At 35.2% G+C, this 461,373-nt stretch carries 432 protein-coding genes, 2 tRNA genes, 1 other RNA gene, 3 pseudogenes and 1 riboswitch (2 of these 439 running past the window's edge); of the genes and pseudogenes, 161 read left to right on the top strand and 277 right to left on the bottom strand.

Translation table 11 applies throughout. From position 1 onward, the window contains the following. Positions 1-394: the 3' portion of an SRPBCC family protein gene (locus EG359_RS03785; protein ID WP_084180281.1), read on the top strand. Its footprint begins 53 nt before the window's first position; only the last 394 of its 447 coding nucleotides appear in the window; its start codon lies beyond the left edge, outside the window; it ends in the stop codon at positions 392-394. Positions 395-530: 136 nt separating this feature from the next. Next, on the top strand, positions 531-1,217 hold the full coding sequence (locus EG359_RS03780) for a metal-dependent hydrolase (RefSeq protein WP_076351782.1): 687 nt from the start codon (positions 531-533) through the stop codon (positions 1,215-1,217). A 116-nt stretch (positions 1,218-1,333) separates the two neighbouring features. Here EG359_RS03780 and ffs read toward each other — a convergent pair. After that, positions 1,334-1,431, bottom strand: an RNA gene (gene ffs, locus EG359_RS03775) — signal recognition particle sRNA small type. Positions 1,432-1,562: 131 nt separating this feature from the next. Between ffs and EG359_RS03770 the strand changes: the two genes are divergently transcribed. The 11 genes from EG359_RS03770 (at position 1,563) to EG359_RS03720 (ending at position 12,616) form a co-directional block, all read left to right on the top strand. Next, entirely contained in the window at positions 1,563-2,165 is a 603-nt protein-coding gene (locus EG359_RS03770) for a DUF4199 domain-containing protein (RefSeq protein ID WP_076351784.1), read from the top strand. 16 nt (positions 2,166-2,181) lie between these two features. Further along, the gene (locus tag EG359_RS03765; RefSeq protein WP_076351786.1) at positions 2,182-3,132 is read left to right on the top strand and encodes a glycosyltransferase family 2 protein; all 951 of its coding nucleotides are present in this window, start codon (positions 2,182-2,184) and stop codon (positions 3,130-3,132) included. A gap of 417 nt (positions 3,133-3,549) precedes the next feature. Beyond that, positions 3,550-4,251 (top strand): GIN domain-containing protein, encoded by a 702-nt coding sequence (locus EG359_RS03760; protein WP_076351788.1) that lies wholly within the window; start codon positions 3,550-3,552, stop codon positions 4,249-4,251. 80 nt (positions 4,252-4,331) lie between these two features. Next, on the top strand, positions 4,332-6,047 hold the full coding sequence (locus tag EG359_RS03755) for a phospho-sugar mutase (protein WP_076351789.1): 1,716 nt from the start codon (positions 4,332-4,334) through the stop codon (positions 6,045-6,047). A 10-nt stretch (positions 6,048-6,057) separates the two neighbouring features. Next, entirely contained in the window at positions 6,058-6,957 is a 900-nt protein-coding gene (locus tag EG359_RS03750; RefSeq protein WP_076351790.1) for a hypothetical protein, read from the top strand. A gap of 27 nt (positions 6,958-6,984) precedes the next feature. Beyond that, complete coding sequence (locus tag EG359_RS03745) at positions 6,985-8,238, top strand: pyridoxal phosphate-dependent aminotransferase (RefSeq protein ID WP_076351791.1); 1,254 nt, start codon at positions 6,985-6,987, stop codon at positions 8,236-8,238. Positions 8,239-8,521: 283 nt separating this feature from the next. Beyond that, entirely contained in the window at positions 8,522-9,508 is a 987-nt protein-coding gene (locus EG359_RS03740; RefSeq protein WP_076351792.1) for a phosphatase PAP2 family protein, read from the top strand. Between the two features lie 142 nt (positions 9,509-9,650). Beyond that, positions 9,651-10,373 carry a 3-deoxy-manno-octulosonate cytidylyltransferase gene (kdsB, locus tag EG359_RS03735; RefSeq protein ID WP_076351793.1) on the top strand — a complete coding sequence of 241 codons (723 nt, stop codon included), beginning with the start codon at positions 9,651-9,653 and terminating at the stop codon, positions 10,371-10,373. A gap of 114 nt (positions 10,374-10,487) precedes the next feature. Next, on the top strand, positions 10,488-11,150 hold the full coding sequence (locus tag EG359_RS03730) for a histidine kinase (protein WP_076351794.1): 663 nt from the start codon (positions 10,488-10,490) through the stop codon (positions 11,148-11,150). 37 nt (positions 11,151-11,187) lie between these two features. Next, positions 11,188-11,763: a glutathione peroxidase gene (locus tag EG359_RS03725; RefSeq protein WP_076351795.1), complete on the top strand. Its 576-nt coding sequence runs from the start codon at positions 11,188-11,190 to the stop codon at positions 11,761-11,763. 58 nt (positions 11,764-11,821) lie between these two features. Then, entirely contained in the window at positions 11,822-12,616 is a 795-nt protein-coding gene (locus EG359_RS03720; protein WP_076351797.1) for a tetratricopeptide repeat protein, read from the top strand. 115 nt (positions 12,617-12,731) lie between these two features. Here EG359_RS03720 and EG359_RS03715 read toward each other — a convergent pair whose 3' ends face one another. Next, positions 12,732-13,391: an NAD(P)H-binding protein gene (locus EG359_RS03715; RefSeq protein WP_076351799.1), complete on the bottom strand. Its 660-nt coding sequence runs from the start codon at positions 13,389-13,391 to the stop codon at positions 12,732-12,734. A gap of 140 nt (positions 13,392-13,531) precedes the next feature. On the opposite strand from EG359_RS03715, the gene EG359_RS03710 reads away from it, so the two are divergent. The 3 genes from EG359_RS03710 to EG359_RS03700 all read left to right on the top strand — a co-directional run bounded on the left by EG359_RS03710 (position 13,532) and on the right by EG359_RS03700 (position 18,343). Beyond that, the gene (locus tag EG359_RS03710) at positions 13,532-13,885 is read left to right on the top strand and encodes an MmcQ/YjbR family DNA-binding protein (RefSeq protein WP_076351801.1); all 354 of its coding nucleotides are present in this window, start codon (positions 13,532-13,534) and stop codon (positions 13,883-13,885) included. An 18-nt stretch (positions 13,886-13,903) separates the two neighbouring features. Beyond that, positions 13,904-17,659 (top strand): DUF3857 domain-containing protein, encoded by a 3,756-nt coding sequence (locus tag EG359_RS03705; protein ID WP_076351803.1) that lies wholly within the window; start codon positions 13,904-13,906, stop codon positions 17,657-17,659. A 204-nt stretch (positions 17,660-17,863) separates the two neighbouring features. Beyond that, complete coding sequence (locus EG359_RS03700) at positions 17,864-18,343, top strand: hypothetical protein (RefSeq protein WP_076351805.1); 480 nt, start codon at positions 17,864-17,866, stop codon at positions 18,341-18,343. Positions 18,344-18,387: 44 nt separating this feature from the next. Here EG359_RS03700 and EG359_RS03695 read toward each other — a convergent pair whose 3' ends face one another. Continuing rightward, positions 18,388-19,308: a bifunctional riboflavin kinase/FAD synthetase gene (locus tag EG359_RS03695; protein ID WP_076351807.1), complete on the bottom strand. Its 921-nt coding sequence runs from the start codon at positions 19,306-19,308 to the stop codon at positions 18,388-18,390. A 288-nt stretch (positions 19,309-19,596) separates the two neighbouring features. Here EG359_RS03695 and atpD point away from each other — a divergent pair, with 288 nt between their 5' ends. From atpD to EG359_RS03680, 3 genes are all read left to right on the top strand, one after another. Next, positions 19,597-21,105, top strand: coding sequence for a F0F1 ATP synthase subunit beta (gene atpD / locus EG359_RS03690; RefSeq protein ID WP_076351809.1), 1,509 nt, complete (start codon positions 19,597-19,599; stop codon positions 21,103-21,105). A gap of 89 nt (positions 21,106-21,194) precedes the next feature. Continuing rightward, a complete protein-coding gene (locus EG359_RS03685; RefSeq protein ID WP_076351811.1) occupies positions 21,195-21,476 on the top strand; it encodes a FoF1 ATP synthase subunit delta/epsilon in 282 nt (93 codons plus the stop codon). Between the two features lie 80 nt (positions 21,477-21,556). Then, on the top strand, positions 21,557-22,375 hold the full coding sequence (locus EG359_RS03680; RefSeq protein ID WP_076351813.1) for a hypothetical protein: 819 nt from the start codon (positions 21,557-21,559) through the stop codon (positions 22,373-22,375). Positions 22,376-22,590: 215 nt separating this feature from the next. Here the strand turns inward: EG359_RS03680 and EG359_RS03675 are convergent, their stop codons facing one another. The 5 genes from EG359_RS03675 to EG359_RS03655 form a co-directional block, all read right to left on the bottom strand. Next, positions 22,591-24,780 (bottom strand): B12-binding domain-containing radical SAM protein, encoded by a 2,190-nt coding sequence (locus EG359_RS03675; protein ID WP_076351815.1) that lies wholly within the window; start codon positions 24,778-24,780, stop codon positions 22,591-22,593. Positions 24,781-24,884: 104 nt separating this feature from the next. Then, positions 24,885-25,634 carry a polymer-forming cytoskeletal protein gene (locus tag EG359_RS03670; RefSeq protein WP_076351817.1) on the bottom strand — a complete coding sequence of 250 codons (750 nt, stop codon included), beginning with the start codon at positions 25,632-25,634 and terminating at the stop codon, positions 24,885-24,887. A 382-nt stretch (positions 25,635-26,016) separates the two neighbouring features. Next, positions 26,017-26,895 (bottom strand): DMT family transporter, encoded by an 879-nt coding sequence (locus EG359_RS03665; RefSeq protein WP_076351825.1) that lies wholly within the window; start codon positions 26,893-26,895, stop codon positions 26,017-26,019. 82 nt (positions 26,896-26,977) lie between these two features. Then, entirely contained in the window at positions 26,978-28,249 is a 1,272-nt protein-coding gene (locus EG359_RS03660) for an aminotransferase class I/II-fold pyridoxal phosphate-dependent enzyme (protein ID WP_174567009.1), read from the bottom strand. A gap of 83 nt (positions 28,250-28,332) precedes the next feature. Further along, positions 28,333-29,370 (bottom strand): PLP-dependent cysteine synthase family protein, encoded by a 1,038-nt coding sequence (locus tag EG359_RS03655; RefSeq protein WP_076351829.1) that lies wholly within the window; start codon positions 29,368-29,370, stop codon positions 28,333-28,335. Between the two features lie 222 nt (positions 29,371-29,592). Here EG359_RS03655 and EG359_RS03650 point away from each other — a divergent pair, with 222 nt between their 5' ends. The 8 genes from EG359_RS03650 (at position 29,593) to EG359_RS03615 (ending at position 42,448) form a co-directional block, all read left to right on the top strand. Continuing rightward, positions 29,593-33,078: a glycosyltransferase family 117 protein gene (locus EG359_RS03650; protein WP_076351831.1), complete on the top strand. Its 3,486-nt coding sequence runs from the start codon at positions 29,593-29,595 to the stop codon at positions 33,076-33,078. A 90-nt stretch (positions 33,079-33,168) separates the two neighbouring features. Then, on the top strand, positions 33,169-34,656 hold the full coding sequence (locus EG359_RS03645; protein WP_076351833.1) for an LTA synthase family protein: 1,488 nt from the start codon (positions 33,169-33,171) through the stop codon (positions 34,654-34,656). A 55-nt stretch (positions 34,657-34,711) separates the two neighbouring features. Continuing rightward, complete coding sequence (locus EG359_RS03640) at positions 34,712-35,236, top strand: DUF1697 domain-containing protein (RefSeq protein WP_076351835.1); 525 nt, start codon at positions 34,712-34,714, stop codon at positions 35,234-35,236. Positions 35,237-35,379: 143 nt separating this feature from the next. Further along, the gene (kdsA, locus tag EG359_RS03635; RefSeq protein ID WP_076351837.1) at positions 35,380-36,189 is read left to right on the top strand and encodes a 3-deoxy-8-phosphooctulonate synthase; all 810 of its coding nucleotides are present in this window, start codon (positions 35,380-35,382) and stop codon (positions 36,187-36,189) included. A 43-nt stretch (positions 36,190-36,232) separates the two neighbouring features. Continuing rightward, on the top strand, positions 36,233-38,470 hold the full coding sequence (locus EG359_RS03630; protein WP_076351839.1) for a TonB-dependent receptor plug domain-containing protein: 2,238 nt from the start codon (positions 36,233-36,235) through the stop codon (positions 38,468-38,470). Positions 38,471-38,601: 131 nt separating this feature from the next. Further along, on the top strand, positions 38,602-38,982 hold the full coding sequence (locus EG359_RS03625; protein ID WP_228434888.1) for an HYC_CC_PP family protein: 381 nt from the start codon (positions 38,602-38,604) through the stop codon (positions 38,980-38,982). A gap of 118 nt (positions 38,983-39,100) precedes the next feature. Further along, positions 39,101-39,574, top strand: a complete 474-nt coding sequence (locus tag EG359_RS03620; protein WP_076351841.1) for a DUF3347 domain-containing protein — start codon at positions 39,101-39,103, stop codon at positions 39,572-39,574. A 90-nt stretch (positions 39,575-39,664) separates the two neighbouring features. Next, on the top strand, positions 39,665-42,448 hold the full coding sequence (locus tag EG359_RS03615; protein WP_084180282.1) for a multicopper oxidase domain-containing protein: 2,784 nt from the start codon (positions 39,665-39,667) through the stop codon (positions 42,446-42,448). Between the two features lie 13 nt (positions 42,449-42,461). On the opposite strand, the gene EG359_RS03610 is transcribed toward EG359_RS03615, so the two are convergent. The 8 genes from EG359_RS03610 to EG359_RS03575 all read right to left on the bottom strand — a co-directional run bounded on the left by EG359_RS03610 (position 42,462) and on the right by EG359_RS03575 (position 49,394). Then, entirely contained in the window at positions 42,462-42,926 is a 465-nt protein-coding gene (locus EG359_RS03610; RefSeq protein WP_076351843.1) for a hypothetical protein, read from the bottom strand. Beyond that, positions 42,926-44,044, bottom strand: a complete 1,119-nt coding sequence (locus EG359_RS03605; protein WP_076351845.1) for an FAD-dependent monooxygenase — start codon at positions 44,042-44,044, stop codon at positions 42,926-42,928. Before EG359_RS03605 ends, EG359_RS03610 begins: the two co-directional genes overlap by 1 nt. Before the next feature lie 49 nt (positions 44,045-44,093). Continuing rightward, complete coding sequence (locus EG359_RS03600; protein ID WP_076351847.1) at positions 44,094-44,594, bottom strand: GNAT family N-acetyltransferase; 501 nt, start codon at positions 44,592-44,594, stop codon at positions 44,094-44,096. 10 nt (positions 44,595-44,604) lie between these two features. After that, the gene (locus EG359_RS03595) at positions 44,605-45,198 is read right to left on the bottom strand and encodes a hypothetical protein (RefSeq protein ID WP_076351849.1); all 594 of its coding nucleotides are present in this window, start codon (positions 45,196-45,198) and stop codon (positions 44,605-44,607) included. A gap of 16 nt (positions 45,199-45,214) precedes the next feature. Then, complete coding sequence (locus tag EG359_RS03590) at positions 45,215-46,003, bottom strand: alpha-ketoglutarate-dependent dioxygenase AlkB (RefSeq protein WP_076351851.1); 789 nt, start codon at positions 46,001-46,003, stop codon at positions 45,215-45,217. Between the two features lie 19 nt (positions 46,004-46,022). Beyond that, complete coding sequence (locus tag EG359_RS03585) at positions 46,023-47,255, bottom strand: hypothetical protein (protein WP_076351853.1); 1,233 nt, start codon at positions 47,253-47,255, stop codon at positions 46,023-46,025. 181 nt (positions 47,256-47,436) lie between these two features. Then, positions 47,437-48,303, bottom strand: coding sequence for a sigma-70 family RNA polymerase sigma factor (locus tag EG359_RS03580; RefSeq protein WP_002979276.1), 867 nt, complete (start codon positions 48,301-48,303; stop codon positions 47,437-47,439). Positions 48,304-48,602: 299 nt separating this feature from the next. Then, positions 48,603-49,394 (bottom strand): S1/P1 nuclease, encoded by a 792-nt coding sequence (locus EG359_RS03575; RefSeq protein ID WP_076351855.1) that lies wholly within the window; start codon positions 49,392-49,394, stop codon positions 48,603-48,605. A gap of 512 nt (positions 49,395-49,906) precedes the next feature. On the opposite strand from EG359_RS03575, the gene EG359_RS03570 reads away from it, so the two are divergent. From EG359_RS03570 to EG359_RS03560, 3 genes are read left to right on the top strand one after another with little or no spacing between them, the layout of a single operon-like run. Then, positions 49,907-50,824, top strand: coding sequence for a type VI secretion system baseplate subunit TssG (locus tag EG359_RS03570; RefSeq protein ID WP_228434890.1), 918 nt, complete (start codon positions 49,907-49,909; stop codon positions 50,822-50,824). A gap of 54 nt (positions 50,825-50,878) precedes the next feature. After that, a complete protein-coding gene (locus EG359_RS03565) occupies positions 50,879-51,781 on the top strand; it encodes a TssN family type VI secretion system protein (protein ID WP_076351859.1) in 903 nt (300 codons plus the stop codon). Positions 51,782-51,809: 28 nt separating this feature from the next. Further along, entirely contained in the window at positions 51,810-52,949 is a 1,140-nt protein-coding gene (locus tag EG359_RS03560; protein ID WP_076351861.1) for a hypothetical protein, read from the top strand. A gap of 77 nt (positions 52,950-53,026) precedes the next feature. Here EG359_RS03560 and blaIND read toward each other — a convergent pair whose 3' ends face one another. Next, entirely contained in the window at positions 53,027-53,746 is a 720-nt protein-coding gene (blaIND, locus tag EG359_RS03555; protein WP_076352090.1) for an IND family subclass B1 metallo-beta-lactamase, read from the bottom strand. Between the two features lie 259 nt (positions 53,747-54,005). Then, a complete protein-coding gene (locus EG359_RS03550; RefSeq protein WP_076351863.1) occupies positions 54,006-54,659 on the bottom strand; it encodes a metal-dependent transcriptional regulator in 654 nt (217 codons plus the stop codon). Between the two features lie 85 nt (positions 54,660-54,744). On the opposite strand from EG359_RS03550, the gene EG359_RS03545 reads away from it, so the two are divergent. Then, a complete protein-coding gene (locus EG359_RS03545) occupies positions 54,745-55,779 on the top strand; it encodes a threonine aldolase family protein (protein WP_076351865.1) in 1,035 nt (344 codons plus the stop codon). 51 nt (positions 55,780-55,830) lie between these two features. Here EG359_RS03545 and EG359_RS03540 read toward each other — a convergent pair whose 3' ends face one another. Further along, entirely contained in the window at positions 55,831-56,331 is a 501-nt protein-coding gene (locus tag EG359_RS03540) for a hypothetical protein (RefSeq protein ID WP_076351867.1), read from the bottom strand. Between the two features lie 158 nt (positions 56,332-56,489). Between EG359_RS03540 and EG359_RS03535 the strand changes: the two genes are divergently transcribed. Further along, a complete protein-coding gene (locus EG359_RS03535) occupies positions 56,490-57,449 on the top strand; it encodes a hypothetical protein (RefSeq protein ID WP_076351869.1) in 960 nt (319 codons plus the stop codon). Positions 57,450-57,487: 38 nt separating this feature from the next. On the opposite strand, the gene EG359_RS03530 is transcribed toward EG359_RS03535, so the two are convergent. The 6 genes from EG359_RS03530 to EG359_RS03505 all read right to left on the bottom strand — a co-directional run bounded on the left by EG359_RS03530 (position 57,488) and on the right by EG359_RS03505 (position 60,964). Beyond that, the gene (locus EG359_RS03530) at positions 57,488-58,042 is read right to left on the bottom strand and encodes a DUF4256 domain-containing protein (protein ID WP_076351871.1); all 555 of its coding nucleotides are present in this window, start codon (positions 58,040-58,042) and stop codon (positions 57,488-57,490) included. Between the two features lie 94 nt (positions 58,043-58,136). After that, on the bottom strand, positions 58,137-58,535 hold the full coding sequence (locus EG359_RS03525) for a DoxX family protein (RefSeq protein WP_076351874.1): 399 nt from the start codon (positions 58,533-58,535) through the stop codon (positions 58,137-58,139). 17 nt (positions 58,536-58,552) lie between these two features. After that, on the bottom strand, positions 58,553-59,131 hold the full coding sequence (locus EG359_RS03520; protein ID WP_076351876.1) for a YdeI/OmpD-associated family protein: 579 nt from the start codon (positions 59,129-59,131) through the stop codon (positions 58,553-58,555). Between the two features lie 98 nt (positions 59,132-59,229). Next, complete coding sequence (locus EG359_RS03515; RefSeq protein WP_076351878.1) at positions 59,230-59,694, bottom strand: SRPBCC family protein; 465 nt, start codon at positions 59,692-59,694, stop codon at positions 59,230-59,232. 104 nt (positions 59,695-59,798) lie between these two features. Beyond that, a complete protein-coding gene (locus EG359_RS03510; protein WP_076351880.1) occupies positions 59,799-60,128 on the bottom strand; it encodes an ArsR/SmtB family transcription factor in 330 nt (109 codons plus the stop codon). Between the two features lie 380 nt (positions 60,129-60,508). Next, positions 60,509-60,964, bottom strand: coding sequence for a VOC family protein (locus EG359_RS03505; RefSeq protein ID WP_317043330.1), 456 nt, complete (start codon positions 60,962-60,964; stop codon positions 60,509-60,511). A 111-nt stretch (positions 60,965-61,075) separates the two neighbouring features. Between EG359_RS03505 and EG359_RS03500 the strand changes: the two genes are divergently transcribed. The 3 genes from EG359_RS03500 to EG359_RS03490 all read left to right on the top strand — a co-directional run bounded on the left by EG359_RS03500 (position 61,076) and on the right by EG359_RS03490 (position 62,840). After that, on the top strand, positions 61,076-61,612 hold the full coding sequence (locus EG359_RS03500) for a hypothetical protein (RefSeq protein ID WP_228434892.1): 537 nt from the start codon (positions 61,076-61,078) through the stop codon (positions 61,610-61,612). A 21-nt stretch (positions 61,613-61,633) separates the two neighbouring features. Then, positions 61,634-62,227 carry a hypothetical protein gene (locus EG359_RS03495; protein WP_076351882.1) on the top strand — a complete coding sequence of 198 codons (594 nt, stop codon included), beginning with the start codon at positions 61,634-61,636 and terminating at the stop codon, positions 62,225-62,227. Between the two features lie 268 nt (positions 62,228-62,495). Then, positions 62,496-62,840 (top strand): helix-turn-helix domain-containing protein, encoded by a 345-nt coding sequence (locus EG359_RS03490; protein ID WP_084180283.1) that lies wholly within the window; start codon positions 62,496-62,498, stop codon positions 62,838-62,840. Between the two features lie 270 nt (positions 62,841-63,110). On the opposite strand, the gene EG359_RS03485 is transcribed toward EG359_RS03490, so the two are convergent. The 4 genes from EG359_RS03485 to msrB form a co-directional block, all read right to left on the bottom strand. Continuing rightward, a complete protein-coding gene (locus tag EG359_RS03485; RefSeq protein WP_076351884.1) occupies positions 63,111-63,923 on the bottom strand; it encodes a ferritin-like domain-containing protein in 813 nt (270 codons plus the stop codon). 24 nt (positions 63,924-63,947) lie between these two features. Then, positions 63,948-64,658 carry a ferritin-like domain-containing protein gene (locus tag EG359_RS03480; protein WP_076351886.1) on the bottom strand — a complete coding sequence of 237 codons (711 nt, stop codon included), beginning with the start codon at positions 64,656-64,658 and terminating at the stop codon, positions 63,948-63,950. Positions 64,659-64,740: 82 nt separating this feature from the next. After that, the gene (locus tag EG359_RS03475) at positions 64,741-65,310 is read right to left on the bottom strand and encodes a fasciclin domain-containing protein (protein ID WP_076351887.1); all 570 of its coding nucleotides are present in this window, start codon (positions 65,308-65,310) and stop codon (positions 64,741-64,743) included. Between the two features lie 119 nt (positions 65,311-65,429). Beyond that, entirely contained in the window at positions 65,430-65,945 is a 516-nt protein-coding gene (gene msrB / locus EG359_RS03470) for a peptide-methionine (R)-S-oxide reductase MsrB (protein ID WP_076351888.1), read from the bottom strand. Positions 65,946-66,035: 90 nt separating this feature from the next. On the opposite strand from msrB, the gene EG359_RS03465 reads away from it, so the two are divergent. Together EG359_RS03465 and EG359_RS03460 are read left to right on the top strand one after the other, a co-directional pair. Beyond that, entirely contained in the window at positions 66,036-66,605 is a 570-nt protein-coding gene (locus EG359_RS03465) for an RNA polymerase sigma factor (protein ID WP_228434894.1), read from the top strand. A gap of 1 nt (position 66,606) precedes the next feature. Then, a complete protein-coding gene (locus EG359_RS03460; protein WP_076351889.1) occupies positions 66,607-67,419 on the top strand; it encodes an anti-sigma factor in 813 nt (270 codons plus the stop codon). A 139-nt stretch (positions 67,420-67,558) separates the two neighbouring features. Here the strand turns inward: EG359_RS03460 and metE are convergent, their stop codons facing one another. After that, complete coding sequence (gene metE / locus EG359_RS03455; protein ID WP_076351890.1) at positions 67,559-69,862, bottom strand: 5-methyltetrahydropteroyltriglutamate--homocysteine S-methyltransferase; 2,304 nt, start codon at positions 69,860-69,862, stop codon at positions 67,559-67,561. A gap of 172 nt (positions 69,863-70,034) precedes the next feature. Then, a riboswitch (cobalamin riboswitch) is annotated at positions 70,035-70,220 on the bottom strand. Between the two features lie 190 nt (positions 70,221-70,410). On the opposite strand from metE, the gene EG359_RS03450 reads away from it, so the two are divergent. Further along, a complete protein-coding gene (locus EG359_RS03450) occupies positions 70,411-70,872 on the top strand; it encodes an Lrp/AsnC family transcriptional regulator (RefSeq protein WP_076351891.1) in 462 nt (153 codons plus the stop codon). A 66-nt stretch (positions 70,873-70,938) separates the two neighbouring features. Here the strand turns inward: EG359_RS03450 and EG359_RS03445 are convergent, their stop codons facing one another. Next, positions 70,939-71,223: a bacteriocin-like protein gene (locus EG359_RS03445; protein WP_076351892.1), complete on the bottom strand. Its 285-nt coding sequence runs from the start codon at positions 71,221-71,223 to the stop codon at positions 70,939-70,941. A gap of 435 nt (positions 71,224-71,658) precedes the next feature. On the opposite strand from EG359_RS03445, the gene EG359_RS03440 reads away from it, so the two are divergent. Beyond that, complete coding sequence (locus tag EG359_RS03440; RefSeq protein WP_076351893.1) at positions 71,659-72,447, top strand: XRE family transcriptional regulator; 789 nt, start codon at positions 71,659-71,661, stop codon at positions 72,445-72,447. 120 nt (positions 72,448-72,567) lie between these two features. On the opposite strand, the gene EG359_RS03435 is transcribed toward EG359_RS03440, so the two are convergent. From EG359_RS03435 to EG359_RS03425, 3 genes are all read right to left on the bottom strand, one after another. Then, a complete protein-coding gene (locus tag EG359_RS03435) occupies positions 72,568-73,962 on the bottom strand; it encodes an alkaline phosphatase (protein WP_076351894.1) in 1,395 nt (464 codons plus the stop codon). A gap of 75 nt (positions 73,963-74,037) precedes the next feature. Continuing rightward, a complete protein-coding gene (locus EG359_RS03430; protein ID WP_076351895.1) occupies positions 74,038-75,237 on the bottom strand; it encodes a GTP-binding protein in 1,200 nt (399 codons plus the stop codon). 6 nt (positions 75,238-75,243) lie between these two features. Continuing rightward, positions 75,244-75,582 carry a MerC domain-containing protein gene (locus EG359_RS03425; protein WP_076351896.1) on the bottom strand — a complete coding sequence of 113 codons (339 nt, stop codon included), beginning with the start codon at positions 75,580-75,582 and terminating at the stop codon, positions 75,244-75,246. An 87-nt stretch (positions 75,583-75,669) separates the two neighbouring features. On the opposite strand from EG359_RS03425, the gene EG359_RS03420 reads away from it, so the two are divergent. Beyond that, positions 75,670-76,059 carry a Fur family transcriptional regulator gene (locus EG359_RS03420; protein ID WP_076351897.1) on the top strand — a complete coding sequence of 130 codons (390 nt, stop codon included), beginning with the start codon at positions 75,670-75,672 and terminating at the stop codon, positions 76,057-76,059. A gap of 129 nt (positions 76,060-76,188) precedes the next feature. Here EG359_RS03420 and EG359_RS03415 read toward each other — a convergent pair whose 3' ends face one another. Then, the gene (locus tag EG359_RS03415; RefSeq protein ID WP_076351898.1) at positions 76,189-76,671 is read right to left on the bottom strand and encodes a hypothetical protein; all 483 of its coding nucleotides are present in this window, start codon (positions 76,669-76,671) and stop codon (positions 76,189-76,191) included. 263 nt (positions 76,672-76,934) lie between these two features. On the opposite strand from EG359_RS03415, the gene EG359_RS03410 reads away from it, so the two are divergent. Then, positions 76,935-78,020 (top strand): alpha/beta fold hydrolase, encoded by a 1,086-nt coding sequence (locus EG359_RS03410; protein ID WP_076352094.1) that lies wholly within the window; start codon positions 76,935-76,937, stop codon positions 78,018-78,020. A 7-nt stretch (positions 78,021-78,027) separates the two neighbouring features. On the opposite strand, the gene EG359_RS03405 is transcribed toward EG359_RS03410, so the two are convergent. Continuing rightward, on the bottom strand, positions 78,028-78,531 hold the full coding sequence (locus tag EG359_RS03405; RefSeq protein WP_076351899.1) for a GNAT family N-acetyltransferase: 504 nt from the start codon (positions 78,529-78,531) through the stop codon (positions 78,028-78,030). Between the two features lie 157 nt (positions 78,532-78,688). Between EG359_RS03405 and EG359_RS03400 the strand changes: the two genes are divergently transcribed. Further along, positions 78,689-79,186 carry a hypothetical protein gene (locus tag EG359_RS03400; RefSeq protein WP_076351900.1) on the top strand — a complete coding sequence of 166 codons (498 nt, stop codon included), beginning with the start codon at positions 78,689-78,691 and terminating at the stop codon, positions 79,184-79,186. 120 nt (positions 79,187-79,306) lie between these two features. Here the strand turns inward: EG359_RS03400 and EG359_RS03395 are convergent, their stop codons facing one another. The 12 genes from EG359_RS03395 to EG359_RS03340 form a co-directional block, all read right to left on the bottom strand. Then, complete coding sequence (locus tag EG359_RS03395; RefSeq protein ID WP_076351901.1) at positions 79,307-80,824, bottom strand: TSUP family transporter; 1,518 nt, start codon at positions 80,822-80,824, stop codon at positions 79,307-79,309. Between the two features lie 5 nt (positions 80,825-80,829). Then, a complete protein-coding gene (locus EG359_RS03390; protein WP_076351902.1) occupies positions 80,830-83,703 on the bottom strand; it encodes a TonB-dependent receptor in 2,874 nt (957 codons plus the stop codon). A gap of 400 nt (positions 83,704-84,103) precedes the next feature. Continuing rightward, on the bottom strand, positions 84,104-85,777 hold the full coding sequence (locus EG359_RS03385) for an NADPH-dependent assimilatory sulfite reductase hemoprotein subunit (RefSeq protein WP_076352095.1): 1,674 nt from the start codon (positions 85,775-85,777) through the stop codon (positions 84,104-84,106). Between the two features lie 31 nt (positions 85,778-85,808). After that, the gene (locus EG359_RS03380; RefSeq protein WP_076351903.1) at positions 85,809-87,518 is read right to left on the bottom strand and encodes a diflavin oxidoreductase; all 1,710 of its coding nucleotides are present in this window, start codon (positions 87,516-87,518) and stop codon (positions 85,809-85,811) included. Further along, a complete protein-coding gene (gene cobA / locus EG359_RS03375; RefSeq protein WP_076351904.1) occupies positions 87,508-88,353 on the bottom strand; it encodes a uroporphyrinogen-III C-methyltransferase in 846 nt (281 codons plus the stop codon). Before cobA ends, EG359_RS03380 begins: the two co-directional genes overlap by 11 nt. 24 nt (positions 88,354-88,377) lie before the next feature. Then, positions 88,378-89,289, bottom strand: coding sequence for a cysteine synthase A (gene cysK / locus EG359_RS03370; RefSeq protein WP_076351905.1), 912 nt, complete (start codon positions 89,287-89,289; stop codon positions 88,378-88,380). Positions 89,290-89,318: 29 nt separating this feature from the next. After that, entirely contained in the window at positions 89,319-90,149 is an 831-nt protein-coding gene (epsC, locus tag EG359_RS03365; RefSeq protein WP_076351906.1) for a serine O-acetyltransferase EpsC, read from the bottom strand. Positions 90,150-90,153: 4 nt separating this feature from the next. Further along, positions 90,154-91,392, bottom strand: a complete 1,239-nt coding sequence (locus EG359_RS03360; RefSeq protein WP_076351907.1) for a sulfate adenylyltransferase subunit 1 — start codon at positions 91,390-91,392, stop codon at positions 90,154-90,156. 67 nt (positions 91,393-91,459) lie between these two features. Further along, on the bottom strand, positions 91,460-92,368 hold the full coding sequence (gene cysD, locus EG359_RS03355; RefSeq protein ID WP_076351908.1) for a sulfate adenylyltransferase subunit CysD: 909 nt from the start codon (positions 92,366-92,368) through the stop codon (positions 91,460-91,462). An 11-nt stretch (positions 92,369-92,379) separates the two neighbouring features. Further along, on the bottom strand, positions 92,380-93,093 hold the full coding sequence (locus EG359_RS03350; RefSeq protein WP_076352096.1) for a phosphoadenylyl-sulfate reductase: 714 nt from the start codon (positions 93,091-93,093) through the stop codon (positions 92,380-92,382). Between the two features lie 80 nt (positions 93,094-93,173). Next, positions 93,174-93,554: an RrF2 family transcriptional regulator gene (locus tag EG359_RS03345; RefSeq protein WP_262707009.1), complete on the bottom strand. Its 381-nt coding sequence runs from the start codon at positions 93,552-93,554 to the stop codon at positions 93,174-93,176. A gap of 135 nt (positions 93,555-93,689) precedes the next feature. Beyond that, positions 93,690-94,538 carry an AraC family transcriptional regulator gene (locus tag EG359_RS03340; protein WP_076351910.1) on the bottom strand — a complete coding sequence of 283 codons (849 nt, stop codon included), beginning with the start codon at positions 94,536-94,538 and terminating at the stop codon, positions 93,690-93,692. A 90-nt stretch (positions 94,539-94,628) separates the two neighbouring features. On the opposite strand from EG359_RS03340, the gene EG359_RS03335 reads away from it, so the two are divergent. From EG359_RS03335 to EG359_RS03320, 4 genes are all read left to right on the top strand, one after another. Continuing rightward, complete coding sequence (locus EG359_RS03335; protein WP_076351911.1) at positions 94,629-95,612, top strand: polysaccharide deacetylase family protein; 984 nt, start codon at positions 94,629-94,631, stop codon at positions 95,610-95,612. A gap of 10 nt (positions 95,613-95,622) precedes the next feature. Then, positions 95,623-96,009, top strand: a complete 387-nt coding sequence (locus EG359_RS03330) for a DoxX family protein (protein ID WP_076351912.1) — start codon at positions 95,623-95,625, stop codon at positions 96,007-96,009. A gap of 189 nt (positions 96,010-96,198) precedes the next feature. Next, positions 96,199-97,593: an aminopeptidase P family protein gene (locus EG359_RS03325; protein ID WP_076351913.1), complete on the top strand. Its 1,395-nt coding sequence runs from the start codon at positions 96,199-96,201 to the stop codon at positions 97,591-97,593. A gap of 151 nt (positions 97,594-97,744) precedes the next feature. Further along, the gene (locus EG359_RS03320) at positions 97,745-98,350 is read left to right on the top strand and encodes a DNA-3-methyladenine glycosylase (RefSeq protein WP_076351914.1); all 606 of its coding nucleotides are present in this window, start codon (positions 97,745-97,747) and stop codon (positions 98,348-98,350) included. A gap of 3 nt (positions 98,351-98,353) precedes the next feature. Here the strand turns inward: EG359_RS03320 and mug are convergent, their stop codons facing one another. Then, entirely contained in the window at positions 98,354-98,857 is a 504-nt protein-coding gene (gene mug / locus EG359_RS03315) for a G/U mismatch-specific DNA glycosylase (protein WP_076351915.1), read from the bottom strand. A 300-nt stretch (positions 98,858-99,157) separates the two neighbouring features. Here mug and EG359_RS03310 point away from each other — a divergent pair, with 300 nt between their 5' ends. Next, positions 99,158-99,475 (top strand): DMT family transporter, encoded by a 318-nt coding sequence (locus EG359_RS03310; RefSeq protein ID WP_076351916.1) that lies wholly within the window; start codon positions 99,158-99,160, stop codon positions 99,473-99,475. Between the two features lie 255 nt (positions 99,476-99,730). Here the strand turns inward: EG359_RS03310 and EG359_RS03305 are convergent, their stop codons facing one another. From EG359_RS03305 to EG359_RS03285, 5 genes are all read right to left on the bottom strand, one after another. Beyond that, positions 99,731-100,432 carry a LytR/AlgR family response regulator transcription factor gene (locus tag EG359_RS03305; protein WP_076351917.1) on the bottom strand — a complete coding sequence of 234 codons (702 nt, stop codon included), beginning with the start codon at positions 100,430-100,432 and terminating at the stop codon, positions 99,731-99,733. Further along, on the bottom strand, positions 100,413-101,486 hold the full coding sequence (locus EG359_RS03300; protein ID WP_076351918.1) for a sensor histidine kinase: 1,074 nt from the start codon (positions 101,484-101,486) through the stop codon (positions 100,413-100,415). Before EG359_RS03300 ends, EG359_RS03305 begins: the two co-directional genes overlap by 20 nt. A gap of 81 nt (positions 101,487-101,567) precedes the next feature. Next, positions 101,568-101,918 carry a DoxX family protein gene (locus EG359_RS03295; RefSeq protein ID WP_228434896.1) on the bottom strand — a complete coding sequence of 117 codons (351 nt, stop codon included), beginning with the start codon at positions 101,916-101,918 and terminating at the stop codon, positions 101,568-101,570. A gap of 191 nt (positions 101,919-102,109) precedes the next feature. After that, entirely contained in the window at positions 102,110-102,616 is a 507-nt protein-coding gene (locus tag EG359_RS03290; protein WP_076352097.1) for a TlpA family protein disulfide reductase, read from the bottom strand. 1 nt (position 102,617) lies between these two features. Next, positions 102,618-103,046 carry a rhodanese-like domain-containing protein gene (locus tag EG359_RS03285; RefSeq protein WP_076351920.1) on the bottom strand — a complete coding sequence of 143 codons (429 nt, stop codon included), beginning with the start codon at positions 103,044-103,046 and terminating at the stop codon, positions 102,618-102,620. Between the two features lie 326 nt (positions 103,047-103,372). Here EG359_RS03285 and EG359_RS03280 point away from each other — a divergent pair, with 326 nt between their 5' ends. Both EG359_RS03280 and EG359_RS03275 read left to right on the top strand, forming a co-directional pair. Further along, positions 103,373-105,034 carry an FAD-binding dehydrogenase gene (locus EG359_RS03280; protein ID WP_076351921.1) on the top strand — a complete coding sequence of 554 codons (1,662 nt, stop codon included), beginning with the start codon at positions 103,373-103,375 and terminating at the stop codon, positions 105,032-105,034. 27 nt (positions 105,035-105,061) lie between these two features. Continuing rightward, positions 105,062-105,865 carry an SDR family oxidoreductase gene (locus EG359_RS03275; protein WP_076351922.1) on the top strand — a complete coding sequence of 268 codons (804 nt, stop codon included), beginning with the start codon at positions 105,062-105,064 and terminating at the stop codon, positions 105,863-105,865. An 82-nt stretch (positions 105,866-105,947) separates the two neighbouring features. On the opposite strand, the gene EG359_RS03270 is transcribed toward EG359_RS03275, so the two are convergent. The 6 genes from EG359_RS03270 to EG359_RS03245 form a co-directional block, all read right to left on the bottom strand. Continuing rightward, on the bottom strand, positions 105,948-106,751 hold the full coding sequence (locus tag EG359_RS03270) for a phosphatase PAP2 family protein (protein WP_076351923.1): 804 nt from the start codon (positions 106,749-106,751) through the stop codon (positions 105,948-105,950). Positions 106,752-106,778: 27 nt separating this feature from the next. After that, positions 106,779-109,196, bottom strand: a complete 2,418-nt coding sequence (locus EG359_RS03265; protein WP_076351924.1) for a TonB-dependent receptor — start codon at positions 109,194-109,196, stop codon at positions 106,779-106,781. 34 nt (positions 109,197-109,230) lie between these two features. Continuing rightward, positions 109,231-109,983 (bottom strand): COG4705 family protein, encoded by a 753-nt coding sequence (locus tag EG359_RS03260; RefSeq protein ID WP_076351925.1) that lies wholly within the window; start codon positions 109,981-109,983, stop codon positions 109,231-109,233. Between the two features lie 52 nt (positions 109,984-110,035). After that, positions 110,036-111,070: a sulfite exporter TauE/SafE family protein gene (locus tag EG359_RS03255; RefSeq protein WP_076351926.1), complete on the bottom strand. Its 1,035-nt coding sequence runs from the start codon at positions 111,068-111,070 to the stop codon at positions 110,036-110,038. A gap of 103 nt (positions 111,071-111,173) precedes the next feature. Beyond that, a complete protein-coding gene (locus EG359_RS03250; RefSeq protein WP_076351927.1) occupies positions 111,174-112,460 on the bottom strand; it encodes a sensor histidine kinase in 1,287 nt (428 codons plus the stop codon). A gap of 87 nt (positions 112,461-112,547) precedes the next feature. Then, positions 112,548-113,222, bottom strand: coding sequence for a response regulator transcription factor (locus EG359_RS03245; protein WP_076351928.1), 675 nt, complete (start codon positions 113,220-113,222; stop codon positions 112,548-112,550). 266 nt (positions 113,223-113,488) lie between these two features. Between EG359_RS03245 and EG359_RS03240 the strand changes: the two genes are divergently transcribed. Beyond that, a complete protein-coding gene (locus tag EG359_RS03240; RefSeq protein WP_076351929.1) occupies positions 113,489-115,336 on the top strand; it encodes a chloride channel protein in 1,848 nt (615 codons plus the stop codon). 80 nt (positions 115,337-115,416) lie between these two features. On the opposite strand, the gene EG359_RS03235 is transcribed toward EG359_RS03240, so the two are convergent. The 6 genes from EG359_RS03235 to EG359_RS03210 form a co-directional block, all read right to left on the bottom strand. Then, a complete protein-coding gene (locus tag EG359_RS03235) occupies positions 115,417-116,361 on the bottom strand; it encodes an aldo/keto reductase (protein WP_076351930.1) in 945 nt (314 codons plus the stop codon). Between the two features lie 227 nt (positions 116,362-116,588). Beyond that, positions 116,589-118,397, bottom strand: coding sequence for a hypothetical protein (locus EG359_RS03230; protein ID WP_076351931.1), 1,809 nt, complete (start codon positions 118,395-118,397; stop codon positions 116,589-116,591). A gap of 304 nt (positions 118,398-118,701) precedes the next feature. Continuing rightward, a complete protein-coding gene (locus EG359_RS03225) occupies positions 118,702-119,853 on the bottom strand; it encodes an efflux RND transporter periplasmic adaptor subunit (protein ID WP_076351932.1) in 1,152 nt (383 codons plus the stop codon). Between the two features lie 8 nt (positions 119,854-119,861). After that, complete coding sequence (locus tag EG359_RS03220; RefSeq protein ID WP_076351933.1) at positions 119,862-124,199, bottom strand: CusA/CzcA family heavy metal efflux RND transporter; 4,338 nt, start codon at positions 124,197-124,199, stop codon at positions 119,862-119,864. A gap of 314 nt (positions 124,200-124,513) precedes the next feature. Beyond that, complete coding sequence (locus EG359_RS03215; RefSeq protein WP_106915643.1) at positions 124,514-124,846, bottom strand: hypothetical protein; 333 nt, start codon at positions 124,844-124,846, stop codon at positions 124,514-124,516. Between the two features lie 673 nt (positions 124,847-125,519). After that, a complete protein-coding gene (locus EG359_RS03210) occupies positions 125,520-126,326 on the bottom strand; it encodes an AraC family transcriptional regulator (protein WP_076351935.1) in 807 nt (268 codons plus the stop codon). 71 nt (positions 126,327-126,397) lie between these two features. On the opposite strand from EG359_RS03210, the gene EG359_RS03205 reads away from it, so the two are divergent. After that, complete coding sequence (locus EG359_RS03205) at positions 126,398-127,603, top strand: CynX/NimT family MFS transporter (protein WP_228434898.1); 1,206 nt, start codon at positions 126,398-126,400, stop codon at positions 127,601-127,603. 89 nt (positions 127,604-127,692) lie between these two features. Then, a complete protein-coding gene (locus EG359_RS03200) occupies positions 127,693-128,058 on the top strand; it encodes a hypothetical protein (RefSeq protein WP_076351937.1) in 366 nt (121 codons plus the stop codon). An 80-nt stretch (positions 128,059-128,138) separates the two neighbouring features. On the opposite strand, the gene EG359_RS03195 is transcribed toward EG359_RS03200, so the two are convergent. Next, on the bottom strand, positions 128,139-128,909 hold the full coding sequence (locus EG359_RS03195) for an MBL fold metallo-hydrolase (RefSeq protein WP_076351938.1): 771 nt from the start codon (positions 128,907-128,909) through the stop codon (positions 128,139-128,141). A gap of 91 nt (positions 128,910-129,000) precedes the next feature. On the opposite strand from EG359_RS03195, the gene EG359_RS03190 reads away from it, so the two are divergent. Continuing rightward, positions 129,001-129,318, top strand: coding sequence for a winged helix-turn-helix transcriptional regulator (locus EG359_RS03190; protein ID WP_076351939.1), 318 nt, complete (start codon positions 129,001-129,003; stop codon positions 129,316-129,318). Positions 129,319-129,360: 42 nt separating this feature from the next. Here EG359_RS03190 and bioA read toward each other — a convergent pair whose 3' ends face one another. The 5 genes from bioA to EG359_RS03165 all read right to left on the bottom strand — a co-directional run bounded on the left by bioA (position 129,361) and on the right by EG359_RS03165 (position 134,111). Continuing rightward, entirely contained in the window at positions 129,361-130,653 is a 1,293-nt protein-coding gene (gene bioA, locus EG359_RS03185) for an adenosylmethionine--8-amino-7-oxononanoate transaminase (protein WP_076351940.1), read from the bottom strand. Positions 130,654-130,767: 114 nt separating this feature from the next. Next, positions 130,768-131,751, bottom strand: a complete 984-nt coding sequence (gene bioB, locus EG359_RS03180) for a biotin synthase BioB (protein ID WP_076351941.1) — start codon at positions 131,749-131,751, stop codon at positions 130,768-130,770. 2 nt (positions 131,752-131,753) lie between these two features. Then, a complete protein-coding gene (bioD, locus tag EG359_RS03175; RefSeq protein WP_076351942.1) occupies positions 131,754-132,362 on the bottom strand; it encodes a dethiobiotin synthase in 609 nt (202 codons plus the stop codon). A gap of 23 nt (positions 132,363-132,385) precedes the next feature. Then, positions 132,386-133,495 carry an aminotransferase class I/II-fold pyridoxal phosphate-dependent enzyme gene (locus EG359_RS03170; RefSeq protein WP_076351943.1) on the bottom strand — a complete coding sequence of 370 codons (1,110 nt, stop codon included), beginning with the start codon at positions 133,493-133,495 and terminating at the stop codon, positions 132,386-132,388. Continuing rightward, on the bottom strand, positions 133,488-134,111 hold the full coding sequence (locus EG359_RS03165) for a hypothetical protein (protein ID WP_076351944.1): 624 nt from the start codon (positions 134,109-134,111) through the stop codon (positions 133,488-133,490). Before EG359_RS03165 ends, EG359_RS03170 begins: the two co-directional genes overlap by 8 nt. Before the next feature lie 66 nt (positions 134,112-134,177). Between EG359_RS03165 and EG359_RS03160 the strand changes: the two genes are divergently transcribed. Beyond that, entirely contained in the window at positions 134,178-135,665 is a 1,488-nt protein-coding gene (locus EG359_RS03160; protein ID WP_076352098.1) for an aminotransferase-like domain-containing protein, read from the top strand. A 55-nt stretch (positions 135,666-135,720) separates the two neighbouring features. Here the strand turns inward: EG359_RS03160 and EG359_RS03155 are convergent, their stop codons facing one another. The 9 genes from EG359_RS03155 to EG359_RS03115 are packed head-to-tail and all read right to left on the bottom strand — an operon-like array spanning position 135,721 to position 149,373. After that, positions 135,721-136,884, bottom strand: coding sequence for a PepSY-associated TM helix domain-containing protein (locus EG359_RS03155; RefSeq protein WP_076351945.1), 1,164 nt, complete (start codon positions 136,882-136,884; stop codon positions 135,721-135,723). A gap of 2 nt (positions 136,885-136,886) precedes the next feature. Beyond that, positions 136,887-139,307, bottom strand: coding sequence for a TonB-dependent receptor (locus EG359_RS03150; protein ID WP_076351946.1), 2,421 nt, complete (start codon positions 139,305-139,307; stop codon positions 136,887-136,889). Next, on the bottom strand, positions 139,294-140,682 hold the full coding sequence (locus EG359_RS03145; RefSeq protein ID WP_076351947.1) for an AMP-binding protein: 1,389 nt from the start codon (positions 140,680-140,682) through the stop codon (positions 139,294-139,296). Before EG359_RS03145 ends, EG359_RS03150 begins: the two co-directional genes overlap by 14 nt. A gap of 4 nt (positions 140,683-140,686) precedes the next feature. Further along, positions 140,687-140,932: an acyl carrier protein gene (locus EG359_RS03140; protein WP_027372308.1), complete on the bottom strand. Its 246-nt coding sequence runs from the start codon at positions 140,930-140,932 to the stop codon at positions 140,687-140,689. A gap of 1 nt (position 140,933) precedes the next feature. Beyond that, the gene (locus EG359_RS03135) at positions 140,934-142,337 is read right to left on the bottom strand and encodes an MATE family efflux transporter (RefSeq protein WP_076351948.1); all 1,404 of its coding nucleotides are present in this window, start codon (positions 142,335-142,337) and stop codon (positions 140,934-140,936) included. Then, positions 142,334-144,148, bottom strand: coding sequence for an IucA/IucC family protein (locus EG359_RS03130; RefSeq protein ID WP_076351949.1), 1,815 nt, complete (start codon positions 144,146-144,148; stop codon positions 142,334-142,336). Before EG359_RS03130 ends, EG359_RS03135 begins: the two co-directional genes overlap by 4 nt. A 9-nt stretch (positions 144,149-144,157) precedes the next feature. Next, positions 144,158-145,474, bottom strand: a complete 1,317-nt coding sequence (locus tag EG359_RS03125) for a lysine N(6)-hydroxylase/L-ornithine N(5)-oxygenase family protein (RefSeq protein WP_076351950.1) — start codon at positions 145,472-145,474, stop codon at positions 144,158-144,160. After that, positions 145,467-147,875: a GNAT family N-acetyltransferase gene (locus EG359_RS03120; protein ID WP_076351951.1), complete on the bottom strand. Its 2,409-nt coding sequence runs from the start codon at positions 147,873-147,875 to the stop codon at positions 145,467-145,469. The genes EG359_RS03125 and EG359_RS03120 overlap by 8 nt, the downstream gene beginning before the upstream one ends. After that, positions 147,847-149,373: a pyridoxal phosphate-dependent decarboxylase family protein gene (locus EG359_RS03115; RefSeq protein ID WP_076351952.1), complete on the bottom strand. Its 1,527-nt coding sequence runs from the start codon at positions 149,371-149,373 to the stop codon at positions 147,847-147,849. Before EG359_RS03115 ends, EG359_RS03120 begins: the two co-directional genes overlap by 29 nt. Before the next feature lie 214 nt (positions 149,374-149,587). On the opposite strand from EG359_RS03115, the gene EG359_RS03110 reads away from it, so the two are divergent. After that, complete coding sequence (locus EG359_RS03110) at positions 149,588-150,691, top strand: Fe(II)-2OG oxygenase family protein (RefSeq protein WP_076351953.1); 1,104 nt, start codon at positions 149,588-149,590, stop codon at positions 150,689-150,691. Between the two features lie 99 nt (positions 150,692-150,790). Here EG359_RS03110 and EG359_RS03105 read toward each other — a convergent pair whose 3' ends face one another. The 9 genes from EG359_RS03105 to EG359_RS03065 form a co-directional block, all read right to left on the bottom strand. After that, a complete protein-coding gene (locus EG359_RS03105; protein WP_076351954.1) occupies positions 150,791-151,603 on the bottom strand; it encodes an alpha/beta hydrolase in 813 nt (270 codons plus the stop codon). Positions 151,604-151,821: 218 nt separating this feature from the next. Beyond that, on the bottom strand, positions 151,822-152,400 hold the full coding sequence (locus EG359_RS03100; RefSeq protein ID WP_076351955.1) for a Crp/Fnr family transcriptional regulator: 579 nt from the start codon (positions 152,398-152,400) through the stop codon (positions 151,822-151,824). Between the two features lie 167 nt (positions 152,401-152,567). Then, a complete protein-coding gene (locus EG359_RS03095; RefSeq protein ID WP_076351956.1) occupies positions 152,568-153,089 on the bottom strand; it encodes a GNAT family N-acetyltransferase in 522 nt (173 codons plus the stop codon). Positions 153,090-153,097: 8 nt separating this feature from the next. Further along, positions 153,098-154,108 carry a S41 family peptidase gene (locus EG359_RS03090; protein WP_076351957.1) on the bottom strand — a complete coding sequence of 337 codons (1,011 nt, stop codon included), beginning with the start codon at positions 154,106-154,108 and terminating at the stop codon, positions 153,098-153,100. A 69-nt stretch (positions 154,109-154,177) separates the two neighbouring features. Continuing rightward, positions 154,178-154,972: a helix-turn-helix domain-containing protein gene (locus tag EG359_RS03085; protein WP_076351958.1), complete on the bottom strand. Its 795-nt coding sequence runs from the start codon at positions 154,970-154,972 to the stop codon at positions 154,178-154,180. A gap of 66 nt (positions 154,973-155,038) precedes the next feature. Then, positions 155,039-155,620, bottom strand: coding sequence for a 5'-methylthioadenosine/S-adenosylhomocysteine nucleosidase family protein (locus EG359_RS03080; protein ID WP_076351959.1), 582 nt, complete (start codon positions 155,618-155,620; stop codon positions 155,039-155,041). A gap of 159 nt (positions 155,621-155,779) precedes the next feature. Further along, positions 155,780-156,481 carry a DsbA family oxidoreductase gene (locus EG359_RS03075; RefSeq protein ID WP_076351960.1) on the bottom strand — a complete coding sequence of 234 codons (702 nt, stop codon included), beginning with the start codon at positions 156,479-156,481 and terminating at the stop codon, positions 155,780-155,782. Positions 156,482-156,550: 69 nt separating this feature from the next. Further along, positions 156,551-157,720 carry an MFS transporter gene (locus tag EG359_RS03070; RefSeq protein WP_076351961.1) on the bottom strand — a complete coding sequence of 390 codons (1,170 nt, stop codon included), beginning with the start codon at positions 157,718-157,720 and terminating at the stop codon, positions 156,551-156,553. A gap of 2 nt (positions 157,721-157,722) precedes the next feature. After that, positions 157,723-158,658, bottom strand: a complete 936-nt coding sequence (locus EG359_RS03065; RefSeq protein ID WP_076351962.1) for an alpha/beta hydrolase — start codon at positions 158,656-158,658, stop codon at positions 157,723-157,725. Positions 158,659-158,820: 162 nt separating this feature from the next. Between EG359_RS03065 and EG359_RS03060 the strand changes: the two genes are divergently transcribed. Then, on the top strand, positions 158,821-159,198 hold the full coding sequence (locus EG359_RS03060; RefSeq protein WP_076351963.1) for a winged helix-turn-helix transcriptional regulator: 378 nt from the start codon (positions 158,821-158,823) through the stop codon (positions 159,196-159,198). Positions 159,199-159,244: 46 nt separating this feature from the next. Here EG359_RS03060 and EG359_RS03055 read toward each other — a convergent pair whose 3' ends face one another. Then, the gene (locus tag EG359_RS03055; protein ID WP_076351964.1) at positions 159,245-160,429 is read right to left on the bottom strand and encodes an MFS transporter; all 1,185 of its coding nucleotides are present in this window, start codon (positions 160,427-160,429) and stop codon (positions 159,245-159,247) included. A gap of 225 nt (positions 160,430-160,654) precedes the next feature. On the opposite strand from EG359_RS03055, the gene EG359_RS03050 reads away from it, so the two are divergent. Next, the gene (locus EG359_RS03050) at positions 160,655-161,413 is read left to right on the top strand and encodes an NUDIX hydrolase (protein ID WP_076351965.1); all 759 of its coding nucleotides are present in this window, start codon (positions 160,655-160,657) and stop codon (positions 161,411-161,413) included. Between the two features lie 81 nt (positions 161,414-161,494). Then, positions 161,495-162,226, top strand: coding sequence for an MBL fold metallo-hydrolase (locus tag EG359_RS03045; RefSeq protein WP_076352099.1), 732 nt, complete (start codon positions 161,495-161,497; stop codon positions 162,224-162,226). Between the two features lie 23 nt (positions 162,227-162,249). Here the strand turns inward: EG359_RS03045 and EG359_RS03040 are convergent, their stop codons facing one another. Beyond that, positions 162,250-162,876, bottom strand: coding sequence for a chloramphenicol acetyltransferase (locus EG359_RS03040; protein ID WP_076351966.1), 627 nt, complete (start codon positions 162,874-162,876; stop codon positions 162,250-162,252). A gap of 289 nt (positions 162,877-163,165) precedes the next feature. Between EG359_RS03040 and EG359_RS03035 the strand changes: the two genes are divergently transcribed. The 3 genes from EG359_RS03035 (at position 163,166) to EG359_RS03025 (ending at position 165,317) form a co-directional block, all read left to right on the top strand. Beyond that, positions 163,166-163,531, top strand: coding sequence for a PPC domain-containing DNA-binding protein (locus EG359_RS03035; RefSeq protein WP_228434900.1), 366 nt, complete (start codon positions 163,166-163,168; stop codon positions 163,529-163,531). Positions 163,532-163,570: 39 nt separating this feature from the next. Further along, positions 163,571-164,155: a Crp/Fnr family transcriptional regulator gene (locus EG359_RS03030; protein WP_076351967.1), complete on the top strand. Its 585-nt coding sequence runs from the start codon at positions 163,571-163,573 to the stop codon at positions 164,153-164,155. Positions 164,156-164,240: 85 nt separating this feature from the next. Then, positions 164,241-165,317 (top strand): SDR family oxidoreductase, encoded by a 1,077-nt coding sequence (locus tag EG359_RS03025; RefSeq protein WP_076351968.1) that lies wholly within the window; start codon positions 164,241-164,243, stop codon positions 165,315-165,317. Positions 165,318-165,393: 76 nt separating this feature from the next. On the opposite strand, the gene EG359_RS03020 is transcribed toward EG359_RS03025, so the two are convergent. From EG359_RS03020 to EG359_RS02990, 7 genes are all read right to left on the bottom strand, one after another. After that, complete coding sequence (locus tag EG359_RS03020; protein ID WP_076351969.1) at positions 165,394-166,008, bottom strand: hypothetical protein; 615 nt, start codon at positions 166,006-166,008, stop codon at positions 165,394-165,396. 19 nt (positions 166,009-166,027) lie between these two features. Continuing rightward, on the bottom strand, positions 166,028-166,528 hold the full coding sequence (locus EG359_RS03015) for a hypothetical protein (protein ID WP_076351970.1): 501 nt from the start codon (positions 166,526-166,528) through the stop codon (positions 166,028-166,030). Between the two features lie 3 nt (positions 166,529-166,531). Next, positions 166,532-166,954: a hypothetical protein gene (locus tag EG359_RS03010; RefSeq protein ID WP_084180286.1), complete on the bottom strand. Its 423-nt coding sequence runs from the start codon at positions 166,952-166,954 to the stop codon at positions 166,532-166,534. After that, the gene (locus tag EG359_RS03005) at positions 166,951-168,921 is read right to left on the bottom strand and encodes a C15 family peptidase (RefSeq protein WP_076351971.1); all 1,971 of its coding nucleotides are present in this window, start codon (positions 168,919-168,921) and stop codon (positions 166,951-166,953) included. The genes EG359_RS03010 and EG359_RS03005 overlap by 4 nt, the downstream gene beginning before the upstream one ends. A gap of 183 nt (positions 168,922-169,104) precedes the next feature. Beyond that, positions 169,105-169,908 (bottom strand): helix-turn-helix domain-containing protein, encoded by an 804-nt coding sequence (locus EG359_RS03000; protein ID WP_076351972.1) that lies wholly within the window; start codon positions 169,906-169,908, stop codon positions 169,105-169,107. 18 nt (positions 169,909-169,926) lie between these two features. After that, positions 169,927-170,331, bottom strand: coding sequence for a GlcG/HbpS family heme-binding protein (locus EG359_RS02995; RefSeq protein ID WP_076351973.1), 405 nt, complete (start codon positions 170,329-170,331; stop codon positions 169,927-169,929). A gap of 4 nt (positions 170,332-170,335) precedes the next feature. After that, complete coding sequence (locus EG359_RS02990) at positions 170,336-171,124, bottom strand: SDR family oxidoreductase (protein ID WP_076351974.1); 789 nt, start codon at positions 171,122-171,124, stop codon at positions 170,336-170,338. A gap of 1,015 nt (positions 171,125-172,139) precedes the next feature. Between EG359_RS02990 and EG359_RS02985 the strand changes: the two genes are divergently transcribed. The 5 genes from EG359_RS02985 to pdeM all read left to right on the top strand — a co-directional run bounded on the left by EG359_RS02985 (position 172,140) and on the right by pdeM (position 178,583). Further along, entirely contained in the window at positions 172,140-173,162 is a 1,023-nt protein-coding gene (locus EG359_RS02985) for a ligase-associated DNA damage response exonuclease (RefSeq protein WP_076351976.1), read from the top strand. Continuing rightward, positions 173,159-174,739: an ATP-dependent DNA ligase gene (locus EG359_RS02980; RefSeq protein ID WP_076351977.1), complete on the top strand. Its 1,581-nt coding sequence runs from the start codon at positions 173,159-173,161 to the stop codon at positions 174,737-174,739. The genes EG359_RS02985 and EG359_RS02980 overlap by 4 nt, the downstream gene beginning before the upstream one ends. Before the next feature lie 49 nt (positions 174,740-174,788). Next, the gene (locus EG359_RS02975; RefSeq protein WP_076352101.1) at positions 174,789-177,173 is read left to right on the top strand and encodes a ligase-associated DNA damage response DEXH box helicase; all 2,385 of its coding nucleotides are present in this window, start codon (positions 174,789-174,791) and stop codon (positions 177,171-177,173) included. Positions 177,174-177,290: 117 nt separating this feature from the next. Beyond that, positions 177,291-177,893 carry a 2,3-bisphosphoglycerate-dependent phosphoglycerate mutase gene (locus EG359_RS02970; RefSeq protein ID WP_076351978.1) on the top strand — a complete coding sequence of 201 codons (603 nt, stop codon included), beginning with the start codon at positions 177,291-177,293 and terminating at the stop codon, positions 177,891-177,893. 45 nt (positions 177,894-177,938) lie between these two features. Further along, entirely contained in the window at positions 177,939-178,583 is a 645-nt protein-coding gene (gene pdeM, locus EG359_RS02965) for a ligase-associated DNA damage response endonuclease PdeM (RefSeq protein ID WP_076351979.1), read from the top strand. Positions 178,584-178,779: 196 nt separating this feature from the next. Here the strand turns inward: pdeM and EG359_RS02960 are convergent, their stop codons facing one another. Further along, entirely contained in the window at positions 178,780-179,733 is a 954-nt protein-coding gene (locus EG359_RS02960; protein WP_076351980.1) for a nitrilase family protein, read from the bottom strand. A 64-nt stretch (positions 179,734-179,797) separates the two neighbouring features. Next, a complete protein-coding gene (locus tag EG359_RS02955; protein WP_076351981.1) occupies positions 179,798-180,595 on the bottom strand; it encodes a helix-turn-helix domain-containing protein in 798 nt (265 codons plus the stop codon). 264 nt (positions 180,596-180,859) lie between these two features. Here EG359_RS02955 and EG359_RS02950 point away from each other — a divergent pair, with 264 nt between their 5' ends. Beyond that, on the top strand, positions 180,860-181,366 hold the full coding sequence (locus tag EG359_RS02950) for a pyridoxamine 5'-phosphate oxidase family protein (RefSeq protein WP_076351982.1): 507 nt from the start codon (positions 180,860-180,862) through the stop codon (positions 181,364-181,366). Between the two features lie 126 nt (positions 181,367-181,492). Here the strand turns inward: EG359_RS02950 and EG359_RS02945 are convergent, their stop codons facing one another. From EG359_RS02945 to EG359_RS02935, 3 genes are all read right to left on the bottom strand, one after another. Beyond that, positions 181,493-181,726 carry a thioredoxin family protein gene (locus EG359_RS02945; RefSeq protein ID WP_076351983.1) on the bottom strand — a complete coding sequence of 78 codons (234 nt, stop codon included), beginning with the start codon at positions 181,724-181,726 and terminating at the stop codon, positions 181,493-181,495. Positions 181,727-181,735: 9 nt separating this feature from the next. Then, positions 181,736-182,620 (bottom strand): dihydrodipicolinate synthase family protein, encoded by an 885-nt coding sequence (locus EG359_RS02940; RefSeq protein WP_076351984.1) that lies wholly within the window; start codon positions 182,618-182,620, stop codon positions 181,736-181,738. Positions 182,621-182,761: 141 nt separating this feature from the next. Then, on the bottom strand, positions 182,762-183,217 hold the full coding sequence (locus tag EG359_RS02935; protein WP_076351985.1) for a cupin domain-containing protein: 456 nt from the start codon (positions 183,215-183,217) through the stop codon (positions 182,762-182,764). Positions 183,218-183,316: 99 nt separating this feature from the next. Here EG359_RS02935 and pdxR point away from each other — a divergent pair, with 99 nt between their 5' ends. Further along, positions 183,317-184,750: a MocR-like pyridoxine biosynthesis transcription factor PdxR gene (gene pdxR / locus EG359_RS02930; RefSeq protein WP_076351986.1), complete on the top strand. Its 1,434-nt coding sequence runs from the start codon at positions 183,317-183,319 to the stop codon at positions 184,748-184,750. Positions 184,751-184,950: 200 nt separating this feature from the next. Here the strand turns inward: pdxR and EG359_RS02925 are convergent, their stop codons facing one another. After that, positions 184,951-186,087, bottom strand: a complete 1,137-nt coding sequence (locus EG359_RS02925; protein WP_076351988.1) for an Atu1372/SO_1960 family protein — start codon at positions 186,085-186,087, stop codon at positions 184,951-184,953. Between the two features lie 84 nt (positions 186,088-186,171). Here EG359_RS02925 and EG359_RS02920 point away from each other — a divergent pair, with 84 nt between their 5' ends. Then, positions 186,172-186,960, top strand: a complete 789-nt coding sequence (locus tag EG359_RS02920; protein ID WP_228434902.1) for an AraC family transcriptional regulator — start codon at positions 186,172-186,174, stop codon at positions 186,958-186,960. Between the two features lie 90 nt (positions 186,961-187,050). Here the strand turns inward: EG359_RS02920 and EG359_RS02915 are convergent, their stop codons facing one another. Next, positions 187,051-187,935 carry a DMT family transporter gene (locus EG359_RS02915; RefSeq protein ID WP_123867267.1) on the bottom strand — a complete coding sequence of 295 codons (885 nt, stop codon included), beginning with the start codon at positions 187,933-187,935 and terminating at the stop codon, positions 187,051-187,053. A gap of 96 nt (positions 187,936-188,031) precedes the next feature. Here EG359_RS02915 and EG359_RS02910 point away from each other — a divergent pair, with 96 nt between their 5' ends. Next, positions 188,032-189,444, top strand: a complete 1,413-nt coding sequence (locus tag EG359_RS02910; protein ID WP_076351991.1) for an aminotransferase-like domain-containing protein — start codon at positions 188,032-188,034, stop codon at positions 189,442-189,444. A 3-nt stretch (positions 189,445-189,447) separates the two neighbouring features. Here EG359_RS02910 and EG359_RS02905 read toward each other — a convergent pair whose 3' ends face one another. From EG359_RS02905 to EG359_RS02885, 5 genes are all read right to left on the bottom strand, one after another. Continuing rightward, on the bottom strand, positions 189,448-190,044 hold the full coding sequence (locus EG359_RS02905) for a Crp/Fnr family transcriptional regulator (protein WP_076351992.1): 597 nt from the start codon (positions 190,042-190,044) through the stop codon (positions 189,448-189,450). After that, positions 190,044-190,421, bottom strand: coding sequence for a bacillithiol system redox-active protein YtxJ (gene ytxJ, locus EG359_RS02900; RefSeq protein ID WP_076351993.1), 378 nt, complete (start codon positions 190,419-190,421; stop codon positions 190,044-190,046). The genes EG359_RS02905 and ytxJ overlap by 1 nt, the downstream gene beginning before the upstream one ends. Continuing rightward, positions 190,418-190,879, bottom strand: coding sequence for a DUF1569 domain-containing protein (locus tag EG359_RS02895; protein WP_228434904.1), 462 nt, complete (start codon positions 190,877-190,879; stop codon positions 190,418-190,420). Before EG359_RS02895 ends, ytxJ begins: the two co-directional genes overlap by 4 nt. Then, complete coding sequence (locus EG359_RS02890; protein WP_076351994.1) at positions 190,873-191,409, bottom strand: YfiT family bacillithiol transferase; 537 nt, start codon at positions 191,407-191,409, stop codon at positions 190,873-190,875. The genes EG359_RS02895 and EG359_RS02890 overlap by 7 nt, the downstream gene beginning before the upstream one ends. Positions 191,410-191,613: 204 nt before the next feature. Further along, positions 191,614-192,756, bottom strand: a complete 1,143-nt coding sequence (locus EG359_RS02885; protein ID WP_076351995.1) for a DEAD/DEAH box helicase — start codon at positions 192,754-192,756, stop codon at positions 191,614-191,616. Positions 192,757-192,969: 213 nt separating this feature from the next. Between EG359_RS02885 and pncA the strand changes: the two genes are divergently transcribed. Next, on the top strand, positions 192,970-193,575 hold the full coding sequence (gene pncA / locus EG359_RS02880; RefSeq protein WP_076351996.1) for a bifunctional nicotinamidase/pyrazinamidase: 606 nt from the start codon (positions 192,970-192,972) through the stop codon (positions 193,573-193,575). 143 nt (positions 193,576-193,718) lie between these two features. Here pncA and EG359_RS02875 read toward each other — a convergent pair whose 3' ends face one another. After that, positions 193,719-194,900, bottom strand: coding sequence for a pseudouridine synthase (locus EG359_RS02875; protein ID WP_123867266.1), 1,182 nt, complete (start codon positions 194,898-194,900; stop codon positions 193,719-193,721). A gap of 102 nt (positions 194,901-195,002) precedes the next feature. On the opposite strand from EG359_RS02875, the gene aroB reads away from it, so the two are divergent. Continuing rightward, on the top strand, positions 195,003-196,049 hold the full coding sequence (gene aroB, locus EG359_RS02870) for a 3-dehydroquinate synthase (RefSeq protein ID WP_076351997.1): 1,047 nt from the start codon (positions 195,003-195,005) through the stop codon (positions 196,047-196,049). 105 nt (positions 196,050-196,154) lie between these two features. Here aroB and EG359_RS02865 read toward each other — a convergent pair whose 3' ends face one another. Beyond that, the gene (locus EG359_RS02865; protein WP_076351998.1) at positions 196,155-198,011 is read right to left on the bottom strand and encodes a tail fiber domain-containing protein; all 1,857 of its coding nucleotides are present in this window, start codon (positions 198,009-198,011) and stop codon (positions 196,155-196,157) included. Between the two features lie 547 nt (positions 198,012-198,558). Here EG359_RS02865 and EG359_RS02860 point away from each other — a divergent pair. The 4 genes from EG359_RS02860 to EG359_RS02845 all read left to right on the top strand — a co-directional run bounded on the left by EG359_RS02860 (position 198,559) and on the right by EG359_RS02845 (position 202,229). Beyond that, positions 198,559-199,188: a porin family protein gene (locus EG359_RS02860; RefSeq protein WP_076351999.1), complete on the top strand. Its 630-nt coding sequence runs from the start codon at positions 198,559-198,561 to the stop codon at positions 199,186-199,188. A gap of 271 nt (positions 199,189-199,459) precedes the next feature. Then, positions 199,460-200,047: a porin family protein gene (locus tag EG359_RS02855; protein WP_076352000.1), complete on the top strand. Its 588-nt coding sequence runs from the start codon at positions 199,460-199,462 to the stop codon at positions 200,045-200,047. Between the two features lie 385 nt (positions 200,048-200,432). After that, positions 200,433-201,131, top strand: a complete 699-nt coding sequence (locus EG359_RS02850) for a porin family protein (protein WP_076352001.1) — start codon at positions 200,433-200,435, stop codon at positions 201,129-201,131. Positions 201,132-201,527: 396 nt separating this feature from the next. Next, positions 201,528-202,229 (top strand): porin family protein, encoded by a 702-nt coding sequence (locus EG359_RS02845; RefSeq protein ID WP_076352002.1) that lies wholly within the window; start codon positions 201,528-201,530, stop codon positions 202,227-202,229. 106 nt (positions 202,230-202,335) lie between these two features. On the opposite strand, the gene EG359_RS02840 is transcribed toward EG359_RS02845, so the two are convergent. The 6 genes from EG359_RS02840 to EG359_RS02815 all read right to left on the bottom strand — a co-directional run bounded on the left by EG359_RS02840 (position 202,336) and on the right by EG359_RS02815 (position 209,192). Then, positions 202,336-203,283, bottom strand: coding sequence for a glycerophosphodiester phosphodiesterase family protein (locus EG359_RS02840; RefSeq protein ID WP_076352003.1), 948 nt, complete (start codon positions 203,281-203,283; stop codon positions 202,336-202,338). 137 nt (positions 203,284-203,420) lie between these two features. After that, positions 203,421-204,920 carry an amidophosphoribosyltransferase gene (gene purF, locus EG359_RS02835; RefSeq protein ID WP_076352004.1) on the bottom strand — a complete coding sequence of 500 codons (1,500 nt, stop codon included), beginning with the start codon at positions 204,918-204,920 and terminating at the stop codon, positions 203,421-203,423. Positions 204,921-205,046: 126 nt separating this feature from the next. Then, the gene (gene purC / locus EG359_RS02830; RefSeq protein ID WP_076352005.1) at positions 205,047-205,769 is read right to left on the bottom strand and encodes a phosphoribosylaminoimidazolesuccinocarboxamide synthase; all 723 of its coding nucleotides are present in this window, start codon (positions 205,767-205,769) and stop codon (positions 205,047-205,049) included. 36 nt (positions 205,770-205,805) lie between these two features. After that, positions 205,806-206,501, bottom strand: coding sequence for a DUF3307 domain-containing protein (locus EG359_RS02825; RefSeq protein WP_076352006.1), 696 nt, complete (start codon positions 206,499-206,501; stop codon positions 205,806-205,808). Between the two features lie 2 nt (positions 206,502-206,503). After that, positions 206,504-207,109, bottom strand: coding sequence for a SatD family protein (locus tag EG359_RS02820; RefSeq protein WP_076352007.1), 606 nt, complete (start codon positions 207,107-207,109; stop codon positions 206,504-206,506). Between the two features lie 169 nt (positions 207,110-207,278). Further along, positions 207,279-209,192, bottom strand: coding sequence for an endonuclease (locus EG359_RS02815; RefSeq protein ID WP_076352008.1), 1,914 nt, complete (start codon positions 209,190-209,192; stop codon positions 207,279-207,281). A 191-nt stretch (positions 209,193-209,383) separates the two neighbouring features. Between EG359_RS02815 and EG359_RS02810 the strand changes: the two genes are divergently transcribed. The 11 genes from EG359_RS02810 (at position 209,384) to EG359_RS02765 (ending at position 220,417) form a co-directional block, all read left to right on the top strand. Next, the gene (locus EG359_RS02810) at positions 209,384-210,523 is read left to right on the top strand and encodes an acyl-CoA dehydrogenase family protein (protein WP_076352009.1); all 1,140 of its coding nucleotides are present in this window, start codon (positions 209,384-209,386) and stop codon (positions 210,521-210,523) included. Between the two features lie 24 nt (positions 210,524-210,547). After that, entirely contained in the window at positions 210,548-211,045 is a 498-nt protein-coding gene (locus EG359_RS02805) for a DinB family protein (protein ID WP_076352010.1), read from the top strand. Between the two features lie 203 nt (positions 211,046-211,248). Next, entirely contained in the window at positions 211,249-214,182 is a 2,934-nt protein-coding gene (locus EG359_RS02800; RefSeq protein WP_076352011.1) for a reprolysin-like metallopeptidase, read from the top strand. Between the two features lie 182 nt (positions 214,183-214,364). Further along, entirely contained in the window at positions 214,365-216,596 is a 2,232-nt protein-coding gene (locus EG359_RS02795) for a zinc-dependent metalloprotease (protein WP_076352012.1), read from the top strand. Positions 216,597-217,041: 445 nt separating this feature from the next. Further along, positions 217,042-217,752 carry a glycohydrolase toxin TNT-related protein gene (locus EG359_RS02790; protein WP_076352013.1) on the top strand — a complete coding sequence of 237 codons (711 nt, stop codon included), beginning with the start codon at positions 217,042-217,044 and terminating at the stop codon, positions 217,750-217,752. Between the two features lie 14 nt (positions 217,753-217,766). Continuing rightward, positions 217,767-218,186 (top strand): hypothetical protein, encoded by a 420-nt coding sequence (locus EG359_RS02785; RefSeq protein WP_076352014.1) that lies wholly within the window; start codon positions 217,767-217,769, stop codon positions 218,184-218,186. A 162-nt stretch (positions 218,187-218,348) separates the two neighbouring features. Next, positions 218,349-218,816: a pyrophosphohydrolase domain-containing protein gene (locus EG359_RS02780; RefSeq protein WP_065394492.1), complete on the top strand. Its 468-nt coding sequence runs from the start codon at positions 218,349-218,351 to the stop codon at positions 218,814-218,816. 3 nt (positions 218,817-218,819) lie between these two features. Further along, positions 218,820-219,383 (top strand): TlpA family protein disulfide reductase, encoded by a 564-nt coding sequence (locus EG359_RS02775; RefSeq protein ID WP_076352015.1) that lies wholly within the window; start codon positions 218,820-218,822, stop codon positions 219,381-219,383. Between the two features lie 3 nt (positions 219,384-219,386). Then, complete coding sequence (locus EG359_RS02770) at positions 219,387-219,992, top strand: DUF4230 domain-containing protein (RefSeq protein WP_076352016.1); 606 nt, start codon at positions 219,387-219,389, stop codon at positions 219,990-219,992. A 17-nt stretch (positions 219,993-220,009) separates the two neighbouring features. Then, a complete protein-coding gene (locus tag EG359_RS22360) occupies positions 220,010-220,156 on the top strand; it encodes a hypothetical protein (RefSeq protein ID WP_164463038.1) in 147 nt (48 codons plus the stop codon). Between the two features lie 75 nt (positions 220,157-220,231). After that, the gene (locus tag EG359_RS02765) at positions 220,232-220,417 is read left to right on the top strand and encodes a hypothetical protein (protein WP_076352017.1); all 186 of its coding nucleotides are present in this window, start codon (positions 220,232-220,234) and stop codon (positions 220,415-220,417) included. Between the two features lie 143 nt (positions 220,418-220,560). On the opposite strand, the gene leuB is transcribed toward EG359_RS02765, so the two are convergent. Genes leuB through EG359_RS02745 form a run of 4 tightly spaced genes read right to left on the bottom strand, consistent with a single transcriptional unit; the run spans position 220,561 to position 224,868 of the window. Beyond that, positions 220,561-221,685 carry a 3-isopropylmalate dehydrogenase gene (gene leuB, locus EG359_RS02760; RefSeq protein WP_076352018.1) on the bottom strand — a complete coding sequence of 375 codons (1,125 nt, stop codon included), beginning with the start codon at positions 221,683-221,685 and terminating at the stop codon, positions 220,561-220,563. Beyond that, positions 221,666-222,274, bottom strand: a complete 609-nt coding sequence (leuD, locus tag EG359_RS02755) for a 3-isopropylmalate dehydratase small subunit (RefSeq protein WP_076352019.1) — start codon at positions 222,272-222,274, stop codon at positions 221,666-221,668. The genes leuB and leuD overlap by 20 nt, the downstream gene beginning before the upstream one ends. A 12-nt stretch (positions 222,275-222,286) precedes the next feature. After that, positions 222,287-223,675, bottom strand: a complete 1,389-nt coding sequence (gene leuC / locus EG359_RS02750; protein ID WP_076352020.1) for a 3-isopropylmalate dehydratase large subunit — start codon at positions 223,673-223,675, stop codon at positions 222,287-222,289. A 29-nt stretch (positions 223,676-223,704) separates the two neighbouring features. Continuing rightward, positions 223,705-224,868, bottom strand: coding sequence for a 2-isopropylmalate synthase (locus EG359_RS02745; protein WP_076352021.1), 1,164 nt, complete (start codon positions 224,866-224,868; stop codon positions 223,705-223,707). Between the two features lie 148 nt (positions 224,869-225,016). Here EG359_RS02745 and EG359_RS02740 point away from each other — a divergent pair, with 148 nt between their 5' ends. Then, positions 225,017-226,561, top strand: coding sequence for a hypothetical protein (locus tag EG359_RS02740; protein WP_076352022.1), 1,545 nt, complete (start codon positions 225,017-225,019; stop codon positions 226,559-226,561). A 198-nt stretch (positions 226,562-226,759) separates the two neighbouring features. Here the strand turns inward: EG359_RS02740 and EG359_RS02735 are convergent, their stop codons facing one another. Together EG359_RS02735 and EG359_RS02730 are read right to left on the bottom strand one after the other, a co-directional pair. Further along, the gene (locus tag EG359_RS02735) at positions 226,760-227,734 is read right to left on the bottom strand and encodes a dipeptidase (protein ID WP_076352023.1); all 975 of its coding nucleotides are present in this window, start codon (positions 227,732-227,734) and stop codon (positions 226,760-226,762) included. A gap of 22 nt (positions 227,735-227,756) precedes the next feature. After that, a complete protein-coding gene (locus tag EG359_RS02730; RefSeq protein ID WP_164463037.1) occupies positions 227,757-228,944 on the bottom strand; it encodes a DUF4932 domain-containing protein in 1,188 nt (395 codons plus the stop codon). Positions 228,945-229,035: 91 nt separating this feature from the next. On the opposite strand from EG359_RS02730, the gene thrS reads away from it, so the two are divergent. The 7 genes from thrS to EG359_RS02695 all read left to right on the top strand — a co-directional run bounded on the left by thrS (position 229,036) and on the right by EG359_RS02695 (position 236,510). Further along, the gene (gene thrS, locus EG359_RS02725) at positions 229,036-230,955 is read left to right on the top strand and encodes a threonine--tRNA ligase (protein WP_076352025.1); all 1,920 of its coding nucleotides are present in this window, start codon (positions 229,036-229,038) and stop codon (positions 230,953-230,955) included. A 168-nt stretch (positions 230,956-231,123) separates the two neighbouring features. Continuing rightward, entirely contained in the window at positions 231,124-231,624 is a 501-nt protein-coding gene (infC, locus tag EG359_RS02720) for a translation initiation factor IF-3 (RefSeq protein ID WP_172625635.1), read from the top strand. 144 nt (positions 231,625-231,768) lie between these two features. Then, on the top strand, positions 231,769-232,590 hold the full coding sequence (locus EG359_RS02715; RefSeq protein WP_076352027.1) for an alpha/beta fold hydrolase: 822 nt from the start codon (positions 231,769-231,771) through the stop codon (positions 232,588-232,590). Between the two features lie 384 nt (positions 232,591-232,974). After that, positions 232,975-233,172 (top strand): 50S ribosomal protein L35, encoded by a 198-nt coding sequence (gene rpmI, locus EG359_RS02710; RefSeq protein WP_002979658.1) that lies wholly within the window; start codon positions 232,975-232,977, stop codon positions 233,170-233,172. 121 nt (positions 233,173-233,293) lie between these two features. Next, positions 233,294-233,638 carry a 50S ribosomal protein L20 gene (gene rplT / locus EG359_RS02705; RefSeq protein ID WP_076352028.1) on the top strand — a complete coding sequence of 115 codons (345 nt, stop codon included), beginning with the start codon at positions 233,294-233,296 and terminating at the stop codon, positions 233,636-233,638. A gap of 299 nt (positions 233,639-233,937) precedes the next feature. Then, positions 233,938-235,119, top strand: a complete 1,182-nt coding sequence (locus EG359_RS02700) for a M28 family peptidase (RefSeq protein ID WP_076352029.1) — start codon at positions 233,938-233,940, stop codon at positions 235,117-235,119. Between the two features lie 215 nt (positions 235,120-235,334). Then, the gene (locus EG359_RS02695) at positions 235,335-236,510 is read left to right on the top strand and encodes a M28 family peptidase (protein ID WP_076352030.1); all 1,176 of its coding nucleotides are present in this window, start codon (positions 235,335-235,337) and stop codon (positions 236,508-236,510) included. Between the two features lie 189 nt (positions 236,511-236,699). On the opposite strand, the gene EG359_RS02690 is transcribed toward EG359_RS02695, so the two are convergent. From EG359_RS02690 to EG359_RS02605, 19 genes and pseudogenes are all read right to left on the bottom strand, one after another. Further along, positions 236,700-236,885, bottom strand: a complete 186-nt coding sequence (locus EG359_RS02690; RefSeq protein WP_076352031.1) for a hypothetical protein — start codon at positions 236,883-236,885, stop codon at positions 236,700-236,702. Between the two features lie 420 nt (positions 236,886-237,305). After that, positions 237,306-237,797 (bottom strand): DUF7336 domain-containing protein, encoded by a 492-nt coding sequence (locus tag EG359_RS02685; RefSeq protein WP_076352032.1) that lies wholly within the window; start codon positions 237,795-237,797, stop codon positions 237,306-237,308. Positions 237,798-237,922: 125 nt separating this feature from the next. Next, a complete protein-coding gene (locus EG359_RS02680; RefSeq protein WP_076352033.1) occupies positions 237,923-238,450 on the bottom strand; it encodes a hypothetical protein in 528 nt (175 codons plus the stop codon). Further along, positions 238,448-238,617, bottom strand: a pseudogene (locus tag EG359_RS22930) (RHS repeat-associated core domain-containing protein); the annotation flags it as partial. The gene EG359_RS02680 and the pseudogene EG359_RS22930, both read right to left, overlap by 3 nt. Positions 238,618-238,726: 109 nt before the next feature. After that, positions 238,727-239,131 carry a hypothetical protein gene (locus EG359_RS02670; RefSeq protein WP_076352034.1) on the bottom strand — a complete coding sequence of 135 codons (405 nt, stop codon included), beginning with the start codon at positions 239,129-239,131 and terminating at the stop codon, positions 238,727-238,729. A gap of 23 nt (positions 239,132-239,154) precedes the next feature. Further along, complete coding sequence (locus EG359_RS02665; protein ID WP_084180290.1) at positions 239,155-240,045, bottom strand: RHS repeat-associated core domain-containing protein; 891 nt, start codon at positions 240,043-240,045, stop codon at positions 239,155-239,157. Between the two features lie 48 nt (positions 240,046-240,093). Then, on the bottom strand, positions 240,094-240,261 hold the full coding sequence (locus EG359_RS22690; RefSeq protein ID WP_228434906.1) for a hypothetical protein: 168 nt from the start codon (positions 240,259-240,261) through the stop codon (positions 240,094-240,096). Positions 240,262-240,359: 98 nt separating this feature from the next. Beyond that, positions 240,360-240,851: a hypothetical protein gene (locus EG359_RS02660; protein ID WP_076352036.1), complete on the bottom strand. Its 492-nt coding sequence runs from the start codon at positions 240,849-240,851 to the stop codon at positions 240,360-240,362. After that, positions 240,848-241,222 carry a hypothetical protein gene (locus EG359_RS02655; protein WP_123867265.1) on the bottom strand — a complete coding sequence of 125 codons (375 nt, stop codon included), beginning with the start codon at positions 241,220-241,222 and terminating at the stop codon, positions 240,848-240,850. The genes EG359_RS02660 and EG359_RS02655 overlap by 4 nt, the downstream gene beginning before the upstream one ends. A gap of 287 nt (positions 241,223-241,509) precedes the next feature. Continuing rightward, positions 241,510-241,695 (bottom strand): annotated as a pseudogene (locus tag EG359_RS22925) (RHS repeat-associated core domain-containing protein); the annotation flags it as partial. A 519-nt stretch (positions 241,696-242,214) separates the two neighbouring features. Continuing rightward, a complete protein-coding gene (locus tag EG359_RS02645) occupies positions 242,215-242,865 on the bottom strand; it encodes a hypothetical protein (protein WP_123867264.1) in 651 nt (216 codons plus the stop codon). Positions 242,866-242,992: 127 nt separating this feature from the next. Beyond that, a complete protein-coding gene (gene drt3b, locus EG359_RS02640) occupies positions 242,993-244,513 on the bottom strand; it encodes an antiviral reverse transcriptase Drt3b (RefSeq protein WP_076352041.1) in 1,521 nt (506 codons plus the stop codon). Continuing rightward, positions 244,510-245,976 (bottom strand): antiviral reverse transcriptase Drt3a, encoded by a 1,467-nt coding sequence (gene drt3a, locus EG359_RS02635; RefSeq protein ID WP_076352042.1) that lies wholly within the window; start codon positions 245,974-245,976, stop codon positions 244,510-244,512. The genes drt3b and drt3a overlap by 4 nt, the downstream gene beginning before the upstream one ends. A 13-nt stretch (positions 245,977-245,989) precedes the next feature. Next, entirely contained in the window at positions 245,990-246,946 is a 957-nt protein-coding gene (locus EG359_RS02630) for a Fic family protein (RefSeq protein ID WP_174567006.1), read from the bottom strand. 58 nt (positions 246,947-247,004) lie between these two features. After that, on the bottom strand, positions 247,005-251,354 hold the full coding sequence (locus tag EG359_RS02625; protein WP_076352044.1) for an nSTAND3 domain-containing NTPase: 4,350 nt from the start codon (positions 251,352-251,354) through the stop codon (positions 247,005-247,007). Between the two features lie 3 nt (positions 251,355-251,357). Continuing rightward, positions 251,358-251,756, bottom strand: a complete 399-nt coding sequence (locus EG359_RS02620) for a hypothetical protein (protein ID WP_076352045.1) — start codon at positions 251,754-251,756, stop codon at positions 251,358-251,360. Positions 251,757-251,960: 204 nt separating this feature from the next. Continuing rightward, positions 251,961-252,833, bottom strand: a complete 873-nt coding sequence (locus EG359_RS02615) for a tyrosine-type recombinase/integrase (protein WP_317043331.1) — start codon at positions 252,831-252,833, stop codon at positions 251,961-251,963. A gap of 4 nt (positions 252,834-252,837) precedes the next feature. Next, on the bottom strand, positions 252,838-253,767 hold the full coding sequence (locus EG359_RS02610) for a tyrosine-type recombinase/integrase (RefSeq protein ID WP_076352046.1): 930 nt from the start codon (positions 253,765-253,767) through the stop codon (positions 252,838-252,840). A 224-nt stretch (positions 253,768-253,991) separates the two neighbouring features. Beyond that, the gene (locus EG359_RS02605) at positions 253,992-255,203 is read right to left on the bottom strand and encodes a hypothetical protein (RefSeq protein WP_228434908.1); all 1,212 of its coding nucleotides are present in this window, start codon (positions 255,201-255,203) and stop codon (positions 253,992-253,994) included. A 26-nt stretch (positions 255,204-255,229) separates the two neighbouring features. Between EG359_RS02605 and EG359_RS02600 the strand changes: the two genes are divergently transcribed. After that, complete coding sequence (locus EG359_RS02600; protein ID WP_076352047.1) at positions 255,230-255,829, top strand: hypothetical protein; 600 nt, start codon at positions 255,230-255,232, stop codon at positions 255,827-255,829. A 666-nt stretch (positions 255,830-256,495) separates the two neighbouring features. Here the strand turns inward: EG359_RS02600 and EG359_RS02595 are convergent. Further along, positions 256,496-258,094, bottom strand: a complete 1,599-nt coding sequence (locus EG359_RS02595; protein WP_076352048.1) for a hypothetical protein — start codon at positions 258,092-258,094, stop codon at positions 256,496-256,498. A gap of 207 nt (positions 258,095-258,301) precedes the next feature. Between EG359_RS02595 and EG359_RS02590 the strand changes: the two genes are divergently transcribed. Continuing rightward, on the top strand, positions 258,302-258,616 hold the full coding sequence (locus EG359_RS02590; protein WP_076352049.1) for a hypothetical protein: 315 nt from the start codon (positions 258,302-258,304) through the stop codon (positions 258,614-258,616). Between the two features lie 33 nt (positions 258,617-258,649). Here the strand turns inward: EG359_RS02590 and EG359_RS02585 are convergent, their stop codons facing one another. The 22 genes from EG359_RS02585 to EG359_RS02480 form a co-directional block, all read right to left on the bottom strand. Next, positions 258,650-258,985, bottom strand: coding sequence for a hypothetical protein (locus EG359_RS02585; protein WP_076352050.1), 336 nt, complete (start codon positions 258,983-258,985; stop codon positions 258,650-258,652). A 215-nt stretch (positions 258,986-259,200) separates the two neighbouring features. Next, positions 259,201-259,704, bottom strand: coding sequence for a hypothetical protein (locus EG359_RS02580; RefSeq protein WP_123867263.1), 504 nt, complete (start codon positions 259,702-259,704; stop codon positions 259,201-259,203). Positions 259,705-259,724: 20 nt separating this feature from the next. Next, a complete protein-coding gene (locus tag EG359_RS02575) occupies positions 259,725-263,387 on the bottom strand; it encodes a DUF6443 domain-containing protein (protein ID WP_123867262.1) in 3,663 nt (1,220 codons plus the stop codon). A 5-nt stretch (positions 263,388-263,392) separates the two neighbouring features. After that, entirely contained in the window at positions 263,393-266,560 is a 3,168-nt protein-coding gene (locus tag EG359_RS02570; protein WP_076355297.1) for a hypothetical protein, read from the bottom strand. Between the two features lie 14 nt (positions 266,561-266,574). Beyond that, complete coding sequence (locus EG359_RS02565) at positions 266,575-268,167, bottom strand: T9SS type A sorting domain-containing protein (RefSeq protein ID WP_076355299.1); 1,593 nt, start codon at positions 268,165-268,167, stop codon at positions 266,575-266,577. 216 nt (positions 268,168-268,383) lie between these two features. Further along, positions 268,384-268,971 carry a bifunctional phosphoribosyl-AMP cyclohydrolase/phosphoribosyl-ATP diphosphatase HisIE gene (gene hisIE / locus EG359_RS02560; RefSeq protein WP_076355301.1) on the bottom strand — a complete coding sequence of 196 codons (588 nt, stop codon included), beginning with the start codon at positions 268,969-268,971 and terminating at the stop codon, positions 268,384-268,386. After that, complete coding sequence (gene hisF / locus EG359_RS02555) at positions 268,968-269,720, bottom strand: imidazole glycerol phosphate synthase subunit HisF (RefSeq protein WP_076355303.1); 753 nt, start codon at positions 269,718-269,720, stop codon at positions 268,968-268,970. The genes hisIE and hisF overlap by 4 nt, the downstream gene beginning before the upstream one ends. After that, a complete protein-coding gene (gene hisA, locus EG359_RS02550) occupies positions 269,713-270,435 on the bottom strand; it encodes a 1-(5-phosphoribosyl)-5-[(5-phosphoribosylamino)methylideneamino]imidazole-4-carboxamide isomerase (RefSeq protein WP_076355305.1) in 723 nt (240 codons plus the stop codon). Before hisA ends, hisF begins: the two co-directional genes overlap by 8 nt. After that, the gene (gene hisH / locus EG359_RS02545; protein WP_076355307.1) at positions 270,435-271,016 is read right to left on the bottom strand and encodes an imidazole glycerol phosphate synthase subunit HisH; all 582 of its coding nucleotides are present in this window, start codon (positions 271,014-271,016) and stop codon (positions 270,435-270,437) included. The genes hisA and hisH overlap by 1 nt, the downstream gene beginning before the upstream one ends. Positions 271,017-271,019: 3 nt before the next feature. Continuing rightward, entirely contained in the window at positions 271,020-272,114 is a 1,095-nt protein-coding gene (gene hisB / locus EG359_RS02540) for a bifunctional histidinol-phosphatase/imidazoleglycerol-phosphate dehydratase HisB (protein ID WP_076355309.1), read from the bottom strand. Further along, complete coding sequence (gene hisC / locus EG359_RS02535) at positions 272,111-273,142, bottom strand: histidinol-phosphate transaminase (protein WP_076355311.1); 1,032 nt, start codon at positions 273,140-273,142, stop codon at positions 272,111-272,113. The genes hisB and hisC overlap by 4 nt, the downstream gene beginning before the upstream one ends. 5 nt (positions 273,143-273,147) lie before the next feature. Further along, positions 273,148-274,422, bottom strand: coding sequence for a histidinol dehydrogenase (gene hisD / locus EG359_RS02530; protein ID WP_076355313.1), 1,275 nt, complete (start codon positions 274,420-274,422; stop codon positions 273,148-273,150). 10 nt (positions 274,423-274,432) lie between these two features. Continuing rightward, the gene (gene hisG, locus EG359_RS02525) at positions 274,433-275,290 is read right to left on the bottom strand and encodes an ATP phosphoribosyltransferase (RefSeq protein WP_123867261.1); all 858 of its coding nucleotides are present in this window, start codon (positions 275,288-275,290) and stop codon (positions 274,433-274,435) included. 249 nt (positions 275,291-275,539) lie between these two features. After that, complete coding sequence (locus tag EG359_RS02520) at positions 275,540-276,637, bottom strand: glycosyltransferase family 4 protein (RefSeq protein WP_076355317.1); 1,098 nt, start codon at positions 276,635-276,637, stop codon at positions 275,540-275,542. Beyond that, positions 276,634-277,410, bottom strand: coding sequence for a polysaccharide deacetylase family protein (locus EG359_RS02515; RefSeq protein WP_076355319.1), 777 nt, complete (start codon positions 277,408-277,410; stop codon positions 276,634-276,636). The genes EG359_RS02520 and EG359_RS02515 overlap by 4 nt, the downstream gene beginning before the upstream one ends. A 1-nt stretch (position 277,411) precedes the next feature. Continuing rightward, complete coding sequence (locus EG359_RS02510; protein ID WP_076355321.1) at positions 277,412-278,341, bottom strand: glycosyltransferase family 2 protein; 930 nt, start codon at positions 278,339-278,341, stop codon at positions 277,412-277,414. A 5-nt stretch (positions 278,342-278,346) separates the two neighbouring features. Continuing rightward, the gene (locus EG359_RS02505) at positions 278,347-279,516 is read right to left on the bottom strand and encodes a glycosyltransferase family 87 protein (protein ID WP_076355323.1); all 1,170 of its coding nucleotides are present in this window, start codon (positions 279,514-279,516) and stop codon (positions 278,347-278,349) included. Positions 279,517-279,547: 31 nt separating this feature from the next. Continuing rightward, complete coding sequence (locus tag EG359_RS02500; RefSeq protein WP_076355325.1) at positions 279,548-280,360, bottom strand: 2,3,4,5-tetrahydropyridine-2,6-dicarboxylate N-succinyltransferase; 813 nt, start codon at positions 280,358-280,360, stop codon at positions 279,548-279,550. Between the two features lie 83 nt (positions 280,361-280,443). After that, positions 280,444-281,055, bottom strand: coding sequence for a methyltransferase family protein (locus EG359_RS02495; RefSeq protein WP_076355327.1), 612 nt, complete (start codon positions 281,053-281,055; stop codon positions 280,444-280,446). A gap of 101 nt (positions 281,056-281,156) precedes the next feature. Further along, positions 281,157-281,534, bottom strand: coding sequence for a DUF2255 family protein (locus EG359_RS02490; protein ID WP_076355329.1), 378 nt, complete (start codon positions 281,532-281,534; stop codon positions 281,157-281,159). A 108-nt stretch (positions 281,535-281,642) separates the two neighbouring features. Next, positions 281,643-281,969, bottom strand: a complete 327-nt coding sequence (locus tag EG359_RS02485; protein ID WP_076355331.1) for a LytR/AlgR family response regulator transcription factor — start codon at positions 281,967-281,969, stop codon at positions 281,643-281,645. Between the two features lie 27 nt (positions 281,970-281,996). Then, positions 281,997-282,569 carry a C40 family peptidase gene (locus tag EG359_RS02480; RefSeq protein ID WP_123867260.1) on the bottom strand — a complete coding sequence of 191 codons (573 nt, stop codon included), beginning with the start codon at positions 282,567-282,569 and terminating at the stop codon, positions 281,997-281,999. A gap of 153 nt (positions 282,570-282,722) precedes the next feature. On the opposite strand from EG359_RS02480, the gene EG359_RS02475 reads away from it, so the two are divergent. Further along, positions 282,723-283,361 (top strand): hypothetical protein, encoded by a 639-nt coding sequence (locus EG359_RS02475; RefSeq protein WP_076355333.1) that lies wholly within the window; start codon positions 282,723-282,725, stop codon positions 283,359-283,361. A 36-nt stretch (positions 283,362-283,397) separates the two neighbouring features. On the opposite strand, the gene EG359_RS02470 is transcribed toward EG359_RS02475, so the two are convergent. Beyond that, positions 283,398-283,766, bottom strand: a complete 369-nt coding sequence (locus tag EG359_RS02470; protein WP_076355335.1) for a hypothetical protein — start codon at positions 283,764-283,766, stop codon at positions 283,398-283,400. Between the two features lie 389 nt (positions 283,767-284,155). Between EG359_RS02470 and EG359_RS02465 the strand changes: the two genes are divergently transcribed. Beyond that, the gene (locus EG359_RS02465; protein ID WP_123867259.1) at positions 284,156-284,842 is read left to right on the top strand and encodes a hypothetical protein; all 687 of its coding nucleotides are present in this window, start codon (positions 284,156-284,158) and stop codon (positions 284,840-284,842) included. Positions 284,843-285,039: 197 nt separating this feature from the next. Here EG359_RS02465 and EG359_RS02460 read toward each other — a convergent pair whose 3' ends face one another. The 8 genes from EG359_RS02460 to EG359_RS02420 all read right to left on the bottom strand — a co-directional run bounded on the left by EG359_RS02460 (position 285,040) and on the right by EG359_RS02420 (position 295,576). Further along, positions 285,040-285,372: a transposase gene (locus tag EG359_RS02460; protein WP_076355339.1), complete on the bottom strand. Its 333-nt coding sequence runs from the start codon at positions 285,370-285,372 to the stop codon at positions 285,040-285,042. A gap of 294 nt (positions 285,373-285,666) precedes the next feature. Beyond that, positions 285,667-285,951: a hypothetical protein gene (locus tag EG359_RS02455; RefSeq protein WP_076355341.1), complete on the bottom strand. Its 285-nt coding sequence runs from the start codon at positions 285,949-285,951 to the stop codon at positions 285,667-285,669. 593 nt (positions 285,952-286,544) lie between these two features. Then, on the bottom strand, positions 286,545-286,967 hold the full coding sequence (locus EG359_RS02445) for a transposase (RefSeq protein ID WP_076355343.1): 423 nt from the start codon (positions 286,965-286,967) through the stop codon (positions 286,545-286,547). A 196-nt stretch (positions 286,968-287,163) separates the two neighbouring features. Next, on the bottom strand, positions 287,164-288,582 hold the full coding sequence (locus EG359_RS02440) for a tetratricopeptide repeat protein (protein WP_164463036.1): 1,419 nt from the start codon (positions 288,580-288,582) through the stop codon (positions 287,164-287,166). 451 nt (positions 288,583-289,033) lie between these two features. Continuing rightward, positions 289,034-289,570, bottom strand: a complete 537-nt coding sequence (locus tag EG359_RS02435; protein WP_076355347.1) for a hypothetical protein — start codon at positions 289,568-289,570, stop codon at positions 289,034-289,036. Between the two features lie 83 nt (positions 289,571-289,653). Then, entirely contained in the window at positions 289,654-294,267 is a 4,614-nt protein-coding gene (locus tag EG359_RS02430) for a beta strand repeat-containing protein (RefSeq protein WP_076355349.1), read from the bottom strand. Positions 294,268-294,368: 101 nt separating this feature from the next. Next, a complete protein-coding gene (locus EG359_RS02425; RefSeq protein WP_076355351.1) occupies positions 294,369-294,647 on the bottom strand; it encodes a hypothetical protein in 279 nt (92 codons plus the stop codon). 314 nt (positions 294,648-294,961) lie between these two features. Next, complete coding sequence (locus EG359_RS02420) at positions 294,962-295,576, bottom strand: hypothetical protein (RefSeq protein WP_076355353.1); 615 nt, start codon at positions 295,574-295,576, stop codon at positions 294,962-294,964. 125 nt (positions 295,577-295,701) lie between these two features. Between EG359_RS02420 and EG359_RS22355 the strand changes: the two genes are divergently transcribed. Further along, on the top strand, positions 295,702-295,839 hold the full coding sequence (locus EG359_RS22355; protein WP_164463035.1) for a hypothetical protein: 138 nt from the start codon (positions 295,702-295,704) through the stop codon (positions 295,837-295,839). Positions 295,840-296,381: 542 nt separating this feature from the next. On the opposite strand, the gene EG359_RS02415 is transcribed toward EG359_RS22355, so the two are convergent. The 5 genes from EG359_RS02415 to EG359_RS02395 are packed head-to-tail and all read right to left on the bottom strand — an operon-like array spanning position 296,382 to position 302,080. Continuing rightward, positions 296,382-297,092 (bottom strand): PoNi-like cognate immunity protein, encoded by a 711-nt coding sequence (locus EG359_RS02415; RefSeq protein WP_076355355.1) that lies wholly within the window; start codon positions 297,090-297,092, stop codon positions 296,382-296,384. A 25-nt stretch (positions 297,093-297,117) separates the two neighbouring features. After that, positions 297,118-298,752 (bottom strand): hypothetical protein, encoded by a 1,635-nt coding sequence (locus EG359_RS22630; protein WP_174567029.1) that lies wholly within the window; start codon positions 298,750-298,752, stop codon positions 297,118-297,120. A 1-nt stretch (position 298,753) separates the two neighbouring features. Beyond that, positions 298,754-299,029 carry a hypothetical protein gene (locus EG359_RS02405; RefSeq protein WP_123867258.1) on the bottom strand — a complete coding sequence of 92 codons (276 nt, stop codon included), beginning with the start codon at positions 299,027-299,029 and terminating at the stop codon, positions 298,754-298,756. 56 nt (positions 299,030-299,085) lie between these two features. After that, positions 299,086-299,961 carry a hypothetical protein gene (locus tag EG359_RS02400; protein WP_123867257.1) on the bottom strand — a complete coding sequence of 292 codons (876 nt, stop codon included), beginning with the start codon at positions 299,959-299,961 and terminating at the stop codon, positions 299,086-299,088. Between the two features lie 10 nt (positions 299,962-299,971). Next, positions 299,972-302,080 (bottom strand): type VI secretion system Vgr family protein, encoded by a 2,109-nt coding sequence (locus EG359_RS02395; protein WP_076355361.1) that lies wholly within the window; start codon positions 302,078-302,080, stop codon positions 299,972-299,974. Between the two features lie 723 nt (positions 302,081-302,803). Between EG359_RS02395 and EG359_RS02390 the strand changes: the two genes are divergently transcribed. From EG359_RS02390 to EG359_RS22920, 8 genes and pseudogenes are all read left to right on the top strand, one after another. Next, positions 302,804-302,877, top strand: a tRNA-Ala gene (locus EG359_RS02390). Between the two features lie 560 nt (positions 302,878-303,437). Further along, positions 303,438-304,520, top strand: coding sequence for a hypothetical protein (locus EG359_RS02385; protein ID WP_076355363.1), 1,083 nt, complete (start codon positions 303,438-303,440; stop codon positions 304,518-304,520). A gap of 22 nt (positions 304,521-304,542) precedes the next feature. Further along, the gene (locus tag EG359_RS02380; protein ID WP_076355365.1) at positions 304,543-305,046 is read left to right on the top strand and encodes a DUF4280 domain-containing protein; all 504 of its coding nucleotides are present in this window, start codon (positions 304,543-304,545) and stop codon (positions 305,044-305,046) included. A gap of 14 nt (positions 305,047-305,060) precedes the next feature. Further along, complete coding sequence (locus tag EG359_RS22840) at positions 305,061-307,583, top strand: M23 family metallopeptidase (protein ID WP_076355367.1); 2,523 nt, start codon at positions 305,061-305,063, stop codon at positions 307,581-307,583. Then, entirely contained in the window at positions 307,580-308,557 is a 978-nt protein-coding gene (locus EG359_RS02370) for a hypothetical protein (protein WP_076355369.1), read from the top strand. Before EG359_RS22840 ends, EG359_RS02370 begins: the two co-directional genes overlap by 4 nt. Positions 308,558-308,592: 35 nt before the next feature. Next, the gene (locus EG359_RS02365; RefSeq protein ID WP_076355371.1) at positions 308,593-309,489 is read left to right on the top strand and encodes a hypothetical protein; all 897 of its coding nucleotides are present in this window, start codon (positions 308,593-308,595) and stop codon (positions 309,487-309,489) included. Between the two features lie 99 nt (positions 309,490-309,588). After that, positions 309,589-310,110 (top strand): hypothetical protein, encoded by a 522-nt coding sequence (locus EG359_RS02360; RefSeq protein ID WP_076355373.1) that lies wholly within the window; start codon positions 309,589-309,591, stop codon positions 310,108-310,110. 23 nt (positions 310,111-310,133) lie between these two features. Next, positions 310,134-310,787: pseudogene (locus EG359_RS22920) on the top strand (DUF6882 domain-containing protein). 330 nt (positions 310,788-311,117) lie between these two features. On the opposite strand, the gene EG359_RS02345 reads toward EG359_RS22920, so the two are convergent. The 27 genes from EG359_RS02345 to EG359_RS02215 all read right to left on the bottom strand — a co-directional run bounded on the left by EG359_RS02345 (position 311,118) and on the right by EG359_RS02215 (position 333,591). Further along, complete coding sequence (locus EG359_RS02345; protein ID WP_123867255.1) at positions 311,118-311,360, bottom strand: hypothetical protein; 243 nt, start codon at positions 311,358-311,360, stop codon at positions 311,118-311,120. Continuing rightward, the gene (locus tag EG359_RS02340; RefSeq protein ID WP_076355381.1) at positions 311,357-312,157 is read right to left on the bottom strand and encodes a hypothetical protein; all 801 of its coding nucleotides are present in this window, start codon (positions 312,155-312,157) and stop codon (positions 311,357-311,359) included. The genes EG359_RS02345 and EG359_RS02340 overlap by 4 nt, the downstream gene beginning before the upstream one ends. A 153-nt stretch (positions 312,158-312,310) precedes the next feature. Then, the gene (locus EG359_RS02335; protein WP_076355383.1) at positions 312,311-312,715 is read right to left on the bottom strand and encodes a hypothetical protein; all 405 of its coding nucleotides are present in this window, start codon (positions 312,713-312,715) and stop codon (positions 312,311-312,313) included. Positions 312,716-312,735: 20 nt separating this feature from the next. Next, positions 312,736-313,290 carry an SMI1/KNR4 family protein gene (locus tag EG359_RS02330; protein WP_076355385.1) on the bottom strand — a complete coding sequence of 185 codons (555 nt, stop codon included), beginning with the start codon at positions 313,288-313,290 and terminating at the stop codon, positions 312,736-312,738. An 85-nt stretch (positions 313,291-313,375) separates the two neighbouring features. Beyond that, positions 313,376-314,122, bottom strand: coding sequence for a hypothetical protein (locus tag EG359_RS02325; protein WP_076355387.1), 747 nt, complete (start codon positions 314,120-314,122; stop codon positions 313,376-313,378). A 616-nt stretch (positions 314,123-314,738) separates the two neighbouring features. Further along, entirely contained in the window at positions 314,739-315,404 is a 666-nt protein-coding gene (locus EG359_RS02320) for a hypothetical protein (RefSeq protein ID WP_076355391.1), read from the bottom strand. 234 nt (positions 315,405-315,638) lie between these two features. After that, the gene (locus tag EG359_RS02315) at positions 315,639-316,178 is read right to left on the bottom strand and encodes an HD domain-containing protein (protein WP_076355393.1); all 540 of its coding nucleotides are present in this window, start codon (positions 316,176-316,178) and stop codon (positions 315,639-315,641) included. 71 nt (positions 316,179-316,249) lie between these two features. Beyond that, entirely contained in the window at positions 316,250-317,023 is a 774-nt protein-coding gene (locus EG359_RS02310) for a hypothetical protein (protein WP_076355395.1), read from the bottom strand. A 142-nt stretch (positions 317,024-317,165) separates the two neighbouring features. Beyond that, positions 317,166-317,774 (bottom strand): GNAT family N-acetyltransferase, encoded by a 609-nt coding sequence (locus EG359_RS02305; protein WP_076355397.1) that lies wholly within the window; start codon positions 317,772-317,774, stop codon positions 317,166-317,168. Between the two features lie 244 nt (positions 317,775-318,018). Next, on the bottom strand, positions 318,019-318,522 hold the full coding sequence (locus EG359_RS02300; RefSeq protein WP_076355399.1) for a hypothetical protein: 504 nt from the start codon (positions 318,520-318,522) through the stop codon (positions 318,019-318,021). A gap of 1 nt (position 318,523) precedes the next feature. Further along, positions 318,524-318,964: a hypothetical protein gene (locus EG359_RS02295; RefSeq protein ID WP_076355401.1), complete on the bottom strand. Its 441-nt coding sequence runs from the start codon at positions 318,962-318,964 to the stop codon at positions 318,524-318,526. An 81-nt stretch (positions 318,965-319,045) separates the two neighbouring features. Next, positions 319,046-319,741 carry a hypothetical protein gene (locus tag EG359_RS02290; protein WP_076355403.1) on the bottom strand — a complete coding sequence of 232 codons (696 nt, stop codon included), beginning with the start codon at positions 319,739-319,741 and terminating at the stop codon, positions 319,046-319,048. A gap of 302 nt (positions 319,742-320,043) precedes the next feature. Further along, entirely contained in the window at positions 320,044-320,589 is a 546-nt protein-coding gene (locus tag EG359_RS02285; RefSeq protein WP_076355405.1) for a hypothetical protein, read from the bottom strand. Positions 320,590-320,891: 302 nt separating this feature from the next. Continuing rightward, a complete protein-coding gene (locus EG359_RS02280) occupies positions 320,892-321,710 on the bottom strand; it encodes a hypothetical protein (RefSeq protein WP_076355407.1) in 819 nt (272 codons plus the stop codon). Positions 321,711-321,757: 47 nt separating this feature from the next. After that, positions 321,758-322,291 (bottom strand): hypothetical protein, encoded by a 534-nt coding sequence (locus tag EG359_RS02275; RefSeq protein ID WP_123867253.1) that lies wholly within the window; start codon positions 322,289-322,291, stop codon positions 321,758-321,760. A 197-nt stretch (positions 322,292-322,488) separates the two neighbouring features. Further along, positions 322,489-323,031, bottom strand: a complete 543-nt coding sequence (locus EG359_RS02270; RefSeq protein ID WP_123867252.1) for a hypothetical protein — start codon at positions 323,029-323,031, stop codon at positions 322,489-322,491. A gap of 23 nt (positions 323,032-323,054) precedes the next feature. After that, the gene (locus EG359_RS02265) at positions 323,055-323,648 is read right to left on the bottom strand and encodes a hypothetical protein (protein WP_123867251.1); all 594 of its coding nucleotides are present in this window, start codon (positions 323,646-323,648) and stop codon (positions 323,055-323,057) included. Continuing rightward, the gene (locus tag EG359_RS02260) at positions 323,645-324,229 is read right to left on the bottom strand and encodes a hypothetical protein (protein ID WP_123867250.1); all 585 of its coding nucleotides are present in this window, start codon (positions 324,227-324,229) and stop codon (positions 323,645-323,647) included. Before EG359_RS02260 ends, EG359_RS02265 begins: the two co-directional genes overlap by 4 nt. A gap of 282 nt (positions 324,230-324,511) precedes the next feature. After that, positions 324,512-324,988 (bottom strand): hypothetical protein, encoded by a 477-nt coding sequence (locus EG359_RS02255; RefSeq protein WP_123867249.1) that lies wholly within the window; start codon positions 324,986-324,988, stop codon positions 324,512-324,514. A gap of 165 nt (positions 324,989-325,153) precedes the next feature. Then, positions 325,154-325,924 (bottom strand): hypothetical protein, encoded by a 771-nt coding sequence (locus EG359_RS02250; RefSeq protein ID WP_123867248.1) that lies wholly within the window; start codon positions 325,922-325,924, stop codon positions 325,154-325,156. A 407-nt stretch (positions 325,925-326,331) separates the two neighbouring features. Then, on the bottom strand, positions 326,332-326,886 hold the full coding sequence (locus tag EG359_RS02245) for a hypothetical protein (protein ID WP_076355421.1): 555 nt from the start codon (positions 326,884-326,886) through the stop codon (positions 326,332-326,334). Between the two features lie 206 nt (positions 326,887-327,092). Further along, on the bottom strand, positions 327,093-327,407 hold the full coding sequence (locus EG359_RS02240; protein WP_076355423.1) for a hypothetical protein: 315 nt from the start codon (positions 327,405-327,407) through the stop codon (positions 327,093-327,095). Positions 327,408-327,418: 11 nt separating this feature from the next. Next, on the bottom strand, positions 327,419-327,817 hold the full coding sequence (locus EG359_RS02235; RefSeq protein WP_076355425.1) for a hypothetical protein: 399 nt from the start codon (positions 327,815-327,817) through the stop codon (positions 327,419-327,421). A gap of 29 nt (positions 327,818-327,846) precedes the next feature. Continuing rightward, entirely contained in the window at positions 327,847-329,754 is a 1,908-nt protein-coding gene (locus tag EG359_RS02230; protein ID WP_076355427.1) for a histidine kinase, read from the bottom strand. Continuing rightward, a complete protein-coding gene (locus EG359_RS02225) occupies positions 329,751-330,497 on the bottom strand; it encodes a LytR/AlgR family response regulator transcription factor (RefSeq protein ID WP_076355429.1) in 747 nt (248 codons plus the stop codon). The genes EG359_RS02230 and EG359_RS02225 overlap by 4 nt, the downstream gene beginning before the upstream one ends. A gap of 427 nt (positions 330,498-330,924) precedes the next feature. Then, on the bottom strand, positions 330,925-331,332 hold the full coding sequence (locus EG359_RS02220; protein WP_076355431.1) for an ankyrin repeat domain-containing protein: 408 nt from the start codon (positions 331,330-331,332) through the stop codon (positions 330,925-330,927). A 591-nt stretch (positions 331,333-331,923) separates the two neighbouring features. Then, positions 331,924-333,591 (bottom strand): helix-turn-helix domain-containing protein, encoded by a 1,668-nt coding sequence (locus EG359_RS02215; protein WP_076355435.1) that lies wholly within the window; start codon positions 333,589-333,591, stop codon positions 331,924-331,926. 126 nt (positions 333,592-333,717) lie between these two features. Between EG359_RS02215 and EG359_RS02210 the strand changes: the two genes are divergently transcribed. Continuing rightward, complete coding sequence (locus EG359_RS02210; RefSeq protein WP_076355436.1) at positions 333,718-333,939, top strand: hypothetical protein; 222 nt, start codon at positions 333,718-333,720, stop codon at positions 333,937-333,939. 214 nt (positions 333,940-334,153) lie between these two features. On the opposite strand, the gene EG359_RS22350 is transcribed toward EG359_RS02210, so the two are convergent. Further along, positions 334,154-334,309 (bottom strand): bacteriocin-like protein, encoded by a 156-nt coding sequence (locus tag EG359_RS22350; protein ID WP_164463034.1) that lies wholly within the window; start codon positions 334,307-334,309, stop codon positions 334,154-334,156. Between the two features lie 186 nt (positions 334,310-334,495). Here EG359_RS22350 and EG359_RS22345 point away from each other — a divergent pair, with 186 nt between their 5' ends. Next, positions 334,496-334,660: a hypothetical protein gene (locus EG359_RS22345; RefSeq protein ID WP_164463033.1), complete on the top strand. Its 165-nt coding sequence runs from the start codon at positions 334,496-334,498 to the stop codon at positions 334,658-334,660. A 178-nt stretch (positions 334,661-334,838) separates the two neighbouring features. On the opposite strand, the gene EG359_RS02205 is transcribed toward EG359_RS22345, so the two are convergent. The 10 genes from EG359_RS02205 to amaB form a co-directional block, all read right to left on the bottom strand. Beyond that, positions 334,839-335,324 (bottom strand): MarR family winged helix-turn-helix transcriptional regulator, encoded by a 486-nt coding sequence (locus EG359_RS02205; RefSeq protein ID WP_076355437.1) that lies wholly within the window; start codon positions 335,322-335,324, stop codon positions 334,839-334,841. 2 nt (positions 335,325-335,326) lie between these two features. Continuing rightward, a complete protein-coding gene (locus tag EG359_RS02200) occupies positions 335,327-335,815 on the bottom strand; it encodes a GNAT family N-acetyltransferase (protein WP_076355438.1) in 489 nt (162 codons plus the stop codon). A 156-nt stretch (positions 335,816-335,971) separates the two neighbouring features. Continuing rightward, the gene (locus tag EG359_RS02195) at positions 335,972-337,387 is read right to left on the bottom strand and encodes an efflux transporter outer membrane subunit (RefSeq protein ID WP_076355440.1); all 1,416 of its coding nucleotides are present in this window, start codon (positions 337,385-337,387) and stop codon (positions 335,972-335,974) included. A gap of 97 nt (positions 337,388-337,484) precedes the next feature. After that, positions 337,485-340,631, bottom strand: coding sequence for an efflux RND transporter permease subunit (locus EG359_RS02190; protein WP_076355442.1), 3,147 nt, complete (start codon positions 340,629-340,631; stop codon positions 337,485-337,487). Next, on the bottom strand, positions 340,631-341,818 hold the full coding sequence (locus tag EG359_RS02185; protein ID WP_076355444.1) for an efflux RND transporter periplasmic adaptor subunit: 1,188 nt from the start codon (positions 341,816-341,818) through the stop codon (positions 340,631-340,633). Before EG359_RS02185 ends, EG359_RS02190 begins: the two co-directional genes overlap by 1 nt. A 1-nt stretch (position 341,819) precedes the next feature. Continuing rightward, on the bottom strand, positions 341,820-342,275 hold the full coding sequence (locus EG359_RS02180; RefSeq protein WP_065394571.1) for a transcriptional regulator: 456 nt from the start codon (positions 342,273-342,275) through the stop codon (positions 341,820-341,822). 116 nt (positions 342,276-342,391) lie between these two features. Next, entirely contained in the window at positions 342,392-342,904 is a 513-nt protein-coding gene (locus tag EG359_RS02175; protein ID WP_076355446.1) for a GNAT family N-acetyltransferase, read from the bottom strand. A gap of 163 nt (positions 342,905-343,067) precedes the next feature. After that, positions 343,068-343,295: a DUF2007 domain-containing protein gene (locus EG359_RS02170; RefSeq protein WP_076355448.1), complete on the bottom strand. Its 228-nt coding sequence runs from the start codon at positions 343,293-343,295 to the stop codon at positions 343,068-343,070. A 61-nt stretch (positions 343,296-343,356) separates the two neighbouring features. Next, positions 343,357-344,682, bottom strand: coding sequence for an L-lysine 6-transaminase (gene lat, locus EG359_RS02165; protein WP_076355450.1), 1,326 nt, complete (start codon positions 344,680-344,682; stop codon positions 343,357-343,359). 112 nt (positions 344,683-344,794) lie between these two features. Beyond that, positions 344,795-346,345, bottom strand: coding sequence for an L-piperidine-6-carboxylate dehydrogenase (gene amaB / locus EG359_RS02160; RefSeq protein ID WP_076355452.1), 1,551 nt, complete (start codon positions 346,343-346,345; stop codon positions 344,795-344,797). Between the two features lie 135 nt (positions 346,346-346,480). Between amaB and EG359_RS02155 the strand changes: the two genes are divergently transcribed. Then, positions 346,481-346,630, top strand: a complete 150-nt coding sequence (locus EG359_RS02155) for a histidine kinase (protein WP_065394576.1) — start codon at positions 346,481-346,483, stop codon at positions 346,628-346,630. Positions 346,631-346,822: 192 nt separating this feature from the next. Here EG359_RS02155 and EG359_RS02150 read toward each other — a convergent pair whose 3' ends face one another. The 3 genes from EG359_RS02150 to ccsA all read right to left on the bottom strand — a co-directional run bounded on the left by EG359_RS02150 (position 346,823) and on the right by ccsA (position 351,386). Continuing rightward, on the bottom strand, positions 346,823-347,011 hold the full coding sequence (locus tag EG359_RS02150; protein WP_076355454.1) for an Arc family DNA binding domain-containing protein: 189 nt from the start codon (positions 347,009-347,011) through the stop codon (positions 346,823-346,825). Positions 347,012-347,082: 71 nt separating this feature from the next. Beyond that, entirely contained in the window at positions 347,083-347,949 is an 867-nt protein-coding gene (locus tag EG359_RS02145) for an SPFH domain-containing protein (RefSeq protein ID WP_076356010.1), read from the bottom strand. A 167-nt stretch (positions 347,950-348,116) separates the two neighbouring features. Next, positions 348,117-351,386: a cytochrome c biogenesis protein CcsA gene (gene ccsA, locus EG359_RS02140; protein ID WP_076355456.1), complete on the bottom strand. Its 3,270-nt coding sequence runs from the start codon at positions 351,384-351,386 to the stop codon at positions 348,117-348,119. Between the two features lie 1,060 nt (positions 351,387-352,446). Here ccsA and EG359_RS02135 point away from each other — a divergent pair. The 5 genes from EG359_RS02135 to EG359_RS02115 all read left to right on the top strand — a co-directional run bounded on the left by EG359_RS02135 (position 352,447) and on the right by EG359_RS02115 (position 358,915). Continuing rightward, the gene (locus EG359_RS02135; RefSeq protein ID WP_076355458.1) at positions 352,447-355,050 is read left to right on the top strand and encodes an FtsK/SpoIIIE family DNA translocase; all 2,604 of its coding nucleotides are present in this window, start codon (positions 352,447-352,449) and stop codon (positions 355,048-355,050) included. A gap of 94 nt (positions 355,051-355,144) precedes the next feature. Then, positions 355,145-355,606, top strand: a complete 462-nt coding sequence (locus EG359_RS02130) for a hypothetical protein (RefSeq protein WP_076355460.1) — start codon at positions 355,145-355,147, stop codon at positions 355,604-355,606. Between the two features lie 146 nt (positions 355,607-355,752). Then, positions 355,753-356,400, top strand: coding sequence for a LolA family protein (locus tag EG359_RS02125; protein WP_076355462.1), 648 nt, complete (start codon positions 355,753-355,755; stop codon positions 356,398-356,400). Positions 356,401-356,499: 99 nt separating this feature from the next. Continuing rightward, positions 356,500-357,957 carry an LptF/LptG family permease gene (locus tag EG359_RS02120; RefSeq protein WP_076355464.1) on the top strand — a complete coding sequence of 486 codons (1,458 nt, stop codon included), beginning with the start codon at positions 356,500-356,502 and terminating at the stop codon, positions 357,955-357,957. A gap of 160 nt (positions 357,958-358,117) precedes the next feature. After that, on the top strand, positions 358,118-358,915 hold the full coding sequence (locus EG359_RS02115; protein WP_076355466.1) for a hypothetical protein: 798 nt from the start codon (positions 358,118-358,120) through the stop codon (positions 358,913-358,915). 75 nt (positions 358,916-358,990) lie between these two features. On the opposite strand, the gene EG359_RS02110 is transcribed toward EG359_RS02115, so the two are convergent. The 3 genes from EG359_RS02110 to pyrH all read right to left on the bottom strand — a co-directional run bounded on the left by EG359_RS02110 (position 358,991) and on the right by pyrH (position 362,112). Next, positions 358,991-360,052 (bottom strand): 3-oxoacyl-ACP synthase III family protein, encoded by a 1,062-nt coding sequence (locus EG359_RS02110; RefSeq protein WP_123867247.1) that lies wholly within the window; start codon positions 360,050-360,052, stop codon positions 358,991-358,993. A gap of 227 nt (positions 360,053-360,279) precedes the next feature. After that, a complete protein-coding gene (gene frr, locus EG359_RS02105) occupies positions 360,280-360,834 on the bottom strand; it encodes a ribosome recycling factor (protein ID WP_076355470.1) in 555 nt (184 codons plus the stop codon). Positions 360,835-361,404: 570 nt separating this feature from the next. Next, positions 361,405-362,112 carry a UMP kinase gene (gene pyrH, locus EG359_RS02100; RefSeq protein ID WP_076355472.1) on the bottom strand — a complete coding sequence of 236 codons (708 nt, stop codon included), beginning with the start codon at positions 362,110-362,112 and terminating at the stop codon, positions 361,405-361,407. A 167-nt stretch (positions 362,113-362,279) separates the two neighbouring features. Between pyrH and porQ the strand changes: the two genes are divergently transcribed. From porQ to EG359_RS02075, 5 genes are all read left to right on the top strand, one after another. Continuing rightward, entirely contained in the window at positions 362,280-363,272 is a 993-nt protein-coding gene (porQ, locus tag EG359_RS02095) for a type IX secretion system protein PorQ (protein ID WP_076355474.1), read from the top strand. A gap of 73 nt (positions 363,273-363,345) precedes the next feature. Continuing rightward, complete coding sequence (gene cmk / locus EG359_RS02090; protein ID WP_076355476.1) at positions 363,346-364,020, top strand: (d)CMP kinase; 675 nt, start codon at positions 363,346-363,348, stop codon at positions 364,018-364,020. Positions 364,021-364,115: 95 nt separating this feature from the next. Beyond that, positions 364,116-364,466, top strand: a complete 351-nt coding sequence (locus EG359_RS02085; RefSeq protein ID WP_076355478.1) for a YtxH domain-containing protein — start codon at positions 364,116-364,118, stop codon at positions 364,464-364,466. An 80-nt stretch (positions 364,467-364,546) separates the two neighbouring features. Further along, positions 364,547-364,855, top strand: coding sequence for a phage holin family protein (locus tag EG359_RS02080; protein WP_076355480.1), 309 nt, complete (start codon positions 364,547-364,549; stop codon positions 364,853-364,855). Positions 364,856-364,858: 3 nt separating this feature from the next. Next, positions 364,859-365,356 (top strand): phosphoribosyl-ATP pyrophosphatase, encoded by a 498-nt coding sequence (locus EG359_RS02075; protein WP_076355482.1) that lies wholly within the window; start codon positions 364,859-364,861, stop codon positions 365,354-365,356. Positions 365,357-365,426: 70 nt separating this feature from the next. Here EG359_RS02075 and EG359_RS02070 read toward each other — a convergent pair whose 3' ends face one another. Next, positions 365,427-366,152, bottom strand: a complete 726-nt coding sequence (locus tag EG359_RS02070) for a TrmH family RNA methyltransferase (RefSeq protein WP_076355484.1) — start codon at positions 366,150-366,152, stop codon at positions 365,427-365,429. Between EG359_RS02070 and tamL the strand changes: the two genes are divergently transcribed. Beyond that, positions 366,138-368,747 (top strand): translocation and assembly module lipoprotein TamL, encoded by a 2,610-nt coding sequence (gene tamL, locus EG359_RS02065; protein ID WP_076355486.1) that lies wholly within the window; start codon positions 366,138-366,140, stop codon positions 368,745-368,747. The two genes, EG359_RS02070 and tamL, sit on opposite strands and share 15 nt — an antisense overlap. On the opposite strand, the gene EG359_RS02060 is transcribed toward tamL, so the two are convergent. Further along, on the bottom strand, positions 368,744-369,301 hold the full coding sequence (locus tag EG359_RS02060) for a SanA/YdcF family protein (protein WP_123946100.1): 558 nt from the start codon (positions 369,299-369,301) through the stop codon (positions 368,744-368,746). The genes tamL and EG359_RS02060 overlap by 4 nt on opposite strands. A 56-nt stretch (positions 369,302-369,357) precedes the next feature. After that, positions 369,358-370,482, bottom strand: a complete 1,125-nt coding sequence (locus EG359_RS02055) for a ferredoxin--NADP reductase (RefSeq protein ID WP_076355490.1) — start codon at positions 370,480-370,482, stop codon at positions 369,358-369,360. Between the two features lie 33 nt (positions 370,483-370,515). Between EG359_RS02055 and EG359_RS02050 the strand changes: the two genes are divergently transcribed. The 11 genes from EG359_RS02050 to EG359_RS02000 all read left to right on the top strand — a co-directional run bounded on the left by EG359_RS02050 (position 370,516) and on the right by EG359_RS02000 (position 381,542). Then, positions 370,516-371,076 carry a TlpA family protein disulfide reductase gene (locus tag EG359_RS02050; RefSeq protein WP_076355492.1) on the top strand — a complete coding sequence of 187 codons (561 nt, stop codon included), beginning with the start codon at positions 370,516-370,518 and terminating at the stop codon, positions 371,074-371,076. A gap of 25 nt (positions 371,077-371,101) precedes the next feature. After that, entirely contained in the window at positions 371,102-372,073 is a 972-nt protein-coding gene (locus EG359_RS02045) for an iron ABC transporter permease (protein WP_076355494.1), read from the top strand. A gap of 327 nt (positions 372,074-372,400) precedes the next feature. After that, positions 372,401-372,778 (top strand): GxxExxY protein, encoded by a 378-nt coding sequence (locus tag EG359_RS02040; protein WP_076355496.1) that lies wholly within the window; start codon positions 372,401-372,403, stop codon positions 372,776-372,778. Positions 372,779-372,870: 92 nt separating this feature from the next. Beyond that, a complete protein-coding gene (locus EG359_RS02035; protein ID WP_076355498.1) occupies positions 372,871-373,794 on the top strand; it encodes an ABC transporter ATP-binding protein in 924 nt (307 codons plus the stop codon). A 165-nt stretch (positions 373,795-373,959) separates the two neighbouring features. Further along, positions 373,960-374,412, top strand: a complete 453-nt coding sequence (locus tag EG359_RS02030; protein WP_076356012.1) for a MarR family winged helix-turn-helix transcriptional regulator — start codon at positions 373,960-373,962, stop codon at positions 374,410-374,412. 55 nt (positions 374,413-374,467) lie between these two features. Further along, positions 374,468-376,861 (top strand): 3-hydroxyacyl-CoA dehydrogenase/enoyl-CoA hydratase family protein, encoded by a 2,394-nt coding sequence (locus tag EG359_RS02025; RefSeq protein ID WP_076356014.1) that lies wholly within the window; start codon positions 374,468-374,470, stop codon positions 376,859-376,861. Positions 376,862-376,939: 78 nt separating this feature from the next. After that, on the top strand, positions 376,940-377,254 hold the full coding sequence (locus EG359_RS02020) for a four helix bundle protein (RefSeq protein WP_262707007.1): 315 nt from the start codon (positions 376,940-376,942) through the stop codon (positions 377,252-377,254). 50 nt (positions 377,255-377,304) lie between these two features. Continuing rightward, on the top strand, positions 377,305-378,483 hold the full coding sequence (locus tag EG359_RS02015) for a thiolase family protein (protein ID WP_076355502.1): 1,179 nt from the start codon (positions 377,305-377,307) through the stop codon (positions 378,481-378,483). Between the two features lie 117 nt (positions 378,484-378,600). Beyond that, positions 378,601-380,376 (top strand): acyl-CoA dehydrogenase family protein, encoded by a 1,776-nt coding sequence (locus EG359_RS02010; protein ID WP_076355504.1) that lies wholly within the window; start codon positions 378,601-378,603, stop codon positions 380,374-380,376. Between the two features lie 304 nt (positions 380,377-380,680). Beyond that, entirely contained in the window at positions 380,681-381,016 is a 336-nt protein-coding gene (locus tag EG359_RS02005; protein ID WP_076355506.1) for a YegP family protein, read from the top strand. Between the two features lie 79 nt (positions 381,017-381,095). Then, positions 381,096-381,542, top strand: coding sequence for a phosphohydrolase (locus EG359_RS02000; RefSeq protein ID WP_076355508.1), 447 nt, complete (start codon positions 381,096-381,098; stop codon positions 381,540-381,542). Here the strand turns inward: EG359_RS02000 and EG359_RS01995 are convergent. Both EG359_RS01995 and EG359_RS01990 read right to left on the bottom strand, forming a co-directional pair. Then, a complete protein-coding gene (locus EG359_RS01995; protein ID WP_076355510.1) occupies positions 381,539-382,255 on the bottom strand; it encodes a DUF2490 domain-containing protein in 717 nt (238 codons plus the stop codon). The two genes, EG359_RS02000 and EG359_RS01995, sit on opposite strands and share 4 nt — an antisense overlap. Before the next feature lie 71 nt (positions 382,256-382,326). Next, a complete protein-coding gene (locus EG359_RS01990) occupies positions 382,327-384,138 on the bottom strand; it encodes a TonB-dependent receptor plug domain-containing protein (RefSeq protein ID WP_076355512.1) in 1,812 nt (603 codons plus the stop codon). Positions 384,139-384,785: 647 nt separating this feature from the next. Between EG359_RS01990 and uvrA the strand changes: the two genes are divergently transcribed. Further along, complete coding sequence (gene uvrA / locus EG359_RS01985; protein ID WP_076356016.1) at positions 384,786-387,578, top strand: excinuclease ABC subunit UvrA; 2,793 nt, start codon at positions 384,786-384,788, stop codon at positions 387,576-387,578. Positions 387,579-388,051: 473 nt separating this feature from the next. Next, positions 388,052-388,123: transfer RNA gene (locus EG359_RS01980), tRNA-Arg, on the top strand. Positions 388,124-388,149: 26 nt separating this feature from the next. Here EG359_RS01980 and EG359_RS01975 read toward each other — a convergent pair. Then, positions 388,150-388,998, bottom strand: a complete 849-nt coding sequence (locus EG359_RS01975) for a helix-turn-helix domain-containing protein (protein ID WP_076355514.1) — start codon at positions 388,996-388,998, stop codon at positions 388,150-388,152. Positions 388,999-389,203: 205 nt separating this feature from the next. Here EG359_RS01975 and moaA point away from each other — a divergent pair, with 205 nt between their 5' ends. From moaA to EG359_RS01950, 5 genes are all read left to right on the top strand, one after another. After that, positions 389,204-390,190, top strand: a complete 987-nt coding sequence (gene moaA / locus EG359_RS01970) for a GTP 3',8-cyclase MoaA (RefSeq protein WP_076355516.1) — start codon at positions 389,204-389,206, stop codon at positions 390,188-390,190. Between the two features lie 2 nt (positions 390,191-390,192). Continuing rightward, entirely contained in the window at positions 390,193-391,395 is a 1,203-nt protein-coding gene (locus EG359_RS01965; RefSeq protein ID WP_084180476.1) for a molybdopterin molybdotransferase MoeA, read from the top strand. Between the two features lie 66 nt (positions 391,396-391,461). Beyond that, positions 391,462-391,938, top strand: coding sequence for a cyclic pyranopterin monophosphate synthase MoaC (moaC, locus tag EG359_RS01960; RefSeq protein ID WP_076355518.1), 477 nt, complete (start codon positions 391,462-391,464; stop codon positions 391,936-391,938). Beyond that, the gene (locus tag EG359_RS01955) at positions 391,919-392,524 is read left to right on the top strand and encodes an NTP transferase domain-containing protein (RefSeq protein ID WP_076355520.1); all 606 of its coding nucleotides are present in this window, start codon (positions 391,919-391,921) and stop codon (positions 392,522-392,524) included. Before moaC ends, EG359_RS01955 begins: the two co-directional genes overlap by 20 nt. Positions 392,525-392,597: 73 nt before the next feature. Continuing rightward, positions 392,598-393,632, top strand: coding sequence for a HesA/MoeB/ThiF family protein (locus EG359_RS01950; RefSeq protein ID WP_076355522.1), 1,035 nt, complete (start codon positions 392,598-392,600; stop codon positions 393,630-393,632). A 23-nt stretch (positions 393,633-393,655) separates the two neighbouring features. Here EG359_RS01950 and EG359_RS01945 read toward each other — a convergent pair whose 3' ends face one another. From EG359_RS01945 to EG359_RS01910, 8 genes are read right to left on the bottom strand one after another with little or no spacing between them, the layout of a single operon-like run. After that, positions 393,656-394,570 carry a bestrophin family protein gene (locus EG359_RS01945; protein WP_076355524.1) on the bottom strand — a complete coding sequence of 305 codons (915 nt, stop codon included), beginning with the start codon at positions 394,568-394,570 and terminating at the stop codon, positions 393,656-393,658. 27 nt (positions 394,571-394,597) lie between these two features. Beyond that, complete coding sequence (locus EG359_RS01940) at positions 394,598-395,083, bottom strand: molybdopterin-dependent oxidoreductase (protein WP_076355526.1); 486 nt, start codon at positions 395,081-395,083, stop codon at positions 394,598-394,600. 21 nt (positions 395,084-395,104) lie between these two features. Then, the gene (locus tag EG359_RS01935; RefSeq protein WP_076355528.1) at positions 395,105-397,498 is read right to left on the bottom strand and encodes an FdhF/YdeP family oxidoreductase; all 2,394 of its coding nucleotides are present in this window, start codon (positions 397,496-397,498) and stop codon (positions 395,105-395,107) included. A gap of 21 nt (positions 397,499-397,519) precedes the next feature. After that, positions 397,520-397,870 carry a DUF7009 family protein gene (locus tag EG359_RS01930; RefSeq protein WP_076355530.1) on the bottom strand — a complete coding sequence of 117 codons (351 nt, stop codon included), beginning with the start codon at positions 397,868-397,870 and terminating at the stop codon, positions 397,520-397,522. Between the two features lie 57 nt (positions 397,871-397,927). Continuing rightward, entirely contained in the window at positions 397,928-398,800 is an 873-nt protein-coding gene (gene fdhD / locus EG359_RS01925) for a formate dehydrogenase accessory sulfurtransferase FdhD (RefSeq protein ID WP_076355532.1), read from the bottom strand. A 49-nt stretch (positions 398,801-398,849) separates the two neighbouring features. Then, positions 398,850-399,266: a molybdenum cofactor biosynthesis protein MoaE gene (locus EG359_RS01920; protein ID WP_076355534.1), complete on the bottom strand. Its 417-nt coding sequence runs from the start codon at positions 399,264-399,266 to the stop codon at positions 398,850-398,852. A 4-nt stretch (positions 399,267-399,270) separates the two neighbouring features. After that, on the bottom strand, positions 399,271-399,513 hold the full coding sequence (locus tag EG359_RS01915; RefSeq protein WP_076355536.1) for a MoaD/ThiS family protein: 243 nt from the start codon (positions 399,511-399,513) through the stop codon (positions 399,271-399,273). 11 nt (positions 399,514-399,524) lie between these two features. After that, the gene (locus EG359_RS01910) at positions 399,525-400,274 is read right to left on the bottom strand and encodes a sulfite exporter TauE/SafE family protein (protein WP_076355538.1); all 750 of its coding nucleotides are present in this window, start codon (positions 400,272-400,274) and stop codon (positions 399,525-399,527) included. A 261-nt stretch (positions 400,275-400,535) separates the two neighbouring features. On the opposite strand from EG359_RS01910, the gene EG359_RS01905 reads away from it, so the two are divergent. Next, a complete protein-coding gene (locus tag EG359_RS01905) occupies positions 400,536-401,612 on the top strand; it encodes a resolvase (protein ID WP_076355540.1) in 1,077 nt (358 codons plus the stop codon). Positions 401,613-401,725: 113 nt separating this feature from the next. Next, entirely contained in the window at positions 401,726-402,292 is a 567-nt protein-coding gene (locus tag EG359_RS01900; RefSeq protein ID WP_076355542.1) for a hypothetical protein, read from the top strand. 71 nt (positions 402,293-402,363) lie between these two features. On the opposite strand, the gene EG359_RS01895 is transcribed toward EG359_RS01900, so the two are convergent. From EG359_RS01895 to EG359_RS01830, 13 genes are all read right to left on the bottom strand, one after another. Continuing rightward, positions 402,364-402,993 carry a response regulator transcription factor gene (locus EG359_RS01895; RefSeq protein WP_076355544.1) on the bottom strand — a complete coding sequence of 210 codons (630 nt, stop codon included), beginning with the start codon at positions 402,991-402,993 and terminating at the stop codon, positions 402,364-402,366. A 2-nt stretch (positions 402,994-402,995) separates the two neighbouring features. Beyond that, positions 402,996-405,200, bottom strand: a complete 2,205-nt coding sequence (locus EG359_RS01890; RefSeq protein ID WP_076355546.1) for a tetratricopeptide repeat-containing sensor histidine kinase — start codon at positions 405,198-405,200, stop codon at positions 402,996-402,998. Between the two features lie 107 nt (positions 405,201-405,307). Further along, on the bottom strand, positions 405,308-405,604 hold the full coding sequence (locus EG359_RS01885; protein ID WP_174567030.1) for a contact-dependent growth inhibition system immunity protein: 297 nt from the start codon (positions 405,602-405,604) through the stop codon (positions 405,308-405,310). Between the two features lie 231 nt (positions 405,605-405,835). After that, on the bottom strand, positions 405,836-407,053 hold the full coding sequence (locus EG359_RS01880; RefSeq protein ID WP_076355548.1) for a hypothetical protein: 1,218 nt from the start codon (positions 407,051-407,053) through the stop codon (positions 405,836-405,838). Between the two features lie 46 nt (positions 407,054-407,099). Then, entirely contained in the window at positions 407,100-407,864 is a 765-nt protein-coding gene (locus EG359_RS01875; protein ID WP_076355550.1) for a hypothetical protein, read from the bottom strand. A 42-nt stretch (positions 407,865-407,906) separates the two neighbouring features. Beyond that, positions 407,907-408,377, bottom strand: coding sequence for a hypothetical protein (locus tag EG359_RS01870; RefSeq protein ID WP_076355552.1), 471 nt, complete (start codon positions 408,375-408,377; stop codon positions 407,907-407,909). 33 nt (positions 408,378-408,410) lie between these two features. Then, a complete protein-coding gene (locus EG359_RS01865) occupies positions 408,411-408,863 on the bottom strand; it encodes a hypothetical protein (RefSeq protein WP_228435075.1) in 453 nt (150 codons plus the stop codon). A 182-nt stretch (positions 408,864-409,045) separates the two neighbouring features. Then, the gene (locus tag EG359_RS01860; RefSeq protein WP_076355554.1) at positions 409,046-409,807 is read right to left on the bottom strand and encodes a hypothetical protein; all 762 of its coding nucleotides are present in this window, start codon (positions 409,805-409,807) and stop codon (positions 409,046-409,048) included. 90 nt (positions 409,808-409,897) lie between these two features. Continuing rightward, positions 409,898-410,764: a DUF4303 domain-containing protein gene (locus EG359_RS01855; RefSeq protein ID WP_076355556.1), complete on the bottom strand. Its 867-nt coding sequence runs from the start codon at positions 410,762-410,764 to the stop codon at positions 409,898-409,900. Between the two features lie 165 nt (positions 410,765-410,929). After that, entirely contained in the window at positions 410,930-411,457 is a 528-nt protein-coding gene (locus tag EG359_RS01850) for a hypothetical protein (RefSeq protein WP_228435077.1), read from the bottom strand. Between the two features lie 121 nt (positions 411,458-411,578). Next, positions 411,579-412,691: an SMI1/KNR4 family protein gene (locus EG359_RS01845; RefSeq protein ID WP_076355558.1), complete on the bottom strand. Its 1,113-nt coding sequence runs from the start codon at positions 412,689-412,691 to the stop codon at positions 411,579-411,581. A gap of 7 nt (positions 412,692-412,698) precedes the next feature. Beyond that, positions 412,699-413,328 (bottom strand): hypothetical protein, encoded by a 630-nt coding sequence (locus tag EG359_RS01840; RefSeq protein WP_076355560.1) that lies wholly within the window; start codon positions 413,326-413,328, stop codon positions 412,699-412,701. 409 nt (positions 413,329-413,737) lie between these two features. Continuing rightward, positions 413,738-415,216, bottom strand: a complete 1,479-nt coding sequence (locus EG359_RS01830; protein WP_076355564.1) for a hypothetical protein — start codon at positions 415,214-415,216, stop codon at positions 413,738-413,740. Between the two features lie 201 nt (positions 415,217-415,417). Here EG359_RS01830 and EG359_RS01825 point away from each other — a divergent pair, with 201 nt between their 5' ends. Beyond that, positions 415,418-415,903: a hypothetical protein gene (locus tag EG359_RS01825; protein ID WP_076355566.1), complete on the top strand. Its 486-nt coding sequence runs from the start codon at positions 415,418-415,420 to the stop codon at positions 415,901-415,903. Positions 415,904-416,096: 193 nt separating this feature from the next. Here EG359_RS01825 and EG359_RS01820 read toward each other — a convergent pair whose 3' ends face one another. Further along, on the bottom strand, positions 416,097-417,896 hold the full coding sequence (locus EG359_RS01820; RefSeq protein ID WP_076355568.1) for a BamA/TamA family outer membrane protein: 1,800 nt from the start codon (positions 417,894-417,896) through the stop codon (positions 416,097-416,099). A gap of 313 nt (positions 417,897-418,209) precedes the next feature. On the opposite strand from EG359_RS01820, the gene EG359_RS01815 reads away from it, so the two are divergent. Beyond that, positions 418,210-418,443 (top strand): hypothetical protein, encoded by a 234-nt coding sequence (locus EG359_RS01815; protein WP_076355570.1) that lies wholly within the window; start codon positions 418,210-418,212, stop codon positions 418,441-418,443. A 69-nt stretch (positions 418,444-418,512) separates the two neighbouring features. On the opposite strand, the gene EG359_RS01810 is transcribed toward EG359_RS01815, so the two are convergent. The 3 genes from EG359_RS01810 to EG359_RS01800 all read right to left on the bottom strand — a co-directional run bounded on the left by EG359_RS01810 (position 418,513) and on the right by EG359_RS01800 (position 420,727). Beyond that, positions 418,513-419,277 (bottom strand): hypothetical protein, encoded by a 765-nt coding sequence (locus EG359_RS01810; protein WP_076355572.1) that lies wholly within the window; start codon positions 419,275-419,277, stop codon positions 418,513-418,515. After that, the gene (locus tag EG359_RS01805) at positions 419,274-419,768 is read right to left on the bottom strand and encodes a MarR family winged helix-turn-helix transcriptional regulator (RefSeq protein ID WP_076355574.1); all 495 of its coding nucleotides are present in this window, start codon (positions 419,766-419,768) and stop codon (positions 419,274-419,276) included. The genes EG359_RS01810 and EG359_RS01805 overlap by 4 nt, the downstream gene beginning before the upstream one ends. Before the next feature lie 110 nt (positions 419,769-419,878). Beyond that, entirely contained in the window at positions 419,879-420,727 is an 849-nt protein-coding gene (locus EG359_RS01800) for an AraC family transcriptional regulator (RefSeq protein ID WP_076355576.1), read from the bottom strand. A gap of 73 nt (positions 420,728-420,800) precedes the next feature. Between EG359_RS01800 and EG359_RS01795 the strand changes: the two genes are divergently transcribed. Together EG359_RS01795 and EG359_RS01790 are read left to right on the top strand one after the other, a co-directional pair. Then, positions 420,801-422,183: an MFS transporter gene (locus EG359_RS01795; RefSeq protein ID WP_076355578.1), complete on the top strand. Its 1,383-nt coding sequence runs from the start codon at positions 420,801-420,803 to the stop codon at positions 422,181-422,183. Between the two features lie 47 nt (positions 422,184-422,230). Next, positions 422,231-422,620, top strand: a complete 390-nt coding sequence (locus EG359_RS01790) for a hypothetical protein (protein ID WP_076355580.1) — start codon at positions 422,231-422,233, stop codon at positions 422,618-422,620. A gap of 80 nt (positions 422,621-422,700) precedes the next feature. Here the strand turns inward: EG359_RS01790 and EG359_RS01785 are convergent, their stop codons facing one another. After that, entirely contained in the window at positions 422,701-423,855 is a 1,155-nt protein-coding gene (locus tag EG359_RS01785; RefSeq protein ID WP_076355582.1) for an MFS transporter, read from the bottom strand. Positions 423,856-424,045: 190 nt separating this feature from the next. Between EG359_RS01785 and EG359_RS01780 the strand changes: the two genes are divergently transcribed. From EG359_RS01780 to EG359_RS01770, 3 genes are all read left to right on the top strand, one after another. Continuing rightward, entirely contained in the window at positions 424,046-424,894 is an 849-nt protein-coding gene (locus EG359_RS01780; protein ID WP_228435079.1) for a helix-turn-helix domain-containing protein, read from the top strand. 59 nt (positions 424,895-424,953) lie between these two features. After that, positions 424,954-425,574 carry a hypothetical protein gene (locus EG359_RS01775; protein WP_123867245.1) on the top strand — a complete coding sequence of 207 codons (621 nt, stop codon included), beginning with the start codon at positions 424,954-424,956 and terminating at the stop codon, positions 425,572-425,574. Positions 425,575-425,665: 91 nt separating this feature from the next. Beyond that, the gene (locus EG359_RS01770; protein ID WP_076355586.1) at positions 425,666-426,274 is read left to right on the top strand and encodes a GNAT family N-acetyltransferase; all 609 of its coding nucleotides are present in this window, start codon (positions 425,666-425,668) and stop codon (positions 426,272-426,274) included. A gap of 89 nt (positions 426,275-426,363) precedes the next feature. Here EG359_RS01770 and EG359_RS01765 read toward each other — a convergent pair whose 3' ends face one another. The 3 genes from EG359_RS01765 to EG359_RS01755 form a co-directional block, all read right to left on the bottom strand. Next, the gene (locus EG359_RS01765) at positions 426,364-427,371 is read right to left on the bottom strand and encodes a T9SS type A sorting domain-containing protein (protein ID WP_076355588.1); all 1,008 of its coding nucleotides are present in this window, start codon (positions 427,369-427,371) and stop codon (positions 426,364-426,366) included. Between the two features lie 152 nt (positions 427,372-427,523). Next, a complete protein-coding gene (locus EG359_RS01760) occupies positions 427,524-428,441 on the bottom strand; it encodes a helix-turn-helix domain-containing protein (RefSeq protein WP_076355590.1) in 918 nt (305 codons plus the stop codon). Between the two features lie 77 nt (positions 428,442-428,518). Further along, on the bottom strand, positions 428,519-429,316 hold the full coding sequence (locus tag EG359_RS01755) for an SDR family oxidoreductase (RefSeq protein ID WP_076355592.1): 798 nt from the start codon (positions 429,314-429,316) through the stop codon (positions 428,519-428,521). Between the two features lie 147 nt (positions 429,317-429,463). Here EG359_RS01755 and EG359_RS01750 point away from each other — a divergent pair, with 147 nt between their 5' ends. Beyond that, positions 429,464-432,799 carry a DEAD/DEAH box helicase gene (locus EG359_RS01750; RefSeq protein WP_076355594.1) on the top strand — a complete coding sequence of 1,112 codons (3,336 nt, stop codon included), beginning with the start codon at positions 429,464-429,466 and terminating at the stop codon, positions 432,797-432,799. A 94-nt stretch (positions 432,800-432,893) separates the two neighbouring features. Here EG359_RS01750 and EG359_RS01745 read toward each other — a convergent pair whose 3' ends face one another. From EG359_RS01745 to EG359_RS01725, 5 genes are all read right to left on the bottom strand, one after another. Further along, positions 432,894-434,198 carry a T9SS type A sorting domain-containing protein gene (locus EG359_RS01745; protein WP_076355602.1) on the bottom strand — a complete coding sequence of 435 codons (1,305 nt, stop codon included), beginning with the start codon at positions 434,196-434,198 and terminating at the stop codon, positions 432,894-432,896. Positions 434,199-434,589: 391 nt separating this feature from the next. After that, the gene (locus EG359_RS01740; protein ID WP_076355604.1) at positions 434,590-435,765 is read right to left on the bottom strand and encodes an acetyl-CoA C-acyltransferase; all 1,176 of its coding nucleotides are present in this window, start codon (positions 435,763-435,765) and stop codon (positions 434,590-434,592) included. A 152-nt stretch (positions 435,766-435,917) separates the two neighbouring features. Beyond that, positions 435,918-436,418 (bottom strand): endonuclease V, encoded by a 501-nt coding sequence (locus EG359_RS01735; RefSeq protein WP_076355605.1) that lies wholly within the window; start codon positions 436,416-436,418, stop codon positions 435,918-435,920. 58 nt (positions 436,419-436,476) lie between these two features. Further along, positions 436,477-436,683, bottom strand: a complete 207-nt coding sequence (locus EG359_RS01730) for a hypothetical protein (protein WP_076355608.1) — start codon at positions 436,681-436,683, stop codon at positions 436,477-436,479. Between the two features lie 38 nt (positions 436,684-436,721). Further along, positions 436,722-437,765, bottom strand: coding sequence for a M28 family metallopeptidase (locus EG359_RS01725; protein WP_076355610.1), 1,044 nt, complete (start codon positions 437,763-437,765; stop codon positions 436,722-436,724). A 184-nt stretch (positions 437,766-437,949) separates the two neighbouring features. Here EG359_RS01725 and EG359_RS01720 point away from each other — a divergent pair, with 184 nt between their 5' ends. Further along, positions 437,950-439,089 carry an aminotransferase class I/II-fold pyridoxal phosphate-dependent enzyme gene (locus EG359_RS01720; protein ID WP_076355612.1) on the top strand — a complete coding sequence of 380 codons (1,140 nt, stop codon included), beginning with the start codon at positions 437,950-437,952 and terminating at the stop codon, positions 439,087-439,089. 90 nt (positions 439,090-439,179) lie between these two features. Here the strand turns inward: EG359_RS01720 and EG359_RS01715 are convergent, their stop codons facing one another. Further along, positions 439,180-441,909 carry a sodium-translocating pyrophosphatase gene (locus EG359_RS01715; RefSeq protein WP_076355614.1) on the bottom strand — a complete coding sequence of 910 codons (2,730 nt, stop codon included), beginning with the start codon at positions 441,907-441,909 and terminating at the stop codon, positions 439,180-439,182. Positions 441,910-442,045: 136 nt separating this feature from the next. Here EG359_RS01715 and EG359_RS01710 point away from each other — a divergent pair, with 136 nt between their 5' ends. Next, positions 442,046-443,767 (top strand): amidohydrolase, encoded by a 1,722-nt coding sequence (locus EG359_RS01710; protein WP_076355616.1) that lies wholly within the window; start codon positions 442,046-442,048, stop codon positions 443,765-443,767. 78 nt (positions 443,768-443,845) lie between these two features. Here the strand turns inward: EG359_RS01710 and EG359_RS01705 are convergent, their stop codons facing one another. From EG359_RS01705 to EG359_RS01660, 10 genes are all read right to left on the bottom strand, one after another. Further along, positions 443,846-444,457, bottom strand: a complete 612-nt coding sequence (locus tag EG359_RS01705) for an inorganic pyrophosphatase (RefSeq protein ID WP_045496234.1) — start codon at positions 444,455-444,457, stop codon at positions 443,846-443,848. A 17-nt stretch (positions 444,458-444,474) separates the two neighbouring features. Beyond that, positions 444,475-444,987, bottom strand: coding sequence for a DUF7935 family protein (locus EG359_RS01700; RefSeq protein ID WP_076355618.1), 513 nt, complete (start codon positions 444,985-444,987; stop codon positions 444,475-444,477). A gap of 36 nt (positions 444,988-445,023) precedes the next feature. Further along, the gene (locus EG359_RS01695; RefSeq protein ID WP_076355620.1) at positions 445,024-445,956 is read right to left on the bottom strand and encodes a phytanoyl-CoA dioxygenase family protein; all 933 of its coding nucleotides are present in this window, start codon (positions 445,954-445,956) and stop codon (positions 445,024-445,026) included. Positions 445,957-445,977: 21 nt separating this feature from the next. After that, on the bottom strand, positions 445,978-446,892 hold the full coding sequence (locus EG359_RS01690) for a hypothetical protein (RefSeq protein WP_076355622.1): 915 nt from the start codon (positions 446,890-446,892) through the stop codon (positions 445,978-445,980). Beyond that, positions 446,889-447,566 carry a RadC family protein gene (gene radC / locus EG359_RS01685; RefSeq protein ID WP_076355623.1) on the bottom strand — a complete coding sequence of 226 codons (678 nt, stop codon included), beginning with the start codon at positions 447,564-447,566 and terminating at the stop codon, positions 446,889-446,891. Before radC ends, EG359_RS01690 begins: the two co-directional genes overlap by 4 nt. A gap of 29 nt (positions 447,567-447,595) precedes the next feature. Continuing rightward, positions 447,596-448,174, bottom strand: a complete 579-nt coding sequence (locus tag EG359_RS01680; protein ID WP_076355625.1) for a murein L,D-transpeptidase catalytic domain-containing protein — start codon at positions 448,172-448,174, stop codon at positions 447,596-447,598. Between the two features lie 14 nt (positions 448,175-448,188). Beyond that, the gene (locus EG359_RS01675) at positions 448,189-448,857 is read right to left on the bottom strand and encodes an ABC transporter ATP-binding protein (protein WP_076355627.1); all 669 of its coding nucleotides are present in this window, start codon (positions 448,855-448,857) and stop codon (positions 448,189-448,191) included. A gap of 113 nt (positions 448,858-448,970) precedes the next feature. After that, positions 448,971-450,575 carry a pyruvate dehydrogenase complex dihydrolipoamide acetyltransferase gene (locus EG359_RS01670; RefSeq protein ID WP_076355629.1) on the bottom strand — a complete coding sequence of 535 codons (1,605 nt, stop codon included), beginning with the start codon at positions 450,573-450,575 and terminating at the stop codon, positions 448,971-448,973. 109 nt (positions 450,576-450,684) lie between these two features. Then, complete coding sequence (gene pdhA / locus EG359_RS01665; RefSeq protein ID WP_076355631.1) at positions 450,685-451,686, bottom strand: pyruvate dehydrogenase (acetyl-transferring) E1 component subunit alpha; 1,002 nt, start codon at positions 451,684-451,686, stop codon at positions 450,685-450,687. Positions 451,687-452,003: 317 nt separating this feature from the next. Then, a complete protein-coding gene (locus EG359_RS01660) occupies positions 452,004-452,423 on the bottom strand; it encodes an NIPSNAP family protein (protein ID WP_076355633.1) in 420 nt (139 codons plus the stop codon). Positions 452,424-452,641: 218 nt separating this feature from the next. On the opposite strand from EG359_RS01660, the gene EG359_RS01655 reads away from it, so the two are divergent. Together EG359_RS01655 and EG359_RS01650 are read left to right on the top strand one after the other, a co-directional pair. Further along, a complete protein-coding gene (locus tag EG359_RS01655) occupies positions 452,642-453,244 on the top strand; it encodes a phosphatase PAP2 family protein (protein ID WP_084180478.1) in 603 nt (200 codons plus the stop codon). A gap of 8 nt (positions 453,245-453,252) precedes the next feature. After that, the gene (locus tag EG359_RS01650; RefSeq protein WP_076355635.1) at positions 453,253-453,744 is read left to right on the top strand and encodes a BlaI/MecI/CopY family transcriptional regulator; all 492 of its coding nucleotides are present in this window, start codon (positions 453,253-453,255) and stop codon (positions 453,742-453,744) included. A 30-nt stretch (positions 453,745-453,774) separates the two neighbouring features. Here EG359_RS01650 and EG359_RS01645 read toward each other — a convergent pair whose 3' ends face one another. Next, on the bottom strand, positions 453,775-454,137 hold the full coding sequence (locus tag EG359_RS01645; RefSeq protein WP_076355637.1) for an RNA recognition motif domain-containing protein: 363 nt from the start codon (positions 454,135-454,137) through the stop codon (positions 453,775-453,777). Positions 454,138-454,581: 444 nt separating this feature from the next. On the opposite strand from EG359_RS01645, the gene EG359_RS01640 reads away from it, so the two are divergent. The 7 genes from EG359_RS01640 to EG359_RS01610 form a co-directional block, all read left to right on the top strand. After that, entirely contained in the window at positions 454,582-454,995 is a 414-nt protein-coding gene (locus EG359_RS01640; RefSeq protein WP_076355639.1) for a DUF6157 family protein, read from the top strand. Positions 454,996-455,092: 97 nt separating this feature from the next. Further along, positions 455,093-455,488, top strand: coding sequence for an acyl-CoA thioesterase (locus EG359_RS01635; protein WP_076355641.1), 396 nt, complete (start codon positions 455,093-455,095; stop codon positions 455,486-455,488). Beyond that, on the top strand, positions 455,485-456,045 hold the full coding sequence (locus EG359_RS01630; RefSeq protein WP_076355643.1) for a helix-turn-helix domain-containing protein: 561 nt from the start codon (positions 455,485-455,487) through the stop codon (positions 456,043-456,045). The genes EG359_RS01635 and EG359_RS01630 overlap by 4 nt, the downstream gene beginning before the upstream one ends. A 192-nt stretch (positions 456,046-456,237) precedes the next feature. Then, positions 456,238-459,099: a heavy metal translocating P-type ATPase gene (locus EG359_RS01625; protein WP_076355645.1), complete on the top strand. Its 2,862-nt coding sequence runs from the start codon at positions 456,238-456,240 to the stop codon at positions 459,097-459,099. 435 nt (positions 459,100-459,534) lie between these two features. Beyond that, positions 459,535-460,395 carry a polysaccharide deacetylase family protein gene (locus EG359_RS01620; RefSeq protein ID WP_076355647.1) on the top strand — a complete coding sequence of 287 codons (861 nt, stop codon included), beginning with the start codon at positions 459,535-459,537 and terminating at the stop codon, positions 460,393-460,395. Positions 460,396-460,470: 75 nt separating this feature from the next. Continuing rightward, on the top strand, positions 460,471-461,130 hold the full coding sequence (locus tag EG359_RS01615; RefSeq protein WP_076355649.1) for a YggS family pyridoxal phosphate-dependent enzyme: 660 nt from the start codon (positions 460,471-460,473) through the stop codon (positions 461,128-461,130). A gap of 56 nt (positions 461,131-461,186) precedes the next feature. Further along, on the top strand, positions 461,187-461,373 hold the start of the coding sequence (locus EG359_RS01610) for a sigma-54-dependent transcriptional regulator (protein ID WP_076355651.1). Its footprint extends 998 nt past the window's final position; 187 of the gene's 1,185 nt are visible here — the first part of the coding sequence; the start codon lies at positions 461,187-461,189; the stop codon falls past the right edge of the window.

Genomic DNA, 461,373 nt, shown 5'->3' with positions numbered 1-461,373 from the left:
AGATGTCTTTGAAGCATTCATCAATCCTGAAATCACTACTAATTTCTGGTTTACAAAATCTACCGGAAAATTAGAAGAAGGGAAAACGGTAACCTGGGAATGGGAAATGTATGGTGTAAAATCTGAAGTGAAAGTGCATCAGATTATTCCAAATGAGCTGATCAGGACAGAATGGGGATCGCCTTCAACAAATGTGGACTATGAGTTTAAAACAATGGAAAAAGGAACCCTTGTTGTTATTAAAAGCTATGGATTAAACCAGAGCGGTGAAGATCTTTTAAGACAGGTTAATGACAATACAGGTGGTTTTACGACAGTTTTAGATGGTTGCAAAGCCTATCTGGAACATGGAATTAAACTCAACTTAATTGAAGATAAATTCCCACAGAAATAATCCGTTTCGGGAAATATTTAAAATAAACTACGCATTTGCGTTTAATTAAAACACAAATAACACGAATGTTTTTACAAATCTCATTGTGAAACCATTAGAGTCATTTGTGTTTAAAAATTTTAAAATTAAATTTAAAATGAAAATACAATTCTTAGGGCAAAATTGTTTCTTGTTCACCTATAAGGACAAGACCATTTTGAGTGACCCTTTTTACAATTACAAAAAAGCGGAATCAGGTTTTGATATTACCGCTCAAAAAATCGATTACATCCTGTTGACCCATGCGCATGGCGATCATATTGCGGATGTAGGAGAAGTGTTACAGCATTATCCTGAGGCAACCATCATTGGAGTGCCTGAAGTATGCGGTTATTTCAAATCAGCGAAGAATACAGACGATGTGAACCTAGGAGGATCGGCAAAAATCGACGATCTTAAGATTTCCATGGTTCCGGCTCACCACACCAGTTCTTTTCCTGATGGGAGCTATGGGGGCGTTCCTGTAGGGTATATTTTCAGACTTCCTGAAGGGAAGAATGTTTATTTAGCTGGAGATACAGGAGTAATGGCAGATATGGAATTATTCCCAAGATTGTATGGTAACATCGATCTTTCTATTCTTCCTATCGGAAGCCACTACACAATGTGTCCGAGAAAAGCATCTTTTGCAGCAGCAGAATTATTGAAAACTCCAAAGGTAATTGGATGCCACTTTGATACTTTCCCTGCCATTGAGATCAATCATGAAAGTGCATTAAAGCATTTCGCAGATAAAAATGTAGAACTTGTTTTACCAAAACTGGGAGAGACGTTCGAATTTTAATAGAGAATTAAGATTGAGGTAATCTAAAATTAGAAAAATGAAAATGATGCGTAAGGTATTAAAAACAAAAAAAGATAATTATCAAATTACCTCTCTTCTCACTTTAAACCAAAAAAAAATGGCAAGCTACCTAAATCACACCGCTACGACCAATTACCTTTGCTGCGTTCCCACCCTGGAGGATTCTCAGGAGCTGGTTGTTTAGGACTTGCCGTTGCAAAGGTAGGAAATATTTGTAAACTTCAAAACTTTATTAAAGAAAATTAGTCGAAAAAATGCAGTGGTAAAGCTAAACAGCTGACATTTAGAGGAATAATTTTTCAACTTTTTTCTAAAAATTTAAATATGACGAAAAGTCCATCAACACTAGGAATTATACTTTTTATAGCTACAATGATCGTTTTCTTTGTAGTATATACTTTTTTTTCAGGAATCAATTATTTTGATATATCACTGAAAGCCAATGCGTTTGTTTTACCTCTTTTGTATGCAGGAGCCGCATTCTGGTCTGTAAAATTATACTGGAACAACCATAGAGTGGTAAGTTTTAAAGAAGCTTTCAAGAGAGCCTTCGTTCCGATGTTTATCGGAGGAATTCTTTCTATTTTCAGTATTTATGCTTTTTTAAACTTTGCAGATACGGATGCCAAGAAGCTTTTGAACTACCAATATGTTCAAAGACAGAAGTCGGAATTGGATACAGAATATACTTCAGCAAGAAAGATTATGAAACATCAAAAAGACATTGATGAGCTGGATCAGAAGTATAAAGAGAGGCTACAAAGCTTCACTCCAGAAGCTGTAAAAGGAAAAGATATGCTCACCGCAAGTCATTTTTCAGGATATTTTGCAGCAATTCTTATATTTTACGTAGTTTTGTCAGTGTTTTTCGGAGCATTTTTCAGAACGAGAACGATATATCAGCCCGAAGAAACAGAACAAGCCTAATTTTTATTAAAATTAAATGAATTTATCTATAGTTATTCCGTTACTGAACGAGGAAGATTCTCTGGAAGAACTTTTTTCAAGAATTGATAACGTCTGCAGAGCCAGTAGTTTGTCTTACGAAATTTGGTTTGTAGATGATGGAAGTACGGATTTATCGTGGAGCATTATTGAGAACCTAAAAGTACAGCATCCTCAGATTCACGGTATTAAATTTTCCAGAAATTATGGAAAATCTCAGGCACTTCATGCTGCCTTTTCAAGAACGAACGGAGATGTGGTAATTACCATGGATGCCGACTTACAAGACTTTCCGGAAGAAATTCCTGAACTATACAATATGGTAGTTAATGATAATTACGATATTGTTTCAGGCTGGAAGAAGAAACGTTTTGATAATGTAATGACGAAAAATGTTCCGTCAAAGCTATTCAATGCAGCAGCAAGAAAAGTTTCAGGAGTATATCTTCATGATTTCAATTGCGGTTTGAAAGCTTACAAAAGGCAGGTTGTAAAATCTGTGGATGTATACGGAGATATGCACCGTTATATTCCGGTATTGGCAGCTAATGCAGGATTCAGAAGAATTACCGAGAAAGAAGTTCAGCATCAGGCAAGACCTTACGGAACCTCAAAATTCGGAACAGAAAGATTCATCAGAGGATTTCTGGATTTGGTAACTCTTTGGTTTGTAAGTCGTTTTGGAGGAAGACCTATGCACTTCTTCGGAGCAGTAGGGACGTTGATGTTTATCTTCGGTTTCCTTTCAGCGCTTTGGTTGGGAATTTCAAAACTGATTGATGTAGCAAGAGGTATTTATGGGCATTTAATCACGAATAATCCGTGGTTCTTTATTGCTTTAACAATGATGATTATGGGAACATTACTGTTTGTGGCAGGATTCCTTGGAGAAATGATTATCAGAACCAACCGCGAGCATAAAAATTATAATATTGATGAAGTGATATAAGGTTTTAAAACCTATTAACTAATTTCAAATCAAATAAATGCCTCAGGAAGTACATCTTTCTGAGGCATTTTTATTTCATCCTTTTTCCAATATTATTTTATACTAGCTACTAAACAAAATCAGACAACTTTAACAACAAAATTAATTAAATTACTGCATGAACTTGATGATTTTAAAGGTTACTCATTGATTTTAATTTTACTTGAACTGTTCTTGCTCTCTTAGATCTACTAAAAAAAGCAAGAAATTGAAAATTATCAGGTTTTTTATTGTCAAATGACAAAGTTTTTTAGAAATTTTAATCCTATTTTTGTTAAAAGATATTGTTGAAAGTTTCATAACGGATGTATAAAAGATTCCGAAAATTTTCAATAGAGTAGATCCCTATGATCGTTAGTAGAATATTTAAAATTAAATATGAAAAAAGTATTATACACATTAATGCTGGTTGCGGTGGTTTCCTGTGGAAAAGTTTCTCCAAAAGGAAATATTGAAAAGAAAGATGTGGAAGTTCCGGAGTTTGTTAATCTGGATCTTACCGGGAAATTTCGTGTATTCTATGCCAGAGGTCCTAAAAACTTCGTGGAAATAGAAACCTATCCCAATGTTGCGAGTAACCTTGATGTAGATGTAAAAGACAAAACGCTTTTCATTAAAGAAAAAAGAGGCACAAAGGGGGTGGATTTTTATAATGTAACCATTTATTCAAAATATAACCTTGAAAAAGTAGCCGTTGCAGACTCAGTGGAAATGAATATTTCAAGCGAAATTAAAACCGATAATTTCAAGCTTAATATGAAAAACTACGCCACATTTATGGGATCTGTTAATACCAGAAGAGCAGAGGTGGAAATGCAGAATAGAAGCCGCGCCAACTTTTTAGGATTATCCAAGGATGCTGTTATAAAGATTTCAGATACAGCGAGTTTAATTGCTCCTTACTGGAAAATTACCAACCTGAATATCGATTCCAAAAACGGAAATTATGCTGAAGTAAATGTAAAAGATTCTTTAAAAGGAAATATTCAGAATACAGCAAAATTTATCTATTATAACGACCCGATCCGAGCGTTTAAAGTGGATAAAACGACGAGAGTAGAGAATAAGAAATTAAATTAGAAAACCATCAGCTGAATGTTGAAAATGGCTGCAAAAGTACGTTCGTTTTCAAGCTTTCAGCTTCCAAACTAGATATAAATATGACAACATTAGAAAAAGCGAAACTTTGGTTAAGTGATACATTCGATAAAGAAACGAGAGATGCTGTACAATCCTTGATCGACAGCAATTCCCTAGATCTGGAAGATTCTTTCTACAGAGAACTGGAATTCGGGACAGGAGGAATGCGTGGGATTATGGGAGTAGGAACCAACCGCTTAAACAAATATACATTAGGGCAGGCTACTCAGGGATTAGCAAACTATATGCTGGAGCAGTTCAAGGGAGAGGAAATTAAAGTGGCCATTGCCTATGACGTTCGTCATAACTCAAAGGAATTCGGGAAACTGGTGGCAGATGTTTTAACTGCTAATGGAATTAAGGTATTACTTTTCAAAGATCACAGACCTACGCCAGAATTGTCTTTCACGGTTCGTGATAAAAAATGTAATGGAGGAATCGTATTAACGGCTTCCCACAACCCACCGGAATATAACGGTTACAAAGTATATTGGAATGACGGAGCGCAGATTGTTCCGCCAAATGATGAAGCCATCATCAATGAAGTATATTCTGTAAAATTTGAAGAAATTAAATTCAACGGAAATGATGATCTGATTGAATGGATCGGAGAGGAGCAGGACGATGTTTATATCGATACTTGTATTGAAAACTCTACTTACCAGAACGTTGGAAAAGAAAATCTAAATATTGTCTTTACATCCATCCACGGAACAACATATACAACAATTCCAAAAGCTTTAGCAAAAGCAGGATTTAAAAAAGTAGATCTTGTAAAAGAGCAGATGATCCCAAGTGGAAACTTCCCAACGGTAGATTCTCCAAATCCGGAAGAGCCTGCTGCATTGGAAATGGCAATGGATCTTGCAAAAATTACCAACGCTGATATTGTTATCGGAACAGATCCGGATGGAGACAGACTGGGAATTGCTGTAAGAAACCTTGATGGAGAAATGCAGTTATTGAACGGAAACCAGACCAATACCATCCTAACTTATTATATTTTGCACGAATGGCAAAAACAAGGAAGAATTACAGGAAAAGAATTCATTGGTTCTACGATTGTAACTTCAGATGTTTTCTATGATATTGCACAAAAATTCGGTGTTGAGTGCAAAGTAGGTCTTACAGGATTCAAATGGATCGGGAAAATGATCCGTGAAGCAGAAGGAACACAGAAGTTTGTATGTGGTGGTGAGGAAAGTTTCGGTTTCATGACAGGAGACTTTGTTCGTGATAAAGATTCTTGTGGTAGTATCGTTCTTGCTTGTGAAATTGCTGCTTGGTGTAAAGCCAACGGAAAAACAATGTATCAGTACATGATTGAGATCTATGAAGATCTTGGAATGTATTATGAGGGACTGGTAAACATTGTAAGAAAAGGAAAAGAAGGGGCTGAAGAAATTCAGAATATGATGAAGAACTTCCGTGAAAACCCTCCAAAAGAATTGGCCGGTTCATTAGTGGAAGAAGTTAAAGACTTTAAAGAACAAACCAGTCTTACTGTTTCAACAGGTGACAAAAAAGTAATGAACGATATTCCAAAATCCAATGTATTAATTTACTATACACAGGATGGAACCAAAGTTTGTGTAAGACCTTCAGGAACAGAACCAAAAATTAAATTCTACGTTTCAGTAAAAGATGTTATTAAGTCTGAAGCAGATTTTAAAGATAAATTAAAATCACTAGAAGCTAAAATCGAGGCAGTTAAAACAGATTTAAAACTGGATTAATTTGTAGTAGATGATAAAAAAAATTATAGCAGTTTGCCTGCTTTCTGCAGCCGTAGTTTCCTGTAAAAAGGAAGCTACAGTTTCGGATGTAAAGCCGGCAAATGATTCGATTGCTAAAAACGAAACCAAGGAAGATCAGTATAAACCTATTGATACAGCTTGTTCTCCCAATTATAAAACAGAGGATTATATCACGGCTCTTCAATGGTATCGTACCAAAATTGATAAGGAGATTGCAGCAAATAGTCCGGAGCAGAATGATAAGGTATATGAAGATTATGTAAAAATCAGAAATAAGTATACCAGTTGTTTGAATGATTTGCATATCGATATATTGGATAAATATGTTGATTATCATACAAGAGACGCTGATACTTATAACCTACCGGAAAATGTAAAGAAAATTGCTGCCGAACTGAACAAGGCAGGTCTTGAATTCCGTGTAATGGGAGAGGGACTTACTGAAATCCACTCATTGCCGGAATATTATGTGTCTGTTTTTAAGAATAAGGTAACTCCTGATTATGATGCTTATATTTCACAGATAGCAAAAGACAACAAGGAAAACTATGCTGTGAACGGAGGCTTGTTAATTACCTGGGAAGAATTAGGCGACAGATTGATCGTCTGGGAAAATTTCATGAATAAATACCCTAAAAGCCCACTGATAAAAGTGGTAAAAGAGGATTATCATAATTATTTGTTGGATTACCTTCTGGGAATGGACAGTGATCGAATTTATGACAGCGAAGAAGGTGAAATTTATGATGATAAGAGAGAAGAATATAACAGAATCATCAAAAAATATCCAAATTCTATTACTGCGAAAAAAACTAAAGAACTAATAGCCGCTTATGATGCCCATATACCTGTGGATCAGATAGAAGAGAGAATAAATTTGAGAAGATAATATTAGTAAATTTAAAATAAGAAAAAAGTGAAAGTTTCAAAATTAGCAGCGAACCTGATCGGTTCTGAAATTGTAAAAATTGGTAACGAGGTAAATGATCTAAAAGCAAAGGGAGCAGAAATTGCCAATCTTACTATTGGTGACCTGAATTCTAATATCTATCCTATTCCGGCATTGCTGAAGGAAGAGATTCAGAAAGCCTATCAGAATAATCTGACAAACTATCCACCTGCAAACGGACTTTTATCTTTAAGAAAGGAAGTTTCCAAGGATCTGAAAAACAGATGGAACCTGGATTATTCACCTAACGACATCCTGATTACGGCAGGTTCAAGACCTTTGATCTATGCTGTATACAAAACAATTGTAGATGAGGGAGATAAGGTAATATATCCTACACCGTCTTGGAACAATAATCATTATGCTTACCTTACTTCAGCCAATGCTGTAGAAGTAAAAACGAAGCCTGAAACCAACTTCCTTCCAACAGCAGATGATTTAAGACCTCATTTGGATGGCGCTGTTTTACTGGCACTTTGTTCACCATTGAACCCTACAGGAACAATGTTCACAAGAGAACAACTTTCAGAAATCTGTGAATTGGTGATCGCTGAAAACAAAAAAAGAGGGGCAGATGAAAAGCCGTTATACCTAATGTATGACCAAATTTATTCTAACCTTACTTTTGGAGCAGAACATGTAGATCCGGTTTCTCTTTTCCCTGAAATGAGAGAATATACTATCTATATTGATGGGATCTCTAAATGTCTTGCTGCAACAGGAGTACGTGTAGGATGGGGATTCGGTCCGGCTCATATCATAGATAAAATGAAAGCGCTTCTTACCCATGTGGGAGCTTGGGCGCCAAAACCAGAGCAGGAAGCTACTGCAAAATTCTATGAAAACCCTGAAAATGTAAATGTATTCGTAGAAGATTTCAAAGGAAAGCTTGAAGAAAGCTTAAAAGTTCTTCACGGAGGAGTTCAGGATCTAAAAATAAAAGGACTTTCTGTAGACAGTATAGAGCCTATGGGAGCACTTTATCTTACCATTAAGTTAGACTACATCGGAAAAACAAAACCTGATGGAGCTACTATTGAAAACTCGTCTGATTTGGTATTCTATTTAATCAATGAAGCAGGAGTAGCTTTAGTACCATTCTCAGCATTCGGGGAAGATAAGTCTGAACCTTGGTTCCGTGCTTCCGTTGGAGGGTTGGCTGTAGATGAGATCAAGGTAATGCTTCCAAAACTGGAGAGCGCTTTGAACAAATTAAAGTAATCTTTACATAAAATATATAGGCTTCGACTCTGTTCAGCATGACATCGTTAAAATATTATCATTAGCAGTGTCATACGGGATAGAGTCGAAGTTTTTTCTACCCATTCCTTGGATATACAGAATTATTTTTCTGATTAAGTTTATCAATTAACGTAAGATTATTATTTTACGAAAAAAATTAAATAAACATTAAAAATTAGATAAACATTTTGTAGTAACATGAACTAGGAATTACCTTTGGGGCTTTTACACACCTAAATATAATAAAGTCGAAAATTAAACGATGAAAAAACTGAGATTTCTACTCTTACCAGTTTCAATATTGGTATGCTCACAAGAGATTGATACACTGAAAGTAAAAGAGCTACCACAGGAACTTGAACTGCCAAAAGTACAAACCTACACCTTAAAAGACGGTTCTGTCAGAACCTATCCAAAGCCTAAACTATTAGATTTTGTAACCAAACTACCCCGAAATTTTATTGATACCAATAAAGACTTTGTAGCAAAGGATCATGCTTATTATTTAGGAGGAGCAGTTGCATCAACATTGATCCTTATACCATTTGATCAGAAATTAATAGACAATTCACGAGAATTGGGAGAAAGATGGGGAATGGATAAAGATAACAATTACCATAAAATTGGAGGTGTCTTTAAAATACCTAAAGATATCGGATCAACCCTATACCTTATTGGGAATGGCTCTACATTAGTCCTTTTGGGAATCGGTTTTGGAACGTATGGTTTAATTAAAAATGATTACAGAGCACAAGCCACAGCAAGCGGATTAATGGAAAGTTTAATTCTTTCCGGGGTTTTCACCCAGACTATTAAAAGAATTACAGGAAGAGAAAGCCCGTTTATTGCAGAGATAAATGGCAATAAAGGAGGGGCATGGAATCCTTTTCCAAGTTTTTCAGAATTTGGGAAAAATACCTCGAATTATGATGCAATGCCGTCCGGACACTTAACTACGTTTATGGCGGGTATTACTGTAATTGCGGATAACTATCCTGATGCAAGATGGATAAAGCCGGTAGGATATACCTTAGCAGGAGCTTTATGTTTTCAAATGATGCAAAGTAAGGTTCACTGGGCTTCAGATTATCCGCTAGCCTTATTAATGGGATATTTTATAGGAAAAACCATTTCAAAAAGCAGATATACTTCATCAGAAGGAACCATCGGAAAAACAAAATACAACTTAAACTTTGTTGCATCCCGCCAATGGGAATATAATATGGTAGGAGTAAAACTCTCTTTTTAAACCTCTGAAATCTTTGTTTTGTATAGTAAATAAGATAGTTTTCACTACATTTGATCTCAATATAAAAGGAGCATTACCGCGTTTTTAAATGCCGGAATGAAAACTTATTGAATTAAAAAGACTTAATTAATATTTTTATTAGATGAAAATAATCGCTGTCATCCCTGCTCGTTACGAAGCAAGCCGTTTTCCGGGGAAACTCATGCAGACTTTAGGAGAAAAAACCGTTATTGCCACCACCTATCAGAATGTAGTGGAAACAGGACTTTTTGATGAAGTTTTTGTAGCAACGGATTCTGAAATTATCCTTGATGAAATTGTAAAAAATGGCGGTAAGGCTGTAATGACAGGACAGCATGAAACAGGAAGCGACCGTATTGCTGAAGCCGTACAGAACATAGATTGCGATATCGTTATCAATGTTCAGGGAGATGAACCTTTCCTAAAGCTGGAACCTTTACAACAGCTAATTGAGGTTTTCAAAAAAGATGATCATAAAGAGATTTCATTGGCTTCCCTTAAAATAAAATTATCTGAAAAAGAAGAAGTTGAAAATCCCAATAACGTAAAAGTAATTACTGATAACAATGGTTTTGCCTTATATTTTAGCCGTTCTGTAATCCCTTTTCACAGAGAAGTTTCTTATGATATAAGTTACTTTAAGCATATCGGGGTATACGCGTTCCGAAAAGAAGCGTTGTTACAATTCTCGAAACTGGAAATGAAGCCATTGGAAATCTCAGAAAAAATTGAATGTATCCGATATCTGGAATACGGAATGAAGATCAAAATGATAGAAACTAATTTCATTGGAGTAGGTATTGATACTCCGGAAGATTTGGAAAAAGCACGAAAGCTTATTTAAAATAGGAGAAAGCAATCAACAGGTTTGGAATTTTATCCTTTCGTCCTTTTGCTTACCAATCCTTTTTGCTATTTCGCCCAAATCCCCTTATATTTGAATTTATAAATAAAATTAATGAAGAGATTATTTTTAGTATTTGCCCTGATATTTTCACACTTAACCTTTGCCCAGACAGCCAAAGAAATTATAGATAAAAATATTGAGTTATCCGGAGGCTTAACCAGTTGGAAGCTTTTAAACTCGGTATTGCTGCAAGGAAAAGTAGTGTTGGGAATAAAGGACGAATATCCTATAAAAATATACCAGCAGCGCCCCAACCTTACCAAAACAATTATTACAATTAGCGGAAAGGAAACGGCTATTGAAGGCTTTGACGGAACAAAGGGATATGCCATGAACTATGCTACCAATAAACTTCAGGAATATCCTGAATATGTTTCAGAAAGCTTTGATAATGACTTCATTGATTGGGAAAGCAAAGGTTTTGCTGCCAAATATCTTGGAAAAGAAAAAGTAGGAGAGATCTATTGTCATAAAGTAGAACTTACCAAGAATGTTAATAAGAATATGTATTATTTTGATACAAAGACTTATATGCTGCTAAAGGAGATTAAAAAAGATGAAACAGTGGTATATTCTGACTATAAAAAAGTAGGAAACCTTACCATGCCTTTCAGAATTGAATCTTCAAGCTCAAAGAAAGACGGGGATTATGTAATGTTGCTTAATAGAATTGACATCAACAAAGTTTTTCCTGCCAATATTTTTAAGTTTTAATTCAACTGCAGCTTATCCTGCATAAAATTTATAAGAAATGAAAAATATTTTTTTACTGCTGTTTTCATTCGTTGCCGTTTTGCAAAGCTGCACCAATCAAAAAAGTGAAATTTCTAAAGCTAAAACCAAAGAACTTATGGGAAAAACAATATATGACTTTAAAGTAGAGGGCCTTGACGGAAAGGAAATCAACTTTGCAGATTTCAAAGGAAAGAAAATTCTTATTGTCAATACCGCTTCAGAATGTGGATTTACCCCTCAATATGCTGATCTTGAAAAAGTATATGAAGAATACAAGGACAAATTAGTTGTTGTAGGTTTTCCAGCCAATAACTTCGGAGGACAAGAACCAGGAACCAATACTGAAATTGGAGCATTTTGCCAGAAAAACTATGGCGTAACATTCCCAATGGCTGCCAAGGTTTCTGTAAAAGGTGATGATATTGCTCCCATCTTTAAATATTTAACAGAACAAGAATTGAATGGAGTAAAAAATACAAGCATTCTTTGGAACTTCACCAAGTTCTTAATTGATGAAAACGGAAAATTGATTGATACTTATGTAAGTACTACGAAACCAACCAGTGAGTCGATTACAAAGCATTTAAAATAAATAAGAAAAAATATATATTAAAAGTGGGTTTTATAATCCACTTTTTTTATTTTTAATCATGAAAAAACTATTAACTATTTTTATTCTAATCCTTTCCATTAAAGGATTTTCACAAGACAATTACTTTTTGGGAAAGACAAACTACTGTACCCCCGAAAAAGGAGATTCAAAGGAAATGTTTCAAGGAGCTATGGCGGCTCTTAATTTTCCTAAATATTATACAGCAACATCACTTGTTTTATTGAAAACTATTAAAGAAGATCCTAAATATTGTGATGCGTACTTTTTGGCTGGGTATTATTTACGCCTACAGAATCTAGATAAAGAGGCTCTGATTATGTATTATACAGCAGATAGTTTAGCACAAAACAAGGCTCCGATATTTAAGCAGAATTTGGCTGTTCAGTATATGAAGTTCGGGCAGGTAAAAAAAGCCAGAAATAAATATGAAGAAATGATAAAATATTTCCCAGGAGACCCTGAAGGATATTATGGAGTTGCCAATACATCTTTGATATTGGAAGATTATGACGATGGGTTGGTAAACCTGAAAAAAGCAGAAGAGCGTTATGGCTACACAGGAACTGTAAAAAGTGATGTGAAGTATTTATATGGTGCATTATATTGCCTTAAAGAAAAATATGATGAAGCTTTACCTTATTTAGACGAAGTATATTCTGTATATAAAAAAGATGATCATTATCTGGCATTATACGCCCTTACACAGATAAAATCCGGTAAAAGAAAGAATGATGAAAAGCTGATTAAAAAAGCCAGAAAAAGCTACGAAAAGATAAAGGATAAAAACATTCTGGAAAATATTTCCAAGAAATTGAAAGAAGAATTTTCTTAAGGCTTTGAAAAACAATAAAATACGACTCCCCTCAAGGTAACTCTTAATACAAGACCATCTGAATTTGGAATGTTACTTTGAGGGGAATTTGTTCTTATAACATGAATATTTTCAATTAGTTATCAATTGTTTTCTCTGCAAAGCAAAAAATATTTCCCAGTTTGATACTGGAGTAACCGTTGCTTTTTATTTTGGAAGAATTAATCATTGCTTTGGCTAAAATATCAGTAGGTAAAGGTTTTTGGCTTTCTAATAATCCGAGTTTATTGGCAAACTTTATAATTCTGCTACCCAAAACTTCGCCCGTTCTTCCTGAATCTTTTCTTTCAAGCATTCCAGGCTTAAAAATGGTGATTTTATTGAAATGTAATTGCCTTACAGCTTCTTCCAGCTCTCCTTTCATTTTAGAATAGAAGATCTTAGACTTTGAATTAGCTCCATAAGCAGAAACCAAAATATAGTCTTCCACATTATTTTCCTTGGCTGCCTTAGCAAATTCATATTGATAATCAAAATCTACCTTTTTCTGGGCTTCCTTACTTCCTGCGTCTTTTAAAGTAGTTCCCAGACAAGAAAATGCAACATCTCCTTTCACCATTTCTTTCCATTCCTCAGGTTTTTCAAAATTCACAACGTGAACTTTAAGTCTTTCATTTTCAATATTAACAGGTTTTCTTACAAAAATATCCACTTCCTCAAAATCCTTGTCATTGAGTAACTGATTGACCAAATCTTTTCCTGTAGCGCCTGTAGCACCGATTACTAGAGCTTTCATAACAATCTATTTTGGGGTGATGATATTTCCTTTCTTAAATTTACTAAATTTGATTTAAAGTTTATCTATTTTTTATGGGATTAAATAACATCTCAGAACATCATCATTTTTATTATATTGCTTATCTATAAACTAAAAACATGGATGCTAACGAAATTTTAGACTATTGTCTTGCTAAAAAAGCAGTTACAGAAAATTTTCCCTTTGATAATGAAACTCTTGTGATGAAAGTGGATACTAAAATGTTTCTGCTGATGAGCCTTGAAAGGCAGCCGCTGTCCATTAATGTAAAGACAGATCCTGAGTGGAGTGCAGAGCTTCGTGAGCAATATCCTCAGATTACAGGGGCTTATCATATGAATAAAACACACTGGAATTCTGTTTCAGTGGACGGATTAAAGAGAGAACTAATCTTAAAATTAATAGATCATTCCTATGAATTGGTATTTAAATCCCTGACCAAAAAAATTCAAAGTGAAATAAATAATTCTTAAAAAAACGAAACTAATAACATGAAAAAAATATTGATTTCGGCTGTATATTTCTTATCAGTCGGAGCGTTTGCCCAGTCAAAGGATCACTCCAAAACCTGGGAACTTTTGCTGAACAACAAAAGAGATGAAGCAAGAACTTTTTACGATAAAACATTACAGTCCCAAAAACTTAAAAACTTTGAAAGCCTTTTTCTGGATGCAATGATAGATCAGGAAATGGGTCAATTTATTTTTGATGAAACCTTTGTCAATAATTTTGTAAATATCACGGATGAAGAAGCTTATCTATATCCTGTTTTCAAGGAAAAATTTATGCTGAATGACATTGAGGAAAGCGGAATTGATGATCATACCTATAAAAAGGTAGATATCTTATATGGTAGTAAAAATTTTGGTCATTTAAACGGAATAATAGAGTTTAAAACCTATTTTGACTATCTGAGAGGTAATTTTACAGGATCTGCAGAAGCGCTTTCAAAGCTCGGGAAAATTGATAAATGGCAATATGCCGGAGTATTTGAAAACCTGAACGGAAGTGGTATGGACAATGAATATGAGCCGGAAACCTATGCTAAAAATGACAAGCTCTTCAATACCGGAAACTTTGGTAATATTGGTTGGTACAACAAAAAATATAAAGATAATGACGGCTTCAGCTTTTTCTTCAATGAACTGGAGTATGGAAGAGGAATTGTTTATGCGCAGTCATTTATAGACAATCCTGAAGAAAGGAAAGTATGGCTTGAAGTTGATGCAGACTGTGAACTCAAGGTTTTTCTGAATGATGTCGAAATACTTTCAAGTACGAAAGACGGTTATACTTCCACAGGATCACACCTTGTAGAGGTGGTATTACCCAAAGGAATGAACCGCTTACTTGTTAAAAGTGATTCGCAGGCTAGTAAGATGGCGGGATTTATGATTGTTCCTTTTGATACAAATTATCAAAGAATCAGTAATCTTACTTATTTTGATACCTATCGTGATTATAAAAAAAGCACTCTTGCTCAGCTTCAGCCTAAAGAATTAGAATTAAAATTTGAACAAAAACTTAAAGAGAAAATTGCACAGTCTCCCAATGATTTTATTTATGATTACCTTTTAACATTAGGGTATCTGAATAATCAGCAGAATGACAAGGCCAAAGAAAAAATAGATGTTTTAACCCAGAAATATCCAAAATCTTCACTCATTCAGATTCTTCTTTCCAGATACTACGCCAATACGGATGATCAGGGAAAGATTACCGAGATTCTTAAAAATATAGAAGTAAACGATCCTGAATATTATCAGGTTCCCGTAATGAAAATTGCTGATGACAACGTTACCAAAAGCATGAGTATTCAGGAACTTGAAAAATACAAGGCAATTCTAAATAAAACAAAGGCCCGGGCAATGGTGGATCTTTTTGATGTAATCATATCTGCCAGAAACCATGATATTGAAAAAATGAAATCCCATGTTTCCAGTATTAAAAAAACCTTTGCCAATAATGAAAAATATATTGTTCTTTTAACTTCCCTTGAAGAGGCCGATAAAAAGGATCAGAGCGGCATTATAAAAAAACTTGAAGATTTTATTGCCACAAGAAACAATCTGGATGTCATGTCTTCATTATTTGATTACTATGAAAAATCCAACAGGATAGAAGATGAAAAAAAGCTTCTTAGAAAATTCATTGAAGTATATCCATCTTTAAATCTTCTGAGAACCAAATATGTATATCTTTTGCAGGAAGATCCCAAAGATCCCGAAATTATGAAGCAGATTAATGAAGGACTTGAAAACTTTCCTTATTCTTATTCTCTGATGGCACTAAAGGCAGAAATTTTAGCGCTACAAAAAAATAAGGATGAAGCTGTAAAATATGCAAAGGAATCCCTTTCTCATTTTGCAGAGAACGAGCGTATGTACAAGTTGATCAGAGATTTGGGGCAAACCGAGGATGAGATTGATCAGGTTTCTGTAAAGGATTTGAAAAAACTGGCTTCAGAAAGAAGAAATAAGGGAACAAAAGGTAAAAAAGGAGTTACCACATTATTAGATGAATATATTGTAAATGTTTATCCTGAGGGAGGATTCAAAAAAAGAACGACCTATGTCTATGAAATTACCTCAGAAAGCGGGATTGAAGAGCTTAAGGAATACTACATTAATTATTATGACGACGTTTTAAAATCTGAAATAGTAAAACCAAACGGCAGCATTGTTCCGGGTGAAAAATCTGAGGACCAGATTGTTTTTACCAATCTTGAGGTGGGGGATGTAGTTCTTATACAAAAAGAAAGTGTGGAAAGAAGAGGCGGACGTTTCTATAAAGATTTTAATCTTAGTTCTTATTTTAACTCCGAATATCCTGTGGTAGAATCTGTTTTTACAGTAATTACTCCTGAAAACATGCCATATCAGGTAAAAAGTAATAATGCAGAAGTGGCTTCTACACAGAAAAAAGTAGGGAATAAGCTTTTTCAGACTTGGAAACTAAATAATCTTCCGGAAGTAAATATGGATGAAAACTATGGTCCAACATATTACGATGCAACCATTTCAGTAACCGCTAATTCCATAAAAACCTGGCAGGAAATTTCCAACTGGTATTCTGATCTTACAAGAAAAAGCCTGGTTTCTGACAGAGTGGTTGAGAAAGCATTCAAGGAAATATTTCCCAACGGAACTTCAGGAATGAATGATACAGAAAAAGCCGAGAAAATTTATAATTATATTGAAAAAAATGTAACCTATAGTTCTGTAGATTTCCGTCAAAGCGGGTTTATTCCCCAAAAGCCATCTAAAACATTGGTGACAAAATTGGGGGATTGCAAGGATTTGTCAACCTTATTTTTAATTCTTGGAAATCAGGCAGGATTAAAATCTAATCTTGTCTTGGTACAAACCAATGATAACTCCCCACAGCGTCTTCTTTTGCCGAATTTAAGTTTCAATCACTGTATTGTAAAGGTAAACCTTGATGGAAAGGAAACTTTCCTTGAGATGACAGACAAATATTTACCCTTTAATGCAATTGTGAAAGGAAATTATAAAGCAAAAGGTCTGGTAATTTATACTGATAAAAATAATGGGAATACAGCCCAACTCATCGACATATTAGGAGATAATAATACAAAAAATCTGTTCAAATCAGTAAGTGAGGTTCAGATTAAAGGTGATGATCAAACCTTTGTGACCAAACAATATACAATGGGTGAGACCAAAAGCTATTATAATACTTTCTTCCAGAATTCACAGACAGAAGAAAACCGTAAAAAAAGTATGGAGAAAGAGTATGGCGGAATTTTAGATAAAGTAATTAATGTAAAATCAGTGAAATTATTGGACGGAAAGGATCTTACGATAAATCCTTTATCCTATGAAGTTCAGTTTAATATCAATGACAAGCCTCAATCTGTAGGCAGCCTGAAAATTATGAAAATTCCTTTTATCACAAAACCATTTACAAAAGATGTGATAGCTACTGAAAACAGAAATATGGACATTCTGTATACGCAATATGAAAGACAGAATGAGTATTTTGAGGAAATATATCTTAATATTCCTGACGGAATGAAGTTTATTGAAATTCCTGAAAATAAGACCCTTGCGTACAATAATTTTAATTATTCAATCAATTACGAACTTGAAAAGAATAATAGATTAAAAATAACCAGAAAGTCCAAAACTCCTTGGGATAACATCAAAAAAGAACAATATCCGGAATTTAAAAAATTTGTAGAAGATGCCATCAATGCAGAGAACCAAATTTTAGGATATAAATAATAGATATATTGAGTTTTATAAAGAAAATCAATACCATTATTAAACTCAAAACCAGATCATAGGATCTGGTTTTATTTTTTGCGCAAAATAGCTCTAGATATTAAAATTATTAACTATATCATAATAACTAAGTAATCTGGGTATAGATTTTGTTATCAATAATAAGTGAAATAAATCATTTAATATTAATACAATAAAGAACACATGAGAAATCACTTTTTATTATTCATGGCAGCGGGTACATTAATGCTATCAAGCTGTAATAAGGCAGATCAGAAACCTGCGCCTGCTGCTTCGGTGGCAGATAATAGTTCTTCTGATAATCTTAAAATAGAATTTTCCGGAACAGAAAATTTTACCATTAAGAACCCAAAGTTTAAGGTAAGCTTATATGGAGCTGATGAAAGACTGGCAGATGCTCCGGCCACTCTCATTACCGAAAAAGAGTACGAGCAAAAATCTGTGCCATTTACCATAGACTTGCCTGTACCCAAAGATGCTGATACTAAAATTACACCTAAACCTATGGGGCCTGTTAAATATTATGTTACTGTGAGCTGGGATTCTGACGGTAACGGAAAAGCAGATCAAAAAGGAGATATATTTATTGATTATGACAAGCAATTTCCTAATGTGAAATTGAACAATGAAACACAGAAGATCTATTTAAAGATATTAAAATAAACATAAAAAGGGCTACTCATTAATGAATAGCCCTTTTTTATATCTTAAAAATTAAACTCCTTTGTGAGTCTTTTATCTTCGTCTAGTCTTTCAATGAGTTTTTCAAGTCCCTCAAACTTAATTTCATCATGAAGAAAATCTCTGAATTTTACGGTAATCTTTTCATCATAAATATCTCTATCAAAATCAAGAATATACACTTCAACCGTTAACTTTTCACCATTTACTGTAGGATTGGTACCAATGCTCAGCATTCCTCTATATTGATTTCCTTTTACTTCAACTTCAACAATATAGGCCCCTTTTTTAGGTAATAGCTTGATGGAGTCTGTATGAATATTAGCTGTTGGATAGCCAATTGTTCTTCCTATTTTCTTGCCATGAACCACCGTTCCTGAAACAGGATAAGAATATCCCAACATTTCATTGGCCTCTTTAATATTTCCGGTTAAAAGAGCATTACGAACCTTGGTAGAGCTGATGTTATTTTCATGAATATTAATAGCTTCCATTTGTTCAACCTCGAAATCAAGTTCCTTAGATAATGTTTGAAGAAGCTCGAAATTTCCACTTTTATTTTTCCCAAAGGAATGATCGTAGCCTATAATAAGGTATTTTACATTGAGTTTATCAATTAAAATCTGACGAACAAATTCTTCTCCTGTTAAATTTCTGAATTCTTCATCAAATTCTTTCAGGAATAAGTTATCAATATTATATTTTTCAACCAGTTCTTTCTTTTCCTCTATGGTATTCAGAAGTTTTAAATCTTCATTAGGATTAAAAACAAACCTTGGATGAGGCCAAAAAGTAAGAATCGCAGTTTCCAGATTGTTTTCTGTACCTACCTTAATGAGTTCATCTATAATACTTTTATGCCCAAGATGTACCCCGTCAAACATCCCTAAAGACAATGCTAGAGGCTTCTGAGAGGAATAATCTTTAAAATTCTTGAAAACTTTCAAAACGGAAAAATTTTGACTGCAAATATAAAGCCTTTATTTTGAATGTGGGGGAGGGAATCCGAAAATTTAAAAATGAAATATATTAAAATGAAAAGCACATTATATAATAAAGTATGCAGACTAATTCCGTAATATACAAATTTGCTTCTTAATATCGCGAAAAACATTGAATTTTACATATTAAAATATGAAGATACTATTATCTGTAAAAGTATGATAAAAATCTTTTTTTTACCAATTGTGAGTTTATGAAGAATCACTATATTTGCACCAAGAAAAAATTTAGCAATGGCAAACCAAATTAAAGGTAAAATTTCTCAAATTATTGGTCCGGTAATCGACGTTGTCTTCAATGATGTGGAAGCAATTCCAGCAATCTATGACGCGTTAGAAATTACAAAAGAAAACGGTGAAAAAGTAGTTTTAGAGGTAGAACAACATATTGGCGAAGATACAGTAAGATGTATTGCAATGGACGCTACTGATGGTCTTAAGAGAGGTCAAGATGTAATCGGATACGGAAATCCTATTACTATGCCAATCGGAGAGGCTGTAAACGGAAGACTATTCAACGTTGTTGGTGATGCTATCGACGGACTTCAAGATATTTCTAAGGAAGGTGGTCTTCCAATTCACAGACCAGCTCCAAAATTTGATCAACTTTCAACTTCTGCAGAAGTTTTATTTACAGGTATTAAAGTAATCGACTTAGTTGAGCCTTACGCAAAAGGGGGTAAAATTGGTTTGTTCGGTGGTGCCGGTGTAGGTAAAACAGTATTGATCCAGGAGTTAATTAACAATATTGCAAAAGGACACGGAGGTCTTTCAGTATTCGCCGGAGTAGGTGAAAGAACGAGAGAAGGGAATGACCTTTTGAGAGAAATGTTGGAATCAGGTATTATCAAGTATGGTGATGATTTCATGCACTCTATGGAAAATGGAGGTTGGGATCTTTCTAAAGTAGACCTAGAGGTAATGAAAGATTCAAAAGCAGCATTCGTTTTCGGACAAATGAACGAGCCGCCTGGTGCAAGAGCGAGAGTAGCACTTTCTGGTCTTACATTAGCAGAGTACTATAGAGATGGTGGTGAAAGCGGACAAGGTAGAGACGTACTTTTCTTCGTAGACAACATCTTCCGTTTTACTCAGGCTGGTTCTGAGGTATCTGCACTTCTTGGTCGTATGCCATCAGCGGTAGGTTACCAACCAACTCTTGCGTCTGAGATGGGTGCGATGCAGGAAAGAATTACTTCAACTAAAAATGGTTCAATTACTTCAGTACAAGCGGTATACGTACCTGCGGATGACTTAACTGACCCGGCTCCTGCAACTACGTTTGCTCACTTAGATGCAACTACGGTACTTGACAGAAAGATTGCTTCATTAGGTATTTACCCAGCGGTAGATCCATTGGCTTCTACTTCAAGAATCCTTGCTCCGGAAATTATTGGTCAAGAACACTATGACTGTGCTCAAAGAGTAAAAGAAATTCTTCAAAGATACAAAGCTCTTCAAGATATCATCGCAATTCTTGGTATGGAAGAACTTTCTGAAGAAGATAAGTCTGTTGTTTACCGTGCAAGAAAAGTTCAGAGATTCTTATCTCAGCCTTTCCACGTAGCAGAACAGTTTACAGGTATTCCAGGATCATTGGTAGATATCAAAGATACTATCAAAGGATTTACAATGATTATGGATGGTGAATTAGATCACTTACCAGAAGCTGCTTTCAACTTGAAAGGAACTATCGAGGAAGCTATCGAAGCAGGACAAAAAATGTTAGCTGAAAACGCTTAATAAATTAGACATAAAGATATCAGATACTAGACATGAGACTTTAAGGTTGTCTGAAATCTGAAATCTGAAATCTTCAAATCTAAATTAAAATGAATATAAAAATTTTAACACCAGAATACGTAGTTTTTGAAGGAGAGGTAAACTCTGTATTATTGCCTGGAAAAAATGGTGAATTCCACATCATGAAAAACCACGCAGGAATCGTTTCTTCTTTAATCGGTGGTAAAGTAAAGTTATTTGCTAATTCTGTAGATGAAGCTTATGCTAAAAACTTAACCAAAGAAAACGATAAAGACTCTGTTTTTTCTTATTCTATTAAAAGCGGTGTTGTAGAATTTAATCATAATAAAGGAATTATCCTTTGTGAATAATTAAATGAAAAGCTAAATATATTTTCAAAAAAGTGTAACTTTGGTTACACTTTTTTTATTTCATGTAAAAATTTGATTCTATGAAGAGAAGTACAATCATATTCTTTACAATACTGGGGCTTTTTCTTAATGCCCAGAATATTAAGACCAAAAGGGGGATTATCAATTTAGATGGGATTCCGGTTGCCAAAATTTCCAATAAATCCAATGAATATACTTTTATGGATTTGAAGGAAACACCGCTGTATACCATAAAGTTTATTGATAAAAGTATCGTAGACTCAGTGAGAGACAGTTATATACAAATTAATAGAGTATATAACAGAGATAAAACCATAGAGCTTGATTATATTTCACCCTCTGCATTTTCAGGTGAAGAAAAGTCTGCAGTATATACCTCTGTGAAAGGTCTTAAAATCATTGATAATAAAGGAATCAACGTGAAAATCCTTGATGAACTATTTTCAAATGTACCTAAAAGGAAGCTGGACAATAAAACAAAGGATGCCTATACAACCAGAAAGAAAATAGATAAACTTAATCTTGAGGTAAATAAGGTTGGTGAGATCTTAAGTAATGGTGTTCCGGTAGGGTATTTTACCAATTTACCGGTAAGCTTTGGATCAGATGATAAAATAATAGATAAAACCTTTATCGATATTGAGATCTATGATGCTAAAAGTAAGTATATTGGAAGATATATTACAACAACAAAACAGCTGAAAACAGCCGGTGGTAAATCTTTCGTCGTGTACAAAGAAATGTCAGGAAGAGCCTCTATTTTGAAATATCCAACTTATAAGGCCATTGCTGAACGTATGGCTATGATGGATCCCAACTTTATTAAAATACAGGACAAAGTAACGGTAGGACCTGTTTCAAAAGATACGCCTAATTAATTGATAAAATATTCAATAAGAATAGAATAATTTAGCCCAAACTTAAAAAGAAAAACCCTTGAAAGATTATTTCAAGGGTTTTTTTGTATTGTTATTTAATATCTCCCGAAAATCATCACTTAGATTCCTTTGGAATGACAAGATGTATAGTTATTTCTTATTTTTAGTAGAAATCACAAGAATCTTTCAAATCCCTGAAAAAAATAAGAACATTTTTATAAACTCAAAATAACGCCATTTTCCTTTAATTGCTGCATAGGTTTTGAGAACCAAAATAGTTCAAAATCCTCAAAATTTTCCTCAAATTGAGTCTTAAGTTGTTGAACTGTAGGCTTCTTCTGGTTTTCTATAGAGTTTTCCTCCAAAACATTCATTAACCATGTTGCTTTATCTTCTTCCAGTTCTACCTTTACAATATTGGTTTTTAAGTGGAATGTAAGAAGCGTATATGTACCAGAGTATTTCTTTTTATTTTTTACACGATTCTCAGCGATTACATTTTTGGTCAAAAAGATAACTTTTGAATTTCCTTTAAATTTAAAATCTTCATCTTCCAGTAAACTGTCGTGAATATAATCGCGATGAATAGTTGTTCTCGGAATTTTAAAATCAAACCATTCCTGAAGAGGAAGATCGAAATTAATTCCGTGCATATAATTGAATAAGGATTTTTTTAAACCTGAACTAAACTTACCATGATTGATTCCGGTTTTGTCTGTAAAATCAATATCATTATTTGCAAATAGAATTTCCTGCTTGATTGGGGTAACTCCAAATTCTTCAGGGTTTAGTCCGACAGGTGAATGAGCGGTCATTGCAAACTGATGCCAAAAGCCACTTTGTAAAATTCCCATCTCAAATAACTGACGAATCATTTCCATAGAATCAATAGTTTCCTGAACAGTTTGCGTCGGATAACCATACATCAAATAAGCATGGATCATAATTCCGGCTTCGGTAAAATTTCTTGTCACCTTGGCCACTTGTTCAACAGAAATTCCCTTATCAATTAATTTTAAGAGACGATCACTTGCCACTTCCAGCCCTCCGGAAACTGCAACGCAGCCTGAAAGTTTTAATAAAAAGCATAAATCTTTAGTGAAGCTTTTTTCAAAACGAATATTGGTCCACCAGGTAACAACAAGATTTCTTCGTAGAATTTCCAGTGCCACTTCACGCATCAAAGCGGGTGGTGCAGCTTCATCCACAAAATGGAATCCGGTTTCACCTGTTGTTTGGATCAGTTCCTCCATTCTGTCTACCAGAATTTTGGCTGAAATAGGTTCATATATTTTAATGTAATCCAAGGAAATATCACAGAAAGTACATTTTCCCCAGTAGCATCCATGAGCCATTGTCAGCTTATTCCATCTTCCATCGCTCCATAAGCTATGCATGGGATTGGCGATTTCAATTACGGAAATATATTGGTCTAGTTTTAAATCAATATAATCCGGAGTTCCGATGTCAGCCTGCTTGTAATCGTGTCTTTTAGAATTATTTTTATAAGTAACTTCTTTATTTTCAATTAAAAATGTTCTTTTGTATTCTGCTGTTTCCGGCTGTAATTCTAGGTTTTCACAAAGAAGTTCAAGGGGTAATTCACCATCATCAAGGGTAATGAAATCAAAAAACTCAAATACTCTCTGATCTTTAATTTCCCTTAATTCTGTATTGGGAAATCCACCGCCCATTGCTATTTTAATGTGAGGGAAATTCTTTTTTATAAACTGTGCACATCGAAAAGCTGAGTATAAATTTCCAGGAAAAGGGATTGAAAAGCAAACCAGTTTTGGCTGTACAGCTTCAACTGTTTTACGAAGAATCTTTAAAGTAAACTCATCTATAAATGTTTGTTGATCAGATAATTTCGAGTATAACTCATCAAAGGAATTGGCACTTTTTCCAAGGCGTTCTGCATATCTGCTAAAACCAAAATCTGAATCAACATTCTCAACAATATAATCCGATAGGTCTTCTAAATAAAGGGTTACCAAGTGTTTTGCCTTATCTTGCAAACCCATATTTCCAAAAGCAAATTCCATGTCATCCAACTGATTAAAACGGGAGGCTTCCGGAAGAAAATTCATACTGCAGATCTGTCTGGCGAGTGTAGGATTTTTACCTTGTAGAAAAGGAATAACCTGATCTATGGTTTTTAAATATTCTTCTCTTAAGGCAAATATTCTTTGGGAATTTTCGGATATATTCTGAAGATCAATTTCTTTACTGAAAACCTTTTGAAGCCCGTCTTTTGAAAATAATTCCAAAATAACATCTATCCCTAAATCTATTTGATAACTGGAAATATTTTTAGTATTTAAAAATCCTTTAATATAAGCAGTTGCAGGATAAGGAGTGTTAAGTTGGGTAAAAGGCGGGGTAATAAGAAGCAGGTCTTTCAACAGAAATTTTTTGCAAAGTTATTCTAAAGTTTTTTCAGAAAAAAATTTTTTGCATTGATTATAAGCTGAGAGAAAACAGGTCTTTAAAGTATATGGATTTGTTGTTACTTAAATAAGGCTTCTATAGGATGATTATTGATAAGATTTAAGAAAGAGTCCTCATCAAAATGCCCATGTTCATCTATCATTTCAGGGCTTAACATTTCAATGTCATCTGCATTTTCCAGAGTTGGATTTTCAATAAATCGACCTGATTTTCCTTCTATTTCGTTATGAAAACTGACCAAATATTTTGAATGAATATTTCCTTTGGCAACAGTATAGTGGCCGTTTTCTGCAATAAGTCCAGAAGAAATATTTCTTTCTACATGGGTTTCATTGTCATTGGAAGAAGCTCCGAACAAAACATTACAGGTAATATTTCCTGAGCAGTAAAGTGAGCCATTAACTATAATATTTTTAGCTTTTATATTTCCCGTTATAATAAGGACAACATATTCTTCAATAAATAAGTTCCCGGATAGATTAATGTCATGTTCAATGAGAACAATCTTATATCCTTCTCCATTTTTTGTTGTTACGTCAAGAGAGGTGGTTACACCTTTGCTTTCTGCAAGAACAATGTTGGGAGAATCATCTTCATCATTTACCTGTGTGGAGGCTTCTTTTATCTTTTCTGCTGTTTCTTCATCCAGCATTTGAAGGAATTCTGAAAGATCATCATCATTTAGCGTATGCTCATCAAACAAGGAATTTTCCAAGGCAGTACAAACAGTGGCATTGAAGTTTTCAGACCTGTTTTTAAGCTTATTATATAATTGATCTTTTGTGAGTTGTTGCAGTTCATTCATCATTTGTGTACTATATTGCACCTATAAATTTCTGTAGAAAAAGGTGTATTATTATTTAAAATAGATAGATGCAATATAAGGAGATAAATCTTGTCATCTCAGAAAGTTAAATTTATTTTCAAATATTTTTCCGATTACAGGAATTATTTTTTTTGCTATTCATTAGCTATAGTGATAATTCAGATATAATATTAAACTAATATCATTAAAAAAACAATGCCGGAATAACCAATACTACAATAGAAAGTATAATATTTATAAGGGTTGATAGCAGAAAAAGATAATAGTTAGCCACACCATTTTCAGAAAATTGTTGATCTTAATAAGATGCCCCCGAAGAAAACAAATTTCACACGGGGGCATTTTATAGTTTATTTAAAAGCTTTTAAATATGACTTACTTTCTTACGGTCTGAAATAACATTCAGGATAACTCCCAGCAGAATTAGTGTAATACCGATCAATAAGTTGGTGGTGAAATTTTCATGAAATATCAATACGCTTACCATTACAGCAACCACCGGTTCCAATGCTCCTAAAATGGCAACTGGTGTAGAACCGATATTTTTAATGGCATATACCAGACAAAGGCTGGAAATAACCGTAGTAAGAAAAGCAAAAATAAGAAAGTTAAAAAAGATTGCTGTTGATGGAATAGCAAAAGACTCATTGCCTATCACAGATTTTGTCATAAAGAACATGGAAGTAAAAAGCATAGAGTAAAAGGTAAGCTTAAATCCTGACACCTTAAGGTTTGATTTGTTGACGATCACCATATAAAGTGCATAGAAAAGAGAGCTCAGCATTACAATTCCCAAGCCTGCAAAATTAATCTCTAGTCCATTTTCTTTTAGGCATAAAACAATTACCCCTGCAAAAGCAAGCAGTAAAGAAACTACAGATAACCGGTTAAGCTTTTCCTTATAAAAGAAAAACATAATTAAAGCGACAATGACGGGATATATAAATAAAACAGTAGAGGCAATTCCGGCAGTAAGAAAATCATATCCTATAAATAAAAACTCTGAAGAAAGGGCATAGCATATTCCGAGAATTGCTAATATTAAAGCTTCTTTTTTATTGATCCTAAAATTTTGTCTGGAATACATCAGATATCCGCCCACCATTAAGGCTGAAAAGGAAAACCTGTAAAACAGGGTAATGTCCATTGAAAAATGAGCCTGCTTGATGGGCAGAATAAAAATTGGAATCAATCCATAGGAAACGGCTGACATAACGCCCAACATATAACCCCTAAGTTTCATTTGTTTTTATAGCTTTTATAGTTTTTAAAATAAAAAACCACTGAATCAATCAGTGGTTTTTTTTTCTTTATTTTTCTAAAGATTAAATTGGTTTAAAGCTTAATCCTTGTTCTTGTAGTAATTTTTGTTCCTGATCTTTATAGTAACCACTTACTAATTTATCATGAATCCCTTCAAATGCGGCCAGAGTTTCATTAATCTCTGCATCTGTATGTGAAGCGGTTGGAATTAATCTTAAAAGAATCATTCCCTTAGGAATTACAGGATATACCACCACGGAGGTGAAAATACCATAATTTTCTCTCAAGTCTTTTACCAGTAGAGTAGCTTCTACAGGAGTTCCCTGCATCATTACCGGGGTTACACAAGTGTTGGTATCCCCAATGTTGAATCCTCTTTCTTTTAATCCACTCTGTAATTTTTCAACATTCTCCCAAAGTTTAGCCTTGATCTCAGGTCTTGATCTCAATAGCTCCAATCTTTTCAAACCTCCAATTACCATTGGCATTGTAAGAGATTTTGCGAAGATTTGTGATCTTAGGTTAAATTTAAGGTATCTGATGATTTCTTTGTCACCCGCAAGGAATGCTCCGAAACCAGCCATTGATTTAGCAAAAGTAGAGAAGTATACATCAATCTGATCATTACAGTCCTGCTCTTCACCAACTCCGGCACCTGTTTTACCAAGTGTACCAAACCCGTGAGCATCATCTACCAACAATCTGAACTGATATTTGGATTTAAGCTCGCAGATCTCTTTGATTTTTCCCTGCTGACCTCTCATTCCGAAAACCCCTTCAGTAATTACCAGGATACCTCCTCCGGTTTCTTCAGCAACCTTAGTTGCTCTTTGAAGATTCTTTTCAAGGCTTTCCATGTCATTGTGCTTGTAGGTAAATCTCTTACCGGAATGAAGTCTTACCCCATCCACGATGCAGGCATGAGAATCCATATCATACACAATAACATCATTTCTGCTTACCAAGGCATCAATGGTAGAAACCATTCCCTGATAACCGAAATTCAATAAATATGCTGATTCTTTTTTTACAAAGTCTGCCAATTCTCTTTCCAATTGAAGGTGCTGATCTGTTTCTCCAGACATCGCTCTTGCTCCCATAGGATAGAACATTCCGTATTCTGCAGCCGCTTTTGCATCCGCTTCTATTACTTCAGGATGATTACATAATCCTAAATAATCATTGGCACTCCAGAAAATTACTTCTCTACCCTGAAATTGCATTCTAGGGCCGATAGGTCCCTCTAATCTTGGGAAAATAAAATATCCTTCTCCATAATCTGCAAATTGTCCAAGAGGTCCTGGATTTTCTTTTATTCTTTCAAAAATATCCAACATTGTATCGTAATTTTTTAAGTAAAAAAGCCTTTTTTGTAGAACACGCAAAAGGCTTTATTATATCGTGATTTTATTTGTTACTATTTAATAAACTCTGTCTTGAAGACTTCGTCATAGTTGTGAACACAGTTGTTAACAAACCCTTGTTCGGCCATCCACTTATCACTGTATACCTTAGTGATGTATCTTGAACCATGGTCTGGGTATATTAAAACAACCACGTCATTTTCTGTTAATTCATGAGACTGTGCATACTGCATCAATCCCTGTGTTACAGCTCCTGTTGTATAACCTCCCATAATGGCTTCTTTCAAAGCTATTTCGCGGGTTCTGTAGGCAGCCATTTCATCATTTACCCTTACAAATTCATCTACCTTGTCAAAAAGTAGAGCAGAAGGGATAAGGTTTTTACCCATTCCTTCAATCTGATAAGGATGTACATCTTCCTTGTGAATCTCACCTGTCTCGTGATAGCTCTTTAATATAGATCCATCTGCATCCACCCCAATAATTTTAATATCCGGGTTTTTCTCCTTCAAAAACTTTGCTGAACCAGATAAGGTACCTCCTGTTCCGGTGCAGGCAAAAAGGTGAGTGATCTTACCTTCTGTCTGTTCCCAGATTTCAGGACCTGTGGTCTGATAATGGGCATCAATATTCAGTTCATTAAAGTACTGATTGATGTAAATAGAATTGGGAGTTTCCAAAGCAATTCTTTTCGCTACTTCATAATAAGATCTTGGATCATCCGCCGGTACATTGGCAGGACATATATAAACAGTAGCTCCTAATGCTTTTAGATAAGCAATTTTCTCAGGTTTTGTTTTGTCGCTTACCGCGAGAATACATTTATATCCCTTGATGATACATACCATTGCAATAGAAAACCCTGTGTTTCCTGATGTAGTTTCTACAACTACAGAATCTTCTTTCAATAAGCCTTTCTCCTCTGCGTTCTCTATAATATGAAGTGCGATTCGGTCTTTGGTGGAATGTCCAGGATTATATGATTCTAACTTGGCATAAATGGTTGCTGGAATATCTTTTGTAACAGTATTTAGCTTCACCATCGGAGTGTGTCCTACTAGGCCAAGAATATTATCGTAAACATTACTCATTATTTGTTATTTTCAATAAAAATCTGACTGCAAAAATACAAAAAAATAAATAATTACTAAACTTTTGTTTGATTTCTCAGAGGCTGTTCCTTAAAAACTTATTTTCCTGTTTACAGTTTTAACAGGACTTTAATCGCAAATACCAAGCCAATTTTTTAAAATTTGTTAAAAACAATATAAAATAATATAAAAGCCTTATTTTCGCATAATTGATTTAATACTATGAAAAATTGGACTTTTAGGCAATGGAACACCGTTTTAGGATGGGTGATTTTCGTCATTGCGTTTTTCACGTACTTGTCCACAATAGAACCCAATTTCAGTTTTTGGGATTGTGGAGAGTACATTTCTTCTGCAGTAAAACTTGAAGTAACGCACGCTCCCGGAGCAGCTTTATTTCAGATAGTGGGTGCCGTGGCAGCCATTTTTGCATTAGGGAAAGGCGAAAATTATTCCATCGTAATTAATGCGATGTCTGCATTGTTCAGTGCGCTGACTATTTTATTTTTGTTTTGGACGATCACTCATTTTGTGAGAAGGCTTCTCAACAAGGATTTTGAAGAAATTACGAAACATCAGGAAATCTCTATTTTATTTGCCGGAGCTGTAGGAGCACTTTGCTTCACGTTCTCAGATACATTCTGGTTCTCTGCAGTAGAAGGTGAGGTTTACTCAATGGCTTCTATGTTTATCGCGCTTTTGGTCTGGTTGATCACAAAGTGGGAAAATGAGTATAAGGCGGCAGACAGTGAAAGATGGATTATCCTTATTTTCTTTGTTTTGGGACTTTCTGTTGGGGTACACATGATGTGTATGTTGGCAATTCCTGCAGTATGCCTGGTATACTATGCAAGAAACTATAAGTTTACCTGGAAGAATTTTATTGGGGCAAACCTTATTACATTGGGGATTTTGATCGTTGTTTTCAAAATTATCTTCCCTTTGATTATGACGATGTTCGGAAGATTAGAAATTTTCTTTGTAAACGGTCTTGGTCTTCCTTTCCATTCAGGAACAATTGTAGCCTTTATTTTAATGGTGGCTATTTGTTATTTCCTGATTAAGTATGCAAGAAAGGCAAAAAGAAACATTTATCAGACCGCTGCTTTATCTGTAGTTTTTATGATGATCGGGTTTTCTTGTTGGATGGTTATTCCGATCAGAGCAAATGCTAATCCACCAATGAACCTTAATGATCCGGATACAGCAATTGGAATGCTGGATTATTATAACAGAGAGCAATATGGTGACTGGCCAACAATGTATGGACAGAACTACACGGCTTTCCTTGATGCGAATGGAATTGAGAAGAATGAAGATGGAAGCTTTAAAACAAAAAAGACCGGAGAAATCTACGAAAAAGATGAGAAAACCGGAACCTATAGAAAAACCGGAGACCGATTCAACTATGTTTTCAGTAAGTCTCAGGTAAGCTTAATGCCAAGAATGTTTAATGAGGATAAGGATGTAATGGCTAACTATATTTCAATGTATGGGGCTCCTGATTTTACATTTAACTATGCTAATGAAGATGTAGCAGACAATCCTCAGGCTAAGCAGATTTTTGATGAATTGAGAGGTAAGTATGAAGATAAATCCATTACCGCATCAGATTATTTAAAGGTAAAGCCTTATAACCTGATCAATGTTCAGAAGCCGTCATTGCTTCAGAATATGGATTATTTCATTTCTTTCCAGAACGGATATTACTTTGTAAGATACCTTATGTGGAACTATGTTGGAAGACAGAATGACCTTGAAGGAAATATGGAAAGTACGAAAGGAAACTGGATTTCGGGTATTCCTTTTATCGATAATGTAAACGTAGGAAGTCAGGATAAAATGCCTGCTAAATTCAAGAATGAAAGTACAGTTAAGTTCTTCTTCTTGCCATTAATTTTAGGTTTAATCGGATTCTTTTTCCAATTGAACAGAGATTTTGGAAGGTTCTATGCATTATTATCTCTATTTATTTTGACAAGTGTGGGAATTATTTTCTATACAGGAGTAAAACCATTTGAACCAAGAGAAAGAGATTATGCAATGGTGGGTTCATTCTATGCATTTGCCATTTGGATCGGAATGGGGGCCGGAGCAATCTTATGGTTCCTTCAATCTAAGATCAAATCGAATGGTGCTAACATCGCGTTAGGAGTAGTTTTATTGGGAGTGCCTTTTATGATGGGCTTCCAGAACTATAATGTTCACGATAGAAGTAACAGATATACCGCTTATGATTATGCGTATTCAGTATTAAAATCATTACCAAAGAATGATATCTTATTCGTGTATGGTGATAATGATACTTACCCGGTTTGGGCTATTCAGGAAACAGAAAGGTTTAGAGATGATGTGAAGGTAGTTAACTTTACTCTTGCATCAACGCCTTGGAATCTGGATCAGGTGAAGAGAAGAACGTACAATGCAATGGGAATTCCAAGCCAATTGACGCACGAAGATTATAGAGATGGTGTAAATGATCAAATCTATATGATGAAGAAAGATGATTGGGAGGGCGTTTTCTCTATGCTGAAAGAGCAAGGAGTTCCGGATACAGAATTCCAGGCATTCAGAAAGTATCTTACACAAGATTCATTGACGCTGAAGGAAGCGATTAACTTTATCAAGTTCAAGTCTCCTGAAAAAGATCAGTTATTAAAAATGTACTTTGGAGAAGAAAAATACGAGAAGTACAACATTCTTCCGGTAAACAAGTTTATTCTTCCGGTAAATAAGGCAAATGCACTAAAGGCAGGAATTATTAACAAGGAAGATCTTCCCAATGTAGTAGATCAAATTATGATTACTTATAAAGGAAACACACTTTATAAAAACAACCTGATCTTATTAGACCTATTGGCCAACTTTGATTGGAAACGTCCAATTAACTTCTCTTCAGGAGGTGTTTATGATAGCGAAAATATTTTCTACCTTAATGACTATCTTCAGTTTGACGGATTCAGCTACAGATTGATACCGGTTCATACACCACCATCAGTGGAGGGAGATATGGGAAGAGTAGATCCGAATTCTCTTTATAATGTGGTGAAAAACTTCAGATGGGGTAACTTCAAAAATCTGAACACTCACTTTGATGAGACTGCTACTTCCAATATCATCAGCTATAGAATGTCAGCAAGCAGAGCTGCTTCAGCACTTGCATTGGACGGACAAAAAGCGAAAGCTTTAGAAATATTGGATCTTGCTGCGAAGGAAATTCCGGCTGAAAAATACAATGATCCACGTTCATTAAGTTCAATTGTATCCGGATACATTATTGCCGGACAAGAGCAAAAAGGACTACAGTTGGCAGAAGTGCTTAAAAAAGGAATCTTTGAAGAATATGATTACTATTTAAGCCTTTCAAAGTCTGATCAAAGCTATCTGAGAAGACAGATGAGAACAAAACCAATGGAATATTCATTAGTAGTTGCAGCGGTTACAGATGCTTATACTAAGATCGGGCAAAAAGAAAAAGGATATGCTTATCTGGTAAAATCCATTGAGCCAATTGATAAAAAATTCAATGCCTTTGTAAAGGAACTTCAGCAGATGGGCAAAGAAAAAGCAATGAAAGAATCGGAAGAGGTTCAGAAGATCACACCATTCTATCAATACCTATTTGATGTTATGCAGCCTTATGATTCTACTTATTCAAAAGAAAAAGAAGATCAGATCACATCAGCGATTATCAAGGCAACACAATAAAATACTTTTAAAACGGAACTTCGGTTCCGTTTTTTTTGTTATTGGGATTCCTGAATTTTAAGATTATATTTGCGGAACTAAAAATGCATAATGGCAGAAACACAAAATAGCAGGTTCCCAATCTATGCCGTAATCGCTACGGTTGTTTTTAAACTTCTTTTTTTATTGACGCATTACATTCAGGAAGATGCCTTTATCACCTGGAGAGTGGCTCAGAACCTACTGGATTATGGAGTAATTGGTTTCAATGGGGATACTAAGATCTCTGCTTCTACCACTCATTTGTATGTTTTTGTGTCCTATATTTTCAATCTTGTATTTGGTAAAGAAAACTTTATTGAGCCTCTTTTGATCTTCAATTCTATACTTTTTACAATAGGAACACTGTTTCTTTCTCATTTGGTTCTTAAAAATCCTTGGCATAAAGCTTTATTTATATTTTTGATTGGTATTTTACCACCATCCATCAAGATTTCGATTCTTGGAATGGAATACGGAATTCTGTTTTTCTTGGAGATGGCTCTGTTGTACTACGGCTTCAATAAAGGTAAAAAATGGGCTTTGACATTTCTTCCCGTTTTAATTATGTTTACAAGGATTGATACCATTATATTCCTGGGGATTGTATTTTTTGTAGACCTGTTTTGGAACAAAAAAATCAGATGGAATTATATTTTTGGAGGAATTTTAGGAATTTTATCAACGTTTGCATTTAACTGGTTCTACTTTGGAGAGGTTGTTAACAATACCATCACCGCAAAAAAATTATTGTACGAACAGCATTTTACATTAGGGCAGCATATCAACTATTTCATGGTAAGCTTTGGTAATTTTTGGGGAATGCTAAAGGTTCCTGGAGATTTCAACCCGATCACCATTATTGTCCTTATTTTTGAATTGCTATGCTTTATTTACCTTATAAGACAAAGAGAAAAGAGAAACTATTTCTTGTGGATGATCTTTCTCTTCGGGTGGGTAAAACAGATGGCTTTTATCTCCCAAAAGAGTTTATTCGATTGGTATTATTGGGTTCCGCAGATTCTGCTTTTTGTTCCGGTTCTTATCTTTGTATTGGAGCAAAAGGAAAGAAGAAACCTATGGCTGTCATTGCTTATTGTGTTCTACATTGCCCCAATGCTGGCTTTCCAGACCATTCATTCCATTGCAACAGGAAACGGGGAATGGAACTACCGCAGAACCATCGGCGTATTCCTAAACAAATATGAAAAAGATAAAAACCAATGGATCTTGCTGGAGCCTGCTGGTTATGTTCCTTACTTTTCAGGGCTAAAAACCATTGATGAGGTTGGGCTTGTAGACAAGCAGATTCAGGAAGAAATTAAAAAAGATAAAACAAATTACTGGATCAATACTGTAAAGACAAGGAAACCAAAATACCTTCTTTCTTATCAGAATTTATATGAAGGAAAAGATGCTGAATATTATCAAATTCATTATAAAGTTTTGAAAGAATTCAGGGTAAAAGATCACTTGAAAAGCAATCATAAGATTTTAGAAAAGATCTACAACCTAAAGCCTTCCGGAACAGACTATAATTTATATATAAGGGTTGATTAAAAGAAAGAAGCTATAAACACCTGCAATCCATTATCTATCACCTAATACCTAATCTATGAAATATTGTGCATTTCTCCGTGGCGTTAATGTAAAAGGAACCAATATGAAAATGGCAGATGTCTGTCAGGTTTTTAAAGATGCCGGAATGAAAGAGGTGAGTTCTATACTGGCCTCCGGAAATATTGTCTTTTCTTCAGATAAAAATGTTGATGATTTAAAGAAAATTCTGGAAAAGGCGATGTCAGAATACTTTTCCTATGAGGCTTTTCTGTTTGTGAAATCACAGGAAGAAACGGAGATGTTCTGGAACAGTATTCCTTTTGAAAAGAATGAAAATCTACATATCTATGCCTTTGTAGGCATGCCCGGTGTGGAAAATACCCTGATGGAAGAATTTCAGAAAGCCACTCAGACTGAAGATGAAAAAGCTGAAATTGTTAATGATATATTTTACTGGCAGGTTTCAAAGGGAAATACCCTGGATTCTACCTTTGGAAAGGTATTGGGAAAGAAAAGCCTTAAAGATCAGTTTACGAGCAGAAATACCAATACATTTGAGAAAATTTTAAAAAAGTTTTAAAATGCTGTTGGACTTATTTCATTTCTGATTACCTTTTTTTGCGCAGTACTGATGCATGAAATTTTTAATTACTCTTAAGTCCCAAATAATTTCCAAGTCTGAAACTTTCTCAGTATTTTTACTGAACTTTTAATTACAACAAAATGATTCAGTATTTAGATAATATTCAGCACAAAGATTCAAAGAACTTTTTCCTTATTGCGGGTCCTTGTATTATTGAAGGAGAAGATATGGCTTTAAGAATTGCTGAAAAAGTGATTAACATTACAGACAAGTACAATATTCCATATATTTTTAAGGGAAGTTTCAAAAAGGCGAACAGAAGCCGTGTAGATTCTTTCACATCCATTGGAGAAGAAAAATCTCTTGAAATCCTTAAAAAAGTAGGAGAGACATTCAATATTCCTACTACTACAGATATTCATGAAAATGAGCATGCAGCATTGGCAGCACAGTATGTGGATGTACTTCAGATTCCTGCATTTCTTGTACGCCAGACCGATTTATTGGTGGCTGCAGCAAAAACAGGAAAATGTGTTACTCTGAAAAAAGGACAGTTCCTTTCACCGGAATCCATGAAATTTGCCGTTCAAAAAGTTACAGATTCTGATAATCAGAAAGTTGCGATCATTGAAAGAGGGAATTCTTTTGGATATACAGATCTGATTGTTGATTACAGAGGAATTCCTACCATGAGAGAATATGCGCCTGTAATTCTGGATGTTACCCATTCTTTACAACAGCCTAACCAAAGCTCAGGAGTAACAGGGGGAAGACCGGATCTTATTGAAACCGTTGCCAAGGCAGGAATTGCTGTAGGAGCAGACGGAATTTTCATAGAAACACATCCAACACCGGAAACAGCTTTATCTGATGGTGCAAACATGCTAAGATTAGATTTATTAGAAGATTTGTTACAAAAATTAACAAGAATTAGAGAATCGATTTTGTAATTGTTAAAAAAACATTAATTTTAGAAATTCTAAAATATTTCTTTTGAAAAAACTAGTTTTACCGCTAAGCCTTATGGTCCCTATGCTGATTTTCTCCCAACAAAGGAAAAAAGATACGGCGACCACTAAAGTAACCGATATAGAGGAAGTCGTATTCCAGAAAAAAACAACCGGAAGAACAAATGACCTTACCAATGTAAGAATTTCTGCAAAAGAAGCCAAGGCAGTAGCCTCCATAAGTGGCGGAATAGAGGGTTTGCTTAAAACACTTCCTTCTGTAAACTCCAATACTGAGCTATCTTCCCAGTATATGGTACGTGGTGGAAACTATGACGAAAACCTTATCTACATCAACGATATTGAGATCTACAGACCTTTCCTGATCAGAAACTCTCAGCAGGAAGGAATGAGTATCATCAATCCGGATATGGTTTCAACTGTGAATTTCTCAGCAGGAGGATTTGAACCCAAGTATGGGGATAAAATGTCTTCTGCTTTAAATATCTATTACCGTGAACCTGAAAAATTTGAGCTTTCAGGAGAAGCAAGTTTAATCGGAGGCCGATTAACAACCGGCTTGGCATCCAAAAATAAAAAGTTTACCGCTTTATTTTCCGGAAGATACAGAAATACCAATCTTGTTCTTAATACCTTAAAGGAAGATACAGACTTTAATCCTACGTATTGGGATTTTCAGTCTTACCTTAATTATCATGTTAATGATAAACTTTCCATGTCATTCATAGGGTATTACTCCAAGAATGATTATGAAATGATTCCTAGGGCAAAAAGTGTAACTTTTGGAAGTCTTCAGCAGCCTATTCAGGTAAACATTGGCTATGGTGGTCAGGAAAATGACCAGTATAAAAATATGATGGGTACATTCTCCCTAAACTATAAGCCAACCGATAAATGGAGACTAACATTGGATAGTTTTGCTTATCAAAACAGAGAAAAAGAATACTACACCATTCGATCAGAATATGATCTGCAAACATTTGACCCAATAACAAAGGAGCCTGTTGCTACCTATGACGTTGGGGGGCAGACAGAACATGCCAGAAATGATTTATTCGTAAGAACTTACGGAACACAGTTCAGAGCAAAATTCTCTCCTAATATCAATACGGATATCGAAGTTGGATTTAAGTATGAAAAGGAAAATCTGAAAGACCTTACCAACGAATGGAAACTGGTAGATTCTGCAGGATACAGTCTTCCAAGACCGGAAGTCATTGATCCAAGGACTGGAACTACGGGAGATCTTCGAATGTTTTATCATATTGCTGGAAAAAATGATATAGAGCCTACAAGACTATCGGCTTATGCTCAATACTCTCAGAAGTTTTACTGGGGTGCAAGCAAGGTATTTATCAATGCCGGAGCAAGAGTTTCCAACTGGAGCTTCAATAAGGAAACATTATTCTCTCCAAGATTCCAGTTTGCCATAAAACCGGACTGGGAATCTGATATGTTATTCAAACTTTCAGGAGGAATTTACTATCAGGCACCATTTTATAAGGAAATCAAGGATTTGGACGGAAATTTCAACTCTAATATCAAGTCACAGCGATCTATGCAATTGATTCTTGCCAATGACTATGAGTTTTATATGTATGACAGACCGTTTAAATTGACAACGGAGCTTTATTACAAGAAAATGGATAATCTGATCCCGTATTACATGGACAATGTAAGAATCCGTTACTCAGGGCAGAATAATTCAAAAGGATATGCATACGGAATCGATACAAGATTATTCGGAGAATTTGTTCCGGGAGTAGATTCTTGGTTATCCGCAAGTTATGCAAGAGTGTATGAAAATATTGATGGAAGAGGAAATATTCCAAGACCTACCGATCAGAGATTAAGGGTTGCCATGTTCTATCAGGATTATATGCCACAGTTCCCATCCATGAGGGTAAATCTTACCTTGGTGTATGCAATGGGACTGCCTACAGGTGCTCCTGTAATGTTTAACAGTAATGGACAGCCAGATTTTACATCAGCCTATAACTACCAGCAAACATTACCGGCTTATAAAAGAGTAGATATCGGATTGACAAAAGTTTTCATTGATCCGAAAGAAAAAAATAAGAGATACGGTTTCTGGGGAAATTTCCAGGAATTATCATTAGGAGTTCAGGTTTTCAATGCATTTAATATCAATAATACCGTTGCCAACCAATGGATCACGGATTATAATACCAATTATATGTATCCGGTTCCGGTACGTCTTACAGGACGTTTCTTTAATGTAAAATTAGAGTTTAAACTATAGTAACGTTTCTAAAAAAAATATAAAAAGCTTCTGAGAATATTCAGGAGCTTTTTTGTTTACCAGAATTTTATAACAACATTACTGAATTTTATAACAACGGTTTACAGGATATTTTTAACTTTGCTGTAACAATGAAAAAGATTCTTGCCATATTGTTCTCTATTTTCTACTTCGGATTTTCTTCCGGAGCAGCTTTTAGCGTTCATTATTGTATGCAGGAATTTGTTTCTGTAAGCCAGAAAACAGATGATATCTGTGGAAAATGTGGTGTAAAAGAAAAAAAGGGATGTTGTAAAACAGAGATTAAAATTGTAAAAGTTGATGATTCTCAGAAATCAGATTTGATGAATGTTGACTTTTTAGGACAAATCTCCGAAATCCCGGCCACACACCAGTTTTTCTTTGCAGATAAGTCTTTTTCAGCATCAAAATTTACTCAAATTCAGATTAATGGGCCTCCGGAATACAAGCCCGTACCTATCTATATCCATCATTGTAATTTTAGAATTTAGAATGCGTCTGTCGTTTTCGGTATTAAAATAATATCGACCAAGGCGACATGTCCTGACGCATGTACTTATGCGCTACCATTATTCTTTATTAAAAAAATTAATTCTAAAATTTAAAACAATGAAAAAGTATATCATTACAGCAGCCTTATCTTTATTTTCAATCATTTCACTTTCAGCACAATCTAAAAAAGATGCTCAGGTTTCAAAACTGTATCAGAACTATATTGCAATCAAATCTGCATTAGCTTCAGATGATGCCGACAAAACTTCAAAAGCTGCTACAGAATTCATTAAAACAGCTTCTACTATTGACTATAAATTAGTCTCTGAAGGAAACCTTAATATTCTTAGAAAAGATGCTTCTGCTATTTCTGATGCAAGAACTGTTGCTGCCCAGAGAGAAACATTCTTCAACCTTTCCGATAATATGATTGCTCTGACAAAAGAGTTTAAGCTTTCCGAAAAACCGGTGTATGTACAATATTGCCCCATGGCTGATGCAAGCTGGTTGAGCGACGAAAAACAGATCGCAAACCCATACTATGGCAAGTCTATGCTTACTTGTGGAAGTGTAAAGTCAGAAATTAAGTAATATGTTGTATTTATTTTTAAGACAATAAGTTGCATGATTTAGTTTATGATTAAATTGAAATCATGCAGCTTCTAAAAAGTTCGGAATATTATGAAAAAGCTAATCATATTTCTGGTGCTTTTATTTTCTGTTTTTACCTTCGCACAAACAACAAAAACCTATTATACATGTCCTATGCATGCAGAAGTAGTTTCCTCAAAACCGGGAGACTGCCCAAAGTGCAAAATGACCCTGGTAAAAAAAACAGTTGTAATACAACCCAAAGTGGTTGAAAAGCCGGTAGTAAAACCTATACAGAAAGTAGAGACCAAAACAAAACCAGTAGAAGTTAAGGTCAATAAGACCAAGATTGATAAAAAAGTTGATGTTAAAAAGTCAAAAAAAGTTGAGAAAGCTCAGGTAGTCAAACCTGATTTGAAACCTAAAAGTCAGATTTCTCCTCAACAATCTAAACCTCAATCTAAAATCACCTACACTTGTCCTATGCATCCTGAAGTTACTTCAGATAAACCGGGGAGATGCCCCAAATGCGGAATGGATTTAGTGGAAAAAGAAGATCATCAACATGTTGTAGTTGAAGAGCAGAAAGAAGAACAGCCTGTTCTAAAAAGAAACTCTGAAAACGGAAGACTTACTTTTGGAGGAAAAACAGTTCGTTATGATTTGTATGTAAAAGATACTATTGTCAATTTCACAGGGAAAAACAGAAGAGCACTTGCCATCAACGGAAAATTGCAGGCTCCTACGATGTATTTTACAGAGGGAGATACGGCAGAAATTTATCTGCATAATATGCTTAAGGAAAATACAGGACTTCACTGGCATGGTGTTATCTTGCCCAACGAACAGGATGGTGTGCCTTATCTTACCACAAAGCCTGTAAAACCAGGAGAGACCCATTTATATAAATTCAGAGTTTCTCAAAACGGAACGTATTGGTATCACTCACATGAGGCTCTTCAGGAACAAATAGGGATGAACGGAATTTTGGTCTTTAAAAAAAGAGAAGGAGAACCCAAAACAGAATATAATGCAGAAATCCCTGTATTATTGGGAGACTGGAGTGATGATGATCCCATGCAGATTGCCCGAAGACTTCACATGGCCAATACAGATTGGTATGCGGTAAAGAAAAATGCCGTTCAGAGTTATTGGGAAGCCATAAAGTCGGGGAATTTTGGAACAAAAGCGCTGAATGAATGGAAAAGAATGGAAGCCATGGACGTAAGTGATGTCTACTATGATAAATTCCTGATCAATGGAGCGCCAAGTTCTGATTATTCTAATCTAAAAGCGGGTGACAAGGTAAGATTGAGGGTAGCCAATGGTGGATCTTCCACTTATTTCTGGCTCAACTATGGAGGCGGAAAGATAAAGGTAGTTGGAAATGACGGAAATGATGTGGTTCCCGTAGAAGTAGACCGCTTGATTGTAGGTGTTTCTGAAACATATGACATTGAAGTCACTATTCCTGAAAGCAAAAGCTTTGAGTTCAGAGCTACTTCAGAAGACAGAATAGGGCATGCTTCACTTTGGTTAGGTTCGGGTGATAAAGTAGAAGCTCCCAATTTGCCTAGATTAATGCTTTTTGAAGGGATGAAAATGATGAATGGAATGATGGAAATGAGCGGAAACATGAAGCCAATGAACATGACGATGGGGAACCAGATGATGGATATGAATGAGGTAATGTACCCGGAAATTCCCGAAAGTCAAAGAAAGACAACGATGAAGCACATGAATGAAATGATGGGGGTAAAAACAAAGGAAGAGAAAAAAGAAGAAGATCATTCCCAACATTCAGGGATGAATATGAAAGAAGAAAAATCCATCAAAAGATTATCCTACAATATTTTAAAGTCTCCGGAGAAAACAATTCTTCCAACAGATAGTATTCGTGAAATGAAATTTACACTGGAGGGAAATATGAACCACTATCTATGGACGCTAGACAATAAAACGGTTACAGAAACAGATAAGATTTTGGTTAAAAAAGGAGAGATTCTTAGAATCAAACTGTACAATAATTCCATGATGCGTCACCCAATGCACTTGCATGGACACGATTTCAGGCTGATTAATTCAAAAGGAGAATACTCACCCTTGAAAAATGTCGTAGACATCATGCCCATGGAAACAACGATCATTGAATTTGCCGCCAATCAGGATGGAGACTGGTTTTTCCATTGCCATATCCTTTATCATATGATGGCCGGAATGGGAAGAATCTTCAGCTATGAAAATTCAAAACCAAATCCGCAGCTTCCTAACAGAAAACTGGCCTGGAAAAACTTCTTACAGGATAACAAGATGGTAGGCTCTATGGCTATGCTGGATGTTGCAAGCAATAAAATACATGCAGAAACCATGACAATGTTCGGACCAAGATGGGCAAACCTTAATGAATTTCATTCTAACTGGAACTTTGATCATTTTGAGGGAAGTGCAAAAGTGGGAAGATTTTTAGGGAAATTCCAATGGGCACTTCCATATGCAGGGGTAAGGGTTCAAAAAAATCATGAAATCATGGAAAGACAGATGGCAGAAGATATGGGAATGGATTTTCATGGTAAGAAAACCTGGTTCGGGCAGCAGAAAGCTTCTAAAAGCAGATATGCGTTTATGGTCGGGATGCAGTATGTATTACCAATGCTGATAACCGCTGATGCCAGTGTAGACCAAAATGGGAAAGTATTGCTGGAATTGAGCAGGGAAGATATTCCAATTTCCAGAAGATGGAGAGGAAACTTCAGTGTCAATTCTGATGGTGAGTTTTCTACAGGACTGAGATACATTGTTCAGAAATGGCTATCTCTTTCAGGAAATTATGATAACGAAATGGGATTTGGAGCGGGAGTTACCTTAACCTATTAAAAACAGAAGGAACTCAATTTGAGTTCCTTTTTTTATATTTAAAATACTGATAGAAAAAAGAAAAACTAATGAGTGAAATTATGCCTACCATTATCCAGAAGAAAGTTTTGCTAAAATTATCTCCATAAATTAATTCAACACAACAAGCCAAGCCAGATAAAAGAGTTACAAAGCCTAAAGTTAAATAATTACTTTTGTCATGACTAAAAGAAGGAGATTTTCCTCCGGTATAATATCCCGGGTTATACATGTTTTCGTTCCATTCCTTATAGCCTTCAAGTATTTCTCTATCAGGCTCTACATCGGCTTCATCTATTTTTAAATCTTCTATGATTTTTAAAATTTCATATTTTGTTTTTTCATCAGAAAGAAGAGATTTCGTTTTTAAATCTGCAAAATGAGGAATATGTTGCTCTTTTAAATAAGAACTGACAAAGGCAAGATTAGATTCGAATTTGAAAGTTTTTATTGTGATCATTATAATTCCAATTGTGTAATTTTTTCAACTAATTTTTGATTGGTGGTTTCCGGAATAAGCCTCATAAAGAAATTACGCAGAGAATTTCCTCGTTCCCATTGCGAGATTTGTCCTATTTTCCAACTGGTACTCACAATATAATCCACCTTTTTTCTTCTGATTTTTTGAAATTGCTCGAAGATGAAATTAAAGTCTTTATGCTTCTCGAGTAACTTCCCAAGAATGTAAGCATCTTCAATGGCCTGGCAGGCACCTTGTCCCATATTAGGAGTGGTAGCATGGGCAGCATCACCAATCAGGCATAGGTTTTCAGAATACCATTTCGGAATGGGTGAGAGGTCGGAAATTTCATTACAGATGATATCTTCTTCTTCTGTAGCTTCAATAAGCTTCAAAACGAGAGAATGATACTCTTTAAAAATGTCTGTTAGTTCCAAATATCTGCCAAAGCTCCTCTCATTGATGCAGGCATACCAGTACACTTTTTTCTCCGAGATCTTTACAAAGCCAAAGCGTTTTCCTTTCCCCCACATTTCAAAGGCCTCATGATGATGTTTTTCAGGCAGCTCAAAGTCTACAAGCCCGCGCCAGCATTTTTGTCCGGAACTTCGGATGGTTCCTGTTTTTAATATTTGATTTCGGATAGGAGACTTTATACCATCTGCACCAAAGACAATTGTACTTTCTACTTGGGTTCCATTATCAAAATCCAAAATATAGTTTTCTTTCTTTTCAATGGTCTTTAAAGAATGATTGAGCCGAATAGCCGCAGGATCTAAATTTTCTGCAAGAATTCTCTGTAGTTCAGCTCTGTGAATGGCTACATTGCAGGAATTATACTTTTTTTCAAGTTCAAGAATTTCCGTTTTTGAAAACGGTTTCATTGATTCGTTGGATAGGGTGATTCTATGGATTTTATTTCCTGCATTTTCAATTTTTTCTTTTAAGCCCAATTGATCAAAAACCTGCATCGCATTTACAGCCATCATGATTCCTGCCCCTACAGGCTTTATTTCAGGAGCAGATTCATAGAGCGTAAAATCATATTGATGCTGCTTCAGGATATTTCCAAGGGTGAGACCGCCAATTCCGGCTCCTATGATTGAAATGGGATTCATCAGTATTGGTTTATGGTATGTAAAGCCTGTTGTAAGTTGTTCATGAAATTTATAGGGTTAACATATAACTTTCAGATACTTTTTTAAAACCATATTTACCGAAAAAATGATGGGCACCATGATTATCAGCACCACTTTCCAGCATAATAAAACTGACGTTCCAGCTTTTGGATTCCCGAATCACTTCCTCCAAAAGTTTACTTCCAAGAGACTGACCTCTTACGGCTTGATCTAAAAGCATATCTTCCAAAATAGCATACTTTTTAAAAGGACTGTTAATAACATTGAAAACAAGCATCCCGACAATATCTCCGTTGCCATTTTCTGCAATTAAAATATTCAATTTTGAAGCCTCATTATAATCATAATCGGTCATAAGCTGTTCTGTAAATACAGCTCTGAGATCAGGATTCCAATGATTGGAATCTAAAGCTCTTCCATACATAATTTCACTGTGGGAGATGTAGGAATCTGTTTTATGGGCAATAAAAAAGTCGACCAGTTCCGGGACGCGTGTTTTATCTGTAAGCCATTTTGTAGTATATTTCATAAGATGTTGTTTATTTTATATGCTTTAATTCTTCCATTAACCTATTCTGCTTCTTGATGAAATTATCTAGACTGTCTGTTTTTAGAGGATGAGCATTTTGATACTTTTCAATTTCAAGAAGTGTTTTTCTGATTTTAAAGGCAACGTATAGATTATTTAAAGTTTCATTATTTTTATTGATCTGAGCAATAAGCGCTTTTATATTTCCGGTTTTAAGATTGTATTGATCAGCACTGATTTTAACCTCTGCTTCAATCTGTTTTTTCATCAGAGAATCAGTAATCGACTTGGTTTTATATCCTGCCTGCTGATAATAAGATTCAGACATGCTGAGTATTTTGTCGTATATCTCCAGAACCTTTTCGGTTTCCTCTATGTTTTTTTGTACTTTATCATCAAGTGCTTTAAGGTTTTTATCATCTTTAATTACCTCGGAATAGATTTGATCAATCAAATTTTCTCCACGATAAGATTCTAAGGAACTTGATACCGAAGATTTTGCATTGTCAACAGCATTTTCCACAATCGGAGCATTTCCAGCCTTACTTTCCCTACATGAAAGCAAGGATAAAGCCATTACAGAAGCGAAAAGTATTTTTTTCATTGTGATTATTTTAAAATTATGTTTTGGTAATAGGTTTTATAAGGTCCGCATTACTTATGGTGTACAATAAATTGGGATAAACGAAATCCAGTGATCTGTTTTCCTGACCCCTCAGCTGGAAAAACTCTGATTCCTGATCTTTATCTGTCAATGCCAGTGCCTCACCGGTAGAAAAATAAGGAAGCTCATCTTTGAACTGAATATAGGTTTTTGAAGTTCGGAAAGTTATTCCCAACCACTTATTATTGGATATTGTATTTGATGATGAATTCAATATAATTTTATGCTGAAATCTTTTATTGGTTTCAACGGAAAATAAAACTACAGAATTATGATGGAGTATAATTTCAGCCTCCTCATGGGTTACTTTGTCTTTAATAACGAGTTTTCTTAAATGAAACTCCTCCAGCTCTTCAGGCTTCTCATAGCATGAAAAAAGTGCTATAAAAGAATCGCTGTCCAAGTCCAATGCCTGATCAGAATGGTAATTCATTTTAGAATAAGTAGAATCATACACTTCAATTAAAGCGTTGTTGAAATTCTGTACAGGTATATCAATATGGTTTTCAAGTAACGTATCATTAATACTGCCCACAAGCTTATGATGAATATCTGAAAATACAACAGCTGGAATGGCATATCGCGTAGTGGTTCTTACAATCGGAATAAGTTGCCCATTTGTATTAACAAGATGATTTCCAATCCTACCTTTTCCGGTAGACTCAAATTCAGCAGAATTGAATAGTGGATCGAAAAGATTTTCTTCCAAAGGAAGATTGATGATATAAAATTCAGGAAAGCTCATTTTTCTTTATTTTATATATTTAAAAAATAGGTTTTTCATAATCACCAGAGTTCATGCTGAAATGAATTTTTCCATATTCCATCATCTTTTCAGAGATATTTTCTTCATAATAAGAATTGCGCAGCTCTTCCTGAAGTTCAGGAGTCATTTTTTCAAGTTTAATATAGCTGTCATTTTCTTTAATATAAGTCTGATCATCTGTGTGCATGGCTTCCAGATTAGAACAACGCACTACATAACCCATTCTTATAGGAATTTGATCAACACCCAAAACAGAGGGTTTGATTTCATGGGTATAGAGCCTGTTGGTGGAAAGCGGGATTATGAATGCAGAATTCGGGTATAAAGTAACACTGAATTCCTTTTCCAGAGAATCATCCTCCACATTTTTCTTTAACTTGAAATGCAATCTTGTCAGGGCACTTGTTTGTTTATAGCACCAATCGAATCTGTCGGTAGTTGATGGTTTTAGCTGTTCAGTATTAGAATCATCATAAAAAGTACAAAATGCAATAAGCCCTTCCTTAGGCATATCTTTGGTTTTATCCGAATGTGCCTTGATTTTAGCTTTTACTTCCTTTTCAGAATCAGCAGTTTTCTTTTTATTCTCATAGATCTGTACCAGAGCGTGATTAAGTTCTGTTTTACTTTCGAAACTTTCCTGCACACACTTGTTTAATATATTGATAATTTTTGTATCCGTACTGCGGAAATTATCTGTAGGCCCTGTTAAATTACTGGAACATCTCAAAAGATGATAATGAAAGGCATCTTTTCCGTCTTCAGCAGGGGTTTTGGTGACTTTGCTGAGGTAGATTCCTTTTCTTAAAGCCTTACTTTCCTTGTTGGATTCTGTAAGTTCCTGAAAATCATGTTCAGATTTTATTTTATCAAAATTGCTTTCGCCCACAAACAGTTTTCTGTAATAAACCCCAGCATTGCTGATGACTACAGGAACTTCTCCCAGTGTTACTATTTTTGATTTTTCCGGGTTATAATTTTCATAATTAACCGAAAACTCTTCTATAATGTTAAGAAAGAGATTGGTTTCTGTAAGAATGTTGAGGTCTCCACATACGTATATGTTTTTATTGCTAAAGTCAATCTCTCTATCCGAAAGGTTATTGATAACCAATCCGCAGAAATTCTCGATGAGGTATTGAAGTTCAGAATTGATAGTATTGTCGTTTTGCAAAGCAACAAGAACGTTTTTATCTTTAGAAATTTTGTTTTCAAATGGTAGAGTAGTCATGTTTAATCTTTTCGAATTGAATTTTATAATGGTATTAGTTGAAGGTATTTAAAAAATTGTTACAAATGCTTATCGATAGAATGTAAATCAAAATCTTTAAATAAAAGTATCCATAGATACAAAAATAAAAAAAAACGGAGCCTGAAAACAGACTCCGCCTATAAAATAGTTTGCGCTAAAATTATTTACCTAGGTAAGATTTAAGGATCTTACTTCTGGTATTGTGTTTTAGTCTCTTAATTGCTTTTTCTTTGATCTGACGAACTCTCTCTCTTGTAAGATCGAAAGTCTCACCAATTTCTTCTAAAGTCATTGGGTGTTTTCCGTTCAGTCCGAAGTATAGTCTTACCAAATCAGCCTCTCTTGGAGTTAAAGTATTCAATGCTCTTTCAATCTCAATTTGTAGAGACTCAAGCATTAAGTCTTTATCAGGACTTGGTGATTCTCCTGAACGTAATACATCATAAAGGTTAGAATCTTCCCCTTCTACTAAAGGAGCATCCATAGACAGGTGTCTTCCGGAGTTTTTCATAGATTCTTTAATGTCCTCCTCACTCATGTCAAGAACTTCAGCCAATTCTTCCGGAGAAGGTGGTCTTTCATTTTCCTGCTCAAGGTGAGCGTATGCTTTATTAATTTTATTGATGGAACCAATTTTGTTCAACGGAAGTCTTACAATTCTGGATTGCTCAGCTAACGCCTGTAAAATTGATTGACGGATCCACCATACTGCATAAGAGATAAATTTGAAACCTCTAGTTTCATCGTACCTTTTTGCCGCCTTCATTAATCCTAGGTTACCTTCATTAATCAAATCGGGTAAGGAAAGACCTTGATTTTGGTATTGCTTGGATACAGAAACTACGAAACGAAGGTTGGCCTTGATTAATTTCTCTAGTGCGGCTCTGTCGCCTGCACGTATTCTTTGTGCCAATTCTACTTCCTCGTCCGCAGTAATTAGTTCCACTTTACCAATTTCCTGCAAATACTTGTCTAATGAAGCAGTTTCCCTGTTGGTAACCTGCTTAGTGATTTTTAATTGTCTCATTTATTTTATCCTCAAAAAAGAGTTACTATAGTATATACGTTTGGCAAAGTGAAAAGGTTACACCTATTTTGATTTTTTTTGTAAAAAGTAGTATTATAGGGAAAATCAAGAGGTAATACTTTAGAAGTTAATTTAATTAGAAGATGGGTAAGAATATTATTTTTAAAGCTTAAATAGTGAAATAGTGCAAGAGCCTTAAGTTCTAAACAAAAAAAACGAAACCGAAGTTCCGTTTTATAACTATTAAGTAATATTTTAACTGTAGCCAGTATTCTTAAATGTTTACCAGCAACCGGTAATTAAAATAATTCATTCAGTACTTTCGCCAGTCTTAATCCTCCGAACAATAATTGTCTTTCCATTGTTTCGTTGAATTTATACTGATAATCGTAGGATAATTTTGAATCATTTGGAGTCTGTGCATAGATTTTGTTGGCAATTTTATGCGAATCATACAACCAGTCTTCCAGTGTTCCGGATTGAATTTGTGCTACTTCTTCTTTAGATTTGATATCCAAAAGCTTGGAATATTCGGTATAGCTGTATTTTTGAGAATCAACTAGTTTCCCGTCCCAAACAGAGTGTAAGTTTGTTTTTTCTCCAAAGTAAGTAACATTGATCTTATTTCCTCCTAAATCTTCAGCTCTTCCTACGTGTAGAGGCTGAGCAAGATCTCCCATAATATGAATAAGGAAGATTAAAGCGATTTTTCTGTCCTTTTCAGAAGTGTTTTTATCCTTAATTTGTCCGGATAAAGTGTTTATCTGAGTATAAAGACTTGGACCTGCCTGCATCTTTAGGTTTTGATCAAAAGCCTTAAGATCTGTCTGTGGATCAATGTTTACATAATGCCAGGATGAAGCCTGCTTCCATACGCCCGTTGTATCAGACTTAATGAAATCTGGCCAGTTGGCCCAATATGCCAAACGCTCTTTTCCCATTATTTTTTTGATTTCTCTTCTAGCCTTTCTCGAAAGGTGGTTTTCAGCAATGTCTGCAATGACTCTATGACCTGTTAATCCCCACGCATAAGAATAAAGTGAAGAGGAAATGAATGCTAAAATCAGAATTTTAGAATAAATACTTTTCATTTTAAATAACAATTTTCAATCTGCAAAGATACGGCCCGCTTTCCGAATGAGCATGAATTATCCCGAATTTATTCCGTAATAAATGTTAATAAAATTTAATCTAAATAAAATAGGGAATTGTACTAGGTTTGGACGGTTAAGTTAAGGAGAGGATTTATTTTTGTATAATGTATAATGTATAATGTATAATGTATAATGTATAATGTATAATGTATAATGTATAATGTATAATGGAGGGAGGTTATATTGCAAAGGAATGGACTTTATAAAATATTAGGGAAAAATTTTTAAACCTCTGATTTTGAACACTACCTTTTACTTTTAAACATAGAGCTGATATGCTTTTTACCGTATTTTTACGGAATTTACTTGAATTTATTCCTTTTAATGTCAATAAAATAGTACTTTTAGGATAAAATTATTGCCAAAATATTTTTTCAAACTTACGAGATATATTATCTTTACAAGTCATAATCACAGGAAACACTATGCATGAGAACAATATTGTAGACATGAATTACAATAAGCTGCAGACAGACTTTAAGGCTGAAGCTGTGGCTGTTAACCTTTTAAAATACCAACGGACCGTAAGCAATATCTTTATTGAAAGGGTAGGTGTAAATGACCGTGCCTATTTAAAGGATATTAAAAGCATTTCGAGCAGTTATCTAGGCTTTGATGAGGAAGTATTCACTATAGAGACTTATAGGGAGGGGATTTATGATTATCTTCCTGAGGGACTATTTCATCCGCCGTCTCTTGGAGCTTCCAGAAAAAATGTAGACACCGTTGTAAGAGAAATTCGTAAACAGAAAAGAGTAGAGGATGATGCCCGAAAATTTTTCCGCCCTTTTGAGCTGGAAGTTTTTTTTACGGAGATCAGTGCTTTACTTAAGGAATCTGAGTTTGATATTTCCAGTAATACAGATTCTTTGCTGGAAACAGTAAGCGAGCTGTGGCCACTGATCAATATGCTGGATAAGAAAAACGCTTATGTCTTTATGCATATTTTGCCATTTTTCCATCAGATCCGAGGAGACAAGAAATGGTTTGAAAGATGTATGACTGCATTTCTGCAAGTACCTGTAGAGGTAACTTTTTCTCCAAATGTTATTGATGGAATAGAGAAAAATAATGACTCTATGCTGTTGGGAAATTCAAGGCTGGGAGTTACTTATATTCCGAGTGGAAGACATATGGATGGGCAAAGGAACTGGGTGGTCAATATAGGTCCGATTCCTTATGAGGATATGAAGAAATATATTCCCGGAAGTCCGTTCAGAAATGTTCTTCAGGCATTGTATGACTATTTTCTTCCGGTAACGGTGGATATAGAGGAAAATTTTGTCACAGAAAAGGTAGAATACTCGTTCAGCCTTATGGATGATGAAAGAAATGCCAGCCGCCTTGGATACTCTACATTCCTCTAAATTATTTTATTATATTTACAACTACCAACAAAGTATAAATTCGAAAAGAAAAAAATGGAAATTTCTTCAGTAAAAGGTATTTTTTTAAGGTATATCCTAATGCCTTTAATCGCAGTTATAATGATGTTTATCCTGGGAATCATCAGGAGAAATAAACCTGCGATAAAAATTAAAGTCATTATTATATACGTTCTTCTGTGCAGTTTATGCCTGGCTATTCCAGGTGTTTTTGGATTTGCCGGAAATCTTTTTAATCCTTATTGGTATCTCATTGCACAGGTTATTTACCTTATTTTTGGGATTATTCACGTGAACTTATTACACAGATACTTTAAAAAGCACATTGAATCTTTATCAATGAGTATTTTATTTGAGTCAATACTTTCATTAACGTGTATAGCATTGGGAGGATTTTTGTTTACCTTGCTATTTAATTGGATGAGCAAAGGTACAGGGTATGCGGTAATGGCTGCCACCAGTATGCTGATCTTTGTAGTACCAATGGTATTTTATTACTGTTATATTCAGTTTATCAGTATTCCTTTTGATATCTATAAAACATGGAGATATTCTCCGGAACAGAAACTTCCTGATTTTGATGGGGTTGACTTTGACAGATTAATGGTTTTAAATGTTGAATTAAGTAAAAACCTTGAAGATTCAAACCGATTCAGAATTAAAGCAAAAACACTTCCGACTGGGATTACTTTTGGTGACTGGTTTTATAGAGTAGTGGATGATTATAACCATAAAAATCCGGGATCAATTATTCATCTTTCAGATGAGACAAGAGAGCCTTATTACTGGATCTTTTATACTAAAAAATCATTTTTCAGCTTTAGAAAATATATAGATTTCGACCAGGACATTACTACAAACAGCATTTCTGAAAATGAAGTGGTTATTTGTAAAAGAGTTATTCAGCATGAAGAGGAGGGAGTCGCAAGAAAATCATAAACACAAAAAAAATTAAAAAGTATTAAGCATGATACAACCTATTAAACATTTTGCAATCAATTGGGTGGATGGGATGAAAGTTTCCCAGAGACACCTTAATGATCAGGATAATTTCTTAATTGATACCATCAGAGATTCCAATTCACTTGGGATTACTACATATAACTATGGGCTTTTGCCTATTTCCACAGAATTTACAGACCGTACTATTTTTGATGTTCACAACACTGCAACCAATGATGTGCAGCTGGTGATCAAAAGATGCAGCGCCGTTACTATGGCTGGATATCGTATAGAATTGATCGATAGAAGAATCAGTGTGAAATCATTGGCGAAGTCAATGAATGAGGAGCAGGTAGACGGTGAATATTATATTCTGATCTCTGTAAATCCTTTTGATAAGGTTCCTTTTGGGGATATTGATCCGGAAGAAATTCCGCCACGCCATCCAAATGCACAGCCTAATCACCATATTGAGTTACTTCCTGTAACTTCCCTGAACAGCAGTTATTCAGGAGGGAACTATCTGATTATAGGGAAAGTGGATTTAAAGGCTAATATTGCACAGGTAGATTCCAATTTTATCCCGCCATGTACCTCTATCCAGAGTCATCCGGCTTTGGTAGATTATTACGGAAGCTTTGCAAAATCTATCGGAAATCTACAACAGTATGCTTTTAAAATCATTCAAAAAGCATCTCACAAAAACCAAAATACAGCATTGGCACAGAACGTTAAGTTTCTGTGTAGCACTATGGTGAACAACTTTGGAGATATGTACTTCCAATTCAGAAATATTACCCCTTGGCAGCCACCTGTATTTTTAATTGAATCATTTGCAAAACTGGCACTTCATTTATACAACTCAACTCAGCTTCTGGTTCCTGCTGAACTGGAAGAAATGTTGAACTATAGTTTAGAATGGAGTGAGATTGCACCACATACCTTACTGAACCAGCTTTCTATTGTAGCAGAGACTAACTATGACCATCACAATTGTGGAGAGCCATTACTTTATATCCAGCAAATGTTGAGAAGCTTAGAAACCATCTTCGCCAAACTTAGCGAACTGGATTATATCGGTCAGAGAAAAGAAAATATTATTGTTAACGAGCAGGAGGTTTCTAGCAATGCTAACCCTAAGAGAGGTTGGAGTGTACTAGACTAATACAATCTGTTATTAAAATATAAATCCCGAATTTTCATTCGGGATTTTTTTTATTGTGAAAAAAAGTATAAACAAATTTATTTTTTGTTCAGAAGTTCCAGTGTGTGCTCTACATGTCCACCTCCTTTCCATTCATCATGACCAGGAATGACCAGGGTAGCTTGGGAGTACTTCGACTTTAGTTTTTCCATGGTCTTTGGCCATTGGGCAACATTGGCTTCTCCGGTATATCCAAGATCTACTGCTGATTTGCTTTTTACAAGACATCCGCCATCTAATATTTTATATTTTGGGAACCATACCACGACATTGTCAGCAGTATGCCCTTCACCAAGAAAGTCTACTGTAAATTCCTCTCCACCAATGCGGTAAGGTTTTCCTGTTTTTATAAGTTCTGTAGAAGTAGCTTTTCCGTCTTTCTTTAGTAGTTCGTTAGTTTTGGCTGTTGCATAGGTTTTAATTCCTTTATTGTTGTAAAAGCTTAAATCTCCAGCTCTGTCCTCATGGGAATGAGTCGCAAATACTGCAATTACAGGTAGATGATGACGTTTTTGAATGGTATCCATTAAGCTTTGATACTGTGTTTTCTGCCATGGAACATCAAATAAAACAACTCCTTTTTTGGTAACCAGATAAACAGCATTGGTAGAGTATTCTTTACCTCCGAATACTCCGAAAGTTTTGTAAATATAGAAGTTAGGTTTAATCTGTGGCTCAATCACAAAATCTCTTACCTGAGCATTTGCAAATGGACTTAGCAACATTGAAACAATAAAAAATGGAATGCTTTTTTTCATAATTTTTTTAGTAATAATTAAAGTTTGTACTTGTTGGAAAGACAAAATCTGTAGAAAGTTTTGCAAACCTAGTTAAAAATAAATCTTCATATATTTTAGGATGGAGAGTTTAACCCTTTTTTAACAATTATGCTATCCTTGCTTTTCAAAAAGATGTGAAAATAAAATTATGCTTCCATGTGAGTTTAAAGCTTATTATTCTTTTTTAAATATATAATATAAAAGGTGACCCTATACCTAGTGGTCACCTTTTATAAATTTATTTTTTTACCAATATTTTCTCAGTTGCTTTTTTGCTTAAAATTTCAGTTTTGCCATCAATTTCTATGGTCATCGATTTATCAAAACTTTCAATTTTAATGATCTTTACCTTGGTATTAAGAAGAAGCTTTCTGTCATTTAGGTATGTAAGAAAAGCATCGTCGGAGAGGGTAACTGAAGCAAAAGTTACATTTTCTCCAATTTCACAGCTGCTTAATTTCTGAAGATCCTGAGCGATGATGTTACCGTCTTTATCAGGAATAGGTTCTCCATGGGGATCGAATTTAGGATGATCAAGAATTTCATCCATCTTATCAAAGAAAATTTGAGAGTGTACATGTTCAAGTTGCTCGGCAATTTCATGCACGTTTTCCCAACCAAAATTCATTTTTTTGACCAAAAACATTTCGGTAAGTCGGTGCTTTCGAACCACAAGGGCGGCTTCCCGTCTTCCGTTTTCTGTAACGATTAGTGGTTTGTAGGTCTCATAGATGACCCACTTTTTCTCAGCAAATTTCTTCATCATATTATTAACGCTTGGCATTTTTACATTTAAAAATTTGCTGAGTTCATTAATGGTCACCTTTCTTTCATTGTCAACTAAATGAAACAAAGCTTTCAGGTAATTCTCTTCTGTTAGGGTTGTTCTCAAAATGTTAGATGATTTTCAATACAAAACTAACAAAATAATATGGAAAGATCACTCTTGTTATTTTAACTTTTTTTAATTTTACAGTATGAGATTTTCATTCAAAAACGACTATTCTGAGGGATGTCACCCCAATATTTTACAAGCTCTTTTACAATATAATCTTGACCAACAGGCCGGTTATGGAGAGGATATGTATTCTTTGAAAGCAAAAGAATTAATTAAGGAAAAAATAAATAAGAAAGATTCAGAGGTTTATTTTGTTTCCGGAGGAACACAGGCAAATTTAATCGTGATTTCATCTATTCTAAAGCCTTATCAATGTGCTGTTTCTGCATCTACAGGACATATTTTAAATAATGAAACCGGAGCGATTGAAGCTACCGGACACAAAATATTAAGTATTGAAACTGAAGACGGAAAACTAAGACCATCCGATATTATTCCGGTTTTAGAGGGCCATAGTAATGTTCCGCATCAGGTAATGCCAAAGCTTGTTTATATATCAAATTCTACGGAATTAGGTACCATTTATCAGGCAAAGGAACTGGAAGAACTTTCTGAATTTTGCAGACAGAATCGTCTCTATTTGTTTATGGACGGAGCAAGGCTAGGACACGGATTAACTTCCGAAATCAGTGATCTTACCTTGGAAAGAGTGGCGGAACTTACTGATATATTCTACCTTGGCGGAACCAAAAACGGAGCATTGATAGGAGAGGCGATTGTGATTAATAATCATGTACTTCAAGAGGATTTTGCATTTAATATCAAGCAGAAAGGAGCATTATTGGCCAAAGGACGATTGCTGGGAATCCAGTTTATGGAACTGATGAAAGATGACCTGTATTTTGATCTGGCAAAACACGCCAATCAACAGGCAATGAAGATAAAACATGCACTGCAGGAAAAAGGAGTAAAATTCCTTTCTGATACCTATACCAATCAGATTTTCCCGATTGTAAGCAATGGCCTTATCCAGGTTTTATCAGAACATTTTGATTTTTTTGTCTGGAAAAAAATAGATGAGAGTTTTTCGGCCATCCGTCTTATCACTTCATGGAATACGGGTGATGATGCAGTAAATCAATTTATTGAAATAATAAAAAGAGAGTTGCCATAAAATAAAAACAGCCTTTATGAAGGCTGTTTTTATTTATATAAGTAGGGGCAATTATTTTAAAGCTTTGGTAACCACTTTACAATCTGCTGTATTTAGTTTTTGTCCATCCTTATAGCTGATCTTTTTTTCGTCAGCATATTTAGATTGCCCGTCTTCGTCCTTATGATCTCCAATACCTTCCGTTAGGGCATTATCCTTTTGAAGGAAGTAAATATCTCTTTTGCTTTTTTTACCCTCAGAAGTGAATTCGTAGGTCAGCTTCAGGGTATCTCCGGACTTAAAACCTGTAATATCTCCTTTTGAACTGTCTTTCTCGCTGTTTTTGTAAGATAATTTTCCAGTAATTGTTCCCAGATTATCATCAATAGAAGCAAAAATACTGTCTTTTCCTGTAGTTCCAATATAGCAGAAAGATTTTGGACCTAATGTATCCACTACAGGTTCAGCTACGGCAATGGTATCTGTTTCAACTTTCGGAGCAGGAGCTTCGGCCTTTTTATTACAATTGATTAAAAAGGCTGAAACTGCGCCCAGTAAGATTAATTTTTTCATATCCTTAATTATTATAGTCAGATTTTGAATTCCAAAAATAATAATACTATTTATATATTAAAGAATAATATTTATAAATAAGAATAATTTCTAAAATTTTAAAATGACGAAAATGATTTAGGCATAGAAAATGATTGTACACTTTTAAATTGATTTTAATGAAAATTGCAACTAAGTTGATAGGACTGGGATTCTTTGTTTTTGGCTTATCACTTTTAATGGGACAGTCCCCTCAAAACTATATTTATACTTCATCAGGAGATCTTCGGGAAATTGAAAAGATGATTATGCGGGAAGATATCGGCGGGGTGCAGATTGTTTATAACTGGAAAGCTTTGGAAAAATCGAAAGATGTGTATGATTTTTCTGTTATTGAAAAAGATCTGGATTATTTAAATTCTATTCATAAAAAGTTATTTATCCAGCTTCAGGATAGATTTTTTGAGCCGCAGGCAAGATATATTCCTGATTATCTGTTGAGTGATAAAGAGTATGCCGGCGGATTGGTTGCTCAATATGATAATCCGGGTGAGAATAAACCTGTTGGAAGCGGTTGGGTAACCCAGCAATGGAATTCTGCAGTTCAAAAGAGATTTCAAAAGCTGATAGAAGCACTGGCAAAGAAATTTGATGGAAAGATTCAAGGGATTAATCTTCCGGAAACGGCAATAGATATTGAAATGAAGGGGGATAAAACAGGGTTTAGCTGCGATCGTTATTTTCAGGCTGAATTAGAAAACCTAAAATTTGCAAGAAGTGTTTTCCATCATTCCTATGTTTTGCAGTATGTCAATTTTTTTCCTTGTGAGTGGGACAATGACCATCAATATATGTCCAGACTTTTTGATTTCGCCTATAAAAATAATATAGGTTTGGGCGGACCAGATATTGTTCCAAATAAAAAGGCTCAGATGAAAAATTCTTATCCTTTTTTTAATCAATACAAAGGAAAGCTTTCTCTTGTAGCAATGGCGGTTCAGGAACCCACACTTACCTACAAGAACCCTAAAACCGGAAAGAATTTTACAAAAGAAGAATTTACAGAATATGCAGAAAACTATCTGGGAGTTACCATTATATTCTGGAGTGTGGAATCTCCCTGGTTGAGAGATTCCTAATGTTTTCTGAGAAAAAAATCCAGGTAAGTTTCTCCGTTTTATATTTTTAATAATCCCCTAAATCCTCTTGCAGCATAATAGGAATCTGCACCATTATGGTACATAAAGACCGTATTGTAGCGTCTGTCACAAAAGATTGCTCCTCCCAGTTCTCTGATGGAAGCCGGAGTTTGTACCCAGCTTGATGTCTTTTGATCAAACTTTCCAAGTTCCTGAAGGTGGCGGTATTGTTCTTCGGTTAGAAGTTCAATTCCCATTTCAGAAGCTTTATCGATGACATTACTTTCAGGTTTATTGGCTTTTCGTGAATTCCAGGCTTGGTAATCATAGCAAAGGCTTCTGCGTTTCGGGCTTTCGGGAGAGCAGTCGAAGAAGAGGTATTCATCTGTTCTTTTATCATAAGCAACCACATCTGGTTCGCCTTCGGTTTCTTCCATTTGGTGCAAAGACCATAATTTTTCAGGACTGACCTCCAATTTAGCCTGGATTTTCTCCCATTTCAGGTCCTTATGGCGGTGCATATTTTTTTCAAAACGGGCTTTTAGTATTTTTAAAAGTTCGATGATTTGTTCTTGGGTGAGTTTCTTTTTCATATCAAGTTTTGTTTACTATTGGTTTTGCTAATGAGGATTTGCTTAAGTTGCAGGGATTTTATCTACAATAAAATTTTTGATTTTTATCTTAAAATCAATCAATAATAGTGATTTTTCTATCTAAAGGTCTTAAATACCATGAAATAATGACTAAAATAAGCAGTAATACGGCAGGAAAAGTTCTTCCGATAGCATCGCCCACAATAAGGTGTGAAATCACAGCTCCGGACATTACAAAGAAAAAGCCTGCGTAAGCCCATTCTTTAAGAAGCAGACGTTTTGGGATCAGTATTGCGATAACGCCCAGTAGTTTCCATATTCCGAGGATTATCATGAGATAGGATGGATAGCCGAGGGTAGTGAAGTTGGCCAGCTCATCTTTGCTTTGCATGATTTGAACAATCGCTGTAGAGGCCATTCCTAAGGACATCCATAGGGTGAATATCCAGTAGAAGATTCTTTTTCTTTTTTCTGATTTATTTGATGTTTCCATGGTATTTATTTTTGTGATTAGTCATTTAGTCCTTTTCCGATAAGGATTTGAGGGATGCATTTTTCAATTCTTGCTTCCCGTGTTTTAGGCTGCTTGGCAGAAGAAAAATGGAGTAGGTAAGCTCTTTGTCGTCCTGGTGTTAAGGATTCAAAGGCTTCTTTTAATGCGAAATTATTGTCAAGTTTAGATTGAAACTCCTCAGGCATTTCAAATTCCTTGGTTTTCTTCATTTCAACTTTAGCTCCTGATTCTTCAATTTCAACGGCTTGAAACATATACGCTTGAAGATTTTTTTCCAAATCAATAATTTGTTGCAGCTCTGTAAAACGGATTTGTCTTGCAGCCTGTACATTTTCAGATTGCCGGATCAAAATATGGTCAGGGTCTTTCATCAAGGCCCCTTTAAAAAAGAGAATTGCACAATAGTCTTTAAATCCGTGAATTAAGAAAATATTTTTTCCCTCGTAGGTGTAACAGGGGCAGCCCCATTTTAAATCTTCTACAAGTTCGGTGCTTAGGGCAATCGCTCTTAGTTTTTCAAATTCTTCTTTCCATTGCGTGGCATTATCAAAGAAAAAATTAACTTTTGGATTCATGTGTTTTATGTTTAAGGGTTTGAGTGTGTTAGAGTGGTAGAGTTATAGAGTTTTGGTTTGGAATGAGATGATCTCTATAACCAAGAACCTAAAACCTATTACCTGCCACCTAACATTTCCTGCAAACGATTATGCGCCATATTAATACCCTGTGCAAAAGGCATTTTCAGATGCTGATCTCTGAAATCCACAGATTTATAAATGGTTTGGATCGTAATTTTACTGGTGGTTTCCGTTAATTTTTCAAATTCTAAAAACTCGAACTGTGCAGGAAAAGGAGTGTTTTCCATCTGGAAGGTTCTTGTAATTTTCTCATTCTGAATAATGTCGTGAATGGTTCCGTTGGCACTGAAGACTACATCACCTTGAGGGTTTGAGGTTTCAAATCGGTAACTCCCGTGCTGTTTATTTTCAAATTTTGTCACTTTGGTTCCCATCCATTGCTCGAAAAGTTCAGCTTCTGTATACGCTTTGAAAAGCAGTTCTACAGGAAGATCAAATTCTCTGATAATGAAGATTTCCTGTTTTCCGTCTTCTACGTGGATTTTTGTTTTAAGTTCCATATTTTGAGTTTGGTGTTTGAGTGTGGGAGAGTATTAGAGTATTAGAGTATTAGAGTATTAGAGTATTAGAGTGGGAGTTGTTGGGTATTATTACTCATTGCTCATTACTTATTATTCATGCTTTGAAAGGCTTTCATGACACTTTCCAGTTTGTTGAATTTCTCATCCCACATTTTGCGAAATGGTTCTATAAAGTCGGCTATTTCTTTCATTTTATTGGGATTTAGGTGATAGATAATTTCACGACCATTCTGTTCAGATCTCAGTAACTCACATTCTGTAAGGATCTGGAGATGCTTGGAAACGGTAGGTCTTGCCGTATCGAAATTAGATGCAATAGCCCCTGCAGTCATAGATTGAGCCGCTACCAGCATCAATATTGATCTTCTGGTAGGATCTGCAATCGCCTGAAATACATCTCTTCTTAAATTCATTATGTAGTTATTTGACTACAAATATATATGTAGTTATTTAGCTACGCAAGTGTTTTTAAAAAAAATATTGATTTTAATAATTAACGGAACTGAATTGTTTCTCACAGATCTTGGGGGATTATGCAGATTATGAAAGTATGAGATCTGCGATATCTGCTTTATCAGCGAGATGTTTCTTAGCTAGATCGAATGTTTCCCGTAGATTATGAAAGATCATTTTCCGCAATGACCTAATATTAAATAAGCCGTTTTTACAGAAAAGTCATTAGAAGCTCATATAAGAGGTCTTTTTTCATTCAGTACCTATGCTATCTGATTGATAATAAATGTGATATATGGTGATTTTTACTTTTAAAGCTAATAATCGGTATTTGAGATCTTTACATATGAAATACATTAAATTTATGTCCGTCCGGATCAGCAAAGACAAAGCCGTAATAATTGTTTCCAAAGCTTTCGGGAGGGGAGATGATTTTTCCACCCGCTTTTTCAACTTCCTCAGCCCATAGATCTGTCTGTTCCTTGCTTTCTGCCGAAAGAGTGAATATAATTTCATTGGCATTTTGAGAATCACCAAATCTTACATTCTTCACATTGCTTTCCAGTATGTTTTTTAGGAAGAAATGAATAACAAAATCTTTTTCACCTACGAAAAAACTTACCAATTCATTAGAACTGTTCGGATTATTGGGCTTAAACCCTAACTCTGTATAAAACTTCTGTGTACGTTCTAAATTGGCCACTGCCAGATTGGCCCAAATCATTTTAGGTTTCATATCATTACATTTTTTGGTTAGCATAAAATTACTGTCTTTCTCAGCAATAGAGGTTGCCATGTGACAAGATTTTGTATTTTTAATGAACAAAATAAAAAAATAGCAAACAAAAGAAGAAGAGTCATTATCACAAGTTTAATTTAACATAATATATAGGAGTATAAGTATATAATGATAGAACTAAGACATGAAATAGAGCCGGATATGGAGACTGCAGAAAAGCGATATCCTGAGGTTTTGAGGCTTATTTTAGAATATACTGACCAATGTGATGAAGAAGGAGATGAAGATAATATCAAATATAAAGTATTGGAAGACAGGCTTCATGGCATGACAGGAAAAGATATGTCTCAGTTTAATCTATGGGAATGGTGGGAATGTGATGGGGCAGAGCATCTTGCTTTTGATATAAGTTTACCTGATCCTCAGATAGTTAATGGGGTCACAAAAGATGAATTGGCAGAAATTGTAAGGCGAGTACATATTTTTGAAACTCCTGATTCAGAAGATCAATCATTTAAAGCATTGTTTTATAGTTACATATGTTTTGGAAATGGCTATTATTCAAGGTTTTTGAAACTCAACTGTAAGGGGTATAATATCAAGCTTTTTCAGTCTCATAAGGATAAAGATGGGAATTATTATGAGTATGGCAAGGAAGAAATAACGGATCGTCTTTGGAATGGCGGAATGATCAGTAAAGAGTAATTATATAGAGAAAATAATATAATGAACGAAAATATAATACATAAAATCAATGATTTAGGAGGAAATACAGATGATGTGAACGCAAATAAAAGTTTTGCTGAAAACTGGCAGAGCATCAGCTTTAATCACCATCTATATGATAAAGACTGGGACGTTTATGGGATTGATGAATTCTATAGCAAGCACAAGGATCTGTATATAAATGATGAAAAGAAATTTTATGAGGATTTGTTGAAGCATTATTTTTCTGATCATGAATTACCGTACGGTCAATATTTTTTCAGAGATTGGTTTTTTACGCCTTTTAAAGAAGGTACGAACGATCAGGAGGAATTTGACGGACTTATTGAGGAAAGTATCGTACAGGAAGTTGTAAAAGTTTCTAAGCCGGATTTTATCTGCATATTTTATTCATACGGATATCCGGATCATTTTTTTATTTGTACAGCAGATCCTGAGCAATCTAATCCAACAGTTTACAGTACAGACCACGAAGTGTATTTTGAAGATATTGAAAACGAAGGAAGTCTGGATGAGTTTCTGGATAGATTTATGACCAAGAAAGAGTTCCTAGAGGTTGTAAGGGAGTATTTAGGTGATAAGCTGAACAAATGAGAATTTTGATAAGGTAATACTCCATTTTGGCAATTATAATCAAATCCTATAATTTATATTATGTTAAATTGTATATTATTCCTGATTTATATATTTTAAAACACTCAGCCTTTAATAAGACTTATTTCTTACAATAAAGCCTTAGATTTTACTAAGGCTTGGGCTATTTAATGATATTGTAATAACTTAGTATAATGTAGATAAAGAGTTTTCTTCTTTTATGGTCTTGACAAGTGAATTTATTTTTTCATAGCCTGCAGAATATAATATGCCAGCCATACTGATTCGCTTCACTCCTATTCTGGTAAGCTCTTCAACAGAGGAAAGACTGGAAATACCTACGACATTTAAAGGAAGCTGTGCTGTAAGCCGGCGGAATTTTGACCGTCGTTTCATTAAAGCAACCGGTATTACTCCGGTTGAATATATGCAGAGAGTGAAGATTGAAGCGGCCAAAAGCCTACTCGAAAGAGGTAGGAAAAGTGTTTTTGAAATTATGTATGAAGTGGGCTATAGTGATGAGAGAGCATTTCGGGACGTTTTTAAGAAGAAGACAGGCTTATCCCCAACTGACTATAAATTGAGGTTTAATAAAGAATCTAGTTTTTTCTAGGATTTTCTTTATGTGATAAGGTCTATAAATAGTAATCCGCGGTTATAGAGATTGTAACAGCGGATTACTGTTTATATGGTTACTTTGTACTCAATATTAAATTTTTAATGCAATTTTGTTGCTTTGTTGATTTTGAATATGTTTTTTATTTTAACAGTACAATGTGATGTAATGATATGTATTCTGTTTAAAAATAAAAACCGCTCTTTTCAGAGCGGTAGAAAACTTGATCATGAGGCTTTCAAAAAAACCTCTATTAAACATAATGAACTATACGATAAACAGAGATGCAATAGTTTGTGCATCACTGCCACTTAATATTTCGTCGTACGCAGCAGAACCAGCGGCTGCTCCAAATAAGGTACTTGTATTATAGCCAGCCTGGTTAATATTTTCTTCTCCGGCATATACAGGATTAGTTGCTGATGGCATATTTCCTCCATTGGCAAGCTCAATCCAACCTTTATTGGCTCTCATTCTTCTCACTTGTGAAGCGTGTCTTGCTTCTACAGAGTGAATCTGTAATGCTGCCTGAAGAACAACCTTGTTGGACATTACATTTCCTGCTTGTCCTTTATAAGCCCTTACACCCGTATCTTCAAAGGCCTGAGCCAACACAAGAAACTGGCTGTAATCTGTAAAAGGAGAAAAATTTCCACTGGCTGTAAAATCGAAAGTAGGTTTAGCTCCCGGTGTTGTACCCAAAGAGGTAAGTGTGCTTTTCAGGAAGTTAACATGAGCAGATTCATGTTTTGAGATTTGCATAAACACAGCTCTGTCTGCATTAGGAATCAGTGCGGGTGTTGATAATCCTATACTGTAATATTCATTTTCTAGGTATTCCAATACCAGAGCGAGTTGTAAGGCATCAGTTAGGGTACTTTTTAAGGCAGCCCCTGTTACATTCATTTTTGTTGTTTCGGCTTTGGTAGTTGCCATTAGACTCCCTAAGCCAAGCGGTACAGCGGCTATAGCTGCTTTTTTCCCGAATAAAGATATATCCGTAATTGTTTCCAGTCTTGAAGCTTCTTTGGTAAAGAATTTATCGTTAGAAAGCTTATCTAGTAATCTAAGAATGTTCATAATGTAATTTTTAAGGGTGAATGATTAGTTTATGCCTCTTTCTTTCCAGGTAAAGGGTGTTTTTATGAACCCGCCGGCAGCCATTACAATATCTTTTGGCTCTTTAGCAAGGTCAAGCCCGTTAGCATCTATAACATCATCTCCTGAAAAATCAGCAGATCCGGGATTGATTAAATTTCTAATAGCTGAAGCATGTCTGGCTTCCACAGAAACTATTTTACCAGCAATAACAAGGTAAGCAGGATTTGAAATGTATTTTCCAGCTCCATTGTATGCTGCTACTCCAGTATCTTCCAACGCTTTTGCTGTAGCCAGTACCGAGTTTCGGTCATTAAAATTTACATTAGGATACTGGAATTCAAGCTTAGGCAGCACGTGATCTGTAGCACCGCTAATGGCTGCCTTGAAAAAGTCTCGATGGATGACTTCATGGTGGTAAAGGTCTGTAAACACTTCTTTTTCAATACTGGAAATACCGGTATAAAAATTATTGACCACTTTCGTATAAAAGTCCGCTTCCAGCTGTTCAAGGGCATATGCATAGTTAAGTATGCCTACATCACCGGTTCCTAAATCATAGATTTCATCATTTATAATCTGAAAATCATCGTTGTTATCACATCCTACTAAGGTAAGGCCAGCAATGGCTAATCCTACTCCACTCAATTTTAAAAAGTTTCTTCTGCTTGTATCAAGAGTTGCTCCCTGATTAGAAACATGAATCGTTTTTTTCATAATATTAATTTTTAGTGTTAGGTTAATGTTTAAAGAGAGAAAACAGCATATTGTGATATGCTGTTTTTTTAATCTCAGGGTATTAAGGCATCAAAACTGTATCAATTACATGAATCACACCGTTAGACTGGTTCACATCAGCGATGGTTACCTTTGCACTGTTTCCTTTAGCGTCTTTCACATATAGGTCTTTACCTTTTGTCCAGAACGTAAGGTCTTCACCTTGTACTGTTTTCATCATACTTTTCCCGTTTCCGGCTTTTACAGCCGCCCATATTTCTTTAGCACTGTATCTTCCTGGAAGTACATGATAGGTTAATATGGTGGTCAATGTAGCCTTATTTTCAGGCTTTACAAGATTTTCTACTGTTCCTTTCGGAAGTTTTGCAAATGCAGCATCCGTGGGAGCCAGCACAGTAAAAGGTCCGGCGCTCTGTAATGTTTCTACAAGTCCCGCAGCTTTTACTGCTGCTACAAGAGTTTTGTGATCTTTAGAATTTACAGCGTTTTCAATAATATTTTTGGATGGGTACATAGGAGCCCCTCCTACCATTACTGTTTTTTCTTTCATCGTTTGTGCTGTTACCTTCCCGCTAAAAGCAAATGATAATGCTACCATTGCTAAGACTGTGAGTTTTGATTGTGTGTTCATTGTGTTGAATTTTTTTAATTAATTATAGTTAATTGTGCTTTTAATGTCATTTACGAGGTTGGTTCTGTTTTAGATTGAAAAAAAATGAAATTATTTATAACTACATGATTTTCAGTATTTTATTTTTTACTGGGTACAAATTCAAGGCAGATAGAATTCATGCAGAATCGTTTTCCTGTTGGTTTTGGACCATCATCAAACATATGTCCAAGATGCGAGTCACATCTTCCACATAGTACTTCAGTTCGTTCCATATGATAAGAAGTATCTTTTCTGTATCTGACACTGTTTTTACGGATGGGCTGATAAAAAGAAGGCCAGCCGCAGGTTGTGGCAAATTTTGAAGTAGAAAGGAAAAGAGCATTTCCGCAAACAGCACAATAGTACATTCCTTTTTCATCGAATTCATCATATTTTCCGGTAAAAGCTGTTTCTGTGGCTCCTTCTCTTGCAACTTGATATAGTTCAGGCTTTAAAATCTTTTTCCATTCGGAATTACTTACTTTCAGAGGGTTTTGGGCGGTATGCGAGTAGTAAGGATTTGAAGTTTTAAAAAGATGGTTTTGTGCCTTACATACTCCGGCAGATAAAGCAATACAGGAGATGAGTATTGCTTTTGGTATTATATTTTTCATATTTAATATTTTTTACTTATTCTCTAAAAATCATGTACGAAATAAAAGATCATCCGGATTTTATTGTTAATATGTTTTATTTTATTACATTTGGATGGAAAAATAAAAGCTATTAAAACAACCTATTCGGAAGAAGAACTTATCGTTTTACTAAAAGAAAAAAACGAAAACGGTTTTCATTATCTGTATGACCACTATTCTGGTGCGTTGTATGGAGTAATTCTTCGAATTGTTCAGTCTAAAGAATATACAGAAGAAATAATTCAGGATGTTTTTGTTAAAATATGGAATTCTATTCATCAATACGACGTTTCTAAAGGGAGGTTTTACACCTGGATGATCAACATTGCCCGAAATACGGCAATAGATTATTTAAAGTCGAAAGGATTTCAGAATGAACTTAAAAACCAATCGCTTCCAGATTTCGTATATAATACTACAGAGCTTTCAACAGTCAATGATTCATCCGATTATATCGGGTTTAATAACGTGCTTGAAAGCTTGGAGGTTGATAAGCAGGAACTTATCAATATGGCTTATTATCAGGGATATACCCAACATGAAATATCCGAAAAACTGAAGATACCGCTGGGAACGGTAAAAACGAAAATGCGGAATGCGTTGATGAAATTAAAGGATTTGTTAAAAGATTATCAATAAATTGAACACTAAAGAATACATATCATCCGGAATTATAGAATCTTATATTCTAGGCCATGCTTCTACAGAGGAAGCAGGTATTTTGGAGTGTGTGATGAAGAATAATACTGAAGTAAAAGCTGCTTTTGAAGAAGCACAAAAAACTTTGGAAAATCTTGCTACGGCTCAGGCTGTAACACCTCCAAGTGATTTGAAGGCTAAAATTTGGAATAAAATTCAGCAGGAACAGATTATTGAAGAGGAAAAACTTTCCATTTCTATTCCGTCTCCTGTTATTAAACCTTTGGAAGAAAATATTAGAGTTAAAACCACCAACAACTGGAAAACTCTGGGTATTGCTGCTTCTGTTTTATTTTTGGGAAGTATTGCAGGAAATCTTTTTTGGGTTAACAAACAATCTGAAAGTCAGAAAGAAATTGCAAAAATGAGGACTGAGAAACAATTTCAGGATGTAGCAATACAGAAAATGAATCAGAAAATGGCTATGTTTTCCAATCCTGATATGCAAATGGTAATGCTAAAAGGAGTAGAGAAACATGAAGATGCAAAAGCGATGGTTTTCTGGGACAAAAAAACAAAAGAAGTGTACCTTAATGCTGAGAATCTTCCTAAGGCGCCAGAAGGAATGCAATATCAACTTTGGGCAATTGCGGACGGAAAGCCCGTAAGTGCAGGAATGTATACCCAGGATAAAGACAGTTTAATTGCATTGGCCAATATTCCAAATGCACAGGCTTTTGCCATTACTCTTGAAAAAGAGGGCGGAAGCCCAGTTCCTACTATGGAAAACATGTATGTGATGGGAGGAATATAACGATTGATTTGAGTATCATGCTGTTATTTAAATAAATAGAATCCCTATTGTATACGGAATTATAATATTTAAAAATAATAAAGTCAAAAAGCATCCAATCCGGATGCTTTTTGATTTGTATAAAATTGAAAGTTTATTTTTAAATTGAATATTCAACTGCGGCTTCTTTTGCTGCGGCAACCATTGCAATTAAAGCCTTTTCAGTTTCTTCCCAATGTCTTGTTTTTAATCCACAGTCGGGGTTTACCCAAAGTTGATGAGCAGGAATTACATCCTGAGCCTTTTTCAGAAGTTCTATCATTTCTTCTTTTGACGGAACTCTCGGTGAATGAATATCATAAACACCCGGCCCGATTTCATTAGGATATTTAAAATCTGCAAAGGCATTTAAAAGTTCCATTTGTGAGCGGGAACATTCTATGGTAATAACGTCTGCATCCATATCAGCAATATTTTTGATAATATCATTGAATTCCGAATAGCACATATGGGTATGAATCTGGGTGGCGTTTTCTACTCCACTTGCTGATATCCTAAAGGCTTCTACAGCCCATTTCAGGTAATTCTGCCATTCTGTTTTTCTTAAGGGAAGCCCCTCTCGTATAGCAGGTTCATCAATTTGAATAATCCTGATTCCTGCTTTTTCAAGGTCTACCACTTCATCACGAATGGCTAATGCAATTTGTTTACATGTTTCAGAACGAGGCTGGTCATTGCGTACAAAGGACCATTGCAGAATAGTAACAGGACCTGTTAACATTCCTTTTACCCACTGATTGGTTTGTGACTGAGCATATTGAGACCAGTAAACCGTCATGGGTGCAGGACGGGAAACATCCCCAAAAATGATTGGAGGTTTTACACATCGGCTTCCATAGCTTTGTACCCAACCGTTTTTGGTAAATACAAACCCCTCAAGTTGCTCACCAAAGTATTCCACCATATCATTACGTTCAAATTCCCCATGAACCAGAACATCGATTCCAATTTCTTCCTGCCAGCGGATGGTTCTCTGGGTTTCTTCCTTCAACAAGGCATCATACTGCTCTGCAGTTAATTCTCCTTTCTTGAATTTTGCTCTCCAGCTTCTTACTTCTGTAGTCTGTGGAAATGATCCAATGGTCGTGGTAGGAAATAATGGCAATTGTAATGCTTTTTGCTGCTCTTCTCTACGGATTTGGAATGAATTCTTTCGTTGTGAATCTTCTTCCGTTACAGCTTCTGCTCTTTGCTTTACAATATTATTATGAATTAGAGAAGAGGTTTTTCTACTTGAAACGGCTTTTTTATTTTCCTCAAAATCATTAATAATATCCTGATTTTCTGTTCCGGAAGCTAACTCTTTAAGGTTAACAACTTCCTTTACCTTTTGTTTAGCGAATGCCAGCCAGTTTTTAATTTCAGGGTTCAGATTGGTTTCAAAGTCTAAATCACATGGAGAATGAAGCAATGAACATGATGGAGCGATAAAAACTCTTTCTGAACCTAGTTTCTCAACGGTTTTATTGATAAAAGCCAAAGACTTTTCAAAATCATTTTTCCAGATATTTCTTCCATCTACAAGTCCCAGTGATAAGCTTAGATTTTCCGGAATTGAATTGATTACATCTTCTAATTGCTCAGGGTTTCTTGCCAAATCAACATGTAAAACATTTACAGGAAGTGAAACGGCAAGGGATAAATTGTCTTTTAATCCATCAAAATAAGTAGCAACTATGAATTTTAATGTTGGAAATTGCTTTCTAAGCTCTGAGTAAACAGTAATATAAGTTTCCTTGGCTTTTTCTGTAATATCCAGAGAAAGGAACGGTTCATCAAACTGAATCCATTCTGCGCCCTGTTCCTGAAGTTTTGATAAAATCTCGACGTAGACAGGTAGAATATTTTGGGCAAGATCCAGCTTGTCCAATCCTTCTTCTTTTTCTTTTCCTAAAAGTAAATAAGAAACCAATCCTATAATTACAGGCTTAGCATTGATTCCTGCCTGCTTAGCTCCTGCAAATTCATTGAATATTTTACTTGAAGTAAGCTTAAATTGCTGGTTTTTATAGAATTCAGGGACAATATAATGATAATTGGTATCAAACCACTTGGTCATTTCCATAGCGGTAATATCCAGTCCGTCTTTTTGATATCCTCTCGCCATTGCAAAGTAAAGATCCAGCTCTGAGTTGTTTCTTTTAAGGGCAACTTCATGATAACGTGTCGGAATAGCTCCTACGATAAGGCTCATATCCAATATCTGATCATAGTAGGAAAAATCATTACAGGGAATTAAGTCTATTCCTGCTTCTTTCTGAAGATTCCAGTTTTGGTTACAGATATTTCTTCCTACAGTAAGAAGTTCCTCCAAAACAATTTTGCCTGACCAATATTGCTCGCAGGCTTTTTTGAGTTCTCTTTTGCTACCAATACGCGGATAGCCTAGAATGTGTGTTTGCATTTTTAAACTTTTAATTAAACTTTTTTGTTAAAAGCTCTTTGAATGCTTCGTAATGTTTTGCGTATAAGAAGATCTTGATATAAATGATATAGATAACCCGTGCTATTCATCCTTAGAGAAATGCACTATCTTATATCATCTGTATGACTCAAAAGCTTCAGGTTGCGAAAGCATTGTCAATTCAGTAAAGGCAGGTCTCCTGACTTGTAACAGTTTCCGCCATCCTTCCCGCTTTTGGCAGTGGATATACAAGGACAGAAACCTTTGGTGTGTTACTTACAGTTGCGCGACAGCTCGTGATTCTCACACGATTCCCTATTAATCTACCTTAAGTAAAACCTTTCCTGTTTGATGAAGTATATAAAGAACTGTTTTACCAATCTTTAATAAGTAATGGTAAAAGATTTTAATTTTGTGTAAAATTAGTGATACAGAATATATTAACAATTGATTGATGTTTATTAAGCAAATAAAACTTTATAAATTATTTATTAAAGAATATAATTCTGTAATTTTGGTTGATTTTAAAATTAAAAGAATAATATTCTGTGGAACAACTTGATGATAAGGACCTGAATTTACTGAGACTGCTTCAGAACAATTCAAAATTGACCGTTAAAGAGCTTGCCAAGGAAATAAACCTTTCTCCTTCACCTGTTTTTGAAAGGGTAAAAAGACTTGAGCAGGAAGGGTATATTAAAAGATATGTAGCTGTTTTGGATGCTGAAAAACTCAACCGTGGATTTACGGTTTTTTGCCAGATCAAGCTAAAAATTCATGACCGGTCTGTGGGGTATGATTTTGTAAAGGAAATTTTGGAAATTGAAGAAGTGGCAGAATGCTATAATATTTCTGGTGACTTTGATTTTCTATTGAAAGTACAGGTTCGGGATATGAAGCATTATCAGGATTTTGTATTTAATAAGCTTGGTTCTGTAGATTCTATAGGTAGTACCCACAGTACATTTGTAATGGCTGAAGTAAAAAATAACCACGGCCTTACCATATAATATTTCCCCATAAAAAAACCGCTCTGAAAAGAGCGGTATACTTTTTAAGTGCTTGTTCGTTTTTTCCTAGCAAGTAGATCCACATTCAAGTAACTTGATGTGAATTACACCGTTAACAACGCATTGAGTTTGACATAATGCATTACCTACAACGGTACCTACACCACCAACAACGCCACCAACTACACCGCCTACTCCACCTACAACACCTCCTACTACACCACCTAGGCCGCCAACAACGCCACCAATTACACCTCCAAGACCACCAATTAGTCCTCCGATTGGATCAAGTAATCCGTTTCCTGAAATAGTTTTTAGTTCGTTTCTGTCTAGTTTTTTGAAATTTTTCATGATTAAAATTTTATATGATTAATACATCACAAATATATGACAAATAAACATGTGTAGATATTTTTTTGAATAAAATAATTAAATAATTTTATAATTTAATATTTCGTTAATATAATTGTTATTTTATGAATATTCCATTTTTTATTATATCTGTTTGATTTTCTAAATGTTAAAAAACATATTTCAACTTGGGAATTTTAGAGTTAATTTTTTAACTCAAATGGTGTTTTATTATGAATAATATCCCTGCTTTGTAAAAAGACTTGTTTTGATCCGAAAATCAGAGGTTTAGATTAGGAAAAGAAGATTTTTGACTGCTCTTTTTAGCCAACTTTATTGGAGAAAAGTCGAATTTACTCACTTTTTAAGGTAAAACCGATTCTGGGCATTGATAACGGGGGCAAAATTTGTATTTTTGCCTACATACTTGTATCAATGTCAATTTTTTCAAATAATATACGCTTTTTAAGAGCCAAGAGAAAGCTCTCCCAACAGAATGTTGCTGACGAACTATTGATCTCCCGAGTGAGGTATTCGAAATATGAAAACGGAATTTCGGAACCTCCTATTGAGCTTTTGATCAAAATATCAAAATATTTTCATGTCAGCATTGACCTTATGTTGTCTGTAGACATTCAGAAATATCCAATGGACGAAATGCTGAAGCTTCCTGACAACAGGATTGTTCTTCCTGTAGCCGTTGATGATCTTGGGAATGATACCATAGAAATTATTCCGCAGAAAGCATCCATGGGATATCTTGAAGGGTATAGTGATGTGGAATATATAGAAAGTCTTCAAAGGATTGCACTTCCTTTTTTAACGAATGGGAAATACAGAGCTTTTCCGGCAGATGGAGACTCTATGCCACCATTTAGAAATGGGTCCTATATTGTAGGGAAATATGTAGAGGGAATTGATGAATTGAAACCTGGGAAAACCTATGTTTTTATCACCCTGAATGATGGGATTACCTACAAACGCTTTAAAGAGAAGAAAGGAAATTCTATTTCTGTAAGTGCAGATAACTCTTTCTACGAGCCTTACGATATTCCGTTTGAGGATGTTGTGGAAATCTGGCAGTATGCTTCGGGAATTTTCCCTGAGGACTTTGAACCTGGAGATTATGAAAGCTATAATTTTAAGGAGATGTTCCGTGAATTGAGACAAGATATTAAGGATCTTGATAAAAAGGTTTCCGGACGTCGCAAAAAATCTTCATAAATTATATGATTAACAGGGATATTTATCCTGATAAAATAAACAGGCTATTCAATATTTTGAATAGCCTGTTTTTAAAAACTTGTTAAAAATGTAAAATATGTGTTTAAAAATGTTTTCTGTTTATATGGAAGATGCCTTCAACATTAAATAATGTAGATCCGTATTTTTAATGAAAGGTTGCAAAAGTTCACTTCCTGGCCCATAAGCAGCTACTTCTACATAGTCTCCCGAATGATCCATACTGATCCACCCTACCGAATTTCTGCTTTTCTGAATTTCAGAATAAAGTTTAAATGGTAATTTCTTATAATTATAAAGTCCCTCTTCCTTTTCAAGCCCGTTGTAAAAGCTTAGTAAATGCTTGGCTTCATCATCATTCAGAATAAGCTTGTTGCCCTCATATATCCAGTCTTTAATGTCCTTAATGGAAAAGTCCTTGTGGATTTTATTCAGAATATATTCATTGGTATACTGATAAGCTGAAATGCTGTTGAAATGGGCAGTAGCGTCTGAACCGTAAATAGTTCCGGGATTGGCATTTCCGTGATCTGTAGTAATGATGACCAAGGTATTTCCATCTTTTTCGGCAAAATCCATTACGGTTTTCACGGCTTCATCAAATGCAAGCTGGTCGTGAATGAGTGCTGCCACATCATTGGCGTGAGCTGCCCAATCCACTTTTCCTCCCTCTATCTGGAGAACGAAACCTTCCGGATGCTCTTTCATCTGATCAATAGCCACGCTTGCCATTTCTGCTAAAGTGGGTGTATCTTTAAATTCAGAAAGATGGTTTTTATCGATGGTGTAAGGCAATGCTCCTGTACTGAAAATTCCTAGCACTTTTTCTCCTTTTTTAATGGAATTAAGGTCAGTACGATTCTTAAAAATTTGATATTTCTTTTCTCTGTATACAGAATAAAGGTCTTTTTTATCTTCCCTTTTATCAGAGCTGAAGAATTCATCTCCACCCCCCATTAAAACATCTATTCCCAGATCTGCATACATTTCAGCAATTTGAGGTTCTGCATTTCTTTTCGCGGAGTTAACACAAAATCCTGCAGGAGTGGCATGGGTAGCAGTAACCGTTGTCACACAACCTATTTTCTTTCCTGCCTTTTTGAATTTTTGCCATATAGGAATATGCTTTTCTCCATTGGCACCCATATTCAATACCCCATTTTTCACTCTTATTCCTCCTCCAAAGGCAGAGCTGGCAGCCGCAGAATCCGTAACAATTGAGCTGGCCGAAGCTGTGTCCATTAAGGCACGCGAAACTTTTTTCTCATGATAAAGATTGAGCCAATGGCTTCCTTTTCCTAAAATATTCCTTGAATAAAGATCAGCCATTGAAAGAGTTCCAAGACTCATTCCGTCACTGACCATAAATATGATGTTTTTTGCTTTTCCAATCTTGGGCTGCTCTATACCCTTTTGTAAACTCCAAAGTTCTAAGGGTGAAAGAGATAACAGCCCTGAAAGTAATACCGAGCCTTTTAGAAATTTTCTTCTGTCCATAGCTTTAAAATAATGTACTAAGTTATTGCATATATTAATCTATCGTAACCTAGTTGCATTAATAAATGGTTAATTTTAAATGTTTTGTGGAAAAAGGTCTTCAAAATCCTGCTTTTGGTCCATTAGTTCTTTTTCCTTATCGTTGATAAGACAATCCTTAAGATCCTGTACCATTTGATCCTTATTCAGGTTTTGCCCGATAAAAACAAGCTCATTAATTCTGTCTCCCCAGTTTTTATCCCATCTGCTTTCAATAAACTCCTGATTTTCTATGAATGAAGAATATTGTACTCTATGATTCATTGGCATACTTCCCCACCAAACTCCTGCTTTTTCCAAACGAAAGGAACCTCCAGCCTGAGAAAAATTAAGAGCATCATCAGGTCTGGAAGCCAGCCAGAATAAACCTTTAGCTCTCAGTATTCCTTCAGGATAATTATTCAAATATTCCCAAAGTCTCATTGGATGAAATGGCTTTTCCTCTCTAAATACTACGGAACTGATTCCATATTCTTCAGTTTCCGGAGTATGATGATCAGTTTGCAATTCTTTTTGCCATCCTGCAGAAGCCTGTGCTTTATCAAAATCGAAAAGTTGTGTATTTAAAATATATTGTGGATCCACTTTACTAAATTCTGACTGAAGAATTGTAGCTTCAGGATTCAGTTTTTTTATAGCTGATTTTAAAAATCCAAGAGTTTCCGGATCTACGAGATCTGTTTTATTCAGAATAATGATGTTGGCAAATTCAATCTGATCGGTAAGAAGGTTTACAATGGTACGATAATCTCCCTCCATATCGGTAAGGTCACGATCCTGCAATCGTTCATTGGATGCAAAATCCTTCATGAAATTGAAAGCATCCACAACAGTTACCATGGTATCAATATAACTGAAACGCGAAAGATCTATTCCGCTTTCTTCATCAATATAGGTAAAAGTCTGGGCTACGGGAATGGGTTCACTAATTCCGGTACTTTCAATCAAAAGATAGTCAAAACGATTTTCATGGGCTAAACGTTCTACTTCTACCATCAGATCTTCTCTTAGCGTACAGCAGATACATCCGTTACTCATTTCTACCAGCTTTTCTTCTGTTCTTGAAAGAGTATTTTGGTTTTCAACAAGGCGTGCATCAATATTGACTTCACTCATATCATTAACAATTACTGCGACTTTTAAGCCTTGCTTATTATGCAGAATATGATTCAATAAAGTTGTCTTTCCGGCTCCAAGAAAACCACTGAGTACTGTTACAGGGAGTTTTTTCATCATGTATTCTTAATGTTTATGATTTTTAAAATTGATGATATGACCTGCTATTAAACCAATAGCCCCAACATATATCAATGGAAGATGGATTTCAAATAGTAAATCTGTTAATACTGAAATTGAGATGAGAAGAATAGATACCCAAAACAAAAATTTTAGCCAATAATTGGTCATATGTCTTGTTATTCTAAAAACCACCAAGGCTCCAATCACAAGAAAAGCCAAGTCAACATAAGGGTTATGCGATATTCCCAATGGAATGATGAGTAATAATGGAAAAACAATACAATGAATAAGACATAAAACGGCAGCTGAAATTCCAACAGCATCAAGAATTTTTGATTTCATAGAACATAGGATTTAAATTTCTTATCGTAACTTTGTTGCAAAAGTAAATATAAAAAACCAAATAACGCAACTTTGTTGCATTAAAAAATGAAACAAGTAAGAAATACGCACGCAAAAACAGAAATTTTAAACCTTATTAATCATTCTGATATAGCCCTAACCCATTCTGATATTCAGAAAAAACTAGGAGATCTATGCAACAGGGTTACCATTTACCGGGTGTTGGAAAGGCTTGAAAATGAGGGATCTATTCACAAAATTGTTAATGTGGATGGTGTTGTGAATTTTGCAAAATGCAGTGGTAAATGTACGCATGAACAGCATTTTCATAATCATGTTCATTTTAACTGTAAAAAATGTCATTCTGTAACCTGCATTGAAAATGCTATTCCTGAAATTAGCCTGCCAGATCATTTTCTGGCTGAGGAATATAACTTTGTAATCAGCGGAATTTGCCCGAAATGTACGAATACATAAATCCTTTACTTCGTAAGTTTATTTAAAATAATGAAAGATAAAAGTTCATATAAGAAGAAAACAAAATATCAAAAAACCTCTCCAAGTATAAGCTTAGAGAGGTTTTTAATTGATGATATTGAAATTTTGTTATAAAGAAGAGATATACACTTCTATTTTGGTTCCGTCATAATTAAAGGTTCCATCGGAATTCATTTTTCCTAAAACCCATTTCATATCTACGGGAACGGACCATGCCGATCCCAAAGAGAATCCGTTTACTGATCTAATTTCATTTCCGTTTCCTGTTGTAATGGCAGAGTGAAACCATGTCTTGTCTATTAATCTATAAAACCCAATGGCTTTTCCTTTAGGAATTGGAGAATATCCATCCCATTTTTCTCCTGCGGGATAATTGAATTTACTTAACCATTTTTGGCCTGATGATCCAGCAAGTTCGTCTGGATTAATGCTTGCTCCTCTCATGTACAGGGCATAAGCAACAACATCATGACATACTCCATTGCTGTACTTTGAAATATTTTCTGCTCCCGAAAGAACGGCATGGGCAACGGGTGCCCTTTCAGATAGGGATAACTGAGCCTTCCTGGCTCCTTCTGGTGTAACTGACATATTATTACTATTTTGTTTGGTTCTCGTAAAGATAGCCTTTTTTAAATTAATCAGTATTTTGAATTGAAAATCAGTGATTTACTATAGTGAATAGTAAAGTGAAGCAGATTTTTTTTAAATGTTTTCTACTACAAAAGCCCCCACAAAGACATTCATGGAAGCTGTTTTCATTTAATTCAAATGCTTTGTAACTTTTAATGTATGTGATTGACATATTGAATATTATATACTTTTATAAGAATCAAATTTTTATGCAAAAAATAATGAGACATAATATTCTATCAGTTATTACCCTATTATTTTCTCTTGTGCTATTTGGACAAGTGAAGCCATGTGACCAATATGGAGAAGCCAGGGAAATTATCAAGGATTTAGATTCCATTGTGAGCCCCAATGGAATTCAGGAAAGGTACAAAGCAACGGTGGGAGGAGTTCAGCAATGGGTGTATGTACGTGGGCAGAATAAGGAAAATCCGGTAATAATATTTGTACATGGTGGTCCCGCCTCTCCTATTGCTCCGGTGATGTGGATGTTTCAAAGACCAATTGAAGAATATTTTACAGTAGTTAATTATGATCAGAGGGCATCCGGAAAAACCTATAATGCCAATGATACTTTAAAGCTAAAGAATACCATCAATATCAATCAGTATGTGGATGATGCCATACAAATGGCTGAATTGATTAAGGAAAAGTATAAAAAGAAAAAAGTTATTCTCATAGGGCATAGCTGGGGAACTATAATTTCCATGAAAGCTGCTCTTAAAAGGCCGGATCTGTTTTATGCTTATGTAGGAATCGGACAAATCATTAATACCAGAGATAATGAACGTTTGAGCGTAGATTTTGCTGTAAAAGAAGCTACAAGGCTCAAGAATGATGTTGCATTAAAGGAATTGGCTTCCATTGCACCTTATCCGGGAAATACACCTATTACAAGATCCAGAATTATTATTGCAAGAAAATGGCCTCAATATTATGGCGGTTTAACGGCCTATAGAGACAATTCCAGATATTTCTTTCAGGCCCCTTTATTGTCCCCGGAATATTCCTATCAGGATGCGGAAGCCATTGGTAAAGGAAGTTTATTTACTCTTTCAAAGGTTCTATCGGAATTTCTTGATACGGATTTTAAGAATATTAAAACATTTCCAATACCGGTTTTTATGTTGATGGGCAGACATGACTATACTACGCCATCGGAACCTACTGCTCAATGGATTCAGAATGTAAAGGCTCCTTTTAAAAAGGGAATATGGTTTGAAAATTCGGCACACTTAATTCCTGTTGAAGAGCCCGGAAAAATGCTGGTGACGTTATTAAATGACGTTCAGCCTGTCTGTAAATAATAAAATATTAAGCTTCCAATTGGAAAAGTCCCATGGTTGCATTATGGTAATGGGCAGGGCGTCCCTCAGTATCAGCAATCTTTTTGTCGCCCAAATAAGAAAATCCACATTTCACGTAATATTCTGTAAGTCTTTGATTTCCGGCTGTAGTATCCATTCTTACATATAATTTATGGTGCTCTTTGGCAAATTGCTTGGACCATTCCACGATTTGTTCTACAAATTTTTGTCCCCGAAAGTTAGGATTGGTGGCAATTCTATGAATATATATAGCTGGATCTGCATTTTTTTCCTCCCAAACCTGCTGGTCATCAAAAGTAATGCTCCAAACGCAGGCCACCTGCTGATCTACGACGATTTTAAAGAGGCGGTTTTCCTGGATTTCGGTTTCTATCATGCTTCGTTCAAACTCCGGCCATTGTACACCGGATACTTTTTTCTTAAAGTCGGAAGCCATTTTATATAACCCAAGGATCTGATCAATATCCTGTGGAGAAGTATTCATTGTCATTATTACCATTCTTGTTCCCAAAAATACTGAAAAAAGAATGGATCTCTTGTCTGTTATCGTTATTCAGAATCGGTATAAATTCCATCTTGTTCTCATAGTTTCGTTGGGTAGAGTAAATAAAAATACTATTTTTATCGCCCGATAAAGAAAAACAATTATGCCGACTGATGCTTCCCACAAGCTGATTCCGATGACAACCTTCGTGCTTGAATATTATGCCAACGAAGGGTATGCTGATCTTCAAATTTTAAATTTGATGAATAATTATGCTAATTTTCTAAAACAATCCCTCACTTTGGGAATGTTTGTTCCTGTAGATCCACAGGGTAATGTACTGAAGGAACCTAAAAACTATACTTCATGGAGATCACTTGAGCATAATGAAGGAGAAAGAACAGATATTGCTGGGTTTGAAGAATACGGCGAGTATCAGAAAGCAGAACGAAAATGTATGTTCGAGGGCTTTAAGGTGGGCTATAACGGGTATTCAAAGGTCAGAATTATTGCTTCCTATGATGAGTCCATAGAGCTTTCTTTCAATAAAAATGATTTGTTGCCAACAGGGTTCAAGGATGTGGAATCATTGATTGTTTTTGATGATATCTTTTTGACCTCTAATGCTTTAAATTTAATTGGAATAAAGAATAAGTCATAATTTTTGATTATACAATAATTAAAAGCCCCTTATCAAATTCTGATAAGGGGCTTTTTATTCATTTTATCCTAATAGTTGAATTGATAATCTGTTAGATTCAGATCATAAAACAGATGTCTTTTACAATAATGATTTTACAATGGTTACCAGACTCATGATAATAACCACTATTCCTACTACAACAAACATTTTCTTTGTGGGTAGTTTTGAAGTAAGCATGGCAGAAAACGGAGCTGTAAAAACTCCACCTAAAAGAAGTCCCAGAACAATATTCCAATGATGAATACCAATGGTAAAAATAAACGTAATGGCACTGGTGATTGTCAGTAAAAACTTAGCAACGGTTGAGCTTCCAACCACATAGCGGGGAATTCTTCCTTCCTTAATCAATGTTCCGGTTACTAACGGTCCCCAGCCGCCGCCTGCAAAGGAATCTATAAAACCACCTACAAGTCCTAATACTCTGAGATTGGTTCTTCGCTTTGGTTTTATTCGGTTTTTCTTATTGTCCTTAAAGGCATTTTTCAGGATATTGACTCCCAAGTATAAGGTATAACATGCAATGATGGGCTTTACAATATGGGCATAATGTTCGCCATAATGAGATAAAGTTAATGCACCAATGACGGAGCCTACGATGGCCAAAGGAAACAATACCCAAACCATTTTCTTATTGACATTTCCCAATTTATAATGACTGAATCCTCCGGCAGCGGTTGTAAAAGATTCTGCAGAATGAATACTGGCACTTACCACAGGCGGCGGAACATTCAATAAAAGCAATATGGTTGTACATATTACGCCATATCCCATTCCCATTGATCCCGCAACGATTTCTGCCATGAAGCCGGCAAAAAGCATCCAGTAAAAGATATGGTTATCCTGATTAAGGAAATTCTGAATATCATCAGAAAGATTAAACTGATATACCACAAGGCCAAGTATTCCGAAAAGAAGCATAACTCCTATGATGGCAAGGTAGATATTGGCTTTTCTCTGAGCTATTTTGGTAATATTGATCAGTTTTTCAATTTCCAGATTGGGTTTTGCTGAAGAAAGTGTTCCGTCAGATAAATATTGGGTTGTTATTTTGTTGAGTTCCGTTACTTTATGGTTAAAATCACCTTTTAACTGATTACGTATACTCTGCATATTATCCAATACCAGATCCATTTCATCAGGAATTGTTTCTGTGAATGTTTCCCTTAATCTCTTTGCAATGGTTGGAGATTTTCCATTGGTTGAAATGGCAATTTTAAGACTTCCTTTTCTGACGATTGAACCCAGATAGAAATCACATAGATCGGGTTTATCGGCAATATTAACCAATACATTCTTTTGATGGGCATCATTACGGATCTGTTCAGCAAGTACAATATCATTTACAGCTATAATCGCCAGATCTGTATCATTAAAATCATCATCATTGTAAGCTCTTTCATGCAATGTTATATTGACAAACTGATCCTGTAAGGACCTTACTTCAGGAATGATTTCCTTGGCTACCAGTTTGATGGAAGTTTCGGGAGAATTACCAAGTACAGATTCTAGCTTCTCGAGGGCAATTTTTCCCCCACCGATGATCAGTAATGATAATTTTTCAAGCTTTAAAAATACGGGATATAAAGAATTACTCATCTTGATTACAGTTTTAAATCATACGTAAAAGCGAGATAATATAAACCTCCAATTTCAGGTCCTGCTGCATATTGAAAGTAACGTCTGTTCAGTAAATTGGTTGCCCCAATTTTTACATTAGCATGTATTTCAGGAAGATTCCATGTAGCTTGTGCATCAATGGTATAATAAGCGGGAATATCTCCTGAGGCTAAGGGACTTTCCCAAGCAAAATTACTCTGCCATCTTGCTACAATCGTAAATCCTATATTTCTGATGATTTCCCTGTTTCCTACACTTACATTCACCATCCATTTTGGGGTATTGAATGCGGTAATAAATAAGTCTGAAGTATTGTTGGAGGCAAGATCATTATAAGATACATTCGCATTAACGTTATAATTTCGAACGACATTATATCGAATACCTAGTGAAGTTCCATAACTTTTGTATTTATTATTACTATTGGTATATACTCTGTATCGGTCTTGTTTGCTTCGGTCAAGCATGGCAAGGATAGCCGTATTGCTTCCCACCTGACTGTTTTTAGGAACTGCAACTTCTACCTGTCCAAGAAATCCTTCATAAATATTATAGTAAAAATCCCAATCCAATACCAGCTTATTATTAAAGAAGACAGATTTATAGCCTACTTCAAATGAATTGATCTTTTCCGGCTGTAATTTTTGCAAATTGGCAACGGTTAAAAGCTGTTTATTGTCCTGAGCAGCTTGGGATTGATTTTTTCCTCCATCTACATCGGCATTTACAGCAGAAGTAAATCTATCTATGGATGCCAGTGTGTAAGAGTTTTCCAGATACCCTAATCCGTCATTTACTTTAGAAAGTCCTCCTACTCTTCTTACATTTCCGTTATTGACAAAGGAAAGGGCTTCAAACAATGATGGAAAACGGTATCCGTTTTGAAAGGATGCCCTGAAGTTATGCTGATTAACGGGAGAATATACAATGCTGATTCTGGGATTAAGCTTGGCTTCAAACTCCGGATTTCTGTCGATACGTAACGCTGCATTAAGTTTTAATTTATCATCAAAGAAAAGCTTGGTAATCTGAGCAAAAGCTCCATATTTCTGATAGATAACATCTTTTCCGAATGTTCCATTAGATAAAGGGATATTTCTTTCCGTAACAGGTCTGTTGAAGTCTACAAAGTTATTTCCATCAGGGGTTATGCTATACAAACGATAATCTATACCGGCAAGAAGGTTGAATATTTTCACAAATCTGCTGAAATCATAGGTAAATTCTCCCTGATAAAAACGAGATTTCTGTTCAAGTTTGGCACCTCCTGTTGACGGAGCACCTGCAACTCCTGCGTTGGCAGAGTCCCAGTTATTAATTCCAATAATGGTGTTTTTTAATTGCTCAAAAGCAGAAGTTCCAGGTACTACTCTATTTTTGTCTGCTTCCTGTCGGGCAAGAATAAAGGATTCGTTAAGGCTTCTTCCTGCATTGATGTTATTTTGTAATGTTGTCTGGAAAATATTCTTCCAATTGTTATTAGAAAGGTTCGTTAGATCAAGATTATCTGCCAAAGGCTTCAGGTTATAAGAATCTCCTGTATTTTCTATGGAAACATAGGCCCTGAAAGTAAGTTCTTTACCCGTAAGTTCCACCTTATGATTTTGTACTGTAGCATTTTGTAAACGAATCTTGTTTCCTCTTTGGAAGGTCCCATCCAGCAGGCCATATCGGTAAACATAGGATGCTTTCCATTGGTCACCAAAACGATAGTATAATCCGGCATCAAATTTTATATTTTTCACCTCCGGACTTACCAGATCTTTTTCAAAATATCCGGTTCTTGACACATTAAATGTTGTAGGTTTTCCGTTATAATCTACTTTTACGGCAACACGGTTATTTCTTTCATCACCGTATTTGTTCCAAAGGTCTTCTGCAGGATTATTGGTTAATGAAAAATTAGGATTGGCTGTGATGAATGAATTAGGATTCTGATCTGTCTGGTTGTTTGAAATCCAGTCTGTTCCTGTAAAGTAAGAAGCGTTTATCTTGATCGCAAAATTTTTATTGAAAGCTTTTGCAAATCTAATAGCACTCTCTCCCAGAGAACTTATTTTATGGTTGAAATTGTCCACATGATTAACTCCACCCCGAAAGTATACGCTTAATCCCTGAGAGGTAAACGGATCTTTCGTTTGAAGGCTCGCCAGTCCATTGATGGCATTCATCCCATACAATGCGGAGGCAGCTCCGGGAGTAACTTCCATGGACTGAATATCCAATTCTGTAGGACCAATTGCATTTCCCAATGGAACTCCTAGCGTTGCAGATTGTACATCTACCCCATCCACCAGCTGCATAAAACGGAAGTTGTTGGGAGAGTTAAACCCTCTGGAATTTGGTATTTTTAAGGTAAGGCTGGAAGTAAGCAACTGTAATCCTTTTACATTTTCTAATGTTTCATAAAAGGATGCTGCCGGACTTTCTCTGATTGTTTTGATATCAATTTTTTCAATAGCAATGGGAGATTTTAATATTTTTTCAGGAATACGTGATGCAGATATAACCACATCATCAATAATAGTATTTTGTGGATTAAGCCCAATGGTTAGTTTGTTGGAAAGCGAAAGTATTTCTACGGTTTGATGAGAAAAGCCATCTTTATTGATAACCAACCGGAATGGAATGGTAACTCTTGTTCTTATCTTAAAGTTTCCCAATTGATCTGTGGAAACGGTGTCCTGCGTATTTTCAATCTGTACCTTTACAGCATCAATACCTTTTTGGGTTTCTGTATTTTTAATGATTCCGCTTACTTCTATAAGCTGCTGTGCTTCTGCCAGATTGCAAAATAAAAATGTAATTAATATAAGCCCTGTCTTAGGCAGAAAATATCCCTGTTTTTTGTTTTTCATTTTTCTTCATTTTTTAAGTTAAGAATGAAGCTGTTTGAACTTTGCTGTCTTTGAAGAATGTTGACATTGTTTATTTTTAACCACAAAAGGCACAAAGGTTTTCATTTTAAAACACTTTAGTTCAATTAAGTACGTTTAAAATGATGCTGCAGAAAAGCTCACATTAGATCAAAATCAAAGATTTTTGCAAAACTTAGGTGTACTTATTATGAACAAAGCTTAGCTTAAAAAACTTTTGTATTTGAAACTTTTGTGACTTTTGTGATTTAATTGAAAAGTTGAAACAGCTTTGATTGTATTGTTATTTGAGAATCAACAACACATACACATTCGTTCACTTAAAAGAAGAGGTTGATGTTTTTTTAGTTTTTTCAGATCATAAAAAAGGCTTGTCATATATTCAGTTTAAAGTTTTTAAGTAACGGTATGAAAAATCGCCAAATGTTTCTTCTGTAAGTCTTTTCTGTACATAAATTCCGAAAAGTTCGTCAAGAGTGGTCAGAATTTCTTCTTCACCAATATTTTCCCTGAATTTTGTATTCAATCGCATTCCCAGTCTGTCTCCACCGATATGGAGATTGTATTTACCGTAGGCTGTTCCTACAAATCCAATTTCAGCATTGGGAGATCTACCACATCCGTTGGGACATCCTGTCATTCTAATGGTAATATCATCCTGTAAAAGACCATGTTTTTCAAGGATGGGTTCTATTTTGGTTACCAATGAAGGTAAATAGCGCTGTGCCTCTGCTAGGGCCAAAGAACAAGTATTTAATGCAACACAGGCAACAGAATTTTTACGCAGGGCGCTTGCTTTTTCTGTATACTCTGAAATTCCATATTCCTCCAACAGGCTTTCTACTTTTGCTTTATCGCTTTCACTGATATCTGCAAGGATCAGGTTTTGGTTACATGTAAATCTGAAGTTGAGTTCAATGGTCTGGGCGATCTTTAATAATCCCGATTTTAAAGGATATTCTTCAATATCCAGTACTCTTCCATGCTCTACAAATAAGGTATAAAACCATTTTCCCTCATGATTTTGGGTCCAGCCATAACGGTCTTTTCTTTGTTCAAACTTAAATTCTCTGGCTGGCTCAAAGCTGAATCCGGTTCTTTTTTCTACTTCGGTTCTGTACTGATCTATTCCAAGCTTATCAATGGTATATTTTAATCTTGAAAGTTTTCTGTCGCTTCTGTTTCCAAAGTCTCGTTGAACCGTTATGATCTCATACACGGCCTGTAAGGCTTTTTCTTCAGAATCTACAAATCCAAGCACAGAGGCAAGACGTGCATAGGTGGCTTCATTTCCGTGTGTAGCGCCCAATCCTCCTCCGGCAGCAATATTATAGCCTGCAATCTGATTATTCTCAATGATGGCAATCAGGGCAATGTCGTTGATAAATACGTCTACATCATTATTGGGAGGAACTGCGATACCAATCTTCAGTTTTCGGGGAAGATATCTGTCCTGATACAAAGGGTCTTCTTCTGCTTTTCTGTCAACAATCAGCTCATCATCAATCCAGATATCATAATAAGATTGTGTTTTAGGGAGACACATTTCACTTATTTTACCCGCCAGCTCATAAGTTTGCTGATGCAGCGGAGATTCTGATGGATTTGCTGTACAGGTAACATTTCTGTTCACATCACCACAGGCCGCAATAGAGTCAAGGTGATTGAGATTAAAGTTCTGAATAGTTGGCTTTAAATGTGACTTTAAAATACCATGCAGCTGAAGCGTCTGTCTTGTTGTTATTTTTATGGTTCCTGTAGAATGGTCTTGGGCAATTTCATTCACTCCGATCCATTGATCTGAGGTTAAAAATCCGCCGGGAAGCCTAAGCCTGATCATATAGGAATACAGCCATTCCAGTTTTTTGGAGACACGTTCTTCTCTTCTGTCTCTGTCGTCCTGCTGGTACATTCCGTGGAACTTGATCAGGGTTTGATCATCTTCTCTTATGGCTCCTGTAAAGTCGTCTGCAAGGCTTTCTTTTAATGTGCCCCTGAGCCCGTTACTTTGGGTTTTAATCCTTTCTACAGGAGAAAGGTTATCTTTATTGCTCATAATTGTTTTTTTAATGTTACTACTGGTCTTTTTAATAAACATCTTTGGCATATCGGCCGCTAAGCTCCATTTCCTCTAAGTAATGAAGGGCTTCTTCCTTGCTTCGTTTTCCCTGATGCTGAATGATATTCAAAAGGGTATTTTCAACATCCTTACTCATAGGTTCCTTGGCACCACATACATACACAGATGCTCCTCCCTCAAGCCAGTAAAAGACCTCCTGTGCTTTTTGTTCCAGTTTGTGCTGAACATATATTTTCTCGGGGGTATCTCTTGAAAAGGCAAGATCTAAATGAGTGAGACTTCCTGTTTTAAGAAAATCCTGAAGTTCAGATTGATAAATAAAATCTGATACAAAGTTCCTGTCCCCGAAAAATAGCCAGTTTTTTCCATCTGCTCCAATGGCATCACGCTCCCAAAGAAATGATCGGAAAGGTGCAATTCCGGTTCCCGGCCCAATCATGATGATATCCTTATCGGGTTCCGGTAATCTGAAATGCCCCGCCTCCTGAATATAGAACTCAATATCTTGTTCCTCACTGAATTCGCTGAGAAATCCACTGCATAAGCCATTATGTTTCTGATGGTCTATGAAGAATTCTGATTTTGCTACCGTGATGTGTATTTCATTTTCACCATGAGCTTCCAGAGAAGATGATATGGAGTACAGACGAGGCGCCTGACCAGTAAGTATCTGAATAACTTCTTCAAATTCCTCTGCATTTTTCACGGGATAAATCCTAAGCAGATCGAGAAGACTTAAACGAACTTCCGGAATAGAATGACCTGTAATCTTCGCGTATTGGTTAACCACGGTTTTTAGCAAATAGCTAATATTAAGATGCTTGTGCAATAACTCTTCTACGGTGTCTGTAACTTTTGAGGTTTCAATTTTTTTTGTAGGATCAATTCCTGTTAATGCAATAATTTCATCAATAACTTCTTTGGAATTGAATGGGATAACTCCCAGAGCTGCACCGGGTTGATAAGCTAAGCCCTCTTCTGTTTCTATTTCTATATGATAGGTTTCTTTTTCAGAAGTAATATCATTGAGATTAATGATGGTTGATATTTTTCCCTGATATTTTTTTCTTCCGGCTGAAGCCTTTTGAACTGGATTATTTTTGATGCTACCTGCTGAAGTTTTATTAACAGCTTCAAAGACATGTTCTATCCAGCTTTCGGCATCCTGTTCATAATCAATATCACATTTTTTTAATGGAATAACACGTTGTGCCCCCAGAATTTCAAAGCGGGAATCTACATCTTCTCCTGTTTTGCAGAAAAGAGGATAGCTGCTGTCTCCCAAAGCCAAGACTCCAAATTTAAGGTGGCTGAGATTGATTTCATTTTCATAGATATAATCATAAAACTTCTTGGCAAGAATTGGAGGATCTCCTTCGCCCTGTGTACTTATTACGACAAAGAAAAATTCTTCCTTTGCAAGGTCCTTTGGCTTGTATTGAGACAGATCCGTTAATTTAACCTGAACTCCTTTTTTCTTAATGATTCCTGCCAGTCCTGTTGCCAGTTTTTTGCTGTTTCCGGTTTCTGTTCCGTAGGCAAGTGTAATTTTTCTGACCGTATTTTGTTCTGTAAAACCTGCTTGCAAAGGTGGTTGTACCGCAGTAAGAGGTGCTCCGGCAAGACCTGCCAGATATCCGCTTGCCCAGATAGATTCATCTCTGGAAAAATCACTGGATATTTGTTTCAGTATGTTTAATTTCGTTTCAGACAGCATATTCGAAGAAATTTTGAGTTTTGGGGATGAGACTTCCGTTTTCCACCGATTTAAAATAAAGACCTTCCTGCTCTGCATTTTCAAGCCACGAGAACTCTTCGTGAAGGTTCACTACTTTACCTATGATGACTAATGATGGGGATGCAAAGTTTTTATCACCCAGCGTTTTGCCGAAATCATCAAAAGAAGCCGTATAAACCTTTTGAAAAGGGGTTGTAGCCTGCTCTATTACTGCAATTTTTTTCTCTTTTGAAACCTCTAATTCGATGAATTTTTCTACAAGTTCTGTAAGGTTACCTTTAGACATATAGAATACAAGGGTATCATTGGTGATAGCGAGTTCTTTCCAATATTCATCTGTAAGGATTTCAGATTTATAATAAGTAAGAAAACGTACTGATGTAGCATATCCTCTGGCTGTTAAAGGCATTCCTGCATAGGCAGCGGCACCCAATGCAGCTGTAATTCCGGGAATAATCTCATAGGGAATATGATTTTGCTTCAACGCCTGTAATTCATCCAAAACATTGGAGAAAATGGAAACATCTCCCCCCTTAAGTCTTACTACGGTTTTATTCTGAAGGGCATAGTCCACCATTAAAGTATTGATAAGGGATTGAGGAGTTGATGCGTTCTTGCTGCATTCTTTACCTACATAGATGATTTCCGTATTTTTATTGACATAGGTCTCTAAAATTTCAGGGCTTACTAAGCGGTCAGATAAAACAATATCTGCTTTGGCGATGGCTTTTACGGCTTTTACTGTGATCAAATCAGGGTTGCCAGGCCCTGCACCGATAAGGTAAACCTTAGGTGATTTTATATTTGTATTCATTGAAGTCGGTGTTAATTAAAGGATTTAGAAGAGTCCCTCAATGGAAAGATACCTTTCGCCGGTATCGTAATTGATGGTGAGAATTTTAGCTCCGGGTTCTATTTCCGGCAAATGTTTTGCAATGGCTGCCAAAGCCGCTCCTGTAGAGATTCCTACAAAAAGGCCTTCTTTTTTTGCTGCATTCAGAGCATATTCATAAGCTTCATCTTTTCCTACTGTGATAACACCGTCCAGAAGAGTGATATCCAAAATGGATGGAACAAATCCGGCTCCCAGACCTTGTAATGGATGTGGTGCAGGGCTTCCTCCACTTAGTACCGGAGATAGTTCAGGCTCTACAGCAATTACTTTTGTGTTGGGGTATTTTTCCTTTACTACCTGTGCAATTCCGGTGATATGACCGCCAGTTCCTACGCCTGTGATAATGTAATCCAGACCGTCGGGAAAATCCTGTAGAATTTCCTGTGCAGTGGTTTGGGTATGTACCTGAACGTTGGCAGGATTGTCAAACTGTCTCGGAATCCATGAATTGGGAGTTTCCTCTGCTAGTTCATTGGCTTTTTCAATGGCACCCTTCATTCCTTTTTCCCTTGGAGTAAGCACAAACTCAGCCCCATAGGCTTCCATAATTTTGCGACGTTCTATACTCATGCTATCCGGCATGACCAGAATAAGCTTATATCCTTTTACTGCCGCTACCAATGCCAGTCCTATTCCTGTGTTTCCACTGGTAGGTTCTATAATGATACTGTCTTTGTTGAGTAATCCTTTAGCTTCAGCATCTTCAATCATGGCCAGAGCAATTCTGTCCTTAATACTTCCGCCCGGATTACTTTTTTCCAGTTTGATCCAGATTTCATGATCTGAATTGAATAGCTTATTAATTTTTACGACTGGTGTATTTCCAATCGTTTCTAGTGTATTCTGAAATTTCATACCAATACAATTTTTTGTTTTTTCTGTTTTTATATGACAAAGGTTAATGATTCTGGTAATGAACTGTTATCCTTTATTTTTATTTCACTTTTATGATAGACCAAAGAATTGGGAGGAACATCCTGTGTAATCCATACATTTCCTCCGATAATGCTTTCTGTACCTATTGTTGTATTCCCGCCCAAAATGGTAGCTCCGGAATAAATAATGACATGGTCCTCAATATTGGGATGCCTTTTTTGATTGGCCTTTTCTTTAGAAACATTCAAGGCTCCTAAAGTTACTCCCTGATATATTTTAACATGATTGCCAATGACTGTTGTTTCTCCGATGACAATTCCTGTTCCGTGATCGATGAAAAAATATTCTCCAATAACTGCTCCCGGGTGAATATCGATCCCTGTTTTGCTGTGTGCATATTCTGAAATTACGCGAGGTAAAACCGGAACCTCCTGATTCCAAAGTTGATGCGAAATACGATATACATAGGTTGCAAAATACCCTGGATAAGCAAGATGTATTTCTTCTAAAGAGCCTGCTGCAGGATCAAATTCCAAGATGGCCTGTGCATCCTGATTAAGATGATCATATATTTTTGGGAGCCCTTCAAAAAAAGCATTTACCTGTACTTCGGTAAGATCTTTATCTCCAGTTATTGTATGAATCAGGTTGAAAAGATGATCCTGTAGTTTTTCAAAATCCTGTTTCAACTGATCTGTTGTATTCTCTTGCTGAGGAAGAAACAATACTTTATACAACTCTGTTACAAAAACCTTTACCCTTGCTCTGTCAAAGAATCCATGCGTTTTGTTTTGTTTGCTTTGATGAATTCTTTCAATTAAATGATTTGAAACTGACATTTTTTTACTGAATTATGCAGGCTGCAACAGTAGAATGAGAGGTTTCATCTACTAAAATTGCAGAACCTGTTCTTTTGTTATTGATAAAACTATCGTACACCAAAGGTTGCGCTGTTCTTATGGTCACTTTCACCACTTCATTAAGTCTGATATCACCATTGGCTTTTTCTTGTGTAAGAGTATTGACATCAATCTTGTAATCTACTTCTTTTACCACCGCCTTTACCAGTCTGCTGTTTTGCTGTAATAGATACTTATTTCCGGGTTGTAGTGATTTTTGATCAAGCCAGCATAGCAGAACTTCCAGATCTTTTTCTACAACAGGAAGCTGTTCTTCAGTGGCAAAAATATCGCCTCTGCTGATATCCAAATCATCCTTTACATGAATAACAACAGGTTGTCCCTCGAACGCTTCTTTTGATTCAATTCCATTGATTTCAATCTTAGAGATTTCACTTGTAATTCCTGCCGGAAGTACATGAATTTTATCTCCTTTTTGGAATTTCCCGCTTAACACCTGTCCGGCATAACCCCTGTAATCATGCAGTTCTTCAGTTTGAGGCCGAATTACATACTGTACCTGAAAGCGACTGCCATTGTTTAATTCTTCATTCAACGTAACCTCTTCCAGATATTCCAAAAGAGAATTTCCCTGATACCAGTCTGTTTTAGAGGATACTGAAACAATATTATCTCCTTTAAGGGCAGAAATCGGAAAGTAACTTACGTCATGCAAACCAAGGTTTTTCGCAATTTTTGAATACTCTTCTTTTATGCTTTCAAATACTTCCTGTGAATAATCTACCATGTCCATTTTATTAATGGCTACGGCTACTTTCTTTAGCTTTAGTAATGATGCTATAATGGAGTGTCTTCTTGTTTGTTCAATGACTCCTTTTCTGGCATCGATCAGGATGACCATCAGATCAGAGTTGGAGGCACCTGTGATCATGTTACGGGTATATTGTACATGGCCTGGAGCATCGGCAATAATAAATTTTCTTTTTGAAGTTGAAAAATACCTGTAAGCAACATCTATGGTAATCCCCTGTTCCCTTTCAGCACGAAGTCCGTCTGTTAGAAGAGCAAGATCTACCCCGTCATCATTTTTGTTTTTAGAGTGTTTTTCAAGGACCTCTAACTGATCTTGTAAAATGCTTTTGCTATCGTATAGCAGTCTTCCGATAAGGGTACTTTTACCATCATCTACGCTTCCTGCTGTTATAAATCTTAAAATATCCATCCGTTTTAATTATGGGTAATGTGAGTAATAAGTGAGTTTAATAAACAAAGGATTGTTAATTTCTTATCTAGAAATAACCTCCTTTTTTGCGGTCTTCCATCGCAGCTTCTGTAACGCGGTCATCAATTCGGGTTTCACCACGTTCAGAAATTCGGGTGGCTACAATCTCTTCAATAACAGCGTCTATTGTTGTTGCTTTAGATTCTACAGCTGCAGTACATGTCATATCTCCCACGGTACGGTATCTTATCTTTTTTACTGCTATTACATCATCTGTTTCCAGAGAAGCATGATGAGAGTTGGCAATCCATTGTCCGTTAAGGTCTACCACTTCTCTGTCGTGCGAAAAGTAAATAGAGGGCAGATCTATTTTTTCTCTTCGAATATAGTTCCAGATGTCAAGTTCTGTCCAGTTACTGATCGGGAAGACTCGTACATTCTCACCTTTCTGAATTTTTCCATTAAAAATACTCCATAATTCAGGGCGTTGAAGTTTTGGATCCCATTGTCCAAATTCATCTCTCACAGAGAAAATTCTTTCCTTGGCACGGGCTTTTTCTTCATCTCTACGTGCTCCTCCAATGCAGGCATCAAATTCAAACTCTTCTATGGTATCAAGAAGTGTATAAGTTTGTAACCAGTTTCTGCTTGGGAATTTACCTTTAGGTTCTGTTAAGCCTTTCTTTTCTATTGTATCTTCAACTTTACGTACAACAAGATTCACATCTAATTGATTGACAAGCTGATCACGGAAATTCAATACTTCAGGGAAATTATGCCCCGTATCCACATGAACAAATGTGAAAGGTATTTTCCCGTAGCGAAATGCCTTCGAAGCCAAATGAGCCAGCACAATGCTGTCTTTTCCTCCGCTGAATAAAAGCGCCGGACGTTCAAACTGCCCTGCAACTTCCCTTAAAATGTAAATAGATTCAGCTTCTAACTGATCCAGATAGTTTAAATGATATGTTGACATATTTTATTTTTTTATTGATGAATATGCAGACCGCACTCTTTTTTATTGGCATCTTCCCACCACCAGCGGCCTGCTCTGAAATCTTCTCCTTCTTTAATGGCTCTTGTACAAGGTTCACATCCAATGCTTACAAATCCTTTTTTGTGCAGATAATTGTAAGGCAGATGATTGTCTTTAACATAATCTGTTACCTGCTCTGTACTCCAGTGAAGAATTGGATGATACTTAATGATCCGGTTATCTTCATCCCATTCCAGTGATGGCATATTCTGCCTGTTTTGGGAGTGTTCAGACCTTAAGCCGGTTATCCATACCTTATATCCTTTCAGAGCAGATTTCAAAGGATGTACTTTACGGATCGTGCAACATGCTTTCCTCTGTTCTACGGATTGATAAAAGGAATTGGGCCCATTTTCTGACACAAACTTTTTCAGTTCTTCAGTATCCGGATAATAGGCTTTGATATCCTTTTTAAAGAATGCCTTCGTAGAAGCCCATGTTTCATAGGTCTGCTCAAAAAGTCTTCCGGTATCCAATGTGAAAATATCTACGTTCAGATTCTTTATCAGATGAGTGATTACCTGGTCTTCATTGCTGAAGCTGGTTGAAAAGATGACTTCATTCGGAAACCTTTCTACCAGTATTTGTAAAAAGTTGTTTTGTGAAGTCCCCTCTGTAAGTTCTTCCTGAAGTTTTTCAAATTCATTTTTCAGACTATTTTCCATTTCCATTTGAAATTTATTCTTGCAAATATATATAAAATTCTATAACTCCTATCAAATTAGTAGTATTTAAATAAAAAAAATTATTTTTTGTTTATAAACGCTGTCAGAGTGGCTTCCGTCATGCTTTGTCTGGTTTTTTCACGAACAATGATAAGCTCATTTCTAAGATAGCAAGATGCTTCATCCACACAATCATCACATGCCTCATAGAAGTTTAAGGATACACACGGAGTTAGGGCAATAGGTCCGTCGAAGATGCGGTAAATGTCAGCCAATGAAACGTCATCCGGAGATTTTAGCAGATAATATCCGCCTACCTTACCCTGCTTGCTATTGACAAGTTTGGCTCTCTTAAGCTCCAGAAGAATTTGCTCTAAAAATTTTTTGGGGATGTTTTCATCCTGTGCAATAATAGAAGTGGGCAGAAAGCCTTGATTGTAATTTCTTGCTAACCTGACCATTGCTTTTAGCGCATATTTGCAACGTTTGGACATCATAATGTACGCAAGTTATAACAAATTATCTGATTAATAAAATGTTTTATCAGGGTGAAAAATATTTTGGCTTCTGTAATGTAAACAGAGAGATTCTTTCCCTTATTTATTTTCTTTTTTATAGGTAGAGGGAGACTGATTTTTATAGGCCCTGAATATTTTATTGAAATGACTGGTATCGTTGAATCCCAGTTTATCGGCAATTTCATTGATATTATAACTGCTTTGAAGCAATAACTTTTCTGCGGTCTTCACTTTATACTGCATAATATGCTGTTGTATGGAAAACCCTGTCTGTTTTTTGATATAAATGCTAATGTAGTTGGGAGAAAGTAAAAATTCCTTTGCGAGATTTTCTATTTTCATTTTGTCTGCATCCAGAATGTTGACATTAATATAGTATAATATTCTATCTATCTTGCTTAGGTTTTGTGAGAACCATTTTTTGTTTGTGGAGGCGTTCATTGTATTTCGGATCAGAATGGTAAAGATTGCAGAAAAAAGATCTGCCATAACTTCTTTATTATACATGCTTTTATGACTGAATTCATGCAGAAGCATTCGGGAAAGCTGAAGCAGATGTTCTCTATCCGACTTATTTTTTATTCCTGATTCGTATACAAAAGTTCGGTCGTCCATCAGAAGTTGGATTACTTTTTTCAGTTCGTTCTTTTTGTTTGTCAATAAATTTTTCCAAATATATTCCTCAGTAAATTTTATATAAATAAATCTTGTTTTGTTTGTAATGGTAAATTCATGGGCATCACTTGGACGAAGGAGAAAAATATCGCCTTTTTGATAAGGGAATGTAATACCGTTCAGGTGATGGGATCCTTTCCCGTTTTCAATGATAATAAGTTCATAGAAGTTATGGTTATGATATTCAATATCCCATATTTCCTTTTCAATCCTGAAAACATTGAAGGAGTTGAAATTGACAATTCTTTTCATAGTAGAATGGATTTTTACAAATTTAACATTAATTTTTACAACAAAAGGATCTTGGTTAATTATCAATTTTGCAGTGTAAATACACTCAAAATGAAATATATAAGACAGTCTGTATTGGTGCTTGCATCAGCAATGTTATTGGTTTCCTGCCTTAAGGCTAATGACCACATTAAAAACAATGTGATAAAAAGAAAAGAAACCGCGGTACCAAAAGTAAAATATTGGCCAAATGGGGCCCAATTGGTAATTTCCGTATCCATGCAGTTTGAAACAGGTGGCCAGCCAGAAGGTGCAGAAAGCCCATTTAGTGGAACTCCGCTTCCTAAGGGACAGCCCGATCTTCCGGCAGAAAGCTGGTATCGCTATGGTGGAAATGAGGGAATTTACCGAATGCTGGATCTCTGGAAGAAATATGATATAAAAGTAACTTCTCATGTCGTGGGAACGGCTGCTGAAAAATATCCGGAGATTGCAAAGGCTATCGCACAGGGAGGACACGAAATAGCAGGGCACGGAATCGCCTGGGACAATCAGTGGGATAAAAATTATGATGATGAGCTAAGCTTTGTAAAAGATGGCGTAGATGTAGTGGCAAAAATTACAGGTCAAAAAGCCGTAGGCTATAACTGCAACTGGTTGAGAAGAAGCCCCCATACGCTCAAAGTATTGCAGGAACTGGGATTTCTTTATCATATTGATGATCTTAGCCATGATGAACCTTTTATTACCAAGGTAAAGGGGAAAAACTTCGTGGTCGTTCCCTATACACTCCGTAATAATGACATTGTCAACATTGAAGGAAAGCATTGGAGTCCGGATCAGTTTTTGGCACAGTTGAAGTTTGAATTTGACAGGCTTTATGAGGAGGGAGCTACCAAAAGAAGAATGATGAGTATCAGTTTTCATGATCGAATTGGAGGTACCCCTGCGATGGTTCATGCCATGGAGGAGTTTATTAAATATACCAGAGAAAAACAAGGTGTGGTCTTTATGAGAAAGGATAATATTGCCAAAATGGTAATCAATGATCCCAATACTCCTGTAGATAACAGCGAAGCAAAATTTAACAACTAAAAATATAACTATGAGTAAAAATACAGCCTATTTATTCCTTCGCATATCCATGGGGATTAATTTTTTTGGGCATGGACTGATTAGATTGACGAAACTTCAGGATTTTGCTGTTGGAATGACAAAAAGCTTTGAAAAAAGCTGGATTCCTCAGTTGTTTGTGCATACGTTCAGTATGGCTCTGCCCTTTCTGGAATTTAGTATTGGCTTATTGCTGATTATTGGTTTTAAAACCAGAATTGCAACTATGGCAGGCGCTTCGCTTATTATTCTGTTATTATTCGGCAGCAGTACGGTTGAAAATTGGGAAGCAATGGGCATTCAAATGATCTATGCAGGGTTATTTTATATTCTGATGAGCAGAATTGATGATAATTATTTTTCCATAGATAAAAAGTAATGATAGAAATATGGAGTTAAAAAGAAATATGTCTGTTTCCAAAGCTGCCATATTGTTCACCCGTTTGGACCTTTTAAGCTCCAGAAGGATTAAGCATAATTCTTTTTTCAATAGATAGGAAATAATAAAGGGTACAAACAGTACAAAATTGTAACTTTAAGCTTTTAAAATAAAAAGTATTCATAATATATGTTTTCAGCACAAACCTATCAAGACAGAAGAGCCGTATTACAAAATAATGTGGCTAATGGAATTTTATTGTTTTTAGGAAATATAGAGAATCCTGTAAATTTTGAGCATAATCCTTATTATTTCCGCCAAGACAGTACCTACTTATATTATTGGGGAGTTCAGGAGCCAAAAATAGCAGCCATTATTGATATTGATGAAAATAAGCACATTGTTTTCGGAGATGAACTGAGTATAGATGACATTGTATGGATGGGTAGACAGGAAACCTTGAAAGAGAAATGTCTGAAGTCCGGAGTACAGGAAACCTTACCGTATGCAGAACTTTCTCAATATATTTTAAAAGCACTGGCATCAGGGAGAAAGATACATTACCTTCCACCCTATCAGTCTTCAAATAAAATTGTATTGGCCGATCTTCTGGGGATTAAAATAGCAGAGCTTCAACCTTCTGTAGAGATGATTAAGGCTATTGTAAAGCAAAGATCTATAAAAGAAGCTCAGGAGATAGTACAGATAGAACAGGCAGTAAACGTATCCAATGAAATGCACCTTTTGGCAATGCGTATAGCAAAGCCCGGAATTAAAGAATATGAAATAGCAAATGCTATTCAATACCTTGCTGCTAATAAAGAGTGCCAGATGTCTTATCCTCCGATTGTTACCATAAATGGAGGTATCCTTCACAACCATTATCGTCTCAATACTCTGAAAGACGGAGATCTTTTTCTTAATGATTCCGGAGCTGAAACAGCAATGGGATACGCAGGAGATCTAACCAGAACATTTCCTGTAAGCAATACTTTTAGTACCAAACAAAAAGAAATGTATGAAGTGGTTCTGAATGCTTTTAATAAGGCACAAAAACTTCTTAAACCCGGAACGAAATTTAAAGATATCCATCTGAAAGCATCTCAGCATCTGGTAGAGGGACTTATTGATTTGGGGTTGATGAAAGGTAATCCTGAGGAAGCAGTACAGAACCATGCGCATACCCTATTTTTCCAATGTGGATTAGGTCACCAAATGGGACTTGATGTACATGATATGGAAGATCTTGGAGAACAATATGTTGGTTATACCCAAGAGGAACCAAAGGATACCAAAACATTTGGGCTTAAATCTTTACGTTTAGGAAAAGCTTTGGAATCAGGATTTGTAGTAACGGTTGAACCGGGTATTTATATGATCCCTGAATTGATCGATATTTGGCAGTCAGAAAATAAAAATGCTGATTTCATTAATTATGATAAAGTAAATGAATACCGTAATTTTGGAGGAATACGTGTAGAAGACGATTTCCTGATTACCGATGACAGTTACAGGCTTTTGGGGAATGGATTAATCAAAACGGTTGATGAAATTGAAAACTACAGAGCAGAGCATTTAGCTTAAATACACTATTTTTCCTTTGGAAGAAAGATAAAACAAAGCCTCATATCTTATTATGAGGCTTTTCATTTATGGTATTTTCAAGAATATTTTCTATTCAAAAAAAATAAATTATTATCATTAATTTTGATTCAACATCTCTAAAATTATTCATGTGAAACTACCCCTTTCCTACTATTCCAATCAGGATGTCCTCTTCCTCGCTCAGGATCTGTTGGGCAAAGTATTGTTTACAGAGATTGACGGTAATGTTACCGCAGGAATTATTGTAGAAACAGAAGCTTATTTTGGAGTAAAGGATAAAGCATCTCATGCCTACGGTGGAAGGCGAACTGACAGAACGGAAACGTTATACAATCATGGTGGCGTTTCCTATGTGTATTTATGCTATGGGATTCATCATCTGTTCAATGTGGTAACTTCAGTGAAAGATGATCCACATGCTGTACTGGTTAGGGCTATTGAACCCTTTATGGGTAAAGAAATCATGGAATTAAGGAGAAACATGCCGGCGTCCAAAGCTGCTATCTCCTCAGGTCCCGGATCTGCAGCAAAAGCCTTGGGGATTGATCGTTCTTTTAATAAAAAAGATCTGGCCGGAACTGAAATCTGGATTGAAGATCATGGTATTTTTTATCATCCGGACGAAATTATGGAAGGACCTCGTATAGGGGTTGCTTATGCACAGGAAGATGCTCTGCTACCCTGGCGCTTTTTTGTGAAGGGAAATAAATATGTGAGTAAACCCAATAAAATATGAATATCACGATTCATGAATTGTTTGATAAAACTCTTTGTAGTAAGTGACAAGTTGATCAAGAGAAAATCCACGATTTAACCCACTGGTGTTGGGGAGAACCCATACTTTAGCTCCACAAAAATCCTCCGGTTGTTGTCCCCATTGGATTTCTTTCTTCTTAGAAAAAGCCTTGTAAGCAGCTTTACCAAGAAAAGCTATATATTGAGGTTGGAATTCCATTATTTTGTTGGTAAAACTTTCAAGTGCATCATTAAATTCTTCCTTAGAAAGTTCGTCAGCGCGAGAAGTTGCTCTTGCTACAGCGGTTGTTAAGCCATATCCAAAATCCAGAATAGAAGTATCATTCACAGCTTCAATTTCGTACGGAGTAAAACCTGACTGATGAAGAACTTTCCAAAAACGGTTACTCTTTCCTGAAAAATGATGACCTTCATTTGATGATTTTAAACCGGGATTAATTCCGCAAAAAATAACACTAAGGTTGGTGGTAATGATATCTGTTAGCATAGCTGAAACGAATTAAATACAATAGATTCGAACTTATTTTTTACTGCTTAAAGGTATTAATATTCAATGATATTCAAACCTGGATTTTGATTTCAAAATGCTTCCCGTTTCACAGAATGTATATTACGTTTCACCAGTGTTTTTTGCCGTGTCACATAATTTATTATACTGAATATGAATGGGTAATGGTAATTTTGTGATCGTAATATTGTTGAAGTATTCTATTGTAGAGAACATTTTAAACTTATAATGTTTTTGATGCATTAGATTTTCATTCTGCATGCCATTAAAATAAATAATATGAACTGGATTGCATTAATCATCGCAGGAATTTTTGAAATAGGATGGCCATTGGGCCTTAAACTATCTCAGCAACCGGAAAATAGTAAATGGAATTGGATTATATTTTCTATATTATGTATGACGGTGAGTGGCGGATTTCTCTGGTATGCCCAGAAAAGTATTCCTATTGGCACGGCCTATGCCGTCTGGACAGGAATAGGGGCAGTAGGAACTTTGGTGGTTGGTATTCTGTTTTTTCAGGACTCTGCAAGTATTTTAAGACTATTGTCAGCATTACTAATTGTAGTTGGAATCGTTGGCCTTAAACTTTTTTAATTAAAAAGAAAATTGGCTTAAATCAATACAGATTTAAGCCAAAACATTATTCAACATTGGAATAATAAACCAACCTCATTATATTTCTTATCTTTTCGTCTTGCCATAGAAAAGTTTTACTGTAAAATACTCCTACAAGACTTCTATTTCTAAAGTGCTTAAGATGATACTTCAAATTTGGGTAAATGGATAGAGATACGGAAAAATTATCTATCAATAGAAAACTGTGGTCTATAATCGGTAAAAAGAGAGAGATTAAAGATCAATAAATGGCTTATAGGTTCTGCCAATAGGTAATTTTTTTCCTTTAATCTGAACAATACTGGCAGACTTTTCTTCCACCTTTGGTTTGGATATAATATAGGATTTGTGAATACGGGTAAACATTTTTGGATTCAGAGACTCCTCTATTTTGCTAATCGGCATTTTGAAGGTAAAAGTATCTGTCTTGGTATGGATATTAATGTACTCTCTTAGGCTTTCTATATAAAAAATATCCTGTAGAATAATCTTCACTTGCTTTTTACCGCTGCTGATGAAAATATGATCACGTTCAGCCATTTCCAGTAAGGCATCCTCTGCTTCCATTAAGTACTTGAATTTCCCAATAGCGGTCACAAATCTGTCATAAGGAATGGGCTTCAGAAGATAATCTGCAATATCCAGTTCATATCCTTCTACTGCATATTGATGATAGGCTGTTGTTACAATAACCAATGGTGGGTTCTTAAGCTTTCGTAAAAAATCAAAGCCCTTAACAACGGGAAGATGGAGATCTAAAAACATGAGATCTACCTCATGAATGTTCAGAAGACTGTTTGCATAAACAGCATCAGCACATTTGCCAATAAGGTTCAGTTCAGGATCCCGGGAAATAAAGGTTTCCAGAATTTCTGCAGCAATGGGTTCGTCTTCTACAATAATGCAGTTATATTTTTTAGGAGCTGAATTTATCATTGAAATCTATAATGAGTTGTACAATATATCTGTCGCTTTTGTTTTCTACAGTGAGTCTGTGGTTAGGATAAAGCAGTTCAAGCTGTCTGCGAATGTTTTTCAGGCCTATTTTAGTAGAATGTTCATGAGACCTTTCTTCCTTGGAGTTTTCTATAAAATAAGTGAGAATTCCATTTTTCAATTGAATGTTAATATGGATAAATGCATCACCAAGACTTTCAGAAATACCATGTTTAAAAGCATTTTCTATAAATTGAATCAGGATAAGCGGTGATATTTTTTGAGAAGAGTTATCAATATCTTCATGTAAACTGATGCTCAGGTGATGGTGACGTATTTTCTGGATTTGTATAAAATCCTTAATATTTTCAATGTCTTTTTCAATCGAAATATTTTTTTCTGCAGCTTCATAAATGTTGTATCGCATGACCTTTGACAGCTGAAGAATGACGTCTGGGGTTTCATCTGCCTTTTTAAGAGCCATTCCGTAAATGTTATTCAATGTATTGAACAGAAAATGAGGGTTGATCTGAGCCTTGAGCATTGTCAATTCCTGATCTAGTTTTTCAGATTTCAATTGGGAAATCTGATCCTTTAACAGGCTTTTCTGCCTTGTAATTTCAATCCCAAAGACTAACCCTACCATAAAAATAAGATCCATAAATGAATTGAATGCCACCAGCCCATTGATATATCCTGACGGCTGCTTACCATCCAACATTTCTGTAACGCCATAGATATAAGGATAAATAATATAATGGGTGAAAAAACGATGTCCCAGAACAGCTATTACTACAATAAAAATTGAAAGTAAGTACTTGAAAAATAATTTAGTATGTACTTTCTCATAAATATATAATAAAGAATAAGCAAGAGGAATTTTAACCAAAAGATACCCTAATTCCAGAATGAGGGTATTCTGAAGCCTTATATGCCATTGGAAATTTGGAAACTGATATCTGGACCAGTAAAAGTCAAGATAAACCTCCAGTATATAATACAATATCCAAAAGAGCAAATGAATGTGCAGCTTAGATTTTCGGTCTGATTTCAAGCTTATGATGGTTTAAGATGGTAAAGTAATATTATTCAGTCAAATATAAAAATATAAAAACTACCAAATCTAGCTATTCATCTACAAACTACCATTATTTTTCCTGCCTGGAATATGTACTTCGGGAAATATAAGATTAAAAAAACAGAATATCAGCAGAACATTAAACTCAATACCATTAGTGCCACCACCTACAACAAACCATCCGTTCTGCCAATGAACAAAATAGATTCCCAAGATAAAGATCACGATATTGCCGATGGCTATAGGCTTAAGATATCGATCAATCCAGAGCATTGGAACTGAGATAAAATGTATCAACTTGACGATCCACGCAAGATAAAGCCCTATCGGACTGAATCCTATAGTATTCAAATATTGAAGTCCAAAGGTATTGACATCGCCGCTGAAAATAGAAATTACACTATGCATCAGCAAAATGACGGATAGTGCTAGTCTGAGATAGTAGTTTTTTTTCATAGAACCAAGGTACAATGTCCGAAAATTAGTTTTTAGACATTGTATATCAACTCCTTTTAAATGTATATGAAGGTTTTTGTCATAGAAAAAGAGCAGTAAAATTCATTACTGCTCTTTTAAAATATCGAATAAGATTTTTTACTCTAGTTTTGGCTTAAGGATTTTTTTAAAAATTCCTCCAATTCTTTACCATGAAGATTTTTAGCAATGATAGTCCCCTCACCATCAATAATGACATTAAAAGGGAGTTCATCAACTTCATAGGATTTTGCCACCGGACTTTTCCAGAACTTCAGATCGCTGATTTGTAACCAATTGATCTTAAAACGATCTATTGCTTTCTTCCAGCTGTCTTTATTTTTATCCAGAGAAACCCCAAGGATTTCAAACTTATTGCTCTTTACCTGTTCAGCGTAGGTGTCATACAACGTTTTCAGTTCAGGCTGTTCTTCTACACAAGGGCCACACCAGGTTGCCCAAAAATCGATAAGTACTAATTTTCCTTTTAATGTTGAAAGTGAAAATGAACTTCCATCCACCTTGGGCATTGTAATTTCAGGAGCTTTCTTCCCAATTTCTATTTTACTGTTTTGGGCCAGTGCATATCCTGAAAAAATGATGAAAAGTAATACTGTAAAGTGAGTTCTCATATTAATCATTTGTTGGATAGTCTTTATCTAGCCAATCCGTTTTGATGTTTTTGGGAAGATTCAAAAGTTTTGCATTTTTAAAGCCCATTTCCATTAAAAGGTTAAAGGCAGGTCGAATATTGGGGCACTTTACAAAAGGGCAGCATCCACAATAAATCACAATTTCCTTATTTTTAGGAATATCCTTAAGATAATTTCTTAATTTTTCAAGATTTTCAGGCTCATGAGTTGGCCCGATATCTACAGAACCCTTAATGATGGCCTCAGGACCTACTGAAATGATTAACAGATCCTTGGTCTTGTGCTTTACAATTCTGGAAGCCAATAATGCAGGATCCATCAGCTGGCTGTCTTTCCATGGATTCTGTGTTTGCTGTGCCTGGCCAAAAATTGAGCAGACAAAGCATACCATAATAAACAAATACTTCATACTTCTATTTTTCACAAAGATATAAATGATTTGTTGGATGGTAAATAGCCGTATGTCTATTTTCCTGATTATTACTAGGAATTTAAAATGTCTTCGTTCTTTTTCGGAGTTTTATGAACTACATTGGAAGCTACCGGCTCTATTATTTTAGCTCTTTCATTTTTTTCAGATAATGACTTTAACAAAGATAGAATTTAAGACGAATCTACTTTTGGCATTTTAAAATTTACTTAAAAAGTTAAAACAGCTTGATCGTTTTATGTATTGAAGTACAAATATTTTATACATTTATATAAAGTATTATTAATTAAAAAAATTCCCTTGAAATGGAAGAAACATTTCAGCCAGATGCTATAATTATAGGAACCGGATTAGCAGGACTTACTGCTGCGATGGAAATAACCAATGCAGGGAAAAAAGTTCTGTTGCTGGATCAGGAAACCGAACAGAATATTGGTGGGCAGGCATTCTGGTCATTTGGAGGTCTTTTTCTTATTAATTCTCCACAACAAAGAAGAATGGGAATCAAGGATTCTTATGAACTTGCCTTACAGGACTGGAAAGGCACCGCAGGCTTTGACCGTAATGAAGATTACTGGCCCCGTAAGTGGGCTGAAGCTTATCTTAAGTTTGCAGCCGGTGAAAAATATGAATACATTTCCAAGCTGGGAATCAAGCTGATGTTTATGGTAGGATGGGCAGAACGTGGTGACGGATCTGCTACCGGCCACGGAAATTCTGTGCCTCGTTTTCATGTGAGTTGGGGAACCGGAACCGGAGTCATAAGACCTTTTGTGGAAAAAGCGTATGAAGCTCAGAAAAAAGGGCTGTTACAGATGAAATTCCGGCATCGTGTTATTGAATTGATTACAGAAAATGGAAAAATAAAAGGCCTTAAAGGAGATATTCTGCAAGATGATGATAAGGAAAGAGGTGTTGAAACCAATAGAAATGTAATCTCACAGTTTGAATATACAGCATCTCATATCATCATTGCTTCAGGAGGAATAGGTGCCAACCATGAGCTGGTCCGAAAGAATTGGCCTGAAAGGCTCGGCAGCCCTCCCGAAAATATGGTTTGTGGAGTTCCTGCCTATGTGGATGGAAAGATGATTGGTATTGCGGAAAATGCAGGAGCAGACATCATTAACCGCGATAGAATGTGGCACTATACAGAAGGATTACAAAACTGGGATCCAATCTGGCCCAACCACGGAATCCGAATACTGCCAGGGCCCTCTTCCCTATGGTTTGATGCAAAGGGAAACCGCCTTCCCGCCCCTTTCCTACCGGGATTTGATACATTAGGAACCTTGAAGTACATACAGGATACTGGATATTCTTATTCATGGTTTATTTTGACTCAAAAAATTATTAAGAAAGAATTTGCCTTGTCGGGTTCAGAGCAAAATCCTGATATCACCAATAAAGACTATGGTCTCTTTCTGAAAAGGATCTTTGGAAAAAAGGCACCTGGTCCGGTAGAAGCCTTTAAAGAACATGGTAAAGATTTTATTGTATCGGATAATTTGAAAAATCTGGTTGAGAAAATGAATGAGCTTTCCGGAGATCATCTCCTGAACTATGAAAAAATAAAAGCACAGATTGAAGCAAGAGATCGAGAATTGGACAATAAATTCTCTAAGGATACACAGGTTAATTACATACGGAATACCAGAAATTATTTAGGTTATAAACTCGGACGTGTTGCAGCTCCACATAAAATCCTTTCCCCGGAAAATGGGCCTTTAATTGCAGTACGTCTTAATATTTTAACCCGAAAAACCTTAGGCGGAATAAAAACAAATCTGAACGGACAGGTTCTAAAAGAAGATGAAAGCATTATTGAAGGCCTTTATGCAGCAGGAGAAGCCGCGGGCTTTGGCGGTGGCGGAATGCATGGCTACCGTGCTTTGGAAGGAACATTTCTTGGGGGATGTATTTTTTCAGGAATGAAGGCTGGAAAGTATATTGCCGGATTAAAGTAATACTGAACCAATTTACAAAATGAAAGTATGAGCAATTATTATAATGATAAGGTGGTCTGGATTACAGGAGCTTCTTCAGGAATTGGTGAAGCCTTGGTAAAGGAGTTGGCCAAAACCAGTAATGCTAAAATTATTCTTTCATCCAGAAAAGAAGAACAGCTGTATGAGATTGCAGAAAGTGAAGGCCTCACCGTAAGCCAATATGCGGTGATTCCTTTAGATTTAAATAATTATAAGAATATGCCTGATATTGCATCTAAGGCTGTTGCATCTTTTGGTAAAATAGATATTCTCATTAATAATGCAGGATTATCCCAGCGCTCTCTGGCAATGGAAACTGATATTGAAGTGGATAAACACTTAATGGATGTTGACTTTATCGGAACAGTAGCTTTAACCAAGGCTATTCTTCCCTACATGATAAAAAATGGTGGCGGGCAGATTGCGGTGGTTTCCAGCCTGATGGGAATATTCGGTGCTCCTATGCGTAGTGGATATGCCGCTGCCAAACATGCCTTACATGGGTTCTTTGATGCTCTTCGAGCCGAATTATATGATAAAAATATTGCCGTTACAATCATTTGTCCGGGCTTTATACAGACTAATATCTCCATACATGCGGTTACAGGGGACGGTTCTACACAGGGAACGATGGACGATGCTACCATGAAAGGAATGCCCGTGGACGTTTTTGCTAAAAAAATGCTGTCTGCCATTGCTAAAAGGAAAAATCAAAAAGCCATTGGTGGAAAGGAAGTTATGGCAGTTTATTTAAAGAGATTTTTTCCTGCATTATTGGCGAGGATTATCCGTAAAGCAAAGGTCGTCTAGAATATTTTTTAATTGAAATACAAAAGAAAAGCACCATTCAACTATTTGAATGGTGCTTTTTTATCCGAATTATTGTCTAGGATTAAAAGTTCTTTACAAATCCTATTCCTACCGTTTTATTCTGGTAGAATGGCATTATCATAGAGGAAGATAATGTATTTTTACTCTTGCCTTTTCCTCGTAGTAAATTATCAATCCTTGGAAACAGCCAGTATGCCAATTCTGTAGAGAGGATTCCAAATCCGGCGCCTGCAACTACATCTCCCAGCCAGTGTTTATCATTTACCATCCGATATACTCCGGTAAAGATAGCAAACGGATATCCGGAAAGACTTAGCCAAAAATTAGTGTCCTTATATTCTCTGAACATAAATTGAGCAGATGAAAAGGCAGTAGCTGCGTGCCCCGATGGAAAGGACAATGTATTTGACCCGTCGGGCCTTTCTTCTTTTACCAGATACTTCAAAGGCATTGTAAATGCTGCTACAATAAGTTGTGAAGAAGCATAAATAATGGTGCGGTCCCGCAGGTTATGTTTTCCTTTTATACCAACAGCATTAAGCCCGTATACCATTACGGCAGGAGCATACTGTGTATAATTATCTAGTTTCATACGTGTAGGCTGATGTTCGCCGATCTCTGTTCGGGTAGAAACATTCAGCTGCTTCACATTGTTCATTGTCAGGCCTGCTATTCCGTAAGAGATTAAAACAGCAGGAACAATAAGGCTTTTATAATTCAATTTATTTGCCTTAATGCTTAAAATACTATCCTGTTTAGGTTCCTGAACAGAAATCGTGTCATTATTACTCTGAGCGTTGACTCTGCTGAAAACAGAAATCAAAGCGAATAGATAAATCAATGTTTTTGAATGGCAGATTTTCATTTTTTACTAGATTTTTCCTGTTTTAAATTAAAATTTATAACTGTATCCCAGCCTTACTACCTGGGTTTCATAATAATCATTACTCGTATAAGCGAATCCCATTCCCTGAATATTTTTCTTAATAAGCATGGTGTTGAGTAAATCTGAAGCATTTAGAAACAGTTCTCCTTTTCCTTTCTGTATTGCTTTCTTCAATCCTATATCCATTGAAAATCTGGATTTTATTCTTCCCTGAGGAATAATGTCGGGAGCCAGATAAACAGCGGTAATCTGAGCATTTAATCCTTTTGAAAAATGAAAGATATTATTCAGCTTTACATTTCCGGAAACTGCAGATTGTTTGTCTGCAGAAAAAATATTAGGCTTCGGATACAGATTTTGTACAGAGAATGCATTAATCTGGTTACGGTACATATTTCCGTTGATATTGAATGAATACACCTCCGATACTTTTTGGTTCCATATAGCTTCTAACCCGGTATTGTAGCTTTTTCCCGCATTTTGGAATATGGCATAGATAAGATTGCTGTCCGGAACCGTACTCGAAATTCTAGTGATGGTTCCATTGGCAAAGCGATGATATAGGGCAGAATATAGATATCCGTTATCCCAGTTGTACTTATATCCCAATTCAATAGAGTTGGTAAACTGAGGTCTGAGTGCAGGATTTCCTACCTTAATAATCTCTGCGTCATCATATTTTGGAAAAATTCGGATATCCACTTCATTAGGACGGTCTACCCTCCTGTTATAAAAAATGGAAAATTTATTATGGTCATTGAGCTTATAGGCTAGTCTAAAATTGGGAAATGGCTGCGTATAATTGTATCCATCACTTTTATAAGTGGGATGGTTAGGATTTACGTCATATTCTATTCTTACATACTCCAGTCGTAACCCAAGTTCTGCTTCCCATTTTTCATTTTCAAAAATATAGTTTCCATATACGGCAGGAATAAATTCTTTATAATCTGCTTTTCCGCCAGCGGCAACATCCAATACAGAGTTTGCTCCGGGGATAAAATTCATGTTGGTTGGGATGCTTCTGCTTCTCAATTTAATCCCTGTTTCAATTCTACCATATTTTAAAGGCTTTACATAATCAACATTGAAGTCATAAACCTGTTCATCAGACAATAGCTTAAAAGCATCGGTTCCTGTAGAAGCTGGCAAATAATTATCATAGAAATACTTTTCGTCCTCTCTGTGAAAGGTATAGTTGAAACCAACATTCAATAAATGCCCCGCTTCCTTGAATTTATGTTGATAAGAAGCTGTACCCATCACCGTAGTTTTCAATTCATCTTCTAAAAATTGCCAAAGACGAAGACGTTGGGACTTATCTCCATTAAAGAAAGGCTGATCTCCACGATCTATGATTTTTTCACTCCCATACATCCCTGAGATTGTTAATGTATTTTGAGCATCAATATTCCAGTCTATTCCTGCTTTTGTGGTGAAGAAATTCGTATTTCTGTTTCTTTTCAACTGTGAATTAATGATGGTTCCATCATCATAAGTACGGGTGACAAACTCATTTTTGTTAAGCGTCTCAGTGTACAGATTATCGGCCTGTAAAAATACATTGATCTTATTTTTTCTGTAATTAAGAGAAAGTGATGGATTGATTTTTGGAGTTAAAGTGTATTGAGGTCTTATGGTTGGTAGATTCTCTTTTCTTACCCATAATGAACCCAAACCTGCGGTAAAGCCTATCTTACCATTCCATCCATTTTGCTTATTTTTTTTCATGATAATATTGATGATTCCCGCATTCCCGTTTGCATCATATTTTGATGAGGGATTATTGATGATCTCAATTTTATCAATGGAAGAAGATGGGATATTATCAAGTCCTGTCTGGCTTCCAAATCCGGTAATTGCAGTTTGTCTGCCGTCAATCAGAACCGTTACTTTATCATTTCCTCTAAGTTGTACCTTACCGTCCTGTACTGTTATTCCGGGTAAATTTTGCATACTTTGCAATACAGATCCACCACTTTGGCTGATATTGTCTGCTACAGAGTATGTTTTTTTATCAAGCTGATTTCCTATTTCATTCTTTTTGGAAGCAGATAAAACAACTTCTTCAATTTTTGTTTCACTTTCTTTTTTGGCGGTCAGTTCAATAGGAGGAATTTCTAAAAACTCAGAAAGACTTCCTATAAAAACGGGCTGCTTTTGCAGATCATAACCTGCCATGGAAGTTTCCAAAAGATAATGGTCCGGTTTTATCCCTGTAATGGAAAATCTTCCTTCTTCATTAGTAAATGTTCCGGCTATAAACGCAGTGTCTTTTTCCTTTTTTAAAATAATATTGGCATAAGGCAACATGGTCTTATCCTTGGTAGTAACTCTTCCGGATACCGTTACTGAAGTAACTTGTGCCGTAATGATGGAAGAAATGGCAACGGTCGGAAAAAGTAAGAGTTTCTTTCTATTCATTATATTGTAGTCTTTATTTTTTTTAAATCTCTTTTTATGATTGAAAAGGAAGTTCTTTCTTTTGTTTTCTCTGTGAAATAAGTATCATAAGAACCATTAAGGCAAGAGATATGAGTGAGGCATTTACCGTTCCCAAATCAAGCCCGCCTTTTGCAAGAGGTTTTGTTAGTAGATCTCCAAACGTGGCTCCAAATGGTCTGGTAAATACAAATGCAATCCAAAACAAAATAACATGATTAATCTTGGTGAAATAATGAAGCAATACCACGATCAGAATAATGAAACCGGTAATGAGAGCTCCTGTCATATATCCTAATCCTAGGTTATCACTAAGGAAATCCCCAAATGCTGTTCCCAGACTATTTGAAAATAATATGGCAGTCCAATAATAAAATTCTTTATTTCTTTCAAAAATTGGATACACTTCAAGATTGCCATACTTTTTATACCATAAAAAAAGTGAAGTTAAAAGTCCGGAAAGAAGAAGTAAACTGCCTACCAGATATCCGGCTTTCAAAGTTCTGTCAATGAAATCTGAAATTTCCGTCCCTAAGGTTGTTGTTCCGATAATGACCGTCCAGTACACAGCCGGAATATACTTTTTGACATTAAGCTGTACAGATAATATCAGGATGAAAAAAAATAAAGTGATGAGAATTCCCACAGTATATCCCAGATTTAAGGTCATGGAAATAAAATCCCCTAAAGTTTCCCCCAATGTGGTGGCTACAATCTTCATGAACCAGAAAAGTGTAGTGACAGCTGCTACTTTGTTTATCGTTCTCATTGTATTTTACTATTTGTTTTTCTAAACGATCTGTTTATTTATGAATGCTTTTTTAGGCTTTGAACTTTGTAAGCACATTATTTTTATAGCAATAAAATTCATGGGCTGTATTTTTCCCTAGTGCATAAACTTTTTCAATATGAACCTCGTCATAATGTTCTATCAGTGCGTGATATTTCTCTTTGAGCTGTCCGGATAATTCCTCCGGCTTTACGCTTTTCTCAATTTCTACCCCTCCATTAACTTTATATTCCAGAACAATACGGGTATCTTTCCAGTTCATGGTATAGGTGTTTTTCTTTGCTGTGGATGAGGTATTAATTGCAATTTGGTCCTGTTCAATAATTCTTCCCGATGTACTTGTTAATAAAGTAATTCCTGATATTACCATGGCTGCATATCCAATTTTTTTGAACAGATTTTCACTAAGATGAGGAAGAATGTATTTTACAGTATAAGAAGAGACAATGGCTGCTACTGCAATGGCAATCCCAAGCCACAATGCTGTTTTGGAATATAATCCCAATGAGATATAAATAATAAGCTTAATAAGATGAAGAAATACCTCATTGGCAGCACGGGTTGCTACAATTTCCTCTTTTTTAAGGCTGAATTTCAGATAAAAACGGTTGAAAAGAAGACCTACTGCACCCGTAATTCCTGAAATGAAACCTGCAGAAAAGCCAATAAGTGCTAATGCAGATTTAGGATATTCTTTGTTAGTTTCTACCGGTTTATTTTTCGAAGCGAAAAGTTGAGGAAGATTGGCAATCAGGAAGAATGCCACAATAAGCTGCAGATAATTTGGATTCACATATTTAATCAAATAAGCACCCAGCAGTACAGCGGGAATGGAAAACGGAACAAACCATAAGAATATTTTCCAGTTGATATGCTGTTTGAATACGGCAATACGGGAGGCTGAGCTTGTAAGGGTTCCAACTGTTAAAGAAAAAGGAACCAAAGAAGTTGGAAGCAGCAGATTCAGGATAGGAATCAAAATAAGACTTGCACCGCCTCCACAAATAGCGCTGATCCAGAATGCAAGTATAGTTCCTGCGAATAAAAGGGCAATTTTTAAAATCATTTCTAAATAAAATTTACACTTCAGTATGTATATATTTTCAATACAAAGGTGCAATCCGATTTAGAATTAATTTAGAATTTTAAAAGCTCAGATGTTAAAGAAATTATAAATTGACAGAAAAAATATGGTAGCAATTTTCGAACTTATAATTGACAGTCCAGTGATGAAATTTACAGATTTCCTGAATAATGGATAACCCTAGCCCACTTCCATTATTATTAGCTGATAGTTTGGAAAATCTTTTAAATAATAAATCTGTATCCAGTTTTTCTGTGCCTGAATTGGAAACTTCAAAAGAAGAATCTGTTAATTGTATAAAAATGGAGCCCCCTGGCGAAGTATGGCGGATGGCATTGATGATGAGGTTGTTGATCATAATCTCCGTCAAACTGCTATTTCCATTTACCTTTATATCAGAAGTAATCTTCTCTTCGAAAGATATATTTTTCTGTTCAAAATGTTCCTGCAGAAGATCAATACTTTGATGAAGTAAATGATCAAATGAAATAACTTCAGAATTATCAAACTGATTATTGTCGATTTTAGCCAATAACAAAAGGTTTTTGTTGATTCGGGAGCTTCTGGTAAGTGCCTTATTCATATCTTCGGCAATGCTGTATTGCCTTTCGGTGAGATCCTGATCCTGAAGGAGAAGATCCAGTTTGTTTTTAATAATGGCTAGCGGAGTCTGTAATTCGTGGGACGCATTTTCAGTAAATTCCTTTTGGGTTTTATAAATAGAAATGTTGCGCTCTATTAATTTATGAAGGGCTTGATTAAGTTCTTCAAATTCGGTTGTGTCAGAACTAGGAAACTCCATTTTATTCTGGCTGTTGAGATTGAATGTTTTCAGCCTGTCTAATGTATTTCTAAACGGTTTCCAGATAGAGGTTGATAATTTTCTGTTCAGATATAATAATCCTACAACAATCATTACAAAGAAAAATACTGTAATCATTGCAATAACAGCTATGGTTTCGTGCGATTCCTCAATATTGGTTTGTATGGTAAAGAGGTAGGGTTTATTCTGAATATAAATTACCTTTCTAAGACATCTATAACGTTCTTTCTTTTGCTCAGATATAAATGGAAGAGCTCTTTCATTGGTGTATATACTATCTCCTTTAATGTGATCTGCAGAAATTCTTTCAATATTGGTTTCCGGTTGGATTTGATTCCATAGCTGAAGGCTTTTTTCTAGTTCCTCGTCAGATAGTTTTAACTGATTGAATTCGTATGCTGTTTTTTCTACAATAATTTGATTATGTTCATCCAGTTCACTTTTCCAGATGGTATCTACTACAAAATAGTATACAGGAATACTTACCATCAGTACAATGAGTACGTAGATAAGAAAAGGCTTGGTTGTTTTGCTTAATAAAGGTTTCAAATTAATGATGAATTATGAGTTATGAAGATAAATTGATCAGAATCTAAATTAGGAATTTGAATGATAACCATTATACGTTTCATTCATCTAGTTTTCCCACTTATATCCCGTTCCATACACTGTTTTAAGATAATGTTCACATCCTGCATCATATAGCTTTTTCTTAAGATTTTTTACGTGTGCATATACAAAATCATGATTGTCAAGCATATCTGCAAAATCACCGGAAAGATGCTCTGCCAATGTACTTTTGGAGATAACTTTGTTTTTATTTCCGATAAAATAAATAAGAAGATCAAATTCCTTTTTAGTTAAGGAAACAATTTCATTATTTACCACAACTGTTTTTGCCAGAAGATCAATCTGAAGCTCATTCTGATTAACCACATTGGAACTACTGAACTGTTTTCTACGGATAATGGAATATACTCTTGCCATTAATTCGGAAAGATGAAATGGCTTGGTAAGATAATCATCCGCGCCCATCTGCAGACCTGCGATCTTATCATCCAGCGCATTTTTGGCAGAAATGATAATCACACCATCCTGTTTTTGTTGTTTTTTTAGTTCCTCCAAAATCTTAAGCCCATTTCCATCAGGAAGCATAATGTCCAGTAGAATGCAATCATAATGAAACAGTTCTATTTTGTTGATCGCTTCAGTGTAGGTTTCGGCAATTTCACAGAGATAATTTTCTCCAGAAAGATATTCCGAAATACTTTTGGACAATTCTGTCTCATCTTCTACAATTAGAATTTTCATGCGATAAATCTATATTTAAATTTTGAAGAAATTTTGAATTTTAAATCCTGTCATAAATATAGTAAATAGTAAGAGAAATATTTCTCAATTTTAAAATCTCAGAAACAAGGTGCCTTTCGCCTGATACAGAGTTTTTCATGATCATTTTGATGGCTTTTTGAGAGAATTCCTTTCGTTTTTGGAAATAAGAAACAGAAGATTTCTAAAGATATTTCATAAATTTACAGAACTGTATCCAATTGAGGTCAGTATAAAATTCTTCCCAGGTGAAAATTCACAACAAAAAAAAGTACCTAAGCTTTCTAAAATTTAAAAGAGATTTCCAGAAATACGGACTGGAAAAAGCGCGCAGTTATGAGCTTATTCTGCATTGGCTGAACAACAGACTGAGCCGTAACCAGTTTCTTGTACTTTCCGGAATTCTGGTTGGCTGTACAGCAGGACTTGCCGGAGTTATCCTTAAAACATTGGTTCATAATATCCATTATTTTATTACCAATAAAGTTCATTTTGAATATCAGATATTATTCTACATTGTTTTTCCATTTTTAGGAATTGTCCTTACCACCATGATCGTTCTGACCTTATTTAAAGGGCAGGATAGAAAAGGAATTGGAGCGATTCTTTATGAAATTGCCCAAAATTCAAGCATTGTAGCTTCTGTAAAAATGTATTCCCAAGTTATACAAAGTGCGGTTACCGTTGGATTGGGAGGCTCTGCAGGTCTGGAAAGTCCCATTGCCGTTACCGGAGCAGCCATAGGATCCAATTATGCCCAGACGTACAGACTTAATTATAAAGAACGTACATTATTGCTTGCTGCAGGTGCTACTGCCGGAATAGCTTCGGCATTCAATGCTCCTATTGCCGGGATTATGTTTGCCTTTGAAATCTTACTAACCGGAGTGGTTTTTACGGATTTTATTCCTTTGGTGGTGGCAGCAGTATGTGGAAGTCTTTTGTCCAGAATTTTACTTCAGGAAGATGTTCTTTTCAGATTTTATACAAGAGATGCATTCAACTATAAAAATGTCCCTTATTACCTTATTTTAGGCCTTGTGACAGGATTATATGCACGATATTTTGTAATTGTTTCTCAAAAGGTAGAGCATTTCATAAAAGGACTTCAATTATCCCGAATGCGGAAGGCGATGTTCGGAGGAGCTGTACTTTCACTTCTTTGTGTTCTCTTTCCACCCTTATTTGGAGAGGGATATGAAACGGTAAAGGCCTTTACAAACGGAAATACGCACTCCATTATTGAAAACAGTTTTTTCAGATACTTTGAAATTGGAGACTGGACGATTATTGTATTTTTAGTATTGGTACTGCTATTAAAAGCTTTTGCAACTTCTTTTACCATATTCAGTGGCGGAAATGGCGGAAACTTTGCTCCGTCTCTTTTTGCAGGTGGAACGTTGGGGTATTTATTTGCTCTGGTTTGTCAGCATATCGGCTTTACAGATGTTCCCGTAACCAATCTTGTTCTGGTAGGAATGGCTGGTGCAATGAGCGGCGTTCTGTATGCTCCTTTAACGGCTATATTCCTGATTGCAGAATCCAGCTTTGGATATGATTTGTTTATCCCGTTGATGATTGCTTCGGTAATATCTTATCTTATTGCCAAATGGTTTTCTCCAATTTCTCCAGAATTGAAGTCTCTTGCAGACCAGGGGAAAATATTCACAAATAAGCATGACAAGAACCTGTTATTTGCGTTGAGAACAGAGGATTTTATCGATAGATATTCGCAGACAATTAATGAGAATGCGTCTATTACAGAACTGTTTGAACTGGTAAAGAATGGTGATAAAAATATTTTTGCCATAGTAGATGATCATAGAAAACTAAAGGGTATTTTAACACTGGATGATATAAGACCTTATCTTTTCAATAAGGAAATTGATCCTTTACAAACCATTATTCAGGTGATGAAAGCTCCGCCGGCTATACTCCATCCTGAAAATAAACCGCTGGAAATTCTTCAAACCTTTGATGATACAGGAGTCTGGAATCTTCCGGTAGTAAGTGATAATAATGATTTCATTGGCTTTATCTCTAAATCCTCTATTTTGATGAGTTATAGACAGCTTTTGAAAGAATATTCAGAATAATGATTATAAAAATATACTTATTAAAAAATCCGTTCAGTCTTGAACGGATTTTTTTTTAATCTAACAATGATAATTGTAAACTACTGACTTACTTTATTAAGCAAATCAATATCTCCTTGGTCTAAAATAAGCTTTGGAGCATTGAAAAGCGTTTCAAGCTGTGATGCACTCGTAGCACTTACAATTGGGGCTGTAATCAGAGGATTTGATAACAACCAGGCCAAAGCAACAGTTCCCTGATTGCTATGATATTTTTCGCTTATCTGATCCAATGCTTTTAACACGTCCAGACCTTTTGGGTTTAGGTATTTTCTTACGCCCTCTCCTCTCGCGCTTTTGGCAAGATCTGCTTCATTACGGTATTTTCCAGTTAAAAATCCTGCTGCCAAAGACCAATATGGGAAGACACTCAGATCAAACTGTTCTACTAATGGAGCATAGTTTTTTTCAAAACCTTCTCTCTCCAATAGATTGTAATGAGGCTGTAAGGCTACATATTTAGGAAGATTGTTCTTTTCAGAAGCTTCGAATGACGCTTTTAAACGTTCCGGAGAAAGGTTGGATGCTGCAATATAACGTACTTTTCCTGCCTTGATGATTTCATCGTATGCTGAAAGAGTTTCTTCTACCGGAGTAACGTTATCATCAAAATGGGTATAATAAACATCAATATGATCAGTCTGAAGCCTTTGCAGGGATTCATCCACAGATTTTAGGATATGTTTTTTACTGATGTCAAAACCATGTTCCTTTGTTTCGGAACCTACTTTGGTTGCCAGCACGATGTTCTTACGGTTATTACGGCTTTTCATCCATTTTCCGATAATTTCCTCAGATTGTCCGCCTTTTCCGTTTACCCACCACGAGTAAGTATCTGCAGTATCTATAAAATTGAATCCTGCTTCGGTAAACTGATCCAGTATATCAAACGATTGTTTTTCGTCTAGAGTCCATCCAAAAACATTACCTCCAAAATTAATTGGGGCAACTTCCAAATTGGTGTTCTTGATTTTTCTTTTTTCCATAAAAATAATTTTACTAACTGACCTCTAAGGTAAGGAATATTAAGCGGGATATAGATTTAAAATAACCATGCGATCTATAGTTATTATAAATGAAAAAGCCCATGTTTACTCATTTATTTTATAACAGAAATGTTTTTTAAGATTTCATTATAATCAAAAAAACAGCCTTTATCTAAAGGCTGTTTTTTTGATTTTCTGAATATAAAATTATCAAGTAAAAGTAATTATTACTTTTCGACCTGAGGAATTTCAATAGCCATAAGGATCTGTTTATATTCTTGAAGTTGATGATGTATGGTTTGTGATTTCTGGCTGAAGAATGACGATGTTTTAAAAAGATTGTGATAATATTCTATTCCTTCAAGCATGTTTTTTTTGAAAGCATTCCATTTTTTGGATTGAGATTGGGTAATCTGTATGGATGAGTCTGTAATTTCCTTTTTCAGATAATCAACATACATTTTCAGCTCATTAATGAACATATTGGGACGCTGGATATCTGAAAGAATATTGGTGTTACCATAAATGTGCTTTACCATTTCCGAAAGGGAAACCTCTTTATCAAAAAATGCTATATTCGGTCCCGGACAGATAACTACACCTTGTTTTTCACCTTTAATTTCGAGTCCTTGCTCCATGTAGGCAGCATTGACAAGTCCTACACACAGGCAAGCTTTATCTGTGATTTCAGATTTTCTTTTATCAAATTCTTCCGCAGATAACAATTCTTTTTGCGCATAAAGTTCTTCCAATTTGATATCCTGATATTTTTTGGAAGCAGTACATGTTCCTTCCTGCGAAAATTCTTTGGATAATGCCAAAAGCTTCTTTGGACATGAACTTCCGTGTTTTCCTTTTGCTTCTTTCTGATGTTTTAATAGCTCATTAGAAGTTCCTTTTACAGTATTGAATGGTACGCCAAGCGGCGAAATCTTACTCAGATAAAAGTCCTGTTCTTTGGCTTTTAAAAGTAAATTTCTGGTTTCCGTATCTACAGAAGTTGCTTCAGGAACCAATAAAAACGGTGATCCCCATCCTACACTGTCTACATCATAGGTTGCCAGTAAAAAATCGTGTTCCTCTGAGGTTCCTACGCCACCCTGTACGGTAATTTTCATTTCTAAAGGCTTAGAGACAAGGTGTTTTCCCTTTTGTTCTAAAGCATTGATCATTAATGCATGGGCAGATTGTATCAGTTCATTTTTTTTCTGCTTGAATTCTTCCATGATAGGTCCCAAAAGCATTCCCTCTGTGGCGAAAGCATGGCCACCACAGTTCAAACCGGATTCTATTCTGTATTCTGAAACCCAAAGCCCTTTTTTTGCCAGAAAATTTCCCTGAATCATTGCAGAACGGAAATCACTCACCTTAAGAATGATTTTCTTTTTCAGAATACCATTTTCATTGGGGAAAAAGTCCTCGAATTCTTCCATATAGCTATACAAACGAGGATTCATCCCTGCAGAAAGAACCATGGAGGAAGATAATTTACTATTGGCAAATCCGCGGAGTGAGGCATGAGCATCATTGTACATCACAGGAAGCTGCTCGTTTTTCTTATAGTTGTCTTTATCAACTTTTGTCATGATATTGACATCAATACTTCCCGGTATTAAATTGGCCTCGATGAAATTTTTAATACTGTCCCCCCAATTATCTTTTTGATTGATAAGATTTTGGAGACTGTTTTTCAGATCTGAAGTATTGGGAAGCATGGTTATAAAGTCTTTCAATGCTTCTTTATTTTTACTGATTTCCTGTTTGAAAGATTCGAATTTTTCATTCACGATATCATCTACCATGTTCAGATAAGCAGTAACCCTTTTGGCTCTGTAATCCTCTGTTTTTGTAGATATTCCCAGATAATCCAGATTAAACTTCTTGGTATAGAAGTTCTTCATTTTTTCAAGGATTTCATCATCAATAATAGAAATCACAGAAGAAATTCCATATTGTGCAACGCGGATCGGGCTGTCTATAGTATAAGCCAATCCCATTACGGGAATATGAAAATTGTGTAACGGTTTAGTTGTCATTATGTTTCAATAAAAGTTTTTTACTTAATGCAACTAAAAATTCCTAAAAACTATTCACCGCTAAAAATATCATTTTTTAATAAATTATGCATTAAATAATACTTGTAATTTTGAAAATATGCTAAAAATCACTTTATTCTTTAAAATAAGAAGAAATGAAAATTGGTTTAATAGGTTCTGCTGGAAAACACAAAGGCACAAGTTTTTCTCTGTAATTATACAATCAATTCAGGCATAATAAAAAAGGTTTTATTTACCTGTTACAGTAAACAAAACCTTTGCTTTAAAATATTTGTCAGGAGAACTACTCTGCTTTGTTCTTAAGCATCATCAACAAGCTGTAGGCTCCTTTCTGTACAATTTTTTTATCCTTTAAAAAATCTGCCTTTACGATTTCTGTAAACTGATCATCTGAAATTCCGGTAACCACAGGAATCATTTTATACTTTGATTTTCCAAGATCTTCAAAAACATAATTTTTATTTTCAAAGGAAACCACGGCTTCATTGGGAAGTCCTTGGGTGTATCTACTGCTGATATTAACTTCTGCATTGATGTACATTCCTTTTACAAATTCTGAATTGACAGACGATAATTTAGCGACAGCCGTTGCAGAACCTCCGTTTTCAATACTTGGAACCACGCTTACAATTTTAGCATTAGATTTCAGGTCAGGTTTCTGATTATTGTAAACCAAAATCTCCTGTCCAACTTTTATATCATTCACATCGTTTTCGAAAATCTTTAATTCTAAAAGCAATCCGGCTGGATTAATCAACTCAAATAAGGTATCTGCAGGGTTGATATATTGCCCGTTATTCACCAAAATTTTGCTTACAAAACCACTGAACGGTGCATAAATATTGATTTTACTCCTAATATTTCCAGTGTTTAATCCTTTGGCGTTTATCCCTATAATTCGGAGCTTTTCTTCAAGACCTTTTAGGGTAGCATTCTGGGTAGAATAGTCTGCCTGAGCGGTTTGCATGGTTTTATCACTGCTTGCTTTGCTTGTGTTAAGATCCTTTTGACGGTTGAAGTTCAGTCTTGCTGCTTCTAGCTGTGCCTTGGTTACCAGATAATCCTGTTGAAGTTGTATGAATTGTGGATCTTCTACAACGGCCAATACCTGTCCTTTACTGAAATGGCTTCCATTGATCACATTGATGGATTTGATATGCCCGCCCATAATGCTTGAAACCGAGCTGATGTGGGAAGGGGCAATCTCTGCTTTTCCGTTCAGACGTACCAGTTTTTCCATATTTCTGTTTTGGATGGAAGTGGTAGTTAAGCCTACAGACTGAATTTGCTTTTCTGTAAGGTGTACCGTATTTTCAGCCCCTTTGGTAAATTTTGTGTTCTCGTAAACAGTTTTTTCCTCTTCCTTTTTTCCTGAGCATGAAGATAAAATAAGGGCTAAGGAAAGGCTGTATATTGATATTTTTTTGAATTGCATGATGCTGTTTATTTTGAAATTAAGAAATTAAGTTCTGCTCCAATCTGATTAAGCTTTTCAAGGCTGTCAATGTAATCGGCCTTGGTTTTTACAGCCTGATTCACCAATATTACCCAGTTCAGATAATCAATTTCTCCTACATCCATTTGTTTTTGAGCTGTTTTCAGGATGGTTTCAGATTTTGGAAGCTGTTTTTGTTCGTAATTTCCAATGATTTTCTGTTGATTCAGATAGTTGCTGATTTGTTGTCTCAATCTGTTTTTAAGTTCAATTTCCTTTCTTTGGTATTCGTTTTCAGAGATTGCAATTTTTGCCTGTGCTGCTTTTGCCATAGCTCTTTGTCCTTTTGTGAATAAAGGAATACCTACTCCGACCTGAACAGAATTAAAACGGTTGTTATTAATGTTTTTCATGCTTTGGTTGGTATACCCTACCATAAGTTCAGGAAGAAGTCTGCTTTTTTCAAGTTGTACTTCCGCCTCTCCTATTTTGATCTGTTGTTGCAAATATTGAAGCTGAGGATGTTGCTTAATCATTTCTTCAGAAAGTTGAAGTCCTACATCCATTACAGCCTTATCTGCAACGGGTTGGTAGGCATTTTCAGATTGAAGAAGTAGCTGAAGCTGTAATTTGGCTATATTCAGGTCATTTTCAAGAGAGTTTAGCTGTACCTGCATTTGTTCCTTTTGAATTTCTGCAGTTGATTCCTCCAAAATATTGGCTTCACCTTTTTTCAATCTTAAACTGGCTTTATTGGCAAAATTGCTGTACAGCTGGCTGATATATTCCAATACTTTTTTCTTCTCTTGTAGTACTAAAATTCTATAAAAAACATCTGTAACCTCTTTGGTAAGCTGTGTTTTTGTAAGGTTTTGATTAATAACACTCGCTGTCCATTCTGCATCCAGCATCTGTTTTCTTTTTGAATAAACTGTCGGAAAACTAAACTTCTGGGAGATTCCGAATGAGTTGTCTGTTTCTTCTCCCTGAATCTGTCCAATTGCGCCGGTAACTTCCAGTTGAGGAAGATCAAGATAGCCGGCCTTTAATTTTTCCTGATAATCTGAGATTAATTTTGAACTTTTAAGGGTTCCGTTTTGCTGAATTGCTTTTTCCAGAGCTTGTTCAAAAGTGATGTTTTCCTGAGCCTGAAGACTTCCGAAAGAAACCAATAGCAAGAAAACTGATAACTTTTTATAGTTTATTTTTTTAGAGAATTTCATTTTATCTTTATTAATATGTTCAAATAGGACGTAGAGAATAGGAAGTACAAATAAGGTTAAAAGTGTTGCCAGCATCAGCCCGCCAATAACTACCGTCGCCAAAGGTCTCTGCACCTCTGCTCCCGCTCCGTTACTTATCGCCATAGGAAGAAAGCCTAAAGAAGCTACAAAAGCAGTCATTAAGACCGGACGAAGCCTGATTCTTGTTCCCATGAGTACAATTCTGCTGGTGTTGGTTATTCCGTTGTTTTTCAATCGGTTAAATTCTGATATCAAAACAATTCCATTCAATACGGCAACTCCAAATAAGGCTATGAACCCAACCCCTGCACTGATGCTGAAAGGCATTCCTCTTAAAGCAAGAAAATATACACCTCCGATTGCTGACAACGGAATTGCAGTATAGATTAATAAGCTGTGTTTTATGGAGCCAAACGCGAAGAACAGCAACAGGAAAATCATCACCAAAGAAATAGGAACTGCGATTCCCAGTCTTGCTTTAGCTTCATTTAAATTTTCAAAGGTTCCACCGTAGGAAACAGTATATCCAGGTGAGAACTTAATATTTTTATTTACTTTTTGCTGAAGCTCTTCCACAATAGTCTGTACATCTCTTCCTTTTGCGTTGAAACCAACAATGATTCTTCTTTTGGTATCTTCCCTCTGAATCTGGTTCGGACTGTTTTTAAGTTCTACCTTAGCCAGCTGAGATAATGGAACCTGTTCACCCGAAGCTGTAGGAACCAACAAGTTCTGAATGCTTGTAATATCTTTTTTATGTTCATTATCCATACGGACAACAATGTCGAATTTTTTCTCTCCCTCATATAAAGCTCCCGCAGTTTGCCCTGCAAAAGCCATATTGATAACCCTATTGATTTCTGCTACAGAAATGTTGTATCGTGATAATTCTGAACGGTTATAGTCAATGACCACCTGTGGAGCCCCTACAACGGGTTCTATATAAAGGTCCTGAGCACCTTTTACTGAATTGATAACACTTCCCAGTTTTTTTGCGTAGGTGGTAAGACTGTCAAGATCTTCACCATAGATTTTACAGACTATATCCTGTCTGGCTCCGGTCATCAATTCATTGAAACGCATCTGTACAGGAAACTGAAAACTGGTTGTTAGTCCCGGAATAACACTTAATGCTTTACTCATCTTTTCAGACAGCTCCGGAAATGATGATGCGGAAGTCCATTCTTTTTTAGGTTTTAAAACAATAATCATATCCCCAGCATCCATTGGCATTGGTTCTGTAGGAATTTCGGCACTTCCAATCTTTACAACGATTTTCTGTATTTCGGGAAATTGTTTTAAAAGAATGCTTGAAGCCTGAGTGGTTACTTTTTTAGTCTCATTAATATTACTTCCCTGAAGAATTCTCATTTCCACAGCAAAATCACCTTCTTCCAGTGAGGGTATGAACTCTCCGCCCATTCTGGAAAGAGTAAAAACGGCCCCTGCAAAAAGGATTAATACTCCAAGAATGATTGTTTTTTGGTATTTAAGAGCTTTCATCAGAAACTTTTGATGTCCTATTTCTACCTTGGTCATTACTTTGTCAGAAATGTTATCTTTTTCCTTTTTCTTTCGGCTTAATACCAGGGAACTCATCATAGGGATATAGGTAAGTGAAAGGATAAATGCACCAATTAAGGCAAAAGCTACAGTTTGGGCCATAGGTTTGAACATTTTTCCCTCAATTCCCTGAAGCGTAAAAATCGGAAGATACACAATCAGGATAATGATCTGACCAAAAACAGCACTGTTTACCATTTTAGTGGCAGAGCTTGAAACTTGCTCGTTCATCTCATTTTTGCTCAGCATATTATCTTTTCCGAAGTGTTTTTTGTGGGCGAGCTGATGAAGAACGGCTTCAACGATAATCACTGCGCCATCCACAATAAGACCAAAATCCAGGGCTCCGAGACTCATCAGGTTACCGCCAACTCCAAAGATGTTCATCATGATAATGGCAAATAGCATGGCTAAAGGAATAACAGAGGCAACCAATAGTCCGGCTCTGAAGTTTCCTAAAAATAAAACCAAAATGAAAACTACAATTAATGCACCTTCCATCAGGTTTGTCTTTACAGTACTGATGGTATTATTCACCATTTTAGCACGGTCAAGGAAAGGTTCAATAACAACACCCTCAGGCAGGGATTCCTGAATTTTTTCCAGTCTCTGCTTGATATTGGTAATAACTTCGTTGGCATTTTCACCTTTAAGCATTAAAACAATTGCTCCCGATACCTCTCCGGTATCATTATAAGTCATAGCACCATATCTTGTTGCATATCCTATCTTTACGGATGCCACATCTTTTATGTGAACCGGAATTCCTTCCCTTGTTTCTGCCACCTGAATGCTTCCGATATCTTCCGTACTTCCCAAAAGACCCTCACTTCTTATAAAAAGAACGGTTTCTTTTTTCTCAATATAAGCACCTCCGGTATTCTGGTTATTTTTTTCCAGAGCGGAAAATACATCATTGATATTGATGTTGAATGCCTGAAGTTTATTGGGATTGATGGCTATTTCATATTGCTTCAGCTTTCCTCCGAAACTGCTGACATCAGCCACTCCCTTGGTTCCTAGTAACTGACGTCTTACCACCCAATCCTGAATGGTTCTGAGCTCTGTTTCGTCATACACGTTTTCATAGCCCTTTTTTGCTCTTACCACATATTGGAAGATCTCTCCCAGTCCGGTGGAAATAGGTCCAAGCTCCGGTTTCCCAATTCCTGCAGGAATATTGTCCTGTACAAGCTGTAAACGCTCCTGAACCTGCTGTCTGGCCCAATACACATCTGTTTTATCATCAAAAACAACAGTTACCAATGAAAGCCCAAATCTTGAAAGACTTCGAAGTTCTGTAATACCACTGATATTACTGGTAGACTGCTCAATGGGGAATGTGACAAGACGCTCTATATCTGCGGCTCCGTAAGATGGTGCTGTAGTGATAATCTGGACCTGATTATTGGTGATGTCAGGTTGTGCGTCAATGGGAAGTTTAGTAGTTTCATAGACTCCGAGAAGGACAAGTCCTATGGTGAACAGAGCAATGATGAGCTTATTCTTTACCGAAAACTCAATGATTTTGTTTAACATGAAAAATATATTATTTGCTAACCGTAGTGCCTTGAATACTGCTTAAACCTTGACTTGACCACAAAAAAATTGATGCACTTAAGGTATTTAAGTGATAAGTTTTGTACGCATGAAGCTCACTTTAGTTCTTATTGGGTGAACATTGCATACTGCATTATTTTAAACTTATTACAACGTTGTAAAAGCTTTAAATAAAGGTTTTGTGATTAAAAATGTAAGCAGAATGGTAAAGCGCTACAGATTTATTGATAAGTAATAAGAATTGACTGCTTCGAGTAAAAAACTTAAAGCATTAATTTTCAATCTAAAATCAATTATGAAAGCCGTGGAGGCTGGAAAATCCTGGAAAGGTAAAGGTTTGAGAAGTCCTTTTCCTGATAAATACTGTTTTTCTGAGGAATCTTGATTTCCTTAGGTTTTTTGATTTCAAAGGTAAGTTCCGGAAGTTGGGCATGCACTGTTAATACAATGGGTGGATTGATAAACGGCAGCTTTTGGTCTAAATCCCAGTCAGAGTCTTTTTTGTGATTGTCATAGTGCTCCATGACGAATTCGGACAGATTTCCGTGGTATTCCATAAAGTGTTCCACAAACATAGGCACTTTCATTACTTCCCCCGCATTGGTGGTAGCTAGCACATACATCATCGAGCATAATATGGAGAACCATTTTAACATTACATGGCAAATATAAGGCTTAAATTTTTTCTAAAAAATGAATACTGTATTAATTTTTTAAGAATTTATTTATTTTAGAAATGGTTTAAATAAATATTTTGGGTTCTAAAAGAAAGGGTTTCTTTAAAATATTTATCAATCGGGTTCTATATATGTGAGTTACCCAAAGCATACACAATGGTATCGGGTCTATTTCATGGAAAAAGATTCTGAATAAATTTCTCAAATGGCTCAGAGGTAATTTTTATGAAGAGAACAAAGCAAAAGATTAATTTTTATTTGTCTCCAAACTCGTTGCTTTCAATTGTATACATGAAGTAAATTTTGTGAAAATTTCAAAATATTAATAAAAGCCTAAATATGTTATAGAATAATTATTTTTAATTAAAATAAATATTTTTTAAAAAAAATGCACATATGATGCTCTGCATAATATAAATTTTGCTTATATTTGTGAATCGAAATAATTTTTTTTCATCATTTGTGTTTTTTTAAGGTCTTCATTCGTGAAGACCTTTTTGTTTTCTTTAATACAATAATTATTAATTTGATATTAATAATTCAAATTTTTTGAATAGGAAATATCTCTTAATTTGAATAACACAAATGCTTCTCTATAAAGGGATATATGAGTTTTTGTTAATTAATAAGTCACTTTTACTGAATTTGTGTTAATATTTTTAATGAAGTCTGTAGGTCTGAATTGCATAACCGAAAGAAAGCTTCTGGTGTATGATTGTACACTCTTGTACCCTACTTCATAGGCGATCTCTGAAATGGTAAGGTTCCCTGAACTGAGAAGTTCCAGACTTTTTATAATGCGAAGCATTTGTTGGTATTTACTCAATGTCAGTCCGGTTTCTTTCTTAAAAATACGTTCCAGGGTACGAGAAGATAATAAAGCCATATCCCCCAGATTTTCTATGATAACCTCTCTATTGTAATGATTATGAAAGTGTTCAATAATCTTGGTGAGACGCTTATCCTTTGGAAGGCAAATGTGAAGCTTTAGGGAATGCTCTACAAAATGAGGAAGTTCATTGAAGAGTGCCTTTAAAAATATTGTTTCATCGGGATCTTTTTTAAGGAGCTGGGACCATTTTTCTGCATATTTTATCATTTCCCTTAGAACAGGAGGAACAAAAAAGACATTCACCTCATCATAAAAGGAATTCTTGTTATCCGTGTCTGCAAACATGATCATGAGTTTGATCTTTTCAGAATGAGAATTGGTTTTATGAATGACATTCGAGGGTATCCAAACTGCATGATTTTGAGGAAGAAGGTAGATTTTTTCTTCAATGGTGATATACTGAAAGCCACTTTCCACATAAACCAACTGGCCTTTCTTATGCTGATGAAGAACATCATCATGAATCCAGTTTTCTTCAAACCATACAAAATAAGGCTTATTCAGTTCATCTACTTTTATACTGTCGTTGGCATTCATGTCGTTTTAGGTTAAAATTTTGGCAAAATTAAACAAAATTACTATACTAATTTTGTACAAAAGTTATTATTATGATGAAGAACGAAGTAAGAAAAAATGCTTCCTATGTTTTAATGATCCTGAATATATTGGTGGTTATCCTGATCTCCAGTAATCTTCGGTCGCCTATTGTTGCTGTTTCTCCTGTTCTTGGGGATGTGAGAGAGGCTCTAAAACTGGATAATTTTCAGGTTAGCCTGCTTACCTCTATTCCACTTTTTATGTTTGCTGTTTGTTCTGTTTTGGTTAGTAGGTTTTCGAATAAGCTCGGAATTAGTAAGCTATTGATGTATTCATTGATTATTTTAAGTTTTGGATTGTTCCTGAGGATTTCGGGATCTCTTGTACTTTTATTCATTGGATCTGTGTTTATCGGATTAGGAATTTGTATTGGAAATGTAGTGACTCCGGGATATGTTAAGAATAATTTTCCAAGGCAGATTGGCTTAATGACGGGGGTTTTTGCAGTTGCTATGAATCTTACGGCTGCACTGGCTTCAGGGTTTAGCGTTAGGATTGGAGAATGGACGGGATTTGGATGGCGAGGCTCTTTGGGAATCTGGCTGGTCATTGCAGCCTTGGGATTTTTTGTTTTAATGCTGGAAATGATATTCAATAAAAAGAATTCCGGACAGCCAAAGCCTGCAATGGGAACTTCTGATTTTAATATGTTTAAGTCTGCACAGGCATGGAATATCAGTGTCTTTATGGGATTGCAGTCATTGTTCTATTACTGCATGGTGGCTTGGTTACCCTCATTTCTTGCAGATTATAATATGCCGGGTGAAAGCGCAGGATGGGTTTTATTTGTCATTCAGATTACCATGATTCCGATAACGTTTTGTTGTCCGATCATTGCAAGTAAAATGAAAGATCAAAGGATTCTGATTCTATTTATATGTGCTCTGATGTTCACCAGTACCATGATGTTTGTTTTCCTTAAATCACAGTGGATCTATGTAAATGCAGTGATTATAGGGATTTCCAATGGTTTGTCTTTCAGCTTGTCCATTTTGTTTTTTTCTACGAGAACGAAAAGCAGTATCAATGCCGTTAAGATTTCGGGAATGGCTCAGTCTGTAGGCTATCTGATAGCGGCATTTGGCCCTCCTATCTTTGGGAAATTGCATGACTGGGATGTTTCCTGGAATATTTCATTCTATTTTTTAAGTATTGCAGTATTGATCATGCTTTATTTTGGAATGAGAGCTGCCAGAAATAAATATGTAGAGGATTAATCTTTTAATGTATAGAAAATTAAAACAAAATATGGGAAACCATAATTTTCTCATATTATTCTTGTTTAATTTTGAGTAAAATCTAATTAATGAAAATATTCTCAAAATTTATTCAAGAAGCTATGGAAAGAAAATATCATTTATCTTATGATGTAATTAATTGTAAAAAGGACTTTAAGGATGATCATGATTTGGCTAGAAATTTTATACTAAAAGTTCTTAAAGAGTTAGATGTTGAAATTGTTAAAAGTCCTTGTAAGTCTACTATCATATTTAATCATCATAATGAAAATTTAGATATGGAAAAAATTGAAAAAAAATTAAAGCCTTATTTTTATTTTTCACTTTGCCAAGTATCAAAAAATATAAATGATAAACATTTAGAAAAAATTCATTGCAGCAAAGAAATAGATGATAAAAATTTACAAGAGGTTTGGAATGATATGAAGAATTAAATAATTTATTTCGATAAGTTGGGCTATTTTAATGAAGCAATAAACCTTATAGATATCAAAGTCTATAAGGTTTATTTATTTTAATGAGAATATAATTCAGTTTCTTCTCCGTCTTTCAGGACAAAGCATTGGGATTCATATCCTTTTTCTTTAATTTTTGTTTCAATAAACGCCCTGTTTTCTTTACAGTGGCTTACGGTTTCCAAATGGGTAACCCATATCATTGCTTTAGGAGCATGTTCACAAACTTTCAGGATGTCTTCACTGGTCATGATAATAGGATCTCCTACCGAAAAGGTTGCTGCGCCACCCGCTACGATAATATGTTGTGGTTCATGTTTGTTGATTTCTTCAGCGATGTCATTATACCAAATACTGTCTCCTACAATATAAACAGATTGATTATCTTTTTTAAAAACAAATCCGTTGACTGCTCCCATCTTTTCTCCAATTTCTCCGGTTCCGTGCTGTCCTTTGGTGATTGAAATATCAATATCTTTCCATAGGATTTGATCTTTTATTGAAATAACATTCTTGAAACCCTGTTGAATAATTTGATCTGAAATGCTTTCAGGACAAAGAATGGGCGTAGCTTTATCAATAAGTTGTACGGCTTGTACGTCCCAATGATCCGGATGCAAGTGGGTAATGGCTACCGCATCTATTTTATCTAACTTTTCAATTAATTCTTCTCTGCTGAAAGGTAAATCTACCAAAGGATTCAGTAATTCATTATCTGTCATAGGAAATTTTCCTAATGATCCTTTTTCTCCAAGCATTGGATCAACTAAGATAGAGGTTCCGTCAATATTCAATAGCAATGTTGCATTGCGCCATAATTGTAATTTCATTTGTTTAAGTTTGTAGTACAAAGCTATTGGTGAACTGAATGAAAACAATCGAAGGTTACCAAAAGGTTAACGATATACTTTAAAGTAAACTATGAATTTCGAGGAGTTTAAAAACTGCGGTCTTAGACGGAGTCTGGATATTCTTTCCGGAAAATGGAAACCATTAATTCTGCACAATCTTTTTGAAGAAGATACGGTACGTTTTGTCGAGCTTTGGCGGAATATGCCCAGGGTATCCAAAAAGGTACTTTCAGAACAGCTTAAACAATTGGAGGACGATCATATTATTGAACGGATTGAAGTGTATAATTTTCCTCCGGAGGTTTATTATAAACTGACTGAAAAAGGAAAAAAGCTAGGCCCTATCCTTTCTGAACTTCATTCATGGGGAAATGGGCTGAGCTTATGATGTGTTTTTTAGGGCCTTTTATTGTAATTATTGATGGATATTTTAGTTTCTGAACAGATCTAATACTTCCATAATATTTTGATAAACAAAATCTAATTCTTCAGAAGTGATACAGTAAGGCGGCACCAGATAGATCACATTTCCCAATGGTCTCATTATGATTCCTCTCTGTAAAAATTCATTGTAAAGTCTTTTCCCTATTTCATTGAAATAGGATGTTCCGTACTCTGTTTTAAAATCAAAAGCTAAAATAGTTCCAACCTGACGGGCATTTTCTACCTGAGGATGTATGGCCAGTGATTTTACAAATTCAGAATGCTGATGGGTGATACGTTTGATATTCATTTGGGTGTCTTCTTTAAGTAATATTTCCATGCTTGCCAAGGCAGCAGTGCATGCTAAAGGGTTTGCTGTAAAGGAGTGTCCATGAAATAAGGTTTTATGCTTATCGTCAGACCAAAAGGCATTATAGATTTCATCAGAGCATGTGGTGATCCCCATCGGCATGGTTCCTCCTGTTAATCCTTTTGAAAAGCACATGATATCCGGCTGTTCGGCAAGATAATTGGCAGCAAATAGCTTTCCTGTTCTTCCAAAGCCTGTGAAAACCTCATCCTGAACCATAAGAACACCTAGTTCTCTACAGAATTTCATCAAACTGCTCAAGTCTTCTGCATTATACATTAACATTCCCGCGGCTCCCTGAACCAGCGGTTCATAAATAAAGCATGCCACCTCATCTTTCAAATTTCTGATCTGTGATTGTAAATCTTTCAGGTTTTCAGCATTGGGAGTATCGATGAAAACAACTTCAAACAGCATGCTTTCAAACGGTTTTGTCCAAAAACTTTTTCCGCTTACGGACATGGCTCCAAAGGTATCACCATGATAGGCGTTTTTAAAAGCCAGAATCTTGGTCTTTTTCTTCCCTTGGTTATGAGCATACTGAATGCACATCTTTAATGCAACCTCAACGGCTGTGGATCCGTTATCAGAATAGAAAACCTTCTTCTGATTGGTTGGTAAAAGTTTTAATAGATTTTCCGAAAGCTGTATGGCAGGTTCATGGGTAAAACCAGCAAAAATAACTTGTTCAAGCGTGTTAAGCTGTTCAAATATACGTTGGGCAATATAAGGATGAGAATGGCCATGCAGCGTTACCCACCATGATGAGACCACGTCCATATATTTCTTGCCTTCATTGTCAAACAGATAAATCCCTTCTCCTTTTACAATAGGAATGATAGCATCTGCAGTCTTCATTTGTGTGTAAGGATGCCAGTTGACGGCTCTGTCTCTCTGCGTAAGACTTGCCTGTTGTGTTATTGTATTCATGTATTGATGTAAAATGTATTAATGATTCAAAAAATCAGACACAAGAGTCAGGATGAATACAAGAATGCTCATGATTAATATCCAAAAACTCATAACTCATCATTTATAGTTTTTTTAACAGCAGGTTTCTTTTTTAAGCATAGGTTTTAGCCCTAGTTTTTCCAGCATCTGCATATCTTCAGATACTCCAGGGTTAGGTGTTACCAACAAGGTTTCTCTTTCTCCCGTGAAAATAGAGTTTGCCCCTGCCATAAAGCACCATGCCTGTTCTGTTTCAGTCATTTCTATACGCCCTGCACTTAATCTTACCATAGATGCTGGCATTACAATTCTTGCTGTAGCAATCATTCTTACCATTTCCCAAGTATCTACCTTTTCATTATTTTCCAATGGAGTTCCCTCTACCCTTGCTAATGCATTAATAGGCACTGATTCCGGGTGCTTCGGCATTGTAGCCAAGGTCAATAGCATTGAAATTCTGTCTCTGTGGGTCTCTCCTAGTCCTATAATTCCTCCTGAGCATACAGTGATTCCTGCCTTTCTAACATTATTGATGGTATTGATTCTGTTATCAAATGTTCTGGTAGAGATAATCTCTTCATAATATTGTTCAGAAGTATCAAGGTTGTGATTGTAGGCGTATAGCCCAGCTTCCTGAAGCCTGATTGCCTGCTCTTCGGTAAGCATTCCCAGCGTACAACATACTTCCAGTCCTAATTCATTTACTCCTTTTACCATATCTATTACCCTGTCGAAGTCACGATTGTTACGAACTTCACGCCAAGCCGCAGCCATGCAGAATCTTGAAGAACCACTGTCTTTTGCCTTTTGAGCATGAGCAATAACGGTTTCTGTGGGTAACAAGGCCTGTACCTTGATGTTGGTATGGTAACGTGCGGCCTGTCCGCAATAGGAACAGTCTTCCGGGCAGCCCCCTGTTTTAATTGACAGTAAAGTAGATATCTGTACTTCGGATGGGTCATGTCTTTCACGGTGCACAGTTGCTGCCTTGTAGATCAGCTCCATTAAAGGGAGATTATAAATATTCTCAATCTCTTCCTTGGTCCAGTCATTTCTAATCTCTGTTTTTCTATCCATTATCATAATTTTGTTATTGTTAATTGTTTTGCTGTAGTGGTGATATTTTCTTTATCGGGGCTGATTTCAGGAATTCTGATAATTTTTGTATCCTTTTCAATGAAAGAACAGATTACTCTTTCTGTATCTTCAGGAAATTCTCCATTAAGGATAAGATATTCAAGTTTGATTTTTCTTTGTTGTAATACCATCACGGAAAGCAAGGTATGATTGATGCAGCCTAGGTAATTTCTTACAACAAGTGCTGTAGGAATCCTTAGTTTTTCTATCAAATCAATCATAAAGCTATGATCCGAAAGAGGGACCATAAGCCCACCTGCGCCCTCTACAATCAATGCGTTTTGAGTTTCTGGTAATTGAAACTCATCAAGATTGATGTCTATGTTTTCCGCTCTGGCAGACTGGTGGGGAGATGCAGCCAATTGCAGACGGTATCTTTCCGGATGGCATATTGTATTGTCTGTCCAGTCTTCAATTTTTTTACTGTCAGTATAGTGTAGATCTCCTGATTGTACCGGTTTCCAGTAATCAGCTTTAAAATGCTGTACTAAAATGGCAGAACAAACCGTTTTTCCTATTTCGGTTCCTATTCCTGTTATAAATAGTTTCATATGGTTGTGTCAGCTATTTTGCTTTAATTAAATTCTTTGATAATTCCTGTGAGTCTGATGATTTCTTTCTCTGTATTGAAGCTGTGAAGGCATATTCGAAGTCGTTCCGTTCCTTCCTTTACGGTTGGACTGTATATGGCATAGGTTGCAAATCCCTCATTGGATAAAATTTTCTGTAGAAGACCTAATTTTTGGTTATGAGGAATAACAATAGCCTGAATAGGGCTTTTTTCAGAGGAAGGAGAATTCAGTCCCTGTTCTCGGAATGTTTTGATATTGTGCTGAAGTTTTTCTGCTGCTTCAAGATTGCTTTCCAAAAATTCATATCCCGCTTTTATACTCATCCATTGAAAATCCTGCGCAGAAGTGGTATAAATAAAAGGCGAAGCAAAATTGATGAGATAAGACTTCACAGTATCATTACAAAGAATAGCCGCTCCATGAGCTCCCAATGCTTTACCATAGGTGATGACGCTTGCTGTAATCTGATCCTGTAGATTGTACTTTTCAATCAATCCATGTCCAAAAACACCAAAAGCGTGGGCTTCATCTAACAATAAGTCTGCATTGTAATGCCTTGCCATTTCTGAAATCTTCTGAATGGGAGCAAAATCTCCTTCCATTGAGTAAAGACTTTCTATGGCGATGTAGCAGTGCCTGTCCTGTTTTTTTAATACATTTTCCAGATCATTCAGATCATTATGTTTAAACTTAATCTTTTTGGCATTCGATATTTTGCAGGCATCATGTACAGAACGATGAATCTGTTCATCCACAATAATCGTATCATGACGATTAGGAAGTGTGGAAAACAGCGCAAGATTGGCATGATACCCCGATGGGAAAAGCAAAGCAGATGAAACTCTATGCTTTTTTGCAATAAAACTTTCGGTCGTTATTACAACATTGCTATTTCCGCTAATCAGCCTTGAACCTGTACTTCCTGATAGTAAATCGGGATTATCATTGATCTTTTTTAATAAAATATTCTGGAGTTCCTTACTTCTTGCAAACCCCAGATAATCATTGGAGTAAAAATCAATTCCCTCAGAGCGGGATTGAAGCCTCCTTAAGGTTCCTTCCTCTTTTCTTTTTTCGAGAGATTCCTGAAAATGATGAATGCTTTTAAGCATAACTTAATTGCTCTACGTCTTCTGTAACAGCATTAATCCATGCTTCATGAAGCTCCTTTTCAATAGTAAGAATATGTTCAGCATGAAGCTTCCAGTCTGCGGAAAATTCGTTTAATTGATTGATCATTTCTTCCAGGTGTCCCTCTTCTTCCAAAATAATGGATTTTACCATAATTCTTGAAGATTCTTCGGTAAGTGCTTGCTGGTAGACCGGATAAAGTTCATCTGCCCTTACTTCAATGGCGTAGGTTACAAAAAGATAAGCCGCATATTTAAGATCTTCCTTACTCAGTTGAAATGCCTCCTGAAGATATCTGCATGCTTTAATGTCTAAGGAATGGAGATATTGTCTTGTTGCTATCGGAGCCAGAAGTTCACTGTTTTCATAGGTTTTGCAGAGTTCAGGATTTATTTTTCCAATCTGCTTTTTTAGATAATAGGCATGACGATGTTCTTCAGCAGCATGCTTCAGTTGAATCTCACTTACAAGAATGGGATGTTCACATTTTGAGATCTTTCTTGCGCCCGCATTTTCCATAAAGGATAGCGTATTGAGCCATTTTGCATGGGTTTTGCCATCCTGTACAATCTTTTTTAACAGATGATGAAATTCCATAGATTTTTATTTTGATGTCAAAAGTAGTATATTGCCGGATGGTTGTATGGTGCCAGTTTTGATATTATGGATAGTCCGGTTAAGATTCCTTATGAAAGTTTTATAAAAATTGATAGAAAATCAGAGACTTCAATTTATTTGCAGGTCGCCAATCAATTGGTAAATGCCATTCAGCGGGGATATCTGCCTTTTGGCACAAAGCTTCCCGGCACAAGGGCATTCAGTGAAATACTGGATGTGCATCGGAATACTGCTGTAGCGGTATATGATGAATTGTGCGCTCAGGGTTGGGTGGAAAGTTTTCCGAATAAAGGAACTTTCGTTATTGGCAAGGATCAGGAAAAACCTATAAGAGTAAAGGATTTTGAAGAGAATAATCTTTTAAACTACCCTAAAACAACAGGTTTTTCATTTAAAACATCCAATATACTGGATAACCCTTTTGAGCATTCGGATTGTGAATTTGTATTGAATGATGGTGTTCCGGATATCAGGCTTACCCAAATTGGGCAACACTCACGATTTTACAGCTCTATTCTTAAACGCAAATCCAATCAAAAAGGATTGGGGCATTACAACCATGACGGCAGTGAGTTTTTTAAGGAACATTTGTCTCAATATCTTAATTTATCCCGTGGACTCCCCATTTCCAAGAATAATCTACTGATTACCCGAAGTACGGAAATGAGTATCTATATTGTTTCCGAAATTCTGCTTTCTGCCGGAGATACTGTCTTGGTAGGAGCTTTAAGCTATTTTTCGGTGAATATGATCTTCCAGAAGGCAGGCGTGAATATTGTAACTCTTCCTATAGATGAAGACGGAATTATTGTGGAAAGCGTAAGGGAAGCTTGTAAGAGGCAAAACATAAGAATGCTTTATCTTACCCCACATCACCACTATCCTACTACCGTTGCACTGAGCGCCCAACGAAGGCTGGAGTTACTGGAACTGGCTAACGAATATGGCTTTGTTATTCTTGAAGATGATTATGACTATGAATTTCACTATGATAAAAGTCCAATTCTTCCCTTGGCCAGTGCGGATACAAACGGAATGGTAATCTATATCGGATCATTTGGAAAGTCTTTAGCACCCGGATTCAGAACCGGATTTATTGTAGCGCCTGAAAACCTGATGGTAGAAATGAGAAAGCATCTTGGAATTATCGACAGGCAGGGTGATATTCTTATGGAAAGAACGTTGGGAGAAATGATTGAGGAGGGAGAAATTAACCGCTATCTGAAAAAATCTTTAAAGGTGTATCAGGAAAGGCGGGACTATTGTTCTGCTTTGCTTACAGAAAACCTTGGCGATGATATCACCTTTGAAAAACCTTCAGGTGGACTGGCGATCTGGCTAGAATGGAATATTCCTATTAACCTGATGCAGCTAAGCCGAAAGTGTGCTCAGGATAATCTTTTTATTCCGAAAACTCTGCTTTATCAAAATAAAGGACTTACAGCCATGAGGCTTGGCTTCGGAGATTTGAATGTGGATGAGATGAAAAAAAGTATGGATATTCTTTCCCACAATGTAAAATTGCTAGTCTGATAAGAATATATCCATAAAAAAGCCTCTACAATAATAGAGGCTTGGTCAATTTTAGTTATGCTTTTTTCTTTTGGGGTTTCTTCTTTTTCTTGTTGAGATAAATAATAAAACCTGTAATGGGAAGCGATGCTGCGATAATTCCGGCAAAAAGATAAATAATTCTTCCGGTGATTCCGAAGAGACTTCCTGTATGTAAATCGTAATTTCTTTCCCTTAGTGCGGTACCATATCCTATATTTTTGTCTTTATAAAATTGATGTTTTAGAATTTCACCAGAATACTGGTCAAAATTATAATTTTCGTTCTGGTATTGTTTTTTTCCTAAAGTAAGTTCTGTATAATAGGTTCCTTCCTCTGTTCTTGGAAAATTAACAAGTGCAGATTCTTTAGTGATTAACCCTTTTTCTACCTTATTGCCAATCATATCCAAAATATTGACAGATGTATCAGATCCTTCCGTAGGAATTTTACTTTTTGCTTTCTTTTCTGTGGGTATATTTCCATTCAATGTATTCTTGATCCATTTATCCATACTTTCAAAATTCCAGATCAAAGCTGAATAAGAAATAAATAATAAAGGAATTATGGCATAAAACCCTAATACATTATGAACATCATAGTTGATTCTTTTCCAGTTGGCAGAAGTTTTAATGAAGAACATACCTTTCAACATAGCTTTGCTCATCTTTCTTGGATACCATATCACTAATCCCGAAAGAAGAATAATGGCGAAGACCAGTGTAGAATATCCTGTAATGGTTTTTCCTATTTTTTCTCCCAGCAACAGCCTTCGGTGAAGATCCAGTACAATTTCAAAAAAATCTTTTTTTGCATCTTCTACTTCCTGAACTTTCCCTGTGTACGGGTCTATATAAACTCTATAATAATAAAGGTAGGTTCCCCAATAGGTCAGCGCTTCGTTATCCATTTTAAGGGTTCGGAATACATAAGTACGGGAAGGATCGGATGAAATTATAGCTCTTTTAACCTTCAATCCATCAGGCAGGGCTTTTTCAGCTTTTGCTGTAAGATCAGAAAGCGATAGTTTTTTGCCTCCAATGTTCTCTACAAAATATCTTTTTGGGTGAACAATATGTTTTAATTCTTCTTCAAATACTAAAATACATCCAGTGGCTGCCATTATAACAACTATAAGCCCGGACGTTAGTCCGAGCCATAGATGTAGCTGATATGCTATTTTTCTAAATTTAAGCTTCATAGTTAGAATTTAAGGCTTACCTCAGCAACAAAATTACGAGGCATCTGGGCTACTACGACCCCCTGCCCTGCGAAATATTGTGCATTGCCTAAATTGTTCATTTTGAATCCTAATCTGTATCTTTCTTTTTCAAGGGTGATGGATGCATTGATTAGAGTATAAGCAGGGAAAGTGAATTTTCCTGTAGTAGTTTTATGCTCTGTAATTTGATGTCCTACACGATTTACTCCAAAACCAAAACCAAGTCCATCCAAAGGACCGAATTGAAGCACATAGCTTACCCATGAATTAAAGACACTTGCCGGTCCTGCAGATCCTGGGCGACGTCCGTCTACAGTAGGTTCTGCTTTCACAAACCTACTGTCGTTATACGCATATCCTGCCATAACGTTCAAGCCTTGAAGAGGATTCGCGATTACTTCTAGTTCCACTCCTTTACTTCTTTGTTCTCCATCCTGAATGGTGATTCTGTATCCTTTTCCATTACGCATTACCTCAATTTCTCTCTGCATATTGTCAACCAGAATATCATAGTATCCTACCGTGAAATTAATACGATTTCTCCAAAGATTTCCTTTGAATCCAGCTTCCCATTGGTTGGATTTTTGTGGCTTCATATTTCCGTCATAATCGGCAAGTCCTTGAGTAACCGGAGGTGTATAGCTGAAACCATTCATATAATTAGCATATACTGATAAACGGTCTTTAAATACCTGATAAACAACTCCTACTTTAGGAGACCATGCAGTTTGCTTAAACTCACCCAGACGTTCATTTTTATTTAGATTAAGCTGTCCTTTGCTTTCATAATGATCGATACGTAAACTCAATAAAGTGATCAATCTATCGGTAATATAAACCGCATCAGAAAGATAGGCTCCATAAACATTACTGGACATTGTCGTTCTTGTTAAAGCAGCCTTTGATACCTGAATTTTCTGCATTGCCAGATCTCTTGAGATAAAGCCATACTTAGCAGTAAGATCCTGTCCGTTGATGGTATCAAACTTAATGATAGGTGAATGATTGTTGTTCAGGGATTGATTTAAATAATCTAAACCAATCAACACCTTATTTTTGATCTTTCCAATATTAAACTGTCCGTTAAAGTTCTGTTGAACACTTGTAGAAGCAGCTTCTGAGTTCTGCCATTGTACATTACGTTCCAGCATTGCATCACTTTTATCTCCTCTGATGAATTGATATTGGTATAAGCCTTCTGTTTTTCTATAGTTTCTCGAAATCAGGGTTTGTGAACTCCAGTTCTTCGAAATTTTATAATTAATCTCAGCTTTTACGTTGATGGATGGAGCCTTCAAGGTCATATCATTGTTGGAATATGATCTTTTCCAATCGAATCCAAGCTCTTCAGGCGTATGGGCTACAAAAGGCCTGGATCTGGCAAGGAAAATAATAGGTGTATTGGTTCCTTCATAATTGTAAATCTGAGCTCCTAAGCTAAATTTCAACTTATCATTTACCTGATAGCTTAATGTAGGGGCAACAAAGAATGATTTTCTGAATTCAGAATCCCTAAAACCGTTTTGATACTGATAAGCGGCATTAAGACGGAATAAGGTTTTTCTGGAATCTGTAACCGGACCATAAACATCTGCAGTCACACGATTCAGGTTGTAGCTTCCCATCAAATAAGAAATTTCACCTCCGAAATAATCCTTTGGCTTTTTGGTCACTACATTAATCAATCCTCCAAAAGAGGTTACTGCTCCTCCATATAAAGTTCCTGATGGTCCTTTAATCACTTCGATATGTTCAATATCCGCAGGGTCAACTTCACCATTGGTATTGGCAGGAACACCATCTACCATTGATATTTTTGTAGGGAAACCTCTAAGGCTGTAATAAAAACTTCCATCTCCTGAACCCCTTCCCGGACTTCCCTGCATTTTTACCATACCCGGAACATTTTTCAATACTTCTGAAACATCATAGGTAAGCTGTTCTTTTAAAATCTGTTGGTTGATAATAGTATAAGCCTGTGGATTTTCCAAGCTTTTTAGGGGCATTTTAGAGATTGAAGTACTGTCTTTAGCCAAAAATTTGTTTCTACTAAAAGCATATACTGTAATTCCTTCAATGTCATTGCTATGCGCAGGGGCATAAACAGTAGGTATTTCGTAGACATCTTGTTTAATATGGATTTGCTCCCGCATCAGCTCCATGTCATTTAAAACCACCTGGAGAGTATACTCTCCAGGGGTAACATTATCAAAGTAAAATTCTCCTAAATTATTGGTTTTTGCCTGATAAGACGTATTCATAAGTCTTAAAAGTGCGTTTTTTACGGGTGTCTGTTCAGACAACATGATCTTGCCACGAATACGTTCACTCTGCTGTGCAGAAAGAGAACCTGAAAATAAGGCAAGTGTAAAAAGTAATATAAGGGTTTTAAATGTTTTCATGTTGTAAGTTTTGTAACAGGGGATAATTTATTTTACCGTTTTGTGATAATGGAAATGATTCTATAAGTTCTGTGCGCACATATTGTGGGTTAATGCGCAATTTGTTTTTAATGGTTTCTGTGATGATCTGAGGGTCAATATCCTTATTATCATAAAGCACAACGATCTTCTTGTCATTGGAATTAAGACAAACAAAAGTATTTCCCGTCAGTTCGTTTTTAAGAATAAATTCTACTTCATCCAGATTAAGACGTATTCCGAAAAGCTTCATGATACGCTTTATTCTGCCTGTGATATAATATATTCCGTTCTCACCTTTTGTGGCTGTATCTCCGGTGTGCAATACCGATGGCTGCTCGTAGGATGCAAGATCCTCAAGCGTATTGGCATAGCCTCCGAAAATACTAACATGTGAAAAGAGTAATTCATCTGTTTCATCATGAATGCTAAAACTTCCGCCTTCTACAGGAGTTCCGATGGATGTTTCCTCTTCTAATAATCCTTCTGTATTGAGATAAGCCATTCTTCCTCCTGCTTCGGTCTGGCCGTATTGTGCGAAGAAATGTTTTCCATACTCGCTACAGTAAGAAAAAAGTGTTTTTCTCAATTCTCCGTTAATGACGCCTCCGGTATGGGTAAAATACCTCAGACTAGGACTGTCTTTCCTGAAAAAACCTATTCTGTTTAGGTTTTCGTACAAATAAGGGACCCCTCCTAAGGTACTGTATCCATATTCATCCATTTCATCCCAGAAAGCTTTCTGCATAATGTCTTTATCAGAACATACTATTCTTCCGGCACGCATACAGTTGGTGGTGAAAATGGAAAATCCATACACAAAATTGATTGGCACATTTAAAGGAACTACATCAGATTCCAGAATGGGCATGTATTTAAGAATACTAATGGCATTCTGGAAAAGGTTTTCGTCCGATAGCTTCACCAGCTTTGGAATACCTGTAGTTCCCGAAGTACTCAAGAGAATTTTGATTTCCGGATTAATTTTGACCTCACTTTTGTAATTATCTCTGGCAAAAATCTTAATCGTATCCGAAAATTCTTTCAAACTGTATCCAGTAATGGCTTCCCTTTGTGGATCAAAGATGTATTTGGGACGATATTCAGCTTCAATCCGGTCTTTGAACTCCGGATTGAGCTTTTGTCCCAGCAAGGCAATAGCATGTGCTGTTCCGTAAAAATTGAGGAGAACCTCAATACCGGGCAGCTGGTTGTCATTGTACAAAAAGAGGAGTCCTTTTTCTACAGGATTTAAGCCTAAGGACCGATACAAAGCTCCAATCGGTATCGTTTTACCGCTTGAAGCTTCTGTAAATACCAGATTCTTGTTGGCAATTACATTTTCTAAAATTTTCATATTCTTAGTTTTCTACGAGTACCTCGTATTTTTTCATTTTTTCACGAATTTTTCCAACGGTACCCATTTCCAGGATATCATTGAAGTCAAATTTGATCTGGTAAAACTGTTCAAGCGCTTCTACAATAAGAAGGTGAGACATAGAATCCCATTCCGGGATTTCCTGATACGTAAGGTTTTCGTTTACCAATTCTTTTTTTATTGCAATTGCAGATGCAATAATTTCATAAAATTCTTCTGTGGTGTTCATTTTAAATTTTTATAGTTTTCCATTTACCATTTTTAAAGATCATTAAGAATAATATGGCTAATACGATTTCCGAGGAAACGATAGCCGTAAATATCCCTTTCAGTTCCCATTGAAATCTTACTCCCAGGAGATAAGCCAAGGGAAGCTGAATTACATAGAACATGACGATATACAATAAGGTGACCTGCATGATGTTTCCTGCGGCATTCAGGGCACGGCTGATGACCATTGTAAACCCTAATAACAAATAAGCCATAGAAACGACATGAATATATTGTACGGCATACCTTGCGACTTCAGGTTCTGTAGTAAAGAATTTTACTACATATTCGGCGGCAAGCTGCCAAAATAATGCTACTGCAAGCAGATAGCTCATATTAATTGTCCCGGCTCTCCATACTGTTTTCTCTGCACGGTCTGCATCACCGGCTCCTAAGTTCTGTCCTGTAAGCACTCCTGCGGCGTTTCCTATTCCCCATGCAGGCATAGTGGCTACTGAAGCAATACGTTGGGCAATAATATATCCCGCAAGGGCTGTAGTACCGAATGTGGAGATAATTTTTACCATAATCAACCAGCTGGACGTTGGAATGATATATTGAACCAGTCCTCCAAAGGCTATTTTCAAAATTTTTCTGAGTAATGGCAGATCAAAGTGAAAAGGCATAAGGATGTTGATACTTGTCTTTCCGGACAGAAAGATAAAGGCCTGATACAAGACTGCTAAAAGTCTGGATAAAACTGTTGCATAAGCCAATCCCATCAATCCGAAAGCTGGAATAAACCCTAATCCAAAGACCAAGATTACAGCAAAGATGATATTCGAAATATGACAGATCCAAAGTGATTTCATGGCAAGGTCTGCGTCGCCGGCCCCCCTAAAAAGTCCATTCACGGAAAGACGAAGGATAACAAGTCCAATACTCAAAAATACAAGCCTTGAAAACGATACCCCTTCGTTTACCGTATTGGCATTAATTCCCAGAAATCCTACAATTTCAGAAGCAAAATAACAGGAGACCCCGCCAATAAGCACTGCGAAAAACAGAGCTAAAAGAATAATATAATGAGCGGTTCTGCCCATTCCTTCTTTGTCTTTTTCACCAGCTCTTCTTGCTGTAAGGGTCGCTGCGGCAATGCCGAGTCCCACCGCAATGGCATAGGCAAAATTGATGTAGTTATCCGTAATTCCTACAAGGCCAAGAACCTTATCACCTAATCTGGCAATAATTAAAAGGTTGACACTTACGAAGACGGATTCCATCACAAGCTCCATCACCATTGGAATTGCTAAGCTAAAAATGGAACGGTTAATGCTTCCGGAAGTAAGCTCTACTTTTTTACCGGCTAAGGCTCCGTAGGTGAAAGCCGTTCCATTTTTTAGGATATGCAGGAGTTTCCTCATAGTACAGCTACAGAATTTTTATTGGCTATCTGATAAAGCGGATTAGGCAATGCACCATCTTTTCTTGGAATGGCAAATGCTTTATTTTCACTATACCCATTATTTTTCAGACGCAGACTGTTGATGTAAAATCTCTTGAATGTTGGAACATACAGATCATATTTTTTATAACGTTCCTGCAGGTGGCTGTTGTCTGCTTTGTAACTTTCTATACACTCATGAACAAGAGTCCAGAATGTTTCTTCCTGAAAGTTTGAATAGGTGTGCAGTATATTGGAAAGGTATCTGAAGAATGCATCAAATACGCCTAGCAAGATAAACAGCGGGATGTTTTCCTTGTTGGAAGACTGTATTAATCCATCTGCAAGGTGTGCAGGAAGTTTTTCTCTTGCTTCTGTTGTCAGGACAATATCATCCACAAAGTCCTTGATAACAATTCTCTGTGGTACCCCATTTTTTAACACGACCATAATGTTTTCACCATGTGGAGTTACACATAATGAATGGGTATAATAGATATGAAGTAAAGGGGTAAGATAGGCATCAAGATAACTGGATATCCATTCCTTGATACTCATTCCCGCCTTTTCTGCAAAAGCCTGTACCAAAGGAATTCCGTTATCATCTACATAAAGCAATGAAGCCATGGTAACCATTTGTTCTTCTTCTGTAAGGTAGTTTTCTGCACTTTCACGCCATAAGGCTCCAAGAAATTCATTGTATTGATAAGGTACACTGGCAATAGCTCCATACTGCGGATGCAGATAGGCAATTGAAGCTTCTTCACCCAGAAAAATGGTTCCTTTGTTTTCCAGATAGGTATCATCTTTTATTAAACCTTTCACCCAATCTGTAATGGATGGGGCAATTTTCATCTGCTTAGGAGACAATCCTCTGATATTTCCTGTACTTAGAATAGAAACCGCTGTTTTCAGATATCTTTTTTTAGGATGATCTACATTAAATAAAGTACGAATACTTTGCTGTGGACTATAAATATCTTCTCCCTCTCCCAGCTGGATTAAAAGCTCGTTGGCAATATCTCCTGCAAAATGAATCTGAAGTTTATGTTCCCACTGCCAAGGATGAACAGGAATAAAATGATAGTCTTCAACAAGTTTTCCTTCTTCTATCAATTTTTGCTGAAAATCTTTATACAACGTATTTCCAATTTCAGAACGGTAAAATTCTTCCCTGTTGATATGTTCCAATGACTGAAATGCCGATCTGCTCTTATGAGATGCCAGCCAAATCACCTTAAGGTTTTCTTCAGCTTCCGGAGCAAATGTTTTAAGATCACGTGGTGAGAAGCCAAGCCTGCTTTTGTTTACAATTACCCACGGATGTCCGGTCATATTATGTTCTACGGTCTGGTAATCTGCTGTAGTAAGATCTTTTGAGGACATTACTCCTTTGGCAAGAATCAGGGCATCACAATATAAAGTATGCAGCAATTCTTCTGTGTATCTTGCAATGGTATAAGGATCTAGATCAAATACAGACTGCATTTCCAGGAAAAAGGCAGCTACATCTACAAAAGATGTTTTCTCACCGTTTTCTGTTTTAGAAATACTGTCCTTATCAATATGCCAATAATCCATCATTCTTTCCTGTCCGCGGAAGTGATAAACAATATTTTCAATACCGGTTTCCAGGATGAATACGGTATATCCCATTTCATCTTCAAAGGATGGTACAGGTTTTAATAATTCCTCATGCATTAATTCTGCAATGGTTTTGGCCATTAAATTTCTGTTGGCCTGCTGCCAGTGCTCCTGGCTAATGATATTATTTTTTAAGTTGGTGTTCATTTTTTAATATTAAATGTTGGCAGTGGGTAAATCAGCGTATTTTTCTACATCAAAGTCCTGGAAAGCTATTTTTCTCTCAATTTTATAATGCTCTCTTCCAAGGATATCATTAATGATGTAGGAGTTTCGGTAGGCAGCCATTCCCAGATCTGTAGAAATATAGCTGTGCGTATGTACTTCTGCATGAAGTATATAGATTTCTCGGTTGTTGTGATCTATTGAGTAATTTCTGTTAACATCAAACAACCCATCGACATCTCTTTTAATTCTGGATTGAATATTTTTCAGGAATGCAGGCTCATGATAACAGTATCCGGTCCCAAGAATCAGATAATCAGCTTCCTGTTCATAAGGAACTTCCTGTTCCAATTGAGTAAATTCAAGATTAATAGTTTCCAGATTACTATTATCTACCCTATTCAACTGGCTGTTCGGAATGATTTTAAGCATCGGATCTGCATTGTCAATATTAAGATCGTAGATAAAATCGTAGATGTCATTAATCAGATCATAGTTAATTCCTTTAAACTGGCTTTGCTGTTTGCTTAGAATGGTTTTTCTGGCTTCCTTGTTTCTGTTATAGAAATATTCTACATAATCAGGAGAAGTAAGTTCCAACGTCAGTTTAGAATATTCCATAGGGAAAAATCTGTCCGGACGGGAATACCATCCTAATTCGGTGTTTTCATCCCTATTTTGGAGAAGATCATAAAAAACTTCCGCAGCACTCTGCCCCGACCCAATAATGGCTATCTTACGGCCTTTAGACAAAAGCTCTTCTTTTCTATACAGATAAGAACTTGTATGAATGATACGGGAATCATCTTTAGGAATAAAAGAAGGAATATGAGGTTGTGTTCCAGTTCCTAAAACTAATCTTTCCGTCTTTAAAACTGTTTTTTCCTTAGTTTTGGTATGAATAGTGGTGACCAGATAAAGGCCATCCACATATTCAATATCTGTTACCTGGGTTGAAAAACGACATTGTGGAAGCTGTTCAATCACCCATTGGCAATAGCGGTTGTATTCTTTTCTGGGAATGAAGAAGTTTTCTCTGATGAAAAACTTATAAAGCCTTCCCGTTACTTTCAAATAATTAAGTAAGCTTAAAGGGTTAGTAGGATCAGCCATTGAAACACAGTCACATAAAAATGGAGTCTGTAGCGTTACATGGTCAATCATTAATCCCGGGTGCCAGTCAAAACCATCTTTTTGGTCAAGGAAAAGTGTCTTCAGTTCCGGAATTGGATTAGATAAGGCAGCAAGCCCCAAATTAAAGGGACCTATGCCAATACCTATTACATTATAAATGGTTTCATTATTCATTTTTTGTGATGTTTGTGGTGATTTGTACGTCTTTGTTCAGCGGAAACTTTTCCCAATACCATTCTCTGTAGCAGAAATTAAGATTTGCTTTTTTATGAGGCATTTCAATTACCTTTTCTACCTTGAACCCAACATGAGCTTTATTCATCATAGATGCAAGAGAATCCACAGAACCTTCACCTACCATTTTCCCAACCTGCGGCTGCGCAAAAACATAGTCAACCATAGATTGTGTTGAAGGTGATACAAATTTCTTTTTAGGATCAATGGGTGCTATAAACTGGTGTGTTCCGTAATCCGTAGGCAATACTTCATAATAATCTCCTACGATGTCTCTGCATGCCCAGTACACCTCAATATTACAGGTTGGTTCATCGTTGCTTTCAACAATATAACTGTGAGCCTCGTCACTTGGAAGCATCAGTCTGTAATAGGTTTCCAACTCATCAATAGGCCAGTTCATTTGCCATATTTTTACAGCATGTTCTCTGTTGAACCATTCATGCAACATCTCAAGATCATTATCAAGATCTATCGGACGCATTCCCGTTATTACATCTTCCTTCGGAAAATAACGTTTAAAAAAAACCTCCTTTCCTTTCGGGTGGATCAATTGTTCTGAAAAGAAATATTTGTGAAGAATATTGGGAACTTTAGCATAAGCAATGGCAGAGGCATTCACACCACCATCTACATCTAGGACAGCTGACTGAAGGTTTGATTTTACGGCCCAATACCTTTGATGCAAAGCATAATTGGTGAAATCTGAAGGTTCAGACTGATGAACACGCTCAAATTCCTGATAAAGAATATTGATTAGCTTTTGTTCTTCAATGAGTCCCGTTTTACCTATGGACGAAATTAATGCACTGAAATTGCTTACCAAAAGATGATGAGACACAATATCCAGAAGACGTTCGTCTCTTATAAACAGGGTTTCAATTTCTGGGCAATTTTCTATGGATTTTGTATACTTTTCCTTAAAGCTTTCTCTTAAAAGATATCCCTGCCCGTCTCTTACATAGATTGTTTCCGGAAGAAGCTGATCATTGAGTTGTATAAGAAGGTTTTGCTGATGAACTTCAGGAGCCATTCCAAACTGATTAAACAACCTGTTCAAAGGTGAGATCAGTAATTGAGCATACTTTTGAAACCAGTTGATAACAGCATCTTCCGTTTCTTTGCTCAGATGAGCCACAACATCATTAAAAAAATGGGTAGTAAAATTAGAACGGTCCGTAGTTTCATCCTGACAAAGTCTTGCCAGCAAGAGAACCTTATCTTTAGATGAAAAAGGGTTTTCACGGATCAGGATATTGAAACTGTCAATATTTTCTCCATTATAATCAACGCTTAAAGAAGAAGGTTCCAGCAGTAATTTTAAACTTGAAAAATCTTTTTCAAATGATTCTTTTTCCTGTTCCCACCATACAGAAGAGGCATATCCTCTTTTGAGATCCTTCAGACTGTTGGTCCTTACGGATCCGGTCATCAAAACATGCAGGGAGAATTTTAGCATCCAGTTGAACTTCGGACTATAAAGTGTTCTGATAGATGATGTAGCAAAGAACTCTTCTCCGGATGGCCCAAGGTGTATTACTTTTCCGGAACCTAAAAGATCTGCATATCCTTTCGTAGTCTGTAGATATTGGGCTTCCCATGGATGACAAGGAACTACATAATAATCATTTGCGGTTTTAGAATCGTAATTTTCCGGTATTGAAGCCAGTTTCCCGAATATTTCCTTTGCAGAGATTCCTGGCAGGGATTTTTCGGAAATACAATCTTTATGAATAAGGAAATACTCCAACTGAAATCCATTTTTGAATTCAGGGCCGTACAATACTTGCTCTTCCTCAGAAAACCCCATTCTGGATTTGGTGAAAGGATGAAGATTGTGCCCTGCCGGAAGCATTTGTTCAGATTCTAAAAATGAATAACTTAAAAGGCTCTGTTGTTGTAAACAGGCTTCAGTAGTAAGTTCAAGGTTTCTTAAACTGCTCTGAATCCTTTTCTCAAAATGTTCTAATCCTGTTTCAGTATATCGATCAGAAAATTCTCTGTAAATCAATTCTATAAGTTTTTGAATGTTAACTTCAAACGTCTTATTATTGTTATGATCTACAGCCCAAACAGGAAAACCATATTCGTGAAATGCACTTTCAGAACGGTAAGAAACGGGAGCAAATAAAAAGAGTCCGCTTTTCTTCATTTCAAACCTCAGATGCAAGGTGTAATTGCTTTTTTTAAGGGCTTGTGCAGTAAGAAGATCATACTTTGGAACTCCTTGGTAAAATTTTCCGTTTCCAAGCTCCCTCAGCATTCCGTTGAGAAGAATCCTGTAGGTGATTTCCCGGGCTTTTTCTCCGGTTCTACTTTTCTGTACTAAAGTCTTTTCCATGCATTTTGATTTTAGTGAGGATTTTGTGGATATCTTCTGTAGTGGTTATAGGATTCAGGAATGTGAACTTCAGATAGAAATTCCCGTTTACCTTGGTACTTGCCACCAATATTTCTCCGCTGTAGAAAAGCTTCATTTTAATATATTGGTTCATGGCATCCAGATCATTTATTTCAGGTCTTATATATCGGAAAACAAGAACACTTAGATCAGTTTCTGAAAGAAGTTCAAAATCAGGATCTTCAGTGATCATAGAGGCTGCATCCTTTGTAAGGTCGATAACAGTGTCCGTATATTCTGCCAGTTGTTGCTTGCCCATCATTCTTAAAGTAAACCATAATTTAAGAGCATCAAATCGTCTGGTACTCTGTGTGATAGATTTGTTTATCTGAGCCGGAATTTCCTCCTCGTCCATTTCTTTAGGATTCAGATAATCGGCATGGTGTTTAAGGATTAACAGTTCTTTTTTATTTTTAACAATGAAAGCACTGCTGCTGATAGGTTGGAAGAATGACTTGTGATAATCAATGGTTACTGAATCTGCTCTTTCAATTCCATTCAATAGATGGCGGTACTTTTCACTTAATAATAAAGCACATCCATATGCTGCATCCACATGCATCCAGATACTATAATGTTCTGCTATATTGGCAATATCTTCCAATGGATCTACATTTCCAAAGTCGGTAGTTCCGGCTGTGGCTACAATACCAATAGGAATATTTCCCATTTGTTCTTCCCTTTTGATATATTTCTTCAGCAGAGAAATATCCATACGGAATTCATTATCAGTAGGAACCTTAATGATAGATTTCTCTCCAAGCCCCATTATTGAAGCATTTTTCAGATTACTGAAGTGAGATTTATCTGAAACAAATATTCTGAAACGATCTGCTTCCTGTGGCAAACCATCCATTTTAATATTATGATTATATCTTTTCTGGGAAAAACAGTCACGCATCATAACCAGTCCCATTAAGTTACTTTGTGATCCTCCTGCTGTGAAAACACCATCACTTTCATTCGTATTATACCCAATTTCACCGGCAGTCCAGTCAATTAGCTTTCTTTCCATAAAGGTTCCTCCGGCACTTTGATCATAAGTGTCCTGTGAAGAATTGATAGCACTTACCAGAATTTCTCCTGCCAATGCGGGAATAACAATTGGACAATTGAGATGGGCAACATATTCCGGAAGGTGAAATGCTGTTGCATGTTTTACATAAATATCATCTACTTCAGAAAGAAGCTCGTTATAGTTTGAAAGTTTTTGATTAAGGTCGATTTCTTCTACCATTCTTTTCATTTCCTTAGCCTCTATGCCACTGAATGGCTTTTTGTTTCTATCAAGAAACTCCTGTACAAGGTCTAAAGTACTATTGACAGCATTACGATAGTGATCATAATTGTCAAGGTGAAAAATATTCCCAAAATTCCCCGAATTGTGGGGCGAGGCTACACTTGAAAGCTCTCCTAGGGATATTAAATTGTTGTTCATAAATTATTTGTATGGTGATTTTTTAAATCGTGATTTGTTTGTGGTTTTTCGACATCCTGTTATATATGTCTGATTGTCAAGTTTTTAATTTTTGCATTTTTTATATATTTTATTTGGTGGTTGAGTAATTATTCATAAATTTGAACTCGCTATTATTATTTAGAATAATTAAAAACAAAGATAAAAATTATTACTTAACACCAAATTTTTTTTAATGAATTCTATAAAAATTTTAGATAACGAGACGTTAACGCAGGTAAAACTGCTTCCTACCGTCATTGAGATCACATCTCAGGAACAGAGAATGATAAAAGATGCTGCAATACATCTTCAGAAAAAATATGGGAACTATGAAAATCGGGATTTTATCAGGCACGTACATCAGCTGGCTTCTTATTTTCTACCCGAAAGAATACTGAATATAGCTGCTGATTTTGCGAGCGACTTTTCTAAGAATCAATATGGAGCATTGATCTTTAAGGGATTAATGGAAATAGATCAGGAAAATATAGGATCTACTCCACCCAATTGGCAGTCTGCTGATTATTCGAAGTTTAATCTTTACGGGTTTGCTTGTGCGCTTATTCATGGAGCTTTGCCATCCAAGCCGGTACAGTATTATTCTCAGCGTCAGGGAGGTGGGTTAATCCATGCCATTATTCCAGATGAAAAAATGAGAGAAACGCAAACCGGATCAGGATCTTCAACCGATCTTTACGTACACACTGAAGATGCGTTTTTGAAACATCAGGCCGATTTTCTGAGCTTTATGTATGTCCGAAATGAAGAGCAGGTTCCGTCCACTCTTTATTCTATACGCTCTCACGAATCCATTGGAGAAAATTACAGACCTCTTTTTGACCGTATTTACAAAATCCCGAAGGATGCCAATCTTGAAACGGAACAAAATGAAGTAGATACACTGGATTCTGTATTGTATGGAAATTACAAGCTTCCGTTTATGAGGTTTGATGCTGCAGAACAGCTTTTCAATTCAAGTATAAAACAAACTGAAGAAGCTCAGCAGTATTTAACAGAATTCTGGGAAGAAGCAAGACATTTGATTTATTCAGGTTTTACACCTCAGGCCGGAGATGTTATCCTTGTTAACAATCATTTATGTGCTCATGGAAGGTCAGCTTTCCGTGCAGGAGTAAGAAATATTGATGGCATAGAACATCCATGTGAAAGAAGAATTATGCTGCGTATGATGAGTAAGGTAAGTCTTATTGATATGAGAGCCCATACGCTTACAGAAGATCCATTTTTTGTGATCGAAGAGCATTTAGGGAAAAACTTTCAGCATCTTAGAATGTAGCCTTTAAGTTAATCACAAAATGATAAATCCTTTTTAAGTACAATCTTAAAAAGGATTTTTTTATAATTTATCTTACAAAATAATATAGATGACTACATTTTATTGTTTAAAAAACTTATCAAAAAGAGTAAGTTGCTCAGAAAGGGATCTGCTCCAGTATTTGTCATCATGAATTCCTAAGGATTCTGTGTAAAGATGCTGGATTTTCAGTTCGGTAAGCTTCTTATGAAAATTTCTGTTCATTCCAATCATCTGCGTATCTTCTGTAGCGCAGTCAAAAATATAGCTTTGTCCGGCTCCTGCCATTAGTTTTACTTTGTTATCTGTAAGGAAATTAGGATTGATGAATTCAAATGGACCTAATACATTATTAACCATATATTTATTATATCCCTCCCCAAAAGAGCTAAAATCCAGGGCCCCACAAGAACTTCCCACTATCCCAAATGTCTTGTTATAAGTAACTCCAATATTGGTTGCGCCATAACCTCCCATACTCCATCCAAGGATTCCACGGAATTTTTTCTCGGCTTTTACCGGATAATTTTTATCAATGAAATCTACCAATTCCTTTCCGATAAAGGTTTGGTATTGTGAATCTTTAAGGATTGGGCTATCCACATACCAAGAACTGTAGTTTCCGTCCGGCAATACATAAATGGTTTTGTACTCCTCAGCCTTCTGAACCAGATCCGGAATGTCCTGCTTGATGGTTCTGTCCGGATTCCCACTGAAGCCATGAAGAATATATACTGACGGATAGGTTGTATTGGGTTGAAGATTCGGTGTAATAATAATGGTTTTGATCTTTTTATTCATTTTAGGACTGAAAACTTCCTGATGAATAATTTTTTGTGCTGATAACTGTACAAAAGTGGTCAGTATAACAACGATGTTGATAAATTTTTTCATGCTTTAAAATATTTAATTAATAATGAGCATAATTTCAAAGTACATTAAGTATAAATTTAAGATGTTTTATGTTAAGTAAAGATCTTTGCTACAAGAATTTATTATTTCCTAAGCCTTATTTTAATAATGTACATTCAATTTTATGATAGGGCAAAGATGCAATGGAAAAAAAAGTAAAGCCTCAACATATGTTGAAGCTTTTGTTAATTTATTTTCTTTTATCTGTTAATTTCTTTCTTTATGCGGCTTAGCTGGGTAGGCGTTATTCCAAGGTAGGATGCAATCTGATGCTGCTTTAAACGTTTATATAAGGATTGATTCTCAAGGAGCAATAAGTAACGCTGCTTTGCATTTTCAAATTTTAAGGAAACTTCCAGTGGCTCCTTTTTGACCACCCAGTTTTTCTCTAAATAATGAATATGAAAAAGAGCAAGGTCATGATGCTTTTCGAGTAATTCACGATAGGCTTTCACCGGATATTGTATTACTGAGCAATCCTCAAGGGCAATGATATTGAAATCGCTAGGCTCATTTTTGATGATGGCAGCCGTAGAAGCAACAAAGCTGTTTTCTTCAAAGAAAATCTTATAAATACTGCTTCCCTCCTCATCAATGGTATAATATCCTACTAATCCTGATTTTATAAAATAATAATATCTTGCCATGCTTCCTGATTCCAGAAGAAGATCGTTTTTATGATATTTCTCTTCAGTACAGATATTTAACAAGGCCATTATTGACTCCTTTGAGAGTAGATGGTATTGATTGACTTGTTCTAAAAATTTTATACTGTTCATTTTTGAAAGAGAAGGTAGCTTGGACGTTGTAGATTATAATTTTATGTTGCTAAAGGGCAAGGATTTTATCTTCAATAAATTAAAAATAGTATCATTTATCTCTCGCAGATTGGGCTAATTGAGCAGATTTATTAGATTATTATTCAAAATTGGCAAGAAAATATACCTTAATCTATCATTTTTTTCATCATCAGGTCTGTCTGTTCCTCATCTCCGAGTACGAAGATGTGTTTGTCAAATTCAACAAACCCATTTTTTCTGTAAAAACTTAAGGCTCTTTCGTTTTGCTCCCAGACACCCAACCATAAATAGGCCTTATGTAAGCTTTTAGCCGTTTCTAAAGCTTGATCGTAAAGTAGCTGGCCTACTTTTTTACCATGATGGCTTTTTTTTACGTAGATTCTTTCAATTTCAAGGCTGGTTTCATCCTGTAATTCTGTTTGTGCCTTACCCGAATTTACTTTCAGATACCCCACAGGATTATCTTCTTCCCAGGCAATATAAAAAAAGGAATCAGGGTTGGCCAGCTCAGATTCTATCTTCTCGGTAGTGAAACTTTCTTCCAGATATTTTTTCATGGCTTCTTCAGAATTATCTTCTGAAAAAGTTTCGGAAAAGGTTTGTATACCAATATTTTGGAGTGTTTCAAGGTCTTTTTCTCCGGCCTTATTGATGATTATTGATGACATAGTATCTATTATTGCTCTAATTTATTAATAAGATTTTTTATTTCAGGTATGGTTAATTCCGTTTTTGTATCTGTAATTAAAATATTTTTTAAAATTTTACTGTGAGCAAGCTTTAGAGCAGCTTCACTTTTCACTTCCTGATCAGGGATTACTCCAATATGTTCCCAGTTCTTACCATTCATTAAAGATGTTATTTTGCCTGCCGGAACAAGCAGTAAATATTGATTTTGGATTATAAAATGCTCTACAGGATTGGCTGCACCACCTGTTTTTTCACCTATTACTTCCGCCAGCTTATGTTGTTGTAAAAAATAAGCAAGCGCCTCTCCTGCCGAAAAAGTCTTTTTGCTCGTAAGAATATAGATTTTTTTACGAAGATATTTCTCCCCGGAAACCTTAGACTGGGTACTGTTTAAATCCGTCTTGTTATTATATCTGGAATACGTGGTATAAAGATCTGTTTTCTGATCAAAAAAATAGCTGCAGAACAAAAGAAGCATTCCATTTTCTCCACCGCCATTTTCCCTAAGATCAATAATCAGAGAATTGGTATTAGCAATAAAATTCATTGCAGCAGCTAATGTTTTTTCACTGGATTCAGGTGAGGCAAAACCTTTAAAATTAATGTAACCAATATTACCTGGAAGTCGTTGAACAGTTTCGAAACCAAAGTTTTCAAGACTATTATTATAATTGTTTAATTTCTCTTTTTCTTTCTCATCCCCCAACTTTTCAGGAGTATAGTTTTCGAGATATTTAACAAAAAAATGTTCATCTTTAATATTTGTTCTCAGCTTTTGAGTGAGAAGTGCCGCAAAATCTTTTTGACTGAGATGATTAAAGGCACCATTTTTAAATTCACTCCGGAATAAAGAATCTACTTTTTTATAAGTCTCTTTATCTACGTAGTAGTTTTTTACTTTTTCTGTAATATCAGAAAGTATTGCAGAATTATTATTTTTCTGTGCATAAGAGAATAAGGAATTTAACAAGAAAATTCCAACCAATAATTTTTTCATTGAAATAAAGATTTAATATTTCAGCAAATGTATTTCAAGGAAATTCTTATTAATTGTAAAAATGGAAACTTAGATAAATAACCAAATATTGTTTTGCTCAGTATCTACATTTTCGAAAAATTTTCCCGGACTTATTTTTGTCAGCTCCTTAAAGTCTTTAATAAGATGAGACTGGTCATAAAAAAGATTTTCATAGGAAAGTTCTGTAAGATTTCTAGATTTTTTATTTGATATCAGCACATGGCGAAATCGCTGAATTTTCCTGAATTCGGAGGCCGGTTTGGCCAAATATCGTTGGGAAATCTTATTTACATATTGTCTTGTTATTTTATTTTTGGAAGCTATTTTCTCAATGCTCAGTTCAGTTTCAAAATCATCCAATACAGTATAAGCTAGGGTTAATGTTTTTTCCCTGAGTTTTGAAAGCCAATAATTTTCCAGCATTTCAATTTGTGTCTTTCTGTTTGGTTCCTTTAAAATATTGTCCATAATTTCTTTAAAATCTGAAAGATGAATTTCTTGTTGTAAATCTTCATTCTTATCAGCATTAAAAAAATGGTAAATACCTAATGGCTTAAAGTAAACGGTAACTTCATTAACAGATTGCTGGTAAAAAATTTCAGTAGGAACAGCACATCTAAATACAAAATCAATTGCTATATTCTTTGATGGGGACCTGTTAATCTCTACCCATCCTTTATCCTGAATAATAGAGACATCCTGACAAGCCGAAACAATAAAATAATTATCTGGAAATGTAAGGTATCTGATAGGTTGATGATTATCATCTTTATCTACAAAATAATATCCTTTTATATATTTTTTAAGAGTAGGATGTATAGGTTGATAAAAAGTAACTTTCATAATATTGATGGATGAGTAAAAATACAACCAAAAAACAAAATCCTGAAACTTATTTCAGGATTATATTTATGAGAACAAAATTTTATTAAAAGCTTCAGAAGCAAGATGTACCTGTACGCTCCAGTCATCGGCTGCATCACTTCCGGCATCGTCCGAAATATATTTTAAGCACAAAAACGGAATGTTTTCCTTTTGGGCAATAAGCGCCAATGGATAAGCTTCCATATCTACAATATTATAATCCGTTTCAGAATGATTCATTTCAAAGCTGTCCCCGCTTCCACAGATTCCTTCCTTAAGGGCTTCCATTTTAAGACCGTATTCCAATATGGGCGGAACTCCTGATAGCGGGGTTTCATACATTTTAAAACCAAGTCCTCTTACATCCATATCTCTTTGGATGAATTTTGTGCAGCATACCACTTCTCCTTTATGAAAACCTTTGCTTCCTGCTGAACCCAGATTAACAATTAACTTCGGTTTTTTAATCTGAATTTCCTTCGTCAGCTCTATGGCTGCATTTACTTTTCCTATCCCTGTTACTAATTTATTTTTTCCGTCAAATACCTTTCCTGCCTCCGAATCCAGTGCGAAAACAAAAAGCGTGTCTGCCACCGGATAATGAAGTTCATTATTAATTTTTATCATTGAAGAATATAGATTTTATACTGTATGACAAAGATACGAGAGTTTTGCATTGAAAAATCTATTTAATATAGATGGTTAATAAATTTTCCAAGCTAAATTAACTTAAAAAATCAAATTAAAAACCCAAAAACAATTGTAAGTTGTCTTGGGGTTTTAATTTTAAATGCTACATCCGTCTGCATCACATGATGCTCCGTTACTTCCGGAAAGATCTTTAAAAGGACTTACCGTTTCCTTATAAGTCTGCTGAAGGGCGTTTTCAAAAACCTCTACAGGTTGTGCGCCTGAAACTGCATATTTTCCATTCAACACAAAGAAAGGAACACCTGAAACGCCATTATTTCTTGCTTCCAGAATATCCTGATTCACTTCATAATCCAGTTGGTCCGAAGTTACAGCCTGTCTTGCTTCGTCCTTATCGATTCCAAGTTTTTCAGCAAGTGAAATCAAAACTTCAGCATCACCTACATTTTGGCCATCAATAAAGTGAGCAATAAACAAAGCTTCCTCCATTTCATTAGATTTATTATATTTTTTGGCTAAATGAAGGAGTTTGTGGGCACTAAATGTATTGGTAATTAATGCCTTTTCGAAATCAAAATCTATTCCGGAACCTTTTCCCATTTGGGTTACCTGAGTTAACATTTGGGTAGCCTGAGACTCAGGAACGCCTTTTTTCTCTCTGAAATACTGAATGGTATTTTGAGTCTTATTGGGATCTAAAGTCGGGTCAAGCTGAAAACTCTTCCACTCTACTTCTACTTCATCTTTAAAGGGTAGCTTTTCTAGTGCCTGTTCAAAATTATTCTTTCCAATATAGCAAAACGGGCACATTACATCCGACCAGATTTCTATTTTCATTGATTCTATTTTTTGTAATTAATAAATCAAAGTTACGATTTTTATTTAATGTAACAAAATATATTACAATTAGATTTGACATCCTGAAAGTTCCCTACTTCGTTTTTTTTCAAGCACCTTTCTCATAATCATCATTAAAAATGCTAAAAGTCCGAAAACAGAGCCTATCCAAGGGGTATATTCAACTCCTTTTGTAATGATAATCCAGCCTCCCACTGTTGTACCCAAGGTTACCCCAAGGTTTCCGAATGAAGTGGCCAGACTGTTGGCAAACTCCAATGCATTAGGTGCTGACGAGATCATATATGATGATGCATTCAAAAAACTTGGCGAATATAGAAATCCCCAGATTGCTATGACAAGAATTGTTGCCCATGAACTTCCATCCGAAACGTACAATAATACAGGAATGAGGATTGTTCCGGACAGAAAGAATGCCATAGTTCCGGCCACATTTTTATTAAGCATTTTACCTGCAATCCAATTGGACATAATCCCTATTACTCCAAATAAAAGAAGCATATAGCTTACCATGGAGGTATTCATTCCTTTCCCTTTTCCCAGATATTCTGCAAAATAACTATAAGTACAAAACCAAGCAGTTACCATAAAAAAGTTAGCTAAAGTACTCAGAATAAATGGCGATTGTGTTAATATCAGGACCTGGCTTCCATAGGATTTCTTTTCCTTAACCGGTATTGATGGCAGGAAAAAATAAATGGCAATTAAAGCAATTAAACTTACTATGGTCTGAATCATAAATGAATATTCCCATGACCAAAGGCCTGAAATCCAGGTCGCAAAAGGAACCGTTGTTACCATTGCAATGGCCACCCCGTTAAAGACAATGCTCATCAAGCCATTTTTCTTGCTTTCGTTTGCATTGGATATTGCAACGGATAATGCAGTGGCAATATACACGGGCTGTAGGAATGCTGGAAGTATTCTCACCAACATCAATAGCCAGAAAGGAGGTGAAAAGGAAGATACAATTCCGGTAATCAGGAACATAAAAATAGCAGCAAGCATTATATTTTTACGGTTGATTCCAGACGTAAGTAAAGTCATAAAAGGACCTGTAAGAGCAATGACCAAGGCAAACGCACTGAGAAGATAGCCTGCCTTGTCGATACTAATTTTATAATGCTCCGCAACCTGCGGAAGGATCCCGATAATCCCAAATTCTGTTGTAATAACAGCAACGAACCCCAGGCATCCAATGTATGCATATTTTTTCATGATTAATTTGCTCTGACCGTTTCAAAATTTTGAGAGGCAAACTCAGCCATTTCATCTATCGCAGTCTGTACTTCATCCAATATTTCTCCCATATGCATAAACCCGTGAACCATATCCTTGTAAAAGCTTGTTGTAACAGAAATATTTGCATTTTTCATGTTTTCGGCAAGTGTTTTTCCATCATCTACTAATGGATCATGCTCTGCAAGGAGTACCAGTGTTCGGGGTGTATTTTTAAAATCTTTGATTAAAATCGGAATAGCCAGGGGATTATTGAATTCCTGTTCGGGAAGATAATGTTTCCAGGCTTCGATACCGCCTTGTTTATTAAGAACGGGACCATTTTCATACGTTTTCCAAGATTGTGTATTGAATTGATTGTCTGCAGCAGGATAAATCAATACCTGAAATTTCAGCTGCTCTCCTATTTGTGTGGAAACAGCGGTTGCCAGCGCTCCGCCAGCACTATCACCAATAATTCCTATTCTATTTTTGTCAATTCCTAATGATGCTGAGTTTTCGATAATCCATTTTACGGTATCAATGCAGTCATTTAAACCTGCAGGAAAAGGATGTTCGGGGGCAAGACGATAATCAACAAAAATAACCGTCGCTTTTGTTTTGTTGGCCAATTTACGGACAACAGCATCATGTGTTTCAAAACCTCCGGCTATAAACCATCCTCCATGAATGTAAATGATGGCAGGTTCTTCCTGACGGACTTTTCCCTTTGGACGATAAATTCGGATGGGAATCTGGTGGCTTTCGTGTGGAATATTCAGCTCCTCAATCATGGCAACCGCTTCTCTCTTTCCACTTAATTGAAAAGACATGGTTTCAAGATATTTACGGGTGTCATCCATTGAATCCTGAGCGTTAAATGACTGTATTTTTTCTAAGTGAGTTAAAATTTGGTTGATTTTGGGTGTTAACTGCATTTTCTTTTTTTATTTAAGTTAATATTGTTTTTTGCAGTGAACATTAGCGCTATTGTTCTTTTACTGCTGCATATTTTCTGCTTCGTGGTACAAAATTAAATTTCAAACCTTACATTTGCATTGTATACATCGAATTGTATGGTACTAACAAATTTGTAAGTAATGGGGAAAATAAAAGAAAACTCAACGAATAATATTAACAGACAATACATCCATGAATGCGATCTTACCTATGCTGTATGCAAAATTGGGGGACGATGGAAACTCTTGATTTTGGATAAGCTTAAGGATGGAAAACTGCGTTTTAGTGAACTTAAAAAGGCTATTTTAGGGATAACGGAAAGGATGCTGACCCTTCAATTGAGGGAACTGGAGAAAGAAGGACTGGTTAAAAGAACAGTACATGCAGAGGTTCCACCACGCGTAGATTATGAACTTACAAATATTGCAAGAGAGCTGATCCCAATCTGGAGTGTATTGAGTGATTGGGGAGGAAAACACAGAAAACTTATTCAGGAACAGGAAATTTCTGAAGAATAATTTTATTTTTTTTTAATTTCTTATCAAAGGATCATGATCTTTACAATCATGCCTTATTTACTTTATTACAAAACAGAACATGGGCGATTAATGCTAATACTCCAAAAGCAGTTCCCACAAGGCATACTCCTGTCCATTGTGCTTTCTGCCAAGCCAAAGAAGCAAGCCAGGTTCCCAATGAACCACCAATGAAATAAGAAACCATATAAACCGTGTTTAACCTATTGACAGCATTAGATTTGATCATAAAATAATTGGTCTGGTTCATGATATGGCTTGACTGTACTCCAAGGTCAACAAGGATAACGCCTATTATTAATCCCCAATACGTTTCTCCTGCAAAATAAGTGAAGCCCCAGCTTCCTATCAAAATCAGTAAAGAGTACAATATGATACGGTTGATGCCCAAATACTTTTGCAGGTTTCCAACTTTTGCTGCCGCCAAAGCACCTACAGCCCCCGCAAGACCAAAGCTGCCTACAACAGATGAACCTGCATTAAAGGGTGGTTTTTCCATATGAAAGACCAAAGTGGTAAATAAGGCACACATAGATCCAAAAGCCATTGCCCCACGGAATGAAGCCAGCTGAAGAATAGGCTGTGTTTTCGCAAGATGAGCCACAGAGCGCATTAATTCTTTATAGGTACCTTTAAAATTCGGGAAAAGCTCAGGAAGCATAGTATAAACGGCAAACCATACCAAAATCATTAATCCTGCTGCAATGCCAAACATCGCTCTCCATCCCCAGACTTCTCCTACAATTCCGCCTACAAAACGAGACAGAAGAATTCCCAATAAAAGTCCGGACATTACCAATCCTATATTGGCTGATTTTTCTTTATCAGACGATAGTTCTGCCGCAATAGGGACAAACAGTTGAGGAATTACAGAAGTAGCTCCAATCAACAAGCTCGCTGCATACAGCATCCAAAGCTGATTGGCGAAGGTCATCCAAAGCAAGGACCCAAAAACAAGAAGCAAGTCAATCAGGATTAGTTTTTTACGGAAAAATTTATCTCCAAGCGGAACAATCAATAGTAATCCCAAAGCATATCCTATCTGGGTAAGAACTGAAATCTTACTTACTGCGGCTTCAGAAACATGAAAATCTTCTGAAATAAGTGCCAGTAAGGGCTGATTATAATAATTGTTGGCTACAACAAGTCCTGAAATGATGGCCATTAACCAGACTACTGCCCGAGAAATACCGTTGGTAGAGCTTACCTGCATGATAAAATTTTTATTGAACAGAAATATATCCTATAATTAATCATTTTGGATATATATTTTTAACGGATTCAAAGGTAGGCATTTTAATAAAAAACATATAATATCATAATTGATTTAACCTTTGGATGAGATAGATGCTTTTTTTCTTAAAAACGGCTTTAATAGAGAGTTTTTTTAAGCATTATCCAATTTTATCTTTACATTTGTAATAACACATGTATTTTTATGGATTATATAGATTCCAAGGAACAGATTTTACAAAAGTCTGCTGAAGCAAAAGAAATTTTTCTTCCTCATATTTCAGCCGATCCGGTTATTTTCGGTTTTGATCAAAATGAACTGAAAGTTTTGCTGGTGAGGATGAATTACCGAAAACAATGGCTTCTTCCCGGTGGTTTTATAAGAAAAGACGAAGATTTGGATGAAGGTGTGATGAGGGTTTTAAAATCAAGGGCGGGTGTTACCAATGTTTTTCTGGAGGAATTTGCAGTTTTTGGAAAAAAAAACAGAAGTGAATTTTATTTTGAGGATTTTGATGAAACCTTATTTCAGAAGCAACGTTTTATCTCCATAGGTTATTATGCCTTGTATAATTCCGTGGATATTGAACCCGTTATGGATGATGTAAGTGAAGCCTGTGAGTGGGTTTATTTAAGAGATCTTCCTACCATTGAACTGGCCATGGATCATCGCGAAATTATTGAAAAAGCACTTCTTACATTAAGAGAAAAAATCTCATACAAACCCATCGGATATAATTTGTTACCTGAAAAATTCACACTTTCTGAACTTCAGAAATTATACGAAGCGATATTGGGCAAGGAGCTCAACCGTGGAAATTTTTATAGGAAAATCAAAAATTTAGGATTTTTAAAAAAACTTGATGAACAGAGACGTGGTGGCGCGCATAAGTCGCCGGATCTTTACTCCTTTGATGAAGAAAATTATGTGAAAGCATTGGAGAATGGATTGAATAACTGGTAGATACCTTTTCATTGTTTTTTCCAATGGCCTGCATTGATGAAAAAGCTTTTGAATGTTAGAAATATTGAGGAAATTTGCAGCATGAAGATCATTCCACTTAAAGAAGGTAATTTTTCAGCCAGTAAAACCAAGGACTTTACTCTTTTAACAGATGAAAATTTTAATACCGTTACCGGAATTAAAATGTCTGTACAGCCTTTTCTTATCATCACAGAAAATGATTATATTCTTTTGGATGCCGGTATTGGATGGAAAAATGAGGATGGAAATTCTGTGGTCTCCACGCTTCTTGAAAGAGAAAGCATATATCCGGAGCAGGTTACAAAGCTACTCCTTTCCCATCTTCACAAGGACCATATTGAAGGAGCTGTAAGACTTACGGATTATGGTTATGAACCCACTTTTCCTAATGCAGAAATATATATTCAAAAACGTGAACTGGATTTTGCCATGGAAAATAAAGGGAATCCCTCTTTTGATTTTGAAGTATTGGAAAACCTGATCCAATTGCCCAATATTATCTGGATGAATGATGATAATGGTAAAATTACCGATGAAATTTTCTATGAAGTAGTGGGCGGTCATACTCCATTTATGCAGGTTTTCTGGATCAAAGAAAATGGAGAAACTGTTTTTTACGGTGCAGACGATCTTCCACAGGCTTCTTACCTGAAGTATCATTTAGCCTACAAAAGTGATTTTGATGGCAGAAAAGCAATGGAATTACGACTTGAATGGGAAAAGAAAGCAAGAGAAAACCATTGGAAAATTCTACTTTATCATGATCTGGAAAAAGCAGTGATAGAGATCTAGAAAGCACCTTGCCATATGACCTGCTATAAATCAAGCTGTCTTTGAAACTCCTCAAGGTATTTTGCAATATGAATTCCATCTGCTAAGCCGTGATGAGCTTCAATAGAAACGGGAAGATATTTTTTACCCTCACGGATATTGAATTTACCGAAAGCAATTTTAGGAATTGATTCTCCGGTATTAAAATCTGTTGGATGAAGAATCGCACTGAACGAGTTCCAGGGAATTGTAGTATGTCTTACGTGGTCTTTACCCAGTCTTTCATTACTTATTCTAAGCCCTGAAGTCTCGTGTACTCCCTTTATTTCTTCCTGTAAATTAGCATTGAAAGTTTCAAAATCCTCAGAGAAAAGGGTGAATGAAAAGCCAAAGGTTCCGTCTGGCCTGCCAATGGTACTTCCGGCATGTACTGTATCAAACTGCACAACCTGCCCGTCAATAATTCTAAGCTTTAATTCATCGACGGTATTTACAGCCACCATAGATTTATGAAAGTAATAGGCAAAAAATGAGTATCCGTTTTCCTTAGCTTTATCATAGGCCTTTGTACAATCTACTTCCGTTGTAAAGCCAAAATATGGACTTGCCATGTTAGAAAAAAAATTAAAATGCTCCTTTCTGTTCCAGCTTTCAATATCTACGATCTTCATTGATTTTTATTTGCTGCAAATTTCTGTAATTTTTACCAGTTTACAAGTAAAAGGAATATAAATTTCCCATTAACATTACATTTTTCCTGTTTCAAAATCATTACAAAGAAATTGACAAGCATGATTATTGCATTTGCTTATTAAAAGCGATGAATGCTTAAAAAAAAACATCTAAAAACAAAATAAAGCTTTACGAATATGGATACACAAAATTTAAAAGGAAGCCATTGGTCAGCAAAAAAGGTAGACCATGTTTATATAGTCAGTATAAAAAATCAATCAAGTATCATTGAAGCGCTTACAGATTTTGTTAGAAGCCAAGGCATTCAATCGGGGAGAGGTTACAGGAATTGGAGCGGTAGATGAAGCAACCTTACGTTTCTTTGTTCCGTCCACCAAAAAATATGTGGATAAAACATTTAAGGAGCAAATGGAGGTAACCAATATTTCGGGAAATGTTTCTGTAATAGGCGGAGAGCCTCTACTCCATCTGCATATTACCTTAGGAAGAGAAGATTATACTGCTTTGGCAGGACATCTTTTAGACGCCAGAATTCGGGGAGCAGGAGAATTTATTTTTTATCCGCTTACTACCAGAGTTGTAAAGATAAAAGATGAGGAAATAGGCATCAATCTTTATAATTTTGAAGAATAATATACTGAAAGTCTTATTTTTGATAAAATATTTTTTTTAATGTTTGAGGTACTTCTTTCCCATATTCAGAATAAAGTTGCTATAACCGATGAACAGAAAAATCAGGTTCAGGCTTTCTTTACTTTAAAAAAACTTCGAAAAAAGCAATATTTGTTACAGGAAGGAGAGATCTGTAAATGTCTTTCTTTTGTAAGTAAGGGATTGCTGAAGTCTTATTTTTTGGATGAAAAAGGGAATGAACATATCAATATGTTTGCTTTTGAGGGCTGGTGGATCTCGGATTTTAACAGTTTTATTCATCAGGAAAAATCTGTGTTAAACATTGATGCCATTGAAGAAACTGAAGTTCTGATGATCACTCTTGATGATTATGAAAAAATGATGCTGGAAATTCCGGTAATGGATCGTTATTTTAGAATTCTCTATCAAAATAGCCTTGTAACAAAAGATCATAGACTGATTGTTTCTAATAGCTATACTGCTGAGGAAAAATATCTGCAACTGGCACAGAAAAACCCCGATATGATAAAAAGGGTTCCCCATAATCTTATCGCGTCCTATCTAGGGCTGGCTCCTGAAACTGTGAGCAGGATCCGTAAAAAAAATCTTCTTAACAATACTTGATACAGATCAATCCAAATGCATGATTCACATCAAGCATAATAGCCTGTTCACAGCCATAATTTTGTAACGAAAATTTACAATACTTATGGAAAATAAAGAAAACGTAGCATTGGTAGTAGGTGCTACCGGAATTACAGGAAGCAATCTGGCAGAAGAACTTATTGCACAAGGCTGGATTACCTATGGGCTATCCAGAAATCCAAACTCTACTATTTCCGGTCTTCGTAGCATAAAAGCAGATCTTTTGGATGAACAGAACCTGATGGAAGCATTGGATGGGATCTCTCCTACTCATATTTACTTCACAACATGGATGCGAAATGATACGGAAGAAGAAAACATTCATGTAAACAGTTTACTTGTCCGAAATCTTCTGGATGTATTATCGCCTAAAAAATCAGTTAAACATGTGGCTTTAGTTACGGGATTGAAGCATTATCTGGGACCTTTCGAGACTTATGTTAAGCAAGGGATTTTGCCTGAAACACCTGTTCGGGAAGAACATCCAAGACTTGCTCTTCCTAATTTCTATTATGCTCAGGAGGATGAAGTGTACAAGGCTTCGGAAAGAGATGGTTTTACCTGGAGTATTCACAGGCCTCATACTGTAATTGGACACGCTGTAGGTAATCTGATGAATATGGGAACTACGCTGGCTATCTATGCAAGTATCTGCAAGGAAACGGGAAGAAAGTTCATATGGCCAGGATCTGAAGCACAATGGCATGGTGTTTCGGATGTGACAGATGCCAAAGTACTGGCAAAACAACTGGTATGGGCTTCGTCCACTGAATCTGCAAAAAATCAGGCCTATAATATTACGAACGGAGATGTTTTTCGATGGAAATGGCTTTGGAAAAGGTTAGCTGACTGGTTTGGAATAGAAGCAGAAGGGTTTAATAGCATCATCAGGCCTCTGGAAAAAGAATTGGAAAATGATTCTCAAATCTGGAGCGAGATCGCAAAAAAGTATCATTTGAATGAGGAAAACCTTAGCAAATTATCGTCCGCATGGCATACTGACCTTGATCTCGGAAGACCATTGGAAGTAATGTGTGATATGTCCAATAGCAGAAAGCTTGGATTTACTGCCTATAAAAGTACAGAAGACTCTTTTATAGAATTGTTTGAGCGATTAAGAGCTGAGAATATAATTCCTTAGGGAGTAATTATGAAAAAGCCATCTATATAAAATGTAGATGGCTTTCTCTAGTTTTTAATAGTATCTCTATATTTTCTTACTTAATTTCTTGTAGATATACATTCGCAGTATTTTTTACATCTATTTCTATAAATTTCAAGTCTGAAAAATATAAATCTCTTTTTGTCGGTTCATTAGATGGAGAATATGTGTTTTTAAAGAAAGTCTTTTGCATTTCTTTTACATTAATTATTTCACTGCCAGCAATATATTTTATATCTTTTTCAGATGCTTTATTCTCTTTATTATCTTTAGGTAATTCAAAATTTAAATTATAATTTCCTCTTTTAAATTCTAAATTCTTGATGTAATAATTCTTCTCCTGACCACATTTACAATAGATATTCATTGTGTCTTTCTGTTGAATAAAAGTATATTTTTTCTGATAATATTTAGAACCCATTGGTTTCCATTCTTGGGTAACTACACTTATATTCTTATTATTGAAGATTTCTTTATTCTCTGATGCTTCCACTGTTTTTTTATAAGAATTATCCTGATTATATACTTTTGAATAATATTTTGCGAGTTGGATATTTCCACTTATAAATTCAAATACTAGTACATCTTTTGATGTTGTTTCAATTACTTTTTGTGCATTGCACGATGTGAAAATTAAGGTAATTATTAAGACATATATGAATATATTCATTTTATTATTTCAATTATTTTTATTTCATTTCTATCTTAACATTGTCAAGTTTTTCAAAATCAACACTATAAAATATGACATCATTTAATTTAGTATCTTCTCTTTTTCTTGTGTTATTGTTAAATAATTTATAAAGCAAAATATTGTCATTAAAAACATTAGCCTTATCAGAAGATTCTAAATTATTTTTTAAAATTTCAATATTAAAATTTCCTTTTTTAAACCGTATGTTATGAAAATAATAATTACCCGTATTTTCATAGTTAATTACATAATTCATAGTATCCTTATCCTTTATAAAACTAATTTTTATAGGACGGGGAATATCAGTCCACTTTCTGTCTTTAATTAAAATATAAGTATCATTTTGCATAAATACTTTCTGTAAAATCCTTACTCCTTTTTCTGGTTTTAATAGAAGTAGATTTGAACTATACATATCCTCCTTTGCTATTTTTCTTTGCGCATTACAACTATAAATAAAAGGCAAAACTAGTATGACAAAAAATATTTTTTTCATTATTTATTGGTCTTCTTCATTTCTGTATAGGCAATCACAGGGAAAATTTTTTATAATTATAGGATAAGTATTTTTATTTAATCTTTCAATACATTCTTTTAGATTTACGGTATAATATCCTTTTCTGAAATGCAAATTTTTAATGTGGAACGAAAGAGGACTATAAGAATCAAACAATAATTTGATTTGCATAGTATCATTTTTATAAATGAAATTTGTTTTTGAATTAACAGAAATTCCAACATAACTATATTGTTTCTTCGCTTGAGAATATTTATAATTGTTACTATTAGGTTGTTTAGCAAAATATAGTCGCTGCTTTTTATAGAAAATAGAATCAACTGTAATGGCTGAAGTTCGCAATGGCTGAGCAATACATAGATTGTTCAACAAAAACATAAAAATTATACTAATTAATATTTTCATATTTTGATTATTATATTTTTAATTTCTTCAATTAATATGTTAATTTTTGGATTAATATCACGTGTAACAATATTCCCTCTAGGGGCCGGAATATCGCTTCCAAATTGTGTTAAAGGTATATGTAAATGACCTGTAGGTAGGGTTGAGTATAATTCTGTTCTTAATTTAGCTACCCTATAAAATATTTCGTTAGAAAGGTAATCTCCCCCCGAACCTTCATAAGATTTCTGTTTTTGAAGATCTAAGAGTTTTGATCTCAAAATAACACCTTCTGTTGTTTTATCATTATCTCCACCATGATATGAATTATAAGTTTGGTTTAAATATATCCAAAAAACATCAGTAATATTGTTTTTATTGGGAACTATTTTTTTATAAGGTAAGGTTGTCTCATAAAACTCTTTACCTTCATTAAGTTGATTAAAATATTTTTCATTATAACTTTCTGAAGAGTTTCCCCAATACATATTATCAGCGAATCCACCTCTGTTTTTGCAAGGAAACCTATCTACATCAAACCTAAATACATCGCCTTGGCTTACTGTAATTATCATATCAACGTTTTTAATTAATGGCTCAATCAAATATTCTATCAAACCTTTATCATTTTTAAATCTATCAAAATCAGCATAACGAACAGGACATATAAAAGTTTGTATGAAATAATTCCCAATTATTTTGTTATATAAGGTAAGTGCATTTATACCACTAGGGTTTGATTGCAAAATATTTCCATCCTTTTGTGGATTCAATACGAAAGGATCAAATCCTGTAATGAGAATTTTCTTTTTATTATCAGCCTTTGAAAAATCTATTCCTGTATAATTTCTACTTTTTTCTTCAAAAAGTACGATGGTTTTCCAAAGTTTGCTGCTTTTAGGGATAATGGATTTTTTGAAAAAATCCTCCTGATCCTTTTGTGAAAGTGCTTTAATCTCTTTGATAAAAACATATTGCCTTTTTAAGATAACCTGCATAGCAATCCTTGCCCAATACAGAGGTCTGTCGTCAAGAATAGCCTTTCTTTCTTTTATTTCTTCCTTTTTTACCCCGGTTTTGTTATTTGTTGTGGTCAGCTTCATGCTATGATCCTGATGCTGTAATACTGCATAATCCCATAATTTTCCCGCACTTTCAGATACCTTGGCATTTATTTCCTCAATAGATGCTTCTGTGTGGTCTTCACAAAGCCATTCTGAAAAATCATCAACAATATCTTTAATATCTTCATTTTCATCAGCATATTTGTCGATGTACAAGTTTTCGTAATTCGTCAATAAATCTTTACTACCAGAATTATCTGTTTTAAAAAGGCCTATCAGTTCTTCATAGTTTCTTTTATAGGTAATGGGCTTTAGACGGTTTCCCGTCGGTGGAAGAAAAACATTTTTTGCATCTAAAATTATTTTTGCGAAAAATTCATTTAACTCTTCTTCATTTATTTTGGTTTCATGTAAAGCATAATCATATTCTTCAAAATCATCACTATACCAATTAGGATTGAGAACAAAAAGTGGAGTTTCAAAAGTTTCTTCATGAGTAACCAACCCGTTCCAGGAAAAGCGTTTTGTATTTAAAATATCAAATTTCTGATTGGTACTTTTTGTTTTTCCCTGTAGGTCTACATAGATGCTTTGCCCTTTTGCATTGGACGTTAATACCTTAATTTTAAGCTTTTGTCCGTAAAAGAAATCCTTAGTATTCTCGTTGAGTATTTTATTGTTTTCATCCAAAAATTCAACCTTTTCCACTTTTGGATGGATGGTATAAATTTCTTCAGGAGGAACATAGTTTCCGTGGGAAACTCCGGTATTTTCGCCTTGCTGGGTTATTTGTTTTTCTGCTGTAACAATTATATTTCCTTTGGTTACCCACATAGAGTGATTTCCATCTGATTTGATGGTATATTCTCCACGAACAATTTTTGTTTTAGAGCCACCAACATACATTTTTGTAGTTTCTCTCATTTGTCAAGTGTTTTTTATGCCCAAATGGTTATGAAACTCAGATGAAGAACGGAAGGGAAAACCGAACTACAACAGATATAATATCAATAAAATCATTTGAACCTTACTAACTTACAAAAATAATTGCAGAATCGTAGGATTCTGCAATTAAAAATATTTGTTCCCAGCACCTATTTTATCAGGTTATAATGCTGTGGTGGTTATTCCGTATTTCTTTTTAAATGAAGAATAGAAATGAGACAGATTTTCAAATCCCAGATCGAGATAGATGTCCGATGGTTTCTTATTCTTGTTTTTAATCAGATAATAAGCTTCGTTCAATCTTTTTTCCTTGAGCCATTGCTTTGGAGTCATATTGAATATTTTACTGAAATCCCTCTTAAAACCTGAAAGGCTGCGACCTGTAAGCCGGGCAAAAGCTTCCACAGATACATTGAACATAAAGTTTTTATTCATAAATTCCTTAAGGTCGATTTTATGAGGTTCAGAAAAGTCAAAAAGAAGATTCTTGAGCTCAGGATGAGCTTGCAGAAGAAGTTCAATTGCTTCCTTAACCTTTAATACAGCCAGTCTTGGAGGTATTTCTTTCGTTTTATTGATATAAGGAATTAATGATGCAAAATAACTCTTAAAAAAATCATCAGACTCAAAAAATAACCGCTGATTACCCGCAAAAGGAGTATCCATTATCATCTTTTGCTCACTGGCATATTGCCTCAGGGTTTCATCGTCCAGCGTAATGGAAATAAACTGATACTTTTCACCATTTAAAGGCTTCTTAATCGTTCGGATTAATTGATTTTTTCTGACTAAAACTACTGTATTTTCCCTAATAATGGTCTTTCCCTGATCATGAAAGGCATGCGTTTCCCCAGAGATCTGAAATCCCAGAAAATGATCCGGAATAAATTCCTCGTGGCCTCTGTAGGCTTCAAAAGCACACGAATAAACCAGTTTGTCAAATATAATCTCAGAAGTCTTTTCCATAGTACAAATATCTGAAATTTAAGCGATAGCAGACGCTCCTGTATGAGCAATTTCTTTGTCCTGTTCAGGAGTACCACCGGATGAACCAATAGCACCAATTATCGCTCTATTTTCATCCTTAATGATGACACCTCCCGCAAGGGTTAAAAGTCCATTATTGGAGTTCAGCATTCCATATCCGTGGATCTCAGCACCTGAAATAATGCTTCCCATTACATCACTGTCAATTCCAAACATAATAGCAGTTTTTGCTTTTTTTATGGCAAAATCGATCACCCCATATATGCTGTCCAGCCTTGCAAAAGCAACCAGATGTCCTCCTGTATCTACCACAGCAATACTTACAGGAATACCCAATGATTTTGCTTTTTCTATTGCGGCATGCAGTACTTTTTCTGCTAGTTCATAACTGATTCCAGTCATATTATTAGCTTTTAGCAGTCCACGCTTCAGATTGAAGCTGTTTTACAAAATCTTCAGTTTCCTTGGGATGTACATTCCTAAAATCACTATTGTCATCAAGAGCCACATTAACAATAACTTCTGCCATGGAATACGGATCTAATTGATGGGCAAGAGATTCAGAGGCTCCATCGAAGGCTGTTTCCGGAGTAAAATTCACCTTTGGATCATACCAACGGAATATAGAGTCTACTCCTCTATCATTGAACCCTGTTCCAAATACCCCCGGATTACAGGTTGCGATTTTGATATTGAACGGAGCCAGCTCTGTTTTCAATCCTTCCGCAATTGATTCCAAGGCGTGTTTAGAAGCACAATAAGCGGCCACGTAGGGTACCGTCCATAAACCTCCCATTGATGAAGTGAAGACAATTTTACCACCTTTCTTTTCAATAAACTTTTTAATAAAGCCCTGTGCCAGTTCCAACGCACCGAATACATTCACCTCAAACATAGATCGGATAATATCAACCGGTTGTTCTGCAATAGGACCGCCTTCCATAATACCCGCATTGCTGATCAGAATATCAATATCATATTTGTTTAAAATATAGGCAATATCCCTTGAATTGGTTACATCTAGTTTATCAACCGTCAAAGTCACACCCTGAGCTGAAGCTTCACGAATTAGGTCACTCATTTGAGGATATACCTGCGTGGTTGCAATTACCTGATGTCCTTTTTTAGCAAGCTCAAAGGCTGCAATTTTTCCAAATCCGCTTGCTGCTCCTGTAATTAGAATTGTTTTACTCATTGTATTTTATTTTTTTGTTGATACAAATTTCAAAGATTTTCAAGCGGTTTATATTGGTGTAAAGTCCAAACTTATAGTGTTGAGAAGTTCATCAGCCTCAAAGAATAATCGATTGTCAGGAAGATGATTATCTATTACCATCTTTTGTTCACAAGAATATTATTCATCATTCAACAAAATGGAAATAGAATTGAAGAACAAAGGGAAAAAATCCAGGATTAATGATCCTGGATTATAATTATTTACTTTATCTTATTTCTAAAAATAAGGATTACTGCATATATAGAACTCACTACAAATATTATAAAAGGAATTATAAAACTGAGGCGCAGTTTAGACATAATATCACTATAATATGTATTAGGAATCATCAAAGAAATTATTATTGATAATAATGCTATAAAACAGAATAGCATTAAATAACGATCTTTATAATATCTAGATGATAAGAAAATGTATAATGTACCAATAATAGGTATAGCAGTAATTCCTTCCCAAAAAATATCGTGCTGAGAAAAAGATAAAGAAACTATATCATTAATAAATTGGTATAACGAAAAAAGTATATACACAAATATTGGGAGATCATCTTTACCTAAACTGCAAATCATTAAAAATGAGATAACAGAAATAATTTTAATAATTTTCAGTTTCATTGGATCGTATCTGTTCTACAGGAGTTGAGGGCAAAGGATGCTGTGGACAATAGTATAAGTCCATAGATTAAATTTTTTTTCATGTTTGTGTTAATTCTAAGATTAGATGACAAATATAAAGAATTATTTTACTCACTTCCCATAGAAATATATTATGTTAAAAAATTCATATTTTACATTCAAACTAGGTAATCTTTACAAAACCAAAAGAGATATTATGCCTTTGCAAAAATTTTAAAAACATACACTTTTACTCCCTATAATTCTACTAAAATCTAATCCAAAAGAATAATAAAATATACAGTTTATTGTAAATTGGTTAAGTTTTTGAAGCTTATCCTATAAAACCAGTCACACCATTGAAGCTAATCACATTTACCAGAAAAGGAATTTACTGTCCGCAGGGAAAGTTTTATATAGATCCCTGGCGGCCTGTTGATATGGCCATCATCACTCATGGACATGCAGATCATGCCCGTTGGGGAATGAAAAAATACCTTTGCCATCATTTTACAAAGCCTATCCTCCATCAAAGGATTGGGAGTGATATTGAATGCCAGAGTGTGGCATATGGTGAGACTATTACCATTAATGGAGTAAAGGTTTCTCTTCATCCGGCATGTCATATTATTGGTTCTGCACAGATTAGGTTGGAATATAAAGGATATGTAACTGTTGTGTCCGGAGATTATAAGATTCAGGATGATGGATTAAGTACTCCTTTTGAATTAGTAAAATGCAATGAGTTTGTTACCGAAAGTACCTTTGGACTGCCTATTTACAACTGGCTGGAAGTTCAGGATTTAAATCAAAAACTTCAAAACTGGGTATTGAAAAACAAAGAAAATAACAAAACCTCAGTGTTTATCGGGTATTCTCTTGGTAAAGCCCAACGAATTATGACAGCTGTAGAGGAGCTGGGAAAAATATATGTACATTACTCTATCGGAAAGTTGAATGAGGCTTTTGAATCGGTGGGAATTAACCTTCCTGATTATACCATTGCCGACTTCAGAGAACGTTCAAAGGAAGTGGAACATGAAATTGTAATTGTTCCACCAGCCTTACTGGATAGTAATATTATTAAGAAAATTCCGGATCCGGCCACGGCTATATGTTCCGGATGGATGCAGGTACGTGGTGCCAGAAGATGGAGAAGTGCAGATGCAGGATTTGCCATGAGTGATCATGCAGACTGGAAAGGATTGCTGCAAACTATAAAGGCTACCGAAGCAGAAATTGTTCATGTTACGCATGGGCAGACAGAAATTTTCTCAAAATATCTGAATGAAATTGGCATTCATGCAGATATTGTAGAAACCCTTTATGGTGAAGACGAAGAAGAATCTGAAAAGGAAACCATTGAAAATCCGGAATCATGAAACATTTTGCAAACCTTATTAATGCCTTGGAAACAACCAATAAAACCAATGCTAAAATTGATGCAATTATGGATTATCTGGAGCGTACGCCAGATGATGATAAAGTATGGTTTATTGCCTTGTTTACAGGGAAAAGACCCAAGAGAAACATCAATACCAATTATATGAAAGAGTGGGCATTGGAAATTACAGGACTTCCACTGTGGCTTTTTCAGGAAAGTTATTCCTCTGTTGGAGATCTTGGTGAAACCCTTTCTTTGATTCTTCCTCCCCCACAGGAAAAAATAGAAAGAAGCCTGTCACAATGGATGAATGATATTGTTGATTTAAAAGACAAAACAGAGGCTGAAAAGAAAGAATTTGTACTAAATTCATGGAACGGATTGGATTATACAGAACGATTGATTTTCAATAAATTAATTGGCGGAAGCTTCCGGATTGGGGTTTCTGATAAAACGTTAATCAATGCATTGACAAAGTTTTCCGGTCAGGAATCCAGTGCGCTGATGCATAGTCTTATGGGGAAATGGAACCCTAATGAAACTTCTTTCAGAGAACTGATTGCTGCTGAAAATGTAAATCCTGACAATTCAAAACCATATCCTTTTTGCCTTGCCTATCCTTTAGAAAAAGAGCTTGATGCCCTTGGCGAATCCAATGAGTGGCTGGTAGAATACAAATGGGACGGAATTCGGGGACAGATTATCCGAAGAAATGATGAAGTCTTTATTTGGTCGAGAGGTGAAGAGCTTGTTACAGAGCAATTTCCCGAGATTACCGAAGTGATAAAAGCCATGAACGGGAACTTCGTTTTAGATGGAGAAATACTTGCAGTAAAAGATGGTAAAGTTTTAAATTTCAATGAATTACAGAAGAGATTAAACAGAAAAACTTTAACTAAGAAAATGCTCTCGGAAATTCCTATAGAAGTCTTTGCCTACGATTTACTGGAGCTTGAACATAATGATTTGAGAGAGAAACCAATCTCTGCCAGAAGAGCAATGCTGGAGGAATTATTGCGCAATGAAAAGCCTCATAACATTAAGCTTTCTCAAAGCATCGATTTTGAAAAATGGGAAGAGCTTAACCATATCCGGGAAAATTCAAGAACGGTAAATAGTGAAGGATTGATGCTGAAACAGAAAAATTCACCTTATCACTCAGGTCGAAAGAAAGGTGATTGGTGGAAATGGAAAATCAATCCCTTTACAATAGATGCCGTTCTGATCTATGCCCAAAAAGGTAGTGGCAGACGTAGCGCCTATTACACCGACTATACTTTTGCCGTAAAAAATGAGGATAAACTGGTTACCATTGCGAAGGCTTATTCAGGATTGACGGATAAAGAAATCATGGAAGTAAGCAAATTTGTAACAAAAAATGCCATTGAAAAATTTGGCCCGGTACGAACTGTAAAAGCTGAGCTTGTCTTTGAAATTGCCTTCGAAGGAATTGGACTCAGTAACCGTCACAAAAGTGGTGTTGCCCTTCGGTTCCCAAGAATTGTCAGATGGCGGAAAGATAAAACGGTAGACGAAATTGACCATCTTGAAGAAATTAAAAAATTAATACAATAACGTGGCTGCTTTTGAACATACCAATGGATTTAAAATCATTCAACAATGGATGGTTGATAAAGGAATGTCTCCTTTTAAATTTCAAATAGATGCATGGCGCAGATTCGGAAGCGGATACAGCGGTATGGTCGTGGCTCCTACAGGATTTGGGAAAACTTTTTCCGTTTTTTTAGCATTGGTTTCAGACTTTCTGAATCATCCTGAACATTATAAAAAAGGTTTGAAAATGATCTGGATAAGCCCATTAAGATCTTTATCCAAGGATATTGCGAAGGCCATGCAGGAAGCTATTGATGAAATTGGGCTTGACTGGGCTGTAGGGGTCAGAAACGGAGATACAGATCCTAAAGTGAGACAACAGCAGGTAAAGAAAATGCCTGAAATTCTTGTCGTAACACCAGAAAGTTTACACTTACTTCTTGCTCAGAAAAATCATGAGTCCTTTTTTCGCGATATGAAATGTATTGTTGTAGATGAATGGCATGAATTATTAGGTTCAAAGCGAGGTGTAATGGTAGAATTGGGAATTTCACAGCTTAGAAGCTACGTTCCCGACATGAAAATCTGGGGCATTACAGCAACAATAGGCAATCTGGAAGAAGCTATGGAAGTTTTGATTCCCTATGACGTTAAAAAAACTCAAATTACAGCTACGGAACGAAAGAAAATAGATATTATTCCCGTCTTTCCGGATGAAATTGAAATATTGCCCTGGGCAGGACATCTTGGGAATAAATTGGCGGATAAAGTAGTACCCATTATTCTCAACTCAAAATCTACCATTGTTTTTACCAATACCCGAAGCCAAAGTGAAATGTGGTATCAGCTGCTGCTGGACGCCTATCCGGATTTTGCGGGGCAGATCGCTATTCATCATAGCTCCATTGATGCTCATTTAAGGATCTGGATTGAAGAGAATCTGAGTTCAGGAAAATTAAAAGCTGTTGTTTCCACATCATCGCTAGATTTAGGAATAGATTTTAAACCTGTTGATACTGTCATTCAGATCGGTTCCGCAAAAGGAGTGGCAAGATTTCTTCAGCGGGCAGGCCGTAGTGGACACTCCCCTTTTGAAACTTCCAAAATTTATTGTGTACCCACTCATTCTCTGGAACTGATTGAGGTTTCTGCCTTAAAGGAAGCCGTAAAGCAAAAAGTAATTGAACCAAGGGAACCACAGGTCTTATGCTTCGATGTTTTGGTTCAGTTCTTAATGACCTTGGCGGTTGGAAACGGTTTTTATCCCGATGAAGTATATAAAAGAATCAAAAAGGTATATGCGTTTCAGGAAATGATGGATGAAGAATGGAAAAGCATTCTTGAGTTTCTGACCATTGGTGGCAGTGTATTGAAGAGTTATGAGGAATTCCATAAAATTGTGATTTTGGATGATGGTTTATACAAGGTAACCTCACGGAAAATAGCAATGCTTCACCGGATGAATATGGGAGTAATTGTAAGTGATGCCATGCTAAAGGTTAAATTTATTTCCGGGGGTTATATTGGAATGATTGAAGAATATTTTATTTCAAAATTAAAAAAAGAAGAAAAATTCATTTTAGCCGGACGTACTCTGGAAGTAGCAATGATCAAGGATATGACCGTATATGTAAGATCCGCCAAAGGAAGAGCACTTGTACCGAGTTATTTGGGTGGAAGATTGCCTTTGAGCTCTGATTTGGGTCATTTTTTAAGAGAAAAACTTTCACACGCACTAAATCCGAAAGCCTCAGAAAAAGAATTGAAATTTCTGCACCCGCTTCTGGTCAATCAGGAAAAAAACTCGCATATTCCCAAAGAAGATGAATTCTTGGTTGAAATGATTAAAAACCGAGAAGGATACCACTTGTTTATGTACCCTTTTGAAGGCCGTTTGGTACATGAAGTGATGGCGGCATTAATAGCCTACAGAATTTCAAAACTCGCTCCAATTTCCTTTTCGATGGCCATGAATGATTATGGATTTGAATTATTCAGTGACAAGGAAATACCCTTAAATGAAGAAAATATACAGCAAATTTTAAGCAGAGAGAACCTGATGACAGATATGATAGCCAGTATTAATTCTGCAGAAATGGCAAGGAGGAAATTTCGGGATATAGCCGTGATCTCGGGAATGGTCATTCAAAATTATGCGGGAAAGCAACGCTCTAATAAATCCTTGCAAAGTTCAGCCGGATTGATCTTTAAGGTACTGGAAGACTATGATCCCAATCATTTTTTGATCAGGCAGGCCTATACAGAAGTCTTTAATATTCAGCTTCAGGAACAGCGTTTAGTAGAAGCGTTTAAAAGAATTGAAAAGTCTAAAATTATTTTAAAGCATTCTCATTCCTTTACTCCGTTAAGCTTTCCTATAAAGGTAGACAGTCTCAGACAGACTCTTTCCAGTGAAGGGCTTGATGCCAGAATTAAAAGAATGTTGAAGCTTTAAAATATCATTATTTTCGGCTTAAATACCTGAAAAGTTTCATGTCTTTTGTACATCATAACTCTTGATAAGTTCGTAACTTAGAGTATATTCTTCGAAGAGTAAAATAACATTAAAATCATGGCAAAATTGTTCTTAGTCCGCCACGGGCAGTCACTCTGGAATCTTGAAAACAGATTTACAGGCTGGCAGGATATTGATATAACAGAAACCGGAATTGAAGAAGCAAAAAATGCAGGAATAGCCCTAAGCAAAGAAAAAATAGATGTTGCTTTTACTTCTGTACTCATCAGAGCAGAACATACCCTTTCCATTATCCTTGATGAAATAGGGAAACCCAATATTCCTATTATTATGGATAAAGCATTGAATGAACGGTCTTATGGAGATCTTGAGGGGCTTAACAAAGCAGAAACGGCACAAAAATATGGTGATGAGCAGGTTTATAGCTGGCGCAGGTCCTATGATGTTGTGCCACCAGGCGGAGAAAGTCTTAAAGATACCTATAACAGGGTTATTCCCTATTTTGAAAGAGAGATTGCCCCACTTTTAAAAAAAGGAGAAAATGTACTTATTGTAGCCCATGGAAATAGTCTGCGTTCATTGATTATGTACCTTGAACATTTATCACCTGACGAAATTTTAGAAAGAGAAATTGCAACAGGTATTCCTATAACCTATATTTTTGATGAAAACTTTCATGTAAGCAGAAGAGAAAACTAGTTTTTTGTACACAAGTACAAGACCTTAAATTTATAATTTTTAATCGTGTTTATTGTTACAAAAGATATTTCAATTCAAAACGAGGTTTTTACTTTAACCAATCAGCGTGCTGTATTTTGGAAAAAGGAAAAAGCACTGATACTTTCTGATCTTCACATCGGGAAGACCGCTCATTTTCGTAAAAATGGGATTGCACTAGCCAATCATATTATGAAAAGTGATCTGGAAAGACTTTCAGCATTGATTGAATACTTCCAGCCTGAGAAATTTATTGTTGTCGGTGATTTGCTTCATGCAGGGGATAATTCTGATGTGGACGAATTCTGCACATGGAGAAGTCAATATCCTGATCTTCATTTTTATCTTATTGAAGGCAATCATGACCGCATTTCAGAACAGTTAAAGAAAAAACTTTGCCTGAATTTTAAGAAATCCTTACTGGAAGTTGATGGATTTACCTTTATTCATGATTTTGATAAAACAAAAACAGGTTTCCAGATTACCGGACATATTCATCCCGGAATTGTTTTAAACTCTGCTGTAAAAAGTATCAGACTTCCCTGCTTTGCCCTTAGTACAAATCAATTATTATTACCCGCATTCAGCGAGTTTACAGGGCTTGATACTAAAAATCTGCCTAAGAAAAGTAAGTTTTTTGTTTTTACAGACGCAGAGATCTATGAAATTTAAAATGAACAGAAAACTCGTAAAAATATAATAAACAAGATTTTTAAAATTCTCGCAGATTTTGCAGATAATTTAATCATATTAATATGCTCAATCCGCTAAATCTGCGAGAAGTAAATAATTTTATCTCCGATAAAATCCTTACGTCTTACAACATACAGTATATAAAGCCTTTGCATCTTTGCGCAGCCAGCTCTTCTTATTTATCTTTATCATCCAGCCACACCACTTTCTGCTCAGAAAAATGTTCCTGCCCAATAATTTTGCCATATAATTCAGGTCTTCGTGCCTTAATATATCTATAACCTCCTGCCTGTGTCAGTTTTTCAGGGGTAATGATGGTCGTTTCAAAACTATCTTCAAACGAACGGCATTCCGCAACAACATCTCCAAAAGGATCAATAATCATGGAGCATCCATTCTTAAGCTGATCATCATCCATCCCGATAGGGTTTGAAAAAACAATATAAGCTCCGTTGTCATAAGCCCTTGATGGAAGCCATTTCATCAGCCAGTCTCTTCCTTTCATTCCATTAAATTCTAATCGTAAAGAAGTAGGGTCTTTTTCTCTGTTTTCCCAAAGTTGAGGATCCACAAAGCCTGCTCCCGGTCTTGTAGAAGGGGTGCACATGGTAACATGCGGCATAAAGATAATATCAGCACCCAAAAGCTTGGTCGCCCTTACATTTTCAATAATATTATTGTCATAGCAGATAAGAATTCCGCACTTCCATCCCAAAATATCAAATACACAGTATTCATTTCCAGGGGTAAGATGTGGATTGATGAATGGGTGGAGTTTTCTGTACTTCGCCTTCAATCCGGTTTTATCTACGCACACATAGGCTTTAAAAAGATTGTTTTGCTCATCCTTTTCAAAGAGACCGGCCAGTATGGTAATATTGTGCTGCGTAGCAATCTGTTGTAGCCTTTGAATGCTTTCTCCATCAGGAATGATTTCGGCAATATCGAGAAGCTGTTCTTTTGAAAGTTTTCGGGCAAAAGTATATCCTGTGATTGAACATTCATGGAAGACCATGACATTTGAACCCTGTGAAGCAGCCTGTGCAGACAATTTTTCTATAACAGAGAGATTATATTCCTTATCCCCACTTTTGTTCTCAAATTGTGCTGTTGAAATTTTAATATTCATTGATTTTTTTCAGCAAAACTAGATGATAGCGTTGTCGAAAAATTGTATAAAACCGACATGACGATTATAACTCAATGAAATTAACGGCCATTTTGTTTTCTGTTTTCACATATTGTCGGGGAGTAAGCCCAATATTATTTTTGAACTCCCTGATCATGTGGGACTGGTCAGAATATCCTGCATGATAAGAAAGAACCGTCATATTTTCATCTTTTATTCCCTTATTCATAAGGCTTAGAAAATAGTGAAGTCTGATAATATTGCTGTATTTTTTGGGTGTCATTCCCATATAATTATCAAATTTTCTCTCAAGGTGACGTTCTGAGTAACCCGAAAATATTTCCAAATCTTTTGAGGATGCAGAACCTTTATTTTGGAGAATATACTGCTGTACAGCGGTTATAAAATGAAAGTCAGAGTCTATTTCTCCAGATAAAAAGTTGGTGAAAAATATATTCAGACTACGAATAACCGATAAAGGATTCACTTTATTAAAAAGATCTTCCTGATAAGGCTGTAATTTGTTCTTTAGGACATCTTCTACCGAGATTATCTGATTTTTAACTTCTTTTGCAGAAACCTTTAGAAGAATATTTAAGAAATACGGTTGGAAAACTACTGCGATCAAAGAAAATGTTCCTTTTGAGTGAAAATCCTTGTAGCTATTTAATCCACCATAAAAAAAAGAAAGCGGCATACTCTTCTCCGAAAGATGAGAATACAGGTTCATGTTACCAGATAGAATAAGCCCGGTACTTCCGTCTGTAAACAGCCTTACATTTTTTATGTCATTTTTAGAATTATCTAAAAAGATATAATGTCTGATGAAAGGAGCCAGATGTTTTGGAGGTGAAATCTGCATATTCAAATGTACATAAAACTTATCATTCTAAATATCCTGAGGCATGTAAAATTATACATTAAAATTCTCTTGCAGATTAAACATGTTACGCGGATGATAGTGAAAAGATCTGCTTAATTTGCAAAATCAACGAGAAAAAAATTGCCTTAATTTATCTCTAGTAAAATATTTTATTCCCTTTTGGTCAGGTATTTGAATAGTTTACTACATATTATTCTTCATTCTGTTGAATATATTAATACCAATCACTTAAAATATTATATTATGTCAACACAAAATCTCACCCATCTCGAAGCGATCAAAAAGATCAAAGAATTGTCAGAAAAAGCCCGAATATGTATGTTCTGTACAGAATTGGAAACCACCCCTATCAATTCTAGACCAATGACACTGCAGGAAACTGATGACAGCGGAAATCTCTGGTTTATCAGCAGTGGAACCAGCAATAAGAATTTTGAAATAAAAGAAGACCGCAGAGTACAATTATTTTTTATGAACAATGGTGATTCCCAATACCTTTCAGTGTACGGAGAAGCTTCTGTTTATAAGGATAAAGCTACTATAGAAAAAAAATGGTCTCCTCTGGCCAAAGCCTGGTTTGATGGAAAGGACGATCCCAATGTTACCATTATCCGGGTAGAACCTAAAGAAACCTATTATTGGGATACCAAAGCCGGAAAACTGGTAAGTTTATTCAGTTTTGTTACTTCAGCAATAATTGGGCATAAAACCAATAATTCTGACGGTGTAGAGGGAAATGCAATAATTTAGAAGTTCAAAATAAACAATAAATTCTCTCGTAGATTTCGCTGATGATTGTGAAAGACCTGCAAAGTTATTGAGAGATTAAAAAAAACGGCTCAAGAAATTGAGCCGTTTATACAAGATTAATAAGGATTAACCTTTCACATCTTCCATAGATGCCCCAAAATTAATGTGAAGAACATTCCCGTTAGGGGTCACCAAAGCGGGTACAGATTTTACACCAGCTTTTTCGGCATCTTCAATTTTGCTTTTGTCATTTCCTAAATGGATAATTTCAACATTTTCCAAACCTATAAGGTTAACGATGTCATGTTCTGCGCTGATACATACAGGACATCCTGCATGATAAAAAATGGATTTTTTCATAAGATTGTATTAATTAATAAGAGTTTTAATAATATTTTTTAATTCTTCAGTTTCTTTATCGTGTAGAGGTTTTAAAGGACTTCTTAAATTTCCACCATCTTCACCCAGAATATTAAGACCTGATTTTACAGCTCTTGGCAATCCTTTACTGACAATAAATTTTAAAAGGTCAAACTGTTGATAGAAAATCGTTTTTGCCTTTTCAAGATCACCCTCCTCAACCGCATTATAAAGTCCAATGTTAAGTTCAGGAATAAGATTGGGTGCAGCGGTACACCAGCCTCTTGCTCCCGCAGAAAACGCAGCTAGAGCTAAAGGATTTGAACCATTATAGAACGCTACTTCTTCACCTAATTCTCTTCTCAGATAATGCATCCTTTGAATGTCTCCCGTGCTTTCTTTGATCATCGTTACGTTAGGAATCTCAAGCAGTCTTTTCAACAGGGCTGGTGACATGTCTACTCCACTTGTTGCCGGGTTATTGTAGGCCATAATCGGAATGGAAATTTTACGGGCTACCGCATCATAATGTGCTACAATCTCGTCATCTGTAAGTTTCCAGTAACTCATCGGAATGATCATCACTGCATCAGCTCCCGCCTTCTCGGCAAACTGAGCGTGGTGAATTGTTTTCTCCGTTGTAAGATTAGAAACTCCAACAAGAGTAGGAATTCTTCCTTTCACTTGCTGTAAGGTAGCTTCTGTAACTTCCTCCTTTTCTTCATCAGACAGATAGGGCATTACTCCTGTACTGCCCAATGGAGCAATTCCATGGCTTCCGGAAGTAATCAGCCTTTCTACCAAATGCTTGAAAAGAGGAATGTCTACTTTTTCATTTTCATCAAAAGGGGTGATAGGATATGCTATAATTCCCTTAAATGGTACATTTTTCATAAATTCTTTTATTTAGAATAAAATTTTTTGTGTCCAGAAATATTTTAAATAAGTCATTAAGAGGACATTAAGATGAACTTAATTTAATATGAATGAAAACTGGTAAAGCCCAAATTCTTAATACCCCTTAATGGCTGAAAATTAAAGATCTCTTCCCTCTTCTTCCCTCAATGCAACCCCCAGATTCTGAAGCTGTGGTGCATTTTCACAGGCAATATATTTAGCAGGTTCAGTATCACTAAGGTTTTGATGCTTATGCCACGCCCATGAAGGGATATAAACAGCATCTCCTGCTTCCCAATGAACGCGCTCATCCTCTACTTCTGTCCAGCCTTTTCCCTCAAGCACAAATAATACGGTTTCATAGGTATGGCGGTGTCTGTTTGTTTGTTGTGCCGGAAGAAGCCCTCCAATAGTCATGCTTACATTTTTACTGGGAAGATCTACAAAAAACACTGGGTGCTTTCTCTCTGTTGAAAATTGGTTATGTTCCCCTGCATTCTCTACATTTTTATGAATTAAATATGCTGGTTTTACATACTTTGGTCTTGCAAATGTTTCGTGAAAGTCTTTTGAACTGAATTCTTTTTTGTCCATGATTTTAAAATTTAATGTTCTGTGCTTTATTGCATGACAAAATTATTCTATATTTGGACTAGTTAAATGAGTCAGTTTTTATATAAATAAATAGTCCAGATGCTACGACCTTGGAAATTAGAATTTGAAATCGATAAAAAACTTGATAAAGCAGTTTACTTACAAATTGCAGATACCATTATTACAGATATTAGATCCGGAAGATTGAAAGCCGGAGATACACTTCCGGGCAGTCGAAATATGGCTGCAATGCTGAAAATCAATAGAAATACGGTTGTAGAAGCCTACCAGGTTTTAATCAATGAAGAATGGGTAATTTCCAAGGAGAGGAAGGGTATTTTTGTATCTGATAAAATACCGGTAATGCATTCAAAAAGCCTGAATAGGACTTCGGAAACTGATTATCAATCTATGGTAGCTAATGGTATGTTAATCAGTTTTGATGATGGGCATCCGGATAGTAAAATTGCTCCTGTTACAGAATTGGCAAGAGCTTACAGGCAGATTTTCAGCATCAAAGCAAAATGGCAGATGATGGGTTATGGAGACGAGCATGGAGATATTGAGTTTCGAAAAATGATTTCAAAAATGTTGAATCATCAACGCGGAATGCAGATTCAGGAAAATGAAATATCCATTACCAGAGGAAGCCAGATGGGAATGTTTCTTACCGCTCAAAGCCTGTTAACCTCAGGTGATGGTGTGATTGTAGAAAATCCGGGGTATCAACCGGCCTGGCAGGCTTTTGAATATACCGGAGCTACTCTAATCCCTGTATCTGTGGATGAAGAAGGAATTGATATTGAAGCTGTTGAAAAACGTTTAATTCAACACAAAAATATAAAGGCAATCTACATAACGCCTCACCGACAATATCCTACAACGGTTACCTTAAGCTTATCAAGAAGACTAAAGTTGATAGAGCTATCTAATAAGCACAATATTACAATTATTGAGGATGATTATGACAATGAGTTTCATTTTGGATATCGCCCTATTTTACCGCTCTCAAGCTTTCCTGAACTTAACAATTATGTTTATATAGGAACGTTGAGTAAAGTAGTGGCACCTGCTTTAAGAATTGGCTATTTAGCGACTAAGAATCAGGATTTATTAAAGAAAATAGGAAATTTAAGAAAGATCATTGATGTACATGGAGACGTCATTATGGAACAAGCTGTTTTACAACTAATTAAGGATGGAGCCGTAAAAAAGCACATTAAAAAAGCGACTGTTCATTACAAGAATAAAAGGGATTTTGTGTACAGCCTTTTGAAAAAATATATGAAAGATGTTGCCCATTTCACCTTGCCTGAAGGGGGACTGGCATTCTGGATCGCTCCTAAAGCACAAATAGATTGGGATGTTGCAACCACCTTATTACTGGAAAAGAATATTAAGATCATACATCCGAAGCAATACAGTAGGAATTATGTGAATGGATTCAGATTGAGTTATGGTTCGCTCCCAGAAGATCAGCTGGAGCAAAGTATTGTAATCATTTCCGAAGTTTTTGCTAAACTGTCTGAGTAATTAGTTTTGTTGGAAACGTAAAGGGGCAAGGATTTTATCTATGATAAAATTGAATGCTGTATACATTCCTAAAAAAATACTCGCAGATTTTGCAGATAACGCAGATGATTTAATCATATTAATCTGCTCAATCAGCCAAATCTGCGAGAAAACTTTAAAAAGACTTTTACTATTTAAAGATTCTTTAAATCAAAAGAGATCTATTCTACTTCAAAAACAGCTTGAATTTCAACTGAAGAGTTAACAGGTATGGATGATGCTCCAAATGTAGCTCTTGCATGTTTTCCTTTCTCTCCAAAGACTTCAACAGCCAGATCCGAAGCAATATTCATAAGATCTGCATGTTTGGTATAATCATCCTTAGTATTAAAAATTCCTGTAAGTTGTACACATTGCTTTACTCTTCCTAAATCTCCACCAACAGCTTCATTAAGGACAGACAATACATTCAGCATGGTAACTTTTGTAGCATCCTTTACCTGCTGTTCGTTGACATCTATTCCCAATTTTCCGGCGTTGAAGATTTTTCCATCCTTTAAGGCAACTTGATTAATGAATACAAGGTTTCCTGAACGTACAAACGGTTGATAATTTCCGGCAGGCTTAGGAACCTGGGGAAGAACAATATTTTTTTGTTTTAAAATCTCATTAAAATTCTGATGATTTTCCACGATGGGTGTATTCTTTTTAGAACGCGTGTCTTTCAGGGCTAAAGCTACCTTTGCAAAGTTTTTTCCTTGAAGCTCTGCCAAATGACGCTCTCCTTTTGTAGGACGTTCAACATCCTTTAGAGAAGCCATGCTTGTAATTCCCAAAACACTATTTCCTTGTGGAATTGCTTTATTAAGCTCTTCAGTACCACGAATTCCGTTGGATACCAAAACCATTCCGTGTACTGCAAGACTGTTCCAGAAAGACTGAAGGGCAAGTTCTTTTCCTGCTCCGCTTCCTGCTGACATAAATACCGTTGCAGGAACTCCCTCTAGCCCATGGCTGGTCCAGATTTGTACCGTTTTAGATAAAAATTCACTCATTCCAGTGCTTATATTCCCGAAATAAACCGGAGAACCAAAGGCTATTCCGTCATAATTGGTAAGTTCATCCACTGTTGCTACCGGAAGTCCTTTTAGACTTGGATTTTGTGATGCCTTAACTAATTTAATGGATGAAACAGCATTATTTTCGATTTCAATTCCTTTGGCGATTTCTTTAGCCAATTCATAGGTTCCGCCATTATCTGAATGGATAAGTACGAGTACTTTAGCTTTATTCTGTGCCATAATGTAGGTGGTGCTTAATAGTAAAGTTAAAATAAAAAAAGAACATAGTTTTTTCATTCTGAATAGGATATAAATTAATAATACAAAATTAGTATTGGCGTTTTTATTAAATTTGCCAAAAAATAGATACAAAACGACAGTATGAAATGTGGACTGATTGAAAAAACGGAAAGCCAATTTGTAGATACCATCGAAAAGGAAGCTTATGTATGGTGCGAAAAAGACTGGAAACATGATGACTACGAACATATTCACAATCGTGCCCAGCTTACCTTTGTAGAGGATGGCTATCAGTATTTTCATATTGATCAGAAGATTTATCTTGTTCCTCAGCATCATGTGATTTGGGTTCCGTCCGGAAAAGCACATAAAATTACCTCAGAAGCAAAAACTGTCAATCTAATGGTATTTTTATTCAAATCTTTCTTTGATGAAGATTTTTATCAGAATGTTCAGGTTTTTGCAGCTCCTCCTGTCTTGAAGGAAATGCTATTTTATGCTTCAAAATGGAATCAGTCATTAGAAAAGAATGAAGAGCAGGATATTTTTTTTAAGGCCATCTTAAGAAGTCTTCCCAATTTCTATAAGGAAAGCAGTGGGCTCGAAATTCCTGTTCCAGGAGATGCACGGCTTATTCCTGTTTGTAATGATATTAATACCAACTTTAAGTATAATCTGGATATAGATTCACTGGCTGAAAAGGCAACAATGTCAGTAAGAACCCTGCAGCGTATTTTTAAAAGTGAAACAGGAATTACCCTCCAAAAATATCTTCAACTGACAAGAATTTTAAAAAGCATTGAACTGATAGACACCCAACAGTACAACTTGAGTGAAATTGCTTATAAAGTAGGCTATCAAAGTCTTTCTGCCTTTACAACTTCTTACTTTGCTGTTATGAAAGCTAAACCTAGAATTAATAAAGGCTAAGGGCCTATATTAAATATTTTAGGCAGATTCTTTCTGGTCCAACTAGAAAGAATCTACCTGTTATCATTGAATTATGAAGTAAAGAAGTGATCACTTTGCAAACTTTTTAGTGCCTGCAACACAAAGAATAACACCAATCGTTACGCCCAACATTCCTATGCTTACCTGCTCATGAAGAAGATATGCAGCCAGAGCAAGTCCGAAAAAAGGTTGCAATAATTGAAGCTGCCCTACCGTGGTAATTCCTCCCTGAGCTAATCCTTTATACCAAAAAATAAATCCAATAAACATACTGAATAAGGAAATGTAGCCAAGACCAAACCAGCCTTTAAAGCTTACCGCTTCAAGATTTGATGGAAAATAGATGAAAAATAGCGGAAGCATGATAGGTAAAGATAAAACCAAGGCCCATGAAATAACCTGCCATCCACCAAGCGTTTTAGAAAGTTTTGCCCCTTCTGCATACCCCAATCCACATAAAATTACAGCCAAAAGCATAAGAATATCTCCAACGGGAGAAGCTGAAATTCCTTGAGAAAATGCATATCCAATCACCAGAAGACTACCAATTATTGAAAATAACCAGAATATCGGATGTGGTCTCTCTCCTCCACGAAAAACTCCAAAAATAGCCGTAGCCAATGGCAACATTCCTAAAAACACAATAGAATGGGCAGAAGTAAGGTACTGCAATGCCAATGAAGAAAGCAAAGGAAAACCAATCACACATCCTATAGCTACCAATACTAAAGAAAATATCTGATTTTTGGCAGGACGTTTTTCTTTATAAATCAACAAAACAGAAAGAGCCAATACTCCGGCTATCACAGCACGGGCAATAGTCACAAATATAGGGTCCATTTCTATTACGGCAAGCTTGGTAGCAGGCATCGAGCCACTAAAAAGTAATACGCCTATGAAACCATTGATCCAACCGCTTACAGCCTGGTCTTTTGAAATTGTATCTGTCATCATTTTAACAAGTTTTCAATTATGGGTCAAAATTAGAGAGGATAATTTGATAAACACAGTATCAGTTTTGTATATTTGTATGAGCACAGTTTAAGAAAAATGAGTAAGGAATTTTTATATACAGAAATAGCAGATGGCATTGCTGCACAAATCAAAAGTGGTGTTTTAAAAGCAGGAGACAAGCTTCCGTCAGTAAGAATGCTTTGTAGTGAGCATCAGGTAAGCATGAATACAGCAAAACGGGTTTTTCTTGAACTTGAGTCTCAGTCTCTCGTAGAATCAAAGCCACAATCCGGTTACTTTGTGAGCCAATTATTGTCTTTAAAACTTCCTTTATCTGCGGTTAGTCGTCCATCTTTAATGGCAAACAATGACGAGCCTGATGAACTCATCAGTAGAGTATACGAAAATATGGGAAAGAAGGACATTACTTTTTTTTCCATCGGAATTCCATCCGGAGATCTCCTGCCACAGGCCAAACTGAAAAAGGAGATTGTACATGCCATAAGAGAGCTAAAAGATGGCGGAACAGAATATGAAGAACTTCAGGGAAACCTGAAACTAAGAAGAATGATTGCTGTACGCTCATTACAATGGGGTGGAAACCTTAATGAAAATGATCTCATTACCACCAACGGCGGCATGAATGCACTGTCTTTCTGTCTGATGGCTCTTGGAAAACCTGGAGATACCATTGCCATTGAAAGCCCCTGTTATCCGGGAATATTACAGCTTGCGAATGGATTAGGATTAAAGGTACTGGAACTTCCTACCCATCCCACCACCGGAATAGAAATAGATGTATTAAAGAAATTAATGCCCAAGATTGACCTGTGCCTTTTAATTCCTAATTTTAATTCCCCTTTAGGAAGCTGCATGCCGGATGAAAATAAGAAAGAAGTTGTAAGAATTTTGTCAGAAAATAATATTCCTCTGATTGAAGATGACGTATATGGTGACCTTTACTTTGGTTCCACTCGTCCCAAGTGCTGTAAATCATTTGATAAGGATGGAAGTGTGCTGTATTGCAGCTCTATTTCAAAAACATTAGCTCCCGGATATCGTGTGGGCTGGATTGCTCCCGGAAAATACAAGGATAAGATTTTAAAACTCAAACTATTGCATTCTACATCCTCTATTTCCATTGTCAATGAAGCTGTGGCTAATTTTCTAAAATCAGGCAGATATGAAAAGCATCTTCAACAGCTTCGAAAAACCCTGCAAAGCAACTATCAAAACTATGTGCAGACCATCGCTGAATACTTTCCAGAAGGAACAAAAACCAGTCGTCCGCAAGGAGGATTATCTCTATGGGTAGAATTTGATAAAAAGATACGAACTACCGAACTCTATGATTTATCGATCAAACAGAATATAAGTATTGCTCCCGGAAGAATGTTTACCTTTCAGGAGCAGTTTGAAAACTGTATGAGGCTTTGTATCGGACTTCCGTGGTCAGAAGAAACACAGGCAAAGCTCAGACAGGTAGGAAATCTTGCCAAAAGGATCTAATCCCTATTTATTATCCGGAATGAAATTCTTTCTTGCCAATTCCTTTCTTACACGGCTTAAACTCTCGGGAGTAATGCCCAAATAAGAAGCAATCATCCATTGAGGAACCCTAAGAAGTAAATCCGGATACATTTTAATGAACTTCATATATCTTTCTTCTGCAGTCTCGCCTAAAAGAGAATTGATTCTGTTCTGAAGGCTTCTGATGTGTTTCTGAAGAAGAAAATCACTTCTTTCTATACTGTTTGGAAATTGCTCTACCAGCTTGTTGAAGAAATCAGGATGCAGAAGCAATATTTCTGAATCCTCCACAGCTTCAATATAGTAGTTGGATTTTTCATTAAAATAAAGACTGCTTCGGTCAGAAATCAGCCAGCTTTCAGGAGCAAATTGTATAATGTGTTCTTTTCCGTTTTTATCAATGGAATACATTTTCAAAAGGCCCTTTTCTACAAAGAATATATGCCTGCATATTTCGCCATACTGAAGAAGAAATTGATTTTTAGGAATCTTCTTTACTTCATAGTGCAGACTGCAGGTGTTCACATTTTGAAGGGGAACATTTAAGACTTTGGCTAAATAGTTATTAATATTCTTCATTATAGAATCTGGCTTAAAGAAATATCTTCATGCGAAGCACTGGTGACGGGTTTTCCATCCTCTATGACAATAAGTTGGGGACTTTCATGTCTTATCCCAAAATCTGCTGCAATTTTATTTGAAATAGCCCTGTGAGCCAACAAATCCAAATAATACAATTCTATTTTTTGGTCAGAGTGTTCAACCTCCATTTCAAAGTTTCTCAAAACGGTTTTACTGATAAAGCAGCTCGTTGAATGTTTGAAAATAGCTATTTTATGTTGGTAAGAATGTTCAATGGCTTGTGCCAGATCTTCTTCAGAATCTATCTTTTTCCAGAAAGATTTTTGATCAGGTGTTTCACTTTTTCCACCGAATATTTTATCAAAAAAACTCATACATTAAATTGTTTTAAATGATGATTAAGATGCTTATATTCTAAAAATTCCCAGTCTTTTTCAGTCATATTCCCGAATAATCTGTGGCTGTCCGGCAGCTTTTTGTTTTCACAGGCTATCCGAAATTCCTCCAGTGTTTTCAGTAGATTGGTTTTTGATTCATCAAAATCACACTCAAAATTAATGATTAGTTTTTGAAAAGTAGGCATGTTTCTAGGAATTCCGTTATTGAAAACATACATTTCCATTTTAGTAAAGATTCCTATTGTCTTGTAAAGAATATTAATTGGGGGAAGTTCAATTTTTCTCAAAGCAACCTGAAGTACTAGGTCACAATGCTTTAGCATCTGACTAACATCCATCTTTCCCCATTTTCCAGAAGTGTTTTCAGATAATTTGGAAATTCTTTCTATAATTTCCTCAAAGTATATTGGGTTATTAAGAGTCTTTTTTACCAACCTTTTTCTTTCTTCAGATTTTCAATATGTGCAAAATGATGGTCACAATGCCAAACGTACATGGCAAGACTTTCCCTAAGATCGTAGTTTTTATGATGCTCAGGATGATGAAAGGTTCTCTCAAATTGTTTGTTGGTAAGACTCTTAAGAAGTACTGTCCATCGTTGGTGAGTTCCTTTTAATATTCTCATGGCCGGTTTTATAGGCATATGAAAGCTGTCCTGAAGCTCTGCCCATTTTGCTTCATCATAGGGCTTTATCGTTGGATTATCTTCCGTTAATGCAAGTTTAAAACGAATAAAACTGTTCATATGACTGTCTGAAAGGTGGTTGACAACCTGTCTTACTGTCCAGCCCCCCTCTCTGTAAGGGGTATCCAATTGCTCATCTGTAAAATGCTCAATAAGATTCTTCAGCCTTCCGGGAAAGTCCTTAATAACCTTGATATAGGTATCCAAAGTTATGTCACAAATATTTTCCGGAACTTCAAACTCTCCTATCGGGAATTTCTTTTTCTCTAAATCATTCATTTATTCAATGTTTTAATTTTTATATTATCGATTTCTCTGATAAATTCAGGTATGGGCATTTTTTTATCGTAATCTGTGTAAATTTATCAAAAATTCAAGAAATTAAAATGAAGAATGCGTTAATTGTACAACAGAAAAAATCTTCACCGAATAAAAAAGCTCCAATTCTCTAGAATTGAAGCTCTTATTATTTTAATTGATGGACTAATACCCATGCAAATCAATACCCTCTGTTCTTTGTAAAGGTACTTTTTTACCCATTTTCTTCTGAATCACTCTAAAATGCTGTAATTCATCATCCGTCAGAATATTAATAGCAGTTCCTTTTTCATTGGCACGTCCTGTTCTACCAATACGGTGAATATAATCTAAAGGCGAACGCGGTAATTCGTAATTAATAACGCAAGGCAAAGACTCGATATGAATTCCACGGCCAATTAAGTCTGTAGCAACTAGAATCTGGGCTCCATTTACTTTAAATTCTTCTAAATTATTTCTACGGGCACCTTGTGATTTCTGACTGTGAATAGCCACTGCCTTAATTTTATTCTTTTTAAGTTTCTCAACCAAATTATCTGCTGATCTTGTAGAGGAAACAAAAATCAAGGCTTTTTCAACCTTCTTTTCTTTAATTAAATATCGTAGGAAAGGACCTTTATTTTCTGGAGAAACATGATATGCCAATTGCTCGATATTATCAATTTCAACTTCCTCTTTTTTAATTTCAATAATTGTAGGATTAATGGATAAACGCTCCTTCATTTCAGAAACCTTATCATTTAAAGTCGCTGAAAATAAAGTGGTTTGCTTCACCACAGGCATCATAGCGAAAAGTTTATTCATTTCTTCGCCAAAACCTAGCTGAAACATTTTATCTGCTTCATCAATCACCAAATGCTGAATTTCCGAAATACTTAATGCATTATGATCAATTAAGTCTAATAAACGGCCCGGAGTTGCTATAAGAACTTCCACCCCAAACATTCCTTTCATCTGTGGATTGATAGAAACACCACCATAAACTGCCATTGTACGGATTTCACGTTTCAAATTTTCTGTGAAAGCTCTAAAAACTTCATCAATCTGAATTGCTAATTCACGGGTAGGAACCAATATTAAAACCTGAACATTACGACCTTTTTTAGCCTCCGAATTCTGTAATTTTTCTAAAATAGGCATCACAAAACAAGCCGTTTTTCCGGAACCTGTTTGCGCAATCCCCATCAGATCTTTCCCTTGTAAAATAACAGGGACTGCCTGCTCCTGAATTGGAAATGGCTTTAAATAACCTAATTTGTTAACAGAACGAATAATATTGTGTGATAATCCTAAAGACTCAAATGACATAAAAAATATTTATTTACTGCAAAGATAAGCTATTGATATTTGGTTTACCCTTCGAAATAAAATACTCTATCAACAAAGTTTAATTTTTTTTAATTTCTACGGTTTATTTTATTCGTTAAAAAAATATGTTGCCGATTTGTCAGATAATTCAGTTTTGGACAAATTTTTGACTGTTAGTTTTGTAAATTTATCAAAAATTCGAGAAATCTAAATATGAAAAAAGCATTAATAATAGTCGATGTACAGAATGATTTTTGTGAAGGCGGAGCCCTTGCAGTTCCTGGAGCTAATGAGATTATCCCGTACATCAATCTTTTGATGGAGGAAAATGAATATGATCAGGTTATTTTGACGCAGGATTGGCATCCGGTAGGCCATAAAAGCTTTGCCAGCAGCAATGGTAAAAAAGTAGGTGAAAACATTATTCTCAATGGTGTTCCTCAGTTTATGTGGCCGGATCATTGTATTCAGGGAACTTTTGGAGCCGAATTCCACAAAGATCTGAATCAGGATAAGGTAACCCACATCATACAAAAAGGAAAAAATATTGAAATAGACAGCTACAGCGGATTTCAGGACAATAATCACTTTATGAAAACAGGATTGGATGATTTCTTAAAATACCATGATATTCAACTGGTAGAAATTGTTGGATTGGCTATGGATTATTGTGTGAAGTTTACTTGTCAGGATGCGGTAGCCAACGGATATGTGACATGTCTTCACTTTAACGGAACACGTGCTGTAAACGTAAGACCTGATAATGGTAGAGATGCCATTTATGAAATGATCGAAAAAGGAGTTACTGTTTTAGGTTAATCTTTTGGAAATCAATTTTGATATTACAGTTTACACATATAATGACAACTAATTTTTCAGTAAAGTCTTGAAAAATAGAAAAACAAAAAAATCGCAGAAGAAAATTCTGCGATTTTTATTTTTTTATAACTTAAAAGATCTTTTTAAAGCATCTTAAGGTTATTTACTTCCAGTTCTGTAAGGATTCTCCAGTGTCCTCTCTTGATGTTCTTCTTCGTCATTCCCGCAAACATTACTCTATCCAAGCTTTCCACCTCATATCCTAATCTTTGGAAAATTCTTCTGATTACACGGTTCCATCCGATATGAATTTCAATTCCAATCTCATTTTTAGGTTTCCCTTCAATGTATGAAATCTGATCAACAGTAGCCACTCCCTCATCAAGACGAATACCTTCTGCAATAAGACGTAAATCCTCACCAGTTAGTTTCTTATCCAAAGTTACATGATAAATCTTCTTAGCATCAAAAGATGGATGCGTCAGTTTTTTTGTCATGTGTCCATCATTCGTCAACAGAATTACACCCGTTGTAGAACGATCTAGTCTTCCAACTGGGAAAAGTCTGTAAGGAGAAGCATTAGCCACAAGATCCATTACAGTTTTTCTTGCTTTATCGTCTTTCGTTGTAGAAATATAACCTTTTGGTTTGTTCAAAAGCACATAAACAGGTTTCTCCGGAGTAATACTTTGTCCGTCAAAAACTACTCTGTCCGTTTTCTGTACCTGGTATCCCATTTCATCTACCACCTTTCCGTTTACCTCTACTAAACCTTGGGTGATAAGCTCATCAGCCTCTCTCCTGCTGCAGATTCCGGAATTAGCAATATACTTATTAAGACGGATGCTGTCCTTATGAACATCTTTTTCAATCTTGTTCAGTCTTCTTTTCTGTACAAAAGACTTTGCTCTATCTTCATTTCTATCATCACCATTAGATGGTCTTCTTCCGTATTTTAGGCTACCTCTTTCGTACTTATCTCTAGTATCGAAACTTTTTGCACCTCTTTTAGGTTTTCCAAAAGATTTCTTTGCATAGCTCTCACTTTTATTCGTGATATAAGCTCTATTTTCAGATTTTGATTCAGAATTATCACTAGAGCCATCAAAGCCTTCGTTATTTTTCTTGAATGGTTTCTTTTCAAATCTTGAGTTGGATTCTGAATGTTCTGGACCTTTTTTTCCTCCATCTTTAGAAAAAGGTTTTTTAAAAGGTTTTGATCCTGAAGAATTTCCAGATCTGGAAGCACGAGAATCATCAGAACTTTTCTTGGTTGAAATTCTTGGTCTCTTTGGTCTGTCTGAATTATTATTATCTCTGCTCATTCTAAAAATTTTTGCAAAGATAGTAATTTAGTTACGAGTTAAAAATTAAGAATCATAACTTTGCAATATAGTTTACGTTTTTAACTTTATATACAATCTAAGATGATAACAATATTAAACGATAATTTTTCTCAGCTAAACGAACTTCTTCACGAAAAAACATTCAGTAAAATTTTTATTTTAGTGGATGAAAATACCCATGAATACTGTCTTCCTATCCTTTTAGGAAATATGGAAACAGACCTGGGTTTTGAAATTCTGGAGATTGAAGCCGGTGAAGAAATGAAAAATATTCAGACTGCCAACCAACTTTGGGAAATTCTTACAGAAATGAAGGCAGACAGAAAAGCATTGATTATCAATTTAGGAGGCGGTGTGATTACAGATATGGGAGGTTTTGTGGCTTCTACCTACAAAAGAGGAATACAGTTTATCAATATCCCTACTACCCTTTTATCCATGTGCGATGCCTCCATTGGAGGAAAAACAGGTATCGATTTAATGCATTATAAAAATATGGTGGGAACATTTGCCTTCCCGGAACAGATTTTTATTTATCCTAAGTTTTTGGAAACCCTGCCTTTTAAAGAACTAAGAAGCGGGTTTGCTGAAATGCTGAAACACGGACTTATTGCCGATAAAGCACACTGGAATCAGCTGATTCAAATTCATAAGCTTGATGTGGAAGCCGTAACACCACATATTCAGACCTCAATGGATATTAAGCAGGATGTGGTTGAAAAAGACTTCCATGAAAGTAATATCAGAAAAACATTGAATTTTGGACATACGATTGGACATGCTGTGGAAAGCCTATGCTTACAACAAGGAAATCCTATTCTACACGGAGAAGCTGTTGCCATGGGAATGATTTCTGAAGCTCATCTTGCTTATCTTGAGAATCTTATTTCAGAGGACGATGCAAAGGCTATTATTGAAAATATTCAGCGTTATTATCCTTATTTAGATATCAGTGATTTCAAGGACGAAGATATTACCGCGCTGCTTTTAAATGATAAAAAGAATACAGACAGTAAAATTAATTTCTCTTTACTTTCAAGTATTGGTTCATGTACCTATGACCACCAGTGCAGCCAAAAAAACATCCTTGATTCTCTTCATTTTTACAGAAAATTAAATGATGCATAATAAGTTCTGTAAAACAACTTGATTGTTAAGAAGGTATTATAAAAAACAACCCCCACTTCCTTAATAAGTGGGGGTTCATTAATTTTAATTTTGAAAGAAATATCTCTATTTTGCAGAGGAAGACTCCAAACGTTTTAAACGTTCTTCAAAAATAGTCTGTGTATGCTGCATTTCTATATTCGATTTCTTTAAAGCCTCATTTTCGTTTTCTAAGGCCTCTATTTTCTTAGCCAATTCCTGAGTTGCGGAGATATTCAACATAGATAAGGCATCATAATCTACAGTTCTTAAATCGGAGACTTCAGTTCCATAAACAAATAGCTTTCCTTTAAGTTCTTTATCAGCTAGGTTTACTGTAATACTGTTAGGTGTACTGCCCTGTATTTCCAATATGATTTCTCCAGTTTCATCATATATTTTAAGAAATTTATCTTCTTTAGAAATAGCAATCCGTTTTTCAAAGGTAAAAACGGAGCCGTTTTGTTTTGCAAGCTGATAAATATTGGGAATAAAAGTCTTCACGCCACTTTTACTGACTGCCTGCGGATAAACAGCCTCCACCTCCTGCGCAATTACCTTTTTAAATTCCTGTTTACCGTATAATGCCTCATCCTTCATAAGATAATTGGTAATACTGAGCTTTCTTAAGGTGATTAAATCTTTTCCACTATCCGACCTACTCATGATATTTTTGATTCTTTTATCAGAAAAAAGAGACGTCTGTGCCACACTCAATTTACCTACCGATATAATATTGCCATCTGCATAAATAGATGTATTGGTATTAAAAGTACCGATATCATTGGTATAATTCGAATAAGTAGTCAATGTTCCGTCAAAAGAGCCTGAATCAGGACTTATTCCGTAATACGTAAGACTTGTTGCTGCCAAGGGCCATTCTGTGGTCTTTAGCCTGATATCCAGCGGAAATTTTGGAGTATTCGTCCCAACACCAATATTTCCGTTCTGGTCAATATTAATTCTTCTGTTTCCGTCACCATCAGCAATGATAATATTATTTGAAAGTGAAGCAGGCAGCCCGCTTACATTGGCTCCGATAATCGTATTTGATTTCCCGGAAACAAGACCTGCACCCGCACGGAAACCTATGAAAGTGTTATAATTATTCACCGTATTAACATTATATCCTGCAGATCCGCCAATAGCAGTGTTTCCCCTACCACCGGGAAGCATCCGTAAGGCATCCCCTCCTATTCCTATATTGTTATCTCCGGAGATAAGCTCACGTAGTGAACTTGCCCCAATACCAACGTTGCCTATCGTACTTTTAGCAGAAAAGAGTGAGAAATAGCCATTGGCAACATTATTATTCCCATCCAGATTAGAATATAACGCCCGGTACCCATAGCCTGTATTCTGTATCCCCGTTTTGTTGCTGCTCAACACTTCTGCCCCTATGGCCGTATTCATACTTCCTGTAGTATTAGAAATTAAATTATTGACTCCTACTGCAGTATTGTTCAATCCAATTGTATTGGCTGTTAAGCTATTCACCCCAAAGATCGTATTGGTTGTATTTAATACCCCAGATACAATATTATTTCTTTTAAAAATAACATCTACATTATCAGAAGTTCCTATAAAATTAACTCCGTTTACCATCCCCGAATTTCCGGTGAGGCTCCATCCCGTCATTACAATAGGCTTCAGATCATCCAGTACTTTTGTCCATCGTCCTGCAGTTGTACTCCAGTAATAATAACCGGGCTGAACATCATTTACAGCAGCTGTGTTGTAGATCATTAAAGAATTAGCAGGTAATGGTACTGTAACAGTATCTGAACTTCCCGTAAGTGCAATTCTAGGAATTAAAAGACCTTTGTTAGATCCCATAATATCTAGAACTGAAGACGAATTAGGTGTTGTTGTATTGATTCCCACCTGAGCTTGGAAATTGTTTTCAAATAAAAGAAATAACAGCAGCAGGGTGCATTTTTTCATGGTATAGTAGTTAATGAATTCTTACAAGATTCAAGGAGTCGTTTTGTAAGTATCAGATTATAATTTTATAAGGAATACAAAATTAATAAAGAAAATGAGATAGATAAGGCCTAGCAAAGCTATTTTACAGAAATTAGAATCATGCAATGACAGCAGATAGGATCTATTTATTGAGGATACTATTTTAACATTAAGCAAAAAATATGAACCAAAATAACTAAAGCCTACCCTCTTTAAAGCCATTAATTTTATAAAAATTGAACAATACCAAATGCTTTACTATTAATTTTATCAGCTTTTTAGGAATGTTTTTGACAAAATTGTCAATTTAGACATCTTCTAAACAAATGTTTATTTAATTTTTCAAAACACTGTTAATCAAATAGTTAAAATTAAAAACCCTTGCGTATATAGTGCTTTTTTTATTTATTTTAAGAGCCAAAAACATTTTTGGCAAGCAATTTGAAAGATACTCTGCGTTCTACAGAAATGTGAACAAGTAGTAAAATTTAAAATTAAGAAAGAGTAAAATTAAAAAATTAAAGTTATGAAAAAGTTAATTTTAGGATTAGCAGTAACTGCAGGAACATTAGCGTTCGCTCAACAGACGCCTTCTTCTAATCCGGTAACATTTGGGGTAAAAGGAGGAATGAACGTTTCTTCACTTTCAAAAGATAGTGGTTTAGATGACCAAAAATCTAAAATAGGTTTCAATGCAGGTGTATTTGCTAATATTCCGGTAGCGGCTTCATTCAGCATTCAACCGGAGGTATTGTACTCACAGTATGGTAACAAATCAGACTTTACAGCATTGGGAACAAAATATTCAGCTTCTACAAAGCTAGACTATATTGCAGTACCGGTAATGTTCCAGTATAATGCACTTCCAAACCTTTATTTAGAGGCAGGTCCGGAATTCGGTTTCATGGTAAGCGCTAAAAATAAATTGAAAAATGAATCTAACGGAGATTCTTCTACATCAGATAATTACAAAGATAACTTCAATACATTCAACTTTGGTATTGGTCTTGGTGCAGGATACTATTTCACTCCAAACCTAGGAATTACAGCTAGATATGTTGCAGGTTTAACAGACATTGCTAAAAACAGACCTAGTGGATCTGATGCTGTCAGAAACAATGTATTCCAGGTAGGATTAGCTTATAAATTTAAATAAGCTTCATATCACTAACAAATTTTATATTCAATAAGAAAGATCAGATTATTTTTAATCTGGTCTTTTTTTATTTAAAAAATGTTAAAGAAATACCCCATCACTTTTATAAGGAATAATAAAAACGAATGCAATACAAAATACACAAATCACCTATATTCACATCTATACAAGTATAAACACATTAATAAAATCAAATATTATATTTTTTGGCACGCTGTTTGATTATAAAGAAAATGTTAAATAAAACTTAAAAACTATTAAATATAAACTTATGAAAAAGATTTTTTTAGGCCTAGCATTAGTAGCAGGTACTTTCACTTTTGCACAAAAAACTTCTAGTAATACAACGGCTTCATCTCCAGTTAGATTTGGTTTAAAAGCTGGTCTTAACGTTTCAACAATTTCTAATTATGATGTTAACTCAAAAGCTGGATTCTATGCTGGAGTATTTGCTACAATTCCAGTGGCTCAAGACTTCTCTGTACAGCCAGAAGTATTATATAGTGGTTTAGGTGCTAAATCTAAACACGATAGCAGTGATAAATTAAATTTAGATTATATTGCTGTACCGGTAATGTTCCAGTACAATGCACTACCTAACTTATACGTAGAAGCTGGTCCTCAATTTGGATTCTTAATAAGCGCTAAAAACAAATTTAACGGCGGTTCTATCGATGTTAAAGATGCAATCAAAGGATTTGATTTTGGTCTTGGTCTTGGAGCAGGTTATTATTTTACTCCTAATATCGGAGTTAACTTGAGATATGTTGCAGGATTAAGTGACATTGCTAAAGATAGAATTGGTGGTGATTCTGCTAAAAATGGAGTATTCCAAGCTGGTTTATCTTACAAATTCTAAGCTTACACTTAACAAATTATAGAAACCGGATTAAATAGTTAATCCGGTTTTTTTATTTAAAATATTCATTGAACATTTTTGGCAAGAAATTTGCGTACTATGTACTGATTGTATCCCAATTCGAAATATTCCCACTCAACAGTTTCTGTTTTATAGTGAATTGTATTCATTAAAAATCAAATATTATTTTAATACATTTTACTGAAGAAAAAGATAATATCTAGGGATAAATCGTTTTAATTTAGAATACATTTTGATTTCAATAGAAAAAGTCAGGTTTACTTGTTAAATCTGACTTTTTCGCTTTTGTATGACTTTTATCACTTCCCTTTATTTGGCGAAAGTTTTGCTTCAATTACAGGAATTAAATTAAAACTTAAAAATCATGAGAAAACTCTTTATGGGGTTGGCATTCGCTGGATGCCTTTTTGTAAATGCACAGGAAAAAGTTAAGTCATCTTCTCCTATTACCTTTGGTGTTAAAGCAGGGTTCAATGCTTCCACTGTTACTAGCAACGACACTTATAATTATGAGAACAATGAGAAACTGAAGCCTGGTTTTAATGCAGGTGTATTTGTAAATATTCCGGTAGCTGAGAAATTCAGTGTTCAACCTGAGCTTCTTTTCAGTCAGTTAGGATCAAAAACTGAGGATTATCTTAATTTTGGTTCAAATGGTTATAGATACAGAAGAACATCTACTTATACAACAAACTTCAATTATTTGGTTCTTCCTGTAATGGTTCAGTACAATATTCTTCCTCAGCTTTATGTAGAGGCTGGTCCTGAGTTCGGATTATTGCTTGGCGGAAAATCAAAAGGAGATTTCACTGTTACAGAATCAATGGGAAGCCAAACAAATACATATTCTGACAGTTTTTCCAATAAAATACCAAAGGAACTTTATAACAAATTTAATTTTGGAGTAGGAATTGGTGCAGGTTATTACTTCACTCAAAGCTTTGGAGTAACTGCAAGATTTACTGCGGGTCTTACCAGTCTTTTAAAGAATGACATCTCAGAAAATGATAATAAATCGAGAAATAATGCTATTCAGGTTGGAGTAGCCTATAAGTTCAAATAGAAATATTTATTCTTCTTTAGATCAATGTCGGACTATAAAATAGTTCGGCATTTTTATTTGGAGTACATTCTTAGATATTTTTATTGTTTTTTCTTGAATTGTTTAAAAAAATAAAGAATTTTCAAGAAATTGATCTAATAAATTCATTCATTATTTCCGTTAAGAAATTATCATTAAATGAATTGAATTTAACATAAATTTTATCATAAATATTCCATATATGTTGAAATATTTTAGAAAGCTCTGGAAAGGATAGTTATTTTTTTACTTACAAAAACCGCTACAAAACCTTTACTAATCATGGTTTTTTAAGTTTGGCAAGCATTTTGCAAAATAAATGGCAAGTGGTTGAAAAATCATTTGAAATAGTAAACAGTAAAATTAAAAAATAAAATTATGAAGAAGTTATTTTTAGGACTGGCTTTAACAGCTGGTACATTAGCCTTTGCACAAGAAACAACAACAACTAATACATCTCCTCTTAAAAAAGACGCTCAGCCTGTCAGATTTGGTATTAAAGCCGGAGGAAACTCTGCTTATTTCAGCCAACAACAATTTGGTATGAATAGCCAGAAATTAGGTTTCCATGCGGGTGCTTTTGTGAATATCCCAATCTCTAAGCACTTTAGCTTCCAACCTGAGGTATTGTATAACCAAATGGGTTCAAGAGACGTGATCTCTTCTTTAGAAACTGATAACGGTGTAACTAATGTAAAAACGAAATTACAGGATAAAGTAACCATGAACTATATCTCCGTTCCATTAATGGTTCAGATGAGACCTACAGAAAAGTTCTATGTTGAAGCTGGACCTGAATTCAGTTATTTCATTAATGGAAAGAATAAAGGTGAAGCTACTGTAGCAAGTACTACAGGAGGTATTACCACTACCACTACAAGCTCTCACTCTGAGGATATTGATAAAGACCAAATTAACAAATTCAACTTTGGTTTAGGTCTTGGTTTAGGGTATGATATTACTTCTAACATCGGTATCAACGCAAGATATGTAAATAGCTTGACAAAGATTGATAAGAGCAGACCTGCTGCTGAAAACAATAACAGAGTTTTCCAGTTAGGTGTGAACTATAAGTTCTAATAAGAATAAACCAATTTTTTAACTCCAGATGCAGTTTTCTGCATTGATAAAATAGCCGGAAGATTTTTCTTCCGGCTATTTATTTTCTTAAACAAAATGTAATAACCTATTGGAATATTCTGGGATCATCACTGATTACCCCATCTATTCCCATGCTTTTTAATTCCTGCAATCTTTCTTTTGTATTAACAGTCCATGGGATTACTTTCATACCCAATGCATGACATTCTTGTACAAGTTTTGGAGTAACAAGAGTATGATCTGGGCTATATATAGTTGGAGTAAAGCTTAGAAATTTCATATCTCCTGCTACCCCATTCAGATGATTGGGATACAGCTTGAACTTCTCTGTGGGTATATTTTTAAAATAAGCCTGCTGCTGAGCCAGTTTTTTATCATCAACCTTTTCTGCCAATAAAGCAGTCATTATTTTAGGATATTCCTTGTGAATAATCTCCAGGGTTCTAGGATCAAAAGACTGAATGATTACCCGATCCTGAATCTTTTTCTCAACAATAATCTTCATCATCAGATCTACAAATTCTTTGGGTTCCGGATGGAAGATATTATCTGAGAAAGGGCGTGTTTTTGTTTCAATATTATAAAAAGGCAAAGGTCTTTTCAATTCACGGGAATAAGCTTCACATGCGTCTATTACTTCAGAAAAAAGAGGCTTCTGGACTTTCATCTTCTTCTGATCGGGATAGTTATTAAGTTTCTTCAGCCCAACATCAAATGTTTGAATCTTTGCATAGGGCATTTCATAAATTTTATAGTAAAATCCGGAATCCTTTGGTATATAGGTTCCGTTGGGCTTTGTGATTAATTCAGGTGAAAGAAAGGCATCATGGGAAAGAATTACCTGTTTATCCTTTGTAATGGCAAGATCCATTTCTAATGTCGTAATATCCATTTTTAAGGCGTTTTTCATTGCCGGAATTGTATTCTCAGGGTATAGAGATTTTCCTCCACGATGGGCTTGCTTATCGAACGATTGAGAGGAATAAAATTGGGTACATACAAGAAAAAGACCTGTAAAAAATGCGCTTTTCATATTCTGAAATTTTAATCTTACAAAATTAAAACTTACATGTATACTGTATAATACAGGAATATTAAGGTTTTGCTATGTTTATATATAACAAAAAGAGCCAGGCGTAACCTGACTCTTTTGTTTTTATTTTAATAAAATTAATTGAATAATTCTACCTCCTCTCCTTTTCCTACCGGATATTCTTCTGTGAAGCATCCGAAGCAGTGGTTGGAAGACCCTAAAATGGTTTTTAGGTTGTCTATACTTAAAAATTCTAAAGAATCTACTCCTAAATAATTCTTAAGTTCTTCTGTAGACATGTTTGCAGAAATCAGATCATCCTTTGAAGGGGTATCAATTCCAAGATAACATGGGGCAATAATTGGTGGAGAAACGCTTCTGAAGTGAATCTCTTTTACTCCGGCATCCTTTAGAATCTTAACTAACCTTTTGGATGTTGTTCCACGAACAATAGAGTCATCAATAATAACTACTCTTTTATCTTTCATTTCGGAGATAATCGGGTTTAATTTTAGATTAACTACCCTTTCTCTCATTTCCTGAGTAGGAACAATAAAACTTCTTCCGATGTATCTGTTTTTAATCAATACAGGGCGGAATGGGATCCCAGAAGCCTTAGAGAAGCCAATAGCAGCAGGAACTCCGGAATCCGGAACACCAATTACTAAATCTGCATCTACAGGAGCCTGTTCCCAAATTTTCTCGCCAGACTTTTCTCTGATCTCGTATACATTGATGTTTTCTAAGGTAGAGTCAGGTCTTGCAAAATAGATGTATTCAAATGAGCAGATTCTTTGCTTGCCCTTTGCTTCATCCATCATATAAGATTGAAGTTTTCCAGGTTCGTTCTCATTGGTGTAAATGATTTCTCCCGGAAGAATGTCACGTACATATTGAGCACCTACAGCATCTAATGCCACAGATTCTGAAGCAACAACATAGGAGTTCTCATCAATTGCGCCTAAAACCAATGGACGAATACCATTAAAGTCTCGGAATGCAAAGAATTTATTTCTAGTCATTCCTACTACAGAATAAGCCCCTTCAATTTTCTCCATAGTAGCTTTAATAGCCCCACGAAGTCCCAGGTCAAGGTTTTTCTGGATCAGTCTCAAGATAACCTCAGAATCGGAAGTTGCTCTGAAAACTACGCCTTCAGCTTCTAATTCATGCTTTAATTCCTTTGCATTGGTAAGGTTACCATTGTGTGCTATGGAAAGTATAATCTGGTCATATTCGTTTTTGGCGAAAAATGGCTGGAAGTTATATTTCTTTTTATCTCCTGCAGTGGTATAACGAGTATGCCCAATTGCAGAATTTCCCATAAAAGTTTCAGGTTCCTGAATTTCTTTATAAACATCTAAAACCAGTCCTTCATCTTTCATATTGGTGATTCTCCCATCCTTTAAGACAGAAATACCACAAGCTTCCTGGCCTCTGTGCTGTAATGCAAAAAGCCCGAACTGTGAAAGAGAGAATGTATCCAGATCATTATCTGAATATAATCCGAAGATCCCGCATTCCTCATTAGGAGCATCTAATCTTTCCTCTTCCTGAGTTCTGAAAAGATTTCTTCCGTAGGTCTGGTTTTCAAACTGTTTTAAATATTCACTTTTATGAATGTCTAAACTTTTCATTTCTATTTTTTCTAATGATTAGAAGTTAGATATTAGTCTAAGTTAACTTCAATTATAATTTTGTTTTAAACTAACAAATTGTTTTCAGGGTAAAAAATTGACCTCTGAAATTTAGCATCTGAAATCTTACTTCTGTAAAAGATTTTTAAGACGGTTGTAGATCTCAACATACGCCTCAGTAACTTCACCTAGGTCTCTTCTGAATCTGTCTTTATCCAGTTTCTTCATAGTGTCTTTGTCCCAAAGTCTGCAAGTATCTGGAGAAATTTCGTCAGCAAGGATAATTTCACCATCTGAAGTTTTCCCTAATTCGATTTTGAAGTCTACCAGGATGATATTGATCTTGTCAAACAGGTCGATAAGGATTTCGTTGATGTCTGAAGTTAATTCATACATTTCATCAAGTTCTTCGTATGTAGCTGCACCTAAGAAAACAGCATGGTGATCATTGATAAGTGGATCTCCCAATTCGTCTTTTTTGTAGCAGATATCGAAGATTGTTACAGGAGATTTAATTCCTTCTTCTACTCCTAATCTTTGTGCCATACTTCCTGCAGAGTAATTTCTTACGACCATTTCCAAAGGAATGATAGATACTTTTTTTACCAACTGCTCTCTTTCGTCCAATTGTTTGATGAAATGAGTTTTGATTCCTTTTTCATTTAAGTATTCAAAAATAAGGGTAGTAATCGCGTTGTTCATTTCCCCCTTCAGATCAACCTGACCTTTCTTTTGAGCGTTAAATGCTGTAGCATCGTCTTTGAAACGTACTACTACTTCATTAGGATTATCGGTAGCAAATACTTGTTTCGCTTTCCCCTCGTACAACATTTCTTTCTTTTGACTCATAATTTTACTTTCTAAATTGTAGTTAGATTTATTGATTTATTTTATTATTATTCCTGTTAAGACAGCCAGTCCAAAACTCAGCAGTGTACCAATTAATACATATTCTGTAAGTTTTCTCTGTTTTGCCTGTGCTAGGTCACTGAACCTGAAAACAGATTTGGCAGCCACCATGAAACCTACGCCTTCCCAGTGATTCACCATAATAAAGGTAAAGACTAGCAAACGTTCTAAAATTCCTATATATTTTCCGGCACTTGATAAAGATTCGGTTTGAATATTGTTTGGGCCATCCGGAGCGGGCGTCCATGATGACAATAGTAATTTGATAAAAATGGAAGCGGGTGTTGTAAGAAACAATGCTGCCATAATGATCTTTAAAAATTCCTGATTTTGTAAAAAACTGAAACTGAATTCCTGAAAATAGAAAGAAACTCCTGCAATAACCAAAACATGAAGTAATTGGTCAATGAAAAACCATCTTTTCTTTGTTTTTACATTCTGAAAGCTAAGCTTTGCTGCATCAATAATGAAATGGGTAACCCCCACCAAAACAGCAACCCACCACAATTGTAAGTCCCAAAGAAAAATAAAGCTTAAAATGGTGTGAATCAGAACATGAAAGTATAAAAACTTACTTTTCAGTTTATTGTGCTCCTTATCAGCAACCCATGAATTTGGCTGAAGTGTAAAATCTCCGAGTAGATGTGCCAATATGAGTTTGATAAAGATCATGCCTATAGTTCTGAGATTTTCTTTCTGAAATACTGGTTGGTTTCCACGATGAGCTCATAGTTAGCTCGTTTCAGTCTCTGGCTTATAGAGGACTGTGAAATAGCAAATCTTTTAGCAAGATCTTCCTGTGTGATATCTTTATTCATGATCATTTCATGAATAATTTCTGACGTAGCCATTGTCCAGTTGTCAAAATCCTTGGATGACCATTTCAATAAGATATTTAGATCCCTGTCTACAGAATCGCTGGAAGTTTTGATGGCAACAGTGTGCCCGTCACTTTTAAGGTCATTCAGTAATCTGCCGGAGTTTACATAGGCTGTACCGTTAGATTCGGTAACTTTCTCTGATGAGAAGCTCTCTTCACCTATACCAATGGCAATTCTTACATCTAAATTTTCCTGACTTTTAATAAGTGATTTTATGGCTAGAAAATGCCAGAAAACGTCATCTATATTGCACTTGAACTGAAATTCATCTCCTCTGTAGATTTCCCATGTGCCAGGAGCGCTTCCCCAGATTTCGAGAAGATTTTTAAGCTTGGTAATCCAAACTTCAGTGTCTGCATGCTGTGAATTTATAATATCACCGGTAATGACCGCTATCATACTGCAAATATAAGCATAATTACTTATAAATAAAAAATATAAGCAGAAACACTTATAGATATTGATTATTAGTGAATCTGCTTATATCGATGATATGATAAACGCAAGGTTTTTAAGACTTTAGGTGAAATTACAAAAAGTAAAAAAGTAAAAAAATTAAAATTCAATACTACTTCTTAATAAATTGAAATACCCTCTCATCCACTCTTAGGATGTACATCCCAGTTGGAAGTCCCTGAACCGAAATATTTTTCTTATTTCTGAAAGGTTCTTTTTCGGTATAAATTACTTTACCTGAAAGATCGATAATTTGAGCGGTTTTAACTTTTTCTACCTCTCCACTTACAAAAAGATTATCATCAACCGGATTTGGATAGATTTTAAATTCTCTATTAGAAGCGATTAATTCTGTAGTGGATAATGTACCACCCAGATTCTGACAGTAATTGGACGAATAAGAATCCCACTCACTGATATTAAATGTACTTGCAGGCTGATTGATTGTATTTTTTCTATATAAAGATACATTTCCGTTATTATTGGTAGTGTATTTTATCCCAATAGCATCTACAGTAACTGTTTTGTTATAAGCAAGCTCTACATAATTTCCTCCCGCAAACATCATAGGATCGGAAGCTGTCACAAATCTTGCCTGATCAGTGCTATAACATGATAAAGTGCTTTTTGGATTCAAAATGACAAAAGTTTCATTGTTTCCTACTTTACCCTCAAGTTCATAGGTATCTCCATTATAAATGGCTCCTGAAATATTGTTTTTAAACTGGATATTGATTCGGTAATTATTTAAATTGACTTCATGCCCTGTTTTGTTAACGATTTCCAAAGCATTATTCTTAATGAAGTCTGTATTGGTTCCTGATATATACTTTGTAATCATAAGATCCGGAGCATATGAATCCGAGGCAATCGTTGAAGCAGTAACCGTGTTACTGAAAGGAGATTCCAGGTACGCTTTATCAAAGGCTTTAACAGTAAAAGTATAGGTTGTTGAAGGGCTTAGGTGGTCAATACTTATAGAAGTTCCTTTTGTAGCAGCTATAGGGGTTGTTGAGCCATTCATGTAAACTCTGTATCCTAAAACATCTGTATCAGGAGAAGCTATCCAGCTAAGATTCAGAAAATAAGCATTTTGCTGAGTTGAAACCAAGGATCCGGGAGCCGCCGGAGCAATATTATCCGGAGTTTCGGACCAAATCATATCAATCCATTCAGGATGATCAATAAATGGATTTCTGTTTTTTTGTATTGTATAAATGGAATTATTCCTGTCAATTTCCCTTTGCGAAACAGGATCTGCAGCACTCCATTGTTTCAGCATGGCAACATATGGAAGATCAATCGCTCTTTCTTCAGTTCCGTCAAGCGGACATTGATCCGTAGCCGGTGTTATGTTTGCTGATGTAGTATAAGCCGTATTAAATGATCCTAGTTTTCCTTCATATCTTACTGCAAAATATAACAAAGTCCTTGCAATATCGCCTTTAAATTCATTAATAGGTTCATAAACTCTTCCTGTATAAGGATAATTTGGAATGGCCGCGTTAGACATTCTCGAACCATTGGTGAAAATATAATGATTCGTATTGTTTCCTATTCCATAAGGATAATTATTCCTTCGCTGGTTGATATAGGCATCAACAGGAATAATGAAATTCAGATCCGAATACATAGGGTAATCACTAATAGACGAGCTTGTGCTGAATGTGCTTTGCGGCATCATATGCTCCCTGTTATAGCCTACACCCTCTCCACTTGCACCGGCTATTAGCTGATCAGACTTGTATTCATAAGCATCGGACCCCGAAGGTATCTCAGAATAGATGTCCAGCATATATTGCGTATTGGAAGCATCATGATCATAATATTTGTCAAGATCAGTCTGGTTATAGAGTGCCTTAAGGTCGTCATAATGCCAGTTGATCATTTTATCTGAAATAATATCGTGAAGCTTTGACTTTAGGGCATACCCCGTTAACCCAGCTGTTCCATTATAATATCCGGCAGGTGCCTGCGCAAAAATATAAGAGGAAATTAAAATTATAGGAAGTAGAATTTTTTTCATGCCTTAAAATTGGGAGGCTAAAATAGTAAAATAAAATGCGTAAAAGTTTGAATATTTTATTAAGAAAATATTAATTATTAAAACATAAAAAATTGGAAATTAAAATATTGAACCCTATAATATTATGAATGCAATAATTTTCTTTAGCATTCCGTCAATTTAATTATCTTTGGGAACTAACTATTATCTATATGAACACAGAGACAATTGACAACATCAAAATGATAGCGGAGACAGCTAGAGAATTTGCAGAGAAGAATATCCGACCGAATATTATGGAGTGGGATGAAAGCCAAACATTTCCAAAAGATCTATTCCATCAATTAGGAGAAATGGGATTTATGGGGATTGTAGTTCCTGAGCAATACGGAGGTTCCGGTTTAGGCTATCACGAGTATGTTACTATTCTGGACGAAATTTCTCAGGTAGATCCATCTATTGGCCTTTCTGTAGCTGCACACAATTCTCTTTGTACAAATCATATTTATGAGTTTGGAAATGAAGAACAAAGAAATAAATGGCTTCCTCAGCTAGCTTCAGGAAAAGTAATCGGAGCTTGGGGATTAACAGAACATAATACAGGTTCAGATTCCGGAGGTATGTCTACCACTGCTGTAAAAGACGGAGATGAATGGATCATCAACGGAGCAAAAAACTTCATCACTCACGCTATTTCAGGAGATATTGCTGTAGTAATGACTAGAACAGGTGAAATAGGAGCTAAAAATAACTCTACCGCTTTCGTTTTAGAAAATGGGATGCCTGGATTTGCATCCGGTAAAAAGGAAAACAAATTAGGAATGCGTGCTTCTGAGACTGCAGAACTTATTTTCGATAATGTACGTGTACCAGACTCACATCGTTTAGGTGAAGTAGGTGAAGGTTTCAAGCAAGCTATGAAAATATTGGATGGTGGTAGAATTTCTATCGCTGCATTAAGTTTAGGAACAGCAAGAGGAGCTTATAAAGCTGCTTTGAAATATGCAAAAGAAAGACATCAGTTCGGAAAGTCAATCTCTGAATTCCAGGCGATCAACTTTATGCTTGCTGACATGGCTACAGAAATTGATGCTGCTGAACTTCTTATCCAAAGAGCTTCAACTCTGAAAAATGCAAAACAAAAAATGACTAAGGAAGGTGCTATGGCAAAACTATATGCTTCTGAGGCATGTGTAAGAATTTCCAATAATGCAGTTCAGATCTTTGGTGGTTATGGATATACAAAAGATTTCCCGGCTGAGAAGTTCTACAGAGACTCTAAGCTTTGTACTATTGGTGAAGGAACTTCTGAAATCCAGAGATTGGTTATCGGAAGAGATATTACAAAATAACCTTAATTTTAAAAACATATACAAATGATTAAACAAGCCTTATTAGGTGAATTTCTGCATGAAGCGGAAAACACAAGAAAAATTTTAAAAGCAATTCCCGACAGTGCTTTAAATTGGAAGCCATCTGAAAAAAACTGGACTACTGGTCAATTGGCTTCTCATATTGCAGAAGTTTATAACTGGTATGATTCCACTTTTAATCAGGATGTTTTTGATATGGGTACCTATCAGTATGATAAAGGAGATATTTCCAAGACGGAAAATATTGTTGCAAAATTTGAAGAAAATGTAGCAAAAGCACAAAAAGCGCTTGAAGAGTCGGATGAATCCACCTATTTCAATGAATGGAAAATGGAAATGCATGGCAATGTTCTCTTTCCTCCATCCCCAAGAATTCAGGTAGTGAGAGGCTTTCTCTTTAATCATTTGTACCATCACAGAGGTGAATTGGTCGTTTATTTAAGATCAACAGGAAATAAAGTTCCCGGACTTTATGGTCCCACCGCTGATGATAAAATGTAATTAAAAATTATTACACTAATAAATGAAATGGCATACGTGTTTTACGTATGTCATTTCTATTTTAACTCCACTTTATTTTAATTATATTCAATGTATTGCATAATGCATTAAATGGATGTTCTAAATTTTTCATAAAAATTTTTGTTTTTCGTAACATATTTTTTATTAATTTCGATTTACCATAACAAAAACAAATATTTAATATGAAAAGACAATTAACCCTGATTGGAATGCTCCTGATCACAGGTATTTCCTATGCACAGACTGACCGTCTATGGTCTCCGAACTCTAAAAAAACATCTTCGGAGATCTTTGAGAACAAATCCAGTATCCAAAATCCAAAGGTATACAACCTGGATATTAACGGATTAAAGAATGCTTTAGCAAAAGCTCCCAAAAGACTGGCAGTTGGCGAAAAATCAGAACTTATCATTTCTTTTCCAAATTCTGATGGCAGAATGGAAAGCTTCAAAGTGAAAGAGAATTCCAATTTCACTCCGGAACTGGCGGCAAAGTATCCGGATATTAAATCCTATGTGGGAGAGGGTCTTGAAGATCCAAACTCTACAGTGTATTTCAGCATTTCTTCTCTTGGATTATCTTCTATGGAGATATATGGAGATAAATCTGCCGTATTTATTGAGCCTTATTCCAAGGATCTTTCTACCTATGTTGTTTACAAAAAATCTGACAAGAAAGATGATCTCAGCAAGTTTGAATGTACAGTAATAGATGTTGCTAAAAAAGGAGTAACCAATGCAAATATTGCAGCAAGACCGAATGCTGATGATGCTAAATTAAGAACATTCAGACTGGCGTTGTCATGTACAGGAGAATACACTACGTATTTCGGAGGTACAAAAGCTCAGGCTTTAGCAGCAATGAACAACACCATGACTCGCGTGAATGGTGTTTTTGAAAAGGATTTTGCAGCAAGAATGGTTTTGATTGCTAACAATGACGCTGTTATTTATACCAATGCTTCTACGGATCCCTATTCCGCTTCATCTGGCATGAGTAGCTGGAATTCTCAACTACAAAGTACTCTTACTTCTGTAATTGGTGAGGCTAATTATGATATCGGACACTTATTTGGAGCTTCCGGAGGTGGTGGAAATGCCGGTTGTATTGGTTGTATTTGTACAAATGGGTCAAAAGGTAGTGGCTACACTTCACCTGCAGATGCCATTCCATCAGGTGATAACTTTGATATTGACTATGTTGCCCACGAAATGGGACATCAATTCGGCGGAAACCATACATTCTCCCACGGAAATGAAGGAACAGGTGTTAATATGGAACCGGGATCAGGATCAACAATTATGGGATATGCAGGAATCACAGGCCAGGATGTTCAGCCTCATTCTGATGCATTTTTTCATGCAGTAAGTATTCAGCAAATTACCAATAATATTAAAGCGAAAACCTGTTCTGTAAATACAAGCACAGGAAATGCAATTCCTACTGCTAATGCAGGATTAGACTATACTATTCCGAAAGGAACACCATTTGTGTTAACAGGAACCGGAACTGATGCTGACGGAGATTCTTTAACCTATATCTGGGAACAGATGGATAATGCTTCTTCATCTCAAACAGGAGCAAGTTCTGCAGCCAGTGTAACAAAAGCTTCGGGGCCTAATTTCAGATCCTGGACACCACTTACTGTGCCTACAAGATATTTCCCAAGAATGGCTTCTATTTTAGCAGGGGCAACAACAACAGCAGGTTCCGAAATTACAGTTGAAGCTCTTTCTTCAGTAGCCAGAACATTAAATTTCAGATTTACTGTTCGTGACAACAAATCCGGAGGTTCTGGAAATAATTCAGACGATGCAGTTATCTCAGTTAATGGAACAGCCGGGCCGTTTACAGTAACTTCACAAAACTCAGCAACAACATATGCCGGAGGAAGCTCTCAAAACATAACTTGGGATGTAGCAGGAACTACTGCAAACGGAGTAAATACAGCTAATGTAGATATTCTTTGGTCAACGGACAGCGGAAATACATGGACTACCCTATTATCAGCAACTCCAAATGATGGTTCACAAGCGGTAACTATTCCTAATGCTACAACGACTACGGGAAGAATTATGGTAAAAGGATCTAACCACATTTTCTTTGATGTAAATAATGCTAATATTTCTGTAAATGCAGGTTCAGGAACTCCTGATACGATTGCACCTACAGCTCCTACCCTTGCCGCTTCAGGTACAACTTCCACAAGTACTAACCTTTCTTGGTCAGGAGCTACAGATAATGTTGGAGTTACAGGCTATGATGTATATCAAGGAATATCATTAATCGGTTCTACAGCTTCTACAAGCTACACAGCAACAGGATTGACACCTTCCACAACGTATAGCTTCTCCGTAAAAGCAAAAGACGCAGCAGGTAATGCTTCTTCTTCAAGTAATACAGTAAGTGTTACTACTCTTGCAGGAGGAGGAACAGTTACTTATTGCTCAGCTTCTGCGTCTAATACAGCAGATGAAAGAATTGGAAATGTGAAATTCGGAACCATTAACAATACTTCAACAGGAACAGCAGGTTACGAAAACTTCACCTCTATTTCTACAAACGTTACAAGAGGAAGTGCTTATACAATTTCTGTCACTCCAGTTTGGACTTCTACAAAATATAGTGAAGCATATGCAGTTTACATTGATTACAATGGAGACGGAGACTTTACAGACAGTGGAGAATTAGCTTGGTCAAAAGCAGGATCTACAACAACTCCGGTTACAGGATCTATTACGATTCCGGCAACTGCTACTGTAGGTTCTACAAGAATGAGAGTAATGATGAAATATAGCTCTATCCCTACTTCTTCATGTGAAGCTTACACGTATGGACAAGTAGAGGATTATACTCTTAACATTGTTTCTTCTGGAAGAGGTGAGCTTAGCAATACCAAAGATTTGATCACAGGTATTAAGTTATATCCTAACCCTGCAAAAGACATATTAAATATCTCAAATACGACATCAGAAGATTATAAGATCTTAGATATGGGTGGAAAACTAATTGACTCAGGAAAACTTCAAAGAGGTTCTGTAAATGTAAGCGGACTGATTAAAGGAGCTTATATGATCCAGATCGGAGAAAAGGCTCAGAGATTCATTAAGAATTAATAGTCTATTAAAATTTTAAACGATGTGAAGGCTGCCCTGTATAAGGGCAGTCTTTTTATTTATTTATACTCAGTAAGTTGAATATTTCCTCCAATCATTATTTAAAATCGTTCTAAAGAAAATTATTTTTTTTTATAATATTTTTACTAGATTTGGTAAATACAAAGAAAATTAGTGGCTATATGAAAAAACAACTATTAATGATGGGAATGCTTGTCCTGTCAGGTATTTCTTTTGCACAGACAGATCGTCTATGGAGTAAGGGATCTCAAAAAAACTCTTCATCAATTTTTGAAAACATGTCAAATATTGATGGACCTAGACTTTTCCACCTGGATATCAATAGTTTGAAAAGTTTATTAGCAAGAACACCTAAAAGGTTAACTGAAAAATCTGGTATCATTATTTCCTTTCCTAATTCAGTAGGAAAAATGGAAAACTTCAGGGTAACTGAAAACTCTAATTTTGATCCTGAATTGGCAGCAAAGTATCCGGATATTAAATCTTATATAGGCCAAGGAATAGAGGATCAATCTTCAACGGTTTATTTTAGCGTATCTCCTCTGGGGTTATCTTCCATGGAGATATATGGGGATAAATCTGCTGTTTTTATTGAACCTTATACCAAGGACCTTTCTACTTATGTAGTATATAAAAAGTCTGACAGAAAAGATGATTTAAATAAACTTGAATGTAAAGTACTGGAAACAGCTGAAAAAGGAGCCTCCAATACAGCTACGGCTAAAAATGCCAATGATGCTATATTGAGAACATTCAGACTGGCACTTTCATGTACAGGAGAATACACAACTTATTTCGGAGGAACAAAGGCACAGGCCCTAGCTGCGATGAATAATACCATGACAAGAGTAAATGCCATATTTGAAAATGATTTTGCAGCAAGAATGGTACTTATTCCTAACAATGATGCAATCATTTATACCAATGCTTCTACAGATCCATTTTCCGTTTCTTCACAAATGGATAAGTGGAATTTTGAGCTTATGAATGCGCTAAGTTCTACCATTGGCAATGAAAATTTCGATATAGGTCATTTATTTGGTAAAGATGGTGGTGGTGGTAATGCAGGATGCATAGGCTGTATCTGCACCAATGATATGTCTACTTATGTATACCAAGGGATAACTTATCCTAACGATTATAAAGGTAGCGGATATACATCTCCTTCCAACGGTATCCCATCTGGAGACACCTTTGACATTGATTATGTAGCTCATGAAATGGGGCATCAATTTGGAGGAAACCACACATGGTCTTATACCTCTCAATCAAGCTTACAGTCTGTAGAACCAGGTTCAGGATCTACCATTATGGGATATGCAGGAATTACGAGTTATGATGTTCAAAAAAATTCAGATCCGTTTTTTCATGCAATCAGTATTCAACAGATTACCAATAATATTAAAGCAAAAACCTGTTCTGTAAATACGCCTACAGCCAATAATATTCCTACAGCCAATGCAGGGTTAGATTATACGATTCCTAAAAGTACACCTTTTGTATTAACAGGTACCGGAACTGACGCAGACGGAGATTCCCTTACTTATATCTGGGAGCAGATGGATAAAGGAACCTCTTCCCAAACAGGAAGTAATTCTGCTGCTACTGCTACAAAAACTGCCGGCCCTACATTCAGATCATGGGTACCTACAGCTTCTCCGGTAAGATATTTCCCAAGAATGGCCTCTGTTCTGACAGGAGCAACCACTACAGCCGGAATGGAAATTAACGTAGAAGCCCTATCTTCTGTAGCAAGAGATCTTAATTTCAGATTTACAGTAAGAGATAATAAATTAGGAGGTGCAGGAAACAGCTCAGATGACACTAAAATTACCGTGAATGCCGCCGCTGGCCCCTTCACAATAACTTCACAGAACACAGCTTCTTCTTATTCGGGAGGCAGTTCACAGACCGTAACATGGAATGTTGCCGGAACTACCGCCAACAATATCAATGCCGCTAATGTGGATATTCTTTGGTCAACTGACAACGGAGATTCATGGACTACCCTATTAGCCGGAACTCCAAATGATGGCTCGGAAGCGATAACAATTCCTAATGCTACAACTAATACAGGAAGAATTATGGTAAAAGGAAGTAATCATATCTTCTTTGATGTAAATAATGCCAATATTGTCGTTGCAGCAAATGGATTGTCAACCTCAGAAACAACACTGGCAGGATCTACCGAAATCAAACTTTATCCTAATCCTGTGAAAGACATCCTTACCCTTTCAAATACAAAAAATGAAGAGTATAAAATCTATGACATGTCAGGAAAACTAGCAATGGAGGGTACCCTTCAGAGCGGAACTCTCAATGTAAGCAGATTGGTAAAAGGAACCTATGTGATTCAAGTTGGGAAATTTGCGAAAAGATTTATTAAAAAATAAATAACTTCTAAATCTAAATAAAAAAAGACTGCTCATTATGGGCAGTCTTTTTTATGTTAACTGTATTATTAATTTAGAATAAAAAAAAGTCATTTAAAAACAATTATTCATGTAGTTAATTTTTAAAATTAAGTTATTATAAAATAATATCACTATTATTTGAGTTTTTTAATTAAATTTACACTTTATATTATACTTGTCATTGTACCGTTTACCCAGCTTGTATTTAAGGGAAGACTCTTTGCCTATTTTCTTGGCCATTATGGTACTTTTTCTTTATTTATTTTTCGTGAATAAACGCATGTTGCATCAAAACATAACGAAAATATTTTTGCCCTATGAAAAACACAGTCAATGATTGAAAATTCTTTTTTCAATGTAAATATTTACTGCTTTTCCCCGATAATACCTGACTAAATTTTCTACATAATTTTAATTTTTATATATGAAACATTTATTTAAGTACATTTTTTTCTTTACCATTGCATCTTTTTCTATTGCCTGTAGCTCGGATAGAGAAGACGAAATTGAGAATACCCCCAACCCTGTTAAGATTGTATTTTATAAAAATGCTGATGAGCTTGCTGCAACCTATGATACAAACGGCACAGTCAATCAAACTATCAGAAATCAGGCCTACGACTTATACAAACTAGGAAAGTGGAAAGAACTGGAAGCCCTCTTTAAAGCTAATAACCTTAATGGCGGCTGGCCACCAGCAAACGGAGGTTTCAATATCGTTGATGAAGTTCCTATTCTGGCCGGACAAAAATATGACAGATACAGTGGAGCCATTAATTACAGCGGAAGCGGAAATCCTACCTTAGGAGGAAGCTTTACCAGCCCCATCATCAATGGATATGTATATACTTTCACAGAAAGAGCATTAAATCAGGAAGAAAATAAATATGATTTCTATTATGAAATTGATGTTTTAAATAATGCATTACCTTTCAAGTCTCAAACTGCCGATATTATCCCTTGGTTTAATCAGACAGGAAATGGCAAGCAAACCATGTGGAAAATTCCGATTGATATCACAACAGGATTTCAGAAAACATGGAATAAACTGGCAGAAGAAGGATATGTAAAGATCACCATCAAAAAAAGTCCAAGCGGAAAATACAATAACCTGGTAGGAACCGTTATTCAGTAATAAATTAAACTCAGATGTATTCAATATCAAAAAAAATAAACATTGGTAAAAAGACTACTATTGCAAAGAATAAATTCATAAATAATGAAACCATTCCCGCAGCAAAAACTACTTTCACCTGCTGTAGCTGCAACAAGGAAAATACCATTGAAATTTCTCCATATCAATCAGGATTTCCCATTTTTCAAATCTATGCTGATGATAAAGTATTGTCCAAAGCCGAACTATTGAAGTATGGCATGACTACGGAAACCTCACAAAGAATGCAGCATTTTGGAGAACTTACCGTAAATGATTTACCCACCTTATATTTCGGAACCAATTGTTCATCTTGCTCATCAACATATATTTGTGTATTTAGCTATGGTGAATGGCAGCCGGGATTAGAGGTCTTAAACATTTCCGGAATCTGGGAATATGAAGAAGCAGAATAATTGAATACCAATCATAAATTTTAATTCAAAAGCCACAATTTCAAAGTTGTGGCTTTTGTGTTTTTATAATATCTTATTCTTTCACTCTAATAGACATATTTTACGCTGTACATTTTACCATTAACAAATCGTTTTCTATCTTTGTCATAAATAAAAAATTTCATGGATAAAATTGATAGTTTGAACCAAGTAGCCGAATTCCATACTACTTTCAAAGCCCCTATTCTAGACACCCCACAAATCCCTTCCCCAGAAAGATGTAATCTTAGAGTAGAACTTCTACAGGAAGAATTAAATGAACTGAAACAAGCCATTGCAGATAACAATATCGTAGAAATTGCAGATGCATTATGTGATTTACAGTATGTTTTGAGTGGTGCAGTGCTGGAATTTGGACTTGGCAATAAATTTGTAGAGCTATTCAACGAAGTTCAGCGTTCTAATATGTCGAAAGCATGTGATAATGAAGAGCAGGCCAATGAAACTGTTGAATTTTATAAAGAAAAGGAAGTAGAATCTTTTTATGAAAAGTCTGGCGAAAAATTCAATGTATACAGAAAGGCAGATCATAAGGTATTGAAAAACAAATACTACTCTCCTGCTGATTTAAAATCAATTATTGAGAAATAAAATATGAAAAAATTTATTACAAATATTGTTGCCACATCAAGTTTATTTTTAGCTACTCAACAGCTCAGTGCTCAGAAAGTAGTGGTTAATCGTGAGGTTGAAACTCAGAAAGACGGAAAAATGCTTTTGGGAAATCAACTAAAAGAACAATTCTTAAAAGCTCCTTATGCAGACTGGTATGTAAAGGAGCATGATGAATATGCCCTAGATCAAAAAGCCATCAGCCAATTAAAAAAGGAAAAACTGGGTACCTATGACATCATTACTTTCATTGGAACATGGTGTGAGGATAGTCATAGAGATTTTCCAAGACTGATGAAGATATTGGAAGAAATAGGCTATCCTGAAAATAAGCTGACCATTATTGCTGTTAATCGCAAAAAAGAATCTCCGGCAGGAGACGAAACTCTTTATAATATACAAAAAGTTCCAACCATTATCCTTAAAAGATATGGAAAAGAAATAGGAAGAATTGTAGAAATGCCAACCAGTGGTTATATTGAAAGAGATCTAGCTGAAATTCTGAAAAAGAATGACTCTTCTGTAATTAAAGAAATTTTTAAATAGATTTTGAGAAATAATAAAACAATCATATCGTTTGTTGCAGGTGCAGGAGTTATGTTACTTCTGTTCTTTGGTCTTAAATCCTGCCTGAATCTTGGTGAAAAAACGGAGAAGTCAGATTATTATATCCTGACCAACCAGATCTCCAAGATGAATAAGATGGTGGTGATGGAACAAAATAATTCCACCATGCAGAAGACTAAAATGGGATATGAAGTATTTGGCAAGGAAGTGTCAAGCAATAGTATCATTACTTACACAAAGACCAATGCACAGGTTTCCTATGATCTTAATAAAATGAAGATTGAAGTAGATTCCATCAATAAAAAGCTGGTTATTACTGAACTTCCTGATGCAGATATAAGAATTACACCAAGCGTTGAAATTCAGTCTTTGGATGACTCTTTTTTTAATAGAATTTCTGAAAAAGACATTAAAAATGTGACCGCCAAAGCTAAGGAAACTGCCATTAAATCTATTGACCAAAATCAATTGAGAAACGAGGGCCGCAAACAGCTAATGGAAAATCTTAATAACATTTTCGTTTTAGCCAAAGCTCTTAATTATACAATAGAAGATAAAACCGGAAAAGTTGGTATATTAGGCCTCTAAGACTAAATATAAATACCATGAACCCAAAAGGAAACAGTAAATACAAATCTTTAGAAACTCAACAAAATCAGGATACTGACAATGATTCTCTAAAGAAACCAGCTTCTGATAAAGAAGAACTTCCAAAATCTTCCACTCAAAAATCAGGAACACGCGGAGGGTAAAACTGAAAGCTATTTCATTTTGGCAAAGACTTTGGACTATACTATCAATATTTTTGAAATTTAAAATTTGAAGTTATGGTCTCAAAAGAAAATAGCAAAAAGAAAGAATCTGCTAATACAGCAGAAACTAAAAATCAGAATCAGGATTTCCAGAATATTCCTGCTTCCTCGAAAAAGGTTAATCCACCTGATATTAACAAAGAAGATATCCAGAAATCTTCCAAGAATACGTCAGGAAAAACGGATAATACAAAAAAGTAAAATGAATCATTAAGATTTCAATAATTTTACTTTCTGAATGGTTATAAGATTGTTATAAACAATTGCGGAATAAAATCGAAAGGTTCTGTCTCATTATGAGGCAGAACCTTTCTACTAACTATCTAATTTAAGTGAACTATAAACTATACAATGGTAGATTTTCCAATTTTTACATTTTCAAAATTATAATAAGACTTCTCAGAATATCTGATATGATCTGCAATAAAACTACCTACTTCACTGGTAGAATAATACTGTTTCGTGTTAAGATCAATGGTAACATATTTATTTTCAATGGCATGTTCTACAGATTGTCTCAATTTATTGGCTGCAGCCTGTAATCCAAGATGATCCAGCATCATGGCCACGCTCAAAATAGAAGCAATAGGATTGGCAATACCCTTTCCCTTAGCTTGTGGATAAGATCCGTGAATAGGTTCAAATAATGCATTATTCTCACCAACGGATGCAGATGGTAGTAATCCGATAGAACCTCCGATTACACTAGCTTCATCAGAAATAATATCCCCAAACATATTCTCTGTTAAAATAACATCAAACTGCTTTGGATTAAGAATCAGCTGCATGGCGGCATTATCTACAAACATATAATCAAGCTGTACATCCGGATATTCTGAAGCAATTTCCTGACAGATTTTTCTCCATAATCTTGATGTATCAAGAACATTAGCTTTATCAATAAGGGTAAGCTTTTTATTTCTTTTCTGGGCTTCCTGAAATGCCATATGAGCAATAGGAATAATATCTTCACGGCTGTATTTGCAAACATCATAGGCATATCCGCCATCAGGATCAGTAAACTTTTCACCAAAATAAATTCCACTTACCAACTCCCTGAAAATCTGAATATCGGCTCCCTCAATAATTTCTCTCTTAAGCGGACTTTTTTCAATCAGTGATGCATAAGTTTTTAATGGACGGATATTGGCAAATAGTCCCAATTCCTTACGAAGTTTCAATAATCCCTGTTCAGGTCTTACTTTAGCATCAGGATTATTATCAAATACCGGATCTCCTATTGCTCCGAAAAGCACAGCATCAGATTCCTTACAAATCTTCAATGTCTCTTCAGGCAAAGGATTACCTGTCTTAAAGATAGCTTCTGCACCAATCAACCCATAGTCGAAGTGAAACTTATATTGAAAAGCTTCCGCAATGACATCCAGAATTTTGATACTTTCACTGATGATTTCCGGCCCAATTCCATCTCCTGAAAGAACCGCGATTTTAAAATAATTGTTGCTCATTTGTTTTCTGTGTTTTTAGTTCAAACTCTGTGATCGCCTGTTTTTTGCTGATTAAAAAATCAATATCGTCATAGCCGTTCAGAAGGCATATTTTTTTGTATGAATCAAGTTCAAAGGTTTCAGTGGTGTCTTTAAAGCTAACTGACTGTAATTCTACATCAATGGCAATTTCATTGTCGGGATTTTCATTGATTCCTTCCAAAATTTCTTTTAAAAACTCTTCGGAAACCTTTACGGGAAGAAGTCCATTATTCAATGCATTCCCTTTAAAGATATCTGCGAAATAACTGGAAATAATGACTCTAAAGCCATAGTCCGTTAATGACCATGCAGCGTGTTCGCGACTGCTTCCACAACCAAAATTGTTTCCTGCCACCAGAATTTGCCCACTGAACTTAGGGTTATTTAACACAAAGTCAGCATTCGGTTCTCCTGTATGAATATTAAATCTCCAATCTCTGAACAAATTTTCTCCGAAACCCTTTCTGTCTATACTTTTCAGGAATCTTGCCGGAATAATCTGGTCTGTATCTATATTTTCTGCCGGCAATGGAACTGCACGGGATTTTATAATAACTAATTTTTGCATGTACTTCTCTATCTAGTTTAAGTTTTCAAAGGCTGAAATTCTACCTTCTATTGCTGCCTTTGCTGCTGTAAGCGGACTTGCCAAAATGGTTCTTGCTCCCTGCCCCTGTCTTCCTTCAAAGTTTCTGTTAGAAGTAGACACACAATATTCTCCTTCAGGAATTTTATCATCATTCATAGCCAGACAAGCAGAACAACCAGGCTGACGGATTTGGAATCCGGCTTCATTAAAGATTTTGTCTAATCCTTCTTCATAAATTTGCTTTACAACCTGCTGAGAGCCGGGAACAATCAATGCTTTTACAGCTTCTGACTTACTTTTTCCTTTAATATATTGAGCAGCAGAACGGAAGTCTTCTATTCTTGCATTGGTACAGCTTCCTATGAATACATAATTTACTTTGATACTGGAAAGAGCCTGCCCTGCCTGCAACCCCATATACTGTAAGGCTTTTGCTTCAGATTCGCTTTGTGGTGAAGGAATAACCTCATGTATTGAAATTCCCATTCCAGGATTTGTTCCATAGGTAATCATTGGGTAAATTTCTGAAGCATCGAAAGACAGTTCCTTATCAAAAATAGCTCCCTTGTCAGTCTTCAATGTGTTCCAATAGGCTACTTTTTCATCCCAATCTTCTCCTTTTGGAGCAAACTTTCGTCCTTGCACATATTCAAAAGTAGTTTCATCAGGGGCAATCATTCCCCCTCTGGCTCCCATTTCAATACTCATGTTACAGACAGTCATCCTTCCTTCCATAGACATCTCCTCGAATACACTTCCTGCGTATTCACAGAAGTATCCCGTTCCGCCATCTGTTCCTATTTTTGAAATGATATAAAGAATAACGTCCTTAGGCTGAACATTTTCATTGAGCTTACCATTCACTGTAATTCTCATAGATTTTGGCTTGTTGAGCAATAGACATTGGCTGGCAAAAACCTGAGCAACCTGGCTGGTTCCAATTCCAAATGCAATGGCTCCAAATGCTCCATGTGTAGAAGTATGGCTATCGCCGCAAACTATACTCATACCCGGTTGTGTAATACCAAGTTCAGGCGCAATAATGTGCACAATTCCTTGATATTGGTGACCTAGCCCAAATAATTCAATATTATTTTTCTCACAATTTTCTGTGAGTTGCTGAACCTGGTTTCTTGATAATTCATCCCGAATGGGCTGCTCCTGATGAAGTGTTGGCACATTATGATCAGCTGTTGCTACAATCTGCTCCGGTCGGAATATTTTCAAGTCTCTGGATTCAAGTTCTGCAAAGGCTTGTGGGCTTGTTACTTCATGAATCAGGTGTTTATCTATATAAATAATTTGTGGTCCGTCAGGCACCGTGTCCACTACATGAGCATCCCAAACCTTATCAAAAAGTGTCTTTTTATCGTCGTTCATTTTTTACTTTATCTTGAATTAAATCAAACCTATACTATTTTTCTACTGCAGACTTCCATGATCAGGGCAAGATCATCATTGTCTATTTCTTTCTTAAGGTCTGCTATCTTTAAGAATTCCTGATACAGATAATCAAGCTCATTCTTTGTTACATCATAGCCAATGTGTTTAAAACGATATGCCAATGCTGAACGTCCACTTCTTGCCGTAAGGATAATGGTAGAGGCATTTACACCCACTTCCGCAGGATCAATAATTTCATAAGTTTCTCTGTTTTTAATTACCCCATCCTGATGAATCCCGGAACTGTGGGCAAATGCATTAGCTCCCACAATTGCTTTATTGGGTTGTACAGACATCCCCATAAGATCAGAAACCATTGTACTGACCTCATTCAACATTCTTGAATTGACAGCAGTATGCAGATTTAAATCTTTATGCTGCTTCAGAATCATCACCACTTCCTCTAAGGCTGTATTTCCGGCTCTTTCTCCCAATCCGTTGATGGTACATTCTATTTGACGAGCTCCGTTGATGGCTCCGGCAATGGAATTTGCTGTTGCCAAGCCCAAATCATTGTGACAATGGCATGATAAAACCGCTTTTTCAATTCCCTTTACATTTTCTCTCAGATATTTAATTTTCTGCCCATATTCCTCCGGAAGACAGTATCCTGTAGTATCCGGAATATTTAGAACCGTAGCTCCTGCTTTTATTACGGCTTCACATACCTGAGCCAGATAAGCATTATCTGTTCTACCGGCATCTTCAGCGTAAAACTCTACATCTTCTACATATCCCTTGGCATATCGTACTGCTTCAGCAGCACGTTCAATAATATTTTCTCTTGTTGAATTGAATTTATACTTGATGTGAGAATCAGAAGTTCCGATTCCTGTATGTATTCTTGGTTTTTTTGCAAACCTTAAAGCTTCCGCGGCCGTATCAATATCTTTTTTATTCGCTCTTGTAAGTCCGCATACCTTTGCATTTCTTACCAGTTTTGAAATTTCAGAAACAGATTCAAAGTCTCCAGGGCTGGAAATTGGAAATCCTGCTTCAATGATATCAACCCCTAGTTCATCTAGCCTTTCAGCAATAGTCAGTTTCTGTTCCGTATTCAGTTTACATCCCGGAACCTGTTCCCCATCTCGCAGTGTGGTATCAAAAATTTCAATTTTTTCAGAATTCATAAATGAAGTTTTTTACTTAATTTTGGTTCAAAACTACAGCTTGCAATATTTTTAAATTTTCAATTTCCCTGAAAATTACAATATTCAAGAGTTGAAAGAATAGATTTATCTGTTTGATAATTAATTATTTAAATTCCCAAAATTTACAATGGCAGAATTGCAGAAAGATTTTTTGTTTGTATTGGTAAAGTCATTGACCACCTCCGAGAAACGACAGTTTAAGTTATATGTTAACCGTCTCGGTATTAATGTAGATGCCAAATTTTTGCTCCTTTTTTCTGAAATGGATAAGATGAAAGAATATGATGAAACCATTATCATTGACAAAAAAATATCTACAAAACAGCAGCTTTCCAATTTAAAAGCACACCTTTACAAACAAATTCTGGTAAGCCTCCGGATGAATCCAAGTCATCAGAATTATAGAATCCAGCTTCGGGAACAGCTTGATTTCGCGAACATTCTGTACCAAAAAGGACTTTATAAGCAAGCCTTAAAAATTCTTGATAAAACCAAACAAACGGCAATGGAGCTTGACGAAAAGAGTATTGCCTCTGAAATTATTGACCTTGAAAAAGTGATTGAATCTCAATTCATTACAAGAAGTATTGAGGGAAGAGCTGAAGAGCTAATCAGACAATCTCAGGAACTCAGCAAGCAGAATCGTTATACCACAAAACTCTCCAACCTTTCTCTGAAATTATACAGTGAAATGCTAACTCATGGCTATGTAAAAAACGATGTAGACCGAGAAGAGATTCTGGAAGTTTTTAATGCTCAGATTAAAAATATCAGATTTGACAGATTGAATTTCACTGAAAAACTTTGGTATTTCAAGGCTCATGTCTGGAAAAACCAGCTTCTGCAGGATTATAAATATACCCTGAAATACGCCTATCAATGGGTGGATTTATTTCATAAAACTCCTGAAATGATCCATAGCCATCCTGTTTGGTACATCAAAGGAAATACCTACCTTTTAAAAATCCTTTTCCTGTATGGAAACATTGATATTCTTGAGGAGAATTTTGAAAATTTCAACAAAATGGTTAATGCCGAAAATTTTGCCCAAAATGAAAACCTTCAATCTCTTATTTTTTTGACACACTACAATACATTAATGAATATTCATTTTGTAAAGGGTGAGTTTTTCACAGGAACAAAGCTTATTCCCGAGATTGAACTGAAAATGGAAAAACTTCGGGAAAGGATTGATGAGCATCATTTTATGATCCTTTATCTTAAAATGGCCGCTATGTTTTTTGGGAGTAAAATGTATAAGAAAGCCATCGACTACTCTATGCGTGTCATTGAATCGAAAGGCAATGTACAGGAAGACTTGCTGTTTCATACCCGAATTCTGATTTTAATGTCAAAATATGAATCCGGAAATGATGAAGACTATGATGAGTTTATCACTTCCACGCTTAAGTTTGCTAAAAAAATGAAAAAGCCTGAGGAGTTTCATTTTGAAAGTATTCAGTTTTTTAAAAATCTGAATAATCAACTGCCGGATCAAAGGCAGAATGCATTTGAAATGTTTGATAAAAAGCTTGAAGAATTCTCTAATAATGAATACTACAGACGTTCATTATTTTATATTGATATTCATGGATGGATCAAATCTAAGGCTCAGAATGTGGACGTAATTGAGATTATCAAACAGAAAGTAAGGTATAAAAGAAAACATTAAATATAATGTAATAAATATTTATTCTAAAATAAGTTACGGTATTTTATTTAATGTAAAATTGAACATTAAAAACAAAGAATTTATTTTAATATTAATCTCTCGCAGATTGAGCTGATTTCACAGATACACATAAAAAATCTGCCTGATTTGCTAAATCTGCGAGAGAATAAATGATCTTAAATATTCTAAACGCAAGTTTTACTTATAGATATTCTCTATAAAATTCAACGCATTTCCATGACTGATTTTTTCTGCCAATTCAGAGGAAAACCTCTTTTCAATCTCGTTGTTAATTGCAGGATATACGGAAGCATTGGAATGTTCGGGAAAGAAGAAAGGGTGACGTGATTTGTCAGGATGGTCTTTCCAGTAGAAATAATCTGCCCCGTAGGCAATACAATCTTTCCCACCCAAATCTAGTCCATATTGGATATGCTCATAAAGTCGTTCAGGATGTTCAACATCAATATAATCCTTGATAAAGTTGAGACCAATCAATCCTTTTCTTTTAATCACTTCTTTAGCTAATTCATCAGGTAAATTCCTGTTGTTTTTATAGATTGTTCTGTAATTGGAATGGCTTGCCAGAATGGGTATTGAGTAATTTCGTTGATCAATATAAGTGAAAATATCATAGGCTAACTGATCACTGGTATGAGCCAGATCAATGGCAATTTTTTTATCCGCAATATAATCGATTAATACCTTTCCATCCTCCTTTAAACCTGCTTCAGCATTATTTCCGCCTCCAAAACGGTTTTCCAAATGATGGGTAATTCCTATATAAAGAACTTTCTGGGTGTTCTCAATAATGGTCTCCAGCTTTTTGAAGCCTGATTCAAGACCTTCAGTTTCATCACAAAAAGAAGAAGCATTTTCAATGGAAGCAATAACTCCTACCCGATTTTTATTTTCTGGATTTTTATAATTCTCATGATCAAAGAGAAAAAAGTTTTCATTTTTGATCAAATTTGAATATAATTTGCTTTGCTCTAACCCATAAACAGTACTATCTGTGCCTGTTCCAGAATAGATAGCCATCACCTGAAGTTTTACGTTTCCCTCTTTTAAATAAGGTAATGAACAGCCTATTTCTTTATCATCAATGGTTGAATTTGTTCTTAGTAAATGGTATAGTAGATCACAGTGTAGATCAATGTTTATTGTATTCATAGTTAGGTGCAATTTATGGTTTTTATTCCTTGTCCATTGTCAATGCATTATTGATAAATTCAATGCTGCTATTTTCAAAAACCTCTAGCAATTGAGGAACAAAGTCTCCAAATGTTTTATATTTTTTTCTATTGGAATTATATTCTTTCAATTTTTCATCTAATTGGGGAAGAAAAATAAAATTATTTTTTAAATGATAAGCTTCCAGCCTCTTAGCCCTTTCAAAATCTTTTTGAATTATTGCAGTCTGAATTTCACCCAATCTCACAAGATGCTCAGCAACACACGTTTGATAATCGCCATAGCCGCCTGTTTTGATCATTGTTTCCTTTAATTTTGAAGCTTCAAACAAGTTCTCGAATTTTTCGAGCTTATCCTTGTGTTTGTATACTTCCTTATTAACGAACGAGTGTCCAAATTCATGAATGCTTAGAAATCTTGCCTGAAACTGGTTATCATACCCAAACTCTCCCTCTTTCTGAACCTTCATAAACGGGCTTGCAATTTCATAGATATCCTTAGCTCCCGATTTTAAAACGATGTCTGTACCAATTCCTCTTCCCTCATTATCTTCAATGGGCCACATCATCATGGGTGAAATAAGAATGGTATAGGTATTAAAGCTTTCACCATAAAACAGCTCCATGGCATTGATAAATCCTGCAGGAATCTGTTTGCTGTATTCTTTTATTCCGCCATTGTAAAAGCTTTTATTTTCGGTAAAAAACTGTTCAATATTCTCCTGAATGTAAAATTTTGAAAGTTCTGAGAGATAATTTTTGATTAATTGTGTAATTTCTTCGTTCTGTTCTTTCGTCAGATTGTTGCTGCTATATTGATAATTGTTGATCCATTCCGTGGAGGGAAATTCCTTATGATATAACAATGGTTTCATCAGAATATCATTTCCTGAACCATATTTTTCCAGCAAAATATCATTAATTTTAGCCGTAGATACAGCAATATCTGAGTTTTTCAATCCTTTATATTTCGATAACGCTTGCTTTACAATTGGCTGGTATTCAGAACACTCTTTTATTTTATAAAATTCAAAATCTTTATTGTTTTTGCGGTGTTCTGCCGAAAGGATTTCTGCGAGGAAGTAGGTTTCAATGTTTTTGTTGTAATTAACAGAAAATCTGGATGTATTTTGTTGTGAAAAACCAAATACGGAACTCAGCGAGACAAAAACAACCAGTATCTTTTCCATTTTTATATTAATTATCATTCTAAATATATGCTAATATAGTATTTTATCTAAAAAATGCGTATTTTTGCCTCTTAAAATTTCTTAGTAAACAATGATAAAAATTACACTTCCAGACAGTAGTGTCAAAGAATTCGAAGGAGCAGTTACTCCTCTAGATGTGGCAAAATCGATAAGCGAGGGATTGGCTAGAAATACCATTTCCGCAATTGTTAACGGTACACAAGTAGAGACGACCACCCCTATAACCACGGATTCTACGGTACAACTTTTAACCTGGAATGATGATCTTGGAAAGAAAGCTTTCTGGCATTCTTCTGCCCACCTTTTGGCGCAGGCTATCCTTGAGTTTTATCCTAATGCTAAGTTGACGATTGGTCCAGCCATTGAAAGCGGATTCTACTATGATGTAGACTTCGGGGATGAAAGCTTATCTGAAAAAGATTTCGAGAAGATTGAAAAGAAGATCCTTGAAAACGCAAAGAAAGGTTCTACTTTTTCTTTGTATCCGGTTTCTAAAGAAGATGCTTTAAAAACATATGCAGACAATCCTTACAAGGTAGAATTGATCACTAATCTTAATGATGGAGAAATCACTTTTGTAACGCATGATAACTTTACAGACCTATGCCGTGGAGGACATATTCCTAATACAGGAATTGTAAAAGCGGTTAAGATCTTAAATGCAGCAGGAGCTTATTGGAGAGGAAACGAAAAGAATCCTCAGCTGACAAGAGTATATGGTATTTCTTTCCCTAAACAGAAAGATCTTACTGAATATCTTGAAAGACTGGAAGAAGCAAAAAGAAGAGATCACAGAAAACTAGGTAAAGAGCTTGGAATATTCGCATTCTCTGAAAAAGTAGGTGCTGGTTTACCACTTTGGTTACCAAAAGGTACTGCTTTAAGAAGAAAATTAGAAAATTTCCTTTCAGATGCTCAGAAAAAAGGAGGTTATGAATTCGTAATGTCACCACATATCGGGGCAAAAGAATTGTATGTAACTTCCGGACACTGGGATAAATATGGAGCAGACAGCTTCCAGCCAATCAAAACTCCAAATGAGGGAGAAGAATTTTTGTTGAAGCCAATGAACTGTCCGCACCACTGTGAGATCTACAAGACTTCACAATGGAGCTACAGAGATTTACCAAAAAGATATGCAGAATTTGGTACTGTTTACAGATATGAGCAAAGTGGAGAGCTTCACGGATTAACAAGAGTTCGTGGATTTACTCAGGATGACGCTCACCTTTTCTGTACTCCAGATCAGCTTTCTGAAGAGTTTGAAAAAGTGATCGACTTAACGCTGTATGTTTTCAAATCTTTAGGTTTTGAAGATTTTGTTACTCAGGTATCATTAAGAGATCCTGAAAACAGAGAAAAGTATATCGGATCTGATGAAAACTGGGAAAAAGCCGAGAATGCAATTATCAATGCAGCTCAGAAAAAAGGTTTAAAAACAGTTGTTGAATACGGAGAAGCAGCATTCTATGGTCCTAAGCTTGACTTTATGGTAAAAGATGCATTAGGAAGAAAATGGCAGCTAGGAACGATTCAGGTGGATTATAACCTGCCGGAAAGATTTGATCTTCACTATATCGGTAATGATAACGAAAAGCACAGACCGGTAATGATCCACAGAGCGCCATTTGGTTCTATGGAGCGCTTCATCGCTATCTTGCTTGAAAATACTGCAGGAGATTTTCCATTGTGGTTAAGCCCTGATCAGTTTATTATTCTACCGATCAGTGAAAAATATGTAGATTATTCAAAAAAAGTTTCACAATTTTTGGAAAATCACGATATTAGCGGTCAGATTGATGACAGAAACGAGAAGACAGGTAAGAAGATCCGTGATGCTGAATTAAATAAAATTCCTTTCATGCTTGTAGTAGGAGAAAATGAAGAAAATGAAGGCACGATTTCTGTAAGAAGACGTGGTGAAGGAGATCTTGGAGTGATGAAACTGGAAGATTTCGTAACGCACTTCAAAAAGGAAGCCGCGATTTAATTATTAAAGATTAAAAAACAAAAATTCCCTAGGGTAAAGGAGTCTTTTAATCATTTGATTTTTAAATGTTTTAATAAATAGAAAATTAACCAATAAAATTATAATACAATAGCACAAAGATTTAACAACAGGGGCCCACAAAGACGTCCTGTACAGGAGGACTTACACTTGATCAACGATAAAATTCGTGTGAGAGAGCTTCGTTTGGTGGGCGATAACGTAGAGCCAGGAATTTACCCAATTGACAAAGCAAGACAAATTGCTGCGGAACAAGAATTGGACTTAGTAGTAATTTCTGATAAAGCAGAACCTTTTATTGCTAGAATATTAGAATATAAAAAATTCTTATATGAGCAAAAGAAAAAACAAAAGGAACTTAAGGCTAAGCAAGTAAAAGTGGTAGTAAAGGAGATCCGTTTCGGACCTCAGACTGACGACCATGATTATGAATTTAAGAAAAAGCATGCTGAAAAATTCCTTGAAGAAGGTTCTAAATTAAAGACCTACGTATTTTTTAAAGGACGTTCGATTATCTTTAAGGATCAGGGGGAAATCTTGCTTTTAAAACTAGCTCAGGAACTAGAGCATGTTGGGAAAGTAGATCAGCTTCCTAAGCTTGAAGGAAAAAGGATGATTATGATGATGAGTCCTAAAAAACCAGCAAAATAATTAAGTCATTATTTTAAATATAAAACCTCAAATTACTTTGAGGTTTTTTATTTATATTACCCTACATCAATTCGTATCAAAAAGTTTCGTCATACATTTGTTATAATAATCAAATCAGTTTATTAATAATAAAAAAAAAGACCTATGAGTACACTTACATTAAAGGACGGAACAGAAATCTATTACAAAGATTGGGGGAAAGGACAAACCCTATTTTTTCACCACGGATGGCCATTATCAAGTGATGATTGGGATGCCCAGCTATTTTTCTTTCTGGAACAAGGTTACAGGGTTATCGCCCACGACAGAAGAGGACATGGAAGATCAGAACAGACCCCTTACGGCCATAATATGGACACCTATGCTTCTGATGTTGCAGAAATTGTAGAAGCCTTAGATTTAAAGGATGTGATCCATGTCGGGCACTCTACAGGTGGTGGCGAAGTGATAAGATATGTAGCAAAACATGGTAACGGAAGAGTTGCAAAGGCTGTTTTGGTAAGTGCAGTCACCCCTATCATGGTTCAGAATGAAAATAATCCAAATGGAGTCCCAATTTCAGTTTTTGATGATATCCGAAATAATACTGCAAAGCACAGGTCACAATTCTTTATTGATATCACATTTCCTTTTTATGGGTACAATAGAGAGGGAGCCAATGTTTCTGAAGGGGTTCAAAGAAACTGGTGGAGACAAGGCATGAACGGTTCCATTAAGGCTCATTATGATTGCGTAAAAGCTTTTTCTGAAACAGATTTCACAGAAGACCTTAAAAGTGTGGATGTACCCGTATTGGTGATGCATGGTGAAGATGATCAAATTGTTCCTTTTGAAACAACAGGTAAAGTGGCTGCTACTCTACTTAAAAACGGTAAACTAATTTCTTATCCCGGTTTTCCACATGGAATGCCCACTACAGAAGCTGAAACAATCAATAAAGATCTTTTGGCATTCTTCAAATCATAATCTTTACATTATATACTATTTCAAAGCCACATTGTGTAAGATGTGGCTTTTCTACTTAAAGACTCAGCCCTCAATCCAGAGAAAGTAAAAAATCATCTAATAGACTTATTATGAATAGATTATAATATTATACTAAAAATTATTCGGAAAGTAATAATGAATGGAAAGCACTAATAAAACCGGTAAGATTTAATGAATATTCTTAAAATAATCAAAAACAATAGCTGCTTGTTTACAGAGACAGTTTTTATACAGACATGATAAAATCGAAGATTATGGAAGTTTGAATTGATTTTTTTTGTATCTTTGCACACTATTATTCCTAATGTCCTTAGGGGTAACCAAAACAGATATTGATAACAAAAACAATAAAAAAGCAAAACAATGCCAAAATTAAAAACGAAATCAGGTGCTAAAAAGCGTTTTGCTCTTACTGGTTCTGGTAAGATCAAAAGAAAAAATGCTTACAAAAGCCACATCTTAACTAAGAAAGAAACTAAGCAGAAGAGAAATCTTACTACTACTTCTTACGTAGCTAAAGTGGACGAAAAAAGCGTTCAACGTCAATTAGCAATTAAGTAGTTTTTATAAATCTATATTCGGTTTATAAGAATTCAAAACAAATTCAACAATTTAACCCTGAAACGGTGCTAATAAAGAGTAACAACAGTTACCGCCCTTTTCAAAAAAAACAATTTAAATTATGCCAAGATCAGTAAATGCCGTAGCTTCAAGAGCTCGCAGAAAGAAAATTTTTAAGCAAGCTAAAGGTTTTTTCGGTAGAAGAAAGAACGTTTGGACTGTAGCTAAAAACGCGGTAGAAAAAGCAATGCAATATGCTTACCGTGGTAGAAAAGAGAAGAAGAGAAATTTCAGATCACTTTGGATCACTCGTATCAACGCGGGAACTAGAGAGCACGGAATGTCTTACTCTCAATTTATGGGAGCTCTTAAAAAGAACAACATCGAACTTAACAGAAAAGTTTTAGCAGATTTAGCAATGAATCACCCTGAAGCTTTCAAAGCTGTTGTAGATCAAGTAAAATAATGTAGAATAGTATTTGTTATCAATATAAGTCCCGGGTTTTGCCCGGGATTTTTTATTTCCTAAACCTTCGATATCATCTGGGAATTGTTTTAAAGTAAAAACATCATTCAGAAAGCCAATAATATGTAAAAAATTAATAAATCTCCGTTAATTAATAAATTTTAAAATAACATATTAATAAACAACATAACAACTTATATATTTATTGATAAAACAATTAAAACCTCATTTTCTATTTAAAGTATTTACTTTATTTGTCTATTAATTATTATATTAGCAATTCTGAAATATAATCAATAATGACAAAAATCGCTGCTTTCTTATTAACCTCTATGATAGCACAAAGCATTAATGCACAGACTTTTATTCAAGCTTATAAAGACAGAGCTGATGCTGTTTCTCAAACGGATATCATCACCAATCTGCAGCAATTTGCCGGTTTTGGAGTAAAAACAACCGGTTCTCAGGAAAATGCCAATGCTTTGAATTGGCTAAAAAACAAATATCTTTCTTATGGATACACTGCTGATCAAATTGCAGAGGATCCATTTAGCTTTTCAGGGGTTAGCTCCAAGAACCTTGTTATTACTAAAACAGGTACGGTTTATCCCAACAAGTATGTGATTATCTGTGGGCATTTTGACACCATAAATGGCCCAGGGGTCAATGATAATGGTAGTGGAACGACTATCATGTTAGAAGCAGCAAGAATTCTTAGAACGGTTCCTACAGAATATTCCATCAAGTTTATCCATTTTTCAGGAGAAGAACAAAGTTTAAAAGGCAGCTATCACTATGCCAACACCGTTGCCTATCAGGGAAATTCCCGTGTTATGGATATTAAATTGGTCTTCAACCTAGATCAGGTAGGCGGAAAAATGAGCAATAGCGCCAATAATACAATTGTTTATTGTGATGAAGATCAGGGAGGCCTCCAAAGTAACAATGCTGCATCTGTTGCTGTCACTCAGCAATTAAGAAATTGTACAGCCCTATATTCACCTCTTCAGACAGAAGTTGATCCTGCAGCGGACACAGATTATATCCCTTTTGAACAGAAAGGTGAAGTTATCACAGGTTTTTTTGAAAGAATAAGAAGTAACCTTCCCCATACTGCTAATGATACTTTTGCCAATACGGATCCGGTATACATTTACAACATTGGCAAAGCTTCCGTGGGAGCCTTGCAGCATTTTGCAGTTGCGACAGGTACATTAGGTACCCATGAAGTAATTTCAAAAAATTCATTAGAAAGCGTAAACATCTACCCTAACCCTGTAAAGAATGTCATAAATATTGAATTTCCTAACTCTAAAGTGAAAAACTTTAGTTTTGAGATTACAGATTTTCAGGGACGTTCTTTATTTAAGGCCTCAAATGAAACAAAAATTGACGTTTCGAGTCTTGAAAATGGTGCTTATGTAGGGATTCTAAAGGCTGGAGATCAGACTGTGGTAAGAAAAGTTCTTGTAGCTAAATAAGTTTATTCTTAATATTTTTTTAATAATATAAGTCTTTGAAGAAATTCAGAGACTTTTTTGTTCTTATAGAGAATAATTAAAAATCAATACTTTATCTATTTATCAATCAACTCTTTTCCTGTTTTATTGTTAAAAATTTATGTTATCCATAAAATATTAAACACTTTATTGTGATTTAATTACTACATTCGCAATACCAAACTAAAATAAATAATATGAAAAAATTTACCACATTATTATGCACTTCATTAATGATTCAGGGCATGGTAGCACAATCTTTTATCCAGACTTATAAAGACAGGGCTGATATGGTAACCCAAGCTAACATTACAGCAAATCTTCAGGATTTCGGTAGTTTTGGGATAAAAAAAACCGGAACAGTTGCCAATAATAATGCCTTAAACTGGATTAAAAATAAATATATCTCTTACGGATATACTACCAGCCAAATTGAAGAAAGTCCTTTTACCTATGGGTCAGCTACTTCCAAAAATCTTATTATTACAAAAACCGGAACACTTTACCCTAATAAGTATGTAATTATTTGTGGGCATTTTGATACGATTAATGGTCCTGGAGTGAATGATAATGGCAGTGGAACTTCTATTATTTTAGAGGCAGCCAGAATCTTGAAAAATGTACCTACAGAGTATTCTATCAAATTCATTCACTTTTCTGGTGAGGAACAAGGGTTGATAGGAAGCAGTCATTACGTTAATAATGTTGTATATCAGGGAGGCGTACGTAAATTGGATATTAAAATGGTCTTTAATCTTGATCAAGTAGGAGGTGTAAAAGGCAATAACAATAATACGGTGTATTGTGATGAAGATATGGGAGGACTTTCCAGCAACAATGCTGCTTCTGCTTCTGTAACACAACAGCTTAGAAACTGCACTGCGCTTTACTCTACTCTACTCACTGAAGTGGATCCTGCTGAGGATACGGATTATATTCCTTTTGAACAGAAAGGTGAGGTTATCACCGGATTTTTTGAAAGAATAAGAAGCAACTACCCTCACACTTCCAAGGATACTTTTGCCAATGTAGATCCGGTGTATGTTTATAAAATCGGAAAAGCTACTGTGGGAGCTTTACAACATTTTGCCACTGCATCTGTTACCCTGACAGCAAATAAAACGGCATCTACCAATACACTGGAATCGGTAAAGTTTTACCCCAACCCAGCAAATAACCTTCTCAATATTGAGCTATCTGATCTTAAGGCTAAAAATTTCAGCTTTGAAATTACCAACTTAACTGGGAGGTCTTTGCTTAAGGTAGATAATGAAACAAAAATTAATGTTTCCACATTAGAAAATGGTGTATATCTTGGAATTTTAAAGGCAGATGGACAAAGTGTTGTAAGGAATATTCTGATTGAAAGATAAAAATAATCACCCTCAAATACTTAATAAAAAAAGAGCGGGATTATGTCCTGCTCTTTTTATAGTTTTTAAGATTTAGTGCATTATTTAATCACAAGTAATTTTAAAGTATTTTAAGCTCGTATCCCTCTTGAAATTTCATAATATCTTGTAATAAAATGACATCTAACATGTCTAAATCATACGTAAACGCTATATATAAGAAGTGTTATCAATAAGCATTTCATTAATTTCTGTTATTGGAATTTCTACATTATTAATTATCAATTTAGTAAACTCTGACATTCTTTTTTCAATGTCATTTACAACTGTGCCAGATATAGCTACTTTCTTAATGTAGCTTAAAATAACAACTCTTTTTATTTTAAAAACACCCATATTATTTTAATCTTTGCAGATTTTTTAATAACTACAAATCAATTAGTTACCATTGTATTGCGTTTTTTAGGCACTACTATTTGATTGTATGTAATCGGGAGCTAGCATAGTTTTTTAAGATAAAATACCAGCTCCTTTTATTTTAAAAATAACATAGATAAACTTGAGCTCTTTTTTTTCATTTTACTGTAATAGTCTTCGGCATCTATTATATCCATCGTTTAAATTGTTTTCTTCTGAAGCTTATCTCACTTTTCCTAAATGATCCTATGCTGGTAAATATAATGTTTTTCTAAATGCAAATACTTCTATTTTCATATACAAAACAGAATATTATATAAAACAAAAAACCTCGCATTTTGTGAGGTTTTTTCTTATCTTCTATACTATACAATCTTGTAGGTACAGTGAACTAGTCTTTTAAAATCCCGAAGTCCATAAAAGCTGATTTAATTCTACTTCATCTATAATAAAATTTTCTGGATAATCTTTAAATCCAGGTTGCTCTTTTAATTGTTCAACAACTTGTTCAGCCATCACTAAATTTGAAAAAGCACCTATGATTCTTTCATCATCCGTGGAAGTATCAACAGTATATATATGGCTAATACTAAAAATAGACTTTAAATTTTGGGCTATATAAGTATCTTCATCGATTAAATCTTCATCGGGTAAATAATCTCTTCCTATTTCGCCTACTATTGTATGAAATCCTACATTCCAATGTACTTTATCTAATTCATTCTTTTTAATTGTAAAACCATGAGGATAATCTTTGAATCCAGAAAATTTTGATGCTATATTTTTAATTCTCTCTAATTCTCTTAAATCATCAAAAAAACCTAAAAGCTTACAATCTGTATGTGATTCGTCTCTATAAATATGTTCAAGAGTATATATGAAATTTTTCATTTACATTTATTTTTTCTTTGGTAATTCAAACCCTCGATCTCCTCATTTTTTTAATTTACTATGTTCTGAAGTTGGACCAGTAGATGCTTTACCTTTGTTCCATTCTCCTTTACCATACTTTCCATCTAATATGTTGTAAAAGTTTTTCCATCTTCATCTACATAAGGGGCTTCTCCTTGTTCTTTTGCCCATGATGGAGCATCTTTAGCGGCTTCCTTTCCTGTTTTACCACTAGCAGGTACTTTTTTCTCCTTTGGAACATCTACACCATTTACATCTTTATCTTCTCCAGCAGTATCCTCAGTTTTCAAATTCCTCACTCCAGTGCTAGGATCGGCAATTGTTGTATGCCATTGTAAAGGAGGTTTCGTTGCCTGATCTACAATATAAGCAAGCCCTACGGCTGCAAGGATAAATAATCCGACACTACTTTCTGAAGTACTTAATCCAAGGGCGGTAGCGGCAGCATAACCACTATTATTACTATCTTTAGATTTTCCTAATAAATTAATCTGAGTGATTATGGAACTTCCAGTATTAAAATCTTTCCAAACACTCTTTTTTGCATCCCAATAAAACTCTCCATCTGAATCTTTCCAAAATTCTCCATCTTTCCTGCCATCACGATCTGGATAAGCTAATTCACCTTGCATTTCACTAGGATCATTAAATGAAATAGGATTATTCCAAACATAGCTATAAGCTGAGTATATTGACTTCTAGGGTCAACAACACCCCATCTACCAATATCCGGCATATACATCCTTGCGCCATAATCATACATTCCAGTCTCCTGTAACTCCTTACCGTTGTACTTGTAATTCTTGTAAGAACCCTACCCATAAAATGCATTCCTTGTCTTCAAGTGATCACTTTAAAAAAATATTACATATAATAAAAAAGTCAACTTTAATAGTTGACTTTTTTATTTATCTCCTTAATTTTTCACATCTACATGGGGATGGGGCACTACCTATACCAAGGGTATCTAGATGTAGATAATAATTATTCTCTTTATTTTCAATAAATAATGTTGAACTATCTTTCTTTTTAGAAACATAATCTCCTATTTTAATTTTATTTTTCCATTGACCGAGAAGAGGTAAACATATTTTGCCAAAATTCAAATAAGGATACATGTGATTTGTTGTATCTGCAATCTCTCCTAAGTATTTATATTTGTCCATTTCAATTGGTGAAAAATCATTTAAAAAAAGTTCTTCATCTGATTTAAAAAAATCAGACATATTTTTTTTATCTGAATTAAAATAAACAAACAGAAAAATAAAACCTATAAGCGAAATTAAAAATATTATTTTGATATTTTTTTTCATATTCTTTTCTATTAATTTAATAACTATTTTTTAGGAGGTGTAGTCCAAAATAATTTTGTAGCACCATACTGATATGAACCCCCAAATCCAAATGGATTAACTCCCATACCCGTTGTTGTATATCCTGTAGGTCCTGAGCCAAAGTTACTAGGAATTAAATCTTTAACACCAAACTTTTGATTTTCATCTGTACCACCATAAGAACCATTTAAGAAGAATGCTGTTCCGGAATACCCCATTCCACGGCCTTCAAAATCACCAACTTTAAAATCATGATCTACTGGAGGGTTAACGGAATATAAACTAAGAGAAGGTCCTACATCAAAGCCTGCACCAAAATTTATGTTAGCATAAAAAGAACTGCCGTTATTACCATTAGCAGCAACATAACCTAGAGCACCAGACCATCCGTACCCAACAATAGTACTAAATCTAAATTCTCCACCCATTCCTCCTTGGCCTGATACAGGTAGATTACTTATAGAAGCCAACATCTGACTATCAGGATTAACACCAATTTGTGTTCCTGCTCCAGTAGTGAAGGATTCTGTCATTACCTTTCCGCTGGAGTCGGTTGCTACACCTGAAGCATCTAAAGTATATTGATAATTTTGTTGTCCATTACTTGTCCCAGTTATTGTTAAGGCATCTTGATATTCTGTAGCACCAGTATATTTTTTATCTTTTGCATCTTGTAGCGAATGAACATCTTTATCATAAGTCCAAGATGTTTGTCCATCAACAACTGATTTAATCCATCCTTTTCCTTCTCTACCATCTGGATCAATAAATCGTGTCGGGTTGTTAAATGCATAATTATAAGGACTAAATCTTGTCATTTTCTCCACCAGCGGGTCAACTACGCCCCATTTACCCAAATCTGGCATGTAGAACCTCGCTCCATAGTCATACATTCCAGTCTCCTGCAACTCCTTACCGTTGTACTTATAATTCTTATAACTTCATACTCCAAAGAATGCATTACCAGTTTTTAAGTGGTTCATCCAAAAGGGGTAATAATCATTGGCATCCGTAATTTCAAGAGCGCCTGCGCTGTTTCTCCCAAAGCTTACCCTTACATTTCCAAGGTGATCCTTGTACTGGTAAATATAATATTTTTCTAAATGCAAATACTTCTATTTTCATATACAAAACCCACTGCCTTAGCAATGGGTTTTTATTGTTAGCGCAAAGTTACAAACTTTGCAGAGCGAAAGAGTTTTATAATTTAATTTTGAAAAATACATCCATCATCTGGACTTATATTTATTATTTCATAAAGCGTTTTGTTAATATCCACATATTTTCCATAATTTCCTGTATAGTTATATTCTGTATTTTTTTCTATTTCGGTAAATTTTGAACAATCTTTTTTATCAGAAATAATATTTGTTTTGTAGTAACTGTTAAATGCCTCAGGGATATCACTTGCACATATCTTTTTCAATGTAAATGTATATGTTACACTTTCCTTTAAATGGCAATTATAAAAAACACCTCGATTTATTATATTATGACTAATGGTGTCATAAGGTAGCTTTAAATTCATTTTTAGAGTGTCTCTATTTTCTTTTATAAATCTTAATTCCTGACTTAAATAACTACTATTTTTAGTGCTATTAAATGAATAGCCAATATAATTTGCTATAACTTTTTCTTGAGCATTACATCCAATAAAAAAAGTAAATAAAAAAGAGAGATATAATATTGTCTTTATCATAGTAATTTTTTAACTGATTTTAATTCTCCTGTTGGAGTAGTTGTAACATTCTTAACTGGAAAAGGAACCTTAATACCATTAAGCATATTAGTTGTTGTTGTAGTAGAAGACGCTCCTTGTTGCATCTCGAAACGATTCGTGGAATTGTATTCACGCGTGAATGTTTGATATCCATCCACAGCTCCACCAGCAGGAATATCTAATCTTGTAGTAATAGTATTATCTCCAACTAACTCTCCATAAACTTTCCCTTCTACACCCAAACTTACTTGATGAGCCGTATTAAATTCTCCACCTACTTGAACTTCATTTAAAAAATGCCCTATTGCTGCACCTTGTAATGCTGTGCTTGTATCTCCCAATTTTTTCAAATCAGCAACATCAATTTTTTCTCAGAATAACTGTCTATAAATATACCTTTATCATCCCCAGAACCGCCAGTCAAAGTTAAATTATATGTATTTGAAGAAGAAATACCTTTATCAATAACACTCGTTAACTCTGAAGACTTAGTTCCTGTAAATTTAGCATCTGCACCATTATTTTGTAGTTTCCCAGAAGAATCAACTGAATAATTATTACCTGTTGAATTATGAAGCATTGCAAGATATGCTTTTTGTTCTTTTTCGCTACCTCTAAGAATAATATCCTCATTCTGCTTTCCATCAGGGTCGATGAACCTTATTGGGTTATTATAAGCATATGTATAAGTTGACCACCTTCGTGAAGTTTCCGCCAACGGATCCACAACACCCCATCTACCCAAATCTGGCATATACATCCTTGCTCCATAATCGTACATTCCTGTTTCCTGCAGCTCCTTACCATTGTACTTATACTTATACGGCTTTTTTAAACCTTCGATATGTGAATATGTGTTGGTCAAAGTTTTTGCCTTAATTTTAATAACGAAAGTAAGTTTATTTCATCAATTATCATAATTTGTAAAGACAAAAAACTCTCAAAATTGAGAACTTAAATCCTGTGGTTATGATGATTATGATTTAATTCTAATTATTTTATCATCTTGCATGTAACTTTTTGAACTCGATTAATTTCTCATAAATCTTATCCATACCTTCTAAAATCTTAGCTTGGGTTGGTGTTCTTTTATGTGGTTATTATTGTTCAATCATCATTTAAATGACAATTCCCAATTTAGTTAAATGGTAAAACCCATCTTTTTGGTTATTAATTTTTTAGAATTGGAAGTATTAAAAAAAAATAGGGTGAAGACTCTACCTTCACCCCTAAAAACTCTAAAAGTTTTGTCGGGGCTTGTGTGTGATAGTTACCAAAATAAACTACAAATTATGGCTTTCAAGAGTATACTCAATTGCTTGAGTATGTTGCCCCAAATATTTTAATAAACACTATGCCCCCGTTTAGTGTTCAGTTCTTTTCCTAAATCGTTTTCTTTCCAACTGTAAAACCAATCAGAAGTGTAACCTGCGATTGTTTCGATTATAATATCTTTGTCGGCATTACTTGTACCAGCATCAAAAAACTTTATTTTATCTAAAATTTGTCGCCTAAAGTTTTTTACTTCTGCATCCGAACTCCCTATGTATGGGCAAGTAAGTACATCTATTAACAGGAAAACATCTTCCGCATTATTCTTTTCAAAGTTATTAAATTTTTCAATAATTATATTCTGTATATCTTTTCTTATTTCGTTATATTTTTGATTAGAATCTACATTTATATAGTTCAATAGAGAAATAATTGTAAAGTAATTTAAACTGATATTTGGAATCTTGTTATCTTGGCTATCTAAATTAAAAACCCTAAAATGTCTATTTATTAATTCCTCTTCAAAACGATAATTTTCTCCTAATTCGTTTATGATTGGCAATAAGTACAAAGTTTCAACTTCTGCATATTCAGATGAAAGACTTTTTTGAAATACTAATGAAATGCCATCGTATATTTTTTTGAAAATGTTGTGCTTTTTATCAAAATCAAATGCTATATATTTTAGTTCCTCTGTACTTGCATTTGGAACTTTAACCAAATAACTTTGTTTTGTTCGTTCTTGATTTTTAATGAAATCAAGAATTCTAAATAATATGTGGCAAACTTTTATTGAATAAGTTACCCTTGGAAGAACAGAATAAATAAAAAAAGTCAATTCAATTATTTCATTTATATTTTTTAAATAACTGATTATGAAATGATTTCAACTTCTTCTCTTGCTCTTTTATCTCTTCAAGAATTTCGTCTAATTTTTCTTGATATTTTGGTTTTTCATCTTCTCTAGCATTATTTAATTTTGCTTCTGTTTCACGTTTTTGAGCATACAAATGAAGTAAGATTTCTTGTTCATCTTGTATCTTCTTAATTAAGCTTTTCAGTTTATTGAAGATGATTGCCAAAAAGTAATTTTGTAGGTCTTTGTAGCTTGTTTCTGTTTTAGCTAAAATCGCTTTGTAGTTGGTAATAATATCTTTAGCGGTATAGTATTTTAACCCAATTTGGTTCTTTATTTCAGAATCATAAAACTGAAAAATCATTGAGTGTTCAATTAATTTTCTGATTTCTTCTTTTGCAACCGTAATATTTGTAATGATTGGTTTAGGAAGAATTTTAGTTTTTGAGTCATTAAAAAATAGGTTATATTCTTGTAATTTAATTTTATACAAGCTTAAAATTTCTGATTTAATTTTATCATCATTATAAAACACAAAAAAATCATCTACATATCTGTAAATATCATAATCTTCTTTGTATTTATACCCTTTTTTATGTAGTTCTTTTTCAACATTTTTATCTATTCTTTGAAGAATTAATTCAGCAAATATTCTTGAAAATTCCGGACCTATTATAATGCCATTTGTTTCATTATAGTTCATTTGCTGCATTACTTTATCGAACTTTCCACCAAAGGAATCTTTGTTTGTTCCCAAATTATCCTTAACAATTTTTTTATTGGATAATGCCCACGAAAGAGTATGTGTGTAAATACTATCAAAACATCTTGAAACATCAAATTTCATTAAATTATCAAATCGTTTTTCTGATCGTTGATATTCGTATGACTCATAAAACTCATAAATATTACTATAATTTTGATAAGAAAAGAATGTTTTTAAACTCGTATATTCTTTATCTGTAGTTTCAATTATTTCAATATCTTGATTTTTAGATTTTTTCTTTTTATTGGTGTTATCCTTGTAATATTTTAGTGACGAAACTTTACTTGGTTTTCTCAAAGAAAATCTGCTCAACTTTGTATTATAAAGAATTGTATTCTTATATTTATCATAAAATCCTACCAAGTAAAGTTGATTTATTGGGTGGATTACAGTCAATTCTCTATAATCACTGTCTTTATGTGTTATTTTGAATTTAAAAGGAATTGTTAGAAAAACCTTTTCAAAAGCGACTTCATTAAATTTGAAATAATCAAAATTTGTATCGGTAATAAAATTCACATTATCAGGTACTCCAAAAAGAGTTTTAATCAATCTTCTCAGTACTCCTGTATAGTCTTTTTTGAATTGGATTGTTCTATCATCTTCGTTAATTACAACCTTATTTTTAACCAAAAAATTGTAAAAGTGCCTATTTGAAAAGAATGGTGGAATTTCATAAGGTAATATATCCGAAAGAACAACTCTTTCTTTTTTGTATCCGATATTATGTCCTGCTTTTCTTCTCATCTTTTCCAAATTGAATTGATTTCTGCAATTCCAAATTGCAATATTCCTTTATTATTTTGATTATTTACATCATTCCGCTTTCTGTTATGACTCTTATATTTTTTGTTTTTTAATGGTAATATTTGAAATTTCTTATTTTTGAAACCTTCAATGAAAGAATATTTCAGCATTATTTGTTTCTCATCGTTTGTAAATCCTGCTCTGCCTATGTACCATTGAAGTATTCTTTGCAATCTTTCAAGAGATACATCACTATTCAAAAATGGATTGGAATAGTGAATTCCAACAAAAACTTTATCCTTGTTATTTCTCAATTTTGTATTTGATGTGAGATAATTGATTCGAGCAGATAGTAATCTGAAAGTATTTTTCCGATTATGATGCTTTTTATTTGTAAAATGTTTGAAAGATAAATTTATTTTATTAAAATACTTTCTTATTTTGTTATTTGATAATCTTATACTTATTTCATAGATTCTTCCATTTTTCACACTACCAATGTCGTATCCTAAATAGTTAATATTTTTAGGTTTAAAGCGACTTGAATTACCATCAAATTTTAAATTTTCAAGACCATTTAATAGATTATAATCTTCCGTTTTGTCTTCATTTAAAGCAAGTCTTTCACTTGTTATTAAATTTGTCATTTTGATCTTATAATCAGTCAATTGCGTTGAATCAATATTTTTCGATTTAGGGACAAAAATGACAATTATATCATCTACATATCTTGCATAATAAACCAAATCATCAAGCTCCCTAATTTTGTTATCAATACTTCTCATAAAAAGTTCAGATAAATAAGCACTAATGCCAACACCTCGCGGAATACCTTTGGCTGTTTCAGGATTGGTTTGTCCGGTTATATTATTATAGCTTGTAAAAATCTGATGTATAAACTTCTTTGTCTTTATACTTAACAAATAATCATTATTGATTTTATTCAATAATTTCTTTTGCGGAATTGATTCGTAAAAACTTTTAATATCTGTACGGATAACATATTTTGGAAAGTTGTCTTCCAAAAGGTTTAATAACTCACTTAATATCGCATATCTCGACGACTGTTTTACATTATATGTTTTGTTTATATTGTCTTGAATCTTTTTAGAAATAAAAAAATTCTGAATGTTGTGTTCAAACATATAGCTCTGTCCACCATAATCTCCACCCAAAACTAAATTAATGATATGGTTATTAATTCCGTTTGTTACTTCATCCAGTACTTCTGTAACTATTGTATCTCTTTCCTTTTTTAATCTTTTCTTATCAGCATAAAGTATTTTTTTTCTATCAAAATCTCTTTCTTGCTGTATTTGTTTTCTAAGGTTTTTTAATTCACCAACTTTTGCCAAAGAATCAACAAAATCGTCTTTGAATTTTTCTTCAACATTAATTCCTTTTCGATTCTCATTATCGAAAATTTCTTGAAATGATTTAGATGAAAATGATTGGTCTAACATAATATATGAAGAATTATTTGAATTGATATTCCGTTAATCTTAATTCTCCAAATTTAGCTAAAAGGTTTTGCTCAACTGCCCATTTTAAATCCCGACTTGCTGTTGGTGCAGATATGTTTTTAAAATGTTGCATATAATCTTTTCTGCTAAACGTATTCTTGCCTATTTTCTCTTTAAATAAGTGTATTCTGTCTTCTGTATGAAGTGTTACTGATTGCGATTGTAAAAGTCCATCTAATGACTCTAAAATGATTTTCAACATAAATTCGATAAAAGGTGTTGAATTTCCTTTTTTATCAGATTCGGATAATTTATTGTAATAATCGCTTTGTTTTTCCTTTATCAGTAATTCAACAGGGAGAAATTCAAAAACCGGATATTGTTGCATTAGAATTAAAGTTTGCCACAATCTGCCCATCCTTCCGTTTCCGTCTAAGAATGGATGAATAAATTCAAATTCGTAATGAAATACACAACTTTTGATTAAGACTAAATCGTTGTCTTTTTTTAGATAATCAAAAAGGTCTTTCATCAATCCGTTTACCATTGTTCCACTTGGTGCAATATGCTCCACTTTTGAACCTTTTACGATACCAACATTTGTAGTTCTTAATTTTCCTGCATTATCAATTAAGCCACTCATTAAAATTTCGTGAGCTTTTTCTAAATCTTTTAATTGAAAAGGATTAAATTTATTGAGTAGTTCATATACTTTTATAGCATTCTGGACTTCTAAAATATCTTTTTGAGGTGCTATGACTCTTTTATTTTCCAATAAAGCCGTGATTTGTTCTTCGGTTAATGTATTACCCTCAATTTCTAAAGAAGATTGAATGGTTTTAATTCGGTTCTTCTTTCGTAATTCGGTAGCAGGTCTATATAAATGAGTAGCGTTAATTTCTCCTATTTTTTCTGAAATAGAAGCAACTAACGCTAAAATGTTTTCCGTAATGGTATAAGGCGGTTTCATTTTTGATAGTATCATTTGATATTATCAAAGATATAAAATTTTATGTTGTTAAAGTTATTTATCCTTTTTTATAAAGGATCAAGTTTTCTCTAATGTAATAGGCTTTAGAAGAACCTAAATCAACCATTACATTTAAAAACCATAAAAATTCATTTAGTAATGATTCATCTTCTTTTATTTGCTTGATTTTATCTTTAAAACATCTCATTATTAACTTTTCTCCATAGTAATAGTTAATATTAAGTAATTTTTTTACATCTGATTTTAAATGTTTAGTAAGGGCTTTTATTCCTTCTGGCATTAAACTTTGAAAACCTATTCCAGACAAAAGTTGCATTAATGCTTCAACATCAAGATAACTTAAACTTTCAATTTTTTTCAAATAAATACTTGATATATTATCTTTCTTTAGTACAAACCAATCATCAGCTTCATATTTCCACTTTCCAAAAAACAAGTATTCTTGATTATACAAATTAGTTGTATTTTTAATTTTTAAATAAAGCACATCCCAATAATTCCATAGGTTATTTAGCATTTTTTCGTTGCCGTTATTGCTATCAACTTTGTAATAAAACCATTCAACAATTTCTTTTACATATTTGGTTACATCATATTTTAGTCTAAGATCATCATTTTTAAAATTCGCTCCTGCATCTAAAATATTTTCAAAAAAAGATTTTGAATTTTCATTAAATGGAATTTCAAACAAAAAATCAATTATTGTTTCTTTAGTAGTAAATCCAATTTTATGATAATCTGCTGAAGAGTACCTTTGTTTTTCCAATAAAAATGATTCTATGTGTGCGTTAAAAGTTAATTCTAAAAAAGTATAAGAAAAATCAAATTCTTCATAAATTGGGAAAATGTCTACTGCTTTTTCCAATTCCCAATGAGAGTATTTCGAATAAGAAAGATTGGTTAGTTCATAAACGTTTTCATTATTCTGAATAAAATTTAAAATTTCATTTTCTTCATTTTCATTTTTTTTAATTTCTTCATCAGAATATCTATTATGTCTTGGATATTTTTTAAAAAATTCCGCATATAGTATTATTCCAATAAAACAATTATAAGCATACTGATAATCGGTACTCCATAAATATTTCTTAAAAGAATCATATAAGTGTTTTAGATCTATATCTAATTCTTTATTTAAGTCCCTTAAAAAGAAAAAAATAAGAGCTTTAATGTCATTTACTTGTTGCTCTGCCAATCTGTCTTTAAAAGCTAGCAGTTTGGGTAATGCACCGTATACCGAATGATTATCATAAATACTGATAGAAAAATCAAAATTCTCAAAATCGAATCGTTCATTCTTTTTTCGGTCAAAAAGTTTTTGAGCAATTTCTATGATGGTGTTTACACAAAATTCAAATTCATTAGCATCTAACTCATCACTAAATAAGTCCAATCCTAATGTTGCTACAGTGCCAATTGGAAAAGAATTAAAAAAACCAATCTTTGATTTATCATACTTTTGATAATATTCATAGCATTCTTTCCAATATTCATAGGTTACATTTTCCTCTGATTTCTTTTGAAAAGTTTGGGAAACCCACAAAGTATATTTTGAGTATTCATTTTGAACATTGCTTTGCTCCTCATTCTTTTGCATCTCTTTTTCCAAGGTTGAATCAACAGAATAGTTTGGAGAAATCTGAATAGCTAAATTGCCATCGTGTTCTATTTTTTCTATATTTTGCTTTCTAATATCAATTTCGGACAACAATTTTAAAAAATAAACGTCTTCTTTATCATGTTTACTTTCCATATAATCAAACATCTCAAAGAGTTTTCCGTTAAAGTTGCCATATAATATTTGATATTCAATTAAAAAACTTGTTAAGCCTTTGTAATATTTTTTTCTATGCACCCATTTTAAAGCATCTTGTCTTTCTTCAGTACATATTTTTGAATATGAATCGAATATACCCCCTAGTACATGGTCTTTTTGGTCAGCTATCCATCTATTTCTATCCCAATCAAAAAAGTTTTTATCAGATATTAATGGTAATAATTTATCCCCAACTTTATTCGGATATGCCATTGCAATACTTGATAATACAGAAATAAGAATTACAGAGTTACTTTTGGTGTATATTTTATCAAAAAACGATTGTATTATTTCATCAACTTTCTCTGATTCTATCTGACCTAATTCGTATAAATATTTTTCTAAAGCAACCACTACAGATTGTAAAAGGTCAGGTACAGTTATTTGACCACCTCTATTGACTAACCATAAATACGTAGAACCATGAATTGGATATATTTGTCCATTATATAATAAATCAACAGCAGTTATGTCATCTGCTGTTCTTCCAAAACCATCATCTTTTAAAAAATCTGATTTTACATAATTTTCCGCACAATGATTTGTAAAGTCAATAATAAAATCCAATGCTTTCCATGGGTTTGAATTAAGAAATTTATAGACAAATGTTTGATAAGCACTTTCGGGGAAATATTTAAAATTGTGCTTATTGGTAATTCCAAAATTATGCTCTATACCTGACTCATAGTGTTCAAAACCAAATCGACTTGTAGATTTTACTTTTTTGTATTTCCATTTAAGATTTGCCAATGCAATAAGTTCTTCTGGAAAGTACTTTGGTAATGTTCCTGTATGAAAATGTGATAATGCATATTCAATCTGCTTATCCTTTTTATTTCTTATTTTGTAATCTTCGTCTTTATTTTTGATGAAAAGGTTATCAAGTAGGTTTTTGATTTCTTCTGGAATATATTCGGACAAATTATAAAGTAGTTGTATACCTTTCTCTGTTAATGAATTGCTTTCCCCAGCATTCATCCAATCGGTACCTTCTTCAAAATTATCTAAGATTGTATGTACAAGTTTTCCAACATATCTCGGAGTTTCTTTATTCGTTATTTTTCCAACATACAAAATGTTTTCCCAGTCATATAAAAGCCTTAATATTTGAGTTTGTATTTCAGTTAATTCATTTACGTTTTCAAATAAAAATTTTATTACGACATCCCAACCTTTATTGTTTGGAGCTTGATTAAAATCTTTACCACTAATTTTAAGCAGGTGAATGACTCTTTTAAGTAATTTTACATCATCCTCTAACAATTCATCTTTATGTTCGCTAAAGAATTTATCACATAAATCTGATTTAATAATTGAAATTAAAACCTCATCTTTCCAATGGTTTTCGATTGATACATTGTTAATTGTATCAATCACAAAGTTATAAATCCAACTTTCAGATTCTTCAATCTTTGATTCAACCCATAATCTAAAACCTCTTCTTATAGCAGGCTCATTAGTCAACGAGCTATAAAAAACATCTATTTTGGGATTGTCAATTTTTAAACAGTTTACATATTTAATCAGTCCCCAATCTTCAAAAATATCATGTGACGGAGCATATAAATTATTTTCTTCAAACAAAACTCCATCTGACTTAAGTCTATATACAGTTTCTGAATCAAATTCGTTTGCAGTTGTCAGTAATGTCAAATTTTTTGCCCTTTTTACAGCAATACTTACAAAAGTATTTTGCCTTTCCTCTTCAAATGGTGCATTACTACCACCAACAATATTTTTCCAAAGTTGCTTTTTAAATTCTATAACATCAATTATGGATAAATCTTTATCTGAAGCAGTGATTAGTTTTTCTGCCAATGACAAATATTTTGGGGTTCTAATGATTTCAGCAAGATTCGCATTTTGAACTATGCTATCAAGAGCAGGAATTTTTTCAACAAAATACTGTAATTCTTCGTCATTAAGTTGAGGAACATTTATAATATCTGAATTATTTTGTAATAATTGTTTATCAAAATAGTTGAATTTCAATGTTTCTAAAGCATAACTTCTACATGAAACAATCAGTTTAATGTCCTTGTTTTCCTTTAAAACGGCAACTAATTCTCGGAATGATTCTGCATCTCCCTCTAATAATTTTTCAAAACTATCAATGTATATCAGCTTATTTGAAAACTCATCAAACTCATCAAAAATTTCCTCAATACTTAAATCAACATTAATTTCATGGAGAGTATTGATAAGTGAACTTTTTAAAAATTGGTCAGCTGCAAAAGAAATAATACATGTATCATCGAGAGTTTCTAAAATCTGTTTTGCATAGGCAGATTTACCTGAACCTGCCTCTCCATCAATAAAAAGAAATTGGTTATTTGCTATAATTTCTTCAATAGGTAAATCAGTTAAGTTTCTTTTTAGAATATGCCCTGAAATATCTGATTGAATTTTGTTTAAAACATTCTTTGTTTGTTTTACAATACTTTTTACTCCTGCCTTATTGTAAGCAAGATTAAAAATTATTTTTTGGATGAAATTATTATTCCCATTAATAAAATCTCCACCCTCCGTATTGATAATTGAATTACTAATAATATTTTTACCCGACTCCATTAACTATGACATTTGATTACCATCTCCATTGATAAAATTCCCACCCCCAGTATTTACATTTCCAGTAATCACATTCTTGCTGTTACTTATATTATTTTCAATTTTTGGAAGTTTATCTAAAAGTTCATTCAAATAGTTTTCATATTCAGGGTTATCCTCAATAGAATTTTCAACCAATGTCTTAATGGCAGTTTGTTTTTCCACATTTTCAGGTTCATTAATTAATTCTTTCAATGCTTTTTTGGGTTCGTCATCTTTAAAGAATAAAGATTTTAACCAACTAATACTTCCTGATGTAAGTTTTTCACTACTTGTTTCTACTATTTTATCCGCACCCTTTTTAGCTAATTCGATTAAAAAAGGATATAAAACTGCTAAAGTTGTTGTTGTCAATAATGGCATAATACTTTGTTTTAAATTGATTTTTAATATTTTACAATCAATATGCCACTTGTTAAATCTGTCAAAATGGCATTGCATATTAAAAAAGAAAACCGAGCAGAATGTAATTGATAATTTTTATTCTCTGTTTTCCTGTAAAATCTGATCCAAAGAAAAAGCCCTCAAAATGAAGGCTTTAAAATCAATCTGTAAGTAAAAGTGTTATCACAACACAGGAAAAAACCGATTTATCAGTTCCCTTTGCTGTTCACTATCGGCTTTAAAATATTTTTCAGTCGTACCTGGCCACTTGTGACCCGCTAACTCCTGTACCTTTTCCAACGACAATTTCTTTTCGTTCAGCCAATTGCAGATGACGCTCATTCGAATCGTCTGCGGACATAATTTTTTATCAGGAAACAATCCTTTTAAAGGTTCGATCATCGCTTGTACAGAATCCACACTCATCGATTTTCCGAGCTTAGTAATGATGAGCTTGTCTGTATCGGAGCGTAATAGTTTCGGGCGAGCTTCATGAATATAGTTTGCAAATACCATCATTTGTTTGTTAAGCAGTTCAAGTGTCCTGCGGTTCAGATTGGCAGACGCTTTCACATATACCGTTCCTTCGTCCAGATCAATATCCTTTACTCGAAGATTGACGATTTCGTCACTCGCTAATCCCTGATAAATAAGCAGGGACAAAACCACCGCATTTCGGGTGTCGATGTATTGGTAACGGTTTTCACGGTTCAGAAGCAGTTGCAGCTCCTCACTCGAAAATAAATCCTGCACCTGAATAGGCTGATTGTGTTTTACTTTGATGTTCAGCAGTTTGCAGGGATGATCGGTTCTGTAGCCTGTCATTACTAAATAATCGTAATATTTCTTGATGGCTGAAAGAATGACTACCCTGTAGTGTGGGTTGGATTGCTTTTGGGCAATCTGTTCCATATAGGAAACAATATGTCGGTAGCTGTACCGCTTCGCTTTCGGATTCATTTTTAGAAAATGCTCGATGGCAAATACATACGTTTTTGCAGTCTGGGGAGCATATTGCTCCAATAAAAACTGTTCAAGGGTTTGTTTTTTCATCATTTTATTATTTTAAAAAAGTTGTTATTTTATTTCGTTTCTTGTTTTTGATGGCATAGATATAGGCGGTGTTGATTTCGGTATGCCCTAAAAATCTTCTGATAAATTCAATTTCTGCATGGTTTTCTGCCAAATGATTGGCGATGCTGTGGCGTAGACAGTGCAAAGTGATTTCTTTTTGTACGAGTTCATAACTATTGGTCTGCTCAATCATTTTCTTAAGGGTATCATTCAAATGCTCACCCCTCATACGACTTCCTCTCATATTCACAAAAAAAGCATCCTCAAAATGCTCACTGTTTAGTACTCGTTCGTGTCTTTCGTTATGAATATATTTTCGTACCGATTCGATGACGGTATCACTCATCGGGACAACCCGTCTTTTACTTCCTTTACCTTCCCGAACAATTAATTCTCCTGTGGATAGCTGTATATCCCGAACGTTCAGGCTTTCCAGTTCACTTCTTCTGAGTCCGCAACCGTAAGCAACCGAGAGTAAGGCACTCTCCAAGTCGTTTTCACAATAGGCATACACCAATTTAATTTCCTCCACGGTTAAGGTATTCCGTATTTTAGAAGTTCCGTTTCCTCCATAGCTCGGAATATAGAAACCGCTTTCGATGCTTCTGTTCTCCAATAAATTTTGCATAAACAAACTCAAAGAATATAAACGGCTTTTGATGGTTTGTTCAGCAAGTGTTCCTTCTCTGCGTTTATTCGGACGTGTGATCAGGTATTCATAATACAGAATCATTTCTGTACTCGTTATCTCTTTAATTTTTGTTATCCCGTTTTCTTCCATCCACATCAGAAATTCGGTAACGGCATTTTGGTGCATCTTACCGCCTCTTCCTAATTTGTAATTTCTTACGGTAATAAAACTGTCAAAATCTTTCAACAGCGTTTGATAGCTTGGGGTCTGGATTTCCTTCTTCATAGGTTATGGGATTTTATGGTTGTAATAATTATTTTAATCGTTTTTACTTATTTTTAGGTGTTTTCTGAAGTTATTTTGTTTTTTTGTGGTTTGCTTTGTGGGTGTTTTCACTGTTGTTTGGTAGTTTTTAATCCGTCTTTTTTGCTTACGCAGAGTGCCAAAAACACCGAACACCAACGGCGTATTGCCTAATTTCAGGGGACTGTGGTGGTTCTTTGGTGGTTTTATAACTCCGCCAATTGCTGGGTCAGTTCATTTTTGATTTTGGTTCGAAGTTTCTCAATATCGTCCCAATGGGTAATCAAATATTTGAAGCCTCTGTTGACCGAGCCTTCCACTGCTTGAATATATTCCAGTTCCTGTAGCATCGTGAAATATTTAAAGTTGGTGGACTTGCTGATGTTCATCTCCTGACGGATTTCCCTTGCGGTAAATCGGTGTGTTGTTCCTTTGGGTTGCTTTCTGACATAGCTTTTCATTTTCTCAAAGAATTGTCGGGTACTTCCGTCCAGTTCATCCACTTTAATCATAATGGCACTGAAAAATACATCAACGGCTTTCAGAATATCTTCTTTGGTAGCAATCAGCCGTCCTTTTGAATCTGTTTTCCGTTGGTACTGATGCAGAATCGTAATCTGCGACACAAAATTCTGAAACTGACTATTTAACCGCCTTAACATTTTTGCTTCAAGAGGAAGCATGATTTTATCTGCATAAGGATTGACCACGATATAGGATTTTAAAACCCTGATAGAATTTCTGAGAAGTTCTTTTGCCTGCTGTTCCTTATCGGTATCTATCAGTCCTGCAATCTTTTGGTTCTGTTGCTTTACGATACGCAGGGTTTGTTCAAGACTTTCATCCACTCCGATCACCACCGAACGTGACATATTATCATAGTAGACTTCCGCTTTAGTGGTTGCAGTAAGACTTGCGAAGTGGCAGTTCACTTGTTTTAGTTTTCCCCTGACGTTTCCGAACTGATCTTTGGAAACCGTGGAGCTGGTTAAAAATTTTGCCGACTGCATTTCTCTGAAAGCGAATTGGGCTTCTTCGTCCAAACCGTCAAAGTCCTGTATTAAAATGAGTTTGTTGGTCAGTTCCTTATCTTGGTAGTGGTACAATGATTTTTTCGTTATACGGGTCGTGTTCATCACATCCTCCTGTGGCATACATTGGGCGATAGAGTTTAGTAAATGGCTTTTACCCTCACCACTAGTTCCTTGAACAAGTGCGTGTAATAAATACGGCATTTTATATCCCGAAGCAATCACAAAGAGCATCATCCTGTTTTCTTCTTCTCCGATGATTCCGCTCTGCTCCAATAATTTGTCAATATTTTTCAAAAGGTTGGGTTTGGATAAAAACTCCATGGCATTTTCAGATGCTTTGGGCGTGAGTTCTTTTGCAGAATATTGTTCGCTGATGGGATTCACTTCCGCTTCAAATAATTCTTCACGGTTTGGCTAAACTCAAAGTTAGCAACCCTAATGCAACGTTAAAGGATATTGTCAAGCCACATCAATTTAATTACAAATTAACGACAGGAGAAAAAGTAAATGGCAAACAATTCTCAATCAGTGGAGAAGAACTAATTATTTTGATTTCGGATTTTTTCAAAAAACATTTTCAAATTAACGAAAGCAACTATGAAAAATACAGGGAGTTCCAAATTAATGAGTATGACAAGACGATTAAAAATATTAATGAAAAAAGAAGGAAACTACAACTTCAGATCAATCACGTCAGTTCACTAATGGAAAATTATGCAAGAAATTTTAACAGGCAAAATAATCCTGATGAATTACAAAAAAAAGTATTTCAAGAAGATATACAAAAATATCAGGATCAAATAGATTATTTACAAAAAGAAATAGGAAAACTTACTGTGAGCCACAGAAATGCTATTTTAGAACTGGATGCATTTATTGGGGGACTCGTAAAAATAAACGAGATGTATGACGATGCTGAATATGTTCGAAAGAGAAAAATTACATTATTATTCTTTTCGAACATCACCATAACCTCCGAAAAGCTACTTGTATTCAACACTAAACCTTGATTAGATGAAGTGTTTATCCAAGATAATCAGGGTACTCGGGAGAGTTTCGAACGTATTTATAGTATGATCAAGGAGATAGATTTCGCTGTTATAAAGCCAATAGTTCAATTTTCTTATGGACTCAACAAGAGTTTTTTTGATCAGAAGCATAAGATTACTTCCAATCAAAAAGTGTTATATGGATTGGATGAAGAGAATCAAGTTGATATAAAAAAAGATGTAAAAGGAAGATAAAAAATAACAAACCGCACCTATTTTTAAGTTCTAATCCGAAAGTAAAGTCACAATTCTTTGGACGCAAAAATCTTACAAAACTTGAAAAAGGAAATGTTTAATCTTGTAACCGAAAACTGTATTTTTTGAAAATCATAAGGATTATTTTTCTTTATTTTCAAAATCGGGACAAGTCTAAAAAAGGAAAATAAGCCAAAATAAATACCTTGATAATTCTATCAAAAAACAGTCGGAGATAGGGAAAAATTAAACAGAAAATCTTCTGAAGTTTAGCAGATGGATAGCGGAAATGGGGACTAAATTTGGGAACTCAAAATGGTGCAGTATGGGTATTGCAAGTTAGCAAACTACCCCGTAACCGGACTAGTTTGCTACTTGCAAGGGGAAACCCCTTTGAACCCCAAATCTGCTACTGAAATAAATAACAGCGACTCAATTGAGAGCCTTTTCTTGTTTTTCTTTCTGTGGGAATTTCAGTAAGATATGATACAAAAAAACTTCTTTACCTTCTCTAAGATGCGAAGTTTTGAGTATTCTATTGTTAGTATATTTACTCTCAACATCCATGCTATCGCCATTTTTAGGATAGAGAAATTTCATTTCAGCTTCAATAAATTGTTGATAGGACTTTGTGAAGTCTTCAAATTTATTCTCAGGTAGGTTACAGTAAACTATAATATATTTATTGTAAAGTCCTTTAGAGTCGTAGTTTTGTTCCAACTTATTAATGTGAGATGTAATATTGTTAGTATCAATATATTCTAAATTAAATGCTTCTAAAAAATATTCTGTTTCTGAACTGTCTTTTATTACTCCGTCAACACTCCCTTGTTTTATTCCCGTTCCCGATTCTCCATATCGAGACTGGTCTTTTGCTTCATACTTTTGAGGGAGTAGATCTAAAATTTGTCGTGTTCGTGTGTCTTCATCAGCATTCCAAAATATTTTATTCTCCTGCAACTTATAAGAAGCTCTCATCAAATCATTTAATAACGGGATTGTATCACTAAAAGCAACAAACGGATTTTTTTCAATAATTGGTTTTATTTCTTTGATGAATTGTATTTCATCTTTTAGCCATTCCTTTAGAATTTTTCTATATTTAGTTTCATCACTTTTAGAGCTATTCGTATATCCTTGTTTGAGTTTTTGTTTTCTTTTTTGACGAATCATTTCTAGCTCTATTTTTTCAATATCAGTAATTAAACCCTTTTCAAATAGCGTTTCAGTATTTATTACAACTAATATTTTGTTCGTTATTTCAAGCAGGTAATTTATTAGAACTTTTTTCGTCTTTGGAGTAGCAATATGTAAATTACTGTATTTGTTATATTTAACACTTTCAATAAGCGGATTTATATTAATATATTGTTGTTTGAGATGTGCAAAGTAACTTAATTCAAAAGGAAATGTTTTGTACCATTGACTATAAATACCTGCTAAAATATTAAAATCTCTGTCATGGTTTTCAACTATGGGGTTTTTATATTTATTAAGATATTCTAGTATTTTATTTTTCCTTTCTAAATTACCTTTGATATTGCCTGTAATCAATCCTTGAAGCTGAGTTATAAAACGTCCAAAATATAATGCTTCGCCATATCCTTTTGGAAAACAGCCAAAACTATCAATTACATGGTCTAAATAATCGAATATTTCTTCCTCCCATTCTTTTTTGTCAATGAAATTTAAAATATGATCCCAGACATAAAACAATTTTTCTGTATAAAAAAATGGTGCATTTTCGTATGCTTCGGCTTTAAACCAATTTTGAGTCGCAAGTTTTTCGTGTAGTTCACAACAGTTCGGAAACTTTTTGTGATAAGCCGAGATATCTGTAAATATTTTTAGATAATTTTTCTTACATCCATTACACTCCTTGTGATTATGACCTTCGTATTCACGTTTAACTATATCATAAGGAATTGTATATTGCCCGCCTGAAAATTGTAATATTTCAGTTCCGCAAAAGTCTAATTTTTTAATGCTGTCTACAATAAATGTATGATTGACTTCTATTTCATTACTCATTTGTTTCCTCCAATCTATAAATGTTGATAGTAAAGATATTGATAAATCCACAAACAATAGAATATGAAACTTCACGCTTAACAGGAGAAGTTTACTCTTTGAAATCTTGAAAGAAAAAATTTAGATTTTTTCTCGGCTTACTTTTGGGGGAATTTACTATTTTTAGTGAAAAATAATTTTTATACAACAATTCTAAATTTCATTATTATGGAAAATTTTTTTGACATTTCTTATAAAGTTTTGATGGCTCTGTTTGCTGTTATAGCGAACAGAAAGGTTTTAAAAATATATGCAAACAAAATAAGTAGACATCGTTGGTTCAGACCAGTAAATAATGGAGTAGCTATTATTACATCAACATTTATGATAGTTTCTTATTTTATTACTGCTACATTATTTTGGATTATAAAGTTCAACGGTTCTGTAAGTGGGTTTTATATTTGTATTACAGAGTTAATTCCTATAATTGTTTTTGCACTATATTTCTACAGAATTAATTATATGCCTAAACAAATAATATAATTTCGGTCATATTAAAAATCGTTAATTTAGTCATTATCTTTCCTGATCTAAATCCAAATCTTTATTGATTTTTTTAGCGGTACGTTCTAACGCATACCAACTACGTTCGGTATCAGTTTGATGCTGAACGTTATCTTCTTGCTGAATCTGAATAATTTCTGCGGAGTACGTGTTATAAAATTCACGCATTACTTCCTCATCATAATCTTCATAATGATAAAGGGTTTCCATTCCAAATTTTTCTGCCAAAGAGAAGAAATCAAGTGGCTCATCGTGAGTTAATATTTCTTTTGCCAAGAATTTTTTAAGGCTGTCTTTTTGCTCATTTGCCATAGCCTTTAATTTTTCAATTGCTGTTTGTTTATCCATGATGCGATTGATTTACACAAAGTTAATAAAAATGAGATTCTATCGTAGCAATAATCAGTGTTAATATATTACAAAGTATTTTATCAGAATGACTGGCAAAATCAACTCTTTTTATTCCATCAAATGATTCACACAAGAATTTCGGTCATATTAAAAACCACTGCGATTTCACAGTGGTTTTTTACAAATAATGCAATCTTATTCTTACAAATTATCTAATCATAAATTTCTTTATACCATCCGTTTTTTAGAGAAATACTTTTTGCAAATATCTTTTTCCTATATTCTTCTGAAATAAACTTCCCTATGACTGGAGAGTGTTCATCAGCAGAAGGTTTAACATATACATTACCTAAACTATCTACTTTTAAATAATAAATATTCATATCAACAAAGTCTGCTGTGAGTTTTTTCAGTTGATTATCAGCATTAATTTTTAAATTCTCTTTTAAAGAATCTTTTGGATAACTCTCTTCTACATCAATAATACTCTTAGACTGTTTATTATAATTTATCGTAAGTCGTACAAAATTATTATTCCTGATACTTTCTAAAAATATTATTGGGGAATTTCTAGAAGAAAACCCTCTTACGTAAATCTCACTCCCTTGATAATTTGAAAAATTATAATTCGAATATCTGTTAATGAATTCTTTTTCATAATTACTTTTACAAGATATTATAAACAATAGACATAAATAATAAATAAATTTTTTCATTTTTTAATTTGATTTAAGTTTTATGGTGTATTAGCTGGTGTAGGAGTTCCCACAGTTACTTGAATTTGCTTGTCTCCATAATTGTACTTATCTGAAAAAAGCACTCCACTAGATATAGAAAGTTGATCATCAGAAGAATCTAACTGACTACTATAACCGTTTGTACTAGAATTAACTACACTATTATAATGTGCTCCTAACGATAATTCAGCTCCTGTGAATTGCATAGCACGACCTGATGTACCAAATAAAAAATTCCCAAAATTGTTCTGATTATGAGCCAAACCTTCAACTAAAAATATTGTATTTGACGTATTGGTCGTAGGGTTACTTGGTTTTGCATTTGGAAACATTTTAGGTACTTGTGTATAAGCAAAATCCATTTTTCCTCCGCCTATTCCTTCTTTTTTTATATAATCATATCTTTCAGAAAGACTCCTATTACTCGCTTTATTTTTAGGATCAAATGCTCCTGACCAACTAACTAATGTGCGGACTTGTTTTTCTGTAACAAATTCAAGTTTATTTATTTTACCCGATTGTATATCAGCAACATCATTTTTAGGATCAGCAAATCTAAATTTCTGCTGTGTACTTCCATCACTTTTTACAACTCTTCCCTTACTTCCATTCCATAAGTTATGCCACCAATTATCCTTTGTAGTACCAGTATAATTTCCATTTTCGTCAAAATTAATAAATTTTCTTCCATCTGGATCTATATACCTTATAGGGTTATCGCCTGCATAAGTGTAAGGGCTAAATCTTCTCATTTTTTCCGCAAGCGGATCCACTACGATCCACCTTCCAATGTCCGGCATGTATTGTCTGGCTCCAAAGTCATACATACCAGTCTCTTGCAGTTCCTTTTCGTTGTACTTGTAATTCTTATAGCTGCCCACTCCAAAGAACGCATTCCCAGTCTTCAAATGGTTCATCCCAAAAGGGTAATAGTCATTGGCATCTGTAATTTCAAGAGCACCTACGTTGTTTCTGCCAAAACTTACCCTTACGTTTCCAAGGTGATCCTTGTACTGGTAAATATACTGATCTTTTTTATAATCATAGTATCCCTCGGCTGTAGGGAAAAACACAAGGTCTTCATCCTTTGCAGGAACCACAATGACACCACCACCGCCGCCAATGGGAGGGTCAATACCAGGTTCTAAAGGGTTGATAATCCCATCCATAGTATAGGCCTCTATCTCCATTGCCTTTCTCATAGGGGATATGGCAAAATCCGCCTCTTCAACAGGACTTCCACCACCACCAGGAGAACCTCCCCCTTGAGTGAGTGTATGAATGTATTGAAATCCATCTAAATAATCTGTATCTGTTGTATTGCTTACGGTCCCATTAACTCCATCATACGTTTCAAGAATACTTTTGTGTAATTTCACTCCATCTGCTCGATAAAGGTGATTAATATTAAAATTAGCACCACGAGCTATACTGTTGGGTAAATTCAAATAATTATAATTAATTCCTAGAATCTGCTTATCCAGCATATTGGTCATGTTTCCATTGGCATCATAGGCAATGATGTTTCCTCCACCTTCATATCCTGCCTTGTTATGTCGGTTGTCCTTGACATCCAAAAGACGGTTTCCAAGACTTGTCGGAGGCCCATAATTATATACTAATTCATCAATAACCTCGGCAGTGGTTCCATTCATGACAGAGGTTCGGTATAGCTTGATGATATTTCCATTGAGATCATAATCCACTACCTCCGTATGTTCCTTGCTCCATGGATTGTTAGGATTTTGATAATACCCTGCAGTCAGCCTGTTCAGCGCATCGTAGGCATAACCATATCTCTTGGGTTCCAGGGGAGGATTGGCTCCAAGCGACTCCACGGAACGCCAATCTACCTCGGCAATGTTTCCATTGTACATGGGCTTTACATTCTTGCCCACAAAAAGGCTTGTGTCAGGGTTGGTTGTTCCATCCTTTTGGTTGTACTTAATCCTGTAGGAGAATAATTTCCCATTTAAACCTGGTATGGACATATCATTTTTATTGATTTCTGTCATCCATCCCCTGATATTGTAGGCATAGTCAATGCTTTGCAGGTTATTTCCAACCACCTTGTTCTTAAGCTGGGACAATTCATTATAGGTGTTCTCTGTAAGCAATTGTTCTGCCCTGTCATCCACCTGATGCCAATGCTTAGTTAATCTGTTGGCATTGTCATATTCAAAACGTTCATTAACCGTTACCCCGATGTCACTGGTTTTTCTTTTGTGGGAGGTTTTAACCTGCTTTGGCACTCCTGCAAAATCAAGTTTAGACTCAGTCTTGGTATATCCTCCCAAGTGATTGATAGAATGGGTTCCTATCACCCTCCCTTTTGTATCATAATAGGTGTAACTTTTTGTCCAGTTATCATCCTCAATGTTTTTTACATAGGAGGCAACAGCAAGTCCCTTGGTACTTTTAGATTGGGACGGGTTATCAGTAAGCAGTTCCTGTGAAAATTGATTGTCGGCCGCTGGTGATCCCTGTGGATAGGTATCGTAGTAGTTAACACTTAGAATGGTTGGTATTTCTCCCACAAAATAAACATCCGTGTAATAGATTGTCATTCCGTTTCGGGTAAATCCTGTGGAACTTCTTTCTTCGGCAATCACCAGGTTATTGATCTCATTTTGCCTGCCTGCTCGTTCCCCGCCTGATGATAAAAGTCCTGTATAGGCAACCCGACCTAATCGATCGTACTTGGTAATGATCCATTTATTCTGGGCCTTAAGGTTGGTGTCCTGGGTTAAAACCAATCTGTCTGATTTATCATACACCATATACTCCCAGCCTTTGCCTGGAAGTTTCTTTTCTACCAAACGATTTCTGCCGTCATAACGATACTGATAATATAGATTTTCCATTGTCGAAGACTCAACAGTCGGAGCAGAAGCCAATGGAGGAATCACATATGCTAATTGGTCATATTCATTATAAACATAATAAGTATCGGCATTTTCCGTTGCATTTAATGCTTTTCTTACCAATAAAACCTGTCCTTTTCCATTTTTAAACTCGGTGGTTTTATTTCCGTCCTCATCGGTTACTGTATTTTTATATAACTGATTCGGTAAGAAATATTGAAGCAATTGAACTGTAGTCTGCGTTCTGCCTTCAACCCAAGTCGTTGAAGTTTCATATTTTCTTACATAATCTGCATTAGTATTAGCTTCATAATCAAACTTTACAGGCTTGGTGGCCCAGTCGGTACCCACCTGGATCTGCTGCTGGATTCTGCCCAGGGGTGAGTTTTCCAGCTTCTTTTCCGAGTAAATCTTCTCCGAGCCATAAATATTAGGCTGGGTAGCATTGGACAAGGGATCTGTAACAATAGCACCGTTTGAAGTGCCTCCCTGTGGAACAGGAAGGTAATCCAACACCTGTCTTCCAAAACCATCATATACGATTTGGGTGACAACGTCTCTTCCTAATGGGGAAGCTTTCACATTCACGATCTGTTTAGGTCTGCCTAATCCATCAAAATACTGAACCGTTTCTACCTGCTTGGCATTGGCATCACTCTGGGTTTTTGCCTCAAGATAGGTTCTTGTGTAGATATAGTTTTCATTGGTTGCCCCGGTAAGACCACTTGGCAATTGCACCTGTGCATTGACCGTGCTCATCATTAAAAGGGCACCAATAGGTATAATTATTTTTTTCATCAGTGTTAGTTTTTATAGTGGTAGTTGAATTCCTTTAAAATATTGTTGTTGGCATCCACCACAGATTGCAGCCTGTTCATGGAATCATATTTGTAGAATTCCCTGATTCCTGTGGGAGGGGTGATGCTTGTTACCCCAACCTGTGGATCATAGGTATAGGTGGTAATGCTGTGGCTCTTAAAGGCAGACTGGTTTCTGTAGGTATCTAAGGCGTTCATCAGTGCTTTTTCTTTATCCGCATCCACGTCCTCGTTTGACTTCGCAATGATGTCAGCGGCCAGTGCTGCCGCTTCCAGATAGGTGGCTCCCTCTATCTTGGCAATAGGTTGGGTATTCTTATAGCCCCAGATAATGGCCGTCGGAACACTTCCTTTTGTGGTATACTGCAAAATATTTCCGTTGGCATCATACTGGTCATAGCTTACTATACTTTGTGCGGAAGCAGTATTGTCAGAATCAAACTTTTGCTCTGATACAGGAAGCACCAAATTGCTGGTTTGTGCATTCTTTCCATAGATGCTTCTTACCTTTGAGATCACCTTTCCATTTTCCTTAACCTCGGTTTGAAGCGGAATACCAATCATGTTGGCAGTAATCATATCGGTATTGCTCTGCTCATGGGCATACTGGTAGCTTGTCTCCTGAATGGTATTGTCCGGAAAGGTGGTGATACTTTTGGTAAGGTTGTTATGGATGGATGAGGTATAATCCATCTCTTCCTTGGTAATCAGGCCTCCATTGTCAAGGTATTTGGTTGATATCTTTCTAAGCAGTTTATAAGGTGAGGCTTCCAAAGAATAAAGGCCCCAATCAATATCATCATAGATCGTTGCATTCGTATTGATTATACCAACAATTTCACTGTATGATAGTCCCTTTAATCTTGTAATACAGTCAGGAGTGGGATTGTCTATGCTACATTTTTCAGGATAGGAATACAGGTAATTGACATCCTCTACTTTCTTGAAGTCATCAGCAACATAGTCATACTTAAAGTATTCTTCCTTGGTAAGTTGCCCACTCATGTGGCTCCTGTCATCAGGTGGTGGGAATGGGTATCTGTTGAAACTCAAGCCTCCAATGGGCTTGTTAAAGTACTGCACCGTTTTTCCGTTGGATCTGCCATAGTTATCCAACTCTATTTTTTCCACTCTTCTGTAGACCAGGTTTTGCCCCCTAAGCTTGGAAAGCGGATTGGTACCTATTGAAAAGATAACCTTCCCACTGCCATCCTTCATGGCCACATAGGGAGCCGTAATGATACTTCCTGACGTAGTCTTTCCATCCTCCAGTGTATAGACAAATTTTTGGGTGTGAAACTGATCACCGGCATTGGTAACAATCTGCTGCACTCTTCTTCCACCTATAAGTATGGGGGTATCTCTCATTTCGGCCAAGGTTTTACGTTGCTTCCATTGTATCCCCGCTGAAAAGTAATATGGAAACTCCATGTCATCAAAGTCCTCCATGACACTCGAACTCGCCTGAAGCTTATGAGGACCAACACCTAGGTTAAAGCTACTGGCAACCAAATCTTTATCTTTTTCAGGATTGATCCACATTCCGTCAATCATAACCTTGTAGGGGCAGGTTGTTTCATAATATGGACCGGGACAATTTGTTATTCTTACCTGGGCTCTTAGAACATTACCGATTATCTCTGAATCCACTGTAAAGGGAACCTCAAATTTCCCATGTCCTTTGTAGTGGACCGGCATCCTTGCAATATTTACTGCCCTGGGGGTAAATTCCTCGGCCTCAGGAATCATCTGATCATAGTTAGCCGGCTTTGCAGACTCATTACTCTCAAAGGTATACTGTGAGTACCCCCCTGTAGGATAGGTTACCGTACTAATCTGCCCAAGACCACTGTACGCGGGATCAACATTTAGATTCGCAGGAGTGCCACCGCCGCCCCAGGATGAATCTCCCAGAAACATATATTCAATATTGGGCTTGCCATTATAGTATCCCCAAAGATCCTGCTTGGGAGAGAATCTATTGGGTAGTATATCGGAATTATAGGAAAAAGCATAATGATTCTGATAGTTACCACTTGGGATATCCAGCCTCTTCACCTCCCTTAGCCTCAGTCTTTTGCTTTTATAATTTTCAACCATTGATGTTGCTGCATAATTCGGTAAGGGCTCTGTTTCATTATAATAGTCATAGACCAGTTGGAATTGCTTCACAAGCTTTCCATAATTGTCAAATACCTTGATGAACTTCAACAGGTCAGCTTTCCCATTATCCCCGTTCATATCCTCTCTTTCCGGGCTATACTCAAAGACCACCTTTTCATAGGGAGTGGTAATCGAACTTATCATCTTAACATTTTCAACATTTCTCAATATTGAAACGACTTTATAGTTTTCCGTTCCCTTTGAGTAATAGCGATTGGACGAGCTGACATATTCAAGTTTGGCAGATTGTCCACGGCTGGCAATATCGGTAAGGTACCAGGAGTCATTGAGCTCAGGAGAAGTGACTGAACCGCCAGCACTTGCATTTGGAGACTTTGGGATCGTAATGGAATTCACAGACTTACGGGAGTACATGTTATTGAAGTTGAATTCAGTGCCATCACCAAGAGAGACAGTCCATTTATTCGCTCCCTTAACAATTCTGGTATTGTCCTTTTGCTGGGCAATGTAGGTGTTATCATTATAGTTGTAGAAAAACGGAATGGTATTTCCAAAGTAATTAACAGTATAAATATCTGTTTCCAGATCAGTCCCTGTATAGGGCTGATTAAGATGCTCATAATTGTATAGAATGGCATTTCTTCCATCAATGGTAGGGGTATTGACGTATTGCTGAATAATATTGGTGGATTGTCCGTCTATCTTATCCCTCACTTCCTGAGTCAGTATACCTGAGTTATTAATGGACCAGCCCAGCCCCACGGAGGTCGCCATTTGCCCAACCTTAATTCCGGAGGCATCATATTGCAACTTAATGGGCAGTTCAAGATCCCCTACACGAATGGTATGGAAAAGCACCTCTATATTGGGGGTTCCCGTGGACAGATTCACGGATTGCTTATCAAAGACCCCTAAAGCATTCGCATCAATATTAGGCGCAATAACCGAGGGAATAATCTTGTTATTTTGTTGTGCATGCAGGGTTCCCATCATAAGCAGGATGCCTATGGGAATAATTATTTTCTTCATTGTTATCAGTTTTTTTATTTCTTAATCAGCTTTGCATTCGCCGTCTTGTTATTATCAGTCTTTATCGTCACCAGATAAGCTCCCTGAACCAGAGCCTGTGTATTAATTTTAGTAACTCTATTTTTGGTCTTCAGGTTTTGCAGTTGTCTCCCACTCATGTCATAAACCAGAATATCAGCTTCCTTGAAGTCAAAACCTATTTCTACGTAGGCATAATCGGATACCGGGTTTGGATAGATCTTGATGTCATATTTTTCAATCAAGTCATTCACCTGCCTGTCACCCAGCTTTACAATCTTCCAGTTTTCCTTGCCCAGTTCCTCGGCACTCGTTCCTGCCAGAATAATGGAGCCATCTTTGTTTAATCTTAAATCTGAAAGTCTTTCCTCCCTTTTCCTGGATTCTCCCTTGATGTGCTTTCTCCACTGCTCATTTCCATTTCCGTCAAGGTACAGCATCCAGAATGTCTCATCATCCTTTTCTATTCTTCCCTCAGCCTGCGTATAGCCACCCAACAAAATTCCCTTGGTCAAGTCTTGACTCTGGATTACATTCATTCCCATTAGAACATCCCTGTTGCCAAAGGTGTAGGACTTTTGCCACTGCTCATCCCCACGCTCATTCAAGGATACCAGCCAAAGATCTGTTCCCTCTTCAATTCCCACCGTCTTGTTTCCTGACCTTTCCGATCTGGATTCCCCGCCAATGATGTACCCATTGGAAGCCAATGCTAAAGTTCTGATGTGGTCATCTCCCTTTCCGCCAAGGTTCTTTTCCCATTCAATCTTTCCGCTCTTATCGAGCTTGATGATCCAGTAATCACCCTCACCAAAGTTTTCACTTTGCTTGGAGGTTGTAGAGGGTTGGTTGTCGCTAGCCGGTTTTTCATTTGAGGCATTGCCACCATTATTGACAATCCCGCTTCGGGAATAGACGCCCAGTAAGGCTCCGCCATCCCTTGTGGGAATCATTTTTTCAACCTCGTCAAGACCTCTTCCACCTAAAATAAGCTGGGAGATTTCCTTGCCGTTTTTATCAAGTTTAACCACCCATACATCCTTGGAGCCATGTCCCTTGGGTGAGTTCTGGATGTTTCCTGCCATAATGAATCCCTGGTCCGTGGTTTGGATCACTGCCCTGGCTTCCTCATCCAAGGAGCTTCCCAGGGTTTTCTGCCACAGCTCATCCCCAAATTCATTAATTCGAATCAACCAGACGTCAGAACCTCCCTTGGAGTCATCCTTTTTATCCAATCCTTTCCCTGAATATGAGGTTCCCGCCAAGAGGAATCCTCCATCCTGCGTGGTTACGGTTGCTGAAAGATAATCATGATTCTGTCCTGAAAAGTATTTTTCAAAAACCTGTTCTCCCTGTTGGTTCAGTTTTACCAGATGGAAGTCGTAGCCGTTGTTTTGTCTGTTATTTTGTTGGAGTTTATCGCTCTGGATGGAGCTTCCCGTAATAAGGTATTGCTGATCGATGGTAGTGGTCACCTGGCTTAGAAAGTCCTGGGTAGAGGATCTGATGTCCCTTTGCCAGATTACTTCCTGGGCAGACATACCCAGCACAGTGCACAAGGTAAATGCACCGAGATAAATTTTTTTCATTCCTGTATTTTTAAGTTAGTAATTAGTTTTATTATTTTGCCACAAATTTAACTTTTTTTATGACTTGAAACCTTTATTAAAGGGATTTGATATAAAAATAACCTACAGATATATTTTATCATTCCATATTATCTAAACACAAAGATATTTTCACGAAGCGACAGAACATGACGTATTATTTTCACAATAAAAAAGCCTTTGAAAATTTCAAAGGCTTCATTTATTTCTGTCTTGAAGAATTTTTTCTATATCTTCCAACGAAAAGTCTTTTGCTTTCAATAGGATAAGAAAATGATATAAAAGATCTGCAGCTTCATTTTTAAAAAGTATATCATTACTATCTTTAGCTTCAATCACTACTTCTACAGCTTCCTCTCCTACTTTTTGAGCCATTTTATTAATCCCTCTCTGATACAGCGAATAGGTATAAGAATCTTCCACTTTCTTATCAATTCTTTGAGATATCTTCTCTTCCAATTCGTATAAAAATCCCTTGGAATCCTTTTCTCCGAAGCAACTGAAAGTTCCTGTATGGCAAACCACATTCGTTGGAATTACCTTAATTAGTATGGTATCCTGATCACAGTCTATGTCTATACTTTTCACTTCCAGAAAATTACCGGACTCCTCTCCTTTTGTCCATAATCTATTTTTGGAGCGACTGAAGAAAGTTACCCTTTTTTCTTTTTTTGTCTTTTCAAATGCTTCCTCATTCATGTAGCCCAGCATCAAAACCTGCAATGTTCTGTTGTCCTGAATAACTACCGGAACAAGGCCATTATCTTTATTAAAATCAATGTTCATCGTACTTCTATTTTTTGAGTTTTTAATTGTTGTTTTAAATCCGGAATGCTAATTTCATTAAAATGGAATATACTGGCTGCCAATGCTCCCGTAGCCTTGGTCTCATTGAATACTTGAACAAAGTCCTCTACAGTGCCTGCACCTCCGGAAGCAATGACAGGAATACTTACGTTTTCTGAAACAAGTTTTGTAATCCGTAAATCAAAGCCATTTTTTGTTCCGTCACCATCCATAGAAGTTAAGAGGATTTCACCGGCCCCAAAATTCTCTGCCTGCCTTGCCCATTCTACAGTGGTAAGCTCGGTAGCCTTTCTACCTCCATTAATATGAACAAGATCTACATCTCCTACCCATCTTGTATCAATAGCAACTACAATACACTGGCTCCCAAATTCATTTGCCAAATCAGAGATAAGCTTTGGATTTTTCACTGCGGAAGAATTGATACTAATCTTATCCGCTCCTGCTTCCAAAAGTTTTCTGACATCTTCAATAGACGAAATTCCACCGCCTACCGTAAAAGGAATGCTTAACTCTTTGGCAATATCTCTTACTAATTCTACAAATGTTTTTCGATCTTCAAGGGTTGCAGTAATATCAAGAAAAACAAGTTCATCAGCTCCCTCCTGTTCATATTTTTTTGCCAGTTCTACGGGATCTCCTGCATTTTTTAAGTCCTCAAAATTGACTCCCTTTACAGTACAACCATCTTTAATATCCAGACACGGAATAATTCTTTTTTTAAGCATTTTCAATAAAGTTTTGAAGTTGTTGGAGGCTTATTTTTCCCTCATAAATGGCTTTCCCTATAATTGTCCCGGAGCAGCCGACATCTTTCATTTTATGGACATCCATGATGCCGGAAATCCCACCACTTGCTACCAACTGAACTGAAGTTTTGTATAAAATTTCAATATACAGACCCGTTGAGGGACCTTCCAGCATTCCATCCTTTGAAATATCGGTGCATATTGTGCTCTGAATTCCTTTTTCCTGATATTGAAGAATGAAATCAATAATATCCTCATTACTTTCCTCTTGCCATCCGGAGGTTTTAATTTTTCTGTTATCACAGTCTGCTCCAAGGATGATCTTTTCCGGACCGTACTTTTCGATGGCGCGATAACAAAACTCAGGATCCTGAACTGCAATACTTCCTAGCGTAATCTGCTTTGCACCGGAATTGAATGCAATTTCTATATCCTGCTCTGTTTTCAATCCACCTCCAAAATCAATGTGAAGTGAAGTTGAGCCTGCAATATCCTCTAACACTTTTTGATTCACGATATGCTTTGATTTTGCACCATCAAGATCTACCAAATGCAGATATTTAATTCCAAAATCTTCAAATTCCCTTGCAACCTCTACAGGGTTTTCATTGTATATTTTCTTTGTGCTGTAGTCACCTTTTGATAAACGCACACATTTTCCATCAATAATATCAATAGCCGGAATAATCTTCATTATGATAAATTTATAAAGTTTTTAAGTATTTGACGACCAATGGTTCCTGATTTTTCCGGGTGAAACTGCATCGCATAGAAATTATCTTTCTGTAAAGACGCACTGAATGGCAGAATATAGTCACAAACCGAAGTGGTAAAGTCTGACAGCTCACAATAGTAACTGTGTACAAAATAGACATCATCATCTTTTTCAATGTCTGAAAATAATGAAGAGTTTTGATTTGCAACAGTATTCCAGCCCATATGTGGCACAAGGCCCTGAGGCGGAAACCTTTTCACATTGATATCAAAAATCCCCATTCCTTCAGTGTTTCCTTCCTCATTAGCTTTACACATTAACTGCATTCCCAGACAAATCCCCAAAACGGGCTGTTTCAGACTGGGAATAAGTAAATCAAGACCTTTTTCCTTTAATAATTTCATGGTAGAAGATGCTTCACCCACACCCGGAAAAATAACCTTATCAGCATTTACAATAACTTCAGGATCATCTGTAATTACAGAGTCTACCTGAAGCCTGTTTAATGCATTCTGTACAGAACTCACATTTCCACCGTTATATTTTATTATTGCAATCATATCTTATAAACTTCCTTTAGTTGAGGGTAAACCATAATTGGCATCTGATTGATTAACAGCCATTTTAATTGCCTTTGCAAATGCCTTGAAAATAGATTCTATCTTGTGGTGTTCATTGTCTCCTTCCGCTTTGATATTCAAATTAGATTTTGAGGAATCTGTAAACGATTTAAAAAAGTGAAAGAACATTTCTGTAGGAACATCTCCTATTTTTTCTCTTTTAAATTCAGCATCCCAAACTAACCACGGCCTTCCTCCAAAATCAATGGCTACCTGCGACAGACAATCATCCATAGGAAGCAGGAAACCATATCTTTCAATACCTTTTTTCTTTCCCAATGCCTTTACAATAGCTTCTCCCAGTACAATTCCTGTATCTTCAATGGTATGGTGCTCATCCACGGCAAGATCTCCGTTCACCTTGATCGTAAGGTCCATATTTCCGTGTCTGGCGATCTGTTCCAACATGTGATCAAAGAAATGAAGCCCTGTTGAAATTTCAGAATTACCGTTTCCATCAATATTAACTTCAATATCTATTTCTGTTTCATTGGTTTTTCTGGATACTCTCGCTCTTCTCATTCCATCTTTTAAGAAGCGATAAATCTCATTCCATTCTGTGGTAACAAGGCTTGCTTCCTCATTAAAGCTTTGGTTTATAAAAATAGACTTAGATCCCAAGTTTTTAGCTAATTGAATGTCCGTAACTCGATCACCGATTACATAGGAATTTTCAAGATCGTAATTTCCATAGATGTATTTCCCAAGCATTGCAGTTCCTGGTTTTCTGGTAGGTAAACCTTCATGTTCAAAACTCTTATCTATTAAAATTTCACTAAAGATTATTCCTTCATTTTCAAACGTTTTGAGCATCTTTTCCTGCGGTTTTATAAAGTCTTCCAGAGGAAAGCTTTCAGTTCCCAAACCATCCTGATTGGTTACCATTACTAGCTCATAATCTAGCTCATTGGCTATTTTGGACAGACTTTGAAAAACACCTGGATAAAATTCAAGTTTTTCCAGTGAATCTACCTGAAAATCTGTGGGTGGCTCTATAATTAACGTTCCATCCCGATCTATAAACAGTACTTTTTTCATTCTGATATGTTTTTTAAAAGATTGATCAGTTTTTCATTGTCCTGACGATTTCCTACATTAATTCTGATGCATCCCGGAATAGCCGGATCTCTTCTGCTGGTTAAGATTTCCTGCTCAAGCATCATGTCGTATACTTTCCCTACATTCTTCATTTTAATTAAAAAGAAATTGGCATCCGTTGGAAATACCTTATCAATACATTTGATATCTTTAAACCGTTCCTGTAACCATTCTTTTTCTGCCAAGATTTTACTTACATTTTCCTGAAGATTGGTTTCTTCATCCAACGTTTTTAAAATTAATTCCTGACTTAATACGTTGACATTGTAAGGGGCTTTTACCGTATTGATTAGTTTAATAATCTCTTCAGAAGCGTAAGCCATTCCCACTCTTGCACCTGCAATTCCCCATGCCTTTGAAAAGGTCTGAAGAACAATAAGATTGGGGTATTTAGTCAAAAGTTCCAGACTTGACTTCTTTCCGGAAAATTCGATATAGGCTTCGTCTACCACAACAATTCCATCAAAATTCTGAAGATAGAATTCAATATCGTCTACACTATTTCCCGTGGGATTATTGGGTGAACACAAAAAGAAAACCTTAATGGGCTGCTCTTTTACAATTCTTAAAAAATCATCTTTTACAATGTCAAAATTTTCATCCAAATTAATCTGTAAAACCCTGTTTTCATTAATAGTAGCATAAAAACCATACATGGCAAACGATGGATTCATCATCAGAATGGAATCTTTTTTAGGTTCGCAGAAAATCTTAAGGATTAAATCTATCAGCTCATCACTTCCGTTTCCTATTGCAATCTGTGATGGGGAAACATTTTTAAGTACTGACAATCTGTTTTTAAGCTTTCTCTGCGTTGAATCCGGATAACGGTTACATTCTCCAAAAGGGCTTTCGTTGGCATCTAAAAAGGCAGGATCATTAAATTGATTATGGTCCCTAAAACTGATATAAGGCTGTAGTTTTAATATATTTTCTCTTACTAAATTATTGATACTTATTGTGTTCATTTTTATTATTTTAATCTGATTGATACTGCATTTTTGTGGGCAAACAGTCCTTCTGCTTCTGCCATTATCTCGATTGTTTTTCCTAGATTCTGAAGTCCCTCCTTAGATAAGTGCTGAAACGTTATTTTCTTTACAAAACTATCCAGAGATACTCCGCTGTAATTCCTTGCATAGGCATTAGTAGGGAGCGTGTGATTGGTTCCGCTGGCATAATCTCCGGCACTTTCACAGGAATAGTTTCCCAGAAAAACAGACCCTGCATTTTCAATCACCGGAATGTATTTTTCGAAATCATTGATCGCTAAAATGAGGTGTTCCGGAGCATAAAGATTGCTGAATTCAACAGCTTCCTCAAGACTATTCATTACTATAAAGCTGCTATTTTCAAGCGATTGATTTGCAAATTCATTTCTAGGTAAGTCCCTGACTTGTTGTTCAACAGCAGCAATTGTCTCATCAAAAACTTTAAGGTCAGTCGTAAGAAATACAACCTGACTATCACTTCCGTGTTCTGCCTGTGAAAGAAGATCTGCTGCACAAAATTCCGGGATCGCCTGCTCATCTGCTATGACAAGAACCTCGCTTGGACCAGCCGGCATATCGATAGCGACTCCATAGCGTTGGGCATATTCTTTTGCGGCCACCACAAACTGATTTCCGGGACCGAATATCTTGTAGACCTTGGGAATACTTTCAGTTCCTAAGGTCATGGCAGCTACCGCCTGCGCTCCACCTGTTTTAAAGATTTTTGAGACTCCGCAAAGCTTTGCCGCATACAAAATAGCAGGATTGATATTCCCATCTTTATCTGGTGGTGTACAAAGAATAATCTCTTTGCATCCGGCTAGATTTGCAGGTACAGCAAGCATTAATACTGTTGAAAACAAAGGGGCTGTTCCCCCAGGAATGTAGATTCCCACTTTCTCTACGGCTCTATTCTCTCTCCAACAAACCACTCCCTTTGTAGTTTCAACCTTTTGAATTTCCGGAATCTGAGAAGTGTGAAATTTAGAAATATTCTCCTTTGCCTCCTGAATTGCTATTTTTAATTCATCACTGATCTGGTTTTCTGCTTTTTTAATTTCTGCGTCTGTAACAGAAATATTCTCTGTCTGAGCCTTGTCAAACTTCTTATTGAACTCTATTAAAGCCCGATCTCCATTATCTTTAACTTCCTTAAAAATTTCAGCAATCAACTCTGAAATTTCATTTTGCTCAAAAGTTGGACGCTTTACCAAATCTGCCCAAATTTCTCGCTGAGGATACTTATATATTTTCATTTGTATTTTTTTAAATAACCATTTTATCAATTGGAATGATGAGGATATCCTGCGCCCCATTTTCCTTTAGTTCATCTATAACTTCCCAAAAACGCTCTTCATCAATCACAGAATGAATACTGCTCCAGCCTTCTTCCGCCAATGGAATAACCGTGGGACTTTTCAGTACAGGAAGTACCTCTGCTATTTTTTGAATTTTATCATTGGGAACATTCATCAGGATATATTTTGAGTTTTTTGCTTTTAAAACCGCCTTAATTCTGAATAAAAACTTATCTAGAATAGCCGTTTTATCCTGCGATAATTCTGGTGTTTGAGCTAAAACAGCTTCTGATTTCAGTAAAGTAACTGTTTCTCGCAATCCATTTTTGAATAAAGTACTTCCGGAGCTTACAATATCACAGATACCGTCCGCCAGACCGATGTTTGGAGCTATTTCCACAGAACCGGAAATAACGTGAATATCTGATGTAATACTTTCTTTTTCTAAAAAGTTTCTAAGGGTATTGGGATAAGAAGTGGCAATTTTTTTGCCTTGAAAATAAGCCAGATCATCGGTTTCAATATCTTTTGGAACAGCGATGGATACGCGGCATTTTGAAAATCCAAGCTTCTGAACAATCTGAATATTCTTCTGCTTTTCAATCAATAGGTTTTCACCTACAATGGCAATATCCACCACTCCATCTTCAAGGTATTGTGGAATATCTGAATTCCGGAGATACATGATTTCCATCGGAAAGTTATCTACGGAAACTTTAAGCTGATCTTTCCCGTTATTGACGAAGATTCCGCAGTCTTTGAGGAGCTGTAAGGATTCTTCATAAAGCCGGCCGCTTTTTTGGATCGCAATTTTTAATTTACTCATTTCGTCTTTGTTGAGTCTGAGCAAATAAAACTGATCTGTTGAAGATTTCTGAGGTGAATTCAGGAAACAAAAAAAACCGTCTATTTACTCAGACGGTTTTTAATTATTTTTGATTTTAGCATACACATATATCAATCAATTCCGCCTAACAGAGATGATGATAATAATGATGTAATGCTAAAAATATTGGTTTCATTGTATTGAATTGTGATGCAAATGTAGGATTTATTTTTAAAATGCAAAGTTTTTTTAGATAATTTTTTGATAAAGATTCATCAATTCATTGGCAATTGGCTCGTCATTAAATTTCTGAACAAACTCAAAACCCTTTTCCTCACGGCGTTTTCTTTCAGATTCATTGTCCCATAGAAATTGTATCTTGGCTTTGATATCCAAATCATTTTTAGGATCAATGTAAACAGAGTCTTTTCCTCCTGCTTCAGGAAGACAGCTTGTATTACTTGTTACGACTACAGTTTTTGAAAAAAGTGCCTCAATGACAGGGATTCCGAAGCCTTCAAAAAAGCTTGGATAAACAAAAATATCTGCCAGCTTATAGATCACAGCCAGCTCATCCATGGAAACTCCCTCCAGGAAGATGATCTGTTTTTCCATTTTATTGTTTTTCAGAAATTTTTCTATTTTCTGATAATATTTTGTCTTTCTTCCTACAACGACCATTGGAATTTCAGTTCCGCTGATTGCTTTTACCACACTCAACAGGTTCTTACGCTCTTCAATGGTTCCTACATTAAGAATGAACCTTTCAGGAAGCTTAAACTTCTCTTTTGCCGTCTGAATAAGCTCAGGAGACTGCTGTTCTTTAAAGGCCTTATGACAGCCTTGATAAATGACTTCAACCTTGCTTTCAGGAACGTTTAGATACTGAACAATATCTCTTTTAGTCTGTTCTGAAATAGCAATAATTTTATCAGCAATACTCGCGGCTTTCTTAAATTTCCACAGGTGTATTTTCCTATCGAAAAAAGAATAATATTGCGGATATCTTACAAAAATCAAATCATGAATGGTAACAATCTTTTTAATAGGCTTTTGGTCCCATTTCAAGGGAAGTTCTCCTGATAAACCATGAAAGATATCGGCACCTTGCTTTTGGGCATCTTTACCCATCTTTAACTGTCGGGAAAGGTTTCCTTTGGAGGTTTCAATAAATCTGACATTAGGACGTTCCAGAATATCCTTTCCGCGATCAGATTTGTTCTTATTAAGCAGCAGATATTCGTTATCCGGATAATACTCGGATAGTATTCTTACAAGATCCCTTGAATAATTGCCCAGGCCGGACGTATTGTGAAAAAAACGTTTTGCATCAAAAGCAATCTTCATCGTTCTATTTGTTTTTGAAATTCCTGAAATGTACCGAATGTATGTCCTTTGTCTTTTAGCCAGCCAACAAATGAATCAAATCTTTCTACCATATCTTTTCCTGAGTTTTTTACAGTAAAACCTGGTAGCTTAAAGGCTTCTTCCTTAATTTCTGCAAATTCCCACGGATGGAAATAGATATTCAGATAGTTATCTTTTTTCAAGGTATCGGCAGCCAGTTTTTTGTAGAATGACAATGGAAAATTATGAAAACTTAGCCAAAATAAAGGAATTCTGAAGTTTGGAGACACGGATGCCGGTACCTGTGTTACGTTTCCTTCTTTAAAATAAGTTCTCGATACTTTTAGATTATTATATCTCCCCGGTAAGAATGTAGGATTTATGGAAGAATTGTAGGAATACCCTGCTCTTTCAACTTCTTTTTCGTTGACAGGCATCATTCTCGGCATTCTTAATCCTGTTACTTTTGTTGAGAATAATTCTTCCAGCTTTTCTCTGGAATCTTTCAAATGTTTTTCTTCAAACTCTGAATGAAACCAAGTGTGTGAGGCTAATTCATGCCCCTCATTCAATAACCTTTCAATAAGGTGCTTGCTGTTTTCCGCAAAGACTACCGTAGAAAAAAAGGTAGCCTTGGCATTATATTTTTTAAGGATATCCAAGATCCTTTCTAGTCCTGTTTGCGAAATTGAAATTTGCTTTTCAAAGGGAATTTCACCCTTATACTCTAATGGCATATCAAATTCTTCAATGTCAAAACTCAATAAAACCATTTTAAAAATTTTTGTTTTTAATAATATAATTAGGCCTGTCTTTCACTTGTTTAAAGATTTTACCTAAATAAATTCCCATAATTCCCAAGATGATCAGCTGAAGTCCTCCAAAGAACACAATGGTCATGATTAGGGATGCCCAACCTGAGATTTCTGTATGGGCTATGAAGGAATGGATTACATAAATTCCATAACCAGTGACTGAGATCGCCGAAAATAGAAAACCCAGATAAGCAGCAAGATAAAGAGGCTTTACACTGAATGCCGTAATCCCTGTGAATGCAAAGGTAAACATCTTTTTAAGGTTATAGCTACTGCTTCCATAAAGTCTTTCTGCTGCTGTAAAATCTATTCCGATTTGCTTGAATCCCATCCAGCTTGTTAATCCTCTCAGGAATAAATCATCTTCATTGAATTTACGCATTACTTCAACGGCACTGGCATCCATCAGTCTAAAATCTGAACCGCCTCCTTTCGTTAAATTAACATCAGAAAGGCTTGATAATAGCTTATAGAAAAGATCCGATGTTTTCCTTTTAAAATAAGAGATTTCCTTGGGATAGGTTCTTACTGTAAAAACTACATCATACCCTTCTTCCCATTTTTTTATCATTTCAGGGATAAGTTCAGGCGGATGCTGAAGATCGCCATCCATAGAGATGACTGCATTTCCCTGAGCACAATCCATTCCGGCCTTTACGGCAGGCTGGTGGCCAAAGTTTCGTGAGAATTCAATGAATTTTACTTCATCATATCTATTGGAAAGTTCTTCCAGTTTTTGCTGTGTATTGTCTCTGCTTCCATCGTTTACAAAAATGATTTCAAAGTCATAGTTGCTTAGCCCGTCAAAAACCTCCTTGATTTTCTGATGAATCATGGCTACGTTTCCTTCTTCGTTATAGGCGGGTATTACAATTGAAATTTTCTTCATATTGATTAATTCAGGCTGTAATTTTTATCAAAATCCTTGGTTAAAAGCTCGTAGGTTACCCTTAGCCAAATTACAATGCAAGGTACAGCCTTTAAGGAGTATTTAATAATATAATTTTCTTTTATAAATTTCGGAAACAGATCCGAAGTTGAAAAACATGTAAAAATAATCACAAAAACAAGCAATCCGATAATAAGCGGTGTTCTTTCTTTCTGTAGGAAAAACCAGATTAAAACTCCCACCACTGCAATGATGTATGTTGGAGATTCTGAGCTGGAACTGAACAATACTAAAAATAGTAATGTTGACGCCAGGATCATTAATTGGAATGCGTAATGCTTGTATTGTTTAATTCTGATATAAGGCAGAGCAAAAAGAGGCAATCCAAATGCCAAAAACACAAGATTGGAAATGGAGGCATCCCCTAAAATTCTTCTGACAAACCCCATCAATGAAATATCCTGCATATTTCCAAGCACCTGATTTTCGCTGTTCTTTTCTACTATAGACTGAAACCAGTCTGAATAGCACTGAATTACAAATTTTGGGCTTGAATACGCCATAGGAAGTGCAAAAAACACTGCGGCAATAACAATTCCTGAAAGAATGAACTTAGTCTTGTTTTTAATAAAGAAAAACTGTGTAAGACCTACAATTCCATAGATTTTCACAAATATTCCTATTAAGATGGCCGTTACTGATTTTACTTCTTTTCTTTCGTAGATATACACTGCGGATAACAATAAAAGACCTATAAGTGCTACATTAAACTGTAGGCTTAAGGCTGCGGTAATGTATTCCTGAAGACATAATAATCCGAAAATCGCTTTTTTGGAATCTGAAAAAGGCAGTTTATGAATTGCATAGACGAAAATAAAGGTATTGCCAATATTCCAAAGGGAAATTCCCAGCCAGTCGGGCATCATTGCAAATGGAGCAATTAATGCGCTAAAGAAAACTCCATAATGATTTAAATCAAAATAAAGATCAGGATAATGGATAAATAAATTCTTCTGATGAATGGTATTAAAGAATACATTTTTGAAGATCAGATAATTATTGATCGCATAATCTCCTCTAAGGTATTTGGAAATTGCGGTAACAACCGATATAATAAGATAAACCCCAAATATATATTTAGGGTTTAAAAGTATTTTAAGAAATTTCTCTTTCAAGATTGTGTGGTATTAGCTTAAAAATTGAATCTTAAACAGCTACATTATTATCTCTCAATGCATCATTCAGAGATGTTTTCTTATCTGTAGATTCCTTTCTCTGACCGATGATTAGTGCACATGGAACCTGATATTCTCCTGCCGGATACTGCTTGGTATAGCTTCCAGGGATTACCACAGAACGTGCAGGAACTCTTCCTTTAATTTCTATTGGTGTATCTCCCGTTACGTCAATAATTTTTGTTGATGCTGTTAATACAACATTCGCTCCTAATACAGCTTCTTTTTCTACATGAACTCCTTCTACAACGATACATCTTGAACCAATGAAGCAATCGTCTTCAATGATTACAGGAGCAGCTTGCAATGGCTCTAATACTCCACCGATTCCAACACCACCACTCAGGTGAACGTTTTTACCGATCTGTGCACAACTTCCAACAGTTGCCCAAGTATCTACCATAGTTCCTGAATCTACATAAGCACCAATGTTTACGTAAGAAGGCATTAAAATAACACCCGGAGCAATGTAAGCTCCTTCTCTCGCCACTGCATGTGGTACAACTCTCACTCCTTTTTCAGCGTAGTTTCTCTTCAAAGGCATTTTATCATGAAATTCAAATGGACCTACTTCAATAGTTTCCATTTTCTGGATCGGGAAATACATTACTACAGCTTTTTTCACCCATTCATTTACCTGCCATCCGTTTTCTGTAGGTTCTGCAGTACGAAGTTCACCTTTATCAACTAAAGAAATAACCCCTCTGATCGCCTTTTGGCTGTCTTCATTCTGCAATAATTCTCTGTTGTCCCAGATATTTTCGATAGTTTGTTGTAACGACATGTTTCTTATTTAAATTAGTTTGAAAAATTATACCGGCCAAAGATACAAAAAAGTTCAGCAAAATAATTTCAAACATGATGCTTTTAATAAAGGCCCAGCATACGTCCTACCCTCTTTTTATACGCAAGATATATTGGGCCATGCTGTTTGAGTAAAAACTCTTCCTCTAACCTGATCTGAATTTGCATTAAAATACTGCCAATCAGTAAAAATGTTAGGGCAATAACTGTCGGAAAAGCAAGGAAAAAACCTACAAGACTCACAGTCATTCCCAGAAATATGGGATTTCTTGAAAATCTGAAAAGACCTTGGGTAACAAGCTCAGTTTTTGTATCATTATCAATTCCAATTCGCCAGGAATCCTTCATTTGCCATTGAGCTATGAAAACCCAAATCAGGGCAGCAATCATCAGAATTACACCCAAATACCGGAAGAAATCATTGTCCAGAAAGCTTATTATAAAGGCTTGCCCTATTATATCATGAAATAAAAATAGCAGAATTGTATACGTAAACAGAAAGAATAAAGTCAGTTTAAAATACCAACCAATAAGTCCATACGCAGAATCGTCTTTAGGAAGTACGTTAGGATTTTTGCCAATTCTTTTGGTAACGGCGAAAGTAATTCCTACAAATGAAACAAGAAAAAACAGGACAAAGTAAAGTGGAATAAAGAATCTGATAAAATCTGTCATAGTATAAAAGTTTTGTACAAAATTCTTCCGTTTTAGAACGCAATGCTATTGCAATGATTTTCTTTACGTACAGAAAGCACAAAAGCTTTTACCTATTTACATTATTTTGCTTCACAAATAATAAACTCCATTGTTTTTTCAACGTGCTTTTCCTGAACAATACCTTTTGCATATTTTCTGTTCCTCCCTATGTTGTATTTCGTTAAATACGCCTGATTAATTTCATCTGTAAGTTCATTAGCATCATTGGGAATGACTGCCTTTATGTTAAAAATTGAATTTCCACATTGGATTTGGCCATTTGGGTCTTTTAAGAAAGTATTATACCAGCTTCTTTCAGCCAGACCCCATGATCTGGCGAATATTCTGTCATGAACAACAACCATCCATATTTCCAGAAAATCAGTTCTTTCTGATCCTGCTTTGATTCCGCTAAGGTTATTTGTTCTGATATAATTCAGTACTTCGTCTTTATTCATTATAGTAAGTTTTTTGTAAAACTATGATAAGAGAAACTGAATAAAAACTTTTTTATGTACACGAACAGAAATGTGATGTGCTTAAGTGTTTTATTGATGTAGATTGTTTTACAGCATCATTTTGCCCAAAGCTTCGGTAAGGCAATCCTTATAGCTTTTGGCCACCGCAATTTTTATATCACCACACAAAAGCTGATTGTCTTCAAAAGATTCGATATTGATTAAGTTGATGATATAAGAATTATGTACCCGCATGAATTCGTCAGGCAGACTATCAATAAGATCTTTGAGGGTTTTGTAATAGATATATCTTTTTCCATTCAAGGTGTGAACTTCCACATAATTACCTAAGCCCTTGATGATCATAATATCCTTATAAAAAAGCTTTACCAGCTTTTTATCTGTTTTAATAAAGGCAAAGGTTCGGTTCTCCATTACTGTTTATAAATGGTATGTATTCTATTATAAAACACGTTGAGCATGAAGATACGCCTTATTCCAGTATTTTTCGTTCAATGATGAGATGATCACTCCTTTGGATGTGGAAGCATGAATAAACTTCACTTCTCCATCGGGACCAATGTCATGAACAATTCCTACGTGAGAAACCCGACTGCCTCCAGCTGTTGCAAAAAACAACAAATCACCAGGCTTTACATCTGTAATATCAATGTTTTTGCCGGCTTCTGCCTGATCGGAGGATCTTCTTGGAAGATTGAATGAGTTTTCCTCAAATACCTTTACAGTAAATCCGGAACAATCAAATCCTGATGATGTATTTCCACCAAACTTATATGGGGTCCCAATATATTTTTCGGCATCTTTCAAAATATCATTGATGGATCTTGGAACCTTGCCATCAAATTTGGAATCCAGCTTTCTAAGGTTTTCAGACTTTACAATCGTTTTACTTCCTGATTTTTTATTAGAAGAAGCCTTCTTCGAACTCCCGCAGGACACTACAAAAGCAGATGCAATTAGTAATACAGACAGCTGCTTTATTCTTATTCTGTTTTCAAATAATCCCGTTCTCATATTCCTCTGATTTTTACCTAATTAACAATTGATAGACAAATATACATTTTATATTTTAATTATAGTAAAACTATACTACAACTATATGATAAATATATGTTAAAATTTTGATTTACGTTATTTATTGCTATCTTTGAGTTCAATATTTACAATATGGCAACATATGAAAGTGTAATCAAGATCACGGGGGCTGTAGGCGACCTTGTTTTTTATAACCTGAATGGGAAAAATGTAGTTCGGAAGAAAAGCGGCTTCAATAAAACGGCTTTTAAGAAGAATCCATCCTATGAAAAGGTAAGGCAAAACAGTTCTGAATTTGGACATTGCTCCAAAGTGGGAAAAATCATTAGAGTAAGCCTGGATTTTTATATCAAAAAAGCAGGTGATCCTCTCCTCTACCAGAAGTTTGCAAAACTGATGACAGAAATAAAGGATTTGGATACAGTTTCTGAAAGGGGTAAACGAACGGTTGAAAATGGATTACAAACTGAGATCGGGAAAAAGCGTCTTAGACAATTTCAGTTTGGAACGATAGAAAATGTAATGTCCATTGTTGAAGTTAAAAATCAAGCTCTTTTAATAAACGGAAAAAAACAAATTGATAAAGCAGCAATCCTTACCATAAAACTGGACTCTGAAAATATGATGACAGAATATGCTGAAGATGAAGTGATATTGAATGAAAGCCAGAAAATATCCTTTAAAGAATATTTTGGAAAGGAAGATTTCCTCCTCTATTTTGTAGCATTAAAGAATGAGAATAATGAGATTCTCCAAATGGGGTTTATATAAACAAAAAAGTCTGCAGATTTGCAGACTTTTTATTTTTTATTTCTTTTCTCCTTTCCAGGTTCCGTATTGTGCTGGTGTTGGAAGTTGGTTGCCCCAGCTTCCGTTTCCTTTTTTATCCGGATTAAGTTTTCCTTTAAACTCTCCTTTTGACGGAAGTCCTACTGTTCCAGTCAGATCTCCTGTATTACTTAAATTACCGGAAATATTGTAATTTGTATTACTAACATCGGAATGCATGGTTCCTGATACTTTACCGGTATTGTCTACCACAAAATTCCAGACTCCCTTATCACCTCCTTCATATGTCCCCGACCATGTTCCTATGTAATCATAGATCGTTTCATCATCAGAGCTGCAACCGATAAATAAAAATGCCGTTAATAAAAGTAAAAAAAATTTCTTCATAGTTTCAGTAGTTTATAACCTAAAAATCATGTTATTCCTTATTACATACATTCCAAAAGCCATGTAATAAAGAATGAGCTTATTATTTATTATTTTTTTGTCCGTGCAAATCTACTAATTTTTTGATTCAAATTATCTGAATTTTAATTAGTGCCCAATATGTTTATTAAAAACCAACATATTTCGGCTAAAATACAAATATTTTTCAAACAAAATCATAAAGCTCAAACTTTGAGTTAATAGTTAATTCATATGATTTAAAATTTTCGTCAATGAACTCAATTAAAGTTAAATAGAATGATATAAAATACATTTAATAAGTTTTTTATTCTTTATTAATACATATTTCTTACATTAGTGAAAAATTTAAACGTTATTCAATTTATACCATGAAAACAAAGACTTTTTTTTTGACAGCACTTGCTTTTTGCAGTTACATGAATGCCCAAGTAGGAATAAATACTACAACTCCTACAAGCACGTTGGATATTAATGGATCGCTAAGAGTAAGAAACCTGTCAAATACAGAACAAAAGATTGTTACAGCGGATTCTGATGGTACATTCAGCTTAATGTCTCCGGAGGAAATTTTCTCTCCAAAAGCGATACTCAATACTTCTACAAATGGCGCAGAACAAAGATCTACAATTTATGAGGGAAAATGCTTTCAACCTGCAGATAATGCCTCTTCTTGTACGGTTTCCCTCAACCATTACAGTTCATGTACCGGCTTTAATACTCCGGTAGAAACCAAAATTGTAGTGGGACAAAATATTAATACCTCGAACGGGCAATTTTCTGGCGTATGGAGCGCCCGATACATTGACAATAAGGGATTCACAAACAGTTCACCTATCCCCAACCAGCCGGTTCCTGATTATCCAAGAATTTCGTACCCCAATACCAACGTCTCTAATTATCTGGCAAGCTCCTTTCTGGGTGGACAGCAATGTACGGCTGATCTAGTAGCCACAATTAACCCAACAACCGGAGAAATAAAGCTAGAATCAGTAAAACGAAATATGTATGCCCATTTGGTCTATCTTCTTTCAGTAGCACGTTCAAGGTCTTTATAATACATTATACTTAATGAAAACAGCCGTAATACTCATTGCGGCTGTTTTTATTATAGGGTTCTGAGTTCTTCAATAAACTTAGTGTGTTGTATCAATATTATTGTATTATATTTTCCATAATATATGTTACTTTTTGTTTAGCATTAAGTATAATCCATCATTCTTTTAGGTTCATAATACTGCTCTATTTGGGTATTTTAAACCAAAAATATTTTTTTCCATTTTGTTATGGTATTTCTGCTTAATTTAAAATGTTTTGCCAATTGAACGTTATTCAATTGATGTTTTTTCTGATAATCTAAAATTTGCAGAATATCAGATTTATGGAAAGATGAGTGTTTCTGATTTATTTTTAAAGACTCTTCTGATTGCCCAAAAATTTTCCGGTTAAGGGAGAGAATATCAATGGCAGATAAGTTTTCTTTATCGAGCAGCGGTAAACACTCTTTTATTTTATCCGGAAATTTATTATTCAGGATATCTCTATAAATACTTTTATAATCAGGGTATGCAATTGAATTTTGTTTCATTTTTTTTCGTATAAATGTTATCGTTTTTTTATCCTAAAAAAAGATGCACTTAGAAATCCGCATTTTTTTTTCTAGTATTCTATACAATGTCATCAGGAGCAAAATCAATGATAATCGCTATTTCTTTTGAAAAATGTTTTTTTATAATATAAACCCATATACTTCTGCCAGATTACCACTTCACTTCTCCCTGCATTATTCTGTCTAAAATAATTTTCTCCTGCAAAATATCAGTGATTATATTTTTCATATAATTCATTAATTTGCCTTTCTTTTTATGTCTTTCTTGTTGATTTAGAACTTTATTATTTTATATTCGGGATTTTTACTTTCGTAGTAGAATATGTTTTTATATTCTTTCCAAAAAATATATTGTGATATCATGATATCTACCACAACATTTTTCTGAAAGATAAATGTAATCTCGTCTCTGAATATTCCCCAGCGGTATTCATGATAAAACCAAATTTCATTATCCGAATATTTGCAGGGTCTTCCATAAGTGTTTACCAAATCAGCCTTGGATTGATTAATATGCAACTTAACTAATTTTTGAAGCTTCTGTATTTGTCTATCCATTTGTAAAGTATTATTTTAGGGATCTTGTAACTGAGACTTAGTCATTTCTTTTGACTGAATCTGATCAAATGTTGAGAATAGTACCTGAAAAAATTGTATTTCAGAAACTTGCTTCATCATAATAAAACCTCTGAATCCAAAGATTTGAACAATACATTTGCTTTATATCGTCTTTGGAACATTTTAGAAAGTTACAGATCCGGGATATTTCTATCCCGTTTTCTGCAACTCCATTTTCAATCATTTTTCCTATGCAGATGTTTTTGAAGTTCATTTGTGTTTTTAGAATTTTCGTTAAACATGACTATTCCGGTTTATGATCCGTTATATTATTGGAGCTTTTAAAGGTTAATTACAGATGCAGGATGTTCTGCCTTAACTGGTTTTCCATTTTTAACCCGCATTCTGTAATATGCGATAATGTTGTGATATCTGCCTGAATTGATATCACATTATACAATATAGACTTTGAAAGACCCCAGGCAGGAAAAATAATGATTGAGAGGGAATTTATTTTTCACAACTTGCTCAGCTAAAAAATTAAATAGTTATATTTAGTTTCTCCTAGTAATTCCAGTTGGTTTTCCGGTCTTTTAATTTTTGTATTTGCTTATCCATTTGTATAAAGTTGTTTTTGGGATTTTGTATTTTTCTGTTACTTCCATCCTTGTCATTTTATTTGATGAAATTTGTTCTAATATAAAATCAATAACCTCTTTAGTATATATATTTTTCCGGAATATAGGGAGAGAAGATTTCTTAGCCTTTGTATTGTTTTCTAATGCCACACAAGGTGCATATAAGATCAGATGCTGGGAATAAACTCTGAAAAAATCATATTCCAAAAGTTTACACCACCTTAGCAAGATTTCAGAATCAAGACTTTTTGATTGATACATTTCTTTTATTTCTTTTTCTGTAGATTTAAGAAATTTGCAGATACGGATTGAATCTATTGCAAGTTCCTCAACTCTTTCCTGAATAAGTTTTCCAAGGTGAATATTTTTAAAGTTCATATTTTATAAATTCTGAAACAAAAAAAACTTAATTATAGGAAAAATGAAAAAAAACAATATACTATTAATGCACTATTTAACCCTATACATCTATAAATCAATACCTTAAGTTACGCCATATATTAATACAAAAAAGTATTTATAAACGAATGATAGATAGCTACCATAAATAAGTAAACAAGCCTTGATTTTTCAATTAATTATTTTTATTAACCAACTTTTTAAACCAAAGTTCAAGATCTTCATCAGGAAGAATTTCTAGTTTTTTTCTCAAATTTTGTCGTCTGTTTCTTATAGTACTTAATGATTTGAAAGTATATATAGAAATGTCTTTTGTTCTAAATCCCAAGAAGAAATATGCACATAAGGATAACTCCGAAACCCGAAGTTTAGGATCAATTGCAAGTAATGCGACAATCACTTCCGGATAAACTTCTCGGAAACGGGTGAAAAATTCCGGGCTGTTGTTTTTGGCTAATTGTACTACTTCATCAAAAGATTCGTTTACTCTTTGTTCAAGGTTCTTGGTATCTTCTTCATAACGTAATGTTATTTCTTCTTTTTGCTGAATAAGCATCTGCTCTTTCTCAGAAGATATTTTTTTTATATGGTTCAGCTTTTTTGTCTTTCTTACAAAAAGTAACCACAAGCCGAGAAGTAATAAGAGAATAACAGCAGAAATAAGTAGTAAATAAGATTGTCTTTTTTTATTTTTTTGTACCAGTTCTTCTTTTTGCTCGGAAAGAATGGTATTGATCGCCAGATTAGAAGCAGAAAGCATTTCGGAATTATAGCTGTCCTGAAGCTCAAGAAATTTTAACTTGTATTTTTCTTCTGATGATATATTTCCTGAAAGATGATATATGTAAGCTATTTTTTGATAAAGTGGAATCAACTCAATCTTTTGCCTTGAAATAGCCAAAGCTTTTTGATAATAAATAAGTGCAGAATCATTTTTCTTTTTTTGGAGTAATAGATCACCATACTTAGTGTATGCAAAGGAAAGAAATGGAAATTTACTATTCTTTGCCAAAGTAACAGCTTTCCTTATATAATATTCTGCTTCGGTTATTTTACCTACAGAAGTATAATAATCTGCTAATTCTGTATAATTATTAATGATGTGAGAAAGGCTCTTTTTAAGCTCTATTTTTTGGAGAATTATCCGACATTCGTTCAGATAATAGTATGCGGAATCAGGTTTTTTCATGAAGCCATAAGCTAAACCCAGGTTCTCATGGATTAATGCATTAGCCAAATCAATGTCACTTTCCTGTTTCTTTATCCTAGGTATTATTTCTGCAGCTCTCTTAAATTCAATAATTGCATTTAAAAGTAAATTTGTTGCCATATATATACGACCGCGGATTCGTCTTATCTGGTAATGCAAATAATAATCATTAAGTTTTTGATTTTCTATCTGTGCCTTATCCAGATATTCGAGAGCCTGTTTATATGCATTAAGTCCTGATAAAGATTGGGCAATATAAAAATTCCCCCACGCAATTCCTTCGGAGTATTCTTTTTCTTTACTTAAATCTAATGCTACTTTAGCATATCGGAAACTTTCCTGTAATTTAACTTCCTTTTGTTTTACATAAGAAGAATCCAGCAAATTATCTATTTGCGTTATTTTTTCCTGTTTCGTTTGTGAAAAGAGAAAAAAAGGAAAGTATAAAAAAATATATAGTAGTTTATTCTTTTTCATAATACTAATGCCTACTTAAACATTATAATAAAGTTAAACAAGGTTAAAAAATATTAAAAATGTTAAAAATTTTATCTTAAATTAATCGGTAATGCAGGTACCTTTTTAAATAAAATATTAGCTTTTGTTAAGTCCGATAAAATTCTAATTCCCATCGTTGTAGCCCGCTAATTTTTGATCTGTTGTCCTTGTTATTTACCTCACTTGCTTGGGTACATTTGTATCCTTTTGATATAAATTCCAATATTGCTTTCGGCGTTGGTATTGATCTCAACTTGGTTATATTTAAGAATATTTTATACATTTTTATTATAGAAATAGTGCAGGAAAAAATCCCCTGCACTTTTAACATATATTATTACATCCAGAAAGTCCATTTTGCACCATTGAATACAGCCAAACGTTTTGATCCGGTTTTATTAACGTACACCATCATTCCCGGTGCGGGATTGATAATATCATCCGTACTGTTTACCTGTGGAAGAACCATCGCTTTGTTGGACGATTCCAAGATCAGAATTCCGTTGGCAGTTGAAGCACTAGACCCAATGATAACTCCTTGCTTTCTATCCTCCGTTACAACAGGTTGGCTTACCAATGATGATGCAATGTCAGCTTCATTGCCACTGCTCAGATCCTGCCAGGTACCGTTGTAATATTTCACTTTGGTTTTTGCGGCATTTGTTACATCCAGAAGCAGAGTGCCTTCCGCTAACCCCGTTCCTGAAGGAAGTGTTCTGGTATATGGAAGAATAATTCCTTTTTTTTGCCCTGCCGCAAAATCTACCAAAACAGAGGTTTTGTCAACCGCTGTTCCGATATTATCTCCGAAGATTACCTGCGCAAATGCAATATGAGATAGCATCAATAGTGATGTGATAACTATTTTTTTCATTTTATTATATTTTAAATTGATTAATTATTGAGTAAGTGCATTGCAAGAGAGTTCTCCTGCAATGCTTACTCTATAAAAACTAATTATGGACAAGCCGGTGTACTAAAACATTTCCATAAACCATCTGAATAGATTTTCAGACATTTATCAGTCGTGTCATACATCATCATCCCTTCCTGAGGAGCCGTGATGTTACCTAAATCTGCTTTTGCAATTCTGGTTACTACAAATCCCTGGGTGTTGGACTCCAAAGCGATATGTCCGCCTTTTCTTACCATAGGCCAGTTATCTGCATTATCTGTTCCTGCTCTTTTCAGTAAGGTAATGCCTACTTTGGTGCCAGCTGTAGTTCCTGTAGTCACAGGATCTCTGTAACATACACCGGAATCCGTATCCGTAGCCGTATTATTGGTCATATCAGTATCGTTGACATTTATAGGTGGCGTAACAGTAACGGTATTCACAAGATCCCCAGTGAAGGATGCAGGAATATTTACGGTAACTGTGTAGGTCACTGTACCATCTTTTGGTAATGACACAAGATCATTAATTGCTCCTGTCATAGTTCCCGTTACGTTTGTGCTGCTTCCTGCAGAAACAACTGCTGTATAGGAAACGTTAGCCGCAGGAATTCCCGCAGGAACCAGGTCTGAAACCTTCGCATCCTGCAAGCCGAAAGGTCCGTTATTTTTTACCACTATTGTATAAATAGTCGTACTACCAGGAACATAATTAAGTGTTCCGTCATTTTTGGTAACAGACAGATTAGCATCAAAAACAAGTGGGGATGTAACACAATGAGCAGCGTCTGCACCACTACCACTTGATATAGTGGTAACCACCGTATGTACCCCGGTTGTTATATTGAATTTGTGAATTCCTCCTGCATTTAAGACACCGTAAATATCTCCGTTAGCCCCTATCATTCCTCCATATGTGCCCGGATGAGTTGCTGTTCCTATCGTTGTTATATTTCCGTTTGCAGGATCGATGCGGTTTAATGTACTACCGGATATACCATATAAAAAGCCGTCATTTACATTATAGCCGAGATCAAGATAGCCCGGAGATACTCCTCCTGAATAAAGAACAGATGTTGCTGCCAAAGGAGTAACTGTAAGATCAATTTTATATAATCTGTTACTTCCTCCCGATATGTAATAGATTCCATTATTGTCTATTTCTCCCGCATATAGTCCGGAAACTAAACCAGGGACCGTTCCTAAATTTGTCACAACCCCTGTCCCTGGGTTTATTTTCAAAAGATTAGGACCGTTTTGATCCATCGCATATATAAAACCGTCTTTTGGGTTATGCGCCATCCCGTTATAAACGTATGGTGCATTACCACCTACCGCATTAAGGCCAGAGGGATTGCCAGTAGAAAAGTTCACTCCAAATAGTTGAGTAGTACTCGGTGCTCCTGTTCTTGATAAGAATACTTCAGAGCTACAAAGCGTAGCAAGAGCCTGTGTATCGGTATCGGTAACAGTATTGTTAGCTGTATTAGTATCAGGTACTGAAGGCGGAGATGTAATCGTTGCCGTATTGGTAAGGTTTCCTGTGAAACCTGCCGGAATATTTACAGTAACGGTATAGGTAATTGTAGCACCTACAGGAAGACTTACCACATCACTGAGAGCGCCAGTCTGGATGCCGGTAATGCTGGTTGTTGCACCTCCTGTCAATACCGGTACGGAATAAGACATATTCGCAGCAGGAATACCTGCCGGAACACTGTCCTGAACAAGCGCTCCTATCATACCGAAAGGACCATTATTTCCAGCCTCTATCGTATATGTAGTAGTTGTACCGGCTATATAAGTAGCCGTATTGTCAGTTTTGGTTATATAAGGATCAGCGGAAAAAATCAAATCATTGGTAGGGCAGTTTGCACCATCGTTATTAATGCTGGCAGGAGCCCCTGAAATAAGAGTAGGCCGCCCTGTTATAAGATCAAATTGATAAAATTCCCCACCGTTTGTTGCCCCGTATATCTTTCCGTTAGCCCCGATCATTGCTCCGAACACGCCAACATTATCAAATGGGGTTCCTATGAAAACAATATTTCCGTTGGCCGGATCAAACTTAAATAATTGATTTTCGCCAGAACCTAACTGGGAAACACCATAAAACAATCCATCATTAATATTATAAGCTATATCAGAAGAGCTTACATTAACAGACGGGTTGAAAGGAATACTCTGTGCTATTGCTGTCGCTACATTAACTTTATACACTCCAATATTATTAGCAGTTTTAATATAATAGTTTCCGCTGGTATCAAAATCTCCATTAACATATGGGCCAGTAACAATTTGATTACCATTTGTGTTTACGATTTGTCTTGGAACCCCTACCATTTGGCCAGTATTCGGATCTATTTTTATTAAATAACGCTCTGCCGGACCACCATTTGAAGCAGGGAGTTCTCCCCTTACTGCATATAAATATCCATCCATACTATTGTAACCCGTCCCATTATATGCTTGAGGGCTTCCTGTTCCTCCAACATTGGCTGTTCCTATAGCAGTATAGGTAAAAGGATTGGTAGAAGTATCAATTTTATACAAAGTTTGATCTTGCGAAAGGAATGCAGTAGGACTACAAAGTGTAGGACAAACTGAAATTGTCACCGTTACAGGAGTAGAAGCCGGACTATAGCAAGCATTTACGCTGTCGTAATAAAACGCATAATAAGTTCCTGCACCCGCCTGTGTAATTTGTGTACCGCTAAGTGCTGTACCTGTATGCGCATTATTGGTAAACCAGGCTAAGGCTGCACCAGCAGGCACCGTACCTGTATGAGCGTTAGTAAGATCTATCGTTGTAGCAGGGCATACATTGGACAAGTTTTGTACTGCCGGAGCTGTAGTTCCCGCATTACAAACAGCAGCAGGAGTAATAGATAAACTACAAAGCGCCATAAGGCTTCCATCGGAGCCCCCATCTCCATTAATCGTCAACTGGGTATATGCTGATGGTGCAGATATCCTGAAGTATCCACCACCACCGCCACTTGTATTAGGTGCGCCGTTGCCTGATATAATGGTATTTCCACTAATTGTTGAATAACAATTAGTCCCTGCTGTAATTGAAACGGCTCCACCATTTGAGTTGAATATAAAATTTTCACTCTGGAGGTTACCAGTAGCACCAAGAACAATTATTAGATCATTAACAGGTTTATTAAAGTTTAATGTAATACTCCATTTGGTAGTTGAATTAGGCAAAATATTACCTGGGCCACCCACAAATAAGCTATTAGCAGATAAACCAATAGTGCTTGAACAAGAGGAATTATAATTAGAGGGATAGCTACCTACAAGTCCGGTATAAGATGTATTGATAGTGACTCCATTTACTGTTACAGTACCGGATCTTGGTATATTGGCAGTACCACCGGTACAGGTAACAGGAGTAGATGTATCATTAATCCCATATCGCAACCCTGCTACAGCAGTAGCATCAATGTCTAAACTTATCGTTCCGTCCGCAGTACCATCGTTACCCGTGGCAGAAGTAGCTTCACCTACGGTTACCCATCCTGTTGGAAGCTGTTTGGCAGGTGCAGTTGCACCTATTGTCCCCTGGTTTTTACTTAATTGAAAAGTATAAGTACTTCCTTCAGTAACATAACCGGCAGGTATCGTAAATGTTCCGTTGCTGGCAACAGCTGCAGAATACACCACTTTTCCATCGCTTCCCACAGCATTAACGTACAAACCTCCGGCATTGTCGCCTGTCCCATTGATGTTGGTGGCACCATCGGTATCTTTATACACTGTACCGGACACTGATGGTTTTGCCAATGGTAACAATGCAAAAAAATTGAGACGTACTCCAAAAATAGCGTTACTAGAAGGTCGTGTTAAAGTCATAGAAGGAGCTGAGGCATTTCCTGTAGAATAATAGGTACCAGACCTTATTCCATCCGGCTCATTATTAACAGCAGTAAAGGCACTTCCTCCCGTATTGGTTACATTAGTGTTGGTACTACTAAGCCATGCAGCAGGCGTTATACTGAATGTTTCATCTTTGGTAATTCCTGCAAATGCTGTGTATACAACCTCACTATTACTTCTCCCTATCTGTGTTTGGGTAGGAATTGATGAGTAGGTAAAGCTATTTGCATTACTATTATCGTTTCCCCAAGAGCTTCCCCCCAAATCATAGTTTGTTGCACTACTCACATTAGCATATACTTCTATATGCACAATCAGTTCATCGCCCGGATCTTTTGGAAGATTAATATTGGGAAATGCTATGGTAGCATTACCTGTAGGCAACCCATTTGCATCGGTCAGTATATTCCTTTGCATGAGTGTTGAAAAATGAGCATTGGTCAAAGTTGCTGCTGTAAGGTCATTTCTTGAATAAGTATATCTATTGGATGTCCCCGTCATTGCAATACCACTTACCGTTGGAGGAATGTAATCCTGTCCATAATTTCCAGATGGATAATTATCGCCAAAGGGTGTTGGTCTATGATCCCTTTCAAACCAATAAGTCACTACCATTACCCTATTGCTACCTGCGGGAATATTCCAGCTCAGCGAAGGAGGAACACCTCCCCCTCCACTTCCGCTGGCTTTGGTCGTTGTGCTTCCCAGCAATGTTATATTTTGCGCATATAAACTTGCTGAGATCAACAGCAGAAATATGACAAAAAAGTGAAAAAATTGTGTTTTTTTCATTGTTTTTTTTATATTATTTATTTTTTTAACTCAATTTTAAGATTAACATAGAAAGGTACAACTGCCTATTACCGGCAGCTGTATTCTTTCTCATCATTTTACTAAAGGTTTCCTCCAGTATTACCTCCTCCGGTACAGGTTTTTGAACAAACAGTTGTTTTGGTGCAGATGGCAATCCCTAAAAAGTATTTTGTCACATGCTTGTAAGTAACCGTACAATCACCTTCCTTTTGTGTAGTATAGGTGGTACAGTAATAAAAGCATTGTGTAGACATTTCGCTTTTCGGGTTTGCATTTGCAGTAGCTGTAAGGCTGTTTGCACTAACTCCTGTTGTTCCAAGTGCTGCTAAAAGCACTCCTGTAAAAATGATTTTTTTCATTTGTGTTAAATTAAAATTGTTAAAAAAAAAGGTTCTTATTAAAAATTTATTGAAATAGAATATAGATGAACGAAGATCTTCGTCCCCTCAATTCTGTTTGATTATTAGCCTATAGGTTTAAGCTTAAAAGAACAGAAATACAGGTCAAATTGATGAATAACAGTAACGTTAAAAGTTATTTTAATTTCATTATAAAAATCTCTTATTCATGTTTCTGTTTTTATTCATATTCTAAAAAATCAGATAATATAATTCCTGTTCTCTCGGTTTTAACCGAAGAAAATGGAAAATAAATTTTAAAGTTTTTTGATATGTTAGCTGAAAAAAGGTGGCGCTCTTCCAGAGAAGAAAGTCCGGTATCTTGTGATAATTACTGGAGAATAAAAATATTTTGATTTGTGTTTTAAGAATCTAAATGAAGCATGTATTTTAATAATGTCATTTGGAATAAAGAAATATTTTGGCATAACCTGCACGGGTACAGATGCTGTCGGAATGAGATTACAGAAAAGGAAATGAGAATCTTGTTTTCCGGTGGAAAAAGTTATTTCTGCTTGATCTTGTTTTTTTTTCTTTTCAGAAGTAGTTTTGCTCTCTGCAACAGATTTCTTTTTATGGGTATGTGCAAAGTTTTTAGTTTCAGGTTTACCTGAATTAGCTGATTTCACATTAACCACCTCATAATTGCTTACCGAATCTAAATTAGAAACCACCGCATCCGAAGAAATATAAATTTTAGCTTTAGAGAGCTCCGGCAAAGATTCATTATTGGTTGGGATTAATTGAGCATCACCATGTAGATCTTCTAAAATATGGAGCTCAGCAAGATAAAAAGAGGAGATAAATAATAAAAAAACACTAAACACTCTCACTATAAATTGTGAGAACGTAAGTGTTCCTTTTTCATCATTTCTAAGCTTTTTTTCCATTGTGTGTTATGTCTAAAAATTTAGACTCCACAAATGAACAAAGAAAGAAACTAGTTTCAATAATTTCCATTATATCGAAAATATACTACTATTTAATAACAGCTTTAAAATCAATAATATAAATAATGGATATTTGGAAATATTTTGCTGATATTCTAAAAATTGTTATCCAAATTTCTGAAGTTGATTTGAAAAGAGGCCCATTTGGCCGTTTCGATTTTCCTTATAATATTGTTGGAAAACCATTATTTAAATGGGGATAAAGTCTATGAATGTTTGAAATTTAAATAGACTGACTAAATGATTATACTTTTGTTGGCAATCTAGACTCTCCTTTTTTAAGCTTTGACAAGAGTCATATATTTTAACAGGTTTAAAGAATTTTGTTGTTTCATTAAAAACAAAATCTGAATTTACTACATAGAAAAATCCGACAAAAACGCCGGCAAACAAAAACTACGGAGATGGCAAAAGAATGCCTTTTTAAGTTTACTACCCTCCATAAAACAAAATCTCCGGAAAATCCGGAGATAAAAAACACAAATGATGAAAAAAAATTATTTCGAGTTACTAAATAAGGTATTTTTTACCATCCAAAGCGTTAACAAATTCATAAAATTAAGCAATTGCTTACTCTCTCAATAATAACTGTTTACCTTGCAGTACTTTATGTTACTCATTTAATCCTAATGCTTTATTAACTAATAAAATGCATTAGATTTTGCTAGTTGAATATACATTCAAACATGTTTAACAAATTATGGTAAATATTTTACTTAAAAAACCCAATAATTTTTAAATTATATTAATCTTTCCAGTGTACCAAATCATAGGGATAATATTGCTGTTCTTTTAAAGAAGCATCATCTAACTGAAGGATTTTCACCAAAGCAGCACTCTCGAAACTCCAATATCCTGCATAAGTATCATGCTTACTTTTATGATTATCATACCACCCAGAATCTGAATGACCTTTATACCATTCTGTATCAAGATATTTTTTCAGTCTAAGTATAGCATCATTTTTTCTGTTATCCTGAGCAAGGATAATCACCTCATACAAAGCTTTATAGGGAATAGGAAATCTAAAACTGTCATGGATATTTTTAACTTCGATTCGATTGCTTAGAAAAAAATCTACAAGATAATCATCAGGGTTATCTTCCTTAATAAGATGTACCAGCTTATTGAATTGCTCTTCATTTATATCTAACAAAATACCAATAGATATCATCCATAATAGTTGAACATAAAACGACCTTGAATTATAAACTAGTTCAAACCATTTTAATGATTCTTGATAATCTATTGCTATATTTTCAATAGAATCTCCATTGGAATATTTGCTTATCAATATATTCCTTGTAAATAAATCAAGAGTAACAGCACTATTGACATACCCTTGTTGTGGATTTTCAAGACTTTCTATTTTACCAATATATTTACTTTTTCTGTCAATTGTCTGTTGAATATATTTTTCAAAATAATTGCTATCTTTTATTTTATCTCTTATCATATTATTTTTTTATAAAATTACACATTTATGGCCATGGTCCCGTAACATTTCCACTAGAGTCTATTGTATAAGTTGTAACATTACCATTGGCATCAACTTTAGTTAACACTCTTTGAACATTTCCTGGATTATTTTCCAACTCGAATCTAATATCATCTGCTTTATCAGTACCAACGGCATTTTCTAATCTATCCCCCCCTAATATCCAATTATCACCCATCTGTGGACCATCCTTGGTATTCTTACTAAGATCCGATGAACCATATTTTGATTCAGCAATGATATATTGAGGAGGAGGACTTGCATTTTCATAAACACCATCTATTCCTTGATGTCCTGTTTCATCAATATTACTAATTCTTTCATGTAAAGGTGTTAACTCTGCTGGTTGTCCATTAATATCGTTAATACCTTCAAAATGCTGATCCATTTTCATTTCACCATAATTGCCTTTCCTTGTATGGTTTCCTCTTTTATGCCCCTCATAACCTTCCAATGGAATAGTACCGTCTTCAACACCAGCGATTTCATTTCTTTGAGATTGTGAAATCGGATCTCCTTCAAATGCACCGTATTCACCTTCTTGTCTAGGGCCTTCAACATCCTGTACTTCAGCTCTTGTACTGTTTTCATCATCTCCCTTATTCGCTTCTGCATCATCTGCTCTCCTTTCAGAGTCTCTAACAGATCCGTCTGGTTCATTTTTTAACTTATTTTCTAAATCTCGCTTACCCTGACCAACTGGAGCAAACATCATTGCCATACCAACATAGTCCTGCCAACTAGCGTGCTTCTGATTCCCATTTTCATCCAAAACTACTCCGCCGGTAGCATCTGAATAAATAAGATTTGCTGAATCCCAAGCACCAGTTTCCATTGCAACTGTTCCCTTCCAGAAATCTGCTTCAGAAGCCTGACCAGTATTTCCATAGGTTGCAGCGACATTTTGTAATCCCATTACACCACGAAGTGAAAGACCAAATGCTCCAACACTTTCTATAGCATTTACCACAAAATTTTTCGGCATTGATTTCGCAAACTGCCATGCAGCCTGTCCAATACCCCTCATTCCTCCACTGGTAAACGCACCGGCCCCACCAGCAACAGCGGCGCCTGCCATCCCTATTGCCGCTCCGGCCATCATACCCTCCATTAATTTCCCAGTATAATTTGCAAAACCCAATGCTACTGCCTGGCTCCAGCTTTTTATTTCGGGGGCAAATTTAATAGTACCTCCAACAGGGCAGGTCATTATATGATCGCCAGTAATTGTTTTAACGCCCTGTACAATATAATCTTTTTTACTGCCAACCCATTTTCTTGCCTTTGCAGCAATCTGCCCACATAATAGCGTTCCCACTATAGCGCCCCATGCTGCTCCTGCCAAACCTGCCAATGCGCCAAGTGCAATCAGGGCAGCACCACCGGTAGCAACTGTCATCGCAGCTATAACGACCACTGCAGCGGCTATGATTGCATAAATCAACATCAATCTTGTACAGCCAAAATCTATCCAGCTACTTGTGGATGTATCTCTCACAGTAATATATTTCTCCCCAGACAACTTTTTTACGGTCTTCTGGGTGGACTGAAATTGTGCAGGTACAGCACCTGTATCACATTTCCAGAAGTCTTTTTCAGTGATGATCTTGTTTCCCATTTCACATCACTTTTTCTAAAATTCGTGTTCTTTTGTTCCAGGCTAATCTAGTTTTCCTGCCATTGGTTAATAGCTGTATACTAAAATCAATTTTTTTTATCCCCTCAAATTCAAGACTTTTTATAGGTTGATCTATTTGTAATCCAATGCTATCACACAATATGCCCCCCTCTTTCCTTTTGGAATAAGATAAAATGATCAAATGTCCAAAAAAAGAAAAAGAATTATTCTTTTCAATTAACCTATTGGATTTATCTGAGTTCTTAATCGTTTTCATATTGTTCATTTATGTTGTTATGGTATTCCTTTAATTACTATTTTTTATAAAAGTAATTATATGGTTTTCTGTTCGTTCCTCTGTTCAGAATCACTAAGCATACTGTAATTAACAATATTGTATAACTTCTTTTCATCTGCAATCTCTAACTTGCTGATCGTAGCTTTTTCCAACTTTCCTTTACTGAAATCTATCTGGCGTGTCTCAGTTTGTTCAAGCTTTACATTTAGATTATTTATATTTATTTTATCCTCGAATTGCTTATAAGCAGTATTATGAAAGCCAGAGGTAAAGGAATCCTTTGGAAGAAATTTTGTTGAAACTCTTATAGATTCACTAAGATGAGAAAGGTAAACAGGTGCCTCAATTTTCATATTCCAGGTAATGTTTGCAGTATTAAATATATTGGTTCCCGGAATGCTCTTACTGGCTGGGAGATTTATTCCAAATATACTTCCAAAGTAAACAGTAAAAAATTCATTTGCTTGCACTGCAATCTTTATTTTCTCAGGATCTGTAAAAATGTTATCATTGAGAATAATAGCTTGCTGTAAGTCTGGGTTTCCTGCTATGTGTTGATCCATTTCTGCCTTGGTTTGCTTCCATTTTGAAAGAATAAGGTCATAATTGAGAACTGAAATAACTTTTCCACTATGATCCAGGGTCAGATGCAATTCATTATACATTCTCCCGAATACCTGACTTATCACCGCCACCTCTTTTACCATAGGACTGTTTGTTTCCAAAAGCTTGTTATCCAGCTGAACCAGTCTAATTTCAATATAATCTTTTTCAATTTTCAACACATGGAAATCAAACCGAAGCTGTACTTTGGATGTTACATATACGTCAACACCATTAATCTCCGATTCGATCACAAGAGTATACTGTTCATTAAAGGTTTCTCTTAGTAGAATTTGTTTTTCCTGCATTGTATGGATTTTAATTAACGAATACATCTCCTCCATCCATTTTAGTTTCTCCTGCAATATGGTTTTTAGGGGAATTTACTGTTATGGTCTTGCCTCCTTTAATTCCTACACCATCGGTTCCGCCAACACCTACGGCCTTACCATTTATGAGAATTGTTCCGTCGGTATTCAGAGTTATACTGCTTTTTCCTGTCTTAAGAGTGATTTTTTTATCACATTCTAAAGTGATATTTCCACTTGCATCCATTTTAAGCATTGAATTGGCCCCTCCCCCATCTTTACCACCTACATTGATAACATTTGTACTACCAGCGTTTACAGTATGGTTGGTATTTGCATTGGTTGTAGCGTTTCCTGCACCATCAAAATGCATATTAGCACCACCTTGGTCTTTCAGATTCATGGACCCGGCACCATTATCATATTTTAGTTCAGCACCACTTCGTCCGCTGAAACTCATAACATTATTTCCTTCCCCACCACCAGCTCCAATACCACCATGATACATTCCTCCCATAACGAAAGGTCGGTCTGGATGGAGATGAACAAAGTTTACGATGACTTGGTCTCCGACTTCGGGAATGGACATAAATCCACGATTTTTTCCAACCTTTTCACTGCTTCCTGCATCAGGAGACATTACTCTTATAAATTCAGTGGTATTCTGCCCACTTTGCCAGTCAAGTTGAACCTGTACACGTCCCTGATTTTCTGGATCTGTATTGGAAATTACTTTCCCGAATTGTGGTTCTGCAACAGGAATAGTAAATTCTGGTCTAGGGATATAACCGGTATCAGCAGCTATTGCCTGAAATGAACCATCATAATAACCTCTTGCATCTACTTCATGAGTCACTTCAATCAGCATTAATTTGGTAAAATATGATGTATCATTAGAATCCGTCTTTCTCATTTCAACATCAGCGAGGCAGCCAGGGTATAGAAATGGAACAGTTGTATTTCCAGAAGTAACAAAAACTTCTGATGCTTTACTGCCTGCTGTTCCTTTTTGTGAAGCGTCAATATCCATAAAAGAAGATGCTCTTATCGGAGCAACTCTTAAAGACGGTGTTTGAAATGTTCTTTCAGAGATCTCGTAGGCTCGTTTTGCTATATCAGAAGTATGATTGATTTTTGAATCTCCACCTTTAAATTTCTCATTTTTGCTACTGTTATAGCCATAGAACGAAGGATTAACATGCTGAGCCTTCATCTTAACCTTAATATCAGTCAGGTTACTTCCATAGGTCAACTTTACAGGCTTCTCCTGTGGTGGCAGCTGACCAAAATGCAGTACTTCACCATCATAGAAAAATTGTTCACCATAAGCCTCAGCAATTCTTGCCAAATAATTGTAATGAGTCTCTTCATATTGAGAACTATAAGGCACATTACCCTGCTTTGCATCTACTCTAAAATCAAATTTACCATGTCCCAAGCCTTGTTTAATTACCTCCGTAGCAATGCTATTCAGGCTCATAGGCTGGGCCCCACCAAAACTTTGAATATGTGGAGCTGCATCTAACAATATTGTTGGGCTGGAGCCGGACAATACAAGATTTCCTAAACTTCCTTTTTCTTGGCTAAAGCCAACTTCTGTAATAACTCCTACAAAATTCCTTTCAGGCCCATCTTCTACATCTTTATACTTAAATACAACAGTAATTCTTTTGCCAAGGAGATTCTGCGCTTCTTCAAGATTATGGTTCTCTGGGTTGCCAAATGTATCATGAGCCAGAATAAGCTCAAAATCATGATGTTTTGTCGCACTCTGAACCAATTTAAAATGCTTAAAATATTTAATTGCTTTCCCTTCAACATGGATATCAAGTCTTACAACCCGGTTGATTCCGACTATCGCATTCTCTGGGATACCTTCAGCATTAAATATTTTTGAAGTGGGCTGCTGTGCCCAAACTTTATTCTTTATTATTGTTGGAGCAGTGGGAATCAAAGGCTGATTCATAAAACTTTGAGCTAAACTACCCGCAGTTTTAATATTTGATAGCACTTTATTGGAAGTTGGAATATTGGTTGCTATCTCTTGGATATTCGTTGCAATATTTTCTTTTGTTGAATCTGCTCCTGATTTGGGAAGATTCTTATCATCTTGAAACATGACATAATTTTTTTCGGTTGTGCTAATTACGGATTGGAACTATGTCCAAATAGATGAGACTATTTAGTCAAATCACAGTCAGTAAAATAGAGGCCTCCACAGAATATTTACTTGCTTGACTGGATAGATATGCAATCGGGGAGCTTTTAGTTGGGAATTAAAGCTCTTCTTAGCTACTTAAGGGAAGTGCAACTTTAGATTGAGTGGTATTTATTTTCATAAGTTTTTTTAATTGATTTGGTTATGCAATATATTAGGTCTGAATTTCACCCACAAATGAATTAGGGGCAAATTTAAAATTTGTAGTAGTTCTACGACTTTTGCATTTCAAAAATGCTCAGTTTTATCTGTTACTATCAAAAGAAATATTATCTGGATAAGGTAGAACACACGAAACTACTTGTATTTGAATTAGTTTATATTTTGTCCCGAGAATTTTACCAATTCTTGGCTTTCATAAGCTTTACAAATGTATATATTGTGCATTTAAGACCAATAATATTAAAATAAACCTGGATAATTTGAATATCTTATTAAGGGAATACAATCTTTAAAAAAAATCAAAAGACATGACAATAAGTAAGCGTAATAATATCAAATATTAATGTATCACTCGGATCGGAACGTACAATATTGTAGTTATACCCAATTAAAATTACGGAATAAAGAAAAAAACATTTGCATATACCAATTAAATACTTACTTTTGTACCACTTAAAAAACGGGGGATTGGCGCAGTTGGCTAGCGCGTTTGACTGGCAGTCAAAAGGTCACGGGTTCGAATCCCGTATTCTCCACTTTTCAAATTAAAGAGAATTTGTAAATTATTGAAAATTAAATAATTACACTTTCTCTTTTTTGTTTTTGTACCCAAACTTTTGAAAAATGCTTTTTTGAATCTGTTTGAATCTAATTAAACCTATTTGAACTTTAAGAGTTACAACTGAGTTTATTATAATGCAAATATACTACGATTTAAATAATGTCTATCACTCTCAAAATAGTCAAACATTAAACTTTTTGCTGTAGCTTCCAAGTCTATCACAATCCAATTAGGAATATTAAACGTATCATTTTCTTACATTCATTGTACAAAATCTTCATCAGAAGAAAACTCACAGTAATTAAAAATTGTTTCCATATTCATGCAGGCTTTGAAAAGCCATTTTTCAGAGATTATCCAATAAGTTTCGTAAACTTCTATATCATGTTCAGAATCGTTTATTTGATATGCAATTTTATAAATCTCGGGAAATAAAAATTTTCTTCTATCAGTTCGTAGTTTTCATAATCCTAATACCTAGATGACTTTTGAATAATTTTAATTATAATTGTCATCATAAAAAACACAAATTCAATGATAATTTATTACACCAAATCAGGACAATCCCTTGCTGATCTCTGTAATGAGATACAGCTTGAAAACCCTGAGTATTTAAAAGAGTATCATAATCAAAATTGTTCTTTATCCGAACGTTTTGATGGTGATATTGTTCAGGGAATGAAAATCTATATTCCATCATCAACTGAAATTCTTGAACTCAACAAAAAAATCAGAGACAATAATCAAAGTTTTTATGATTTCCCAGCAAAAGGAAAATTTCTTTTTGACTTTAAACTCTGGGAGGGAAATTATCAAATTATTCAGACTACCTATTCAGATGATACAATCCTAGCGAAATATGAAAACAAAGTAAGACTAGATCTTGAAGGAATTAAAAATGGGCATTATCACTTTCTCTTTTCAGCATTTGACTTTAGAAAAAATGAGGACATCTCAGATTCCAAAGTGGACACCCTTGCAAAAATTTGCATAGAGGTAATCTACCCAATCCGATATATTATAGATCCTGAGGGAAAACTTATTAATATAGTACTGACAAAGAAAACAGAGGATATTGTTTCTGAATTGGATTCCATAAAGAACTTTTTTCCAGATCAATATTCCTCTGATTATATTGAAAAGATGAAAGGTATCATTGAAAGTCCAGAAATCATTTCACAGAAGTTTAAAAATACACTATTTAATTCTTTTATGTTTGGTGAATTCTACAGAACTAAATTAGGAAGCTGGACGAATTCAAATGTTTACTATGATTTTTATCCCTGGATCTTTGATGCTCAACCGATACGATTTGAATTTCAAAACATATTGTTATCTAAAGATATTGTAGATGATGAAAGAGTAAAGATTCAGCAAAAAGGTACTTCTATTGATAGTCGAAATCTGGAAGGATTATACTTTACAGATTCCAAGTTTGATGAGAAAACAGATATAGAAAAGAAGCCTATAGATTGTGAACATTTTGCAGAATATCTTTTTAACCGAGAAAATTTATCATTGTATAAAATTGAAGCAAGGTTTCAATATTTCGGTCATGAAAACACCCGAAGAGAAGATTTTTTATTAGAAAGAATTACAGATAATTATTACATTTGAAAAACACCAAAATCACAATACGATGTCAGAAAATTCATCCCCTCACGATGGTAAATATTTCGTGATCCAAAAAGGAAAAGCCCAATGCAATAAAGGCAATCAGTTTCCACAGTTTAAAGTAACCTCTCACCAGAAACATTATTGGAATAACAAAGAAGGACAAGCGGATTATTTAGCCGTTACAGAAGATGATCTACAATTCACCCCACCAGGGCCTAGCTTTGGGCAGTGCAAGCTGAAACCAAGTTCAGGCGGTTATTTACCTTGTGCTTTTGCTCCTGCTGGAAAATGGCAGAAATCTTATGAGAAAGTAAAAGTTATGAATAAAAGCTGTATTACAGAGCTTTCTGAGCTCATGTGTACAACAGGAGGCAAAATTACGATAAAAGAACATGGGCAAACTGCGGAGATCACCCAACAGAATGTTAGGAATGCAGATCCAAAACAGCAGCAGAATATTAACCCTTTGCTTGACTATAAAGAATTTCAGGATGAACAGGAAGAAGATGTAAACATCTGCGAATAAACACAAACACAAATATGGGAAAATTAACAATCATTGGAAACGATAAACCTGTGATTGGAAAACAGGAAATGTATTCTGTTACTACAATAAATGGCTGGCTGAATCCTTTACAACCTATTAAAAACCCTTTGCAAGTACCCAAACCCCATTGGGAAGTGATGGTACAGACCAAAACAGGTTGGAGAAAAGGCGGAAGCGATAAAGAAGGGCAAATGGTTCCTTATATTTTCGGACAGAAAAGTTTATTTCATAAGGGGATAAAGATCATTGTACGTCAGGGTGAAGACTATGGAGAACTGATTGTACATCCACAAAGAGCTAAAGAGCCTAAAATAACCAGGGTGGAACTTCTGGATGCTAACTATAAACCTATTCCAAAAGGTAAAAAGCTGAGTTATAAAGATACGATTATTGCAAGAGCCTATTGTGTAGAGATGTTCGGGATGAATATTTCTTTCACCCTTTGGGAAGATGATGCTCAGGGAGAAGGACACAATTCTACAGTAAATGCTTTGAATAAAATAAATCCTGTCCCTATTCTTAGCAGAGTAAATGAAAAAGGAATGGCAGAAGCTGTTTTCAGATTACCTTTTTACACAATGGCTGTAATGATTGCGAATGCACGCACTGCATCAGGTGATAAAAGCGAGGGATCTACTCACGAATATTATGTAACGGCTGATGTGGTTAGCAAACATATACAAAAAGCAAGTCCAAACGTTAATGTAGTTAACCCTACTCATAATCCAGAACCTCCAAGAAAAAGAGAGGTTTCTAAAGGGCGTACTCCCGCACCAGCAAAGCCTAAAACAACTCCAGAGAAGCCCAAACCTAAACCTGATGGGAATTCAGCAAAATTCCCAGTTACCACAGGCGGAAAAAAGAGTGATGATCCACAAGGAAAGATCCTAAGTGCTGAATTTGTTGATGGAAAAGGAAACAAACTCCATTCTTCCAAAGTTGGAACAGCTGTAGCTGTAAAAATTATGGCAAAGGAGATGAAGAATAAAAAAGTAAAGATCAAAATATGGGAGGAAGACAATTTCAGTTGGACTAATGATTTAATTTATGAAAAGGATTGGGTGTTGGTTGGGGATACTAGTTTTGTAGGAGTATTGTTAACAAAAGAAATGTTTGACAAAGCCAAAGGAATTGGCACTGATAGCAGTAGACAGGATTATTTTATAGAAGTGATACACAATGATATCTCTGTAAACTCTGCCGTGATGCTTGTGAGTGCAGATGCTGAGCCTACAAAGGTGGAGACTGGGAATAGTGCAACGATGGTGAAAGAACCGAAGCAAGGGAAAGCTCCTTCTGGTTGTATTTGCCAGCAGTATGATTTAGTCTGGGGTAATAAGATTGATTGTAATGAAAGAAAAAAAGTTATTGAGGTCGCCAAAAACCTGAATATCGACCCTAATTGGTTAATGACAGTGATGGCATTGGAAACAATCGAGACTTTTAGACCGTCTATAGATAATGGTGTTGGATATGTAGGTTTAATTCAATTTGGAAAAGATGCCGCTGTAACTATTAATACTACACAAGATAAACTGATTAAAATGTCTTTTATAGAACAAATGTTTTATGTTGAAAAGCATCTCTCACAAAATAGATTTAAAAATAAATTTAAAACTTTAACTGATTTGTACTTGGCCGTATTATATCCAACCGCAAGTGGGCATGGAAGTGAGCCAAATTATGTAGTTTTGCATGGAGCAGCTTATAGAAGTAATCCATTATTTTTCAAAGAAAAAGGAGAATGGGAATGGGCATATAAAACAAACAAAAAGGGGAAACAAATAAGGTATAAAAAGTATACAGATCCAAATGGAAATACTTATGTTTGGGAAGTCGCTATGGTAGCGCAGGAGGTTTATGATAGAGGAAAAGGAAAAAAAGAAGATAAATTTACTTGTGGAGTGAATAAAAAGAAACCCACTATTAATGAAACATGTACAAAAGATGGATCACAATGTTTTGAGTACAATGATGTAATAGAGAATCCTAAAATTAATGATCAAAGCGGTATCAAAAATCATAACAGATACAGAAACGAACCAAGAAAAAGATCAGATGGGTCAGAATATTATCATACTGGAACTGATATTCTTACAGTAGTGGGAACAAAAGTCCACACAATGATGTGTGGAGAGGTTGTACATACTAGAAAAGATCTTCCGCAAGATAACTATGTTAAAGGCTATGAGAGTAAAACTAGCTATGGGAACTCAATAACAATTAAATCGAAAGATAAAGAAGGAAAAATTGTATATCATTTTTATGCTCATTTATCAAAGGTAAATGTTAAAGTTGGCCAAAAAGTTAAACACGGCGAAGTTATTGGGTTTTCAGGAAGTACTGGAAATGCAATGCATGTAGATATCAAATATCGACATGTACATGTTGAAGCAGGAACTAGTTATTCTACTAAAGGTGGAAGTGATGGGAAGCAAAGATGCAAAATAAAGGCAGATTTAAACCCCGAAAATTATATGAAATCTAAATTTGATAAAAAAGGTAATACATTATGATAAGAACAATAGGTATTTTATTGCTAATATTGAGTTTAAATTCCTGTAAGGAACAGAGTGAAAAGAATAGAGGAAATATCAATGAAATAATTCTTAAAACAGAAAAAAAGACTGATTTAAAAATTCCAGATTTTATTGATAAAAAATATTTTCACGGATACCAATTGAGTCCTACATCAGATTTTCCAATATTAACTCATTCGGATAGAAATATTGGGAGTTTTGTTATAAGTTATATAAACTATAATATTAAAAACCAAAAAGAATGGTTTGATTTTGATATAAATAATAACATAATTGCAGAAGATTATCCTGATGAAAAATATTTTACAGAAATAAATAAGATAATACAAAAAAAATTAGAACCTCAATTAGATAATTATGCGATAATTGCAGAATATATTCCACCAAAATATTTAGATAATAAAACACTTAGCTATATTTACCCATATAAAAAAACATACTACCTATATAATAAGGAGAAAAAAAATTGGGACTTCATCAGTGAAAAAATAATTACTGATGGATCTGATGAAAAAAATATTACCAAACTAGTAGAACTTAATAACATGATCGGCATTAAAGAAAATAATGATATTAATGCCCAAATAAATATTTCAGCCAAATGGAATGGTACTTATAATTTCACAATAAATGAAAAAAGTGATGATTGGAGGGATATGCAGGATGTAAAACTAACTATTAAATCTGACTCTGTAATCTTTCATGTTGAAGGATATCAAATAGCACAAGATTACAAGCTTAAAATTAATACAGCAAATAATAATCATTTAGCATTATATTATGACAGCTCTATATACGGTGATGAAAGTGCTGTATTACAGAGAACAAAAGATTTTGGCATTGTTACTTTTGATAATAATAAATATTTTTGGAAATGCCCCTATATTGATGAGAGTTTTACAGATGGAAAAAAGAAAACCTATATTTTGAAAAAGGAAGCATATAAGTGATAAAGTTCATAAAAAAGCTTTAATAAATTCAAAAAATGCAAACAAATAGACTCATTTTTTTAAACATCCTTATAGTACTATTGATAGGATGTAAAAAAGAAACAAATGCACAAAATAGGGATATCCTAGATACAGTCAAAACTAAAAAAATTGAGGTATCTAAAACGAATTATTTAGAGAGTCTTCGATACAAATCGTTTGTCGTGAGTTGTGGTGGAGGTTGTGCAATGACTTATATAGCAAATAATGTCGAAAAAGATAATTCTGTTTTTAAAGTGAAATTTACGGTTGAAATGTACACTAATGAACAGTTATCAGACACTTATAATGAAACTTATTTATTTTTCTATGATCAGACAGGTAAAATCAGTAAGATCATATTAGAAGGCACAAAAAATAATGCTTTAGAAACTCTACCTAGTGGAGCTCGTAGATCGTTTATAGAATTCAGCCAAAATTTAATTAAAGCGACTTCACCAGATAATCAAAATAAGTCAGAAGAAAATAAATTTATTGTGGAAAAAAATCCCAAAAAAGTAAATTTACCATTTAGTTTTTATGACTATTTTAATGATGATTATTCTGAAAGCAAATATCCAAATTATGAACTCAAACCCTTTTTAATAGATTTTTTGAAGAACAATAGTTATGATGCTGAAACCTATAAAGGTCTTGTGATACATTCCGATGAAAATTTTTTGTACCTACTTATTTCAATACTTAGGGGTGATTCAGAATATTTTGTCTTAGTAACAACAAAAAATAATGTAATTATTGATTACAAAGAGATAGGTTTAATAGGTGACGAAAACCCAGTTACTTTTAAAATATTACCAAATTTTATTATTGAAAGATATAATGGTAATGGCCCTAATCTCAATGCTCTTGAAAAATTTAAAATTAATGAAGCAGGTAAAATAATCAAAGAATAAACGTTCTTTTAATTTTTAGTAAAAACTAAAGAAGGATATATTCATAAAAGCAGGATAAAATCAAAGTGATGTATTTAGTTTAGTAAGAAACTATCAGTTATGAAATATTTAATCGGCTTATTAATTGTTTTTTTTTCAATATTTAGCTGCAAAAAAAATAACCAGAAAGAAATTAATCAATCATCTGAAAAACTCCCAACAGAGTCAAAAAATCATGTAGTATTTAAAAAAGAAAAAGCAGAAGACCTATCTAAGAACCCAATGATAGCGCAAAAAATAAATTGGGATGGTATTTACTGGCTTTATCCTTATAATATTGACAGCGAAAAACAAGGAAACTACTACATAAATATTTCTAAGGACAATAATGAATTTGGATTTAGTGGAGATATTCAATTTAATTATAAAATTAACTGCAAATCCACAGATAATAAGTTATACATTTTTGATAATAATCAATCAGCTACAGATCCATTAGCGGTTATTTACAAAGAGAAAGATAAGTATTATATAAAAAGTGATTTGATAAAAATGGAACGTACCGATTTAAAAGAAACTAAAAATGGCTACCCAATACGTTGGGCAAAATCAAGTGATGATGTTCCAGACTCTCCTCAGTAATTAAAAAGAACTATAAATGTAAAATGAATTACGAAAAATACAACAAGCAAAGTTTTGATAATTTAATTCAAATTCAAGAGAAGTTTAAAGAAACTTTTGAAATTGATTCGTATGCAAACTGGTTTTATGACGGTGAAACAGAACTTTTAAGGTTGTACAACAATGATGACGATGAGATATATTTTAAGTATGTTTCTGTAGGAACTTACTCTTTAAAATCAGAAACATGAATGTGGAGCTGGTTTAATAAACATTCCATTGAAAAAAATAAAAATCAGCTTTTGGTAGTTAAAGAATTTGGAAGTGAAAATAATTATGAAAAACTTCATAATGGGACTTTTTCAAGTGATGAATATGATGGTTGGGAATTATCGTCAATCTGCTTAAATATTGTTAACGGTATAGGTATTTATAAAGTCAATACTGATAATTTGGATGTATTTATGTTGATTACAAATCTTGTTGATAAATCTTCACCTGAAATAAAAAAGTTAAAACAAAAAACAGTTGATTGTTGTAGTCATGGTTATTCAAGACCTGCATTTGTTTGCCAAAACGCCATCAAGCAAAACTCTTTTCTTGATAAATTCCAGAAATTTTGCATTTGTCTCGAACAGCAGAGCGTTATGTTCGGCTCCAAAAGTCTTGATGCTTCCGGAATTATAGTTGATACTTAAACTATCTTCCGAGATATGAATATCGGGCAAAAATGCGTGAGCTCCAACCTCGGGAATTGTTTTTATTTCCTTATAGCCTGGTTTCTGTTGCCCAAAACTTAACACAGAAATCAAATTAAAAGTTATCAAAAGTAATAGTTTATTCATAATATTTTTTAGTTTTTTTTATAAGTCGGTTTCAAGATATAGATTTAAGGAGAAATCGGGATTAAAAGCCAATAAACCGATCCCTAATTCTGACGTTGTTTTTTGCGAAAAGCAATGTGCCGATAGCAAAATAAGCAGTAATGTTAGGAGATGTTTATTGAAATTTTTCATTTTATTTTTGATTTAAATAGCCTCATTGCTGGTTAATATCAATACTAAAAAAAATACAACAATTGAAAGCACAGGAACCAGCACAATGGTAAATGCTTTAAGCCAAATACTCTTATCAGACAATGCTACCAAAACCATCCCCGTAATTGGAATAATCAACCACAGCCAGCTGTATCCCAAAAGGTAAAACAAGATTGTTCCGGAGATTATCATCAATAATCCCAGAAAATATTGCAAAGATTTAATTTTCATCATTGTGGTTTCTCACTTTTTACTGCTGTACTATCAACATCTTCTACTGGTTCTTCATCCAGTGCATCTTCATCATTATAATGCTTAATATCATCTGCTGTGTACTGGTAATATTCATCAAAGGTTTTGGTTTTGGAGTTGTAAATTAAAACGTTTTTGGAACCTTTGGTTTGCTTAATGATACCGTCAAACGGAGCCCGAATGAGCTTCATTTCATCCATATAGATTAAATCGCCTTTGGAAAACCGCTTTATGGTTGGCAATTCGTTACCAATGTCTTTATAATAGAGCAGATTTCCTTCTTTGGTAATGATGAAAATTGCACTGCTTTGGAAATCTGCTTTTTCCAGCAAGAAAGCCATTTGTGTATCGCCTTCGCCTGTATAATCGCCATATGCAATTACTTTTGATGAACGGTCTTTTATTTTGGTGAAAAAATGTTGGTTGCCGTCTTCATTGGTATAAAATTTATTGTCGAGAAAAATTTTCACAATAGCCCGTTTAAAATGCTCCGGAATTGTGTTGTATTCGGGTATGGTAAATATGGCACCACTCCATTGTTCAAGCTCATTGTGACTGGCCAAACCATTCATTATACCTGGGTCTGCAGTATAAGCCCCACCTACAGGTTCATCTGCCTGCCGTTGTACATAACTGCCATATCTAAAAGCCAAAACACCCACTACTGCCAGCAAAATAATGGCTAGCAATACAAGCAAAATAATTCTCTTTTTGTTTTTTGGTGGATTTTCCTTCGCACTATTTTGTAATTCGTTCTTGTTAAAATCAGGTTGTTCCATCTAAGTATTCTTTGGATTTTATTATTTCTAAACCAAAACTATTAATTGATGGAATTGGATAACAGAACCTTTTACAATTCGCTGGGGTTGGTTTACAATTCGCTGGATTATGAACCAATACCACTCTCCTATTTAGGGTTTAATTGCTTTAACCTATTTCCAAGCCAAAGCCCTACCAGCAAAGTTGGTACACCGCCAAATAGTAAAAAAAAACAATATAATGCTGAAAATACTAGAAATGCCATTAATGTCGGCATTATCGCTAAACCCCAGAAACAATGTGGCTGCAATGATACCGACTATCAACAGACCGAAAATGATAATAACGCCAAAATATTTTTTAAAAGGGCGAAAAGCCGATAGCCAATTTGGTACAAACCAAGCCAAACCAAAACTGGCGTTACAACCAAAAACAATAGATGTTCCACACCATTTGAAAATTTCAATAGTTTCCTTTAGATTAAAAAATAGCGTATAAAAAAATACAAATAACGCCAAGGCTCCAACAATTTCGGTGCTTAGTGCTTTTAGAATATGCCGTCTTATTTTTGATTTCATTGGCAGTAGTGATTTCTCGGTTAGTCTAAAATGAATTTCTTTGGATAGTTTTCAATTTTTTCAATTTGAAAATATTCATCAAATGCATCTTTTGGGGTGGTTTCATAAAAGTCTACAATTTTGCGGAAAAAAGTTTCTAATGTTGGTGCAATTACATTTCGGTCGTTGTCGGCGTGCCAAAATTCTATTAATTGCCCTTTTTGTTCCGTAAAAATTCCTTTTAGGTCATAACAAATACTGTCGCCACCTCCATTTTGAAAAATGGGTATCCAGTTTTCGTTCCACCAATTTTCGATTTCGAAATCGAACCCAATCATCGATGTAAGTTCAGAAGCGTCATAAAGGGCTTGATGCAAAGGAATAAAACAAGAATTATTCACAAACGCCTCATAACAGTTGGGGTTTTGCCCGTTTTTCCACAGGTATAGCGTTCGTAAATCTTTTGGGATTTCAATTTTATAATATTCTTCTAATTTATCTAATTGCGTGTCGTTCAAAGGTTCATTAAGTTCTGAATAATATTCAGGCCTTAATGTCGATAAATATTTGTCTAATTTTTGAATGATTTCTTCCATTTGGTTTGGTATGATATCGTATTGAAAATTTATTTAGATGCTTTGCTGAATAACGGCTATAAATCAAATCCTCATTGGCGATTTTTTATCCGTCGTAGTTCATTTCTGTTACTTTTTGTTCATCCATTTCGATATCAAGAATATGGTCTGGTGCAAAATCATCTCCTGCTGAAATTTCAGCGAATAAATTCCCATTGACTGCAACACCAATATTTACACTTAAAATTTCTAACGTGTCATACCAATTGTTGTTTGCTGTTTCTTCTGTTACTTCGCTCAATTCATTATTATAAAATTCTATCAGTTCAATTTTACAGTCGCCTAACAAAAAAATATAGTCAATTATTTTGTTAGCATAATCTTCAATCTTGTGATTTCCGTAGATTGAAATTTGTATTTTTTTGTTTTCTACGATTTTATTGAACACAACAACTTCTTTTTCAATAATTGTAAATGTATTATCTCCTCTTTCGGATTTTACAAAATCAGTTATTGAAAGTTTTGTTTGTTCGTTTTTCTGTCTAAACTTTCTGATATCCTTTATAGCAAAATTATTTTTGTGTGATTTTGCCTTTTCTTCCATCAGATAAAGTTTTGAAGTTGTTTTTTTATCAATCAAATCTGCTACAGATTTAAAAACCTCGTAAGCTGATAAATGAAAACCCAATAAGCTATAAACATTTGAGAGGATTAAATTATCATTAGCAGTTCTTTTAGAATTTTCTAAATCGTATAATAAATCATATAATTTATCAATACTTTCTTTAGAAGCGTTAGATTTTCTGAATTCATTAGAAAACTCAATATAGTCTTTTGTAAAATTTTTTTCCATATATCTCTTCAGGATTAAAATGGTTTTTCAACATTAATTTCGTTATTTATGATAATGACAATATCGAAGCATTACTGTTAAATTTCGCACAAAGGTCTATAGAATTAATGCTGTTGAATTTTGCACTTCAGCCCGCCTGACGCAAAACCCTTGTTAGCGGTAGTTTTTTATTCACTTCGTGTTTTTTCAATTATTTTTCTAAACATTAAAAATTGTATCGTCATAATAAATATATAGATTACCGAAAAAAAATTAAGCATTTGGAAATTAATCAACTCCGTAAAAATCATATAAATAATACAAATTGATGGTAATCCTAAAAATGTCAAAAACGATAAATATAATTTATTCCTTACTTTTTTTATAAGATTTAGAAGAATTGCAAAAGAAAAAATAATCATAGCAATAAAGTAAAAAAACGAAAAACCAAAGTTTAATAATAGTTCAAAAAACTGTATCCATTTTTCAAATGAATTTCCATTAATTGTCTCCGTTTGAGAAATAGCAATTCTATAAGCTACAAACAATATAATGCTTATTAACAAATTAATTATCCAAAATCTAATTACAATTTTTTTCATTTTTTTTGACGTAAAACCCTCGTTAGCGGTAGTTTTTATTGATATTCAATCTTTCTAATATCTATCTGTGTTACCGACCTTTCGTTTTCTGGACCAGAAATTGTAGTCCTCTCTATCCAATTTCCTTTTTCATCGTATTTATATTTAAACTCTATTTTTTCGGTCATTTTCTTTCTATGATAAAACTCTTTGTCCAAAACTTGAGCCTCTTTTATATCTCCGTTTTTATTATAATAAATTCTATGAATCCAGAGCGAGTCAACCAATTTATTATTCTTAATCAACATTCTGTATGTGAAATTATTTATATCCTCATATTTGATATTAGAAAATGTATCCAACAATAGTTTTTCATTTTTAAATACAATTTTTCCATTGCCATCTTCAGCATATGTTTGGATACTTCTGCTTACTAAATCGGATTGTATTAATTTGAATTTCTTGTCATACAAGAGTTTAACTGAATCTATTGTTCCTTTGTAATATCCTTTATAATTTTCGCCATCATTTCCTGCAATTGTAGAGTCTATAACAATCCAATCTACCTTTTTTATTTTATCTATTAAGTCGAACTCCAAAGCATCATCACTTAAAAAGTGTTTTGGTTTATCAGTTTCAGACTTTGTCTGTGAACAAGCTGAAAGACATAAGAAACTTAAAATAATTATAAGACATTTTTTCATTTTTATTTTATTCATCATTTGGTTGTTTATCGGTTCTGCAAAATTACCGCTAACTTATTTATATGCGCTACAAACCTTCGCTTATCCACACTATTTTAGCTGTATTTGCGAAGTTTATTACTGCAAGTCAAATGTATAACAATTGGTGTTTTCTACCGTTCACCATTTACAATTCGCTAGTTTTTAAACTTTAGCCAGCTTGACACAAACGGCAAAGCCCTCACCGAAGGTAAACCCTTTTTGGCAATAGTGCTAAATTTCAAAGTTGTTTTGCCAATTCAGTCTCTTGTCAGAACCATTGATAATTTGAGATATAATATTATCTATTTTTAAATAAACTGTCCAATAATCGATATTTGTCAATTTAGAAATTTCTGCAATAACTTTTTCTTCGAGTTTGTCAATTCTTTGTCCCTTCCAAATTTTGTCTGCTAAAGTAACTATTAAGTCTTCAATGGCTAAATTTTCATTTTCCCAATCTCCGTGAGTTATTGTAAAACGGGCCAAATTCTCTTTAATGCCATAATCCATCAAAATTTTGTAACCGGTTTGCTCGTGTTGCTTTCCCTTTTCTCTTAATTCATTTTTTTCTATAATCTTTCCTATGTCGTGTGTTGCAGTTCCAAATACGATTTCATCGGTAAGAAGCCTTAAAGTTGGAAACTCAAATATTATCTTTTCGGTTAAATCTAATCCTAAATTGTAAACCAAAATTAAATGGCGGTTAAGCAAAATCGGACAATGTAAATCGTCTAAAATAGATTGAATGTTTTGCGGAATTTTTTTATACATAATTTTCTTAACAGGGGCTTCAAAAGCATTACTGCCAAAGGTTTTGGTATTGCTGAAGGTGGCTTTTTTTATTATTCCAAATATTCAATGTATTTTAAAAACAAATAATTTTGATTTTTAAATACCCCAGCCAATTTGTCAAATGTATTTTCGGTTGTGCTGTACAATTTTGACAAGTCAGTAATTAACGCTTTTACTCTATTTTCTTCTAAATTTCCATTTCTTATAAAACCTAAAAACGAAGCACCAATTCCAAAAAGTTCAAAATTGTAATTTTCAAAGAGATGCTTAGCTAAAGCGTAGTTTTCAAAAGGATTTAGGTCGCTTTCAAAGTATCCGTTTGGAAATCCGCACATTGCTTCGTATGATTTTTCAACTGGAACGATTTTAAGAATTATTTGGTCGTCTAAATATTCAAATGGCGACTGATTAATATTCTCTAAAATTGAAATTTCGTCTTCATCAATTGTTAATTCTTTATCGCATACAGATTTGAAGTCAATACCTTTTGTTTGTTTGAGGAAGTTTTCCTTTCTGATGAAAAACTCAGACGGGGTTGAAAGATAGCCCAAATGTTCGCCATTTTCAAAACAGGTTTTGTCTAGTCCTGATAAATCATAACCTTCTGTTTCGTCAAGGTCATTTGCGTAAATTGAATGTCCACTGGTATATTCAGCTTGTCCTAAATCGTCAAGTGTCAAAATTATTGTCTTGTCAGGATGATTTTGTTTGTAGGTCTGATAAACTTCAATTAATTCATCAAAAGAATTGAGATTTTCGATAACAAAACTTTCAAATAAAATTTCGTTGTGCGATTGATTTGATGTTAATGGTTGTATTTGCATAAATCTCTGTTTAAAAAAGTATATAATGTTTTGGGCTTTGTGTTCGGGCGGGAAAATCGAAGCACAAATCTTCAATTATGCAGAAAAGGTAAAGCGAAGAAATTTAGTGCCGGTTTTGACAAAATTTTTAAGCATTAGTGCCTTATTTTATCGTTTTTTCTTTAAGTTTCGTTTTCCAAGTTTCATTCCATTCATTTTTCAAAATACTCAAAATTATGGCATCAATCCTGTTTCCATTTTGGTCAAAACTCCGACTTCTTAAAATTCCTTCTTCTGTGCAACCAATTCCTTTCATTGCATTTATACTTCGCAGGTTTTTACTGTTAGCTCCAAGTCCAATTCGTTCCATTCCTAATTTATCAAATGCAAAGTCGAACATTAAATATTTGCAATTTTTGTTAATTCCAGTTCCTTGATATTTTTTCCCGTACCAAGTGTAGCCGACTTCAATTGTTTTCATTTCCAAGTCAATATTATAAAATCTCGTGCTTCCAACATATTCTTTGGTTCTCTTATCAAAAATAATGAATGGATATTGCCTTTCGAGTTGCCTTTGATTGATAGCATTGTCGATGTATTTCAATAAATTTTCTTCTCCGTTTGCACCACCAATATTAAATTCCCAAATTTCAGGTTCATTAATTGAAAAATTTACAAGGTGCTTAAAGTCTTCTGTTTTTAAAGGTCTTAAAACTACAGTTTCGTCTTCTAGAATATAGTCTGTTTTATAATCAAATTTTATTTCGCTCATTTATATTTTTTTACTGTCTTTGTTTGGGTTATTAAATAATATCATCCCATTTATTCATATCCGCTACTCACTAGCGTATATACCTTCAATAGCATTTGTATCAGCACTATTATTTTGCGTTATTCAAATTTAAAAATAGTAGCTTTTACAAATTGCTACCATTTACAATTCGCTGGGGTTCATTTACAATTCGCTTGAAAAATGAAATTTCAGTCCATTGGTTGTGATACGTTTTGCTAACTTTTTATGGTTGGTGCTTAAACACGTGTTCGATTATGCCGTTGATGTTTAGAAAAGAATGGCGTAAAATATTTAAGTCTGTCAATTCTTTATATTTTTGATGGTACAGTTGTCTAAGTTCTTCAAGAGCTAAATTTTGTCTAAAGCCACTTTCCAAATTGGTACTCCAAAAAATGTCTCCCTGCCCGTTTCTAAAGTTGGCCGATAGCGTTCCCAACCATTTTTGGCCCAAATACGATGTCAGTATTCCTGAGCTTTTGTCTTTGTCTAATGGCGCAAAATCAAAACGCTTTTTATCCTTAAAAACAATGAGGCTGTTGCAGGAATTGCATTGAAAAATCTCACTAAAATACTTCGATGCTCTTGTAGCCAGGTCGTTCCATTCTCTGTTTTCAATTTCATCTAACAAGTCAAAATAATCCTGGTCGGCAACAAAGTGTGCTTTGTGTTTGATAAAGTCTGATTGGTCGGGAATAATTTGCCCGCAATTACATTGTATTTTTGACATATCAATCCATTTGTTGTACTTCGTCGTTTATAAAAACCTCTTTCCCGTCATTATCAATTTTGGTAAGTTTCCTGATAATCCATTTATCTGCCGATTTTGTATTGACATAGGTACTGAAAATTTGCTCAGCAAAAAATGAAGATAAAAAATCAATTTTATAGTTTTCTTCCTCTGCATTTTTTATTACCTCTTCAAAAAACGGATAATCCGAAATACCATAGCTGTCAAGAAAGAAATTCTCGTTGTGCAAGCGGTCATCCTCCGTGAGTTCTTCTATGAGTTGCTCATAATTTGGTTTCAGCTTTTGTACAAAATCATCATACGGAATTATTATACTGAAGTTATAAACCGCCTTATTTTCATTGTATTTTTTGTAAAACCACTGGTCATAATGCAACGCATCGGCCGATAGTTCCTGATTATTGATGTAGGCTTTTATCATATATTATATTTATTTGCCAAACCATTTTCTTTTCATTGATATTTGTATCATACGGTTGAACAATTTGTCGACATCAAATGATTAACATTCGGTTCCCTTTTGCCATTGATATTGCTCAATCGGTCTCCATTCATTTTCTTTCTGTATAAACCAAATCGTAAGCAAGGTGGTCTCGTTTACTTCCCAAGTCACCTCTTTTATGGGTGTTGATTGTTTTCTTTCGGTTTCGGAAAAATGATTGTAAATGGCTATCCTGAATTCGGAAACAGAGGCCTCATTGAGTGGAAAGGTGGCTTCGCTGATGCTGTTGTATTTCTTTTTTAGTGCTATTAAGGTTTGATTTTTGGCTTTCTCGGGTTCGATGTATTTTTGTTTGATGGTCACCTCATCTTCATTCAATAACAACACACTGGAAAGTAAAAACTCCTGCTTAATGGTGTCAAGCTTTCCTTCAATATCAAAATACAAAGGCTGTTTGGTTGCCACATCTGTAAAACCTATTTGCTTAAACCATTGGTTTAGGTGGTTGTCGCACTGCACATCGCAAGGAATTAAATAATAGGTTTTTCCGCTTTCCAGCTGCGTAAAAAGCATTTTATTTTCGGTCTCTGCTTTTATGGTGCCTATCAACCTTTGAGGTTTTCCGCTTTCTGCTAATTCGCAATTTGCGCAGTTACTATTTGTAGTCCATTCTTCTTGATTTAGATAAGCGAACCCAATCATTCCCAATGCGATGACAATAATCAGAGCAACAGCGATTTTAACGGTTTTGTTCATCTATAAAGTACTTAAGATTTTCATTTATTAATGCTTTTATGATCGTTTAAGTATTTTTCGAAATCAGGATAATATTCATTTTTGGTTTCTAAAAAATTAATCCAATGAAATACAGACATTGCTGTATATTAATGATGTGTTTGCTATTTTAGGACTTTGTTTTCAGGCGGAAGACCTAGTTCAGCGAAGCTAAATTGAAGCACAAAAACTGATTTTATTACTAATGTTTAAATGAAAAACTAATGTTGAATTTTGCACTTCAGCCCGCATGATGCAAAACCCTTGTGTTAACAGCTGTGCCGCTATTCGATTGAGATATCTTTGGCTTCATTCAAAATTTTAAATATCACTTCATCATCCAAAATCATTTCATTTTCGATTTCATTAGGAAGATTCATTGTGGCAATTTCTCTTGAGTTTTTAAAAACGTGAATTTTGTCGTTATTCTCAACTGAAAAAAATATTTCCTCAACTTGGTCAAAGTTGCTAATTTGTTTATTGTCCAAAAATTTCACTACACCAGACCATTGGCCTTCTCGGTTATTAAGACTAGTATAATTATTCAGATAAATGTTTTTTGCTTTCCACTTGAATTCCGCAATAATGAAATAAAGTGAACGAGCAGAACCTTTAAATTCATATTTGATATAAAAAGTTTCATCTCTTGATAAAATGAAATAGGAATCAATGACTGATGCCTTTGGAAAAATAAAATTATAAGCATATTTTCTCTTACCTTCGATAACTTCAAGACTATCTGAGTTGTTATGTTGAATATATACTTTCTTTTTTGAGTTTTGTCCACTTGCGGTGAAACTAAATAAAAGAATGAAAACTAAATATTTCATAGGCTTGGGGTTCAATGTTACCGTTATGCGTTGTTGGCATTTCCGCTAACTTATAAAATAGCGCATATTCATCCAATTCTGAATGTATTGGCGAATGTCTATTACTAAAGTTCAAATGTATTACTTTCCGCCTTTGCAAATTACCACCATTTACAATTCGCTGGGGTTGGTTTACAATTCGCTAATTAAAGAATTGAACCTTGCAGTTTCGCCCCACTAGTGCCCCCTTTATTGGCGGTAGTTTTTTCACTTAACCCTCTTGTTGTTTTGCCGTCCGTTTTGACGGGAATTTTATTGTTTAATTAGTTAATTTTAGGGTCATCACTTCTAAATTTTATGCTGTGGAACGGGTCTTTTATATATTCCTCATTCGTTGAGTTTAATAAAAAATTGTCCTTTTCAATTTGTTTGCGTGCTAACCCCAATTCTTCTGGCGAATATAATTTACCCTGATATTCCACTTTATCGCTGTACTCAAAAAAATGAGCTTTGTAAACTGCATCTTTTTTTTGATTGTCGATGATTAAAATACGGGTATTGAAATAAATTCCATCCTTATTACTAGTGTCAGAAGTCATTCCAAATCCCGTTTCTAATTGGATTGTTTTGTCTTTTAAATCCCATTCGTAGGAGCAAATATTGAAATCACGCGAAATGTTGAATGCGTATTTTGGCTTGCCATACTTTTTATTGAAAATATGAAGCAGATTTTTTTGCGCATCAATGCTGTCCGTTTTGGCTTCCGCATAATAGGCTACCGGCTTTTTGTTGCTGTCGGTCAATATGGCAATATGTTCAAAAAACAAATCGTTGTATCTGGCAACACTGTTTAAAAGTGGGCTACGGTATACGTAACCAAAACGCCTTGGTTTTGATATGGTTTTTGGGGTCGGATAAAGAAGTTTTTCTTGTGTAAGCGTTCCGTTGGCCAAACTATCATATTCAAAATAGCCATCGGCATCTATGGTTATATGTTTTGAAAAAAGTTTTGCAACATCTTCCGAAAAATTGACTGCTTCTAAATTAAATTTAGAATGTTGTTCTAAAATGAGGGGCTGATTTCCCGCATCTGATTTACAAGAGGCGACTGTTAAAATCAATAAGTAAAATAAAATTTTCATTCACTGTATGTTTTTTAGGTTGAGGTAAAAATTGCAACCAACGTTAGCTAATTTTTTGCTGGTGGCGGAACTTTTACTTCTGCAGGTTTTAGATATTTATCAGATAAATTTTGAGAGTTAATTCCTTTCATTTCTTTGCTTATTTCTTTAAGTCCATACTTGTCAGTAATATACTTTGTAATTAACTTATCTGCATTGTAATAATCAAATCCGTGTTCAGTTACAGTAAGTGTGTCGTTTTCTGCTTTATAGAAACCTTCCCGAATAATTTTACCATTTCTTGTAGCATATTTTGTGATTTCAAATTCACTGTGTTTCCATTTGTCCTTTTCAGAGCTTACAATTTTATAAACTTCTAATGTATCGCCTTTTTCTTGTCGTAAATCAGTGTCCAAGTCTTGATAACCACAATAAACATTAAATCGTTTATTTCTAATTTTATAAGTCCCTATTAATTTATCTTTTTTAGTAATTTCAGAAGTTCCAACTGTTGAAAATACCCCTTTGGGCTTTGGTCCTTTCTGTGAAAATGCAGAAATGCAACAAGTTGCTAAAAGTAAAAACGTTAATATTTTTTTCATTGTTTCTCGATGTTTTGTTTTTAAGATAGGTCGGTCAGTAAAATTACTACCAATGTGTTTATATCTGAAACAAACCTGCGCAAATACCGCCATTTTAGTATATTGGCAGAGCTTGTTTCACTTAATCAAATTTAATTACATTGTTTTTTGCAAAGTTTCACCATTTACAATTCGCTGGGCTTGGTTTACAATTCGCTTTATTTCATTTTACCCATTATAAACTTTCTTACCTCTTCGGCCTCACTTTCGGGGAAACGAATGTTAAGCAAAAACTCTCTTTTCTTCAGTTTTAGCTTGATAAGTTTTCGGCTTCCATTATTTAGCAATTCAATTTTATCAATTTCTGTGTAGTCTATAGTTTCATAGTTTTGTAGATAACCAAATGCGGTTGCCAAAACATCTCCTTTTGTTTTAATATTCAATGTAGCGTAGGCAATTTCGTTATCACCAAATTCCAGTTTCAGAATATTTTGTGATTTTTTCACATACATCAATCCTGCGACAAACATCCCTAAAAAAATGGCAAACAATAGTAGCTCCAGGATGAGCGATATTATTCCGTCTACAATACCGTAGGCAAAATAATTGCCGGGTAAAAATGAACTAAAAAAAGAAGCCAAGGTAGTTTCATCTTCAATTGCCAGATAGATATCAAACATTAAAGGCGAAAGACCAATCAACATCAGTGTAGTTCCAATAAATATGCTAATACCTTGCGGTTGATAATAAACTTTTTTCATTTGTTGATGTTAGGATTTATCTATTAATCTTCTTCATACACTTTATACTCAAATGTGCTGTATTCGCTACGATCTTGTTTTGTAAGGCTAAAAACCGAGGTAAAACTATCTTCCGAGGTTTTATAAATCCCCTTCGTCACCAAAGCTTTTACAATAGTGGGGTTTTGTAATTGGGTGATATCTTTATTCAATAATTTCAAAAAATCTGCTTTTGCGTTTTGCTTTTCTGTATCTAAAGCAAAAACTACAGAGCAGATCACAGAAGTGATGATTTCTTTTTCGGTAGTGATGTACAAGGCAACCAGCCATTCATTATCGTTGTATTTAATCACTGGCTCGCCAAGATACATAAAGGCATCTTTTCCTTTGGGGCTGATATGGCCATCTTCATCCGACATCGCATTCCAACGCCAATCAATCTTACTGTTTTTGTAATTCTCACCAATTCTGATTTGATATTGGTCTCGTTTATAGTCAACCAGTTTTGTTTGCTCCAGTCGGTCTGTTAGTTCAGCGGGTTTTCGCATCAGTCCGCTGTCGAAATTGAAGTAAAATATAAATAGCAGCAACAATAGTGCACCAGCAACAATCACAATTATTTTAAAAATGGGTTTCAAGTTTTTTGTTTATTAAGATGTTCCTGAATAATTTGCAAGGCTTTCGGTTCATATTCAAATGCAATTGCTTCGGGTGTTGCTATTTTGCTATGACTTAACAACTTCCAGCTCGAAGAATGTGCAATTGTTTTTTTTACTGACTTTTTTGAAATAAAGATAAATGTATTTACCCTTACTCCTTTATTAAGCAAAGCATTATTTTTGGTTTCGGGTTGTTGGGTAAATTCAAATGTGATGGACGAGAGCCCTGTTGATTGACGGGTTTGTGCCTTTATTAATTTAACTGATGTTATTTCTGTCCACGCTATTTTTCTTTTCCAAAAAATGGAATAAGCTGTAATACCTTCTGCATTAATTTTTATAATCGGTAGAAAAGTTGCTGTTAAAATCCAAGCATCAAAAATTAATAGGATAATAAAAAACAGAACGCCTATTAAATTTTCATTCAGGTAATACTCTACTCCGTTTTTGACGATATTGATAATTCCAATTACTGCAAATTGCACTGTGAACATCATAATTACTATCGCGATAATGTTTAAAAACCAGGTTCTTGAGAAAATTCTGTAAATTGTTTTCAATGTTTTTATTTGATTTGGCAGTATTTACTTGTTGGGAAGTTAAAAATATTGGGTTTTAAAAGATCTGGCTATTTACAATTCGCTGGGGTTGGTTTACAATTCGCCAAAATCTGAAACTTTTCGGGATTTTCATTCGGGCGGGAGACATAGTTAGGAGGAGCTAAATCGAAGCATAAATCTTCAATTTTGCACAAAAGTTCAAACGAAGAACAACTGTTGAACTTTGCAGTTTCGCAACACTATTGCAAAACCCTTGTTGCCTGCTGTGCTTTTTCACCCAGTTTATAAATCCAAAAATTGCTTTACAAGTCTTTCAAATTTATGAAATTCTTGAAATGGAAAATCCCGTTCTCTATTTTCTGCAAAATTTTTGTCCAACAACAAAATTCGTGTCTTTTGCAGTTGCAAATAGAAAATGGTAATCAGTTGTTTCAGTTTTATTTCAAATAAAAACATTAATTGACACAATTTTGGCTCTTCGTCAAAAGTCTCCCCAAATTCGTCCACTGAAACTAATATAATGTCGTGTTGTGTCGTAAATTCAAAGCGATGTCCACCTGGTTCTCCATACCAAAAAAGAGTTGCAAACTTCTGTCCGTTAATTAGGCTTGTCAATACCTGAATTAAATCAAAGTATGGGTCGCTAAAAACGTGAGTAATCGTAAATTCATAAGCCTTTCCTTTGTCAACCAAAAAGCAAGTACTCCAACCGTGAGGATTTAGTGTCAGTAATATGTCGATGTCGTCAGTTTGTTCCATTTTTAAAGTGTCGATCATAGCATAGCAGGCAACGTTTCGGGGCTTGGCGATGGTGGGGGCAATCGAAGCACAAATCTTCAATTTTGTACAAAAGTTGAACCGAATAAATACCGTTGAACTTTGCAGTTTCGCCCCACTATTGCAAAACCCTTGTTGGTGGCAGTTTTATTTATAGTATATCTTTCTAATCAGTTTTTCCTTAATTTCTGGAGTGCAATTTTCCGAATTGTACACTCCAATTTCTTTTACTTTTGGTGGTTCTTCTTTATTTGTTTTTTTTGTTGGTTTATGTTTTACGGGCAAACAATAAGTTTGTGTGGTTCGTTCTATCCAATTGCCGTTTTTGTCATATTTATACAAAATTTCGTTTTCCTGTCCTGTTTCAAAATAATCTCCTTTTATTACATAGTCCCATTCTCTACGTTTTTCATAGACTAATAAATCTTTTTCATTGTACTTGTACACATAAGTTGACAGGCGATTTTCGGTGTCATAGGATTTTATTAATTTTTCATTTTTAGAAATATCCTGAATTGCTTTTTTCCGAATAAAAACATTATTTTCTTTCAGTAACTCTTCTGTTTTTATGCCTTTCTCATTGTACTTATAATAAAAATCTAAAAAATCTTCTTTGCAAGATGAGGTTACACGTCTGTGGGTTACCAAATTCAAACTATCTGTATACTGATATTTAACCACGCAAGTGTCATTGTTAAATTCGTCGATTTCAACTGCTTTTTCTATTCGGTTTTTAATGTCATAAAAATTTTTATTGGTATGATACAATGCACCAATTTTATTGTAATATTTTTCTTCAACAATATTGTTGTTGTTATCATATCGTTCAACAAAACAATTTCCCAAACTGTCAATAATCCCTTTTTTATAATTTGACGGCATAGGTCCGCCCATAAAAGAAAGGTTTCTTTCAGACATATAATCATTTGTAATTACGAAATCTATATTTTTTGATTGTTCATTGGTTTGTCCATTACAAGATGTAAATAACAATAAAAAATTTAAGAAAAATATTAATTGGCTTATCTTCATTTGGTCTTTTGGCGTTAGTCTTATTTGGTTAATTTTAAAATTTATTGATTTATTAAGTAACTTCTTTGAAAATCAATTTTCATTAAGTGTCAGTGTTTCGTCTGTTAGCGGTCGGCCGGAAAATTGCCACCAACGTTTTGGGGCTTGGCGATGGTGGGGCAATCGAAGCGAAAATCTTCAATTTTGCATAAAAATTAAATCGAAGAACTGCCGTTGAACTTTGCAGTTTCGCCCCGCTTTTGGCAATACTATGTTGTGCGATTGTGCTTATTTTACTTAATTTCATAATGTCCCTACACTGGAGAAAAACAATCACCAGTTAATGAATTTTCAGATTGAACCCAAATTAATTTATTCTCGTTTTCTTGATACCATTTTTTTAAATTTTTCTGTAAAAACCGTCTGTTATTTTTGCTTTCCCTCACGAAATACCAATAAGTACAATATCCGCAATCTTCACTAAATTTTTGTCCTATCAACTCAAAAATTGGAATGTCCTTTATTTTTTCATTTAAAATTGTCAAAGCTACATCGGCAACTGTGTATTTTCCGCCAAACATTGGGACATAAACATCATTTAAAACAGTTTCATCTGTTAATTTATCTATTAAACTAGGAATGTTATCTTTTCCTTGTTTTACTAAACTCCAAAAAATAGTGTCATTGCAATTTGCTATATACGGAACTTGCTGAATGTTTTTTATATCTTCAACGGTAACAGAATTATTGAAGGTGTATTTATTGTCTTTAATTTTAGTTTGATTTACTTCAATAGCTTTTGGTGCTTGTCCACAAGATTGGAAAAAGAATATAAAAGTAATTAAGGTTGATAAGGTTAAAGTTTTCATTTGTTTTTTGTGTCGTTTCAATTTATACAGGATGTTGATTGAGGCATATCGCACAACTTATTTATAAGCGAAACAAACCTTCGCTTATCCACCCGATTTTAGCTGTATTAGCGAAGTTTATTTCTAATTTTCAAATTTATAACTATTGATGTTTTCTACTGCTCACCATTTACAATTCGCAGGGGTTGGTTTACAATTCGCAAGAATTACTTCTTTTTATAAAATAGAAAACAAAGCATTGTAGCAAAGAGTATCAGGAATAAAACCGATGTTTTGAGGCATATATTTAGCATCAAACTGTTTTTATCATTTCTCCGTCCTCTGTTTTCGGCTTTTAACTTTAATGCTTCGGCTTTTAAATAAGAAACATCAGAACTGTTTTTTATTTTTTCTTGCCATTGGCTGTTATAATATCCATCATAATTAGTAATGACAATTTCGCTATGATTAATGGTTTGTAACACAATTGAAGCGGTTGCTACAAGTGAAACGACAAAGAGAAGAATTATTACTTTTTTCATTTTTTATGACACTATTCAATAGCTTTTTCAATTGGCAATAAAATGTTGACATCATAGCCTAATGTTTCCAAATAATGAAGCCCATTTTGTTTTTCGACTTTATTGGCTCCCTCCCATCCTTTTGCTCTGCCCAAAAGAATAAGCTCACGAATGTATTTTGGCTCATTAAGATTTACAATTTCTTCCTCACTACGATTATAGTTATACATCTTAATTCCCGACTTTAAAACTTGCCCCATATAAATATGGTCTAATGTTAAAAAATCAATAATCAATGGGGTTTGCTTATGCCCAGCTAAGAATATTTTTATGGTCAGCGTATTTGTTGAAGTTTGGTGATGATACTTATCGGTTACAACATACAAATAAATCAAATTGTTGATGGTTATTTTTCTTAATTTGCTTTTCATCCTATTGTTTCAATAACAAAAATTATCTACTATATCGGTATGTTCAACACCACCGTTGTGCCACCTTTTTCATTCTGATGGATTTCTACACTCGCATTTTTGCCTAATAATCGGATACGTTCTTTGGTAATAGTGCCCGAAAGTGATGTGCCCGGAATAGCATTAGAAACATTGCCTTTCTTGCCACTATCTGCAATTTGAACGGTCAATAAGTTGTTGTTTAATTCAAAATTTAAAGTAATTTTTGCATTGGCATTGCCCAAGTCGATACCGTGGATAATGGCATTTTCTACGAAAGGTTGTATGAGCATTGGTGGCAACATCAGCATTTCAATATCTTGTTCTAATGGAATGTTGAGCTCATATTCGAACGCATTTTCAAATCTCAATTGTTGCAGGTTCAGATAATTCTCGAGGGCTTCAATTTCGTCGCCCAAAGGCACCGTTTGTTCTCGGCTTAGCTCTAAGCTACTTCGTAATAACCTACTGAAACGACTGAGGTAATTTATAGCTTCTTCTTTTTTATCTAACCGAATAGAACTTTGCAAAGCCGATAAGGTATTGAAGATAAAATGCGGTTCCATCTGGGTTCTTAGTAATTGCTGTTGTAGTGTAATTTTCTCCCGTTCCTGATTGTCACGCTGTTGCTTGTTTCTGTAATAGATTAGTGCGAATAACAGCAGTAACAGTACTACTACAAGTGCAGAAATAATGAGCCAGAGCCGGTTTTCCTTTAGTTCCAGCTGATTGATTTTTATGTTTTCGTTTAGCTTACCAATAAAATTATCTTTTGCCTGCAATTGGTACAAACTGCCCATTTCCGCAACAGCCTGCATATTCTGGTTGTAGCTGTTTTCATTTTGTACCTCAAAAGCTTTTTCCATACTTGCAAGGGCTTCTCCTATTCTACTGGTGTTTTTTTGAATTTTAGAAAGCGTTTTGTAATAAAGAATTTCATTTTCGGCAGAGATTAAATCTACGTGTTCCGATTGTACTTTTTCTGCGTTTTTTAGATAAGCCAAAGCATTGTCATTGTCATTCAGCAAGTTGTAACACACACCGATATTAACTAATGTAACATAGTAGTTATTAACAGGAACCGGATTTGTGCCTTCATTTTTGTACTGCTCTTCATCGAGTTCTTTTTTCAGTAAGTGGTATTTTAAAGCATTTTTGTAATCTGGCCTTAAATAATAATAACTGGCCTTGGTTTCATAAAGAAAATCAGGGTCATAAGCACCGGGGAAATCCTTATCTAATTGTTCTATTTTTTGAATATACGTCTGCACACTATCTGCCATTTTATAATCCAAAAAAATCTGTGCAAGTTGCACTAATGGCCGCCTGCGATTGATATCCCCAGGTTCAAGTTTGTTCACCAATGCCAATGCAGCACGGTTCATTTTTACAGCCAATTCTAACTGATAGAGCGATTTGTTACTTTGAGCGGCTGCCAAAAGCATTATCGTTTTTGCCTTAGGACTAATGTTGATGGTATCGTTTGCCAGAACAATATTAGCGGCTTTGTTATAATAATAATTGGCCTGATGTTCTAATACCTTCTGATTGCAAACATTACCCATTCCCATATAAATATGGGCTTTCAAATCCAAATTTGTAGCAGTAAGTTCAATGATTTCCAGTGCTCGTTTCACGTAAACCTCGGCACTGTCATTGTTTTGCATTCCGTAAAATCGGGCAATGTTATAATTCACATCTGCAAATAAAACAGTGTCTTTCTTTAGCTCGGGATTATTGTAAATCGAAAACCAGGCTGTCTTTAAACTGTCTGCATTTTCAGCAGATAATTTTTTATCTTTCAAGCGGTCAAATGCTTTAGAAAGTGTTGTTTCGGGTTTGGTTTTCGGTTCATTCTTTTTACAACTATTGGCACCAATTAAAATGGACAACAGCATAAATATTTTTAGAAATCTCATAATTGGTGTGGTAATAAATGTTGCATAATGAAGCTCTTTTTTCTGGTAGATACAGGAATTTCTTCCTGATTTTTCATTAGCAGATTTTCAGAACGTTTTAACCCGATAATGTATTCGCGGTTAACCAAAAAAGATTGGTGTGTTCTTAAAAAGTATGGTGCAGGCAACAATTCTTCGTAGTATTTTAACGGTTTCGATACCAAATGTTTTTCGCCATTGCTCAAGTGAAAAAAAGTATAGGGACCATCGCCTTTGCAATACAAAATTTCCTGAACTGATACAATACGCATCGTATTAACCGAATGGATGGCAATCTGTGCCGGTAATTCGCCAGTACTAACCGATTGTTCGGCTAAAAACAATTGCTGTACCCAATGCGGATTATTATCCCGACGACGGCGGTAACGGTTCAGGGCTTCGGTAAGTTCTTCTTTTACAATAGGTTTCAGCAGATAATCCAATGCACCGTATTTAATGGCTCTGATGGCAAACTGGTTATAAGCGGTGATGAAAATAATGTGCTGTGGAACCGGGTCAAGTGACTTCAAAACATCAAAAGCGTTACCGTTGCGCAATTGGATATCCATAAGCAAAACATCGGGCTGTTTGGTAACTATAAGTTTTACAGCCGATTTTACATCTTCTGCGAAACCCAAAAGCTGTGTATCTGGTTCTTGTTTAATTAGAAATTCTATTTCCTGACGAATGGCAGGCTCGTCTTCTATGATGGCTATTGAAATCATTTGTGTTGATTAATCATTAATTATGCAAATTTATTAATTATTAGTCTTGCTTTGAGTTCAAGATAGTTTGATTTACAATTCGCTGGAGTTGATTTACAATTCGCTAATTTTAGAAATATTTTTTGATTTGTTCTTGTGCAGAAAACTTAATTCAGCGAAACTCAATCGAAGCATTACTTGTCCCGACACTTCGATAAAAGCTGGTTTTATGACTAATGTTTAATTGATGATAAAGATGAGATAAACCTTTGTTATGCGATTGTGCTTTTATTTCAAACTAATTTTAAATTTTTGTTTTCATTTTGTATATTGCAATATGAACAAAATAATAATTAAGATTGATAGGATTATTTTTTTTCATCTGTTTTGTGTCATTACATTCCATTAAAAGTATAATTTACTGATTGTTCTTTCGACTGATTTTAGATTATTTTTTCTGTAAAAAATCATCAATATTATCATAACCAAAATACCTATATAAAAAATCTAGTGCAGTTTCTCCAGATTTGTCTTTAATATCAACCTTTGCTCCATAATCGTATAATAATTTCACCATTCTTTTATCTAAACTATCTTCTTTGGAATAGTCTAATTTAAATGCTACATTCTCAATGGCATTTGATATAGGTAAAATATAAACATCAATATAATTAGGGTCTGCACCTCTTATTAACAAATATTCTACAAATTCTAAATTATCAGCTCCTGTAGCTAGCAATAAAGGACTTCGTTCTAAAGTATTTATAAAATTTAAGTCAAGATTAGTATCGGTTATGAGTTCTCTTGCCTTATAAAAATCTCTTCTAAAAATAAGTCGACATAAATCTTCTCTCATATGGTCAATTTTTCAATTAATTGGTTAAGTATTTACCAACTCATTTATAGCTAAAAACAAACTTTCTTATTTACAACCACTTTTATTTGTATTAGTGAAGTTTATTCCTCTTGTTCAAATTTAAAAATAGGAGATATTGTAAAGCTGAACCATTTACAATTCGCTGGGGTTGATTTACAATTCGCAAAAGCTAACGAAGATTTTTTCAGCTTTGTTGCACCAAATGTTTCAAATCCGGATCATTTTTAATTCTTTACAATTCTGCCTCCATATTTTGCAATCAATTTTTTTTTTGATTTCGCTTTTGCTTTTCTCATCTGATATTACAGCTCTGAAACCAAATATTTTATTATCTATGTTTTTCTTTTTAAGTTCATTCAGATTATTGATAAGCTGTTTTTTGGTTTTGAAAATTTGCCCTTCTGAATTAACATTATGATGGTTTATTTTTGAATGAAGTAAAAAATACACTTTCTTAACCGGGATTTCAGAAACTGAAAATTTGTTAGCGTCTGCATCTCCGACCAAAATTGCAAAAGTTGGCTATTACAACTAAACCAAACATTAGAATAGCTTTCTGGCAGGCAGGGTTTACAGATTGTTTTTTTCTCTTCTGGTTTTCAAAAAATCCTGGGGACGGATACCATTTTGCTCATAAAAGATATTGGAAAAACTTTGTCTATTGCTAAAGCCACAAGCCTCTGCAAGATCCTCAACAGAATATTTCACCCAATTCTTATCATTACATATCTTTTCCGTAGCGTATTCTATCCTTAATTTATTAATATAGGTATTAAAATTACTTTGTTTAAATTCGTTGATATACTGTGAAAGATAAGAAGTATTGGTTTCAAAATTTGCAGCAAGTTTTCCTGCGGTTAATCCTTTTTCAAGAAATCCATTACACTTCTCAAATTCAGAAAAATTTTGGTTTAATTTTTTGAGTAATTTTGAATCCATTTTGAACGTTCTTTCTTTGATCTCTTTCTCTTTGGTAATATTAATACTGTTGATTTTAAAGAGAAGCCTTTCATACTTTCTTTGGACTTCTTTTTTGCTTTTTGATCGAGAATGTAAAATAAATACCAAAACCAAAATTAATACTCCACTTAGTATAAGAAGATATTTCCCATAAGAATTTCTATGCTCCAGATTTACTTTTGTATCCAATAATGCTTTTTCATCATAATCTTTATGTATACGTGTAGACAGATATTTGAAATCATTAGAAATTAATTTATCTGCTTTTAAGAGTTGTCTAGTGTAGTATAGTTCTTGTTTCGGATCATTATACTTTTTGTAATAGTTGATAAGTTCGTCATAATTTTTTCGTAATTCCGGAAGAATAAACTGATGTTTATTGAAAATAGAATCCACTTTTTTATAATTCTCCAAAGCCAGCTGGTCTTTACTAAGTTTTTGAAAGCTTTGTCCTTTATAAAAGTAAATCACTGATATCCAGGCAAAATCATCTATTTTCATTAATCCAGGAAGAGCAAGATCAAAGTTTCTGATCGCATTTTCATATTTTTTCTGTTGAAAATCTGAGATCCCTTTCGATTTTTCAAAATAGCTTTTTTCCAGATAGAAAGATTTGTCTTTTGGTATTTTATGTAGTCCTTCATTTACTAATTTTTGTGCTTCCTTATGTTTTCCAAGAGACTGATAACATATGATTATCTGATGTAGTGTATTAAGATACCCTTTCTGATTATTATAGATAAGATTAGAATGGATATTAGCTCTTGTATTGGGTTCAAAATAATCTAAACATTGTTGAAAAATTGGTAAGGCTTCCTGATAATGTCCCAAATAGCTTTTTACGACCCCAATATGATACAGGTTTTGATATTTCAGAAATTGGTCTTTAGTATTTTGGGTGTAGTGATATGCTTTTAGATATTCATCTAAAGCAAGTTGAAATTTTTTATGATTAAAGTAGTAGATAACACCTTTGCTGATATAAGCGTTGCCTATAAGATCCTCATTTTTTGATAGTTTTGCAGCCACAATTGCGCTATCAGCATATTTAAGTTTTCTATCTGGAGAGAAAAATATACCATCCTTATAGGCCTGATAGAGTTCTGCATAGTTTTTTTCTTTTTTGGCAGTAGATATTGCAAGATTGATAAAGCTAAATGCTCTGGTATCGTTTTCATCATATTCCCAATATTTATCCCGCAATACAGAATAGAAATCCTGTGCTTGCAAAACTGCAACTAGGAAAAACAAGAAAAACCCTGTTATTCTTTTTTTCATGTATGTGTGTTTCTATAAAAAATCCAATCAAAAATATATAAAAAAATAGCAATTTAATTACATAGTTTTAAATTATTCATTTTTTTTAGAACAGTAATATCTTATTAATTAATAAGATACCGTCCAATGAATAAAGCATTTGAAATCTACAACCAATACTTTTCAAATCATGTCTGGCCAGTAGTACAGAAACATCAGAATCAAGCTGCATTGGAATTGCTGGTTAAGGCTCAAGAAGCACGAGATCTTACCCTCGATGAGGGAATTTACAAAGAAATGGCAGATAATTATCTGTCCATGGTACTGACACTCATAACATCGAAACACAGAGAAAAAGTAATGAAGTAAAAACGCACTATAATAATCTCATCACTATTTCAGTCATTACTGGTCTTGTTATTCTCATTGTCATTATGATTTTAAAAACAAGAAAACGTAATAAAAACTATCAGAAAAAATTCGGCAGCCTCTGAGATCTTAGAAAGAGTATAGATTAGAGGCCTGCATTTAAATTAGGAAAAGAATCGAAATAAAAAATCCCTCTAATTGAGGGATTATATTTTTAAAAATCAGGACATTCTAATGTCAGTTGCTCCGCATAACATTGAGGAATCGGACTGTTAGGGCAATGCATTGGCTTCGATCCCTGAGGACATATTTTTTGGCTCCCTTTTACTTCTTTTAGCTGATCTCTTGAAATTTTTTTCAAATTTTTCATGGTTTTGATTTTAGTTTAGGAGTTAAATATAGCAATAATTCTCTATATATAGATTTAATATGAAAAAAATATTTTTTTATTGTGAAAGATGTCTGATAAAAGAATAAATCACAAACCCGGATACAATTGAAACTTTGTGAAAGATGAAATATTTGTTTTTTTAAAATAAATTCATTATCTTGAAATATGAAAAAAAGTGAACGTCAGGATAATATAACACACGCTGGCAAAATTAGTGAACGATCAAAAGCATTGGAAGTGCTTGAAAAAGCAAAGCAAACACAGGGTAAAATTACCTTTCTGCGACAAGGTGCTGGAAGAAACTTTAAACCAAAAAATGAGGATTTATAAATTAAAGTATATCCTCAAAGAATAGAATGTTTACCCCGTGGAAACTCGGGAAGAATTAGAGGTTAAATTCATGGATTTTGTAAAAGAAAAATCACAAAAGCTGAATGATTCATTTACAATATATACATACACCCAACCTATAATATAAAAAGCCATACTGTTAGTGTGGCTTTTTATATTATAATTGATTTGAATTTTTAAGCTGTAACACTCTCTGATAAAAAGACTGATTCGCTATCTTTTCCTCCGCTTCATCAATTGCTTTTAATAAATTATTCTGATTATCTGCAATATCTCCTAATATTTGGGACATAAGTTCCCATACCGGTTTCATCTTTTCTATAAGCTCCTTTCCTTTATGGGTTAAAAGAAATAATCTTTTGCGCTCGTCCTGCTTATCTTTTTTCCATTCTATAAGTTCCTGATTCTCCAGTTCCTTAAGTAAGGTGATAGTGGATGGATGGGTATACCCTATTTCATTAGCTATTTCTACAACACTTGCCAGTTCCTTTTGATAAATGGTATAGATAACAGGGAACCATTTCAGCTCAAAATCAATTCCAAAGGCTTTGTAGATCATAGCTCCCTCCTTTCTCAGCTGTTCACTAAAACGATGTAGTCTTGTGGATATGGCAAGGATTCCTGCTTCGTTGATAACATTCATATTCAGTCAGTATGTAAATGATAAAAAATATCGTCGGCACTCATTAAGGGAAAACGAGCCGGAAGTTCTTCTTTCTTAATTTTCATAAAATCATTTCTTTCATAGAAACGTTGTGCAGCTTTCAATACCGTTATGGTTCCCAAATATATATCGTTAATTCCTTTTTCACGGCAGAAAGATATTAATATTTCCAATAAAATCTGGGCAATATTGAGTTCTTTTCCTCTAAATTCCTTTTTTACAAACATTTTTCTTATTGCTCCTGACCCATCATCAAACTTAACCAATGCAATTGAACCCACCAATTCACCGTCTATAAATGCTCCCCAGAAATTTCCTCCCGCCTCGTGATAAAAACTTTCGATTTCTTTTAAATCGGGTTGATCATGCACTGTGATGGGAATATTGAATTCCTGCTGCTGAATCGTCAGAATCAGTTCAATGGCCTGCTCTGAATACGAATTGTCTATCGATTGAATCTGTAATTTCATAGGTATTATATTAAAGTATAAAACTACGTAGTTAAATACATACATACAAGTGAAAATTTATTTTTATCATTATTTTAACAATCCTTAAAAATTTAAAATAAAAAAACGTATGCCATTGCTGACATACGTTTTATGATAATCTATTACAAAATACGGTTATTTCCAGCCTCCGCCTAAAGCCTGATAAAGCTCAACAGCTGCTTTCATTTTGTTGTATTGTGCATTGGAAATATTAAGTTCTGCATTCAATGAATTAACACTTGCATTCAAAACTTCAAGATAATTCGCCATACCATAGTTTACCAATTCCTGAGAATAGTCTACCGATTTTTTATAGGCATTCAGTTCTTTTTGCTTTAATTCAATAAATGAATCCTGTACAGAGAAGACCCTGATAGCATCGGAAACTTCTTTCCCTGCAGTAAGAACAGTTTTTCTAAAATTCAGATAGGCTGTTTCCTGATTGGCAAGACTTACGTCATAATTGGTCTTGATCTGTCTCTTATTCAGGATCGGTTGTGCTAATCCTGCTACCACATTGGCAAATAATGAATTTACACTGAACAGGTGATCAATATCTACAGATTGAAGTCCTCCCGAGCCTGTAAGCTTTAATGTTGGATAAAACTGAGCTTTTGCAGCATTGGTCAATTCAAATGCATTCATTAAAGTAAATTCTGCCCTCATTACATCCGGACGATTAGCCAGCAATTGAGTTGGATATCCAAGTTTTACATCACTTGGAAGATTTTGTCCTTCTAAGGTAGATCTTTCAATAGTATGAGAGGATTCTCCCATTAAAAGACTCATCGTATTCTCCAGCAATTGAATCTGTGTATCAATATCAATCAATAGAGATTTTGCATTGAAAACAAGTGCTTCACTCTGCTGTACGGCTACTTCTGTAAGAGATCCTGAAGCTTTCAAAGCCTTTGTTGCCTCCAAATTTTTCTCACGAACCGCAATGGTTTCTGTAATGATCTTTTTCTGGGCATCAAAAGTCAGCAACTGATAATAGGCAGAAGCAATGGAGGCCACCAGACTGCTTTTTACCGCTTTATGAGCCGCAACAGTTCCTAAATAAGTTGCCAGTTGTGCTTTTTCCTGTGCTTTTAGTTTTCCCCAAATATCTGCTTCCCATCCAATAGTTCCTGTGATATCGAACTGATTAACATAGCGCCTTTCTCCAATAATCTGTCCAAACTGAGTGTTGATAGACTGGGTTTGGAAAGTATAGTTGGGACCAATGGATAGTGTTGGTTGATAGGCAGCTTTACTCTGCTTCAGATAAGCTTCTGCAGAATTAATGCTTTGCAGTGCAATTCTAATATCCAGATTGTTCTCTAAAGCCTTTGAAATATGCCCCTGAAGGATCGGATCTGTAAAGATTTCTTTCCATGAAACATTGGCAATGGTAGCACTGTCTGAAGGAAGCATATCGGTACGGAAAAGCTTTTCGTCAACAACGTTCTTCGGTCTCTCATACTCTTTTCTGGCCATACAAGATGTGATGGCTCCCAGTATGATTGCTGAGAAAGTTATTCCTTTTATGATGTTTAATAAACTCTTCATTGTTTAAAATTAAAAGTTAAAAATTAGAAAATAGAGGTTAGAAGCAGAGCATTAGATTAATTTCTAAGCTCCAACTTCTAGTTTCTCTAATTCATTTTTACTCTGCTAAATTGATTTCTTCTTTCTTTATAGGTTTAATCTTTTCCTGTAAGGTTTCAAAAATTACATACAATACCGGAATTACAAAAAGCCCTAAAATAGTACCTATCAATAGTCCTATAGCAGCACCTGTTGCAATAGACCTGTTACCTACAGCACCAATTCCGCTAGCTAGTACCAATGGCAATAGACCGAAGATAAAGGCGAATGATGTCATTAGAATAGGTCTCACCCTGGCTTTAGCGGCATTGATGGCTGACATTACAATGGTTTCACCATGATGTCTTCTCTGAACAGCAAATTCTACGATAAGAATTGCATTTTTCGCCAGTAGTCCCACAAGCATGATCAAGGCAATCTGGAAATAAATATTATTTTCCAAGCCCATCACTTTCTGTCCTAAGTAAGCTCCCATTACCCCTAAAGGAAGAGAGATCACAACAACCAGCGGAAGAATATAACTTTCATACTGAGCAGAAAGAATAAAGTATACAAAGATTAAACTCAATGCAAAGATCAGAAGCGTCTGAGATCCTGAATTTAATTCTTCTCTTGTTAACCCGGTAAACTCTACTGCATAGTTTTGATTCAGGGTTTCATTTGCCACTTGCTGTACAGCGGTAATGGCATCCCCGGAGCTATATCCTTCAGAGTTGGCTCCTGTTACTTTCACGGATGTAAATAAGTTATAACGGCTTACAGATTGCGGTCCGTATGCTTTTGTCAATGTTACAAACTGTGAAATTGGAGACATGATACCAGAACCTGTTCTTACATAGAGTTCGTTTAGATTTTCAATATTCTTTCTGTTCTCAGGAAGTGCCTGAACCATAACTCTGAACTGTTTACCATACTTGGTAAAGTCGGCAGTATAAATACCACCAATATATCCTTGCATGGTAGACAGAATATCATTTACGGAAACCCCAAGCTGTTTGCTCAGAGGAACATTAATCTCCATCTGATACTGAGGATATTTGGTATTGAATGACGTTTGTGCAAATTGAATTTCCGGTCTCTGCATCAGCTTACCGATAAATTCATTGGTTTTATTATCCAGATCAGCATAATCTCCACCTGATTTATCCAGCAATACCATTTCAAAACCTGCACTACTACCAAAACCGGGTACACTTGGAGGCTGGAAGAACACTACTTTAGCATCCGGAACAGATCCTACAATTCCGAATAGTTTCTTCGTAATATCTTCGGAGGTTTGCCCGCCTGCTTTTCTTTCTTCAAATGGCTTCAGCTTAACAAAGGCAAGACCGTTGTTACTACCGTTTCCGGATAAGAATCCTCTACCTGTAGAAATGGTTACGTTTTGTACTCCCGGAACTTTCATTGCTTTGGCCTGAAGAGTTTTCAAAGCGTTGTAGGTTCTTTCCATAGAAGCTCCCGGAGGAAGCTGAACATCTGTAAAGATGATCCCTCTGTCTTCTGTAGGTACAAACCCTTTCTTCATACTGCTGCTTGCCCAGAATAAAATACCTCCGGTAACCGCGAAAATAATTAGGGTAACCCATTTATGTCTTAAAAGGAATACAAATCCTCTTCCGTAACGTTCAGTAGTTGTTTTAAAAGCAATATTAAACTTATAGAAAAACTTCTGCAGAATGTTTAAGTTCTTGTACTCTGCATGATGCTCTGCGTGAGGTTTTAAGAATAATGAACATAAAACCGGGCTTAACGTTAGTGCATTAATAGCAGAAATGATGATGGCAATAATCAATGTAATACCGAACTGTTGGTAGAATACCCCTGTAGGCCCCGTAATGAATGTTACTGGGATAAATACTGCTGCCATTACCAAAGTAATAGAAATAATAGCCCCTGTAATCTCATCCATTGCTTCTACCGTTGCTTTTTTAGCATCTGAAATACCATGCTCCATCTTCGCATGAACAGCCTCGACCACGACAATGGCGTCATCCACCACAATTCCGATGGCGAGTACCAATGCAAATAAGGTTAAGAGGTTCAATGAATACCCGAAAAGATTCAGGAAGAAGAACGCTCCTACAATAGATACCGGAACTGCAATAGCCGGAATCAATGTAGATCTGAAATCCTGAAGGAAAATATACACTACAATAAATACAAGAATAAAGGCTTCGATCAGGGTGTGTACTACCTTTTCAATAGAAGCTTCAAGGAATTCGTTGGTATCAAAGTTAAAGGTATACTTGATTCCCTGTGGAAAAGTTCCCTCTGCAGATTTCAGATAAGTTTTGATATTTTTAATAATCTCCTGTGCGTTGGATCCTGGAGTCTGGAAGATCCCCATACTAATGGAAGGATTGTTACCATTTTCCCCGATACCAGTGTAAGACTGACCTGCCAGTTCTACTTTGGCAACATCTTTCAACATCAGGTTTTGTCCGTTTGCAAGAGATTTGATGATGATATTATCGTACTGTTCTTTATCGTTGAATTTACCTACATACTTGATAATATATTCAAAAGAACTTCCGCTGTTCTGGCCAATAGAACCTGCTGCTGCCTCCCTACTTTGCTCATTGATGGCATTGGTAACATCTGTAGGCGTTACACTATAAGCGGCCATTTTTGCAGGGTCCAGCCAAATTCTCATCGAGTAGTTTTTACCTCCGAAAACGTTGGCATCCCCTACACCATTTACCCTTTTTAAATTTGGAATAATGTTAATATTCAAAAAGTTCTGAAGGTATACGTCATCAAGATCTTTATTTTCAGAATAGAAAGACATATACATCAGGGCACTGGTCTGCTGTTTCTGAGTTACAACCCCTGAACGCGTTACTTCAGATGGTAGAAGAGGTGTCGCTCTTGCCACACGGTTCTGTACGTTTACCGCAGCAATATCCGGGTCTATTCCTTGCTTGAAGAAAACCTGGATCTGGGCAGAACCATCATTCCCAGCACTGGAAGTGATGTAATCCATTCCTTCTACCCCGTTGATCTGTTCTTCCAAAGGTACTACTACACTTTTCATCACCGTTTCAGCATTGGCTCCCGTATAGTTTGCGGAAACACTCACCGTAGGCGGCGCAATATCCGGATACTGTGTAACCGGTAACGAGATCAGTCCTAGCACACCGAGAATCACAATCAAAATTGAGATTACGGTAGATAAAACCGGTCTGTTAATAAAGTTTTTTATCATTAGAATTTCGGTTTTATTGATTGAACAAGACTATCCATTTTTATTGGCTTCGGTTTCACTGCTGTTCCCGGTTTCAAACCTCCGATACCAGCTGCAATAACTGTTTCACCTTTATTAACTCCTGATTTGATAAGAGCCATATTGTCAATTCTGTCAATAACATTTACAACAACATTTCTGGCAGTATCTCCTTTTTCTACTTTGTATACGTAAACAATACCTTGTTGTTCGTAAGTAGCACTTTCAGGAACTACCAATACATTGTCATAGCGCTGAGGAAATCTGATGGTTCCACTGTTACCATTGCTTAATAATTTTTGAGCATTGGAGAACGCAACTCTGAACTGAATGGTTCCTGTTGTTGGATCAATCTGGCCTGTGATAGCTTCAATTCTTCCTTTTTCAGGATAAAGGCTTCCGTTGGCTAACTGAAGCTCTACCATTGGTAAGTTTTTGATTTTCTCAGGCATAGAAGCCCCAGGAGATTTTTCAAGGAAATTAAAATATTCCTTTTCATTCATGGCGAAGTAGGCAAAGATCTCAGAAGTATCAGAAATCGTTGTCAGAGGTGTTTGATCAGACGGTCCTACCAAACTTCCGACTTTTAACGGTAGTCTTCCGATTACCCCTGAAATAGGAGCACGAATGATGGAGTATTCAATGTTTGCCTCTACTCCTTTGTAATTGGCTTCAGCCTGTCTTTTTGCTGCATGAGCCTGTTGTAGCTGTGCCTGTGCCTGAGCCAACTGAGCCTGTGCCGTTTGTAGCTGTACATTGCTGATAATATTTTTTTGTACAAGCGGTTTCAGTTTGTTCACTTCTACTTGTGCAGCATTTACAGAAGCTTGTGCAGCAGCAATGCTGGATTCGGCAGCACCGATTCCGGCTTTGGAAGCAGCCGCATTTTCAGTCAGAATATTGGTTTCCAGACGGAACAAAGGCTGTCCTTTTGTAACATATTGCCCTTCATCTACCAATAACTGGGTGATATAACCTTGTATTTTTGCACGCACATCATTGTTTACCCTACCTTGGATGGTAGCCGGAAACGTCTGATAACCCACTATATTTTTTGACTCCACAGAAACAACAGGAAAAGGCTTTGCACCATCCTGCTTGGGAGCTTCTTTTTTGCAGGCAGTCAATGAGAATGCCGCAATCGAAAGTATAACTAGCTTATTATTCATTTTATAGTTTATTAAGAGATTCCTGAATATTTTCTATGTTTTTGTTTAAGAGTGCTTTGTAAACTTCTATTCTTTCGTTGTATCCATCATCTTTACTTTTTTTAAAATTGTTTAAATCATCTAATAGTTTTAGTTCGTCCTGCATTTTCTGGACAATTTTCTCAAACCGAATTTTCTTATACTCATCATTGATGAAAAAATATCGTTTTCGCTCATCCATTTTATTATGATCCACAATGAGCTGAGCATTCAATAGTAATGAAATACTCGTAGATACTGAGCTTTTGCTTGCTGAAAGGACTTCAACAAACTCATCAAAAGTAATTCCTACTTTCTCATAGTCAAAAAGAAGGTAGGAATAAATTTTCGAAGCTAAAGGGGGTAAGCTGAACACGGTGCCGTAGAACTTTACGGCATCCTGAAAAATTTTTTCATCAATTTCTATACTTTGGTGCATAATATAAAAATTTAAACAAAAGTAAAAATTAGTTCAGAACCAAACGAACAAACCTGATAGAGATTATAAATACAGGGCGTTTTAAAAATTCAATGAAAGTTGATTTAACTTTTTGCTTAAATTATAATCTTCTCAAAGGCCTTTCTCATTCCGTCTGCCAAAAGTACCTCTCCACAATAAGAATATCCTTTGCTTTCAAGGATTTTTAACATGGCTATATTGTCGTGGTTCGTATCTACTTTAACACTCTGAACTCCATGGGATCTGGTGAAATCCTCAATATGATCAAAAAGTTTTTTTGTCATTCCCTGACCTGCAAATTTTTCATCAATGGCTACTCTATGAACAACAACGAATTCGCCATTGCTTAACCATGCTCCCTCAATTTTGCTGTAAGCAGGTTCATCATTCAGAATCAGGGCTGCATACACTGCAATTTCTCCATCTACTGTAAGAACATACCCAAATCCTTTGGCAATATCGCTTTCCACTGTTCCAAGATTAGGATACCCGTTCTGCCATTGTGTACTCCCATCCTGTCTTCTTCTTTCAATCGACTGCTGGATGATTTCCCAAATAATGTCTCTGTCTTCAATTTCCGCTTTTCTTAGTTTAGTTTCTGGATTCATGTAATTTATTTTTGACTAAAAACTGAAAGATTAAAGAACTGGAATCACTTCATTCCTTAATCGTTTTTAATGATTGTTTTCTTAATTAAAAAACCGAAAATTAATTAAGAAATTAATTTTCGGTTTGAAGTAGTAAAATTTAAAATTATGAAATTGTTTTTTATTAATTTTCACTTTGTTGAAGGTAAGCATCAATAATTTCGAATGCTTTCTCTTCATCTTCCAGATCCACCATTACCTTTAGCGATGTAGCTGTGGGAGTTGTGGTAAATGTAAGATAATTGTTTTCAACAGTGTTTGTAATTTGCGCATCATCTAATTTAGACTTAACCAACTGAATTTCTGAAGGGTTATCACTTTCATAAACTGATACTCTCGTACTTCTTTCCATATTCTAATTGTTTGAGTACCTAAATGTACAATGTTTTTTTGAAAATTACAAATCTTTGGTTTTAAATTTTATTAATATTGTTTTCAATTTTGTCTAATGCCAATTGGATTTCTTCCTTGGTAACGTTCAGGTGTGGTCTGAAACGTAGAGACTGGTCTCCACATGGAAGAATGATCAATCCGTCATTGAATAATTCGTTCATCATCTTATTTCTTTCTTCTCCGGATGGAAGATCAACAGCACACATTAGTCCTCTACCTCTTGCATTTGAAATTTTCTCAGGATATTTCTCAGCTAGCGTCTTTAGGCTTTCTAACAGGAATTCTCCAACTACTCTAGCATTTTCAACAAGGTTTTCTTTTTCAATCACTTCCATTACCAATTGGAAACGAAGCATATCGATAAAGTTACCTCCAAATGTAGAGTTGATTCTTGAGCTTTCTCTGAAAACGTTGTTCGGAACTTGGTCGAATTTTTCTTTGTTAGCTAGCACTCCGCAAACCTGAGCTTTTTTCCCGAAAGAAATAATGTCCGGTTTTGCTGTAAAGTGTTGGAATGCCCACATTTTACCTGTAATGGCAATACCTGTCTGAACTTCGTCAAATATTAATAGAATTTCGTGGTTATCACAAATTTGTCTTAATCCCACTAAGAATTCATCTCTGAAGTGATTGTCCCCGCCTTCTGCCTGAATAGGTTCAATGATGATACAAGCCACTTTGTCAGGATTCATCAAGATAGCTTCTTCAATCTGAACCAAAGCCAGCCTTTCATTCTTGATGGTTTCTTCAAGATTTTCTTCTGTAATCGGGAATTTTAATTTTGGATTTAAGATTCTCGGCCAGTTGAACATTGGGAAATATTGGTATTTTCTAGGATCTGAAGTGTTTGTTAAGCTCAAGGTATAACCACTTCTTCCGTGAAATGCCTGCTTGAAGTGGATACAGATTCCTGCTTCTGTCTGAAGTCCTTTTTCAAAATTCTTACGGGTTTTCCAGTCGAAGCACGCTTTCATAGCATTTTCAACTCCTAAAGATCCTCCTTCGATAAAGAAAGCGTATTGTAATTCTTCCGGAATAACTACTCTTTCGAATACTTCTAAAAAGTGAGCATATTCCTCTGAGTAAACGTCTGCCAATGTTGGTTTGTTGACAGCCATTCTTCCCAACCATTCTGATCTTTCCAGAAGATAAGGGTGATTGTAGCCGATGGAAGCTGATGCAAACATAGAGAACATATCTAGGTACTCTCTATCTGTAAGTTTATCGTAAAGCCATGAACCATGTGATTTTTCAATATCCATCACGAAATCGAAGCCGTCTGCCAGAACATGTTTACCTACGGTTTCCTTTACTTTATTTGCTTGTATATCTAATGTGTGTTCCATAATAAATTGTTGTGTGATTTAATAAGCGAATGATTAAATGATCAAAAAGCTGAGCATGCAATCATTCAGGTTATTAAGTTTTATAGTTTTTTGGGTGCTTTAAGTAAAGCTTTTATAAATCAAATTTAATTCCTTGTGCTAAAGGAAGATGTGCTGTATAATTTATAGTGTTGGTTTGTCTTCTCATATAGTATTTCCAAGCGTCTGATCCAGACTCTCTTCCTCCTCCGGTTTCTTTTTCTCCACCGAAAGCACCACCGATTTCAGCACCTGAAGTACCAATGTTTACGTTAGCAATACCACAATCTGACCCTGCATGAGAAAGGAATAATTCTGCTTCTCTAAGGTTCTGAGTCATGATTGCAGAAGATAATCCTTGTGGAACATCATTTTGAATAGCAATAGCTTCCTCTAAAGTTTTGTATTTGATTAGATATAAGATGGGTGCAAAAGTTTCATGCTGAACAATCTGGTAAGAGTTCTTTACTTCTGCAACGCAAGGTTTCACATAGCAACCTGATTCATATTCTTTTCCTGATAAAACGCCTCCCTCAACAGCGAATTTTCCCCCTTCTTTTTTACATTTCTTGATTGATTCTTCGTACTGGTTTACAGCGTCAACGTCGATCAATGGTCCTACGTGGTTCGCTTCATCCAATGGATTTCCAATTTTTAATTGCCCGTAAGCTTTTACCAATCTTGATTTTACTTCATCATAAACATCTTCATGAATGATTAGTCTCCTCGTAGATGTACATCTTTGCCCTGCAGTTCCTACAGCTCCGAAAACCGCTCCAATGATAGACATGTTAAGGTCTGCCTCCTTGGTGATGATGATGGCATTGTTTCCACCTAGCTCAAGGATAGATTTTCCGAATCTTTCTGCTACTTTAGAAGAAACCATCCTTCCTACTCTTGTAGAACCAGTGAAAGATACTAAGGCAACTCTTTTATCATCCACCAGCTTCTGTCCTATTTCATGATCTGCTACCAATACACTTGAAATTCCCTCGGAAAGATTGTTTTCCTTTAAAACTTCATTCATGATATTCTGGCATGCAATAGCACAAAGTGGAGTTTTTTCTGATGGCTTCCAAATGGTAACGTTACCACAGATCCAAGCTAAGGCTGTGTTCCAAGACCATACTGCTACCGGGAAGTTGAAAGCTGTAATAATTCCAACCACTCCAAGTGGGTGATATTGTTCGTACATTCTGTGACCTGGTCTTTCGGAGTGCATTGTATATCCCTGAAGCTGTCTGGAAAGACCCACTGCGAAATCGCAGATATCAATCATTTCCTGAACTTCTCCAAGACCTTCTTGTAATGATTTACCCATTTCATAAGAAACAAGTTTACCAAGATCATCTTTATATTCTCTTAACTTTAAGCCAAGCTGTCTTACGATCTCTCCTCTTTTAGGAGCCGGGATCAGCCTGAATTCCTGAAATGCCTTTTGAGCCGTTTCAATTACTTTGTCATAATCACTTTCTCCGGAAGTTTTTACTTTAGCGATCAACTTTCCATCCACAGGAGAAATGCTTTCTATCACCTTTCCTGAAGCGAAATATTTCCCGCCCACTGAAGTCCCTTTGTTCTCTTCTTTAATCCCAAGGTTTTTGAGTGTTTTTTCGATTCCGAAATCCTTTACTTTTTTTGACATAAAATCTTACTTTTCGTTCTCTCTAAAGATAAAAATATTATGCGAACCTCAAAACTTTAATTTTTAATACGCTTTTTATTTGGACTAATTATAAACATGCTTATCTTTGTAGGGTAATCCTTTTGACAATCACCGATGGAAAATTCACAAGAAAATAACTCAAAGTTTAAAAAGTGGTTCAAGCGTGTAGGATGGGCAGGCTTTGCTTTCTTTACCATTAAAGGCTTGATTTGGCTCGTAATATTCTACTTTGGAGCAGATACTCTTCAAAGTTGTATGAAATAAAAAAGCAGAGAAAATTTCTCTGCTTTCATTTTTTTGTAAAAGGGTAACCGAATTGTCATTTTTTTATTGAGCCACTAAAAAAACAGACGTTTTTTGTATTTTCTGTAATTTAAAAAGGGAAAGAAATAATAGTTTTTCGCTCATATATTTCCCAAAAAGATCATTTATAATCTTAAATTATCTCTTTTTAAACTATTCATTCTTCTTCCTCCCTGCATTGACCAGGCTCTGATGCAACAGGTATTCTATCTGTCCATTCACACTTCTGAATTCATCATTTGCCCACTTTTCAAGAAGTTTATAAGTAGACTCATCTATCCTTATGACAAAAGACTTTTTGCTTTTATTTTCTGAAGTGTTTTGAGCTTTTTCTGATTTCATTGTTCTTGTTTTTAATGCAAGATTTATTTTCAGGCTTACAGGTTCATAAGCGTGAATTTTTAGTTATTATTTTAATTATACAGAGTTCCTGCATTCAAGATTGGGGTTGCCGCTTTTTCTCCACATAAAACCACCATTAGATTGCTTACCATTGCCGCTTTTCTTTCGTCATCCAGTTCAACGATATTTTCTTCGGAAAGCTTTTTCAAGGCAAGGTCTACCATTCCCACAGCTCCTTCTACAATCTTAGTTCTTGCTGCTACAATTGCTGTTGCCTGTTGTCTTTGAAGCATTGCTCCTGCTATTTCTGAGGCATAGGCCAAGTGAGAGATTCTTGCTTCCTGAATAACAATTCCAGCTTTTGAAAGACGGTCTGTAAGTTCCTGTTCTAAAATAGAATTGATCTTGTCCCCGCCCTCTCTCAAAGTGATTGGTGCATGATCGTCTTCTAAGTTATCATAAGGAAAACTCATTGCCAAATGACGTACAGCAGCTTCACTTTGCATTCTTACAAAGTCAGAGTAGCGTTCTACATCGAAAGCCGCTTTGTAGGTATCTCCTACTTTCCATACCATTACCACTGCAATTTCGATAGGATTACCCATTTTATCATTCACCTTTAAAGTCTGCCCTTGTAAGTTTTCAGAACGTAATGACATTTTCTGAGATGAATACAAAGGATTAATGAAAAACAGTCCGTTATCTTTTACAGTTCCTACATATTTCCCAAAGAAGTTCAATACTCTCGAATGATTGGGTTGGATAATCATTAGACCTTTTAGGAAAAAGCAGGAAACAAGGAAGCAAAGCATTGCTAAAATAACGAAAGTAAGACTCTGGTCTACTCCACTTACAAAAAAGTAAATAGCAGCTACAAACAAAACGAGACAAATCACTAATGTTAAATAGCCAGACATAGGTTTTAAGATTTTTTCCATATACATGTAATTTTTAATTTGATATTATTTTGATATCATAAAGATATAAGTATTTTTTGGATTTTGAATCATAAATTATGATTTTTTAAAGAGGCTGGATTTCAGAGGAAAGCAAAAAAAAAACCCGGAAAATAAATTCCAGGATTTTAAATTATATGTTTAACGTTTTATTTCTTCGTTAATTTTTTAAACTTGAAATAAGATACAGCTGATAAAGCAATCATTGTTGCAATTCCGATGTATACCCAAGCCGGAACCGGAACCGGATCACCTGCAGCATAAGAGTGAAGTCCGCTTAGATAATAATTTACTCCAAAGTAAGTCATTACCATTGAGCAGAATGCAAACATAGTTGCTACATGGAATGCCCATCTGCTTCTCAACCCAGGTACTAATCTCATGTGCAATACAAAAGCGTATACCATAATAGAGATGAATGCCCAAGTTTCTTTTGGATCCCAGCTCCAATATCTTCCCCAAGATTCGTTGGCCCAGATTCCTCCTAAGAAGTTTCCTACTGTTAAAGCAAAAAGACCAATTGTTAATGACATTTCAGAAACAATTACCAATTCCTTTAATGTAGTATCATGGTGAATTTTATAGGTTTCTTTCTTTGAAATAATATAGAATACCAAGGATAGAACAGCAATAATCATGGACAGGGCAAAGAAACCATAACTTGATGTAATAATTGCTACGTGAACAATTAACCAGTAAGATTTCAATACCGGAACAAGTGGTGTAATCTGTGGATCAAGTGCTGAACCTCCGTGCGCAAATCCCATCATGATAACTGCTACCATAAATCCTGATGCAGGAATCAACGCATTTGAATTTCTATACAAAGCAAAACCTGCTGAAATACCTACCCATGAGATGAAGATAATCGCTTCGTATCCATTACTCCAAGGTGCATGTCCTGAAATATACCATCTTGCTACAAGACCCAGAAAGTGGCATACATATCCTATAGAACCAATACCAATAATTACTTTAATCGCTTTGTTTAAACTTTTATTAGGCTTGAATAACTCAACAAAACCTAGAATTAAAAGAAGACTTCCAATAATTGTATAGAAAATCAATAATTTGAAGTTAATATCCGCTTTATTCATGAAAACCTCAAGATCAACTTTAGATTTTGCAGGAACCACAGCTTTACCCCATTTCTGCTGATAGTCTGAAAGCTTGGCTAACTCTGCATCTGCTTTGTTCCAGCTTCCTGTTTTCTGAGCAGTAAGTGCTTCAGCAAAATAAGGTCCCATTACCTGCTGAGACTCCATGTCCGGTTCAAATTTCTGATCCAGCCAAGAATGCCATGTGTGGTTGGCGTCATTCTTTACAGGAACAATTCTCATAAACTGACCGCTAAAGAACTCGTTGAAGATCTGTACTCTTTCGTTTACAGCAATTACTTCTTTATCATAGTTGGTCTGCTCAGCCGGTTTTTTACGGAAAGCAACATTATAATCATGATCTAAGATATACGTCAGGTTTCCATTTGCATCCGCAGGGAAAAGATTCATTAGTGACGTGTACCCATCTTCATCAGCTTTTGTTTTATTCTTTAGTTCATCACCTCCTTTTGGTCCAACTTTAATCATTGGAACCATTGTCCAGCTTGGTGTATCTGTATTGATAGAAAGGAACCATTGGTTAGCTGTCAGGGATTTTCCGTCTGTTCCCTTGAAGCTATCATGCTTGTAAAGTTTTCTTAAAACCTCTAAAGCCTGCGTATTCATCGGAATAATTCGGCCCTCGAAGTTCTGAACTAAAAGATACCCGAATTTATCAGCATGTTCTTTACTGATTTTGTTTCTTGCAATAATTTCGTCGGGAGTAATTGATCTCATTTTCCCCATTGGAGTAGCCAATGAATTCTGCTTTGGAGCAGCACCATCAAGTGGTTGAACATTCGGAGCCGGAGCATGGCTATGCCCATCGCCTTCTACATGTACATGTTCTCTGCTTCCATCAGTAGTACCATGTGTTTCTATTTTCTGTGCATTTAAACCTAAGCTTAAAAGCACCAATAATACTGCTGCAGTTTTCTTTTTATTAGCATCTACCAGCATTTTGTTTAGTTTCCAGAAGTGAGTTCCTTTCCAGAAGAAAATAACAAACATTCCTAAGAATAAAAGACCATACCCAATGTATGAAATCAAAGTTCCCCAGAAGTCGTGGTTTACAGAAAGTACTGTTCCCATTCTATCCGGATCAAAACTTGACTGGAAGAAACGGTATCCACTATGGTTTAGAACGTGGTTCATATAAATTTTATAAGGAGTTTCTTTTCCTCCATCAATGATTTTAACGTGGCTTTCATAAGCACTCGGAGATGAACTTCCCGGATAAGTCTCCATCACGAAGTCATCTAATTTTAATGCGAAAGGAGTATTGTAAACTTTAGGTCCGAATCCAACCATGATGTTTAATCCATCCATTGTAATCTGCTTATAAGCATTTGGATTTCCTTTTTCAACAGAAAGATCAACTAATCGTTTTGTTTTTGGTCCTTGCAGCTCAATCTGAAGCATATCAGGAACATTGGCATCTTTCTTTCTGTCTCCCTCAATAGCCATCAGTCTTCCTTTTTTAAGGCCTTCAGGTACTACCAGTTTTAATTCATTGATTGTATATAAACTTCTCAATGCTAAGGGCTGGAATTCATTCTTTACTGTACTTCCGGTAGCCTGAGTAGCCATCGTCATAAAGCTTGCATCCACAGGAGTCTTGATGAATAATTTACCACCTTCGTTTTTGAATTCCACAGCGCCTTCAATCGCTCTGTTGAATGTTACCAAAGTTCCGTTGATGGATTTTGTCTCTCCCGGTTTGATGTAGATGTTTTGTCTTCCGGTACTTCCCGTAGACACAAGGTGAAGATATTCAGCACCGTTTGGCTCAGCTACTAAGCTGTCTTTTTTTCTCTGAATATATTCCTTGGCAAAAATCTTTACTTCTTTCCCGTGGAAATCATAAGTTGCACTTAAGTCCTTGTGCAGTGGAGACATCAAATAAGGAATATCCTTATAGTTAAGGACATCACCCTTTTCCTCGATCTGAATTTTAAGAAAGTTTTTATCCGTTACAATTTCGTTGGATGTTTCCCCTTCTCTAATGTGCATGGTACCTTCGAAACTAATGTATCTTGTGATAGCACCACCAATAAAAATGAATATAAAGGCAAGGTGAAAAACCAAAACCGGCCACTTCTCCCTTTTCCAAAGCCTATATCTTCCGATATTGCCAATGAAGTTCAGAATAAGCAGAACCATAATCAGTTCAAACCATTTTGCCTCATAAATTAATGCTTTTGCTGTAGGAGTTCCGTAGTCGTTTTCTAAGAACGTTGCATAGGCCATCGCAAATGCGTACACCAGTAACAATACAGCCATTGTCCTGGTTGAGATAAGAATATCTTGGAGCTTCTTCATGATTTATATGTACTTGACATGCAAAAATAAGGATGATAAACTATAAAGTGCTGAAAAAAAGCTGTTTTTTGTCATTTTGAAGCCTGTTTAGCTTATTTTGAATCGTTCTTAATAATATTGAAGTTATTGGGAAAAATTCAATATTTAATATCGAAAAAATATGAATTCATAATACCTATTCCCACGATTGAAGACTTCTATATCTTAGAATTCCACAAACAAAATAATTCACTTATAAGCAAATGATTACAGTGATAGTAAAGCCAGACATCCAGTCAAAATGCTTTTTAATAAATTTTTCATTGACTCAATTTTATAGTACAAAATTATTAACACGACTACTCTTTACATTTGAACTAGTCAAAAAAAGCTCATCAAAGGGTAAAATAAGAACCGAAATAAGATATTCCGGTTCTTATTATTAATCATTGACTAATATATTATTTCCAATAGCTCCATTTTAATGCTTAAATATAACCATGCTCTTACTTACCGTATCATAGCAGTCATACCGGGGTATGGATTTTTCACATATGCATGAGGAGCTGCAATTTTCGGAAGAATAAGTCCTTTATCCGCAGGCTCCAGCACCAATACTCACGGAGTATTTGTTGTATCTGATCCCGTGATAAACCTGTTTTGTCCGGGAATTTCCCCATTGGTATTAAAAAGTGGTCATCTAGTTGAAAATATTATACATATTTTAAATTAAACACCTTTTAAATTGCCAACAAAAAAAACAGGCCTCTATTTTATAATATTAACTTTTATTTTTTAATTATTGATTTTTTTTCATTTTCGTCGCTTTATATCAATATGAAGCCTGTTCTTTGAAGAATTATCCAGTAAAAATAAAGTCAATTAATATAATTTAACAGGTCTGTATTTGGATAAACAAAAAAAATAACCTTATTTTTATTTCAGCCAATATTATAATAGAAAATATTTTTTAATCAATTTTAAATAATCGTAGTAAAAAGCGGGCATTACAAAATGTTTTTTGGAGAAAAAAAGATTCTTTTTGGTATTGAAAAAACGTTAAATTTGCCACATTGATATTATGGATAAAAAGACACAAAAAAAACCGACTGAATCGCCCGAAAAAGGCAGAATTTTATCTAAGCCACGCATTTTCTTCGGGCTTACCTTTATACTATTTTCCGCTGTTCTCACTTTGTCATTCATCTCTTATTTAATGAACTGGAAAGCAGACCAAAGCCAGGCAGGAACCATGCTTGACAAGAGTATAAAATCTTCAAATATATTTGGTAAGGCAGGAGACTGGCTGGGGAATATTTTCATATTTGAAAGTATTGGGATTGCTTCATTTATTATTGCATTCCTGTTTCTGGTTGTCGGAACCCTGATCCTTAAAAAGAAAACATTCAAACCTTGGAAGACTATTGGTCATTCTTTATTTTTTATTTGCTGGCTTCCTATTTTTATGGGAGCGCTTACTAAGGGACAAGGGGTTTTAGGGGGTGTCTATGGATTTCAGATCATGGACTATCTTAATTCAATTATCGGTACAGTAGGTTTATGGACGGTATTAGCAGCAAGCATTCTTTTATACTTCATCCTTGAGTTTAATCTTCGCCCAAGCTCCGTTAAGGCAAAACTGAATAAGATCAATGAAAATACGATTGGAAGAGTAAAATCTATGATGCCAGATTCTGATGAAGATTTTGAAGCAGATGAAGAATTAAAAGAAGAAACAGGCGAAGTTGAAAATGAGGAAACGACAGCGTCCAATGTTACGGTAAGTGACATTCCAAATCCTGTTTCCAGTAATTCTATCAATAAAGCTAAACAGCAGGAGCCTATAAATACCTCAAAAGGATTTTCTGAAGTTCCCGTTTCTACAAATATAGAAACCATTACCACACCTAATCATACTTCCTTTGATAATGAACCGAAAGAAGTATCTCAGCCTGTAAGTCTGAATCTTTCAACTAAACCTGTTGTTCCTGTTTCCACTCCGGAGGAAGCATTTGATATCAGACCTTCTACACCAGCTCCAGTTGCTCCGGTTATTCCGGTTTCTCCTGCAACCCCTGCACAGGAAAACATCAAGTTCAATGTGGAAGTTGCACAGGTAGTTGATGTCCTAGATGATTCTGACAGAAAATCTCAGGAGTTGGTAGAAAAACATGGTTTGTATGACCACAAATTGGATTTGGCTAATTTCCACATGCCGCCGGTTGATCTCTTGAAAGACTATGGTAGTGAAGAAATTTCCATCAATCAGGAAGAATTAGAAGAAAATAAAAATAAAATCGTTGGACTTTTAAAGAACTTCAACGTAGGAATTTCAGAGATTAAGGCAACGATTGGGCCGACAGTTACGCTATATGAAATTGTACCGGAAGCAGGGATCAGAGTATCTGCTATTAAAAAGCTTCAGGATGACATCGCATTGAATCTTTCTGCTTTAGGGATCAGAATTATTGCCCCAATGCCAGGAAAAGGAACAATCGGGATTGAGGTACCAAGAAAAAATCCTACCATGGTTTCCATGCGTTCTGTGATTGCTTCTCAAAAGTTCCAAAATACGGATATGGATCTTCCTGTAGTTTTCGGAAAAACAATTTCCAACGAAATCTTCATGGCCGACCTTTCAAAAATGCCTCACTTATTGATGGCAGGGGCAACAGGACAAGGTAAATCTGTAGGGATTAACGCCATCCTTACTTCCCTACTCTACAAGAAACATCCAAGCGAACTGAAATTCGTAATGGTAGATCCTAAAAAAGTGGAGCTTTCTTTATATTCAAAAATAGAAAGACACTATTTAGCGAAGTTACCGGATGCAGAAGAAGCCATCATTACAGATACCAATAAAGTAATCAATACCCTGAATTCTTTATGTATTGAAATGGACACTAGATATGATCTTCTTAAAAATGCTTTCTGTAAAAACTTAAAGGAATACAATAAAAAGTTTACCGAAAGAAAGCTAAATCCTGAAAATGGACACCGTTTCTTACCTTATATAGTTTTGGTAGTAGATGAGTTCGCAGATTTGATCATGACAGCAGGTAAAGAGGTTGAATTACCTATTGCCAGATTAGCACAGCTTGCAAGAGCAGTAGGAATTCACTTAATTGTTGCTACCCAAAGACCGTCTGTAAATGTAATCACAGGTATGATTAAAGCCAACTTCCCAGCAAGAGCTGCCTTCAGAGTAATCTCCAGTGTGGATTCAAGAACAATCCTTGACTCTCCGGGAGCAGATCAGCTGATTGGTAAAGGAGATATGCTTTATTTCAACGGTAATGAAATCCTTAGACTTCAGTGTGCCTTCGTAGACACTCCGGAAGTTGAAAGACTTGCAGAATTCATTGGTGAACAAAAAGGATATGCGTCTGCATTCCTTCTTCCTGAATACGTTTCTGAAGATTCTACAAGTACTGTAGGAGCATTCGATCCAAATGAAAAGGATGCCTTATTTGAAGAGGCTGCAAGAATTATTGTTTCTACCCAACAAGGTTCCACTTCAATGCTTCAGAGACAGCTTAAGTTAGGATACAACAGAGCAGGAAGAATCATGGATCAGCTGGAAGCAAGCGGTATCGTAGGCGGATTTAATGGAGCTAAAGCTAGAGAAGTTATCATCAGTGATCTTCATTCTTTGGAACAGTTCCTTGAAGACTTAAGAAGCTAATGAACTATAAAAATTGTCAATCCACAAATTAATCCCGGGTATTCTTACATAAAAGAACCCGGGAAATAAAAAACACTCAAACTAAACTATTACCATGAAAATTTCAGTAAAACAAACTATTAAATTGGGTCTTTTTGCATGTACACTCACATTATCTTCATGTGCATTAAGAACTGTTCCCAGTGACTACACTTCTGTAAAACTGGATGTCATTGATAATAATACCCTGGGAAATGGCAAAATACTTATTTATAATGGTGCCGGAGTTCTCCATAAAATGGACAATACTGCAAGATTAAACATTGGATTGGATGGTAAATCATTAGGACAAATCAGACCAAAAGAATATGTTATTGTTGATTTGGAAAAAGGAAAGCATGAGTTCACAGCTCTTCATATAGATATGGTGAATATGAGAAGTAAACATCCGGTTGAGATTAATGATAATACTAAAGTAATTAAAATTGAACCAACCATCACTTCTAATAAATTAACTGTCACCAATATTCTTCCTGAAAACTTTGATCAATATATTGAAAGACCGGAGACAAGATAATTTGTAAAAACCATCTATAATAATGTATCCAGCGTAGTAAGGGGTTTTTGGAACAGTTTTTGGAAGATCTGCCTAGTTAAAGGAAAAAAACGAATAGTTTTAACCTTAAGAGTTAAAAAAAATCTAACGATTATTAAATTAAGAAAATGAAAAATATTATTTCAAAAGTTATATTGGGAAGTTTTGTTGTAGGTGCAGTAGGTATGGCTAATGCTCAGAAAATAGATGCAAAAGCTAAAAAGATATTGGATGATATTACAGCCAACTATAATTCTAAAAAGAATTCTTACTTCAAATTTTCTTTTGGAAGCGGTCTAAACGGACAAGTGACAAAAACTGAACCCGGTATTTATTATGCTGCAGGAGACAAATACAAGCTTAAGATCATGGATACAGAGCAGATCTTCGACGGAAGCAAGATCTACAACATCAATGCTGATGATATGGAGGTAACAATTGCAAAACCTAACGGAAGCAGCACCATGTTCTCCCCTATCAACTACCTTACCACGTATAGAAACGATTACAATGTAACCTATAATGGTAAGAAAACAGTAAACGGTGTAAATGCTGACTTTATTAAACTTACTCCTGTAAAGGCAAACGGAATACAATATGTTTATATTTTTGTAGACTCAGCGAAAAAACAAATGGTAAAATTAGAACAACACGGAAACAACAAGGATGTTGCAGTAATTGCCATTAAAGAATACAAGGAAAACCAAACTTTGGATCCTAATATGTTTGTTTTTGACAAGAATAAGTTTAAAAACTACGTTATTACAGAACTTTAAAAAACTTAGAAGCAAATTAATTAGCAAATCTGCTTTTTAAGTAAAAAATAACAAAATATAAAAGCCGCAAGTTTGCGGCTTTTTGATTAATTTTGGCGCATGTTAAAAATACTAGACAGATATATCATAAAAACCTTCTTTGGACCGTTTTTCTTTATATTCAGCGTATTGTTTTTCATTTTTATTGTAAACATTATCTGGGTTCAGTTAGGGCAGTTTATGGGGAAAGGATTAAGCTACTGGCAAATCCTGAAACTTCTTTTTTACCTTGGGGTAAACGTTATCAGTATGGTTCTTCCGCTGACTATTCTTTTGGCAAGTATCATGTCATTCGGGGAATTTGGAGAGCGTTATGAGCTTGCCGCCATGAAGGCTGCCGGTATTCCGTTGACCAGAGTAATGACTCCTTTATTTGGAATAGCCACGTTACTTGCCATCATGTTGTTTTTCTTTTCAAACAGCATTATTCCGGATTTCCAGAAAAAGGCCAAGAATATGTTGTTCAACATTGCCCAAACCAAACCTGCAATCAATTTCACTCCGGGTCAGTTTATTGATCAAATTCCAGGATACATGGTAAAGTTTGATAAAATATACGGGGAAAACGGAGAAAATATTGAAGGGGTATTTGTTCATAAAAAGGCTAATACCTACGAGAATCAACAGTCTGTTGTTGCAGAAAAAGGAAAATTTGTTCCGGCTGCCAATAAGAACTTTTTAAAGCTTGTTCTCCATAACGGATATGTATTTGAAGACAGCTTTGAAGGAAAGGGAGATAATGTAAGGAGAAAGCAACCTGATCAGGCCATTAAATTTGACACATTGGTTTCCCATTTCGATATCAGTGAGATCATCAACAAGGCTATTGAAAAGGAACAGATTACTGATGATTACCGTTTCGAAACCTACAATCAGCTGAACCAGACCATAGGAAAAAGCAAAAAGGAGAATGAGTTATTCTTTAAAAACATTGGAAACGATGTTCTAAGTCAAACCAATTCTACGATTACTTATATGGATAAGGGTAACAAACATAAAGTAGCTCCAAAGGCTCAAATAAAGTTAGATACCGTAAAAGGAGACAAAAAACTGGATATCCTTTATAATTCCTATAACAGGCTAGACAACCTTAAATCTACATTGGAATCTAAAAAGAATGAATTCAGTTCTAATGTGAAATACTTTAGTAAGGTAGTTATCTACCAACAAAGAATGGTATCTTATTCTGTAACTTGTATTATATTTTTCCTGATTGGATCGAGCTTAGGTTCCATCATTAGAAAAGGAGGTATGGGGCTACCGGTAATTATTGCCATTGTTATTTTCATTATCTTTTATGTAATGAATGTTGGGGTGGAAAACATGTCATGGAGTGGAAAAATGAATCCATATCTGGCAGCATGGCTTCCTAATTTTATCCTTCTTCCGTTTGGAATCTGGATGACTTACAAAGCCCTTACAGATTCACAATTATTTGATGCAGAAAAATACAAGGCATTATTTAAGCCAATTACAAAGAGATTCTCGAAAAGTAAAGAACATAAGAGATATCAATAATTTTCTATAATTAAAAGATACAGACCTGGATTTTTCCGGGTCTTTTTTATTTCTAAAAACAATCTACTCAAACCTCCCTACATTTTTAAGCAAATTTAAATCAGTTATTCTTTCTCAAAACATAAAAGATTATATTTACAAAAATTAAAACTATAACTACATGAAAAAAGTACTGGCACTAGGCCTGTTTACATTGGTTTGCTTTAATGTATATGCACAGGAAGACAGCAATACGGACTATGAATTAAGAGGAGACGAAAAATACGGCTACATCATTGATAAAAGCGGTAAAAAAGTGGAAGGAATTGTAAGAATGAACGGAGACGACTTATATCCTTGGAACAATCAAAAGAAAGTTAAATTTGTTGCTGTTGCAGACATTGATAAGTCTAAAAAGAAACAAAAGTTCAAGAATCTTGATACAGATGATATTAAGGAGTATGTAGCCATTGATAACAACAATAACGAAAGGCATTTCGAAACCATTAAGTACACGAATACCAAGGAGGGCTTCAATACAGCTACGGGTGGTTTGAGTGGTAATATCAAGGCATTCAATAACCTTACAAAAAATACACAATTTGCTGAAATTGTAAAAGAAGGAAAGATCAAGGTATATAAGCTTTATGGATATCCAACCACTTTCTCCGCAGGAACCAGCCAAATAGCCGCTGCCGATGAAGAAACTAAAAGGATGAGACAGAATCCATCTTATATCTATAGTAAGAAAGGAGGTAAAATAGAAGAGCTTACCTTTGCAAAAGCTAAAATCATTACAGCAGACTGTAGCTATGTAAAAGGAAAACTGACCAGCGGCACATACGCCTCCATGAAGAATGATGAAAAGAAAAGATCAGGTCTTGGAAAGCTTATTAAAAGCCAGATTGACGATGTAATGTCTAATGTTCCTGAAATTGTAGAAGAAGTTATTACCGACTACAACGAAAACTGTAAATAAATAAAGAGAGGCTTTAGATGTAAAGTCTCTCTTTTTATTTTATATGAATTGCAGAATTTTGTTTAGCTCTACAATTTAAAATTGATAAACAAAAGCATTGATATTCATTCCTGCGCCTACAGAGGCAAATAAAACCACATCACCTTTTTGAATACTATGCTTTTCTAATTCACCGTTTAAAATCATCGTAAGTAAAGACGGAATGGTCGCCACGCTACTATTCCCCAACTTACTGATCACCATAGGCATAATATTCTCAGGAACCGGAGTATCATACAATTGATAAAACCTGTTAACAATTGCTTCATCCATTTTTTCGTTGGCCTGATGAATAATAATTTTACTTAATTGATTAATGGAATATCCGCTATTATCCAAGCATTTCTTCATGGCATCAGGAACGTTGAGAAGAGCAAACTCATAGATCTTTCTTCCATCCATTTTAATGAACTTCGTATCCGGACATCCATCAGTATTATAAGTTTTCCCAAAATACAGATAATCCTTTTCCTTGAATGTATAAGAAGCAGATAAATGAGACTTTATCCCCACTCCATCATCATTCCCAACTTCCAGAACAACAGCTCCTGCACCGTCTGCATAAATCATACTATCTCTATCATGGATATCTACAACACGGGAAAGCGTTTCTCCTCCAATGACCAGGCAACGTTTTGCAATACCTGCTTTGATGAATGCATTGGCTTGTATAACTCCCTCAATCCATCCCGGGCATCCGAACAAAACATCATAAGCCACACAAAAGTTATTTTTGATTCCTAATGTATGTTTCACTCTTGCAGCAAGACTGGGAACCATATCAGACTGAATGGTTCCGAAGCGGACATCTCCGAAATTATGGGCAAATATAATGTAGTCCAATGTTTCAGGATCTATGCCTGCATTTTTTATCGCAGCCTCGGCAGCAATAACACCTAAATCTGAAGTTACCTGTGTATTATCAGCGTATCTTCTCTCTTCAATCCCTGTGATTTTTTTTAATTTCTCTGTAATGGATGCATTATCTTCTTTTAATAAAATACCATTCTCATTCAGAAAAACATGCTGATCAAAAAAGAGATTGGTTATAGTCTTTGATGGAATGTAGTTTCCTACCCCAATAATTTTAGTCATTATTTTAATGTTTAACTTCCCGTTTTAGTAATGTTTCAGGAATAATTTTATAAATATAATGAATTAACGCAGATACTTATTAATATATTATTATGCAAGTCCTTTATTTCGATAAAAATCTAAAATAACTCAACAAAAAAAACATCAAAAAATAGATGTAAACCGATAAAATCCAAAAAAATAGGCCTCCAAATTGGAAGCCTGTTCTATATTTTAAAAAATACTGAAAATTATACTTTCATAATTTCAGCCTCTTTTGTTTTAAGATGCTCGTCGCAAAGTTTTACATATTTGTCTGTATAAGTTTGGATTTCTTCTTCCACTCCTTTGATAACATCTTCAGAAACTCCATCTAACTTTTTAAGCTCTTTCAAACCGTCTTGTCTTGCGTTTCTTACTGTAACTTTAGTATTTTCAGCTTCTACCTTAGCCTGTTTTGCAAGCTCTCTTCTTCTTTCCTCTGTTAAAGGCGGAACATTAAGAATAATATTCTCTCCGTTATTAGAAGGTGCAAAACCTAAGTTTGAATTGATGATAGCTTTTTCAATAGCGTTAATCGCTGTTCTGTCCCAAGGTTGAATAGAGATTGTCATTGCATCCGGAACAGAAACATTGGCAACCTGGTTGATAGGAGTTAATGCTCCGTAATATTCCACCATTACATCCTGAACCATTGATGTAGAAGCACGTCCTGCTCTGATTCTTTGAAATGCATGATCCAAGTGCTTTACAGCCGCGTCCATATCCTGTTTTACAGATTCTAATATAAGATCTAATTCTTCCATTATTATATTAAAGTTTGATAAATTACACATGTATTAATAATCCTGAATACCAACTAGTTAAAACTTAAAAATCTCCGTAAACAAAAGTGTTTTTTACTGTTTATAAACTATTTTTTGCTATTTAGTGCTGCAAAAATAATAATTGTTTTCGAATAATAGGTATTTCCATAGATGGATTTTATGGACTTATGTATGCTTCGGAAAAAAGAATACTGTTTTTAACACCCCTATTTATCTTAAAGTGAAAAGATTCAGTACAATTACTTATATCCTATTTTGTTTATTTCTACTTATTCACCAATCATTTTTAATCACTTATTTTACCCCAGCCATTACCACAACATCCTCCAGCGAAACTTGTACCAAAAGTAATTAAAGTCCCTCAACTTGAAATTATAATGAAAACAATAAATCAGATCATTGCCCTTATTTCTTCCCATTACATTTTGGCGGAAATAGAAAGTGCCACGCAAATGTTGAGGCAGATAAATAATGATTAAAAAGTAAAATAAAAACACCTGCCACAATAATTGCGGCAGGTGTTTATTATATTTTTTCAACTAAAGTTGATTATAAATCAACCAAAGTACCTACATTCTCTCCGTCTACAATCTTTTCTAAATTCCCATCCTTGTTCATATCAAATACAATGATAGGCAATTTATTTTCGTGACTTAAAGTAAATGCAGTCATATCCATAACCTTAAGATTCTTCTCGAATACTTCATCAAATGATAATGAATTGTATTTTACTGCATCAGCGTTCTTTTCAGGATCACTGTCGTAGATTCCGTCTACTCTTGTTCCTTTAAGGATCACATCTGCTCCAATTTCGATGGCTCTTAATGTAGCCGCTGTATCAGTTGTAAAATAAGGATTTCCTGTTCCTGCACCGAAGATTACTACTCTTCCTTTTTCAAGGTGTCTTACAGCTCTTCTTTTGATGAAAGGTTCAGCTACCTTATCCATTTCAATAGCAGACTGAAGTCTCGTCTTGATCCCTGCATCCTCCAAAGCACCCTGAAGTGCCATACCATTAATTACAGTAGCCAGCATTCCCATGTAGTCACCCTGTACTCTATCCATCCCTTTTGCAGCGCCTGCAACACCACGGAAAATATTTCCTCCTCCAATGACGATCGCTACTTCACAACCTTTTTCAACCACTTTCTTGATCTCTGCAGCATATTCCTGCAGTCTCTCGTTGTCGATACCGTATTGTCTGTTCCCCATTAAGGCCTCACCACTCAGTTTTAGAAGGATTCTTTTATATTTCATCTTTTATTTTTAATAAGCTTTTATTAGGCTTGGTTTCCCAAAAATTTGATTTTGCAAATATAATCATTAAAAATATTGATAAGAGAAAAATATTTAATTAGAAATAATGTAAGAAATATTTTGAAAAGTACGAAAAAGGATTATTTTTGCATTAATTATAAATTGAGTTGAAGAAAATTATCATTTTTTCATTATTTCTATCAGGAATTGTTTCTTATGCGCAAACAGGAACAAATGTTTATCCGTTCTTAAATGTACCTGTATCTGCAAGACAGGCTGCTCTGGGTGGAGATGCAATTTCGATAAGAGATTATGATGTTTCCTTTGCTATTGCAAACCCAGCCCTGTTAAATAAAGATTCTGACAAGCAGCTTTCTGTAAATGCTACAGCCTATCTGGCCGATTCTAAATACGGAACCATTGCCTATGCCAAGGACTTTGAGAATGGCCACATGGCCACCATCAATGCCCGTTATATGAGCTATGGAAATATTCCGAGGACAGATGAAAGCGGTTTTCAGGATGGAGAATACAAGGCTTCGGATGTTGCCATTGGAGCCGGCTATGCCTACCAGTTTGAAGAAGACTGGACCATTGGTGGGGGATTAAACTTCGTTACCTCAAAAATTGATAATTATACCTCTTCCGCTATTTCAGGAACTGCGGGAGTTACCTATCACAACAAAAAAAATAAGGAAGTTCTTTCCCTTGTATTAAGAAATTTCGGATTCCAATTGAAATCATTCAACGGAGTACGTGAAAATCTTCCATTCAGAATTGATCTGGGATATACCAAAATACTAAAGAATTTCCCTCTTGCCATTACTATTACCGCACACGATCTTCAGAAATTTGATATTTCCTCAGAATATAATGTAGAGGGCCAAAAAGTTAACTCCGGAAGAAAAATTGCCGATCACTTCTCTTTAGGAGCTGAATTATTCCCGGAAAAAAACTTTAATATCAGATTGGGTTACAATGTAAAAAGAGGAAATGAGCTTGCCGTGGCAGATCAAAGAAACTTTTCAGGACTTTCTGCAGGATTTGGAATTAAGGTTTCAAGGTTCCGTATAGATTATGCACACGTAAGATATCACAACTCTTCGAATGTCAATCAGATAGGAGTCTCTATGGATCTTTCCAGTCACAGAGGTGAGTAAGAAAAATCTTAAATCCATCTTAAAATTTCTTATTATTTCTTGATTTTCTAAAAAAAATCTTGAAATTTGCAGTATGAAAAAACCTGTAATAGCTATCGATGGGTACTCGTCTACCGGAAAAAGTTCTATCTCCAAGATCATTGCTGATAAGCTGGGACTTATTCATATGGATACAGGAGCGCTTTACAGAGGGGTTACCTGGTTTGCTCTACAGCACTGTTTGAATGATAATGGCCAAATTGATCTGAACACCCTTTTCTCTTCTTTAGACCAAATTCAACTTGAATTTAAGAATAACGACGGAACATTAATCCTCTATCTTAATAATAAGGATATCTCCAAGGAAATTCGCTCCAATGAAGTTTCTGATAACGTAAGCCTTGTTGCCAAGCAAAAGGAAGTAAGAGACTTTTTGCTGCAATCCCAGCGATCTTTGGCAGAAAAAGGAGGAGTAATTATGGATGGACGTGACATAGGGACAGTAGTTCTGCCAAATGCGGACTATAAGTTTTTTCTTACTGCCAGCATTGATGAAAGAACCAACAGAAGATTTCTTGAGTTAAAAGGACTTGGAATTGAAGCTGATAAAGAACAGGTAAAGCAAAATCTTATCGAAAGAGATAAAATTGACAGTGAGCGTGAAATTGCCCCACTGAAGCAGGCTGACGACGCTATTATTATTGACAATTCCGAATTAACAAAGGAGGAAACCATTGAACTTATTCTTTCTTACATTGAAAAGATTTAACAATTTTTAATAAGAATAAAACCTCCTTTGGTATACAAATTGCAAGTTTTATCAGTGTAAAAACTAATCTATTATTAACTATTAAAAAACTTATAATGTCTAAAAACGGAAAAAATACAGCAGGTATATTAGCGGGACTTCTTGCAGGTGCTGCAGCAGGTGTAATCTTAGGAATGTTATATGCTCCTGAAGAAGGAAAAGAAACGAGAAAAAAAATTAAGAATAAGGCTAATGATTTAAAAGATCAGGCTAAAGATAAATACGGAGAAGTTTCTGAAAAAGTGAAAGACCAATATGGTAATATCTCTTCTACTTTCAAGGAAACAGCAAGCAACGTAGCACATACCATGAAAGACGGGTATGATAAATACAAAGATCAGATTGTTTCTAAAACTGCAGATGTAGTAAAAGATGTAGAGGCAGAATTAAACGATCTTAAAAAATAAGTAATTTATCTTTTTTAAGTAAATTACAGAAAGGAACTTTTGTGCGAAAGTTCCTTTTTTTGTAACTTTAAAAAAAAACAATGATAGAAACTATTAAAGAATACGCCTCGAAGAGAATAGATCTTCTGAAAATTGAAGCTACTGAAAAGTCTTCTCTTTCTGCCGGGCTCATTACCTACTTTGTAGTACTGCTTGTTGCTTTTGCTTTTTTTATTATCCTTTTCAACTTTGGAATTGCATTTCTTATCGGGAAAGCATTGGATAATTATTCTTACGGGTTCCTAATTGTTGCAGCATTTTACGCTGTTGTAATGGCCTTTGTTATTTCATTCAAAAATAAAATTGTCAATACTGTTGCAGACCAGGTTATTAAATTTTTAAATCATTAAACCATGAGCAGAAAATACGAAAGCATAGAAGAGCTAAGAAGAAAGAAAAAACTGCTTCAGGGGGAAATAAATGATTTGGAGAACCTTCTTACCTTTAAGAATACAAAGGAAAGCCTTAGTGCATTTACCAATGGATTGAGTGATCAGTATCTTCAGGAAAAAGTGGATGAAGATGGTGACGAAAAAGTCGTTTTAAGAAAGGATGTCATTGCTAAGCAACTTACCTCAGAAGTAAAGGATCTATTAATTAGTAAAAATACAGCTGTAGGACTTGCCAATACTGCATTCAAGGGGAATATTGCAGATAGCCTCGTTAAGCTGGGCGTTACAGCAATTGTAGGTAACTATGCCAAAAAGAACATGAAAAGCTCTAACTGGAAGAACAAACTTGTAGGCGTAGCTTTGATATACCTGGCTCCTATTGCCTTGAAATTTGTGAGAAAAAAACTGGAAGAATACCAGAAAAACAAAAGCGTTTCCAGTATGGAACAGCTTATATAGAAGTTAGAAGCTAGAGGTTAGGATGAATCTATTGATAGCATCTGACTTCTAGCTTCTAATATCTAAATTTCTATTTTGAAAATAACTGTCCTAAAATAATCCCGGCCGCCATTGATACATTCAGGCTTTCTGTAGACTGGGCTTTTCCAAACCTTGGAATAGTGATGCATTTTTGTAAAAGCTTTTCCGTTTCGGGCCTCATTCCGTTTCCTTCGTTTCCTAAGATCAGATTAATTTTTTCAGGCTTATCAAAAGTATAGAGGTTTTCGCCATCCATATCCGTTCCGATATTCACATTTTCCGTTTTAGAAAGATACTCCACAAGGTCTGTATAAACCATATTTACCCTTGTGAATGATCCCATGGTAGCCTGAATCACCTTTGGATTATAAAAATCCACAGTATCTTCACTGCAAATAATCTGTTCTATTCCAAACCAGTCTGCCAATCGGATAATGGTTCCTAAATTCCCCGGATCTTGGATACCATCCAAAACAAGTTGTATATTCTTATCCTCCCAAGTTTCTTCCTCTGCCAAATAACACACGGCAACAGAGTCTTTTGGGGTTTTAAGAAAACTAATTTTTTTTAACTCATTTTCAGAGATATGAGTCACAGGGATATCGGTACGGTCCAATTTTTGTGGATCGGTTGATAATATTTCTTTAACTTTAAAGTTAGAATTAAAAAGTTCACAAATGATTTTATTACCTTCAACCAAAAACAAATTGTATTTTTGTCTGAACTTCTTTTTATCTAAAGATTGTAAAACTTTTATTGTATGAGCTGTAAGCATTATAAGAATTCTCCTCAAAAATATTATAAAATTATCTCATTTGCAACATTTGTTGGTCTCCTTTATGCTTGTAGTACGACAAAAAAAGTTCCGGACGGTGAATATCTCCTTACTAAGAACAAGTTTGAGTTCGAAGATAAGAAAGAATTCTTCGATGAGGAACTGAAAGATTACGTTCAGCAAAAGCCCAATAAAAAGCAAGTTCTTTTTATGCCACTTGGCCTAATGTTTTACAATATGGCCAATCCCAAATACGACACAATCCTTAATGAATACATGACCTACCCTGGTGAAATGAGAAATCAAAAACTAAGGGATTCATTATTCATTAAGTATAACATGAAAAATAGTGTCGGAAAAAACCTTTTCTTTGACCGTCTGTTACATAGTTGGGGATCCCCTCCTTCCATACTGGATCAAACCAGAAGTGAAAAAAGTGCAGAGTCCATCAAAAAAAGATTAACGTACCGAGGATTTTGGGATGCCGAGGTAAAATACAGACATGATCTGGATTCTGCATCTAAAAAAGCAGAAGTAAATTATTTTGTTAAGCATAACGAACCTACCCGCATCAAGGATTATTATTACAATATTCCGGATCTGGGAATTAAAGGATATTATACCCACAACCTCAATAGAAGCTTCATAAGATCTGGCCAGATTCTTGATCAGACAACCCTTGAAAGAGAGGTAACAAGAATTACTGACCTGATGAGGGAATTTGGATATTATAAATTTAATGCATCCAATGACGAGGTTTATTTTGTGGCAGACTCTTTGAAAAGTAAAAAGCAGGTTCCTCTTACCCTGGAAATTCATAAAGATTCTCTGGATACCCCTTATAAGGTTGCTACTTTTGGAAACATAGATGTTGCCATTGTAGATGAACCCGGTGATTATCCTAAAAACACGGTTAAGGATAGCTTAAGAAGGATAAGATTCCATAAGATGAACAATAATTACAAAACATCATCTTTATGGAGAGCAATTATTGCTGACAGCAAACAGGTTTTTGACCAAAAGAAACTGGATGTCACCAAAAGGAATCTTATGTCTATGAACAATTTTAGCATTGTAAAGGCAAGAGACTCCTTAAGACAAGGTGGAATGTCTTCTCCTAATGACAGCATTGTGGATGTTTTATATGTATTGAAACCGCTTCCAAAGTATGAACTTAAAGTGGGTACGGATGTTAATTACTCTCAGGTATTAAATCTTGGGGTATCACCGTCTGTAGATCTTACTACCCGAAACGTATTCAGGGGGGCAGAAAACCTTTTCACCAGTATTTCCGGAACATTCGGATCTATCAGGAGTACAAAAGACATTGATAAAAGAACTACAGCCTACGAAATATCTGCTCAGGCATCCCTTAATTTCCCAAGGTTGTTACTTCCTTTTAATTATTATAAATTTATGCCTAAAAGGTATACGCCTACATCCTCCATTTTGTTGGGAGCTTCCATTCAAAATAATATAGGCTTGGGTAGAGTTAACTTTAATACCGGATTAAATTATCAGGCAAATGTTAATGAACAGGTATATCATAAACTTACTTTATTTAATACGCAGATCAGTTTAACAAAGAACAAGGATGCTTATTATGATTACTTTCCCAATGATGAAAAAATCAGAGCTGATATTTTTGAGAACTATTCTACCTTTAATGCCGATACCCACCAACAGTATCAGGATTATTTAGATGGAAAATTGAGTATTGAAGATGTTTCTAAGAAAATAATACAGAATGAACCTTACAGAAATTCACTTGACCAAAAAGGCACTGATCTTTTAACAGCATTCAGAGGGACCTTGGTGAATAAGGACAGACAGACTCAGGATGTTTTGATATCCTCCATGATCTATAACTTCGTTTATAATGAAATTGGAAAAAAAGAATATCCCAATGCATTTTATTTCAACGGAAAAGTTGAATTGGCGGGTAATTTATTAAGCATATTCAATAAAAAAGATGATGGTGGAGGACTTGTTACATCTCCTCAAAGAACCATCTTTGGAATTCCGTATGCACAATTTGTAAAGTTTGATATTGACGTCAGAAAATATTTTAAATTCAATGGTAATCAGACATTGGTTCTTCGTCAGTTTGTAGGAGTTGGAATCCCGTATGGAAACTCTGAAGACATGCCAATTATCAAGTCTTACTTTAACGGAGGATCCAATGACATCAGAGCTTGGGTAGCATTTGGAGGATTAGGTCCTGCAGATTCTCAGGTAGATGAAAGAGTACGTACCTATATGACGGACAACGTAAAACTTACTACCAATATTGAATACAGAATCCCCTTCAACAAAATGTATGAGGGAGCATTATTTACAGATATTGGGAATACGTGGAGTCTTCGTAATTATAATGACGGTTACGGCGATGAATTTAAATTTAATAAATTCCTAGGTCAGGTTGGTGTTGGTAGTGGATTTGGTTTAAGAATCAATGTAGCCTACATTACATTCAGATTAGACTTTGCTTATAAGATGTATGATCCTAATAAAGCTGAAGGCGACAGATGGAGAATTAAAAACTTCCAGCCTTTCAAGCCTACGGTTAACTTTGCCTTCGGATATCCTTTCTAATCCGGAGAAACCCCAAGAATAAAATAAACTACAGCAATGACACGGGCGAGAATTTCTCTCGCCTGATTTCTGTAGAAACTTTCTGGTTTTGTGACGTCCTGCGCATCAAATCCCAATGCATTCATATCATTATTTCTTGCAAAAAATAAGGCTCGGAGGTTATGGAATCCCTGTGAAACGATAATCACATTTTTCTTTTTATAAACATCCTTACAACGAAGAATACTTTTATAGGTATTGAATCCTTTCGGGTCCTCAATAATAATATCTTCAGGAACCCCTTCTTGGTAGATCAAATAATTTTTCATGGCAGCAGGTTCATTATAACCTTTGCTTTTTTCGCCACTTACAATGATTTTTTTTATTTTCCCATGATGATAAAGAAGAGATGCTGCATCCATTCTTTTCGTAAAATAAGGATTGGAAACTCCGGATCTCATCTTTGGAGAAGTTCCCAGCACCAAAGCAATCTCTCTCGGGGGGATTTTAGAAATCTTAGTATAGGTACGTCCGTTGGTAAGTCCAAAAACCCACACATTACAGAAGCATATCATTAAAATTCCCAATTCTAATGATATGAAACCTAAATTAAATATGTTCCTAATAATTCTCAACTAAGATCAAAGTTAAGCTTTATTTTTTTACTTTTCACAATAGACATGCAAGCCAGTATGTGGCCTTGATTTTCTTCTTTTTCTGTAAGATACTCATTTTCTAACAGTTCCACATCTCCCTCCTCTAAAGAACATTCGCAGCTTCCGCAGATTCCGGACTTGCAGGAATAAGGGACTGGAAATTTTTGAAGCAAGAGCTGTTGAAGAATTCTATCCTTATTATCAGGAAGTTGAGCTGTATATTTTTTTCCAAGCATGGTAAATTCCACCTCTATATTCTCAATAATTGGAAATTCTTTTTCTACAGGATAAATATCATCATTATACTCCTCAAAAAGTTCAAAATGAATGTTCCTTTTCGGAATTCCATGGTGGTAACAAGCATTTGCCAATGTTTTAATCATTTCTCCCTTTCCACAGATAAGAACTTCATCCACAGCATCCCAAATGGTAGACTCCTCATCCGTATCATCCAAATGAAGAATTTGATTGATAATTAAATTTAACTTCTTTTCATCCAATCTACCATAGAAAAACTGATCTGCAGTTTTTTCCTGTGAAAAAAAGTAGAAAATCTGGAGTCTGTCACCACAGGTTCTGGCAAGATTATCCAATTGATCTCGATAAATCAGATCATCCGAACTTTTATTTCCAAAAAACAAAAACAATCTTGTTCTGGGTTCATTATGAAGAATATTTTTAAAATGGCTTAAAATAGGAGTAATTCCAATGCCGGCAGCAAACGCAACAATTGTTCTGAATTCACTGGGTTTAGATACCAAAGTAAATCTTCCGGCAGGTTCACTTATCAGAAGTTCATCTCCTGTATTGTAGTTCTTAAACAATTGGAAAGTGTCTCCCTCAGTAGAATTTACCTTTATTCCCAGACATATTTTTCCCTCGTAAGGAGCAGAAGTCATTGAATAATCATTAATAATCTCTTTACCACGGGATTGAAATTTAACACTTATAAACTGCCCGGCTTCAAACTTAAAGTTTTCTTTCAAATTCTCCGGAATATCTAACTCCAGAGAAAAAGTATTTTTGGTCAGCTCTACCTTTTTCGCTATTTTTAACGGATGAAACTGTATAAGTTTCCCTTTATAGATTTGTTGTTCCATAACTTCAATTCAAAAATAGATAAAAAATAATTTATGAAGAAGATAATTTTGTCCATGTTAATCCTGACTGCAGTTTACAGTTGCAAAAAAGAAAGCCCGAAGACTGATGGTACTACCACTACAGATTCTCTTTCTGTAACTCAAAATACTACAGCACAAGGAAGTACGCATGTCCCCAAAGAACTTTCTCCTGAAAATGTAGGTCTACACTTAGCCAAAAATAATGATACTTTATATGTAACTAACTTTTTTGCAACATGGTGTGGCCCTTGTATGAAAGAAATACCGAGTTTCAAAAATAAAATGCAGGAATTAAAGGATAAACCTGTAAAATTCACTTTCGTAAACCTTGATGATAAAAATGATTGGGATACCGCAGTTAAAGATTTCGTTGTAGAAAATAATCTTGGTGCGAATGTTATTTTACTGGATGGTCAAAAGTTGGATCAAAATTTCTTCTCCAAGAATTTCAAGCAATGGAATGGAGGTTCAATTCCGTTTACTTTCATGAGAAAAGGAAATCAGACAGATGAATATCTGGGAATGATGACGGAAGAAGTATTGAATTCTAAAATTGATGCTTTTTTAAAGTAAAAACATACAGAACTCTTTCTGAATAATGTCAAAAAGATTTAAAATCCTGTGTTTATTATTAGTCATTGCAATTATTGTAAGTGCAGTCATTAATCTGAATACAGGATTTTTGAGTTTAAGCTTACAGGATTTCTTTCAGGATTCTGCTCAAAGCCAGATTGCTGAAATCCGTATAAATCGTGTTTTGGTGATGATTCTGGCAGGAATTTCAATCCCCACTTCAGGATTTCTAATGCAGGAATATTTCCAAAACCCACTGGCTGGACCTGATATTTTGGGGATTACGTCTGTAGCCAGTTTATCGGTAGCATTCTACATATTTTTCTCACACAATATTCTTCTTCCTGAATTTTTACAGAACAGTTTCCTTAGTTTATCTGCTGTTGGTGGAGGCCTCGGCCTAATGCTGGTGCTCTTATCAATGTCAAACAAATTTCAGGACAAGTCATATCTTATTATTTTCGGGTTTCTGGTATCTGCCTTTGCGGGGGCAATAGTGTCTCTGCTACAGTTCTATGCTGAAAACCAAAGCCTGAAGAATTACATTTTATGGTCATTTGGAGCCAATAATATGGTCACCAGAAATCAGATCTATGTTTTATCAATCTTAGTATTAATAGGATTATTTTTCTGCTTTAAATCCGTAAAACCCTTAATTGGAAATTCCCTGGGAACATCTTATGCACAGAGTCTAGGAGTGAATTTAAAACAATTAAAACTACTGATTATAGTAGCTTCTTCCCTACTTTCAGCTTCTATTACAGCATTTTTGGGACCTATCTTATTTATAGGGATTATTGTTCCTCATTTCTGCAGATTGATCTACAATCCCTCAAAATTATGGCAACAGTGGATCCTTAACATGTTTCTGGGAATGCTAATCATGCTGTTCTTCTCTGTGATTGCAGAAAAAACACAGATCCCATTGAATGTGATAAGTTCTGTATTTGGAATTCCCGTAATTCTTGTGATGCTTTTGAGGCAGAATAAAGTATAATTTTTTTGTTGGAAAGCGCAATGGCGCAAGGTTATTTTTTGATTTATAACTTTTTTAAGGTGCAAGGATTTTATCTTCAATAAAATTGAAAACGGCATATTTAAATCCTAAAATTACACTCACATTTGCTGAAAATCTTTGATTTTCTTGCGCCTTAAAAATATACACAATGTATTACAAACCTTTGCGCCTTTGCGCTTTCCAACAAAAAACTATACTCACACTTTCTGAAGGTTTTTAATTTTCTTATACATCATAGATTACAGTCTTCGATCTCACAATTATTAAGCAACAATTCATATATTTAGATTCAACAAAAAACCACAAATGACAGAAAATGAATTATCAAAAATCGTTTTTGAAACAGGATTAAAAATTCATAAAAAGCTTGGAGCGGGCTTGTTTGAGCATGTTTATGAAGAATGTATGTTTTATGAATTAACAAAATCAGGATTTTCAATAGAAAAACAAAAACTGCTTCCTATCATTTATGAAGAATTAAGAATTGAAAATGCTTTTAGGCTTGATATAATTTTAGAAAATAAAGTCATTTTAGAAATAAAAACCGTCGACTACATAGCTCCAACTCATAAAGCACAACTTTTAACTTATTTAAAAATGACCGGCTGTAAGCTAGGGCTGTTACTTAACTTTCAATCTGATGTCTTCAAAAATGGAGTAACAAGGATTGTAAATGGTCTATAAGATGAAAACACATAAAATTTGATAAAGTCAAATTCTTTGAATCCTAAAAATAGTATTTTTGTAAAACATTTTGCACCTAACGAATCCTCAATATGCACCTACAAATCAAACAAGCAAATATTGGTTACAATAAAACTTTAATTTCAAATGCTAATGCAAGTTTGAAGCTTGGAGATGTATGCTTATTGATTGGAAATAACGGTGTTGGGAAAACTACTTTAATTAAATCTGTTCTTCATCAAATCCCTTTATTAGATGGTGAGATTTTGATTAATGGAAAAAATGTAAAAAAAATTTCCGTAAAGGAAATTGCAGAAAATATAGCGATTGTCTTTTCAAAATCGGTTATCCCCCAGCATTATACGGTTGAAGACCTTATATCATTGGGAAAATATATCTACTACCCTTTTTATTTTGAACTGAAAAAAGAAGACCGTGATGAAGTTGCTCATATTATTGAGGAACTGGATTTGAATCAGTACAGATATACTTTGCTTAAAAATCTTTCAGATGGAAATCTTCAGAAAGCATTCATAGGAAGGGCTATCACTCAGAACTCTCCTATTATTATTTTGGATGAACCAACAACCCATCTGGATGAAAAAAATAAAATCATTATTCTTAAAACGTTGAGAAGATTAGCCAAGGAACAAAATAAACTGATATTGTTTTCTTCCCACGACTGGAGGCTGGCTAAGGAATTTGCAGACAAGATCTGGTATGTGAAAAATACCGAGCTGCATACAGGAATTGTTGAGGATGTTTTACTTCAGCATGATGAACTTACGAATGCTTCATTATTCCAAATACACGAAAATTTTATTCCACCGCACATCTCTGCACCCCAGGTTCAGAAAGAAATGCTGTATTCTTTGCTTCAAAAAAACTTTCAAAAGGACCTTTCTTTCCTAAATTTTGAGTTTAGGGACAACTTTTGGGTAATTACTAATGATTCCGCATTACACCAATATGAATCTTTTGAAGAAATCATCAATTTCGTTGCAAACATTTATTAATCTGAGGTTTTATTTGATTATTTCATATACTATGCATGCATAGTATTATGCTACTCATATAATTTAATCTGTTTATTATCAGCTTATTAACAAAATTTAACGTTAATAAATACTATGCATGCATAATATTTACTAAATTTGGGTAAAACCATTAGCGCAAAAATGATGGATAATAATAAGGAAAAAATAGAAAACGTAGATTTAATTTTGAAGCAGACCTGGTTGGCTGTTTCAAAAATGTACACAGAACTGGCTCAGGAACACGATTCCACAGCTGTGCAAGCCCTCACCCTTCTTAAAATTGATCCCAAGGAAGGAACACGAAGTACCAATCTTGGACCCAAGATGGCCATAGAGCCTACTTCCTTAACGAGAATCATCAAACTTCTTGAAGACAACGGATATATTTATAAGGAAAAGACCACCACTGATAAAAGAGAGGTGATCATCAAACTTACAGATAAAGGATTAAACTCCAGAAACATGTCAAAAGAAGTTGTCGTCAACTTTAATAAAAAGGTGATGGAAAAGATTGCTCCGGAGAGATTGGAAACCTTTAAGGAGGTCATGACGGAGATCATGAAAATAGCCAATGAACTTTTAAATAACAGAAAATAAATTATCATGAAACCGTATGGTTACATACGACCTTATAAAAAATAAAAATTTACATATGAAAAGAAGAATCAAACATGTAACGGTTCTTGGTTCAGGAATTATGGGTAGCGGTATCGCAGCTCACTTCGCCAACATCGGTGTGGAAGTGTCACTTTTGGATATTGTCCCTTTTGAATTGACTGAAGCTGAACAAAAAAAAGGTTTGACCAAAGATGATAAGGTAGTAAGAAACAGAATTGCTACTGAAAACTTTGAAAAACTTAAAAAAGCCAGCCCTGCACTTCTTTATTCTCCAAAGTTTGCAGACAGAATCAAAGTAGGAAACTTCGATGACGATCTACAGAAAATTAAAAATACTGACTGGATCATTGAAGTAGTAGTAGAAAGACTTGATATTAAAAAGTCAGTATATGAAAAGATTGAGCAGTTCAGAAAACCGGGAACATTAATTTCTTCAAATACATCCGGAATTCCAATTCACTTCTTGACAGAAGGAAGAAGTGATGACTTCAAAAAATACTTCGCAGGTACCCACTTCTTTAATCCGGTAAGATATCTTCCTCTTCTTGAGATTATCCCTACAAACGATACAGATCCTGAGATTATCGATTTCTATATGAATTATGGGGCTAAATTCTTAGGCAAAACTACTGTTTTAGCAAAAGATACTCCTGCTTTCATCGCCAACAGAATCGGGGTATTCTCTATGATGGATCTTCTTCATAATGTACAAAAATTAGGACTTACTGTTTCTGAGGTAGATAAATTAACAGGTCCTGTAATTGGACGTCCAAAATCTGCAACATTCAGAACAGCTGACGTTGTAGGTCTTGATACCTTAGTAATGGTAGCCAATGGGGTTCGCCAGAGCGGTGCTGAAGCCAATGACTTCAATGATGTATTTGCTCTTCCACCTTATATCCAGAAAATGATGGATAACAAATGGCTGGGTTCAAAAACTGAACAAGGTTTCTATAAAAAAGTGAAAAATGCAGAAGGAAAATCTGAAATTCACGGATTGAATCTTGATACTTTAGAATATGAACTTCAAGGAAAATCATCATTCCCTACACTGGAATTAACAAAAGCCATCGATAAGCCAATTGACAGATTCAAGGTATTAATCGGAGGAAAAGATAAGGCTGGTGAATTATACAGAAAATCATTAGGAGCATTATTTGCTTACGTTTCTCATAAAGTTCCTGAAATTTCTGACGAGGTTTATAAAATTGATGATGCCATGAGAGCCGGTTTCGGATGGGAAAATGGTCCATTTGAGATCTGGGATGCCGTAGGTGTTCAAAAAGGTATTGAATTGGCTAAAGATGCTGGTTATGAAGTTTCAGACTGGGTAAAAAATGTAGAGACTTTCTATAAAGTTAATGATGAGGGACAAAGTATTTATGTTGATAAAAACTCAGGAGAATACAACAAAATCCCTGGTCAGGATGCATTTATCATTCTAGATAATATCAGAAAAAACAAAACACTTTGGAGCAATTCAGGAGCTTCTATTGAAGATTTAGGTGATGGCATCATCAACTTTGAGATCCGTTCAAAAATGAACTCTCTTGGAGGCGAAGTTCTTGATGGATTAAATAGAGCAATTGATTTTGCTGAAAAAGAATATGATGGACTGGTAGTTGGTAACCAAGGCACTAACTTCTCTGTAGGAGCAAACCTTGCAATGATCCTTATGATGGCTATTGAGCAGGATTGGGATGATTTAAATATGGCTATTGCCTACTTCCAGAAATCAATGATGAGAGTTCGTTACTCTTCTATTCCTGTAGTCGTTGCTCCTCACGGAATGACGTTAGGAGGTGGATGCGAAATGACTATGCATGCAGACAGAGTGGTTGCAGCAGCAGAAACTTACATCGGACTGGTAGAAACCGGAGTGGGCGTAATTCCTGGTGGTGGTGGTACAAAGGAACTTACTTTAAGAACTTCCAGAGAATTCCACAGTGATGATGTTAAAAATAACAGACTTCGTGAAGCATTCATGAACATCGCCATGGGTAAAGTAGCTACTTCTGCCTATGAAGCCTACGACATGGGAATCCTTGAAAAAGGTAAGGACATTGTTTCAGTAAGCAAAAACAGACAGATTGCAGAAGCTAAAAAAGTTGCAAAACTATTAGCAGAACAAGGCTATACTCAACCTATCGAGCAGAAAGTAAAAGTTCTTGGTAAAGATGCCTTAGGAATGTTCTATGTAGGAACAGATCAAATGCTTACCGGAAACTACATCTCCGCACACGACAAGAAAATTGCAGACAAGCTAGCCAACGTAATGGTAGGTGGAAACTTATCTGAACCTACTGTTGTTACTGAACAATATCTATTGAATCTTGAAAGAGAAACATTCTTACAACTTTGTGGTGAAAGAAAAACATTGGAAAGAATTCAGTACATGTTACAAAATGGAAAACCATTAAGAAACTAAAATTTTTTGTAAAATGTAAAAAGTATTAATGTATTCACGATGCATAATTTCAGAGATTTAGAAGTTTGGATAAAATCCATGAAGCTTTGTAAAATATTTTATTTGGCTTCAAGCAATTTTCCAAAAGATGAAATGTTCGGACTGACATCACAATCAAGACGAAGTTTATATTCAATTCCTTCTAATATCGCTGAGGGTGCAGGCAGAGATACAAATGCTCAATTTTCACATTTCTTAAATATAGCACTAGGCTCTTCATTTGAATTTGAAACCCAGATATTGATTGCAAATGATTTAGGTTTCTTTAAAGGTGATGATTTTAATAGTATTTATTCAGAAATTAAGCATATACAAAATATGTTGTCAAAGTTGAAGCAGAAATTTAGTACTTAAACATTTCAATCATAAATACATTTTACATAAATACTTTAATACAAAAAAAAATGAAAACAGCATATATAGTAAAGGGTTTCAGAACTGCCGTTGGAAAAGCTCCAAAAGGAAGTCTAAGATTTACAAGACCCGATGTAATGGCAGCTACAGTTATTGAAAAATTAATGGCTGAGCTTCCACAATTAGATAAAAACAGAATAGATGACCTTATCGTAGGAAATGCAATGCCAGAGGCTGAGCAAGGACTGAACGTGGCTCGTCTGATCTCTCTAATGGGGTTAAATACAGATAAAGTTCCGGGAGTAACTGTCAACAGATACTGTGCTTCAGGAAGTGAGGCAATCGCTATTGCTTCTGCAAAAATTCAGGCTGGTATGGCAGATTGTATCATCGCTGGAGGAACAGAATCTATGTCTTACATCCCTATGGGAGGTTACAAGCCTGTTCCTGAAACGGATATTGCAAAAACAAACCCTGATTACTATTGGGGAATGGGTTACACTGCTGAAGAGGTAGCAAAACAATACAATATTACAAGAGAAGAACAGGATCAGTTTGCTTTTGAATCTCATATGAAAGCTTTAAAAGCGAATCAGGAGGGGAAATTCACAAACCAAATTGTTCCAATTCCTGTAGAATATAACTTTCTGGATGAAAACCAGAAAATGCAGACTAAAAAGTTTGACTTCTCTATAGATGAAGGTCCAAGAAAAGATACTTCTTTTGAAGGATTATCAAAACTAAGACCCGTATTTGCCAACGGAGGAAGCGTAACTGCCGGAAACTCTTCTCAAATGAGTGACGGAGCGGCTTTCGTAATGGTAATGAGTGAAGAAATGGTAAAAGAACTAGGACTTGAGCCTGAAGCTAGATTAGTAGCTTATGCCGCAGCCGGACTTGAACCAAGAATCATGGGAATGGGGCCAATTTATGCTATTCCAAAGGCTTTAAAACAAGCAGGTTTAGAATTAAAAGACATCGATTTGATTGAACTTAATGAGGCTTTCGCTTCTCAGTCGGTTGCCATTAAGAAAGAATTAGGCTTAAACCCTGATATCTTAAACGTAAACGGAGGAGCAATTGCTCTTGGTCACCCACTGGGATGTACCGGAACCAAACTAACTGTTCAACTTCTAGACGAGATGAGAAGAAGAGGCAACAAATACGGAATGGTTTCCATGTGTGTGGGAACAGGACAAGGAGCTGCTTCTATTTTTGAACTACTATAAAATGTACTGATGTATTTATGTAAAATGTATTCATGAAGTTTAAACTAAAATCATAAATACATTTTACATGAATACGTTAATACAACATTACTAATCGTTATAAAAACAAAATAATATATGGCTACACTAAAAGGAGGTGAATTCCTAATCAAACAAATTCCTGCAAACGAAATTTTCAGTATTGAAGAATTAAATGAGGAGCAAAAGATGCTTCGCGATTCTGCAAAAGAATTTATAGATAGAGAGGTTGTTCCTCAAAGAGAGCGTTTTGAAAAGAAAGACTATGCCTTCACTGAAGAAACAATGCGTAAGCTTGGTGACATGGGAATGCTGGGAATTGCTGTACCAGAGGAGTACGGAGGTCTTGGAATGGGCTTTGTGACTACAATGCTTGCTTGTGACTATATTTCAGGAACTACAGGTTCATTGGCTACCGCTTATGGAGCACACACCGGAATCGGTACCCTACCTATCGTTCTTTACGGAACTGAGGAACAAAAGAAAAAATACCTTCCGGACTTGGCAACAGGTACAAAATTCGGAGCTTACTGCTTAACTGAGCCTGATGCAGGTTCTGATGCAAACTCTGGAAAAACAAGAGCAAAACTTTCCGAAGACGGAAAACACTATATCATCAATGGTCAGAAAATGTGGATCTCCAATGCAGGATTTGCTGATACATTCACGTTATTCGCTAAAATTGATGATGATAAAAACATCACAGGTTTTGTAATTAACCGTTCTGAACTTGAGAATCCTGAAAGCTTAACTTTCGGAGAGGAAGAGCACAAACTAGGAATCCGTGCTTCATCTACTCGTCAGGTTTTCTTCAATGATATGAAGATCCCTGTAGAAAATCTTTTAGGAGAAAGAAACAATGGTTTCAAAATCGCTCTAAATGCATTGAACGTAGGTCGTATCAAATTAGCAGCTGCTTGTTTGGATGCACAAAGAAGAATCCTAAACCACTCTATTCAGTACTCTAACGAGAGAAAGCAGTTTAATGTTTCTATCTCTACTTTCGGAGCAATCAGAAAGAAAATTGCTGAAATGGCAACCGGAGTTTTCGTAAGTGAGGCTGGTTCTTACAGAGCTGCCAAAGATGTTCAGGATAAAATAGATGAATTGGTAGCAGGTGGATTAAGCCATCAGGAAGCAGAATTAAAAGGGGTTGAAGAATTCGCTGTAGAATGTTCAATCCTTAAAGTATTCGTTTCTGATCTTGCACAACACACTGCAGATGAAGGAATTCAGGTATACGGAGGAATGGGATTCTCTGAAGATACTCCAATGGAAGCTGCATGGAGAGATTCAAGAATTTCAAGAATCTACGAAGGAACAAACGAAATCAACAGATTATTAGCTGTAGGAATGCTTATTAAGAGAGCAATGAAAGGAGAATTAGATCTTTTATCTCCTGCAATGGCTATCAGCAAAGAATTAATGGGTATTCCATCATTTGAAGTTCCTGATTATTCAGAATTCATGAGTGAGGAAAAAGCAATTATTGCTAACCTTAAAAAAGTATTCTTAATGGTATCTGGTGCTGCTCTTCAAAAATACATGATGGATATTGAAAAGCAACAACATTTATTATTGAATGCTTCTGAGATCCTTAACCAAATCTATATGGCAGAATCTGCAGTATTAAGAGCTGAAAAACACTTCTCTCCTGATTCTGTAGAAGCGGCAATGGCTCAATTGAACCTTTACAAAGCTGTTGAGAAAATTACAGTGGCAGCTAAGGAAGGAATTATTTCTTTCGCTGAAGGAGATGAGCAAAGAATGATGCTTTCAGGATTAAGAAGATTCACAAAATATACCAATAATCCAAATGTAGTGGCATTAACTGAAAAGGTAGCTGCTCATTATATTGAAAAAGGAAATTATTAGTCTTTTATAACATAAATTTGATTCAAAAGCGTCCCAAATGGGACGCTTTTTTATGATAATAACTGTTTTACCCGAAACATTCTCATTTTAATTTTATTAGCAATACCTATTTTCTATTGATCATTTTAAATTTGGTACTGCATTAAACAAAATTTTTATTAAAAAATATATACCATCAATGATCCTAATAAATCAATTGAGTACTGAATAACAGCAGATTCCAATATTTTTTTTATCTTTAATTGAAAAGAAGCAGCAATGCTATCTAAATAATAACCAAACAACAATTCTAAAAACTATTACTATGGGAAAATTCATTATTTCAAAAAGAACCAATGGAGAATTTCAGTTCAACCTTAAAGCAGGAAACGGTCAGGTCATTCTAACAAGTCAGGGATATAGCACAAAGCCATCATGTGAAAACGGCATCAGCTCTGTAAAAACCAATTCGCAGGAAGATTCTAAATTTGAAAGAAATACTGCTAAAGACGGCAGATGTTATTTTAATCTTAAAGCAGGAAACGGTCAGATTATAGGAACCAGCCAGATGTATGAATCTGATAATGGAATGGAAAATGGCATAGAATCTGTGAAAAACAATGCTCCGAATGCTTCTGTAGAGGATGAAACAAATTCCTAAAATCATCTAAAATAATCTTGATAAAAATGCCTTATTTTTTGAGGCATTTTTTATTTTTGTATTCTATTTTCATCGAAAAATGACAAAAGAAGAATTACTAAATAGAGCTATAAAAATCGCCGATAAGGCTCATAAAGGACAAACCGATAAATACCATGCCCCTTACATTGCCCACGTAATGCGTGTAATGGAATATGGTAAAACAATAGATGAAAAAATTGTAGGTGTGTTGCATGATGTTGTAGAAGATCATCCACTGGAATTCAGTCTTGATTATCTAAGAACCGAGGGGTTTCCGGAATACATCATTTTCGCAGTAAGCTGCCTTACCAAGTTTGATCCTGAGGAGGATTATGATGAGTTTGTTAAAAGAACGGAGAGGTCTCCACTGGCCGTTGCTGTAAAGCTTAATGATCTCCGTGATAATATGGACCTTAGAAGAGTAAACCGAGAGCTTACTCCTAAGGACATTAAAAGGTTTAATAAATATCTTAAAGCTTATCGCTATCTCATAGAAAAATATTAATCCGCACCAGGGAAATCATACGTCTTCACGTGATGATCTGTACCATCAATATTGATGTTCAGAGCAAGATAAATAAAGTGCAGGTTCTTGTTTCCCTTGGCTTCAAACTCACGCTGCCATAAATATCCTGTCAAAATTCCAAAGTAATCATCGATCTGATAGCCGAAACCGCCATATACTCTGTTTCTGGCAAAAGTAGGCTTCATCGGGGTTACAAAGAAGATCTCATCGTAGGCATTGGCAAAGACAGTCCCTTTTTTTATTGTTGAAGCATTTAGCGGAACACTTACGTTCAAACGGTAACGGTAGCGCATTCTCTGAGAAGTCTTATCAATCTGAGGCTCATAAAACCAGCTTTTTTCAGCACGGAAACGGTTTTCAAACTTCACGATGCCTTTTTTGAAATCAATAACATCCTGAAGCCATACCCTGAATTCTTCTCTGCTTAAGCTATGATCTTTATAGTTAACATATCTTCCCAGTCCTATGAAAGGTTTATGGTTCTTCGTAAGATTATATCCCAGCCCTCCTTTTATTTCATAATAATCCGGATAGGTGTAATCTTCGTTACCACGCAGCTGCCCTTCAGCATAAAGGAAAAACTTTGGATGAAACTTGTAGGTTAAAGTCACTGCATTGAAGCTGGAAATGTGTTCCTGTGCTTTGAAGAATGATAAACTAAGAAGTAAGCTTAAACCTAAAAAACGTTTCATAAAAAATTTTTGCAAATGTAATTTTTTTAACAATTTGTTAATATTAACTTTCATTAATATACAATTAACACCTACTTAATGTTAATTGTGTATGAAAAACCAATATGGAACCATCTTTGAGGCATTTCCACTCCAAAAGCTTCCGTATATTTTGTATTGGTCACATTGTTAATTAAAACATACACAGAATAGTCCTTTTGGGTAAAGCTCAATTTCTCATCCAAAAGATTATAAGTCCCTAGATTTACCCTTTCATTGTATCTATAGGCCAGCTCATTGGTAAAGCTTTTAAGAAACTTTGTCTCTAGTTTAGCAATAAACTGATGTTTCAGATTATCCAGAATATATCTCGAAACAAACTCATTAGGTTCATTATACTTACTGTCAATATAAGTATATCCAACTGTGTATTTTAACCAGTCTGTTACCCTATGATTAAGCTCGGCTTCTATTCCTTTAATCTTAATATCTCCTACATTCCCTGCGGCCCAAACACCATCATTAATGTCTTTTTTAACCCAATCGATAGAATTCTTCGAGTCTCTTAAAAAACCACTCACTTTTGCTAAAATCTTTTTGTTCTGATACTGATATCCAACTTCGGATGAAATAGCATTTTCAGGCTGTAAATTTGGATTTCCTTGCTCAGTTGGGCTTATATAATAAAGTTCTGTGAAAGTCGGAATACGGTGTACTTTCGCTATATTTCCGTAGATTTTACTGTTAGGAGTAAAGTTATACCCTACATCCAATCCCGGATAGAAAAAGTTCCCTTCCTTGGAGTAATTCGCCCATGAGATTCCAGGGCTTATATTCAGTTTTTTATCCAATAAAGAAAAGTGGTGTTCAAAGAATACCTGTGATACGAAACGATTGGGATTTCCAAGATTACTGCTTACCAAAAGTTCTTTTCTTAATTCGATCCCTACTCCGGTTGTTCCCAATCCCCATTGATAGCTGGAATTCACTTCTCCGCCTACATTGTTTCCAATGTGCATATTTCTATATCCATTAGGGTTTTGCCTGGTATAAAGGTACATGTCCTGCCCTCTTCTCCAGTATACATTAGAATTAAGCTTTAATTTTCCAAAAGTCTGCTGATGAGCCACACTTACAATGGAAGCCTGCATTTCCTCATACTGATCTCTTGCTTTCTTTGAAGCATAAAATCCATTAGCACCAAACTTTTTCTCTGAAAAACCAGCCTGAAGCCTTAGATCACCATTTTTAATATTCAATTTTCCCTGATAAAACACATTCCTGATTTCATAATCAGTATTGTAGATATATCCTTGTGAAGCCGAAGAATTTGCCTGAAGTGAATTTGAGAATTTTTCATTTCCCAGCTGTGCATTGAAGCCTAAGCCATAGGAAGCATTATCTCCTCCCTCTGCACTTATTTTAACACGTTTTCCCGGAGTTGTCTTTGTAATCACATTGATAACACCCGCATAGGCATTTTGGCCAAAACGTCGGGCTGCAGGACCTTTTATGATCTCTATTTTTTCTACATCCTCAAGATCTACAGGGATGTTCATGGAATTATGACCTGTCTGGGAATCATTCATCCTGATTCCGTTCAATAGCAATAATACCTGTTCAAAGGAACTTCCACGGAAGCCAATATCACTCTGTACTCCATTCGCTCCTCTTCTTCGGATATCCATTCCCGGAACCTGCTGAAGAATTTCATCAATACTTTTAGAGGGAGAATTAGCAATATCTTCCTTTGTAATTACAGTAATATTCTGGTTGGCGCTTTTGTAAGGTGTAGAAATAAATTTACCCTGAAATTCAATGTTTTCTATATCCGTTGTCTTTTCCTGTGCATTTACCCAAAGTAAAGATCCAAGAAAAAAAGCACTTCCTATCTTTTTGATCATAATCGTTTCCGTAGTTTCTTTTAACAGGATTCAAAAGTAAGAGAGTTCGTGTAGACAGGCAAATGATACTTGTCATAAAAAAATGCAGCATAATGTGCTGCATTTTGTGTGTCCGAGGGAGTAGTTTTTTATCTTTTTCTCATTAAATGTGTAACTAGATCTCTGAATAATTTTCTCATTTCTATATTACATATTTATGAATACAATTTTAAATAATTTTAAAACATAAAACAATACCTTAATGAAAAAACATATTGAAGACAGATAAACCATTTATAATACGATAAAAATAAATTGAAAAACCTAAATAAGTCCACAAAATACTTTTATATTTTTATTTTTCATAGTCCCATTTTTGATCTTTAAGCATCTTTTTAGGTTTCAAAATATATTATTTTAGAAATAGGACAAACGTAAATTTTCGCCAAAAAATTCGTAATTTTGTGGGTCTTAATTTTACAATTAAATCATTCTTTTTCAAATGTATTTTTTGGACAGCATTTTACTAATATGCTACCTCCTAACCAGATGAATTTGGAAAGAAACTCAAGAGTTCAATTGATGACAGTCTTGGAATATTCTAAAGCAGAACACCATTACACTGGCAGACATGATGCTGTACAGTTACTTTTATGAATAAACAAAATATGGCTAATATTACAGAAATAGACATAAAAAAACAGATCTACGTTAAGAATGCACATCTTAACAATCTGAAACATATAGATGTCCTGATCCCCAAAAACAAGTTGATTGTCATTACGGGAGTTTCAGGAAGCGGTAAATCTTCATTAGCCTTCGATACTATTTATGCTGAGGGACAGAGAAGATATGTTGAAAGCTTAAGTTCCTATGCCCGTCAGTTTTTAGGAAAACTTGAAAAACCTAAAGTTGATGACATTAAAGGATTGGCTCCCTCCATCGCTATTCAGCAGAAAGTAATTTCTTCCAATCCGCGTTCTACCGTAGGAACATCTACGGAGATTTACGATTACATGAAGCTATTATTTGCAAGAATTGGAAAAACATTTTCTCCTGTTTCCGGTGAAGAAGTGAAAAAAGACTCAGTTTCTGATGTGGTTGATTTTATCAAGGCTTCCAAAAAAGACACTTCCTTTTTATTAACGGCTCCTTTGGAATATGATGCAGATAATTTTAAAGAGACACTTAATATTTTAAAACTTGCAGGTTTCACAAGACTTGAGATCAATGGAAATCTTGCCGGCATTGAAGATCTTGAAAGCTTTGCATTTACTCCTGAAAAAGGAATGACCATCAATCTTGTCATTGACCGTTTTGCCTATGAAGAAGATGAGAGTTTTTTACAGCGATTGGCAGACTCTATTCAAATGGCATTTTACGAAGGTCGTGGCCATTGTTCTTTAAAAAATACAGATACTGAAAAAGTAAAGGAATTCTCCAATAAGTTTGAACTGGACGGAATGGAATTCCTTGAACCCAATGTTCATTTTTTCAGCTTCAATAACCCTTACGGAGCATGTCCGGCTTGTGAGGGATACGGAAAGGTAATTGGAATTGATGAAGACCTTGTTGTTCCAAACAAAACTTTATCCGTCTACGAAGATGCCGTAGTCAGCTGGAGAGGCGAAACCATGAGCGAATGGAAAAAAGACTTTATAAAAAAGGCAGGCGACTTCCCTATCCATAAACCTTATCACCAGTTAACAAAGGAACAAAAGAACTTCCTTTGGAAAGGTGACGGAAAAAGCAATTTCCCGTGCATTAACAATTTCTTCAAGATGCTTGAAGAAAATCTTTATAAAATTCAGTACCGAGTTATGCTTTCACGCTACAGAGGAAAAACCCTTTGTCCTACCTGTGAAGGATTAAGGCTTCGTGAAGAAACCAGCTGGGTGAAAGTAGATGGCCATAACATTCAATCGATGATTGAACTTCCGTTGGATGAACTGGCACCACTAATCAATACTCTTCAGCTTTCGGATCATGATAAAGAAGTTGCCAAAAGACTTTTATACGAAATCACAACCCGTCTCGAATTCTTATTGAAAGTTGGGTTAGGTTATCTGACCTTAAACAGAACCTCCAATACTCTTTCAGGAGGAGAAAGCCAAAGAATTAATCTGGCAACAAGCTTAGGAAGTTCGTTGGTAGGTTCCATATATATTTTGGATGAACCGTCCATTGGTTTACATTCCAAGGATACGGAAAACCTTATTGGAGTTCTAAAAAATCTTCGTGACCTGGGAAATACCGTGATCGTAGTAGAACATGATGAAGATGTAATGCGTGCTGCCGATTATATTATTGATATTGGCCCTGAAGCAGGTTATCTGGGGGGTGAGCTTGTATTTGCCGGTGACTATAAGGATCTGAAAAAAGCCCATACACTTACCTCTGACTATCTTACAGGACGACTGGAAATAGAAGTTCCAAAGAAACGAAGAAAAGGAAAGGAATGGATTTATATCAAAGGGGCTCGTCAGAATAACCTTAAAAATATAGATGTAGACGTTCCTTTGGAAAGTTTGGTCGTAATTTCAGGAGTTTCCGGAAGTGGAAAATCTACCCTGATGAGGGAAATCCTAACAAACGATATCCAGATCCAACTGGGAATGGGTGGTAAGAAAGGAGATTATGATTCTGTAGAATTCCCCAAAAAATTAATCAAGAATATTGAACTGATTGATCAAAACCCGATTGGGAAATCATCCCGTTCAAACCCCGTTACTTATCTTAAGGCTTATGACGATATCAGAGATCTTTTTGCCAAGCAGAAAATCTCAAAAATGATGGGCTATAAACCGAAGCATTTCTCTTTCAATGTAGACGGCGGAAGATGTGATGAATGTAAGGGAGAAGGAGTGATTAATGTTTCCATGCAGTTTATGGCTGATATTGAGCTGGAGTGTGAAGTTTGTAAAGGAACACGATTCAAAAATGAAATCCTTGAGGTAAAATTTGACGAAAAAAGCATTTCCGATATTCTTCATATGACCGTTGATGAAGCATTGGAATTCTTTAAGGATAATAATGAAGAGAAAATAGTTACCAAATTAAGACCTTTACAGGAAGTTGGTTTAGGATATTTACAGTTGGGACAAAGCTCTTCTACCCTTTCCGGTGGTGAGGCACAGCGTGTAAAGCTAGCTTCATTCCTTGTAAAAGGAGTAACTACGGATAAAACTTTATTTATCTTTGATGAGCCTTCCACAGGACTTCATTTCCATGATATTCAGAAGCTTTTGAAATCACTGCAGGCATTGATTGACCTTGGGCATTCAGTAATTGTTATTGAACATCAACCGGATATCATCAAATGCGCCGACTATATCATCGATATTGGTCCGGAAGCAGGAAAACATGGTGGTGAAGTAGTATTTGCCGGAACCCCTGAGGATCTGATAAAAAATAAAAAATCCTATACTGCAAAATACATCAAGGAAAAACTTGAGAATTAAATACAGACAGAGGGCAATTGCTCTCTGTTTTTTTAGCTATAATGGGAAAGTAAAGTCTCCTGATTTGTAGATATACGTAGGTAAAATATTCCCTAACATGAGTGTATTTAGAGATCAATCCAAGAGTTATCCACAAAAAAATGTGGATAACTTGTGAATTTTAACATTAAATTCATATTTCGTATTAAAAATAATAGTACATTTACTATGTAATAATAATCGAAGTGGAAACTTTATTTGCTTTTCTTACTACTATTGAAATTGCAATTAAATTTGAAATAAAAATTTAAGCACAGCATTGTCGGCTGTGCTTTTTATTGTTGTCTAATTAAAAAAATGAGATGTATTATCTACTGAATTCGCTCCTAAAGAGCGAATTCTTTTATGGTAATTCCCCCATTAGTATTAGCCTCACGATAATAGAGAGTAATCTAATAAGATCATCACTTAATTAATATTTTTATCCTTTAAAAGGCCACATAGTTCAATGGATAGAACAAAAGTTTCCTAAACTTTAGATCCAGGTTCGATCCCTGGTGCGGCCACATAACCTTTTAAAATATTTGACCTCCTAGCTTTTGTTCATGGTTAATCTATAACTCTTAGGTGTCATTCCTGTTTGTACCCTAAAAAAGTATGAAAAATGAGAAAAATTCCGGAATCCCAGCTCAAAGGCAATCTCCTTAATCGATTTATCGGAACTGTGTAATAATTTTTTTGCTTCTAATAAAACCCGCTCTTTAATAAACTCTAAAGGGGAAACTCTATATTGTTTTCTACAAATCACACCCAAATAGTTAGGCGTAATGCATAACTCTTCCGCATAGAAAGAAACACTTTTCTGGGTTTTATAGTGTTTTTGCACCAATGAATGAAACCGGAAAGCCAGATTATTATGATGGGTTAAGGCAAATTTACCATATATCTCCTCTACCCATAAGTTGATCATCAAAGCCAAAAGCCTTACCCTTGCATTAATAAGCTCCGGAAATATTATTTCCGAATGAATCTCCGTTCGTATGGCATTGAACTCACCACTCAATTTATCATAAACTTCATCATTCGGCTGTATCATTTCGTATGTACTATGAGATGAGAAAGTATGCTTTAATGTCGGAGAAAAGGTTTCAAGAATAGAATCATTGATGATGAGTCTTCTTCCCGTTGCGCCGGGAGGTAATTTCCATAAATATTCCCTTTTGGGAAGGTGAATAAATAATTGTTTAGAATTCAACATATATTTATCCATATCCGTAGTACACTCTCCATCTCCTGCACTACATTCGTCTAAAATAATGATGGTAAAAGAATTATCTGGAAAACGATTAAGCTCGGAAGAACTTATTTCATCCTGATAAATTACATCAATTTTCCTTTTGTCTTCATTCTCTATTGGAGACATGGTATTCTTCTCTTTCATTATTCATTATTAATACCTGCTAAATTATAAAATACTGCATAAAAATATCATTAGTTATCAAAAATTAAGCAGGTATTTCTCATTCCCAGGTTTTAAATATCCAGAATTGTGAAAAAAATATTCCCGTTTACTTACAAATCTAAAAATGATCTTTTTTACGCAAAAACAATCAGTATATTTGTAATAACACACTTTCTATTTTAAAATGCTGACAGATAAATTCGGACGAACAATAAATTACCTAAGACTGGCTGTTGTGGACCGGTGCAATCTCCGATGTACCTACTGCATGCCTGAAAATGGTCTTGTCTGGATTAAGCAGAAAGAATTAATGACTGATGAAGAAATGCTCAGACTTTGTTCTATTTTTTCAGAATTGGGTGTCAATAAGATCAGACTCACCGGAGGTGAACCTTTTGTAAGAAAGAACTGCATTGATCTTATTGGAAAAATATCTCATTTAGATGGAATTACAGATCTTAGTTTAACCACCAATGGGCTTCTTACCGGGCAGTATATTCCACAACTCAAGAAGTTTGGAGTAAAATCTGTGAATCTCAGTCTGGATACTTTGGATGAAGAACGCTTTTTCAGAATTACCCGCCGTAAAAGTTTTGATAAGGTAATGAAAACATTGGACTCTTTACTGGAACATGATATCAAAGTAAAGATTAATACAGTGGTCATGGAAAATCAGAATATTGAAGATATTATTCCATTGGTATTACTCACCAAACAGCTTCCGATTGATGTACGCTTTATTGAAGAAATGCCTTTTAATGGAAATGATGCAGACATTTCTCTGAAATGGAACTATCCTCAAATTTATCAACACATCAAAGATCATTTTCCTGAAATAGAAAAAACAGAAGATCCGAAAAGTTCTACTTCATATAACTACAAAATCCCAGGTTTTAAAGGTGACGTAGGAATTATTGCAGCGTATACCCGTTCATTTTGCGGAGACTGTAACAGAATACGAATTACCCCCTTAGGTGTGCTCAGAACTTGTTTATACGAAGGTACCGGTATCAATTTAAAAGATGAAATGCGTTCCGGAAAAACAGATGAAGAGCTCAAAAACATTATTGTGAATACAATACAGAATAAGCCAAAAGACGGATGGGAAGCTCAGAAATTTAATTTAACAGAGTCACAAATTCATCAATCGATGGCTACAATAGGAGGATAACAATGGAAATGATTACCGTACAACAGGCAGAAGACATCGTCATGTCACAACATCAGGATTTTGGTATAGAAAAAATCCCCTATGAATTGGCAGTGGGAAGAGTTTTGGCAGAGGACTTGTGTGCAGACCGGGACTTACCTCCTTTTGACAGGCCCACTGTAGACGGCATTGCCATCAATTATAGTGCTTATCAAAAAGGGATTATGTCGTTTACCATTAAAGCAGTACAATCTGCTGGTGAGCCTTCTTTATCCATAGATTCGGAAAATGAATGTATCGAAATCATGACGGGTGCAGCACTGGGTTCCTCAGTAGATACTGTTATTCGTTATGAAGACATTTCAATAGATAATGGAAATGCAAGCGTCAATATTGATGTTAAAAAAGGGCAAAACATTCATCTGAAAGCAAGGGATAAAAAACGAGGAGACATTTTGGTAAAAGCTGATCAGGTCATTACTCCTGCCATTATCGGTATAGCTTCCTCTATTGGACAAACCACACTATCTGTAAAAAAACTTCCCAAAATCATCATCATATCCACAGGAGACGAGATGGTAAGCGCTGAGTCTTGCCCTACTCCTTTTCAGCTAAGACGTTCTAATGGAATTACCATACAGGCTGTATTGGAAAAATATAAAATCAAGGCTGATGTGCTTCATCTTAATGATGATTATGAAGAGATCAAAAAAGAACTTTCCCGCTGCATCAACGAATATGATGTACTTCTTATGAGTGGCGGAGTTTCTATGGGAAAATTTGATTATCTGCCAAAAGCATGTGAAGAATTGGGAATAGAAAAGCTTTTTCATAAGATAAAGCAAAGACCCGGAAAACCGTTTTGGTTTGGTAAAAGCCAGAATCAGAAACTCATATTTGCATTTCCCGGTAATCCGGTTTCTGTATTTATGTGTCTGCATCGGTATTTTATTCCCTGGTTAGAAAAATCCTTGGAAATTCCGGATTCCGGATTCCAGTTTGCTGTCTTACAAAATGACATTGATTTTCCTTTTTCACTTCAGTATTTTGCTCAGGTAAAACTTAGGGTAAATTCATCCGGACAATTAACAGCAGAATCTGTAGATACCAATGGGTCCGGTGATTTTTCACATCTTGCCGATACCCATGCTTTTATAGAATTACCTATGGAACAGAATACTTTCAGAAAAGGTGAAGTTTATAAAGTATGGCGATATAATTTTTAAAATTGATTGGAGCATACACTCATGAAAAACAAATAATTCGTGTATCTGTGGTTAAAAAATAAAACTATGAAGGATTTTTCACATCTTAATAAAAAACTTGAACCTACCATCGTTAATGTAAGCGGAAAAGCAGTTACCCATCGTAAGGCTATTGCCAAGGCAACAGTAGAACTGCCCGATCATATTTTACAAAAACTAAAGGAAGGTGATTTTAAAACTCCCAAAGGATCTGTTTTTCAAACTGCAATTATTGCAGGAATCATGGCTGCAAAAAAAACAGGAGAACTTATTCCGCTTTGTCATCCGATAGGTTTGGAAAACTGTGAAATAGATATAGAACTTACAGACAACAATGAAATTGAAATCTACTGTACTGCCGAAGTGGAAGCTAAAACAGGAATTGAGATGGAAGCACTTACTGGAGCTTCTGTAGCGGCATTAACTATTTATGATATGTGCAAAGCCATGAGCCATGACATTACCATTAAAGAAATTAAATTAATAGAAAAATCCGGTGGAAAAAATGATTTCAGGAGAGGATAATACAATCCCGAGCATCAACGGGCTGGTACTGGCTGGTGGCAAAAGCAGAAGAATGGGAACTGCAAAAGATTTACTCAACTGGCATGGTAAAGAACAGCGCTACTTTGCTGCAGATCTGCTAGCTTCATTTTGTGATGAAGTTTTTATCTCCTGCAGACAAGATCAGTTGGAAAATTTTGATACAGATTATAATGCTCTTACTGACACTTTTCTGAACATGGGACCTTTTGGAGGAATTCTTTCTGCACTACGCTCTCAAAGGGATAAAGCATGGCTGGTTGTTGCCTGTGACATGCCGTTGCTGGACGAAAAATCATTGCAGGTCTTAATTGAATCGCGCGATCATGAAAAAGTGGCTACCACATACAAAAGCCCTTTTGATGGCTTACCAGAACCCCTAATTACGATTTGGGAACCCAAAAGCTATCCTCTTCTTCTGAATTTTTTAGGAATAGGAAATACCTGTCCCAGAAAGGTTTTAATAAATAGTGATACTCTTATTTTAGAACCCCATAATCCTGATGCTTTAATGAATGTAAATACCCCCGAAGATGCTGAAAAAGCACAAGGGTTTTTAAAGAAATAATCAAAAATGCACCCAATACGCGATTTATATTTGTAAAAAGCATTTATAAATCTGTGACAAAAAAGAAACAATTATGAGTGACTCATTAGAACGCTATCAATGCCAGATTGTTTTACCGGAATTTGGAGTTTCTTCTCAGGAATTACTTAAAAATGCCAAAGTACTGATTGTAGGCATGGGAGGTCTTGGATGTCCATCAGCACAATATCTTGCATCTTCCGGTATCGGAACAATTGGTATTGCTGATGATGATGTAGTGTCTTTAAGTAATCTGCATCGGCAGATTTTGTATACTCCGGATGATATCGGTTTGTTTAAAGTAGAGGTAGCTGCTAAAAAATTGGCGCAACAAAATCCATCCATTTCGGTTAAACCTCATCTCTTAAGAGTTTCTTCTTCCAATGTAATGGATCTGATCTCAGAGTATGATCTTATTATTGAGGGAACAGATAATTTTGAAACAAAATACTTATTAAATGACGCTTGTGTATTAGCCGGTAAATCGCTGATATATGGTGCTATTTATCAATATGAGGGTCAGGTAAGTTTTTGGAATGTATTACAAAAAGATGGTACTTATTCTACGAATTACCGCGATGTATTTCCCAACGTTGAGGAATCACAAATTCCTAATTGCAGAGAAGGTGGCGTAATCCCTACTCTAGCCGGAATTGTAGGTTGTATGCAGGCCAATGAAGCCATAAAATATTTAACTCAGTCCGAAGATATTCTAGCTGGGAAATTATGGATAATGAATGTAATGAGTGGCAAAACTCAAATAATTAAGCTAAGAAAAACCTCAGCTCCAATTACAGAACTGCAGCAAACGATTCCTTTGATAACATTTGAATATTTTAAAGAAAATCAGGAGAATTTTGAAATAATAGATGTCCGTACAGCACAGGAACATCAGAACTTTAATATTGGCGGAAAAAATATTCCTATAGAAGAACTGCATGATCATTTTCATACAATCTCTGCTGTCTCACAACCCATTTTAGTGTATTGCCTGTCCGGAAAGCGAAGTTCTGAAGCTGTCAGGAAAATTAAAAAGGCTTTCCCTGAAAAAGAAGTATTTTCTTTGAAAGGAGGGATTAGCAAAACGTAACAATCTTTATTAAAGGTAAAAGATCAGTCAATAATATTGTGAATTGGCTTTTGGGAAATATTAATTTGCTCTCCGGCCAGTTCATGGATTGTTTCATCAATCATATTGCACATGCTATTCAGTGCTAAGTCATTTGCCTCCGTGCCAAACGGGTCTTCAATTTCGTCTGCAATGGCTTCAAATGCAACAAATGTATAAGCAACGAATATCACAATAAAGGGCATAAACCAACCCAGTGTATCAACCAATCCAAAAGGCAGCAAAGAACAATAAATATACACCGTACGATGCAATAAAACACGGTAGCTGTAAGGAATTGGTGTTGAAACAATTCTCTCACATCCACCTACTACATCTGCTAGCTTATCTAAGTTTTCATCAAAGCGAGCCTGCTGTATGGTATCAATCTTACCTTGGTCCTTTTCTTTTTGAACCCACTCTGCCATGAATCGCATAATGACAATAGGTTTGTACTTTGCCATCATGATAAGATCCAGCTTATTTTCATCGAGCCTTTGCTTTAAATCATCATAAGGATCTGTTCTTCTAAGTTGGTGTTTCAGAGCAAATATAAAAGAACTCAATAACTTAATAAATTCAGGAACCGAGGAATCATCCTTACTATTTTTCAATGTCAGGGCCTGACGGGTTAACGAACGTGAAATATTCAATAGGGCACCCCATAATTTTCTTCCCTCCCAGAATCTATCATAACTTACATTATTACGAAAGCCTAAAAACAAAGCCAGTACAAACCCAAACAATGTTAAAGGTGCGGGATTAAGAGGAATTTTAAATGAAAAGATAATCCCATGAAGATAAGCTACCCCGAGAGACAATATAAAAAGCAATATAAGGCGAGGCAGCAACCCTGGTAATACAGAGCCGTGCCAAACAAAAAGCATCTTGAACCAATGTTCCTTTTTCCTTATAATCATATTGTATCTCTAATCACTGTATGGAAATTAATCTTTAATGTGGCCTATTGTCAAAGACTCTACCTGATAGGAACTGCGAGCAGGCTTTTTCTCTCCTTCCGCAATAATACGAAGCGGGCCTTTTTTCTCCAACAATGGTTTACCATCTATAGTGTCTGCAATAATAACATTTTTGTCGGCTATGGAAGCGTCCAGTTCTGCCAATGAAAATAAAACCCGGTATCCGTCTGTACACTTTACCAGCAAATATTTTGAAAGATTTTCTCCGTGAAGTTCTTTACCGGACGGAACTCCGGCTTTCGCAAGAATATCGCCGATGGCTACGCCTGTATAAATATGTGTATTTCCATCCTTATCCTTTAATGAAGCTTCTTTTCGAGGCATTTTTGAAAGATCTGATAAAGAGATTTCCAATGGCTGCTGCACTTCTCCCTCAACCTTTAGTTTATATTGTGACTGTGCAAAGGCAATACCAGAAGCTAAAAATAGGGTTACTAGAAATATCTTTCTCATATGGATTAATTATTTTAAAAGTTATGGTCGTTGAACAGCTCCTTTATAAAGCATTTCATCTACCTTTTTGTAGACTTCCGGATCGTGTTTTTTAATTTTGATTTTAACATATTTGGACGCCGGCATATTACTGTCTTTCACTACGTTATTTACAGATACCAACACATTGGTTTCCGGGAAATAAGTGACTGTATTCTTTTCCGGAATTTTATAGGAAACAATGATAAATAGAGGCGCCACTCTTTCTATGCCATCATCATAGTTATAAAGGTCTACTCTATCTCCTGCTTTAAACCCTGCTTTATCAATATCATTTTGATTCATAAAGACAACACGGCGTTCATTTTTGATACCACGATATCGGTCATCTAATCCATAAATAGTGGTATTAAACTGATCATGGGTACGTGTGGTAGCCATCATATACTCATCATCGGCCAAAGTATTATCCGGTATTTCCGTTAAAGTAAATGGAGCACGACCTCCGAGTTCCTTAGAGAAGTATTGTTTATCGCGTGCAGCATTGGGAAGGTAGAAACCTCCTTTTTGTCGCACTCTAACATTATAGTTTTCAAAACCGGGAATGCATTGTTCAATATCGTCCCTTACGGCATCATAGCTGTCATGGTAACGTTGCCAGTTCACGACAGAGCGTTCTCCTAAAGTAGCCATTGCCATTCGGCAAACAATCTGGGTTTCATTAACCAGATTATCTGATACGGCATCCAACATTCCTTTTGAATCCTGTACTACTCCCATGGAGTTTTCTGTAGTCACAATTTGTATTTCGCCATTTACGATATCTTTATCACTTCGCCCATAGGTTGGCAGGATAAGTGCTTCTTTCCCATGCACCAGATGTCCCCTGTTCAGCTTGGTGGAAACAGATACAAGTAAGTTCAGTTTTCGTAAGGCATTTGATGTATAGGTAGTATCTGGTGTTGCAGACACAAAATTGCCTCCCATACAGAACATAACTTTTATTTTTTCTTCATGAATAGCTTTAATAGCTCTTACCACATCATAACCATGTTTACGTGGTACTTTGAAGCCATAAAAGTTTTCAAGACGGTCAAGCTGCTCATCGGTAGGCTTTTCATCAATCATCATTGTTCTGTTCCCCTGCACATTACTGTGGCCACGAACAGGACAAACGCCAGCCCCTGGTTTTCCAATACTTCCTTTTAATAAAAGTATATTCAGAATTTCACGAATCATATCTACCCCATTAGGTTGTTGGGTAAGTCCCATTCCCCAGCTCACAATGATTCTTTTTTTGGAGGCAATCATTTCTGCTGCCTTATAAATATCTTCTTTGGAAACTCCTGAAAGTACAGCCAATTCATCAATATTATAATCATCAAACTGCTTCAGGAAATCAGCATATCCTACAGTCTTTTCTTTAATAAACTCATTGTCGAATACAGTACCAGGATTTTTCTTTTCAAATTCAATTAATAAAATCTCAAGAGCCTTTAATAATGCCATATCACCATTAATCTTTACAGGCAGATAAAGGTCTGCAAGCTGAACACCTCCTTTGAGGATATCCTTAACACTCTGTGGATTAATAAAACCCATCAATCCTGCTTCCGGCAATGGATTAATGGCAATGATTTTAGCACCGTTTGCTTTTCCTTTTGACAAAGCGCTCATCATTCTCGGGGCGTTGGTTCCCGGGTTTTGCCCTATAATGATAATAACTTCGGCCTCATAAAAATCTTCCAAGGTTACTGTTCCCTTACCAATTCCAATAGTAGGTCGCAATGCAGATCCAGAGGTCTCGTGACACATGTTGGAACAGTCCGGCATATTATTAGTTCCAAACTCTTTTGCAAATAATTGATACACAAATGATGCTTCATTACTTGTTCTTCCGGAGGTGTAGAAAGCTGCCTCGTCCGGAGATTCCAGTGCATTGAGATGCTCTGCTATTTTTTTAAAGGCATGATCCCAGCTGATCGGCTGATAGTGGGTGGCACCTTCCGGCAAGTACATGGGGTCCGTAAGTCTTCCCATTTTACCAATTTGATAATCGTCTAGCTTGGCAAGATCATAGACTGAGTTTTGTTTAAAAAACTCTGGAGTAACTCTTTTGGTAGTTGCTTCTTCAGCGAGTGCTTTTGCTCCGTTTTCACAATACTCACCAAGAACTGAACGTTCATCATCAGGATCAGGCCATGCACAGCTGGGACAGTCAAAACCTCCCATCTGGTTCATTTTAAATAAAGCCCTCATCCCCCTAATCGGAGTTTTTTCTTCAAATAGGTCACTAAAAGCGGCCATTACAGCAGGAATCCCTGCCGCGGATGTTTCAACATGGGTAAGCTTCAAATCAAGTAATCTATACGGATTTTCGGCATTAGGCTCATTATTTATTTCCTCTTCTATTTTGTTTTTATCAATTTCTTCCATGACCGTGACATTTTAGGATTATTAACATTTAATATTAGGATTCGGGTAATTATCACTTTGATCCTCTTCTGTATTATCAATACATACAAAGTCCTTTTCTACAAGGAGTTTTATTTCTCCTGTTTGCCCGTCAAAACCTACTCTGTCTGTTGAAACAAAGTCTTCCACCATCAGCTTAGGCATTTTTAATACGATTCTATTTTCAATAAATGCGGCAGACAAAACTTCATCATCTGTTCTTTCTATTGCATAAATAAATGGTCTGTCTACAAACTGGGTAAAGCTGGAAATGATCCCATTTTTACCTAGTTCTAAAACTTCTGACTGAGTCAAACGAAATCTTATTGAGTTATCTTTAATTCTTATTTTCATTTGTTTATTCTTTTTCCCTGAGTGCCTGAATATTCTCTATTCATACATTCTTGGTAATTATTTTTGCATAATCTCTAAACTGGCACTTTGATTATAAATATTAAAACGATTATCCCTTAGAAAGCCTAGCAAGGTAATATCAAATTCTTTTGCCAGATCTACTGCAAGACTGGATGGCGCTCCTATGGCAGCAACAATAGAAATGCCCGCCATAGCCGCTTTCTGAATAAGTTCAAAGCTGGCTCTTCCGCTTAATACCAAAATTTTGTGGGTAAGGGGAAGCATTTTGGTAAAGAGGGCGTGCCCAATAAGCTTATCCAATGCGTTATGTCTTCCTACATCTTCCCGTAAGGCGAGCAAGTCACCATCTAAATCAAAAATACCGGAGGCATGAATTCCGCCTGTTGCACTGAAATTATTTTGAAAAGACTGTAATTTTTCTGATAATTGATACAATGTAGAAAGTGCTACTTTCTGATGTTCTTTTTTAAGATTCTGAAAGGAGCTAACCGTTCGTATTGATTCAATAGAACCTTTTCCGCATACTCCACAACTGGAGGTTGTATAAAAGTTTCTGTCAGCTTTCATCAGTTGGGGCGTAAAGCCCTCTACAAGCTCTACTATCACAATATTTTCTCGATTTCTGGAACATTCTGCCTGAGAATGGTTTACATTTTTAATCTGCTCACAGCTGGAAATAATTCCTTCCGTAAACAGAAACCCTGCAGCAAGTTCCGTATCATTACCTGGCGTACGCATGGTTACCGATATATTTTTGCTTTCTTTTCGATCTTCATCATGATAAGAAACCCTTATTTCTAAAGGTTCTTCCACGGAAATGTCATCAGTATAAGGAAAGCTGTTGTTCTCCTTAACTTTGACAATCTCGATCTTATGTACTGATTTATTTTCCAATATATTGGTTTTCATCTCTAAAAAGAACTTGTATAGTAAATATACGAAATTTTATTCCTCAAAATTATGGATGGGCAGAAACCCATTCATCTCCATCTTCAAAAACTTCTTTTTTCCAGATGGGAACTTTTTGTTTTACGGTATCAATAATATAACGACAGGCATCAAAAACGGCATCTCTATGCCCATCACTTACGACAATCATCACTGCTGCATCACCTGGAACTAAAATTCCGGTACGATGATGAACCACTACGTTACGTACAGAAAACAAAGAAACAGCACTTTCCACTATCTTTTGTATTTCTTTTATTGCCATAGACTGATAACATTCGTATTCAAGACGAATAACCGATTTATTTCCTGTCTTATTACGAACTGTTCCTATAAATGTTGCAATACCTCCGCTACCCAGATCCTGGGCAATTTCAAGACAGTTGACTATATTCAACGGATCTTCTGTTATTTTTATATCAATCATATACTTACCCACCACTTACAGGAGGAATTATTGCTATTTCGTTTGTAATAGAGATTATCTGATCGTCTTCTGCATATTCTTCATCCACTGCAATAAAATAAGACTTCAGTTTTTGCAGTTGTGGAAAATCTTCTTCCAGAATATTCTTTAATTGCTTTACATTCAATCCTTCATCTACATCTATTTCTTTTTCTGATGCGCCGAGAATATCTTTTGCGATTCCGAAGGTTAATATTTTAATTTTCATTTCTTAATTTTTTACCAGTATTTTATTAAAATATTGATGCCCGCTACCAAAACAAGTACGGCAGTCATTCTTTTGATTATTAAAGGGTTCCATTTCAGAGACATCCTTGAGCCAATCTGCCCGCCAATCAAAACAGCAAGACATAAGCTTAGAATCCTGAAGTAATCCATATCTACAGATAATTTTGAAAGCTGTCCAAAAATTCCTGATATAGAATTTACCAGTATAAAAACACTGGAAGTTGCTGCAATTTTTCTTGGAGTATCCCATTTTAGCAAATTAAGCAAGGGAGAAAGAAAAATACCGCCCCCAATACCTACCAATCCTGACAAAAACCCTATTCCACCTCCCAGAAAACTATTTCTAAGTATGGATTGTTTGGAGGCATCCGCTGAATTATCTTCACTTTTCACTTCTGTCCTCACCCATAATAGGATAGCTGCTATAATTAAAGTGATTCCTAAAATCAAAAAGAAAGTTTCCTGACTGATTTTTAAGGTAGCTCCCAAATATGCCATAGGTACACTGACAAGAGTAATGGGAAGTATTTTTTTCCAGTCAACCTGTTTATTTTTAATATAAATGTAAACACCGCCCACTACAACAATAACATTACAGATAAGTGCTGTTAAGCGTATTTCCTGATATGGGAGGCTGTACATTGCCAGCACGGCAAGATAGCTGGAACCACCACCAAATCCTACGGATGAATAAACGAAAGCGATTATTAAAAATAATAATAAGATTTCCCAATAACCCATAATTTTTTACAGCCAATTTAATTTCATTACAATAATAATCATTTTTAGTACGTGTTTGCTCTCAACATTTGAAAGTGTATGCAATGCTTTGTGAAAAAAATATCACAAATTATTTATTTGGAGAATAAGACAAAAGAAAATCGATGCAATCTATTCGAGTAGCCTTAAATATATCCCTGTTTTCAGCCAATTTCCCCTGATATTAAGCGGTTTTGTTGGTCGCCAGTTTGAATGCTGATATATTTGGATCAAAAATAATAAATGAAAATCTCATATCAATTTTTTATATCATCAATGGTGGTTGTTTTTGTAGGTTGCAATCCTCAAAATAAAACGTCAGAAGCTACAAAAACAGAAGCTGCAACTACTCAGAAAACTATAGCATTTTCCGATTTCAAAAAAATAAAAGGGGTAGAAAATGTACAAGATGTACCTTTTCAACTATCTACTCAACTTGATTCTATTCGTTTTTTTGTGGCTCCGAATAAGGATGCAGCTCATCTGAAAGTTGCCTACAACAAACTGCATAACTATTATGGATTCGAAGAATTTGATGACTTCTACTCTATCAATTACAGCATTAATAATAATATTTCAAATAGCATTGAAGCTTTTGTTTTGAAATCAGAATTTACGGCAGCATTTGACTTGACTTTACAGGGGGTGGATTTATATGAGATAAGAAGCAGCCTGTTTAAAACATCTCAGGATCTAAAAAATAAATCGTTCAATAAGTATGGTACCATATCAGAAGTTTCAGAGCAGGAATTTAAGACTGCCTCTAAAAAACGAATCGATGAGGTTTTAGTAAAAAATCCTTATATAAAACTGAAAGACGGTAACTGGATAAACACCGAAAATGGCAAAGAAACGATAATTGTTCAACACGAAAATGTATCTACTGAAGACGGTACATTATCCAATGAATATGTAGGAAAGTCACCTTTTCTGCATTTAGAAGTTTTCAAGGAAAATTCGGTGGAAGTTTCAGATACCTTCTATTCTTTTTATAATATAAAATCCGGATCTAATTTTCAAATTTTCACTGCAGGTTATCCTCAGATTATTCCTACTAAAAAATGGATTTCTTACCTTTCTTCAAATAGCGATGTAGGAAGTGATTTTGAAGTGAGTAAATACCTGGAACAAAAAAATAATCAGGAAAGCCTTCTGTATGTGAACTTTACAAAATTCAAGATTGCTGACGAAACAAAATCCTTTTGGGCAGATAATGACACCTTTTATGCAGAAGTTTACCCTACAAACTCAGCTCCATCGAAAGATAAAAAGCAAAAGGCAGCTTTCATCAAAATTCAGTTAAAACCCAATTTATTTTAAGTCAAAAAGCTTTTCGATACAAGCTTAGAATAAAATAAAAAACCCCTGAAATCGGCCAGTGTTTATGGAGCTAAAGTACAATATCTTTGCCCCAGTTATTTTAAAGATATACCATGAAAAAAATAAGTTTAACCATTTTGTTTTCCCTATTGAGCTTAATGGCTTTTGCACAGTCATTAAAAGTAGTTATTAAGCAAGACGGAAAAGTAATTGAGCCTGTAAATGACGTTTATAAACTGAAAAAATCTGCTTTCGTATTTGAAATTACGGCGACCAATCTGGAAGGTTTTTTAATTGGAGCCACTACGAATAAGGATATTTATGCGGCGGCTTTGGGCCTTTACAACCAGGAGGTACCTTGGTTTCAGAATACAGGCATGGCAGAAGAATTATATAACAAGGATAAAGAACTTCTTTTGATGGATTCGGCACCATCGTATTGGTACTATACGGATGCTAAAGATCATAGATTTGATAAGACTCCAAAGGGTAACATAAAACAATGGACAGCTACCCGTACTGTTACAAGGTTTTATGATGTTATGGTAGATCAGGCTATTAATTTAAAAGATTTTGACGGAAGCGCATTTCTATTAATGTATGAGCCTGTATATAATGAGGAGTATGATTTAATAGGAAAGAAAAACCTATTCCAGGCTGCTTTGAGATTTATAGATTAATTATTACACACCTAATTATTTGATTATATAAGAAAAGGTCTGCTTTCATTACGAAAGCAGGCCTTTTTATTTTATGTGATGATTAAACCGTATTCTATGGCTAGTTTAATGGCTGAACTAAGATTAGAAGTCTGAAATTTTTCTATGAGATTCTTCCTGTGACTTTCTACGGTGTGTGGGCTTATAAAAAGCTTTTCCGCCATTTGATTGGTAGTAAGTCCTTTGGCTGCTTCGGCTAGAATTTCCTTTTCTCTTCGAGTTAATTTTGGAACCTGATTTAATCCGTCTGAAGATTTTTTATCCAGAATAAGCTTGGTTTGTGAACATAAGAACTGCTTTCCAATATATACGGTATTAATCCCTTCCAGAATTTCTGAAACAGAGGCGTTTTTCTGAATGTATCCCAAGGCGCCCTCAGACAAGGTACTATTAATGACAGGCAGTTCGTTGTGAACGCTCAGCATAATAATCTGAAGGTTTTCATACTTTTTCTTTAAAGGTTTTATGAGCTCAATGCTATTGGTATCTACCAAATTGATGTCTAGCAACAAGATATCGATCGCTTGTTTCGCTAAACCTGCATTCATTTCTGAAACGTTTCTGAAACAATCTACTACATCTATCGTATCACTATTTCCTAAAATGTTCTTCAGACCTTCCAATAGTAATGGATGATCGTCTGTTATGGCTACTTTTATCATGTTTAATGAATAGGAATTTGAAGTTCTATACTGGTTCCAACATTCAATTCGGAGATGATGTTCATCGTTCCTTTTAAAAATTGGACTCTTGATTCTATATTATGAAAACCTGCTATTTTTCTCATGTCTAAGGCCGCATGGTCAAAGCCTTTACCATCATCCTCTACTGTAAGGTTTAATACATTCTCTTCTTCACTGATCTGAATAATAATTTCGGAAGCATCGGCATGCTTTATAACGTTATTTACCAACTCCTGGATGATTCTGTACAGCAACAATTGCTTGTCTTGTGATATTGAATTACTGTATTTGATAAATTCGGTATGGATGTTTAATGTGGCATTGGACATACGGGATGCAAATTCCTGAATGGCTACCTCCAAACCATATTTCATCAGTAAATCAGGCATTAAATTATGTGCTACACGTCTCAGTTCTTCTACAGCACCATCAATCTGGCCAATTGATTTTGAAATTCCTTCCTGTATGGTTTGGGTTTTATGAGGATCTAAATAAGACAACTGAAGTTTAGTTCCGGAAAGCAAGCCTCCCAATCCATCATGAAGATCTCGAGCCAAGCGGCCTCTCTCCTGTTCCTGTCCCTCAAGCAGTGCAGTAAGCGTAGATATTTTTAAATTTTGTTTTTCTTTTTCCATTGCCAATGCATGCAGTTCATCTCTTTGTTTCAAAGAATGAACACGTTGCCTGTAAGCATACAACAATAGGGCAATTAACACAATGGAAATAACAATAAAAATAACGTAATATGAATTGATTTTTTCCTTGTAGGCTAAAAGCTTTTTAATGGTATTAATATCGTTGTTTTTCTGCTGTGTTTCTAACTTTGATAAACGAACCTGCTGCGCTCTTTTTTCGGATTCAAGTTCAGAAAATTTGAGTCGTTCACGCTGATTTTCTTCCACAAGTTTTAGGTTGTTATAAACCTGTTCACGCTGTTTCCGAAGAATGTTCATCAAGCTGATTTGCTGTGCTTTTTTATCACTTTCCAGCTGAAGCTTTATATATTTTTGTTCCTGTCGCTCTTTCTCAAACTGTGATTCCAGTCTCTTCGTAATATCCAGTTTCTCCTGATTATAAAGGCTTTGGTACTTATCTACATAACTTTTATAATATGTCAGCGCTTCTTTGTAGTTGCCTTGTTCCTCACTAATTTGAGACAAGGATTCTAAAATAGATAATTCTATATTCTGATCTCTAACCGGACTTTTTCCAATCTCCATGGAGGCTTTTAGAAAATAAGACTTTGCTAGATCGTAATTTTTATTTTGCATGGCAAGCTCTGCCATAATTCCAAATGAAGAGGCAATATGAATAGCTTCACCTGTTTCCAGACTTACAGTATTGGCTAACTGGGCATATTGCATGGCCTTATCTCTATCAAAACCTGTGTACAGATTGGCCAAATTAATGGCAGCATAAGAAAGACTGCTTTTGTTGAGCATGGCATCCTTACGTTTGTTAAAAATCGTAATAGCCTGTAAATAATATTGCTCTACTTTATTTCTTAGATCTATATTAGATGGGTTCTGATCGTATTTTTGTTCATACACATACCCCATTCGCATATACGCATCGAAGATAAGATTTGGATCATTTTGTTTGGAAGCTAACAGCAAAAACTGTTTGCTGTATTTCTCTTCCAGTTGGTATTCATTAAGGTTAGAATAAATGGCAGACAACTCTTTGGCTACGTTACCAAACCTCCCGTAGAGTGTGGATGTTGTGGGTGAATTTTCGTAATAATCAATAGCTTTTAGGTAAGCAGCAACAGCATCTTCCGTTTTATTGTTACGCGTTAGAATCCATCCTTTTGCATATTGAAAATAGCCTTTAGCTTCATTATTATTTGTCTTTAAGGTATACTTCTTTGCCGTCTCCAGACTTTTTAAAGATTCAGTTTCTTTATTGTCAAGTCTATAATTCATTGCCTGTACAGCATATAAAATAACGGCATACTTCCCATCAGGCTGTTTTGCTGCAATATAAATATTGGTTTGTAAAATTTGATATGATTTAGCCTTATGGTTATGAAAAAATAAGGCAGTAGCATACTTGGGAGCAAGATTTAGCTGCTCTATTGTATTTGAAGCATGGCTATATTCTTTCTCTAATTTGCTTAAAACATCTTGTGCTTGAACAAAAAACGGAAAAATAAGTAAAGTAAATATAAATAATAACCTGTACATCAAACCCTTATCTCTATTAAATTGAATTGAATTAAAGAACGTAAATATAGGCAAAATACCCGCTCATCCATTTTGAAAACCATGCTCTACAGCGAAAGATTTCCTGTTTAATTTTCTTCCAGATAGGTAGATATTTCATTGAGCCATTTTAATACATCATCATTATTTTCAAAATAAATATTCGAAAGATGAGATATGTATTGATGATCAATCGTATTTTTATCTAGTTCCTTTTTTAATTTTGGTAATTCTAATTTTAATAACTCTAAGTTCTGTTTCTTTGTTACCTTTTTATAGTTTTCAATCACCTCTTCATATGTAATATCTTCATAATCTATATCGCTAAACCAAGCACCCAATAATTGGTATGTTAAAGGAAAATTGGCTTGAAAATTATTCATCATTAATTTATTTTGTTAGCCTTGACAAGGCTGTTTTTAAAGCTTAAGAAAATCAAAATACTGACTTTCCAAGACTCTTTAATTATTACTCCCTGCACCAAAGCTTCCGATTTCGATGCTGTATTCCAGATTTGGGATTTTATTGAGAAAAGAAATATTTTTATCCATCAATTTGCCTTTATTTTCAATAGTCAATTCTTCCAGACCTTCCTATATACATCTGATATGCATGATTTAACAGTTATAATACGCTTGGGGGATTTCAACCGACCTTTTCGTCATTTGCTCCAATTGTGCAGCAAACCGATCAAAGAAATAGGTGTCCTCTGTAAAAATATATAAATAATTTTCTGTTTTAAGATGAACAATAAGGTCTGCATACCCTGCTCCTTTTGCGGGAAGAACATTCTGAAGGGTAAAATATTTAATTTCTTCAAGGTCTAAAATCAATGCAGTATCTATTCCCGCAAATCCGATTTTATTATTAACACGGTCTTGCCAGATACCACTTTTTTCTTGCAGCAGTTCTTTTACTTTAAGTGGAATATATTTAACTCTATCATTATCAATATATTTAACACTTAACTCTAATTTATTGGGGAATGATAGTAATTCGGAGACTTCCATCACTTCTTCATATTCATTATTTTCTAAAAAATACTTGTATTGTCTTTTGTTATAAAAATGAAGCGATGTACTTCCATCATCATACCCATAATCATTATCATAAGTATAGCAAATAGAAGCGCTTATACCATCTACCAAAGCAAATTGCAGGTAACATTGGTCGTCTCTTTCATAACCGTACTGATTAATATCAATATCGTCATCAATCCAGAGTTCGCGTAGTTTTTTGTAGCTTTTATCGGTATTGGTTTCATCGTACAGATTTACGAAAAGCTCCTGTACAGGGCGATTAGTACTAATGTTGTCTGTATATATTTCCAATTGATCAATAAGAATACTTTCTATTCTAACCGGATATTTGAATCTTAAATATTTAGCCCCGAAGTCGGTAAAATAAGCTTCTACACAACCCCATGCTTCCAATTGTTCATAGGTAGTATCCCAGGATATCATCTGTTTGGGTTCAGTATATACTTCGTAGCCCAAATCACCATCATCATAATATTCCTCCAAAACTTGATAATTCTGAGGTATTTTTTTTGCCCAAATTTTTACTTTCTCATCTTCTTTTCTTGCTTTACATACGGCAAAAAAAGTTTCGTTATCAAAATGAAAACGATCCGACAGTTTGTGATACACTTCTTCAAAACCATGTAGTTCAGTAGAGATATAGTGTTGATGACCTGCAAAAACAAACAGAAAGGGTACATCTCCTAAAACCTGCACATAAGCATATTTTATTGCATTAATGGTTGCATTTTCAATGTTTCCATGATCTTTATAAAAAAGTGTATCTCCGTCTATCCAGATTTCTTTATTATCCATTTTCTTTTTCTCTTATATGTTTTGCAAAGTTGAATTTTCTATCAGATTACGTGTATTCTAAACAAATAACTGCCTTTTTAAGCTCTTTGTCATAAAATAAAAACACTTGGTCTGCCGAATTTTGTTGAAAATCATAGCCTTCCAAACATGCAATATAATCCATTAGGGTTCCGTCTGCTTTAAAGGGTTTTTCAATGAGGTTTTCACCTCCGAAATTGCATTCTTCTAAGGGGAGCGCATTGGTATTAAGTTCTTCAAAAATACCAAAAATCTTATTTTGCAAACGTTCCTCCGCATATTCTGAGTAACCATCTTTCTCCAGATCTTCAACTGTAAGATTTCGTAAACGCTCTAAACGGCGAATGTCGTAAACCTCTAAACCCGGTCGATTGAAATCTTTATCATAAAGCTTATTGTGCTTTTGGTAATATTCCTTTTTTAATTGATACATTGCATCATTCATATTGTATTCAATCTCTACATCTGAATAATTGTTATCATAATCTTCCGGGAAAATCTCGGTATGTGCTGAAAAATAATTCCAATCTGCATCAAATTTGTATTTGCCGTCAATAACATCAAAGCCAAACATATCGGCTTTGGTAAATTGTGTGTGATATTCCGGCTTGTTCTCCCCAACACAGCCGTCATAAATTTCCTTTACAGAAACAATATGCAGCCATTGATCTTCTGATGGATCAATCATCTTTAAATTAATTGAACAAATCGGAAGAAAATATTTTTTATGATTTTCAATGTCATCATAAAATACGGCTTCATAAGCAGGGAATATTCTTATTAAATCTGTCATTCTATTTTCTTTTAAATTTTAACTGAAGTGTATTTATTCCATCTAGCTTAACAAATCATCAAGTACATTTACTTCGTCCCAATTTTGGTCTGTAAGCATGAGAGAAATATCAACTTGTGATTGAGCCTGGTTATACTTGTTAAGTTCATTTTCTTGAAATGCAGTCAAATCCTGCAAATAATTGGGATCTTTTATAATGAGCGTATTCTTATTATAAAAAACTACATATCCTATTATTTCTTTCTGAGTATTCATTTGATGAGATAAAAAATCTACATAGTCTACAACAGAGGAAATGTTATAAAAATCAACTGGAAAATTAACTTTTTGTTTTGCTATCTGTACTCCCTCTTCACTATGAATAGTAAGAATGGATATAATATCAGGGGCAGCACTCATCATAGCCCAATCAGGCATAGCATATGTAAATTTATCAGAATAGTGATTCTCAATTTTTTGTTTTATTTTCAGAATAACTTTATGGTGGTTAAATCCCTCTCTTATATCTTTCATATCATACTGAAATTTGACATTTGAAACGTCATTTTATTTTCTTACTAATTGTAGTTTCTCTTTTTCTTTTACAAGATTAAAAAACATCTCTTTTGATGGTTTAAAAATTTGGGTAGGTACATCACAGAATTCAGATTTTCTAATACTATCGACTTCCATTTTTATCTGGTTGGCTTCCGTAAAATAATATCTGCCATGTACCTCTGTGAAGCAATCGTTTCCACATTGCCATGCGTCATAGCTTTTGAATTTTTCTTCATCCAAAAAATTTACAGCATGAAAGTTGAAAATAACTGCAGTGTCTATTCTTTTGGATAGATCATAGGTTTTCTCTCCATCTGGGGTCATAAGTCCGCCACTATCAACAATCCAGTTTGTATTTTTCAGATAATTCTGGAAATTTGTTTTTTTTCTTTCCGGATTTTTACAACTGAAGAAAATGATCAACAGGGCACTCAAAAACGGGAAGACAAAATTCTTTTTCATCATTGTGTTTTTTATAATTATGGAGTCAACTACTCTATTTCCAATAATCAAATTGTATGTTTAATTTTTCAAAGCTCAGGATAAGTAAAATTAAATTCCTTTTCTAAGTCTTGTAAAATATTCATAGGTATTTTTTAACCTGATTTTCTAAACATTCCTGATATTTCCCAGACGATTTATCATTAAATAATATTTTTAAAGTGATCAACTAATACCGGATTGATGATAGAGAAGCTTTGTTGTAATGCTTTTTTAAGGGCAATAGTAACCAAATATTTCTCCTGAATACGATCTAATTTTTGCAGAACAAAACAAAGCTGTAACCATTGATCAAAATGAATATTCATTTTTTTTGTAACGAATTCATCCCCTAATCTTTCATAATAAATAATATTCTGCTCCCTATCAAACGTCCAATAATCCTCACCTGTGCTTGTTGCAAAAATCCATTCCTCTGTTTTGTCTCGAGATAGATTTACTTTCAAAGCTTCTTCTACATTCAGCAGTTTTGACTCTATAGAAATAATCTGTGTCTCAAGAGTTGAAATCATACCCACATACAAATCAGGCACCCATATCGGAAAATATTCAGCTGCCATGGTGGAATATTCTTGTCTTGAAAGCTGATTTTCAATTTTTTCAACAGGCAAAACTTCTATATCAAAATTATTGACCGTCTGATTTTCTTCTTTAATTTTTTCATAACAAACTCCACATACAACCTTAAAATCGCATATCTCTTCCCATTGCTCTCTTTCTATTTCAGATTGATTCATGAATTGCCAACGTTCATGACAATCATTGCACCATGCATCGGGTTTTCGTTGGTCTTCGGCTTCCTCTTCATGGAAGCCTAAATTCTTCCCACTGGTCTTAAGATGTCCGCAAACCACTCCAAATGTTTGTAAATTATGGTTGCAACAATCAATTAATTTCATATTCATATAAAAATGGATATTTTTAAAGTAAAATACATTTGATTTCCGCTTCTTTGAATTTTGTTTTCAAATTAATCTGCGGAAAATGCTCCGTTTTTAAATGTATAAGCTATCCAATAGCTCTTTTACTTTCGTATTATCTTTATTATTAATGGCTAATGCACTGTTTTTTTCTACAATCGGTTCACCAGGTATACTGATGTAAAAAGCCATCTTTTCGACTTCATTACCATATTTTTTTACGAGCTCATGCTTGGCCCTACACATTGCATCTGTAAATAGCTGCAAATTTTTTTGACGTTCAGGAGCATAATCAAACCCTTGCTTAAATAGCGGTGCAATATTGTTCCAGTAATGCTTCAAAAGCAGTTCAATAAAATTGCTTACACCATCTTTCACATCCCCTTCTCCTACACCCCAGCACCATTCTGGAGCATCCCATTCTTTATTTTTATGAAGTTTCTTTAGACTTTCTTTTGTAGAAACTACCGAATAAGCAGTTATGCAATCATCATCCAATACCAAAGCAAAGGCATAAATATTTTGTTTTTTCTTGGTTAAAAGCTGATAGAGACAATTAAAATCATTGATTATAGAATAAGTAAGAGTTGATAAATTCTCTTCATGCCAATTTTCAAAATTTGTTGAAAGGGACGGAACTTCTTTATCTTCCGGAGACCAATATTTGTTCCTATTACATGCTCTTTCCAGAGCATCTTTATCATCTTCGCCTATTGTAAGCGAAAATTTGGAAGACAATAAACTTCTGATTTGTGCCAGTGTCTGATTTACTTTTTCGTTAACAATATAATCGCTGAGCGTTTTATCATGTTTCTGGATATCCTTTTCTTCTGCAAAATGACTTTTTATTTTGTCGAATGAAACGACAATCTGATCAAGCTCAACAATTATTTTTATAGCTTCTTCTTCACTAAGATTTATCTTATTATTTCTTTTACCCATAATTTAATATTTTTCAATAAGAGCATTCATTCCGTTAAAAAATAATTTTCAAAATTCGGGTACAATGCTGAAATCCTGCTTTTGAAACCATCCTATAGTTGTAAAGTTTCCTAGAACCGGTATCTTAATTTACGTTCCGAAATACGTATTATCATTTTCACGTATTTAGATTTTTGCAAAAAAATTAAAGATTGGTTCGGCTATAAGCTTGGGATTTGTATTTGATATCTCATTGATCCTATCCTCGTACAATTCTATTTTTATTAATTTGACATCATCTGGTATTTTGTAGGTTTCATCTTTTGTATAATTATATCCTACCACATTAGCACTTTCTTTACCTGGTTTCTTTTTAATCTCCACATAATACCTCAGTGTCATGTAATTTCCATTTTGTTCTCCTTTTTCAAAACGAATTTTTCTTATCTGATGAATGGAGTGTCCATTAGAACTGATATTTCCCTGTATACGAAATTTGAGTATTTCAGAATTTTTAGAAAGCATAAAAATCATAGGAGCCAGTCGCTCTGTAACCTCGGTACGGGTTGTAAAAGTATGGGTTGAATCTGTTCCAGGAATTTCTCTGGTAACTTTTTTGGGTTCAGTATAAATAGCAGAAATTTTCAATTTTTGCGCATCGGTTTTACAGCTGGACAATGCTAAAAATGAAGTTAAAATTATGAGGTATTTCACCGCTTTACTTTTAAAAATAGATGAGTTAAAAGTAACAAAAGATGCCACATGAAAACATCCCTGAAAACGGTGGTTTTTATGGTAATTAGAATTTCAGGGCAGCAACATGATCACCGTATATCTATAAGGTGACTATTTCTATTGTTGCTCCTAAACTCTCCAATTCCCGGGCACTTGATTGTATCCACTTGTAAGGACCCTTGTGGTATAAAATTCGGTTTTGTTTACTCATTTGAAGAGCTTCAGTCCCTGATAATTTGTATACTTCCTTTAATAAAGAAACAATTTTCATTTTATTGGGACCTATATCTATGATGTATACTTCGGCTTCGCGCCAGTCTGACTCGTCATTCTTTTCGTTTTGCTCTTCTTCTGTATAATCCGACATATCTAAAACATTTTGGTACACTTCATCCCAAAACTCGTTGCCTGAACTTGTTAATTCTTTTAGAAAAGATTCAAGATAATTTCTATCAAATCTATTTTCAAAAATCTTGTTTAGTATTTCTTGAAATTCACTGATACTATCTGCAATTTGTATAGGCGTCCATTTTCCAGCACCATGAAAAGCAAAGTATACAGGAAAATTCTCCTTTGCATCATTAAAATCAATAAAAAAAGGATCTGCAAAATAGTTACTGGCGATGACTAACCAGCTATCCCTAAAGTCTCCATCCTTTTCTCCTATTAATTTTTCAGTGACAACAGAACTAAAAGCATATCCCTCTTGGAACGCCAGAATATCTTCTACTACGGGATAGTTTTCCGGCAGGCATAAATTCTCAATCGAATACGTTTGTTTCCAGAAATTCAGGAGCAATGGAAATTGCCTCACTTTTTGTAACAAATGATCATTTTCTTTTTCAAATATAGCTTGCTGTTCTGATGTCATTTCAGGCATTTCACTTGCTTTCTGATCAAAAGGAAATTTTTGCTGCATCCAATGCAGTAAATCACGATCCAATATTCTGAACTCTTTTTCCTGCAATGTTCCGTATGATGTAAGATATACTTTTGTATCCTTATCATTTTTAGAAATTACAGCTACCTGCCCACCGGAGTCGTCGGCTACGGGAATATAATCAGGTAAATATATTTCAAACTCATGGGTAGTAAAACGCTCATTGATGGTTTCTTGATCTTGAAAAATGTGTACAATATCATATACTATTTCAGAATCAAATTTCTTCTGAAATATTTTGATAAAGCTATGCCATTGGTTGGGTAGTTTCATAGGTATTCTAGTTCATTCCGTTTTTGGCGTCTTTCAGTGTTTTTTCAGCCTTCAATCTTATTGCCTTGGGCAATAATTTGAAATTGGCATCTTTTTCTTCACGATATTGATCTTCTTCCTGAAATGGAATCCATCCGGTAATTTTTGCTTTTGAAAATGTTTTTTCACTCTTTGTATACACTATAACTTTCAAAGGTTTAGCATCTAATCCGTCTGATTCTTCAAAATAAGTAAGGTAAAACTCAGGAAAGCCGTCATGGTCTGCATCTCCAATTTCACAGAAATTAATGAGATACTTAGGTTGTGCCAGGCCCCCTGCAAAGTCTTTAAAGGTGATCTGTGGAATGATCCCTCCATGATCTTCCAAAAAAATACCGGCATGTAAATCTTTGGGGCTTTCATCTAAATAAGCAGGTTTTTCAGACTTACTTTCATTCAGAAACCAAATATAGCTTCCATAATTAGGAACAAATGATTGTACAATCATCACCGGATTTCCTGGTAAGGGATTTCCAACATCTTCAATAATTTCATTGTATTTTTTATCTGAAGAAAAGTATACTCCTGTTCTTATCTGTGAAAAAGATGAGATACTTATAACACAAGCAACAATAGGTAATAGCTTTCTGAAAATCATAGTTGTAATATTTTAAATTTCTTATTTAATTCTCTTCGCATTCTTTTCCGGAGTTTATAATTTACTCCAAATAGGGTTTAATACATTCCGGTCTATTTCGTTTTTGGCAGATGATTCAGGATATATAGATTTCAGTCTATTCAATTAACATCGTATAAAAACAAAATGTGACTAAAGCTAATACAATAATTCCGGAAACTAGAAATGAAAGGACATAATAGAGTATATTTTTCTGTTTCTTTTTTACAGAATTAATAATGAACATACAGGAAAACCCTGCACCTAAAAACAGAATCAGGGCAGTGAGAATCAATGCTCTTTCAAAGTGTAAATCTGCGGATGAAAGCATATTAACATTAAGTATTTAATGGATAGATTTATGTAAATGATAGCTGGTGTATTTATATGATTATTCTTTGTATTCTTGTCCGGAATAGATATCAATATAGTAATCCATATTTTTCTCTGAATTCAGGTTAACATTTACCAAGCCATCCGAGTTAATGAATTGATAAGCGTTTGATCCAATATTCTTTTTATTCTTATTATCATAAAGCGTGTATAAACCCTTTTCCTCTTTTTGAAGAGCATAGATCTCTTTTTCGGTATCCAGAACCGAGATAGTATGGTATTCAGGCTTTATCTCCCAAATATTTTTATCACTGTTCCACAAGCCCATGGTTTTCAAATGTTTTTCGTCTTCAATTTGAATAAGATAGCCATTATTCATCCCTCGATAAGATTTTATTTTCCCGAATTTCCAGTTTTTATTAATGAATTGATTGGGTAAAATCATTTTTCTATCAGGCCAAACCATATTCCCGATCTGGTCCAAGACCTTAAAATTGTATTTATCAATAGAGTCTACAACATTTCCTTTGGTATCAATATAAAGCCAATCGAATGCCCAGACATCATGATCGTAATTAAAAACTCCCAATAAAAAATAAGGCGAATTGGTTATGGAATACACTAGGGAAGCTTTCTTAATAAAGTCAATTTGCAAGGCTGTTGCCTTTGTAATTTCTTTCGGAAATACCTTTTCGTACTGTGGAAAAGGATAAACATCATTGGTTTTACTGTCTACTAAAAGCTTAGGAACTTCCGGCTCATAACGTTCTTTATTAATTTCCGTCATCGTTATGGTTTCTTTCCCAAACTGAAGCTGAAGGGTTTCAATACCTTTCATCTCGCTGTGAATGGCTTTTTTCTGACCCAATTCATACATTGAAAAATCTGTATTTGAAGCCTTGATAAAACGTTTATTCTCTAACAGCTCAGCTATATTTTTTTCAATTTTATTTAACCTGCTTTTTTTAATTTCGTAAAGATCTCCATTCCAAAAAACGTGATTTTCGTCTACTGAAACAATGTTCAGATAATAATTATCATCCAGATAAGGAATGTCTTCATTCAGTAAGATTTGTTTGGTTTCTAAAACTCCAATCTCTATTTTATGGTAGGTTTGCTCTTTCTTGATATCCCCGCCCATGATATTCAAGTCCCATTTCCAGACAGGCATTTTTTTTTCGTATTCAATATCCTTTTTATAAAATGTAAGCCCATTTACAACATTTAAATTAACGTCTTCCTCTGAAAAATTCAAAACTATTTTTCCATTTTCGTCTATAACTGCATATTCATTTTTTTCATTTGCAACTGTTGCAAAACCTGTAGGCGTATATACTGATGCCCTTTTGAATTTTTGATTAGTAATTGGTTTTAAACTTGTTTTATCTACGTAGATAAAATCGTTTTGCTTTGTTAAAAAAGGAACACTATGTATGGTCTTCATTTTTGGAGGAACTAAGGGAGCATTATCTTTTTTTTGTGCACAAGCCGTAACGGATGTCAACATAAAAAGAAAACTAAATGTTATTGTTCTCATGCTTTGAAATATTACTCATCATATTAGTCAATATTAAAGAGAATTGAAAAATAAGACAATCCCGATTATCGGCTATATTTTATGACACTAATTCTCGGAAATAAAATAGTTCAGAGTATATAAACCTAACTTAAATCATAAAATAATCCCTTTCCCATACAGTCTTTTTACCTATTTTTATTTAACAATTTTTAGTATAACATGAAAAAACTCTTATTAACGGGAATAGCTGTTTTCGGCGGACTTCTAACAGCCAATGCACAATGTAAAACGGTATCTACCCTTGTAGAAAATTTTGATACATGGAAGAATATTAACAAATGCTGGACAGCTCAGTCTGGAAAAGCAATGCTTTATGCTAATGATAAAAAAATCACTTTTTATTCAATGACCAGCCCGGGAGAAAATATGTATTTAGTGACTCCAAAAATTAAGGCAGGAAACTATACCCTTTCCCTTGATCTTTCTGATAACGGAGGAGAAACCACATTGGAGCTTTTCTCAATAAACAATCCGTCTGATACAAAATCATATGTTTCAATTGCTAAACCTTCAAAGATAACGGGGGAGAAAAAAGTAGTAAATATTTCTTTAAAGAAAGATTCGCATTTGGGACTGAAAGTTTTATTGAATGGTATACATCAAGCTGTTTACCTGGATAACCTATCCCTAAATCCAAAGAAATAAATTGTTTAAGATTATTTTTCAGGGAGCATCCAAAAATCCAATATTGAAAAACAGTTCGACTCTTTTCGATCTTATGACCTTGTTAGAATCGAACTGTTTTTTTATGTATCGAAAGAATAGTAATTTTGTCACCTATTTATTTTGGACTAAAGTGAAGTGAAAAACCTCACCCAGATGATAAGCGACTAGACCATTAATTTCCAAAATTTACAAAGTGAGGGATATCTGTTGTAAAACTGTTCATTGGTAACATATTATTTCGGTTACTGTTAAAGTCTAAAGCAGAATTGTTGTCGAAAGGAACACGAGGGTAATAGGTGAACGAAATTTGAATCCTGTTGAAAACCAAATACGGATTATTAATTAAAACACCAATTCCTATTTTTGTGTTTGTCTTTGTCGAGAACAGTTTATCATCCGGCATTCCCAACCAGCCTGCTGCCGCCGTTAGGTAAGGACTGAAATGGAAGTTCTTCCAGGTTTTATTAATAAACAATTGAAGCTGATATCTTAGCACCAACTTTTTGGTTCCGATATAGTCCGAATTGTAAACAGGGAATTCATCTGCAGAAGTAAGATTTATTCTGTCTTTATAGGAATAATTATGCTGTGGATTCCCCAATGCTAAAGTCGGAGAAAAGAAGTGTCTTGCTTTGGCAAATTTCCAATCCTGAAGATTGGTAAAATAGGTTCCATCCAGACGAAAAGACTCCCGATTTTGATTATCCTCATTAAAGAATCTTCCAAACTGAGCCTTTAGATTAAAGTAACCCAATTTTGTAAAATTACCGTAAGAGGCAGAAATTCCTACATAGGGATTAACTTCCTTACTTCTTGATAGAGCTCCTGCGGTAAGGTTTAATGAATTACCATAAGCAATATCCTCAGGCAGATCATATTGGAAAATATTCTTCTGAACCGAGAATTTTCTATTAATAAATCCAACAGATACCAGAAAGCTGTTGTAGGAGCTAAAGTATTTATACTGGTCAATTCCCGGACTGTCTTTGTACTGATAATTCTGAAATCGTCCTATCACGGCAATATTACTCGATACTTTTTCATTAGAATCAGATGAAATAGGAATTTGATAACCACCCCATAAATCCTGACTGTAGACTTTAATCTGAACTTCAGGAAAACTAGTATCATTTTCTGTGGGAAGTAAAACATTTCGTTTAAAATATTCGAATGTAAAACCACCTGCCCATTTCGTTAAGGGTGAGAAAAAGTCTCTTCTTAAATTGAAATTAATTCTTTCATTTCTTACAAAGTCCCGTTCTCCCAAAATCTGGGCATTGATATATGAACCAAAAAGATTGTAGGTGGTATAGCTTCCTAAAAGATAGTCCTGCTTTTCTTTGGAATCATTTCTATAAAGGAAATCAAACGTATGACCTAATCCCAATACATTTTCTTCGGTAACTCCTAAACCAATTTTGCTTCCGGAATAACTAATTCTGGGCTTTAAACTCCAGGAATCAAGAACTCTGACAACGACATCGATAGAGTCTTTGGTGGAAGCACTTTCATTAACACTGATATTAACTCTATTGATAAAAGGTGTTGCTCTTAGTAAACGTTCAGATTCATAGAGTTTCTGTGCATTATATTCTTCACCTTCCTTAAAAAGTAAATAATTATCAACTGTAGAAGCTCTTGTGGGAGCATGAAGATGATCTTTAACCCAATCGTACCATTTCAGTTTTTCTTTATCATCTTTGGAATCATACCCAAAAGGGTCAATGGTTTCTACCCGGATCTTTCTGATATATTTCTTATTATAAGTCTCCTGCAGCATTTTTTCAGTTCTGGATTTAACAGAAGTAGAATCTGCTTCCCGCCGAAATATCAAACGATGAATGAATTTGGTCACTTTTCTCTGATCCGAAAATTCCTCTATTTTGTAATAAAGAGAGTCCTTTTTTTCCTGTGCATTTAAAAAGAAAAAACCACTTAAAAAGAAAATTAAAAATATAGCCGATTTGTTCATTAATAATCAAAATTCAATAAAACTTGTAGCATCAATTTATAAGCCAATAGATACTACTATCTCAAGACTTTTTCATGCAAAAAGGCAAGATATTCATTATTATTTAAAATATTCCATTCTAAAAGTGTTTTTTATCCTAACCAGAGTATTTCTTGTTTGAAAAAATTCAACAAAGCATCTATTGCAGACACAATTTACCCTTACAGTCAACACATTACAATATAATGCTTCAAAACACTCTCTAAAACAGGTGTTTTTAAATAAGATTTCCGAACTTTGCTTAGAATTTTTGAATACATAGACCCTACAATTTATGGAAGAATTTGAATTACCTGTAACTTATAAAGGCAAAGAACTAACATTTAATGTACGCCTGGCAACATTCTCCCACGGTTACAAATTCTACGTTGATGTTGATGGCTGTGAAGTGGTTTTCGAGCGCGATGATGAGGGTAATCTACGGGCAATTGTACCGGAAACATCTTCCAATCCTACTGTAGAGAAAGATCTTATTACAGCTATTGCTGAGGTATTTAGTGCTCTTTAGGGTGATTATGAGTACCTGAAAGTAGTTTATAATACCATATCTATTTATGAACAATTGATATTTCATTTGCTATTCAAAAACCACATAGTTCACTTTATCTACTCCTGTATTTCCTGTTTTCTCATGATAAGCATATAGTATGAGTTCATAATTTCCTGGAGTATTGATGATATGGCTTCCTTCAAATAAATTGGTGGAAACCCATGACAGGTCAATATTCTTTACAAATTTTCCATCTTTCTTAAGGATTCCTGTCACTTCAATTTCATCAGAATTCCAAACGCCTCCTTTTTCTATTACACATCCACACATCATAACAATATTTGCCTGAAACAGAAAGGGCTTATCCTTAATGGTTTTCAACCCAATATACTGATGGGTTCTAGGTTTTAGAATATCAATAATGTATCCGGGAATCTCAAGAATGATTCCTTCACCTAAAATATTTTTTCCGGGAATCAACCATAGCTCTGTACTTACCACCGCTTGTGCTTGTTTACTGTTCAATGGCGAAATAACTTCTATATTAATAAATGTGGGTTCATCAATATCAATGGTCGCCATGAATCCTCCTGTCTGATCATCTGCAATTGAATTGCCTCTTATTTTAGGAGTCTTCATAATAAGATCTGTATTTCCGGTACTTCCGGTTGTATTTCCCTCTGCCAGAATCTTTTGATTCAGTTTATTCCTCACAATGATATGTGCACCCCCCAAGGAACTTCCAATAAATTTAGCATCCCTTGCCTTTGCTCTTATCATCACCCTCGTTTCTGTGGCAGAAATCATCAGGTTGGAAAATAATAATACGATAAATAAGATAAGTGTTTTCATGAGTGTATTGATTTTAAGTATTCCTGTTTAAAACGATGGTGAAAAGAATCATTTTTTAATTCCTGATCTATTGTATCGAGGTAGGAAAAAATGGACAGATCATTTTCTAGGAGCTGCAAAATAGCTTTTTCACAACTGTCCCAGATCTGCCTTAGCTGAGGAAGCATTTCTATTGCCTTTGGGGACAATGAAATAAGTTGTTTCCGCTTATCAGTAGTATCCTTTTTAATAGTTAAATAACCCTTTTCTGTCATTTTCTTTATCATAACCACTACTGATGGATGAGAATATCCTAAAGGTTCAGCAATATCTGTAATAGAAACTTCCTCTTTTTTCTGAAGCAACATAAAAACCAGATACCAATTCGGTTCTACATCTATTCCAAACTCTTTATAGAACTTTCTTACATCATGCGACATCCGATCACTGATTCTTTTCAACCTGCTGTCCAATGCCTTATACCCTAATTCTTTAATAAAATCAAAATCCATTTTAAAAAAAATTTAATGTAAATATATAAAAATATAGTGAACTATATAGTTAACTATATAAATTTAAATTAAAAATCTTAAATGCAACAACTTCAAAAAAAATTAATTTGTCATTTACTATTCTTTCTATATTCTCCCGGCGTAACTCCTCTATATTTTTTAAAAATCTTTGAAAGATGGCTTTCATCACTGAACTGAAGTTCATAGGCTATTTCACTTAATCGTATACTACTGTACTGGAGATAGGTCTCAACCAGCTTCAAACGGTAATCCAATAAGTAATCCTGATAAGAAACTCCGGTTTGTTGCTTAAAGTATTCTCCAAAATAGTTTCCGGAAATTCCAAAATGATCAGCAATAGACTGAATTCCTGTCTTTTCTCTGTCTTTTATATGTTGCTGAATATAGGTGATGATCTTCATAATAGAGAATGCCTTTTTGTTTTCCTGCAGATCTGAAGTCTCACTCTGAATAATATTTCTGGCAATAAGGTTAAGCAAAATCGAAATACAGTTACGGATAATCAAATAATCCTCCGCATTATTCTTAAACTCTCTTGCAATCTGCAAAATAAGAGCTTCCGCAAAGCTTTCGTCATTCTTATTTCGGAATACACATCCGGCTCGGGCATGGTAATTATTGCTTATATATTGCAGTTTATAGAGATTTTCACAGCTTTCAATGCGATCTGCTTCCAGACGTATTTTATCAATAAATTCAATAGGGCATTCAATACTAATCAGCGCTGCATTTTCACTTTCAAAATGATAAGATTCCTGCTGTGGAATAATGAAAAGCTTTCCCTCTGTAAAATGAATGCGGCGCTCATCATACACCAAACTACCTTTTCCTTTTATGACGTATACAAATGAAAGAAAAGATTTAGTTTTCAGAATAACTTCTTCACCCTCAAGCTTCATTTCTCTCACTTTAATATTTTCCAGATGTAACCCTTTCATTTACGCACTATATTTTCCTCCAAAAGTACAATTTTAACAGAACATCAAGAGGTTATTTTTGCATAAAAAAATTATGAATACATATCCAAAACGATGGCAAGCGCTCAATTTTCTGATAGCAGGAGCCTTCCTTTCACCATTGGATTATTTTATTGTCAATATGGCTTTACCCTCCATAAAAAATGCATTAAAAGCAAGTGATCATCAGTTACAAATGGTCATTGCCATCTATGGGCTAACCTATGCAGCCCTTGTTGTTTGTGGAGGACGGCTGGGTGATCTTTATGGACGGAAAAGAATCTTCATAATAGGCTTGTACACCTTTTTATTTTCATCTTTGGCCTGTGCCTTTTCTCCTACCGTGACTTGGTTAATTATTGCTCGGTTATTTCAGGGAATTGGGGCTTCATTACTTGCGCCTCAGGTTTTAGCTTCCATAAAGGTTCTATTCAGCAGTAAGGAACAGCCTAAGGCGGTAAGTCTTTTCAGCTCCGTATTCGGATTAGCCTCTGTGATTGGCCAGCTGCTTGGAGGGTTGCTTCTCAGTATGCACTGGGGAGGTTTTTCCTGGGAAATGGTATTCCTTGTTAATGTACCTATTACGGTTATCTGTATTGTGGGAATTCATTTTACCATGGATACTCATCATCAGGAAATCAATTCCGGAATTGACCTTACAGGCTCATTATTATTAATTCTTGCCTTACTGATGCTTATATGTCCTCTTATCTTCGGGCAGAAATATCATTGGGCGTGGTGGATATTCTGCTTTCTGTTTGCAGGTATTGCTTTATTGATAGGATTCTTAAAATATGAAGCCTATTTAATGAAAAAAGCCAGACCTGTACTTATAGATCCAACCCTTTTAAAACATAGGCCTTTTGCATTAAGCCTTTTAATCATCTTTTTTTACAATTTTACCGCGGGCTTATTTATTTGTTATCCTTACTATCTCCAACAGTTTTTACACCAAGACTCTATGCAGACAGGAATTGCCATTGTTCCCTACGGAATTGCTTTTTTCCTGGGGCCTTTTATGGTTTCCAAAATAAAACTAACCCCTTATAGGATCATCTATATTGGTCTGGGATTATTAATGGCAGGATTCATATTCAGCGCATTGGTTTTCTATATTCAACAAAAGCCATCTTTTATCACCAACATTACCCTATTTATGGCAGGGCTAGGACACGGAACCATTATGCCTGTAATGATGCGGACGGCCATTAGTTTTACTTCCAAGGAGAAAGCTGGGCAGGCTTCAGGTCTTATAAGCATTGGTATACAGATAGGCAGTGTAACCGGAGGAGCAATAATAGGGACATTCTTTTTTAATATGATAAAAGTAATAGGTTTTCCTGAAGCTTTCTCTTTGGCTATTGCAATGATCGGAGGTTTCCAGATGGTCGGAATATGGGGGAATATTAAATTAAGAAAATACATTCATCAGCTTTGATATCAAAGGCTTTAATTAAAATTTAAAAAAATTATACATTTAAATCTATGAACAACACAGAAAAAATCACCCGGGAAATAATGGAATTCCATAAGAATATTGAAAAATGGTTTCAAGGGAAAGCTGAAAATAAGGAAGCTCTTTACCAACAAATTCTTTCCGGATTTTCCTCAGAGTTTACAATGATCAACGGAGATGGAAAACCTGTTACCTTATCTCTGTTTTCTGACTGGCTCCCAACAGTTTTTGGAAAATTTCCGGAACGCATTGTTCAGGTTGAAAATATTGAAGTACATCATTCTGATCATCACGGACTGGCAACCTATATCGAAACTCAAACTACGGAGGGAGTAACAAACAAAAGAAAATCATCCGCAGTCTTTCTTGTCAACGAAGAGAAAGCGCTATGGTTCCATCTGATAGAAAATTGGATATAAAAATAGAAACAGTCTGTTTTCAAAATCATTGGTATTCTGAAAACAGACTGTTTTTTCTTCATGAAAAAATATTTACTTATTTACCTCCTAAATACTTTCATTTGTCCCGCCATAATGGCCAATAATATTCCAAAGCAGGCAAAAAGTCCGTAGGAATATCTTAGATCAAACCATTCAGCGATATATCCAATCAACGGCGGTCCCATTAAAAACCCTAAAAACGAAATACTGGACACAAAGGATAAAGCAATACTTGGTGCTACCTTACTCACCTTTCCTACCGTACTGTAAACTGAAGGTACACTTAGGGAACTTCCAAGACCTATAATCATGAAAGCAATGATACAAATCCATAATTCCGGAAAGAAAACACTTAGAAAAAGACCACTGCTCATCAGAATACCACAGCATTGAAGAACAATTTTCTTCCCATACCTTTCAATCACACGGTTTCCAATAAAACGCCCTAAGGTCATCATTAAAATAAAACTGGTATACCCAAGAATAACCAACTTTTCCGGTGCCTTTACAATGGTTTGAAAATATACACCACTCCAGTCAAACATAGCCCCTTCAATAGCCATACTCAAGAATCCTATGACTCCTAATCCTACTAATGTTGGGTTTACAAATTTTAAAATTGACTGTCTTTGAGGTTCTACATTATGAATGATATTCGTTAAATGCCCCTTACTGTAAAACCAGATTGAAAACACAAGAACGAAAGTAAATACAAAATGATAAAATGTGCTTACATTCAGGTTTATCATCAATAGGCCGACCAACGCTCCTATTAATCCTGCAAAACACCATGCCCCATGATAAGATGACAGCAATGTTCTTTTTGTGATTGACTCTATTTCTATAGCTTGTGTATTGATGGCTATATTGCACATATTTCCGGTAACTCCAAAAAAGAACAGCACCGTTGCCAACACCCAATAAGACGGAGCAAGCCCGATCAATAAAAGAAAAGCCGGATATAGTAAAAAGCAATTTTTAATCATTTGACTACTTCCATACTTACTGATTAGTTTTCCTGCCAAAACCATTGTAGAAAGCTGCCCTATAGGCATTAAAAGCAAAAGAGTTCCCAATTCTGCTTCATTAATGGAAAGAGCATTTTTAATAATGGGAATACGGCTCGCCCAGGAAGAAAAAACAAGTCCATGGGCAAAGAAAAGTAAAAAGCAGGCCGTCGGCATTCTCGTAGCAGAGGTTTCTCTATCGTGCATTATAACAAATTTTGATTAAAATTTCCGTTGGCGAAGTTAGTTACACTCATCCAATAAAATATATTCCATTTTTGATATTTTATATTCCATTTTAAACAAGGTATTTAAAAAGAAAAATTAACTGCTTACATTTGATCGCAGTAATTCAAGTGATAAAAGCATTAACCATTCCAAGAAATAATCCAACTGTATGATGATAGATATTAAACCAAAATTTGAAGGATTATGTATTGAAGAATATAAGGCAGACAACATCAGCAACTTTTACAAAAAAGCCAGTAAACTCAATAAATTGCTGCTTTGCTTTGTATCAGGTGGAGAGCTGGATCTTCAAATCAATACCTTTCCGTTTCATATACAGAGCAGTTCCATCATAATGCTTTTACCAGATACAAATCTGGCAGGTATTTCCTGCAGTGATGATCTGGAATTATCCGTATTTTATATCTCTTTGGATTTCATCAGTTCCTATAGCTTTCTGACCGTTCTTTTAGCCAGTGACGAAATTAAGTTCAATCCTGTGATGACGGTAGAAAGCAAAACAAGAAAACTTATTTGGTCTACTGTTAAGTTAATACAGGATTATCATTCCAAAACAAAGGAACAAAGCACTGTAGAATCTGTACAATACCTACTTTATGCTCTTCTTGAACTGGTTTCAAAGCTTTATCTGCCTGTTATCAGAAATAACAGCCTTTTGCAAACAAGAAGTCAGGATATTGTAGAGCATTTTTTTGAGCTGTTGAATAAACACGGGCATTTGGAACGAAGTGTATTGTTTTATTCCAATCAATTGCACCTTTCCCCGCAGTATTTAAGCAGTTTCATTAAAAAGGAAACAGGAAAACCCATTAAGCAATGGATTAGTTACAGGGTGATAAAGCAAGCCAAGGAACTTCTTAAAACCACACCACTTTCCATTAAGGAGATCAGCAATCAGTTGCAGTTTGTAGATTCTTCCCTTTTTTGCCGATACTTCAGGCGTTGTACAGGAATTACGGCCAATACCTACAGGGAGAATTACAGGATAAAAAAATAAAATTACACTTCTGGATTACTTTTTTATTTTCGTAATTTCGACGTCTGAAAAAACTATTTATGCTAAGGAAAACTTTGTTATTGTCAACTGTCTTAATGCTCTTTACTCATTGTAAAAAAGAAGATACCATAAAAAAAACAGTAGTACAAGATTCCATAAAGCCTCAAAATGCAGTTGTTACCATTCAAAAAGTTCAGGATAACTCCCAGATTGAAACAGTAAAGACCTTTCTGAAATGGTATAAAGAAAATGAAGATAAAATCTACAGTTTCAATTCCATAAAAGGAGGAATTCTTACCGAGACTGATCCTCCAGCCAATTATTATGTAGACTTTGATGAAGTGAATAAAGAAATTAAATTTCTGGAAAGCAGCGATGTATTCTCTCAAAAGTTTTTATCTGCTTACAAAGCAAGATATGTGGATGGAAATGAATATTTCAAGCAAAATCCGGCTAACGACGGTCCACCGTTTGGTTTCGACTATGATTATTTCTTTATGACACAGGATGATTATCAATCTGATTTAAAGAACATTGACACTATACAATTCAAGATAAAGCCGATTAATGAACAATCCTGCAACGTAGAATTTCATTTGAAAAACTGTGGCATGACTTATAGATATACCCTTACTAAAAGTGACAAATGGAGAATAGAATCCATTAAAAACATAAGTTAAATGATTACCATTCGCTTTAAAAGAAAATAAATTTATTTTAATAAACAAATTTTATACTTTTCATTAAATTAGTTGTTAAAAAAATATTCATATGAAGAAGAGATGGATTTCCTATCCAACCCTATTAGAGGGAACCAATGTTGATCTTATTCCTTTAGAAAAAGAACATTTCGAAGAACTGTATCTTGCAGCTTCGGACAAAGACCTTTGGGAACTTATTCCTACCGACTGCTCTGAAAGAAATACATTTAATGAAAACTACGAACGAGCATTATCAGAAAGAGAAACTGAAAACCAGTATCCTTTTGTCATACGCCATAAAAAAACAGGCAAATTGATTGGTTCAACACGCTTTTTTGAAATTTACCCGGCAGACAGAAAACTGGAAATCGGATGGACCTGGATCACAAAAGAATTCTGGGGAACAACCATCAATTTAGAATGCAAGCTTTTACTGCTTACCTATTGCTTTGAGGTATTAAAAACCAACAGAGTCCAGTTAAAAACCAAAGACAACAATTTCCGTTCAAGAAAAGCTATTGAAAAGATAGGCGGTGTATTTGAAGGAGTATTGCGCAAAGATCGGGTTTTAAGTGACGGAACAACAAGAAATGCTGCTTATTACAGTATTTTAGATGATGAATGGGATTTTGCAAAATTAAAAATTGAAACACAGCTCAGAGAAAAAACAGTTTTCTAAATAATTTTCAAAAAATAAAATAAAATAAAATAAAAAAACAGAAAAGTGTGATTTTCCTGTTTTTTTTTACATTCAATATAGATTACTTCCTATTTCTTAATGATTTTCTTGGAAAACGAAGAGCCATTTTTGAATTCTCCCCGAAGAATATAAACTCCTTTGGGAAACTTTGAAACATCAATACTTCTTGAATTTTCAGCATTTAAAATAATCTTACCCTCAAGTGAAGAAACAATTACCTTTTTAATCTCCTCTTTTGATCTCAGGGTAATATAATCTGTACTTGGGTTGGGATATACTGATATTTCGGCTTTCCTACTATCCAAATCAATCGTTGATAATGTTTCTGTCTCAAGATAGGATATCGTTTTGGCAATATTGGTATTTCCTAAAAGAACAAAAGTGTTGATGGCAAAACTAAATACCGGCCCCGCAGTCTGGCTTACCCACTGATAAGATTCATTGGTATAGGTAGCGGTAATAGGAGCTGGCACACTTGCAATAATCTGTGTTGCAGTTCTTATTCTTTTTATCCTCAACACATTGTTATAGGTTCCTGTAGGAGTTATTATGGTTCCATAGGCATCCACAGTCTGGCTCACCTGTCCTGTATCATTGGTATTTCCAATGGCAGCAGAAACACTGTTAAACTCATAGGTATCATCAAATTGCTGCAGATAGGTAATCGGAAACTTATACTCAATCAATGGATTAACATAAGTAACCATTACATCTCCCAATGATGGTCCTGAATAAGAACCTAACATTGTTGCTTCCGTATCCGTCATAAGAGTATAGTCATTAGTTTCTATACCAGCTGGTACCGCAATCCTGTTAGCTGTGGGAAATCTAAAACAATTGGATTGTCCAGGACATGTTTTTGTTGTAATGGTAAGAGTATTTGTACCTGTATAACCTGAGAAATCCCAGGTAACATTAGCCCCTGCCGGACCTGCTGTAATAGAGGTACCCGTTACATCTTCAGATTTGAGTGTAATGGTGCTGTTAATTCGGTCAACGCCTGCTCTTGTTATGGACGGCTGAGCATAAGCCATTATTCCGCTCACAAGAAATAAAATAAGATTTAGTTTTTTCATATTATTTTGGTTTAAGATTGGTGAAATATTTTGATATTAAATGTAGGGAGCTTTACTCCTAAAAAAGTATTTTCATCTACCTAAGGCATTTTATACTCTACAAAAAAAACTCTTCAACAAAATACCCAGCAGAATAACTGGGCATTTTATATTTAATTAAACGAATGCCTGTAACTTAGCGGCGTTTTTTCTGTCTTCCTTTTAAATAATTTATTAAAAGACTGTGGATGTTCAAACCCTAAGGCATAAGCTACTTTCGACACAGATAAATGAGTTGCTGTAAGATATTCCTTGGCTTTTTCAATCAGCTTTTCATGAATATGCTGCTGAGCATTCTGCCCTGTAAGATTTCTCAGCATATCACTCAGATAATGGGGTGAAAAATTCAATTCTGAAGCCAGAAATTCTACTGTAGGAAGTCCATGCGTTAAGGTTTTCTGTTCATTAAAATAATTTTCGAGTATCGTTTCCATTTTAGTCAGAAAATCACTGTTTACAGCTTTTCTTGTAATAAACTGTCTTTTATAGAAACGGTTACTATAATTAAGCAGAACCTCAATATAGGACACAATTACATCCTGACTTACTTCATCAATCGCCGTGTTCAGTTCATTTTTGATGCTGTCCAGAAGTCCGGTTATTATAACTTTCTCCTGATCAGATAAATGAAGAGCTTCATTTGTATCATAAGAGAAGAACCCTAAATTTTTAATAGTCTTTCCCAAAGGATAATTTCTGATAAAATCAGGATGTACTACAAGCGTATATCCACAATATTCTGCATTCTCTTCCGGTGAAAGAATCTGGCCGGGTGCCGTGAACATCATTCCACCTTCATTGAAGTCATAATACCCTTGTCCATATCCCATTTTCTTACCATTCATGGAAAATTTATAGGAAATCTTATAAAAATTCAATAGAAAACTTTTACCCATCAAGTCATTATTGATACTCATCCTTTCGTTATCCATAAGACTTACCAAGGGATGAAGCGGCCCCGGAAGCTGCAACAAATTATGCAGTTCCGATATGGATGAAATTTTCATAGGACTATTTTCTTTCTTTTCCATGTTGTAAAGGTATAAACTTCCCGAATAAAAAAATATGTAAAAACCACATAATCAACACCGTTTATTTACGGAAATTATTAAATAAACTGTTTTCCCAACTGCTCCCTGAAAGCTTCATCTCCCAGTTCCAGCCTTTGGGCATATAAGTGTTTGGCATCCTCACCCGCTACATACCTTAGCTGTTTTTTACCATCTGTAGCGGCCTCATATACTACTTCTGCAATCTGTTCAGGTGTAGAAGCAGCCTCCATCATTCCCTCCATGCTGGAATATAAAGAATTAATCATTTCTTCATAAGCAGGACTGGTAGCAGAATCCAGAGAACGGCTTACAAAATCAGTCTTGATTCCTCCGGGAGAAACGGTCTTAATATCTATTCCGAACTTATTAAGTTCAAAAGCCATACTTTCACTCCAGCCCTCCAATGCCCATTTTGTCGCATGATAGGTTGATCCCAAAGGAAACGCAATTAAACCACCTATTGACGTCGTAGAAATAAAGGTTCCGCTTTCTCTCTCCCTAAAATAAGGAATAAACGCCTGCGTAACACGGATAACACCCAATAAATTCGTATTCAGCTGCTTTACGATCTGATCATCGCTAAGCGCTTCCAAAGGCCCAATAAGGCCATATCCTGCATTATTGAACACTACATCCACATCCCCTAATTCAAGCGATTTTTTAACGGTTGACTGAATTTGTACCGGATTGGTAACATCCAACGGAAGTAATGTTACATTTTCCAGGGAGGCCAATTCTGTATCTGCGTCCGGATTTCTCATTGTAGCAATCACATTCCAGCCTTTGCTTTGAAATAATTTGGCAGCTGCTTTTCCTAATCCTGTAGAAGCACCTGTTATAAAAACTGTTTTCATTTTTTTTTCTTGTTTAAAATTACAGGACAAAGTTCAGAAACAATAGATAGGCAGAAGTTGCCAAAACGGATTAAGCTGTATCCAAAATGGATTTCAGGTCATCATTTCATTCGTTTGTTTTTTGTAAGTTTGCCTCTATCAATTTTTATGGCAGAATACATCCTTGAAGGCACCAATCTCAGTACGCTTTCCGTATATGATCTTTTGAAACATACCACAGAAAGCGCATTTGTTGGCATCAAGGATTTTCGTGAGATCTATCCTGTTACCATAGAAAACAACATCGGAACATTTACAAAAAATACCTCTCTGCAGGACTTTCCTGTAGTCAGCATTAGTAAAATCGGCAGTTCACTACTTTGCTCCTGCACGTGTGACAATCCTAAAGATCAGCTTTGTTCTCATCAGGCAGAAATTATCCATTGCATTCTTGAGGAAAAAAACTATCTCATCTTCTTTGATGATCTTCTACGAAGAAAAACACTAATTTCCAAGGCGAAAGGATATGGTCTGGAAAACGAACCGGATCTTGATCTCTATTTCCAGTTGGAATACATTGATGGGAAACTTGAAATACAGCCTAAAATTAAAGAGATGCTTCCCATGGATGAGATGCTGTTAAAAAAAGAACTTCTTCCTCAGCAATCTTCAAGATTAGATGAACTAGCGATCCTTGAAACCGGTAAAAAGCAGATATTGGTGATAGGAAAGCACCGTTACTATAATCATCTGATCTTTTCACTGATGGAAGCAGAAATGACTCAAACAGGAAAAATTAAAAATCCCGTAACCTCAGTGGACGCCATGCAGCTGATATGGAAAGCAGAAAAACCCTTGGAGATCAAATTTTATACAGCCATTACTTCTTTTCATAATAATTATAATGAAGAATATAATGCTTCTGAATTGGAAGCTTTAAAGCTCATTGTACAAAATCCTTTGGATCTGGAAGTCTATTATCATGACCGGGATATTGCAGAAACTGTCTCTTCAAAATCCCTTATCCCTATTAAACTTAACACTTTAGATGCAGAGGTACAACTATCTGTATTTAAGAAAGATCCATTTTATGAAATTATAGGAGAATTACAATTTAATGATATTTCTCTACCTTTTAAAAATGTTATCATCAGAAATGAATATTTTGTTTATAACAACAACACTTTCAGCCTTGTAGATCATCCAGACATCCTTAGAATCATTAAGTTTTTCAAGGCAAACAATGAAATTTTATTGGTACATTCTTCCAAATATGAAGCTTTTATGCAGAATATCCTATCTACCATTGAAGAACGTATCCATATCAATTATAGCTACATACAACCCGCAACGGAAGTACAACTTAAAGACAAGAATCATCAGGTTGAAAGAGTGGTTTATATCCGTCAACAGGAAAACTATATTGGAATAACACCTGTGATGAAGTATGGTCAGGTTGAAGTTCCTGTGTACTCTAGAAAGCAGATTTTTGATACTGACCAAAATGGAAATGTATTTAAAATAGAAAGAAATGATGCAGCGGAAGCACGCTTTACTTCTTTAATCATGCAGCAACATCCTGACTTTGAAGAGCAGATGGATGGGTACGATTATTTTTATCTTCACAGAGATAAGTTCCTGGATAACAACTGGTTTCTTGACGCTTTTGAGACATGGCGAAATGAGGGGATCATCATACTGGGCTTCAACGAATTAAAAAACAATAAGTTAAACCCACATCGCGCAAAGATTAACATCCAGATTACCAGCGGATTGGATTGGTTCAATGCGAAGCTAAAAGTTGGATTTGGACCAAAAGAAGCCACCCTGAAGCAGCTTCACAGAACCATTCGTAATAAAAGCAAATTTGTTCAACTGGATGATGGAACCCTGGGAATTCTTCCTGAAGAATGGATGGATAAAATAGCGGCCTATTTTCAGGCAGGAGAAATTGATGAAGAATTATTAAAAATTCCAAAAATCAACTTTACAGAAGTTTCTTCACTTTTTGAAAAGGAGGTACTAAGTACAGAGACATATGATGAAATTGTCTCCTATTCGTCGCAATTTTCAGCGGTTAAGGATATTCCCAGAATAGATATTCCTGAAGGATTACATGCAGAATTAAGGGATTATCAGCATGATGGATTAAATTGGCTTAACTTTCTTGACGGATTTAATTTCGGAGGGTGCCTTGCCGATGATATGGGACTGGGAAAAACGCTTCAGATCATTGCATTCATCTTATCTCAGAGAGAAAAACGAGCACACACCACCAATCTTGTTGTTGTTCCTACTTCACTGATTTTTAACTGGCAGGATGAGATCAGCAAGTTCGCTCCATCCATAAAAGTTTTGGTGCATTATGGTGCAGACAGACAGAAATCTACAGCGCATTTTTCTGATTATGAAGTTATTCTCACCTCTTACGGAATGTTGCTTTCGGATATTCGTTTTTTGAAGACTTTCACCTTTAACTATACTTTTCTTGATGAATCTCAAACAATTAAAAATCCTAATTCAGAAAGGTACAAAGCCGCCCGTCTACTCCAATCCAGAAATAGAATTGTATTAACGGGAACACCTGTTGAAAACAGTACTTTTGATCTTTACAGCCAGCTTTCGTTTGCCTGTCCCGGGTTATTGGGAAGCAAACAATACTTTAAGGACATCTATGCCATCCCCATTGATAAATTTGAGTACAGCAAACGTGCCATAGAACTTCAGCAGAAGATCAAACCATTTATTCTCCGAAGAACCAAAAAACAAGTTGCCAAAGAGCTTCCGGAAAAAACAGAGACGGTTATTTACTGTGAAATGAATGCCGAACAGCGCAGGATTTATGATGCCTATGAAAAGGAACTTCGTGAATTTATCGCAGCTAATGATGATGATCTTAATAAAAACAGCATGCATGTACTTACAGGCCTTACAAGGCTTAGACAGATCTGTAATTCCCCTATCCTGATTAAAGAGGGGTATTCTGGAGAGCATGCCGTTAAAATCGAAATTCTGATGGAACAGATCCTTGGAAAGTCAAAAGATCACAAAATTCTTGTATTCTCTCAATTTGTAGGGATGCTAGACCTTCTGAAACCTGAATTGGAACGCCATGGAATTCCTTTTGAATATCTCACCGGCAAAACCAAGGACAGAGGTAAAAAAGTAGCTAATTTCCAGGAAAATGAAGATATCCGAGTATTTTTAATAAGTCTAAAAGCCGGTGGTGTTGGGCTTAACCTTACCCAAGCTGATTATATCTACCTAATTGACCCTTGGTGGAATCCTGCTACAGAAAATCAGGCCATTGACCGTAGTTACCGCATAGGCCAAACCAAGAATGTAATCGCCGTTCGAATGATCTGTTCAAATACGGTGGAAGAAAAGATTCTTACGTTACAGAAAAAGAAAACAATACTAGCTCAGAACCTGCTCAAAACAGATGGAAAGAAGCTTCAGGGATTATCAAAACAGGATCTTCTCGATATTTTAGAATCCAAATAGTCTGATTCCTTGATTCAAACAAAAACCGACAGATAGAATCTGCCGGTTAAAAAACAAAAATTGATATGGATATGATTAGATATGATATGTGTGTTTATTTTTTGATAACCTTTTCAGTGGTTATATTTTTATTTTTTGTAAGGATTTTGATAAGATAAATTCCCGGAACCAGATTGCTCATATTTACAATCCCAGAATTCCCTTCCGAAAGTTTTTGTCCTGAAATATTGTAAACTTCATACTTTTCCAGTCCCTCTTTCATTTTGATCGTTACAGACCCTGTAGTAGGGTTTGGATATACCTTTATACCCTTTGATGCATCCTTGGAAACCTCTGTAGTTGAAAGGTTTTCCGGCTGTACATTAATGGTATAATCCTCTGCCTGACCGATGAACCAACCTGACGGACATGGTAAATTCTCCAACGTTCCCATCCATGAGCTGGATTCATAAGCTTTTACCAACCTGAAACGGGTTACTCCCAATAATGCATTGGCAGGGATGGTAATTGTTTCGGAAGTCACCCCTGATTCATGACCAGAAACAGGATTTGAATTATCCAAATACCCAAGATTAAACTTTTCATCAGCATCAAACTGATTGTTATGATTAAAATCGATATAGGCATAGGCTGAAACGGTTGCCTGACCATGAGTTCCTCCGGTTACTGTTATTGGATAACCACTTCCGCGGTTTACATTGAAAACAGTTCCTGTAAAGTCTTCCATTACAGATGAATTTCCATCAATAGGACTTTCGTTCGTTATCCCAACAAACTCCACCTTACTTATTTCGCTTACTGTAAGGCTTGTTATATTTTCAGAACCACAGTACGGTGCCGGAAATCCTGAGCTTCCTCCTGAAATATTCACTGTATAGTCTTCAGTCTGTCCCGCTCTTAAGCCCTGATCGCAAGCTGAATTGATTGAATTCTGAGCATTTGGATCCGAATAAGCCGATACATTTGTATTTTTAAGAATTCTCATTCTTTTGCTCCCACCAGAAACATTGGACGGGATTGTAATCGTACTATCAATTGTAAAAGCATTTGCAGGATTAGCAGCAGCCAATCTACCTATAAAAAAGCTCTCTCCAGCATCATCAAAGTTACCGTTCTGATTAAAATCAATGTATACCACTACATCACTTGGAAACGTACTTGATGGTCCTTTTACAGATATAGGATATGAATTCCCTGCTATCAGATCCGTAGAAATTGAAGTAAAATCCTCATATTCCGGAGCTGTTGAAGAATTCATTGTTGATGCATTGTTAATGCTTCCAAAGGTTACATTACTTATCATGTTGCTGCTGGCACCATATTGAAATGCAGGAGCACAATATTGAGCATCCATTAGTCCGCATAAAATGATAGCAGAAAGAGTAGTTAGTTTTCTCATGAAGTTCTTAATTTGATTGAGACAAATTTATATTTATTTAGAATCAATAAAAATAAGAACAAGGTGACATTTATCAGTTTATTAATATTTAGTATAAATTGATTTTCAAATAATCAATAAAGTCCAAACGAATTGTATAATTATCAATCAGTTTGGGTCGTCATTATTTAGATTTATTTTTAAACAATATCAGCGGAATTATTGAGATAGAATAATTTCCCTGAATTTTCGTCTGCAATCTTCATATTTATTTAGTAAATACTTCCAACTTTTAGGCTGCATTAGCGTTGTTAAGTTGTAGTCTTCCTTATCCTTCATCAGGCAATCCTCCACCACTATTTTCCATATCAATAACAGTCTCTAATTTTTCTATGTGCTAAAAATTATGTTTTTAATTCATATTTTCAATAAGAATTGCTGAAGCGCCACCACCTCCGTTACAGATGGCCGCAATACCATATCGTCCTTTTTCCTTTCGCAAAACGTTTACTAAAGTCACTATAATCCTTGCTCCTGAAGCCCCGATTGGATGTCCAAGTGCCACTGCTCCCCCATAAACATTTACCCGATCCAAATCATATCCCAGAATTTGCTGATTGGATAAAATTACAGAAGAATATGCTTCATTAATTTCAAAGTAGTCAATATCCGACAAACTGAGCCCTGACTGTTTCAGTACTTTTTGAATGGCTATGGATGGAGAAGTTGTAAACCATTCCGGAGATTGGGCAGCATCAGCATAGGTAACGATTCTCGCTAACGGCTTCAAATCATGTTCTTTTACCGCTTCTGAGGACGCCAGCAATATTGCAGCCGCTCCATCATTCAGATTACTTGAATTAGCCGCTGTTAGTGTACCGTCATTTTCAAAGGCGGGCTTTAAAAGTGATATTTTTTCAGGAATGAGTTTATCAATATCTTCATCTCTATCTATAAGTGTTGTCCCTTTTTTCCCTTCAATCGATATGCTGATCAATTCGTTATTGAATTTATTACCGGTGGCAGCCTCTTGTGCTTTTTTATAGGAAAGCAATGCATAATCATCCAGTTGCTGCCTCGTCAGTCCGTATTTTTTCACGCCAAGTTCTGCTGCACTTCCCATATGAAAATCATTGTACACGTCCCACAAACCATCTTTAATAAGCCCATCTACAAGAACGCCGTTACCTAACTTCAGCCCTTTGCGCAGGTAATTGTAATGAGGGACATTGCTCATGCTTTCCATCCCACCAGTCATCACAATATTCTCCAAGCCAAGTTGAATTTGTTGGGATCCTATCATCGCAGCTTTCATTCCTGAAGCACAAACCTTATTGATTGTGGTAGCATCCTTATCTACCGGAATCTTGGAAAAAATAGCTGCCTGTCTCGCGGGTGACTGCCCTACACCTGCTCCCAAAACGTTCCCCATATACACGCTATCTATATATTCGGGAGAATCCAATGTACCTTCATAGGTATTCTGTATCGCTATAGCCCCTAATTGAGGAGCTGTAAACTCTGACAAACTTCCCATGAAACCTCCTATAGGAGTTCGTTTTGCTGCAATAATAAATGCTTCTTTCATATTTTCACTGATTTAAATATACCAATCGGTATTATTTCGATTAAAAAAAATCTCCTTGATTGGAGTATAGTACAAATATAGCTAAAATATACCAATCGGTATATTAGTGATTAAAAAAATATCCTACCTATTTATGGTAAGATATGCAATTTTTAGTCTCTGCTTAATTGATCTAATTTTTTCAATAAGGTTGGGATTCTATAAGGGCCATGCATTTGTTCCACGTTATGCTTAACTTCGTCTACATCAATCCCTTTGGCTGTAATAAATAACGGAGTTTTACTTTCTCCCCGAACAACATGTCTTCGCTGTAAATCAGGAGTAGTAAACTCATTCTTGGCAATCCCTACAACTGCAATTTTTTCTTGCAGTGCCTCATAGAGATGTCCACCCAGGCCAATTTTACCCTCATTATCGAGAGTAACATAGCCATCAACGATGATAATGTCACCATCCTTTAATACAATCTTATCCAACAAACTTAAGATGCATGGTAATTCTCTTTTATAAAAAGCACCGCTTTCATATCCGGAATTGATGTCTGTTTGTTCAGTAAATGTTTCTATTTCCCTTTCCGAGGTCCAGTTATCAAAAGCAATACACACGGTATTGGCGTAGTCCTCATAATAGTAGGTATCAAATGCGTAAATCATTTTATCAATTTCCCAAGCACGGGGAATTCAAAATTATTTATTAATCCTTAAAAGCTTGTTAATTGGGCTTATTGATTCGGGCTTGCCAATCTTTATGGTTCATTTCAAACTTAATCTCTCCCTTTCGATGGCTTCCGATATCTGTCCATCCAGATTTTCTGAAGAAAGTTTCGGCTCTTCCTCCTAGTAAAGTTCCAAGCCAGATAGTATCTTTTTTCTGCTCAATATTGCTGGGACATACAAAGACAAAAAGTTCTTCTTGCAAACTTTATGTCTTTGTTCTCCCAACTTATTTTAAAGTTCTTATTGTTTTCTGTCTACTACAATTCTATCCGCTCTGTTAGCAATATCCCAGGCTGTGGTAAAAATAAGCTGGGTTCTTTTTTCTAACAGTTTATAATCAATCTTTTCAGGATCATCTGTTGGCTTGTGATAATCTTCATGAATACCGTCAAAGAAAAATGCTACAGGAACATTGTTTTTCGCAAAATTATAATGGTCTGAACGATAGTATAATTGTTCCGGATCATTAAGATCATCGTATTTATAGTTTAATTCCAGATTATTGGTTCTCTTGTTGGCAGCTTCATTAATAACTTTAAGCTCAGAACTTAGCATATCGGAACCAATTACATACACATACTGCTTCCCTCTGTTGGCAGGATCATCACGACCGATCATATCAATATTAAGATCTACAACAGTGTTTGCTAAAGGAAAAACAGGATTGTCTGTATAATATTCTGAGCCAAATAAGCCATGCTCTTCTCCCGTAACATGCAGGAACAGAACAGATCTTTTAGGACCCTTACCTGCTTTTTTAGCTTGCTGAAAAGCCTTTGCCATCTCCATTACGGCAACAGTTCCACTCCCATCATCATCAGCGCCATTATATACCGTGCCATTTTTTGTTCCCACGTGGTCATAATGTGCAGAAACTACAACAATTTCCTCCGGCTTCTCGCTCCCTTCTATGAAAGCCAGAATATTTTCAGAATCCGGAAGGTTTCCGCCACCTCTTTTCTTCATAAAGTCTGACGGAACTTTCTGATAATAAGACCCTAGTGCCTTAGGATGAGAAACTCCTAAACTTTTATAATAGTTAACAATATACTCTCCCGCCTTCTTTTGTCCTTTACTTCCCGTATCTCTGCCCTCCATTTCATCGGAGGCGATAACGTACAGGTTTTTCTTCAGATCATCAGCCTTAATCATATTATAAGCATCTGTAAATGCCTTGTTATGCTTTGTAGAAACAGGGTGTGATGATGCACCATCAGAAACCTGTGCCGTCCCGCAACTGATCATTACAGCAACGGAAAATAGCGGAATAAGTATTTTTTTCATAGAGAATAAATTTCTTAAAAATAACAATTTTTATTGAATCCAAAGGAAAACTTACAAATTGCCGCTCACTTAATTGCAATTTTTAAATATATCGAAACAAAAACAAGCAATCAACACCACAACATTTAATAATCAAGACAAAACAATATCTATTTTTCATTATATTTGATAAAATACAATATGAATGAAAAAAATTCACGGATTTACTCATTATTCCTTTTTCACGGAAATGTCTGAGCTGGCTTCAAAGCATGGAAGCTTTGATCTTTCTTTAGGCCTTCCAGACTTTGATATTGATGAACGATTGAAATCATTTTTAAAAGAATCTGCAGACCTCGATACCCACAACTACGAACCGCTTGCCGGAAGCCCATTATTGATCGAGAATATTATGATTTTTAATGCAAAAAGGGAAAATAAAATCCAACTTAGAAGTCATGAAATCACCATTGTCCCTTGTGCAACCTTTGCTTTATATACTGCACTTCAATCTATTTTAAATCAGAATGATGAAGTTATTATAATCCAACCGTCTTACTATACCTATGGACCTTCAGTAGTAATGAATGAGGGCGTCCCTGTCTATTATGACCTTGAAGAAAATTTTACAATAAACTGGGAACTTTTTAAAAACTGTATTTCGGGAAAAACCAAGGCCATCATCATTAATTCTCCACAAAATCCAACGGGAAAAATTTGGAAGCAGGAGGACTGGAATCAACTGTATGAGTTCATCAAGGACCAGGAAATTTATTTAATTTCAGAAGAAATCTATGACACTTATTGTTATGATGAAGCTGAACATTACAGTTCATTTATACATCCTGAGCTAAGAAAAAGGACTTTTTGTATTTTTTCCTTTGGCAAAATGTTCCATACATCAGGATGGAAAGTGAGTTATATGCTTGCTTCTGAAGAATTGACCGCTTTGTTCAGAAGTCACCAGCAATATATTTCCTATAGTGCAAATGCTCCTGCGCAATATGCTTTGGCAAGGTATCTGGAAGTATTTGATCCTGCCATAAATAAAAGAATAATGCAGAAAAAAAGAGATATCTTTTATGAACTGCTCAAAGAAACCCCTTTAGAAATTGAACAAAAAGCCGAGGGAAGTGTTTTTCAGGTGGTCAATTTCAGGAATGTCTCCAAAACCATGACTGATGTAGAGTTTTCAAAATGGCTGACCATTGATAAAAAAGTAGCATGCCTACCACTTTCCGCCTTTTATAACTCAAGACAAAACTCAGATTATATTCGATTTAGCTTTGCAAAAAAGGATGAAGTAATTGTACAGGCATTGGAGCATCTCAGAAAAAATCTTTAATACCAAGAGCAACAAAAGAAATTTCTGAAACAATTTTCAAAGATAAAAAAAGCACCACAATTGCGGTGCTTTTTTCTATTTCTATTGATCTTAAAGGGCAAGAACCCTTACATCAATTCTCCTGTTTTTTGCTTTACACTCGTCTGTGTCATTGGCTTCACAAATCGGATGCTGTGAGCCATATCCCTCTGCTTCTACCCTATCTGCAGACACTCCCAGTTCCAATAGCTTAAGTTTTGCAGTCTGCGCTCTTAGGTTTGAAAGTTGCAGGTTGCTTTCCTCATTACCACTGTTATCGGTATATCCACCCAGTTTTATTTTCAGATCAGGATAGGCATTCAGAAGCTCAGCAAGATTATTCAATTGTAATTCATAGCCAGCCTTCAGATCACTGGATCCTGTTTCAAAATAAAGGTTTTCAATGGTATACCAGTTATTAGGATCTAAAGCCGCCTTATCCTTTTGATTAACAACATTATACAATTGATAAAGCTGGCTTGCTTCTCCTATTGCAATTGTTTTCCCTCCTTTTAGCTTTACTTTTTGAATATTTCCGGTTTCATATACAAAGTCTCCATTTTCATTAAGGTGTCCTTTCACTTCAGCAGAAACAGCAGGACTTGTTGTAATACCTCCATGAGTATCTGAAGTGCTTGAAATTCCGGTTAAGCTTTCAATCTTAGCTTTTCTGTTGGCTTCAATTTTATCTTTATGTACAACAGCCAGCGTAGGTGCAATAACCAACGAAACAATTGACATTAGCTTAATCAGAATATTCATTGATGGTCCTGAGGTATCTTTAAACGGATCTCCAACTGTATCCCCAGTTACTGATGCTTTATGAGGTTCTGAACCTTTATAATAGGTTTGCCCGTTAATGTCTACTCCTTTTTCAAATGATTTTTTAGCGTTATCCCAAGCTCCACCGGCGTTATTCTGAAACATTCCCATTAGAACACCACAAACGGTAGCTCCTGCCAAAAACCCTCCCAATACTTCAGGTCCAAAGATAAACCCGATTAGTAATGGTGAAATAATTGCAATAGCTCCAGGTAGCATCATCTTTCTGATAGATGCATCTGTAGAAATAGCCACACATTTTTCATATTCAGGTTGTGCCTTACCTTCTAAAATCCCCGGAATTTCACGGAACTGTCGTCTTACTTCCTCTACCATTGCCATAGCGGCTTGTCCAACTGCTGTAATCGCTAAGGATGAGAAGATGAAAGGAATCATTCCTCCTACAAATAATCCTGCCAAAACATCTGCTCTATAAATATCAATCCCATCGATACCTGCAATCCCTACGAATGCTGCAAACAATGCCAAGGCCGTTAATGCAGCAGAAGCAATAGCAAATCCTTTTCCTGTAGCCGCTGTTGTATTTCCTACAGCATCCAGAATGTCTGTTCTTTCACGAACCTCCTTAGGAAGCTCACTCATTTCAGCTATCCCTCCGGCGTTATCTGCGATGGGTCCAAAGGCATCAATAGCCAGCTGCATTGCTGTAGTAGCCATCATTCCGGCAGCTGCAATAGCCACACCATACAAACCTGCACATAAATAAGAGCCATAGATTCCTCCTGCCAATACAATAATCGGAAGTAATGTTGATTCCATTCCGACAGCAAGTCCTCCGATAATATTGGTTGCATGCCCTGTGGAAGACTGTCTCACAATACTGGAAACAGGTCTTTTTCCCATGGCTGTATAATATTCTGTAATGATACTCATAAGTGTTCCCACCACTAAACCTACCATTATTGCTCCGAAAACACCCATTTTGGTAAATTCATGGCCTCTTAGAACCATTTTTTCAGGAAGAAGATAAGTTACAAGAAAATAGGAAGATATGGCGGTAATAACAATACTTCCCCAGTTTCCCAGATTCAATGCGTTTTGTACACTGGATGTGGATGAACCCTCGCTATCATTAATTTTCACGAACAAAGTTCCTATCATTGAAAAAATAATTCCTGTTCCTGCGATCAACATGGGTAATAAAATTGGTGCAAAGCCTCCGAATGAATCGTCAGAAATGGTCTCTCTTCCTAAAACCATTGTTGCCAAAACTGTTGCTACATAGGACCCAAAAAGGTCAGCACCCATTCCTGCAACATCTCCTACATTATCTCCTACATTATCAGCAATTGTAGCCGGATTTCTAGGATCATCCTCAGGAATTCCTGCTTCTACCTTGCCTACCAGATCCGCTCCTACGTCTGCAGCCTTTGTATAGATACCTCCGCCTACTCTTGCAAAAAGCGCAATAGATTCTGCTCCCAAAGAAAATCCGGTAAGAATTTCAATCGTTCTTTCCATTTCATGGGAATCTACTGTAGCATCCGGTGCAAAAATCTGCTTAATGATTAAGAATAAAGCACCTAATCCTAACACTGCCAGTCCGGCAACTCCCATCCCCATTACGGAACCTCCTGTAAAAGAGACCTTCAGGGCCCTTGCTAATGATGTTCTTGCCGCTTCTGCAGTTCTTACATTGGCTTTTGTAGCAATCTTCATCCCAATAAATCCTGCCAAGGCAGAAAATATAGCACCCATCACAAAGGCAAGTCCTATACTCCAGTGGGAGTTCGCATTACTGGAACCCATTACGGCCAATAAAATAGCTACGACGACCACAAAGTAGCTTAAAATTTTATATTCAGCCTTTAAAAAAGCCATTGCACCATCAGCGATATGACCACTGATAATTTTCATTTTTTCATTTCCGGCATTCTGTTTATTGACCCAGTTGCTTTGAAAAAATGTATAAAGCAAAGCTATCACACCAAAAACCGGAATTAAATAGAACAAATCCATAGTTTATTATTTTTATATTAAAAAATTGTAATTAGTTTTATAAATATAACAAAATTATAAATACATTATAAGATCAAACCGTAATAATACTTTATTTCGTAGATTTGTTTATCACCATAAAATGAATTAAATAATTATGAAAAACTACATTTACATTCTTTTATTGGCAATATATATGAGTAGTTGTCAGAACAGAGTTCCACAGGAAAAGGCAGATATTATTTATTTTGGAGGTTCGATTTTGACAATGGAAGATCTTTCTCCCAACGTTGAAGCTGTAGCCATAAAAAACGGAAAAATACTTTTCACAGGGACAAAATCAGATACCGATCGTTATTCAGAAGCAGCAACAAAAATGATTGATCTTCATGGCAAAACCCTACTTCCTGGATTTATAGATGTTCACGGTCACCTGACTTCAAGAGCGGGAATTATGGATGCTGTAGATCTCTCTCCAGATCCTTATGGCACTGTAAATTCTATTAAAGATCTACAGAACACGATTATAAATTATCTTAAAGAAAAGAAAATAGCCGATAAACAGCCTATTATCGGAAATGGATATGATGATGCTATCATGACAGAACACCGCCATCCGACAAGAGGAGAACTGGATGCTATCAGTAAGACCAATCCAATAATGGTTATTCATGCTTCCGGTCATGCCAGTGTGGCCAACAGTGCCATGCTGAAATATCTGGAAATACCTGAATCCATAAAAGACCCTGAAGGCGGTCATTTTGGAAGAGATAAAAAAACCGGAAAACTTAATGGAAAACTGGAAGAAAATGCGAGCTTCAAAGCATTGTTGACTTTAACTGAAAAAATAAATAAAGGGAAAGATACCCAAGCACAAGCGATACAAAATCTGATAAAAGCTCAGGAAGAATGGTTGAGCTATGGGCAAACTACTATTTGTGACGGAAGAACGATGGGAGAAAGTGTAGCTCTTTTACAAAATGCAGCATCTCAAAATCTTTTTAAAGCAGACATAGTGTATTTTCCAGATTATGAATATTTTAAAAATGATTTTAATACTTTCAAACCAAAGTATATGCACTATGACAATCATTTAAAATTAGCAGGATTCAAGTTTTCAGATGATGGATCTCCGCAAGGTAAAACAGCATGGCTCACACAGCCTTATTTGGTACCGCCTGAAGGCCAATCCAAGGATTATAAAGGTTTTCCAATCTTTACTGATGAAACATTATACACAGACCTGAAAACGTTGTTTCAAAATCATATTACAGCACAACTTCATGTGAACGGTGATGCTGCAATAGACCAGGCAATACGGGTTATTCAACGATTAAAGGACGAAAATATTTACAAACCCGAATTGCGTGCCACGCTGATTCATGTACAAAACAGCCGTCCTGATCATATTCAAAAAATAAAGGAACTGGGAGTTATTCCATCTTATTTTTCTACCCATACTTATTTATGGGGTGACTGGCATTATTCTAGTGTTTTTGGTCCTGAACGAGCCTCTTTTATAAGCCCTGCCAATTCTGCATTAAAGGCTGGAATTACTTTTACGATCCATCATGATTCTCCCGTTACTCCACCCGACCTGATTACTGCGGTATATGCGGCCGTGAATAGAAAGACACGCTCAGGAAGAATTCTTGGACCTGATGAAAGAATTACTCCTTTGCAGGCGTTAAAGGCAATTACCATTAATGGAGCTTATCAATTGCAAGAAGAAAATAGAAAGGGTTCTATTAAAACCGGAAAATTGGCTGATTTTGTGATACTTGATCAAAATCCTTTAACCATAGATCCTGAAAGAATCCGAGATATCACTGTTCTGGAAACCATAAAAGAAGGGAAGTCTGTATATAAAAGAAATTAAATTTTCCTATCAACATCCATAAAATAAAAAGGCAGACGAAAATTCGTCTGCCTTTTTATTATGTTTCGAAAGAAATTCTTATCCTCCGAATTTATCTGCGTAGTCTGTTTGAGAAGCTTTAATAACTTTTCTTGCATGTTCAGCACCATACACTTCTTGAATTCTGCATTTTGCAGGCTCATCCGGTAGGTTTTTGTATGTTAAGAAATAGTGCATTAATCTTTTTACTTCTGCTTCAGGCAGTTCAGTAATATCTCTGAAGTGTCCGAAAGCATGGTCATTGATCATTACCGCAACGATTTTATCATCAGCCTCTCCTCCGTCGATCATTTTGAAACCACCGATTGGAATAGCTTCCATCAATAAACCTCCTGCGTGAATATTGTGAGAACTTAAAACACAAATATCAAGTGGATCATGATCTCCCATTGTAACATCAGTAGCTCCTGCTTCTACAGCAAGTCTCATCACTTCTTTATCACAATATGTTCTTGGAACAAAACCATATAAAGCAGGGATGATGTTAGAGAACTTCTGAGGTCTGTCTACTTTTAAATATCCTGTTTCTTTATCTACTTCATATTTAATAGTATCTGAAGGAACAATTTCCACAAATACATTTACAACATTTGGCGCATCTTCTCCTGCAGAAATTCCGTGCCATGGATGTGCTTTAAAATTTGGAATCATTATTTATCTGTTATTTTTTAAGTTATTATTAAAATTTCTTTTCTTAAATCCTCTATTGTGATTGTAATATAATCATCACTTTCCATATAGTTCATGATAAAAATAGTTTTGAACTCGTCCAGTTCAACCTCTCCTTTCAATCCGTTATAGGTAGTATGAAGTAAATCAATAATTGCATTTTTGGAATCTACAATATTCTTCCATGAATGCTTTGTAAGGTATAATTGCTGTGAAGAATTATACTCAAATTCTTCATTAATTGACTTTTCTGTAAGGAAAATAAACTCATGAACAGCCAATCCTCTATCAAATCTCTGAATAAGATTGGATGGCTTTATCCTGTCCAGAAACAACGTCATTCTCTCATAAGAGTGCGCTTTGTTCTCTGAATTTGACTTCACGGTAAGCAGTTTGATTTCCTGATTTTTAAGGGTAATGTACGAGTGTACAAATTGTCTAAGCAAAACCAGAAAAGGAATTGCAATAATTAATGCAAATGCATACGGTAGATATCCTGAAAAACTCGCCATAATTTTAGGATGCAAAATTACTAATATTTTCTGATATTACAGTTCAAATAACGCAGGTCTTTGTGTAACTTCATGATAGCAAACACTGTTTTCATCAAAAAAGTGGTACACAAGGCTTTTTCTGGTTCTGTTTTTATCGGTATGAGGCTCGCCACCATGAAGAATATTGGCATGCCATATCAATAAGTCTCCTTTTTTGGCTCTGAAAATTTCCTTTTTCAGACCCATTTCCTTTACTTTATTTTCAAGGAATTCTTCGTAAGCCTTATAGCTTTTCTTCCCGATTCTTAAAGCATTTCCTTCATTATCGTAATCGGAATTTAAGAAATAAGGAAGTTTATGACTTCCTGGAATGTAGTGCAGTGCTCCGTTATTTTCATCCACATCTTCCAGGGCAATCCACACTCCCAAAAGTCCTCCCAAAGGATAGGTAGTCATATGAATACTATCTGAATGGGTCTTTTGCTGGCTTCCGTTAATGAAATTGATGCTCTGAAACAATTTTGCCTTACCATCCAGTAAGACAGACAAAAACTCTAACAAGTCTTCATCACTTCCAATATTTTTAATAATTTCAGAGTGATGAATGGCAAACATCAGTTTTCCGCCATAGCGAAACTTCAAGGTACCATCCTGCATCAATTTTTCAATCTCTGTATTAATTTTCTCTGCAGTATCAGGGCTTAGAAAATTTCTTAGGATCATATATCCATTATCGTCATATTGAGCTGCACTTTTCTGATTTTCCTCCGACAGGTTTTTAAAAAAAGCAGTGGATGTTAGCTTATCTTTATGAATTGCTCTTTCTACATCTGGAAGGTGTGCAAAATCTGAACTGGAAATGGGAGAAAAATAACTCTTCTTTACTCCATATTTTTTATACAATGGAATATTGTGCTTCAACTTATCTTTATGAAAAAAATTGTATATGATATAGGGAAGCTTATAATTCCTGATAAATTTTAGCATGATTAATTATTTTCTATAAAGTTACCTGTTTTTCGTAAAGACAAGCTTAATTATTTTACTGATAATATTCAGTTTCTGATGGCTTATGATGGAAAAAAAATATTCCTTGGCTCCAAATCTTTCGTTAAAAGAAGCAACACTCGGAACATTACTTCCCATAAAGTCAAAGCTCTTTTCCTCAATACATTTCTGAAGCTGATAATCTATTGCTATGGAGGGCAAATTTTTATTCTCAAGTTGAGAGGAATTGATAAACATACTAAGATAATCCGTTTCTTCCCCGCAGTACATTGCTACAAATGATTGGATATTACCTTTATACTTCACCGTAAATGTTTCCATAAGTCCGGTTTCTATCAGCTTCATCACGGTATTCCAATAGACTTTTTTAAGGGGCATTTTGTCTATTCCCCTTACATTTTGGAGAAAAAAATCTTCAACATGAGTATTGAAATCTATCTTGTTGTTAAATTCAGCATTGGTCTGGATATCTTCGGTGTGCCTAACGTTTCTCCGCCTATGAATATGGTACTTTTTTTTAACGTCTTCATAGTTATTTTTAGGGAGTAAATATGATTTTTTCTTTTGGGTATCCACAGGAAAACCATTGTCCTTATTAAATGCGTAGAAAGAAATGGCAAAATTCTTTTTCAAAAATTCAAAAAAAGATAAGTTGACTTCAGGGTCATCCACTTTTGAAAAAATACCCAACTGATGGCAAAGTGCGGGCATCTGGATAATTTTAATTCCAAAATTGCTGGACCATGCTATTGGCATTACAGCTTCATAATCCTTATAAATCAAAAGTCCCCAATTTTTACCTGCAACGATATTTAAAAAATCCTTTCGGGCAAAATCCGAGAGCTGACATGCCTCGGATAAAGATTTTTGATATTTTACAAAATCAATTTCATCGTATTTCAATCTCTTAATCATAATAATCCTTCGTCCGAAAAGCTAAAATAGGAATCTTGTGTAACAATAATATGGTCTAAAAGCTGAATGCTTAGTACTTTTCCTGCTTCCTTTATTTTTTGTGTAATATTAATATCCTCCTTACTTGGCTTTAAGCTTCCCGAAGGATGGTTGTGTGCAATGATAACGCCTGTTGAAAAATGTTCCAAAGCGGTTTTAAACAATACCCTCACATCAACAATGGATTGGCTTATACCTCCCTGTGTTAACTGTGAAATATGAATAACTTTATTGCTATTATTCATAAAAATGGCCCAAAACTCCTCTGTTCTTAAATCTGATAATTGGTTTTTAAGAATTGAATAAGCATCATGGCTGTTTCCAATGATTGCTTTCTCCGGAATTTCCTGCCCGGATCTTCTTCTTCCGATTTCCAATGCGGTGATGATAGAAATAGCCTTTGCCTCACCTACTCCTTTGAATTTAATTAAGTCCTTTACAGAAAGCAGACTTAATTGATGCCAACTATTATTGACCGAGGCTAAAATCTTTCTCGATAATTCCAAAACGCTCTCATCTCTGCTTCCACTTCCCATAATGATAGCCAGCAGCTCCGAATCAGAAAGTACACTCTTGCCTTTTTTCAAGAATTTTTCACGGGGCCTGTCGTCTTCAGCAAGAAATTTTATAGACATGAGATAAGGTGTACATTAGACATTATAAATTAGTAGAAGGCATATAAAATAATCGGCTGTCTTGATTTATCAATAAGCTTTGCCGTTTCTTTAAAAGCATTTATGGAAAGCATTGGACATCCTAAGCTTAAACATGCAGGATTCCGAGACTCCACGTCCGGAACACACCCAAATGAATGAAGAACAATGGCTCTTTTCATTGCATTATTATTGGTTGGGTCCAATCCTTTTAAACGATAGGCTTTTCCAAATTGCCCTACGTAACTTTCTCCAATTTCATATTTTCCTAAGGAAGATTGATATGAGCCCTCAATATTACTGAATTTCAAAGCATTTGACTGAGGAGTTACAGATCCTGAACCATGAGAAACTATAGCTTTTTGAACTATTTTATCATTTTTCAGATCATAGATGAAATAGCGGTATTTTCCTGATGAAATTTTGAAATTAATAAATACAGCCAAGTCCTGGTTGTAATCTTTATCCTTGATATAGCTTTTAATTTCCAAAATCTTTGATTGAGGCACGTCTACTGCATTCGTCTGTTGTGATTCAATTTTTGAACAGGAAATTAAAAATATTAAAAGAAAAATAAAATGTTTCATCATCCGTGTAAATACTGCTATTCTACAATCATACCATCTTTCATAACGAGTTTACGGTCTGTAATTTCAGCAAGATTTGGATTATGCGTTACAATCACAAAGGTCTGATTATATTTATCTCTAAGGTCAAAAAATAACCTATGAAGATCATCTGCATTTTTTGAATCCAAATTTCCCGTTGGCTCATCAGCAAAGATAATTTTAGGTGAATTGATTAAAGCTCTTGCAACAGCTACCCTTTGTGCTTCTCCACCCGAAAGCTGGTTAGGTTTATGATTAAGTCTTTGCTCAATTTTCAGATCTTCAAATAAAGCGTAGGCCTTTTCAATAGATTCTTTCTCGTTTGCTCCTGCAATCCTTGTAGGAAGCAACACATTTTCCAAAGCGGTAAACTCCGGAAGAAGCTGATGAAACTGAAACACAAAACCAATATTCTGATTCCTGAACTTCGACAACTGCTTGTCATTCATATTAATAAATGATTCTCCTGCTATTTCAATTTCAGTATCAAATTTTCCGGATTGCGTTGGATGATCCAAGGTTCCTAAAATCTGCAGCAATGTCGACTTACCTGCTCCCGATTCTCCCACAATAGAAACAACTTCTCCTACCTTGATATGAATATCAACTCCTTTCAGTACTTCTAAATTCCCATAAGATTTATGGATATTTCTTGCTTTAATCATGTTTCAAAAATAGTAACATATTGTCGATTTTACAACAAATTATATTAACATTATTTGTATTAAAACAAAAAACCTCCCAGATTGGGAGGTTTTTATTATTTCTACATTAGAAATTACAGTAACAATGTTAATGGGCTTTCTAAATAAGTTCTTAAAGTTTGTAGGAACTGAGCTCCTGTAGCACCGTCTACTACTCTGTGGTCACACGCTAATGATAACTTCATGGTGTTTCCAACTACGATCTGGCCATCCTTAACGATTGGCTTCTCGATAATTGCTCCTACTGAAAGGATCGCAGAGTTAGGTTGGTTGATGATACTTGTAAATGTTTCAATTCCGAACATTCCAAGGTTAGAAATAGAGAATGTAGATCCTTCCATTTCATTAGCCTTAAGACCTTTGCTCTTAGCTCTTGAAGCCATATCTTTTACAGAGGCTGAAATCTGAGTGTAAGACATTTGGTCTGTATTCTTCAATACAGGAACTACCAATCCGTCAGGAATAGCTACTGCTACACCCACGTTGATATTTCCTCTGTGAATGATCTTATCTCCAGCCCAGCTTGAATTTACCTGTGGGTGTTTTCTTAAAGCAATAGCTGTTGCCTTAATGATCATATCATTGAATGAAATCTTCGTATCCGGTAAAGAATTGATTTCTTTTCTAGCCTCAATTGCTTTATCCATGTTGATCTCAACCATCAGATAGTAGTGAGGAGCAGAGAATTTACTTTCAGAAAGACGTTTTGCAATAATATTTCTTACCTGAGAGTTTGGAGTCTCTGTATCTTCTCCCTGAACGAAGTTTACTGCAACTTGTGCAGCAGCAGTGCTTGAAGCCGGAGCTGAAGCAGTTGGTTTCGCCTGAGATGGCTGATAATTTTCAATATCTTTTTTAACGATTCTTCCGTTTTCTCCTGAACCTTGAACACTGTGAATATCAACTCCTTTATCCTGAGCCATTTTCTTAGCTAGTGGGGAAATTGCCACTCTTTCAGAAGATGAAGAATCAACAGCTGGAGCAGTTTTCTCTTCAGTTTTAGCTTCTGTCTTTTGTTCAGTTGGTTTTTCTGAAGATTGAGCAGCAGATTTTGAAACTCCTACAGCGGAAACATCAGTTCCTGCAGGGCCTATAATTGCCAATACAGAATCAACCGGAGCACCAGCTCCTTCTTCTACACCTTGCTTCAATAGTACTCCATTGAATTCAGATTCGAAATCCTGTACTGCTTTATCTGTTTCAATTTCAGCAAGAAGATCACCTTCTTTTACTGTATCTCCAACATTTTTGTGCCACTTAGCTACTTTACCTTCTGTCATTGTATCAGAAAGTCTTGGCATAGTAATAACTTCTACTCCTGCCGGAACATCAGCTGTAGCAGTTTCAACAGCTTCTGTCTTAGGTTGTTCTTCTGATTTTGTTGCTTCAGAACCAGCACTGGGAGCAGCTGCTCCACCTATTAAGCCTGAAATATCTTCTCCCTCATTACCGATGATTGCTAAAATAGAATCAACAGCAGCAGCAGCGCTTTCTTCTACACCAATATATAAAAGAGTACCTTCTACCTCAGATTCGAAATCCTGAACAGCTTTGTCAGTTTCAATTTCAGCTAAAATATCTCCTTCCTTTACTTTATCTCCTACTTTTTTATGCCATTTCGCCACTTTACCTTCCGTCATAGTGTCGGAAAGGCGGGGCATCGTAATTACTTCTGCCATAATTTTTATTAATTTGAAAATTTAGCAATCTGAAAATTTGAAAATTAAAAAAGTAACTGTTATAGTCTCATTTTCAAGTTTTCAAACTGTCAAATTAACTCATTATCTTTTAGTTTTCTAATTTGTCTAAGAATGGATAGTTTTCCTGAGCGTACACATATTCATATACTTTCTCAGCATCTGGATACGGAGAATTTTCCATGAATTCGATACATTCTTCAACAAAGTCTCTAGACTTGTTATCCATAGCTTCCAATTCTTGTTCTGTAGCCCATCCGTTTTCTAAAATTCTGTGTTTTACCAACTCGATTGGGTCATCATTTTTGTGAATTGCTACTTCTTCCTTAGATCTATAAGGCTCAGCATCAGACATAGAGTGTCCTCTGTAACGGTAAGTTCTTGCTTCAATGAACGTTGGCCCGTCTCCTCTTCTTGCTCTTTCAATAGCCTCATAAGCAGCTTCAGCTACTTTTACAGGATCCATTGCATCTACAGCAAGACAAGGCATTTCGTATCCTAATCCTAATTTATAGATATCTTCGTGGTTAGCAGTTCTTTTTACAGAAGTTCCCATTGCATATTGGTTGTTTTCTACAACAAATACTACAGGAAGTTTCCAGTTCATTGCCATGTTGAATGTTTCATGCAATGAACCTTGTCTTGCAGCACCATCTCCGAAGAAACAGATATTCACCGCTTTTCTGTCAAAATATTTATCTGCAAAAGCAATACCTGCTCCTAAAGGAATTTGTCCTCCCACAATACCATGACCTCCGTAGAAACGGTGTTCTTTGCTGAAAATGTGCATAGAACCACCCATACCACCAGAAGTTCCGGTAGCTTTACCGCAAAGTTCTGCCATGATTCTCTTAGGATCTACTCCCATCGCCATTGGATGGATGTGGCATCTGTAAGCAGTAATCATGCTGTCCTTTGTCAGATCCATTGCATGTGTGAAACCAGCAGGAATCGCTTCCTGACCGTTATACAAATGTAAAAATCCTCTGATCTTTTGTTTTAGGTAAAGAGAACGGCATTTGTCTTCAAACCTTCTCCACATTGTCATATCTTCATACCACTTCAGGTATACCTCTTTAGAAAATTCTTTCATGTGTTAGCTCTTGCTTTTTTATGATGAAATAGTTGAGCAAAATTATGAAAAAAACTTTGTTTTTATTCTATACATAGATAACTTTTCGCTTTTTCTGTAAAATCTATTTGCAGGCCGAATGGATTATTCTTAATTTTCGACCCAAAGAAAGACTCAGAAAGCAGCATTTTATCTACTGCTTTTTTATTGTCATGTATAATGAATCAGCCTATCCATCTGGCTTCGCGGAAATAATAAATAATGCAGAACCTCAGGAATACACTACATTTCACCTCTCTCTCTCTTTCACCTTTAATTATTGTTAATATATCTTTTGGTTATTTCAACAACCTCTTTTCTGGGGAAAAATCCGTAAGTTTCAGAATTCTGTCTTCAATTTCATTAACAAAATTACCATATTGTTTTGCTGTTTGTATCTTAATGTCTTTCCATTCTTTATCTGTCATAAATCCTTGCCACGCTGTTTTCATTACATTCTCGTCTTTCCATTCAAGAAGATAAACAAACTCTGTTTTTTCATTAAACTCAGATTCCCATATTGACACAATCGTAAAACCATATTTCTTCATTATTCTAAGAGCATGATCTCTAAACCGATCTAAAAATATCTGTTTATTTTCCTTTGAAATCTCATAAATCCTTAATTGATGAATGGGAGAAGAATCTTTTTGGGAAGCCTCCTGTCCAAAGACCGAACTCCCGAAAACAATCAATAATACAATAAATATTTGTTTCATTATAGTAGATATTAAATGAATACTCGTAAAAATAAAACCTGCTTTTTCTTGAAAACAGATTAATTAAAGTTATGAATTTCAAGAAATACTTATTATTAATTTTAAAAGGAAAAGATTTTGTGTATCTACACAATCATCCTTAATTTTCTATATTCCATCTTTCTTGCCTCACTTGTTTTTTGAGCTGATAGTCTTATATTTGATTTTTAAACTTTAATATGGAAGAAAAAAAGTCTTCATTGCTGCATAAAACATCAAAGGTTATTTCCGATTTCTTCAATCCTCTGGTTTCCCTGATCATCTTTTTTGTTTACATGAGCACCAGAGAGTATACTGCTAAGGAATCTTTCCTTTACTTTCTTCCCGTATTACTAATGATCATCATTCCTGTCGTTGTTTGGCTGATATGGAATGTAAAAACCGGAAGATATACCAATATGGACGTCTCTAACCGCGTTCAGAGAAAGACATTATATATATTTATTGCAGCCTGTGTCATTGCCTATCTTGCTTTTAATTATATCAAGAATGGGTATATTGATCTGGTAATGCTATTTATTTTAATTCTGCTTTTTTGTCTTCAGGTCAGCAATTTTTTTATTAAAAGTTCCATGCATACTTCATTTAATATATTTGTAGCTGCATTATTTTTTACTTTAGACTGGAAAATGGGACTAATTTGGCTAGGAATAGCTATTTTGGTAGGGGTTACCAGGGTTATTTTAAAAAGACACACCGTAAAAGAAGTATTTATGGGTGCCGGAATAGCTTTTATGGTATCTTTTATTTATCTTTATTGCAATATACAATTTCAACATTAGAAGAATATATGAAAATCAATCATCTTACTGCCGCAGAAGAAAACTTTATGAAGCTGTTTTGGAAAATGGAATCTTTCTATCTGAAGGACGTTATGGAGCAGCATCCGGAACCGAAACCACACCAAAACACGGTTTCCACATATTTGAAAATATTAGTTGAAAAAGGCTATTTATCTACAGTAAAGGAAGGAAGAATCTTTAAGTATACCGTAATTGTTCCTTTTGAAGAATATAAAAAATTCTTATTGAAAGAACTTTCGCACAACTTTTTTAATGATTCAGGAAAGGAAATTCTGGAGTTTTTATTCAATGAAAAATTAATATCACAGAATGACCTAAAAGGTTACTTTGATCTTAAAATTGAAATTAAGCCTGCAAAAATTATTGAGGAACCAAAGTTTGAGGTTGCTGAAGAGATATTAAATCCGAAGAAAGAAAAGAAAGTTAAAATCAGCAAGGATAAGGAAAAAGATAAAAAGAAGAAGAAAAAGAAACAATAAAAAAAGCGGCTTAAAAGCCGCTTTATATTTTTACCAACGATTTCCACCGCCGTTACCTCCACGGCTATTTCCACCGTATCCACCACCGTTACCTCCACGGTTGTTTCCGTAACCACCACCTCTGTTGTTGTCAAAGCTTCTTCTTGGCTTCTCTTCTCTTGGCTTAGCTTCAGATACGTTTAATGTTTTACCGTTGAATTCTTTTTGATTAAGAGCTTCAATAGCTTGCTTTCCTTCTTCATCACCCATTTCTACGAAACCGAAACCTCTAGAGCGACCAGTCTCTCTGTCTGTAACGATTTTAGCTGATGATACATCCCCAAATTCTGCGAATAGATCGTGCAACTCATACTCTTTAGTTGCGTAATTGATGTTTGAAACAAAAATGTTCATTTTGAATAAATTAAAAAATTAATAAAAATTTGGTATATAAAAGAAAAACAACATAAATTAATGAACAAATATTGATTCCAAATATAAACGTATGCAAGATACAATTAAAAATGTCAAATCAAAGCTTTTTTTTAAATGTTTCTCACTTTAGTTTGAATTTAAACATATCACACACTTATAACACCACTTAAAATAATTGATTATCAATCATTTAAATAATGAAATTAACAAAAGTTAAAGTTAGTTAATGTAACAAAAAATCAGCAGGTAATTATAAGGATTAATTACACATCACTACCTTTATTAATAAGGTAAACATATAAAATCATTCATTTATAGATTATCATCATCATAAATCTTGACATCACCTGATCAAAATGACATTTAAAAAGCAAGGAATAGTATTATATTTATAAACTTGTTTTAACACACTCTCATTATGTTATGAAGCAACACACCACCAATTATATTAATACGTTCATTGAGGTTGCCGAAGACTGCCCGACTTTCCATGCACAAATACCGCCGCAAAAGGAAGAAAAAACCTTGGCCAATCTTCAATATGAACAAATCAGCAAACATCCTTATCAATATTCTTCCGATGATATTATTTTTGACTGTTATTCTTTTAAAAATGGTATTTCAGAGAATGAAAAACAGGAAGCCAGAAATCAATTCTTTTCCAAAGGTCAGGCTTGTCTACGATCCTCTCCCCTAGCCAAAAGATATGGATTTGGAATTCATCATAACCTTGAGGGAAAAGTGGCCATCTTTCCTATAGAAAGTGAAGAATATCAAAAACTGCTTAATGACCCCTCTATTGCGAAAACAAAAGCGATGCGCTCCAAAAGAAAATGATTGAGAAAATGAATAATTCTTTTCAGATCAATATATGTGGTTCTTTTGACAACTCCAGCTTTTAACACTAAATTTGTACTGCAAATTATTTAAGAATATGAACTATCATACTAGAAAATGGGTTAAACCCGAAGATTTAAATCCTAATCACTCTCTTTTCGGAGGAAGACTACTACAATGGATTGATGAAGAGGCTGCGCTATATGCTATTATTCAATTGGAAAACACAAAGGTTGTTACCAAGTTTATTTCAGAGATCAATTTCGTAAGCTCAGCAAAACAAGGTGACATTATAGAAATAGGAATTGAGGCATCTCATTTCGGCTCCTCTTCCATTACTCTAAAATGCAACGTTCGAAACAAAATGACCCATCAAACCATCATTACTGTTGATAAAATTGTGATGGTTAATCTGGACAGCGATGGAAATCCTGCTCCTCATGGTAAAACTCAAATTGAATTTGTAAAAGACAGATTAAATAGCGGACAATGAAGATTTTCATAAAGAACATGGTCTGTAGCAGGTGTATTGCTGCTGTGGAAACAATCTTTAGTAATGCGGATGTAAAAACAAGCTCCGTTATACTGGGAGAAGTTGAAACAGATGCAGAAATCCCTGTCGGTACCATGCAATCCATTGAAGAAAAACTTCTGGAAACCGGTTTTGAAAGAATTATGGATTCCGCACATCAACTTGTTGAAAAAATCAAAAACCTAATCATTGTAAAGGTCCGTGAGCTGGATATTGATGAAGATTTCCTACTTTCCGAATTTTTAAGCTCAAAACTTCATAAAGACTATAGCTCGCTTTCAAAAACATTCTCCCAAAACGAGAATATTACCCTGGAACAGTTTTTTATTCTTCAAAAAATAGAAAAAGTAAAGGAACTACTTCTATATAATGAGTTCAACCTTACTGAAATTGCAGGAAAATTGGGTTACAAGAGTGTACAGCACCTTTCTTCTCAATTCCGAAATGTTACAGGTTTTACTCCTACTGAATTCAAGAAGTTAAAGGACCATCACAGAAAACCACTAGACAATCTTTAAAGTGTAAGAGTCGGAGCGTGGGAGAATTTTAATATTGTAAAAAAAAAAACAACATCTCCCACTCTAACACTTTAATATCTTATCACTTATAACACCTCACCACCCTCAAGCCAAATTCTATAACTATTATCCTTAAATTTATAACAACCTTAGCTTTCCATTTTGGAAATTTGTAATATAAATTTAAGAATCATGGAACAACAGTATAAAATTCTCGGAATGACCTGTTCCGGTTGCCAGAAAAAGATATCTAACCAACTGAACAGTATAGACGGGGTAAAGGCTGATGTAAATCTGGAAAACAATACCGCAACAATTACTTCTGACCACGAAGTTGAACTTTCAGTTTTAAACGATGCATTAGCAGAGATAGGAAAATACAGACTTGAAGACCCTAACAATCCTGAAAAAGCATTTGTAAAACCTCAGGATCGTGTCTCTCCATCCTCAGTATATTATTGCCCAATGGAATGCGAGGGAGACAAAGTATACTTCAAGCAAGGCGAAAGATGTCCGGATTGTAATATGTACTTAGTTCCTATTGAAGAGAAACTAGCTAAGGACCCTAACCACAAACCCACATATTCATCCACCAATCTTCCTGAAAATTTCAAAAGCAGTGTTGGAAAATACTATTGCCCGATGTTTTGTGAGGGAGATAAGGTATATGATGAAAAAGGAGATTGTCCCGTATGCCATATGCATTTAGAAGAGATTACAAACGATCTTGCAAAAAATGCAGGCGAACACCATCAACACTCGCATTCACATGCCCACAATCATAACCACAGCCATCATCATGAAGCCCCGAAGGTTACAGATGAAATGGCCGGAAAATATTATTGCCCAATGTATTGCGAGGGAGACAAAACTTATGACTCCAATGTAGGATGTCCGGTGTGCGGGATGGATCTTGTAAAATATCCTGAAAAGAAAACAGCAAAGTACACCTGTCCGATGCATCCTGAGATTATCCGAGATGAACCCGGAGACTGCCCAATCTGCGGAATGGACCTGGTAAGAATGCCCGACAACGCAGACGATGAAGAAGATGAAACCTATAATATTCTAAAAAGAAAATTCATCACCTCACTGGCGTTTACAATTCCTGTTTTCATTCTTTCAATGGGCGGAATGTTTATTAATTTTCCTTTTTCTCATCAGATTCAGGGATACATTGAACTAGCTTTAACGCTTCCTGTTATGTTCTATTCAGGTTGGTTTCTGCTGAAAAGAGGCTGGGTATCATTTAAAACATGGAACCTTAACATGTTCAGTCTTATCGCACTGGGAGTGGCAGCAGCATTTATTTTCAGTATTGCAGCATTGGCTTTTCCTGATATTATTCCACATGAAATCAGAGGACATAATCATGAAATTCCATTATATTTTGAAGCGGTTTGCGTCATCCTAACCCTTGTTATTTTAGGACAGTTAATGGAAGCCGCAGCCCATAAAAAGACAGGAAACGCCATCAAGGAACTGATGAATTTATCACCAGATGAAGCCAATCTGATTGTGAATGGGGAAGAAAAAAGAGTTTTACTTTCACAGGTAAAAATCGGAGATATATTAAAGGTTAAACCGGGTGAAAAAATTCCTGTTGACGGAAAAATTACAGAGGGAAATTCTATTGTAGATGAAAGCATGATTACGGGAGAACCCATTCCTGTTGAAAAAAGTGTGGACGAAAAGGTTTCCTCAGGAACCATTAACGGGAATCAGGTCTTTATTATGAAAGCTGAAAAGGTAGGTGACGAAACTCTCCTTTCTCAGATTATTAAAATGGTCAATGAAGCAAGCCGCAGCAGGGCTCCTATCCAAAAGCTTACAGATAAGGTTTCAAAAGTATTTGTTCCTGTAGTAATCCTTATTGCGGCACTTACCTTTGTATCATGGCTGTTTTTCGGTCCGGAAGGGAAAAGAAGCTTATTCGCTTTTGTTAATGCAGTAGCAGTTTTAATTGTAGCCTGTCCGTGTGCTCTAGGCTTAGCCACTCCAATGTCCTTAATGGTAGGAATTGGAAAAGGTGCCAAAAATGGTATTCTGATTAAAAACGCAGAAGCTCTTGAACAAATGAACAAGGTCAATGTTTTAATCACTGATAAAACAGGAACTTTAACGGAAGGAAAACCTTCTGTAGAATATATTGAAACTGTCAATAATGAGGACAAGAAACAGCTTTTAAAGCTTGCATTTTCCTTAAATCAAAATTCTGAGCACCCACTTTCCAGTGCTGTGATCAAAAGGGCAAAGGAAGAGAAGATATCAGCAGAAAAAGTAGATCAGTTTGAAAATGTTTCAGGTAAGGGAATAAAAGGAAACATCAATGGTAAAACAGCTTACCTTGGAAACGAAAACCTATTAACCTCCCACCAGATTCAGATTCCAAACGAGTTGAAACAAAAAGCAATTGAAGTACAATCAAAAGCACATACCATTTCCTATATCGCACAGGATCATCAGGTTTTAGGGTTCATCAGCTTTACAGATAAAATTAAAGCCAGCTCCAAAAAGGCTGTAGAACGATTAATGAGTGAAGGGGTTGACATTATTATGATGACCGGAGACAATGAGCACACCGCAAAAGCTGTTGCCGCAGAACTTGGAATCAAGCACTTTAAAGCAAACTGTCTTCCGGAGGATAAATTAAATGAGGTAAAAAAATTACAGCAACAAGGAAAAGTTGTAGCCATGACCGGTGACGGAATCAATGACTCCCCTGCTCTTGCCCAGTCAGATATAGGAATTGCAATGGGAACCGGTACTGATGTTGCCATAGAAAGTGCAGAAGTCACTTTATTGAAAGGAGATATCCTTGGAGTAGCAAAGGCAAAACTCTTAAGTGAAAAGCTTCTTAAAAACATCAAAGAAAACCTGTTCTTTGCATTTATCTATAACGTATTGGGAATCCCGGTTGCAGCAGGATTATTGTATCCTTTCTTTGGAATTCTATTGTCTCCGATGATTGCAGCAGCAGCCATGAGTGTAAGCTCACTATCTGTGATATTAAATTCATTGAGATTAGATTCAGTAGATCTGGATATAAAATAGCATTTTAAAATTTCAATAAAAAAGAACCCTTTTCATCAAGCCATGAAAAGGGTTCTTTTTATATTCATTAAATAAGCTTTAAAACTATTTGATTTTTATCCTTGCTAAAATTTTATAAGAGGTTTTATGAAAATTAATTTTCTTTCAAAAAAAGAGTTAAAAATTATTTTTTAATAATTAATTCTCCTACCTATGAAGAATTTTAAAATCCGAACATAAATAGAGAAAACCTATCGTTTTGACAATTATAAATGTTAAGATTTAAAGAAAACAGAATTATTAGTTACCTATAAAAGATTTAACAAAGATATCCTTTAAAATAAAGTTCTTAAAATATCCTTAAAATAGCAAAACACATGAATCAATGGCATATAATTTGTTAACATTCAAGGGTTATTTTTAACGATTTTTAACAATTTAATTTCCATTACCCTTATGAGAAAAATTTTTGCGGGAAAGTCAAGAAATAGGACTTTTCTCGGGATGTTTGCATTGGTGAGTGCAACTACTGTTCTAGTAAACAGCTGTAATTTTAAGAATGAAGTGAGTGACTCTGTCAGCTCGCAGGAACATCCTACCGCAGAACCCGTCACCCAGATGGATGAGGAAAATGTAGACCCGGACAAAAGAGTAATCTATCTTACCTTTGATGATGGTCCCAACCAGGGTACAGAAAATCTTTTAAAAATCCTTGACAAAAGAAATGTGTGTGCAACTGCTTTTTTAGTTGGAAAGCATGCATACGGAAGCACAAGACAAAAGAAAGACTTTGAACTGTTGAAGCAAAATCCATTGATTGAACTAGCCAATCACAGCTTTACACACGCTCATAACAAATACACTGATTTTTACAGAAACGCAGAAAGTGTTGTTCATGATTTTGACATCGCCAAAGACAGCCTTAAGCTTCATGATAAAATAGCAAGAACTCCCGGTAGAAATATCTGGAGACTAAACAATATTAATGTAACCGATATTAAAAGCTCCACTGCGGCTGCAGACGGCCTTAAAAAAGCAGGATACAAAGTAATTGGCTGGGATCTTGAATGGAGACCTTCCCAAAAAATGACATTGAAAGGAAGCCATGAAGCCATGCTGAAAAAAGTAGACAGCATCTTCCTGAATGATCTTGAAAAGACATCAAGACACCTTGTATTCTTAACTCACGACCAATATCTTAGAGATACAGATTCTATCAATGAATTGGATCTGTTTATTGAAAAACTACAGAAAAGCAACCGATTTGTTTTCAGAAAGATTTCTCAATATCCGAAGATAAACGAGGTTTTGAATTAATCTACTTTATAAAAATACAGGGTAAAATGTATTGTTAACTGGGAACTCTCAGGTAAATTTCGGAAATTTGCATTTATGAGTATTAAGGAAAATTATCAAACGATAAAGGATCAGCTTACGTCAGATGTTCAACTGGTTGCAGTTTCAAAAACGCATCCGGTTTCTGCTATACAGGAAGTCTATGATCTGGGGCAAAGAGTTTTTGGAGAAAACAAGGTTCAGGAATTGATGGAAAAATATCCTCTCCTGCCTAAAGACATCCAATGGCACCTTATCGGACATTTGCAAACCAATAAAGTGAAGTATATAGCTCCATTTATAGATACCATACAAAGTGTAGACTCTCAAAAACTATTAGCTGAAATCAACAAGGAGTCAGGAAAAAATGAAAGAACAATTAAAGTTCTGCTTCAGGTAAAAATAGCAGCCGAGGAAAGTAAATTCGGACTTGAAATATCAGAAGCTAAAGATTTATTCCAACAGTATATTGATGGAGGTTTTCCTCACATTGAGATTACAGGCTTAATGGGAATGGCTACTTTTACGGATGATGAACAACAGGTGAGAAATGAGTTTTTAACTTTAAAAGGTCTTTTTGATGAATTAAATCAACTAAAACCATTAAAAACCTTATCAATGGGAATGAGTGATGATTTCCCCGTAGCCATTGAATGTGGGGCCAATTCTGTAAGGGTTGGATCCGCCATTTTTGGGAGAAGAGACTATTCTAAATAGAATTTTTAGGTATAGTTTTTGCTAATAATTGAAACAAAAAATTTAAATTTGCAACTATGCAAAAAATCCTTATAGTAGAAGACGAAAAAGCAATCTCGGGAGTACTTCACAGTATTCTGTCTGATGAACTTACAGAATATGAATTTGTTATCGCTGAAGACGGCCTTGAAGGTTACAAGCAGGTAGAAAAAGAAGATTTCGCACTGGTGATTTCTGATATCAAAATGCCTAAACTTTCAGGAA

The sequence above is a fragment of the Chryseobacterium joostei genome, assembly GCF_003815775.1.
Taxonomy (GTDB): domain Bacteria; phylum Bacteroidota; class Bacteroidia; order Flavobacteriales; family Weeksellaceae; genus Chryseobacterium; species Chryseobacterium joostei.
This window is presented reverse-complemented; position numbering and strand designations above follow the sequence as displayed.

Excerpts from the sequence above, each read along its gene's own strand:
- EG359_RS03780 (WP_076351782.1), top strand. The coding sequence starts at position 531 with ATGAAAATACAATTCTTAGGGCAAAATTGTTTCTTGTTCACCTATAAG.
- EG359_RS03770 (WP_076351784.1), top strand. The coding sequence starts at position 1,563 with ATGACGAAAAGTCCATCAACACTAGGAATTATACTTTTTATAGCTACA.
- EG359_RS03765 (WP_076351786.1), top strand. The coding sequence starts at position 2,182 with ATGAATTTATCTATAGTTATTCCGTTACTGAACGAGGAAGATTCTCTG.
- EG359_RS03760 (WP_076351788.1), top strand. The coding sequence starts at position 3,550 with ATGAAAAAAGTATTATACACATTAATGCTGGTTGCGGTGGTTTCCTGT.
- EG359_RS03755 (WP_076351789.1), top strand. The coding sequence starts at position 4,332 with ATGACAACATTAGAAAAAGCGAAACTTTGGTTAAGTGATACATTCGAT.
- EG359_RS03750 (WP_076351790.1), top strand. The coding sequence starts at position 6,058 with ATGATAAAAAAAATTATAGCAGTTTGCCTGCTTTCTGCAGCCGTAGTT.
- EG359_RS03740 (WP_076351792.1), top strand. The coding sequence starts at position 8,522 with ATGAAAAAACTGAGATTTCTACTCTTACCAGTTTCAATATTGGTATGC.
- kdsB (WP_076351793.1), top strand. The coding sequence starts at position 9,651 with ATGAAAATAATCGCTGTCATCCCTGCTCGTTACGAAGCAAGCCGTTTT.
- EG359_RS03730 (WP_076351794.1), top strand. The coding sequence starts at position 10,488 with ATGAAGAGATTATTTTTAGTATTTGCCCTGATATTTTCACACTTAACC.
- EG359_RS03725 (WP_076351795.1), top strand. The coding sequence starts at position 11,188 with ATGAAAAATATTTTTTTACTGCTGTTTTCATTCGTTGCCGTTTTGCAA.
- EG359_RS03720 (WP_076351797.1), top strand. The coding sequence starts at position 11,822 with ATGAAAAAACTATTAACTATTTTTATTCTAATCCTTTCCATTAAAGGA.
- EG359_RS03715 (WP_076351799.1), bottom strand. The coding sequence starts at position 13,391 with ATGAAAGCTCTAGTAATCGGTGCTACAGGCGCTACAGGAAAAGATTTG.
- EG359_RS03710 (WP_076351801.1), top strand. The coding sequence starts at position 13,532 with ATGGATGCTAACGAAATTTTAGACTATTGTCTTGCTAAAAAAGCAGTT.
- EG359_RS03705 (WP_076351803.1), top strand. The coding sequence starts at position 13,904 with ATGAAAAAAATATTGATTTCGGCTGTATATTTCTTATCAGTCGGAGCG.
- EG359_RS03700 (WP_076351805.1), top strand. The coding sequence starts at position 17,864 with ATGAGAAATCACTTTTTATTATTCATGGCAGCGGGTACATTAATGCTA.
- atpD (WP_076351809.1), top strand. The coding sequence starts at position 19,597 with ATGGCAAACCAAATTAAAGGTAAAATTTCTCAAATTATTGGTCCGGTA.
- EG359_RS03685 (WP_076351811.1), top strand. The coding sequence starts at position 21,195 with ATGAATATAAAAATTTTAACACCAGAATACGTAGTTTTTGAAGGAGAG.
- EG359_RS03680 (WP_076351813.1), top strand. The coding sequence starts at position 21,557 with ATGAAGAGAAGTACAATCATATTCTTTACAATACTGGGGCTTTTTCTT.
- EG359_RS03670 (WP_076351817.1), bottom strand. The coding sequence starts at position 25,634 with ATGATGAATGAACTGCAACAACTCACAAAAGATCAATTATATAATAAG.
- EG359_RS03665 (WP_076351825.1), bottom strand. The coding sequence starts at position 26,895 with ATGAAACTTAGGGGTTATATGTTGGGCGTTATGTCAGCCGTTTCCTAT.
- EG359_RS03655 (WP_076351829.1), bottom strand. The coding sequence starts at position 29,370 with ATGAGTAATGTTTACGATAATATTCTTGGCCTAGTAGGACACACTCCG.
- EG359_RS03650 (WP_076351831.1), top strand. The coding sequence starts at position 29,593 with ATGAAAAATTGGACTTTTAGGCAATGGAACACCGTTTTAGGATGGGTG.
- EG359_RS03645 (WP_076351833.1), top strand. The coding sequence starts at position 33,169 with ATGGCAGAAACACAAAATAGCAGGTTCCCAATCTATGCCGTAATCGCT.
- EG359_RS03640 (WP_076351835.1), top strand. The coding sequence starts at position 34,712 with ATGAAATATTGTGCATTTCTCCGTGGCGTTAATGTAAAAGGAACCAAT.
- kdsA (WP_076351837.1), top strand. The coding sequence starts at position 35,380 with ATGATTCAGTATTTAGATAATATTCAGCACAAAGATTCAAAGAACTTT.
- EG359_RS03625 (WP_228434888.1), top strand. The coding sequence starts at position 38,602 with ATGAAAAAGATTCTTGCCATATTGTTCTCTATTTTCTACTTCGGATTT.
- EG359_RS03620 (WP_076351841.1), top strand. The coding sequence starts at position 39,101 with ATGAAAAAGTATATCATTACAGCAGCCTTATCTTTATTTTCAATCATT.
- EG359_RS03615 (WP_084180282.1), top strand. The coding sequence starts at position 39,665 with ATGAAAAAGCTAATCATATTTCTGGTGCTTTTATTTTCTGTTTTTACC.
- EG359_RS03610 (WP_076351843.1), bottom strand. The coding sequence starts at position 42,926 with ATGATCACAATAAAAACTTTCAAATTCGAATCTAATCTTGCCTTTGTC.
- EG359_RS03605 (WP_076351845.1), bottom strand. The coding sequence starts at position 44,044 with ATGAATCCCATTTCAATCATAGGAGCCGGAATTGGCGGTCTCACCCTT.
- EG359_RS03600 (WP_076351847.1), bottom strand. The coding sequence starts at position 44,594 with ATGAAATATACTACAAAATGGCTTACAGATAAAACACGCGTCCCGGAA.
- EG359_RS03595 (WP_076351849.1), bottom strand. The coding sequence starts at position 45,198 with ATGAAAAAAATACTTTTCGCTTCTGTAATGGCTTTATCCTTGCTTTCA.
- EG359_RS03590 (WP_076351851.1), bottom strand. The coding sequence starts at position 46,003 with ATGAGCTTTCCTGAATTTTATATCATCAATCTTCCTTTGGAAGAAAAT.
- EG359_RS03585 (WP_076351853.1), bottom strand. The coding sequence starts at position 47,255 with ATGACTACTCTACCATTTGAAAACAAAATTTCTAAAGATAAAAACGTT.
- EG359_RS03580 (WP_002979276.1), bottom strand. The coding sequence starts at position 48,303 with ATGAGACAATTAAAAATCACTAAGCAGGTTACCAACAGGGAAACTGCT.
- EG359_RS03575 (WP_076351855.1), bottom strand. The coding sequence starts at position 49,394 with ATGAAAAGTATTTATTCTAAAATTCTGATTTTAGCATTCATTTCCTCT.
- EG359_RS03570 (WP_228434890.1), top strand. The coding sequence starts at position 49,907 with ATGAATTACAATAAGCTGCAGACAGACTTTAAGGCTGAAGCTGTGGCT.
- EG359_RS03565 (WP_076351859.1), top strand. The coding sequence starts at position 50,879 with ATGGAAATTTCTTCAGTAAAAGGTATTTTTTTAAGGTATATCCTAATG.
- EG359_RS03560 (WP_076351861.1), top strand. The coding sequence starts at position 51,810 with ATGATACAACCTATTAAACATTTTGCAATCAATTGGGTGGATGGGATG.
- blaIND (WP_076352090.1), bottom strand. The coding sequence starts at position 53,746 with ATGAAAAAAAGCATTCCATTTTTTATTGTTTCAATGTTGCTAAGTCCA.
- EG359_RS03545 (WP_076351865.1), top strand. The coding sequence starts at position 54,745 with ATGAGATTTTCATTCAAAAACGACTATTCTGAGGGATGTCACCCCAAT.
- EG359_RS03540 (WP_076351867.1), bottom strand. The coding sequence starts at position 56,331 with ATGAAAAAATTAATCTTACTGGGCGCAGTTTCAGCCTTTTTAATCAAT.
- EG359_RS03535 (WP_076351869.1), top strand. The coding sequence starts at position 56,490 with ATGAAAATTGCAACTAAGTTGATAGGACTGGGATTCTTTGTTTTTGGC.
- EG359_RS03530 (WP_076351871.1), bottom strand. The coding sequence starts at position 58,042 with ATGAAAAAGAAACTCACCCAAGAACAAATCATCGAACTTTTAAAAATA.
- EG359_RS03525 (WP_076351874.1), bottom strand. The coding sequence starts at position 58,535 with ATGGAAACATCAAATAAATCAGAAAAAAGAAAAAGAATCTTCTACTGG.
- EG359_RS03520 (WP_076351876.1), bottom strand. The coding sequence starts at position 59,131 with ATGAATCCAAAAGTTAATTTTTTCTTTGATAATGCCACGCAATGGAAA.
- EG359_RS03515 (WP_076351878.1), bottom strand. The coding sequence starts at position 59,694 with ATGGAACTTAAAACAAAAATCCACGTAGAAGACGGAAAACAGGAAATC.
- EG359_RS03510 (WP_076351880.1), bottom strand. The coding sequence starts at position 60,128 with ATGAATTTAAGAAGAGATGTATTTCAGGCGATTGCAGATCCTACCAGA.
- EG359_RS03505 (WP_317043330.1), bottom strand. The coding sequence starts at position 60,964 with ATGGCAACCTCTATTGCTGAGAAAGACAGTAATTTTATGCTAACCAAA.
- EG359_RS03500 (WP_228434892.1), top strand. The coding sequence starts at position 61,076 with ATGATAGAACTAAGACATGAAATAGAGCCGGATATGGAGACTGCAGAA.
- EG359_RS03495 (WP_076351882.1), top strand. The coding sequence starts at position 61,634 with ATGAACGAAAATATAATACATAAAATCAATGATTTAGGAGGAAATACA.
- EG359_RS03490 (WP_084180283.1), top strand. The coding sequence starts at position 62,496 with ATGCCAGCCATACTGATTCGCTTCACTCCTATTCTGGTAAGCTCTTCA.
- EG359_RS03485 (WP_076351884.1), bottom strand. The coding sequence starts at position 63,923 with ATGAACATTCTTAGATTACTAGATAAGCTTTCTAACGATAAATTCTTT.
- EG359_RS03480 (WP_076351886.1), bottom strand. The coding sequence starts at position 64,658 with ATGAAAAAAACGATTCATGTTTCTAATCAGGGAGCAACTCTTGATACA.
- EG359_RS03475 (WP_076351887.1), bottom strand. The coding sequence starts at position 65,310 with ATGAACACACAATCAAAACTCACAGTCTTAGCAATGGTAGCATTATCA.
- msrB (WP_076351888.1), bottom strand. The coding sequence starts at position 65,945 with ATGAAAAATATAATACCAAAAGCAATACTCATCTCCTGTATTGCTTTA.
- metE (WP_076351890.1), bottom strand. The coding sequence starts at position 69,862 with ATGCAAACACACATTCTAGGCTATCCGCGTATTGGTAGCAAAAGAGAA.
- EG359_RS03445 (WP_076351892.1), bottom strand. The coding sequence starts at position 71,223 with ATGAAAAATTTCAAAAAACTAGACAGAAACGAACTAAAAACTATTTCA.
- EG359_RS03440 (WP_076351893.1), top strand. The coding sequence starts at position 71,659 with ATGTCAATTTTTTCAAATAATATACGCTTTTTAAGAGCCAAGAGAAAG.
- EG359_RS03435 (WP_076351894.1), bottom strand. The coding sequence starts at position 73,962 with ATGGACAGAAGAAAATTTCTAAAAGGCTCGGTATTACTTTCAGGGCTG.
- EG359_RS03430 (WP_076351895.1), bottom strand. The coding sequence starts at position 75,237 with ATGATGAAAAAACTCCCTGTAACAGTACTCAGTGGTTTTCTTGGAGCC.
- EG359_RS03425 (WP_076351896.1), bottom strand. The coding sequence starts at position 75,582 with ATGAAATCAAAAATTCTTGATGCTGTTGGAATTTCAGCTGCCGTTTTA.
- EG359_RS03420 (WP_076351897.1), top strand. The coding sequence starts at position 75,670 with ATGAAACAAGTAAGAAATACGCACGCAAAAACAGAAATTTTAAACCTT.
- EG359_RS03415 (WP_076351898.1), bottom strand. The coding sequence starts at position 76,671 with ATGTCAGTTACACCAGAAGGAGCCAGGAAGGCTCAGTTATCCCTATCT.
- EG359_RS03410 (WP_076352094.1), top strand. The coding sequence starts at position 76,935 with ATGAGACATAATATTCTATCAGTTATTACCCTATTATTTTCTCTTGTG.
- EG359_RS03405 (WP_076351899.1), bottom strand. The coding sequence starts at position 78,531 with ATGACAATGAATACTTCTCCACAGGATATTGATCAGATCCTTGGGTTA.
- EG359_RS03400 (WP_076351900.1), top strand. The coding sequence starts at position 78,689 with ATGCCGACTGATGCTTCCCACAAGCTGATTCCGATGACAACCTTCGTG.
- EG359_RS03395 (WP_076351901.1), bottom strand. The coding sequence starts at position 80,824 with ATGAGTAATTCTTTATATCCCGTATTTTTAAAGCTTGAAAAATTATCA.
- EG359_RS03390 (WP_076351902.1), bottom strand. The coding sequence starts at position 83,703 with ATGAAAAACAAAAAACAGGGATATTTTCTGCCTAAGACAGGGCTTATA.
- EG359_RS03385 (WP_076352095.1), bottom strand. The coding sequence starts at position 85,777 with ATGAGCAATAAAGATAACCTTTCTCCTGTAGAAAGGATTAAAACCCAA.
- EG359_RS03380 (WP_076351903.1), bottom strand. The coding sequence starts at position 87,518 with ATGCTGTCTGAAACGAAATTAAACATACTGAAACAAATATCCAGTGAT.
- cobA (WP_076351904.1), bottom strand. The coding sequence starts at position 88,353 with ATGAATACAAATATAAAATCACCTAAGGTTTACCTTATCGGTGCAGGG.
- cysK (WP_076351905.1), bottom strand. The coding sequence starts at position 89,289 with ATGAAATTTCAGAATACACTAGAAACGATTGGAAATACACCAGTCGTA.
- epsC (WP_076351906.1), bottom strand. The coding sequence starts at position 90,149 with ATGTCAGTTTCAAATCATTTAATTGAAAGAATTCATCAAAGCAAACAA.
- EG359_RS03360 (WP_076351907.1), bottom strand. The coding sequence starts at position 91,392 with ATGGATATTTTAAGATTTATAACAGCAGGAAGCGTAGATGATGGTAAA.
- cysD (WP_076351908.1), bottom strand. The coding sequence starts at position 92,368 with ATGTCAACATATCATTTAAACTATCTGGATCAGTTAGAAGCTGAATCT.
- EG359_RS03350 (WP_076352096.1), bottom strand. The coding sequence starts at position 93,093 with ATGGAAAATAGTCTGAAAAATGAATTTGAAAAACTTCAGGAAGAACTT.
- EG359_RS03345 (WP_262707009.1), bottom strand. The coding sequence starts at position 93,554 with ATGGTCAGGTTAGCAAGAAATTACAATCAAGGCTTTCTGCCCACTTCT.
- EG359_RS03340 (WP_076351910.1), bottom strand. The coding sequence starts at position 94,538 with ATGAAAAGAATTGTCAATTTCAACTCCTTCAATGTTTTCAGGATTGAA.
- EG359_RS03335 (WP_076351911.1), top strand. The coding sequence starts at position 94,629 with ATGAAATATATAAGACAGTCTGTATTGGTGCTTGCATCAGCAATGTTA.
- EG359_RS03330 (WP_076351912.1), top strand. The coding sequence starts at position 95,623 with ATGAGTAAAAATACAGCCTATTTATTCCTTCGCATATCCATGGGGATT.
- EG359_RS03325 (WP_076351913.1), top strand. The coding sequence starts at position 96,199 with ATGTTTTCAGCACAAACCTATCAAGACAGAAGAGCCGTATTACAAAAT.
- mug (WP_076351915.1), bottom strand. The coding sequence starts at position 98,857 with ATGCTAACAGATATCATTACCACCAACCTTAGTGTTATTTTTTGCGGA.
- EG359_RS03310 (WP_076351916.1), top strand. The coding sequence starts at position 99,158 with ATGAACTGGATTGCATTAATCATCGCAGGAATTTTTGAAATAGGATGG.
- EG359_RS03305 (WP_076351917.1), bottom strand. The coding sequence starts at position 100,432 with ATGATAAATTCAGCTCCTAAAAAATATAACTGCATTATTGTAGAAGAC.
- EG359_RS03295 (WP_228434896.1), bottom strand. The coding sequence starts at position 101,918 with ATGCATAGTGTAATTTCTATTTTCAGCGGCGATGTCAATACCTTTGGA.
- EG359_RS03290 (WP_076352097.1), bottom strand. The coding sequence starts at position 102,616 with ATGAGAACTCACTTTACAGTATTACTTTTCATCATTTTTTCAGGATAT.
- EG359_RS03285 (WP_076351920.1), bottom strand. The coding sequence starts at position 103,046 with ATGAAGTATTTGTTTATTATGGTATGCTTTGTCTGCTCAATTTTTGGC.
- EG359_RS03280 (WP_076351921.1), top strand. The coding sequence starts at position 103,373 with ATGGAAGAAACATTTCAGCCAGATGCTATAATTATAGGAACCGGATTA.
- EG359_RS03275 (WP_076351922.1), top strand. The coding sequence starts at position 105,062 with ATGAGCAATTATTATAATGATAAGGTGGTCTGGATTACAGGAGCTTCT.
- EG359_RS03270 (WP_076351923.1), bottom strand. The coding sequence starts at position 106,751 with ATGAAAATCTGCCATTCAAAAACATTGATTTATCTATTCGCTTTGATT.
- EG359_RS03265 (WP_076351924.1), bottom strand. The coding sequence starts at position 109,196 with ATGAATAGAAAGAAACTCTTACTTTTTCCGACCGTTGCCATTTCTTCC.
- EG359_RS03260 (WP_076351925.1), bottom strand. The coding sequence starts at position 109,983 with ATGAGAACGATAAACAAAGTAGCAGCTGTCACTACACTTTTCTGGTTC.
- EG359_RS03255 (WP_076351926.1), bottom strand. The coding sequence starts at position 111,070 with ATGATTTTAAAAATTGCCCTTTTATTCGCAGGAACTATACTTGCATTC.
- EG359_RS03245 (WP_076351928.1), bottom strand. The coding sequence starts at position 113,222 with ATGAAAATTCTAATTGTAGAAGATGAGACAGAATTGTCCAAAAGTATT.
- EG359_RS03235 (WP_076351930.1), bottom strand. The coding sequence starts at position 116,361 with ATGGAAAAAAGAAAAATCAAGAACACCAATTTGGAAGTTGCCCCAATT.
- EG359_RS03230 (WP_076351931.1), bottom strand. The coding sequence starts at position 118,397 with ATGACAACTAAACCGTTACACAATTTTCATATTCCCGTAATGGGATTG.
- EG359_RS03225 (WP_076351932.1), bottom strand. The coding sequence starts at position 119,853 with ATGCAATTCAAAAAAATATCAATATACAGCCTTTCCTTAGCCCTTATT.
- EG359_RS03220 (WP_076351933.1), bottom strand. The coding sequence starts at position 124,199 with ATGTTAAACAAAATCATTGAGTTTTCGGTAAAGAATAAGCTCATCATT.
- EG359_RS03215 (WP_106915643.1), bottom strand. The coding sequence starts at position 124,846 with ATGATGTATGTGCTAGCTACCACCAATGCGGGGGAAGTAATGAAAGTG.
- EG359_RS03210 (WP_076351935.1), bottom strand. The coding sequence starts at position 126,326 with ATGAATGCCAACGACAGTATAAAAGTAGATGAACTGAATAAGCCTTAT.
- EG359_RS03205 (WP_228434898.1), top strand. The coding sequence starts at position 126,398 with ATGATGAAGAACGAAGTAAGAAAAAATGCTTCCTATGTTTTAATGATC.
- EG359_RS03200 (WP_076351937.1), top strand. The coding sequence starts at position 127,693 with ATGAAAATATTCTCAAAATTTATTCAAGAAGCTATGGAAAGAAAATAT.
- EG359_RS03195 (WP_076351938.1), bottom strand. The coding sequence starts at position 128,909 with ATGAAATTACAATTATGGCGCAATGCAACATTGCTATTGAATATTGAC.
- EG359_RS03190 (WP_076351939.1), top strand. The coding sequence starts at position 129,001 with ATGAATTTCGAGGAGTTTAAAAACTGCGGTCTTAGACGGAGTCTGGAT.
- bioA (WP_076351940.1), bottom strand. The coding sequence starts at position 130,653 with ATGAATACAATAACACAACAGGCAAGTCTTACGCAGAGAGACAGAGCC.
- bioB (WP_076351941.1), bottom strand. The coding sequence starts at position 131,751 with ATGGATAGAAAAACAGAGATTAGAAATGACTGGACCAAGGAAGAGATT.
- bioD (WP_076351942.1), bottom strand. The coding sequence starts at position 132,362 with ATGAAACTATTTATAACAGGAATAGGAACCGAAATAGGAAAAACGGTT.
- EG359_RS03170 (WP_076351943.1), bottom strand. The coding sequence starts at position 133,495 with ATGCTTAAAAGCATTCATCATTTTCAGGAATCTCTCGAAAAAAGAAAA.
- EG359_RS03165 (WP_076351944.1), bottom strand. The coding sequence starts at position 134,111 with ATGGAATTTCATCATCTGTTAAAAAAGATTGTACAGGATGGCAAAACC.
- EG359_RS03160 (WP_076352098.1), top strand. The coding sequence starts at position 134,178 with ATGGATAGTCCGGTTAAGATTCCTTATGAAAGTTTTATAAAAATTGAT.
- EG359_RS03155 (WP_076351945.1), bottom strand. The coding sequence starts at position 136,884 with ATGAAGCTTAAATTTAGAAAAATAGCATATCAGCTACATCTATGGCTC.
- EG359_RS03150 (WP_076351946.1), bottom strand. The coding sequence starts at position 139,307 with ATGAAAACATTTAAAACCCTTATATTACTTTTTACACTTGCCTTATTT.
- EG359_RS03145 (WP_076351947.1), bottom strand. The coding sequence starts at position 140,682 with ATGAAAATTTTAGAAAATGTAATTGCCAACAAGAATCTGGTATTTACA.
- EG359_RS03140 (WP_027372308.1), bottom strand. The coding sequence starts at position 140,932 with ATGAACACCACAGAAGAATTTTATGAAATTATTGCATCTGCAATTGCA.
- EG359_RS03135 (WP_076351948.1), bottom strand. The coding sequence starts at position 142,337 with ATGAGGAAACTCCTGCATATCCTAAAAAATGGAACGGCTTTCACCTAC.
- EG359_RS03130 (WP_076351949.1), bottom strand. The coding sequence starts at position 144,148 with ATGAACACCAACTTAAAAAATAATATCATTAGCCAGGAGCACTGGCAG.
- EG359_RS03125 (WP_076351950.1), bottom strand. The coding sequence starts at position 145,474 with ATGAATAATGAAACCATTTATAATGTAATAGGTATTGGCATAGGTCCC.
- EG359_RS03120 (WP_076351951.1), bottom strand. The coding sequence starts at position 147,875 with ATGGAAAAGACTTTAGTACAGAAAAGTAGAACCGGAGAAAAAGCCCGG.
- EG359_RS03115 (WP_076351952.1), bottom strand. The coding sequence starts at position 149,373 with ATGAACAACAATTTAATATCCCTAGGAGAGCTTTCAAGTGTAGCCTCG.
- EG359_RS03110 (WP_076351953.1), top strand. The coding sequence starts at position 149,588 with ATGAATTCTATAAAAATTTTAGATAACGAGACGTTAACGCAGGTAAAA.
- EG359_RS03105 (WP_076351954.1), bottom strand. The coding sequence starts at position 151,603 with ATGAAAAAATTTATCAACATCGTTGTTATACTGACCACTTTTGTACAG.
- EG359_RS03100 (WP_076351955.1), bottom strand. The coding sequence starts at position 152,400 with ATGAACAGTATAAAATTTTTAGAACAAGTCAATCAATACCATCTACTC.
- EG359_RS03095 (WP_076351956.1), bottom strand. The coding sequence starts at position 153,089 with ATGTCATCAATAATCATCAATAAGGCCGGAGAAAAAGACCTTGAAACA.
- EG359_RS03090 (WP_076351957.1), bottom strand. The coding sequence starts at position 154,108 with ATGAAAAAATTATTGGTTGGAATTTTCTTGTTAAATTCCTTATTCTCT.
- EG359_RS03085 (WP_076351958.1), bottom strand. The coding sequence starts at position 154,972 with ATGAAAGTTACTTTTTATCAACCTATACATCCTACTCTTAAAAAATAT.
- EG359_RS03080 (WP_076351959.1), bottom strand. The coding sequence starts at position 155,620 with ATGATAAAAATTAATAATGAACTTCATTATCCGGTGGCAGACACGCTT.
- EG359_RS03075 (WP_076351960.1), bottom strand. The coding sequence starts at position 156,481 with ATGAAAATAGAAATCTGGTCGGATGTAATGTGCCCGTTTTGCTATATT.
- EG359_RS03070 (WP_076351961.1), bottom strand. The coding sequence starts at position 157,720 with ATGAAAAAATATGCATACATTGGATGCCTGGGGTTCGTTGCTGTTATT.
- EG359_RS03065 (WP_076351962.1), bottom strand. The coding sequence starts at position 158,658 with ATGCAGTTAACACCCAAAATCAACCAAATTTTAACTCACTTAGAAAAA.
- EG359_RS03060 (WP_076351963.1), top strand. The coding sequence starts at position 158,821 with ATGGGGAAAATAAAAGAAAACTCAACGAATAATATTAACAGACAATAC.
- EG359_RS03055 (WP_076351964.1), bottom strand. The coding sequence starts at position 160,429 with ATGCAGGTAAGCTCTACCAACGGTATTTCTCGGGCAGTAGTCTGGTTA.
- EG359_RS03050 (WP_076351965.1), top strand. The coding sequence starts at position 160,655 with ATGGATTATATAGATTCCAAGGAACAGATTTTACAAAAGTCTGCTGAA.
- EG359_RS03045 (WP_076352099.1), top strand. The coding sequence starts at position 161,495 with ATGAAGATCATTCCACTTAAAGAAGGTAATTTTTCAGCCAGTAAAACC.
- EG359_RS03040 (WP_076351966.1), bottom strand. The coding sequence starts at position 162,876 with ATGAAGATCGTAGATATTGAAAGCTGGAACAGAAAGGAGCATTTTAAT.
- EG359_RS03030 (WP_076351967.1), top strand. The coding sequence starts at position 163,571 with ATGTTTGAGGTACTTCTTTCCCATATTCAGAATAAAGTTGCTATAACC.
- EG359_RS03025 (WP_076351968.1), top strand. The coding sequence starts at position 164,241 with ATGGAAAATAAAGAAAACGTAGCATTGGTAGTAGGTGCTACCGGAATT.
- EG359_RS03020 (WP_076351969.1), bottom strand. The coding sequence starts at position 166,008 with ATGAATATATTCATATATGTCTTAATAATTACCTTAATTTTCACATCG.
- EG359_RS03015 (WP_076351970.1), bottom strand. The coding sequence starts at position 166,528 with ATGAAAAAAATATTTTTTGTCATACTAGTTTTGCCTTTTATTTATAGT.
- EG359_RS03010 (WP_084180286.1), bottom strand. The coding sequence starts at position 166,954 with ATGAAAATATTAATTAGTATAATTTTTATGTTTTTGTTGAACAATCTA.
- EG359_RS03005 (WP_076351971.1), bottom strand. The coding sequence starts at position 168,921 with ATGAGAGAAACTACAAAAATGTATGTTGGTGGCTCTAAAACAAAAATT.
- EG359_RS03000 (WP_076351972.1), bottom strand. The coding sequence starts at position 169,908 with ATGGAAAAGACTTCTGAGATTATATTTGACAAACTGGTTTATTCGTGT.
- EG359_RS02995 (WP_076351973.1), bottom strand. The coding sequence starts at position 170,331 with ATGACTGGAATCAGTTATGAACTAGCAGAAAAAGTACTGCATGCCGCA.
- EG359_RS02990 (WP_076351974.1), bottom strand. The coding sequence starts at position 171,124 with ATGAGTAAAACAATTCTAATTACAGGAGCAGCAAGCGGATTTGGAAAA.
- EG359_RS02980 (WP_076351977.1), top strand. The coding sequence starts at position 173,159 with ATGAAACATTTTGCAAACCTTATTAATGCCTTGGAAACAACCAATAAA.
- EG359_RS02975 (WP_076352101.1), top strand. The coding sequence starts at position 174,789 with ATGGTTGATAAAGGAATGTCTCCTTTTAAATTTCAAATAGATGCATGG.
- EG359_RS02970 (WP_076351978.1), top strand. The coding sequence starts at position 177,291 with ATGGCAAAATTGTTCTTAGTCCGCCACGGGCAGTCACTCTGGAATCTT.
- EG359_RS02960 (WP_076351980.1), bottom strand. The coding sequence starts at position 179,733 with ATGAATATTAAAATTTCAACAGCACAATTTGAGAACAAAAGTGGGGAT.
- EG359_RS02955 (WP_076351981.1), bottom strand. The coding sequence starts at position 180,595 with ATGCAGATTTCACCTCCAAAACATCTGGCTCCTTTCATCAGACATTAT.
- EG359_RS02950 (WP_076351982.1), top strand. The coding sequence starts at position 180,860 with ATGTCAACACAAAATCTCACCCATCTCGAAGCGATCAAAAAGATCAAA.
- EG359_RS02945 (WP_076351983.1), bottom strand. The coding sequence starts at position 181,726 with ATGAAAAAATCCATTTTTTATCATGCAGGATGTCCTGTATGTATCAGC.
- EG359_RS02940 (WP_076351984.1), bottom strand. The coding sequence starts at position 182,620 with ATGAAAAATGTACCATTTAAGGGAATTATAGCATATCCTATCACCCCT.
- EG359_RS02935 (WP_076351985.1), bottom strand. The coding sequence starts at position 183,217 with ATGGACAAAAAAGAATTCAGTTCAAAAGACTTTCACGAAACATTTGCA.
- pdxR (WP_076351986.1), top strand. The coding sequence starts at position 183,317 with ATGCTACGACCTTGGAAATTAGAATTTGAAATCGATAAAAAACTTGAT.
- EG359_RS02925 (WP_076351988.1), bottom strand. The coding sequence starts at position 186,087 with ATGAAAAAACTATGTTCTTTTTTTATTTTAACTTTACTATTAAGCACC.
- EG359_RS02920 (WP_228434902.1), top strand. The coding sequence starts at position 186,172 with ATGAAATGTGGACTGATTGAAAAAACGGAAAGCCAATTTGTAGATACC.
- EG359_RS02915 (WP_123867267.1), bottom strand. The coding sequence starts at position 187,935 with ATGATGACAGATACAATTTCAAAAGACCAGGCTGTAAGCGGTTGGATC.
- EG359_RS02910 (WP_076351991.1), top strand. The coding sequence starts at position 188,032 with ATGAGTAAGGAATTTTTATATACAGAAATAGCAGATGGCATTGCTGCA.
- EG359_RS02905 (WP_076351992.1), bottom strand. The coding sequence starts at position 190,044 with ATGAAGAATATTAATAACTATTTAGCCAAAGTCTTAAATGTTCCCCTT.
- ytxJ (WP_076351993.1), bottom strand. The coding sequence starts at position 190,421 with ATGAGTTTTTTTGATAAAATATTCGGTGGAAAAAGTGAAACACCTGAT.
- EG359_RS02890 (WP_076351994.1), bottom strand. The coding sequence starts at position 191,409 with ATGAATGATTTAGAGAAAAAGAAATTCCCGATAGGAGAGTTTGAAGTT.
- EG359_RS02885 (WP_076351995.1), bottom strand. The coding sequence starts at position 192,756 with ATGTCATTTGAGTCTTTAGGATTATCACACAATATTATTCGTTCTGTT.
- pncA (WP_076351996.1), top strand. The coding sequence starts at position 192,970 with ATGAAAAAAGCATTAATAATAGTCGATGTACAGAATGATTTTTGTGAA.
- EG359_RS02875 (WP_123867266.1), bottom strand. The coding sequence starts at position 194,900 with ATGAGCAGAGATAATAATAATTCAGACAGACCAAAGAGACCAAGAATT.
- aroB (WP_076351997.1), top strand. The coding sequence starts at position 195,003 with ATGATAACAATATTAAACGATAATTTTTCTCAGCTAAACGAACTTCTT.
- EG359_RS02865 (WP_076351998.1), bottom strand. The coding sequence starts at position 198,011 with ATGAAAAAATGCACCCTGCTGCTGTTATTTCTTTTATTTGAAAACAAT.
- EG359_RS02860 (WP_076351999.1), top strand. The coding sequence starts at position 198,559 with ATGAAAAAGTTAATTTTAGGATTAGCAGTAACTGCAGGAACATTAGCG.
- EG359_RS02855 (WP_076352000.1), top strand. The coding sequence starts at position 199,460 with ATGAAAAAGATTTTTTTAGGCCTAGCATTAGTAGCAGGTACTTTCACT.
- EG359_RS02850 (WP_076352001.1), top strand. The coding sequence starts at position 200,433 with ATGAGAAAACTCTTTATGGGGTTGGCATTCGCTGGATGCCTTTTTGTA.
- EG359_RS02845 (WP_076352002.1), top strand. The coding sequence starts at position 201,528 with ATGAAGAAGTTATTTTTAGGACTGGCTTTAACAGCTGGTACATTAGCC.
- EG359_RS02840 (WP_076352003.1), bottom strand. The coding sequence starts at position 203,283 with ATGAAAAGCGCATTTTTTACAGGTCTTTTTCTTGTATGTACCCAATTT.
- purF (WP_076352004.1), bottom strand. The coding sequence starts at position 204,920 with ATGAAAAGTTTAGACATTCATAAAAGTGAATATTTAAAACAGTTTGAA.
- purC (WP_076352005.1), bottom strand. The coding sequence starts at position 205,769 with ATGAGTCAAAAGAAAGAAATGTTGTACGAGGGGAAAGCGAAACAAGTA.
- EG359_RS02825 (WP_076352006.1), bottom strand. The coding sequence starts at position 206,501 with ATGATCTTTATCAAACTCATATTGGCACATCTACTCGGAGATTTTACA.
- EG359_RS02820 (WP_076352007.1), bottom strand. The coding sequence starts at position 207,109 with ATGATAGCGGTCATTACCGGTGATATTATAAATTCACAGCATGCAGAC.
- EG359_RS02815 (WP_076352008.1), bottom strand. The coding sequence starts at position 209,192 with ATGAAAAAAATTCTACTTCCTATAATTTTAATTTCCTCTTATATTTTT.
- EG359_RS02810 (WP_076352009.1), top strand. The coding sequence starts at position 209,384 with ATGAACACAGAGACAATTGACAACATCAAAATGATAGCGGAGACAGCT.
- EG359_RS02805 (WP_076352010.1), top strand. The coding sequence starts at position 210,548 with ATGATTAAACAAGCCTTATTAGGTGAATTTCTGCATGAAGCGGAAAAC.
- EG359_RS02800 (WP_076352011.1), top strand. The coding sequence starts at position 211,249 with ATGAAAAGACAATTAACCCTGATTGGAATGCTCCTGATCACAGGTATT.
- EG359_RS02795 (WP_076352012.1), top strand. The coding sequence starts at position 214,365 with ATGAAAAAACAACTATTAATGATGGGAATGCTTGTCCTGTCAGGTATT.
- EG359_RS02790 (WP_076352013.1), top strand. The coding sequence starts at position 217,042 with ATGAAACATTTATTTAAGTACATTTTTTTCTTTACCATTGCATCTTTT.
- EG359_RS02785 (WP_076352014.1), top strand. The coding sequence starts at position 217,767 with ATGTATTCAATATCAAAAAAAATAAACATTGGTAAAAAGACTACTATT.
- EG359_RS02780 (WP_065394492.1), top strand. The coding sequence starts at position 218,349 with ATGGATAAAATTGATAGTTTGAACCAAGTAGCCGAATTCCATACTACT.
- EG359_RS02775 (WP_076352015.1), top strand. The coding sequence starts at position 218,820 with ATGAAAAAATTTATTACAAATATTGTTGCCACATCAAGTTTATTTTTA.
- EG359_RS22360 (WP_164463038.1), top strand. The coding sequence starts at position 220,010 with ATGAACCCAAAAGGAAACAGTAAATACAAATCTTTAGAAACTCAACAA.
- EG359_RS02765 (WP_076352017.1), top strand. The coding sequence starts at position 220,232 with ATGGTCTCAAAAGAAAATAGCAAAAAGAAAGAATCTGCTAATACAGCA.
- leuB (WP_076352018.1), bottom strand. The coding sequence starts at position 221,685 with ATGAGCAACAATTATTTTAAAATCGCGGTTCTTTCAGGAGATGGAATT.
- leuD (WP_076352019.1), bottom strand. The coding sequence starts at position 222,274 with ATGCAAAAATTAGTTATTATAAAATCCCGTGCAGTTCCATTGCCGGCA.
- leuC (WP_076352020.1), bottom strand. The coding sequence starts at position 223,675 with ATGAACGACGATAAAAAGACACTTTTTGATAAGGTTTGGGATGCTCAT.
- EG359_RS02745 (WP_076352021.1), bottom strand. The coding sequence starts at position 224,868 with ATGAATTCTGAAAAAATTGAAATTTTTGATACCACACTGCGAGATGGG.
- EG359_RS02740 (WP_076352022.1), top strand. The coding sequence starts at position 225,017 with ATGGCAGAATTGCAGAAAGATTTTTTGTTTGTATTGGTAAAGTCATTG.
- EG359_RS02735 (WP_076352023.1), bottom strand. The coding sequence starts at position 227,734 with ATGAATACAATAAACATTGATCTACACTGTGATCTACTATACCATTTA.
- EG359_RS02730 (WP_164463037.1), bottom strand. The coding sequence starts at position 228,944 with ATGGAAAAGATACTGGTTGTTTTTGTCTCGCTGAGTTCCGTATTTGGT.
- thrS (WP_076352025.1), top strand. The coding sequence starts at position 229,036 with ATGATAAAAATTACACTTCCAGACAGTAGTGTCAAAGAATTCGAAGGA.
- EG359_RS02715 (WP_076352027.1), top strand. The coding sequence starts at position 231,769 with ATGAGTACACTTACATTAAAGGACGGAACAGAAATCTATTACAAAGAT.
- rpmI (WP_002979658.1), top strand. The coding sequence starts at position 232,975 with ATGCCAAAATTAAAAACGAAATCAGGTGCTAAAAAGCGTTTTGCTCTT.
- rplT (WP_076352028.1), top strand. The coding sequence starts at position 233,294 with ATGCCAAGATCAGTAAATGCCGTAGCTTCAAGAGCTCGCAGAAAGAAA.
- EG359_RS02700 (WP_076352029.1), top strand. The coding sequence starts at position 233,938 with ATGACAAAAATCGCTGCTTTCTTATTAACCTCTATGATAGCACAAAGC.
- EG359_RS02695 (WP_076352030.1), top strand. The coding sequence starts at position 235,335 with ATGAAAAAATTTACCACATTATTATGCACTTCATTAATGATTCAGGGC.
- EG359_RS02690 (WP_076352031.1), bottom strand. The coding sequence starts at position 236,885 with ATGGGTGTTTTTAAAATAAAAAGAGTTGTTATTTTAAGCTACATTAAG.
- EG359_RS02685 (WP_076352032.1), bottom strand. The coding sequence starts at position 237,797 with ATGAAAAATTTCATATATACTCTTGAACATATTTATAGAGACGAATCA.
- EG359_RS02680 (WP_076352033.1), bottom strand. The coding sequence starts at position 238,450 with ATGCAAGGTGAATTAGCTTATCCAGATCGTGATGGCAGGAAAGATGGA.
- EG359_RS02670 (WP_076352034.1), bottom strand. The coding sequence starts at position 239,131 with ATGAAAAAAAATATCAAAATAATATTTTTAATTTCGCTTATAGGTTTT.
- EG359_RS02665 (WP_084180290.1), bottom strand. The coding sequence starts at position 240,045 with ATGTATGACTATGGAGCGAGGTTCTACATGCCAGATTTGGGTAAATGG.
- EG359_RS02660 (WP_076352036.1), bottom strand. The coding sequence starts at position 240,851 with ATGATAAAGACAATATTATATCTCTCTTTTTTATTTACTTTTTTTATT.
- drt3b (WP_076352041.1), bottom strand. The coding sequence starts at position 244,513 with ATGAGAAGAAAAGCAGGACATAATATCGGATACAAAAAAGAAAGAGTT.
- drt3a (WP_076352042.1), bottom strand. The coding sequence starts at position 245,976 with ATGTTAGACCAATCATTTTCATCTAAATCATTTCAAGAAATTTTCGAT.
- EG359_RS02630 (WP_174567006.1), bottom strand. The coding sequence starts at position 246,946 with ATGAAACCGCCTTATACCATTACGGAAAACATTTTAGCGTTAGTTGCT.
- EG359_RS02625 (WP_076352044.1), bottom strand. The coding sequence starts at position 251,354 with ATGGAGTCGGGTAAAAATATTATTAGTAATTCAATTATCAATACGGAG.
- EG359_RS02620 (WP_076352045.1), bottom strand. The coding sequence starts at position 251,756 with ATGCCATTATTGACAACAACAACTTTAGCAGTTTTATATCCTTTTTTA.
- EG359_RS02615 (WP_317043331.1), bottom strand. The coding sequence starts at position 252,833 with ATGATGAAAAAACAAACCCTTGAACAGTTTTTATTGGAGCAATATGCT.
- EG359_RS02610 (WP_076352046.1), bottom strand. The coding sequence starts at position 253,767 with ATGAAGAAGGAAATCCAGACCCCAAGCTATCAAACGCTGTTGAAAGAT.
- EG359_RS02595 (WP_076352048.1), bottom strand. The coding sequence starts at position 258,094 with ATGAGTAATGAAATAGAAGTCAATCATACATTTATTGTAGACAGCATT.
- EG359_RS02590 (WP_076352049.1), top strand. The coding sequence starts at position 258,302 with ATGGAAAATTTTTTTGACATTTCTTATAAAGTTTTGATGGCTCTGTTT.
- EG359_RS02585 (WP_076352050.1), bottom strand. The coding sequence starts at position 258,985 with ATGGATAAACAAACAGCAATTGAAAAATTAAAGGCTATGGCAAATGAG.
- EG359_RS02580 (WP_123867263.1), bottom strand. The coding sequence starts at position 259,704 with ATGAAAAAATTTATTTATTATTTATGTCTATTGTTTATAATATCTTGT.
- EG359_RS02575 (WP_123867262.1), bottom strand. The coding sequence starts at position 263,387 with ATGAAAAAAATAATTATACCTATTGGTGCCCTTTTAATGATGAGCACG.
- EG359_RS02570 (WP_076355297.1), bottom strand. The coding sequence starts at position 266,560 with ATGAAGAAAATAATTATTCCCATAGGCATCCTGCTTATGATGGGAACC.
- EG359_RS02565 (WP_076355299.1), bottom strand. The coding sequence starts at position 268,167 with ATGAAAAAAATTTATCTCGGTGCATTTACCTTGTGCACTGTGCTGGGT.
- hisIE (WP_076355301.1), bottom strand. The coding sequence starts at position 268,971 with ATGAACATTGATTTTAATAAAGATAATGGCCTTGTTCCGGTAGTTATT.
- hisF (WP_076355303.1), bottom strand. The coding sequence starts at position 269,720 with ATGCTTAAAAAAAGAATTATTCCGTGTCTGGATATTAAAGATGGTTGT.
- hisA (WP_076355305.1), bottom strand. The coding sequence starts at position 270,435 with ATGAAGATTATTCCGGCTATTGATATTATTGATGGAAAATGTGTGCGT.
- hisH (WP_076355307.1), bottom strand. The coding sequence starts at position 271,016 with ATGATTGCAATAATAAAATATAACGGTGGAAATGTGAGTTCTGTACAG.
- hisB (WP_076355309.1), bottom strand. The coding sequence starts at position 272,114 with ATGAAAAAAGTACTGTTTATAGATCGGGATGGAACGTTAATTATAGAG.
- hisC (WP_076355311.1), bottom strand. The coding sequence starts at position 273,142 with ATGAACACAATAAGTATCAATAATTTAGTAAGAGAAAATATATTAAAA.
- hisD (WP_076355313.1), bottom strand. The coding sequence starts at position 274,422 with ATGAAAATATATAAGTATCCTCAGCGAGAAATTTGGGCAGATTTGGTA.
- hisG (WP_123867261.1), bottom strand. The coding sequence starts at position 275,290 with ATGAGTAAATTAAAAATTGCGATCCAAAAAAGCGGCCGGCTTTATGAA.
- EG359_RS02520 (WP_076355317.1), bottom strand. The coding sequence starts at position 276,637 with ATGAAGATTGCTTTTGATGCAAAACGTTTTTTTCACAATACGTCCGGC.
- EG359_RS02515 (WP_076355319.1), bottom strand. The coding sequence starts at position 277,410 with ATGGTTTTATTGAGTTTTGACATTGAAGAATTTGATATGCCATTAGAG.
- EG359_RS02510 (WP_076355321.1), bottom strand. The coding sequence starts at position 278,341 with ATGAAGAAAATTTCAATTGTAATACCCGCCTATAACGAAGAAGGAAAC.
- EG359_RS02500 (WP_076355325.1), bottom strand. The coding sequence starts at position 280,360 with ATGTCGTTACAACAAACTATCGAAAATATCTGGGACAACAGAGAATTA.
- EG359_RS02495 (WP_076355327.1), bottom strand. The coding sequence starts at position 281,055 with ATGACAGATTTTATCAGATTCTTTATTCCACTTTACTTTGTCCTGTTT.
- EG359_RS02490 (WP_076355329.1), bottom strand. The coding sequence starts at position 281,534 with ATGAATAAAGACGAAGTACTGAATTATATCAGAACAAATAACCTTAGC.
- EG359_RS02485 (WP_076355331.1), bottom strand. The coding sequence starts at position 281,969 with ATGGAGAACCGAACCTTTGCCTTTATTAAAACAGATAAAAAGCTGGTA.
- EG359_RS02480 (WP_123867260.1), bottom strand. The coding sequence starts at position 282,569 with ATGAGAACGGGATTATTTGAAAACAGAATAAGAATAAAGCAGCTGTCT.
- EG359_RS02475 (WP_076355333.1), top strand. The coding sequence starts at position 282,723 with ATGGCAACATATGAAAGTGTAATCAAGATCACGGGGGCTGTAGGCGAC.
- EG359_RS02470 (WP_076355335.1), bottom strand. The coding sequence starts at position 283,766 with ATGAAGAAATTTTTTTTACTTTTATTAACGGCATTTTTATTTATCGGT.
- EG359_RS02465 (WP_123867259.1), top strand. The coding sequence starts at position 284,156 with ATGAAAACAAAGACTTTTTTTTTGACAGCACTTGCTTTTTGCAGTTAC.
- EG359_RS02460 (WP_076355339.1), bottom strand. The coding sequence starts at position 285,372 with ATGAAACAAAATTCAATTGCATACCCTGATTATAAAAGTATTTATAGA.
- EG359_RS02455 (WP_076355341.1), bottom strand. The coding sequence starts at position 285,951 with ATGGATAGACAAATACAGAAGCTTCAAAAATTAGTTAAGTTGCATATT.
- EG359_RS02445 (WP_076355343.1), bottom strand. The coding sequence starts at position 286,967 with ATGAACTTTAAAAATATTCACCTTGGAAAACTTATTCAGGAAAGAGTT.
- EG359_RS02435 (WP_076355347.1), bottom strand. The coding sequence starts at position 289,570 with ATGAAAAAAATAGTTATCACATCACTATTGATGCTATCTCATATTGCA.
- EG359_RS02430 (WP_076355349.1), bottom strand. The coding sequence starts at position 294,267 with ATGAAAAAAACACAATTTTTTCACTTTTTTGTCATATTTCTGCTGTTG.
- EG359_RS02425 (WP_076355351.1), bottom strand. The coding sequence starts at position 294,647 with ATGAAAAAAATCATTTTTACAGGAGTGCTTTTAGCAGCACTTGGAACA.
- EG359_RS02420 (WP_076355353.1), bottom strand. The coding sequence starts at position 295,576 with ATGGAAAAAAAGCTTAGAAATGATGAAAAAGGAACACTTACGTTCTCA.
- EG359_RS22355 (WP_164463035.1), top strand. The coding sequence starts at position 295,702 with ATGGATATTTGGAAATATTTTGCTGATATTCTAAAAATTGTTATCCAA.
- EG359_RS02415 (WP_076355355.1), bottom strand. The coding sequence starts at position 297,092 with ATGATAAGAGATAAAATAAAAGATAGCAATTATTTTGAAAAATATATT.
- EG359_RS22630 (WP_174567029.1), bottom strand. The coding sequence starts at position 298,752 with ATGGGAAACAAGATCATCACTGAAAAAGACTTCTGGAAATGTGATACA.
- EG359_RS02405 (WP_123867258.1), bottom strand. The coding sequence starts at position 299,029 with ATGAAAACGATTAAGAACTCAGATAAATCCAATAGGTTAATTGAAAAG.
- EG359_RS02400 (WP_123867257.1), bottom strand. The coding sequence starts at position 299,961 with ATGCAGGAAAAACAAATTCTACTAAGAGAAACCTTTAATGAACAGTAT.
- EG359_RS02395 (WP_076355361.1), bottom strand. The coding sequence starts at position 302,080 with ATGTTTCAAGATGATAAGAATCTTCCCAAATCAGGAGCAGATTCAACA.
- EG359_RS02385 (WP_076355363.1), top strand. The coding sequence starts at position 303,438 with ATGATAATTTATTACACCAAATCAGGACAATCCCTTGCTGATCTCTGT.
- EG359_RS02380 (WP_076355365.1), top strand. The coding sequence starts at position 304,543 with ATGTCAGAAAATTCATCCCCTCACGATGGTAAATATTTCGTGATCCAA.
- EG359_RS22840 (WP_076355367.1), top strand. The coding sequence starts at position 305,061 with ATGGGAAAATTAACAATCATTGGAAACGATAAACCTGTGATTGGAAAA.
- EG359_RS02370 (WP_076355369.1), top strand. The coding sequence starts at position 307,580 with ATGATAAGAACAATAGGTATTTTATTGCTAATATTGAGTTTAAATTCC.
- EG359_RS02365 (WP_076355371.1), top strand. The coding sequence starts at position 308,593 with ATGCAAACAAATAGACTCATTTTTTTAAACATCCTTATAGTACTATTG.
- EG359_RS02360 (WP_076355373.1), top strand. The coding sequence starts at position 309,589 with ATGAAATATTTAATCGGCTTATTAATTGTTTTTTTTTCAATATTTAGC.
- EG359_RS02345 (WP_123867255.1), bottom strand. The coding sequence starts at position 311,360 with ATGATGAAAATTAAATCTTTGCAATATTTTCTGGGATTATTGATGATA.
- EG359_RS02340 (WP_076355381.1), bottom strand. The coding sequence starts at position 312,157 with ATGGAACAACCTGATTTTAACAAGAACGAATTACAAAATAGTGCGAAG.
- EG359_RS02335 (WP_076355383.1), bottom strand. The coding sequence starts at position 312,715 with ATGAAATCAAAAATAAGACGGCATATTCTAAAAGCACTAAGCACCGAA.
- EG359_RS02330 (WP_076355385.1), bottom strand. The coding sequence starts at position 313,290 with ATGGAAGAAATCATTCAAAAATTAGACAAATATTTATCGACATTAAGG.
- EG359_RS02325 (WP_076355387.1), bottom strand. The coding sequence starts at position 314,122 with ATGGAAAAAAATTTTACAAAAGACTATATTGAGTTTTCTAATGAATTC.
- EG359_RS02320 (WP_076355391.1), bottom strand. The coding sequence starts at position 315,404 with ATGATGAATAAAATAAAAATGAAAAAATGTCTTATAATTATTTTAAGT.
- EG359_RS02315 (WP_076355393.1), bottom strand. The coding sequence starts at position 316,178 with ATGTATAAAAAAATTCCGCAAAACATTCAATCTATTTTAGACGATTTA.
- EG359_RS02310 (WP_076355395.1), bottom strand. The coding sequence starts at position 317,023 with ATGCAAATACAACCATTAACATCAAATCAATCGCACAACGAAATTTTA.
- EG359_RS02305 (WP_076355397.1), bottom strand. The coding sequence starts at position 317,774 with ATGAGCGAAATAAAATTTGATTATAAAACAGACTATATTCTAGAAGAC.
- EG359_RS02300 (WP_076355399.1), bottom strand. The coding sequence starts at position 318,522 with ATGTCAAAAATACAATGTAATTGCGGGCAAATTATTCCCGACCAATCA.
- EG359_RS02295 (WP_076355401.1), bottom strand. The coding sequence starts at position 318,964 with ATGATAAAAGCCTACATCAATAATCAGGAACTATCGGCCGATGCGTTG.
- EG359_RS02290 (WP_076355403.1), bottom strand. The coding sequence starts at position 319,741 with ATGAACAAAACCGTTAAAATCGCTGTTGCTCTGATTATTGTCATCGCA.
- EG359_RS02285 (WP_076355405.1), bottom strand. The coding sequence starts at position 320,589 with ATGAAATATTTAGTTTTCATTCTTTTATTTAGTTTCACCGCAAGTGGA.
- EG359_RS02280 (WP_076355407.1), bottom strand. The coding sequence starts at position 321,710 with ATGAAAATTTTATTTTACTTATTGATTTTAACAGTCGCCTCTTGTAAA.
- EG359_RS02275 (WP_123867253.1), bottom strand. The coding sequence starts at position 322,291 with ATGAAAAAAATATTAACGTTTTTACTTTTAGCAACTTGTTGCATTTCT.
- EG359_RS02270 (WP_123867252.1), bottom strand. The coding sequence starts at position 323,031 with ATGAAAAAAGTTTATTATCAACCGCAAGGTATTAGCATATTTATTGGA.
- EG359_RS02255 (WP_123867249.1), bottom strand. The coding sequence starts at position 324,988 with ATGGAACAAACTGACGACATCGACATATTACTGACACTAAATCCTCAC.
- EG359_RS02250 (WP_123867248.1), bottom strand. The coding sequence starts at position 325,924 with ATGTCTGAAAGAAACCTTTCTTTTATGGGCGGACCTATGCCGTCAAAT.
- EG359_RS02245 (WP_076355421.1), bottom strand. The coding sequence starts at position 326,886 with ATGAAAACTTTAACCTTATCAACCTTAATTACTTTTATATTCTTTTTC.
- EG359_RS02240 (WP_076355423.1), bottom strand. The coding sequence starts at position 327,407 with ATGAAAAAAGTAATAATTCTTCTCTTTGTCGTTTCACTTGTAGCAACC.
- EG359_RS02235 (WP_076355425.1), bottom strand. The coding sequence starts at position 327,817 with ATGAAAAGCAAATTAAGAAAAATAACCATCAACAATTTGATTTATTTG.
- EG359_RS02230 (WP_076355427.1), bottom strand. The coding sequence starts at position 329,754 with ATGAGATTTCTAAAAATATTTATGCTGTTGTCCATTTTAATTGGTGCC.
- EG359_RS02225 (WP_076355429.1), bottom strand. The coding sequence starts at position 330,497 with ATGATTTCAATAGCCATCATAGAAGACGAGCCTGCCATTCGTCAGGAA.
- EG359_RS02220 (WP_076355431.1), bottom strand. The coding sequence starts at position 331,332 with ATGAGAGAAGATTTATGTCGACTTATTTTTAGAAGAGATTTTTATAAG.
- EG359_RS02215 (WP_076355435.1), bottom strand. The coding sequence starts at position 333,591 with ATGAAAAAAAGAATAACAGGGTTTTTCTTGTTTTTCCTAGTTGCAGTT.
- EG359_RS02210 (WP_076355436.1), top strand. The coding sequence starts at position 333,718 with ATGAATAAAGCATTTGAAATCTACAACCAATACTTTTCAAATCATGTC.
- EG359_RS22350 (WP_164463034.1), bottom strand. The coding sequence starts at position 334,309 with ATGAAAAATTTGAAAAAAATTTCAAGAGATCAGCTAAAAGAAGTAAAA.
- EG359_RS22345 (WP_164463033.1), top strand. The coding sequence starts at position 334,496 with ATGAAAAAAAGTGAACGTCAGGATAATATAACACACGCTGGCAAAATT.
- EG359_RS02205 (WP_076355437.1), bottom strand. The coding sequence starts at position 335,324 with ATGAATGTTATCAACGAAGCAGGAATCCTTGCCATATCCACAAGACTA.
- EG359_RS02200 (WP_076355438.1), bottom strand. The coding sequence starts at position 335,815 with ATGAAATTACAGATTCAATCGATAGACAATTCGTATTCAGAGCAGGCC.
- EG359_RS02195 (WP_076355440.1), bottom strand. The coding sequence starts at position 337,387 with ATGAAGAGTTTATTAAACATCATAAAAGGAATAACTTTCTCAGCAATC.
- EG359_RS02190 (WP_076355442.1), bottom strand. The coding sequence starts at position 340,631 with ATGATAAAAAACTTTATTAACAGACCGGTTTTATCTACCGTAATCTCA.
- EG359_RS02185 (WP_076355444.1), bottom strand. The coding sequence starts at position 341,818 with ATGAATAATAAGCTAGTTATACTTTCGATTGCGGCATTCTCATTGACT.
- EG359_RS02180 (WP_065394571.1), bottom strand. The coding sequence starts at position 342,275 with ATGCACCAAAGTATAGAAATTGATGAAAAAATTTTTCAGGATGCCGTA.
- EG359_RS02175 (WP_076355446.1), bottom strand. The coding sequence starts at position 342,904 with ATGAATCCAGAAACTAAACTAAGAAAAGCGGAAATTGAAGACAGAGAC.
- EG359_RS02170 (WP_076355448.1), bottom strand. The coding sequence starts at position 343,295 with ATGGAAAGAAGTACGAGAGTATCAGTTTATGAAAGTGATAACCCTTCA.
- lat (WP_076355450.1), bottom strand. The coding sequence starts at position 344,682 with ATGGAACACACATTAGATATACAAGCAAATAAAGTAAAGGAAACCGTA.
- amaB (WP_076355452.1), bottom strand. The coding sequence starts at position 346,345 with ATGTCAAAAAAAGTAAAGGATTTCGGAATCGAAAAAACACTCAAAAAC.
- EG359_RS02155 (WP_065394576.1), top strand. The coding sequence starts at position 346,481 with ATGGAAAATTCACAAGAAAATAACTCAAAGTTTAAAAAGTGGTTCAAG.
- EG359_RS02150 (WP_076355454.1), bottom strand. The coding sequence starts at position 347,011 with ATGAAATCAGAAAAAGCTCAAAACACTTCAGAAAATAAAAGCAAAAAG.
- EG359_RS02145 (WP_076356010.1), bottom strand. The coding sequence starts at position 347,949 with ATGGAAAAAATCTTAAAACCTATGTCTGGCTATTTAACATTAGTGATT.
- ccsA (WP_076355456.1), bottom strand. The coding sequence starts at position 351,386 with ATGAAGAAGCTCCAAGATATTCTTATCTCAACCAGGACAATGGCTGTA.
- EG359_RS02135 (WP_076355458.1), top strand. The coding sequence starts at position 352,447 with ATGGATAAAAAGACACAAAAAAAACCGACTGAATCGCCCGAAAAAGGC.
- EG359_RS02130 (WP_076355460.1), top strand. The coding sequence starts at position 355,145 with ATGAAAATTTCAGTAAAACAAACTATTAAATTGGGTCTTTTTGCATGT.
- EG359_RS02125 (WP_076355462.1), top strand. The coding sequence starts at position 355,753 with ATGAAAAATATTATTTCAAAAGTTATATTGGGAAGTTTTGTTGTAGGT.
- EG359_RS02120 (WP_076355464.1), top strand. The coding sequence starts at position 356,500 with ATGTTAAAAATACTAGACAGATATATCATAAAAACCTTCTTTGGACCG.
- EG359_RS02115 (WP_076355466.1), top strand. The coding sequence starts at position 358,118 with ATGAAAAAAGTACTGGCACTAGGCCTGTTTACATTGGTTTGCTTTAAT.
- frr (WP_076355470.1), bottom strand. The coding sequence starts at position 360,834 with ATGGAAGAATTAGATCTTATATTAGAATCTGTAAAACAGGATATGGAC.
- pyrH (WP_076355472.1), bottom strand. The coding sequence starts at position 362,112 with ATGAAATATAAAAGAATCCTTCTAAAACTGAGTGGTGAGGCCTTAATG.
- cmk (WP_076355476.1), top strand. The coding sequence starts at position 363,346 with ATGAAAAAACCTGTAATAGCTATCGATGGGTACTCGTCTACCGGAAAA.
- EG359_RS02085 (WP_076355478.1), top strand. The coding sequence starts at position 364,116 with ATGTCTAAAAACGGAAAAAATACAGCAGGTATATTAGCGGGACTTCTT.
- EG359_RS02080 (WP_076355480.1), top strand. The coding sequence starts at position 364,547 with ATGATAGAAACTATTAAAGAATACGCCTCGAAGAGAATAGATCTTCTG.
- EG359_RS02075 (WP_076355482.1), top strand. The coding sequence starts at position 364,859 with ATGAGCAGAAAATACGAAAGCATAGAAGAGCTAAGAAGAAAGAAAAAA.
- tamL (WP_076355486.1), top strand. The coding sequence starts at position 366,138 with ATGAGCTGTAAGCATTATAAGAATTCTCCTCAAAAATATTATAAAATT.
- EG359_RS02070 (WP_076355484.1), bottom strand. The coding sequence starts at position 366,152 with ATGCTTACAGCTCATACAATAAAAGTTTTACAATCTTTAGATAAAAAG.
- EG359_RS02060 (WP_123946100.1), bottom strand. The coding sequence starts at position 369,301 with ATGATATGCTTCTGTAATGTGTGGGTTTTTGGACTTACCAACGGACGT.
- EG359_RS02055 (WP_076355490.1), bottom strand. The coding sequence starts at position 370,482 with ATGGAACAACAAATCTATAAAGGGAAACTTATACAGTTTCATCCGTTA.
- EG359_RS02050 (WP_076355492.1), top strand. The coding sequence starts at position 370,516 with ATGAAGAAGATAATTTTGTCCATGTTAATCCTGACTGCAGTTTACAGT.
- EG359_RS02045 (WP_076355494.1), top strand. The coding sequence starts at position 371,102 with ATGTCAAAAAGATTTAAAATCCTGTGTTTATTATTAGTCATTGCAATT.
- EG359_RS02040 (WP_076355496.1), top strand. The coding sequence starts at position 372,401 with ATGACAGAAAATGAATTATCAAAAATCGTTTTTGAAACAGGATTAAAA.
- EG359_RS02035 (WP_076355498.1), top strand. The coding sequence starts at position 372,871 with ATGCACCTACAAATCAAACAAGCAAATATTGGTTACAATAAAACTTTA.
- EG359_RS02030 (WP_076356012.1), top strand. The coding sequence starts at position 373,960 with ATGGATAATAATAAGGAAAAAATAGAAAACGTAGATTTAATTTTGAAG.
- EG359_RS02025 (WP_076356014.1), top strand. The coding sequence starts at position 374,468 with ATGAAAAGAAGAATCAAACATGTAACGGTTCTTGGTTCAGGAATTATG.
- EG359_RS02020 (WP_262707007.1), top strand. The coding sequence starts at position 376,940 with ATGAAGCTTTGTAAAATATTTTATTTGGCTTCAAGCAATTTTCCAAAA.
- EG359_RS02015 (WP_076355502.1), top strand. The coding sequence starts at position 377,305 with ATGAAAACAGCATATATAGTAAAGGGTTTCAGAACTGCCGTTGGAAAA.
- EG359_RS02010 (WP_076355504.1), top strand. The coding sequence starts at position 378,601 with ATGGCTACACTAAAAGGAGGTGAATTCCTAATCAAACAAATTCCTGCA.
- EG359_RS02005 (WP_076355506.1), top strand. The coding sequence starts at position 380,681 with ATGGGAAAATTCATTATTTCAAAAAGAACCAATGGAGAATTTCAGTTC.
- EG359_RS02000 (WP_076355508.1), top strand. The coding sequence starts at position 381,096 with ATGACAAAAGAAGAATTACTAAATAGAGCTATAAAAATCGCCGATAAG.
- EG359_RS01995 (WP_076355510.1), bottom strand. The coding sequence starts at position 382,255 with ATGAAACGTTTTTTAGGTTTAAGCTTACTTCTTAGTTTATCATTCTTC.
- EG359_RS01990 (WP_076355512.1), bottom strand. The coding sequence starts at position 384,138 with ATGATCAAAAAGATAGGAAGTGCTTTTTTTCTTGGATCTTTACTTTGG.
- uvrA (WP_076356016.1), top strand. The coding sequence starts at position 384,786 with ATGGCTAATATTACAGAAATAGACATAAAAAAACAGATCTACGTTAAG.
- EG359_RS01975 (WP_076355514.1), bottom strand. The coding sequence starts at position 388,998 with ATGAAAGAGAAGAATACCATGTCTCCAATAGAGAATGAAGACAAAAGG.
- moaA (WP_076355516.1), top strand. The coding sequence starts at position 389,204 with ATGCTGACAGATAAATTCGGACGAACAATAAATTACCTAAGACTGGCT.
- EG359_RS01965 (WP_084180476.1), top strand. The coding sequence starts at position 390,193 with ATGGAAATGATTACCGTACAACAGGCAGAAGACATCGTCATGTCACAA.
- moaC (WP_076355518.1), top strand. The coding sequence starts at position 391,462 with ATGAAGGATTTTTCACATCTTAATAAAAAACTTGAACCTACCATCGTT.
- EG359_RS01955 (WP_076355520.1), top strand. The coding sequence starts at position 391,919 with ATGATTTCAGGAGAGGATAATACAATCCCGAGCATCAACGGGCTGGTA.
- EG359_RS01950 (WP_076355522.1), top strand. The coding sequence starts at position 392,598 with ATGAGTGACTCATTAGAACGCTATCAATGCCAGATTGTTTTACCGGAA.
- EG359_RS01945 (WP_076355524.1), bottom strand. The coding sequence starts at position 394,570 with ATGATTATAAGGAAAAAGGAACATTGGTTCAAGATGCTTTTTGTTTGG.
- EG359_RS01940 (WP_076355526.1), bottom strand. The coding sequence starts at position 395,083 with ATGAGAAAGATATTTCTAGTAACCCTATTTTTAGCTTCTGGTATTGCC.
- EG359_RS01935 (WP_076355528.1), bottom strand. The coding sequence starts at position 397,498 with ATGGAAGAAATTGATAAAAACAAAATAGAAGAGGAAATAAATAATGAG.
- EG359_RS01930 (WP_076355530.1), bottom strand. The coding sequence starts at position 397,870 with ATGAAAATAAGAATTAAAGATAACTCAATAAGATTTCGTTTGACTCAG.
- fdhD (WP_076355532.1), bottom strand. The coding sequence starts at position 398,800 with ATGAAAACCAATATATTGGAAAATAAATCAGTACATAAGATCGAGATT.
- EG359_RS01920 (WP_076355534.1), bottom strand. The coding sequence starts at position 399,266 with ATGATTGATATAAAAATAACAGAAGATCCGTTGAATATAGTCAACTGT.
- EG359_RS01915 (WP_076355536.1), bottom strand. The coding sequence starts at position 399,513 with ATGAAAATTAAAATATTAACCTTCGGAATCGCAAAAGATATTCTCGGC.
- EG359_RS01910 (WP_076355538.1), bottom strand. The coding sequence starts at position 400,274 with ATGGGTTATTGGGAAATCTTATTATTATTTTTAATAATCGCTTTCGTT.
- EG359_RS01905 (WP_076355540.1), top strand. The coding sequence starts at position 400,536 with ATGAAAATCTCATATCAATTTTTTATATCATCAATGGTGGTTGTTTTT.
- EG359_RS01900 (WP_076355542.1), top strand. The coding sequence starts at position 401,726 with ATGAAAAAAATAAGTTTAACCATTTTGTTTTCCCTATTGAGCTTAATG.
- EG359_RS01895 (WP_076355544.1), bottom strand. The coding sequence starts at position 402,993 with ATGATAAAAGTAGCCATAACAGACGATCATCCATTACTATTGGAAGGT.
- EG359_RS01890 (WP_076355546.1), bottom strand. The coding sequence starts at position 405,200 with ATGTACAGGTTATTATTTATATTTACTTTACTTATTTTTCCGTTTTTT.
- EG359_RS01885 (WP_174567030.1), bottom strand. The coding sequence starts at position 405,604 with ATGATGAATAATTTTCAAGCCAATTTTCCTTTAACATACCAATTATTG.
- EG359_RS01880 (WP_076355548.1), bottom strand. The coding sequence starts at position 407,053 with ATGGATAATAAAGAAATCTGGATAGACGGAGATACACTTTTTTATAAA.
- EG359_RS01875 (WP_076355550.1), bottom strand. The coding sequence starts at position 407,864 with ATGACAGATTTAATAAGAATATTCCCTGCTTATGAAGCCGTATTTTAT.
- EG359_RS01870 (WP_076355552.1), bottom strand. The coding sequence starts at position 408,377 with ATGAAAGATATAAGAGAGGGATTTAACCACCATAAAGTTATTCTGAAA.
- EG359_RS01865 (WP_228435075.1), bottom strand. The coding sequence starts at position 408,863 with ATGAAAAAGAATTTTGTCTTCCCGTTTTTGAGTGCCCTGTTGATCATT.
- EG359_RS01860 (WP_076355554.1), bottom strand. The coding sequence starts at position 409,807 with ATGAATATGAAATTAATTGATTGTTGCAACCATAATTTACAAACATTT.
- EG359_RS01855 (WP_076355556.1), bottom strand. The coding sequence starts at position 410,764 with ATGGGTAAAAGAAATAATAAGATAAATCTTAGTGAAGAAGAAGCTATA.
- EG359_RS01845 (WP_076355558.1), bottom strand. The coding sequence starts at position 412,691 with ATGAAACTACCCAACCAATGGCATAGCTTTATCAAAATATTTCAGAAG.
- EG359_RS01840 (WP_076355560.1), bottom strand. The coding sequence starts at position 413,328 with ATGATTTTCAGAAAGCTATTACCTATTGTTGCTTGTGTTATAAGTATC.
- EG359_RS01830 (WP_076355564.1), bottom strand. The coding sequence starts at position 415,216 with ATGAGAACAATAACATTTAGTTTTCTTTTTATGTTGACATCCGTTACG.
- EG359_RS01825 (WP_076355566.1), top strand. The coding sequence starts at position 415,418 with ATGAAAAAACTCTTATTAACGGGAATAGCTGTTTTCGGCGGACTTCTA.
- EG359_RS01820 (WP_076355568.1), bottom strand. The coding sequence starts at position 417,896 with ATGAACAAATCGGCTATATTTTTAATTTTCTTTTTAAGTGGTTTTTTC.
- EG359_RS01815 (WP_076355570.1), top strand. The coding sequence starts at position 418,210 with ATGGAAGAATTTGAATTACCTGTAACTTATAAAGGCAAAGAACTAACA.
- EG359_RS01810 (WP_076355572.1), bottom strand. The coding sequence starts at position 419,277 with ATGAAAACACTTATCTTATTTATCGTATTATTATTTTCCAACCTGATG.
- EG359_RS01805 (WP_076355574.1), bottom strand. The coding sequence starts at position 419,768 with ATGGATTTTGATTTTATTAAAGAATTAGGGTATAAGGCATTGGACAGC.
- EG359_RS01800 (WP_076355576.1), bottom strand. The coding sequence starts at position 420,727 with ATGAAAGGGTTACATCTGGAAAATATTAAAGTGAGAGAAATGAAGCTT.
- EG359_RS01795 (WP_076355578.1), top strand. The coding sequence starts at position 420,801 with ATGAATACATATCCAAAACGATGGCAAGCGCTCAATTTTCTGATAGCA.
- EG359_RS01790 (WP_076355580.1), top strand. The coding sequence starts at position 422,231 with ATGAACAACACAGAAAAAATCACCCGGGAAATAATGGAATTCCATAAG.
- EG359_RS01785 (WP_076355582.1), bottom strand. The coding sequence starts at position 423,855 with ATGCACGATAGAGAAACCTCTGCTACGAGAATGCCGACGGCCTGCTTT.
- EG359_RS01780 (WP_228435079.1), top strand. The coding sequence starts at position 424,046 with ATGATGATAGATATTAAACCAAAATTTGAAGGATTATGTATTGAAGAA.
- EG359_RS01775 (WP_123867245.1), top strand. The coding sequence starts at position 424,954 with ATGCTAAGGAAAACTTTGTTATTGTCAACTGTCTTAATGCTCTTTACT.
- EG359_RS01770 (WP_076355586.1), top strand. The coding sequence starts at position 425,666 with ATGAAGAAGAGATGGATTTCCTATCCAACCCTATTAGAGGGAACCAAT.
- EG359_RS01765 (WP_076355588.1), bottom strand. The coding sequence starts at position 427,371 with ATGAAAAAACTAAATCTTATTTTATTTCTTGTGAGCGGAATAATGGCT.
- EG359_RS01760 (WP_076355590.1), bottom strand. The coding sequence starts at position 428,441 with ATGGAAAAGAAAGAAAATAGTCCTATGAAAATTTCATCCATATCGGAA.
- EG359_RS01755 (WP_076355592.1), bottom strand. The coding sequence starts at position 429,316 with ATGAAAACAGTTTTTATAACAGGTGCTTCTACAGGATTAGGAAAAGCA.
- EG359_RS01750 (WP_076355594.1), top strand. The coding sequence starts at position 429,464 with ATGGCAGAATACATCCTTGAAGGCACCAATCTCAGTACGCTTTCCGTA.
- EG359_RS01745 (WP_076355602.1), bottom strand. The coding sequence starts at position 434,198 with ATGAGAAAACTAACTACTCTTTCTGCTATCATTTTATGCGGACTAATG.
- EG359_RS01740 (WP_076355604.1), bottom strand. The coding sequence starts at position 435,765 with ATGAAAGAAGCATTTATTATTGCAGCAAAACGAACTCCTATAGGAGGT.
- EG359_RS01735 (WP_076355605.1), bottom strand. The coding sequence starts at position 436,418 with ATGATTTACGCATTTGATACCTACTATTATGAGGACTACGCCAATACC.
- EG359_RS01725 (WP_076355610.1), bottom strand. The coding sequence starts at position 437,765 with ATGAAAAAAATACTTATTCCGCTATTTTCCGTTGCTGTAATGATCAGT.
- EG359_RS01720 (WP_076355612.1), top strand. The coding sequence starts at position 437,950 with ATGAAAAAAATTCACGGATTTACTCATTATTCCTTTTTCACGGAAATG.
- EG359_RS01715 (WP_076355614.1), bottom strand. The coding sequence starts at position 441,909 with ATGGATTTGTTCTATTTAATTCCGGTTTTTGGTGTGATAGCTTTGCTT.
- EG359_RS01710 (WP_076355616.1), top strand. The coding sequence starts at position 442,046 with ATGAAAAACTACATTTACATTCTTTTATTGGCAATATATATGAGTAGT.
- EG359_RS01705 (WP_045496234.1), bottom strand. The coding sequence starts at position 444,457 with ATGATTCCAAATTTTAAAGCACATCCATGGCACGGAATTTCTGCAGGA.
- EG359_RS01700 (WP_076355618.1), bottom strand. The coding sequence starts at position 444,987 with ATGGCGAGTTTTTCAGGATATCTACCGTATGCATTTGCATTAATTATT.
- EG359_RS01695 (WP_076355620.1), bottom strand. The coding sequence starts at position 445,956 with ATGCTAAAATTTATCAGGAATTATAAGCTTCCCTATATCATATACAAT.
- EG359_RS01690 (WP_076355622.1), bottom strand. The coding sequence starts at position 446,892 with ATGATTAAGAGATTGAAATACGATGAAATTGATTTTGTAAAATATCAA.
- radC (WP_076355623.1), bottom strand. The coding sequence starts at position 447,566 with ATGTCTATAAAATTTCTTGCTGAAGACGACAGGCCCCGTGAAAAATTC.
- EG359_RS01680 (WP_076355625.1), bottom strand. The coding sequence starts at position 448,174 with ATGATGAAACATTTTATTTTTCTTTTAATATTTTTAATTTCCTGTTCA.
- EG359_RS01675 (WP_076355627.1), bottom strand. The coding sequence starts at position 448,857 with ATGATTAAAGCAAGAAATATCCATAAATCTTATGGGAATTTAGAAGTA.
- EG359_RS01670 (WP_076355629.1), bottom strand. The coding sequence starts at position 450,575 with ATGGCAGAAGTAATTACGATGCCCCGCCTTTCCGACACTATGACGGAA.
- pdhA (WP_076355631.1), bottom strand. The coding sequence starts at position 451,686 with ATGAAAGAATTTTCTAAAGAGGTATACCTGAAGTGGTATGAAGATATG.
- EG359_RS01660 (WP_076355633.1), bottom strand. The coding sequence starts at position 452,423 with ATGAAACAAATATTTATTGTATTATTGATTGTTTTCGGGAGTTCGGTC.
- EG359_RS01655 (WP_084180478.1), top strand. The coding sequence starts at position 452,642 with ATGGAAGAAAAAAAGTCTTCATTGCTGCATAAAACATCAAAGGTTATT.
- EG359_RS01650 (WP_076355635.1), top strand. The coding sequence starts at position 453,253 with ATGAAAATCAATCATCTTACTGCCGCAGAAGAAAACTTTATGAAGCTG.
- EG359_RS01645 (WP_076355637.1), bottom strand. The coding sequence starts at position 454,137 with ATGAACATTTTTGTTTCAAACATCAATTACGCAACTAAAGAGTATGAG.
- EG359_RS01640 (WP_076355639.1), top strand. The coding sequence starts at position 454,582 with ATGAAGCAACACACCACCAATTATATTAATACGTTCATTGAGGTTGCC.
- EG359_RS01635 (WP_076355641.1), top strand. The coding sequence starts at position 455,093 with ATGAACTATCATACTAGAAAATGGGTTAAACCCGAAGATTTAAATCCT.
- EG359_RS01630 (WP_076355643.1), top strand. The coding sequence starts at position 455,485 with ATGAAGATTTTCATAAAGAACATGGTCTGTAGCAGGTGTATTGCTGCT.
- EG359_RS01625 (WP_076355645.1), top strand. The coding sequence starts at position 456,238 with ATGGAACAACAGTATAAAATTCTCGGAATGACCTGTTCCGGTTGCCAG.
- EG359_RS01620 (WP_076355647.1), top strand. The coding sequence starts at position 459,535 with ATGAGAAAAATTTTTGCGGGAAAGTCAAGAAATAGGACTTTTCTCGGG.
- EG359_RS01615 (WP_076355649.1), top strand. The coding sequence starts at position 460,471 with ATGAGTATTAAGGAAAATTATCAAACGATAAAGGATCAGCTTACGTCA.